The organism is Enterococcus sp. AZ109, assembly GCF_051714625.1.
GTDB lineage: Bacteria > Bacillota > Bacilli > Lactobacillales > Enterococcaceae > Enterococcus_A.
The window spans coordinates 3,008,415-3,344,708 of sequence record NZ_JBIOSF010000001.1 but is presented as its reverse complement, the minus strand read 5'-3'; the positions used below and the strand labels follow the sequence as shown (position 1 = coordinate 3,344,708).

The following is a 336,294-nucleotide window of genomic DNA, read 5'->3' as shown; positions in this document are numbered from 1 at the left end:
TCAATTCCTAGTAATTTTTTATCCATCATTATTCACCTTCCCGACTTTCTTCAATGTGATGCTCTCTTTTTAAGATGCGCCAGCCATTTAGATAAGTATCTCGATCTATTAAGCGACCTTCATATAAATTTTTCAATTCAATTTGCATCAATTCAATGTCATAAATTCGCTTTCCTACATATACATAGATACCAAATTGCTTAAGCAACTGCTGCACATCATATAGGCTTTCCACTCAAACCACATCCTCAAACATTATACAGGTAATTGTACTATTTTTACAGAGTAAATTGGCACGTTTTCAAAAAGCTGATACTTTGACTAACTAAAAGAAAAAATTAGGACTTCCAGTTCGCTAGCTCTTATGTACTTTTCCTTTTACAAGCACTAACAAAAAATCGGGAAGAATCCCCGATTTTTTGTTAGGTTTCATGTTTTATACAGCCGATAGCACACTTTGCAATTCTTTACTTTTAGACGATTGGCATGCCAACTTTTCGAAAAGCAATCAATACCGCTACTACGACGAAGAAAACAAAGAACAGACCACTAGTCACTCGACCTCGAACGGAAAAGCGATCTTGTCCACGAGGCACACCTAAGAGCATTCCGGATAACGCACCACCTAAAAGCCCCCCTAAATGCCCCCAAAGGTCGATAGACGAATCGAATAGGCCAAAAACTAAATTCATCAAAATAAACAAGCCAAATTGTCTAGTCAACCCTTGTATAGCTGGATTATCTTTGTAATGATGGCCCACAACTAAAAAGGCGCCAAACAAACCAAATATCGCTGTACTAGCACCACCAGATAGCACACCTGAACCATTAAACGCAAAGCTGCCCATGTTTCCCATGAGACCACTCAATAAATATACGAGAGCAAAGCGCCAATGACCAAATATCGCTTCGCATTGCTGTCCCATATAATATAAAACAACTGAATTCAGGACAAAATGCATCAAGCCAAAATGAATAATCATAGGGGTTAAAAAACGCCAGTATTCGTGTCCCAAAATTACAGAAGGAATAAACATACCAAGCCTTTCATTAATTCGTAAACTAGGCAATAAATATTCCAACAAGAAAAACACGGTATTAATTCCTAAAAAAGTATAGGTTACATAAGGTTGATTTCTTTTCATTCTTCCTCCGTTTCTCCGATAAACAACTGCTGCACAGGTAAATCAAATGGCTCGGGTTGCCACGTCTCTAATACTTGTTCACTAAACACAAAACTTGCAGTTTTTCCGGAATAGCTACTTAAAAAGCGATCATAGAAGCCACCACCAAAACCAATACGATAGCCATCTCTTCTAAAAATTAATCCTGGAACAATTAATAAATCTAACTCCGAAGACTCAGCTACTGCTTCACTAATAGGTTCTTCTACTCCGAATTTTGATGGAACAAATGAGGTATGCTCATCAATCCAATAAAACACTAATTGTCTCTTTGGTAAGGATTTAGGAACAGCTACTTTTTTCCCTTCAGCTAACGCTCGCTGAATCAACAGCGCAGTCGGAAACTCAAAATTCGTGGCTATTGTTACCCCGACAGTTGTTGCTTCTTGCCAAAGGATACTTTTAAAAAATTTGTCGTAAATTGAGGCAACTTGCTCTAAGCGACTTTCATCGACAGCGATTTTCTCTAACTTCTGAATCATCAGTTGGCGCATTTTTTGTTTATCCATCTATCCGCCTCCTATTCAACGATACTACCAAAAAAAGGCATAAATAAAAAGGGGGTTCGTCCCCCTTTAACAATTCTAAACCAATATTTTCAACAATTGAGTGTTTTGCTGCTCTCTACTTTAGAAGGATCACAAATTCTTATTGTTTGTTTTTAAGTAGTTGGAATATGAAATAAGGGGCACCAATGACTGATACAATGATCCCAGCAGCTATTTCACCACTATCCAATATCAATCTTCCAACGATATCACTGTAGAGTAACAATAGACTACCAATTACAGCTGTCATTAATATACTGTAATTATTTCTTTTTCCGACTAAATTACTAGCAATGTGAGGAGCAATTAAACCGATAAAGCTAATACTACCCGCAACAGAAACGCTCACCGCAGCTAAGCACAGAGCAATAATTAAAAACATGAGCTGAGAAGCTTTCAAACGTACACCTAATCCAATAGCAATCTCATCACCTAATCCCAACACTTTTAACGTTCTTCCCTGTAGTAAAATTAACGGAAATAAAATGATGATCCAAGGCACTAATATGAATACGTGATGCCATGTTGTTCCCCAAATGGTACCTGCCAACCAGCTAGTGACAAACGTATAGCTTTCTTCAGATGCTCGAATCGTTCCTACTAATGTCAAAGCAGATATGCCTGCATTTACAGCAACACCTGAAAGCAACAGTCGATTAGGTACAATCTTCTCTGCTTGTCGTCCGCAAAAATAAACCAAGAATGCAGCCATAAAACTACCCAGACAAGCAACTAATGGCAGCATCCAGCTGGCACGATTATTGGCAAAAAAACCAAGATAGACCAAAACAGTTAGGCCCGCGCCAGCATTAATTCCTAAAATCCCCGGATCAGCAAGATCATTATGGGTTATTGTCTGAAAAAGATAGCCAGATAAAGCTAGCCCCGTTCCAGCAAGAATCGAAACCAATAAGCGTGGCAAACGAAAATCGACTACAATCAATTGCTGTACAGAAGTAGCGTTTCCACTGAAAACATCAAATAAATCCCTTAAGGTTAATGGCAAAGTTCCCAATGTCATGCTTAATAAACAACCCATAATAAATAAACCAGCTAAAATGATCCAACTAAGCTTTTTTCTCATGATACGCTCCCCCTCCGTATTTGCAGAAGCAGCATAGGCACACCGATAATAGTAACTAATACCCCTACTGGAGTTTCTAGAGGAGGTGCGATTAATCGGGAAGCAATATCAGCAACTACAAAAAATAAGGAACCTACCAAAGCCGAAGCCGGCAAAACCATACGATAATCTTGACCAACGAAATAGCGAACCACGTGCGGGACAATTAAACCAATAAAACTAACCGCTCCAACTAAAGAGACCGATGTCCCAGCCAGTAACAATACAAAAGCCATGCTCCACTTTCTGATTGTACTTGGACTTTTTCCCAATGTAATAGCTGTTTCGTCTCCCATGCTAATCAACGTAATTTGCGGTGCCAAAAAGAATGCACCAATCAAGCCTAAAAGAATCAGTGGAAAGCCTAATTGAAGCTGTTGCCACGAGATGTTCGCAGTGCCTCCTACATACCAAAAGGTCATGTCTTGATTCAATTGAAACACTAAACTAATACTCTGACTGATAGCAGCAAAAAAAGCACTTAAAGCTGAACCTAATAAAACAATTCGAATAGGATTTAATCCCAATGAAATTTTTGATGATGCTAAGTAAATAATTGCTAATGCAACAAACGCGCCTAAAAATGAAGCGGCTATTGCTAAAATCGGCGATGGACTAGCAGTTATGGCAAAAACTAAGGCTAATCCGAGACCTGCTCCGGCATTGATTCCCAGTAAGCCCGAATCGGCAATTGGATTATTCGTTATACCTTGCATTAGTCCACCGGCTGTAGCTAGTCCCGCTCCTACCGCTACAGATCCTAGCATACGCGGTAATCGCAAAGTCCTAACAAGCTGCTGACCTTGTTCGGTGGGGTTAAAATTCGTTAATGTCTCTATGATATTCTGCCAAGTAATTGCTACTGCCCCATATTTCAGCGAAGCAATCATAGCTAATACAAGTAAGATCGTCACAATGACGAAAAAAAATTTACGTCTCATCACTTGCCCTCCGCTTTAATAGCTCATAGGACATGATCATCGGTTTTTGCTGATGAACCGAAGAATAAAAAACTGCTTGGATCTCAAACAACTCCGCCATATTTTCAATAGTAAAGACTTCTTGAGGGGCTCCCTGAAAAATCAGCTGCCCTGACTTCATCCCTAAAATATTATCGGAAAAACGGGAAGCATGATTTAAATCATGGATGGTCATTAAGATCGTTTTTCCCTGCTGATTGATATCCTGTAACAGCTCCAAAATTTCCAACTGATGGGCTGGGTCCAAAAAGGTTATTGGCTCATCTAAGATAAGAATATCCGTATTTTGAGCCAAAGCCATAGCAATCCAAACTCTTTGCTGTTGTCCACCGGAAAGGGTCGTTAACGGACGTTCCTTCAAGGAAATTAAATCAGTGACCTCTAGCGCCCATTGAATCCACTCATGGTCGCTTTTCTTCAACCCAGAAAAACCACTTTGGTAAGGAAAACGCCCATAAGTGACAATTTCTTCCACACTTAACCCACTAATTTGATCGCTGGTTTGAGATAGTGAAGCTATTTTTTTAGCTACTTCTTTCGTATCAAGCTGATGAATGTTCTTCCCATCGATTAGCACTTCGCCTTTTTTGGGTAAAAGAATGCGTGCCATTGCTTTTAGTAAAGTCGATTTCCCACTACCATTTGGTCCGATCAAGCTAGTAATTTGTCCGTCTGGTATATCGATGGTTACATCGTTTAAAATTATTTTTTTATCATAGCCAACAGAAAGCTCTGCCGTAGTTAATCTGGTCATAACTTTTCTCCATTCCTTTGATAACCGTTCTCAATTATCTCTTTAATTTCCCTGTACGTCAACTATTCCTATAATAAATTCGTTATTGACAGCGGTTTGAATTTCAGTGATAATGGCTATTGAGAAAGATTCTCAATTAAAATTAAAGGAGCTTATCATGTTTAAACATAAAAAAAGGATTTTAGCTGCAACAGCTTTGGTGGCTTTATTAGGATTGACCGCCTGTAACCAATCTAGTAATACCACTGATTCGAGTTCTGCAACTGAAACACGACAGCTTACTGATGCTCAAGACCATACCGTGGAGATTCCAAATAAGCCAACTCGAGTCATCGCTTCTTATCTAGAAGACTACTTAGTTGCATTAGATGAAAAACCGGTCGCTCAGTGGACTGTGGGTAAAGGTAGTATTCAGGATTACTTGCAAGATGAGTTAAAAGATGTTCCCACAATTAATTATGATTTGCCTTATGAAGAAGTTTTGCAACACGAACCTGATCTTTTATTGATTGGTTCTAGTGCAACTGTTGAAGGTGGAAAATACGAAGAATATGCTAAGATTGCCCCAACCTACGTGGTCAAAAACGGCGATGGCGTAACTTGGGAAGACCAACTTAGCGAAATTGGTAAGGTATTTAACAAAGAAGAGCAAGCAAAGCAAGTCGAAGAAGATTATAAAACCTTAATCACTCAAACGAAAGAAGAATTAAGTGATAAAATCGAGGGAAAATCCGCTGCTGTTCTTTGGGTGACTAATAATTCTGCCTTTATGGTAGCTGAAGATCGTTCAAGCGGAAGATTGCTTTATGGCGACCTTGGATTTGAAGTTCCAGAATTAACCAAAGAAGTCAGTGAACAAGCTACTTCAGACTGGTCTGCAGTTTCATTAGAAAGCTTGTCACAATTAGATGCTGATTACCTTTTCTTAGTGAATAGTGATCAAGGTGCCGCTATGTTTGAAGATCCATTGTGGCAAAATATTCCCGCTGTGAAAAATAATCAGTTGCATGAATTCGGTCCTGAGACAAGCTGGTTGTATAACGGCCCGATTGCTTACACTAAAATGGTAGAAAATATTAAGGATGTCTTGAACTAAGCAGCAACTCTTTAATGCCGAGCTTACTTTCTAAAAAATCCGAACTATAACTGGTAAATACTCGTGTAATGGTGAATCCGCATTGGTTTACACAAGTAATACCATTATAGTTCGTTTTTTTATTTATATTTTTTTCGTCGGCTTCGACTTCTTGTTTCTGTATTTATCGCAGCTTCTGGTCGAGCCAATAATTTTAACCGATAAGGCTCATGGTAACGAATACCACTTTTTACAAAATCACCACCTACAATAAATAGCCCCAAAGGATGCAATTCCTCTGTCTGGTTAATTTTACCAATTTGTTCAAGATTATGATAGCTTGTACCAATTTGCAGTGAATAAGTTCCTGCATTTTCTTGTTTCAAGTAATAATAAGGATATAAAGTGTTTTCACTAATAAGGAAGCCTTCCTCTTTCTCCATATCTCTTACAGATAATTCCTTGCTATTAATCATTGCTTGAATATTTTCAGCTAACTTTAATTGATAGTCTTCCATGAAATCAACTTTAATCTCTTTAGCATCAGTAGTCTGAATTGATTTGGCTTGTTTCATATCCCCTTGAATATTGAATGCATCATCTGGAAGGTATTTAACAAATAGTTGCGTGACATCTAGCTTCGTATTTTTATCTAGAAAATAGTAGAAAACATTCAACACTAAAAAATAGACTAAAATGATAAATACTACGCTGTATAAGAAAAGCTGAACATAATTGTGGTTTAACCACAAACCGTAAACAATCCGTAAAATATAGACCGTCGGAAAAATACTCAAGATTGTATACCCGCGATTTAGGTATTTAGGACTAATATCTAAATAGCCCAAAAATTTATTTAATCCATTGATAATATCTAATAAAAAGGTCATGGTACTTCCCTCGTTTCTGGTGCATTTGCTGGTTGCTGAGCAGGAGCGTTTTGTTGTTGCGAAGTCTCAGTTTCCGCAGACTCACTAGAGGATGGCACTGTCTGATTCTCAAGAGAACTATCGGCCACTGAACTTTCAGGTGACATTTGCTGCTCATTGTCTTCGATCGACTGAGGCTCACTTGCTGGTGGAACCGTTTCAGACGAACTGGTATCTGGTACTGCCATACTTTCACTAGATGTTGTAGAGGTCATTGGTGTTTCACTGACAGTAGGTTCAGTAGTACTTGAAGTATCTGTACTCGGTTGACGATAACTCGCACCGTTAGCCACTCCTGTAGCTGTAGCTACTAAGATCGATATCGTCATTAGAGCGATTGGTTTTAAAATGGGTGGTACTTTCCGCAAAAAAATCACTCCTCCTTATATTTAGGTCCTTTTAGCTGTTCTTGGCCATACTGCCAAATCGCTACTTGGGCTCTCTCTTGTTTTAACACTTGAAGTTTAGATTTTCCTTATGAAACTATGAATATTTTTCAATTATTTCTTTCGTTTGTAAAGAAAAATGTTTGGAATACGTTTTCAACAAGGACCTAATCCATCAAATGAGCGCATCGTGAGAATTATTAGAAAAAAATTATTTTTCATTGCTGGATTTAAGCCGTATTTTATATAGTTTGAAAAAAACTCAGAATATAAATGAAAAAGCTTTAACCTTTTCTTCGAAGTAATAGAAAACGTTTTATACTTATCTTATTGAAAGCGTTACTTTTGTTCGACCGAAGTACAGTTTTCAAATAAAATGATTGGAGAGAAATGATGGACGAGAAAAAGATACGTTGGTTCACAGTATCAATGATAGCCTTTAGTATGGTTTGGGGCTTTGGGAATGTTGTCAACAACTACGCACAACAAGGAATATCGGTTGTTACCTCATGGATTCTTATTATGGCTTTATATTTTATTCCTTATGCACTCATTGTTGGACAGTTGGGGTCTACTTTTAAAAGTAATTCTGGTGGTGTCAGTTCGTGGATTCAAGAAACAACTAATAATCGCCGCCTAGCTTATTACGCTGCTTGGACTTATTGGGTCGTTCATATCACTTATTTAGCACAAAAACCACAATCAGTCTTGATTGCTTTAGGTTGGGTTTTTAAGCGCAATGGGGATGTCGCAACCAGTATGAGTGTGCAAACTGTAGCAATTATTTCACTGCTCATCTTTCTATTGTTCCTGTTTTTATCAACAAAAGGGTTAACTACCTTAAAAGTAATTGGAAGTGTTGCCGGATCAGGTATGCTAGTGATGTCGATTCTATTTATTATTTTGGCAGTAGCGATTCCTTTCATGGATTCTTCCTTCACAGCAGCTACACCGCAAATGAATCAGCTTAGCACTTATGTTCCAGATTTTAATTTAGGCTACTTTGCGACAATTTCGATGTTAGTTTTTGCAGTTGGGGGAGCAGAAAAGATCTCTCCTTATGTAAATTCAATTGATCGTCCGACTAAAAACTTTCCAAAAGCGATGATTTTCATGGCTGTGATGGTTGGCTTGAGTGCTGTTTTAGGCTCTGTAGCGATGGGGTTGTTGTTTAACAGTAACCGCATTCCAGAGGATTTGATGGCCAATGGTGCCTATAGCGCTTTTCAAATTTTAGGCAATCATTTTGGTGTAGGTAACTTTTTCATGATCGTCTACGGCTTTGCTCAAGCGGCAGTTCAAGCCTCAGCCTTGGCTTTTTCAATTGATGCGCCATTGAAAATTTTACTTTCAGAAGCGGATCCAGAGTTTGTTCCTAGCTGGTTACGAAAACGTACTGCCAAAGGAACCTTAATCAACGGGTATTTATTAACTGGTGTTTTAGTTAGTGTTATCATTATTCTACCAATTTTTGGAATTAAGAATATGAGTGAATTAGTTAAGTGGTTGACCAATTTAAACTCGGTAGTTATGCCAATGAGATACGTCTGGGTATTTTTTGCTTATATGATGCTAAATCGTCAATATAAGAAGTTCCATTCTGAATACAAATTTGTTAAGAATCCGAAGTTAGGATTTATTATCGGTTTATGGTGTTTTGCCTTTACAGCTTTTGCTTGTATCCTAGGAATGATTCCAAAAGCAGACTATGCAGACGATCCTTCTTCTTGGATTTTCCAGCTAGTTTCTAATATTTTGACCCCGTTTGTGTTGATTTTGTTAGGAATGATTTTGCCAATGTGGGCGAAAAGAGAACGAAAAAAAGCTATTTAACGAAATACAATCCTAGAATCTCAAACAGAGTGATTCTAGGATTTTTTTAATAAAAAACCGAAGCCCTTCATAATGGTGCGCACCCCGTCAATAGGACAGTGAAATATTTTAAGATTTTTGTGGACTACTCATCTTAAATAGATGGGTAGTTTTTTATGTGATTCGATAATTTAAGCAGCTTTGTAGTAATGTTCGTGAAATTCCATCGGTGTCATGACCTTTAGTTTTCGTTGGTAACGCCCAGTGTTGTAATACTCCATATAGCTAGTGATCATAGTGACGAGTTCCTCACGACTGTTGAATTTTCGCCCATAATAGTTCTCTCGTTTAAGCATACCCCAGAACCCTTCCATTGACCCATTGTCGGTACATTTACCCACGCGAGACATACTCATTATCATATCTGCTTTTACGACTCGGTTGAAAAAGCCAACGTGTGTGTACTGAAATCCTTGGTCACTATGAAATAGCGGATGAGCCTTTGGCTCCAATTCAACCGCTTGATCAAATGTATCAAAAACCAAGTTTAAATCATTGGTATCGCTCAGTACATACGTGACGATACGACGATCGTAGAGATCGAGGATCGCACTCAAATAGAGTTTATGCACAATGGGACCCACAAAATATTTGAATTCAGAAACATCCGTCACCCATTTCTGATTGGGTGCTTCTGCGTTAAACTTGTTATTCAACACATTCTTCGCTTTATAGTAAGGCGCAGAGGCACGCCGTGTGATACAATTCGCTGGATGCTTGATCGTGGATTGAATTTGTTCATGACGACAAAGACGCAAGACTCGTTTGTCATTGACATTCATGTGATAGGTACGCTTCAATTCGTCTTTTATGCGACGGTAGCCCATGTCTGGATGCTTTTCGTGAATGGTACGAATCGTTTTGGTGACTTGACGATTCGCTTGTTCCCGAATGCTTTCAGGTTGTTTTAGCCAGCGATAATAGGCGGAGCGTGTCACGTTTAAGAACGTGCACATGGGCTGAATAGGATAACTTTTTTCTTCATGTAAGAATTTAATCGTTTGATAGGCAACCACTTTTCTGAATTGCCCTAACGATTCCTCCTTTCTAATTCCTTCAATTTTTTTAAGATAGCGTTCTCCATTTTCAGCTGTTCATTTTCGCTTCGTAGTCTGGCCATTTCAATTGCCATTTCTTCTTCAGGTGTTCGACTGACTTGTTTCGCTTTCCGTCGCCCACGGCGATCTTCAAGGCCTTCGAAGCCTAACTCTTCATACTTTTTCACCCAATTGTAAACATTTTGATAAGAGACCTGGTACTTAATTGCCATAGCGCCATAGTCTTTATCATGAGCTAGACAGTCCAGCACAATCTTTTGGCGTTCTTCCTGGCTGGTTTCACGGGATTGACTCATTCTACTTCCACCACTTTCTGATTTGAAGTCCTTGTGAGTATTATATACCTTGATCCAATCTCGTAGTTGTTTCTCATCCCTTAATCCATACTTTTTAGCGATATCCATTAGACACCCCAAACCGGCAAGATAGTCGTGAACAGCTGCCAGCTTCAATTCCTTGGGATAGTTTGTATTCTTCCTTGTAGCTAGCAAACCAGAAGGTCCCTCGTTTTCATATAAGGTACACCACCGTTTAATCGTGTTCCATGAGACCTGTGCTTCCTTCGCAGCACCCTTTATACTTATTTCATGACTGAGACAACTCTCGACAATCTTTATACGTTCTTCTGGACTGAGCTTCATGCTTCTTTTTCCCATGACAAATACCCCTATCTAGGATTTATTTATTTCTTTGTCCTAGATAGGGGTAGCATAGCATAAGAAGAACTTCGGCCATTTTACTATTATTTTACTTCACGGTGCAAAGTAACTTTGCGTTCGCGTGGGCAGTATTTTTTCTTTTCCAAACGATCAGGGTTGTTACGTTTGTTTTTATTCGTTAGGTAATTACGTTCTTTACAAGAAGTACACTGTAGAGTAATGTTTACGCGCATGTCTTTCCCTCCCATACATAGCAATCTTCTAAGATGACTCTCAGACTTGAATATCATACCATGTTTCAATGGGTTTGACTAGTATTTTTACCAATTTTGTTAAGTAGTTCTACTTGACGTTAAATTAATAGCGCTTCGATATCTTCAGCAATTTCTTCTGGCTTCGTCTGCGGTGCGTAGCGCTTTACAACTTCGCCTTGACGATTAATTAAAAATTTAGTGAAATTCCATTTGATGTCTTTGTTAAGTAAACCACCTTGCGCAGTTTTTAAGTACGTATATAAAGGCGCTTCATTTTCACCATTCACATCAATTTTACCAAATGTTTTAAAAGTGGTTTGATAATTCAATTGACAGAAAGTCGCTACTTCTTCGTTACTACCAGGTGCTTGATTGCCAAATTGGTTGCAAGGAAAATCCAGTATTTCAAACCCCTTTTCTTGATACGCATCGTATAATTTTTGTAATCCTTCATACTGTGGCGTGAACCCACAGCCAGTAGCAGTGTTCACGATTAATAAAACCTTATTTTTGTAATCAGCCATCAATTTGCTTGTACCATCTGTCTCATTAATTGTAAAATCATAAATCCCCATATTTATTCCTCCCTATCTTATTGAATCTTCTTAGAGTATACCTGTTGCTCTTCACTATTACCTACTATTTTGTTTTAATACCAAGTATAATTTTTAATATTTTTGCCTAAATTAACTAGGGAATTTTACGAAATCCGGTACCCGAATTGTGCTTCTAATGAGTACCCTTGTTACAGATATCTTGTGTTTCTATACATATAAAAATAAGCTGTGACATAAAACGTCACAGCTACTGAAAACCGTATAATCGGTGTAATAAAGCAGCTTTTTCTCGGAGCTGAACACTTCTTATACGAAAATAAAACCTGCAAAAAAGCAAAAAAAGGCTCTCCTTCTCTGTTTGAGGCGAACGCTCACTTTGGTTTAGACCACTTGTAACTCGTACACTGTCTTCTTATTCAAATAGTTTTCTCCAAGTTCACGATAATGACACTTCTCTTTAATGACTTTATAAATCAGCCGAATCATTAGGTGCACCACGGCAATAATGGCTTTCTTCTTTCCGCTATTTTTCTGTATCCTCAGGAAAAAGGATTTCATTCGATTTCGTTTTCCTTTCGATATTCCCAGTGCCCCCTGGGATAGTACTCTTTTCAAATAGCGGTTTCCTTTCGGAACTTTTCCACCCTTATTTTTTCCTGCACTTTCATGATTTCCTGGACAGACACCCGCCCAAGAAGCAAGATTCTTGGAAGAAGGAAAAGTCTCCATATCGATGCCACATTCTGCAATGATGACTGCAGCCGTTGTCTGATCAATGCCTGGAATCTCATCTAATCGATCTGCGATCTCCTGAAAAGGGATCATATACGTATGAATGGTCTCTTCGACACGAGCAATTTGTGCTTCGATATGCTCAATTTGGGTTAGATGCAGGTCCAGCATAAATCGAGAATGAGGCGACATAAATCCATCCATTGCTTCTTTCAACTCGGGTACTTTTCCACGTAAGGTCGTCTTTACAACAGCTAAAATATTCTCTGTCGTTAAGGCGGTCTGGTTAATCAGTAAGCGGAGTAGACCTCGTCCAGATTCTCCATAGATATCTTTCATTACACTCGCTAGTTTAATTCCCGATTTTTGTAGAACCATGTGGCCTCGATTTTTTTCTCGATTCAAGTCCGAAATCAATCGTTTCCGATAACGGGTGACATCTCGCAGTTCTTGAATCGCATCGGGTGGAACGAAACTATGGGGTACAACCCCCAACCGAGTAAGACGGGCAAGCCATTCGGCATCCTTCATATCCGTCTTTTTCCCAGGAATTGTTTTAACACGTTGTGGATTTGCCAAGCGCAACTCAAAATTGTTTTGGAGAATCCGCCACACACAGTGCCAATAAACGCCAGTACTTTCCATACTGACAAGAGTGACACCGAAAGAATCTAACCAGTCGGAAAGGATCAGCAGTTCTTTGGTCGTCGTTCCAAACGCTTTTAGATGTTTTTTTGGGCGTTTTTTTCCATCAACGGTTTGGAGAACACAAGCAACGATTTCTTTTGAATGAATATCTAAACCAGCACAACAATCTAAAACAACATCATTCATTCCAGTGAACCTCCTTGAAAATAATCACAAAAGAGGGTACTCTATTCATAGAAACGTTCTATTTTTATACACGGGTTGAATGCCAATGATTTGTGCAAACATGAATAGAATGGGTTCAGTTTGTCACACAAGGTCTTGGAGAAAAACCTCAGAGAAGTGGCGACCTCTTTCCTCTCTTGTCATTTTTATTATGACAGGAAGTAGGAATGAGGTCGACAATTTTTTTCATTTAGTTTTGTGGCGCTTGCGCCATGGAGGTATGTCACAACTTCCTAATTTGCCCCATACATTTCCGCATAAGCATCGATAATATCTTTGGCAATTGCTTTATTTGTATCATCATGGTCTACAGATAGGTTCGGCAAAACAATACTGATTGCAATTTCAGGAGCATCTGATGGTGCATAAGCAACTAAATTACTGTTAATTGTTTGAACCACCTGGCCATTTACGGTCACGGATGTTTCTGCCGTCCCGGTCTTAGCGGAAGTATCCAACGCTGCACTTTGCAAATCACGGGCTGTAGTGTAGCCATCATTCCCATGAACAGCTTGATAAAAACCTTGCTTGATAATCGACATCTGCTCAGGAGTAATATTGACCTTTCCTAATTCTTCCCCGCTGATTTCTTTTTGTAAGTCTCCTAAACCGCCACTTTCATCATTACCATATATTCCTTTAACAACATGAGGAGCAATCCTTGTACCGCCATTAGCTACTGTAGCAGCATATTGTGCTAATTGCATGGCAGTATACGTATCATACTGACCAAATGATAAGTCTAGTAGACTACCCCCAGCGGGACCATTAGGTTCACCAAATTGGGTATTAACTAACCCCGCCGACTCACCCGGCAAGTCGATTCCAGTCCGTACGCCCATTCCATATTCTGCTAGTGCAGTACGAAGTTTATTGTACATTTCTTCGGAACTAGCGTTTTCTGGCAAAGTCATATTGTAGCTGTAATCCACACCCAGCATTCTCAATACAATTTTCATCATATAAGCATTGGAAGATATTTCTAATGCTTTTACCGTGTTCATTGGAATTTGATTGCCAATTACTTTATTATAAATGGACCCTTTGAGAGCTGTCCCTGCAAGCTTGATTGGCTCATCTATTAGGACATCGTTACCAGTGATGGCACCAGTCTCATATCCGGCAGTGATGGTTCCAGCTTTGACCACCGAACCAGGTTCAAAGTTATTCAAAATCGTACCTAACGCAAATTCTTGAATTTGACGGCTGCCAACTTCGTGAGTAAATCCAGACATTGCCATCACTTGACCATTGTTAGGATCTAGTGCAACAGCATAAACCCCAGGTGAATATTGAGCCTGACCATTGTCCACCAATGTTTGATAATGTCGGGCAACAATTTCTTCCACACGTTTTTGAAAATTAGTATCAATTGTTAACATCAGGTTCGAACCTTTTTCGCCTTTGCTGATTTCCTTTTGACCAGTGACATTACCTTCTTGGCTAAGAGAAACTTCATATTCACTCTTTTTCCCTTGCAGCACATCTTCGTACTGCTTCTCTAAATAACTTGTACCTACACGGTCATTGCGGGCATACCCTTTTTTCAAGTATTCCTTTAATTCTTCTGCGGGTACAGATGAGACAGTTCCCAAAATACTACGCAAAGAATCATCTAAATCATCGTTATAGCTACGTTGCCAATCCATGCCAGTCGATACCCCTGGAAGTTCGGCAGCACGTTCAGCAACAACCGCCAGTTCTTGATTTGTGACTCCTTCATTCTTAATGAATACGGTACTTAATGCAGAAGCACTGTTCATCCGTTTGAAGATAGTCGCAGCCTTTAATTGGTTTTCATCAAATTGGATTTCTTCCTCCGTTACTTTATCCACTAATTTCTGGTATTCATCAGAAGTATCAAGATTTTTTTCCTTGAAAGAAAGTCGATCTTCAGCTGCTTGTAAGTGGTCCGGATCAGCCAACCAATAATCTTTCTTATCACGCTCAGTCAAGCTATCATCTGCAGGCACATCAATTAATGTATTTAGTGTATTAGCCAGCTCGAGAATATCTTTGCCTTCCATCGTATTGCCTCGCGTAAAAGTTATCGCCTGATTGGCTTGATTATTAACGAGGACAACACCATTTGAATCATAAATCAATCCACGTGGTGTACTTCCGGTAACTTTGATTGTTGTTGAGGCTTTTAGCTGCTCTTTCATCTGATCCCCATTAACAATCTGTAAGTATCCAAGCCGTCCGACTAATAAAACGAATAAGAAAAAAATAACAAAGAATAGAAAATTCAGACGAAACGGTACATGGCTTTTATTATGATTTCGACTTGCTTCATCAGCGGCCTTCAGCTTTTCGAATCCTCTTTTAAATGGATTTTTTTGTTTCATGATAAATTCCTTTCGTTTATCTGCCTTTCTATTGTAGCTGAAATAGTTTTTTTAAAAAAGAAGAAATCATTAAATTATTCTTAGTTTAAGCTTTTTTTAGGAGTCACTTGTTCTGTTTCACAGCAAGATTGGGCTTCGAAAAACAAATGGGCAAAACGGCTTAGCATAAGCCAAAAACAATAAATCTAATCTTCGTATCTGTGAAACATATTTCTTTTTCGTAAATTGTGGAAAACTTCTTATTGATCTATTCTACGTACAAAGAGGTTCACAACAGGGATACTGAACCTAAAAGTTATCCACAACTAGCTATCTAATTATTTTAGCAAATCAAAAATTCTCTTAAGCAAAACGAGGACCCGTTCAGCTTAAGAGAATCTATCCTGTTAGTAATAATTAGCGATTGCGACTAAAGTTTTTAATTTCATCTTTGATTGCATCAACAAAGATATTTAATTCTTGTACTTCTTGTTCTTCACTACCGTAGCGGCGAACATTGACACTAGCACTTTCTGTTTCTTTGTCTCCGACAACTAAGATGTAAGGGATTTTTTGTGTTTGTGCTTGACGAATCTTGTATCCCATTTTTTCATTTCGTTCGTCAACTTCAACACGTACACCTTCAACTTTCAGGCGGTTCTTCACTTCGTAAGCATAATCACCATGGTGTTCCACAGAAACTGGAATAATGACTACTTGCTCTGGTGCCAACCAAGTTGGGAATGCCCCTTTATATTGCTCGATTAAGTAAGCAGTAAAGCGTTCCATAGTTGATACCACGCTACGGTGAACGACCACTGGACGATGCTCTTTACCATCTTCACCAATGTAAGTTAAATCGAAACGTTCAGGTAATAAGAAGTCAAATTGAATAGTTGAAAGTGTTTCTTCAGTTCCTAAAGCAGTTTGTACTTGGACATCTAATTTGGGACCATAGAAGGCTGCTTCTCCATCAGCTTCAAAATAGTCAAAGCCCGATTCATCCATTACTTCTTTTAACAAGCCTTGAGAAGTTTCCCACATTTGGTCATCGTCAAAATATTTTTCTGTATTGTTCGGATCACGATAGCTTAAACGGAAACGATAGTCTTCAAAGCCAAAGTCCTTATACACTTCTAAAATTAAATCAAGGGTACGACGGAATTCTTCTTTGATTTGGTCAGGACGAACAAAGATATGCGCGTCATTCATTGTCATTTCACGAACACGTTGTAAACCGGATAAAGCACCTGATTTTTCATAACGGTGATCCATTCCAAGTTCAGCAAGGCGGATTGGCAATTCGCGATAAGAATGAATACGGTCTTTGTAAACCATCATATGATGCGGGCAGTTCATTGGACGGAGAACTAAATCATCGCCATCGCCCATATCCATAATTGGGAACATGTCTTCTTGGTAGTGATCCCAGTGACCAGAAGTTTTGTAAAGACCAGTATTCGCTAACACTGGTGTATATACGTGTTCATAGCCCATTGATAATTCCTTATCAACAATATAGCGTTCAATTTCGCGACGAATTGTTGCCCCTTTTGGTAACCAGAATGGCAAGCCTGAACCAACCTCTGGCGAAATCATGAATAGATCTAATTCTCGACCTAACTTACGATGATCACGCTCTTTAGCTTCTTCACGAATACGTAAGAACTCATCTAAATCAGCTTGATTAAAGAAAGCTGTCCCATACACACGTTGCATCATTTTGTTATCAGAATTTCCGCGCCAGTATGCACCAGCTACTGACAACAATTTGAATACTTTGATTTTACCAGTTGACGGTACATGAGGTCCCCGACATAAATCTGTAAATTCACCTTGAGTGTAGGCAGTAATTACTTCATCTTCTGGTAAATCTTGAATCAATTCCACCTTATATGGATCATAGCTAAAGAAATCCAGCGCTTCTTGTCGGCTCATCACTTTACGTACAATTGGCAAGTTTTCCTTCACGATTTTTTTCATTTCTTTTTCGATTTTTGGAAAATCTTCTTCTGATACTTGACCTTCATCATTGTCAGTATCATAGTAAAAGCCTGAATCAATTGCTGGACCTACACCAAAATGAATATTCGGAAACAAACGACGCATTGCTTGCGCCATTAAATGAGCGGTTGAGTGACGCATTAATTGCAACGCTTCTTCATCTTTATCGGTAACAATCTTTAGCTCAGCATCTTGTTCAATTGGACGGGTCAAATCTTCAAGCGCCCCGTTAACAACCACTGCCAATGCTTTTTTTGCTAATGATTTTGAAATACTTTCTGCAATCTCTAATCCAGTTACGCCATCGTGAAATTCCTTCACAGAGCCATCTGGAAATGAAATATTTACTGCCATGTATAGTTCCTCCTCATAATTTAGAAAATAAAAAAATCCTAGTACCGTAATTGGTACTAGGACGAATAAACGTGGTTCCACCTAATCTTTGAGCAACTAGTTGCTCCTTACATGCGATAACGGCGCTTTAGACCGCCCCTGCATTTAACAGAGGTCTTCTTGAAAGTGGTCATCCCTTGTGCTTGCTTGGAAAAGTCGCAGCCTAGCTTTCCCTCTCTGGTAAACAGCTCTCAAGTTCAGGTGTCTTTCATCATCAATCAATTTATACTCACATTAAAACACTTCGATTCTAAAAAAGCAACCCATAAACAAAATATTTTATTTCCACTTACCGTTCACAGCATAAGTTCCTTTTTTTAATTCATTTAAAATAACATGAATATTTTCCTTAGGAGCTCCTGTATTTTTTGAAATAACCTCAGTTACCTCTTCCATCATTTTGGTCAGCTGCTCCTGACTTCTTCCTTCAACTAATTCAATATGAACAAATGGCATGTTTTTTCCTCCTTTTGTAAAATTAACTCTTTATTATTATACTACGACTTCTATCAATTGTCGCAACACTTTTTAGTTGATCGGATTTCCCTTTAGTTCTGCTAACATCCCACCTACCCATAAAGATTACTTTTGTCAGTTTTTGTGCTATACTTGTATGCTGTTATCAGCAAGGAGGAACCACCCATGAACACACGACAAGAAGAACAAACACACCTGCAGCAAACTGTTGCACTAATCGATCGAGAAAAACAATTACTAGAAAAACAAAAACAAAAAAATCAAACTCAATTTCATGAAAACCTACAAGAAAATGCCGGTCAACGAATCCAATCCGGCTCTTTTGAAGCGCTGGCTGATACAATGGCTGAAACGCGACAGCATGAACATGACTTAATGGTTCGCTACCAAACTTTAGCGGCACAAGAGAAAAGACAAAAAGTTTTACTATTAATGAAGGGAAACCCTTATTTTGCCCGGATTGATTTTGAAGAAGACCAAGGTGTTGAAACGTTATATCTAGGCATCGCCTCATTACGAGATTCATCAGAAGAAACCGTCATTATCGACTGGCGAGCTCCCATTGCTAATCTTTACTATGAAGGAGAGCTAGGTGCTACTTCATATGAAGCTTATGACACGACCGTTGCTATCAATCTGTTGCTGAAACGGCAATTTAAGATTCGTGACGGACAGATTCTTTCAATGGTGGATACATCTGAAGCGATTAACGATGATTTTCTTTTAGAAATTCTAGATGAAGCTTCATCTAATCACATGAAAAACATTGTTGCGACGATTCAAAAGGCTCAAAACCAAATTATTCGCGACACCCATAGCAAATTACTAGTAGTAGAAGGGATTGCCGGAAGTGGTAAGACTTCTGCTCTATTGCAACGTGTTGCTTATATTTTGTATCGAAACCGGAACTGGTTAGATAATGAACAGGTCCTTCTGTTCTCGCCAAATCATATTTTCTCAGACTATATTTCAACGGTCTTACCTTCTTTAGGAGAAAGTGGTATACCTACAGAAACATTCAAAAGCTTCTTGACTAAGCTATTGCCGCTTTATCAAATCCACACGGAAGATAGTCATGAAGAAGTCTTTTTATCTGGACAAGATGATCGCGTTTTACGAGCAAAAAGCAGCTGGTTAATTGTAGAAGCCCTGAATCGTTATTGCGAAAAAATAACACCATTTGGACCTTTATTCCGTGATTTAATCTTGGAAGGAAAACCTTTAATCAAGAAAGAACAAATTCGTGCCTGGTATCAAGAAGCCAATCCTGGTTTACCGATGTATCAACGGATGCAGCTTTTACAGACCAAGTTGTTCAAGAAACTTGCCGGCTTAGAAAAAGATGAAATGAAAAAAGAGTGGGTAAAAAATGCTGCCGAGGAGTTGCTACAGCAAGCCTATACAGATAATCCTGACCTAGAAGATTCTGAACAAATTGAACGAAGAATGCGTCGGCAATTCCGGCAAAAGGTCGTTCGTAAAAAAATGCGACCAATCAAACGGAAGATTACCCGTTTTACTTTTATCAACTATAGCAAACAGTACATGCATTTTTTGCAAACCATTTCTACCGATTTGCTGGAACGCTATCATTTAACTAGCTCTGATTGGCAAGAGATGCTGGTGAGTTTACGAAAAGATTTCCAACAAAGAGATTTAAGTTTAGAAGACGGAACTTTAATGTTCTTACTGATGAAGTCGATGTATCCTTTGCATGTTCAGCAAAAAGCTCGTTTTATCTTTATTGATGAGATGCAGGATTTCTCACCTGCACAGGTTGCCCTGTTAAAACAGCTATATCCCAATGCAACTTACACTTTTTCAGGGGATTTGAATCAGAAAGTTTTTGGAAATGAAAGTATGGTAGAGTCATTGGAAGCAATCTTCCCAGAACAGTTAATTACGCATCATCAGTTAACTACTAGTTACCGTTCAACTGAAGAGATTACTCACTTTGCGAATCAATTCTTAACTCAAGAAAATAGGGTTCAGCTAACTGCACGTGTCGGTGATCGTCCAACCATTTCCTATGCATTAGACAAAGAAACTATGATGACACACCTCATGAACGAGCTGGCAGAAACGGCAGAAAAAGCCAAATACTGGCGGACAGCAATTATCGGTAAAACCGTTGAAGACTGTGAAGCGTTATATCAACAGCTTTCAACAGAACAACAAGAACAGATTCAACTATTGACTGATGAAGAAGATTTCATGCGCAAATCGCTAATCATTATTCCAACTTATTTAGCTAAAGGATTAGAATTTGACCGCGTTTACGGTTGGAACATATCGCCGGTTAATTATCACACAGAGCAAGATAAATTAATTTTGTATACACTGTGTACCCGTGCAATGCATGAATTGAACTTACTAACAATCGGACAAAAAAGCCCGTTATTGGAACAAATTCCTGAAGAACTTTACCAAGTAAAACACATTTAGTTTGTTAAACGAGGTTGTGACAGAAGTGTTCAGCTTCGAGAAATAAGCCGAATAATCCGAAAATAGCTGCTCATATTTTTGCGATTAGTTGGCTTATTGCCGAAAGGGCTGCTTCAGTTACACCGATTATACAATTTCCAGTGGCTGTGACATTCTTTTGCCACAGCCGCATTTATGTACCTTTTTTGCATTAGATAAAAAATAGGACTTTAGTCTATATAAAATCTTAAGAAAAACCTATATAATATCTTTTAAAGGGGGATTTTATATGGACGGTTGGATACTTGCGGCCCTTATACTAGTCGGGATTATTGTCATTTTATTTGTATGTGGTGCGTATACCGTTTATTATCGCGAATTGGAGATTAAAAACCGCTTTTGGCGGGCGCTTGTCTCTGGCGTTTTAGTCGTGATGGAAGTCTTTCTCAGCCTGATTCAACAATAAATCCAAAAACGCGCTGTGCTAGGCACAACGCGTTTTTTTAATCTTCAAATTCTACGTTATGATAAACTTGTTGAACATCTTCTAAATCTTCCAACACATCAATCATTTTTTCAAATTTCTCTAAATCATCGCCACTTAAGGTTACTTCATTTTGTGCAATCATTTGCATTTCAGCTACAGAGAAATCGGTGATTCCTTTGGCTTTTAATGCTTCTTGAATGCTGTTGAAGTCTTCCGGTTCGCCATAAACAATGACTTGGCCTTCTTCATCCACTACATCTCGTACATCGATATCTTGCTCCATCAAGTATTCCAAGATTTCGTCGGCATCCTCACCAGCAAATCCAAACAAAGCAGTATTATCAAACATGTAAGATACAGCACCGGAGACACCCATGTTGCCACCATTTTTTCCAAAGGCAGCTCGTACATCAGCAGCTGTACGATTTACATTATTAGTCAAAGCATCTACGATAACCATTGAGCCATTTGGTCCAAAACCTTCGTAACGCAGCTCTTGGTAATTTTCGTCTCCTGAGCCTTTTGCTTTTTCAATCGCACGATCAATAATATGTTTTGGCACATTGTAAGTTTTTGCCCGTTCAATGACAAAACGCAGCTTTTGGTTCGCGTGTGGATCTGGATCTCCTGATTTTGCAGCAGCATAAATCTCAATCCCAAATTTTGCATAAACTCGGCTGTTGTTTGCATCTTTTGCAGTTTTCTTCGCAACGATGTTTGCCCATTTACGACCCATAATTTCACTTCACTTTCGTTATTTTCATACTTTCCCATTATACCCACAAGTCTCAGGTTTTGAAAGTCTTTTTTTACACACGAATCGGTGTACGTCCTATATTTTGTTCGATTGGATGAATCAGCTGATAAAGCTGATCTGCTCGATAGGTTAAGAAATGCTGCTCTTTTTCTGTTTGACCCATTTTAGCTGCGATAGGCAAGGTGAATTCTTTCTTGTTTTGTCTCAGATACGCTTGTCCTTGCTGGGTAAAACCTAAAACATGCAGCATACTGTATTTTTGCTCTTTTTGAATTTCTTCAGGTTGGACCTGCAATAATAAGTAGGTAAGTAAACGTTGTATTCGAGTCCCTGTATAACGCTTCGTTTTTACTTTCAACAAATAGTCAACAAATGTTTCTGCTTGAGTATTTTTCAAACGATGCTCAATACCTTCCCTCATTTGATAGATAGTTTTCATTTGTTCTGGTGTGCTGATGGTCAATTGATAATTTAAGTATACCCAAAAATCCTCCCACGAGATAGCTTGCTTCATTTGCTTGCTTGTTTCCTCAGGAACAAAAGCAGTAATGTCCTGTCCGTCCAAAAAAGCTTGACGAATACCTGTTGCACTCGCAAATTTTTCTTCCACTATTTCAGTGTCATGATAGCCTTGATCTTTTCTTACTAGCGGATAAATCTCCATCGGTTTTTCGTATTTTGCATTTTCTTTTGCATAACTCAAACCTAAAATATGGTTGGGCGGAAATTCTTGAATCGATGGGAATATCTGACGAACTGCTTCGGCCATTTTTTCCGGATAGCTCATACCAATTGGCAACGTTTGAAATAAGCAATCGATCTCAACCTCTTTTTGTACAAACATTTCACCATACTTTTGGTAGTCAACGGTTTCTTGGGTGTCAGTACCAAAACAAAAAGCATCACAATTTAGTGCCTGCAATAGCTTGATACCACCCTTGGCAAAATAATCCGCTGATTGTACAGCCCATGAAAAAGGCAGCTCAATGACCAAATCAACGCCATTGCTTAACGCAGCCTCAGTCCGCATCCATTTATCCATAATAGCCGGTTCGCCTCGTTGTAAAAAATTTCCGCTCATAACAGCAATCACTACATCTGCATTACTTAATTCCCGAGCCATTTCTGCATGATATCGGTGCCCGTTGTGAAATGGATTGTACTCTACGATTATGCCACAACTGCGCATATAGTTTCCTCCTTCCAAAAAAGTGGCTGTGACATAAAACGTCACAGCCACTGAAAAACGCATAATCGGTGTAACTGAAGCAGCACTTTCGGAAATTAGCCGAATAATCGCCTTATTTCTCGGAGCTGATCGCTTCTGTCACAACCTCACTTATGACAAACAAAAAACCAACGCTTGCTTGTTTCATTTGGTGTTTTATCTTCAAAATCGGCATAAGCTTCACATTGAAAGCCAACTTTTTTCAACATACGAACATAGGTTTCCAGAGGATACGTTCTTTCTTGATGCAATTCATCAATTCGTTCAAAGCATTCGCCCTCTTTAACAAAAAATGTTAAAAAGTGCTCAATACTATGAGGAACTTCACCCGTATAGCTGTCCCAAAGAAAAGCAAAATCTTCTGTTTGGTCATGGAAACTGTAGTCCGGAAACAGCTTGTCCATTTGGTATAGTGAATGAACATCAAAGATAAAGATGCCCTCTTCTTCTAATAGATTGTACACTCCTTGAAAAACTTGTTGGACTTGTTCTTCATTTTTCATATAGCATAGGGAATCTGAAAAACAGGTCACTGCTTGGTAGGAGCCGATATCTGTTAAATCCAACATATCACCTACAACAAACTGAATATCAGCCTCTTCACGAATTGCACGATTTTGTGCCAGCATCAGCATTTCTTCAGATAAATCCAATCCAGTAACCGAAAAACCAGCTTTAGCAAACTCTACCGCCAAAGCCCCTGTTCCACAGGCGAGTTCCAGTATATTAAGATTATTCGCAGGAAGATGACGCAGGGAAAAATTCAACCATTTTTGATAAAGGCTATCATCCATCACTTCATCGTAAACCAGCGCAAAAGTTTCGTAAGCCATTAGTCTAACCAAGCCTCGATATTCACTAGTGGTGCATCTGACCAAAGTTTTTCTAAATTATAAAATTCACGTTCAGAATGGCTGAAGACATGAACAATTACATCGCCTAAATCAATCAGCACCCATTTACCGCCATCTTTTCCTTCAACACGTTTAACCGTTACTTGGTTCTTTGATTCTTCTTCCATAATCGCTTCAACAACTGCATTAATTTGACGGTCAGAATTAGCTGAACAGATCAAAAAGTAATCTGCCAATAACGAAACTTCTGAAACATTCAATGCGACGATGTCTACTGCACGTTTTGAATCCGCTGCTTTTACAGCAATTTCTAACATTTGTTTACTATCTATGATAATTCTCCTCCTTAACGTATACCAGCTACCCAGCGATTATACGTCTCAATCGTTTTTGGGTAAACTAATTGTTCCTCTTCAATTAAATGACTTAATGTATGCTTCGTTTCAAATGCCACTGCTTCATCTAAATCACGTAGAGCAAGAGTCCGAGCGTCGTTCACACCTGGAAAATTACGTCCGGGTTCGATATAGTCAGCAACATAGATAATTTTATCTAGTAAGGTCATATCTGATGCGCCAGTTGTATGTAAACGAATTGCATTCAGAATTTCTTCATCTTGAATACCCAATTCACGCTTAACAAAGTCTGCACCAACTAATCCGTGCCAAATTGCATTACCGTATTTCAACAATTCTTTTTTATCTGGATAGTCTCCTTGCTCAATGGCTAATTCAAACTCTTCATCAGAGCGCTCTTTAGCGTAATCATGGGCTAAGGCCGCAATACTAGCTTTTTCTGTTAAAGCCCCATAGCGATCCGCCAAAGCAATCGCCGTTTCTTCAACACCTAGCACATGCTTAAATCTACGTTCACTCATCCGCATTTGAACAGCCTGCATCAAAGCTTCCCGATCCAATTGTGAATAATGTCTGCTATAATTCATCTAAATACAGCCCCTCTTCTTCGATATATTCACGAACTTTCTCCGGTACTAAATAGCGAATCGAGCAGCCTTGTCTTACTTGCTGGCGAATGTAGCTAGAAGACAATTGAATTTGAGGTACATCCACCCAAATGATCGGATACGGACTGTCTATCTCATAACCTGGTCGCTTCACACCAACAAAGTGAACCATATGCACTAACTCATCAATTTTATGCCAAGTGTTTAGATATTCTACCTGATCACCGCCAATAATGAAATAATATTCAGTATCAGGATGCTCAGCAGTTAGCTGCTTAATTGTATCATACGTATAACTTTTTCCTTTTCGCGCTAATTCCACCATGTTAACAGTCAAATGAGGATTGTCTTCAACGGCTAGTTCCACCATTTTTAGCCGATGCTGACTATCAATCGTCTTTTTTTCGTCGATATGGGGAGGTAAATAAGAAGGCAAAAGCTCTACTCGATCAAATCCCAACTTTTGTCCGATTTGTTCTCCAATCATCAAATGTGCTAAATGGATGGGGTTAAAGTTCCCACCTAATAAACCAACTTGCTTTAGCGGTTCTTTTAAATCCATTACTGCAACGACTTCCGGAATCGTTCCTACACTTTGCTGATACAACGTTTGCGCCTCCAATCAGATTGCTTTTACTTCTCGAGATATTTTTTGAAATTTTTCTTTTGTTGATGGTTTGTACAAAACCAATACGCGTCCGATAATTTGGACGATCTCACAATGAATTTCTTTTTCCAACAGATGCGCCACTTCGTCAGCGACTTCATCAGTATTTTGTAATAAGCTTACCTTAATAAGCTCACGTTTTTCTAGTGCTTCACTAATTTGGGTAATCATCGCAGGATTCACACCGTTCTTGCCGATTTGAAAAATTGGTTGTAAATGATGTGCCTCACTTCGTAAATAACGTTTTTGTTTTCCTCTTAATGTCATACTTTTCTCCTTTATACTAACGCTTTGCGTATCAAAACATCTACGCCTTTAGGTGCCCAGCCCGCAATTACTGCTGGCTTAGAAACAGTTACCCAGCCTAATCCAGCAAAGACAATGTCGGTTTTTTCTTTGATTGAAAATTCGAAACGGACTAAGTTCGGAAATTCTGCGACTTCATCCGGCCGAGGTGGTTGCAACAAACCGCCTACATGTTTCTGATAGAATTCATCCGCTTTCTCTAGCTTCGTACGATGAATCATTAAATCATTTGCAACATAGGCAATAAATGAGCTGCGATCTCCTTGAATAAAATCAAAACGAGCCAATCCACCTAAGAACAATGTCTGACCAGCATTTAACTGATAGGCTTTAGGTTTGATTTCTTTGTGAGGAGCAATAATTTTCAAATCTTTTTTCCCTAAATAATGAGCCATTTGATGACGATGAATAATCCCAGGGGTATCAATCAAATAGTGACCATCTTCCAATGGAATTTCAATTTTATCTAAGGTTGTTCCTGGAAATTGCGAAGTAGTAATTAAGTCCTGAACCCCAGCTGTTTGTTTAATAATTTGATTGATCAACGTTGATTTTCCGACATTCGTTACCCCAACTACATAAACATCGCGACCTTCACGATATTCTTCGATTTTTGCTAACAATTCTTGCATTTGAGCTGACTTGCGAGCACTGGTTAATAGTACATCGACTGGTCTTAACCCTTCTTCATGAGCACGTTCTCTCATCCATTGAGTCAATCGATTTTTTTTCAATGATTTTGGTAAAATATCTACTTTATTGCCTACCATTAAAACAGGATTATCACCAATGAAGCGATGTAATCCAGGAATGATTGAGCCATTGAAATCAAAAATATCCACTACATTAACAATTAGCGCATCTTTTTTGCCTAATTCGTTTAATAGACGTAAAAAATCGTCATCAGTTAATGCGACATCTTGTATTTCATTATAGTGACGTAATCGGAAGCAGCGCTGACAGTAGACTTCACCACTTTCCAGCCCTTTTTCTAGCGCTGATTGCGGAGTATAGCCTAGTTCTTTAGGATTTTCCGTTTGAATTTTTGCGCCACAACCAATACAATAAATTTCTTCTTCCATTATAGTCCACTCTTCCATTTCATCTCAGGATGTTTTGCTAGTAAATAACGCATAATCTTTCGTTCAAAGAAGCGATTAATTTGGGTGCTTTTTCCGTCAGTATTGACAATGGGCCGCACTAAAACACTGCGAATACCTGCTGCATTTGCACCACGAATATCAGTCATAATTTGATCACCGATCATAATAACCTCATTGCTTGAGACACCTAATTTTTGCTGGGCACTCTTAATTCCGGCAGAAAAAGGCTTCATTGCTCTAGACACAAAGTCCAGCCGGAACTGCTGCACGGCACGAGCCACACGACTTGCTTTGTTGTTGGAGACAACAACCACTGGAATATTGGCTTCATCCATTACTTTCAGCCAATCCAACAATTCTTTTGTACCATCTGGGTTATCCCAAGCGATCAGGGTATTATCCAAATCTGTCAGCACTGCTTTCACTCCCTGCTTCTGTAATTGTTCAGGGGTAATTTGATAGATGGCATCTACCATCCAGGTCGGTTTATATTTATCTAACATGGCCACTCCTATGTTTTCCATTTTCTACATCTACAAAAGTTGATTATACCGCAAAAACCTTGAAAACTCCACTTTTGACGCCAAAAGAAAACGATTGGGTGAATTCACCCAACCGTTTATAATACTTTTGATAAGAAATCGATCGTTCGTGGATTTTTCGTTTGCTCAAATACGTCTATTGGTGAACCCTCTTCAACAATTACGCCACCATCCATGAAAAGAATTCGATCACCAACTTCTTTGGCAAAACCCATTTCGTGGGTTACAATTGCCATCGTCATTCCTTCTTTAGCCAACTGCTGCATAACCTCCAGCACATCGCCAACCATTTCAGGGTCTAAAGCCGAAGTTGGTTCATCAAACAACATTACATCTGGCTGCATTGCTAAAGCTCTAGCAATCGCGATCCGCTGTTGTTGACCACCAGATAATGATTGTGGGTACGCATCGGCTTTCTCAGAAAGTCCAACTTTTTTCAGCAATTCGTGAGCTACATCTTCAGCTTCTGCTTTGCTCATTTTCTTAACTTTTATTGGTGAAAGAGTAATATTGTCAATGACTGTCATATTGGGAAACAAATTAAATTGTTGAAATACCATTCCCATTTTTTCGCGAGTTTTGAAAATATCGTTTTTCTTGTCCGTGATGTCCGTACCTTCAAACTTAATCATTCCTGAAGTCGGCACCTCTAATAAGTTAATGCAACGTAGCAGTGTACTTTTCCCAGAACCTGAAGGTCCAATAATTACGACGACTTCACCAGGGTTAATTTCAGCTGAGATGTCTTTTAAAACTTCGTTGTCGCCAAATTTTTTATTTAAGTGTTTAATTTGAATTAATGCTTCCTTCATTGCCTTCTCCTCCTATCGTTGATAACCTTTGCCAAGTTTTTTCTCCCATAAGTTTAACAAACGGGAAGTGGTAAATGTCATCACAAGGTATAGAGCTCCAGCAACAAAATATGGTTCTAAAGGAATGAACGAGTTGGAGATGACAATTTGTGATGAACCCATCAACTCATTAATTCCGATAGCTGTTAACAAAGATGAATCTTTGATTAATGTAACAAATTCATTTCCTAAAGGTGGTAAAATATTTCTTAACGCTTGGGGCAATACAACATAACGCATTGTCTGTGCTGGGCGTAACCCTAATGAAAAGGATGCCTCTCTTTGTCCATAGTCAATTGCATTAATTCCCCCACGGATAATTTCCGCAACATACGCACCAGAGTTTAGTGACAAAACGACCATACCAGGAATTAATCGACCAAGGTCAATCGTCAATACCCCTACAGGCAAATCGACTGAAGGAAAGATTCTTTGTAAAAGGATGAAACCAATCGTGATTTGCAGCAACATAGGTGTTCCTCGGAAAACCTCAATATAAATGTTAGCTAACCAAGTCAGCGGCTTGTTCTTAGATAATTTCATTAAGGCCATAATTAGACCGATGATCGTTCCGAACAAGACCGTTACAAATGAAATAATGATTGTAACGCCTGTACCGGAAACAAAATATGGATAATATTGATCTAAAAACGAAAAGTTCACTTTAATGCCCTCTATTCTTCAGTTGCTGATGAACCGGCAAGTTCGTTGTTCGTTTTAACGAATTCTTCAATCTTGCCTTCATCATTCAATTTTTTAATAACTTTGTTGATTTCTTCTTTTAGCTCACTACTACCCTCTTTTTGCAGTGCAATAGCATACGCTTCATCTTCATTTGATTTTAATTCAACATTAGCAATCATCAAATCAGGATTTTGTTGTACATAAGATTCAGCTGTGGTTTCTTCAAGTACTACACCATCTAGTGAACCTTGATTTACTTCGACAATCATGCTTGGCACTTTGTCAATTGAAACTAAGCGAGCAGCAGACAGTTGTTCCTTAATCACATCTTCTTGAATAGAACCTCTTTGTCCTCCTACTTTTTTCCCATCGAAAGCATCAAGGCTGTTAAGTGTACTTTCGTTTGCTTTATTAATAACAATTACTTGTGGTGGATTATAGTAATCATCGGAAAAGTCAAACTGTTCTCTACGTTCTTCAGTTGCAGATAATCCAGCAACAGCGATATCCGTACTACCATCTTTTAGTGTAGCAAGAACGGTGTTATAACTCATGTCAGAAACTTCAAGCTCTACGCCAAGTTCCTTTGCAATTTCATTAACTAAATCAATATCTGCTCCCACAATTTGGTCCTTGCCGTCAACCATTGTGTGAAATTCAAATGGTGCAAAGTCAGCAGAAGTAGCGACTTTTAAAACGCCTGCTTCCTTGATCTTTGCCAGTTGATTTTCTGCTGGTGCATTATTGTCACTTGAGCTGCTGGTATTGTTATCTCCGCCACCACAAGCTGCTAATGTTACTAACGCAAAAAGTGCTACTGCTAAGCCGGTAATTTTTTTCATCCTAGTTCCCCCTAAATTTTCTATTTGACGAATGACATCATTATAGCATGAAATTTCAAAAAATCCAGAATCTTTATGCATATTTATAAAATCGAAGTCTCTTTTTATTCATATACCGCATTTTAAATCATTCTGCTGTATAAAGATTTATTCACTAGCTGAGTTCATTAACTCATTGTTTTTAACAACCATTTCCTCAATCTCGCCGTTTTCTTTCATTTCATTAATCAATTTATCCAATTCTTCTACTAATTTAGGATTACCCTTAGGAACTGCAATAGAGAAAGAATCTTCCTTCATACTTTCTAATTGAATATCAGCAATCATCAAGTCTGGGTTTTGTTCTACGTAAGAATTTGCAACCATCTGTTCAACGACCAGAGCATCTAATGAACCGCTGCTAACTTCGATAAAGATATTTGGCAGTTTTTCAATTGAAACTAATTGAGCACCTGCAAGTTGATTCTTGACAATATTTTCTTGAATCGTTCCTTTTTGCGCCCCAACATTTTTATCAGCTAAACTTTCAATCGAATTAAGTGTTTCTGCATTATTTTTGTTAATTACGATTACTTGCGGTGATGTATAATAATCTGTGGTAAAGTCAAAGCTTTCTTCACGCTCATCGGTCACAGAAATTGCGGACACTGCGATATCAGCTTGGCCTTCTTTAGTTGTTGCCAAAACATTATTAAAGCTCATATCCATTAATTCTACTTCTACACCCATCTCTTCAGCGATTGCATTAACTAAATCAATATCTGCGCCGACAATTTTATCCTTGCCGTCGATTGTTGTATGAAATCCGAATGGTGCATAATCTGGAGAAGTTGCTACTTTGATGACACCTGCCTCCTTGATAGCATCGTATTTATCTTCTTCACTTGCGTTTCCACAACCTGCTATTGTTAATACTGCAATTCCTAATACACCCAATAATAATCTCTTTTTCATTTTTGTTTCCTCCTAATTTCAATTCTTAATTGAAATTAGTATAGCATATTTTTACACAAAGTCGAGCTTTTTATGTATATTTATTTAGATAAAAAGTATATTTAGGCATAAAAAAACAGCAGATACTCTGCTGTTAAAATTTACGGAAGCGTTGATAGCGTTTTTCTATCAAGGCTTCGGTTGAATATTCACTTAATTTTTCTAATGTTTCAATCAATGATTTTTTCATCATTCTCAGGATCTTTTCTTGCGATAATTTCTCACCCCTGAAGGTTTCAGGAATTATTTTATCAATCACTGCCAACTCCATTAGATCTGCTGCAGTAATTTTCATCAACTCAGCTGCTTCTTCTGAACGTTTGCCATCTTTCCATAAAATAGATGCAAAGCCTTCTGGAGATAGAATTGCATAAATACTATGTTCCATCATCCATACTTCATCCGCGACAGCTAATGCTAGCGCCCCACCACTTCCACCTTCACCAGTAATAATCGAAATAATCGGAACCTTTAAATCAGACATTTCTAACAAGTTACGGGCAATCGCTTCACCTTCGCCTCTTTCCTCGGCTTCAACGCCGCAAAAAGCACCCGGTGTATTTACAAAGCAAAGAACCGGACGACCAAATTTTTCCGCTTGCTTCATTAGGCGTAATGCCTTACGATAGCCTTCAGGATTTGGTTGTCCAAAGTTTCGTTCCATATTTTCTTTCAGATTCGCACCTTTTTGAACACCGATAACTGTTACTGGTTTTCCTTGCAGATATGCAATACCACCAACAATGGCTGGATCATCCCCGTACAAACGATCGCCATGGAATTCTTGAAACCCTTCAAACAATTGGTCAAAAAAGTCTAAACTAGTTAACCGTTCAGTTGATCGGGCCAATTTAACGACCTCTCCAGCTGTCAGACTCATTTTTGACACCATCCTTTAACTTGATGAAGATCCAACAATTCAGCCAATCGCTTCTTCAATGCAGTACGCGGAACAATCTGATCGATAAAACCGTGACTCAGTAAAAATTCTGCTTTTTGAAAATCATCTGGAAGCTTTTGATGAATCGTCTGCTCAATAACTCGGCGACCAGCAAAGCCTACTAACGTTTGTGGTTCAGCCAAAATCAAGTCACCTTCCATTGCAAAGCTAGCAGTAACACCGCCTGTGGTTGGATCAGTTAAGACGGTAATATACAAAAGGCCCGCATTACTATGACGTTTGACAGCAGCGGACACTTTAGCCATCTGCATTAATGAAAAAATACCTTCTTGCATTCGAGCACCACCAGAAGCTGTAAACAAAACAACTGGCAATTTTTCTTTTGTTGCTCGCTCAAATAAACGGGTAATTTTTTCACCGACAATTGTTCCCATACTACCCATAATAAAATTGGTATCCATGACACCAATTGCGGTTGGGCGTCCTTCAATTAGAGCTTTACCAGTTAGGACTGCTTCATCTAACCCAGTCTTTTCTTTCGTTTTGGCTAGTTTCTCTTCGTAATCAGGAAAATTGATGGGATTCTTAGCAGGAAGTTGATTGTCCCATTCTTCTAAGCTCTTTTCATCAATTGTGATCGCGAGTCTTTCCCACGCACTTATGCGGAAGCTATATCCGCAATGAGGACATACTTTCTCATCACCCATTTCCTTCTTATATAAGGTTCGCTTACAATTAGGACACTTGGCCCATGTATTGTCTGGAACAGAAGGTTTACTTGCGGGAGTTAGATCACGATTGGGATTGATACGAATATAATTTTTCTTTTTATTGAAAAGTCCCATCTATTTTCCTCCTACTCACTTTCCTGCCATTCAGGTAAGAAAGTCGTCTGTAAAAAGCTGGTATCATAATCACCAAACAATACATTTGGATGGCTGATTAAATCCATTTGAAATTCTACATTGGTCGTTACACCTTCGGAAACAAATTCTCCTAGTGCACGCTGCATTTTCATTAAGGCATCTAGACGGTCCTCACCATGAACAATAATTTTAGCAATCATCGAGTCGTAATAAGGAGGAATAGTTACGCCACTATACATAGCGCTATCTACTCTTAGACCTAATCCACCGCTAGGTAACAATAAGGTATGAATTTTACCAGGAGAAGGGGCAAAGTTAAATGCAGGATTTTCAGCATTGATTCGGCATTCAATCGAATGACCATTAAATGTTACATCCTTTTGTTCTAAGCCAATTGGTTCTCCTGATGCAATTTTAATCTGTTTTTTGACAATGTCAATACCAGTAATCATTTCAGTGATCGGATGTTCCACCTGGATACGTGTATTCATTTCCATAAAGTAGAAGTTTCCCGTTTCGTCTCTTAAAAATTCAATGGTTCCAGCACTCTCATAATTGACAGCTTTACCGGCTTTAACAGCAATTGAGCCTAGCATATCTCGTTGCTCTTGATCAATCACAATCGAGGGCGCTTCTTCCAAAACTTTTTGGTTATTACGCTGCAAAGAACAATCACGCTCACCTAAGTGAATAACATTGCCCGCTTGATCTCCTAAAATTTGTACTTCAATATGGCGTGCAGGATAAATGATTTTTTCCAAATACATGGAATCATCGCCAAAGGCTGCTTTTGCTTCTGATTTAGCAGAAGTAAAATTCTTTTCTAATTCTGATTTTTTCAGAACTTTTCGAATTCCTTTGCCGCCACCGCCAGCTGCAGCTTTAAGCATAACCGGATAACCCACTGCATCAGCAATCTTTTCGGCTTCTTCCAATGTATAGATAGCTCCATCGCTTCCTGGGATAACCGGAACTCCTGCATCCTTCATTAATTGACGTGCGTGGATTTTATTGCCCATCGCATCGATAGTTGTTTCACTTGGACCAATAAATTTAATACTGCATTCGCGGCACATCGTAGCAAATAAACTGTTTTCAGATAAAAATCCAAAACCAGGATGAATCGCTTCTGAATTGGTGACAATAGCTGCACTTAAAATCGCCTGCATATTTAAATAAGAGTCGGCAGACCGTGCTGGACCGATGCATATTGCTTCATCAGCCATTTCAGTATGCAGTGCTTCCTTGTCTGCTTCGGAATAAACTGCGACAGTTTGAATTCCCAATTCGCGGCAAGCGCGGATGATTCGCACCGCAATCTCGCCCCGATTGGCAATCAATATTTTTGAAAACATAGACATCTATCCAATCATAAAGGTCAATTCTGCTTCGGCTACCTTTTTGCCGTCAACCCGTGCGATTCCTTTGCCGCAGCCAGCAGAAGAACGAACTTTGGTTAGTTCAATTTCAATTTCTAATGTATCACCAGGCACAACTTTTTTACGGAATTTTGCTTTATCAATTCCGCCAAAATAAGCCGTTTTCCCTTTAAATTCATCCATTGATAATAGTGCGACTGCGCCGGCTTGAGCCATTGCTTCTACAATTAATACCCCTGGCATTACTGGTTCATGAGGGAAATGTCCTTGGAAAAATGGTTCATTAATTGAAACATTCTTTTTAGCTACAATCGATTTTCCTGGTTCTACGCTCTCTACACGGTCAATTAACAGCATAGGGTAACGGTGAGGAATGATCTCTTTAATCTCTTCAATAGTCATCATATGTTTTCACTCCTAGTTCATTTTGGTAAATAATTTAACTGATGCGGAATAATGGTTGTCCAAATTCCACAACATCTTCATTTTCAACGAGTATTTCAGCAATCGTACCATCAAAGTCACTAACTACTTCGTTTAACAGTTTCATCGCTTCAATAATACAAACGGTATCTCCTTTTTTCACCGAATCACCAGTTTGTTTAAAAGCTGGTTGTTCTGGAGATGGTTGCAGGTAAACAACGCCAACAATTGGTGATACAATTATTTTACCAGATTCTTGTTGTGTTGCGTTGGTTGTGTCAATAGTTTGTTCAACTGGAGCAGCATCTTGTGGCTGCTTTGCGGAAACCTTTTCTATTTCAACAGTCGGCGTAGTCTGCCGACTTGTTTGATTCTTATTCATGTATAACGCAAAACTGCCTTCATGAAGGTCAAATTCAGTTAAAGTAGAGCGATCAAACTGCTCCATCAATTCTTTGACTTCTTTGATATCCATCTTGACTAAGCCTCCCAGCGCTTCAGACAAATCACTGCATTGTGTCCGCCAAAGCCTAATGAATTGCTTACCGCATAATTCACAGGTGTTTCTTTCGCTTCATTCACAACAATGTTGGCTTCGATTTCAGGGTCAACTTCCTGAATATTAGCAGTTGGTGGAATAAACTGCTCTTGCAATGCTAATAGAGTCGCAACTGCCTCAACACCACCAGCTCCACCTAATAGATGTCCTGTTAATGATTTTGTGCTGCTTACGTATGCATTCTCAGTCAACGCTTGAGCAATTGCTTTGCTTTCAGCTTTGTCATTTGCTTGGGTGCTTGTTCCGTGAGCATTTACATAGTTTACTTCAGATGGCTCAATTTGCGCCTCTTGCACAGCTAAAGTGATTGCTCTTGCTGCACCGTCGCCTTCAGGATCTGGGGCAGTCATGTGGTAGGCATCACATGTTGCACCGTAACCTACAACTTCGCCTAAAATAGTTGCACCACGCTGTTGGGCATGCTCAAGCGATTCTAAAATCAATACTCCTGCTCCTTCACCCATAACAAATCCGTTACGCTCTTTATCAAAAGGAATAGAAGCACGAGAAGCATCTGTTGAATTGCTTAAAGCGGTTAATGCAGCAAATCCAGAAATACCAATCTTATTAATACATGATTCAGCACCGCCTGCGACCATTACATCGGCATAGCCATGTTTAATATTACGGAAAGCTTCTCCAATTGAATGAGTTCCGCTGGCGCAAGCTGTAACAGTACAAGTACAAATACCTTTAGCACCAATTCTTAGAGCAACATTTCCAGCTGCCATATTTACAATAGCTAATGGAACAAACATTGGTGATACGCGACCCGGACCTTTAGCATCCATACGTAATACTTGGTCTTGGATAGTCCCAAGTCCGCCAATTCCAGAGCCGATCATTACACCCATACGCTCCATATCTTCGTCTTCAGTATTAATACCACTCATTTTCAAAGCTTCCAAAGCTGCATAAATAGCATATAGAGAGTACTGCTCCATACGTTTAGTGTCTTTTTTTACAAAGTATCTATCTAAAAGAAAATCTTTTACTTCTGCCGCCATAGTAATTCCTGTTTCAGAAGCATCAAACTGCTGAATAGGACCAATGCCGTGATTTCCTTGCTTCAAATTTGTTAAAAATGTTTCTTTGTCATTGCCAATCGGTGATACAACACCATATCCGGTAATTACAACGCGATTCATTTTCATCATCCTTTCTTTACATGACCATGCCGCCATCGACATTGATCACTTGACCTGTGAGATACGGACTTTGGGCTAAGAACACTGCGGCTTTAGCTACATCTTCAACACTTCCATAGCGTTTTAATGGGATTTGTCCTTCGATTTGCTCTTTGATTTTGTCGCTTAACTGATCTGTCATTTCCGTAGAAATAAAGCCAGGAGCTAATGCGTTACACGTAATTCCTCTAGGGGCTGCTTCACGAGCAACTGCCTTGGTAAAGCCAATTACACCAGCCTTGCTGGCTGCGTAATTACTCTGTCCAACATTGCCAATTTGCCCGATAACACTGGCCATGTTTATAATGGCCCCGCTGCGTTGTTTCATCATCTGTTTCAATACTTGTTGTGTCATATTAAAAGTCCCTTTAAGGTTAATATCTATACAAGCATCAAATTCTTCTGGCTTCATCCGCAACAGTAATTTGTCTTGAGTAATTCCAGCATTATTGATCAAAATATCGATTGAACCAAGTACATCGTTAGCTTCAGCGATCATTCTGCCAGCATCTTCAAAAGAGCTGATATCTCCGCTAACACAGATGCATTTCACACCGTTTGACTCAATTTCAGATACTTTTTCAGCGGCGATTTCTTTTCGACCATTTAATACAATATTGGCCCCTTGCTTAGCAAAAGCTTGAGCAATTCCCCAGCCAATTCCACGGCTGCTGCCGGTAACAAAGACATTCTTATTCGTTAATTCCATTAGTTCCTCCCATTAATTGGATTGTTTCTTGCAATGTTTGTCCATCTTCTACACGGCTGGTTTGAATCGAACGATCGATTTTTTTGATAAAGCCTGACAATGTTTTGCCTGGACCTATTTCAATCATTCGTTCAATGCCCATCTCTTTTAATCGAATAATACTATCACTAAAACGTACCGGAGACATGACTTGTTTGGTTAATAAAGATACAATATCTGATTCGGACATCTCTTTAGCCGTTGTATTCGAAATGACTGGACACTGCATAGAATGGAATGTAACTTCCTGCAATTCCTTATTTAGTTTACGACTAGCTGGCTCAAGTAATGCAGTATGGAAAGGTCCACTAACATTCAGTGGAATCATTCGCTTAACGCCAGCTGCTTTGAGTAGTTCTTCAGCTTTTTCGACTGCAGCTACTTCACCACCGATTACAATTTGCTGCGGTGTGTTGTAATTTGCAGGAGAGACTATCCCAACTGCAGATGCTTGTTGGCAGCAGTCTTCAATTACTTCAGCAGAAGCATTTAAGACAGCTACCATTTTGCCACTTCCACTTGGTGCTGCTGCACTCATATACCGTCCACGTTTCTGGACTAACTGAACAGCATCGCCAAATTCTAAAGCACCTGCTGCAACCAAAGCTGTATATTCACCTAAGCTTAATCCAGCAACCGCATCTTTAGTTAGTCCCATTTTTTCTAGTACTCGTAAAAAGGCTGTACTAACTGTTAGAATAGCTGGCTGCGTATACTCAGTTTCATTAATATTTTGATTTTCTTCAAAACATAATTGACTCATGGAATAGCCTAATAAGTCACTTGCTTCTTCAAAGGTTTGACGAACAATCTCTTCTTGTTGATAAAGTTCTTTGCCCATACCTACATATTGAGCTCCTTGGCCACTAAATAAGAATGCTGTTTTCATATATATTTTCTCCTAATATAAGGAAAGGCCAGGCTCTCGCCTAGCCCTTAGTCCTTTATGCGTTTTGTTGTTTTTCTACGTAGTCAACTAAATCTTTAACAGTAGTAATGCCATCTTCTGTTTCAATCTTCACATCAAATTCGTCTTCGATTTCATTGATAATTTGGAATAGATCTAAGCTGTCTGCTTCCAAATCTTCTTGAATATTGGTTGTTAATTCAACCTTTTCTTTTTCTACACCTAGTTCTTCTACGATAATTTCTTGGATTTTTTCAAAAGTCATGAGTTGTTTCCTCCATTTATTTTTCTTTAAATTATTTGTAAACAGTTATAGCTCCAGCAACAAATTGCCCCAGGCGAGTCCGCCACCATAACCTGTTAATACCACTTTTTGTGTACCGTCAAACTGAATCTTGCCCTCTTCAACTAATTCATCCAACAAAATCGGAATGCTAGCTGCAGATGTGTTGCCATAATTGGCTAGGTTCATTGGGAATTTTTCAATTGGTTCTTTTAATTTCTTAGCCATCTTCTCAATAATTCGTCGATTGGCCTGATGAAACAAATACAGATCAATTGGTTCTTCTTCAGTGAATGCTTGCAAATCCTTAACAACATCATTTAACGCAAAATTCCAAATTCCTCGTCCATCCATTGTTAAGCCAGCCGGACTTTCTTCTTGGTAATAATGTGTTTGTGTTGGACGAAAGCCAGCAACCAGAGAATCGGACCTCTCACCATCTGCGCGTAGTACTTGACGAATAATTGATGGTTTATCATCAGCCTCTAGCAAAACGCCTGCTGCACCATCTCCAAAAAGAACTGCTGTTGAACGATCTTCCCAGTCAAGTAGCTTAGAAGTCTTTTCACCGCCAATGACGATGCCACACTTTAACCCAGTACGAATGAAATTTTCAGCAGTTGCTAAGGCATAAACAAAACCAGCACAGGCTGCAGCAAGATCAAACGCCATGGCTCCATGTGCTCCAATTCTTCCTTGCACCTGGCAAGCGACAGAAGGAGAAGAATAATCTGGAGACATTGTTGCAACTATAATAAAATCCAACGAAGCAGGATCTATTTGTTTTTTTGCCAGTAGCTTGCGTGCCACCTCTGTACATAAATCGGAAGTATTTTCTTCTTTAGCAATATGTCGCTGCTTTATACCAGTACGTGATTGAATCCACTCATCAGATGTATCCATCCATTGAGCTAAATCATCATTTGTTACGATGTTATCGGGAAGGTAGCGAGCAGTCGCTGAAATTTTTCCATATTGGTTGATACTCATTTGATTTCCTCTAAATATTCATTAAGATTTTTCAATGCACGTAAGAAAACTTCTTGTTCCTCTGTGTTCAAGCCTTCTGTTGCATGGCGAACCATTTCAAGGTGAAAATGCTGATGAACTCGGAAAACAAGTTTTCCCTTTTTAGTCAAAGACAGCTTCACTACTCTACGATCATCCTCGCTACGAATACGTTCAACGTATCCTTTTTTAACTAAGCGGTTAATCGAAGTTGTCAGTGTCCCCACGGTAACTAAAAGTTCTCTAGCAACTTCAGTCGTCGTTTTCTTTTTGTACATGCCGATCGCATCAATCGTATGCATTTCAGTAATTGTTAGATCACTAAATCTTGATTTTTTTAATTCGTTTTCTTCAATTGACAGAACGTCATTGAAGATTGTTACTAAGTAAGTATTCATTTCTTCCCAATTGTGTTCCATTTTACCTCACCCAATTAGTTTGACATTCAAATCATTTGATGATCAAACTATATCCTATTTTTATTTTCAATGCAAGTCGATTTTTGGATTTTACAGAAAATTGATTTTGTAAATCCTAAGGTCTATTATGTAATAGCTTTTAAAAAGCTTTGATAATCAAAGCTTTTTGCTTGAATTAAGTCACCACAAAGCGTATCGCTTCTATCTAAAATATCCGCTTTTTATTTTATAAGATTTTCTAAACAAGAACTGGCAACTAGCTCATTATACAGGGAGCTTTTTTTCAACACAACAAAATATCAGTTTTATTCTCATACACACACCATCCTACCAAACCTTATGAATCATGATCAGTTGAAACATGATCTAGTTTTCACATTATGTAAACTGCAAAAAGTAGGACTGGCAACTACTTCATTTTTAGGTATTAATTTTTCCAAGGAAAAATTAGTCTGATTTTCACCTCGAGTACCATCCTACCAGACCTTATGAATCATGATCAGTTGAAACATGATCTAGTTTTCACATTATGTAAACTGCAAAAAGTAGGACTGGCAAAAAAAGCGACCAACTTTAGCTGGTCACTTCTGCTTTATTTTCGATGCATTGGAATTTCATTATTATTAGGATGAACCAATAAGTATTGAATAACGTCAATATTACTTGCTTGGAATGATGCAGCACACGCTTGCAGATATAGATCCCACATTCGGTAAAATGTTTCATCTTTCTGTGCTAAAACCTGATCTTTTACACCTTGGAAGTTCTTCGTCCAATGTTCTAATGTCAACTGATAATCTCGACGTAAACTTTCTAAATCTAGCAATTGCAAATGGTTTTCTGTCATATGGCTTACAAGTTCTGTCACACCAGGAACATAGCCACCTGGGAAGATATACTTATTAATCCAAGCGTTTTTAGCACCACCTTGTTGACGACTGATTCCATGAATAAGTGCAGTGCCCTTTGCGGTTAGATTTTTTTCTATTACATTAAAGTACTCTTGTAAGTTTTCAGAGCCCACATGTTCAAACATTCCTACACTTGTGATATGATCGTAAGCTTCGCCTTTTAAATCGCGGTAATCCATTAAACGAACTGATACTTGATCCTCAAGGTGTTCTTTTTCAATAATTGCTTGGATGTGATGGTATTGCTCTTCGCTCAAAGTAATACCAGAAGCCTTCACACCATATTCTTTGGCAGCAATCAAGATTAATGTGCCCCAGCCACAACCGATATCCAGCAGTGTTTCACCGGGCTGAATAAATAGTTTATCCAAAATATGATGAACTTTGTTAATTTGCGCTTGCTCCAGTGTATCTTCAGGTGTAGCAAAATAGGCACAAGAATAAGTTAATGTTGGGTCAAGCCATAGTTCGTAGAAATCATTTCCTAAATCATAGTGACTATGGATATCTGATTGCGATTGTTTCTTTGTATGCTTTTCTTTTGGCAACCATTTTTTAAAATTTTTATTATGGAAAAATCCCTCTGCTTGATTATATACATCGTAAATAAGCTCTTGTAAATCTCCTTCAATTTCCAAACGTTTTTCCATATAAGCTTCACCTAAAGCCAATGAAGCATTGTTCATTAACTCCTTAACAGGAATTTTTTCATGAAATATAATTTTAAAAGCTGGGTCTCCCGAAGTTTCCCCGTATTCTTTTACACTGCCATCCCAAAATGTAACTTGCGTTTTCTTAGAAAAAGATGGTTTAAATAACTGATTGTAAACTTCTTTGTCTAACATTCTAATTCCTCCACTTCTAATTACATACTCTATAATTATCCAAATCGGAAATAACTTCAAATAATATGCAACTTAGAGAAATCAAAAAAACTCACCGATAATTTTTGCCGCAGTTCAGCAGAAACCATTGGTGAGAATATTTATCTGGTTAAGGCAGTAAACAATACTTTTAACCCATACTCATTTTTATAAAATAAAAAACGGGTTTCCCCGTTTTATTATTGAATCAAATCATAAATTTCCATTGCTACGATGTCAATGTTATCAAACTGATATGTTTGCTTGCTATCGCTTTCGGTTAATTCGAATGTTTCAGTCGTGCTATCGTAAGTTACCGTGCATTTTTCGACTCCATCTTTTTCAAAACGGCGAACTTGAACTTCGTTATCGGTTGATTCTGTCATAGCTTCCAAGCGTTTAATAATGGCAACTAATTGCGAGTGTTTCATCTAGGTGCCTCCCTTCCAATCATTCTGTATTATTGTATCAAATCAGACTCTATCTTGCATTGTTTTTACCAAATTAATTATTAATTTTTGTCAAAGCTCACTTTGCCTTCTGGCCACCACAGCTTAATCAACGCTTGGGTACCGTCATTCTGATACCCCTCTTTAGCGAGTTGATCATAAAGCTGCTCTGCTAGCTTGGTTGCAGGAAGTTCTAAATTCATCTGCTTTGCTTCGTCTAAAGCTATTCTCAAGTCCTTAACAAAATGTTTAACGAAGAAACCTGGAGTGTAATCTTCATTTAAAATACGTGGTCCATAATTTACCATTGACCAGTTCTCAGCAGCCCCTCCACCAAGTGTTTGTAAAACTTGAGGTAGATTTAGTCCGGCCTCTTGTGCGTATACGAGCATCTCACTCATTCCAATCATCGTTCCGGCAACCATTATTTGATTCGCCATTTTTGTATGTTGTCCACTTCCAGCTTTACCATGCAATGAAACAGATTTCCCCATAATCTCAAACAAAGGGACTACTTTAGCATAGGTTTGTTGATTACCACCTACCATAATAGTCAAGGTTGCATTTTTAGCGCCGAGATCCCCTCCAGAAACTGGTGCATCCAATGCATCTGCGCCTTTTTCTACGGCTGTTTTCTGAATTTTTTTTGCTAAAGTCGGTGTTGAAGTAGTTAAGTCTACGAAAATTTTATTTTGAACACTGACAGTGAAAATCCCATTCTCCTTGTAGTAAATTTCTTCTACATCATTGGGGTAGCCTACCATAGTAAAAGTGACTTCAGCATTTTCAGCTACTTTTGCAGGAGTATCTTGCCATACAGCACCTTTCTCAATTAACTCGTCCGCTTTACTTTTCGTACGATTATACACATGAACTGCGTGCCCAGAACTTAACAGATGTTCAACAATTGCTTTTCCCATAACACCTGTACCGATGAATCCTACCATAACTTTAATCCCTCCTAAAATGACTAAATCCATCTCTAGTATACCTTAAGAGATGGATTTAAACCTTATTTATCGACTGAATTTTTAAATGAAGCAATCTTTACACGGACTTTTTCTACCGGTCGTTTTTGACTTAGTAACGATTTTTGATGGTTTTTTTGATAATACTCGATCATTTCCTGATAAAAATCATATATTTCATCGCCAAATTTTTGAGCTGAGATTTCGATCAATTTTCTTTCTTTCAGCTTATCATCTAGAACTAATCCTTTACGAACATAGTCGATCAAAGTATCAGAAAAGTCTTCATCTTTCGAAAATGTAACTCCCAAACGTTCATCATCTAATAGTGCTTCCAAATAGTCGTTTCCTTCTACTATACATTGAGTACCTGATGCTAGAGCTTCAGCATAGGTTAATCCTTGAGTTTCTGTTGTTGAAGCACTAACAAAATAGTCTGCTGCCCTATAATAGACAGCTACTTGATCGTGAGGAATTTCCCCTGTGAATTGAACAAAGTCATGTAAATCAAGTTCTGCTACTAGCTCTTCCAACGCTTCTCTATGCGGTCCTTTTCCGACAATTACCAGTCGGGCATTTGGCAGACTTTCTAGTATCTTAGGGAACTGTTGCACAATCACCTGAATATTCTTCTCATAAGCAACCCGACTTAATGATAAAATCATCAGTTGATCATTTGTAATACCTAATTGCATCCGTAAATCGGCCAACATCTGATCGGTAATATCTTGACGAACAAACCCTTCTATTTTAATCCCCGTCGGAATAATACGCATGGGGATATCAACTTCATAGCGTTTCATTGTATTAACAACGCGTTGGCTGGGACAAACCACCCCCGTCGAACGATTGACAAACATTCGAATAAAGTGCTTAACATGGGTTGGTCGCACAACCTTCCCATTTGCAATATAATGTAAATAATCTTCATACATCGTGTGGTACGTGTGAATCACCGGAATTTTCAAACGACTGCCTACCATTTTACCTAGCAATCCTGCACCAAATTCGGTGTGTGTGTGGATTAACTCTAGCTCTAATTCTTTAGCAATTTGATAGGCAAACCACATTCCGCGGACAACGATCCTACGGTCTGTAAATGAGATAAATGGAACACTAGGCATCCTTACGATATCTTTTTCAAGGGATTCCGCATCTGGATCGGTTGTAGTAAATATATAAACTTCGTGGCCCTTATTCTCCAACTCATCCTTTAATGTTTTGATTGATGTCGCCACTCCGCTGACTTGCGGAAAATAGGTATCTGTAAAAAAACCAATACGCACAGTTACTCCTCCAAACTATTTGACAATCCGTTGAAACCTTGACTGATTATAAGGCTCATCAAGCACAGCCTGGTATACTACTTTCAACTCTCGTCCGATCTCCGTAATGCTTTTCTCTTGTGCAGTTTTAAAACCAGCTGCGGTTACATTGGGCAACTGCTTATTAGTAATTTGTTCAATTAAAGAAATAAATTCTTGATTCGAGTTTCCCATGTAACAGTTGTAATGATCAAACATCCACCCACGATAAACCGGTATTTCTCTTAGCAATACGTTTTGTCGACTAGCCAAGGCTTCCAACACTACTATTCCCTCGGTTTCTTCGTAAGACGGAAAGAAAAACAAATGAGCAGCAGAATAAGCACCTTCTATTACTTCGCCTTTGATATATCCAGGAAATATAACGTTCGCTGGATGATCCTCCTTCACAATATTCCTTATTTTTCGTGGAATTGAATACAATGGAACATTCCCAAACCATATAAATTTGTAGTCCGGCATTTTTTTCGCTATTTCTACAAAATCAATCAATCCTTTACGTTCGAAAAAAAGACCGACACTAATAATCACCTTCTGGTCTGGCGATAAGGAAAAATACTTTCGAAAAGCAACTTCTTTTTCCTGATTAGGATAATAGCGTTGCAGATCTATTCCGTTTGAAATAGCAGCAATCGGCTGAGTTAATCCATACCCTTTTAGAAGGTCTCTTGAGTAGGGAGTAGGTGTAATCAAAAAATCGGCTTGACTATACAAATGAACGAGCCATTTTTTTACTAAAGGAGCCAGCTTATTTGAGCCAATAAAAGAATTCCTAAAATCTTCTTCTGTAGAATGCGCATGATAAATTACCTTTTTCCCTAGGCTTTTTGCTTTAGCTACCATTCTAGCACTATTTGGTCCATATGTATTTACATGTAAAATATCATAATCATTGCTTGTCGCATCCAACGTGTATTGAACACCTATTGACGACAAAGCACGTTTTTGATGGGCCAGCGCGCGACCAATTCCCGATTTGCCGATAATTGATTGTCCTTCAAAATATAATAAGACGTTCAATTACTTCACTCCTCTCCAACAGCAAATTCATTATACCATAGGGGTGTTCTTTTTCTATCAATCGAAAGTCTTAATTTAGTAAAATAAAAAAGCCACTACTCAACGAAAAGTAGTGGCTTCAAACACATTATTTTACGTAAGATTCTACTAATTCTACAACTTCTTCCATTGTGTCGCAATCCTTCAATGCTTTGCCAGCTAATTCAGCCATTTCTGAAGTAGTTAGACGTTTCATCAAACTGCGAGTTTTAAGAATAGATGTAGCGCTCATAGAAAATTCATCTAGACCCATACCCATTAATAACGGTACAGCCGTTTGGTCTCCAGCCATTTCTCCACACATACCAGCCCATTTACCTTCAGCGTGTGCTGCATCAATTACGTTTTTGATCAAGCGTAGGATTGATGGGTTATATGGTTGATATAAGTAAGAAACACGTTCGTTCATACGGTCAGCCGCCATTGTATATTGGATTAAGTCATTTGTTCCAACACTAAAGAAGTCAACTTCTTTTGCAAATTTATCAGCTAATACTGCAGCTGCAGGAATTTCGATCATGATACCTACTTGAATCGTATCTGATACTTTAACGCCTTCATTTACAAGTTTCTCGCGCTCTTCTTCATACATTTTCTTAGCCGCACGGAACTCTTTCAGCGTAGCTACCATTGGGAACATAATGCGTAAGTTACCATAGGCAGATGCACGTAGTAAAGCACGTAGCTGTGTACGGAACATTCCTTCACCTAGTTCAGACAAGCTGATACGTAGAGCACGATACCCTAAGAATGGATTCATTTCATGTGGTAATTTCAAGTATGGTAGTTCTTTATCTCCGCCGATGTCCATTGTACGAACAACAACAGGCTTTTCACCCATACCTTCTAGCACTGCTTTGTATGCTTCAAACTGAGCTTCTTCGGTTGGGAAATCAGCAGAATCCATGTACAAGAATTCTGTACGGTATAAGCCAATTGCTTCAGCACCATTGTTATGAACACCAGTTAAATCCTTTGGTGTACCAATGTTAGCAGCTAATTCAAAATGTTTGCCATCAGCCGTTACTGTTTCAGCATCTTTCAGTTTTTCCCACTCAGCTTTTTGAGCTGCGAAGTCTTCACCCGCTTTAACAAATTCAGCAGCTTGTTCATCAGTAGGGTTGATGATTGTTTCACCAGCGATACCATTGACTGCTAGAATGTCGCCTTCTTTAACTTTTGCAGTAATTTCCATTGTTCCAACAATTGCCGGAATCTCTAATGAACGTGCCATGATCGCTGAATGCGAAGTACGTCCACCAATGTCAGTTACGAAAGCTTTAACGAAGTTCTTATCTAATTGAGCCGTATCACTTGGAGTCAAGTCATGGGCAACTACGACAACTTCTTCATCGATCATAGAAGGATTTGGTAATTTCACACCTAAAAGATGAGCCATTACACGTTTTGTAACATCACGAATATCAGCTGCACGTTCTTGCATGTATGCATTATCATCCATTGCTTCAAACATACCGATATACATATCAGTTACTTCTTTTAATGCTGATTCAGCATTTACTTTATTATCATTAATATGTGTTTTGATTTGACCGATCATTTCTGGATCTGAAAGAACCATTAAATGGGCATCAAACACTTGAGCTTCTTCTTCACCTAAGCTTGTTGCAGCTTTATCCCGAATTTTTTGAAGTTCTGAAGAAGAAGCTGCTAAAGCGTCATCTAGACGTTTTTCTTCAGCAGCTGCATCTTCAATACTTTTCTTTTGGAAAGACAAATCCGGTTGAACTAGCAAGTAAGCTTTCGCAACGGCTACTCCGTCACTAGCGGCAATACCTTTTAGCATTTCAACCATTATTCAGATAGTCCTTCTTTCTTCATAGTTTCTACGATTGCTTCCATTGCATCTTTTTCGTCTGCACCTTCAGCAGAAATCGTAACGTCAGAACCTTGGCCAACACCTAGAGACATAACGCCCATGATTGATTTAAGGTTAACTGATTTTCCTTTATACTCTAAATTAATATCAGAGTTAAATTTGCTTGCAGTTTGCACTAATAATGTTGCTGGGCGTGCGTGAATCCCTGTTTCTGCTACTACGTGAAAATCTTTTTTTTCCATATTGACCGTTCTCCTTTATACAAGAAAATATTATTTTATGTTAGGGCTTTCTCAACATACGTTGGGAGATTACGCCCTTCATTCCTAAAGATTACCATTTTTTGGTTATCGATACAACAATTTTAGTCGATTTATTTCATTAAAATGTATACCCTTTCTTAAAATACCGATTTTACATGGAACAATCATTGTATTTTTCAGTTTTCACCATTTTTTTCATAACGCTATTTCCGATAGGAGAATTTTTTCATGAGAAATCCATATGGTTAGCACTCGTGTTTGTCGAGTGCTAATTTTTTCGAGCCTAACTCTTGATTTTCTTAAAAATGTTTGTATAATATTAATTAAGGTCAAAGAAAGTCAAAGTTTTGACCAGCGTATCTTTTTACGAGAATCCCCTCCTAGATGTACAATAGAGAAAAGGTGAAAGGGTGAATAAAATGCTTTGCCAAAATTGCCACAAAAATGAAGCAACAATTCATTTGTATGCGAATGTTAACGGACAACGAAAACAGTTAGATTATTGTCAAAGTTGTTATCAAAAACTAAAAAATCAAGCAACTGGAGGTGCTCCTCAAATGGCAGCAAACGATCCATTTGGATTTGGAAGCCTAGATGACTTATTTAGATCCATGTCCCAACAAATGCAGCAACAAGGTGCGATGGACCAAACTCCTCCTACACAATTTGGTGGTGGAAATGGTTTTAACGGCCAACAACCCCCTCGTGGAAACGGTGGCGGTGGACTCCTTGATGAGTTCGGAATTAATGTTACAAAATTAGCACGTGATGGAAATATTGATCCTGTTGTAGGTCGTGATGAAGAAATCCAGCGTGTCATTGAAATTTTAAATCGTCGGACAAAAAATAATCCTGTGCTTATCGGCGAACCTGGTGTAGGTAAAACTGCAGTAGTTGAGGGATTGGCACAAAAAATCGTCAACGGCGATGTTCCGCAAAAACTAATGGACAAAGAAGTTATCCGTTTAGATGTAGCTTCCCTTGTTCAAGGCACAGGTATTCGTGGTCAATTTGAGGAACGGATGCAAAAACTAATCGAAGAAATTCGCCAAGCAGAAAACATCATCTTATTCATTGATGAAGTACATGAGATTGTTGGTGCGGGTTCTGCTGGAGACGGCAATATGGATGCTGGAAATATTTTAAAACCTGCACTAGCTCGTGGCGAAATGCAGATGGTAGGCGCAACTACTTTAAACGAGTACCGCATCATTGAAAAAGATGCTGCGTTGGAACGACGTATGCAGCCTGTACGTGTCGATGAACCTAGTGTTGAGGAAACAATTGAGATCTTGAAAGGGTTACAACCACGTTACGAGGACTATCATCATGTAAAATATACTGATGAAGCGATTAAAGCGGCAGCTGAGCTTTCAAATCGTTATGTTCAAGATCGTTTCTTGCCAGATAAAGCGATCGATTTGCTGGATGAATCTGGCTCTAAAAAGAATTTAACGATTCAAATTGTTGATCCAAAGGTTATTGATAAAAAATTAGCGGAAGCAGAAGAACAGAAGAAAATAGCTTCTCAAGAAGAAGATTTCGAAAAAGCTGCCTATTATCGTGATCAAATCAATAAACTGCAACGAATGAAGGAACGTCAGATCACCGATGAAGAGACTCCTGTCATTACTGAAAAAGATATGGAAGTCATCGTTGAAAACAGTACGGGTATTCCAGTTGGTGAGTTGAAAGAAAAAGAACAAACGCAACTGAAAAATCTAGCTGACGACTTGAAAAAACATGTTATCGGTCAAGATGAAGCGGTAGATAAGGTTTCTAAAGCCATTCGTCGTAATCGTGTTGGTTTGAATAAGAAAAATCGGCCAATCGGTTCCTTCTTATTCGTTGGACCAACCGGTGTCGGTAAAACAGAATTAGCAAAACAACTAGCTTTTGAAATGTTTGGTTCCGAAGATTCGATGATCCGTTTTGACATGTCTGAGTATATGGAAAAACACAGTGTCTCTAAATTAATTGGTTCTCCTCCAGGCTACGTTGGCTATGAAGAAGCCGGTCAATTAACTGAGCGTGTTCGCCGTAATCCATATAGCTTAATTCTATTGGATGAAATTGAAAAAGCTCATCCAGATGTATTGCATATGTTCTTACAGATTCTTGACGATGGTCGCTTGACTGATGCGCAAGGACGTACAGTCAGCTTTAAAGATACTTTGATTATTATGACAAGCAATGCCGGGACTGGTAAAATCGAGGCCAATGTAGGTTTTGGTGCCGCTCGCGAAGGAACTACTCGCTCAGTATTGGGTCAATTGAAGGATTTCTTTGCACCAGAATTCTTGAATCGTTTTGATGGGATTATCGAGTTTAGTCCATTAACTAAAGAAGGTTTGATGGAAATCGTGTCCTTAATGATCGATGATGTTAACAACATGCTAGCTGACCAAAAACTTCACATTGATGTTCCAGTAAATGTAAAAGAAAAATTAGTTGATCTTGGCTACGACCCATCGATGGGGGCTCGCCCACTCCGCCGTACAATACAAGAAACTATTGAAGACGGCATTGCTGAATTTTATTTGGATCATCCAACCATCCATGATTTAAAAGCAAAACTGGATAAGGACGATACAATTGTCATCACTTCTAAACCTGAGCGTTTAGTGAAAGAAGACAGCAAAGAGTAAGCAAAAAAGCTGAGATAGAAATCTATCTCAGCTTTTTTGAGCTTTACCCTTCATTTTTTGGGAATTTTTTTATATAATTATCATAGAAATGTAATCTTAAGGGAAGGAGCATGACCATGAAACTAGTAAACGTTACTAACAGTCATTCGCGTCTGGTTTTCAGTCAACTTGAAAATACGGATGCAAATATGATAAAAGTTTACACGATCGGCAATACGACAGTAATCTTTACCGATGCTTACAAACATGCTGAAATCGTCATTAAAAATGATAAACGAAACATACAACAAAAAGAGATTGACTTTATACATAAATACTTTAGACGAAAATTAAGTGATGATAGCTATGATTTTGAGAACGTGACTACAATTGAATCACCAGGACTTATTGAAATTTCTATTGCAAAAAAAGAAGCCGAACTAACGAAATAGTGAAGACTACTCACTATTTCGCTGGTTCGTTTTTTCTATTTTAGTGTATTTCTTTTTTCCTAAACTTTTTAAAAATGGATAGCTTTGTTATACAAATCAAGCCGAATACGACAATAAACTGACTTACTGGTACACCAGCTCCAGTATAAATTGTCATAAATGTTTCCTTTCTGTCTGGAGACCACGAACAAAACCAAAACCATAATGCACCTACATTAAACTCTTCAATTCTACATCTGGATATTTATCTGAAAACCATCGCATAGCAAACTGATTCTCAAATAAAAACAAGGGTTGATCGAAACGATCCTTTGCTAGAATATTTCGACTTGAGCTCATCCGTTCGTCCAAATCTTCTGGTTTGATCCAACGAGCAATCTTATTCCCCATTGGCGTCATAACTACTTCTGCATTGTATTCATTTTGCATACGGTATTGGAAGACTTCAAACTGAAGCTGCCCTACAGCACCGATAATATAATCTTCAGTGAGGTAGGTTTTATACAATTGAATCGCACCTTCTTGAACCAGTTGGTTAATCCCTTTATGGAAAGACTTTTGCTTCATAACATTTTTAGCAGTTACTTTCATGAATAATTCTGGTGTAAATGAGGGAAGCTCTTCATAGGAAACTTTCATTTTCCCTTCGTATAACGTATCACCGATTTGGTAATTTCCCGTATCATAAACCCCAATAATGTCTCCTGCTACCGCTTCTTCGATGTTCTCACGTGCATCAGCCATGAACTGAGTGACGTTGCTTAGCTTCATCTTTTTATCGGTACGATTTAACGTAACGTCCATTCCCCGTTCAAAGGTTCCTGAACAAACTCTGACAAAAGCAATTCTGTCTCGATGATTAGGATTCATATTGGCTTGAATTTTAAAGACAAAACCTGAGAATTCTTCTTCATAAGGCGAGACTTCTTGGCCCTCTTCTGTTTTATGCGCATACGGCTTAGGTGCCAAATGAACAAAAGTTTCTAAAAAGGTTTTCACTCCAAAATTTGTTAACGCTGATCCGAAGAACACAGGTGTTTGTTCACCTTTTGAAATTTTTTCTAAGTCAAAAGCATCCCCAGCTTCTTGTACCAATTCAACTTCACCTAAAACATCTTCATAAATCGATTGTTCTTTCAAGGGATGATCGCCAGCAATCTCTCCATCTGTCAATGGAATATAACGTTCTCCATCATATTGTTCGGGACGGTAAAGTTCAATCCGTTTATTGTGAATATCATAAAGCCCTTCTAGACCTTTCCCCATACCTATTGGCCAATTCATTGGATAGGATTCAATATTTAGTAATTCTTCCAATTCTTCTAATAAATCCAGTGGTTCGCGACCATCACGATCCAGTTTGTTTATGAAAGTAAAAATTGGAATTCCTCGTCGTTTTACAACTTGGAACAATTTCTTTGTCTGAGCTTCAATCCCTTTAGCGCTGTCTATCACCATTACCGCACTATCTACAGCCATCAACGTTCGATAAGTATCTTCAGAGAAATCTTCATGCCCAGGTGTATCTAAAATATTTACCCGTTTTCCTTCATAATCAAACTGCATAACGGAGCTTGTAACCGAAATCCCCCGTTGCTTTTCTATATCCATCCAGTCAGATTTTGCAAAGTTTCCGGTCTTTTTCCCTTTTACTGTTCCGGCTTGACGTATAGCTCCGCCGAACAATAAAAGCTGTTCAGTAATTGTTGTTTTCCCAGCATCCGGATGGGAAATAATAGCAAAAGTTCGACGACTGTCGACTTGTTCTTTTAATTTTGGATTGTTCATTAGTTTGCTCCCTTTAACAAATTTCAACCCAATTAGTATAGCATGGATGGTCTAAAATAGGGAAGTTCTAAACGAATTTTACAGATAAACTTCATACCTATTAAGCAGATGGAAGCATCCACAGAAAACTTTCTTATACTCTTTTTCAAAAGTGCTATTTACAAAAATGATTCTAATGTTACAATGAGATTACTAATATTTCTTTTTTGTATCTTTTTTTGAATTATATCAGTTAGGAGAAGTTTATGCGTCTATCTAGAAAAATTGTTACGACCGTTTTTATACTAGTGTTGGTTAGTACCCTCTCGCTTGTTCTTTATTTTAAAAGTCATTTTCTACCTTGGGCAAAGGTGAATGATTTTTCAGTTGGCGGTATGATGATTTCACAAGCTCAAAAAGAATTGTCCAACAAATATGATACCCTTACAACACAACTGGTACGAGAGGACACTTCTGTTACATTAACATTTGAGGATCCGTACCTATTGTCTGAAAATATTCTTAAGACGAACTTGCATCGCTCATCTTTTCAGCTTCCTTTAACCGACACTATCAAAGCACAAGTGCAAGCAAAAATAGACGCTAGCGATTTTGGGACCGAAACAGCTAGTCAAAATGCTGTTGTTACCCACAGCAAACAAAAATTTATTCTTGAACCTGAAAAAAAGGGCACAGCGATAAACCGAGAGCAGCTCGCTAAAAAGTTGTGTGATGATTTAGCAGAAGGTCAGCTAAAAGAAACCTATCAATTAAGTGACTTTTATCTTCTACCAGAAGTTACCTCCAACGATCTTGATAAAACAATTAAGGAGTTGAATCAGCTGGTAAAGACGGATAAAACTTTATTGATTTCAAAACGAAAGGTTCATTTTTCAAAAGAGATGTTTTTTGCTTCTGTGAATGAAGTTGGCAAGTTCGATTCTGGAATGATTGCTTCTGTGGTTCAAAATCTGAATCGAGAATATTCGACAATTGATCGTCCAGTTGATTTTACAAACGTTCATGGCTCACATTTACGTTTTAAAAACGTGGGTAATTACGGCTGGTATATTAATACAGAGAAGGCTACCAATTTACTGGCTAAACAGCTTCCTAATAATAAAGACGAAACTATCAAGCTCCCTCTTGAAGGAGATCCTGTTAAGCAGCCGTTGCATGTGAAGCAGAATTATATTGAAGTAGATTTGGATAACCAGAAAATGTACTGTTTTCAAAAAGGTAAAAAAGTCGTTGCTACCGATATCATTACTGGTCAATTTACTAAGGGAACAGCAACTGTACCAGGATTTCATACGATTATGGATAAACAAAAGGATACTTTTTTGAGCGGTGAGATAGTTAATGGAGATGGAACTTACCGTGTGCCTGTTAATTACTGGATGCCTTTTTTAAGCTATGGTCAAACGATTACTGAGATTGGCATTCACGATACTGAGCATAAAAGAGAGTCTTTCGGGAATGATCAAGCCTTTAAAACGAGTTTAGGAAGTTACGGTTGCATTAATACGCCCCTAGATAAAGTCGCAGAAATCTACGACTACAGCTATATTGGTATGCCGGTCTTTGTGTACGGACATGTTTATGATGACGCTCCTGGAGAATATGATAAACCAGTTGATTATGGTGAAGAAATTAAAAAGAACTAGTCTACTCAAGCTCGAGTAAACTAGTCCTTTTTTTACCTTCGTGGTTCGTCATCGTCGAAATCTTTCGTGAATAAGCGACGCTCTTCTTCAGGCTCCACATTTTCATCTTCTTCTGGATGGAAAATGGCTCGAACGGTTAATACCCGTGAACCTTCCATTTCCTCAGAAATTAAAGTTACGTTATCTACATCAAAGGAAAGCTTCTCACCTGCATCTGGAATTGTACCCAATGCTGTAATTAGATAGCCTGCCATGGTATCAACGTCACTCATATGAAGACTGGTATCAAATTCTTCATTGAATTCATCGATCAACATTTTTCCATTGATCAGAAACTCTGTGTCTGAAACTTTTTCGTAAAGCTTCTCAATTTCATCCGATTCATCGTCGATTTCGCCGACAATTTCTTCTAACAGATCTTCTAAGGTTACTAAACCAACCATTCCACCATATTCATCCAATAGAATAGACATTTGGTTCTGCGTTTTTTTCAATTCATACAATAAATCATCGATAAAGATCGTTTCAGGAACAAAAAGAGGTTCTTGGATAATTTGATGCAGATCAATATTTTCAAAGCCACATTCTCTTGCTGCCTTTAACAAGTTTTTCGTATGAACAATCCCTATAATCTTGTCCTTGTCTTCATCGTACACAGGAATTCGTGAATAGCTTTCGCTTAAGATTTCGTCGACGATTTCCGTTACAGGATCATTTATATCGATCATAAATGAGTCCGTCCGCGGAACCATTACTTCACGAGCGACCTTCGTGTCTAAAGAAAAAACACCTTGCAGCATTTCAATTTCTTCAGTATCCAGTACTCCTTCTGTTTCCAGCATATAACGCATTTCATCACGAGTCATTTTTGTATCTTCATCGTCAAACTTCATTGGTGTTAATTTTGCCAGCAAGTTGGTTGAAGCTGTCAACAACCAAACAAAGGGCTTAGCAATGATTCCTAATTTTCGGACGACACTTGAAGTAACCTGCGCAACCTTTTCAGTGTGGGTCATTGCGATTCGCTTAGGATATAATTCACCAAATACAATTGAAACATAAGTCAATAAAAGCATGATCAATACATTTGCGATTGTCCTAGCTGCTGCAGTCCCACCTAAAACGGGCGCTAAGCGAGCAGCGAGACTATCCGCCAAGGAAGCCCCTGACAAGATATTTACTAAAGTAATCCCAACTTGTATTGTGGATAAAAAGTTGTTCGGCTCTCTAATAATCTCCAGTAGTTTTTGGGATTTAAGATTTCCCTCTTCAGCTTTTTGTTCTACACGATTTTTATTAACTGATACAACCGCAATTTCTGCCGCAGCAAGAAATCCGTTGATCAAAGTCAACACAACTAACAATAATAGTTGGAAGACTAACGACTGACTATCGGGGTCAGCATTCATAATTGCATTCGCTCCTTATCATTTTCATAAACTGTAAAAAAAGTGGCTCTTAGCCACATTAAAATCGTATCATAACCGATGTTTTTATGCAATATTTGTTCTCACTTAACTGAGAAACTCCTGTTCCCGTTCTTCTTTTTTGCTTTCTTGGACAATTTTTACAATAAAAACTACCAAAGTCCGAACGATCGCATAAACTGGTACCCCTAAGAAAACACCTAAAACACCCGCTAAATTTCCAGCAACTAACAAAATCAGGATAATCGTAAGTGGATGAATGTTTAAAGACTTACCAATAACATTTGGATAAATGACATTACCATCGATCTGCTGCACAATTACTACAATCACAATACAAAGTAGTGCCTTCACTGGGCTGTCAAAGAAGCTGTAAATTAAAGCCGGAGCTAATCCAAGATAGGGTCCTAAATAAGGAATCAAGTTAGTTAAGCCAGCAATCACTCCAAATAAGAAGGCATAGTCAACGCCGATCAACAAATAACCTAGAAAAGTGAAAGTTCCAACGAAAAGACATTCGATTGCTTGTCCACTAATGTAATCAGACAGCGTTTTATTCATCTGTCCCAACAAATCTTTGATGTTGGCTTGCTGTTTCACCGGAAAAACCCGTTCGATGTTAGGAACTAATTTATCTCCGTCTTTTAACATATAAAACAAAATGAAAGGAACTGTCACTAACAAGATTGCTGTGGTAGCCAACGTACCAATTAGCGAACTTAAGCTAGTCGTAACACCGCTTAAAAACTGCTGTAAAATCGTCCCAGCAGAAACATCCAGATTGTTGATGTATTGATCCACATCCAACTGTTGAAATAATGGAAAATGACTGGCTTGGCCGCTAATTTCAGTCAACCAATCTTGAATCTCGACAATAAAGGTAGGAACATTTGCCGCCAACGAAGCAATTTGCTGAACTAAATTGGGTATTATACTCATGACCATTAACACAATCATTATAATGAGTAACAGGAAAATAAGGGCTATCGCCACAATGCGTTTCATCCCTAAGCGCGTCAGCAAGCGTACTAACGGGTTGAGTAAATAATAAAGAAAACCGGCAATCAAAACTGGGGCAAACAATGTCGTAAAGAATGTGCCAATCGGTTGAAAGACAAAGTCAATTCTTGACGAAACCCAGATCAAGGTTGCCAAAATCAATAGCTCTAAAGACCAGAACATCAATTTTGAATTCTTGAGTTTTTCAAACATTTCAATACCTCTTTTATCTAATTTGTTATATAGTATACAACAGTAAGTCAAATGAGACTGTTTTTTTGAACTAGGAAGGTGAAAAAAATGAAAATCTTAATTACTAAGGACACGATGAGCGACATTTATCTGGATGCCGTTAAAATTCGTAACCAAGTGTTCATTAAAGAACAAGGCGTTCCTTTAGCCAGGGAAATTGATAAAAATGAAGCCTATTCTGTTCACTTTGTCTTATACCTAGACGAGCACAAAGCTGCTGCAACCGTTCGTTTGTTACCACTAAATTCACAGGAATTAAAATTGCAACGAATGGCCGTGCTAGAAGAGTATCGAGGCCAACATCTCGGTGAAGCTGTGATTAAAGAAGCTGAACGATTCGCTAAGCAGCAAGGATTTCAAGAGGTTCGGCTGGATGCGCAATTAACCGCTCAACCATTTTATGAAAATCAGGGCTATACAGCTTATGGCGAAGTCTTCGAAGACGCACAGATCGAGCACATTCATATGAAAAAAGAGCTATAAAAAACTGCTGACCTTTCAATCAGCAGTTTTTTCTTATTTCCGCGACAATTGCTTGTAGCGATCATACCAAATATCAATATAGCCTTGAGAAAAAGGACCTTTGCCATTGTTAATCCAATCAACGAGAATCTTGACATTTTCTTTCAAAATAAAATCAATTTCCTTGGAGTAATGCATTTGTTTGCTGTGGGCTTCGTATTCGTCAACATCTAAAAGACGCTTCTCTCCATCAGGAAAGACTTTTACATCTAAATCGTAGTCAATATACTTCAAAGCTTCATCATCCAAAACATAAGGTGATGCTAGATTACAATAGTAGGAAACTCCTTTCTCTCTAATCATTGCTATTACATTGAACCAGTACTTCGTGTGAAAATAAACGATTGCTGGTTCACGAGTAACCCATCTGCGCCCATCTGATTCAGTAACCAACGTGTGGTCGTTTAGGCCGATAATTGAACACTCGCTTGTTTTTAATACCATGGTATCTCGCCACGTTCGATGCAAGCTGCCGTCGTGTTTATAACTTTTGATCGTTATAAACTCTCCTTCTTTAGGAACTCCCATTGCTACCCTTCCCTCAGCGAAAATTTTTTCGCATTTGTTTGGGTGTTATCACACCGACATCAGAATTATTATAGCAATAAAACAGGCGCTTGCCTACCAATGATTGTCAGACGTTTGATTATTTTCCCATACCGCTAACATTTTCTGTTGTGGTTTTGGGAAAACAAAGTTAGAGAAATCCTCTTTTTTCACCCATGAACCGCTACTTTTCAAGGTTTCGTTCGTCCGACCGTAAAACACTAAAATATGCCACTTCAGGTGACTAAATACATGCGTCACTTCACCAATAATTTTTTTCTGCCACACAATCGGATATTCTTGAAAGATCAAAGGGCTATCTTCCGCCACTAGCTCATTAGAAAATAGATTTAAATCCTCTGTATAGGAGCTTTTCAGTTCTTCAAAGCGTGCTTGTGAAACCTCTTCTAAGGGAAACAACCACATGCTTGCTAGCAAACCAGAATCTGGACGCTGCTGCAAGAAAAATTCCTGCTGCTGATTTTCAATTATTCCAGCAACATAATAAATATCCTTTGGTTTCATTTTTTTGCTTTTTATTGGAAAGTCGGTTTGGCGTTGCTGCTTGTAAGCAAGGCAAAATGACTGAATCGGACATTCTGCACAATTTGGAGAAGTAGGCGTACAAATTGAAGAGCCTAAATCCATCATAGCCTGGTTAAAATCACCTGGTTCTTCGTGACTGATGATTGTGCGCATCGCTTCATCAAAGACTTTTCGACTGCTAGCTTTGGCAATATCAGCTTCGATACAAAACAGGCGGCTGACTACTCGCATCACATTGCCATCGATTGCTGGTTCAGGCAACTTGAAAGAAATGCTGCCAATCGCTCCGGCAGTATAGGGACCAATCCCCTTGAGAGAGCGGATCTTTTCGATAGTAGCAGGCATTCGACCATTAAATTCCGCTAAAATTTGTTGGGCTGCCGTCTGCAGATTTCTTGCACGAGAGTAATAACCTAAGCCTTCCCAGATTTTTAGCAATTTTTCCTCTGGTGAAGCGGCCAAATCAGCAATTGTCGGAAAAGCGTCCATAAATCGATAGTAATAATCGATGACTGTGTCTACTCGGGTTTGCTGCAGCATGATTTCTGAAATCCATACTCGATAAGGATCTTGGTTATAACGCCAAGGTAAGTTTCGTTTTTCTTTTTGGTACCATGTTAAAAATTCTTCTTGGAATTGTTGAACCTCAGCTGATGACCAGGCTTCCCAAGGTTTATTATTCATCGTCTTCTTCCTCTTTTTTAGCAATAAAAGCATCGATTGCATCCAGGCTAAAGCCTTTTTGATACAAGCTCTGCTTCACTTTTTGTTTACGCTTTGCTTTGGCGAAACGCTGATTTGAACGCCATAAACGATCCCCTTGTATTTCTAAGGCGTCATCTTCTTGTTCTTGAATTTCATCGAAATCTATTTCTGCAATAACACGTTTAATGATGTCAGTGGAGAACCCTTTGCTCATCATGGTTTGATTCAATTTCTGCTGAATTTCCCGCACACTCTTGTCATGATATTTTCGCATTGCTTTTTCCGCTGTTTGCAGGGCAACATTGTATTGATCATCTTCTTCATACAGGGCCAGACTTGCTTCGATATCCTGATCGCTTAAGCCCTTTTCCTTCAGTTTCTGTTTGATGACACGCGGTCCCTTGTCACTTAGCCGCATCTGCGTACGTACGAAACTTTCTCCATAGGCAACATCATCTAATAAGTCTAACTCTTTCAGCCGCTCTATGATCTTGTAACGATCCTTCGAGCCGATTTCTTTTTCCTTTAAATAGCTGTGAATCTCTTTTTCAGTTCGCAACTGGTAATTTAAATAGTTCAAAGCCAATTGAAACCCCATGTCTTCATTACTGGCATTTTTGATTTCATCAATTTCTTTTTCAGTAATTTCCCGATCTTTTAATAATCGGTAACTAATTAATGTATCTTCAGAAACACGCAGTACTTCTCCGTTAGACAATTCCACATTATAAAAAGCATTGCGGCCTTTGTTTACTTTACTAATGGTAATCATTGATAGACCTCCTTTGCGAACATTAATTCTATCATAGAAAACAGCACCTTTGGTAAATATATGCTAAAATGTAGCCAGAAAGGAGCAGATTATGCCTGTTCAATTAAAACTTAACCAATCTCTAACTTTAAAGATCAAACGGCTTGGGATTAATGGTGAAGGAATTGCTTATTACAAACGTTTAATTGTCTTTGTCAAAGGTGCCCTGCCCAAAGAAACGGTTGTTGTAAAGATCACTAAATCTACGCCACGTTATGCGGAAGCTCAACTAATTCAAATCAAAGAAGCGAGTCCTGATCGGGTAATTCCACCTTGTCCGGTTTATGATGTGTGTGGGGGCTGTCAATTGCAACACCTGGCTTATGAGCAACAGCTCGTCTTCAAAAAAGACCTACTAAAACAAGCACTGGAAAAATATCGTCCCGAAGGCTATCAACAGTATCAATTACGCAAAACGCTAGGTATGGCCGAACCTTGGCATTATCGAAACAAAGCTCAATTTCAATTACGAGAAAATCACAAAAGTAAAAAGGTAGAAGCTGGACTTTATCAAATCGACTCTCATCAGCTAGTACCGATTACTGATTGTCTTGTCCAAGAACCCGCTACCCAGAAAGTGATGAATACCGCCACCCAGTTATTGACGAAATATTCAATACCTATTTATGATGAACGGAAAAATTCAGGCATCTTGCGTACACTTATGGTTCGTGTAGGAATTGAAACGGGCGAAGTGCAACTCGTTCTTATTTCTAGAACGAAAAAAATCCCTCAAGTAAATGCTTTTATTCGAGAAATGAACCAACGTTGCCCTGAAGTGGTTTCTATCATGCAAAATATTCAAGACAAAAAGACATCGGTAATTATGGGAGATGAAACCATCCATTTATGGGGGAAAGAAACCATTGATGAAAAAATCAATGAAGTTTCCTTTGAACTCTCGGCACGTGCCTTTTTTCAGCTGAATCCAAAACAAACGAAAGTTTTATACCACGAAGCGTTGAAGGCATTGGCTTTAAAAAAAGACAAAACCGTCGTAGATGCTTACTGTGGAGTAGGAACAATCGGTTTATCTTTAGCTAAACAAGCAAAGGAAGTTCGAGGGATGGATATTATTCCCCAAGCGATTGATGATGCGAAGAAAAATGCGGCGAAGATGGGCTTGACTAATACCCATTATGAGGTAGGTTCGGCAGAAGAATTGCTGCCAAAATGGCTAGCGGAAGGCTTTAAACCAGATGCTATTGTTGTTGACCCACCGAGAACAGGCTTGGACGAGAAACTACTAACAGCTATCGTCAAGCAGCCAAGTGAGCAGCTTATCTATATATCTTGTAATGTTTCAACTTTGGCACGGGATCTTAAGCCGTTGTCAAAAATATATAACGTGGAATATTTACAATCAGTCGATATGTTTCCCCAGACCGCTCGTTGTGAAGTGGTTGTAAAGATGACGAAAAAATAGCGGCTCTATAATACCTAGTGTTGGTGACAGAAATTGTCGCTAACACTTTTTTTGTGAAAAGATAAAAAGGACACCTTGAAATCCTTTAGGAAAAGTCGACGTAAACCAATCAAAAGGAGGGCTTCAAGATGTCCAATTCAAAATCTACCAAAGAAATAATTTTTATTCCAGACGTGAGTCTTATTTTTTCTGATGTACCTCTTAATGATAATTCATTAAAACTATGTAATCGAACTTTTTTAGTTGAAGATACGATCGATGATCGCTATTATTTTGCTGCTCCACTAGTCTAATAAACAATTCTCAAACCCAATATCGATGCCTTTTATCCCTTTATCACCCATTTAGAACGTGTATTGCCTATCACATTTATACGTACATTACGGAACTTTGAGATAAACAAGGCACTACCATAGCGGATACTCACATTTTGAAGTATGGTGTTTTGACAAATTAAAGTCACTCTAAGACAAGTAGCAGGAGTTATTAGTTTTGTCATGATGTATGGCAAAATTCATCAATTGTTAAATATTGTAGGCAATCGATAATTAACAAATTTACGAAATTATTTTAACCAATCTCCAAATAAAACATGAGAAGCGATTCGTTTAGTCGCAACGGCTCTTTCGATCCTTAGTTTAAGAGTTTCACAAATTGTCATCGATCGTTTTCACGTTAGCCAACATATCATCGGTCCTACTTTTCTACAACAAAGAATCCAAGTGATAAAAACTTCAAAATGAGTATTATCAATACAAATATTTAAAGATTTATGGGAATTTACTTCAAAAGAATGCTTGGAAATCAATTTATGAAAAGCAATACTGGCGACCTTTATTTAAAACTCCTTGTTCTAAAGCGAGTCGCCTATGTTTTAGAAATTTCTATAACTCTATGGAACAAATTTCTTATACAGAAGAAAGTATTTGAAAAGGATAAAACCAAAAAAGAAGACAAACGAGCGGTACGCAGAAAAGCTGCTTAACCGCTCGTATTATTCTACTCTGCCAGCACTAATTGACAAAGAGCTAGGTTTTTATTACAAAAAGCAATAAATAAATTATTGATACATTCGGATACCATTGAATGCTGTACCTTCACTTCTCCAACCTATACTCACCAAATGATCTCTTTCAGAAGGATTCATAGTGAAGATATGAGAGGTTCCTTTTTGTCCTCCCTGAACATTCGGATTAAACAGTCTGTATACAGGTTTAGAGCCTCCGGCATAAAACGCTACACCTTCTCTACGCCATCCATTATTGACTAGAAATTGAATTTCAGACTCGTGAGGTGTATACAAATGCCGTTTATCTCCTTCATTATACATTCGAATAACTGGAGTTCCGCTTGTTGGTGCTACCCAGCAAACCCCTTCATATGTCCATCCATTATTTATCATATGATTAGCTTCACCTATATCAGTCGTATAGAAGTGTCTTCCCAGTCCATCATTTCGTAACCGCCAGACATACTGCTCACCTTGTTGCATGCCTATAGTGTTAGGATAAGATGATGGATCATTCTCTCCCGATAATAGTCTTCTAGCAAAATTGGGTCTATATGAGGCTACGTTAAACACTCTCACTACATCTCCTGGTTGCGGAGCATGGATAGCCTGTCCATTCCCGATATAGATAGCAACATGAGTAGTGTTTCCTCTTGCACCATAAAACATTAAATCAGATGGTTGCATAGCGTTTACACTAACCTCTGTACCATATCTTTCCTGATTAAACGTTCCCATTGGAAGATCCATATTTACTGCTTGTTTATAAACATATTTGACCAATCCTCCACAGTCAAATGAATTTGGTCCTTGAGCTCCCCACACATAAGGCTTACCCAGCTGTTCACGTGCTTTTCGGACAACTGCTTGTTGTTGACTTGCAGAAAATGGAACAATCCCATCTATCTCAGGTTCCTCAATAAGTTCGGTGTCTTCAAGTTTCGGTATTTCCATTATATATTTGAATTGCTCTTCCGTGTATCCTGCGTCCAGCGCTTTTTCGAGTTCTTGATTATAGTATTCCTCTGTTATTGAAGAATCTATTGTTTGTGAAACTTCATTATTATTAATGGTTTCATTAGATTCTTCGGCAAAAGTTACTAGAGGTAGTAAAGGTAGCATAGCAATTGAAACGAGACAAAGAACTATCTTTTTTATTCTCATTTTAAATGTCCCCTTTTACTAATTTATTGGTTAAGTACTTAACAATTAAACCTTAACATATCTAAAGGTAAATAATTTGAAATTATCACAAAATACCTGATTAAGATCATAATCAACCGTTTTAAGATCATTTATTTTACTTACGATAAATAAAATGAAATAATTATTAAGGTTATGTGTGTAAGTAAATTAGAACTAAAAAGGTTATTACTGATTTTTGTGTCTATTTCCCTTCTTTAGCAATTTTCTTGATATACTCGATTTGAGTCAAGCTAGTATGAATATGTGTATCGTAGCCTGCTTTTTCCATCATTACTTTGATCTCATCCAAATGATCTTGGTTTTTGACATGAGTATATTGATTCCCTACTAAGAAATACACCTTTGGATCGTTCGCCGCTCTAAATAATAACATTACATTTCCTCTTTTCTTTTTAGGTTTGGTTTCTATTTTAGTAGTGGTGTTATTGCTACTTGAATTGGTTGTTGTTACACCATTCAATCTATACCAATGACATGGATAATAGGTTGTGTTGTTACTGATTCCTGTTGTATTAATTCCATTTCCAGCGTAATTACAGTGGATAATCATATTATTGCTCAACGCTACACCTGTATGTCCATCAGCTCCTAAGGAACCACCCTTGATACCTGCAACAAAGATATCTCCGGCTTGTACTTGGCTTCGATTAATTGGGGTTAACAAATTCCCTTCTAAAGCGTATAGGCTTTCAGTATTCCCAGGCCATGTACCGGCTGGTAAAAAGCCTGCTTCAATCAGTGCATAAAATACAGCAGAACTACAGTCGTAGCTATTTGGTCCCAATCTATTGGCCATTGAATAGGTGACCTTACCTTCTCGGGTTTTAAACCAGTTAATAAATTTGTTAATATCACCCACGATTCATCCCTCCTTTCGCGGTTGTTCGTAAGTTAAAGCTTGGATGTTATCTGCGGTTATACATACCATCACTGATTAGACCATTCATTAATCCGACAATGATAAAAACAGCAAATAAATTCATGTCCATTAATAGCTTTTTCTTCATATAAAGTTGCTCCTGATGTTTGATAATTCGGTTCTGTTGTGCTATTTCAATAATAGATTCTTCTTTAAATTTTCACCTTCTATCCACCGACTTTCTCCAATCGTTCAATTAACATATCTATTTTATTTACGATTTCATTGCAATTTTTTAATATAACTATTTCAATTCTTGCAATTTATTCAAGTTACACAATAGTTCCTCCGCTTTGTGTAATCGACTTCCTTTTCCAAATTTGTGTAATTCCCCTGATCTAACATGGATAAAATAGTGTTTGCACTGAGAATAGCATGGATTCCTGTGACTACTTGAAATGCTCAGCTTTGCTAACGCTAATGTGAATAGTAATAGTTTGATAATAAATCCCTATTTTTTCTTTAATTCTAAAATCTCCTTTCTCAGTTCCATTGTTTCCAGTATTTTTACACTTTTTTTCGTCAAATTCGCAAATTAAAACCACTGGTAATCTATATAAATCTGTTGACTTTCATTAAAGATATTTATAGAATATAGACATAGCAAAAAAGCGCTACAAAGCCTATATTATCGTTGGGTAACGGAATTAGGTCTCTTTAATTTTGCCTATTTGCTAACGAATTAGCTTACGAACATAGTATATTAAAGATATTTATACAAGTCAATAAATATCTTTAACTTTTTTCGTGAGCAATCTGGGAGGTCTCATATAATGATTGCTTTTGATCGAGTCAAAACGCTAGCGGACAAGCAAAAAATATCAATCGTTGAGCTGGAAGAAAAACTTGGTTTTAGTCGCAACTCTCTGTATTCTTGGAAAAAAAACAAGCCTTCTGCAGAAAAGTTAGAAGCAGTTGCAGATTTCTTTAATACCTCAACTGATTATTTACTTGGAAGAACTGATAACCCTTCTATAGAAATACTGTCATCCAATGACGATAACTTGACTCAGTTTTTTAAAGCTGAAACTCATGGAATGCCACAAGAAGAAATAGCTACTCTTGAAAAAGAGTGGAAGGATTATTTAAAAATTAGAAAACGTATGATGCGAGGCGAGTAGCTTATGGAAATTGATCGATACTTGGAAATTCAACGACTGTGTAATAAGGATACTTATGCTTTTATCCGGGAGACAAAAATATCTCCCGAAAACTACAAATTGAACGAGTTCTTTGAATATATAATAGCTAAAAGAAATATCACGTATATTGACTTTAAGTTTTCTTCCAAAATAATTGTTGGTCATTATATGCGCGATGAAGCTGGTAAAAGCATTATGCTAAATAGTTCCCACAGTAGGATAACTCAAAAATTAGGAAAAGTTCATGAAATCGGGCACGATACATTGCATGTCAACTCGGATGTAACACAGGATTTTCAGGATGGATTAAGTAATTTGTACTCGAAAACAGAAGATATCGAAATAGAAGCTAATACAGCTGCCATGATGTATTACATTCCTGATATTAGTTTATACTCAGCAATTTCTGATCCATACATGAATTATGAAAAAATGATGTTTCATTTTAATGTACCAGATTGGTTGCTTGAACGACGTATAATAAGATTTCTTCAAATTAATTGTATGATGACATTTAACGAAGCGGATGATGTCGTAAGAAATTATCAAGGAAAAGGATATTACAAAACTAATAGTATATTGCAGGAAATGGTCAAAATAGAAATGTTTGAAAACAAGCTGATTACTGAATTTACTGATCCGCTATATTTCGATGATAGAGAAAAATCAAAGGGCTTTCATTTTGAAACACGTAGTCTTTTTCGATTTTAAAAAGCCCCAGCCCTTCATTTTAGGCTGGGGGAAGAAAAAACATATCACGATCCGAAGATATTAAAACCTCTTCCGATGTTCATTGGTGATATTGATAAAGTACCGAAACTTGCTGTTACTATCTTTATTAATACCCATAACCTGTAGCCGGCTGCAAATAATCATCAGCTGGGACTTGTTGGTCATAAGTGCCGTCGTATTGTTGTTGGTTCGGATCAACATATTGCTCTTGTCCCGTTGTACCAGTTCCATAATCGTAAACAGTTCCTTGGTCATACGTGCCTGTCTCATCGTAACCGGTAGAAGATTGACTACTGTCAACGATACTACCGTCAGTATCATTGTAAAATAGATTATAAGAATCAGGATCTGCCAAGTTTGGTAGTGTATCAGCTGTCGGTAACCCTAGTTGTTCTTTCAACGCATTTTGAACCGTAAGTAGCTCGTTCATACCTAAAAGCTGATAATAAACTTCGTCAATAAGCTGACTTTGACCATCTAATTGCTTTTGATCAATATTTTTAAAAGCCGATAAGTAATTTGTTCCTATATCAAGCATATCATCCCATGACAGGTCAGTTTTCATATTTTTCTCTACTGCCTTTAGAATTTTCCGATAATTGCTAACGCCATTTATGGACATTGCTTTATTTAGAATCTTGGTTACTACTTCACGTTGACGCTTTTGACGACCGACATCGCCTTCTGGGTCTTGGTAACGCATGCGTGCGTAAGCCAAACCTGTTTCGCCGTTCAATGTTTGTTTACCTTTAGAAAGCTCGATGCCATCAAGTTCAAAATCAAATTGATTATCAACTTCGATACCACCTACAGCATCAATTAAATCCTTCAGACCACGCATGTTAATTGTCACATAATGATCAATAGGAATATCCAACAGATTCTCAATCGTATCCATCGACATCCCTTCGCCACCAAAAGCATAGGCATGGTTTAATTTATCATTAGTATCATAACCCACAATCTTTGTTAGCGTATCTCTACCTAAACTAACAATCGTGGACTTTCCTTGCTGAGGATTCACGGTTACTACCATCATACTATCTGAGCGTCCTTGTTCATCCCGCCCTAAGTCTCCCGTGTCCACTCCTAACAAAAGGATAGAAAACGGCTCAGCGTTATCAATATTTGGTGAAGTTGTATTTTCTCTAATACTATTACGTTTAACAGTTTGACGGATGTTACTTACCATTTGACTGGCATCTTTCGTTACTTGTACTGCATAAATTGTTGCGCCCCCTACAAGGCAATTTAGCAGGATTATTATTCCAACAACGATCTTCTTCCAACGACTCATGGCACACCTCTATTTACGATTTTTACAGTTCATTTTCTCACATAGAGGAGCAGTTTTCAATCTTTTTCAAAAAAAGAGCAACATTCTCTCTATATTTTTTAAAGATTTTTATAAGTAAGTATGCCTTAAATACAAAAAAAGACACCCAATAAATGAGTGTCTGTTAAATTCAGCTTATTTTGCTGCTTCAAAATTTTTGTTTACTTCATCCCAGTTTACAACATTCCAGAAAGCGGCAATGTAATCAGGACGAACATTTCTATAGTTCAAATAGTAAGCATGTTCCCAAACATCTAAACCTAAGATAGGTGTTTTACCTTCAGAAAGTGGATTATCTTGGTTCGCAGTAGACATAATTTCTAGTTTGCCATCATTAACAACTAGCCAAGCCCAACCAGAACCGAAACGTCCAGTTGCTGCAGTTTTGAACTCTTCTTTCATTTTTTCAAAATCACCGAATGCTTCGTCGATGGCATCTTTGATAGCGCCAGTTGGATTGCCACCAGCATTTGGTGCCATGATTTTCCAGAAAAAGCTGTGGTTCGCATGGCCGCCGCCATTATTGCGAACAGCTGTTTTAATATCGTCAGGTACTTCATTTAAGTTAATCATCAATTCTTCAATTGATTGTTCACCAAGTTCAGGGTATTTTTCAATCGCTGCATTCAAATTAGTCACATACGTGTTGTGATGTTTTTCGTGGTGCAAATGCATCGTTTCTTCGTCAATGTAAGGTGCCAGTGCATCGTATCCGTAAGGTAATTCAGGTAAAGTATAAGCCATTTTTTATTTCCTCCTTAGAAAATAGGTACATTAGAATCATACCAAATTATCTAAGCCTTTACAAAGTATATGCTTACTTTTCTTTAGTATTTGAGGAATTTTCTTCAATAATTTCGACTTTTTTGAAAATAAACACCTTGCTGAATACATAATTGGCTACTACGACGACAATTTGGGTAATGATTTTTGCTACTAAGTTTCCTGAGCTCAATACATCTATAAGAATGTACATTAAAGCCATGTCCATGCCAAATGAGATAATTCTTGCAAATAAAAACTTGCTGAACTCCCAAGCTAACGCTCCCAAGGTTTCGGTTTTAGATTGAAATACCCATAACTTATTCGTGACAAATGCAAATAAAACAGAACAAATCCAAGAAATAGTGTTTGATATAGGCCAGCTTAAGCCAAACAACTGATAGGAAACAGCGAAGCTTACAATATTAACAACTGTCGCAAGTCCTCCAAAAAATAGATAAATAAAAATTTCCCACAGCTTTTTTTCCTTTAGGTAGCTCTCAAATTTACGATAATAGTTCATCTACTTTTCACCCTTCTAATAATTCCACTATGTACCTTACAGTAGTCCTCACTTATAGTCAATTCACACCATAAATTCTTTTATCTTTTTTACCCATTGACTTGTTATTGCCAGATTACTTCGCTACAATGATTGATAGATTGGAGCGATCATATGACATTTAGTCAACTAATTAAAGGAGCGGTCTTTCGCTTTTCTACCTTAAAAGATGCAAAATCTATTCCTTTCTGGAAAGCAGTTGTTTATCTGATTCTTTTAAGCGTATTTTTATCCCTTCCGATAGTCTACGAAGGCATGCAAGTTCTGCAGGAAATAAAATCAGACAGTTTACAAATTGCCCAGAAAGTCCCCGATTTTCAAATTGCGGATGGCGAGATACAGACAGAGGAATCAGCGACAGGATTTATCTATCAAACTAATTCCATTATTTTAACATTTGACCCAGAAGGCAAACGGACTGAAAAAGATGTAGCCAATGATTTAGTCGGCAACTATTTCAGTGTGGGACTATTAAAAAATGAGGCTGTTTTAGCATTGCCAGATATGGGTGGCGTTAGTACTTCACTTTTTGGAGACAATGTTCTACGTTTTCCTTACACCGGCGCACCTTTCAATGACCTAACAGGTGCAGAATTGCGTACCGAACTAGAAAATTTAGAATTACCATTATGGGCACCCATTGTTATGTTGCTAGCAGCACTATATCCAACAATCATTAGTTTGATTGTTACCCTGCTATTCACGTCAATCGCTGGAAATCTTTTCGCAAAAATGCGTTTACGTCAAATAACCTTTTTCGAAACCTTTAAGACCCTGATCTTTTGCGCAACGATTCCTACTATTCTGTCAATGATCATCATGTTCTTTGATGCCACGTTTGACTCTAGTTTACTGATTACGTGTATCAGTATATTTATCTTTTTCCAAGTCAGCAATCACTTACCTAAAATGAAGCTGCCAAATACTTAACTGCTTGTGACGCTGCAAGCAGTTTTTTTATCGTAAATTTGGTAAAATAGGAGTTGAGGTGAATAGTATGCAAAAACCAATCATTTATTTACAACGATCATTCCGTGAAGAATTCATAGCCAAAATTAAAGAAATTGCCCCTGATTATCAAATAAGCACCGAATTGTCCGAAGAAGAACTATCAAATGTCGAAATTTCGGTTGGCTGGAAACGCGAAAAGGAACTGGCTCTGCTCAATAGCCCACGTTTGAAATGGGTACAAGCTATTTCAGCAGGAGTGGATTATCTTCCATTATCCGAGCTTGAAAAGAATGACATTCTGCTATCAAACGGCAGTGGCATTCATGCTATATCAATTAGCGAACATGTTATTGGCACTCTATTGGCTTATTATCGAGGAATCAGTCAGTCAGTTAAAAATCAAATGAGGAAAAAATGGGATCAATCAGGTATCCACTATGATCAGCTTTCCGGCAAGAACTTGTTAGTAGTTGGAACTGGTCATATTGGAAAGCAATTATCGGCTTCCTTACAAAGTCTTGGCGTTAATGTCTATGGAATTAACACAACCGGACGACCAGTAGAGGGGTTTAGTGAAACCTATTCAATTAAAAACCTGCCAAAAATAGTAGAAGATATGGATATCGTAGTCGGCATTTTACCTGGCACTGAGGCAACTTACCATATTTTCAACAGCGACATTTTCCAGCGTATGAAAACTGCTGCGATGTTTGTTAACGTGGGACGCGGCGACACCGTCCACACCAAAGAATTAGCTACAGCCTTAAAAGAAAAACACTTAGCATTTGCCGCACTAGATGTCTTTGAAGATGAACCTTTGCCTGCTGATAGTGATCTGTGGGAGTTAGAAAATCTACTGATTACTCCTCATATTTCAGGAATGACAGTCGATTTCCAGAGAAAATTCATGAACATCTTTTTGAAGAATTTGAAGGGATATGTAGAAAATGGAGAGCTTGTTGAGAATCAGGTAGGGTTGAAGAGAGGGTATTAAATAAGCGACTTAAAAGCTATTTGGATGTCTAGCTTTTAAGTCTTTTGTCGTAATTATCTTCAGTTTCCTTCACTATATAAATCGGTCTTTTCTTCGTCTCTAAAAAAATCTTTCCAATATATTTCCCTATAATTCCCAAAGACAAAAGTTGTAATCCACCGATAAACAGTAAAATAGACACAATAGATGGCCAACCAGATGTCGGATCCCCAAATAATAATGCTCGAAAAACAATAAAAATCAAAGCAATTCCAGAGCCAACACAAGATAGTGCTCCGACAAAAGAAGCAATATTCAAAGGTGCATCTGAAAAATTGATAATTCCATCAATCGAGTAATTGAATAATTTCCAAAAAGACCATGATGTTTCTCCTGCAGAGCGCTCTCTATTGTCAAAAGAAATGTATTCAGTTTTGTATCCAACCCAGCTAAAAATACCTTTAGAAAAACGATTATATTCTGTGACTTCTAACACTGAATCAACCATTTGTCTAGTCATTAGTCGAAAATCTCTAGCTCCATCCACCATGTGTGTGTCACTAATCTTATTGATTAAATGATAAAAGGTTTTCGCAAAAAAACTACGAATCGGTGGTTCCCCTTTTCGATCTGCACGCCTAGTTCCAACACAATCAATATCCGTGGTCTCAATCTTTTGAATCATTTGTGGTAACAACTCTGGAGGATCTTGTAAATCTACGTCCATTACAGTCACTAAATTACCAGTTGATGCTTGGAGACCCGCATACAATGCCGCCTCTTTGCCGAAATTTCGAGAAAAAGAAATATAGCGTACATTCGAGCCTATACTTGATGGTAGACGTTTGATTGCCTGCAACGTGCCATCTTTTGAACCATCATCTACAAATATATACTCAAATTTCTTTCCAGTAAGCGGTTGGATTTTTTCCATCTCCGTAAAAAAAAGAGGAATCGCTTCCTCTTCATTAAAGCAAGGAACAATAATTGATAACATCCTATTCACCTCTAAGCTTCGTTAAACTCATATTTAGGTTCGTCTAATTTCTCGTCGTAATCCACGACTAAATTATACCTTTTAAAGAACCATTCATCTGCTTCTTCCACAAAGAATAGCATACCATCAACCTTTTCAGTAATCAATGGTTTTTCTGGTGTGTCTACTGACATACCTACAGAAAATCCGTCGTGAACCTGGGTTTTTCCATAAACTTTACCATAGAACTTTATTCCTTGACCTTCGTTAACAATGATTTCTTCTTTAAACCATTTTTTTGCAGCAGGCGTGACTGTTAATTTCATTTTGTAAGACTCCTATCCATTCATTTTCTCGTCAAGATAATCTACGTCTTCATTGAGGCCTATTACTACCAAATGATCATTTTGCTGAACAATTTCTTCAGCAGGCGGCGAGACAATTGGTTCGTCATTATTACGGCGGATTGCTACAACGTTTAAACCAAATTTCTGGCGAAAATCCAATTCCTGCAAGGTTTTTCCATAGAATTTCCTATTTGTTACCACAACTTCAGCTAATGAGTATTCAGCCGAAAGTTCCAAATAGTCCAAAATGTTCTTGGAGACCAAATTGTGAGCGATTCGATAGCCCATGTCTCGTTCAGGATGAACAACACGGTCTGCTCCGATTTTTTCTAACACTCTTGCGTGGTACTCATTTTGAGCCTTTGCTAGAATATTAGGTACCCCCATCTCTTTGCACATAAGGGTTACTAAAATACTAGCTTGGATGTCTTCGCCAATTGCCACGATCACATGATCGAAATTACGGATGCCTAACGAGCGTAGAGTCATCTCATCTTGGGCGTTAGCAACAACTGCATGAGTCGCAATGTTCATGTATTCATTTACACGATCTTCGTTGCTATCGATTGCTAATACCTCTTGCCCTGATTCTACTAAAGTTCGACAAATACTACCACCAAAACGACCAAGACCGACAATTACAAAACTTTGTTTCATGCGCTATCTCCTTAAATTTAAAATTTCTGCTTTTTATTTGTATCAAAAAATTTGATGTTTTTTCTGTAATCTTACTTTTTCCAGTATAACAAAGAGCGGATTAATAAAATAGAGGAATTCCTCTATTTTATTAATCCGTGTTTAAAAGCATAAATAGCAGCTTGGGTTCGATCTTCTACTTCCAATTTTGCTAAGATATTCGATACGTGTGTTTTTACTGTTTTCAATGTGATAAACAGTTCATCGGCAATTTCTTGATTGCTCATACCTTGGGCTATTAACAATAAGATTTCTTGTTCACGATTTGTTAACTCTTCATGAAGTACATGACGATTGCGGTTTGATAGCTGTTCCATCATTTTAGTCGTTACTTCTGGTTCTAAAACCCGCTCACCTTTGTAAGTAGCTCTAATTGCATCGGCAATCTCATGAGCAGTAGATGTCTTCAGTAAATATCCCGAAGCACCTGCTTCAATTGCAGGGTATACTTTCTCGTCATCAATAAAACTTGTTACAATTAAAATTTTAGCTTCCGGCCACTCGCTCAAAATTTTCTTCGTTGAATCAATTCCGTCCATCACTTCCATGACTAAATCCATCAAAATGACATCCGGTCTTAATTCCAGTGCTTTGTCATAGCCCTCTTCACCGTTTTCTGCTTCACCAACTACTTCAATATCACTTTGAATCGATAAATAGGAAGATACTCCTAATCGAACCATTTCATGATCATCCACCAATAACACTCGTATCATGTTTTGCCTCCTTCACTACAGGAACTTTGATTTCTACACTGGTCCCTTGTCCTTTGAAACTAATTATTTTTGTGGTCCCACCTACACCAGCAATTCTTTCACGAATATTTCTTAATCCGTAACTACCCGCATGTTCATCATTTGCTTCGAATCCTACGCCATCATCAATCACACGCAAGCTAATATTTTGACCAATGATTTTCAAATATACTTCTAGTTCACTGGCTTTTGCATGTCGCAAGGTGTTTGACAGCAATTCCTGAACTACACGAAACAGTTGATCTTCGATTGAAGAAGACACTTGAATGTCTTGTACATCCCACTTTAAGCGAATTTGGATCTTCGTTTGCAATTCCTTTAGTAACTGCTCAATACCCTGTCGCAAACTCTTCCCTTCAAGACTAACTGGTCTTAAATGGAGCAACAGCGCACGCATTTCAGATTGAGCAGCATTAATAATATCTGCAACCATCGCTAGTTGCTTCTTATAGGGCTCTAGCTCTTCTGAATGCTGAGACTGTTCATTTAGTGCAGACATCATCATCATCGCTGCAAAGAGTTGCTGCGAGACTGAATCATGCAATTCTCTAGCTAGGCGATGCCGTTCTTCTTCTAAGATCTTTTCTTTAGTTGTCCCATCGACAAGTTGAGGTTGACTGCTTAACTGTTGAAGCTCACGAGACATGCTTACCAGCTTCTGCTGAATTTTTTTGATGTCATCGTTAATCAATAGCAGATTTTTGGTCTGAGACATTCCTGCATCTAAACTAGGGTGATCATAATCGCCAGAAGAAAGACGCTGTAATTTTTCTTCAATTTTATCAAATTGTTGCTTCTGAAGAAAGGCAATCAATAAATAAACGACAATTCCGACAGTTAATGCAATCATTAACAAATGAATAATTAAAGGGATATAAAAAATTTTAGCCGCAATCAATTGCCCAATCAAATTTTTCTTGCCGATCGCATACATATACATATAAATAGTCGAAATCAGCAATAAAAAAGTAGTTAGCCCTGAATATAAAGCCAAGTGCAAGCGAGAAAATTTTCCGATCATACGCGAATCACCTCAACATCACCTAGTAGTGAATTCGTAATCAGTTTTAAGCGCCTCGGACTATCATCATAGTCCACGCTGTACATTTTCAATGATTCATTTTTAAGAATAAGTTCTTCTTCTTCAAAGCGCACTTTTCCGTAAAATGTCGCATGTTCAAAAAGTATTCCCACACCATAAGGAACCAGCACGCGTGTTCGACCAAAAACTTTTCGAATAATGACTACACTATCTTCTTTAGGCAAAAGCGTATTTCCCAAATCAATAATAGTATCACCTGCAATAAGATCAACATTAATATCGTCCCACTCAAAAACCTGATTACCAATTCGCTCATTGCCAAACCAAGGTTGTTTCTTTTTTTCGCCTTGGTGTTCAGTTGGATTTTCTGCTTCAACAATGATCATTTGCTTTTTATTCTTAAACGAATAGCTTGGAAAGGATACCCCCGCTATTTCTACTCCTTTTAAACCAATGAATAAAACCGCAAAAATAAGCATTAACCAAGTAGCCGGACTATTAACTAAACAAATAATTAGTATCAATGATCCTAAAATCAGCTGAAATTTCCGTCGGTGATTTTTTCTTAACCCCCAATAAATATTTAAAATTCCAAATACCACCATAATCAATACAGGTGGATTGGATGAAACTTGCCACAGTAGAAAAACTGCGAGCAATAGTTCAATTATGATAAAAAAACGCCAAGGACTTCTCACAACATTCTCCCCCTGATTTATTTATACCTTATTCTACTTGTTTTTTAGTTTGAATACTATCGGACTTTAGTAGGACATAAAGAAAAGCTTCACGAAGGTTAGTTCGTGAAGCTCAATGTCAATAACCACAACTATAAGCTAAAGTTAGTTAACCTTAGTAATTTTAACTTGCATATCGCCACCTGGTGTAGCAATTGCGACAACATCTCCAACTTTCTTACCAATCACTGCTTGGGCAATCGGTGAATCGTTAGAAATCTTGCCAGAAAATGGATCAGCTTCTGCTTTACCAACGATGGTATACTCTTCTTCATCACCATTTGGCTGTTCAACAAAAGTAAATGTTTTACCAATTGAAATTTCATCAGAGTTGACATTATCATTGTCAATGATTTCTGCAAAACGGATCATATTTTCAAGCGTATTAATTCGCCCCTCGACGAAGGCTTGTTCGTCTTTTGCTGATTCATACTCGGAGTTTTCCGACAGGTCCCCAAAACTACGAGCAATTTTAATGCGCTCTATAATTTCCCCCCGTTTTACCGTTTTCAATTCTTCTAGCTCTTGTTCTAATTTTTCTTTTCCTTCATGTGTCATTGGATATACTTGTTCTACCATAATTCTATTTGCTCCTTCATTCTAATAAATTACGAAAGGTAATCTTCTGTAGAGTTGATCCACAAAAGATTACCACGTAATTAATGATTTGTAAATTAGTAAAACTAATTTTGGTTCACATATTTTTCAACTAATTCCATATGTTCGTCATATGTCTTCGCATAATAGACTTTTCCTGTGGAAACATCTGCCACAAAGTAATAATAATCATTAGCTGTTGGTTCTAATACCGCTAAAATAGCATCCTGACTTGGACTATCAAATGGTCCCGGGCCGTAGCCTGTATTAATATACAGATTGTACGGAGAATCAATTTCAGTGTCTTTATAAGTAACCATTTCTTTGTGCTCGCCTAACGCATATAAGATCGAAATATCCGACTGCAGTGGCATATCCGCTTCGATTCGATTGAAGAATACTTGTGCAATTTGCTTACGGTCATCAGTAGTTACACCTTCTTTTTCAACCAATGAAGCTAAGGTCAATACTTCCTGAACACTCATTCCTTTTTCTTTGATTGTACTATAGTAAGGTGCCATCACTTGGTTTGTTGCATCAACCATCTGGGTAATCAATTCTTCCAAGCTATTGCTCTTCAGTACGTTATATGTCGCAGGGAATAAGTAACCCTCTAAACGATACCTAACATCTTCAGCATTTCCTGCATCAGTTAACAGATCAGGATACTGTTCTTCCAATTGTTTGAAGAATGTGTCATCATTTATTAGGTTAAGGAAATCCTCTTTACTAAAGTCGGTCTTCTTAGCCACTAGAGTTCCAATTTGATCCGCATCATATCCTTCTGGTATTGTTAGTTTAGATGCATCATCTAATGGTACAGCACTTCCTCCTTGCTGCAATTCTTTGCCAATTTCATCTAACGTCATATTAGGCGAAAATTGATAATAACCAGCTTGGAAATTCGTTAAGTTTTTAAACTTTGTATAGTAATTGAATACTAATCCATCGCGGATAATATCATCGTTTTCCAAAATTTCGCCAATTTGTCGATTAGATGATCCACTAGGTATCTCAACTTGGACTAGATTTTCATCATTTGTATCTAATGGTTTTAGACCTGCACTAACATAATTATATCCTGAAATAGCTAAAATTCCAGCAATAATCAATATCGCAACAGTCAAAACATAGACGATCTTTCGAACGACTCGATCCTCTTTTCTACGTTCTGCTCGCTTCAAATTGCTCTCCTCGCTTAACTTTTCTTCAAATTCATCATAATCAATCTGACGAATCTCTTCTATTTTGCCACTGAGTTTTTCTAAAATAGTTGGTTCTTCTATCTTTGTTTCCTCAGTCAATGCAATAGCCGAACTCTCTGGCGACTCCACCTTTGTTTTCACAGGCGTGACACTCGCTTTTTTGACAGTTGGCTTTATTTTTTCATTAACGATCGGGTCTTGCTTTGGAGCATAAGGACGTTGTGTCTTTTGAATCGATCCATCACCTTGCTCAGTCTCACGTTTTTGCCGATTTTCTTCTAATGCACGGATAATCTGCTCTTTAAAAGAACCGTCTTCTGAGTGTGTGTCTTTCACGTCAGACAAAACAACTCCCCCTTACTTCATGTCATAACTTGATATATTATACATGAAAGTAAGGGAGAGTGAAATGGTATTCGATGTTTCGTAATAATTTTTACACTTTTGTAGTATCCTGCTTGCTATAGAATTCTCCTAAAAAATCTGGTTATGGCTGAATACTGTTTTTCAAAATTGGACGATGTACTACCAATAATTGTAAATGGTAGAACAATCTTTATCCCCAGCTCAAATATCTATATTTTACATTAACTTCTCAGATTTTAAATAGTTTTCCAAACCAGATTGAATTGTATAATTACTCTTAAACCCAATTGAGAGTAGCCTCGAAATATCTGCTACTGAATCCTTGATATCACCCGATCGTTCCTTTTCATACTGAACTGGCAATTTTACATTGAGCGCTTTATCAATGACTTCGATTAATTTGTTCAAAGTTATTGATTCACCTGTTCCCACATTGAACTGTTTCCCTAGTGTTTCATCATCATTTGCGATCAACAGTAGCGCTTGAATTACATCATCGACATAAATGAAGTCCCTAGATTGAGAACCATCGCCGAAAAGAGAAAAAAGTGCTGGTTCGCCATTAATCAGCTTTTTATAGCGATCAACTAGAATAGATATCACACCACTATAAGGTGATTCTGGATTTTGATTGGGTCCATAAACATTGAAAAAGCGAACAGCACTTGTTGGAATCCTATATAAATGGTTATAATTCAGGACATACTGTTCAGCAGCGAACTTATCAATAGCATAAGGGGTTAAGGGCCGAATAACCGATTCTTCTTTCTTGGGTAACGTAGATTCATCTCCATAGACAGCTGCAGAAGAACTAAAAACTAGTCTTTTAAGGTTTATTTGATATTTTCGAACCAATTCTAAAAGCATTAAGACACTCTCAAAATTCACTCGATGAGATTCAACTGGGCGTTCAACAGAATCAGCTACACTGGCAATTGCAGCAAGATGGAAAATATAGTCGAAATTTCTTTCAGATAAGATTTTTTCCATCAATGCTTCATTCGTAACACTCCCATGAATAAATTCTATATTGTCATTGAATTGAATATTTTCTTTTTTTCCCATTGATAGGTCATCTACTACTACAACTTTGTTACAGGTAGAAATTTCTTTTACTAACGTTGAACCAATGAAACCTGCACCACCTGTAACTAAGAATTTTAGATTAGTCAATGTTTTCTCCTCCTCCCATTAAACGCCCTAAAAATAGCCAAAAAACTAGACTACCAACTGTATGTTCCAATACAAATTCACTGTTAAAAAGTCCAAAAACACTATAAGACAATACAACTAAAAAATAAAAAAATCTAAAATTATTTTTGTTCAAGTTGAACCATTCTATTTTTTTTATAACTTGAATAAAGTCCTTAATGCAAAAACTAAAGAATGACATTGCTCCTAAAACACCTGTAGAAGTCAACACATTAATGTATGAGTTATGGGCTATAAAACCATGCTGAGCTATAAAGCCATTCGGAAGATGTTCTTTAGCATAAGGCAGTAAATTTTTGGGGGACACTCCAATTAACCAGCTTGTACTGAAAATCTCTAATGCACTTTTCCAAATAGAAAATCTCATGTTTGAAACATCACTACTTTCAACAACATCTCTTCTGACTAAACTAGTATTAGCTTGAGATTTAAGTCCAGCATTAATGTTACTTGACCAAGACTTTATTGTCTCTAAAATTTGTGAAAAGAAAAGTTTAGTTCCATCAATTAAAGTATATAATATTAAGATTGATAAGAAAATAGACGCTACAGATAATGTAACTTTAAGCGTTTTTGATTTGCTTCTGAAATAATCTAAATTGAATATCAACACACTTATGGTAATTGCTATAGAAACATAAGCAACAACTTCAGCAGTCCTTGATCCACTTAATACAATATACAAGTACTGGAAAAAAATGTTGCTAGCTAAAAATATTTTAAATAGCTTATTATTACTTTTAACAAGATAACATACGCACAAGATAATAACTACAACTGATGTAGTAGCTCCGTAATTAGGATCTCCAAACACCCCGAAAAGCCTTGATTCTAAAAATCCAATTCTAATACGATCCCTAGGCGAGTAGAACTTCTCATAACCAAAATTAAAAAAAAACATGGCTAGGGAAACAAAAGAGAGTAAGAACCAAGTATAGATTAGGGTCAAATTAAATTTATTAAAAAAAGCAGAATTCCCATAACATTCTTTTCCAAATTGATAAGCTAAAAAATAGTAAATTGAACTCCAAATTATAAGCTTAAGATTAGGTACTATCCCATATTGCCTATTGATACTAGATGTTATAAGCAAGATTATAACAAACAAAACTAAGAATATATCGTAAGGAAATCTTCTTTTCAGTACATTGTCTACGAAATCATAAAATAACAACAATCCTCCGAATACTGCTAAAAAAGTAAAAACTACCCCATCATATTTTGAAGGTAACAAACTCATAAAATTAATTGCTCTTACAACCAACCCTATAAGAAGCAGTAATAAATAGGTCTCTTTTATTTTAATTATTTTTCCATTTTTTAACAATTACTACACTTCTTTCCGTCTAAAACTTCTTTCCATTCGGATACTATCCCATCTAATTTAAATAATTTTGCACGCTTTAATACCTTTTTTTGAAATTCAATTCTTAGATCTTCATTCTTAATTAATTTGTCTAACTGTTGAGTCATCTTTACGGTATCAAAATTAGGAATTAGCATTCCAGATGAGTCATCCTTTAGTAGCTCTTGAGCCCCACTATGATCAAAACTTACTATTGGCAGACCAAATGTCATAGCTTCAATCATAACTAATGGTAAAGCTTCCGTCCTAGAAGTTGAAATAAATATAGAACTTTCTTGATAATGTTTAGCCAATGATCGCCCTTTTAGTGGACCTACATATTCTATTTTGTTACTAGCACCTTTACTTTCAACCAATTCAAAAAAAGCCTTCTCCTCACTTTCGGTACCCTGGCCAGCTATCCTTATTTTCCATTCATCTGGCAAGGTATTCGCAACATCTAAAAGATAATCTATTCCTTTTACATAAATATCTAATCTTGCTGTAAATGAAATAACTTTTCGCGATAAATCAGCAATCCCAGACTCTTTCAAAATCATTGGGTTATGTATAATTAAAGTATTTTCATTTATATCAGAATAAACATTTAGTGCCTTTTTTGATAAACAAACGATTAAGTCAGTCGCTTTCAAACTACAAAGGAAAGCCTTTTTGTAATTCTTAGTTATTTCATTAAAGCTATAATCTGTATCTTCATGCATCCATGATATAATCCTCAGGTTTGGGAAATCTTTTTTTATTTCTTCACAAAAAAAGACAGTTGTAATAGCAGAATTTAAGATTAAAACATCCAGTTTTTTTTCTATTATAGTCTTTTTTAAAGAGGTAATCTCCTCCTTCATATACTTTTTAGGGGTAAACCCACCTTTTTTTGCTACTAACTCAACTCCTTTCCTTAATTTTATTATATTTTTAGTCATAATGCTCCTTGACTTAAAAATTGGTACCAACTTTTCATTATCTATATTCATGTAATTTTTATCATCCTGATAGGGAATAAAAAAAACATTATAAAATTTATCTAGTTCCTTACCAATTATGGTGGCTACCATATTGGCCCCACCATAATTAAACGACGGACCTACTATCCCAATATTCAAAAGATCACATCCTTTTTTTTATCCTATAATAAATTGAAGTTACAAATTGGAACTCAGATTTTTTTCTATATAACAAATAATATAATAAACCAGAAATCAATACAGAGCTACCTCCTGCAAAAATTATGCTTAATATTCCCGAAAAACTTCCTAGAAGCAAAACTTTGAACAACGTGGTAGCTACTACTGCTAGCAATAAATCAAAAAAATATTTAGTAAAGAGAATTACAAAATCTGAAAAAGATCTTTTGAAAACATACTTATAGACAACTGAAGCTTCATACCATAGGACAAAACCCAAGGACGAAATTATAGTCCCAATTAAAACACCATTTATTCCCATCTTAAAGACGATTAGTAATACAAGTGAGATAACTAGATTCAATCCAGCCTCGAGTATTGGCTTTTTACGCTGAAACCAGTAAAGACCGAAAGATTCTATGAATACAAATCCAGTATTTCTATAGACTTGTACAGCGTAATTCAAGCAAATAAATCCAGTAGTCAAATTACTGAGTACGTATTCATCACCAACCCATAAATTTATAAAAGGATTGATAATAGCTACTAATATGGTGGTAGTAAAATAAGCTAGGGAATGATTAATGAAAAAATGTTTTTTAAAGAGTTCATAGGCACTGCTTTCGCTTGCAGTTGCCGCAAAGTTCCCGATACTAGCGGTAACTGAATTTGTCACTTGCTTGCAGAGATTCTGTACACTTACTGTTATTAGAGAATAGTTTGAATAGGTACCCACAGCTGTTAAGCTTATAAATGACGAAATTAGTATATTGTCTGTTCCCATAACTATTACTCCACCAATTTTAGAGGACACATTTCCGATTATATTTTTTTTAATTTCCTTCTTAGTACCAGCTTCAAGCTCCGTGATTCTAGGACTCTTCAAATATGGATATTTTTTATCCACTATATGGGAGATACTAAGATTTGAAATAAACGTCGCTACTATCTGAATAATCAAAAACAAAGAAAAGCTAGAGTAGATATATAAAGAGACAATTTGTACTACATTCATTATAATTAGAAACAGCAAGTCGTTCATAGAATTTATATAGTTTTTCTGATCTGCAATTATCAACGATCGTTTATAAGTAAAAAAATAGCTTAAGGATGAATTCGCCAAAAAAAGAACATAATATATATATATACTATTCATTCCGATATCATCGTTAATCAAATAATGTAGAAATGGTATTAATAATAAACCAAGCACCCCTACAAATATTCCGATTACTTCGTATGATTTCTTGTAAAGATTCATTAATGCTATTATTTGAAGCTGATCATCTTTTGCTAACGGCTTATATAGAGAGTATACTATTGAGGTTCCTATCCCCAATTCCGCCAGAGATAAGAAACTTAATATGTTAGTGAAAAGACCATTTAATCCAAGATATTTCGCTCCTAAAAAATAGATAAAGAAGCTTCTGCTTGCAAATTGAATTACTAATCTAATAATGTATACAATCATAGAAATTGAAGAATTTATTATTGAATATTCTAATCGACTTTTTTTCATAAAATAGGAACTCTCCGTTTTCATTATTGCTCTAACTTGTTAGCTACGAGCTAATATTAAAATAATTATACGATCGAAGTAAACAGTAACACAGTTTTCACTAACGAAATTGAATTATTTAATCAAATTTTCTATCTATTTTACTATTTTTTATAACGGATAGGAATTTGTACAATCTTAGATTAATCATTAGCAGAATCAAAGCAACTTTCCTGGATTTAGTAAATATTCTATTTTTCATAATAAAAAAGAAGTTTTTCTTCAAATACATTACAATTTCTTCTGTCTCGTTAATCTCTTTTTCAACGTTGCTGTTTAGAATTTTATCTAAAACTAAAAAATAAGCAAAACAAACTCTTTGGTGTGCAGCTTCATCTATTTCTTTAGATCTTCCAGTAACCCTTTTTTCATTTTCTTCCCAAGCCTCTATATACTCTAAATGTTTTTTTGAAAATTTTTGACTTGTAATGCTTCCCGTTCTGTGATAATAATAATATTCTTGACTTGTATCAACAACTACTTTTTTACATTTATCCAAAATACTAACAATAGTAAAAGAATCTTCATGGTATTTGCCTACAGGATATCTTGTTTCATTAAAAATTTTTTTAGTATAAAGCTTATTCCATGCATGATCTGATATCAAATTCCCGTGAAAAATCAATACCATGGTTTCGTCACGATCTAATACCATATATTGTTTTTTATTTTCTATAATTTCTTTGTTGTCATATACATGATATACGCCACAGATAGACAAATCGGCATTTTCATTGATTATATTATTGTATAATAATTCGTACATATCTTTTTCTATATAGTCATCACTGTCAATAAAACCTAAATACTTGCCTTGTGCTATATCAATTCCAGCATTTCTCGCATCACTAAGTCCTCCGTTTTCTTTATGAATTACTTTAACACGAGCATCTTTTTTAGCGTATTCATCACATATAGCCCCTGAACCATCGGGTGACCCATCATCTACTAAAATTAATTCAAAATCAGTAAACGTTTGTTCTAAAATCGAATCTACACATTTGTGTAAATATTTTTCAACATTGTATACTGGAACAATTATACTTATCTCACACATTACACAACTTCATCCTTAATAATTTCTATTGTATGATTCAAAGCTTTTTCTAACTCAAATAAGTGTTTCCAGCCTAACTGGTTCAACTTATGGGAATCCAGTATAGCTTTATTAGCTTTAGAATACCCTTTTTCTTCTTCAGCATCAGGAAGATCAAATATCACCTGAACATTACTTTGTGCAGCAAGGTATTTTGCCAAGTCCTTCAAACGAAAATCAAACTCTTCTATAGCTATATTATATGCTTCACCGGATTTTCCCTGACTTAAAATAAAGAGTAGTGCATAAACTACATCGCCAACGTAAGCATATGAGAAATACTGCTCACCTTGGCTTTTCAATACAATATCTTCATTGCGAACACTATTTAAAATAAATTGAGAAGAGGCCTTTGAATCATCTAACAACATTGTTGGTCCAAAAGTGCGACACACTCTAGGGATAACAATATCAATTCCAAATTTTTCAATGTATGCCTGACAAAGGCTTTCACTTGCCCTTTTACCTTCGGGATAACCAGCTCTTAACGTATTACAGTCAATATACCCACAGTAAGATTCGTCAAACTTTTCAACGTCACCTCGATTCTCACCATATATCTCAACTGTAGATAAAAAAATAACTCTTGCGCCGATATTTTTTACAGCAAATTCCAGTACGTTTTCAGTACCTTTTATACTAGTGAGAATGGTACCAATCGGATCAGTAGAATACGCTCTAGGATGTGTGTTGCTAGCACCATGTAATACATAATCTATACTTTCATCCAATCTTATCGATTCTTGAATATCACCGATAACTAAATGGAAACAAGGTGAAGATAAATATTCTGAAAACCTGGACTCTAATTTTTCTTTACTTCTGCTCATAGCATAAATTTTGATATTGCTCTTTTTAGAAATATTTCTTTGCATTAAGGCATCAATCATATAAGAACCAATCATTCCAGTAGCTCCAATGATAAGAAATGAATGATTATCTATTTTAGCCCAATCATTTTTAGCATCATTAATCTTTTCAAGTTCTGAGAGATATAAACTATTTTGTATTAGCAAAAAATGCACCTCTAGTTTTTCATTTTTAAATAAGCTTTGAATAGCTCCAAATCATCTGTTGTTGTCAATTTAATATTCTTATCCGATCCGGCTGCAAAATAAAGTGTTTCACCCAACTCAACCATCATAGTATTAGTATACGATGAATCTGTCATACCGATGTTCTCACTAACAGCCTTGTCATACGCCCATGCTAATTTCCCGAATTGATAAGCCTGTGGTGTAGAAACACGTCTCAATGTGTTCCTGTCGATGTACTGTTTAGTTGTATTTTCAGTCTCTTTCACAAAAATTTGTTCATTATACGGCAGGGAAGTTACTGCGTTACCAAATTCTTTACTCTTTACAATCACATCGGATAGTACAATTTCATCTACTAAAGGTCTGATACCATCATGGATAATGATGGTATCATCATCATTTGAATGTTGTTTTAAAAATTGTACACCATTGTTGATTGATTCTTGACCTTTAGAACCGCCTTCTATTATCCATCGTACTTTTCTCAAATTGAACTCTCTGATATAGCCCCATAAAGTATCTTCCCAGCCTGATTTACAAACCACTAATACTTGATCAACTAGTGGGTGATGCTCAAAAGATTCTAACGTATAAATAATGATCGGCTTTCCTTCAACTGTAATAAATTGTTTAGGAATATCTTGCCCCATTCTTTTCCCAACTCCGCCAGCGATAATCAAACCAGTAATCATTCTTTTCCCTCCTCTTCTTTCAAATAATATATACCTTTATAATTGACGTACGGTCTGTAAGGATTTATAAAAACGGCATCGTGATTTGAACATCTTTTAGACATCGGTGGGCGCTGCATATAATCGCCAAAGGTTTTTCTTAGATATCTATCGTACCCAATTGGGATAGGCATCTGAATGTCTTCGAAATCGACATAAATAGATTTTTCAAAATCTTCAGCCCGGTAAATACTGCCCATATATCTAGGTCCTACGCATAGTTCTGTAACAAATTCAGAATCACAATTATTGTATTTAGTCATTTTTTTTTCTGCGTATTTCCAAATAGAATATCGCATTCTTTTACTAGGAACAACGCCCAATAAAACTGTACTGCCAAAGGATATTAGTTTACCATGATTTTTAGGAACGATTTGATTACAGTATAACGAATATATCATAGCCCATGACTTTTGAATCTTCTGCTTAACTTTAGACTTCGGTGCCTTATCCAAAGGAAATATATCAATTGCTATACCATGAGGAATGTCTAAATCCTTCTGATAAGTCTTTATAAAAGTAGTATTAGAATCTCTGATTGTAGTAAATAGATTATGATCAATATAATTTACATCTGCTTTAAGAATAGGGTATCTTTCATTAATGGAACTTTTTTTCCATAAATCGAAAAAAAGTTCATAGTCTTTCCTAGGCATAAAAAAATCCAAATCATCATCCCATGGTATAAATCCTTTTTCTCGTACAGAACCTATAACACCACCACCACAAAAATAACAAAGCAAATCATTATCCTCACAAAAATCCACAACTTTTACTGCCATATCTAATACGTTCTCTTGAATTTTTCTTAGTTGTAAATCGTCACTATACATCTCGTTTATCCCCTAAGTTTTCTCTCATATATTTTACCACGAAGTTTATTCGGTAAAAGACTAACTACCATATGCGCAATACTAGACAGAGAAAAATCCCATATTGATCCCAGTCCAGCTTTATAGATAGCATATCGACCCTTAATACCACTTATAAAGTATTTTTTTCCGCCACGCCTTGTATACATATCTTTACCCGCTCTTGCCAACACTAAAGACTCTTGTATATTTTTACCAATATAGCCTGCTCTAAGTAGTCTTGCCCACAGATAATAATCTTCAAAACCGTTCATAGGCTGATAATTACCTACACTTAAAATATCATCTTTTTTGAACATTACTGTCATATGATTAAAAGGATTCCTTTTTTTTGAAAATTCACATATCTCAACATTATTCTCTGGAACTATTCTTCGGCTAATAATATTCTGTACAGAATCAGTAAATTCATCAATATTAGAGCCTACAATAGATAGCTCTGGATGATTAATGAATTCTTCATACTGTTTTTCAATACGAGAAACCTTCATAATATCATCGCTATCCATTCTAGCAATTAAGCTGTATTTGCAACGCTTAACACCTTCAGCAAGAGCGGTACCCAGTCCTTGATTTGTCTCAAGAGGAATGACCCGAAAAATATTTTGATACGTAGATATAAAGTGATCAACCACTTCTTCCAATTCTTTAGTTATCGGCCCGTCCAAAACTAAAACAATTTCTTTTACTTTTACTGTCTGATTAAAAACACTGTCTAGACACTGCTTCAGATATTCAGCTTTTTCTTTCATATATATTGAAATTAGTAGACTCACATCCACAGTTTCCACTCGTCATACTCCTCTATTTATAAATAAATTTTTTCTTTTGGAAATTTTACATCTTCTAGTTTTTTTGTTTCTTGTTCTTCCTCTAATCCCTGGGAAGACACCTTATCAAACAATATCTTAATTGTTTGAAGTAAAATCTTCATATCTAACATCAGCGAGTATTTCTTAATATATAGTAAATCAAATTTCAATTTACTATTGTAATCTGAAACGTATTTACCATAAACCTGAGCATATCCTGTGATACCTGCACGAACATTGTGCCTTAAATAATAATAAGGATTTTCTTCATTAAATTGATTCACAAAATAAGGTCGTTCAGGACGTGGCCCAATAATCGACATATCACCTTTTAAGACATTCACTAACTGTGGCAACTCATCAAAACGAACAGCACGAATAAATTTCCCAACAGGAGTTACACGAGCGTCGTTACTTTTAGCTAAGACTGGTCCAGATTTGGCTTCTGCTGCTGCTGACATTGATCGAAACTTATAAATAGGAAACTCTTTTTGATCTTTAGTAATTCGAATCTGCTTATAGATAATTGGTCCAGGCGAAGTAGCCCTTACTAAGATCGCCGTTAGCAACATAAATGGCGAAGCAATCACTAATAAAATCAAAGAGATTACAATATCAAAGATTCTTTTGAATAGCGCATCCTCTGGCGGAATATTGAACCCCGTAGACTCGATGATGCTCTCATCCTCAAAATTCATGATATTCGCATTGATCGTAATTAAATTCTCAAAGGTTGTATTCAGAAAGATTTTTTTCTCCTTTTGGGTCACAAGCTGATAGATATTAATTTTTTCTTTTTCTTCCAATTTTGATGCCAAGTAAACAATGTCGATTTCATCAATCAAATCAGAAAGGTTTTTAAAATAGTTCCCGATTATTACTGACGTAACTTTATGCTTATTATTCTTGTGAGTACTAAAGTTTTGTACCGCTGGAGCTACATCCTTTTCATGCCCAATAATAACGACTTTTTTATCTGAACCAAATTTTAGATATAGCTTATAGACCAAAATACGATAAATGCCTAATAACAATACACCCAACAAAAAAGAAAGGAGTATTACCGATCTAGGAAAAGCAAACCATCTGCCGGCAAACGTAATGATCATTATTCCCAGGGACATTAAAATTTGTCCGATTACCGTTACAAAAATGATGTCGCTACTAATACGATTGTAAAATATATACGTCCCTAGTAGTACATTCAGAATGATAAAAAAGATTGAGATAAAAATTGCCGAATTCTCAAACGTTTGAAAGTTCCGTAATGGGATTTCTCCACTAAATTTTACCCAGAAACTCAAGTATATGGAAAAGTTGTATACGAGTACATCCAACAAAATAATAAATACTCGTTTGGTAGAGCTCCATTCCCCATTTGTATTCATAAATACACTCCTAATCACGAAAATAATCCATTTACCATATTACCACAGTGACGAGTAAAAAAAAATAAAACATAAAAAAAGTAAAGAAAATTCAAGGAAAGTCTAAAAATTGAAATGCCCCCAAAATTAGACCGAAAGTCTAACTTCGGAGTTTTTTTATGGCTAAATACGACTATGCGCTTGAACGATCGGTAGTTGAAACATATCAGAAAAGTGAAGGTGGTATATATTTGTAGCTCGTCGATACGGGATACCGACTTTTTCAAGACAATAAAAATGGGTAGAGACTGTTAATAAGTTGCTACGAACAGATGACAGCACAAAACCCGGCCAAACTTCTTCGGTCGGGTTTTAGTCTAACTATCGGGACTTACACTTCAATACACTCAATTGTTAAAACAATGTCTCATCGAAACATGATTTAGTCCTGAGGAAACAGATAAACTTTTGAATACCTGGTGCCAGAATATATATGAGATATTTGATTCCCTGCTAATACCTGATGCCAGATTTTATTTTCCGAAGATGAGTTCCCCCAAAAAAAGCCAATGTGACTATCATAAAAAGGGTCTGTCCATACAGGATCAAAATATATAAGATCGCCTTTTCTTGCTTTGCCAGCTCTAAGTAATTCGTCAACTGTATTATAAACAAAGTAATCTGAGTTTCTAATTAACGCATCTCTCCAATTATATGCGTTCGCATAACTTCCCCATCCTTGAGTGATTCCAGAAATGCGATTCAAGTCCCCGCCACTTCTACGTGTTACACACGCAACAAACCCTGTACAATTCATCCCTGCACCATAACTGTTTGGAGCGCCAGCTGGGCTTAAGAACGGTTCTGGGTTGCTGGATGAGAGTCCTCTGAAAGGTGTTCCAAGATAAAAGCGATCATGTTCGTGTGCACTCAACTCGTTTATCACCCTTTGTCTGGATGTACCGAGATAAGCTGCCACTCCTTTTCTCTCTCTAACAGCATCACTATTTACATACCCTAACCATTTCCCATTTTTCTCATATAATGAATAATAAGTTGAACCATTCATGTGCTTATAGTACCATTTAACTTCATATACATTATTAATGAGACTATTCGTTGTTATTTTTTGATTCCAATTAAAATCAGACCATATTGAATACCCACTTCGTATTACTAAAACGGACTTATTTGCTGAAAATCCAGTACCTTGTTTACCACTTGCTTTTTTCACTCCACCTTCGTTAATATAACCTTGCCAATTGCCCTTACTGTCATATAATGAGTAATATTTGTTCCCGTTATAGTGATTATAGTATCCAGTAGCCTTGTATGTTTTACTAAATAAACTGCTAGTGGATTGGCCGTTTTTAAAATCGAAATCTTTCCAAATTGTCCAGTCGTTTTTCGCAACTGTTACATATTGGTCTGCACTTTGCCATTTTCCGCCTGGTGTGGGGGCTGAGGTCACTCCACCTTCGTTAATATAACCTTGCCAATTGCCTTGACTGTCATACAATGAATAATATTTGTTTCCGTTATAGTGATTATAGTATCCAGTAGCTCTATATGTTTTATTAAAGAAAGGTTTAGTTGATTGTCCATTTTTAAATGCAAAATCTTTCCAAATTGTCCAGTCATTTTTAGTGACTGTTACATATTGGTCTGTACTTTGCCATTTTCCGCCTGGTGTGGGGGCTGAGGTCACTCCACCTTCGTTAATATAACCTTGCCAATTGCCTTGACTGTCATACAATGAATAATATTTGTTTCCGTTATAGTGATTATAGTATCCAGTAGCTCTATATGTTTTATTAAAGAAAGGTTTAGTTGATTGTCCATTTTTAAATGCAAAATCTTTCCAAATTGTCCAGTCATTTTTAGTGACTGTTACATATTGGTCTGTACTTTGCCATTTTCCGCCTGGTGTGGGGGCTGAGGTCACTCCACCTTCGTTAATATAACCTTGCCAATTGCCTTGACTGTCATACAATGAATAATATTTGTTTCCGTTATAGTGATTATAGTATCCAGTAGCTCTATATGTTTTATTAAAGAAAGGTTTAGTTGATTGTCCATTTTTAAATGCAAAATCTTTCCAAATTGTCCAGTCATTTTTAGTGACTGTTACATATTGGTCTGTACTTTGCCATTTCCCACCTGCAGTAGGAGCTATGCTTAGACTAGATTCCGCTAGATAACCTAAAAACACTCCTTTATTGTCATATATAGAGAAATATCTGATACCCTTTACATGATAGTAATTTTCTTTAGTTTGCAATGTCTTATTCTTAAGAGTTTCAGTTGTAAGACCTGTTTCAAATTCAAAGTCTTTCCATATCTGATCATTACTATTGGTTACTGTGATGTAATTAAGCATTTCATGTTTTTTACCCCAAGCGCTGTCAGTCAGTTCAATACTTTTCTCATTGACTATTCCCACAAAGCTTTCACTATAATCGTAAATTTTATAAAACCTCTCGCCGTAAAAGTCGTTATAAAAACCCCTTACATAAAATGTTTTGTTTTTCAAGGTTTCAGAAGAAGCAATTACAGTTAACAAATCTTCAGCTAATAAGTCAGTGGAAGTTTCGGTAATTGATCCATAAGTTTTTTCTTCATAAAAAACTCCAAATGAATTTGGTGCTTCGGTTACTTCGTCTTCTGCGATATATCCCACTAAACCATCTTTGTTATTAATAGCGTAGTATTTAGTATCAGCATAATCAACAGAACTATTAACGAGGAAAGTCTTTTGTTGGTTTTCCCCCTGATCTATCAGCTTTTCTAAACCTGGCTGCTTCCAAATCACGTAATTTTCATTAGTTATAGAAACATATTTCAACTGTTCTTGGTTTGATTCGCTAACATTCGAGTCATGGTTAACTTCATCATTTGATTCCATCATTTCTTCTTCACGATCATTTGACTCTATGACTTGACTGGTACTAGTGTCATTGTCATTTATACCCAAACTTTCAGTAGTAGTAGTAGTAGATTCTGAAGAAATTTCAGTACTTGTAACAGCAGTAGTTGAAATCTCATTCCCTATAGAGTCTAACGTTGTTGCTCCACCCAAAACTAGTGAAAACAAACTTAAAAAAAACATATACTTTTTCATCTTTTTCGCTGTTCAAAAGACAGCTACCCCCTTTAAATGTTATTCTAACAAATTTTATTATACACTAATTTGCATGATATAACTCTATTTTTACTACTATCACTACAATATTTCCCATACATACAACTCTCGATTAACAAGATCTAAAAAATATAATAGATAGTTATACACCTCATAATCCGTGCCTCTGCCATTCTAAATTTATTATTTAGCTAGAAGTATACCTTTTCAAATCATCCAACAATTTATTTAGTTAATTCATAATTTCAACTTATTTAATTGGAGTGTTTCTTGATCGTTTTTTCCAAATGTAGAAAGGTTTGGCCGCTTCAACTTACTTCCATTGAATCACCTATTTCTTTTTGACATAATAAAAGCTCTACCTAGAACTGATTATTTCTTCTTCACAGATAGAATTTATAGTATTGCTATATAAAATTTTATTTTAATATTTATTTCATTGGATAGGCTACACTAGACTAGACAGAAAAGATGTGGTGTGTAAACTAGAAGTAAACACATTGGAGGAAACATCTTATGTCAAACAGACAGCGACGAACATTTACCAAAGAGTTTAAGCAACAAATGATTGACCTGTACAACTCAGGAAAGCCAAGAGTAGACATCATCCGAGAATACGATTTGACGCCCTCGTCATTTGATAAATGGCTACGCCAAGCGAAACAAAGCGGCTCATTTAAAGAAGCTGATAGCTTAACACCTGCCGAAAAGGAACTCATTGCTCTTCGCAAACGAAACCAGCAGTTGGAAATGGAAAATGATATTTTAAAGCAAGCAGCGCTGATATTCGGACGAAAAGACAAGTAATTGATGCCAACAAGCACAAATACTCTCTATCAGCGATGTGCAAAGTCTTTCATATCTCTCGACAAACATACTACTACCAACCAAAAGATCCACCTTGCGAGGCTAAGCTGGAAGAAGCCATCGCAGAAGAATTTGAGCATAGTCGGAAAAACTATGGCACGCGCAAAATAAAAGTTGCTTTGGCTCGTCGGGGGATGACTGTCAGTCGACGTAAAATCGGACGCATCATGGCTTCCCGTGGCTTGAAATCCAATTATTCGAAAGCTAAATTTCGTCATCACAACCCTTCCGTGAATCTTTCGCCGGTTGAGAACCAGCTCAATCGTGAGCCCTTAGAAGCGATTATTACGGATTTAACTTACGTGCGTGTGGGTGCGAAGTGGCACTATGTCTGTTTTATTATTGACTTATTTAACCGTGAGATTATTGGTCATTCATGTGGACCAAATAAGGACGCACAGCTAGTGAAGCAGGCGTTTCAACGCATCGGCTACCCTCTGACAAAAGTCCGATTATTCCACACAGACCGTGGTAAAGAATTTGATAACCAAACGATTGAAGAGATTCTGACCGCCTTCGAGATTGAACGATCCTTAAGCAAAAAAGGATGTCCCTACGATAATGCAGTAGCCGAATCCACCTACAAATCATTTAAGGTAGAGTTTGTTTATCCAAATAAGTTCGAGACATCGGCTGAGCTGCAACTGAAAGTTTTTGACTACGTGAACTGGTGGAATCATTTACGGATCCATGGCTCACTTGGTTATGAAACACCAGTTGGCTACCGAAATCTGAGATTGGCGCAGCCTCCCCTTGAGAATGAGCCTGGATGTGTTAGCACTGGGTAGGGGCAAGATTCTTGAATAGTGTCCACGCACCGAGGCAACCACATCCAGGAAGGCTCGTTGTCAAGGGCAATCGGGCGAGGCGTCAAGCACTTAAAAATACACTACATAATTTTTGTCAAAAAAGGGGGTGCCATTCCACATTGATACTGATACAAGGGATTATCTTTATCTAAGTTTTTTTCAAAATATAATTTCAAGTTGGGAAATAGCTAGAAACTTTTTTCTGAATTAACCAATACTGATAAAGTTCCCACTTTAAATCTATCTAGATTCTTCACACGCTCGTTACTTATTAATTGACAGGTCAACATTTTGTTCTTCTATATACCCTAACCATTTTCCTTGCCCATCATAAATTGATAAGTAGGTTGTTCCGTTTGCATGATAATATTTTCCTGTAGATTTGAACGTTTTATTTAGATTGTCTGAGGTATTTCCCCGCTTACTCCAACCAAAATCGCCATACAACATTTGATTTGCTTTTGCAAAGGTTACATAGCGGTTATCTGAAATCCAAGGACCTTGCGCATTATTCGCTATCGCTATGTTTTGTTCTTCTATATACCCTAACCATTTTCCTTGCCCATCATAAATTGACAAGTAGGTTGTTCCGTTTGCATGATAATATTTTCCTGTAGATTTGAACGTTTTATTTAGATTGTCTGAGGTATTTCCCCGCTTACTCCAACCAAAATCGCCATACAACGTTTGATTTGCTTTTGCAAAGGTTACATAGCGGTTATCTGAAATCCAAGGACCTTGCGCATTATTCGCTATCGCTATGTTTTGTTCTTCTATATACCCTAACCATTTTCCTTGCCCATCATAAATTGACAAGTAGGTTGTTCCGTTTGCATGATAATATTTTCCTGTAGATTTGAACGTTTTATTTAGATTGTCTGAGGTATTTCCCCGCTTACTCCAACCAAAATCGCCATACAACATTTGATTTGCTTTTGTAAAGGTTACATAGCGGTTATCTGAAATCCAAGGACCTTGCGCATTATTCGCTATCGCTATGTTTTGTTCTTCTATATACCCTAACCATTTTCCTTGCCCATCATAAATTGACAAGTAGGTTGTTCCGTTTGCATGATAATATTTTCCTGTAGATTTGAACGTTTTATTTAGATTGTCTGAGGTATTTCCCCGCTTACTCCAACCAAAATCGCCATACAACGTTTGATTTGCTTTTGTAAAGGTTACATAGCGGTTATCTGAAATCCAAGGACCTTGCGCATTATTCGCTATCGCTATGTTTTGTTCTTCTATATACCCCAACCATTTTCCTTGTCCATCATAAATTGACAAGTAGGTTGTTCCGTTTGCATGATAATATTTTCCCGTAGACTTGAACGTTTTATTTAGATTGTCTGAGGTATTTCCTCGCTTACTCCAGCCAAAATCGCCATACAATGTTTGATTTGCTTTTGTAAAGGTCGCATAACGATTGTCTGAAATCCAAGGACCTTGCGCATTATTCGCTATCGCTATGTTTTGTTCTTCTATATACCCTAACCATTTTCCTTGCCCATCATAAATTGACAAATAGGTTGTTCCGTTTGCATGATAATATTTTCCCGTAGACTTGAACGTTTTATTTAGATTGTCTGAGGTATTTCCTCGCTTACTCCAGCCAAAATCGCCATACAATGTTTGATTTGCTTTTGTAAAGGTTACATAGCGGTTATCTGAAATCCAAGGACCTTGCGGCGGACCAGCGTTAGGCTTTGTAGAAATATCCGATGCATAATCAACAGATATATCAAAATATCCCGGCACTCCTGGAAAAGTCATTTGCGAACTATACTGCCAAGCACCGTATTGTGTAAGTTTTTTTTCACTAGTTACAGAATAATAGTAAGAAGCTACCCAAATTTTCTTATACCCCAATCTATTTGGATCGATAATTCCGCTTGTTAACCACGAATTTCCCATGTAGTGATTAACTCTTGAAAAACCTAAGTCATTTAATCTTTTTTCAAAAGCTAAAGAGGTATCCGTGTGATTCGCAGTTCCGATGATTGTTGATTGCTCAATATCATTGATCATCATAGTATCTTTTGCCAAACCTAACTCATTAGCATAATTAGCATAATAATCAGCTTCTGCTCTAGCTACAGCTTCAGATGTAAACCAACTATAATGATAAGTGGAGACCACTAGACCAGCCGCTTTGGCATTATTGATTTGACTAGCTGCTAAAGGATTTCTATAGCTCGTTCCTTCTGTAAGCTTAACAGAAACGCCTTTAACACCGTAACTTTTCATAATTTGGTAATTGGAGACACTTATTGCACCATTATGAGAAGAAACATCGATAAAGTCTCTACCGGGATTTTCGGAATTAACAGTCAGCGTCGGTAAGGAGAGACTTGCTCTTGCTCGAACTTGTTCTAAGTCTGAGCGATTTGAAGGATCCACTCCTTCATCTTCCATGGTTGTAGTCTCTTCACTTTGAGTTGTCGCTTCCTCCCGTGCTCCACTACTTATTTCTGTTGACGAGCTAGTCATTGTTTCCTCAGTTTCTACACTTTCTTCAGTTCTTTGATCCTCACTCGTACTAGACACTTCTGTACTTTCACTATGAACTTCACTTTCTTTCGTTACAATTTCTTCTGAGTATTTGGAATAGGTCGAGCTCGATTCTTGACCAGACCGATTTTCTATTCCTATAGCTACAGAGGGTAGTGCTACTGAACTGAAAAGTAAGAAAGATACCAGTAATAAAGAACACTTTTTCAAATAAATTCCTCCTTAGATTATTTTTACCTAAAATTAATTCTAACACATCCTTATCAATTTTTTACCAAAAAATAAACGCAATTCCGCATCAAGAGCCCCTTCACACGGACTGACTAAGCAAGACAAGACCTGCAACAAGTCTCCTATACCCATCGTACCTATTTCTAATAGTTACAGTAAATGAAAAATATCGGAGAAGGGAATTATCCCATCTCCGATATTTTTTAACGAGACCTATCAAAGGTTTGAAGCATTAATTCTTATTACTCAATTACAACATAGAATGCTTTTTAGCTCTAAACACATTCCACATCATTAGTGTAAGAAAACTAACAAGAATACTCACACTAAGTAAATAAATTACTGTTGCACCCATCATATGATACGCAGAAACAATTCTGTTACTAATTAATGTTACTAGTGCAGAAACCACAAAATAAATATAAAGCAAGTACTTTTGTCTCCCCGCAACAGTTAATAAATAAATACATACGTTTGCTAAACTATTTAGCCCTCCCGCAAGCAACAGGCATACAAATTCTTTTTTATATGGAGACAAATCAATCGAATAAACTAATGACAAAAGAGGAATTCCTACGACATATCCTCCTACAATGGCTAATACTGTTAAAACAAATATTATTCCTATAATTTTTTTAATGATCGCAAGATACTCATCTATTCTATTTTCATTCCAAGATCGCGAGATATTCGTGTATAAAGGCACCAAAACAAAAGACATAAACAAAGTAATTATAGACGAGGGCATAAACAATACATTGTAGACTGACTGAAATTGATCAGATAAAAGTAATTCTATCGAGTTTTTGGGTATATTAATAATATAGTTGGTTAAAAACGCACTCAAGAAAATAGGTGAACATTCAATGAACAGAGCAACGAATTTTCTTGATCGCAGCTTTTCAGTATCTTTTTTAGAACGTTTGATTAGCTGATAGTCAATCAAAAACAACCATAAAAAAGAAAATACCGCTGCGCAAATTATGGAAATAACTAGACTGTCGAGTAAAAACAGACTAAGAACAAATAAGAAATCATAGCCTATAATTCGAAAAAAATACGACTTTCCAGAAATTTCTAATCGTTCATTTTGCTGAAAAAAACCAGAGAAAACATCAGCAAAAGCTTCCCCACTCATTAATAGAGTTAATGAAAAAGCTACCATCGTTTTTTGTTGATCCAACTGGATAATTTTGGCATAGATAATACTTCCAAAAAGCATCAGTATTACAGTAAAAAACTTAGAAGAAAAATAGTAATGAAAATTGTAGCGCTTATTTATATCGGCAACTTGAAAATTTCTAGTACCAAATTGCCCTACTGTCAGCATCTGCTGGCATACAGCCCAACCAATAGAAAAAATTCCAGCCTCAACAGTTCCTAAAACTCGAGTAACAATCAATAAAAGAAAAACAGATGAAAATGAGAAGGTGAACATTCCTATGCTATACCATATCCCATTCGCTTTTACATCCGGTTCTTTTTTTAGGATTTTCTCGTATACATTATTCATTTACACAGTCCCCATCTTTGTTCTTCGTATAAAACATTCTTGCTTATCTTGACCTAGAACAAACTAATGATATTCCCAATTAGAGCGGATATTGCTTCTATTCGTTTGTCATTTGACTCTTTTTATAAAACCTCATAAGTAAATGAGCAATAGGCTTTGGCCAAAATTTTTGATACATCAATAAGTCTTCATTAGTTCTTGTATTATCTGAAATAGTATTAGAAGTTTCAGACTCTTCATGAATCCGATGAAACATCAACTGTTCATCCACAAAATGAAAGGATCCGTCATACTGATTAATTTGATACCATGCCAGCCAATCTAAAGAAACTCGCATGGATTCATTAAACTTGAAATCTTTTAATATTTCTAGATTGTAGCTGACTGCTGGACAGCTAATAGGATTACCAAAAGCTAGTATACACTTCCTCCAGAATTTAGATCTTGGAAAAATATTCATCGTGGCTAACATTGCATGTTTGATTTTCAGATTTACATTTTTGGGAATAATTTCACCGTTTTTCCATTCTGAATAATCAGGATATGCAATTAGACAGCCCGAATCTTTTTTAAATTCATTTATCACTTTTTCAACATAGGTATCATCATAAACATCATCTTGGTGCGCAATTGTTGCATATTTAGTTTTTACGAAGGATAAAGCATTATTCCAATCTTTACCAATTGATCCACCTGTTTGAGTATAAATAGGTATATTATACTTTCTCCCTATTGTGTCTAAAAAGCTCGAAGGTGTTGATGTATATAGGATGATATTAGTGCTTACTGTTTGTGCTTCCAAAGACAAAATACAATCCTCCAAATAAAGGCTTTTTTTATATGCACAAATTACAAAAGTATGTTCTTGACAGTAATTATTCATTCTCTTTTTCAACCTTTTTAGTATTTTTTTCTACCTTAGCAATAGATAACTCTTGGATAATTATATGTAACTGATTTTCTAATTTTGACAGCTGCAATGACTGCATGAAAGTTATAACCAATAAAAAAATAACTGCTAAAAAAAGTAAGAAATTAGAGGTCAGTTGAAATCCCAGAATTTCGCTAAGCCAAGCTGGAATATTTCCAAATAAAGAAAAGATAACTAGGACAATTCCGATAGCAATCCAAACTATCGCATTTCCAAACAAGAAAATATTTTTGTTAATGCTACGAAAAATGAAATACAAAAAAGATACGGCAGTTATTAGCATAAAAATCGAAAAAATATTCATTAGTCTTTCTCCTTCATCAATGCAGCTACTAAAATAGAAGAACATACCTCAATCATATAACGAACAGACTTAATCGGTGTAATAGAGGATGTCCCTCCTTGACGATCAAACATATTTACCGAGCATTCTTCCACTTTCAAATTTCTTTTTAATACATGAACAATAGATTCTGGTTCTGGATATTTCGTCGGGTATCGCTGTGAAAATTGAGAAACAACCTTCTTATTTGCCGCTCTATATCCTGATGTAGTATCTAGTATTTTTTTCCCAGTTACTAATTTAATAAAAAAAGAAATAATGTTAATACCCATTCGACGCATGGCTGTGGTTTGAAACACCGATTTGTTATTATCGACGAATCGAGATCCAATCACTAAATCAGCTTCATTTCTAAAGATTGGATAGACAACTTGATCTAATGAGTGAATATCATGCTGCCCGTCTCCATCAAATTGCACTGCCACGTCGTAACCATTAAGCAGCGCATATTTATAACCAGTCTGGACAGCACCTCCGATACCTAAATTTATAATCAGGTCAATGTGATTAATTTGAGAGTCATCTAATATTTTAGAAGTTAAGTCGGTCGAACCATCATTGATAACAATATAGTCTAACGAATAATTAGCAATTTGTTTATACTCTTCTATATTTTGTATAGTATCTAAAATGCTTTCTTCTTCGTTGTAAGCCGGTATGATTAGTAAAACTTTCATTAAATTCTCCTATTGGGTATTTTTTTTTACTCATTTTAACTTAAATTCTTTCGAAAACAAACCGCTTTAACAAAATCGTTACTTCAGTTAATAAGTGCTAGTACCCGACTAAATTCCCGTGGTACATATTTCCTCAAACTCAAAATATATTCATTTTACTGTTTCTTACACTTTGTTGTGTTGTTTTTATATCATTTCATAAAAATATAGAGAGATTTATCTTTCGAATAGATATCGTAGTAGATATTAGATAGCACTAGTTCCGCGCTTGCTTGATCGAACTCTTCGGGTATAGGGGTAATTGATACACCTACACCCGTATACGTATTAAGAATTATTTGGTTAATAAAATAGAGGTCGCTATTTCTCGGTATCAGTGCTCTCAGAATAGGATAGTTGATTTCACTATTTAATAATATTGGAGTTTCGTTAAAAAAACGATTCATATAGATATTTTTGTTTTCATCTGAAAGGACCGTTTTTAAATCCGTTGCTAGTATAACACTTTGTTTCTCCAAAGATTCTTTCTGGTATTCCAGGGTCACAGCATAAGTAAAAACAAAGCTTATTAAATAGTACGTAAATAATAATGAGATACCTTTACTTACCCAATTGATCGACTTAAACTCATTTTTTGAAGTCAAACGAATCATTATAATTGCTACAAAAACACCAAACCCGTAGGCATACCTAGGATTCCAAGTAGCTAAACTTTCAGAAAAAACCAATAAGACACCATAGCTAAAAACAGCTGCTAACACTAAATATAAGCAAGTTATAATAATAGTTAATATACTAGTTTTTTGCGAGGCGAACAAAGTCTTGATTAAAAATAATATAAATATCAAAGCAGTTAAAACAATCCAAATTTTAGCGCTCTGAGTTAAAATTGTACCAAAATAATTATAGATATTCTTGACAATTGTTTGAGGCATTTCAAAAATTCCAGCTATCTGAGTAGTGCCCCCACGAGAAGATAGCTCTGGATTAAACCTCATCTCGAATAAAAAGAGGAACATACCTAGAAAGTATGATACTGCTGCAATTAAGACATTACGCATCAATTCTTTAATGTTAGTATCGCTTAGCAGATCTCTCAAGCCAAGAGTAAGTACCATTACAATATAGATGCCAGAAGAAGATTGGTATGTATTGCACATAGCAAAGACACTAAAAAAAGAAAGACAGAAAAAGATAGTTTTATTGCACCACCATAAGAAAGGGAAAATAGAAAAGAAAAGACTTAAAGCCAGATAAGGGCTGTCAAATCGAAAACTGACACACTGTAAGAACCAAGGATTTAGTCCAATAATCGTTGAGCAAGCCAAAGGTACCCATTCTAATTTCTTATTATTTAAAATGTAGACTGCCAGAATACTTGTAATTGCTAGTATGCAGCCTGTCAAAATTGGCGTAGTCAAGCCCAGATCTGTTAAGTGACGACTTCCTTGGACAAACCAAGAAGCAATTTCGCTTCCCCAGCGAGAATAGCTGAAAGCAAAATCAGTTCTACCGTTCAATTGCCTAGCAGCATCATCCAAGTACGGAAAGTTTACTAGGCCTATAGCAATTAACGTCGATTGATAAATAAGAACGACCATACCTAACCTATACCTATTATCGTATAACAATTTCTTGACCTTTTTAGTTTCTTCTTTCAATATATACCACCCTACCTAAACAAACATATTATGAGTTTGATATCTGTTATCATGCGATTGTGATGCTAACTATCATTTAGAAGAGCCTAGTCTTAATTTTACTCACTATTCTTCTAATTTTTGTTTCTGTTCTATTTAACAATGTTTTTTGTTCATTCGTGCTCAGAATACTTGCCAGATGTCGAACTGCTTTTGGTTCTACTATTGTATTTTTTCTCAAATCATCTACGATATTCTTGTAGGCTATCGAAGCCTGATATTTTTTCTGAACTGTTGCAACCTGTTTCATAGCCAAATATTTTTCTTCAGAAAAGTTGTCAATCAGTTGCTTCATTTTTTTTGTAAGCTCCTCAATATCCCCCAAAGAGTACATCGTTCCAAATTCAAAAATTTCGTATGCAGATTGATGACCTGGATTGTCTGATAAAATTACAGGTATTCCATTTAATAATGCCTCAACATATACTAATCCAAAAGTTTCCATAGCTGAAGAATACACACAAATATCTTGATCGGTTAACTCTTCCCATGGATTTTTTTTGTTGCCGATGAATGTGACATTCAATAGATTATTATCATGAATATATTGACTACAAATATTTTTGTAATCTTTGTCCCAAGCACCAATGAAGACTAACTCAATTTCTGGTCGATCTAAATTTTTATAAGCTTTTATGAGTTCAAGCTGATTCTTTCGTTTAGTGATTCGACCAATCGATACAATTCTATTTTTTTGACCTATTTTCAATTTTACTGGCTTTAATTCAGTAAAAGAAATAAATTTTTTCACCTGACGCTTTGGAAACAGTTCCTGCAATGCTAGATGTAAATTACCGGTTACACAATATATTTCATCGCTATATTCAGCTATAAAATCGATTTTTTTTCGATAATAAGCAAACTCATCTGAAGGAAACTCGTGAATTAACCAATAGTGAGGCACAGATTCACACGCTGCAGCTACTGCTCCTTGAAAGACATTAACTGTATTACTAATAACATAAGAAACTTCTTCTTCTTGAATTAATTGACGAATTCGGGAAATATTTTCTCGGTAAAATACCCCTCGATCCTCAATAGATCCAGGAAGGCCACCAGGTGCATCTTCCCACCACCACTTTAAAACAGGTATAAAATGAACATGGATTCCTAACTTCTCATATTTATCATAATACTCAGTTTGAATAGCAGCATGAGTCTGTGGAGCAACATTATGCACTTCATACCCTTGCTCAACTAACAGTTTCATTAAATAAAAAATAGAAATCTCTGCACCGTTATCAAAAGTACCTGTTGGTGAGATGAATAAAACCTTTTTTGTCATTTTGACACCTCTAACATTTATGTTTACCAGTAAAAAGGGATAACCAGTAGCAGCATTATCAAGAAATTGAGCACACACATTCCAATTGTTAATCCCTCAATAAAGGTTTTTTTATAGCTTAGATTTAGTTTATCACTAAAACTAACAAACAAAGGAACAAAGAAAATAAGGAAAGGTGTGAAATATCTTCCCTGTGCACCTACAGAAATATTGGCGTTTTCTCCGAGGACTAATGGCGTCCATGCAATATACATACCTGCAATTATAGCACTGATCTGTAAAGGAACCATCAAACCTGATAAAAGACCGAAATACTTATTCAACTCAACATCAACTTTTAAAGAAAATAGCAATGCTAACAAAGCTACATCTAAGAAAATTAACCAGAGTGGCATCTGTATAGCAAAATTACCAAAGTAGCCAAACATACCAATTGTCAATATAGTATTTAAGTGACTATTTAAATTGTTAAAAAATATAGTATTGATCATTACCCTTGTAAAATGAACAATATCAAAAAATTGACCAACAACAACAAGTATAATTATAACCCCTACAATACCAGCGCCTATTAATTGAAACTTACGCTTTACAAACCAGGATGTTAAATCATCCAAGAACGTGTTGAGTCTTTTATGTGTTTCATCTAAGCGAAGGTTTAGCAATAATGGAAGCATGAGTAACATCAAATTATTTACTTTAGTTGCATATAAAGCGATAGCCCAAAGCAAAAGCTGAATCAGTTTCGTTTTTGTAAGCACTCTGTTCATAGACAGTTGAGTTAAAAAAGCAAAAAAGCCTGTAATTGCCAGATAGTTCGCAACATCATAAGATAGAGAGGCAGCTTGCTGTATCATAATAGGCAATAAGGAGATGCCAAATAAAGGCAGACGGCCATAACGCATCTTTTTTAGAATAAAATACATTCCTATGACATAAAATAGCGCATTAAACATACGACCTAAAGTTACCATAACCCCAATTGAGGGATAGATGATTCTCCCTAACAACATTCCAAAAAGCTGAGGCAAATGCATAATGTTTTTTAACCCAAATTGTAACTTGAAGTTTTCATGTTGGAAATCCTCTTTCTTGGTAAATAATTCCTTATATTCTTTTTTGTCAATCAGAGAATCACTACTGACACTATCCATCCATTTAAAGCTATCGGCAGTTTCTTCATATACAATTCCCCATGCCATTCGTGCATGGTTCATTTCATCAGGCACACGGTTAATAGGCATCACAATTATAGCTATTCCAATAAATAAAGTTGCCATTAAAGCAAAAATATTTTCAATTTTATTTATTCTCATTAACATAACCTACCAAATCATCTAGTTTATTTGATGTGACACAATGCTTCATTACGTAAAGATAGGCTGACTCTGCAATTTCTTGGCGCTTGGTATCAGATATCACTAATGCTTCTAATCTGTCAAACCAATCACCATCATTAATAACTAAGCCAGTTTGTCCATCTTGAATCATTTCTTTGAATGCGCCAATATTACTAGCTGCAGTAGGAACTTTAACTAATGCAGCTTCCAGCCATTTAATTTCTGATTTTGCTTCGTTGAAGACAGTGTTTGTTAACGGTGCTAGATTAATATCTACCTCACTAATCAATTTAGGTAATTCATGCCACTCAACATAATCATGCGTAATAATTTGGCTTTTAAAATTTTTAAGATCGTCAGGCAGAGTCAGATGACCCACCAAATGAAGTTCAACTTGTGGATATTTATTAAGTAACTTAATAAGTGCACCCTTTACCAATTCAAAATTTTCATTGTGTGTAATTGAACCTGAAAAATAGCCAATCTTTATCTTATTAGATGACAAAGTGTAATCTTTTGCGGACTTTCTACTTATCTCAATTAATTCTCGACTTGCTAAGTTACGATTTAAAAGTACAGTTTTTTGATAGTCATACAACTCTTCTTGAAGTTTTGTCGTGGATGTGACCGCTCCATCGCACAACTTCAACATGCGTCCATAGCCGTCAACATTTGCATCATAATTCCCTTTTTCAACTTTGGATAAGTTTTTAGTATAATCCAACAAATCAGTGTATTTAGTATCAATCACTAGATCATCAATATCATATAAGACAGTTTTATCGAACTGTTTTGCTAATCTGCATAGTTCTGCTAATATATCGCTATAACCACAGCGATATATTATAATTAGACTAGCAAATTCAGCATCAAGGAGTTGAAATCTCGAAATTCCTACAACTTTTACATTAAATCCAAACGAGCGAAGTTGTTCGGCTTTATTTAAAACTCGATACCTTGTACACTGTGGAATCTTATTTTCTACGCCATCAATAATCAAGATATATTTTTCCTTTTCTTTTGACTTAATGTCTTGAAGAATTTCATGCACAATACGAATGGGATACGTAGTGTTGTTCTCAATATATTGAATCAAACTAGGAATTTCGGTTTTTCGATCTAATCCTTGCCATAAGAACTTATCATTGTTGTAATTTTTAAACGCAGAGTACTTAACTAAGGGAACTCCCTCTTTTAACATGCGTAATGGATGAATATATATCCCACTATCTTCGTTATTACTCACTAATGCATCATGTTTAAATCCCAAATCCGAAAAATGTTTAGTAAAAACTGTCTCATGGAGTCCTACAGCTTTATTACGAGAATCTGTATCTTGCAATTCATCCCAATATTTATAAAAGCTTTGGTGGTCAAACATACTCTTCTCAATAACTAAGAAATAAGACTGCAAATGAACGGGTATGAATTTATATGGATTGTATCCTGTAATGTCAGGCTGTTCTTCACCATAAGAAATTCCCCAAAAATCCAATTTTCGTTTAGCCATTTCTTTAAAACTATTTGCTAGATCAAACATTGGTCCTACATTGGTATCATTTACCAAGAGTATCTCATCAAACTGTCTGAGCTTATCTGCTCCTGTGAAACGAATTCCATAACGAAAAGCCGCTGCGTCGTATCCTTGGTTTTCACGGCAAATAACTTGTCCACAATTCTTGAGCTTTCCGATATCTTCAGAAGGTAGTTCTCCATTAACCACAATTAACACCTCTGTAGAAAGTTCTTTCAAAGCATTTAAAAAAAGCAGCTTGTACTCTTGCAAATGTTTTTGCTCTTCGTAAATGACATAAATTAAATAACGTTTTGGATTATTATATTCGTTTTGATTACGTCTAACTGCCCGTAACTGTTTCAATACAAGCTTTTGCGGTTTTGGTATTTTCTTTAAACACTTCAAAAGAAAGGACGTGCCTTTTTTTATCACCTTTTTCATCAATCGAGGTTCTCTAGCAACCACTACAGCATACTTAATAGGTTTAATAATCATATTTCCTACACGATAAGAAGCAGTATTTAGAATCAACTGTTTATCTTGAATTACTAGCTGATTCATTTGATACATCTGTTCATTTTGTTCTTTGAGTTTTTTATTCTCATCTTCTAATTCTTTAACATAATCTGTTATGTCTGAAAGATGGTTAATCAGCTCTGCTATTCTAGTTTCTAAGATTAAATCATTGTTTTTGATTGCTTGAAATACTTCATCCGAGTAAGTCAGTATATGTTTTTTTAAAATATATAAATAGATACGGTAAAAGTATTCACGAGATAAATGGTCATCTTTTCTAGAAATTGAACTGTCCAAAACACGATAATTCAATTTGTTTTGTTTAGCGTAAAAAGGAAGAGCACCGTTTTCAAATATTAATTGCATTATAAAATCATAATCTTCTAAAAACTCACGATTTAACTGCAAATCATATCGTGTCTCTCCAATAATAGATCGACGTATTAATGACGTATTACTAATGTAGTTCCCTTGAAGAAAAGTGATTTTATCGAATGGTTTAGCTTTCATATGAATCATTTGTGTATCTATATCTGCTAAATCGCAATAAACAATATCTGCGGATTTGGTCTTTGCTACTTCGACCAAGTTAGCTACAAAATCTGAGTCAATATAATCATCACTATCAATAAACAACAGGTATTCACCCGTTGCCCATTCTAGTCCTCGATTTCTAGTAACACATACGCCTGAATTATTTTGCGTCAGATATTCTGTTACTTCGAAAGGAGAATCATGTAAGGTATGTTTGATTATCAGATCAGAAGCATCAGAGGATCCATCATCGATCACCAGCAACTCAATTTTTTTGTAAGTCTGAGAAAAAATGCTTCTTAAGCATTCTTCTATGTATTGTCCATGATTGTAACTGGTTACGATGATCGAAACAATATTGTTCATCTAATGTTGCTCCCTTTCACTTCAATTTATTTTTCAAATTCCCATTTTCCATTTCGTGTCAATATACCTGTACTTGAATCACGGGCGCTCTCACTCAATCCTACTTTCGGTGTCAAGACTATGATTGGGGAGTTTGTCGCATCACTAAACACCAACGGTTCAGACTTTTCGTTTCGAACAGATACTGTCAACTGCAATTTACATTGATTTATTTTATCTAGTTCACATTTATATCGCATACGTTTTATTCCAGAACCTTTTGTCATGCGCTCCATTGAATTGTCATTGTACATCCAAACATTTCTATCGATATCAGTTAAAGAAAAGGCAATATAAGTATCTATAGCTTTGTCAACCTCATAGGTGACTTCAAACTCAACATAACGATCTTCAGAATCTAATAAGTCTTTACTCAACAGTTTTACCTGCAGATTTTTAACATTACTTACCTCTTGATTACTCTTACCTTCACCCTCTATTACTGTAGATGATCCGGATTCAAAAACGTTGTCTAGTGAATATTGGTTTGCAACTTCGTCAGGTGTTCCTAACACTTTAACTTCACCTTTATCAATCATTAATGCGCGGTTGCAATATTTCCTAACAGCTTCCATCGAATGAGTAACTAAAATGATCGTCTTTTTCTCTTTTCGAGCTTGCATAAAATAATCATTGCATTTTCTTTGAAAAGCTTCATCACCTACGGCTAGAACTTCATCTAAGACTAAAATGTCACTTTTGGCTTGGATAGCTACCGAAAAAGCTAACCGCACCTGCATACCACTAGAATAATTTTTCAATTTCTGACTCATAAATTCTGATAGTTCAGCAAAGTCAACAATATCATTATACATTTCATCAATCTCTTTTTCTGAGAATCCTAGCATTGCGCCATTTAAGTAAACATTCTCACGTCCAGTTAATTCTGGGTTAAAGCCTACACCTAATTCAATAAACGAAACCAGCTTTCCATCTATCTCAACAGCTCCCTTTTCAGGAACATAAATCTGAGATATGATTTTTAGTAAGGTTGACTTTCCACTACCGTTTCTTCCTACAACTCCGAAAAAATCTCCTTTGTTCACTTCAAAAGAGATATCTCTTAAAACATTTTGTTCACGATAGCCTTTCACACCTTTAAAATAATTTACTAGTGTTCGTTTCAAACTCGTGGTACTCTCCGTTGGCAAACGAAAAGACTTACTCACATGCTCTACCTTTACTGCTACTTCATTATTCATCATTAAATAATCTCCGCAAACTTTTTAGAATTTTTATTAAAAATAGCAATTCCTATAATCAATACTAAAAATGGTATTATATATGGAATGACAACAATAGCTTTATGATCAATCAATTGCCAAGTAGTAATATTCACTGTACTAGTAAGTAAATACCGCATATCTTGAATAATCTGTGCCATAGGATTTAGCATTAACAATTTTGCGATCGTTTCACTTTTATCTAAGACTAATGTAACTGGGTAAATCATAGGTGTCATATACATTCCAATTTGTAAGAAAACCTCCCAAATTGGCCCGATATCACGAAAACGAACATATATTGTTGCTAAAATAAAAGCTACACCTAAAGAGAACGCATAAAGTTCTATTAATAATAACGGCACTACAACAGCATAACTTGAAATATCAACACCATTAATTAATCCAAAGATCGAAACTATTATAAAGCTGATCATTAAGTTAATAAATGCATTAATCGATACGGATAAAACGATAATTTGAGTAGGAAAGCTCAGTTTCCGCAACAAGTCACCACGTCCAACAATGGACATCATTCCAAGATTAGTTGTTTCCGTAAAGAAATTCCATAAAACCATTCCAAGTAACAACGCCACTGCAAAATGTGGCACATCTTGACCAAATCTTAAAAAATAAATAAATACTACATACATCACAGCAAAAAGCATTAATGGCTTTAAAACAGACCAGATATATCCAATTACACTTCCCTGGTATCTTAATTTAAAGTCAGTTTTAACCAACTCTTTTAGAAGTATCCTATTTTTTCTTTCAAACATAAATCATGGGCTCCTTATCATTTGCAACTTAAACGCTTCTTTAAATAAATTACTAGCAAAAGCAATGTTTTAATCTTTAGAATTATACTTGAAAAAGTATAGCTTCACAACTGTACAATGGTTTTCTTTCCCAATCCTTCATAATTGAATTCTACGTACTTTTCACAAATCTTGGATAGTTTAAAATTTTATAGAGGTGTTTCCCATACTATTTAAGATACGTTAAATGTTTTATTACAAAGTATCCTATTTTTTTACTAAACTTTTTTGTCTTAGCAATTAAAAAAGACTTAAGACAAAATTTAATTTTACTTTGTCGAAAGCCCTCTGTTGTGATCACACAGTTCTCGTAGAGACTTAAACCTTTGACTGTAGGTTTTAGTCTTGATATTTGTTTGAATTAAGTCTCCGCTGGTTCAAAATCACTAAAAGCTAATCCTAGAAAAGCAAAAATAACAGGTATCCACGGAGCGATAACTAAGCTATCCTCCATCATTGAATAGACTAAAATCGCAAAGAAAGCAAACAAGCTACTAACTTGTAATTTAGTCAAATAGTACTCAGTTCGAACAAGCTGAGAAATCCCGTAAGAAATAGTACCAAAAAGTAGTAGATACCCTGTTATCCCAAATGTTGATAGCGCATAGAGAAATGAATTATGTGTCCCTAAATGCTTTTCGGAGAAAGTAAAAGGTCCCATACCGATTTTTACTTGGGAAGAATCACCTAACCATTGAGCGAAGAAATTTTTCCAAATATTCTCTCGCCCAGTGAAAATGTCCACTGAGCTACTTTCAGCTAAAAAGTAGACGATAAAAGGTATGACGATAAAAAAGAGCGGGTAGAAAGCCACCCAGAGCCTATTCTCTTGAAAAAAAGCTTTGGACAAACAGTTATCAAGTACCAAAAACACCAGCAATACAATTGATGACGTCCTAGATTGACAAGCCCAAGTTCCAATGAATCCAAGAATATATATTATGATGATTAAAACATTTAAATATCTTTTTTCAAACGACTTAAGTAAGATAGCTGATAGCATAGTACTAAAAAGAATACTTGCTCCAATTGTATTCACATTAATCCAAATTTTGGCTAGCTTATTACTATTTTCGATAAACTCTTCAAAAGTTAAAACTTTAGGTAATTCCACCGATAATTTATACAACGTTAGAAATAAAATAATCATAATAGCTCCACAAAAAATCAAACGATCCACTTTATCCAGTGGACGAACTTTATAGGAAATCAGTAGAAAAAGGATAACAGAAATCACAATATTGATTTCAAAAGAATCTACATTTCTAGTACTACCTGTGAACACAAAAAAACAACTAGAGAAGATAGCTATAATCACCATAATCCAGTCAGACACCATTAATTTCTTTACGTTCAATAATATAATTATCGAAAAAATAACGTATTGGTATACAGCCATGTGATTAAATATGTTTAGAGTTTTGTCGTTATCAATACCCAGATACCAAAACGAAAAAGATACAATTGTTGGTAATATCAGCAAAATATGTTGTAGCCGATTTGACAATTTTTCCATTCTCATTCCATCCTTTTTTCACGAATTTGCTGCCAAGTAATTTTAGAAAAATTAAATTTAAACGTTGCTAGTTGCTTAAAACAGCGAAACCATAACTGCCTTCTATACATTCGAAAAAGGTTATTTTGATATTTACTGTAAAAAAACATCTCAGCTTCTATAATTTTCTTATAACGCTTTTTTGTCAAAGTTTTATAGTCTAAGACAGATAGTTGATGCTGTATTTCCGTATGCAAAATATTTATTTTATAATTTTCCTGATACACCCTCCAGCAAAGCCAATGATCTAAATAGTCTAATGAAAATAGCTCGTTATACCCACCGATTTTTTCTAAAAAATCAAGTGAAATCGCTGCAGCTGAATTAATAACCATTATTCGTTCACTGTATGTTTCTCCTCCTTTTGGCAAAGAGGTATGTAAAGGACGTAAAGTATCACTTCTTACTGGTGAGACTTGCTGATCATTGTCTTGGATAACCGGTGCAATGATTGCCATTGTTTCATCAGCATCCATTATTGACGCTATCATTTCTTTGAAATAATCAACCGTCAAATTAGTATCTTGATCCAAAGTAACTAACCACTTGCACCCCGCTGTGAGGCTTTGCGGCCAGACAAAATTATATGCCTTTGCTAACCCTTGATTTCCATGAGCGTAGTGGTAAGTAAAACGCTCGTCTGTAAATACGGGTGTATCTTCTACCGAGCTGTTATCAACTATCGTTACTTTTCGCAATTCGGGAAAAGGATTGGAAGCAAGGATTTGCTGCAGGCTTTGTACTGTTAGGGAATCAGTAACTGTTACCTGATATAACACAACAACCATATCGAACAAATCTCTTACCTCCTTCTACTTTATTTTTCTAGCTTAAGAAATTGTTCTAAAGCCTCTTGCCAAGTTGGAATTTCAAAGCCTAACTCTTTAGCTTTACTCAAATCCATAACCGAATATTGTGGTCGTTTTGCTTTTTGTGGATATTCCTCAGAAGTAACTGGTGAAATTTCTACATCTGTATCCTTCAAAATTTCTTTGGCAAACTCATACCACGAGCAGCTATTTTCGTTTGATAGATGATATACTCCGAAAGGTGCCTCTTTTTCAATGACAAAGGCCATGAACTCAGCTAATGTTCTCGTCCAAGTTGGTCGACCGAATTGATCATTCACAACTGTTAGTTGTTTATGCGTTTGAGCTAAACGTTGCATGGTATAAACAAAATTATGCCCATAAATACCAAACACCCAAGAAGTACGAATAATATAATAGTCTTCCATTATTTCTTGAACTGCTTTTTCGCCTAACCATTTGGTACGGCCATATTCACTTTGAGGGTTGGTGGTGTCATCCACTTGGTACATTCCGTCTTTTCGAGTACCGTCAAAAACGTAATCTGTGCTAATATAGACTAATTTTGAACCTGCTGCTTTTGCTGCATTTGCAACATTGCGGGTACCATCAACGTTAATTTTTTCGTCTAATTCTTTGCCTTCATCTTCTGCTTTGTCAACTGCTGTATAGGCCGCACAGTGATAAACTAATTCTGGCTTCAACTCCGTAATATAAGCCATTGTTTTATCAGCGTCAGTAATATCTAAAACATCTGCGTCTGTTGAAATATATTCCCAGCCTTTTTCATCTAACAGTTTTCTTAGTTCCGTTCCTAATTGTCCATTACCGCCTGTTAATAAGATCATTGAGTTTCTCTCCTTTTCTCAAAAAAAGGCAGGTCTCCCTGCCAGCTGAATCATTGACCGTTTTTCGCATAATTGGCTTCTACAGCTTGTTTTTCTGCTTCCCACCACTCACGGTTTTCTTTGTACCAACGAATAGTATCAGCTAAACCATCTCGGAAGTTGGTGAATTCTGGAGTCCAGCCTAATTCTTCCCGAAGTTTCGTTGAATCAATCGCATAGCGTAAATCGTGACCAGGACGATCATTGACGTGATCATACGCATCTTTAGGCTGATCCATCAATTCTAAAATTAGTTCCATAACAGATTTATTGTCTTCTTCTCCATCAGCACCAATTAAATATGTCTCACCAATTCTTCCTTTAGTAAGAATCGTCCATACTGCTGAAGAATGGTCATTGGTATGAATCCAGTCACGCACATTTTTGCCATCGCCATAAAGCTTAGGACGAATACCACTTAACACATTAGTGATTTGTCGAGGAATAAATTTTTCAATATGTTGATAGGGACCATAATTATTTGAGCAGTTAGAAATTGTCGCCTGCAAGTTAAATGAGCGAACCCATGCTTTTACTAATAAATCAGATCCTGCTTTGGTTGAAGAGTAAGGACTTGAAGGATTGTATGGTGTTTGGTCAGTAAACTTCTCACCTTCACCTTCTCCATGTCCAGGAAGATCTTCACGTAAGGGTAAATCTCCATAAACTTCATCTGTTGAAACGTGATGGTAACGTACATTATGTTTACGACACGCTTCAATTAATGTGTAAGTTCCAATAATATTCGTTTGGACAAACGGAAATGGATCTTTTAGTGAATTATCATTGTGAGACTCAGCCGCGTAATGAACAACCGCATCCGTTTCTTTCACTAGCTGCTCAACTAATTCAGCGTCCGCAATATCACCTACGACTAATTTTACTTGATCTTCTGGTAAGCCCGCTAAATTTGCTTCGTTCCCAGCATATGTCAATTTATCTAAAACGGTAACGTGAACCTCTGGATGGTGCTTTACTACATAATGAACAAAATTTGAACCGATAAACCCGGCTCCGCCAGTAACAATTATCTTTTTCATGCTTTTGTCTCCTTAGATTTCACCGTATACAAACGGATTTTCTGCTTCAAATTCTTTCAATGTTGGATGCTGCTGATCTTTTTCTGAAGTAATTGCTTTATCCATCGCCATTGGCCATTGAATATTCAAATATGGATCATTGAAGGCAATTCCACCATCCGCTTGTGCATCATAATAATTATCACATTTGTATAAGAAATTGACATTCGGTGTCAAAGTCATGAAGCCGTGAGCATATCCCTTTGGAACCAATAGTTGTCGATGGTTGTATTCAGATAAAATGTAACCTTCCCATTCACCGTAAGTTGGACTGCCTTTACGGATATCTACAATAACATCTAATACAGCACCCGTTACAACTCGAATAAGTTTTGTCTGTGCTGATTTTCCTTTTTGAAAGTGCAATCCTCTCAAAACCCCAGCCTGAGCTGATAACGAATGATTGTCTTGAATAAAGTCAAAATCGATTCCTGCTTCTTTAAAATCTTTTTCAGAATAGCTTTCAGTAAAAAAACCGCGATGGTCGCCAAATACCGCTGGCTCCACAATTTTCACATCGGTTAGTTTAGTTTCAGTTATAACTATTTTTCCCATTAGATTTCCTCTTTTGCTAAGCGTAATAAGTATTGACCGTATTGATTTTTCTTTAGTGGTTGCGCTAATTCAATAAGTTGTTCTTTTGTAATATAGCCCATACGGAAAGCAATTTCTTCTAAACAAGCTACTTTTAAATTTTGTCGTTTCTCAATTGTTGATATAAACGTAGAAGCCTCCAATAAAGATTCATGGGTACCAGTATCTAGCCATGCAAAGCCACGACTCATCACTTCAACAGATAATTTGTTACGCTCTAAGTATTCTTTGTTCACATCAGTTATTTCTAGCTCACCACGGTCTGACGGCTGAATATTTTTTGCGATTTCAACAACATCATTATCGTAGAAATACAATCCCGTGACCGCATAGTTAGATTTTGGCTGTTCCGGTTTTTCTTCTATGGAAACAGCCTGCATATTCTCGTCAAATTCAACAACACCGAATCGTTCTGGATCGGTTACATGATAACCAAATACAGTAGCGCCCTCTTTTTTAGCCGCAGTCCGTTGCAACATACGTGATAGTCCGTCACCATAATAAATATTATCTCCTAAGACTAAGCAAACACTATCATCACCGATGAATTCTTCTCCAATAATAAAGGCTTGCGCCAAGCCATCAGGACTTTCCTGAACAGCATATTCAATATGGATGCCTAGCTCATTTCCATCACCGAACAAACTTTCAAATCGTGGCGTATCCTCTGGTGTTGAAATGATTAAGATTTCTTTAATACCAGCTAACATTAATGTAGACATTGGATAATAAATCATTGGTTTGTCGTAGACAGGCATCAATTGCTTCGAAGTTGCTTTGGTTAATGGGTACAAGCGCGTACCGCTACCGCCTGCTAAAATAATTCCTTTCATGCTTACGCTCCTAACTTTTTCTATACATACGTGTCTCATTATACATGATGTCAGACTAATGGAGAAAGTACTTTAAGTATTTTTTTTGTTTTCAGTGATTCTTTTCTTAACTAAGCGCCACGCCACCCAACGCCATTTAAACTGTTGCCACTTAGATGCTGTCGTTTGGATCTCAGTTGTATTAAGTCCGTGACGGCGATAAAAGACTAGTTTTTCTGGGATAAAGGCCACGCCCTTTTGGTGATCTGCAATTAGTCCAATCCACATATCATGCATGGGGACATTTGTTGGAATTGGTAAAATTACTGCTTTAAGCTCTTTACGAAAAGCCATACCTGCACCGATATAACTGCTGCGCAGCAAATTATGCCAAAAACCTGGTTTGGTATGCCGCAACGCTTGATACGAGGGAATTAATGTCTGAAAATCATTATCCACGATAATCAAGTCGGAAACCACTACAGTTATTTGCGGATGTGATTGGAAATAGTTTTTCATTACACTGATTTTGTTTGGCTGCCAGACGTCATCTTGGTCGCAAAGAAAAATAAGCTCCTTTTGACTTTCGGCAATAGCGTTCTCGAAATTTCCGATTACGCCTGGATGATCATTTTTAAACAAGCGAATTCGATTGTCTTTCCTCTGATACTTTTGCAATATTTCCCAAGTGCCATCAGTTGAAGAATTGTCAGAAATGACTAGTTCATCATGTTTATTTAATTGTGGCAGGATGCTATTTATTTGTGCTTCAATAAACGCTTGTCCATTAAAACTAGCCATACAGACAGAAACAGATAACTCTTGTTTTTTGTGCATGTGATCCTCCTTAGAAGAATTTCCAACCCCATTTATTAAAATATTTCCTCATTGATTGTAGGAAAACGAAAAATAGTTTTCGACTCTTTACTGCTCCCCGTTCATATAAATGGATAACTTGGAATCGCGGTGTATACAATACTTTATAACCAGCAGCTTCCATTTTCCGACAAAGATCATTATCTTCAAAGTACATAAAATAGCGTTCATCAAATCCCTCTACTTCAGCGAATTTGGCCACATCCACTACCATGAAACTCCCAGAAATCATGCGGACATAACTATCTTGGTCATCAGGAAGATTACGGCACTCAAATTTTGCAAGACGCTGATCAAAGATTTTTTTCACAAAACGAAATGGAATAAATCGTAACATATAATCAAAAACATCTAATTTTTGCCGGATTAAGTATTGGGTAGAGCCGTCTTCGTTTAATATCTTCGGCGCTAACAAAGCTGCTTCTGGATGTTGATCTAGCAATGAAACCAGTTCTGTTAGAACATCTTGCTCCAAAATAATATCTGGATTAAAAATTACCGCATATTTTGAGGGCTTGGATAATAAATTATAGTTATGTCCGTAACCAAAACCACGATTGTCTTCATGAAGTGTAACCTGGATAAAGGGAAATTGCTGATACGCCATCAATTTTTCTTGATAGCTACTTTCAGAATGATTATCAAAAATCATAATGTTCACAGCAGGATATTCTCCTAGTTTATCAAGCAATGTATCTAAACTTAAAAAAATTTTGTCACTATTATGAGTAACAATGCTAATAGTGACAATTTCGATATGTGTTTTCATTAATGGCTGGCTCATTTCTTGAAGTATTTCTTGATGACTTGTGAACGATATTCTTTATTCCCGAAAAGTCGGAAGGTTTTTGTTATGAAGCTGTACTTCTCACTAATTAACCCGATAAGCTCCAGTAAAAAGGTTAAAGCAAATCCCATAGCCATGATCAACACGATGGTACCAATTTTACTAGTATAATTGATTAACAACGCAGTAAATGAAAAAAGTACAGCAATCGCATAAATAGTTAATACCGCACCGCGATGACCAAAGCCTAAATCCATTAACCGATGGTGTAAATGCTGCTTATCTGCCACCGATATCGGCATTTTTTTAGCACGCCGACGTATCATGGCAAAAAAAGTATCCGTAACAGGTACTCCAAGGATAATCAAAGGCGTAACAAGAGTAATAAACGTTACATTTTTTAATCCTTCTAAAGATAATACAGCTATCATAAAACCAAGGAACAGTGCACCGGTATCACCTAAATATATCTTGGCAGGGTTGAAATTGTAGGGAAAAAAACCCATGATGCTGGCAACCAAACAGAAGATAGTCAATGAAATATAGGTTGTTGATGCGTGCAAGAAGAAATAACCAATGACACCAATCGTAGTCAAGCCAATGATTGAGACTCCTGCCGCTAACCCATCCAACCCGTCAATCAAATTAACCGCATTGGTAATTCCAAAAATCCAAAAAATTGTTGCTGGCAAACTTAACCAGCCAAGATCTACATGTCCGAAAAACGGAATAGTTAAAAAGTTAAATTGGATATCTGATCTAAAATAAATAATTAAGGCAGCTATCAAGATACCTAAACTTTTTTGCCTAGGATTCAATTCAAATTTATCATCTAACACACCAGTAATTACAATCACAGTTCCACCTAATAATATTGGCACTAAATAAGTATGCGGAATCACATGGCGGAAGAAAAAGAGTGTAGAGACCGCAAAAGTAATGAAAATCGGCAATCCACCAGCACTAGGCATTGGTACCCGATTGATTCGTCTTGCATTTGGGTTATCAACCATTCCTGTTTGTACAGAAATAATTTTAAATATTGGCGTTAAGATCAACGCCATTAAAAATGTTAGAAAATATTTGATAATTAGTCCAAACGAGACTATCATTCTGCCACCTACCTTTTCTCAAAAATATTATAGCGAATTTCCCCTGCTTTACAACCTTCTTAAATAAGCTTAACCAAGTCATTGGTCTGAATCATCAAATTTTGATGACTTTTTTTTAAAGAATTTTAAAAGCTTGTTCACGCGGCTATTGCCTTGCCTTACTTCACGACCAGTCCGAATTTCTTCTAAAGTGACATTAATAATACCGCCAAAAATGACAATAGTCGCAGCAAAATTCAGCCACAGCATCAAAACAATAAAACTTCCAATAATTTGATAACCTGAAATACTACGAGCAAATGTTCGGGCATATAATCCAAAGCCTTGTGCAAGAATCATCCATCCAAGAGTGGCAAAAATAGTACCTGGAAACGTATACCTTAAGCGAACTCTTGCATTAGGAATTACTATATAAATAGCGCTTAAGATAATAATTAATCCGATCAAAGTGATTGGCCAGCGTAGACGGGTAAAATAATCAATGTAAGTTGATGAAAATCCTAATAAAGGCTGTAAGCTTCCCATTATTACCTGACCAACACTAAAAAATAAAGCAATTGCAATAACAGCCATTAACAAAATACCCACCATTCCCACTGAAACAATGCGACTAATCACAAAATTCCCCCGATCTTCTACTCCGTAGGCGCGGTTTAAAGCCGTTTGCAATGCATTTACTCCTTTGCTGGAAGACCAAATCGCTGCTAAAACCGAAATTGACAACAAACCGCCCGAATTGTTAGAAAGCAGTCCTTCAATCGCAGGTTTAAGAAATTCATAAATTTCTGCCGGTATGATTTGACGAACATATGGAAGAACTGTTTCAGGAGTAATACTTAAATAAGGAAGTAAATTCCCGATAACAATTAATAATGGGAAAAATGATAACAATAAATAATAGGCGACTACAACGGATCGGTCGCCTATTTCAGTTTCTTGCACGTGGGTCTGAACAGTTTCAATTAAACGCATTAGTTTTTCATTGCTCTTAAATTTCTCTAGCATAGCGTTTCCTTTTCTAGTATGTGCCTTCTTCCCCTTGAGAGGTTAGTAACTTAGGACCTTCCTTAGTGATTGCTAAGGTGTGTTCATATTGACAACTTATCCCACCATCACGGGTATAGGCGGTCCAGCCATTAGGGTCCATTTTCATTTGCCAGTCTCCAGTATTAATCATCGGTTCAATTGTAATAACCATACCTTCTCTTAAACGCAATCCTTTGCCCGCTTCACCATAATGTGGAATAGCTGGTTCTTCATGAATAGTTGGTCCAATACCGTGTCCGACAAAATCACGCACAACTGAGAATCCTTCCCCTTCAGCATATGTTTGAATCGCATGACCGATATCCCCGATGCGGTTACCTACTTGAGCTTGTTCAATACCTATATATAAAGCTTTTTTAGTTACATCCATTAATCGTTGAACTTCAGGTGAGGCTTCTCCTACGACATACGCCCAGCAAGAGTCAGACATCGCACCTTTGTACTCCACACACATGTCAACTTTGATTAAATCGCCATTTTTTAACGGTTTCTTTCGAGGAAAACCATGACAGATTTCATCATTAATACTAATGCAGGTGGCGTATTTGTAACCTTCAAATCCAATTTGAGCAGCTTTTCCGCCGTGGCTTTCAATAAATTTCCGTGCAAAAACTTCAATATCCCAGCTAGTAATACCTGGTTTAATAAATGTACGTAAATGACGATGGACGTCGGCTAATAATTCGCCTGATTCGTTCATCATTTCAATTTCTCTTGGTGATTTTAATGTGATCATGTTCTCGTCTCCTTTTCATCCTTCCTATTTTAACATATCCCTATTAAGCGAACAAATGCTTAAGGATGCATTTAAAGAAACATTCCATTTTGCTTAGACTTTTGGTATAATCTGCCTAAACATAGTTCCAAGGAGGAAATTTTTTTGACATTAGCAAAAATTGTATACGCAAGTATGACTGGAAATACGGAAGAAATCGCCGACATCGTATCGGAGGCTTTAGAAAATTTAAATATTGAAGTAGAGGTAGATGAATGTACTCAAGTAGATGCTGAAGATTTTCAAGATGCTGACATTTGTGTTGTAGCAACCTACACTTATGGTGAAGGTGATCTGCCTGATGAGATTGTTGATCTTTATGAAGAATTGCAGGAACTGGATTTATCCGGAAAAGTATATGGTGTTTGCGGTTCTGGCGATAGCTTTTACGAAATGTATTGTAAATCTGTAGACGATTTTGACGCCGCATTTGCTAAAACTGGTGCAACTAAGGGTGCTGAAAATGTAAAAGTTGAAATGGCGGCTGAAGAAGACGACATCGAAAACTTAGAAATATTTGCTAAAAAATTAGCTGATGCAGTATTATAATAAGCAAAGGGATCTTTCGTTGAGGAAGATTCCTTTTTTGTATGAAAAAGAAATGCTATGATAAATACACTACAGAAATGGAGGAATAGACATGGTTCTACCAAATTTTTTAGATAATTTAGAAAAATATGCTCGCTTAATTACCAAGGTTGGCATCAATACGCAAAAAGGTGATACAGTTGTTGTTTACGCTAGTGTCGACCAAGCCCCGTTGGCTCGCTTAGTTACTACCAATGCTTACAAACTGGGGGCTGCTCAAGTAATTGTTCAATGGAATGACGATTTGGTACAACGAGAATTTTTAATGCACGCAGACGATAAATTCATCACAACTGTTCCTGAATACAAAAAAGCTGAAGCCGATGATTTTGCTGAAAAACGCGTAAGTCGAATCAGCATTGTTTCATCTAATCCAGATGCTCTATTAGGTGTGGATACAAGTCGAGTTGCTTCTTATCAACAAGCCCGTGGGAAAGCATTAAAGGCCGTTATGCAAGCAACTCAATCGAATAAATTACGATGGACAGTCGTAGCCGCTGCAAGTCCTGCTTGGGCAGAAAAAGTCTTCCCTGAACTGGATACAACTGAAAAACAAACCGATGCACTTTGGGACGAAATCTTTAAGACAACTCGGATTTACAATGATGATCCAGTAAAGGCATGGCAGGAACACGACCAAGCAATGCGAACTCAAGCAGACAAATTAAATAAAGAGCAGTTCTCAGCGCTACATTACACCGCCCCTGGAACCGATTTGATCATTGGCCTACCAAAAAATCATATCTGGGAAGGTGCTGGAAGCTTCGCTGCTGATGGAAATGAATTCATGGCTAATATGCCGACAGAGGAAGTCTTTACCGCCCCCGATCGCAATCGAGTAGACGGTTATATTACTAGTACGAAACCTTTAAGCTACGCTGGTACAACCTTACTGGATATGAAATTTACTTTTAAAGATGGAAAAGTCGTTGATTTTTCAGCAAAAGAAGGTCAAGATGTTTTAGCCTCATTGTTGGATATCGATGAAGGTGCCAAACATCTTGGGGAAGTGGCCCTTGTTCCAGATCCTTCGCCTATTTCGCAATCAGGGATTACTTTTTTCAATACCCTGTTTGACGAAAATGCTTCGAATCATTTAGCTTTAGGAGCGGCTTATCCATTTAGCGTGGAGGGTGGAACTGAAATGACCGAAGAAGAATTGGAACAAGCTGGTTTGAATAGTAGTCAGACCCACGTTGATTTTATGGTTGGATCGAATAAAATGTCTATTGATGGTATCCGTGAAGACGGCAGCCGTGTTCCCGTCTTTAGAGATGGGGACTGGGCACAATAAAAAAACCCTTTTAGATAAGTTTCTAAAAGGGAGAAGTTACACATCTTTGACCGTTTTCGATAAGAAACAAAGAAATAGACAAGATTTGGCACAAAACAATTAAAACCCTTTTAGAATAAGCACTAAAAGGGTTTTTAAACGTCCTTGACTGGAATCGAACCAGCGACCTATCGCTTAGGAGGCGATTGCTCTATCCTACTGAGCTACAAGGACATACTTCTCTATTCTAGCGATTCTGTGTTACTTTCGCAAGGAAAAAAGGCACTATTTGCGCCTTTTTCCTTTGCTTTTTTTCTTTTTACCTTTTGGTTCATTGTTTTCAGGCTTTTCAGTAGTTAGAGCACCGCCATAAATATATACGGGTTCTAATGTAATCCCTAGTTTTTTGGCCGTTCTTTTAGCTTCAGCCAGTTCGGGCGGAGTAACAAAAGAAATAACAATTCCCTCGCTGCCCATCCGACCTACTCGTCCCGCACGATGAAGATAACTTTCTTCGCTTTTGGGAAAATCAACATTCACTACAAACGGCATCGCTTCAATATCCAATCCTCGGCTAGCAATATCTGTGGTCAACAAACCAACTAATTGATGTTTTTTCAGCTTTTCGATTGCTTGTTTTCGCAGCTGCTTGTTTTGATCGGATGCTAAACTGGCTACCGGTAATTTATGAAAGAGTAGCTTTTCTTCCGCAGCACCTAAATCGCTCAATTGATTAAAGAATAACAACCCCCAAAAAGCTGGAATATTCAATAAACGTCGCAAATTGTCGACTTTTTTACGTTCACTGGTTTCTAAATAAAAATGAGCTACATCACCTTGACTAGTGTCCGCTTCACTTACATCTACCACCACTAAGTCGTTATCAATTTGTTGAATTTCGGCTAAAACTTTATCAGCTGTCGCAGAAAAATACAATCGTTGAATCGTTTGCGGCAAGCTTTTCAAAATCCGCTGAATCAGCTGCATATTTTGTCCTTGAATCAACTGATCCACTTCATCGAAAACAACCGTCTTAAACTGATGACTTTTCAACTTTTTGCTAGTCATCAACTCCATGACACGACCAGGAGTTCCAACGATAATCTCTGGTTTTTTCTTTAAAGCATCTTGTTGTCGCTTGATATTAGCCCCGCCGATTAGCGAAAGCACCTTCATTTCTGAACCTTTCAGCCAGTTTCGTGCGACTTCTACCACTTGTATTGCTAACTCCTGTGAAGAAGTTAGAATCAATAGCTGATTCGCTTCTTTAGTCTGTAGTTGATTAAGTAATGGCAAAAGATAAGCTAACGTTTTTCCGCTGCCTGTTGGTGCCACACCCACGACATTTTTTCCTGATGAGATTGGTTCAAATACTTCTGTTTGAATCAATGAAGGGGTTGTAAAACCGGCAGCTTGCCAGTTCTGTTGTAAAAAAGATGCTAATTGTTGATTATCCATATTTTCCTCTATTTCTCATCGGCATCAAAAATGATGCCTGCGCTTTTTCTCATATCATATAAAACTTGGTTCACATTACGAGCTAATTCTACCCATTCCTCATAAAGCAAGCCCAAATCGCGATCCTCAGGATTTAACATAACGGATGCAAAGGCTTCAGCTTCTTCGATCATAGGATTTTTCAATTGATGAACCGGCAATTTTTTCCGACGTTTGTGATTGCGATCATGGAAAATGGCTTCATCAATTGAGTTAATGGCATTCATTTCTAACGTACCGTTGTCTAAATAAATTTCTGCTTTCTGATAGCTGTCATTGATTTTCCCAGTACGAATAGACACATCAAAGTCATCGTAACGTAAAATTCCGTACCCCAGACCATCTACACCTGTAGAAATCAATTTACTAAAATAGTGACTTTCCTTTGGCATGCCAAACCATGCCAGCGCAGCGTAAATAGGATACACACCTAAATCAACTAACGCTCCTCCAGAAAAATGAGGTGAAAAGATATTTGGCTCTTCCCCATCTAACACCAAATCATAGCGGGAAGAATATTTTGAGAAACTAAAATCTGCACCTAAAATACGATCTTTCAACGGCAAGAAATCAGCCACTGTCTTGAAGGCTTTTTCATGAATGTTTCGCGCTGCTTCAAAGAAAAAGACCCGCATTTCATTGGCTAATGTGATAATTTCATCCATCTCCTTTGGTGTGGAGAAGGCTGGTTTTTCGACAATTACATTTTTTCCAGCTAATATCGCCGCTTTAGCCTGCTCAAAATGTAAACTATTGGGAGAAGCAATGTAGATCGTGTCTAGATGAGCGATACTAAAAAAAGTTGACAGATCAACTGCATATTCAACCTCACCATAGCGTTCACCAAACTCTTGCGCTGTTTCTAAACGTCTAGAATAAACTGCTGTTAACTGATACTTCCCAGTAGCCAGCGCTGCTTCGACAAATTGGTGAGTTATCCAATTGGTTCCGATAATTCCTAAATTGATCATTCGTATTCCGCCTTTCAAAGATTAGGATCGATAAACGCTTGAGCCAAATCAAAGGAAACTTCTCCTTTTAACTCAATCATTGATTCATCTACTTCACAATTATACGCTAAAATAGTCACGCCGTCTTGCTTGGCTTGCATAACTGCTTGAAAAAAATCTGGCTGCATTGCTTTATGGATCGTTGCTGCTTTGATTTTAGAAAACTGGACGATGAATAACAAATAACTATGATAACCTGCTGCTACTGCTTCAGTCAATTCAAGTACGTGTTTTTTTCCTCGTAGTGTAGGAGCATCTGGAAATGCACCAATCCCATTGTTTTCTAAGGTCATACCTTTCACTTCGACAAATCCTTTTTCGCCAAAATCTGTTTCAAAATAAATGTCGAATTTTGAATTTCCATAACGGTATTCCCGCTTCATAAAAATAATTTCACCAATCAGATTAGGAAGAACAATCTTTTTTTGTAACAATCCTTCTGCCGCTAAGGAATTAGGGATTTGCGAATCAATGTTGATCCACATTTCTCCCTTTTTTACAGCAATAAGATCATAATCTGTTTTTCTTTTAGGAGAAGGCTGATAATTTAAAGCTACCAAAACTTCTGGCACTAGCAGCTCCTTACTTCTTCCCGTGTTTTTCACATGTACAATCACTTGTTCACCCGTCGCCTCTAAACAGCAGTGAGCGATAAAACGGTTAGGCCGCTCAATAAAATGAGCTAGTTGAATATTGGAGTACTTCATCTTTATCAAAATCCTTTAAAATTATTAAATACTGCTTAAGCCCGATAGTCACTGGACATTCTTTATTATATAGTAAAATGAAAGATTATAGGGAAGGAGCTTTTTCATGAAAAGAAAATGGCATGTTTTTCTTGGTGCTTCTTTAGCTGCTGGTGCACTAAGTTTGTTTTTACGCAAAGAAGAGGCTGCGCTTGAAGATCCTAGCTCGCTTTATGTTGGCTCGTGGTCATTTTTCCATCCCAAAGAGGTCAAAGATCATGTACTTACCATTTATCCAGACTTATCCATGACCATCGACGGTAAAGCGATTGCTTATCAATTGATTGAGCTAACAAAAAACAAACTAACTATTCAGGATCAATTTGGCTATCATTTAATTATTCATACGGAAAACGGAGTGCCCTCGATACTCTATGACGAAGCAGATGATGTTTCATTTCCAATATCTTCCACGACATAAAAAGTCTGCTGCACGGAAAATGTGCAACAGACTTTTTTGTTTATTGATAAACTAATGCTCTTAGTGTCTGATCGACTGTTTCAGCAGCTTTGCGACCTTCCCGAATCGCCCAAATAACTAAGCTTGGTCCACGTTTCGCATCACCGGCTACATAAACACGTTCGTTGTCAGTGGTGTAATTATCATAGATTTCATGAACATCAAATCCATCTAACAACCGTTGTTCAGCTCCGGTAAAGCCCATTGCTAACAAGACTAAATCAGCTTTTAAAACTTTTTCGGTTCCAGATACTGGTTGAAAACGTTCATCGACTTGCGTTGTTTCAATCGCAATTACTTGCCCACGTTCTGCCCCAATAAATGACGTTGTCGAAGTACTATAGTAAGTTAATTGATCTTCATTGTTAGCTAACCCTTCTTCTTGTCCATATCCCGTTCGGTTGATCATGGGATATTCCGGCCAAGGATTGGTAGCTGTACGATCTGCTGGTAATTGTGGCGTTATCTCCAGTTGTTTAACCGAAGTAGCCCCTTGGCGAATCGCTGATCCGATACAGTCATTCCCTGTATCACCACCACCGATAACGACAACATGTTTACCAGCTAACTTCTTACTTGTAGCTTCTTTGCCATGTTTCAAGACATCTTTTGTACATTCAGTCAAATAATCTACTGCGAATTGTACACCGTGTAATTCACGGCCTGGAACTTTCAAGTCCCGTGGCACACTGGCACCACTCGTGATAATTACTCGGTCATACTGACTTTGTAATTCTTCACCTGTGATATCCACTCCAATTTCGGTGCTTAAGACAAACTGAATGCCAACTTCTTCCATCACTTTGATGCGACGTTCCACCACATCTTTGTCCAATTTCATGTTCGGAATACCATACATCAGCAATCCCCCTGCACGATCACTGCGTTCATAAACAGTTACGTTATGCCCAAGTTGATTTAATCGCCAAGCGGCGGATAAACCAGCTGGTCCTGAACCAACTACTGCTACTTTAAAGTCTGTTCTTTCCACAGGTATTCCTGTTTCTTTGACCCAGCCATTTTCAAATGCATGATCGATAATAAATCGCTCATTGTCGTGAATGGTCACGCCTGAGCCATTTAAGCCTTCAGTACAAGCTTTTTCACAAGGCGCAGGACATACCCGACCCGTCATTTCTGGTAACGGGTTGGTTTTTACTAAACGATCAAATGCCTTTTTGAATTCTCCACGATAAACTAGATCATTCCATTCAGGAATTAAGTTATCATTAGGACAACCTGAAACCGCACGTTTTCCACCATAAAAAATGCCAGTATGACAGAAAGGAATGCCGCAGCTCATACAACGAGCTGCTTGCTCTTGGCGCTCCTCAGCGGTTAATGGTATTTGCAATTCATTCCAGTCTTGAACACGTTCTTCAACTGGACGATAAGGATTATCCTTGCGGGCATATTTTAAGAAACCAAATGGATCTGCCATGTTTAGCCACGCCCCTTTCCAACAGGTACGGTTTGGACGCCGACTACTTTGTTGAAGGCTTCTTCAACGAGAGCATCCCCAGCTAGTCCTGTTTTCGCTAATTCTTCTGTTACACGAATCATTTCGTGGTATTCGCTCGGATATACCTTAACAAAATGTTGTTTTTCTTCTTCCCAATTTTCCAGCAACTTCTCAGCCTTTTTCGAGTCTGTAAAGACTAAGTGTTTTTCAAGCAGCTCTTTCAAAGCAGAATCGTCACCCGTTTCATCTAGTTTGAAAAGTTCGACCATTTCCATATTACAATTTCCTGCTAGTTTGTCTTCCGGATCATAGACGTAAGCTACCCCACCAGACATACCTGCAGCGAAGTTACGACCGGTTGAACCAAGAATAACGGCAATACCACCAGTCATATACTCACAGCCGTGATCGCCAACACCTTCAACAACTACTTGTGCGCCGCTGTTACGAACACAGAAGCGTTCTCCAGCACGACCACGGAAGAAGGCTTCGCCTCGATTGGCACCAAAGCATGCCACATTCCCCACGATTGGCGAGTGTTCGACATCATAAGCGGCGTCTTCAGGTGGAACAATGATCAATCGTCCGCCACTCAAACCTTTAGCCACATAGTCATTGGCTTCACCAATCAGTTTTAATTCCATACCTTGTGTGGTAAAAGCACCGAAGCTTTGACCGGCGATTCCGCGATACGTATATTTCAACTGACCTGGAGTTAATTCGTAATTACCGAAACGTTCAGCGATCCAACCACCCATTCGTGCACCGACAGAGCGGTTTACGTTGTTAATCGGTTGTTCGATGCGAACAATTTCGCCATTTTCAATGGCATTTTCAGCAAAGTGATCTAGTTCTTTCCATTGACGCTTGTCTGTGAAAGGATCTTCGACTTTACGTTCGATACCCACGCTAGTTGATAGAATCCGGCTAAAATCAAGCGATTTTGCCTTGCCTTTTGCCACAAAGCGCGGTTGAAGAACTTCCGTATGACCAACCATTTCATCAATACTTCTAAAACCTAATTCCGCCATAATTTCTCGTAAGTCTTCCGCAATAAACATCATTGTGTTGATAATATGTTCAGGCTTACCGACAAAGAATTTACGCAGTGCCGGATTTTGAGTCGCTACACCTACCGGACAAGTGTTCAAGCTGCAAACCCGCATCATAACACAGCCAATTGCTACCAATGCTAAAGAAGCAAAGCTGTATTCTTCTGCACCTAGCAATGTCGCCATAGCAACATCGCGACCGGTCATTAGTTTCCCATCAGTTTCTAGAATCATTCGCTGACGTAGGTTATTCATTGCTAATGTTTGATGAGCTTCTGCTAAGCCCATTTCCCATGGCAAACCAGCATCTCGGACAGAGTTCCGTGGAGAAGCTCCTGTACCGCCATCGTAACCAGAGATAACGACAACATCCGCTCCGGCCTTTACTACCCCGGTTGCAATTGTACCTACGCCTGTACTAGAAACCAATTTTACATTGATTTTAGCGTATGGGTTGATCGTTTTTAAATCATAAATTAATTGAGCTAAATCCTCAATTGAGTATATGTCATGGTGAGGTGGTGGCGAGATTAATCGCACACCAGGTGTAGATCCACGAATTTCGGCAACCCAAGGGAATACCTTGTTTCCTGGAAGTTGTCCACCTTCACCAGGTTTTGCTCCTTGTGCCATCTTGATTTGCAGCTCTTCAGCGCTCATCAAGTATTCAGCATTCACACCGAAACGGCCGGAAGCTACCTGTTTGATTTTACTATTGTAGTTTTTACCATCCGCTTGCGGCTTGAATCGTTTACGGTTTTCGCCGCCTTCACCACTGTTGGATTTTGCACCAATGGCATTCATTGCTTCAGCAATACATTGATGGGCTTCTTCACTTAATGAACCATAAGACATAGCGCCCACTTTGAATCGTTTCACAATGCTGGAAGCTGGTTCAACTTCAGACAGCTTCACTGGATGTCGTTTGCTGGCAAATTCCCACATAGAACGCAAAGTAGTTGGTGCTTTATCAGCTTCTTCATTCATTTCAGTCGCATAACGTTTGTACAACTCGTAGTCGCCGGCACGTACAGCTTGCTGGAAGTTATAAATTGTTTTCGGATTGTATAAGTGATGCTCGCCTTCTGCTTTAAACTGGAAGCTTCCGCCTGACCCTAAGAAATCATTACTTTTAGAGCCATAGGCTAATGTATGGCGATGCAAGTATTCTTCTTCAATTTGAGCAAGTGACAATCCGCCAATTCGGCTGACTGTGCCTGTAAAGTATTGGTCGGTAACTTTCTGACTAATCCCAACAACTTCAAATAGTTGTGCACCGTGATAGCCAGCAATTGTTGAAATCCCCATACGAGACATTACTTTTACGATACCTTTTTCAGCGGCTTTCCGATATTTTTCAAAGCCATTTTCAACTGAGAAATCTTGCAGCGTCGCATAAGCTCCGTATGGATGAATTCCACTAGCACCATAACCAATCAACGTAGCAAAATGATGAACTTCGCATACTTCGGCAGAATCAACAACAATACTAGCTAGTGAAGCCTTTCCTTTACGAACTAAATAATTATGCAGGCCAGAAACCGCCAAAAGAATCGGCATCGCCATTTTTGATTGCTCTGGATTGCGGTCACTTAGCACGATAATCGTTGCACCTTTATCAACTGCAGCTTCTGCATGTTTAAACATTTGTTCTAACGCATCTTCTAAACGGTTCGTTGTTTCACATACATTGTAAAGAGTAGAAACAATGACTGTTTTTTGGCCTTTCGCATTCAGTGAAACAATTTTCTGAAAGTCTTCTGTATTCAAAACGGGACTTTCAATTTTTAACTTCTGACAATTGACAGCAACATCTTTACTAATGTCCCCATCGCGACCTAAGAACATTTCTGTTCCGATAACTAACTGCTCGCGGATTGCATCAATCGGCGGGTTAGTAACTTGTGCAAATTGTTGTTTGAAATACGTGAACAATGATTGCGGTTTTTCGCTTAAAACAGCTAAAGGTGCATCAAAGCCCATTGAAATAACTGGTTCTTCACCGTTTTCAGCCATTGGTAGGATCGCTCCACGGATAATTTCATCCGTATAGCCGTTCAAACGCCACATTTGTTTCAATTCAGCTTCAGTCATTTTTGTTTCAATTGGCGCATCGGTTGTTAATTGATCAATTTCCAAACGGTTTTTTTCCAACCATTTTTGGTATGGATGACTTTTGGCGTATTTTCCTTTGATTTCTTCATTGCGATAAAAACGCCCTTTAGTTGTATCTACTAAGATCATGTTAGCAGGCCCTAAGACCCCTTTTTCAATGATGTTTGATGATTCGAAGTCAACGACACCTGATTCAGACGCAACTTGTACTAGTCCATCTTTAGTAATTGAATAACGTGATGGACGTAATCCATTTCGGTCAAGAGCAGCGCCCACTGTATCACCATCAGTGAAACATAATGCAGCTGGTCCATCCCATGGTGCCATAAAGCTAGCATTGTATTCGCTAAAGGCAGTCATTTCTTCACCTAAGCCGGCTTCTTCAGACCAAGCTTCAGGAACCATCATCATTAAGGCTTGCGGAATATCGCGACCATTGCGATATAAATACTCCATACAATTTTCTAATTTGGCAGAGTCAGAATCTTCCTCATTGTAAACTTCGACGCCATGACTCTTCATCCAGTTTTCGGCACCACGCAAGGTGTTAATTTCACCATTGTGAGCTAAAAAGCGGAAAGGCTGTGCTCGATCCCAGCTAGGAAATGTATTAGTGGAAAAGCGTGAATGGACAACTGCGATACTTGCCTCAAATTCAGGATCTTGCAAATCCTCATAAAAGACTCCTACTTGATAAGCATGTAGCATCCCTTTGTAAACAATTGTTTTAGCTGACAAGCTACATAGCGACATTTCATCAGAATGATAAGTCTTTTCTAGTCTTCTGCGCAACCGATACAAATGATCTTCAAACATCCGACCTGCTTTAACATCCATTGGTTTTTTAACAAATAATTGGACAAAACTTGGCATGACTCTTTGAGCACCTGGCCCACAATTTTCAAATTGGAATGGAACATCACGATGCCAGATTACAGGATAACCTGCAGTTTCCATGTCATGTATGATTGCTTGCATGAGTCCTAGCTTTTGCTTCTCTTCTGCAGGCAAAAAGAACATCCCCACTGCATAGTCACCTTTAGCAGGCAACGTAATCGCTTCTTTCTCCGCTTCACGACGGAAAAAACGATCCGGTACAGTGATTAAGATTCCGGCACCATCCCCAGTATCCGGTTCTGCTCCAGTTCCACCTCGATGATTCATTCTTTCTAGCATTGTTAATGCATGTACAACTAATTCCCTTGATGCATTTCCATGCATTTGAGCAATAAAGCCCATACCACATGCGTCCTTCTCGAAAGAAGGGTTGTACATGGTTGGGACTCCAGATAGCGTCTTATTCGACATATTGGCACCAATCCTTTAAATAATTTGACAATTCTCATTTATTTTTAATATATTACCTTGTTTACTCGAGTTAAGCAATACTTCTTAGAAATTTTTTTTCTTTCTGCCAGTCAACCTTAATAATCCCTAAACATAGCAGTTAAATCAAATGGTAAAAAAAGAGATTATTTGATAAACTTATCCTGATATGTGCAAGTCTTGAAAGGATGACCCATTATGACACCGAATCGCGAAGATTATTTGAAATTGATATTAGAACTAGGCGGCGACAAACAAAAGGTCAGCAACAAGCAAATTGTTTCTGGACTATCAATCTCCGGCGCCTCTGTTAGCGAGATGATATCGAAATTAGTAAAAGAGGGTTTAGTTAGCCATTCTCCCTACCAAGGAGTACAATTAACTTCATCAGGTTTAGAAAAGGCAAGTACTCTTGTTAGGAAACATCGACTATGGGAAGTATTTCTAGTCAACCACCTGGGCTATTCTTGGAATGAAGTACATGATGACGCTGAAGTGTTAGAACACGTTACGTCTTCTCAGCTGGAAAAAAGACTTGATATGTATCTGGAGCACCCAAGATATTGTCCACATGGCGGAATGATTCCTCAAGATGGACAAGTTATTCATGAGAAAGAACGTCAGACCTTAGCTGATTATGCAACAGGTGCTAAAATTAGAATTGCACGCGTTCTAGACGAAAAAGATTTACTTGATTACCTTGTGAATCTTAATGTAAACATCCATGAAGAATTTACTATCTCAGATGTTGCAGCTTATGAAGGGCCGGTTACTTTAACCAACGATCAAAAACAAGTCAGTATCAGCTACAAAGCTGCCAGCACTATTTTTGTTGATCAACTATAAGGAGAGTGGAAATACATGAATCAATCAGCATTATTTACGATTTTTGGCGGAACAGGAGATTTAGCTAAAAGAAAGCTTTATCCTTCCCTATTTCGCTTATATAGAAAAGGTAATTTGAAGGATCATTTTGCCGTTATCGGTACTGCTCGCAGACCTTGGAGCGATGAGCATTACCGGGAAATTGTGCAAGAAACAATTAAAGACTTGCACCCCTCCCCTGCAGAAGCAGAGGAATTTTCGAGTCACTTCTATTATCTATCACATAACGTAAATGATACTAATCATTATGATGAGCTTCGGGAACTAACTGAAAGACTAGACGAACAATATCAATTAGCCAATAATCGCGTTTATTACTTAGCGATGGCACCACAATTTTTTGGTACTATTGTACAACATTTACAATCTCAAGGAATTTTGACTGAAGAAGGTTTCAACCGATTAGTCATTGAAAAACCATTCGGCTTCGATTATGATTCAGCCAACGAATTAAATCGTCAAATTCGTGCTGTATTTCCTGAAAAAGACATCTTTCGAATCGACCACTACTTAGGAAAAGAAATGATCCAAAACATTGCGGTGGTACGTTTTGCAAACAACATTTTTGAATCTATGTGGAATAATCGCTACATTGATAACATTCAAATTACTTTTTCTGAAAGTTTAGGTGTAGAAGATCGTGGCGGCTATTATGAAAATAGCGGGGCTTTAAAAGACATGGTGCAAAATCATATCTTGCAAGTTGTTTCTTTATTAGCAATGGAAGTCCCTGTATCATTTTCAGATGAATCCATTCGCCTAGAAAAAGTTAAAGCATTAAAAGCGATTCGTCGCTATACGACTGAGGAAGTTACAGAGAATTTTGTGCGAGGACAATATGACGCCGGCAAGTTAGATACCACCGAATTTATTCCTTATCGAAAGGAACCAAATGTGGCTGAAGACTCAGCAACTGAAACCTTCGTTGCTGGAAAGTTTTTAATTGATAACTTCCGTTGGTCTGGCGTTCCCTTTTATATTCGAACCGGAAAACGAATGACTGAAAAAGGAACACGGATTAATATTGTTTTCAAGCAAGTGCCGGTCAATGTTTTTCACTTTGATAATGAAGATGTTTCACCTGAGCTATCACATAATGTACTAACTATTTACATTCAACCAACTGAAGGCTTCTCGTTAACCTTAAACGGTAAACAAATTGGTCAAGGCTTTAACCCCGAGCCAGTAAAATTGGATTTCCGTCAATCAGCTGAAGTGACGGAAAACAGCCCTGAAGCGTATGAAAAATTATTGTTGGATGCCTTACGTGGTGATGGTACAAACTTCTCGCACTGGGATGAGGTTGCCAACTCTTGGGAGATCGTTGATTGCATCAAAAAAACTTGGGATCAAATCACACCCGACTTTCCCAATTACGCCGCTGGAACAATGGGGCCAAAAGCATCCTTTGATTTGCTTAATAAAAATGGTCATGACTGGATTTGGACACCCGACAATTGGTACCGTGAGCGAGGAAAATTAGACTAAAATAAAAAGACAAGAGGACCGAATAATCGATCTTCTTGTCTTTTTTCTAGTTTTCGAAGCCTTCAGCTACTGCTTCTGGATAGTTTTCTTCAACAATCTCCGCACAAGAAGCACAAAGCGTTGGAAGTTTTTCATCGTGTCCGACTGTTGTCCGAACTTGACGACAACGATCACATACTTCACCTTCCGCTTTTTCCACTAACAAAGCTACATCGTCGAATTTCATGGCATTGTCAGGTGCTTGTTCATTAGAAATACTAAAGGAATCAGGTGAAACAATTAATAACTGTGGCAAGTTAGCATCCACCGCTGTCAATAAAGTTTTCACTTGCTCATTTGGATAAACTGTCAATTTAGCTTCCAAAGAACGTCCGATGATCTTTTCATTCCGAGCAGCCTCTAAAGCTTTTAATACTTTATCGCGGAAATCTAAGAAAGCTTTCCAAGTATCTAGTAATTCTGCTTGATTCGAGAATTCTTGATAGCTTGGTAAATCAGCTAACTGAACATACTCCTCTTCTTCTTTCAAGAATGACCAGATTTCTTCAGCAGTATGCGGCAAGATCGGTGTTAATAATTTTGTCAGCGCAACCGCTGCTTGATAAAAAACAGTCTGCATACAACGACGTTCATACGCATCTTCTGCTTGAATATATACAACATCTTTGGCAAAATCCAAATAAAATGCTGACAAGTCAGTTGTTAAGAAGTTAACGATTGTTTTATGGATGTGAACGAAATTATATTTATCGTAACCTTCCTCTCTAACACTTTGAATGACTTGATTCAAACGAATCAGCATATATTTATCCACAGAACGTAAATTACCATAGCTAACAGTGTCTGATTCAGGATTAAAATCAGTCGTATTTGCCAACAAGAAACGCATAGTATTACGAATTTTACGATAAACCTCAGAAATCTGGTTTAGAATATCCATTGATACACGTACATCTGATTCATAATCGACACTACTTACCCAGAGTCTTAAGATGTCAGCACCCATTTGCTTGATTACTTTATCCGGTACAATCGTATTGCCTAATGATTTAGACATTTTACGTCCATCACCATCCAAAGCAAAGCCTTGTGATAACACTGATTTGTAAGGAGCAACACCATTAATCGCCACACTAGTTGTAATACTTGAGTTAAACCAGCCACGATATTGGTCAGAACCTTCCAAGTACATGTCAGCTGGGAAAGTCAATTCTGGCCGTTGACGTAATACCGCCTCGTGAGAAGAACCCGAGTCAAACCACACATCCATGATATCATTTTCTTTGGTAAATTCACCATTTGGAGAACCTGGATGAGTAAATCCTTCTGGCAACAAATTCTTAGCTTCTCTTTCAAACCAGACATTTGATCCATGTTCAGCGAATAAATTCGCTACATGTTCAATTGTTTCTGGTGTAATAATTGATTCACCATTTTCAGCATAAAAAATCGGCAATGGAACTCCCCAAGCACGTTGACGAGAAATTACCCAATCTCCACGGTCACGAATCATATTGTATAAACGTGTTTTACCCCAAGGAATGATCCAGTCTACCTTCTCAATTTCGTCTAAGATATTTTGACGGAACTTATCAATAGAAGCAAACCATTGTGGAGTTGCACGATAAATAACTGGTTTTTTCGAACGCCAGTCATGAGGATAGCTGTGAGTAAAGAAATCTAATTTTAATAGTTTCCCATTTTCCTTCAACATATCAGTAATCATTGGGTTCGCTTTATCATAAAAGATACCTTCAAATCCAGGTGCTTCATCTGTAAATACACCACGATCGTCAACAGGAGATAATACTTCTAAGCCATATTTTTTACCCGCAAAGTAGTCATCTTCCCCGTGTCCTGGAGCAGTATGAACCAAGCCAGTACCTGCGTCCAACGTAACATGGTCACCTAAAATCACTAATGACTCACGATCATAGAATGGATGTGTTGCAGTCATGTATTCTAACTCAGTACCCTTAAGCTCTTTTAATACCTTGACTTCTATCCAGCCGATCTCTTTTTGAACGGTCTCAATCAAGTCTTTAGCAACCACATATTTTTTCCCGTCTGCTTCTAATAAAGCATAGACATAACTTGGATTAGCAGCAATGCCTTGGTTAGCAGGTAATGTCCAAGGCGTAGTAGTCCAAATAATGAATGATGTATCTGTATCAAGTAATCCCTTGCCATCCTTTACTGTGAATGCGACATAAATTGAAGCAGATTTTACATCTTTATATTCAATTTCAGCTTCAGCTAAAGAAGATTCACTTGATGGTGACCAGTAGATTGGTTTCAATCCTTTATAGATATATCCCTTTTCAGCCATTTTTCCGAATACCCGAATCTCTGCAGCTTCATAATCCGGTGTTAAAGTGATATAAGGATGTTCCCAATCACCCGCTACACCTAAGCGTTTGAAATCTTCACGTTGAGTATCAACTTGGGTTAATGCATATTCATAACATTTTTGGCGGTATTCCGCCATTGTCATTTCTTTGCGTTTGATTCCTTTATTAGTTAAAACTTGTTCTATTGGTAAACCATGCGTATCCCAGCCTGGGACATAAGGTGAACGAAACCCTGACATTGATTTTGAACGAATAATAATGTCTTTACTGATTTTATTTAGCGCATGACCAATATGAATGTTTCCATTGGCGTATGGAGGACCATCATGTAAAACAAAGGTTGGTTTCCCTTCATTTAATTGTTGGCGCTTCTCATAAACTTTATCTTCTTCCCAATCTTTCTCCCATTGACCTTCACGATTTGGTAAATTACCGCGCATGGGGAAAGCCGTTTTTCCTAATAGCAGCGTTTCTTTCATCTTCAATATACTTCGACTTCCTTTCCTAAATAAAAAAAACGACAAGTGCATCCCGCAAAGGGACGAACTTGTCGTGGTACCACCCAGATTTGAAATCATCTTGATTTCCTCTTCATCGGTAACGAGATGAGTCGTCGCAAGCTACTTTTAGCATTCGCTTGCAAAAGAACTAGAGGATCTGTCTCATTAGAGGGTCTGTCACACTTCCACCGTCAGTGACTCGCTATAAGAATCTAATCAGCTTTTCTGTTCTAGTTTTTGTCTGTTTGATCTGTTTTGATTAGCTCAGGTATATCAATTGTTAGTCCCATGTCATCGTGGGTTTTACTGCCTACAGGTTCAACTGAGTTTACTGCAAAATCCGAATCTTTGTCAAGCTCTTCAGCCATGACTTCTTTGATAATATCATTACTTTCACTCACATAAGCAGTCATTGGTTTTAAAATTTCTTCCCAATTACCGCTTTTAGCTTGATCTAATTGTGTTTCTAACAACAGTAATAACTGCTGATGGAAGGTCCGTGTTTTCTTCTTCAAATCATTTGTTTCAGCCGCTAATTCACGTGCTTGACTTGTCGCATCACTCAAAATTTCTCTTGCTCTTTCTTCAGCAGTCGATGTTAGTAAGTGTGCTTTCTTTTCAGCATTTGTAATTAGTTCGTCTGCTCTGTTTTGAGCCGAAGTCACAATCACTTCAGATTCTTTGCTTGCAGATGATTTCACTTTGTCTGCTGTATCTTGAGCTACAACGATTGATTGGTTCAAAGCTTCTTTCAATTCGTTAAAATACTCTAATTTTTCTTCAGCATGTTTTAAAGCCTTATCAAGTTCACGATTTTTTGCGATACTATCCTCATAATCACGGACGATCATATCTAAAAAGTCATCAACCTCATCTTGATTATAACCACGCATCTTCGTCGAGAAACTTTTATTTTGAATATCTAGTGGAGTTAAAGCCATTCATGTCACCTCATCAGTTTATTTTCGTAAAACACCTAAGCGCAAACGAATTTTTTCTTTTTTTGTTTTCCCTTCAATTGCTCGAATCTGGATTCGCCCAAAACCACGAATAGATACAACATCTAGTAAATCTAATAAGTAATCAGAGCGTTCATTTACACTCCAATTTACTTTGGCTTTTCCAGTTTCTACTAATTGCTTTGATCGCTGTCTGGAAATATTATATACGGTAGAGATTATCACATCAAGTCTTAATGAAGAAACTGTTGTACTTTCTTCAGCCCAACTGTCTTTTGGTACGATGATCTCAGTATATGACTTCTCCTCTAAATGAACAGTGACACGACCAACTTTTGTGATTTGCGATTCAATATAATTTGATGTTTCCCGAGCTAAGAAAACTTGCCATCGCTCGCCATCAGAGATTATATCCCCAAAGTAATCACGCTTCATGCCTGCACTCATCAATGTACCTAAAACTTTTCCATGAGAAAGTTCAGTAAATTTTTGCGGATACTTTATTTCAATCATAATGATTTCAAAATCATCTTTAGTTGGTTCATAGTACTCCGGATAAATCATACAACGGCAACGCTCAGCTTGTTCATAACCGCCAAAAAACATAAATTTTAAATCACTGTTTTCACGGGTCAATACCTCGAGAATATACGCTTGTCTCGGATCTAAAAAGTTCGTTAAGTACGGCGCATATTGGCTTTCAACTTGCTCCAGCCAATCACTTACTGCGTCTATAAACGGGCGTTCTTCAGGTCGAAAATGCTGATAGACATTCTCATTCATCCCCTCACCCCCTCTAATAAATCATGCTTAAAATTAATTGATTAAGAATGCGCATAATAAAATTTAATGCAATGATTGCAGCCATTACTGAGAAATCAATACCACCAAATTGTAATGGTAAACGGCGAAATAGATCTAAAAATGGTTCACATATCCTTCCTAGAAACTTTCCTAAAGCTGATTGATACGCACCAGGAAACCATGATAATAGAGCGTACACAACCAGTAATACTGAATAAAGCTCTGCCAACCGATTAACTAGGGTTAATAATCTTAGTAATACTATCAATTAGTTGTCTCCTTTATAATTCCAAGCCGAAAATATCCTGATCTCCTATTGATTCTAAAGCAGAATTATCTACTTCCATATTCGTAGGAGTACACAGAAACATTTCATTTCCGACACGTTTAATATCTCCATCGATCATGTACACTGTACCAGTTAAAAAATCGACTATTCTTCTAGCACGGCCTTCATCTATAGAGTGAAAGTTAATAAATACCGCTTCCCCTTGCGCAATACGTTTGGCGATAACCATTGCCTCATTATAAGCTTTAGGCTCCACGACTGAAATGCGACTACGTGTCTTAGTAGCCGTTGTTGTCTGTGAGGCGGTTCGCTTTTTCATTGCTTCGTTCTTCGGCATACTCACTACGTTGTCAGTCTTTATGATAGACGGGGCAACCGCAGATTTTTTTATTGTTACTTTTTCAGGTTGTCGTGCTTGCATGGTTTGACTGACCGGAGCAGGTTCACTTTTTACAATTCGTTTGACTGGTTCTTTTCTTATTTGCTGTTTCGTGCTATTCACCATCGGTTGTTTTTTCGCCCGTTTCTCTCTTTTTGGTTGTTTAGCGATCGGCTGCCGCTGAATTATTGGTTCTTCATATATTTCTTCTTCATCAGCTAAACCGAAAAAATCGCTGATTCTTGCAAGATTAATAGCCATTGATTCTGTCCTATCCTTTCTTAAATAATGCAGTTCCCACTCGAATATAGGTTGCACCTTCTATAATTGCCAGTGGAAAATCCTGGCTCATCCCCATACTTAGTTCTGTGCAAGGAGCATATTTCAGTTTTAAGGAACAAATCTTTTCCTGTAATTTCTTCAATGTGGCGAAAATACTTCGAATGCTTTCATCATCTGCATCATATGGTGCCATCGTCATTAATCCAACTACATGCACATTGGATAAATCTGCTAATTCATGAACAAATGATAGTAATTCATCAGGGGTTATGCCATGCTTTGATTCTTCACCTGAGATGTTGATTTCAATGAAACAATTAACCTTATGTGATGCTCGTTTTTGTATTTCTTGCGCTAGACGCAGACTATCTAACGCATGGAAATAATCAATATGATTAATAATAGATTTTACCTTGCGCCGCTGCAAATTACCAATCAAATGCCAAGAAATATTGGAATATTGACTCAAACTTTCTTTTTTCTCAAGAAGTTTATCCACTCGATTTTCTGCCAAATTGGTAATTCCGAGTTTTACAAGTTCTTCAGCAGTTAATGAGTCGACACTCTTTGTTACCGCAATCAATGTAACATCCTTTGGATTACGTGAAACAAGAGCACACGACTCCTGAATCTCTTGCTTAACAGTATGCAAGTTATCAGCGATCATGTGCTCTCCCCCTTTTATTTTCTACGGCGAAAGAATGGTGGTGTATCAAGTTCTTCGTCTTTTTCTGGTTTTACTTCTTCGCGAGTGAAAGTGTCGAATTCTTTCTTTTCAATATTTTCAAATTGAGTTTCGTCTACTTTTGGTCGAACATTGTCTTCTTTACGAATGTCCCATTCACCAAACGCTGATTGTGTTTCATTATTTCTTGCAGGTTCAATATCTAAATTTGGTTTTTGTGGTACTGATTGAACTTGACTAGGTCGTTGTTGAGAACTTCGGCTAGTCTTACGTTCCTTTTTTGTTGGATCAATCCCTGTAGCGATTACCGTTACTCGAATTTCATCGCCCATTTCTTCATTAATTGAAGTACCTAGAATGATATTCACATCGCCTGTAGCAGCATTAGCGACAATATCTGATGCATCTTGTGCTTCAAATAAGGTCATATCCAAACCACCAGTAATGTTTAACAACACTTGTTCAGCACCATCAATAGATGTTTCTAACAATGGAGAAGAGATAGCTTTCTTAGTAGCTTCAACCACACGTTCTTCACCACTAGCAACACCGATGCCCATCAAAGCAGTACCTTGATCCGCCATTACGGTTTTTACATCAGCGAAATCTAAGTTAACGTAACCTGGAGCAGTTATCAAATCAGAAATACCTTGAACTCCTTGGCGAAGAACATTGTCAGCTTCACGGAATGCTTCAAGCATTGGTGTCTTTTTATCGACAACTTCCAGTAAGCGGTTGTTAGAAATAATTAGTAGTGTATCTACGTTCTCTTTTAATAACGCAATGCCCTCTGCAGCAAAGCGGCCGCGTTTCGGTCCTTCAAAGCTAAACGGCCGCGTCACAACTCCAACGGTTAATGCTCCTAAATCTTTTGCGATTTTAGCAACGATAGGAGCGGCTCCTGTTCCAGTTCCGCCACCCATTCCAGCGGTAATAAATACCATGTCAGCTCCTTGCAATGCTTCTTGGATTGCTTGCTCACTTTCTTCAGCAGATTTCTGCCCCACTTCTGGTTGTGATCCAGCACCTAGCCCCCGTGTATATTTTGGACCTAATTGAATAACAGTTTCAGCTTTTGAATTTCTTAACGCCTGTACATCAGTATTTGCGGTAATGAACTCAACGCCTTTAACGTTTTCTTCGATCATTCGGTTAATTGCGTTGCCGCCACCGCCACCGACACCGATAACTTTTATAACTGCTCCTTCATTAATATTGTTATCTATTGAGAATTCCATGTTGTATTCCTCCTGTGTGAATTAGTCAAAAATATTAGAGAAGAAGTCTTTGATCTTCCCAGTTACTTTTTCATCATTTTTTGGTTTTGTTTCTTCTTCGTACTCTTCTACTGCATTGTAGTCATCATAAACTGGCGTAGTGGATACAGCTGAGACCTGCGGTGAAAGCGAAACTTTCTCACCCGTCACTGCTGATTTAGCTAAATGATAAACATCATTCAGTTCAGCTGAATAATTAACTATACTTATCACGTTAGTAAATACAGGATTTCGCAGACCCATTTGATTTGGCACGTGTAGTTTCACGTTTGTGCCAAAAATATCCTCAGCTAGTTCTACTACACCAGGGATACTAGCAGCTCCACCGGATAGAACAATACCTCCTGGTAAGTCTAACGCTTCAATTTCATCCAAAGCACTTTTAGCTTTGCGGAAAATCTGTTCTAAACGAGCTTCAATAATCTCAGCTAGATAACGTTCATCAATCTTTACTGGCTCAGTCTTTCCAATGACATCCACTGGAAATTCTTCTTCAGCGGACGTTCTTGCTGGATATGCATCTCCATAATTGATTTTTAACGCTTCAGCATTATTAAATGAAGTGTTTAATACGATTGAAATATCTTTAGTGACATACTCGCCACCCTCTTGATCAACATGTGTAAATTTCAACTGTTTATCATGCATTACTGCTGTGGTTGTTTGTCCACCACCCATATCAATAACGATTGTACCAAAATCTTTTTCTCCATCAGAGAGAATTGATTCTGTTAATGCTAAAGGTGTGATAACTGTCTCAGCAACTGTTAAACCTGCTGTTTCCACACACTTTTTAATATTATGAATGATTGTTTTAGGACCAGTGAAGACAAGACCAAACATTTCTAATCGTACGCCAATCATACCTCGAGGATCTTTGATTCCATCAAATCCATCTACAGTAAATTCTTGAGGTAGTAAAGCAACGATTTGTCTTTCAGGAGGAATTGAACGAACCATTGCGGCAGAAGCAACATTGCGGACGTCATCATCAGTGATCTCTTTTGAATCACTGTTAACAGCAATCATACCTTGACACGGCTCAGCTTCCAGAAGGTTGGCTGGCAATCCTACACTCACGCTTTTAATTTGAATACCTGCTTTTTCCTCGGCCTGTTTTACTGCTCGTTGAATTGCGTGAACTGTTTTGTCAATGTCTACAATAATCCCACGATTGATTCCTTCTGATTTTGCATTTCCAACACCAATTATATTCATTTGGCTATCGATATACTCGGCAACTACAACTTTTACAGATGTTGTTCCAATATCAAGACCTACATACATTCCTGCTTTTGCCATGAAAGGGATTCCCTCCTACTTTAAAATTTCATTATCTAGATTAAACTATCTGCTTTCAGTAAGCACGTCATATATTTCTTTCAAATATACTCACTGCCACCAATTTTAACACATTTTACATGGAATTAAAAAGGCGAATACGTATTTTCTTCGTATATTTTTAATCAATTTCCAAAGATGAACTTGTTTCTTCGGTCGTATTTTCCGTTATGCTTTGTTCAGTGTTATCTGAAGAGGTCTCTTCGGGATAAGAGTAGCTGTAAATCCCAGCCTCCATATCGACTATACCTTTCATTTCTTGAGCATTCATTTCCTCAACAACTTGTGGATAGTAATTCATTTTTTGTGCCATCTCTGGAATAGGCACAAGTACTTGATTACCGTCATTCATAAAAATCTGTAATAGACTTTTATTTTCTTCGGTCGGTGCATATTTTATTTGCGAAACACCCTGACGAACTTCTTCAGATAATTTATTGTATTGCTTTAATACGGCTAAAATTCGTTTTGGTCCAGTAAACCCTTCTAAAATCGGTAATGATCCTTGTGCCTTTTCAATATTAGTCGGAATAACTCTTCCGTTTGCTAATATGGGTGAATACTGATTATCATGCTCCAGATAAGCTACTTCTTCATACTCTTTCACGTTAACTACAAATCGATTAATGCCATCAAAGTGCACACTAGCATCCTCAATCCGTAGTTCTTGTTTTTTCAAACGAGCCACATATTCCTCACGGTGAATATACTGAGACCACAAGTTATAACCAATAGAGAAGTCTAGTTTCTCAATAATCTCTTCAGAAGGGATCTCTTCGTTTCCATCAATCGTAACCTCAGATAAGCGGCTAAGTGGAGAAACATAATATAATAAAATTAAAGCAGGAATGATAAAAATGGTAATCAATATAGTGGAACGTCGATATAACCGTTTGTTTCTTTCCTGACGTATATTAGGAAGTCTTTCCAAAAAAGATCCATTCACTGGACCTTTGATTTTTCTTTCAGGAATTTCTTCTTTGATTTCTTCTTTGTCTTGTAACTTCTCAGACTGATTTTCAGTGTTCTCAGGGATCTCTTCGTCACTGATCAAGTCTTCATCTGGTTTTGACTCAGGAGGTATTTCCGTTTCCCTTGGGTGTTGCTTCAAATATTCCTGATTTGCTAGCTGCCAAGGTGTTAATTTTTTAGTTTCTTCACTACGTTTAGGTTTATCTTGATCGCTCAAGTTTATTCACCTCCTGCTTCACTTATTTCACGATACTAATTACTAAACGCCATAAGCGTTCTGCTGCGTCAGGAATGCCTTCTTTTTTCGAAGCCTCTGCCATTTTTGTTCTTAATTGATAATCGTTCATGACTGTATCGATTGCTTTTATAAGACTTTCACCTGTTAATTCATCGTCCTTAATCATACTCACAGCCCCAGCATCTACTAAGCTCTTTGCATTCTTAGTTTGATGATCATTTGTAACATATGGACTAGGAATTAAAATCGCTGGAAGTCCCAAAGCCGTAAACTCTGCAATAGATGTCGCACCTGCTCGACCAATTAACAAATCAACATTAGCCATCACATCAGTCATATTTTTAATGTATGGTTGTAAAGAAATGTTTTTCCATATTTTACCTGCTTCAAATTTGTGATTCAACTCTTGGAAATAACGTTCACCTGAAGCATAAAGTACTTGATAGTCCTTCTTAGCTAACTGTGGTAATGCTTGAATGACTGCTTGATTAATTTTAAGCGCTCCTTGACTGCCTCCAAAAATTAGAACAGTTGATCTTTCAGGGGTCAATCCGTAATCAGAAAGAACCTCTGACTTGCCATTAGCAATCACCTCTTGCGCTCGAGGATTCCCAACCAACACAGTTTTCTTTTCTGGAAAGTATTGTGCCGCATCTGGAAAACAAATGCCAACCTTATCAACAAAACGACTTAGAAATTTATTCGTAATCCCCGGCACACTATTTTGCTCATGCACAATTGTGGGAATCTTTAGTCGCGCTGCTGCAAATACAACAGATCCAGAGACATACCCACCTGTACCAATTACTACATCTGGTCGAAATTCTTTTATTATCTCTTTTGATCGTTTCAAGCTTTCCATGAACATTTGCAAGGTCTTAATGTTATCCATTGAAACCTTACGTTTAAAGCCTTGAATTTTAATCGTTTTAAAAGGAGTTCCAGTTTCTGGGACAATCTTGTTTTCCAGTCCACGATGAGTTCCAACATATAGAAACTCAGCATCAGGTTGTATTTTTTTTACATAGCGGATAAAAGCAAGTGCTGGATAGATATGCCCTCCTGTTCCGCCGCCTGTTACGAGTATTTTCATTTTGTCTCCTATTTCTCCTCAAGTTTGTTCACAGCTTGTATGAATTTTTCTCCACGAATTTCAAAGCTAGAATATTGATCCCAGCTAGCATTTGCCGGAGAAAGTAAAATACTATCTCCTACTGAGCTACAATCGTAAGCTAAAGGCACCGCTGTTTCCACATTTTCAGTCAATAAAATAGTTTTTATTCCTGCTTTCTCAGCAGTTTCTGATAGCTTACTTTTTGTTTCACCAAATAAAACAATCGCTTTCAGCCCCTTAAAAGCAGGAATCAATTCATCAAAACCATTTCCGCGATCTAATCCGCCAGCTAGAAGAATAACTTTTTCATTGTCAAATCCACTTAGTGCCATCTCTGTTGCTAAACTATTTGTAGCTTTCGAATCATTGTAGAAACTACGTCCATTGATCGCTGTTACATATTGTGTACGGTGAGGGACACCATGAAAATTAGCTAATGCGACCTGAATCGCTTCATTTGATACTTTCATTAATTTTGCAGTAGCAATTGCGGCTAATGCATTTTCAATATTATGCTTTCCAGGAACCCCAAGATCATTCACACACATAATTTTTTCTGTTTTATAATATAAGAATTCGTCTTTTAAATACGCTCCATTTTCCACGATGCTTTCAGTGGAGAACGGAACAACAGTTGCTGCAGTTTGTTTACTTAGCTCCTGCAATTCTTTAGAATCCCAATTGATAACTAAATAATCAGAGATCTCCATATTCTTCTGGATAGCCCATTTCGCAGAAACGTAATTATCACGAGTACCGTGGTAATCCAGATGTGCTTCGTAAATATTAGTAACAACCGCAATATGAGGACGGAATTCCTCAATTCCCATTAATTGAAAGCTAGACATTTCCATCACTATATCGTCATCAACAGTAGTTTTTTGGGCGACTTCACTAGCAGGAAATCCAATATTGCCAGCTAAGTAAGCCTTTCCCTTTTCCCTATTTTGATTCAACAACAGGCCAATCATCGTGGTTGTTGTAGTTTTACCATTCGTTCCAGTAATACTAACGATTGGACAATCAGCAACCTGGTAAGCTAACTCCACTTCCGTCAAAATAGGTATATGTAACGACTCGGCCTTTGCTACTAAGGGATTATTATAAGGAATACCAGGATTCTTAACCATTAAAGCAAAGTCTTCATCTAACAATTCAATCGGATGGCTTCCCGTAATAACTCGGATACCATCTTCCAATAAATCTTGGGCAGCAGGATTCTCCTCGAATGGTTTTCCATCGTTTACAGTAACAAGCGCGCCCAAGCGATGAAGCAACTTGGCCGCACTAAACCCACTCTTAGCTAATCCTAAGACTAGAACTTTTTCATTTTCATATCGTTTTATTTGTTTCATTCTTTTCATCTCCTACAATACAATCACTAAAACAAGTAGCGAAACAATTAGACCAATTAACCAGAAAACCGTATCTATTTTCCATTCTGACCATCCAGTCATTTCAAAATGGTGATGCAATGGAGACATCTTAAAAACACGTTTGCCAGTTAGTTTAAATGAAGTAACTTGAATCATCACACTAGCTGTTTCGCAGACATAAACAAGTCCAATCAAAAGTAGTGTCCATTCTTGATGTAATAAGATGGATATTGCTGCCAATAATCCCCCTAAAGCCAAAGACCCCACATCACCCATAAATATTTTAGCAGGTTTCTTATTATATGGGAAGAAACCGACTAAACCTCCAATAACACTTAGGCAGACGATTAATACCTCATATTGCTGTTGATACCCAGCGATAATGGCATACGCTGCAAAAGAAATTGTACATAGTCCAGAAACTAGACCGTCAATCCCATCAGTTAGATTTACTGCATTAGAAAATCCCACCAACCATATAATAACAAAAAATCCGTACAAAATACCTAGCGGCAGATCAATTCCGAAAAAGTTCAGCGTGTTACTGAAGCCTTCTATGTGGTAAATAAAATAAAATAAAACGGCCACAACTACTTGTCCAACAAATTTTTGTCTAGAGGTTAACCCTTCATTTTGTTTTCTAGCTAACTTTAGAAAATCATCTAAGAACCCGATGATTCCATAAAGCACCAAAACAGATAGCAACAACAATAAAGAGGTGGTCACTTGACCTTGCCAAACACTAAACCATACAATAGTAATCGCAGCGGCTGTTAAAAAGCCTGCTCCCCCCATCGTAGGTGTTCCTGCTTTTACGTTGTGCCATTCAGGTCCTTCATCACGAATAGCTTGACCTTGCTTTTTCATTCTAAAATAGCCAATCAAAAAGGGCATCCATGCGACAGTAATTGCAAAACTACTGACAAAGGCAATAAATAGTTGTGCCGGTTCCATTTTTTTCTCTCCAGTCCTAACTTAAAGTGATTTTTAATTTTTGATTGGAGATTTCTGTATAAGGTTCAATACTTTGCTTCGTACAGTACCCCTCACCAGTAAACTCCACTTCTATATCAAGTAAATTTGATAGTTTTAATATATCTGCTTTTGACCAGCCACGGACATCTGGTAATTCTTTAGTACCATCTGTCAATAAGATCAAACGTTCGTTAGTCATCACTTTTTCACCTGGTGTGGATGATTGTTTTACAACTTCACTTCCGGTTCCAACGACTACTGCATTTACACCACGTTTATTTGCATCACTAACAGCTGTTTCAGTATCAAGATTACGATAGTCTTCCACTGTTACTTGCTGATCTTCTGAATCCTCTGTATCTGTTTCTTGTGCTTGAAATTCCATTGCACGGTTCAATAATGGGTTGGCAATTTTACCAAGCACACCTTCAGGATAGCTTTCAGGTTGTTTCAAGGTCAGATACAAAATAAACTCTGGATCTTCAGATGGTAACATCAACGCTATTGAGTAAATATAGTTAGTAGCCCCAGATAAATAGGCCCCATCTTCAAAAATTTGTGCTGTTCCGGTTTTAGCTGAAATGTTGTAACCTGGTACACTATATTGGTCATATGCTGATCCATAGTTTTGACTTTCCACGACGTCTCGCATATATTCACGAACTTTTTCAGCCGTTTCTGCAGTAACGGGCTCACCCACTACTTCCGGTTTAGTGACAATTTCTTTATCTGTATTGGGATTAACCATTTTTTTAATATAATGAGGCTGTAACATTTTGCCGTCATTGGCAATTGCCGTGTAGCCTCTCATCATTTGAAAATTGGTTACACCGATCGACTGTCCATAAGCACTCATTGCTTGGTCAACTATGTTACTTGTTGGCAAAGTTCCGCTACTTTCACCCGGCAGACCTGAATAAGTACTTTGACCAAAACCAAATTGTTTTAAGTATTCCGGCCACTTATCACCTAAACGCTCCTCAAGCATGACCATTCCAACATTACTTGACCACGACAAAGCTTGTCTCATAGTCAATACACCTTTAGCTCCCAAATCATGATCATTAATTGTAGCATCGGCAACATTGATTTTTCCAGATGTAAAGCTTTCATTTTCATTGAAAATACCTTCATTTACTGCCGCAGCGGTTGTGAATATTTTCATAGTTGAACCTGGCTCATAAGTATCTTCAACTAAGATATTTCGCCAAACAGAGTCATCATTTAACCCTTCCTTAGTCTCAGGATTATAAGTCGGTCTTTGAGACATTGCTAAAAATTCACCTGTTTTCGCCTGCATCAACGTAGCAGTCATTTCAGTCGGTTTCGTTTCTTCGGCTACCTGATCCAACAAAGTTTCTAAATAACTTTGTAAACCAGCATCAAGAGTAGTATAAATATCTTCGCCATCTTCAGACGCCACTTGCTCAGCAACTGTCCCCGGCAAAGGATTTTGATTGTTGTCTTTTTGATAAACAATTTTCCCATCTTTACCTTTTAGTACATCATCATAGGCTGCTTCTAATCCAGTTACACCACTAAGCTTTTCATTCTTGTCAGGAGAAGCATAACCAATAAAGTGAGACGCAAAGGCCCCATTAGGATACATCCGTTTAGTGTGATCTTCGAAATAAAGACCTTTTACCCCTGCCTCTTCCATCGCTTTTTCAATTTTTTGCTTAGTTTCTTCAGAAATATTTTTACCCCAAGGATTAAATTCTACTTGATATAAATTATCTTCTTTACCATCTTTTAATTTTTTTAAAGCACTACTTTTTTTAGCACCTAGTTGCTCATGCATAATTTCTGCAAGTTTTTCAAAATCTTTCTCCTGAGCAAATAGTTTCTCGTCACCCGAAGTATATCTCTCCGACAAAACAGCATAAATAGAATAAGAGGTTGCATCTTCAGCAATAGCCACCCCATTTCTATCATAAATCGTTCCGCGTTTAGCTGGTATGACTTGTTCTCCTTGATAAAGCTCTTTTGTCTTCTCCTCAAGAGAGGTCCCAGCTACGTGCCCGCCAGCGACAACAAAGATCATTCGCCCAGCAAACAAAAAGAACAATCCAATACTCGTAGCAAATAAAATAATACCTACTTTTTTGCGATTGTTCATCGGAGTTAAATTTTTTTTTCGGATTTTACGCTTAATCCTTTTAAAGCTCATTTACTTCACTTTCCTTAAGTTCTCGTCGTTAATTGAAAGTCCATCTTTCTCAGCGATCTCTTTCAACCGATCTGAACGTGATAATTCGTTCTTTTCTTGCTGTAATTGGGTCGCTGTTCTTTCTTTTTGATTTATTTCAGTTTGTATGTTAGTTACTTCATTCTGTGTTTTACTAATTTCGTTGCGTGTATTTACCATAATAATTGCCATGCCAATAAGCATAACTAAGAGACCACCTGCAACAATTTTTTCAATACGAGAGATTTTCTTTAAGCGATCTGCTGGGGAAACAAAGACTTCAAAAGAATCAGGCGTTTGAATTGGTTGCTCAGGTGATGCATAATCAAACTGATTGTGTTGATTATTTTTTAATTCAGCCATAATTCTTATCCTTCCCTTGTTTTTTCTGCGATCCTTAATTTTGCGCTCCGCGCACGATTATTCTCGTCTAACTCTATTTTTGACGGAACAATCGGTTTTCTATTCACCAAAGTCAACACCGGCTGAAAATCTTCAGGAATTACAGGAAGTCCTGGTGGCGTGTCCTTGGGCGAGCTGTATTCTTTAAAAATCGTTTTTACAATTCGATCTTCCAATGAGTGAAACGTGATTACGCTAATTCTACCCTTAGGCGCTAATAGATGAATCGCTTGTTCCAATGATGCTTCAATTGCACCCAACTCATCATTTACAGCAATCCGGATAGCTTGAAAAACTCGCTTAGCTGGATGGCCACCCTTTCTTCTAGCTGGGGCTGGGATTGCTTCCTTAATCAATTCCACAAGTTCACTCGTTGTTTCAATCGGTGCATCTTGTCTTTTTCGCTCTATTAGACGAGCAATCTGTTTAGAAAATTTTTCTTCTCCGTAACGGAAAAAGATCTTCACTAATTGCTGATAGGAATAGTCATTTACGACATGGTACGCACTAAAGGGCGCTGTCTGATCCATCCGCATATCAAGTGGTGCATCTTGATGGTAACTGAATCCACGCTCAGCTTCGTCTAATTGAGGGGAAGAAACACCTAAATCATACAAAATGCCATCTACAGCTCTCACATTAAAAAAAGCAAGTTGTTCGGCTAACTTTCTAAAATTAGCTTTGATAAAGGTAACTTGACCTTTTTTAACATACTTTTCTAAACGGATTGCTGCGTTGTCAATTGCTTTTTGATCCTGATCAAATGCATAAAGATGCCCCTGATCATTTAATTGCTGTAATAAATACTCACTATGTCCCGCTCCACCAAGTGTACAGTCAACATAAATACCGTTAGGCTTAACAGCTAGTCCATCTACTGTTTCATGTAATAAAACAGTTATATGTTGAAAGTCTTCCGTCATCAAAAATCCTCTTCCCTAAAAGCCAAAATCTACCATTGTCTCCGCAATGTCGTCAAAACTAGCTTCTGTTTCTATAGTAAATTCACGCCAACGTGTTTCGTTCCATATTTCAATTCGATTAGCTACACCAATAATTACACACTCTTTTTCCAAACCTGCGTGTTTTCTTAAAGTAGCCGGAATATTAATTCGACCTTGTTTATCAATTTCACATTCAGTCGCAGCAGAATAAAAAAAACGGACAAATGCCCTAGCGTCCTTTTTAGATAACGGCATTTCATTCAACTTTTCTTCTAGTTCATTCCACTGAGTCATAGGATAACCAAACAAACAGCCATCCATGCCCCGTGTGACTACAAAGTTTTCCCCAAGTTGCTCACGTAATTTCGAAGGCACAATTAATCGGCCTTTGGCATCAATATTGTGCTGAAATTCTCCCATGAACATCAAGTTTCGCCCCTATCTCCCACTGCATGAGTTTAGTCTACCACAATCCCCCACAATCTACCACAATTTCTAGGAAACTAAAACTAGAGTTGTTTGACCTTCACTAACCATATTGAATTTTCAATGATACCAAGCATTTTAGCCAGTTTTTTTAAAGTTTTTTAACTAAAAATCAAACGGATAAAACTGGCAATAATTAAGACAAAATACATTACTACAGACAATAAAAATGTCAGGCGCCAAAACATTTTGAAAAAGCGCCCATATATGATTTCACGATACCGGTAAGCTTGAAAGACAACCACAGCAATGCCTAATAACAAAATCGTCAGCAAAAAATATGGTAAAATTGAGAACGCACTCATATGCTTCGATATCTCGTGCATCCCTACAAACAAAAATGGCACAGATATATCTGGAACTTTAATATTAAAACGCTGTTTCAATTTTAGTACACTGACAATATAATCTGAACCTAACAGTATGATTATCGGAAATACATACCACAATAATAAAATTGGTGAAAATGAACCCAACATACCCATTCCTTCCTACTTATAACTACTAACGTCACTATACTTCATTTTCATTACATTTTTGTTTCAGTTTATTTAAAATCTAGTAGATTTAGCAACTCTTAACAAAGAACACATTTTGGACATACTTCTCAAGAATTGCTTATAATTTTTATAATTTCAGGAGTAAATTTGCAGCAGAGATAAATTTGGAGTATTATAACCGTGAATATGTACAAGGATGGTGACAAATTTGAAGGAGAAAAATTCAACCAGCACGTTTTCTAAAATCACAAAAATCATTATCTGGGCGATGCTGATTTTGATTATTGGATCGCTTGTAATTAGCAGTATCATCAGTATCATGTGAGAATATTTCACTAAATTCTATAGCTTTGCCCAATTTTTTAGAGTCTATCACCAACAATGTCCTCACGTCGAACATATACTCGTTATGCCAAAAAAATCGCTGTTCCTAATCTTGTGGAACAGCGTTTTTTTATTGCTTGGCCATTGCCAATAATTCTTTTGCATGCTGGATTGTCAGATCGGTTATTTCTGCCCCAGCTAGCATCCTAGCAATTTCATTTGTTCTTTCAGCTTCTGGCAATTCCTCTACTTTTGTAATCGTCCGACCCTTTACAATTTCTTTTTGGATAAATAGTTGGTGATCTGCTTTAGCAGCAACCTGCGGTAAGTGAGTGATACATAACACTTGTGAATTTTCACCAATCTGATAAATCTTATCTGCAATCGCTTGAGCTACTCTACCGCTAACACCAGTATCAACCTCATCAAATACAATGCTTGTCAATTCCTGCGTTTTGGAAAAAATCGTTTTTAGGGCAAGCATAATTCGAGAAATTTCACCACCTGAAGCAACTTTTACTAACGGTTTTAACGGCTCACCAGGATTTGTAGTAATGTAGAATTCAACCTGATCCAGCCCATCTTCTTGAAGAGTTGTAGTCTTAAACATCACTTGGAAACGAGCATTCCCCATGTAAAGCTGTTTTAGCTCTTGCCGAATAGCTACTTCTAATTTTTCAGCTATCTTTTCCCGTTGAACATGTATTGCTTGCGCTTGCTCAGTCAATACACTTTCTTTTTCCAAAAGCTCTTTTTCTAGCTGCTCTAATTTCCCTTCTGAAAAGTCCGACTCCAATAACTCTAGGCTAATTTTTTTGTAATAATCCAAGATAGCTTCGATTGAGTCACCATACTTACGCTTTAATTGATGAATAAGATCTAAACGTTCATTAACTATATCTAATCTTTGTTCATCCAGTTCCAAAGCATCCAGTTGGCGGCTTATTTCGCTTGCAGCATCTTGCAATAAATAATAAGCACTGCTTACATTCTCTGAAATAGTTTGATATTCACTGTCTAAAGAAGCAATCGATTGCAATTCCTGACTTACAGAGCCAACTGCGTCTAAAGCACCTGCAGTATCATCCGTCAGCCCCTGATACCCATACGAAAGTGTGTCAACGATTCTCTGGAAATTCGTCAGTTTCTCTCTTTCTTCTATCAACTGTTCTTCCTCATCTTTTTCCAGTTGAGCATTTTCAATTTCTTCTTGTTGGAAAGTTAGCATATCAATGCGCTGAGCGAAGGACTGTTCATTTTTTTTATACTTATTCACTCGTCTTGTTAAATCAACATATTCTTTATGTTCTAGTTGATAACTCCGTTTATTCTTTTGAAACATTTTGGAACCAAAGCTATCTAATAAACGCAAATGAGATTCTGGGTTCATTAATTCTTGATGGTCATTTTGTCCTTGTATATCAACAAGGTATTGACCGATTTTACGTAGACTTGCTAACGTAACTGTCCGACCATTAATTCGAGAAATATTTTTGCCTGATAAGTTCATATCTCGTTGAACAATTAGTATATTTTCTTCTATATCAATTCCCAATTCTTCAGCTAATTCATGGAATTCTAGTTGCTGAGGCAAGTCAAAAATCCCTTCCAACAAGCAGTGTTCACTACCTTGTCTGATATACTCAATTGAAGACCTCGCACCAGCTAATAAGCTAACTGCATCAATAATGATCGATTTTCCAGCACCCGTTTCACCAGTTAATGCCGTCATTCCGTTGGCGAAAGTTAGATGCAAAGAAGAAATAATTGCAAAATTTTTAATTGTTAATTCCTGCAACATACTATATCACCTACTCTTTTTGGCTTCTACTATTAATTTCTTGGTACAGTTCCATTGCATTTTGCTCTGAACGTGCAATCATTAGTACACTATCATCATCGTTTAAAACAGCAAATAGCTTTTTACTATAAAATTTTTCAATCAGATTTGCTGCCGCTGAAGCATTCCCTGGAAGAGTTTTCAATACAACCATTTTTTCCATTTGATCTGCTGTTAAAAAAGCCTCTTGTAACAAATCAGATAAACGTTCGGATAGGTTCTCTTCATTTTTGTGAGGTACGCTATAACGATAGCCACCATTAGATGATGGAACTTTGATTAATTTCATCTCTTTAATATCTCGAGAGATGGTCGCTTGAGTAACATTTACCCCTTTTTCGGCCAAAACTGTTACAAAGTCTTCTTGTCTTTTAATATCGTTTTCGCTGAGTAAACGAGTAATTAACCGATGCCGTTCTTGCTTTCGCATATAGAACCTCCTATCTTAATTGCTGATGAGCCTGGGCAACGACTTCCTTTAAATCAATTTTAGGATCCATTTGACCTAACACATCTCCTGATTTTAAATGAACTAAAAATTCAATGTTTCCTTCACCACCAGTAATTGGCGAATAAGTTATAGCTTTTACGTCAAAACCAGCCTGTAAAGAAAATTGTGTAATATTCTCTAAAACATTCAGGTGAGTTGAAGCATCTTTTATAATTCCTTTTTTTCCAACGAGTGACTTGCCTGCTTCGAATTGTGGTTTAATTAAAGCTACTACGTCTCCATTTGAAGAAAGTATCTTTTTTAGAGGTGGTAAAATTAACTTCAATGAGATGAAAGACACATCAATTGTCGCAAAATCAGGCTGTCCATTTAAAAAATCTTCTGGTTTTGAATAGCGAAAGTTAGTTCGCTCCATAACGACAACCCGCTCATCCTGACGAATTTTCCAAGCTAGCTGATTGTATCCTACATCCAAAGCGTAGCTCATTTTAGCGCCGTTTTGCAAAGCGACATCAGTAAAACCACCCGTGGATGAACCAATATCTAAAACGTATTTGTCAGCTATTGAGAGATCAAATACTTGCAAAGCTTTTTCTAGCTTCAGTCCTCCTCGAGAAACATACGCTAAACCTTGTCCTTTTATTTGTAACTTTGTATTTTCTGCTATTTTCTCACCTGGTTTATCTAGGCGTTCATTATTTTGATCATATACTTGACCTGCCATGATCGCTCGCTTTGCCTTTTCTCTTGTTTCAAATAACCCTTGGTTAAAGGCTAAAATATCAACACGTTCTTTTTTCATGCTGTTCTCCTCTATAATTCGAACAATGTAATCAGTTCTTGGAAAAGACCCGAATCAAAAACTTCGACTTCTTTTAGTTCATCAACTACTGCTAATGCCTGATTCAATTCACTCTGTAAAGCCTCTTTTGCTCCTGAAAGCCCTAAAAGTGATGGATATGTGCTCTTTTCCAGTTTAGCATCTTGACCAACGTTCTTTCCTAATTCTTCAGCGTTTCCGACTATATCCAATAAATCATCTCGAATTTGAAAAGCTAATCCGACATGCTGCCCTAGTTTTTGCAATTGCTCCATCACATAATCAGTTTGATTAGCTAAAATTCCTCCTGCAACAAATCCATAGGTCAATAATGCACCGGTTTTCCCACGATGAATAGCCACTAATTCTTCTAAAGACACTTGCTTTTTCTCAGCAGTGATATCACCAGCTTGTCCCGCGACCATACCTTCTGATCCTGCAGACTTAGCTAATAACTGCAACAACGACACCTGTTTTTTTGCTTCCAAAGAGGTCTCGCTCAATAGTTGAAAAGCACCTGTTAATAGGCCATCTCCAGCCAAGATTGCCAGTGCCTCACCATACACTATGTGATTAGTTGGTTTCCCCCTACGTAGATCATCATCATCCATTGCTGGCAAATCATCATGTATTAATGAATAAGTATGGATCATTTCTAGTGCGGCAGCAACATGATAAGTATTGACATCAATCTGCTCATTAAAAGAAGCTGTTGTAGCTAATACAATAAGCGGACGAATTCTTTTCCCTCCGGCTTTTACCGAATAAGCCATACTCTCAGCCAACTGCTGATTACTTGTATGGTCTTGAATAAATGTCAGCATGACTTCTTCTATTTTAGGCAATTCTTTGGTTCTTAAAGCTTGCAACATGCTAGGCTTCCTCCTCGCCTGAAAACGGAACCTCTTTATTGTCTTCTGTCATCATCTTAGTCAATGTCTTTTCCGCTTTACTCAATGTATCTTGACATTGCTTACTTAATAGCATACCTTTTTGGAAAACTTCTAATGCCTCTTCTAATGGAACATCGCCTCGTTCCAACTGAGTAACGATATCCTCAAGTTCTGCTAAGGATTCTTCAAATGTTGCATTCTCCATTATACTTCTCCTTTTTTAACAATTTTATTAACTGTCGCTTGAACAGTTCCATCAACAAAATGAACCATCACTTCATTTTCTTTTAATTCATTAACTGATCGAACTACTTGATCATTTTGTGTAGTATAGGTGTAGCCGCGTCCCATTATTTTAAGAGGACTCAGCAAATCTAAAGATGCAATGGCATGCCTCATTTTTTGTTCTTTTTGCTCCATAAATGCGCTCATTTGCTGTCGCAGACGATTTGTTAAGTAATCAAGTTGTTGTTGGCTAGTGCGTACGCGATTTAAAGGAGTAGCTTGCTTAAGCTTTCCAATTGTTTGTAGCAGTAACTTTTCTTGCTGATTAACTAAAAGAGACGTTTCTTGCTGCAGCTGTTGAGTCAACCGGTCAAGCTGAATACTTTGTGCTTCATATAATCGCATCGGCTGTCTAAAAATATAAGATTGCATTATTCGCTGATAATGTTCTTTTTTTCGTTCTAACTGATTTAAATACGCTTGTTCTAAACGACTTTGTCTTTCCTTAAGCCGCAATAGCTCCTCATTTAGTACAGGAACTGCCAATTCAGCTGCAGCTGTTGGCGTAGCCGCTCTCACGTCAGCTACTAAGTCAGCAATAGTTGTATCTGTTTCGTGTCCCACCGATGAAATAATTGGTGTGGATGAAGCAGCAATTGCTCTGGCCACTACTTCTTCATTAAACGGCCATAAGTCTTCAATTGAGCCACCACCACGACCAATGATCATCGTATCAAACTCACCAGTGTCAGCTCGCTTAATGTTCTTGATAATATTTTCTGCAGCCTTGTCGCCTTGAACAACAGTTGGAAATAATACCAATTGCACAATTGGATACCGTCGTTTGACTGTTGTAATGATATCGCGAATAACAGCCCCACTAGGACTTGTTAGTACTGCGATCCGTTTAGGAAATCTTGGAAGAATTTTTTTAGGAAGTGAAAACAGACCTTCTTTATCCAGTTTTTCTCGTAGCTCTGCCAAAGCTTGGTACAAAGCACCCACACCATCAGGTTCCATGTGCTCAATGTAAATTTGATACATCCCGCTAGCTTCATAAAGAGCAACTCTTCCAACAATTAAAACTTTCATCCCTTCCTTGGGAGTAAATTTCAATTGCTGAAAAGGTCCTTTGAACATGATTGCGTTAATTTTTGATCGTTCATCTTTTAAACTGAAATATTGGTGGTTGTTAGGTCTCAAACGGAAATTTGATATTTCACCAGTCAGGTACACTTGCTCCAAATAAGGATCTACGTCAAATTTACGTTTAATATATTTATTTAAGGCACTAACCGTTAAATATTCCTGTCTCAAATTACTCACCTAGTTTCTGTCGTCGACATGCCTCAACTGTTTGCTGCATTAACATTGTAATCGTCATCGGACCAACTCCACGTGGTACAGGTGTGATAAATCCAGCTAAAGGTTCAACTTCATCAAATCTAACATCGCCTATTAATTTACCTTCTAAACTACGGTTCATGCCCACATCGATCACTACAGCACCAGGCTTGATAAACTCTTTAGTCACAAAATGACCTTGTCCAATCGCAACCACTAAAATATCGGCTTTTTTAGCCAACTCTGGTAGATTTGCCGTTTTAGAATGTGCAATTGTTACTGTTGCATTCGCCGCCAATAATAAATGGGCCATTGGTTTACCTACAATATTGCTGCGTCCGATTATTAACGCCTGTTTACCAGCTAAAGAAATGTCATAAGCTTCAAACATTTTCATAATGCCATACGGAGTACACGGAATCATATGAGGAGCACCTGCAAACAATCTACCTAAGTTCATTGGATGAAAGCCATCAACATCTTTGACTGGATTTATTGCCAACAACACTTTTTCTTCATCGATGTGCTTTGGTAACGGTAACTGAACTAAGATACCGTGAAACTCATCTGCCTGATTAAACTGCTCAATTTCTTCTAATAATTCTGCTTCTGAAATTGTTGCTGGATATCGCATCACTTTTGAATGAATTCCGATGCGCTGAGCAGCCAGTTGTTTGTTCTTTACATAGGTCTGACTAGCCGAGTTATCGCCAATTAATAAGACCACCAGTCCTGGTCGTAACCCAGCTTTTTCTAATTCTTTTACTTCTATTGCGGTAGCATCTTGAAGCTTCTCCGCTAATTCTTTTCCATTAATAATCGTTCCCATGCTTTCACTCCCGTATATCATTATGATTTGAAATGAAGCTGGAAAAAATAGCTCGTTTAGCTATTTTTTCCAGCTTCATTGATCTCTTTCATTACATTCGATAAAATGCCATTTACGAATTTTCTTGATTGATCATCGCTAAAAGTTTTAGCTAATTCAATCGCTTCATTTAGTACAACCCGATTAGGCACTTGTTCATTATGAAGCATTTCATAAATGCCCATTCGCAAAATAACTAAATCCATTTTAGCAATCCGCTGAATGGACCAATTAGACCGCAAATGTTTTTGGATAACTTGATCCAACTCAGACTTACTGTCTAAGACACCTCCGACTAGTTCATCCAAATAAGCGGGTACAAATGAATCTTCTTCTTCGCTAATCCATTCAGCTTGATCCAAACTCAAAGCATGATTAATTGCATCTTTTTTTGTTAATTCCTGATTAAAATCCAGTGGAAAAAGTGCCTGTAGGGCCTTTTCACGGATTTCGTGACGTGATAACTCTTTACTCATCGTTTTCCTCTTCATCATTGAATAATTCTTCAAGTGTTGGCTGTTCCAATTTCTCCGCTACTACGCCAACTACGTGGACATTTACCTCACTCAACGCAACATCAGTCATAAATAGAACTTGTTGCTTCACGCGTTCTTGCATGTCCATAGCAACTTTAGGGACTGAAATACCATATTCAAGATAGGTATAAATGTCTACTTTTAATCCTTGTTCGTCATTGGTCAAGTAAACGCCTTTTCCGTGAGCAGCTTTTCCCAAAAGCTCAGTGACATTATTGGCAAATGATCCCCGCATGCCGTAGACACCCGCTACTTTCGATGCAGCAATCCCGATGATGACCTCGATAACTTCTGGAGCAATAATAATTTCGCCAAGATCCTGATTTTCGCGTAAAACTAAATTTTTTTCATCTGCCATATTAACTCTCTCCTTTATGCCCGTGAGACATAACTTCCGTCTTGAGTATTAACGATAAGTTTATCTCCTTGATTCACGAAAAATGGAACATTGACTGTTAATCCAGTTTCCATTATCGCTGGTTTTGAACCACCTGAAGACGTATCTCCCTTAATGTTTGGTTCAGTTTCAGCTACTTCCAAAATAACTGTATTTGGTAAATCTACACCTAAGATTTCGCTGCCGTACATAATTACATTTAATTCCGTATTTTCTAATACATAGCGCATCTCGTCTGCTATTTGAGTTTGCGGAATCTCTATTTGTTCATAATTATCCATATCCATGAAGACATAGTTCCCACCATCATCGTACAAATATTGCATTTTCCGATTATCAATCTGGGCTTTAGCTACTTTTTCACCCGCACGAAAAGTTTTTTCTTGTACGCCACCAGTGCGCAAGTTTTTTAGTTTTGAACGAACAAAAGCAGCACCTTTACCGGGTTTTACATGTTGAAAATCTACTACACGCCAAATGCTGCCATCTACTTCAATCGTTAACCCAGTTTTAAAATCATTTACTGAGATCATTACTATTCCCCCTTGATTCTTATCAACTAGAGATTTGTTTCTAGTTTATCATTTCTTTGACGCTTTCGCTACCACTACTAGAGAATGATTAGTTCCTTTGGTGAATGGGTTAATGTACGATTTCCTTCTTTTAGAATAACTAGGTCATCTTCAATTCGAACGCCACCTAATCCATTGATATAAATTCCGGGCTCATTCGTAACAACATTGCCGACTTTTAGAGGTTCTTCATTGGTCCAGCTCAAGTTTGGCCCCTCGTGAATATTTAAACCAATCCCGTGACCGGTTGAATGTCCAAAGGCATCTCCATATCCAGCATCCGTAATGATTGAGCGCGCAACATCATCTAAATACTTCCCAGTAACGCCTGCTTTTGCTTCCTCAATAACTCTCTGCTGAGCCTCAAGAATAATCCCATAAATTTCTGTTAGTTGTTCTCCAGGATCACCGATTGTAATAGTTCTGGTAATGTCTGAAACGTATCCTTTATAGATACAGCCAAAATCTAAAGTAATCAGTTCACCTCGTTCGATGACTTTTTCACTTGCTACACCGTGAGGAAGTGCTGAGCGGACACCTGAAGCTACAATAGTATCAAAGGAAGTGCCAGTTGCTCCCAAAGAACGCATAAAGAAGTCTAATTGATTGGCCACTTCAATTTCTGTCATGCCAGGACGAATCATTTTCAATACATGATCAAAACCTGCATCAGCAATACTACAAGCTTTTTCAATAATTGACAATTCAGATTCATCTTTTTGTTCACGCAATTGTTCAATTAAGCCACTAGCTGGTGCAAATTCAGTTTCCAGAATTTCCGCATAGCTAGCGTACTCTGCAAAGGTAAGATGATTGTCTTCAAATCCTAGAGCTGATAATTGGTGCTTCTCAACTAAATCAATTATCACTTCACCAATTGCACCTTGATGCTGCAAGATAGACATTTCCTGAATTTGGTCAGCTGCTTGTTCAACATAACGAAAATCCGTGACAAAGTATGCCTCTTCCAGAGTGATAATAGCTAGTCCTGCCGTACCTGTAAAGTTTGTTAAATACCTTAAATTAGCCGGACTTGTAACCAAATATCCGTCCAATATTTCTTTCCTCATCAAATCTCGTAATTTATTGATTCTTTCTAACATCACTTACCGCCTCATTTCCATCTTCTATTATAACAAAACCTGAACAAATACAAAAAGAAACCGGAGCAAAAACTCCCGTTTCATTAACGATTTATAAAAATAAATAGGATCAAAGTCAAGCCTTCAAGATATTTGTAGGTTAGCAATTGCTAAAAATCAGCTAGTACCTTTTTATCAATTTTTGAACAAATATAAAACTCGATTAAGAATAGTTGATTATTGATATACTACACCGAGATCAGTTCCTTGAATGATATTATTTTCATAATACTTAGATCTTTTTGAAAGCTCAGTATACAACTCATCGTAACCCAATTCTTCTATTATTGTCTTACTATTTGAGAATAAGTTAGTTCCCAGCCCCAAGCGATCATTTGGAATCTCAGCTCCTAAAGCTGCTAATGTAGTAGGATACATATCAACTGCACTAAATAATCGATTTTTATTATTGAAATCATTTTTTCCGCTATTCAGAATTAAGTTGAACACAGAACGTTCATAATCTTCTGAAACATCTACAAAAAAATCACTGTCCATTGTCAAATGATCCCCACAAACGATTATAGTAGTATTTTCAAAAAAAGGTTGAATTTTAATCCACTCAATGAACTCTCTAACCATGCCGTCAGCATAATGAATGACATTACTGTATTGATCATCGAAAATTTGTGGTGTATTCTCAGTCATAAGACCATCTTCAAAATGGGTATCAGCTGTTAACATGGTAAAATTAAAGGGTGCATCGTGCTGAGACATTTCGCTAACTATATTTCTTGCATATTCGTAAAGTTTTTCATCTTCATATCCCCACCAAACACGATAATCCTCCGGAATCCACCCATTCTCTTTTGCGGAATTATAATCGATGATGTTATAGTTTCCGTGTTGAGTGAAGTAATTATCTCGCCCAGAAAAAGCAGCATCCGATCCTAATAATAATGTTTGTTGGTACCCTTCCTTTTCTAGAACTTCGCCTATAGAAAACGCGCCTGGAAGATACGGTGCCCCGTTTTGCCCATAGTCATTTGCATCCAGCCCAGTAGGAATCCTGAGTGGAATTCCCGAAGTTTGCGCAACCATGGCACTAACTGTTTGAGAAGCAGAAGGAATAGTCAACATTCCACCTAGCTCCCCTCTATTAGAAAAATTAATTCCTTCATTTAACGACAATTCACCTAAATTGGGCAATAAATTATGCGCTTGAATCCCCCCCAACTCTTCTGAAAAATAACTGCTCTCTAGAGATTCCATAAAGATATAGATTAAATTACGCTTTTCTTCAGGAAATGCTATATCCTCCATGCTAGGATCAACATAATGACTCTCGTATATTGTAGTCGTTTCAAAGAAATAAGATCTAATATCAGCATAACCAATTTCTCTCACGCCTAAAATCGTTCCTAAAAACAGCATAAGAAAACTAATTCCCACAACCAAAGCTGAAAATACTCTTTTATTTTGAAGAATCTTGGATTTTTCGATTTTTACAATAGAAAATGTACTTAAAAAGTAAAAAAGAGACATAATACTAAATACACTTATACCTGCTGCTAATAGAGGCGATGTAATAAACTCCTTAATTTGACCAGGATCTGTCCCAGTTAACGGTTGACTCAATGTATAAATAATTTGATCAATTTTAAGATCACCAAAATAATTCATCGCCCACTTGCTGCTGAAAAACAACAAACTGCCTAAAAATACCAGTAAACCTGAAAAAATAAAAATAACTCTTTGTTTCCATTCAAAATAAGAGGAATACCGAATCTTCTTTGCCTTATTTAACCAATTGAAAAACAGTAATACGTCTGCCACTATCAGAGCAACAAACAGAGCTAATATAGAATTTAATAGAAATTGAATAGACGGGTAGATTAGCACCCTCCAATTCAGTAAAGGTAGTCCAAAGTATTGCCAAAGATAAATTATAACCATCGAATAAAATAAAGATAAATATAGACACACGAAGACTTTCGTATTCCTAGAGAGATTTAGGCGTCTATAAATAAACAAAATTAATAATAATAGAATCGTAAGCATGTTTCCTCCTAGGGTGCAAATAATTTTACTTTAAGAATTATAGCATATTTGATAGCGCTTTGACGATTAAACATCAATTTATTTTTCATAATCAATCCCATCTATATCCCATAGCATATTCTTCTACAGTGACTAATAATTTGAACTACTAATTCTGTCTAAAGCTAAACGAATTTCAAATAATAATTGCACAGATTTATGAATAGGAATAAATGATTTCTTCCTCTCTAAATTGCAGGGAACTTCTCCGAATCGAAACACCTCTTTTTGCAGATAAAGAATTTTTCAGCGAATCTATTCCATATAGAATAGATTGAATCAGCACTACTTGCGCTCGCTTTCGCAAATGTGTTTACTATGTCCTCTTCAAAAAGATCGATTCAACTAAAAATCAGGCAAAGCTTTTAAAAAAATAAAAACCCGCCTGATCTATTCATTGATCATTTACTAATTCAAAACGACATATCTAAAGAGTTTCCAACAGCTATTTCTAGCGCAACCGTCGCTGTAGCTCATTCAGATTTTCAGTCATGTTCACTTTATTTATACGATAAGGAAATTCACCATCTAGATTATAAGTTCCATCTACCGGAATCGTCACCTTATCCATATGAGCGCTCCCTTTAGCTAAATAACCGGTTCCCATTTTCAACATATCTTTTAAACTTAAGTTATTGCCAGAAAACCCTTTGATGGTGCCATAGTTTTTAGTAATCGAGGATAGTTTAGGCCGGACCGTTTTTTGCTTCATTAAACGAATAACATCTTCTTGGCGTTCAAACACATCCAACCGGCCATCATCATCTATTTGATATGAAATATATGCATCTAATTCTGCCAAAGACAAACGTTGCGTGCCAGTCCTAAACTGTTGATTATTTTTTACAGCGGTAAATTCTTTATAAACAGTAACAGAAATCTTCCCATCGGATTCTATTCCCGCTTCTGCTACAGCCCGCAGACTATCTGCCTTTTTCAAAATCAGGTATTTCGAGACATCTAGTGAAAAGACCTTGGAGAACATTTGAAGAAATTGTTCGATTGGCACACTCATGTATAAATTCCCCAGTACTGATTTTCCTACAGGCGCTTCCGGTGAAAAACGCGCCAAACGGTTATTGCCTTTTTTCAAATTATAGAGAAAAAAAGTGGATTTTTCGTTGTCGTCAAATATAAACAAAACATTCATGTTTACACTTCCTTTCGAAGATGTTCTTAGTATAAAGAAAGGTTACAAAAAAAGCTATCCGGCATAAGACCGAAAAAGAGACCCTGATCCAGTTGATCAGAGTCTAATTTTCTTACATAATTGTTCCCATAGCAACATTATCGTCTTGGGTATTGCTTACAGCAGCTTTAATCGCAGCAGCTAGCGCTTGGCTGATCAGCTCAGCAGACATGCATGGTGTTCCTTCAGTAAGTTCAGTCACTTGCTCAGGCAAATATGGTACGTGAATAAATCCGCCTCTCATCATTGGATATTCTTTTTCAGCTAAGTATAACAAGCGATACATTATATCATTGCAGACAAATGTGCCCGCTGTATATGAAACACTTGATGGGATTTTTTGCGCTTTAATGTTATTTACCATCGCCTTAACAGGAATAGTTGCGAAATAGGCATTTTTCCCATCTTCATGAATTGGTTGATTCAATGGTTGTTGTCCATCATTGTCAGGAATGCGCGCCTCCATTAAATTGATCGCTACTTTTTCAATCGTAATGCCTGAACGCCCCCCAGCTTGTCCGACACATAAGACTATATCTGGTTGGTGTTCCTTGATTGCTGCGGACAATACTGCTCCATCTTTTTTAAAGACCGTTGGAATTTCAATTTTGATAATCTTTGCATTTTGAATCGTATCTGGTAATAACTTTACTGCTTCAAACGCAGGATTGATAGTTGCTCCGCCAAAGGGATCAAAACCAGTGATTAATACTTTCATTTGTTGTGTTCCTCCTTATTTGAATAAAATCATGTAGCCAATTTGGAAAATTAAGAAAACAACTGCTAGCAACGCTTGATTTTTAATTACACCAAACCGGTCTTTCATTTCTAACATTGCCACAGGAACAATATTAAAGTTGGCAGCCATTGGTGTACATAGTGTACCGCAATAGCCGCAAGTTAAAGCAACCATACCAATCAGTACAGGATCAGCGCCATAAGCAAGCACGAACGGTCCACCAATACCAACTGTCATTACGGTAATAGCGGCAAAGGCATTCCCCATAATCATAGTAAACAGCATCATACCGATAGCAAAAACAATTATTCCTACGTTCACATTGCCTTTAGGAATAACAGTTGCTACCATATTCGAGATAACCTCACCGACACCAGCCGCTGTAAAGATCGCACCTAAACTAGCTAATAACATAGGCAGCATACTTAATGGACCTACAGTTGAAAGCATCCGTTCTGCATCATCTAAGAAGACATGCGGCTTATTCTCTCTAGCAAGCACCATTAGAATAATAATTGAAACGCCAACACCTACACCTACACCTACTAAAGCACCCAGTGTCGTAAACAAGGCAAATAGGATTGCACAAATCCCCATGGATAGTGCGGGGATAAAAATCTTCATTCCTACTTTATCGGCCATTTTTCGGGTAACCTCAGCACTAGGTGCGGAATCTTTGCCTTTGCTGACTTTTTTGAAGATTGCTGGCAAGGTCATGATTATAACAAGTACGCCATTAATCATTGGCGGAATCCAACGGCCAAATGTAAGTACCAAACCTAATGAACACCAAAAAACAGCCGTTCCAATTGGGGTTGGATTTTCTTTGTCCCTAGCATTTTTTATGCCAGTATAGATAGAAATCAGTCCCATGATCATATAGATGATTTCTAATAGTTTTTCGCCTAACAGTACTTCTGGATTAGTAAAAAATGACATTCTGCTTCCTCCCTATTTCCCGTTACCATAATATTTTTTGAATAAACGTTTGTCTTTTAAGAAGTAGTAAACAATGGCTACTACAATAGCAAAGACTGCCACGGGAATTTCAACTTTGGCTAAATCAACTAGGCTTGTTTTGTAACCTAAATCTTCCAAAGTAGCCTGAACTAGCAGCGCTCCCGCACCTCCGATGAATAAAACTTGGCAGAAGAACCATGCAATATTTTCCATACCTGAAGACATGCCTTTTAACTCTTCAACATACTCCTCATTTAGCTCTTTGCCTTTAGATTCTACCGTACCTAAAGCCATTGGCATGATAATAGGACGAACAAAACCGGCAACGCCGCCGAAACTAATGTTGAAGGCTGCAAAAATTCCCCGCATAATTCCATACGCTCCGATTACAGCTCCAGCAGAGGCATTTTTAAATTTGCCGATTAATGCCGCTGCAGATTCTTTCAATCCGTTACGTTCAAGCGTTCCAGTAATTAGCATAATGATGATAAAGATGGCCATTGCTCGGTTAGCAACAAAGCTTGTACCTAGGGTAGTAAGTAAGCCTTCAATTCCCAATCCGCCTACTACAGCTGTCACAATTGAAGCTAATAAAATTATCAAGATCGAATCCTTTTTCAGTGCAAAACCGATGATTACGATCAGTATTCCTAAAAGTTTTAAATATTCCATGTTTCTCCTCCATGATCTTCGATTGTAAATAGTATTTATACGACTGTTTTAAACAATTATTGGCCTTAACCGTGTATGGTAAAGTTTAAACGAATTTGGTGTTACCTCGGTTTGATGTTGATATACCTTTTTGGCAGCCAGCAACATATCTATTGTTGCCAAATCATGTACTAGGTGAGTTTTGGCACAGAGTCGTAAATACTCACCTTGAGCCGTTTCGTCTGCTACTTCGCTGGTATAAGCGACTGATGTAATCCACGGGAAGCGAATTGACGAATATCGGTGAGTGGCATCTGCAGCAAATTCAATCCAGTAGTTAATCATCTCTTTGTAATACTCTGCTGGAAAAAGTTTTGGTAGCCATCGATGAGCATAAGTTTCAAACTGCTGTGCCCATTCTAAATTCCAATCACGCATTTCCGATTGTTGAGCAATCGCATTGGCAATGACTTCTTCTAATTTTTTATTTACAGGAAGGTTCCAACGATATTCATCATTGGTAACTACCCAAAAATAACCATACAGCAAGGATCTTGGCAACCAAAATCCTTTATAAGAAGGGGATGTATATCCTGAAAATGGTTGTTCCCATTCATGGGTTGGCACCCCGTGGTTATCAATCATTACATCTGGAAGAAATCTTTCATATAATCTAGTCATGCCTAACGCTTCCGGATGTTTGGTGTTCGAATCAAAATAGTCATAGTAAAATTCTTTGCCTACTGCATTAAACCGAGCAACATGCAGCTTCCAATGAGGATTGTCTTGTTGCAGTTCATAGTGAATAGCAGATCCGTCTACATTTTCCATCGGAACAACAACAAGATTTAATTGCTCAGCTACATCTCGATAGCTTTCGTTAGTCAGCAGTTCTTTAATTAACAAGAAAGCCCCATTTGTCCCTGACACTTCGTTTGCATGATGTCGAGCATTGATAATCACCGATGGATAGTTAGTTAATCGTTTCGTTCGTGAATAATAGCCTTTTGTTTTTTGAGCTAGTTCAATCGCGTAAATCTCTCGACCTAAATATGAAGTTGCAATAGGATAAACTGTTACTTCTGGAACCTCTCTCAACTGTTGAATTATAGCTAAATATTGGTCATAGCCGATAACTTGATCTTCATAAAAATCGATTGTTTCAATCTTTCTTTTTTCCTCAATCTTTTTTTTGCAAGGTACTTCGGCTTTGAAAATGTTCTGATTACTTACAAAGGTAATTTCCTTAAACTTCGAAAAATCAACTGTTTGGGCCACTAGTCTTTGTTCTAATAATTTTAAGTAAGCTTGCAACACCTTATTGTCAACGCCTTCAACCGAGATCTTCGCCGTAAGTTGTTGATTTTTATAGCCAATTTCCTGCAGAAAGACAATTATCTCTTCTCGATTTTTTGGATGACTGACTACAGAACCTTGACTGATAATCATTGGTTCAGTTGTCAGTTGGTCAAACAATGTTACTTTTAAAACAGGCTTGCCAGATCCTTGTTTAATCACTGGTAAGATAAGGCCCGGTTCTTCAAAAAGTTCTCCACAAACCTCATATCCGAAGTTCTTAAAATAGTCACTGCCTGCAAAATATAGATCTTCATGTAAAGCATTCAAACTAGAGATCATATCGTTACGACTTGACAATAAATGATTGGGTTCACTGGCTGTCACTTCGATTTTTAAACGAGCAAAGAAAGGCTGGCTGCCTTTATCTAAATTACCTCCCACACTTTCTAAAACAAATGCTCTGCAATCAGGAAGAACATCTTTTTGATAGCACTCCCATATTTTTTCAACATCGGTAGCTAGCCGTTTTTCAACCACACATTTGCCGTTTATTTTCACTTGAAGTTTTCCTGTAGGAGGATGGACTTTTCCTAAACCTGGATAAGCATCTAGGTATGGACGTTCTGAATAACTAGCAGAATAATTATCAGTAAAAACAACTGCTCCACGTTTGTCTTCTGCAGAAACTTTATAAGTAATGGCTTCATCTCCAGCATAGGTCGTGAAAACTATTTGATCTTTGCTGATCCCTAATTTGCGAATTAAGGTGTCTTGAATCGGATACAGTTCTTGCAAATAACGAATGGGCAAATCGTTCCATTTTTCTGGATCTTGACTGTCCAAATTATTATAGCTAGGGACTGCGCCAGATTCTGTCGTCCACTCCGTGAATCCTTCAGGCATAAACGGCTTAAAAGCAATCGTTAATTTTTCAATTGAGCGATCCTTCAATGCTGGAATTACATATTCATCCATCCAAGAGTAACCCTGCTTATGAGCACAAACCAGTTGAATACCGGTAAGCAGAGCCTCCATTTGGATTATTTCTGCTTCAATTTTCTTCTTCAGAGATTCACGTACCTTTTTGTCTTCACTTAATACGCCAACTATTTCTACTTTATCACCTGGCTTCAAAACTGAAAAAACTTTTTCTGACAACTCCTTGCGAAAATCGTCAACTTCCCAAGAAAGATCATAGCTTTTTTCATATACTTGCTGCATTGCCTTATAATTTTTAAAAGTTGTTTCCGGAAATTTTTCTTGAACAGAGGCTAAGCATGAATCTATCTCAGGAGAGACATATGCTATTGCTTTTTGACCATCCAATGACTGTAGATAGCTAAGCTGCCCGTCAAGATTCTTTAACAGAAAACTGTCGGTAACCTGTTGCAGATAACTGGTCCACGTTTCAAAGGATGAAAGTTCTGGAAAACTTTCACAAACCAACGCTGAAAATTGTTCCAAATCTTCCCCACTCCCTTGAAGAACTAACAGCTGTCCATCCTTACCTGGTTCTTCCGTTAATCGACAATCGGTTGATTCACGGATAATCAGAGCATTTCCACTTATATATTCTTTGTCCAGCAACCAGTCGTTAATCTGAGTTGTTTCCATGCCAAAGCGAAATGCAAAATTACAAGCAGCAATTAAAATAGACGGCGTGGTGTTTGTTGGCAAGATAAGTTTAAAATCCAGCTTATCTGGTAGCTGATCCAAATTTTCATCTTTTAAATATTTACCTGTTTGAAAGATTGTTTCTAGACCTTTTTCACTACGCCAATCAAAATCGGGGATCGGCTGTGCAAATTCTGAAGCAGCTTGATAATCGTCCGGAAGTACTTGCGAATACTCTGAAAACTGAGCAAACAAGACCTTTTCATCGTTTGGAACTTCTTCGTCACCTGTTAATGAAGCAATTGGAAATTCAGCTGCTTCACTTAAAAAGCCTTTGACTAGTGCTGTTTGAATTAACATTTTTTTCTCTTCCCAAGTAGCACTTGTGGGAACCTTTAACATGGTATTCCTCCGTTCGAATGATCGATCATTATTTTTGAAACAAGGTTCCGACTTCTTCACCCTTCAGAATATTGAAGATAACTGAAGGCTTTTTGCCATTAGCCAAAACCATCGACAATCCAGCTGACAGAGCAACTTCGGCTGTTTTTAACTTACTGAGAATACCTCCACGGCTATAAGGACTGCTGTGAGTACTAGATGAAGTAAGCAAATAGTTATCTACTTCTCTGAGATGTTGGAGTAATTCCGCATCTTCATTATGTAAAGGATTATCCGAATAAAGCCCTTCGACGTCAGAAAGCATGATGAACAAATCGGCTTGTAATAATAAAGAAACATGTAAGGCAACTTCATCATTATCTTCAAACTGGCGTTGTTGATGAACTTCATCGATTGAAACAGCATCATTTTCGTTGATGATTGGGACAATTCCTAAAGCCAACAGTTGATTGACTGTTTCAGCAAACGCTTGGCGACTTTCAGAAAAATCTAAAATGTCGCGAGTTAACAGCAATTGACCCACCTGCTTCCCGTATTCATTAAATGCCTCTTGATACGCACTTATTAACAGAGATTGACCGACAGCTGCGCTTGCTTTTTGTTGATAGCAATTAAGGGTAGTTTCAAAAAATCTAAGTTCTGTTCTGCCCAGAGCTACAGCACCAGATGAAACCAAAACTACTTGTTTCTTTTGCGTTATCAGTTCCGTGATAACAAAAACTAATTGATCTAATACAGAATAGTTGATTGTTCCTTCATTCGAGATAAGAGCACTTGTTCCAATTTTTATCACAATCACGTTGGCTTTCCCGATATCTTTTCTCATATACACACCTTATTTTTAAAAGGAAATTTTCCTTTTTCTATTTACCACAACCACTGCTCTTGGAAAAACAGAGCGATACTCAATCAAAAACTCCCAAATATTGAATTTTCTGAAACTTTAGAACAGCGTTTCAACATTTTACTAGAAATGTCACTTCAAATCAATACCTTATTTCGTCAACATGTTAATATGAATTCTATACAGGAGGGATTTCATGGAGAATCAAGTAGAAATTATTAATAAGATCCTTTATTTCATCACAGAAAGCGAAAAATTAAAAGAGACCAAACGCTTTGCCTTTAAATCGGACGGAGAACCCGAGTCAACTGCTGAGCACACTTGGCGCTTAACTTTATTTGTCGCTTTATTTAGCACGTTTTATCCCGAAGTTAATAAGAAAGAAGCCCTGGAGATTGCACTGATCCATGATTTAGCAGAATTAAAAACTGGTGATATTCCTGCCATTGACAATGTGAATCCAGAAGAAAAAGCTGAACAGGAAGTCTTAGCTTTCAAAAGTCTAACTGCTTTATTGCCCACAGAAATGGCTGACCACTACAATCGTCTTTTTATAGACTATCAACTAGGAAGAACAAAAGAAGCCCGCTTAGTGAAAGCTCTAGATAAAGCCGAAACTATTTTACAGCATGTCCAAGGGGAAAATCCCATAGATTTTAATTACCAATTTAATTTAGATTATGGAAAAGAGTATTTTTCCGATGCTTTCTTAAATGAACTCCGTAGAAAGCTAGATCAATCAACTCTAGACAAAATTTGAAACAAGGGACGTAAAAACGAATTTTTACGTCCCTCGTCCTTTATATTGTAGTAACCTTCATAACTTCTACACCAGAAGATACTTCCCCGCTTTTCTCCAAAGTATGTGAAGAAACTTGATCCATATTCGTAACCATTACCATCATGGAGGTTCCTTTGCCCGCTTGCTTAATAGCTACTAAGTCTACGTCTGCAAGTAATGTATCATTTTGCAACGCCTGACCTTCTTGAACGTGAATTTCAAAAGGCTTCCCTTCTAATTCAACGGTGTTGATCCCCATATGCAAGAGTACTTCTAAACCACTTTCTGTGGTAATACCAATCGCATGTTTTGTAGGGAAAATAGTCGAAACCGTTCCTTTTACTGGCGAATAAATTTTTCCATTCTTCGGCTCAATAAAGTATCCATCGCCCATCATTTTACCTGCAAAAACTGGATCACTTGATTCTTCCAACGGATGAATTGATCCTTTGGCAACAGAGCTGAAAACTTCTGTTGTTGCAGATAGAACTGCTGTAGTTGCTTCAGCTGATTTTTCTTCGACCAATTTTTCTTTAGGAATACCAAAGAAAAAAGTCGCCACAAAACCGCCAGCATAGGCTGCAAGCAATCCCAAAATATAGCCCCATTTATGGCCGCTAGTAATTAAAGGAATTAATGCTGCTCCAGATGGACCAATCGCAATCGCTCCTACACCACCCAAAGCGCCGATCACTGCTCCTCCAATACCGCCACCAATACAGGCAGTAATAAACGGACGCCCTAACGGCAAGGTAATTCCGTAGATTAATGGTTCACCAATTCCTAAAACACCTACGGGCAAGGCTCCTTTAATCATTTCTGTAAGCTCTTTGTCTTTTCTTAATCGAATCCACAAAGCAAGTGCCGCTCCGACTTGGCCTGCTCCTGCCATTGCTAAGATTGGTAGTAGTAAGGTACTACCAGTCTCATCAATCATTTGAATGTGAATCGGTGTTAAGATTTGGTGCAAGCCAAACATGACCATCGGCAAAAATAGTACTCCTAGAACAAAACCAGCGAAGGCGCCGCCAATATTTAATACCCAATTGATTCCGCTAACCATATTGTTAGATATAAAGCCTGCTAATGGCATGATCAGAAATATTTCCGCCAATCCAACCACTATTAACGAGACTGTGGGCGTAATAATGATATCAATTGCATCTGGAACTATCTGGTGCAATTTCTTTTCCACGACTGATAACAGCCAAACAGCAAAAATAACACCTAAAATCCCTCCCTGACCAGCAGTTAAAGGCTCACCAGTGAATAAATTTGTTAAAGGTGCTTCCGGGTTCATACCCGTTAAAGTTACTACAGCACCGATAACTCCACCCAGTGTTGGATTTGCACCAAAAACACGCGCAGCGTTCACACCAGTATAAATGACTAAATAGCTAAACAGTCCATTTCTAAGAATGTTCATCACATCAATATACTGTTGCCAAACAGTAACATCCAAAGTACCCGCTGTAACCATATTACCTAATACAGAGGCAACTCCGGCTACAATACCCGAGCCGACAAATGCAGGAATCATTGGTACAAAAATATTAGAAATATCCTTTAAGATTCGCTTCATACGAGAAGACTTTTGCTTAGACTTTTGGGTGGCTTTCATTTCTTCCGCTCTTGCCTGAACCTTCTTTTTACCATCAATTAATGGATCTGGAAGATCTTCTCCTAATTCGACTCCGGCTAAATCAGCCATCTTTTGAGCGACTTTATTTACTTTCCCTGGGCCAATAATAACTTGTAGCTGTTCATCATCCACAACTCCTAGAACTGCTGGGATTTTTTGCAGCTTAGCCTTATCCACCTTGCTGTCATCTCGTATAGTCATACGTACTCTCGTCATGCAGTGAGCAACATTTTGAACATTGTCCATTCCGCCTGCTCCAGAAAATATTTCTTTTGCTAACTCGCTTAAAGATAAATCGGCCATTTTTTTACTCCTTATACTGTTTTTCGGACAAAACCGTCTGCGTTGTCTAGCTTTTGCTGTGCTTCTTTTTTGTCGCTTTGCGTCAAAATCATAACAATTGCCAACTTCACATTTTGATCAGCTTCAGTGAAATAAGCAGTAGCTGTTTCATAGTCCACTTCGGTTGCTTCCATGATAATTCGTTTAGAACGTTCAACTAATTTTTCATTGGTTGGTTTCACGTCAATCATCAAATTGTTATACACTTTTCCAATCCCAATCATACTTACTGTTGAGATCATGTTTAGTATTAATTTTTGAGCTGTTCCTGATTTTAAGCGTGTTGATCCTGTTAAAAATTCCGGTCCGCAATCCACTTCAATTGGGTATTGGGCGTGGCGGCTAATTTCTGCTTGTTTGTTACAGGAAACAGATGCTGTTGAAGCACCCACAGAACGTGCATACTCTAAGCCACCAATTACATAAGGTGTGCGTCCACTAGCAGCTATCCCTATTACCATGTCTTTTTCATTCAACTGAAGCTGTTCCAAATCTTTTTTTCCTAAAATTAGAGAGTCTTCTGCACCTTCAACAGCTACAGTCATCGCTTCTTCTCCACCAGCGATTAACCCTACCACCATTTCAGATTCAACACCAAAAGTAGGTACACATTCGGCAGCATCTAACACTCCTAATCTACCGCTAGTTCCCGCCCCCATATAAATCAAGCGTCCTCCTCTTTTGAAAGACTGAATAGTTTGCGTGATTACTCGCTCAATCTCAGGTAAAGACTCGGATACAGCCTCCGGTACTTTACGATCTTCTTGGTTCATCAAATCTAAGGCTTCAGCGATCGACATTTCATCTAAGCCAAATGTTTTTTCATTTCTGCGCTCTGTAGTTAATTCATTCAGATTCAAACTATTCATGTTTCTATACACTCTCCAAAATAAATTTCGTTCCTGCTTGTATCGCTGATAAAAGCGAACGATCCTTCTCTATAATGCGTCCGACTACATTTACTTTTTCATTTCCAGGTAAAGGGCATTTAACTACCTGAATTTCCCCCATATATCTAAGGTAGTTTACATTATCAATTGTCACTGTGCCAACCTCACGTTTCATTGCGGGCAAAGGTAAAACAGATGATGGTTTATTAAATCTTGCATCTGCACTTCTAATTACATCTCTCGCTTCGTCCATTCGATTTTGATGTTGCCCCAAGACCAACTGAATCTGTTCATCGTAAGGTTCAACATGTAATAAAATCGTTTGCTCGGTATTGTACAATTTGAATTGCCTCTGTGTTTCTTTTGCTAAATCGCCATCACCAATACAAACTAAATCAACTTCTAAATCTAGCGCAGCACTTAATGGATGTTGCCTACGATGCTTTTCTAAGGTCGGTAGTCCTTCATAGAGCGGGCCTCTTCTTACACCATCCCCTGGAACAAAAGCTTGGATAGCGAATCCTGATTGCTTTAGCCACTGATTTTTTTGTCGAAACCACTTAAAATCTAAGCCAGTCTCAGGTCGCGGGTAATAATTATGCCAAGCTTCGAGATTTGAAAAATCTGCTTGGAGCTCTTGTAACTCATTTACATCCTTTACTGATAAGGTTGAAGCATTTAATGCCACCGTTATCTGATGAGATGCTTCAGCGATCTGCATTGTTGTAATCCGATCGTCCATCCGCAACCCAGTTACACCAATTGCTTTTAGTTCACTTACTCTTTCCAGTGAGAAACCAGCATCCTCTAGAGCAGTGCCAGATATATCAACCATTAACCTTAATTGAAGACTTTGAGCAAGCAGCCCCAGCTGTTTCAGTCTTTTTTTGTATGTTTCTGGATTCTCTTCAGGAATATGTAATGAAGTAAATATTCCCGAAAAACCAATGGTTGCCATTTTTTGAATATACTCTTTTTTTTGATCTGTCATCTCTTCATTAAGAAATATCGAAAAGCCAAACATATCATTCCTCCAATCCTGCTGAAAGCGTTTCATGTAAGTAGTATATCTTTATTCCGATATTTTTGCAACATAATTTCAATAAAATTTAACATTAAAGGTATTTTCGTTTCTTTTAGCAAATAAAAAAGAACCTCTTTGATAGAGATTCTTATTCCTCAATTATTTGGTTTTGATCGTACATATCTACCAGTTCTTCATAAACTTCTAAATCAGTTGCACTTTCCACTTCCGACTCAATTACTTCTTGGTACTCCTGTGATAGTTCCGTATCTATCTCTTGGGGAGCTCCCCGATTGGGATCTAAAGGATCTTCTATTGGAACCCACTCTGTACTTGGTTCACTATGATCGTATTCCATTTTCACGTTTGCTTGATACTCTTCCTCTGTAATATCACCATTTTCATAACTCTCTTGAAATGCTAAAGTACGTTTCTCTACTTCTGCTTCTTTTGCTTTACGTCGTTCAAAATCTTCTGTCCAATTTTCATTCACCATTGTTGTTCCTCCTTTATTAAAGCTACTTTTGTAAAGTAGACTAAACACTATTAATCAATCAGATGAATCTTTATAAAAAGCCGACACGTCTGATGAAGGCATGCCGGCTGATTTGCTATTTCGATTTAATTGGCACTTTTTTGTTTATGCGTTATTTCTGCCAACAAAAAAGGAAACAACTGCTACAACGATGACTGCTCCAATGATCGATGGGACAAGAGCCATTCCAGCAAGTGAAGGTCCCCAAGAACCAAATAATCCTTGACCGATAGCAGAACCTACTAAACCAGCTAAGATGTTGGCAATCCAGCCCATTGAGCCGCCGCGATTTGTGATAGCACCTGCAATAACACCAATAATAGCACCTACAATTAAAGTCCAAATCCAACCCATAGTTCTTCAACCTCCTTCTATTTAATATTTATTACAATGTACATGTTACTCTCTCCGACAAAATTACGCTAAGAATATGCTCAAAACCTAAAAAAAAAATTGAAAAATGACAATAAACAAGATGAATTGTCCCGCCATTATAGGCGAATAGATGTTAGATAATAACGAAACTTTTTTATATCTTGAGTAAATGGTTCTATATTAAAAAACGCGTGAAAATTTACTAAAAATAAGTTCATACAACTGGATTATTTTATGTAATTTGATATTATTGATGAAACTTTCAGAATATTTTAAATCTATCGAATATTCAACGAAAAGAGGACGTAGTATGAAAAATAATTTACAAAAACAAATGACCTCTCGTCATATTACAATGTTAGCATTAGGCGGAGCAATTGGAGCGGGTTTATTTAAAGGTAGCGGTGAAGCAATCGGTATTGCTGGACCATCCGTCTTACTGGCTTTCCTTTTAGGCGGACTAGTTTTATTTATCGTTATGAGCGGATTAGGTCGATTAGTTATTGCAAATGACAATGTTCATGGTCTTTCCGGGATTATCCAACCATTTTTAGGGGAACGATCAGCTGATTTCATTGATTGGTTGTATTGGTCTTTGTGGATGATTAATATCATTGCTGAAGCAGTAGCTGCTGCTAGCTTCTTACAGCTATGGTTTCCGCACGTTCCCGCATGGTTATTTGTCTTTTTCCTAGCTATACTAACAACTTTGATCAATTTGTATTCAGTGAAGCTTTTTGCAGAAACAGAGTACTGGCTAGCATTTGCTAAAATAACCGTTATTGTATTGTTAATAATTTTTGGTCTTTTTCTGATTGGAAAAGAAATGCACACGCTCGGTTTTCTATCTACCTTCCAGCGTATGAATGCTCATGGTGGTTTTACTCCAAATGGCTTAAAAGGCCTGATGAGTTCCTTACTTGTCGTTATCTATTCCTACGGTGGTTCGGAGCTGATTGCAATTACAGTTAGTGAAACAGAAGATCCAAAAACGGCAATTCCAAAAGCAATTAAAGGTGTTATGGGAAGAATTATTTCATTTTACATTATCCCAATGCTGTTACTTTTAATTATTTATCCTTGGAATATGTTAGCGCATAGTAATGTAAGTCCCTTCGTTTTAGTCTTTGAAAAAATGCATATCCCTTTTGCCAGTGATATCGTGAACTTCGTTATTGTTTTAGCATTGTTCTCTTCTATCAATTCTGGTGTATATGCGTCTTCACGAACTTTGTATTTCCGATTGAAAGATGCCAAGGGTATTTCAAAAGGGCTCTCTGTGTTAAACAAACATCAAGTTCCACAGCGAGCAGTGCTGTTTTGTACTGGGACACTATATGTTGGTGTTGTCTTATCTTACTTTTTAGGGGACAAGCTTTTTAATTATTTAGTTGGTTCATTGTCTTACTCTGTATTACTCACTTGGTTGATGATTACTTTTGCCGCTTTGGTATTAGCTTGGAAAAGTGGAACAAAAGCAGAAATATTTTTTAGCGGACTGGCTATACTTGTTTTATTACTGATTCTCATAGGTATTTTATTGAGTAATCCCCTTAGTGTAACAATCATGACCGCCGTAATTTACTTAATAATACTTTTGAGCTACCAGAAAAAACATTATCATGCTTTAACAGATCACACATAAGAACAAAAAAGCCTGATAAGCTGTGCTGTACCAGCTTATCAGGCTTCTTGTTTAATTGATTGTGATACGTTTACGATTAGAATCCGTTGCTTCAACTTTTGGCAGTTCTAAATGAAGAACACCATTTTTGAATTCAGCCTTAATTCGGTCTTCGTTAATATCTTTTAACATAAATTGCCGACAATAAGAACGACTACTGCGTTCGCGGCGGATAAAGTTACCGCCTTCATCTTTGTCTTCAATAATATTGTTCCGATTTGCCTGAATTGTAAGCAACCCTTCTTGATAATCCACGGTCAAGTCTTCTTTTTCAAATCCTGGCAAATCAGCTTTCACATCATATGCTTCAGATGTCTCCTTGATATCCACATTGAACTCGTTGCTTCCCATAAATCCAGAAAGGAATTGGTCAAAGAAATCACTGCCCATTGACATCAAATCGTTGCTTCTTGGAATCAAATTAGCCATTATAATCTCTCCCTTTCTCACTGATTTTAAAAAAAGCAATGCTTTTTTTGAGCCACGAATAGTTGTGTAAGAACCATTCTTACACTTTTGTTTATTAAACTAATTCTACTGCTACATCAATGTTTCCACGCGTTGCTTTTGAGTATGGACAAAAATCATGTGCTTCTTCTACTATCGTTTCTGCCTGTTTTTCTTCAATTCCTGGAAGTGAAACTTCTAAAATTACTCCGATTTGAAATCCTCCGTCGTCGGTTTGATATAAAGAAACACGTGCTTTCACTTCAGAATCAGATTCTAACTGGTGTTCCTCCAACATATGCTGTACTGCTCCGTTAAAACATGAAGCATACCCCGCAGCAAATAGTTGTTCAGGATTAGTTCCTTCAGCATGAATAGAAGGCGGCTCAATTTTCATTTGCATTTTTCCGCCGGGAGCTTCAACTTCACCAGTTCTTCCACCATGGTTTATCATGGCTGTTTCGTACAATTTTTTCACTTATCATCACCCTCTCTACTATCAGTCTATAGCTAATTACTAGAGAATACAATGAACTTGCCTCTGAAAATTTCAGCAATTTCAATTTTTGGGGCTGATTGTTGCTTCTTACGCCTGTCTATAAAAAAACTTACAAAAGAAAGCGTTTCATACTTGATTAATTATTTGTTATACTAAAAGTGAAAGGTGGTGGACTTGATGAAAAAATTAGCAGTTTTGATCCTATTTTTCTCTATTTTACTGGCAGGATGTCGTAACAATGGCCGTACTTCAACTAATAGCAGCGAAACAGCAGAATCCAAAACAACAGAAACCAGCAGTTCAACTAGTAACTCTTCATCGAAAGCTTCAAGTTCTGAAAGTGCCCAAACAGCCGAAAGCCATCGGACTGAACCCTCTGAGATACTAAACAATACGGTACCCAGCTCTGAGAAGCCAGTAAATGTTCCTGTGTACCCTTATCAAACGGATTTACCTGGCGTTACAGTATTCCATTATAGAGGTATGAATGTTCCCGATTCAGTCACAATTGATCCTGGTCAAAGCAGGATTAGCATTACTCATGGAGATATATCCTCAACCTACAGTATGAATATACAAAATGTTCCAACTAAAGAAATACGTGTATTTTCTGCAGCAAACAACCAAATTAGAACTGTCAATGTAAATACCCTGGTACAAGCCGGTCAGCTCATCTCCGGAGATGGGTCACGAGCTTATGACAACGACACCTTTTACCTGTTCCATAATAGCAACGGTGGTTTTTCTTTAGCCTCACCTAATTACGCTGGAAATGTGTTGCCAGAAGACGCTGATGTTATGCTGGAGGTTTTGCAATAACGATTTCTAATTTTACAAAAAAAGAGCTAGTGCCTTTATCAGGGACTAGCTCTTTTTGACTATCAAAATGATTATTTAACTGTTACTGAAGCGCCAACTTCTTCTAAAGCAGCTTTTAATTCTTCAGCTTCTTCTTTAGAAATGCCTTCTTTAACTGGTGCAGGAGCGCCGTCAACTACAGCCTTAGCTTCTTTCAAGCCTAAGCCAGTTGCTTCACGAACTGCTTTGATAACTTTAACTTTTTGATCGCCAACAGCTGATAATTCAACAGTAAATTCTGTTTGTTCTTCAGCAGCAGGACCAGCAGCAGCTACAGCAGCTACAGGAGCAGCAGCAGATACGCCAAATTCGTCTTCGATAGCTTTAACTAAGTCGTTTAATTCTAGGATTGTCGCGCCTTTAAGCTCTTCGACAATGTTTTCAATGTTCAATGCCATTTTAAATTTCCTCCATAGTGTATGTTTTTTTAGTTGGTATTCTTATACAGCGATTAAGCTACTTCTTCTTCTTTTTCTGCTACTGCCTTGACAGCGTAAGCCACGTTGCGGACTGGCGCTTGTAGGACAGATAACAACATAGATAGAAGTCCTTCGCGGTTTGGAAGTTTTGCAAGAGCAGTAATTTCTTCAAGAGAGGCTACCTTGCCTTCGATAATCCCGCCTTTGATTTCTAATGCATCAGCTTCTTTAGCGAACTCGTCGATAATTTTAGCTGGAGCAACTACATCTTCGTTACTGAATGCTACAGCTGTAGGTCCAGTAAAGACTTCTCCTAAACCTTCAAGACCTGCTTTTTCAGCGGCACGAGATAGGATAGAGTTTTTGATGACTTTCATTTCAACGTTAGCGTCGCGTAGTTGTTTACGTAGACGAGTTACTTGATCTACTGTTAAACCACGGTAATCAACGATAACGACTGAAGCTGCTGCGCTGAATTTTTCTGTGACTTCATCAACGATAGCGGCTTTTTTAGCGATTGCTACTTCACTCATTTATATTTCACCTCCTGATTTTGATGGAAGGGAATTTTTTATAAAATTACAAAAAAATACCCTATGCCACCGTAGACATAGAGGGACTATTGAATGTTCTCCAATAAATGTCCTCGGTAGGAAATTAAGACATACGTCACCTACTGTCTTCGGTACAGTTAATTATTAACCTCGACTACCTTACCATAGGTTTGGCAGTCGAGTCAATCATTAATTTTAAAATTTTAGATAGATGCTTGATCAACATGGATCCCAGGACCAAATGTAGTAGTCACTGTAATGTTTTTGATATATTGACCTTTAGCTGTTGAAGGTTTAGCTTTTAATAAGGTATCGTTGATTGTTTTGAAGTTTTCGATTAACTTCGCATCATCAAATGAAACTTTACCAATAGGTGCATGGATATTTCCAGCTTTGTCTACACGGTAAGTTACTTTACCAGCTTTTACTTCTTCAATCGCTTTTGTAACATCCATAGTAACAGTACCTGTTTTAGGGTTTGGCATTAAGCCTTTAGGTCCTAATACACGTCCTAGTCTACCAACAGTTGCCATCATATCAGGTGTTGCAACAACAACGTCAAAGCCAAACCATCCGCCTTGGATTTTTTGTACCAAGTCATCGTCTCCAACAAAATCAGCACCCGCTGCTTCTGCTTCTTTAGCTTTTTCGCCTTTTGCAAATACTAATACAGATTGTGTTTTACCAGTTCCGTTTGGCAGTACAACTGCACCACGAATTTGTTGGTCTGCTTTTTTAGGATCAACGCTCAATTTGTATGCTACTTCAACAGTTGCATCAAATTTTGCGATGTTTGTTTCTTTAGCCAAAGCTACTGCTTCTTCTACAGAATATGCTTTTGAACTGTCAACTTTTTTTAATGCTTCTTGCATTTTTTTGCTTTTTTTAGCCATTTTGTTTCCTCCTTATGTGGTTATAACGGTAGAACCTCCCACGTGTTTTGATTTTTCAATCAAGAGACGACTGAGAAGCTTTAGGTTCAGGAATTATTCAACTGTAATTCCCATGCTTCTTGCAGTTCCTTCAACCATGCGCATTGCTGCTTCAACATCAGCTGCGTTTAGGTCTTCCATCTTCAACTCAGCGATTTCTTTTACTTGGTCGCGAGTAACTTTTGCAACTTTAGTTTTGTTTGGTTCACCTGAACCTTTTTCAACGTTTGCAGCTTTTTTTAATAATACTGCAGCTGGTGGTGTTTTTGTAACGAAGGTGAATGAACGATCTTCGTATACAGAAATCACTACAGGAATGATTAGACCTGCTTGATCAGCGGTACGAGCGTTAAATTCTTTTGTAAAGCCCATAATGTTAATGCCGGCTTGACCTAGTGCAGGACCTACTGGGGGAGCTGGTGTTGCTTTCCCTGCAGGAATTTGCAATTTAACTAGTTTTTCTACTTTTTTTGCCACGAGACATACCTCCTTGAGTCCGTGATGTGGTTAATTGGAGATAAAGATTTCTCCTCCCACTTGTTACAGCATGCAAAACGCATACTTGATTATGATAGCAAACTTCTTATGTTTTTTCAAGAACTTTTCAATTTTCTGATAATAAATAATTTATTCACAAACACTTCGTATATGATTAGAATAACAGAATAAAATGCTAATTTAGCTATATGACACCTCTCTTTATGTTAAACTATGGTCGAATTGGTAACGAATTTATAGAAGATATTCAAGGAGGTTTAAAATAATGGAAAATTTAAAGTACCGTAGTGTTTTTGACATCATTGGACCAGTTATGGTTGGACCTAGTAGTTCGCATACCGCTGGCGCAGCACGAATCGGCAAAGTCTGTCGCATGATTTTTGGCGAGAAGCCTGAATCTGTTGAAATCGACTTGTATGAATCATTTGCAAAAACCTATCGTGGGCATGGGACAGATATTGCTTTAGTAGGTGGGCTTTTAGGAATGAATCCAGATGATCCTCGCTTGTCTGAGTCTTTAAAGCTAGCCCATGAGGAGGGCATAGAAGTATTATTCGTTCCTAAAAAAGAAAAAGCCAAGCACCCCAATTTGGTTACCATGCATCTGAAAAAAGGGAAATACAAAATGTCAGTTACTGGAATATCAATTGGTGGTGGAAATATACAAATATCCGAACTAGATGGTTTTAGTATCTCCTTATCAATGGGAACACCTACGTTCATTGTTGTTCACGAAGATGTGCGAGGGTTGTTAGCCAAAGTATCTGCTGTGATTTCAGATGCCGGAATTAACATTGGAACAGTTACAATGACTCGCCAGAAAAAAGGCGATAATGGCATTTTAGTTTTAGAGATTGACGACAAACCAACCGATAGCACGACGAAAGAGAAACTCCGTTCATTAGACCATGTATTTAGTGTTACCTATTTTGATTAATTTGAAACAGATTTAAACCAATAGAATGACTAAAGAAACTTAATTTATAAGGAGGCTAAAGTATGTTTCTTTCGATTAAAGAATTAGTAGCGCAAGCGCAAAACTACCCCACAATCGGCGAATTGATGATAGCAACAGAGAAAGAGCTAACAGATCGAAGCCGTGAAGAAATTATTGAACTAATGGAACGCAACTTAGAAGTAATGGCTGTTTCTATTGATGAAGGCATAGCTGGTGTGCAGTCGGTAACAGGAATCACTGGTGGTGATGCACAGCGCTTAAACGACTATATTGATTCTGGCAGTTTTTTAAGTGGCGATACCATTTTGCGTGCCGTTCGCAACGCAGTAGCAGTAAACGAAGTCAACGCAAAAATGGGCTTAATTTGCGCGACTCCTACTGCTGGAAGTGCTGGAGTAGTGGCTGGCGTACTAATGGCTGCGCGTGAAAAATTAAACTTAACTCACGAAGAACAATTGGATTTCCTTTTCACTGCAGGTGCCTTTGGTCTCGTTATTGCCAACAATGCATCAATCTCTGGTGCTGAGGGCGGCTGTCAAGCAGAAGTAGGTTCAGCCAGTGCGATGGCTGCTGCAGCATTGGTGACTGCTAACGGTGGTACTCCACAAATGGCTGCAGAAGCTGTTGCGATTACGCTAAAAAATGTAATGGGCTTAATCTGCGATCCAGTTGCTGGATTAGTAGAGGTACCCTGTGTTAAGCGTAATGCTATGGGCTCATCACAAGCCTTCATATCAGCCGATATGGCTTTAGCGGGTATCCGTAGTGTCATTCCACCCGACGAAGTCATTGAAGCGATGTATAAAGTCGGCCGTGCCATGCCTTCCATTTTTAAGGAAACCGCTGAAGGCGGCGTAGCAACCACACCTACTGGATTGCGTTTAAGCAAGGAAATTTATGGTGAGATCCCAGCTGAAGAGCAACCTGTTTAAGTTGAATGTTTTCCATTAAAAAACGAACTATTGAAGAGGTCTAAAGGCCCCAACCAATAGTTCGTTTATTTTTACATCAATTTAGTATTTTTTACTTCTTCAATTGTTCTTGTACCAGCCAATTGCATCGTAATAGCTAATTCTTTATTTAAATGATCAAATACAGAAGTAACACCTTCGGCTCCACCAAGATTTAATCCATAAATCACTGGACGTCCAATTGCTACCAAATCTGCCCCGCTAGCTAAAGCTTTAAATACATGCTCGCCACGACGTACACCACTATCGAAAACGATTGGTACACGTTTGTTAACTACTCCAGCAATTAGTGGTAGGACATCAAAAGATGCAGGTCCCCCATCCAATTGACGACCACCATGGTTAGAGATCCAAATCCCATCTGCTCCAGCACTGATAGCTACTTCAGCATCTTCTGGAGATTGAATTCCCTTTACAAAAACTGGCAAATTGGTCAGGTCTTTGATTTTCTTAATATCTTCTGGAACCAGACCTTGTTTTGCAGCAGCATAAATTTCGGCAATCCCCTTGCCTTCCCCATCTCCTGCAGCATCTTTTTCACTGTAAGCTGCTAAATTAGGCATCGGTAGTGGAAATTCGAAGTGATTAATAATATCTTCTTCACGATATCCGCCCAAGGTAGAATCAGCAGTTAAGATGATTGCTTTAGCACCAGACTTAACGGCTTTTTCTAAAATGAATTCATTAAAACCATCATCTTTACTCATATATAGTTGGAAAAATTGCGGTGCATCTGGTGCTGCAACTGCAGCATCTTCAATCGTTGTATTCGCATAAGTACTAATAGAGAAAATTGAACCTGCGGCTGCAACACCCTTAGCCGTATCAGCTTCCCCTTTTTCATGAGCCAATCCTTGCGCTGCTGAAGGAGCCTGAATGATAGGTGTTTTCAAGTCAATATCCCATAATTTTGTACTCAAATCAGCATGGTCAATCCCACGTAATACTCTAGGCATAATTGATTTCTTATTGAATGAAGCAGTATTTTCTTTCATCGTCCATTCATCTTCTGATCCACCGCGAATATAGCCAAACGCACCTTTTTCCATACGTTCTTTCACGCGAGCCTCTAGTGAAGCGATATTAACAATCTCAATTGAATGTTCTTCGTTACTTGCTTGATAAGTCATCGTAAAACCTTCTTTCTTTTTACTACGACAACATACTACTACTCTTACAAAATGTAAGCAAATATTTACACTCGGAACGATAATAAACTGGCTAAATCAAAAAAAAGAAGAAGCTGCTTTTTCTAACATTTTTTAGGTCCAGACTTTCCTTTGTCAGTTATGTCCAACATTCTGACAAACAGACTCATTCATTCGCTCTCCCACAAATAGTCAGCTACTTCTTGATCAACTGCTGGATTTTCATGAAGCTGGCTGTGTTGAGCAATTGGCCCAATAAATACTTGCTGTTCTATTGGGTTTCCGTGCACTTTTAATAATGAGTAAATAGACAGCGCACTTGTTACTGGAACAGTACCATCGTTCATGGTAGCATTCTCTAGCTTACCGGCCATCAAAAGAATCGGTAAATTTTTGGGAACGTTAACGAGCCCCTTCTCATAATCCACATAGCGACTAGATTTCTGAATCGGACCCTCTTCTGATAGTTCTTCTAGACTTTGTTCATTTGACGTGTCGACAAAATCATTAAAAGGCGAACCTATAGCGATTAATTTAGCTACTTTCGTTGCGTCACTAGCTTCCCCATAGGTGGTCAGATAGCGCAAAGAACTAACCCCTCCCATCGAATGACTAACAATATTTACTTGATTAACACCTTGCTCTTTCAAATATCTCAGCACCTGATAAATCCATTCTGTCTGATTCCATTCATTATTTTTATTATCAGCAAATAGCACCTGAACGATCGGGTTATTTTCTGAATGACTGATTTCTCCGGCAACCTGCAGTATGCCATCTGGTTGGACCGTAACGACTAACTCTTTTTTTGCCACATGCTGATTTTCAAACCGTTTAATCATTCCACCGAACGAATTAACTGTGCCACTATAACCATGAATAAATAAAGTCGGCGTGGACGTCTTTTTTACTGTAGCGTTCGAATCAGTTATTTCTTTACTTTCACTTGATACTATTGCTTGCCTATCATCATGTTGACAGGCACTAAAAAAAAACAAGCTCATTACCAATATAACTGCTAACATAAATTTCTTCATAAATTCCCCCTAGCAAAAAAGCTGAGACAAAATGCCTCAGCTTTTTTTAAATCTTGTCAATTTGATCGAAATCTAATTCTGTACTTGTTTCTCGACCAAACATATCAATATTGGCTTTAATCTTTTCACGCTCTTCATCCACTTCAGTTACAACACCTTCGAGACCGGCAAAAGCCCCCTCGATAATTTTCACTGTTTCACCAAGCTCTACTTCTAGCTCATGCTGACGCGTACTCATGCCAATTGAACGTAAAATGTGATTAATTTCTTCCGGCATTAATGGTGCTGGTTTGCTCCCGGCTCCGTGAGAACCTACAAATCCTGTTACACCTGGTGTATTACGAACGACATACCAAGAATCATCTGTCATTACCATTTCTACTAGTACATAACCTGGAAAAGTTTTGTGTACAATTTCTTTTTCTTTGCCGTTCTTGATTTCTTTTTCTTTTTCTTCAGGAACAACTACACGGAAAATATAATCTTCCATCCCCATGCTCTGTGCTCTAGACTCAATGTTCGCTTTTACCTTGTTTTCATAGCCGGAATACGTATGTAATACATACCACTGTTTCTCAAAAGATTCCATTTTTGTTCATCGGCTCCCTGTCCTAAAATAAAAAAACCTCAGATAACTAAGGTTTTTTCTCAAAGACAGTATAGCATGCTTTTTTAAACTTGGCTACTAGCGAATAATCAAATTAATTAACGCTTGAATCGCTGTATCCATAATGAAAAACATTGCAGCGAATAAAATTGCGGTCTCAATGACTACTAATGAGTCATGTCGCAATTGTTTTTTTGAAGGCCAAGTAACTAATTTCATCTCTTCTCTGACACCACGTAAAAACTTCACCAAATTTCCTCCTACTTTGTTTCTTTGTGTAATGTGTATCTATTACAATGCTTACAAAATTTATTAATTTCTAAACGCTCTCCGCGTTTGCCTTCACTGACAGATTTACTGTAGTTTCTAGAACCACATACTGTACAGGCTAGAGCCGCTTTTTTCGTAGCCATAGCGAACCTCCTCACAAAAACTCACATGGTAACATTATCATCTAATGTTCTTTATGTCAATTGACCAAAAATTAAATACCTTTATGAGAAAGAATATGATAGTATAATGAAAGAATGAATCAATTATTGGAGGGCGCTTTAATGTTATTAGAAAGTCTAGTTTATCCTAAGAAGGATTTGACTACGATTACGGAATCTGCGACATTGCAAGAAGCTTTGGACATCTTAGAAGATACCGGTTATCGTTGTGTCCCAGTTTTAGATGAGAGCAAACAAATCTTTCGAGGAAATATTTATAAAATGCACATTTATCGCCACAAAGCGAACGGCGGAGATTTGCAATTACCAGTTACTCATCTACTTAAGAACGCAACAAAGTTTATTTCTATTAATACTTCTTTTTTCAAAATTTTCTTTACAATCAAAGAACTACCGTATATTACGGTATTAGATGAGAACAATCATTTTTATGGTATTTTAACTCACAGCACTTTGCTAAACATGTTGTCTCAATCTTGGAGTGTTAAAGCTGGGAGTTACGTTTTAACCATTGTATCTTCTGGCAAGAAGGGCGAACTTGCTCTAATGACTAAAATTATTTCAAAATTTTCTAGTATAGCAAGTTGCATTACTTTAGATGTCGGCAAAGATCTAAAAGGAAGAAGAACACTCATTACCTTACCAAATGGTGTAGACGAACAAAAATTAGCGGCAATTGTTGAACATCTAGAACGAAAAAACTTCGAGGTCAAAGAAGTCGAAACCTTAAGCTTACACTAATTTCGAAAGGCACTGAGTAGATTTCATATTCAGTGCCTTTTTATTTAAAGAAAGGTGATTAACCATTATGGGATGTTTCTTACGGGAGTGGAAATTAGAAGATGCGGGAGAACTAGCTACTCTGCTTGACAACCAAAAGATCCAAGTAAACTTGCGGGATGGACTACCCTATCCTTATCGAAAGAAAGATGCGGAAGAATTTATTTTACATTCTTTGTTGACTAACAGAAAGTTTTCTTTAGCAATTGTTTCCGAACATATGGTCATCGGAAGTATTGGAGTCTTTCGTCAGGAAAATATACACTTTCGAACGGCAGAAATTGGTTACTACATCGGAGAGGCCTACTGGGGGAAAGGGTTAGGTACAGAAGCACTAAAACAAATGTGTCAACTTGTATTTGAAACAACCGATATCGTTCGTATTTTTGCTGAACCATTTTCCGACAATATTGCCTCCTGTCGGATTTTAGAAAAAGCAGGCTTTCAGTTAGAGGGTACTCTAAGAAAGAGCGCTTATAAAAAAGGTCTATTTAAAGATCAGCAAATGTACTCTTTCATTAAGGAATAGCTATTAGAAAGTCTTCGAAAAACCCTTCATCTTTGAAGAATTAAAACTAGTGTGTAAAGCTAGTTACCAGTAAAATGGATATGAATAATAAAAATGTCCCGACCAGTTTTTGGTCGGGACATTGTTTAAATTGTTTTACTGAAATTCAATCTTTGATCTAAATAATACATCAGTGGTGCCGAAATGATCATAATGATTGCTTCACTTACTGCTAACCAGCCATAGGTTACCCAAAACGGCAAAGCTGCGGTAAAATATAGCATCGCTGCAATAAGAGCCATACTAACACTAAAAAATAAAGTATTTAAGGCTAAGCGAACTTTCACGTTTTTTACTTTATTTTGTAAAAGTGCTGTTAGACTCAGAGCAATTAATGTTTGAGCTCCACCAAAAACTACATCTAAAATACCCATACCGAATAATGCGTTATAAATAACTACACCTCCGAATACGCCCCATAAATATTTCCGATTAAATACAACTAAATGGTTCAGGCTCTCTGAAATACGAAACTGAATAGGTCCCGAGGCTACCGGTGAAACCAAAATGGTTAGAGCTAAGTATAGCGCCATCAAAATTCCATTTGTAATCACGATACTCATTCGTTTCTTTTCTACTATATGCAATGTATCCCCTTCTTTCTCCAAGTTTTGTTAATGCGGGATGGTTGATGAACCGCAGGTAAATCCTGAACAATCATACTTTTTTTCTCAAAGTAAGTCAACTCATCTTCATAAAAAAAGAAATTTCACGCATAATGATGTTTCAATGGCAGAACGTCTGTTATAATTAGCACCTGAAAGGAACGAACAACCTATGAATTTTCATTATCACTTACTAATTAATCCGGCCGCCGGTAGCGGAAATGCCAGTAAAAAAGCCAACCAATTAATTGATTTGTTTGATCAACATAATTATACATATACACCTTACTACACAACATACGCTGGCGAAGAAAAAGAAATTGTAGCGCGTTTAGTAAACTTGCTGACTCCTTGGGATGAAGAGATGCTGCAACGCTCTGGCGATGAACCTTATCACTTGCTAATTGTGATTGGTGGTGATGGGACCTTACACCAAGTAGTGAATCAATTTTACTTAACTGGTATAGAGCTTCCTGTCAGCTACCTTCCAGCCGGTTCTGGAAATGACTTTGCTCGTGGTATCGGATTGTCACGTCAAGTTGAAGAAGCCTTCAAACAAATTACTGCAGCCAGTCGCCCACAAAAAATTAATGTGTTGCTTTACGAAGAAAAAATTAAGGAAGAGTATGGATTAGTGTTAAATAATGTCGGTATTGGACTAGATGCGCTGATTGTTGCCACAACGAATGCTTCGTCCTCAAAAAAGTGGTTAAATAAATATAAATTAGGCTCAGCTTCTTATGCTCTATATTTGATCAAGGCTTTGTTAACACAAAAGACATTCCCAATTATGATCGAAGTAAATGGACACCAACAGGAATTTAACCGTACTTTTTTGTGTACTACTACAAATATTCCTTATTTCGGCGGCGGAGTACCTATTGCACCAATGGCGGATCCCAAAAAAGAAGTAATTGACTTGGTAATTATTGAGAAGCCTAACATTTTTGCAATTGTTCGCTTGCTATTGCAACTTTTACGAAAAAAACATACAACAAATAAACACTATTGTCATTTTTCCAGCTCCCGGATTCGAATTGTTTCGGTAGTCCCGCAGCACGGACAGGCTGATGGTGAAACACTGGGGCAGCGCTCGTATGACCTTTATTTTTCAACTGGTTCACAATATATATGGTATGCAGATATTTAAAATAAAAAGTGGCTGTAACGACATAAAACGTCACAGCCACTTTTTATTTTAAAAACATTTGCGGTGCAATTCCCTCCATACCAATCATCGGATCAATAATCTGTTGACGAATCAGCTCCGCCGTTAAAACTTTTGGTTCCTTATCTTCAACGAGTGCAGGCTCTGATTTTTCTTCATTCAAAGCACTTACAAAAGGATCATTTTTCTCTTTAGGAATTGGTCTATCTAATTCTGCTGCTGAACAAATCCGTTCAATCAATGTGGTTTTTCGTACAGCTGATTCTTTGCGAACACACTCGGCAAAAGCTTCTTGTTCCCCCAGTAGAATTAGTAAATCCTTACTGCGAGTGACAGCAGTATACAGTAAATTACGCTGCAACATCCGATTGTATTGTTTGACCATGGGCAATAAAACCATTTTAAACTCACTACCCTGCGCTTTATGGATCGAACAACAATAGGATAATTTAATGTTGTTCCACTCTGATCGTTTATACTGAACTTCGATACCGTCAAATTGAATAACTAGTTCATCTACTTTGTCCTCTGATTCTTTAGCTGGAATGATTCCTACAATAATTCCCATATCACCATTAAAAACATTTGATTCTGGGTTGTTAACTAATTGAAGAACTTTGTCTCCAATCCGATAAACAGCCTCATTCCACTGTACTTCTTTTTTTGTACCATCATTCGGGTTAAATATTTCTTGCATCATTTTATTGATTGCATCAATTCCAGCAGGTCCTCGATACATTGGAGCCAGTACTTGAACATCCTGTGCTGAATACCCTTTACTTTTAGCTCGCTCCACAATCTGTTTAATAACTGTTTCCATTTGAAAAGCATGGCAAGCAATAAAAGAGCGATCTTTTTGATTCACATTGAAGTCAGCAGGTAGTTTCCCCTCTTTAATCTCGTGAGCCAAAGGTATGATGGAAGAATTATCACCCTGACGATAGATCTCTGTCAATTCAATTTTCGGAATAGCCTCTACCTGAAGTAAATCGTGAAAAACTTGGCCTGGACCAACTGAAGGCAGCTGATCCTTATCACCTACTAGAATAATTTGCATATTAGTAGGAATTGCTTTTAGTAGTGTATTCGCTAACCAAGTGTCTACCATTGACATCTCGTCTACAATCAATAGCCCACCTTCTAATTCGCGCGCCTCTGTGTCTGGTGTGCTCTCACGTCCGTTTAAACCTAACAGACGATGAATGGTGCTCGCAGGCAGTCCAGTCGTCTCGTTCATGCGCTTAGCTGCTCTACCAGTCGGTGCTGCCAGAACGATCGGGAAAACTTCTTCTTTATAGTCGCCCGGATCTAATGACAGACCATTTAATTCTGCGAATAGCTGAACAATACCATTAATTACTGTTGTCTTTCCCGTGCCCGGTCCACCAGTTAAGATAAACATCGGTGAACGAATAGCATCCTTGATTGCTTGATCCTGCGAAGTTCCATATAAAATGTTGGAGCGCTTTTCAATCATTCTCAGCTTTTCTTGTACTTTCTTCTTAGGGTATTTTATTTCTTTTTTCCGAGCCAGTAAACGAGCGACCGCACTTCCAATTCCCCACTCACTATAATAGAGAGAATTCTCGTATAGTTTTGTTTCTTCTTGTTGAATTTTTTCTTCTTCAACCAGTTGGATAATCAGCGAAGCTACTCGATCAGGGGCAATTTCAACTGCTCGTGCGTTTTCCAACAGCGATAATACTTGCTCTAACAATCGTTGGGCTTCTACATAAGTATCACCGCTTTGATTGGCATCTTCATCGATTTGATGCAAGATAGCCGCTCTTATTCGTTGATCACTATCAGCTGCGATACCCATTTGTTCAGCTAGATTATCAGCTTTTTTAAAACCGATTCCTTCAATATCCTCTACTAACTGATAAGGGTTTTCTTGAATAATTTCTAACGCCTGATTTCGATATGTCTGAAAAATCGCAAACGACAGTTGACTACCAAAACCGTAAGAACTTAAGCCGACAATAATTTTCTCCATACCATAATTTAGCCGCAATGTTTCCACTAACTGAGCTTTTTTCTTCTTGTTTAAATTTGGTATACGATTCAAGTTATCCGGCTGATCAATAATCTGATCAATCGCATCATCACCCAATACCTCAACAATTTTTTCAGCAGTTTTTTTTCCTATACCGGGAAATTTATCGCTGGAAAGATAGCTAATGATACCATTTGCAGAGGTTGGTTGGGCTTGCTCGTAACGTTCAACTAAAAATTGTTTACCGTAACGGGGATGTTCGACAAAATGTCCAAATAGTCGATATTCTTCATCTTCCTGCACATCGCCGAAGCTACCTGTAGCTACAATTTCTGCTTCTAAAAAGTCAGTATTTGTTTCACGAATGCCAAATAGCAGCACCTTATAAAAGTTACTTGGATTTTGAAAAAAAACCGCTTTTAAAGTTCCCACAATGTACAACGCTTCTTCCGACATTTCGTCACACCTCTTTTACAAAATTGCATCAGGATTCTGATTTAATTTATCTAAAAAATTAACGTCATTCCATTTTATCAACTTATAAGGCTGACTATGTTCCGAAGTTTCCAATATGGTTAAACTATTATTGTAAAGTCCTCCCATTGCTCGAAGTTCAGCGGTAGGTTTGCCCGTCAAAGCTTGAATCGCTGCCGTCAACGAAGCACCATGCCCCACAAATAGTAATGGTCCTTCTTTTGCTTCAGCAACTGCCTTGTGAACCACACCGGTCGTACGTTTTAGCATCTGTTCTATCGTTTCACCGTCAAAAGGAGCAGGATCATAAAGATCCAATCGACTACGTAAATTGTCCATATTTACACCGTACTTCTCATGCATTACATCAACTAGCTGTCCCTCAAGTGATCCCAATCCCAATTCGCGCAAATCATCTGTACGAACAATCTCTACTGGATGATTTAGACGACTTTTAATTCCCTCAGCTGTAAGGTATGCTCTTCTAGCACTGCTAGTATAAATTTTTTCAAAAGGTACCTCTTTCAAAGTTTCTCCTAACGTTTCGATTGCTCGAAAACTCTCTGCTAGTAAAGGAGAATCCCCCATCATTCCCTGAAAACGTTTCTCTTGATTCCATTGGGTTTTTCCATGACGTGTAAAATAGAGTTTCATACTTCTCCTCCTTTAATCTAATTTATCATTTTCATAATGGTGACTGAGTTCTAAGTTTGGAAAATTCTGTTGACGCAATGCTTCATAAACAACAATAGCTACAGTATTAGATAGATTCAGCGAACGAACATGAGTATCGTTCATCGGCAATCGTAAACATTTATCCTCATTATCACGCATAAATTCTTCAGGTAATCCAGTCGTTTCTTTTCCAAACATGAAGAAACGATCTGTTACTGGTGCATAATCCACCTCGGAATAGGTACGGTTGGCAAACTTGGTAATTAAGTAAAGCGGCTGATCTGATAGATAGTTCATAAAGGCCGAGAGATTTTTATGATAAGTGATATCCACATCATTCCAGTAATCTAGTCCAGCCCGTTTTAAATGCTTATCATCAGTTGAAAAGCCAAGAGGTTCAATCAGATGCAGCGGCGAATTCGTTGCTGCGCAAGTACGAGCAATATTTCCAGTATTTGCTGGAATTTGAGGTTCAAATAAAACAATATGATTAGTCATTTTGCTGCTCCTTAAGGGTTGTTTTTGAAAATTGCATGTTATGAAAAATTCATTGGTCAGCTACATCTATCATTTTACAATAATTAAGTTCTGTACGCTGCCATTTTAACTAAGCACTTAGAATTGTTATGCACCAAAGTAAGCTTGGCACAAAAAAAAACGTACCAACTCGGTGTCTAGCACGGCGAGTCGCTACGTTAGTGAAGCACTTTTCACTAACTTTTATCAGAACAGGAACCTGATAAAAACCAATGAAAAACAACTTGTTGATACTATATCACCATGAGGTTAGAAATGCAATGGTTAATTCACATTTTATTCAATGAAATCGTTTTCTCTAATACCCTTTTAATATTTCGACATCAATCGTGATTTTTTTCAGCGGTTTCGCCTTTAATCGCTGTTTTATCACGGGATTTACGTGCCACTCTAACGGAGACATCTCTAGTAGATCTAGTTGATTTTCTTCAGGAATTTTAAATTCGTAGGTTAAACGCATCTGCTCTTCAACTAACATTTCCATGTTAAATCGTTCAATGACTGCTTCATTGGAATAAGGCTTCCCCTCCGGGTAATATGCTTCACGCAATTCTCTCAGGTAGTTTTCCTGTGGGACTACTTTTAATACCCTTCCACCTTCTCGCAAAGTTCGATGAAATTCTTTGTAATGAGATGGAGAAAAAATATTTAAAATAGTATCGAAAGTTTGATCAGCAAATGGAAGATTTGTTAAATCTGCTACACACCAAAAACTATCTAGCTTTTGATCCGTTGCTAAATAAATTCCTTCTTTTGCTAAGTCAAATCCAATTGTAACTTCACTAGCTTTTACTCGATTTAACTCTGATAAAAAACTACCTTCTCCACAACCAACATCCAGTACCTTTCTTGGACTTAGCCATTCAGCTAATTGTTCAATTACTGGTTGATACATTCCTGAGCGAATCATACGACCTCTGGGCATAAACATATTTTTATCGTAGCCTGTTTTTACTTGGTGTTCCAAAAAATAGAGGGTACCTTTTTTTGAAAGATCATACTGGTGGTTATTGTTACACGTCAATTGATAATTATTTTTCAAAAAGCTTTCGTGACACTTAGGACAGCGAAACACTTCATGATTTTTCTCTAAAAACAACGCGCCACGATCGATTTTTTTAAGCATTGTGTCACTTCCTTCAGCATATATGATAGCATAGTTATCCCATTCCTTCTACGACTTATGCTACACTATGTATATGGATATTCTCCCAAACTTTGATGGTTTAACAAAGTCTAGAAACCACCACTAATTGACTAACTAAAGAGGTTAACTGGATAGTATTCATGACATAAAAAATGTTAATAATTATATTAAAAGTCTATACCTTAACTTGAAATAGGAGGAATTACCTTTGATTAAAGAATTTTGTGCTGAAAACTATACCTTAGTTCCCGCTGCGATTAAAGCCGGTGCTGGACGAATCGAATTGTGCGATAATCTAGCAGTAGGAGGAACAACTCCCAGCCTAGGTGTTATTGAAGAAACCCTAGCTTACACAAGCGAAAAACGTATTCCCGTAATGACGATGATTCGTCCACGAGGCGGAAATTTTTGTTACAACGATATGGAATTAAAAATTATGGAAACAGACTTGATTCATGCCAAAAATGCTGGGACCGACGGCGTAGTATTCGGCTGTTTAACTGAGGATAATGAAGTCGATGAAGAAGCTTTAGAAATTTTATTGGGCAATAGCATTGGATTGCAAACAACTTTTCATATGGCATTTGATCGTATTCCAAAGGAAGAACAATTTGATACCATCGATTGGTTTGTGAAATTAGGGATCGATCGTATCCTTACTCACGGTGGACCGCTGTCACAACCAATTGAGGAAAATTTGGGACATCTGAAGGAACTGATTGCTTATGCAGATAACAGGATTACTATCTTCCCAGGAGGAGGAATAACCCATAAAAATCTCGATAAAATTGTAAAAAGTTTAGGCGTCAAAGAAGCACATGGTACAAAAATTGTGGCACTAGACTAGATAATAGCAAAACGAAAAGAAGCAGTTTAGTGCTCGCTGCTTCTTTTTGTTTGAATAAAGTTTTTTAAACGAAACATCCACTTACAAGTTTTTAAACGTGTTCGCATTGGATAGTTTCCCGATAAATAATCCACGATCTGCTGTTTTTGATCAGGATGGATGTTTAAAGGCAAGTTATGGATATCAAAAAAATTTATAGCCGAATAAGTTGGCGAATTGATTATTTTTTGTGTTTCAACTTCTTTTGCTTTATAAACGTACGTGATATCTTCAACGTATTCTTTAGTATATATTCCAATTAATTCTTGAACTTCACTTACTAATCCCAATTCCTCCGAGATTATACGCTGCATACCTGTACGCTCATTTTCACCTGGATGAAGCACTCCTCCGGCAAGTTCCCAAATTGGTATTCCAGGTCGCCTGACAAGTAAAATTAACCCATTACGGATAATAATAGCATAAGCTTTTTTCATCTTCCCCACTACTTTCAGCTTAATTCGCTTGTTTTCTTAAAATTAACACGTCGTTAACTTCCAATAAAATGCTCCATAAACAGACTCGCAATATTAAAATAGATCAATACACTAGTCAAATCACTTAAGGTAGTAATAAACGGCCCACTGGCTACAGCTGGATCAAATCCTAGTTTTTCCATTACCATTGGTATTAAGCTACCTGCCAAATTGGCCACTGTTATCGCAGCCAACATAGCCGTGCCTATTACAAACCCCAACACAAAATTATGCTTCCAAATACCAACGATTGCAAAGATAGCCACACCAGTTACTAGTCCTGTGACTAACCCAGTTAAAATTTCACCAATTATTAATTTCCCAAAGCCGCTCTCTTTATCATCTGACATGGCAATCCGACGAACTGCCACGGCTAATGATTGAGTCCCAGCATTCCCAGCAGTGCCTGTGATTAATGAAATAAAAACTGCTAAGATGCTTGCTTCACTGACTAACGCTTCGTAATGATTAATTAGGCTTGCAGTCGTCATCCCTAGAAATAACAACGTGATTAACCATGGCAGTCGTCTTGAAGCAGATTTTATTGGATTTTCATCCACTTCCTCTACGTTAACCCCCGCCAAACCGGAATAGTCACTGGCAGCTTCATCATCAATAACATCAATAATATCATCAACTGTTACAATACCAAGCAGATGATCTTCGTAATCAGTGACTGGCAGTGCTAGGAAGTCATAATCTCTGAACATTTGAGCTACGTCTTCTTGATCATCACCGACATTAACAGAGATTATACGCTCGCTCATGGCATCTGAAACCATTGTGTCATCATCATTAATAATTAAATCACGCAAGGAGATAACTCCTACCAATTGATTATCTGTATTAACAACATACGTGTAATAGATAGTTTCTGCTATTTGCGCCTCTTTTTTTAAGACGTACATAGCTGATCGGACGGTTTGATTCGCAACGATCGACACGAATTCCGTAGTCATGATAGACCCAGCTGTGTCATCCTCATAATGTAGCAGCTCGCGGATTTCATTAGCGTGATCAGATTCCATCAAACTTAAATATTTAGCAACTTGTTTTTTATCTAGCTCATTTAAAATGTCCACAGCATTATCTGTGTACATTTCAGAAAGCATATCTGCAGCATAATGCGGGCGCATCTCAGAAAGATACTCTTCTACATGCTCATCGTCTTCTTCAATCACGTCAAACATGTCAGCCAGTTCTTTTGGTGATAAATACGAATAAACTAATTGACGTTCTTCGCTATCGAGAGATTGATAGAATTGACCTTGATCATAAATATGCATTTCCAAAAAATGTTCACGAAAATCTTGAAGATCATTCTGATGCAATTCTTCCTTCAGTTGCAAAAAATGTGTTTCTAATTCTTCTTGGTTTTCATCCATCTCTCTCACCTCACAGCTCTTTTACAATGGTCTCCATGTCTTTAGCAAGTGGCAAGGAAAACGCCAACAGCTCCGTGCTAAAGGGATGTTTAAACGTCAGGGCACAGCAGTGCAGGGCCTGCCGAGTAATCCCTAGGTCCATTCTTCCACCATATAAGTCATCACCTAGCAGCGGACAGCCTATTGCGCTAAAGTGTACGCGAATTTGGTGTGTTCTTCCAGTATGTAATTGAATATCGACTAAGGCAGTTTGATGATTTTTTACATTGAGCCAATACTCTGTTAACGCAGTCTGACCGGATTGATCAATCTTTCTTTTTATTAAGGAAGTTAAGTCTCTGGCAATCGGCAAATTAATCTCTCCATGTTTTTGCAGTTGCAGAAGATCACCAGAAACTAATGCTTGATACTTTTTAATTAATGTTTTATTACGCAACTCTTGATCTAGCTTTGCATGAGCAAACCCATGTTTTGCAAACAGCATTAATCCAGAAGTATCTTTATCAAGACGCGTAACAACATGTACAACCTGATTATTGTAACCTTGTCTGACGTAATAAGCTTTTACTCTATTCGCCATAGTTCCTCTAGGATGGTATTGAGCTGGAATCGATGCAATTCCGGATGGCTTATCAACCACTAATAAATGTTCATCTTCGTACACAATACAGATGGGAATATCATCCGCCAACAATGTTTCATGTGCCTCTTCATCAGGAATCACAACAGTTACCTTATCATGGGCATTCAAAGAAAACAAGACGTTTTGTTCATGATCATTCACATAAATTTTTCCACCCTGAAATTTTATTTTTGCTAGAAGCTTTTTAGAAATTCCCTGATTTTTCAAAAAAGTTCGCAATAAAAGTGTTTCTGCTTGATTGTAGATCCATTCAAATTTCACGAATAATTAATCCTCTCGAATAAAGGCATCTTTGACTCGATGCCAGAAATGCATGTGCTTATAAGAAGCAAAGTGAATTCGTTCTTTAGCAATTTTGTATTGAATCGATTGAATTCCGCCACCGCTAACATCTAATTGATCAATCGTTACCATATGTTTTCCCTCGGTATTTAAGAAAATCTCGATCCACTCACGTGGTCCAATAATACTAGGAGAGCCTAAAGTTCTAAAGACCCGATTGTTCAACGAAGCGATCTCTGCCAATTGCAACGCATTGATACTGGGATGAACGACCGCTCCTCCCACACTTTTATTGTAAGCAGTTGAACCTGTTGGCGTAGAAATAGACAATCCATCTCCTCGAAAGCGTTCAAAGAGTTCATCTTTAATATATACATCGGCTACCATGGTACTGCTTCCTTTGCGCACACTTGATTCGTTCATGGCTAGAAAGTGCTTTTGACGACCGTCCTCAAATTTGATAACCACATCCAGTAAAGGATAGCTCACACTTTTGTCACGGTCGCTACATAAGCTATTGACCATCTCTTCTAATTCGTAATCGCGCCAGTCAGTATAAAATCCTAAATGACCTGTATGAACCCCTAAAAAACGAACCTCGTCTAATTTATGATTGTAACGGTGAAAAGCTGATAAAAGAGTACCGTCACCACCAATAGTGATTACCAATTCTGGATTTTGCTCAACGACGACTAAATCCTTATTCTCTTCCAGTAATGAAAGCAAATGACTATAGACTGTTAACGACTTTTCTTCATTGTTATGGATGATCGCTATTCTTAAGGTCACCTTCGTTCACTTCCTTTTTCTTTTTGCGATATGAAAACAGATGCTGTGCTTCTTGTATCTCATCACGAATACTGGACATTTCTTCATCCAACTGATAAGCGGCTTCGGCCGCACGAAAAAGACGTTTGCTGATATCACTAGGAATCTGCCCTTCATATTTATAGTTCATTGAGTGTTCTATTGTTGCCCAGAAATTCATAGCCAATGTTCGTATTTGAATTTCTGCTAAAATCATTTTTTCACCATCTAGCATTTGTACAGGATATTCAATAACTAGATGATAAGAGCGATAGCCGCTAGCTTTTCGATTCGTGATATAATCTCGTTCTTGCACAACTTTCATATCCTTCCGATTACGAATCACCTGAACGATCTGATGAATATCTTCAACGAACTGACACATAATACGCATACCTGCGATGTCGGACATGTCATCTTCCAGACGATCCAATGCTATTGCTCGCAATTTTGCTTTATTTAGAATACTGTCGATAGGCTTTACCCTGCCTGTAACAAATTCGATTGGTACGTGCTCACCTTGTTCACGGTATTGTGTTCTTAATCCTCTGAGCTTGATTTTTAGTTCAGCCACAGCTAATTCATAAGGTGCAAGAAAAATTTCCCAGTTTCTTTCCATAAGAAGGTCCTCGCTTTTCTTTCCATTCTTTCCTATCTTATCACAAACCCCTCGTTAGCAAAAATAGCGGGGTTGCTAATAGATTTGCTAAATCTATAATTTATCTTATTTAATACAAAAAAAACTCGCAATTATTTGACGATAACATGTAATATATGTAAATATACCTTTGTATTAGTCAAATTTTAGAATAGGGTGTACAATGACAATGAATGAATCAATCGAAATAGAGTACAAAACTATGCTTACACAACAAGAATATCATCAGCTAATTAATTACTATCAGCTGAACTCCTCACAGTTTGTTACTCAAACCAATCTTTATTTTGACACATTAGATTATCAATTGAAAGAGAAAAATATGGGGTTACGTATCCGATTTTTGGACTCACGAGCTGAAGTTACTTTGAAAATCCCACAAAAAGTTGGATTATTGGAAGTTACAGACAAAATTACACAATCAGATGTAGACAAGGCAATCAAAACTGAGCAATTTCCCAAAGACACCCAGCGAGTCTCACATGTTTTGCTCAGTGAAGCTATAAAACCAGACGACTTGCGATTGATAGGAAGTTTAGTTACAAAGCGTGCGGAACTGGATATTTCTGAAGGAAAGCTCGCTATAGATGAAAATTGGTACCAAAATCAACATGATTATGAACTAGAATTAGAAGTACAAGATAGTGGAAGACAAAAATCAGATTTTTTTGCATTATTGAACTACTTTAGCATCCCTTATCGTCCGGCTATGAACAAAATTGTTCGAGCGGTGACTCTAAGGAAATAAATGTGAGGAGGAAATCCCTTGATTGAGATCTATTTATTTGTCAATCCTATCGGTGGTCGTTGTTTGACTATAGAAAGACAGATAACTGAATTGATGAAAAAGAATGATCTAAAAATCCAATTACGACTTATCCCATTATTGAGCTTACATACTGTTTCGGACCTCCTAACTCGTGAAGGTCTCTCAAAAAAGGATATAAACAAACGTAACAGGCTCTCAAATATTATTTATTCTGCATCTTTAGATGTTAAAGCTGCTCAATTACAAGGAAAAAAGCGTGGTCGCTGCTTTCTGATGAAACTCCAAGAAGAACTAACTGAGAAACACACACCATATTCAAAAAGTTTGGTTTATCGACTATTTTCAGAAGTTGGTGGAGATATGGAAACATTCATTGAAGATCGAGCTTCAGATCTAGTCAAAGAACTTTTTGTAGCTGATCAACAAATTGCTAGGGACATGCAAATCACCCAACATCCTGCGGCAGTTATTTACAATTGTGTGAATGACGAAGGAACAGGAGTCCGAATTGAGGGGGGCAATACGATACAACATGTAATAAATGCTTGCAGATCTCGCGAGTCCATGCTGCGTTTTTTCGAGAATCAAGAAAAGCATGATAACTTAAACCAAGAATTCCCCGCAGACCACTTATCCCTAATATGAAAACAGATGCTTGAAGATCTAAAGAATCTTCAAACATCTGTTTTTTGGTGTTTTATCTTACCTTCTGTCAGATATATTTGTATTTTTTCTTATTAATAGACTCTATCCAAGATTACATATACTTTCTAATTTCTGTTTATCGAATTTGCTAAACAATCTTATTTTTCCCATAAGACTTGGACTATCTTGAACTTGGTTTGTTGCGACTATGACTGCTTAATCTTTTTAAGTATACCAAATACCCCTATCGAGAAATTATTTTCGTCCTTGAAAGAGGTATTTGATGTTTCACTATGGTTTCTCTGCTTTTTAGATTGCTTAGCTCGAAACTTATTCAATAATCCAACTATATTTAAGTGTTTTTCAGTTGTCTTACTAACTCCTCTAGTTCATCTAAACGCAAAGCAAAAACACCCATTGCATCTTCAATATAAGCAGCTTTAGTCATGTCTACGCCAGCTTTTTTCATCACTTCGATCGGATAATCACTACTACCAGATTTTAAGTAAGCTAGATAGTTATCTAAGGCTCCTGGCTCTTGATTTACAATTTTTGCTGCCAAAGCGTTCGCTGCTGAAAAACCAGTAGCATATTGGTAAACATAGTAGTTGTAATAAAAATGAGGAATTCGTGACCATTCATATTGAATCTCTTCATCACTAGCCACCATTGGACCATAATACTTCTCATTTAATTCACGATAGAAGTTACTTAAATGCTCACTAGTTAAAGGAATTCCTTTAGCATCTTCTGTATGAATAAAATGTTCAAATTCAGCAAATTGTGTTTGTCTGAAAATTGTTCCTTTGAATCCATCTAAGTAGTGATTAATAATATACGCTCGGATTTTCGGATCTTTTTCGGTCTCTAATAAATGACTAGTTAAGATGTTTTCATTCGTCGTTGAAGCAATCTCTGCTAAGAAAATCGAGTAGTCTCCATACACATAGGGTTGATTACTCCGAGTAAAATGACTGTGAACACTATGCCCCATTTCGTGAACCAAGGTATAAAGTTCATCTAAACGATCATGCCAGTTCAACAAGATATATGGTTGAGTATCATAAGCGCCTGAAGAATAAGCACCACTACGTTTCCCTTGGTTTTCGACGACATCGATCCAGCGATCATCAAAAGCCTTTTCCACTACACTTAAATACTCTTCTCCTAATAACCCTAAAGCTTGTAAGGCTTTCTCTTTCGCTTCTTCGTAAGTAAATTTGATCGGCGCATCAGCTAATAATGGAGTGTACATGTCATACATATGAAGTTCGTCTAAATTTAACAGCTCTTTACGTACTTCAACATAACGATGAAGCAGTGGCAAATACTGATTAACAACTAAAACTAAAGTGTCGTAAACATCTTCAGGGATATGATTATTTGCTAACGAAGCTGCTCGTGCTGATGAATATCCCCTTACCTTTGCCTTATAGTTGTGACTTTTCACATGGGTACTCAAAGTAGTCGCTAACGTATTCTTAAACTGTTGATAGACAGAATACAGAGCATTAAAAGCTTCTTGTCTTACACTTCGGTCAGTACTTTCCATTAGTTGACCATAGACACCATGAGTAAGCTGTACCTTTTTCCCCTCTTCATTTCGAACGACTGGAAATTTTAGATCAGCGTTGTTCATGACTGAAAAAATATCAGCTGAACTGCCGAATATTTCACTTGCACCTGCTAGTAATGCTTCTTGTTCTGCTGGTAAAATATGTGCTCTTTGAGATAAAATCTGCTCGATAAAATGGCGGTAAATTTTTAAAGAAGGTTCTGCAATAAAGAAACCTTGGATTTTCTCATCCGCTAAGGATAATACTTCAGGCTCAAACCAGCTGACCGCTTCACTTGTTTGGGCAATCAGACTAGACGCACGAGCGTACAAACCTTGGTACTTCGTATTAGCAGTATCTTGATCGTTTTTCAAGTGTGCATATACGTAAATCACTTCTGCCTTTCGATAAATACCTAGTACATACTCGATTCCTTTTAAAAAAGCTTGTGGATTTTCTTTCAGTGTTCCCTTAACTTTTTCAGCTTCTTGCAGCTCAACAGATAAAGCTTGGAAGTTTTCTTCAAATTCGGCTTCATCTACAAATATTTTTGTTAAATCCCAAGTTAACTCTACTGGGACCTCTTCACGTTTTGGTAATTGCTTTGTCTCTGACATACCATCACTCCCATCTTTTTGACTTATCTTAACATATTTTACTTAAAAAAATAACTGGTTGCATTTCAAGAATTCTGCGAATACTGCAAAAAAAGACGACGCGTTTCAACTAAAAGTCCTTGTAATATTTCCTCCTTTTTTATCCTAGGGAAATACCAACCTATATTATTTGATAAACAAAATTGATCGAAGTATTGGAATACAGATGTTGGTCTGTCAGGGTTCTGAGAATAGAGATAGCGGAAAATTATACAGGCATCATTGTAGATCAATGAATACTGACTAGGGCAATACATCCAATCAGGAAGCTGTAATATGTGTTGTCTCTGCATATACAAAAATTGCTGTAACGGTTTGATTGTAGCGTCTAACGAAACCAAACGCATTGCTAAAAACTGCTTCTTAGATTGAATATGCTGGTAGTTAGCATTTAATGATGGCTTATTTTTACCTGCACTTTCATAAACCTTGAGCAAAGGTAGCGAATGAAATGGAATCATCCTATCGACAGAACAATACTGTTGATTGACTCTGTGAATGTGACTCCGTAAATATATCCCTTTTGAATCAATCAGCCAAATATGAACACCATTGTTTACATTGTAAGAACAAAAATGTTTATGCAACGTACTCCAGTTTTTCTTCGGCCATAGGTTAGGACCTAACAGCCACCAATCTTTGTATCCACCAGTTTGATATCCTTGAAACCGTTGAATCAGCCGAGAAATTTTCAGAGTTGAGCACTGGATTTCTACTGCAGTCCCTTTAAACAACAAATCCGGTCGCTGATTCAATTCAGGTAACGGTTTTTCCAACTGCCAATTCTCTCCGAAGGATCTTCCGCTTAACCAAAAAAGCTGTTTTAATTGTAAATGCTCTTGTGTTTCCCCCTCACTAAGTCCTTCGCAATCCGTTTTTTTACGATGGGCAAAATGAGGGGTTTTTATCACTCCTTGCTTAAAAATTAATTGATCCCCACAATCTGGACAATAATAGTTTTCATTTGGTGAATAATATTTTGCAGATATCAATTCTTTGTTACGGTTATATGCAAATAGCATTCTTCCCACCCCGTAATTAATATACGCAAAAAAAAGAAGCCCGTTTAGGCTTCTTAAACAAAATAACTTCGCGTAATTTCAATTGCATCTTTTTGCATCAATAGATTACCATATTCTTCTAAAAATTCTGGAGTAACCTGTGTATCCTCAGCATACTCTAATACTTCAGCTACAACATCTGATATGGATGTTTCACCATAAATTTCTGGGTCAAAATAGATTTGGAGATAGTACTCTTTATCGTATTGATAGAGATCACTCCAAGCTTCATTTAAAAAAGAATAACTAGCAAGTTCAATCATATCTTCAAAATCTTTGAGTTTGAATACACGTAGACGACCAGTGTCTGCACTTTCAACAGTTCCTTGAGACGCAAGAATCTGTTGCCGAATCAATTGATCCAGATCATTCGTTTCGAAATCATTTGAATCAGAAAATCTATTCAAGTCTTCTTGCGTAAGGTTTTTACTAATAAACAATTCTAACCCATCATTTTTCGGCAAAACTTGAAAAGTAACTGCTTCGCTACTCTTAAATTCATCTTCTATATCCACTTCCTCTAAAATACTGTAAAAGAAAGATTCAATTTCACGATGATTTCCAAGAAGATCCAAAAATGTGATTCCTCGTTCTGCTAAATCATCGCTGCCAATCATCACTCGAATGGTGTTTTCATTGATGTGTTCCATTTCCATCTAAGCACACCTCATTTCAATAGGTAAGTTATATGTTCATTGTAACCGATTAGCGGCAAAAGTAAAGAAAGCAAGCAGAATTTATCGAGTCTTTAAAAGAAATTTTCATCCAACTCTTCACATCTAGATAATAAGCACGATTACCTCAAGCGATTCATCCAACATTTCATGCTATTTCCTTTCTCTAGCTCTTAGCTCGCTCTGTTTATACCAATTTTTATAACTATTTATGGGTAAATAAAAAAACCTCGCAAAGTTTGCGAGGTAGTTTTTATAGTCCGGCCATAAGTTGTGCTTGTCGCAATTCGTATTGACGAACATCACGTGGTAAAAAGCGGCGAATTTCATCTTCGTTAAATCCTACTTGTAGTCTCTTATCATCGATCATGATCGGTCTACGCAATAATCCAGGATTTTCTTTTACTAAGCTTAATAAATCTTTTAAAGATAGTTCGTCTAAGTCCATGTTCAACTTTTGAAAAACTTTCGAACGAGTCGAGATGATCTCTTCAGTCCCATCTTCAGTCATTTGCAAAATATCCTTCAATTCTTCAATGGTTAAAGGTTCAGAGAAAATGTTTCTTTCCACAAATGGAATCTCATGTTCCTGCAGCCAAGCACGTGCTTTCCGACATGATGTGCAACTAGGGGAAGTATATAGTGTCAACATGCATGTATCACTCCTTTTCTTGACTAAAATGATTTTGTAACAGAAGGTTTTATCTTTCTTCTATCTGTCCTCTATTATACAGAAAAAACGTAACAAAAAAAAGTGGATCAAACAACAATATTTATAAATAATATTGTTATTTAATTTCCCGAAAAACCGAGCACTTGCTTGAGGTATTTAGTCCACTAACCATTTCATGTAATGAAAATTGGTCTGACTAAGTAGAACTGTAATACAAAACCTAAAACTGTACTATTCTTCTAAAAGCAATATCCATAATCAAGTTAAAAAATAAAAAATAAAAAAAATATGTTTCACATATTATACTCATTCTCAAAAGCAAAGAATAGGTTAAAAACCTATCAAAACGCTGATATTTGTCGAATTTCAGAATATCTGAATACTTAAAAAATGCTATAAAAAACACTTTTATTAAAGAAATGCTGATTTTTTTCCAAATTCAAAATGCAAGTCTGTATCAAATTATTCTATTCTTTACTCGGCAAAAAATAGATACAGTTTTACAAAAAAAGACTATTTTTTTACCTATTTGGACAAACTATTGTTCTTCATAAAGAATCATTCTTACCTAGTGGATCCTGCTCAATCATTATTTTTTTCTTGTCGATTTTTTTTGATTGACAAATCTCTTTGTTTTTTTTGTCAAATTCTAAAAAAATATAAGATAACAACGGTTCTTGAGAGCCCTTTTATTGCTTGTATAACTGGATTTCGAAAGACTACGATTAGAAAAACAATTGCATAATAATAAATCCATGGCAAAGAAATGAGGTATTTCAGCATAATATTTTTTGTATTTTAAACTAAGTTATTTTCTTAGCTAGTAACAAGACTTTGTCCTTACGATTGAATTATGGATGCCTTTCTATTGATCCACTTAAAAAATTTAAGGGCAGAAATTTTATATCTCTATAGCCTGCAATCTTCATTATGTATACTGTCAATTTAAACTCTCTGAAAAACGAGGCTAGTTCAGATCGGGATATAAAATTTTCAATCTAAAAAGATACTATATAAAAAGACGAACCATAATAGTCAATAACACATTTACTAACTACAGTTCGTCTTTTTTACCATTGTGTGACTATTTCCCAAAAAATTATTCGCCAATGCTTAGAATCATTCGAATATCTTCTTCTGTAAGTTTGTTTACCTGTTCTTCGTTTCCTTGAATTACTTTTTGGAATAACTCCCGTTTTTCCTGCTGCAATTCATTCATCCGCTCTTCAATCGTTCCTTCGGCGATCATTCGCCATACTTCTACAACTTTTTTCTGACCAATACGGTGGGCACGGCCTGCCGCCTGTTCTTCAACAGCCGGATTCCACCATAGATCATAAAGGATGACGGTATCCGCACCAGTAAGATTTAGACCAGTGCCTCCAGCTTTCAATGAGATTAAGAAAATATCTTTTTCACCTTCATTAAAAGCATCTACCATGGTTAATCGATCCTTAACTTTTGTACTTCCTCTTAAGTAGAAACTAGAAATTCCAATCTCCCCTAGCTCTTTTTCCAAAATAGACAGCATGCCAGTAAATTGTGAGAAGAGGAGGACACGACGACCATTTTCTTTCGCTGCTTGAATCAAATCTTTGACTTGCTCTAGTTTTCCAGATCCGCCTTGATAGTCTTCCATGAATAAACGTGGATCATCACATATTTGTCTTAAGCGGGTCAATCCCGCTAAAATACTGACCCGTTGTTTTCTAAAGGTTGCTGAATCCATTTGATCAACTTCTTGACGCATTCGTTTCAAATAGGCTAAGTATACAGTTTTTTGTTCATCCAACAGACTACTTAAAATATTCGACTCAATACGTTCAGGCAAATCCTGGAGCACTGTATTCTTGTCACGTCGTAAAACAAATGGTTGAATCATTCTTGCGATTTCTGATACTTCCATCTGACGAAAACGTCCGATAGTTGGGAAAAATCCCGGCATGACCGTTTGGAATAAGGCCCACAATTCTTCCAAATTATTTTCAATAGGTGTGCCGCTTAAGGCAAAACGATTAGGTATATCCAACTGTCTTAACGCATGTGACGTTTTAGTAGCAGAATTTTTAACCATTTGTGCTTCATCTAAGATCATGTATTGATAGTTTTGCTTGCCATGCAGATCCACGTCTTGGCGCAAGCTAGCATAAGAAGTTATAACAATTTCTAAATCGTCACTCAGCTGGGCCTCACGCTCAATTCGATTGCCTGAAACTACTACAGTATTTAAGTCAGGAGCAAATTTCTTCATTTCCGCTTGCCAATTGTAAACAAGACTTGCAGGTGTAACAATGACCACTTTAATTGGCTTTTGCTGTTTTTCAGCTAAAAGGAAAGTGATTACCTGCAACGTTTTTCCTAACCCCATTTCATCAGCTAAAATCCCACCAAACCCATAGTCACTTAACATTTTCAACCAGCGGTAGCCAACTTCTTGGTATGGACGTAAAGTTGCCTGCAAACTATTAGGCAGTTCAGCCGGATAATCTTCTGGATGAGTCAAATCTTGCACCATCTTTTGAAATCCTTCACTGAATTGTGTTTGTGGGTTGTTTTTTAAACGTTCCTCCAATAAAATCCCTTGGCTTTTAGGTAAACGGATCACACCATTTTCTGAACCTAAACGATCTCGTAGCTGACCAATAATCTCACTGGTCTCTCTAAATGCATCAGAATCAAAGGAAAGAATTTCACCGTTATCCAAAGTATAAAATTTGTCCTTGCGTAATAGACTGGATAATACATTGTCAATTTCAGAATCATTTATTCCTGTAACATCGAAGTGAATATCTAGCCAAGACCCTCTTTGATCCACTTCTAATGTAGGCTGGAACTCTTGTCCATCTAAATATAATTGACGTAGTTTTTTACCCATTTTAACTTCAGCCAACTGGCGAAAAGCATTCACTTCCACGCGGAAAAATTGATAAAGCCCCTCTTGACTAGGAATAGGTTTTTCAAACCCTGTTTCGACTACTTGATAGTTAAACTTTTCAAATAAATTTATCAATTGAAGTTCCTTCTTACGATCCCGCAAAATTTCCACATTTTCTGGTAAAACCGGCTGATGCGCTTCGTTTGTTGTAAAGTGAACATTTCCATAGTGGAATTCGACTTCGACACGTATATTCCCTTTAATCTTACGGAAAATAACCACCGATTTTAAAGGAACGCTCTTTATAATGTCAGATACTTCATCGGCTACAATAACCCGTCCTATTTTTCTGAGAAAAGGGAACACTTCACTAAATAAAGTAGAAAGTTGATTTTGCTGGAATACAATTACCGGTTCCTTTAAGCGTTTTAGTAGCTGCTTTAAAGTTACATAGATTTCCTGCTGTTCATGTGTAAGAATATAATAAGCATTATTAACAAATCCTAAAAAATAATTACTGAAGTAGGTAGTAAAATCATCTTCAATCGTAAAACTAAAAGCATCTTTCTGTTTTATCAATCGGAACGTTAAGGGTAACTCTATACCTTCTGTAAGCTTATGATAGCTTCTATCGTTTAAATTAACAGTAAGATTTCCAGTCTGCTCCATATTTATCAAAAGTTCTTGAATACGATGAACAGGTAAAAGCAAATAACGTTTGTCTAATTTCCCCTTTACCTGTAGACCAGCTTTACCTAACAACTGGTACGTTTCGCTGACACCAACTAAATCCTCAATAATATCTCGACACTTTGCATCAAAGGCACCGGCTTCGATTTGGAACCTATACTGTTTGTTGATTGTGTAGACGGAGTCTGTTTGATACGCATGAAGAAAATCGTATAAATTCTTAACAATATAACTGCGTTTGCTAGCACGATTCCCTAAACGCAAAGAAACTGCAAGTACATCCAACTCTGGATGATACGGGTTGGTAGGTATAGGCTCTACAATAAATTCAACAAATAGAGGCTGAATAGGTAACGCATCTTTTTCTAAACGTGCGAATCCCTGGTTTAATAAGTCTGCAAATGAAATTGCACTTTCTTTAGGTTTAGGCAAAACAGTTTCTGGTTTTATAACTCTAGACAATCCCTGTTCACGTAGATATAGTTCAACTGCTACCGTATGTTTGCAATAGCCGTGTTCTTCCCAGTAAGGGCATTCACATAAATCATTTTCTTTTCCACTACCATCTAAGTCGACTAAATACAGCTCACTACCTAAAACTTCACCGTGCCACACGCGTCGAGCTGGATCCGCAGAGACCGAAAGCACACGGCCTTCTTTTAAATACGTTCTTCCACGTTCAATAACCTTTTCTGGAATACTCCATCTCATTAGTGTCTCTCCTATCCTTCTATTTGATAACAAATCGTACTTTGGCCAGTCCCACTTGTCTGGACAATTACTTGTAGGGGAATTCGTTCTTTCAATTCCCTGACGTGACTTATAATGCCTATCATACGACCTTGACTTTCTATTCCTTCTAAAGCACTCACAGCCATCTCCAATGCTTCTTCGTCCAATGATCCAAACCCCTCATCAATAAACAAAGTTTCCATTGCAATCCCCCCAGATTTATTTTGGATAACTTCAGCTAACCCTAATGCTAGCGCCAAGGCAGCAATAAAACTTTCACCACCTGATAAAGTATGCGCACTTCGACTAGCTCCAGTATTGTCATCATAAATGTTGATTTCCAATCCAGTGTTCCCTTTAGAACGACCTATTTGCTGATTTAATTCAAATTGGTATCGGCTATTAGTCAACAAGGCTAATTGTTGATTAGCTGCTTGCAGTACTTCATTCAAGTACCACTGTAGAACAAATCGCTCTAAGCTAATTTTAGATTGGTTGTCCCCATTCATTACCTGGAAAAGTTCCGTTAATTCAGTTAGTTCATCCAGCTGATGACTCCCCCTAAAATGCAATTCTTCAATTTGCTGAAGTAGTTTTTCAAATTGTTTTAGTTCTAGATCTTTTTGGTAAAATCTTTCCTGTGCTTCACGAACAGATGCTTCCAATTGATCGGTCTGCTTTCTTATTGGTTCTAGATCAGGGAAAGCTTTATCAGCTAGTTGATTTTCTAATTGTTTCAGACGATCTAAAGTTAGTAGCTGCTTTTCATCAAAAGTCTTAATTGCTCGTTCTAGCTCTTCGAGGTCTTTGGATGTATTTTCTTTCTTTGTAATGTCTTTTATTGTGAGCTTCATTTCTAAAAGCATCTCAGAAAAATCAGCAGATTTTTGTTCTTGTTCTATTGTCAGTGAGTTTTCTTGATTCGTCAACTGCTTCAAGCTCTCTGCTAACCGAACCTTTTCTGAATGAATGAGCTGTTGTTCTTTTTGATGTACTTCTAATTGAGTTTGTCTTTCACTGATAGCAAATTCTAAATCATCGATATTTTTTTTTAGTGAATCGGCTTCTAAACTTTTTGCTTGTTCAGACACAGTTTGAAGCCGCCCGCAAAGCAATTGAAACAGCGCATGACTTTCACGTATCTGTGCTGCTATTTTCTCATAATTTCCTCCTAACTTGCTTTTTTTAGTTTCTAAACGTATAAGTTCTTGCTTAGCAGCAATAATCGTTGCAAGTTCTTGAGTAGTCTGTTCTTCTTTCATCGTCAAATAAGCTTTCAGTTCTTCTAACGGCATGTCGACTTGTTCATTATAATAGTCTTCCACTCGTCTAATAAGTACTTCTATTTTCTTTTGAAACTCGACTACTTGCTGATCATATTCTTTTCGGGCTGTTTCGTATTTGTTTGAATTTATCCGCAACTCATTCTCGGCAGTTGCTTTTTGAACTTGCAGCCGTTTTACCAAATTCTCAGTCTCTTCCATTTTAATTTGTAGTCGCATAAGCTCTTCGCTTGAAACACCTTCTCCACTAGCAGGATTCGGGTGATCCAGTGAGCCACAAACTGGGCACGGTTCACCGGGAAGCAATTCTTGACTCAACCGGGCAATTTCAAGTCTTGTCCATTGACTTTTTCGTTTTTTGAATGCTGCATTTTGTTCCGTTAGTTTATTACTGATTTGACTGATTTGATCAGTAAGTACTGCTAATTGAATCTGTTGCTCCTCGACTCGCTCCTCTTGCTGATCTAGTTGCCTTAATTCTTGTAACAGTTGTTCAATTTGTTGATTGAACTGAATTTCCTGATAACGGCGATCTTGCCAAAAATTTTCAACATCTTGGTGTTTTTTCAGCTTAGCCATTTGCATTTCAATATTTTTTACCGCCACAGTGATCCGGTCAGCTTCCTGCTGGACTATCTTTTGCTCGTGTAATTGTTGCTGTCTTTGAGCTTCCAATTCTTCTTTTTGAGTTACAAAAGGTAAGGCAGTTTTCCACTCTTGAAGCTGCTGTTCTTTTGTCTCCCATAAAGCTTCTTCAGATTTAAAAATTTCTTCATGCTGATGAAATTTTTTTTGCTTTTCTTCGAGTATTTTCAAAGCCTCTTCTGTATCTGCAATTTGTTGTCTTAACTCCTGAACTCTTTTACCTAGTTCCTGCAAATTTGTGTATATTGGCAGAACTTGTTGGACTTTCTTTTTCATATTTACAACTGTACGCTTTTTCTGTATATCAGGTTCTTGCTGTTGGAACAATTGAACTTCTTTTTGCACTTCGTCAAATTGCTGAAATTTAATAAGTATTTGTTCAGCTTCAGCTAATTTCCCCTGTTGCTTTTTATAGTTTATCGTTTTAGTAGATAGTTCTTTTTGCATTTCTTGCACTAGTTTTTTTTCGGTAGTTAGATAGTCTTTCGCTGTATTAAGTGATTCCTGATAAGTATCCCCTTTTTCTGTTGTTACTTGCTGAAATAGTTGATCAATTCTCACCATAATTTCACTAACATCTTTTTCTAGCGTTTGTTTTTTAGCTTTTAGTTCTTCGGTAAATGTTCGATATACAGCAGTAGCAAATAAGCTGCGTAAAACAATTTCCTTTTCTGAGCTATTGGCAACGAGAAAAGTACGAAACTCACCTTGAGGCAACATTGCAATTTGTCTAAACTGATCTTTGTTTAAATGAAGCATGCTATAAATCATGTCATTTACAGGTTCAATTTTTTGATAAGCTTCCAGTTCTTTCCCTTCATCATTCAAAACAATTAATTGAACTTTTTGATTTTTAGTTGTATTACCTTTCCCATTCTTCTTTTCGATTATCTGCTTGGGCGACCGCTCAATAATAAACTGGCGGCCTTGATGCTCAAAGTAAAATGTAACTTTAGTTTCTTCAGTAGGATTGGCAAAAGTTGAGCGAATTTCACTAGCATTTCGTACTCCGCCTGAAGCATCACCAAATAAAGCAAATGTAATTGCATCAAAAATAGTTGTTTTACCTGCACCTGTTTTTCCACTGATTAAAAAAAGAGGCGTATCAAAAAAGTAGGAAAAATCTACTTCTTCATGAACAAATGGTCCAAAATTTTCCATGATTATTTTTTTAGGAAGCATCTTCTGTGCCTCCTTTTTTTATTAACTGGTAAAAAGTCTGCTCAATCCATTTATGCTGCCTTGTAGTAGGCGTTTTTTGGACAATTGTAGTAAAAAAATCTTCCGTCAGCTCAATTGGCGTTTGTTCTTTCAGCTTTTTAACAGATAACTGCTGATAATTTTCCCGTCCATACAGCCGCTCCACTTGAAGCACATAGGGATATACTTTTCGAAGTTGATTCATCATGTTTGGAATGATCGTACGGTCCTCTAACTTTATTGAATAGTAATTATCCCGATTAAGCTTCTGATAGAAAGATGGATCCAAAAAATGTGAAAATTCACCCTGCAACTCTTTCAGTTCCCTTAGAGGAGTCAATTCTTTAAATTGCAGGATCAATTGGTCATTGGTTTCTACAATCCATACTCCTTTTTTCTGGTCCTTTTCCGAAAGAGAATATTTTAAAGGAGAACCGCTATAGCGAGCATTGGACAGATTTAATGCATTTTTATTGTGTAGATGTCCTAGTGCAACATAGTCAAATACTTCCAACAAAGAGCCATTTATCCCATCCAATCCGCCGACTTCTACTTTTGTCTCAGAATCTGTTCGACTGCTGCCAGAAACAAAAAAATGACTCACAAGTACCTGTTTGTACTGATCCTCGAATTGTTCTTTCATCTTTTCAACAACCAATGGCATTGCCTCGTGAATCGTTCGAATTGTAGGGTCCTCAAAGTAAATCCTTGCATCAACTGGTTCAAAATAAGGTAATAAAAAAAATGCTGTATCTTGTATAATCACGGGCTCGAACGCCTGATCTAATCGAGTATGAAGATAAAAGTTAGACTGCGCAAACCACTGAGCGCCTGTAGAAAGACGGGTTGGACTATCGTGATTGCCAGAAATTGCTAATAAGGGAATTTTCTCTGTTAGATTCATCGCTGCAATCGTCTGATTCAGTAAGCGAACGCCATCTTCAGAAGGAACTGACCGATCATAAAGATCTCCAGCAATCACAATTGCATCAACCTTCTCAGCTCTAGCGATTGTTAGAATCTGTTCGAGTATAAATGCTTGATCTTCTAGTAAATCATAGCCATGTAATTTTTTACCAATATGCCAGTCAGCTGTATGTAAAAATTTCAAAAAATCACCTTTTTCTAAAGAAGTCCTTCCTATAAGTATAACATGAGTCTTTATTTTTTTCTGCTGTTGAAGAGAAAGTACTTAGCTACACTTTTTTTAATTTCTATGGTTCCCAAAAAAATTAAGTTGATACTACCAATTTCTTTTTAAATAAGATAGGATAAATTTAATCATAATTTTATAGAAAGAAGGTCAGTTATGCCCATCGGAATAATTATTAATTCAGCATCGATTATAATAGGAGGGTTAGCAGGAGGATTTTTAGGTCATTTGTTATCTGAGCGATTTAAAGAAGAAATTCAATCAATCTTTGGTCTGTGTGCCTTGGCTATGGGAATTCCTGCTATTACGCAAACCGCAAACCTACCAGCAGTTATTTTGTCAGTCATTTTAGGCACTTCATTAGGAATTTTTTTGCGTTTAGAGAAAAAAATTGAACATGCTGCAGATTTGATGCAGCGGCCAGTCAATAAATTCTTTCCACAAGAGCATTTGTCCATCCCACATGATGAATTTGTCAGAGGATTAGTGACAATTATTGTTCTATTCTGCGCTAGCGGTACAGGAATTTATGGCAGTTTAGACGCAGGTATGACCGGTGAACACACTATCTTAATTGCAAAATCCATTCTCGATTTTTTTACTGCAGCGATTTTTGCTTGCAATTTAGGCTATGTTGTTTCACTAGTTGCCTTACCACAGTTTGTCATTTTTTTGTCTTTGTTTTTATTTGCTGGTGTCATTTTACCCTTGACTACGCCAGAAATGATTTTGGACTTCCGTTCTTGCGGCGGATTATTGATTGTAGCGACCTCTTTTCGTATGATACGAGTCAAAATGTTTCCAACTGCTGATATGATTCCTTCAATGATCTTGGTCATGCCTTTGAGCTGGATATGGAGTAATATCTTTTTACCTTTGCTATGACAAAATAAGCATGCCACAGAATAATTTCCTAGGCATGCTTATTTCACGTTATCTTTTTTCTTTTGGTACGTACTTATAATTTGGGTTAATTTCATTATCCAAGGTATTGAATGCCTCTTGCACTCGAACTTCAATTGCAGCTAGACCATCCTTGTCTAACTTTTTAATGTCACTGATATCAATTGCTTCACCAAATCGAACGTAGACTGGTTTGCGCTTGAATAGGTCTGAAAATTTTAAAGGTCCTTGATATACACAAGGAACAATTTTTACTTTGGCCAAGCGTGAAATCAAAGCCATACCGCCTTTTAGTTCGGTAGAATGACGAGTGCCACTTGGAAACATGATCAAGCTTTTATCAGAATTCTTTAACAATTTTACTGGTTTTTTTACTACACTTGGTCCTGGTTTATCACGATTTACCGGAAAAGCGTTCATATGAACTAAAATGAATCGCAAAATAGGATTTTTGAACAGCTCCTCTTTAGCCATAAAGCAGAACTGCTTTGGTGATGCGCCCAAAGCCATATAAACGGGATCCAACCAAGTTCGGTGTGGTGCCACTAAAATATAATTTTCATCTTTAGGCAATGCTTCTTGATTTTGATAATGCGCATTTCCGTTAATGATTGCTAGTAATATGCGTACAATGCCGCGAACAAATTTAAAGAACATTTTTTCTTCCTTTCAGTTTTCTAACCTAACTAAACGTAGTATAATACATGCGCACAACTTTTTTAAGGGGGCATAAGTAAATGTTAAACAATGGGGAGCGGATTGATCAATTATATGCTGAGGATATTCGAATTATTCAAAGCTCCGAAGTCTTCTCTTTTTCTTTGGACGCTGTTTTATTAGCAAATTTCCCAAGAGTACCAAAACATGGAAGAATTATTGATCTCTGTGCTGGAAATGGTGCGGTAGGGCTTTTTCTCAGTAGAAAAACTTCGGCTTCAATTGATCAGATAGAACTACAGCCTCGTTTAGCAGATATGGGGCAGCGTAGTATTCAGCTAAATAATTTAGAGCAACAAATGACTATGTATACAATGGATTTGAAAGATACCTTCACACAATTTACTCCAGATTCAATTGATTTAGTTGTTTGCAATCCCCCTTATTTTAAGGAGCTTCCTACTAGTAAAAAGAATCCTAATCCCTATCTAGCTGCGGCCCGTCACGAAATCCACACTACTTTGGAGGACGTTATTGCAGTTTCATCTCGTTTACTGAAAATGAACGGTCATTTTGCAATGGTCCATCGTCCAGATCGCTTTCTAGATATAATTGATTGCTTAAGGGCTCATAAAATTGCCCCTAAGCGGATTCAATTTGTTTATCCTAAAGAAGGCAAGGATGCGAATATTTTGTTAGTTGAAGGTATTAAGCACGGTAAAAATGAAGGCCTTCGTTTTTTGCCACCACTATTTACGTATGATGAGCAAGGAAACTATACAAAACTAGTTAAGGAGATGCTTTATGGCAATGAGTAATCATTATTTTTATGTCCTTTCCTGTCGTGACAATTCCTATTACGGAGGATATACAGTGGATTTAACACGACGTTTATCTGAACATAATTCGGGAAAAGGTGCAAAATATACTCATCCTGCTAAACGGCGTCCTGTTGCTATGATTCATGCTGAAATGTTCAATACACGAAGTGACGCTATGAAAGCTGAAGCTGCTTTCAAACGTCTTCCTCGATTTCAAAAGGATAAGTACTTAAAAGAACACCATAAAAAAAGCGTTTTGTGAGGACTCACAAAACGCTTTTTATTGACCTTTTAGCAATTCTTTTGCAATTAGTGAACAATAAGGGATGATTCCTTCAGGATTAGGATGCACCTGATCATCATAAAACCAACTTGATTGAGAACTACTATTGCCATACCAGTCAATCAAAGTTATATTGTCATACTTTTCAGCCATTGCATTAAGCTTAGTGTTTACTTCATTTTGCCAGCGTTGCGTTGGCACATGCACATTTAATACGAAAACACGTCGCTTAGTGCCGATAACTTTCATCATCTGGTCGAATTCGTCATCAGTAAAAGGACCATTTGTCCCTAGACTCAGTAAGACGGTATCTTCTAATTTCTTTTCGTCCTTCAGTTCTTGTAATAATGGAGGACTGTCTCCAACTTGACGACCTACTTCCCCATCGATTACCATTTTAGGAAAAATTTCTTGCAAGCCGCTAGCTCCAGCTAACAACACAGAGTCGCCAAATGCCGTTACCTGCATATTTTTTGCCTTAGTGACTTGTCGATTAGTTAAGTCATACTTCTCAGCTACATTTAACTCTACCTCACTAGTCTCCGTTGTTTGTGTCTGGGTAGAAGTTTGCGTTTTTTGCGCTTCTTTTTGATTTGCTTCAATTTGTTTTTGCAATTCTTTTTGATTAGCATCTACTTGGTTAGTAGGTGCTATTACCAAACCTACTAATGCAATCACTGTTATTAAAGAAACAGATAAAAAAGAAATTTTTTGTTTACTCTTTAAAGGCGCCTGCAACCAAGATCGAATGTTTGAAAAAAGTTCACGATAATTGAAAAAGCGCATCGGTTTTTCTATATATCGATAAGAAAGCTCCGTGATTAGTAAAATCAATACAATCTCAATAATCGTATGCAGGATCAAATGATCTGCTACATTGAATTTTGCTTCATAAAAAATCATAACCGGAAACTGATACAGATAGATTCCGTAGCTCCGTTTTCCTATCCATGTAAATAAGGGATTTGTCAGCCATTTGTTTAAGCTTGCACCTGGATGAGCCGTGATAGCCACTAGTATGACGCAAAGCAAACTGATCAAGAACATTCCGCCATAATAAAGGAATGTCGTGCCGTCATTCAAAAAGAGAAAAGCAGCTATCAACAACACAAGCGAAACCAGTCCAATAGTGTTCAGCACCTTTTTAGCCTGCTTCGGTATTTTTGCCTTCAATCGAGTGCTTGGCCAGATAAACGCTAGACCAGAACCCATCAAAATTGAAAACAAGCGAGTATCTGTTCCGTAATACACTCTAGTAGGATCTTGTCCTGGAGTAAATAAAATAGCCATCCAAATAGCGGAAATCAAAACCACCACTGATATCGTAATAAATATTTTTCCACGATTTTTAACAAATCGCATTAGCAAAATAAAGACAATTGGCCAAATCAAGTAATTTTGCGTTTCTACCGCCAACGACCAGATATGTGTAAATGGCGATTCGCCTGCAAATCGATCAAAATAGGAAAGCCCGTGATTAATTTGCCACCAGTTGTTCACATATAATAAGCTACTGATTACATTTCCTCGTAAGTTATTCAATAAATTACGCTGAAATAGTGTGATATAGGCTGAGGACGCAATCAGCATTGTAACTAATGCAGGATATAAGCGTTTCATTCTTCGTATATAAAATTGACCCAATTTAATTCTACCGTTTTGCTTCCATTCTTGAACCAACAAATCGGTAATCAGATATCCCGAAACAACGAAAAACACCGGAACCCCTAAAAATCCCCCTCGCATTTGGGAAGGTAGCAAGTGATACAAAATGACCCCGATCACTGCTAAAGCTCGAAGTCCATCAAACCCCGTTATATATCGACTATTCTTAAGTCTTTTCTCCATTTTTTCTTTCCAACTTTACTATAGAATCAATTTAAACTATACGTTCTATTCAATTAAAGTGCAAGTGCTATCTTAGAAAATAATCATTTCCTAAATTTTATTTTTTCACTGCTTCTTTATAATCGTCATTCGCCTTCTCTTGAATAAATATTGATGAAATAATTCTACTATTGGCCTTTAATCTATTCCACGTGGGTAAATGAAACATAGAAGGTCTATAGCCATGAATAAAATGATCACTAACAATAGAAAAAAAGCGAGGCCTCCGCTTCGCTTAGTCTAAAGATTCTTCATAAAACCGGCCCATAATGCGGACATTTTCAGAGATACTAACAAACGCACCCGGATCAGTTTCTTTCATAATAGTTTCTAATTGTGGCAATTCGAACCGTGTAACAACTGTAAAAAGAACGGTTTGTTTATCATGCTTATAAGCCCCTTCAGCCTCATTAATGATCGTAATTCCTCTTCGCATGCTATCTTGAATACCATTAATCACCTTATCAGGGCATTTGGTAACAATCATTACCTGCATTTTACGCTGCTTCGTATACAATGCATCAGTTAATTTCCCACTCATAAAGATTGATAATGCAGAGTAAAACATATATTGCCAGCCAAACAAAATACCAGCGACTAGCATAATCACTACATTAAAAATAATTGAGATAGACCCAACTGAACGTCCGGTCTTTTTACGAATCGTTATACTCAGTATATCCAGCCCACCCGAAGACAATCCGTTTTTTAACGCAAAACCAATCCCGACACCCATTATAGCTCCACCAAAAATGGCGCAAATGATCGGATCATCTGTTAGTTGTGTCTCCGGTATGATATGCATGAAAAAGGACGTTAAAAATACAGTCACGAAAGTAAAGATTGTAAACTTATGCCCGATTTTAAACCAAGCTAGAACAAACAATGGCATATTCAGGACAAATAACGTAATCGACACTGGTACCGTACGACCAATCAACTGATGAGATAATGTTGTCAGTATTTGTGCAAATCCTGTTAGTCCACTGGAATAAATATTTCCAGGTTGGTAAAAGAAATTCACGGCTATAGAAGCTAAAAACGCATAGACAACAGCAACAGACAAGCGGGTGGCAAAATCATGGTATGGCCAACCCTCTATCTTTTTTTTCATTATAATTAAAGGCCTCTTTTCTGAAAATTCATTCATATTATACGAGGTTTCATAACAAAAAGAAAGCACCCTCAAAAAGAGCGTGCTTATCTTAGAATTTTCTTAGTCTTCCACGTTTGTGGTATTAATGCTCAACTCATAAAGCTGCAATGGTGAAACAGTACTTGGCGCATCTGACATCGGATCAGCTGCTTTCCCATTCTTCGGAAAGGCAATGACTTCACGAATATTGTCTTCACCAGCCAGTAACATAGCAAAGCGATCTAGTCCTAAAGCAATTCCTCCAATTGGCGGGAAGCCATAGTCTAATGATTCTAGTAAGAAACCAAATTGTTCATTGGCAGATTCCCGAGTAAATCCTAGTGTTTCAAAGACTTGTTCCTGTAACTCACGCGTATGAATACGCAGTGATCCTCCGCCTAGCTCATAACCGTTCAACACAATATCATAGGCCTGCGCATAAACTTTTTCCGGGTGATCCTTCAAGTTAATGATATCTTCATCATTTGGCATTGTAAATGGATGATGTGCCGAAACATAGCGTCCTAATTCTTGGTCGTATTCAAACTGTGGCCAATTCACTACCCATAGATAATTAAACTTGCTTTCATCAATCAAGCCTAACTCTTTACCCACTTTAGAGCGCACGGCTCCTAAAGCTGTTACTGCTGTTAAGAATTGGTCAGCGGCAAACATTAACACGTCGCCTGCTTCGGCTTTCATAGCTGCTTTTAGTTCATCAGCAACCTCGCCCATAAATTTAGCGATTGGTCCAGTTAGGTCACCATTTTCGTCAACTTTAATCCAAGCTAAGCCTTTTGCTCCAAATTGACCGACAAACTGTCCTAAACGATCCAATTCTTTACGTGAATACTTATCAGCTGCGCCTTTAGCATTTAACGCCTTCACTACTCCGCCATTGTCAGTTGCCATACGGAATACTTTGAAATCTGTGGCTGCAGCAATTTCAGTTACATCAATTAATTCCATGTCAAAGCGAGTATCGGGTTTATCAGAACCGTAACGTTCCATCGCATCATCCCAAGAAATACGAGGAAATGGTAATGTTACTTCAACCTTCAAAACATCTTTCATAACTTGGGCAATCATCTGTTCTGTATAATCTTGAATCTCTTCAGCAGTCAAGAAACTCGTTTCAATATCAATTTGTGTAAATTCTGGTTGACGATCCCCACGTAAGTCTTCGTCACGGAAACAGCGAACAATTTGATAGTAACGATCAAAACCAGCAGTCATTAACAATTGTTTTAAAATCTGTGGTGACTGCGGTAATGCATAAAAATGTCCCGGATGCACCCGAGATGGCACTAAATAATCCCGTGCGCCTTCTGGTGTTGATTTAGCCAAGTACGGTGTTTCGATATCTAGGAAATCGTTATTATCCAAGAAATTACGCACTGATTGTGTCAAACGATGACGCAACAAAATATTTTGAGTCATTTTAGGACGACGTAAATCCATGTAACGATATTTCAGGCGAACTTCATCACTGATATTTTGATCATCTTCAATAGAAAATGGAGGTGTTTTGGCTTCGTTTAAGATGATGATTTCTTCACCTTTGACTTCGAAGTCACCGGTTGTCATTTTTGGGTTAACAGAATTTTCATCTCGACGAATAACTGTACCTGTAATTTCTACTACATATTCACTACGGCACTGATCGGCCACTTCCCAAGCTGTTTTAGATTCTTCAGGGTTAAAGACAACTTGAACGACACCTTCACGATCGCGTAAATCGATAAAGATCAATCCACCTAAGTCGCGGCGCTTTTGTACCCAACCTTTTAATGTTACTTTTTTATCCAACCACTGGTCAGAAATTAAACCACAATATACTGATCTTTTAGCCATTATTCTACTCCTCATTCATATTAATGTATTAATTTCCCTTTCGGAAAAATTAGTCCGTTTTTCATTCCGTATACCATCCAACTAGCCTTTCACTTTCGTGTTGTCATCACAATTAATTACTTTTGTGCAGCTTTGGTTAACTGTGAAGAGTTGGACTGGCATCCTCATTCATATTAATGTATTAATTTCCCTTTCGGAAAAATTAGTCCGTTTTTCATTCCGTATACCATCCAACTAGCCTTTCACTTTCGTGTTGTCATCACAATTAATTACTTTTGTGCAGCTTTGGTTAACTGTGAAGAGTTGGACTGGCATCCTCATTCATATTAATGTATTAATTTCCCTTTCGGAAAAATTAGTCCGTTTTTCATTCCGTATACCATCCAACTAGCCTTTCACTTTCGTGTTGTTATCACAATTAATTACTTTTGTGCAGCTTTGGTTAACTGTGAAGAGTTGGACTGGCATCTTACACTATATTTTTGTTTACTCGATAATGAAAGCCATCATTTCATCATAGACTTCATTAAATTGTTGGTAAACTTCTTCTAGTGAGAAAGTTTTTTCTCTGTGAGAAGCCAATGCTTTTACATTGATTTGACCTTTTTCTAATTCGTCCTCGCCTAAAGTCAGAACTAGTTTAGCGCCTTGCTTGTCGGCAGATTTGAATTGAGCTTTTGCTTTACGGTGCATGAAGTCTCGATCGGCTGAGTAACCAAAACCACGAATAGCTTGCACGATTTTTAGAACTTCCATATTCGTACCTTCGCCAATTCCTACAACATAAGCATCTAAATTATTAATAGCAGGCACCAACACATCTTCTTGTTCAAGGGTTAATAGGATGCGTTCAATCCCCATCGCAAAGCCGAAGCCTGGTGTAGCTGGTCCACCTAACTCTTCCACTAAACCGTCATAACGACCGCCACCGCAAATCGTAGACTGAGCGCCCATTCCGGGTGCGTCACTGATGATTTCAAAAATGGTGTGGGTGTAATAATCTAACCCCCGGACCATGCGATGGTCAATTTCGTAATCAATGCCTAGATGCTTCAAGGTGGCAGTTACTGCATCGAAATGCTTTTTAGCTGGTTCGCTTAGGTAATCTAAAATGCTTGGTGCGTCGACAACAATCGGCTTGTCTTTCTTGTCTTTACTATCCAAGACGCGTAACGGATTTTCGTGCAAACGACGTCTTGAGTCTTCACTTAATTGTTCTTCAAAAGGTTCTAAATAGTCTATCAAGGCTTGGCGATACGCCGCTCGAGTTTCTTTATCCCCAATTGAATTAATCACTAAACGGATTTGGCGAATCCCTAATTGGTTGAAGTAGTCCATCGCCATCGCCATAATTTCGACATCTAGGCTAGGATTTTCACTACCGAAAGCCTCAATACCAATTTGATGGAATTGACGCAGCCGTCCTTTTTGCGGCCGTTCATAGCGAAACATCGGTCCAGTGTAGTAAACCTTGTAGGGCTTTTTGTGTTCCGGTCCGAAAAGCTTGTTTTCTACATATGCTCGAACAATTGGGGCGGTTCCTTCAGGGCGCAAAGTAACATGACGATTTCCTTTATCCTTAAAGTCGTACATTTCCTTTGATACAATATCCGTCGTGTCCCCTACACTGCGAGAAATGACTTCGTAGTGCTCGAACATAGGCGTACGGATTTCTTGATACTGATAATCACCAAATAATAGCCGCGCAGTTTCTTCTATAAACTGCCATTTTTCACTTTCACCAGGTAAAATATCATTGGTGCCTTTTGGTCGCTGATAACTCATCTTTTTGCCTCTTTTCTTGATTGACGTAAAAAAGCCCTTGCTCAGCTTGAACAAGGGCGAAATAATCGCGGTACCACCTATCTTTGAAAAAGTTGCCTTTTTCCTCTAGCAATTAACGCTTGCGAAACGGAGCGGCTTTGCACGCGCTCATCTCCAGAATGTCTTTCAGAAACTCGATTTGGAATTGCTCTCAGCCTAGGCAATTCTCTCTGCACCCTCTTCGTTGCTTACTCTTTCTTTCATTGATGTTAATTATCATCTTTAAACCTACTAAAAATGAGTGGGAAAGTCAAGATGTAGTGAAGAGAAAAAGCAAGATATTTCACTTTTTTTACTTTCCACTTTACACTGAGGACATAAGATAAGGAGTGAGAAATTAATGACAGATGTAAGAATTGGTAAATCACGCGTTTATGCAACAGATTTGGGTTTAGGAACCAATGCCGTTGGCGGACACAATTTATTCCCAAATCTAGATGAAGAGCAAGGAAAAGCAGTTGTTCGAGCAGGTTTAGATAACGGTATTACTTTGCTGGATACTGCCTTTGCTTACGGGATGGGTCGCTCGGAAGAATTGATTGGTGAAGTTCTGCAAGAACCTGCTTACGATCGTTCACGAGTAATTATCGCTACGAAGGCCGCTCAAGATATTTCTAAAGATGGTGCCCTTAATAATTCACCTGCCTTTTTAAAACAAGCAGTGGAAGATGCTTTACACCGTCTGCAAACAAATTATATTGATATCTTCTACATTCATTTTCCAGATGAAGATACCCCTAAAAATGAAGCAGTGGCTGCTCTACATGAAATGAAGGAAGCGGGTAAAATCCGTGCAATCGGGATTTCGAATTTTTCACTGGAACAACTGAAGGAAGCCAATCAAGATGGCTATGTGGATGTTGTGGAAGATGAATACAGTTTACTGCATCGCGAAGCAGAAAATGAGCTATTTCCATATTTGAAGGAAAATCGAATCAGCTTCGTACCTTTCTTCCCACTTGCTTCTGGATTACTTACCGGTAAATACAGCAAAGAAAACAGCTTTGATAGCTCTGATATTCGTAATGACAATCCAGACTTTAAAGGTGAACGTTTCGAACAGATTATAGAAAAAGTTGATTCACTGCATCCTATTGCAAAAAAATATGATGCCACGATTGCACAACTAGTTTTGGCTTGGTACATGAAAAATCCAGCTGTCAGTGTCGTTATTCCAGGAGCTAAACGTCCTGAACAAGTCGAAGCAAATGCACAGGCAGTAGATATTCGATTATCTGAAGAAGACTATAAAACAATAGATCAAATTTTCCAATAAAACTGAGGTTTTCATCTCAGTTTTTTCTTTTGTCTAAATGTAAGAGACTCTCGCTTTTTTCTCGATTTTAATTTACACTAATATCAATTATAACTTATCAAAAAGTAGTTTATTGAGTAGTACAATTCAGTTAATTCAAATGACAAAGGAGACTTGCATAATGACAGAAGTGCAAATTGGAAAATCAGAAGTGTATGCTAGCAAATTGGGGCTGGGAACAAACGCGGTGGGAGGCCACAATTTATATCCTGGCTTGGATGAAGAAGTCGGTAAAGAAGTGGTGCGAACTGCTTTAAGAAATGGCGTTACTTTGCTGGACACCGCCTTTTCTTATGGTCGCGGTCGGTCTGAGGAATTAATCGGTGAGGTACTTCAAGAAGAAGAGTTTGATCGTTCAAAGGTGGTCATTGCTTCTAAAGCGGCTCATGATATGTCTAAGGGCGGTGCCTTCAACAATTCTCCAGAATTTTTGAAAAATGCCGTGGAGGAATCATTGAAACGCCTGCAAACAACCTATTTAGATATTTTCTATATCCATTTTCCTGATGAAGAAACGTCTAAAAACGAAGCAGTAGCTGCTTTACATGAATTGAAACAAGCAGGCAAAATCAAAGCGATTGGTGTCTCTAACTTTTCTTTGGAGCAATTAAAAGAAGCCAATCAAGATGGCTATGTGGATGTAATTGAAGAGCGTTATAGCTTAATTCATCGCGAGCATGAAGATACCCTGTTCCCTTATTTGAAAGAACAAAAAATTAGTTTCGTTCCTTACTATCCATTGGATTCTGGTTTATTAACGGGTAAATACGAAAAAGAAGCGACTTTTGACGACAGCGATTTGCGCAGTAAAAATCCTGATTTTAAAGGTGAACGCTTTAAAGAGATTATCAGCAAGGTAGATTCGTTAAAACCGATTGCTGCACAGTACGAAGTGACCGTCACTCAATTAGTCCTAGCTTGGTATATGAAGCACCCTGTAATGGGCGTGGTCATCCCTGGAGCTAAGCGCCCCGAACAAGTAGAGGCTAATGTGAAGGCTTGTGACTTGCAGCTTTCACAAGAAGATTTCGACAAGATCGATCAATTATTCCGTTAAACGATTAAAGGCAGCTGGACATTTATTAGTCCGGCTGCCTTTATTAATAGTTAGGAACGAATTAATTTACTGTATTTTTGGGCTCACCATTTAAAAAGCTGGTAAGATTGTCCACCGCAATTCCCATTAAACGCTGGCGCGTTTCCACTGGTGCCCAAGCGATATGAGGCGTGATATAGCAATTCTTGGCCTGCAGCAAGGGATTCTCTGATTCAATCGGTTCCGTTGAAACGACATCCACACCGGCAGCGGCGATTTTTCCACTGTTTAATGCGTCAGCAACCGCTTGCTCATCTAACAAACCACCTCTAGCAGTATTGATCAGAATTACGCCGTCCTTCATTTGCGAAATGGCTTCTTGATTAATCATGCCAGTTGTTTCAGCTGTTTGCGGAATGTGCAGGCTGATGATATCTGCTTGCTGATAGAGCACTTCTAAAGGAACTTGCTTTATCCATTCTTCTTCAGCAGACTTCGGACGGTGATTGGCATATATTACTTCCATGTTCATGGCATGAGCGATCTTCGCCGTCGCATAAGCAATTGCGCCATAACCAATCAATCCTAAGGTTTTTCCTCTCAGCTCCATCAAAGGAACTTTGGTATACATGAAATCAACACTGTTCTCCCACTCACCTGCATGGACTGATTGATTATGCGTCCCAACCTGACTAGTAATTTCCAACAATAAAGCAAAGGTAAACTGAGCAACAGCATCTGTTCCATACGATGGAATATTGGTAACTACTACATTATGTTTCGCAGCAGCTTCAATGTCGACTACGTTGTATCCAGTAGCGATAACTCCAACATAGCGTAAGTTGGGCACCTGAGCCAAGATCGCTTCGTTAATCGGCGTCTTGTTGGTAAGGACCACTTCGGCATCACCGATTCGCTGGATAATTTCATCTGTGTCCGTATAAGAAGTCCGATCATACACTGTTACTTCCCCTAATTTTTCAAAATTCATCCAAGACAAATCTCCTGGATTTAGCGCATAGCCATCTAATACAACAATCTCCATAAAAATTCCTCCTCAAAAAAAGAGCTCAAGATAATAATCTTGTACGATCATTATCTCAAACTCTCAATTAAAAGTCTGGTTAGAAACTTGCTCTTTGCGGGAGTAAAAAAGCATCTCACTGTCTACTTAGTTGTTTGCGGCTGATTTTTCGAACAGATATTGAAGGATTTTTTATATTTAAAGCAGCTTCTTCCCAGAATCTTTCCTAATAAGCGCGTGCGATCCACACTGTGTGCTTCGCAGGTTTTCCACTAACGATATCCACTGTTTTTTCGACTGGTGGGTTAAATGGAATGTTACGAGTTGTAAAGCCAGTTTCTTCTTTGATTTTTGCTTCAGTTTCTTCTGTTCCGTCCCAACCAATTAATACAAAGCCTGGGACTTCACCAGCTTCTTTTGATTTGGCAATATGTTCTTTCAACTCATCTAGCGTATCAATGTCATAATGTTCATTTTCTTTGTAGCGAGCTGCTGCACTTTCGTATAACCGTTTTTGCATAACATCCATCGCTTCTGTAATGTACGCTTCAATATCATCTAGTGAAACTGTTTCTTTGCCCTCTAGATCGCGCATTTTTACTACTACTTGATTATTTTCAAGATCACGTGGACCAAATTCGATACGTAATGGCGCACCTTTTAGTTCCCATTCATTAAATTTGTAACCTGGTGTGTTCTCAGTTTCGTCGATCCGAACTCGTAAACCTTTTGCTTTCAAGGTTTTTTGCAATTCTTTCAGCTTATCAAGGATAGCTGGGTTCTTTTGCCAAGGACCAACTGGAATTAAAATTATTTGTGTAGGTGCAACTTTTGGCGGCATTACTAAGCCTTTTTCGTCTCCATGAACCATGATTAATGATCCGATTAAACGAGTCGAAATTCCCCAAGAAGTAGTATACACGTGTTCATGTTCATTGTTGCGGTTCAAGAATTTAATATCAAAAGCTTGTGCGAAATTGTTGCCAAGGTAATGAGACGTTCCTGCTTGGACGGCTTTACCGTCACGCATCATTGCTTCGACTGAATAAGTATCAACTGCTCCGGCAAAACGTTCTGAAGGAGTTTTTTGCCCCCGGTAAACTGGAATAGCTAAGGTATTTTCAATCAAATCCGCATAAGCTTCCAAGGCACTCATTGTCCGTTCACGAGCATTTTCTTCTGTTTCGTGAGCAGTATGTCCTTCTTGCCATAGGAATTCTGAAGTACGCAAGAATGGCATAGTTTTCTTTTCCCAACGGAAGACGTTGGCCCATTGGTTAATTTCTAACGGAAGATCACGATAAGAATTAATCCAGTTAGAGAAAGCATCTCCGATTAATGTCTCAGAGGTTGGACGTAATGCGTATGGTTCTTCTAATTCTTCGTCACCAACTCTAGTTAACCAAGGTAATTCTGGTGCGAATCCTTCTACATGTTCTTCTTCTTTTTCCAAGAAATGTTTAGGAATTAACATAGGGAAGTACACGTTACGGATATCTTCAGATCGCAAGAATTTGTTGAAATCTTCTTGGATATGCTCCCATAATTCGTAGCCATCTGGTTTGAAAATAATACACCCACGAACGGGAGAATAATCCATTAAATCAGCTTTTTGAATTGTCTGTAAATACCACTTTGAAAAATCTTCTTTTTGTAAATTTGACATCTATGCATCCTCCTAAAATGTAATAAAAAAACCGCTCCATCCCTACAAATGTAAGGACGAAACGGATAATTTCGCGGTACCACCTTGCTTGGTCAAACTTTGTTGACCCAACTTTCAGCTCTATTAACGCTAGAGATACGTGCCGCTTATCACGGCAATCTTCTTCGATAGGTTCATAAACTTCAGGGGACGTGTTGATCTTTCAGCCGGTGAATCAACTCTCTGCTGTCATGAAAATTTATTACTAGTTCGAATGCTTACTAACATGTTAAAGGGTTATTTAAAAAATTGCAAGAACAATTTTCCTTTTTTCTAAATTTCTTCTTCGGGTTTGTAACGTTCTTCAAGCCGGCTCATCCACCAACCAAGCGCTGCACCCAAGAAACATAACACGATACATCCAAGATAACCTAAAAAACCAATGCCGCTGTAGTCAGTGGGAATGATCATAATTGTTGAAGCAAAAACAATGCCCAAAATAAAGTGGAACATTGGAGCAAAATAACGACTGAAAATCCAATCCATTACTTTTGATAAACTCAATACGGTGACTAAGCCACCAATACCGATCGGGAAAATCACGCTCATATCTAGACTTTTAAACCCATCAGCCATGGCCTTGTACATCCCCATATAAACCAAAAAGTTAGAAGGACTTAAACCGGGAACAATCAAGCCTAATCCAATCAGACCGCCGGCGATCATCCAAGTAAAGAAGTTTTGATCCACTTCACTAAACAAACCTGATCCTTGCCATAAAAATAGAAATCCAACAATAAAGCTGATGACTAAAATGACCATGTCTTTCGTTGAACGTCCGTGCTTACCGGCTTCATTCCATAACGCAGGAACAGTTCCAATAATACAGCCGACAAAGAACCACAGGATAATCGTTTCAAATTCTCCCAGCAAAAAGCTTACCGCAAAGGATAATAGAAATACCCCGGTTACTCCACCTAATCCAACTGGAATAAAGAACAAAACATTCTCTTTGAAATTTCTGGTAATGTGGGCTAAAAATGAAATAATTTGTTCGTAAATACCAAAAACAGCCGCTAACGCTCCCCCGCTGACTCCGGGTAAAATAAAGCCTGAACCAATAAACATCCCTTTGACAAAACGTAAAATCCAGTCACTTTTCGACTGTTTCGTTATTTTTTTGTTTTCCATCATCTTTTTCTCCTCAACTTTCGCAATTCTACCTCAACTAGTGTACCGATAAAGAAATGCCGTGGCAAGAAGATTAACCAGTTTTATAGGATTTTTTGTATTTGATCTGCTAAGAAAGGGCTTACTCACTTATTTCATAGGCTTTTTTTGTCTACGTTTTCCTAAAATCATTTGTTTTTGAGATTTCCCAAAATTATTTGATCAAAGGACTTGCTTTGAAACTCGTTTCATACATTACACTTGAGGTAGGTAGAAAAGCAATTCAATCAATTGAGACCAAACCAAGGAGGAATTACCATGCGAACTTATGTTAAAATTCAAAAAGACGGACAAGAAACATTGTATTATGCATTTCTCCAAGTCAAAAATAATTGCTTAATCATTACTTGCTCTCTTGGCTTATGGAAGTCCTTTAAACGCGTGATTGATTTGTCGCAGGTTTCCTACTTAGGTGAAGATCAATACTACGGGGGCAAACGAATTATCTTTTCTTATGGAGATGAGCAATTCGCTATTTTTGAAAATGGACCGGCAATTATTGTTGACTTGCATAAGCAATTATCCTTAACAAATGAGGTAATCAATTATGGCAAATATCCGCGATATAGCTAAAAAAACCGGCTATTCTGTTTCTACTATATCAAGAGTGATCAACGACTATCCTTATATTAAGGAAGAAAAGCGTCAGAGAGTATTAACGGTTATGAAAGAACTAAACTACGTTCCCAATAAAACAGCTCAAAACTTAAGTCATGGAAAAACGAAAAATGTTGGCGTGATCCTGCCTTTTACTAACCACGCTTATTACGACCAACTGTTAAGCGGTCTCATCAAAGAAGCCTTTCTTTACTCTTATAAGATCACTTTACTACCAACGAACTATGATCCGATGTTGGAGCGTCAGTACCTGGATCAATTCGCTGCCAAAGAATTTGATGGACTAATTATTACTACCATGGCTAATAAGCCCCAATTTTATGAGAAGTACTTAGCCTATGGTCCAATTGTCTTTTGCCAAGATATTTACCTAGAAAATGCCAGTTGCGTCTTTATCGATTTGGAATCATCTCTTTACGAAGCACTCCTTTATTTGAAAAAACAAGGAGTAAAAAAATTAGGCGTTACTTTAGGACGCAGTAAAAAAATCAGTCAGGATTCGGTCTTGATTGAAGGACTCAGTCGTAAAGTATTCCCTGATTTTGACTCAGCTAATATTTTTTGGGATTGTTTTTCAGCTGAGGATGGCCTGCAGGCAGCTGACTTTTTTGCCGAAAGAGCAGTTGATGGCATTCTCGCTAATGGTGATGAGGTGGCTGCCGTCATTTTAAGAAATTATCCAACACCCAAGGTAGTGGGCCGAGAAAATCTCTTAATCAGTGAAGTAATGAATTTTTCTTCAATTGACCATCAGCTGGAGGATTGCGGCCGAAAAGCCTTTCAGCTATTTTATCAAGGAATACCTGAAAAAATTTGTTTACCCTATAAGCTAATCAGACGCTAAACAGGTCCGCTATTTTCTATTGGAAAATGGCGGGCTTTTCTTTATACTGAAATAAAGGAGCTGGCTATGAGTAAGATTCCTAACATCCTAACAGTTTGTCGCATCATCCTCTCACTAGTGTTGTTGATGATCAAACCACTCAGCCTTCCCTTTTTAATTATTTACAGTCTATGTGGAATTAGTGATATGGTGGATGGTCTGATTGCGCGAAAAATGAATTGGCCCCGTTCATTGGGAACGAAGTTAGATACCATCGCCGATGCTGTCTTTTTTGCTGCGGCTGGCGGCGTGCTGCTTTGGACCCTTTGGTTTCCCAACTGGCTGCTCTATTCAGCAGGTATTGCTCTGTTGATACGGTTAGTTACCTACAGCATTGGTTTTGTGCGCTACCGTCAATGGACCAATTTTCACACTAAGTTAAACAAACTGACTGGTCTTCTATTATTTTTAGTGCCGCTGCTTTATGTCATTAGTCCTTTAAGTATTTGGGGACCATTGATCATAGTAATTGCTGTGCTTTCTGCTTTAGAGGAACTAATCATTCTGCTGCTTTCAAAAGACTTGGATCTAAATTGCCCCTCGCTTTTTTCAGTGAATAGGAGGTCTATCAATGGCAAATGAAGCGAAAAAGGATTTTAATGCTATGCTGCTGGACAATAAGGATATGCCAAAAACACAACGAGTAACTGACCCGAAAACAATTGCACGTTACGGCGGAGATAAAATGTTTTTCGCTCCCCCGCTGGCTTACGATGAGATCATGAAGAGAGTTCCTGAAGGAAAAGTTTTGACGGTCAATGAAATCAGAAATTATCTTGCTATGAAAAATGGCGCTGATTTTACTGAGCCAATGACTGCTGGTATCTTTATTTCCATCGTTGCTTGGGCCGCTGAACAGCGATCAACCAATCCTACTCCTTATTGGCGGACCCTTAAAACTAATGGCGAGCTGAACCCGAAATACCCTGGTGGAATCGAAGCTCAAAAAGCTAAGCTGGAAAAAGAAGGCCATACCATTGTCCAGCGGGGAAGAAAAAATTTGCGTTATTATGTTGAAGATGTTCAAAAAGTATTATATGCCCTAGATAAAAATTAGTCTTTAAGGACTGCTGACTTTAGCAGTCCTTAAAGACTTTTTTAGCGTGTTTCAATCTCTTCAAAAATAGTAATCGGCGGAACAGTCATACATTTAGCCAGAATTTCTGCAATCTCTTCAGGCGTTTGTTTTGCTCCTGTTCGCAACCAGCGCTTAACCACAGCTATCACCCCATAATAAATGAATTCCTGCTGGATCTTTTCACTTTCGGTAATTTCGTGGGGTGTCACTTCCAATTTCGCTTGAACAGTTTCAATGTATAGCTGTTCTAAGCCTTCAATAAAATGAGGGCGACCATTTTTGCCCATTAAAATTTGGGCCAGTTCCTTGCGTTGGTATAAAAACAACATAAGTTTCTCCGAGGCTTCCTTGAAAAACAATGCGACATTCTTTCGACCATATTGATCAATTTTACTTGTCACAGCTACACCAACATGCTCTTTCATCACCTTTTCGAAGTTGGTGAACATCTCCTCTTCTACTTCTTCAATGACCGCATACTTGTCTGGATAGTAATGGTAAAATGTACCTCGGTTGATTTTAGCCCGCTTGGATAAGCTGGCAACTGTAATCTTTTCAAATCCAATTTCATCCATCATTTCAAAAAAAGTGGTTACAATGTGGCTTTTCGTTCGATCGGCTTTGTTAGACATGTCATTTTCCTTCCACAATTTCCAACTATCTGTTCGTTTATTCAACAGCTGGTCAGCATTTGTTTGATTTTTAAACACTCTGTTTAATTTTGTTGATTGTTAGTTTACTGATTTCATCCTAAACTAAGGCACAGCATAAAACAACACAGTGTTCAAAAAAAGGAGGATTTTATGCATTATATTCAAGCAAAAAACTTACAGAAGAACTACGTCACTGCTACCACTGAAATTCCCGCTTTAAAAAAGGTTTCTTTTACCATTGAAAAAGGGGAACTGACGGTTATTTTAGGCCCCAGCGGATCTGGCAAAACTACCTTGCTAAATTTATTAGGCGGGATGGATCAGGCTACTAGCGGTGAGTTGCTGGTGGATCAACTAGCAATTCATCAGCTTAAAAGCCGTGAGCTGACCACTTATCGTCGTCACAATGTTGGCTTTATTTTCCAGTTTTATAACCTGATCCCTACGTTAACTGCCTTAGAAAATGTTGCAATTGCTCAAAAAATTGCCCAACATCCCTTTGAAGCGGCTGATATTTTAGAGCGAGTGCAGCTTTCCCACCGCCTCGGGAACTTTCCCCAAGAACTATCTGGCGGCGAACAGCAGCGGGTCTCCATCGCCCGCGCTGTCTGCAAAAATCCTCAATTGATTTTGTGTGATGAACCTACCGGTGCCTTAGACAGCAGCACTGGGCAGCAGGTATTATATTTGCTGAAAGAAATGGCTGAAATTCATGGCCATACTATTATCATTGTTACCCATAATGGGGCTATTGCTCAGATTGCTGATCGGGTGATCCATTTGAAAGACGGTGAAATTATCAAAAATGACTACCAACCTCAGCCGTTACAGATTGATGAGGTGAACTGGTGATGCTGCTACGTAAAACGCTACGAGACTTCAAACAAAACGGACTGAGCTTCTTTGCCGTTTTTCTAATGAGTTTTATCTGCTTATTTGTTTTTACCGGTATTTATTCTCTTAGCCAGCAAATGGAGCAGTCGGGAGAAAGCTTCATTGAAGAAAGCAACTTAGCAGACGACTTATTAACTCTTCAACAATATGACGAAACCAAAGAGAAAGAAACAGCACAGCTATCAGCTGTAAACGAAACGGCTCACCGCAGACTTGGACGGATTAAAACTGAGGACTTCTCCCTCACCCTGCTTTCGTTTGATCAATCCAAGATCAGTCAGCCGTTAGTTGTTCGCGGCGAATCATTGAACCAGCAGGAGGGGATCTGGTTAGATGAGGATTTCTTCCAGGCAAATAACTATCAGCTGGGCGACCTGATAACAATCAATCAAGTTGCTTGTAAAATCCTAGGAACGGTTCGACAGCCAGAATTTATCTATTTCACCGAAAACAGCGATCAGCCTATGCCAAATCACGAAGCGATTGGTTATGGCTACGTTTCAGAGGAAACTTTTCACTCACTGTCGCTGTTTACTACTCATCAGCTGCTGCTGGATACAAAAGCAGCAACAAATCAAGCTTGGCTGGAAAATCAATTAACAACAATCTGGGGTGCTGACTTTCAAAGGGTAACACCTCAAGACGACAATGGGGGTATTTCCATCTTCACGGATCGTACGCTTCAGATTCGGCGTTTAGCACTTCTATTTTCTGCTCTGTTTTTGATTTTAACTTTGATTACGATGGAAGCCACCATGCGTCGATTTGTTAAACAGCAGCAGCTGCAGATTGGTTCATTGCTGGCTCAAGGGTTAAGCAAGCCTGCTTTGCTGCTTCATTATTCGCTGTTTGGCCTGCTGGTTTCCTTTGTTGGCTCAGTGTCCGGTTGTTTGTTAGGTCCAACGGTGTTGTCACCAATTTTGTTGTCCGTTATTGGTAAGCAATTTTCAGTTCCTGCTTGGGAGAGCACAACGAATTCACTAGGATTCTTCATGGCCGCCTTAGTTACACTTGCCAGTGTACTTGTCACCTTGATTCCAGTGGTTCCCTTAATTAATCAACTGCCAGCCATTGTGCTACAAAAACAAGGTAACAAACGCTTTCGGCGGGTTTGGTTAGAGCATTCCTTTATTTGGAAATTACTGCCCTTTTCATTGCAATGGACACTGCGAGATATTCAGCGAAACTTACGGAGGGGAATTCTAGGCATCTTCGGGGCAATGGGTTGCATGATTCTGCTGATCGCTGCTTTTGGTATTAACGACTCCATTGATTATTCCTTGAATCACGTTTTTCACCAAACGTACCATTACCAGGAAAAGGCGACCTTTACACAACCGCTATCTAAAGAAATGCAGCAGGATGCAGAAGATTTGCTAACCCAGGATAATCAGTGGCTGGAGCAAACAATCGTGACTTTATTAAACGGTACCCAAGAACAACGGATAACTGCTTCAATTCTTTCTGCTGGCGAACTGTTGCATTTAGAACACGAAAAAGAAATCCTTGAGCTTGCTGAGCTAAGGGAAAATGAAGTAATTGTCGCCACCGCATTTGCTGACAACTATCAGATTGAAGCAGATGACACGATTTATGTGCGAATTGGCCAAACTATTCGGCCCCTGTATGTGAAAGCGTTGGCTGATTTGTCGGCACCGCAAGGCCTCTTTATTTCCCGACAGGTCTGGCAAAACCTTGACCAACCCTTTTTACCCCAATCTGTATTGCTGGAAACAGCTGGTGAGCTAAAGGACCTACCTGCTTTTTCCAGCTCAACTTCTAAGACGCAGCAACATGACGATTCTCAGCAGCTGATTGAAGGGATTCGGTTCATCGTCTTTTTACTGATTGCGGCGGCTTTAGCCTTAGGGATCACAATTATGATGAACTGCCACCTGTTAATTTTCTCAGAGCGGTTTATCGAATTTGCTACCTTGAAGGTTTTAGGCTTCACCCAGTCTGAGGTGCTTCGTTTATCGTTGTTGGAAACGATCTTACTCACCAGTATCGGTTGGCTCTTTAGTTTGCCGCTGGGTTTTATGTTTCTTAAAGCCTATGTATCAATGGTTTCCACTGAGAACCAACAGTACTTGCCAAATCTCACCTGGCAAAGCCTGCTGATTGCCAGCAGTATTCTCTTTGGCTGTATGCTGCTGGTGCAAGCTTTTCTAAACCGTAAAATTAAGCAGATTGATTTTGCAACTGCCTTGAAACCTGCCGAATAAGTGAAAAAAGCCCGCCTTGCAATTACCTCTGCAAGGCGGGCACTTTTTACTATTTGCTTAAACGTTCTACGTCACGAGCAATCATTAATTCTTCGTCAGTTGGAATAACATAAACCTTAACTTTTGAATCTGGAGTTGATATTTCTGCTTGTTTGCCGTGAATCTTCTCGTTTACAGCAGCATCTAAATCAATACCAAACCAAGTCATTGGTTCCAGAACCATTTTTCTGATCATGTCGCCATTTTCACCAACACCAGCAGTAAAGACAATTGCATCTACGCCGTTCATAACAGCGATGTATTGTGCAATGTATTTACGGATACGGTCAGCGTAAATTTCTAAAGCTAAAATTGCATCCTCGTTGCCATCCGCAGCGCCGTTTTCAATATCCCGCATATCGCTGGAAATACCAGTCAGACCTAGAACACCCGATTGTTTGTTCAGAATATCAATCATATCATTAATAGAAGAAATACCTTCTTTTTCCATTAAATATGCTAACAATGAAGGATCAATATCTCCAGAACGAGTCCCCATAGTAACACCAGCCAATGGCGTGAAGCCCATAGATGTATCCACTGATTTTCCACCTTCAACAGCTGTTACTGATCCGCCGTTTCCGATATGGGCAGTGATGATTTTTGTTTCTTCGATTGGTTTACCTAATAATTCAGCCGCAAGTTCTGAAACATAACGGTGGCTTGTTCCGTGGAAACCATATTTACGAGCACCATGTTTTTCATAGTATTCTTTTGGAATACTATATAGGTAATTAACTTTTGGCATAGTTGCATGGAAAGAAGTATCAAAAACAGCAACACTCAACACGTTAGGCAAGATACGACGAAATGCCTTGATTCCCATAGCATTAGCTGGGTTGTGTAATGGTGCAAATTCGCTTAGTTCTTCAATTTTTGCCAATACATCGTCAGTAATGATCGTTGAATCGCTGAAGTATTCGCCACCAGCAACAACACGGTGTCCAACACCTGTTAGCTCATCAAATGAGGCAATGATGTCTAATTCAATCAATTGATCTAAAAGCATTTGAACAGCCACTTCATGATCTTTGATGTCTAATACTTTTTCAAACTTTTCTCCGTCACCATATTTAATTGTGAAGATAGAATCTTTTATCCCAATACGTTCTACGATTCCTTTAGCCACTACTGTTTCATCAGGCATTTGGTATAATTGCCATTTCAGACTTGAGCTACCAGCGTTGATTGCGATTGTTTTTGACATTTTTATTCTCCTTTAGTTTTAACTTATAAATTAGAAGACTTCCAGTCTTCGAATTTTTTGAAAAAATCTTTTACTTTGCTTGGATCTTTTAAAGTTGGCAGTTTAACTAATAACACTTTTTCTGCTTGCTGCGCAACATCTCCATTTTTTTGTACGATTAAAATACTTTTACGGGAATGTTCCGATTTAAATAATTCATCGGGCAGTTGAATAATTCCTTGTAAAAAGACTTCTTTTCCTAGCCATTGCTGTAATAAGGGTGCTTGTTCAGTTTCCAAAAAGTTGCTTGGCAGCAAGAACAGTCCAAATCCATCGTTCTTAACATAAGTCATTGCTTGTTCCATTAATAAATGATGGGCATAAGTATGTTCTTTTTCTGAACTGGTTAAGAATTGGCGTGCCTTTTCATCATTAGGATAAAAACCGACAGGCAAATCACCGATAGCGAAATCTACTGGATCAACTAACAAATCTTGTAAGCTATCTTGATGAAACAGTTGAATAGTTTCTTCCATTAACGCACTATCTGAAGCTGCTATTGCAAGCAATGTGTCATCAACGTCAACACCAGAAGCATCAATCGTGTAACCTGCCAGCTGCAGATTATTGACGATCGTTAGCAATAAATTACCCATACCAGCTGCAATATCTAATATACGAACAGGAGCCTTTTTATCCAATATTAATTGCTCTATCAGAAAAACAAATAAAAAGCCCAAGCTGTCTGGAGTTAGCTGATGATTAGGTTGTAAAGTTTCTTGCTTAGAGCCTTTCAACAGCAACAACTGGGTTACTTTACGCCACTCTTCCTTTTCTAACCCTAAAGTGAGAAGTTCTTGGTAGCTCTGTTCAATCTTTGCTACTGTTTCTTGATCAGGCGTTTGGTCAATCACACGTACTTTTGCACCATCCACTAAATTCTCCGCATTTTCAATATAGGCGTCAAAAAAGGAAGTGTCTAGTTTCTGCTGCAACAATTCAATGGTTTGATTCATCAAAGAAAAAGCTGTTTCAATTTTTTCTGGATTCATCTTATACCTCCTACTATAACACCTATGATACCTGTTCTATTTTAGCGGACAAATTAGAAATAATCAATCGCTTTCTTTTCATTATTGTGGATTTTTAGTGTTTTCTGTAGAATATACCTGTTAAACTATTCACAATCATGTGTATTACTTTGGATATAATGGCCTAAAAAAGGAGTTCGTAAAGAATACCTCACTTTACTAACCCCTTTGCGCATTTATAGTCCTTGCTTTGTAATAACTATTTTCTTTGCTTTTGCTGAACAAACTAAGCTGTAGTTATGGGACTGAAGCCTTAATTGTTTCAGTAAAATGGTATTTTTTCCCCTCCATTATTATCAGTATCTTTATTGACTTACCATCCTTCTCAAATTGGAGTTCTCCTTGATCAAAGTACCAGATCCCTTGAGTCGCTTCTGTTGGCGAGTAATCGAGCAAAAACTCTTCCTTGGCAATTTTGGCTTGATATAGTTGAATCGTTCGTTTCGAAAAATCTGCTGTTTGGTGATAAGTAAACAGCAACTGTAAAATAAGCGAACTAAATAGAAAAATAATCAATAAGACCGACAGTAAAATACCTCCCCGTTTATTCAATTACCCATATCCCCTTCTTCTTAGTCCCATCATTAAATTTCAAGTTAAGCTCTACCGTATGACCAACTTTACGGCAGGTGAAACTGTAGACTTGCGTAAATAAAGGTTGATGTCCTCCTTTGTAGCTTTTTCGGACTGTAGAGTTAACTTTTTCAATCTTGACATCTTCACCTGAACTAGTTTGCAAATTAATTCGAAGAACTTCAGTACTGATATAGTTCAACCCTTTTAACTCATTTTCCAATTGGAGCATGCCAACTTCCCATTCACGACTATGGTAGGCACTCAATTGCTGTTCTGTTTTAGCAACGTGTTTAATTAGTCCTTGCAGCAAAAGAATGCTACCGCTTAAGATGAGCAATGCGACTAAACATTCCAATAATGTGAAACCTTGATTCTCTCGCTTCATTTTTCCATTCATTAGCGTTCTCCTTTTGCAATTAATTCTCATCAGGATACAAGCGCTGATGGTGAATGATGATATAATGATCTCGATACGCTTCAATTTTTTCCAACTGGTGCTTTGTCTGCTTTTGCAGTTGGATACTAGTCATTAAATATCCATAAGTCATTCCAACTAGTAACGACAAACTAACTAAGCTTTCGAAAAAAATATAGCCTTTACCTTTTCTCAAAACGACCACTCCCTAACTGAAATTGATAAATAATCTCACCCGATGTATCAGTAAATCTGATTGCCGGAATTCCTGTCCCAGGCTGATCTGTCGCTATGTTCCCTGTGTTTCCTTTAAATATTATGGAGTTACCACTATATAGAGTTACTGATTCTGGCACTTCGAGTGTTTGCCAAGGCAATTTCTCATGAACAGTCGTGAAGAGAATAATTTGTTTATCCGGATGTAAATCAATACGTGTGGTTGTCTGATCACAGATGGCTACTTGTTGAAGATGAATAATTGATTTATCTAATTGATAATAAAAAAATTCCCTTTCCAGCTTTTGCTGCCAACTAGAAAACATAACAGTTGGCAGCAGGATAAAGCTACAGACAACGGCAAGAACAATTAAGGATTCGATCAATGTATAGCCTAAATGATCATTTTGACGCATTTTCATAAGTTACTTTTTGCTTTTCGGTAATGTAGCCCTTTTCAACTAATTGTTCCAAAGATGGACGTTGCCCCTCATCCAACTCATACACCTCCATCTGGGTCTCAACAACCTTTACAACAGATTCATCACTTTTTTTGGTAGCAGAGTCTTTTTGTTGCATAATATTGGGCACAAATAGTAACAATAAAACACTGATGACAAACAAAACGACCATCATTTCAATTGGGGATAGTAAATATCTTTGACTATAAAAAAAGAAAAGACCACCACAAATGGTCTTTTCTTAATATCAAATCACTGTTTTATTTTTATGTACTAATGATACAATATAGAAAAGAAAAGGAGTGATTTAAGTGAAGGGAGAAACTATTTGTTGGTACTGCGAAACCCCGCTAAAAATGATCAATACTATAAAGCTTGTAGATGGAAAAAAAGTATGTGCTGATTGCCACTCAATCATCAAAAATGATTTAGGATTAAATATACTCAACTCAAAGAAAATTACTATCGAAGAAATTAATAGCAGATATGCTGAATTAGGGAGAGACTTTGAATCAGAATTCGAAGATTTTCGTGCGAAAAAAGCCGACATTAAAAGCGCTGGTATTTATATGAAAGCAAATATAGATATCGTTTCTGGTGGAGGACCTGCTCAGGTGTCTGGAAGAACTACCATCATGCAGTTAAATGATAATCGGATAGCACTTAATCCAAAAAATCCTGAATTTTACTATCTATTGTCCACGGAATTTAACGGGCCTACGTATAAAACTGTGTTTGATAGTCATACGTCTGGTGATTCCAATACTGATACAGAAATGGATACCGTAAAAAAAGGTAAAACGGGACGGGTTGCTGCTGGTGCTGTAATAGGAACTGCTCTTTTTCCAGGAGTTGGAACGCTTGTAGGAGCTTATGCAGGTTCAAAAGGTAAAGACAAAAAGAAAAAGAAGGGATCACAGAAAACTCAACACGATAGTAGAACAAACGAGACTACACAAGAAGTAGAAGTTAAGTCTTTAGCGAAGTTGAATCTACTGAGAATTTCTGACAATCGCAAAATTACACTAACGATAAATGCAGATACGAAAGACTACAATAATTTGCTATCGTTGCAAACTCATGCTCCTGAAGCAGCTCCACCGGTGCCAGTAGTAGCTGAGCCGGAGGAAATAACTGAGCTAACCAAGCCTATCCAAAGTGCCGTTGCCGAGTTGAAAGAATTAAAAGAATTAGTTGATATGGGGATTTTGACTCAAGAGGAATTTGATAAGAAGAAAAAGGAATTACTTAATTTATAGAATGAAGCCCCCACAGTTGTGAGGGCTATTTTTATATTTAAATCTTGTTCTCGTTCAAGCGGCGTTGCATTTCTTTGACACAATCAGAAACCGGACTGATTTCTCCATCTTGGATCGTGCCCATCCGCTGCTGAAGCGCTCTGCAAGTAGTGGGTCCGAAGTTGCCATCAGCTGCAACACCCAGTTTGTTTTGTAATGCTCGGATCACGTTAGAACCACCTGTGCCGAATTGGACGCTTGGAATATTGCGATTAGCTCGATTTCTGATCTGACCACTAATGATTCCATCTTTACCAGCAGTATCCAACACTTCTTGAAGGCGTCTAGTTGTCGCTGGCCCCCAGCTTCCATCGATCGCTAACAATAGTTGTTGTGGCTGAGAAATACCCCCGGACGGCTGACTACCAGATGCTACAATTCTATAAAAGTGATGCTGCAATCTAGTTCCCATATAAGCATCGTTAGAATTTACAGAAATCCCGTTTGCGGTGTAATTGCAGTGAATAAAACGTTTATTGTCTAAAAAGATTCCCGTGTGGCCGCCACTACCCAGCGAGTAGCCTGGTGTTCCTGCAATAAATATGTCGCCACGCCGACATTCGGAACGACTGATTTTTTTCAAAATAGTACCGTTCAGTCCGAAAAGTGTTTCGGTTGAACCTGGATAACTAAAACTGTAAAAACCTCCAGCTGCCATTGCATAAGAAACTGCACTAGAACAGTCATAGGAATTAGGTCCAGTTCGCCTTGCCATGCTGTAAGTGACTTTTCCCTGCCTGTCAGTCATCCACTTAATCATATTTTCAATACTAGCCATTACAATTCCTCCTTAGTCGCTTCCTTAGCTGCTTCCTTCATCGTTTTGACTGCTGCTTCAATCAACATTTCCAATTCTGCTTCAGTGTATTTAATGTTTTTCTTGTTCAGATAATCAATTAGCTGAGTTTTAGCTTTTTGAAACTTTACAGGTCCACCTGCCAATTGGTACATTTGTTGAGCAGCTTTAACTACAACGTCTGCGTATTGTTGCTTATTTCGTAAATCCGTCCAGATTAGTTCTTTATTTACGAATCTAATCCCGTTGACTACTAACCAAAAAACACCAGCTAAAAAGCCAGCAGTTAGGTATTGCACAATAATATCTTGCATAAGAATTACTCCTTTCTTATCTCACGTTGTTTTCTTGGTCATCTGCATCCACTACGGGTGTTGGGAAATATTTATCTTTCTTAGCCTCAATTTCATCCTGCAACCAGTTTAGTAGCCACATCGGAAATTTATCACCCCAACCTAGTACAACCACATTGGCCAACAAGCTATAGAAATTGTGATAAATGAATGCAAAAGTGAACAGACAAAATATCACGGATCCCGACCCAAATAAATAATCAAATCCATAGGCAATCATACAAATCATCACGATTACAAAATCACGAATTGCTGAATCAATCATTATCCCGCTTTCTTTGCGTTTTGCTGTTGATGCCCTCGCCAATCGGTGACCGACTATCCACTCTAAAACAAAAATAGCGAGTAAGATTGCCATCAATACACCATGTTGAATTCCTAGTTCTTTAGCAGTCACCCATTGCGGTATAGCTAATGACAAGCCTCCTCCTGCTGCACCCATAATCCAACTTCCATCTGAACACATCTTTGACAATTGACTTTTTAACAACTCTAAAATATCTAACATATATGCACCCTCTTCTACATAAAATAAAAGACCACTCAATTATGAGTGATCTTCGGCTGCCGCTTTTTCATCTTGTAATTTGTTCCATTCTTGTTGCACTTTCTTTCGCCAGATAATCGAGACTTTCGTTTTGATGTACTTCTCAGCTTCAGCGGCGGTCATGTTTTCTCGTGTCATGATTGTTAAGTAATAATTGACCATACTATTTCACCTCAATTGGATCACTTGGTATTTCAGGATCGACCGGATCAGCATCAACGGGTTCCCCTGGTGTTTCAGGATCGACTACTTCAGGGTCGGTCACTTCAGGATCGGCAGGGATTGGTTCTTCAGGAATAGGTTCTTCAGGACCCCCTTCTTCTGGCGGCATATCCTCGCTGTAGACCTTCTCAGCCAATTGACCAACGAACATAGCAAGTTCTTCAAAGCCAGCTTGTTGTGCTTCATACAGCTCCACTGGGACAACTTGCTCGGTAATGTATTCATCTTTATTCCAGTCAAAACCTTTGATAATAATGTTATCCGCTAACGGTGGTTCCTTCTCAGTGAATGGGCGGACTACAATTTTTTCTTTGGGGAATAAAATAGGAACCCTATAATGAGACGAATCGGGTTCCCAAGCTTTTTTATATTCTTCTAGGTTTATAGTTTCCATCTATTTTCCTCCTTCAATGATATTTACTCTGTCGATTGTTTCATTCAGCAATGTGTTAATACTTGCCAGTCGGGTTTCGATAATGTCTGAAAGCTTTAAATTGATTGTATATTCTAAACTAACATAGTCAATATACATTTTAGAAACCGTAATCCCATCCGCACCATCGGTATAGGTAGCAATATATATACACCCATCTTTTGATATAGCTCGCTCTACGTCAATATTTTGGGAGATTTCTTGGTTAACATCTGATTCGTGATACGGTCGCTCTTCTGAGTAATCACTATCATCAATTTGGTAAGCGATGTTTAGTTTACTTCCTAAATAGGAATTACCACGACCAAGTACAGTATGATTACAATTGGAAATTATTTTTCTTGCAACATCAATTTGTTTTTCGAGAGTATCTGCGCCTGATGCAGTGAACAATCCTTCGTAGCGTCGTTTAATATCTTCAACGATATTCCATTTCACAAAAAGCATAGGAAAATAATTCGCACGCCCTGAAACAGAACTTGTCGTTCGTTCTTTACCATCAACTGACATGAGTGAGTCATAGTCGTCTTGAAAATTATCGTGAACGGGGAATTGAGGCAATATTAGCCTACTACCATGTTCAATGAGCATCACATTAGGATTTTCTACTATGCTGCCCCTTACTTTTCCTATAAAGTCCATTTTCGCATTCTGAGTAATGCCACTTCCAACAAAATCAGAAATAGGAGTTTTAGCTGCTTCCGCTGCAATTTCTTCGACCACTATTCTCCCATCAATTTCCAATTCAATTTTCAGTGATATATCTCTAACTTCCACCCATGCGGGGGTTATACCATCAGATGCTGCACCATCATGCGCTGTAACACTAGATTCATTGGATACACACTTAAGTTTAACAATCCCATTATCTCTAATTAGCTGAGTTCTATTAGCACTATCATTTCTATCATAACTAACTTGTACTGTTGTAATGTCAGCAGAAGATTGAGAAGGAGCAAAACCGATTGCTCTATCACTTACATTATAAATATAATATAACGCAATATTTTGCAATTCTTTGCTTGCTATTCCAATACCTTGACCTCTAAATGCTGATTTAATAGAGATTTTTTGAACAATATCTTTATATTTCTGAACTTTTTCAACTAGTGTCATGCCCACAAACAAGTATGGATACCGCTTTTCTAACTCAGATATCACATTGAAATCAAATTGAATCTCAGCACCACGACCGACAATGGTAGTTTCCGCTCGGACAACACCTAGCGGATCAGCAAGCGCTGCGTATTGGTCAGTATTGCAAGGAATCATGCCCTTGTTGATTACTGTTAGACCAGAGTCGACTTGTGAGGGTGTCCAGTCGTCCATTACTGCTACCGAACCTTTAATTAATTTAACCTTATGGACAATATACTCAACGTCTTGTGTATAAAAAATTAAACTAGGCGTATTCACAGAATTACCGGTGTACTCAAATATTGCAGTGTATTTCCCGTCCGCTGGTGCGGTAAATGCTTTATCCATACTAGCACTGAAATAGTCCCCAAAATATATTTTACTTCCTGCTTTCATTGTCACTGTAACTAATGAACCGTACTTTTGACCTACCTCATGTATCGTTTGTCTAGAGTACAATCTTGAATTGACCGGATTACTCGTGTCTGTACTACTAACTTTTATTCCGTCTGAAATTGAAGAGTCTATATTCAGATTTGACTCACTTTGAATAACCCAACGAGTCTTCAAAGTGACTAAATTGTTGAACAGTGAAAAGTCGGAACCATCTAGTAAATTAGGCTGACCGTGAACAACGCCGTAATCTTCTGTAGCGTTAATATGCTTCTCCGTTGGTGTACTCCCTTTTACAAGCGTAGCCCATTCAAATCGACATCCTCCAACTCGATCCATATCGTAAGCACCGAATATAAATCCCTGACCCTGATCCACATCAGATGGAATACTGAAAGTGATACTGAGTGTTTGTAGTTCACTTCCCCTAAAATCTAAAGACTGTGTATACGTATAAATGGTTGGGTTCTGAATGTATACTCTCATTCTCGAAGTGCTTGTACCAGATCCACGAACGGTCAAAGTGTACTCAGTGTCTCTTTCCAAACTATTAAAATTAGTTTTTAAATCAACAACTGATCTAAAATTACAAAAACCATATTGACCCTCCGATGATGTGACTGCTACATTTGATTGATACAAAAGATTGACATCAGAAAAAAGCGGTGAGTCTTTAACATAAATACTGCCCATCCCTTGCTCACCATCAACATTCATTTGCTCACTATAAAGAACCGGTCTAGTACCTGATACAGTATCTAACACGTTGACACTAGTTTCCTGCTTAGTGAAAACTTCCGACTTGTTGTAAACATTGCTCTCTTCAAATACTTTAGTGACTCCAGCTACATCTATTGCTAATTTTATTTGAGTTTGCTGAATAGCTTTTGCTTTCTGATCTAATGAATCTGTACCGACCTCAAGCTTGGAGACACGTTTTTCCAAGTCAGTTGCAGTATTTTTTAAATCGGTAGATTGCTTATTCAAGTTAGTAACAGTTGTATCAAGTGACGTTACATTTTTCTTTGTCTCGTCAAAAGCCGTACTAACATCCTTGCTCTTAGTATCCAATGCAGATAGGTCTGTGCTCAACTTAGTTGTTTTTGTTTCCAACAAAGGAACATCTATCTTTAGTTGAGTAACTGACGTTTGAAGAATATCGAGATCCTCAGCTAATTGAGTTGCTGTATCTGTCAACTGCTTATATTGAGTTTCTTTAGATTTAACAAATTCGTCAAAGGACTTTGTCTTAACTGATTTGAATTCTTCCCATTCCGTATTGAATTTTTTAATCAGCGCATTTAAGTCGGAAATACGTTTGTCAATTGTATCTGTTAGAGTTTTGAATTGAACGCCTTTTTCTTCAACAAATTTATCAAAAGAACCTGTCTTTTCCTTTTTAAATGCCACCCATTCCGTATTAAACAGTACAATAAGTTCTTTTAGGCTTGAAATCTGTTGATTTATAGCATCCGTTAAAACCTTATACTGTGACTCTTTTTTTACAACGAACTCATCAAAGGATTGTGTCTTTTCTTTACGAAACTCTTCCCAAATAGCAGAGAATTTTCTGAGAAGAGCGTTGAGGTCAGAAATATATGTTTCTCCTCCCCACGTAATATCAACGTTGTCTACAACTTTCAACGTGAAGTTCTCTGTTGTAGCACGATACCCATCTTTTTCGAAAGAAAAATAAGCTTGTGCATACCTACCAACTTCAGATAGAACTTTATTTGAAAAAGTGTATTTAAACTTACCTGTTTCAGAGTGAATTACCTCAACATTTTCAGGCTCAACAATGATTAACCCATCACTTGTAGTTCCCTCGAATCTTATCGTATAGTCGGTGATATCAAAATCCTTACCGTTTTCTTTTGCATTCACGATAACGCCAGTCATAAGATGATCGCCTAAACGACCAGTTACAGATTGGTTTAAATTTTTTTTAGAAGCTGCTTTATCAATATCAAGCGTGAAATTTTGATAATTTACCTCAACCATTAAAGCACCTCCTATATGGTGTCCTCGATTTCCCGAACTTTTTTAGTGAATTCATCAATATCCTTACGACATTCTTCTTTGTTCGCTTTGTAAAGTTCTTGATTTTGAACACTCAGATTGATGGTGGTGTTTCCTGCATTTTCTGTTGTTACGTTAGCGCTAAGATATATTACTTGTTGACCATCAATTTCTGAACTGCCTGATAGCATTACTGATTTTGTTGATTTTAACGTCATGATTTATTCCTCCCTATATTGGTCAATCAAAAAAGGACACTGATTACTCAGCATCCTTCTTAACTTCTTTAATTTCTGTCTGTTCCGATTCCTTAGATTCAAGTTCTTGAATTTGAACAACTAAGTGTGCTTTCTCGATTTCTAAATTTGCTATTTTGATAGCCAATTGTTCAACAATTTTATTTGGTTCCATTAATATCAGTCTCCTCTGTTTGATTTAATTCTTTCACTAATTTGCTATAAGCAAACCACAAAAGATCATATTCGTCTTTAATAGAAGAATCAGCATGATGTTCTTCTGCTTCTACGAATTCACCTTCTTGCACTTCCGGTATTTCGCCTGCAACTGGTTCAATTTCGCCTTCTTCTAAAATCTCTATTCTTTCCGTCATATATAATCTCCTTCTAAAAGGTTATTGTTACCCACTCATCGACTACACCATTAGTAAGGATCTTTGTCGGAATACTTACTGTCTGACCTCTGAACCATTGTAATCTTCTATAAGAATCCCAGTTATAGAAATACCCGGCATGATTTAAGTACAAATAACTACTTCCGAAAAATATTCCTGCTTGACCTCCACCATGACTTAAATATGCATACTGATAACCATTTGCTGAAATTGTCCCAAGTTTGAGCGACCCCCCAAGTCCTGTTATGCTGATACCATTTGCAGATAAATTTAAAGTATTTCTTAATTCAAGAGTATTTACTCGCTGGATACTGTAATTAGACATATATAGATTTGTTCCAGCGACAATTCCTGAATTGCCAGTGAAAGAACCGCGAGGGTCAAGAGTTAGCAATGTTGTATAGTAGGTATCAGTTGTATTCTGCCTATAAGCCCAAGAAATGTAATCACCAGTTCGCTCTAAATCTACTGTGATTCCCCGGATATTTGGATAATTACTTTTTTGATTCTCACCCATCTGACCAATTTTTCTTGATCCGTACCAAAACTCCATTCCCGACTCAGTCAGCCTCGCTTGAAGATTAGAACCTGAGTAGAAGGACAAGCTAGTTGAATTGATTCTCATTGTATTACCCATTGCGTTAAAACCAACTTGAACAGCGTCAATTGTAAGATGATCCCCAGTAATCGATCTTGCAGCAATACGATTTGCGCTTATATAACCACCAGACAGATTAGCTGCATTCACGTTTATTACATTGACAAGCGCTGCATTCAAAGTACCCGTTGTAATCTTGTCAGCAGAAACTGTTCCTATTTTTGCATTAGTAATTGCAGCATCTTTTATCTGCGCAGTACCTACTGCCAAATCAGCAATTTTTGCACTAGTGATTGCAGCATTAGCAATAGACGCCTCTTTAATTACCCCATTTTCGATAAAAGTATCGCCCGTAATTTGAACTTTCTTGCCAGAAATAAGAATTGTTTCAGGACTGATATTAATCTGGCTAATTACTTTTCCAGATTGGACACGTAAGTTAATTGCATTTTGTAGTTGTGTAATCTGTGTTTTATTGATCATAGTGATTTTTATAGGCTGAGTCCCGGCTATGACATTCCGTTGAATCGTTTCTGGATCAGTCTGATCGTTGAAACAAACTCTTAGAAAACTAGCTGTTGCAGGCGCTTGAGCAGTATTAGGATTAGAAGATATGGTACGACTGATAAACTTGTAATCCTTATCATACCAGTACCAGTAACAAGTGTTCGTTACTGTCGTACCCGCAGTTCCGTTGAAAAACAGATAAGTAGTTCCAGGTTTAATCCGCACAAATGGTGATCGTACCCATAAACTATTTACTTCAACACCCGTAGCTCCATCAATTGCGCCACGTTCAAAATAAGGAATAATGTCTTGCGCATTATTTAGAATAGAATCAATATCTCCAACAACACTAGTTATCTGCCCAGCCAACTGGGTTACTTGAGATTGCTCCGCTTTGTTGGCAACAGTCGATTGAATAGTCGTAACTGTTTGGGTCAAATTAGAAATACTATTCGTTGTGTCAACTTCTAAATTGTTAGCTTTTCTTATTGCTTCATTAGCTTGTTCTACAGCAGCATTCGCATCTGTTTGTGCTTTATCCGCCTTGCTGGAAGCTGTTTGACCAACTTTTATTGCATCTTCCCCAGCTTTTTTTGCAGCTGCGATAGCTTCCAACAACTCAACGTCTGTCGCAGTAGTGGTTTTTACTAACCAATCTAATTCGCCACTCTCGTTTCTACCATAAATACAAAGTTCAGTGTCTGGACCGTTCGGTCTAAACCAGATATCTCCCTCTTTTGGATTTTGTGGTTCTTCTACACTGTCGTACACATTGTTCTTACCAGCAGCATCTAACCTGTAATCAATTTCATCAAGTTTTTGTTGAAGTGGTCCTTTGAAAACAGCAACATTAGGAGATTGAGCTTTTGTACTTGCGCTTATTGTTGAAACAATACCTCCATCATAAGTTATCGAATAATTCAAGATGGGAGATTTGAATTGTTTTCCTAAGCGATCTGTCATGGTTACCCAATCCCCAATCTCTAGCGCAGGATTTCCTCGCCATTTTAAACTGATTGGATAGAAATTGACGTTCTTGATTTTTTCCCAAATTTGTTCTAAGAGATACTGATTCATGGAATTATTATCAACTTCAACTTGAGCACCATTAGCGGAACCTGCAGTAAGCACAGTTGTTTCGGAACTATTACCTACCCTTTTTGTGACTTTACAAATGATCCCTTTTGGTTGATAAAGCAATTCGCTTTTAGTCAGTCCTTTTAAATAATACTCGTTGGGGTCTATCCGATATGCGGGATCAAAAAGTGTTCGAATAGCTAATCTCCCATCTCGATCAAAACAGGCGAATCCAGCTTCATATTGAGCAATTAGCCCAATAGCCTGACGATATGAGTACCCTTCAGGCTTATTGATCGTGTAGTTGCTCAAATGGTTAAAAGAAACTTGATCAATAACCGTACCACTCATATTAGCAATCTCTAACGCAACTGCCGATAATTTTGCAGGGTAATTCAGCTTAGACTCATAGGAACCTTCCATAAACACAAAGCCATCCGTAGCTTCAACAACCGTTTTGTTCTCGTTGCGGTCTGGATCAACTCGACCATTGATGTAAAATTTTCCTAACGATACATATTCGATTTGCTTACCTGGAATAGATATACCAACAGAAACAGTCAATTCATCTAACTCTTTTAAGTTCTCGATAACCTCAGTAAAAGTAATCTTAACCACTGCAGATTCAACAGAACCGATTTGGAACTTATCTCCTCCAAACGCTCCTGTTGAATATTTGAAATCCTTAATCTTATTTGGAAGGTATTCTGTATTTTTAATTTTCACTTTTGCGACAACCTCACGTTTTGAGTTTTTAAACGCACTGTTGAAGTCGCTTGAAACGTTTAGCAAATATTTACACCCCCTTGTGCTATTGCTGAATTAGAGATACTGAAGCACTTCTGTAATAAGTGATGCCATCACTTAGTTCCCCTAAAAAATCGCTTTGAATATTCCCACGATAAACAGTTAAGGTTTCTCCTAATATTTGAGCTGTAAAAAAGCCACTGGGTAATCGGTTTTTAATGATGTTCAATTCAGATTGTGTTAGCAATCCCCATTTAATAGAAACAGTTTTTTTTTCAGTAATCAGGTCACCTACCATTAGTCCGCTTGCATTACGTCCCGTGTTAGATGACCAAATTACCTCATCAGAAGTACCAATTTCTGTAGGAGATGGCAGCACAACTCCTGACACAACTATTTCACTCATTAGCTTTCATCTCCTTAAATTAAAATTTGAGATTCCCCAGTTCGTATAGTTCTTTTGTTAATTCTATCAACAATAATTTGAGTGATCTCTTCGCCATCAATGGTAAGGTTCAACGAAAGTATTGCATCAAGCAACGCACGTAACAACGCTACTGTTTCAGCATTACTACCGCCATTATTGGCTAATTCGGCGGCTTCTCTAGCCATAGCCAGCATCTTGTTCTCAGGAGCTACAATTTCACCGTAGTGTTTGTTATCACCGATCATAGCCAGCTGCGGTGTATTTGCTTTAACATATCCACCCTGTGCTAAACGAGGAAGATTCACGTAATTCATATACCCCATCGAAATTCCCGGCAAAGAATTCACGAAACTTACTGCACTGTTAATCATCTCAATACCATTATTTAAAGTGTTCTCAACAAAGCTCAATACACTGTTGACGATATTTTTAAATGCTCCGCCTACAGCCTCACCGACCATCGTTCCTATTTCTGAAAATGTGCTCTTTATTTGATCCCAAATTCCACTGAAAAAACTAGGTATATTGCTGAACGCAGACTCGATAGCCTCATACGCTTCTTGGAATCTGTCTCCAAACCAATCCCCTACTGAAGAAAACACATCGCAAATCTCTTCCCAAATGTTCCTAAACCATTCGACAACACCTGACCAAACGATTTGGATTCCTTCCCAAGCTACACGGAATAACTCAGTAAAGAAGTCTGATACTCCTGACCATATTGCTTTTATCTGATCAAGAATAAATTGTGCGTAATCAGAAATCATAGTCCAAATTGTTATAAAAACGTCTTTAATACCTTGCCAAGCAAGTTCCCAATCTCCCGTGAATACTCCAACAATAAAATCAATGATTCCAGATAAAATATCTAATAAACCTTTGAGCAAATCTATAATTATACCGATTGCTTCAATCAGAACAGTTCCCAATAATTCAATAATCGGTGCTAAAATTGGCGCTATGTTTTCAGCCATCCACTCAAAGACTGGCGTCATGGCTTCCAGCCACAGTTTGAATGCATCAGCGAGCTTTCCTATGAAGTTGCCTAGACTTTCAATCATCGGTCTAGCGTGCTCTTCATAAAGAGTTGTGAACTTTTCACCCAACGTTTCCAGAACGGGTAATATATGTTCGTTATAGCCTTTAAAGAAGGCGTTAGCTACTCGAGACCACGCTTCAAACAAGGCTTCAATGACAGGTCGAATGTGATTGTCATATACTTCATTCAACGTATCCGAAAGTTTGTTTATAGTCTTTTCAATAGTCTCAAATACAGGTGCAATTGCGTCTAATGTACCTGTAACAGCAATTGTGTAATTTAACTTTACTTTTTCAACGTACTTTTCGTAGCCTTTCGCTACGTCACGCGCGAGCTTGAAGCCAAGTTCTAAAGCTCCACCGCCAGCACTTAATACAGATGAAACAATAGAACTACCGATTCGTATTGCTCCTTCAGAAGTCATAACATCGTAAAATACATCCGCAATGTTTTGCGCAATATTGCCACCAGATTCTGCAATATCTCCAACACTATCAAAAATAGTTACTAACGCTCGTTTAATTCGCCCTTTTTGGCGTTCTAAACCGTTAGCAATGCTTTCCGTTAGAAAGACACCCAGTCCGAGCCCGATCGTTCCTATAGACCCCGCAAATTGACCGAGAGCATAAGCTATTTTGTCTAACATCCGATTGAACGAACTTACTACATCTTCATCGGTGAAAATTTCTCGCAACGTCTTACCAATTCTGTCCAAGGCATTCTTAATACGTTCGAGACCTTCCTCTCTAAAAGAAGCTTTGAAACCTTTAGAAAAGAGGTCTGCCAATTCTTTAAATCGATCGAGAATGTCTTTAGCCATTTTGCTTAGTAAGCTTTCACCGTCAGCAAGTTCCCCCATATCAACAGCAGCGCCTTGAATTGCATCACCGATACCGGAGCCTGAATCCTTAGATGAGTCATCGTCTGAGTCTTCACTTGATGGATCAGACAGTTTATTAATTTGGTCAAAGCCAAAGACTGCTTGCATATCCTTTGCAGCTTTTTTCGCTTTTTTACCAGCGTCTTCTGTAGCGTCTCCAAGATCCCCAGCGTTACCTGCTGCATCTTCGAAACCGTTTGACACATCAGCAATACCTGCCGCTTCAGACGCTATACCAGATCCAGAGCTTGATTTTTTGCCTGTGATCAGCTCTGTAAAAGATTTAAAAGCATTTCCAAGTGTCAACAGTCGTTCCATAAGCCTATTGATGATCTTTAGTACAGGATTAAATAAGTTAATCAACCCTTGTCCTACTGTGGCCATAAAAGACTGGAATTGGAGCTTCAATAACCGAACCTGATTGGCCCAATTATCGGAGGTCCTGGCAAAGTCACCTTGAGCCAAAGAAAGTTTTTCAGAAACGAATTGGAATCGTAAAGCTACTTTCTCTGCCTCACTCATTTCATTCGTTGTTTTACTAATCCCGTTGGCCATAGCGTAAGCATCCAGTGCGTTCTGAGTCATCACGATACCTAAATCTTTCAATGTCTCAGTCTCGCCAGTAAAAACGGATTTCAACTTGGTATAAGCTTCGTCTTGACTGATATTGTAAAATGATGCGACATCCCCGGCTAATCCTGTCAAAGCACTAGACATTTCATAAGCTGATTGTTCACCAAAACCAAAAGCTTTAGCCATCGCTCCGAACGTACCTGTGTACTTTTTTGCCATCGTTTCAGAGAGACCGAATGAAGCAGCAGCACTTTTTGCAAAATCATCTACCTGTTTAGTCATTGTAGGGAACGTTACATCCACTACGTTCTGTACTTCAGTTAAATCAGATCCTAAATCGAGTGCTTGTTTTCCAAAATCAGCAAGTTTCTTCACAGCGAACGCTGCCGCTAAAGCTTTTCCTGCTTTTGCCGCAAATGATTGAATACCAGACATTTCCCGTTGAAAACCATTTTTGTTTACAACGAGATCAAGCCCAATCTGTCCAACTGATTCTGCTGCCATATACTTCACCTACTTTCATTCAGCCATCTCTATGAACGCCTGTTTCATTTGTTCTAATACTTGATTAAGTTCGTCTTGATTCTTTTCTTTTGAAAGACGCAAACGCCACTCATTCCTTATTCTGTGTTGACCGCTAGAAAAATGTTCCAGCATTTGGGGATCGTCTTCACTGCGTATTTGAACTATGCGGCCCAGTGGAGTTTCGCTGTCTAACCCTGATATCAACGCCTTAAACTCTTTCCACTTCATGTTCTTAAACTCAGCGCTATACAAAGAAAGACCGTACTGTGTCCTCATAGACGATACGATTAAATCGAAATCATCAAACAAGTCATAGTACGGTTCATCACTCTCCCGAGCTTTCTTCTCCTATAATTAACGTCATTGCGGATCTTACTAAAATGGTAAAATCTTTAAATTGAAGGTTCATATTTTCAATTTTCTTGAAGTTCTCTTCAGAGAATAGTAATTGACAAATTTCTGCAATACTCTCCATGCTCATACTCGTTCCATCGCCAACAATCCCCATTAATTTCAATGCGGTAGCTGCGTCTGTGTGTACTTCCAGCTCTTCGTCTTTGATTTTGATTTTCGGGTTATCCTCAAAATTCAATTGTTCTGTGATATCGACAATTTTAGCCATTCTTTTTTTCTCCTTTTTCTCCTTTTTCAACAACTTTTCGAATCAATGGTACTTTCGCAAGATTTTCACGTGTGCTTAATTCCTTAATTCGATTTTCGTCTTTACTTTCATAGAAATCTTTTTCGGTGTATTCACGCCCTGTTTCTTTATCAACAAAAGCTTGCAAAACACGATATTTCATTACTCGACCTCCGATCTACAAAAAAGAGGAGCTAATGCCCCTCTATACTGCTGGTGTCACAGTTGGTTTGCCATTACTCATCACTTCGAAAGCCAATGGACCAACTACTGTACTATCACCTGATCCTAATTCGGTAATATTTATCACTGCATCCGTAAACATCACTTTAGTACCATCAGGAAACGTCCATTGAAAATCAGATTCGCTATCACGCCCATTTTTAAAAGCTAATGCTGCGATATAGTCATTCCCAGCATCACTGACATTTCTTTTTCCAGAAACAGAAATCGTAACAGACTTTGCAGTCATTAATCGGCGCGTCCATCCTTGTTGATCAAATGGTTTCCATTCTTCTACTCCGTTGTCAAACGCAACAGAAAAGCTTTCCATATCAGCAATGTTTTTCAGGGTTGCTGCACCTGTAGTAGACGTATCCACTTGAAATTGGTTCTCATAAACGGGATAAACTCCTGTTTTTGCCGCCATATTTATTTCACTCACTTTCTTTTAATGTATAGAACAAATCAAATTGAATGACCCATTCATAAACGCCTGTATCATCTGTTCCAACGTCAATAGGCTCGTTGGATAATAATTGAATATATTGAATAGATTTCTTGTTGATCACAACAGACTTACTATTTAGTATTGCTGAATACAGTTGTTGCGCTATATCTTCAGTGTCTCTAGCGTTCTTATTCCAATGGATTAAGACACTCACTGACTTTTTATCGTAACTAGCAAGCTCTCGTCCACCAATAGCAAAGCGAGGTTGCTGTTCGGTTTTCCGTTGATATACTCCGATTGACTCATCCTGTTTGTTATCTAGCTTTCCAATGTAAAAGTTCTTTCCAATATTGAATGTTTTAAGCCAATCTCTTACCTCTGCTAAACCAAGCATGTTCACACCCCCGTGATCCTCTTGTAGAATTTTTTAAAAGCATCCGGCGCAAAATCGGCGTGCTTTCCATCCGGCATCCAGTCTTCAAACCATTCACCTTTGGCATTCGGATTTGTACTCGTCTGAAATTTGTACTCTGGATGGAAATAGACTCTTCTTGCGTAAGGTGTGCTGTGAACTAAACTAGTCCTTCCTCTTGAAGCATCAGCGTAATCAGCTGCAAAGGCTTCGCCTTGAAGTGTACCTTGGTCAAACGGGACTACTTGAGCTTGTACGACCTCTGTATGCACCGCTTCAGTAGTCATCTCGAGCGCCTGTACTTGTGCTTTAGTCAATCGATTGATTGCAGCCATATTCAATTTTACAGTTGAGTTTACTCTCACTAGTCATCACTCCAAATCTAATCGAGTGTAGTTGACGGTACCATCAGGATTGCGAGCTTTCATTCCTTGTACAATAGAACGCTTAACCCCGAATACTGTCGCTTCTCCGCTACTAATAACAGGAATATCTGGCGCAATATCTCCAACAAAAAAAGCCCGTCCAATAAGCTGTACGAGCTTTTTCTCATCCGTTAGTATAGTTTTTGCTGTGTCCTGATAGTTGCAGGTCAGCTCCTCTTCATAAGCTACCAAAGGTTCTCCATCTTCCGAGATACCTTCTTGAGCAATCGACAAAAAGATTGGAGTAGTGCACAACTTTTTTGGTACTAAACATGGATATTTCATCGAATCACCCGATTCGTTAGACCAGTTTGTTTCAAGATTTCATACGTGGATCGCTGCATGGCTATCCCATTTTGGATAACCACGTTCCAGTTGCTGCCAAAGTTCACCGACACTCCGTTGATAGAATACGAGGTCATAATCGAATCAAGCATTTCCTGATTCTCATCCTCAAAATCTACCTGCAGGCACACAACTTCTTTAATGACTGTTTGCTGGAAAGTTGTAAGCTTAGCGAACCCGAGACCGACAATTCGATTGAATGTTAACGAATCAATGTGCTGCTGTGCCCGTTTTAATTTATTGCCAATGTTCACTGTAACTTTGCCTTGGTATACACTTTTGTAATAAGACTTGTCAGCATATAGGTCAGTCATACCTACTCACCTTCTTTAGACTCTTCATCCTTTGTGGTTGCGGTTTTCTTCTTTGTGCTTGGGGTTTTTAATAGAGCAAGTTCTTTTTCCAACGTTTCCTTTTCTTTCAACAACTTGTCGTATTCAGAATACTTGATCAATTTTAAAGGGGAATGCTCAAGAAGCACCCCTTTGTCGTCAAAAATGTCATACCCACTATCAAGATATCGCTGTTTCTGCGTTTCATCAATCGTATAGACTTTGTTTTCCTTTTTCGCTTTCATTTGCTACGCCTCCACATTAATAATACAAGCTTTTTTCAATTCTTGATCTAACGCAAACGTACCGTTGAAGCGGCGGTTTTGGTACAAGTATTTGTCAGCCGTTCTTGAGTCATGGCCTGGTGTGTAAGTATTGATATATGAATACTTAACCCGAGATACTTGCGCTTCAGGATCAACCAAAATGTAATTGATTTGTTTACCTGACGCATCCGCTTTATAACCTTCAGTAAAATCATAAGCAGTCTTGAATCGTTCGATAGGAACAACTTTGATTTCGCCTAAATCATCCATAGAATGGACACGGCGATCAATACCGTTGGTGCCGCCATCTACTGACAATGTGCGTTGAATACCTTCAGCATTTTTCAATTCTTTCTTATAAGCAGCGGTACAATACAAAATACAGCGTGACAATGGAACACCTGCATCTTCGAACTTTTCACAGTTATCGTCAAAGTCCGCTAAAATATTAGCACGTGTGACTGCTGCCGTTTTAATTTGAGCACCCACTCGCTGCGCCTCAGTATAAAGTTTTGAATATGTGTAGCAATCCAGCTCTGGAATTGCCTGGCGTTTCTCAAAACGTGCTTGAATGTTCGCAATTGATAAGATTTGATTTGTTTCATCAACATCCATAGGATCAATAAAGAATTCAATGTCACGGTCATGGTCTAATTCTTTTGTTTCAAAGCTATTGGAATAGTTCCCACCATTGAAACCAAGCATATTACGATCGTGATCTTTATACCCTGATACAGAAATACGAGGAAGTTTAATATTCTTCGCACCAATAATGTTAATATCTGGATTTGAATGGAAAAGTGCATCGGACGTTAATTCATGTCCATACATATCCAAAATTCTACTGTGAAACTGTGTTACATACTCTAATACTGCCATAAGTCATTCTCCTTATTTTTTATTCACGCCGAAAATTCGGTCGAGTTGATCTTCTGCTGCTGTTTGGCCTTGTGATTGACCGGACGAACCTACAGCTTGAAAACCAGTTGAAGCGGTTTGTTCCTTTTTTAGCGCTGGAACATCTTCTAATACTTTATTCAATGCATTAGTAAAATCTTCATCTTTTGATTCAAGTGTTAAACTAGATAGGTCTGCCAATTTCAATACATAAGGTAATACTTTAGGATCTACACCTAATTGAATTGCAGCCATTTGAGCTTTTGCGTCCAATTGTGCTTTAGTAGCTAATTCCTGCGCTTGTTGTGCTTGCGTTTGCAAAGCATTGACGTCTGGTGTGTTAGCTGCTTTCTGTTCCTTAAACGTGCTGATAGCTTGCTCCATTTCTTCCCTGCTTAATCCTTGCTGCTTGAAATAGCTTTTTAAGATAGTATCTTCTGTCACGTTTTGCTTTCCGGAAATGATACCAGCAAGTTTGTCATAATCGAAAGTAATAGGGTTTGCTTGCTGAGGATTTGCTGGCGGCTCTCCTGCTCCCGGGTTAGGCTCCCCCGCTGGCGGCTCAGCAAACATTTGAAGATTCATTGGTAATACGTGTTTCATATCTTTGTCTCCTTTCAGTTTTAAGGGTGTCTCCCTATTCAGTTTTTCCGTGGTGTCTCCACGTAGTTTTACGTCTTCGGACAAAAGAAAAAAGCCATGATTTCTCATGACTTTTAACACATAAAAATAGCACCCAACCATCCGCAAATAGTTAAGTGCTATTAAATACTGCGTTTTACCATTTCTTTGTATACTTTGTCTTCATCTTCTTCAGACATATCGACAAATCGCATCATTCGGAGCTCTTCATCGGTCATTTTCTTTACTTCAAGGGATGGATCTTTAAGACCTAATTTGTCCATGTCTTCAAATAACTTTTCCGTATTTGTCTTAGACATTGTTACCCCTCCTTTGTTTTACTTTCGCTTGTATTATTAGCTTTTGGTCCGTTAATTCGGCTGACTGAAACTCCATAATCGTATTTCTAGGTAAAATCATTTCACTCTCTTCAAAGTTTTCGGTAACAAAAACAGGTGAATCCTTAGGAATATCAATTTCGAGTTTAATCGGACTGAACTTAAAGAAATTTTGTTTTGGCAGGAGACTGACCGAGGTATACCCCTGATTCTCAAACAGGACAGGATGCTGATTAATGCGCTCTACTATCTCCTTAACAGATACCACACCTGCAAGGATCTCATTTTGATCAATGACGGATTGTAAAATTTGCTGGTTTGAATATCGTACAGCTTTCAAATTTCTATCAATTTTATTTTTTGTAAACAATGCATCCAATTTTTCAATAGTTACTTTGTCGATCGAATCTAATTTGTCAGCAATGTTCTTCCGTAAGGCCTTGTTTATTCTAAAGCTGTTTGGCGTGCCAATATATCCGGTTGTTCGTGATTCATTGGCATAAACAAATTTAGTTTCGTTCTCAGTAATTTTTCCAGCTGCTTCTACAAGCTCATCGAGCTCATTGGGCTTAATATAATTATACGGCATTTCTGGCGTAATATCTATGTCTACCCCTTCTAAAAACCTATTATATTCACTTTCATGTAGGTTCAGGTTAGCTTTTTCCTCGAATTGTTCAAGACGTTTGCTGTTCTTCTCGCTGATCTGTTCCCAAGCTTGTTTTTTCTGTCGGGCTATTTCTTTATTTTCTGCATCCAGACTATGATCACTAAGCCGTTCAAAACGGCGTTTCTGGATATCTGCATGGTTCAGCTGATTTTCAATTCGTTGCCGCTGCTGGATCTTTTTCAGCGCTTTTTTATTCCTTCGATCGTTCGGCGGTGTGCTAACGCCAGGAAAGTACGTTGTATGGATGTCCTTACAATTCGGATGGTACAAACCCGCACTGATAGCCGTAGACATCAACGGATAGGGTCCATCTTTTGCGCTACCTCCGCTCCAAACGTCATCGATTAAGACTTTACCCTCAAATGGCAAACACAATGGACATGCGTTGAATCGCTTGTTCATAATAACTGTGTGAACGCCCCATTCCTGACGCTTGATGCCTTCGCCTTGCAAGTAGGCACGCTTCGCTGCAGTCCGTATTGCCATGTCAGCATAAGCCGCAATATTTACACGAGCGCCGTTTTTATACTCAATACAGTTGATACCACGATTCATGAAGTCTTTAGTTGCCATATCAACAGCTTTTTCATAAGTAGCTGCTCCACTGTTCGCATAAACTTGAGCATCGAAAATAATCTTCCGATATTGATCATTAGCAAATCGTAAAACAGCATGTTCTGCTTTTTTCATGTCCCGTTCAACAGAATTTAGTAGTGTGTTCATCTTTCGTTCATTAATTCTAAAGAACGAGCCAGACATTCCGTTTGGGCGTTTAGGTGTAACAAATCCTTTTTGTAAAGCTTCGAGGATTGCTAACTCTTCAGTCATTTCGCCAGTTGCTCTTGCCTTTATAATGGCGTTCCGAATATTCCGATTGATTTCCTTAAATTGCTTGTTATACTTCCTAGAATTAAGTTGCTTGAACTTTTGCAGTTCCTGTAATTGGGCAACCTGCCACTGTGCCCATTCTTGATCGGAATCAATCTCCTCAAGTCGGTGCCGCTTCATGTTCCGCATCATCGAATCAATAAGTTCTTGCTCAATTCTTGAAAAAGCACGGCCAACGTCATAATCCATTAGCGTATACCTTGAAGCCGGCTTTCCTGAATTCACGCTTTTTCTGCTTCAGCTGAGTAAGGCTTTTACAATGAATATTCTCTAACGAAAGCTTACCAACTTGTTCAACCGCATAAACGCCAAAGGGCACTTGCTCGGAGGCGATCTTAAGTAGCTGGTTCGCTTCCTTGCGGCTCATTTGGTACGCTTTGTTGCCGATTGTTACGATCATCGCTATTCGCCCCCTCTGCTGCCGGAATGGTGAACCCGCCCAACTCAGTGTTCAGGGTTGGCTCTTCAAAATCAGCAATTCCTTGTTCATTCTTAAGCCGGGCAATTTCTTCCTGCTTCCACTCATCCTCTTTAGAATCGCCATACAATTCCTCAACAACAGCCTCGATACTCATGATTCCTTGAATCTTACCTTTTCCGACCGTTTCTACCTGAGACTCAAACGATGGATTCGCATACTCACCAAACGGAATACTCACGTCCACATCTTCGATCGGTTTCTTTTGCATGACTAGATAAGAATTGATCGTCATATAAATAAGGTGTGGGATAAAGTTCTCCATTGCGGTAATGATTGCTGCACGCGTATAGAGAGTCGCTTTCTCTTTTTCTCGCTGAGCTTCTGCGTTGTCTAGTTTTTTCACATCGATCCCTAGAGTTGAAGGAGAGATCACGCCTTGTAGCGCCAGATCCAGCGCAGTCACATAGGTTGCAGCATAACTGTCGTGTGGAATAGCCGCTTGCTGGATATCAATCTGGTTGGTAGCTGTTTCCCTTGTATCGGTGTCAGTTTTGATAAAGCGGTTATCAAAAGAATTAGGCGTCATAGCCATGCCCGTATTAGGGTCACGCGGTAAAAAGCATTCCGGAATGTATTGCTTGGTCCGGCCGGCTCTCAACGCATCCATCCACTGACTCCAAGCTTCGTCCAGTGCATCAAACGAATCAATTTTTCGATCAAAGATGGATTGACCTCGACCTTCCCATTTGGCACTCTCGTAAATGGTTAGCGGAACCCCTAAAATAAGTTCTTTTTCAAAAGTGAAATTCTGTAGGCTTTCGGTGAATTGTGTAGCTTTAATATCTTTCGGTGTTTCGTCATGATAGAGTTCATTGGTGATATATCCATATCCATAGTGTTCCAACAACGTATAGTTTTTGTTTTTCTCTGAGAAGAATGTCTTAAATACGATCTCTCGGACTTTTCCTCGCTGATAAACAAACTCGACTCGATCGCCTGGGACCCATTCAACGATCGGATAATCGCTAACAATCGGGTCAAAACAAATCTTAAACGCACCATCACCTACATATAAAACTTCCTTCAGCGCTCGTTCCAGTTGGTTCTCAAAGTTCGTTTCCTTCACGATGTTCTCCCAAAGGTCCTTATGCTGTTTGTTCTCGTTAAAATCAGGATCATTGTAATCAGCTAGTGTAATCTCAACTAACCGATCTATAATAAGTCCAGGGATACCGGTATGAATCTTTCGGATCTCCATGCCAGGTGTGGATCTAGCGCCCCAGAAGGTTAACCCAACTGAACTGTTGCCGATCTGTTTGTAAAGCTGCGCAAGCTCATAAGAATCGCCACGGTACCAAATCCGATTCTTTGCGATATTTTGTTCTCGATTCAATAATTCAGTGATTTCGATTAGATTTGGTTGACCTTCACGGATATTCAACCACTTTCGAATGCTGTATTTTACTTTGTCCATTAATCCCATCAGCTACTCCTTTCGGCCAATTAAATGTTTATACGGTAGCCAAGCGTACTGGTTAGCGTTGATTGTGTGATCGTTGCCATCTTCTGGCTCGTCTTTATCTTCCTGCCAACTGTAGGTGTCTAACTCAAGCAGATGGTGTTTGCAGTGGTCACACACGTAGTAGCAACCCTCAGCAATCCATCCGATCTGCAGGTTCAGTCGATCGATGATCGTTGTCTTTTTATATGCGTTGATGAAGTTATAAATCGAACCGTGCTGCCGCTTGTGCTTGTTCAGCTCAGTCATTGTTGCTTGATCGGCGCTATCCACAAACACATCTTTAGCAAATCCCCAAGTAGCTCGATTCTTTTCTAGAAAATCGATGAAACGGTGAACCGTATCCGATGGTGCAATGGGAACCTGCAATTCTGCATTGTTGTAAACTTGCTCGTCCAGTGTATAAAGCACGCCTTTATCCGTGATCCCTTGAAAAATCATTGCGATCGTGTCCGGGCTGTTTGCTGAGTAAGCTGTATCCAAGCCCCCAGTGAATTTCACGAAACTCAGGTGCCGATCCATAACCTGCTGCTTGACATATCCGCTTTTCACAGCATGTTTGCTGGCTTCGAAGTTAACAAAAATAAGACCGGTCGCTTTACCACGTAGGCCTTGAATCTTATTCTTATGCAATTTGGTTCCTGGTGGTGCGGATCGTTTTTTCTTCTCAATGTCTTCCGGAGTCAAGCTTGCATTGTCTGTAAAGCGAAAAAACCAGTAGCGCCACTTAGGCACTGCTGGTTCAACTAAATCTTTCATTATTTCAACTGGGACATCCTCGGCGTATTTCTTATACGGTCGTGATCGATTTATAAACTCTTTATAAACAGGAAGCGCAGGATTATCCGGATTCAAAGTTGCCATCAAATAATCGTTCCGAGTTGACATCTCTCGGACAAACTCAATGTCTGCGGTATTGATCTCATCAATGTACACACAGCCGTATTGGCCACCTAACACCAGCAGCCACTTTGATTTGTTGTCATAACCTAGCACATAGATGATCTTACCTTCAAATTTGATATGCGGGATTTTATTGTCCCGATCACCATTGCCGTAATATTTTGCTTTGGGATGTATGTCCAAAATCCCGTTATCCGGCTGGATGATATTTTTCTCAGCAACCCCTGTCGTCTTCGCTGCGATAACGTGGAAGCTTTTCTTGCTTCGGCTAACCATACGCATAAACTTCACGCCGACTCCAACAGTCGTTTTACCAGCTGCTGTGGTTCCTTCTAAGAAATCAGCGTCTACATTATCGACAGTATTGACAAAATCAACGTACTTAGGCGATAGTGGGAAACTATTCGTCAAGGCCCTCACCACCTAACTGCCTAACGATATCATCAAACTTTTCAGTTGATACATTTGCATTAACATCTATTTTATCAATGAACAATGCATGGCGTTTGCCGAGTAATTCTGCAGCTTTAAGTCGATCCTTAGCACCTACATCAACATCGAGATAGACTCCTCTAGCAGTTGCGATTGTCTCAGTCTCTTCGCCACGCATGACTGCAGTCAAGTATTGCAATATTTCAGTACCGCTAGCAATTGAAAGCTCTGCAGTTCGTTCATCAAAAGCTTTTTTCAATTCTTCTATGATCGGAGGAATATGTTCATACTTCTTCATTCCCGTCATCATGTTTGAAGCAACCGTATTAGCTGTCTTTTCGCTATATCCAGCTTTTTTTGCAGCTTCACTCGCATTCACAAATCCATTAGCAACATAAGCTAGGATAAATTTTTTCTGTTTATTTCTTGCCAATGGCCATTGCCCCATTAAGTCATTAGCTATAGAAGTTAGTTCAGCAATTAATCTCTCTTGATGTGCAGTCATACCTGTTCACCTCTCTTTCTGGACAAAACAAAAAGACCGCATAAGCGATCTTGATTCTTATATGTAACAGCAACCTACACCGACTGACACCAGCATTGGCCAGCAGTCGCCTCGCTCGTGTACTTTGAGCACCACACCCTACACCTCGGTTGCTAATGGACCTTGCAGGAATCGAACCTGCGACCTTGCTGTCATAGCCCATTGAGCTAAAGGTCCACGACAAGGCAGCATGTCGAAATTAACAGGAAGGAGTGTTTCATCTCCTTAAATGTATTATGTGCTACCTAATAGCTTTCCACCTCTTACTAAATCGCTATATGTTAAAGGAGTAGTCATGCCAGACAGTTTTTAGTTGGTGTTCAATTCGTTTGAGGTGGTCGGCTAAATTTCTACGCTATCATATTAACATTTCAATTGTTGCATTGTGGTGCACGAAACGTGCATTACATCCAGTCAACAACTACATCAATGCCAAAAAGAATCACAGCAAGTTCTTTTGACGCTCTTTTAATTCTTCTTCCTACAGTAGTACGGTCAACATCTATATGACTCGCAATGAATTCATCAGAAAAACACCTTGGGAGAAGATACTTCATTTGAATAATTTCATAGTCTTCGAAATTTTCTTTTTTGAATTCTTCTAACGCATGATCAACGTGTTTCATTAGTTTTGCTGTTTTAGCTTTGTGTTCTAAAAGACTATCAATATCAAACCGCCAGTCATTCCACATAGTGGTGAATTCTTCTTCGACTTGATTCTCTACAATTTCACAATGCTTCTTTAATTTCTTATAGTTTTTCAGCAGCAGTATAGTATTGTGATAAGCGTTACTTCGAATAGCTTTTCTTTTTTTATCCTGTGCGTTCATAATCTTAGAAACTATTTTATCGGATAACTCCTCTAATTGAGGTTCTGATAATTCATGTATTTGGATTTCCAAACTTACTTCCTCCCTGCTGCTAATTTATAATTTTCTTCTTGAAACTCCATCAACGCACACAATATTTTAATCACTAACGGATGATTGTTGTAACGATTTCCGATCAATCCGATTGTGCCGACTAGCCAGTGCCAATACTCATCTGTGGTAATAGGATGTTTCTTGCTGATTTCATTTGAAGCCTGCATCCACTTGTGAATATCTTGAAAAAATATTTCCCAATTCATTCGACTTCCTCGATTCGTATGTAGATTCCCGGAGTGTCTGCCCAAAACTTCTCAGTGATTAAGCTAACCACATATGAATCATCTTTCCAAAATCCTAGCTTAGTCATACAGTCTTGAAGAAGTTTATTGCTATTATCCAAGTCTGGTTTAGTCCATTTATATTCACCGTTCTTATGCCCTGCTGTTGTTGGAAAACACCACTTCACTATTAAGCGGACACCACCGACAAATCTTTCATCCGGAGTATGCTTACCTAGATGAGCCATTAGTTTCGATCGAGCTTTTTTTAAATCTGATGGTTCATAGAAATTAGGCTTACCATTTACGACAGAAACTTTCTTTTGTTGTTGGGTGGTTTCTGGCGGGATCATGTGCATAAAAAACTCTATCATCAAAACACCTCATTTACCGTTATTTTATAATTGGTATACACCATTCTTTTTCTTGATTCCTAGCTCCCCATTTGTCTCGCTGTATTCTTTTGTCTACTCTATCCCTTGTAAAGGGAGAGTAGACAAGAATAGCGGACAGCGGTACGACAACAATTAAAACATTGTCGAAGCCAGTCGAAGCTATTTAGACCATTACCGGATACTATTGTTTGTCGGCTCTTGTCTGACCTAAATAGATTCGACAACTGTTTCTTTTTTTACTTTACTTAGGTAACCACCCTCAACTGAGAATAGTTCATGTTTTTTTACCCGAGAGTAAACCGTGTTCCGTGCTACCTCTAAATAATCTGCTATCTGATTGACCTCTACTGGGCTACCATCTTCACTAAGCATATTGAATGCTTCCTCCAACTCCTTTTTGGCCTTGTCGCTGCGGCTTTCGTTTGCCTTTTGCGTTCCCTTCTTCCACTTCTCTTTCGAATCTTCTTCCAGTTTGATGTCTTGAAGCGAACCATCCAACACGTGGAGTGGATACTTGAACCAGGCATTGACCGTTTTAAATCGTGGGAATTCTCGTAATGTTCCTTCAATTCGCCAAGCAGTAGCCTGTTTCGCAGCTTCCACAGCCTTAACACGCTCTGATTCAATATGTTTCAGAATATCTTGTGACTTAATAGCCGTCATCAAGTGGTGGCTCATCTGCTTTTTACTGAAAGTGTCATCCAAACTGATATCATCATAAGTCGGTGCATAAGCCTTGATTGCCTTCAAGTAAGTTTGACAGATAGCTTCATTTTCAAGTTGCATGTACCGATCTTCGGTAACAGATAACTCAATCAGATCAAGAATGGCATCTGGATCTCGTGCGAAAACTCCTGAACCACTTGATCGGTCAATTGAATTCTTGCCATTTTGCGATCCTTTACTGTGATGGTGACAGTAGATCACAGCACAATTCAGTTCAGTTGCGATCTTATCAAATTGGTTGGTGAAGTTTGCCATTTCATGTGCGCTATTTTCATCGCCAGTAAGCACCTTATAAATCGGATCAATGATTACTGCGATATAATTTTCCTTCTGAGCACGGCGAATCAGTTTGGGCGCTAGCTTATCCATTGGACTCGTTTTTCCCCGTAGGTTCCAGATATCAATGTTCCCAACGTTATCATGTCCTTGGTTCACTTTTTTGTAGATGTCCACAAACCGCATTTTTGCCGAATCCTTATCCAGTTCCAGATTGACGTACAACACTTTACCTTGGGCACAATTGAACCCAAACCACTTTCTTCCTTCAGCAATCGCAATCGCCAGCTGTATAAGTGAAAAAGACTTACCGGCCTTACTAGGACCAGCAATCAGCATCTTATGACCTTGCCGCAGCACCCCTTTGATCAGTTCTGGCGCTAGTTGAATGTCTTGTTCGAACAAATCGGCTAGGCTTTCTGGATCAGGCAAATTATCATTCATGTCCTCAATGTATTCTTGCCATTCTTCCCAGGATCCTTTACCAATATTTGTAGCGACTAAGAATTGCTTCTTATCGCCGCGGATAAAACCAGGTAATCTAGTTAAGCGTGACGGGTTCTTATTTTGCTTATCCACTTTCAAACCATTTTTTTCTACTATCTTATATAAGTAGTCAACTCGTTCTTGATATTGTGGGTAATTGATCGCATCAATTTTGACGATCGCATGAAGGCTCTTGCTACCACTATGAGTCAGTGCAACGACTGGGAGCTCTAACTCCCGAATGATTTCGTGCTGTTGCTCAATGCTCATGCTGTCAGATTCTACTAAAGCATAACGAAAATCGACCACATTCGTATTTTTTACACCTTGGCCATCCAATGGGTTGAATCGAATCCATGCACCGCAAGCAGGGTTAGGATCGCCCATGACGGCACCAATATCATCTTTATACTGTCTAAGACCTTCAATAAGATCACCAGCCGTTCTGGTATAAACGCCAGCTTTAGGTAGCCACTTCTCAATCTCGCCATTCTTTTTCAAGTAACCATCATTCACATAGCCGATCGTTTCCCCCGGACTGAAAAGCGCTTCAAGATACTTGATAAGTTCCTGCGATGGACTCCAGTTGGTCGGCTCCTTGATTTCTTTTCCCATAACCCAATCAGTTTTAACAAATTGATAGCCTTTGTCTACGTCTACCGGAACAAAGCTGTCGTTCCACCCAATAACGCTGTCGCCGTCTTCTCCATCATAGTAGTGACTTTGGCTTTGCCAACCATTGTCTTTTGCTAGTTGTGTAATTGTTGCACCAGTGACAGGAGAATTTGTTCCTAGAAAGGACTCCCACTTTTTGTAACATTCTCCTTCATGGTAACGGGCACTATCACGAAGGCTCCATTGGTCCCAATCGTATGCCGTATATCCTTCATGTTTCAGAGCCATACCGACGTTGACCCACTCTTGATAGTCAAGCATTGCTGGGTCAACGTATTCTAATAGCTCTGATAAGTTCAATTTACTTTCCACATGCTCTTTCCTTCCTTATTACTAGATATCTCATTCCCTATTATTTATTCGATCATCGATCTTGCCACTTGAAAGCAATGCAAGGACAATTAACCCGATTATGCCGATTACGGCACCTAGTAGCACAAGTAATATCTCTTTCATTCACTCACTCCGTTCTTCTCGTGGTTAATGGAATCACTCCCAATAATCATCTTGGGCCATTATCCACTGGTCATACTCTTCTTGTTCTCGGCGCTCTCGTTCCAATTGGAGGTCAGAAACTTCAATCACACACTTAGCGGCTGCCCATTCAGCACCGCAATTGCTGCATACTAAATCTCCATCGCAATTTCTTGGTGACATCGGGTTATCGCAATATCTGCATTCTATTCTTAGTTCCGGCATAAATGCTCCTCCTCGTATTGATTAATGGATTTTCATTTCCTTCGAAGAATCATCGATCTCCTGATCACTCCATAAAAATTCAATCGTGCTGGTTAGCCATTTACGTCCTAATTGCTGGTTTTTTTCTGTATTTCATTTCTTAACCTCCCAAGTTCCGCAAACTGGACAACACCAAACTTCACAATTAGTATCTGATTCAACTTCATCCGGTTCAGGATCTTGAAACTGCATAGTGTATAAATCGCATCGTTCACAATATTCCTTTTCGTTCACTTAGCATTCCTCACTTTCTTTGGTTAATGTAGTGAAACTTTTTTCCAGTAAGCTTTCTTTTCAGCGTCGCTTACAGCACTAATAGTTAATTTACTTTTTCATTGACAAGCTCTTTCCGCATATCCTTCATCATTCAAAACCCAATACTGATTTTTTATCACTTCTGCACTGTCATCAATCAAATCGTCAATATCTATGTCAGAATCTTTTTTGTAAGATTCTCCAAAATCATATAAATCAATCTCAAGCAGATTTACAAAGCGATCATCTATATCAATCTCGTCAGATTCTATATAATCAACTTCTCTGTCAAAATCTTTTAAGGCTTGCTTTTTGTTCTCTGTCATTAAAGTTCTATCCCTATCAGTTTTAACCATATATAGTTTCATTTTCTTCTCCTCGACTCCTTACTTTCCGTCGATCATGGAGCAATCCCTGCATCCCACTCGTATTCTTTTTCGCCATTATCGCCGCTTTCGTAGGTAGAAACCCATTCTTCGTAATTTTCCCCAGTTAACTCTCGAACCATCTGGTCAATTGCCCACATTTTGTGATGATCGCCATCAATTCGCGACCACTCGAAGGCTATATCTAAGGCTTTATCAATCCTTTTTTCTGATTTATTAGTTGAATCCAGTAATGAGTTAAGCCGCACAATATCTTTTGGTGTGTGTCCGTCCCATGGATGACCTTTTTCTAACTCTGTAACATGGAACATATCCCAGCAGTTTAATTCATAATGATAAGTGAACATCCCCAAAGGAGTCTCGACACCTACAATAAACATGCCATCAAACATTGTTCCATCATCATGAAGCTTTGATTTCCATGCTTTATCTGGGAACAAATTGCATATTACTGAAAACAATAAACATCTGTGCTCATACAATTCATCAAAGGTGTGGTGAGTATCAGAGATATCTCCTGTTGCAATCAGATCCGTATCCCTATAAGCTTTGATTATTTCATTCATTTCTGGAGCCAAATTTACTTCATTCATTTAAAATTCCTCTTTTCTTTTTTCCATACTTTGTTTCGTTAATCCACTTCCTCGCAAACGCAAGTAGATTTCTCGTTTACCTTTTTTATTGATTCAGAAGTGTCGTAAAGTGGGCTGTATATAGCTGATTTAATTGCTTCGTCCCTTGATGCGGCTTCTACTTCATATTCAACAACGTCTGTGAGAACCACTTTGAATTTCATTTATACACACCTTTCGTTAACCGACTATTCAACAATATAGTCATGTCTGTCTAAATCCTTTTCAAGGCTATCTGTAAATCCAATTTCTTTGGCTTTCTTTTGAATTTTAGACATCGCTTCGGCTGGATACCCCCAGTGGTCGCAATAAATACCGCCATAACCATTCTTTGCATTTGTTGCCTCACCAGTTCTAATAAATTCAGCAATATCTAAAATCAAGGCTTGCATAGTACCGCCCTGTGTAAATTTGTAGTGAAAAAATTTATTTGTGTATGCGTATATTGCTTTCTTCGTATAGCCATCAATGAAATACGTTCTTCCTTTTTTTATCTCAAAATACCCGATAAAGCCGCCATTTCCCTCGTAATTAAAGAATTTCCAACCTGTAGACGCAATTAGCTGGATCAATTCATTTGCTTGTTTGCATCGCTGTTCTCGATCATTATCCATCGTTTTCGTCCTTTCTGAGTCCGTACTATCTTCCGTTAACCGATTAAATCCATAAAGTATTCAAGACAATCCAGCCAACCTTGATTGTAGCTACCTGCTTCGTTCAATTTGCTTTCGTTTAGCGCTGACTTATAGGTCTGGCAGAATTTACGATGACACCTTGTCCACCCGACCCAGTAGAAAAGTACAGCGATGAGAATTTGAGTAATTACTTCCAAAACTCCACTCATTATTCAGTTCCCTCCTTATACTCACCTGGGATAACACCTGAAGGTAACCGCCATCCATTTGCAGCAATACGGTTAATCATCTTGCTGGCGCTGTCGAACTTCCACATACCGACATTCTTGAATCCGCGTTGCTCTAATAAGCGAATCTGCTTAGGAGTTGCTAATCCTTCATCACGGCGCTTAGCTAATCGATCAAGCATCATAGCAGCTTTACCGGCGTTATCGATTGCATCAGGTAAAATACCTAGCTTTTCAAGTGACTTAACTTGTTTATCAGACGGCGGTGCCATTTCCCAACCAAATGACGGAACATAGCTGGATAGGTCCTCGGCTTGAATAGACATCTCGAATTGCAGCGGATCAACCAACTTGCGTTTACGTTTGCGCATTTCTGCCAGTTGCTTAGCTAAAGCCTCCTCACGTTGAGCAACAACATCCGCTTCGGCAGTTACCTCAGCCTCCTCGATATCGATTGGACAACCAGCTTCTTCGATGTTCTCGGTCATCTTCTTAGCCACTTCTTCATTCTCGGCAATCAAGTGTGCTGGATGGCAAAGCTCATGCCGTTCCGTGTGCCATAAGAAGTCTAATAAAAGCAATTCTTCTTTTCCTTCATATAAACGGGTCCCACGACCGACCATTTGGGAATATAGGGAGCGGACCTTTGTTGGCCGCAGAACTACAATACAATCAACGCTTGGACAATCCCAGCCCTCAGTTAATAGCATTGAATTGCATAAGACGTTGTATTTCCCTTTGTCAAAGTCTTCGAGCACTTCGGCGCGATCTTTGGACTCTCCATTTACTTCTGCTGCAGCAAATCCACGTTCGTTTAGAATGTCACGAAACTTTTTACTGGTTTTGACTAAGGGAAGGAAAACAACTGTCTTTCGATTCATACAATGCTTAACCATTTCGTCAGCTATTTGGTATAAATAAGGATCCAGCGCCGTTCCCAAGTCTCGTGTGGAGAAGTCCCCAGCTTGTTGTTTTACGGCTGTCAGGTCTAGTTTTAGTGGAATAGTTAATGCTTTAATTGGTGATAAGAATCCTTCACGGATTGCTTGCGGCAACGTGTATTCATAGGCTAATGATTCAAAATAGCTACCTAGATTTCTCATATCGCCACGATCAGGTGTAGCGGTGACGCCTAATACATTTGATTCTTCAAAATGTTTCAATACTCGTTGATAGCCATCGCTTATACAGTGATGTGCCTCATCAACGACAATAGTGTCAAAAAAATCAGGAGGAAACTTTTTAAGTCGCTTCTCCCGCATCATTGTTTGAACAGAGCCAACAACGACTCGGAAAAAACTTCCAAGACTTGTTTCTTCTGCCTTCTCTGTTGCTGTTTTTAGTCCAGTAGACTTTTCTAATTTATCGGAAGCTTGGTCTAGCAGTTCACCTCGGTGGGCTAGGACGAGCACACGCTCGCCCAACTTCACCCGATCCTCGATGACCTTACTGAATACGATTGTCTTACCGCAGCCGGTAGGAAGAACTAGCAGCGTTCGCCGCTTACCGCCTTCCCACTCTTGCTGGATAGCTTCTCGTGCTTCCTGTTGATAAGGTCTAAGTTTCATTTGTAAAACACTTCCAATCGTGTAGAATAAAAGAAAAACGTTTAGGAGCTATTATGAGTAGAGTTAATGACAGAAAAAACGGTTTATCACAAATACAGAAAATTGATGGCAATAAAAAAGATTATTTGATAATTCATTATTCGAGTGAAAGTTTTTTCGATCTTCGAGGAAAAAGTCCACGTATAACGTCCATTGCGGTCGAAAATCTTGAGTATGGTCAATCTGAGCTATTTGCTATTTATAAATCGGCAGAAGCAATGAAAATAGACTTTGAATCAATTCCAGAAAGATATCCTGAAATCGAAAAATCCATGCTAGCTGATTTCTTTGATTATGCTAAACTGAATCAGCACAAAAAATGGTTACATTGGAATATGCGAGATTCTTTATTTGGTTTTAAAGCCCTGGAACATAGGTTTCAAGTATTGGGCGGAGAGCCTTATAAAATTATTGATTCTAACCAAATCAATATTGCTTCCCTATTTAAATCACTATATGGTTCTGAATATGTTGAAGATCCCAAAATGGTATCACTCATGAAAAAAAATAACCTTGAGCCAAAAAATTATTTAAGTGGAGCTGATGAAGCTAAAGCCTTTAATGAAGGAAAATACTTTGAATTGAGTATGTCTTCAGCAGGCAAAGTAAGAATGTTCAGCCAAATGGTAAACCTAGCCATTGACGATACTTTAGTCACTGATATTAAAAAAAGAGATATTTACGGTCTAGGTGTAAAAGCAAAATGGTACTGGTTAAAGGACAGTTTGTTTTTTGGGCCAATAATGTTCATTTTGGGTGCTGTTATGTCCGCAGTCATTGGATATTTAGTTGAAAAGGGGCTCGGTATGTGAGCCCTTTTCATTTAGGCTAAAATAGTGATTCGATTTTTTGATACTTCTTCTCTCAAATTATCTGCTAGGTATTCGCGGATATTTACGATTGCTTGATTTCTCCAAGCCCCCCCATCTGCTTCAAAAATCGCACCACGAGGGCCGTCCTTCATTCTATAAATGAACTGTGACACTGGTTGATCAACTTCTAGGAAAGTACGGTATGGAGCTAACGAAACAGGATTGGGTACCTTCACATCAGCTTTAGAAGAAAGTCCCGAGTTAATTGTCACGGCTTGGCTGACACCGTCATCACCAGTCTGCATTACTTTTTCTTCAGCCACATTGCCAACAACCTGCAATAATAGTTTTCGATCCTCAGTAGAAACAAATTTCGCTTGAAGGGCAATATTGAACTCCTCCATATTCATGAAATAATCGAAACGGAATTCTGGTACGATCGCTTGAGCGACAGCGATAGTTTCACGGCTGCCATCAACTTCTAACAATCCTTTTAAATGCACGTGGCATTCGTCTTTTACATGTACGATCAACGCGTAATCCTTCCGATCTAAATTCGCTTTGACATATTTCACGAATCCTGATAGTGTGTTGATCTTTAATGGCTCTTTAGCAGTGAAGACACGTGGCATAATTTCAGTTGGTTGACCGTTATTGTCAATTACCACCCACCGTTCTTCTCCATCAATATCAATCACGCGATCTTCCGGTTTAATTCCCTGTTCCATTAAATATTGAATTGCATTTTTTTCTAAGCTCATTTATTTATCCTCTTTTCTTTTGTAAGTCAATAATATGCTGACGTTTGGCTTCTTCTTTTTCCACGACATCAATAGGTTGGCCAACATCTGTTTTAGCTTTTCCATCATCAGGATCAATATAAGTTTGCCCAGGAGCTACAGATTTCAGTTCTCGCGCTTCTACTTTGCCCGTCACGACATCTCGGCCGGTTAAAACTGTGGTAGATACCCCTTCTACTGGCGCTAACTTAGTTGTAAAGTCACTAGCCAAAGAAATGACTTTTCGCGTATCATCTGGCTTAAATTCCAATTTAATAGTCACCGTACGTTTAGCCGTAGCGGCAGTGTTTGGATCATGGATATTGGAGAAGACTTTTTCAAGCTCTCCATCCAGTTTTTCTTGAATAGCTCCATTGGCTAGTTCTGATAAATTTAGTTCGATTTCCGTATTCATTTAGCTGTCCTCCTAGAATGCGCCTGGTTGAAATCCACCGGCGGTATTAGTCTGTTGGTTATTTTGGGGTTGCGGTTGTCCTTGGTTTAACTGACTATTAGCAGCTGGTTTCAAGAATTCAGTGACACGATTGTTTTGACGCTGTTGTCCATCTTTCGTGTAGCTGTTTACTTCTACTTTTGCACGTCCTTTACTACCAATTACAACATTCCAGTTTGGCGAAAAAGGTTGACCCACAACTGGTGCTTGCCCAATTGAAGTGAAGAATTGCGTCAGCTTCCATGAGAATTTTTTGACCATGTAAAGTCGCTCTTTGACAGTCGTTTCCCCTTCGGTACCACTAAGTTTTACTTCTAATTCAACAAATGGTGTTCCATTTTGAATTTTCGTACTATTTCCGTCATAGATTTTTCGTTCTGACCCTACAATAGTGAATGGGTATTCTCCTGCAGGTAATAAAGTAAATTGACTTTCTTCGGCAACAAAACTGTCGCCCCATCCTATAAATTCGTTCTCGTTGTTCATGTAGCATCCTCCTAAAATTGTCTAATTTTCGTTGTTAATAAATTCATCGCCGCAACCCAGTTAGTCACCAGGTAATTCCACAAGTCTTGGGGAATGTTTTCCAATGGTGTATCTACTGGCATGAAGCCGCCTTGATAAATGATTTGCATGATTTCATCAACCGTTACCTTATCCGTTGTCATTAGATCCGCCATTGCTCGTGGAACAACTGCCGGGATGGGTTCCATTGTTGGTTCTGGTCCAAAGTTTTCGTTTGTTTCTGGCATACTTACTGAATCTGAATCAACTACAGTAGTCTTTCCAGGTTCTGTTGCAACTGTAGGTTGCGCAGCAGGAGTAACCTCCATTAGAGATTGTGCAATTTGGGCATACTCAAATGGCAATTCATCAGCCAATCCGATACGGTTTTTGGCATCCCAGGCAGGTCGATGCGTAGTGTACATCATTCGTTGACCACCTGTAGCTTTTTTGCTATTGGTTTTGCTATCAGTGATAACCGTAGTTTTATAATTGGCAAACAGAACCATGTCTGCCCACTCTTTTACGATCCCCGCCGCTTTCTTTTCTAATTTCAATTCATAGCGGTCAAAAGCCCCCATTTCATCGGGTTCTTCCTTCTTGCGAAGCATCGCATGAGCTGTAATAACAATATTTATTCCAGCGTCCACCACGTCACTAAGTGTGTTCAATAGATTTCCCATTTCATTTTCAAGCGCCAGGTATTTATTGCCATAGTCATTGCCTGTATCAGCCCACTTACCTAAACCTCTCAAATGCTCTTTACACAAGCCTTCTGCCCAGTCAATCGTATCGATCACCAAGGTTTGACACGGCTTGTTTTGTTTCACGTATTGGACTTGTTGCATAAGCATTGTCCAACTTGTTGGCTTATCGAACCGCCGTACGTCCATATGATTTGTCGAATCCTCTGTGTCGATAAATAAAGGATCCGGAAACTGACTAGCGAAAGTTGATTTTCCAATCCCTTCCACTCCATACAGCACAACCTTTTGCGCTTTAGGGATTTTTCCCGAAGTAATATTCATTAAAATGCCGCTCCTTTCCATGTTGGTTCAAATTTAGTAGCGGGCTGCAAGGTATCAGCTGCCGCTGTCGTGTTGCCTAGTTGATCTCCAGGAGGCAATGTATTGTTTTTAACCGCATAGCCATCCTCGATGATGATGCTACATTCATCCCCGGTACTCACACGAGTAGCAATAGCTTGTAGGCCTTCCTGTTCTAGCCATTGTCCAAATTGCTCCAAAGTCTGCATATCCATTTGTTCCAACTTGTCCAGCAGAATGAAGCCACAATCTGGTTTCAGTTTTCGAACGATCGCGGTAGATACCTTCAATTGATCAGAACCGGACATGTTATCCCACTTCATGCCGTTGTAAGTTAATTCTCCATCGGTAACAGATAAGCCCGGCAATGGTAAAGCAGCGTTCACTAATAAGTCCGTCTTTTGCTTTCTGATATCCTCAATTTGATTAGTCAAGGCATCATACTGATTGCGGTACTCTGCTGCATCTTGTTCTGCCTTGTCTTTATCAAGATTGACACGTACCTTACGGTTGATTTCGTCGATCTCAGCTAAATTCTTTTCAAGCTCCGCTGTAGATTCATCCTGCAGATCCTTTGTGGATTTTTGGGCAGTCTCTAAGTCCTTAGAGGTCTGAGCGTGCTTAGTTTCCAATTCCAAGAGCTGCTGGCGCATATTTTCAATTTGCTGACGCTCCAGTTCGAAACGTGCACTAATTTCGGTTACTTGCTGACGTTTACGTTGATTCTCGCCGTTACGAGCTAAGATTTCTTGCTGTTGTGTTACCAACTCAGAAATGGAGACTAACTCTTTTGGAGCATCTGTGAAGTAGTCCATTTCCTTAGCGAACTTCTCTTTTTGATCCTTGATCTGACCGATCGCATGACGTCTGTTGTAAACTTCTGTTTCTGACCGTTCTAGTTCAAACAACTGATCACCGACACCAATAATTTGCAGGAGAATCTCTGCCTTTTCTTTCGAACTTGATTCAATGAACTTAGGTAGATCGATCGCCAATTCTTCGACAAAACTATTTAAAAGTAGCTGTCCACCTTTTTGTCCGTTTGGATCAATGACTTTTAAATCAGAATTCTTGCCCCTCCGTTCTACGATTAGACCGTTGCTCATAACAATTGACAGGTGCGGCGGTGTCACAGAACCCTCTCTCGTTGCTTGAGACGGCTTGTATTTGTTTCCGCCTAATGTCCAAGCAATCGCATCTAAGACGCTAGTCTTGCCTTGATTATTGTTTCCACCAACAATAGTGAGGCCGGTTGGTGACGGTTCAATTTTTACCGCTTTTACTCGCTTGACGTTCTCGATCTCAAGCTTATTGATTTTCATTGCCATATGATTTACACTCTCCTTAGATAGTAGTTTTTATTTGCTTATCTCGGTTGCCCCCGAGGTAGGCTCTTTTTTTGTAGCAATTAGCTGGCCATCTTGTGTAAAATACTGGTTAGTACACTTTCCATTGATTGTTACTGTGGTTAAAATGAGCATGACCTGCTTAGATTCAACAGAAATTGGAGACGTGTTATCGATGTTTTTATCCATGCTTCTATCCTCCTTGCTATACGAAGCAAAACGAGCATCGTTAAACCTTTGCATTGCTTGTTTAGCATTGACGCTAGCGGTGCCTTTTTTTGGTAAAACAGTTAAGAGCTTGTCTTTTCTCAATCTAGCTACTTTCGCTTGAACTTGTTCATATCTTTTATTCACCAACCGAGCTAGTTCAGCATAGTTTGAAACAAATCCATTACCATCGAACTCGATATTCTCTATTAGGAGATTGACCTCTTGTTTGGACCATTTGACACACGAAGAAGTTGTTTTCCCATCCTTTACAAGACGGTTTGCTCTATTGCTGACGGACGAGGGTGATCGTTCCAAGACCTGAGCGATTTCTGCATGGCTCACTCCTCTTTTTTTCATAGCCACAAGTTTTTTGTCCTCCTCTACAGACCAAGGACGACCTCTACTATCGAATGAATTAACACGGTTAATCGCTGGTAACTCGCCATTTTTTCGAAGATCACATACCTTCTTATTTACTGCACTTGTTGACCTTCCAATCTTCTTGGCCATCTCTTTCATGTTTAGAACCTCATTCGTTTCGGCCAACAAAGCGTTATCCTTTAAATACTGCAGTTCTTTAGTTGTCCACATCTTCACAAAACCATCACCTCCCAAAAATCATCATGGCCAGCATCGAAAAAATAAGGACGCCGTTTAGCAGTAGGCTCATGTAACATACAGCTTGGACTCGCCTGATACGGTTTGTCCCATTCACAGCTAAAGCGGCAAGCCATTTCTTGTTCGTCATTTGATCACTCCTTTTATCACTAAAAAGACACCTATCGAAGTAATAACCGCTAGGAAAAAAGCAATTAGAGCTAGTATTCTCCCCAATTGATCTTTGCACGCCACGTTGATGCCAATACCTACTAAGACGACAATCCATAGAACAAAAGCGAAAACCATCTCAGGCATCAGGGCTTCACCGTGATTTGCTTGGCACCTTGCTTCTTACAGCGCTCAAGCGTTCTCTTGTGAGTTTCAGTTTCATTTGTTGTGTAAGTCACTGTGCCTCCGGTTGTTAATTTGACGGTTATTTCCATTAGGTGATCACTCCTTTTTTGAAGACTCCAGATACAGTTGATAAATAAAAGCACTATCTTCTAGTGATAAAGTAACTTTAGAAAGGTCATCAATCGGATTACCATTAGCATCAAAATTAAAAACCTTCATTATTGCGCCTCCTCTAATTCGTTATTTTTCAACTTATCGCTAAAAGCGATAGTATCGCCAAAAAAAATTCCATCCATCGGATATTTGTAGATTTCTGCAAACTTAAACATATACTTTACAGGCATTTGCGAAGAGTTTTTTTCCCATCGCATTATAGTTTCCCGCGTTACTCCTACCAAAATTGCCGCCTCCACTTGGGTCATTCTCATGCGTTGTCGCAATGCAGCTAGCGTCATTAATTGTCGTTCAGGCATCTTGCCGCCCCCCTTTCGATACATTAATAATATATCGCTTTTAGCGGTAAGTCAACACTTAAAGCGATAAAGAACACTCGTAGTGATGTTTTTTTATCGCTAAAAGCTATACAAAATAGCTATCTAATGCTATAATTTTTTTAATATATTAAGTAGAAGGAGAAAAAGCTGATGGGTGATGATTTGAAGGAGATTTTTGGGGCTAACTTAAGAAGATTGCGAACATTAAAAAACATTAGCACAACAGAATTATCTGAAGCGATAGGAGTATCTCAATCTACAGTTTCTGATTGGGAGAACGCAAAGAAAATGCCGCGAAGCGGATCTATTCAAAAAATATCTGAATACTTTGGTGTGCAAAAGACTGAACTGTTAACTGAGAAAAATAGTCAACCAGCAGGCGTCAATGAGGATCTTGGAATTTATAACTACAATCCTGTATCTCACTTGGTGAAAATCCCGATTCTTGGTTCAATCACGTGTGGAGAGCCTATCTTAGCTGTACAAAACTATGATGGATATAGAGAAGAGGTTGAGGATACACTTCCCGATGGAAATCTATTTTACTTGAAAACTCGTGGTGATTCCATGTCGCCCACTATACCTGAAGGTAGTTATGTCTTGATCAAGGAGCAGGCAGACATCGAAGACGGGGAAATTGCGGCTATAATTGTTAATGGTGATGAAGAAGCAACATTAAAACGAGTCAAACGACAAAATGGTATTGTTATGTTGATTGCAGACAATCCGAGATTTTCACCTATCCTAATTACACCTGATACACCTGCACGTATCATTGGGAAAGCAGTGAAAGTCAGTTTTGATTTATAGTAGTGCTGATTATCTAGAAACGGGTCCAAGGACTCTTCTAAGACGTGATTTTTGTTTATAAATAAAAAAACCACATCCCCCGGTCGCCAAACTAGATGGATGTGATATGAAAAAAACAAACCTAGGGTATAGGCTTCTTTTCTGTACCCTATTTTAGCAAAAAGTAGGAGGAATTACTATGAAAACAGCAATATATGTTAGGGTATCAACTCTAGAGCAAGCAGAAGAAGGATATTCAATTGAAGAACAGATCGACAAATTATCTAAATACTGCGAAATTAAGAACTGGAGTATCTCTAACATTTACAGAGATGGTGGTTACAGTGGTTCGAATATTGAACGACCAGCCATGAAACGATTAATATCTGATGCAAAAAAAGAGAAATTTGAGTGTGTTTTAGTATACAAACTCGACCGACTATCAAGATCCCAAAAAGATACATTGTATTTAATTGAAGATGTATTCGCCAATAAAGGGATCTCGTTTGTAAGCTTAAATGAAAATTTCGATACATCCACTGCATTTGGTAAAGCAATGATTGGAATACTTGCTGTATTTGCCCAGCTGGAACGAGAGCAAATTAAAGAACGTATGAATATGGGTAAGTTGGGGCGCGCTAAATCCGGCAAAGCTATGGGATGGTCAAGAGTCCCATTTGGTTATTTTTATGAAGATGATATCTACAAGATAGACCCTCTGCAAGCTCCCATTGTTCAGCAAATTTTCAAGGAATATTTAGCAGGTAGTTCCATTACTAAATTGATAGACAAGCTGAATCAAGAAGGTCATATTGGTAAAGATGTCAAATGGAGTTACCGAGCACTTAGGATGATTTTAGGAAACCCTATCTATGCAGGTTACGTTAGTTATCAAAACCAACTTTTCGAAGGACAGCACGAGCCTCTGATTTCTAAAGCTGATTTTGAAACTACCAAAAGAGAATTAGAAGTACGGCAAAAAGCCGCATACGAAAAGAATAATAACCCTCGCCCATTCCAAACAAAATACATGCTTTCAGGATTATTGAAGTGTGGTCTTTGCGGAGCAGCTTTCGAAGTTGTTCTTGGAAATATACGTAAAGATGGAACTCGACTAAAAACTTATTCATGCCTGTCCCGTAAATCCAAAAACCATAACCGTCTAAGACAAGGTAATCCAAACGGATGCACCTCAAGCAGATACCGTATGGAAATGCTAGAAAACTTAGTTTTGGTGGAACTTGAAAAGCTTAGACAAAATCCTAAAGCTATTGTTAGTTTTTCTACTGAGCGCTCTATTTCAGAAGAACCGGGGTTGATAACAAGGTTAAAAGAAATCGATATTGCTCTAGAAAAAATTGTAGATTTATACTTGGAAAATACAATATCAAAAGACGTTCTGGATCAACGTCAAAAGAAACTACTTGATGAAAAGAACGTCATTACTAATAAATTAGAAAGGATTAAATCGAACCAGCCAGATTTAGACCCACGTTCGGCTATAGAGACATTATCAAGAATCGATATAGGCATCTCAAATTTAGACTACGAGAAACAGAAAAGATTATGTAAAAAGTTAATTGATCAAGTAACAGTATATCCGGAAAAGATTGAAATCAAGTGGAAGTTCAAAGTGTAAAGAAGATATTTACTATTCATCATTTCCAACAAAGTAAAACCTTTTAACTGCCTTTTCTTCACCAAATTCCCTCCAATCCGCTAGATAATGGCAACAGCATTGCAACATAAATACTGACTATTAACAAAGCAACGAACAAAAATACTAGGGGTTGCAACCATGAACACAAAAATTCTAAACGCGTAAAAAAGCGATGCCAAACTAACTGACTATACGTCAGTAATTCTTTTCCAAGATTCCCTCGGACTTCACCTTGTTGAACGATTTGACCAAACTCGCTCGTCAGAAATGGATACTCTTTTAATAGCTGAGCTAATGATTGTCCTTGAACTAGATTCTGCTGAAGTGATAGTGCTAACTCTTTCATTAAGGAATCTTTTTCAGTAGCAAGTAAGCAGGCAATAATTTGCTGCAGTTCTAATCCTTGATCAAATAATTTTCCCCATTCTAAAGCAAAATAAGCCGAATAATAATCTCGATACAGTCGACCCATCAAAGGCAATTTAGCTAAAAATGTATACTTAATTAAATAGCTCTGCTTTTGCCCCCATACATTCCATAAAAACAGCCATAATAAGCCAACAAATAACACAGTTAAAATGAGCCATGGAGTCACTTGAATAAATAGAATAGACGGGTTGTCAGCCGAAAGCATCCCACTATCTAATAATTGAGGTAAAAGAAAGGTGCGCATACCTAACAAAATAAGTATTAAAAACAACATTAACATTCCTGGATAGGAGACAGCTTTAAGAAAGTTTTGTCGTTGTTTTTGAACCAACACCATTTGCTTGGCAATACCTTGCAATGTAAGAGCAATTCCGCCGTGCATTTCCCCTAAAGATATTTGAAGCACTTGATCTGCTGAAAAATTCAACTGATCAAAACTCTTTGACAACAGCAAACCACTATGAAGATTTTGCTGCACCATAGCTAATATTTCTGATGGTAAGCTGTGAGCTGTCTGCAAAAAGTTTAAGGCTTGCTGCAAACTAAATCCATTATTTAACAAGTCGCCCAGCAATTGGCAGAACAGCAATTTTTGTTGAATAGTTAATTTCTTCATTGTTCTTTTTCTTCGATACATTTTAACCCCTCTTGCCATGTAAAACGTTGTGGCTGTTCATTGTAAAAACTATAGCTCATCAGTAAACCGACTTCTTCCTCTTGAAAAGGGAGTAGCTCTTGATAAATGACTCCACGCAAGCAGTCCTGCAACAGCTTCTTATCACCTCCTAGCTCGATGGCTCGATTTTCTGCAGCCTCTAAACTAGAAGCATGTAACGTAGCAAAAACACAGTGACCTGTCAGTGCTGCCCGAATTGCTCCAAGAATCGTTTTTTGATCACGAATTTCACCTATAATTAGTACATCCGGGTGATGACGCAAAGATAGCTTAATCAATTCTTCATATGTCTGATGGATTTTCTCATTCACTTGCAGCTGCAAAAAATCAGTCTCCTCAATTTCAACTGGGTCTTCAATCGTTAGAACCTGGCCTGGACTTTCTTTGGCCAGCTTGTACATTAGTGTTGTTTTTCCCGAGCCGACTGGACCGCAGAACAGATATAAACCTTTTGAACGGCACGCATTTCTCAATGTAGTTAGCTGATTAGGTAATAAAAAATGTTCTTTGCTTATTCCAAAAGAATGAAGAAATCGAATAACTAAGCTTTCCCGTTGCAGGTAATCTCCTACTGTGGACAAACGTAAGCGCTGCTGAATTTGAGGCAACGAATAAGTTATTGCACCTAATTGTGCTTTGCGGCGTTCACTTACATCCATTTGACCTAGATATTTAAAGCGACTAATTAGTTGTACCCCAACTTCATCAGACATACATCCTTGCCTATGATAGAACGGTCCTTTGCGAAAATAGTATTCATAGTGATTCGATCTAGGCATCAAATAAAAATCTTGCATGTGATACAATGCACCATAATGAATGAGCTCGGTTGAAAATTCTTCTATCGTCATCTTCTTCACCTCACTATTAAATACGCAAAAAAAGCGAGTCTATTTTAGACTCGCTAAACTTTTTTCTATTTTTTTGTCTTGTCTGGAAAACGGGCTTCCACTCGATAAATTGGTTGCCCTTTTTGTGAAAATTTTTCTTCATACTCAGTCATGATATTACCTTCATAGCTACTATGGTGCAAATCTAACCAAACCTGTTCTAAGACCATTCCATATTTTGAAAAACTGCTTAATGAATATTCAAACAGTCCCTGATTATCGGTTTTAAAATGAATTTCTCCTTTAGGACGTAAAATTGCTTCATCGACTGCTAAGAAGCTTCGGTAGGTTAAACGGCGTTTTTCATGACGTTTTTTTGGCCAAGGATCAGAAAAATTAAGATAGATTTGATCAATTTCATTTTCAGCAAAATAGTTGGTTAACTCTGATCCATCCACATGTAAAAGTTGTAAATTTGCTACAGGTTCTGCAATTAGTTTATCCAAAGCAAATGAAACGACACTAATCTGCATATCTATCCCGATATAATTAATATCTGGATGGGCTTTTGCCATATTGTTAATGAATTGTCCTTTGCCCATCCCAATTTCTATATGGATTGGTTGCTCATTTTTAAACCGCTCATGCCAGCGACCTTTCCATGCTTGAGGCTCTTCTACCACAAACTCTGGATGAGAAGCTAGTAGTTCTTCAGCTCCTGATCGTTTTCTTACACGCATTCCTGTTTTCCTCCTTAATGTTGAACTGGAACAATAGCTGAAACTTCATAGCAAAAAATCCGAATTACATTAGTTTCACTCCCATGGTCCAGTCGGTCCTTATCGCAAATTTGCGATTGACAGGAGTTACTGCTAAGTATAATTCGGATTTGTATAAAGCTGTTACCTATGTCACAGTCCTCCAGCAAAAATTCTTTTCAATTGTAATATTGCTTGATTCATATGACGAAATTCCTGACGACGATACAAGCGTGAAATTTCTAATAGTAAACTCATTAGTGCATACCAATATATTCGCTCCATATTAGCATCTGTTGGTTGAATACCATAGCGTACCAGCCATTTGCTCCAACTTGAAAGTGGTACATAACTGCCTAAAATTGTTCCAATATCTAAAGCAGGATCAGCAAACATTACTGAATCCCAGTCAACTAAATACAAATAGTTTCGACATACTAACCAGTTCCGATGATTCACATCACCATGAACAACGGTATATTTTTTTTTCGGATAGTAAGGGATGTTTTTTTTCAAATAGTTATGAACCAATTCAATGAAACTATTTTGCTGCAGCTCTGGAGGTAACTTTTCTTCAAAATCCGTCAACAGCTGCTGTGGCGAAACTTGACGGCCTCCGATTTTTTTGAGCATAGTCATTAAAGAATCAGAATGATGCAGATGATAAAGTACGTCAATCACATCATTGCGTTGTTTGATTTCATCTGGACGTAGCACTTGCCCATCTAACCATTCTTGAGCTGTTAGAGTATCGCCGTTACCAGTCCGTTTAATCCACACCAGTTTAGGCGCGATTCCTTCTCTAGATAAAGCAGCCAGCATCGGAGTTGTATTTCTTTTAATAAAGACACGGTCTTCATCACGGTACCCAATATAAGTTTTACCCGTGTCACCCTTGATTGGACGTACACGCCATTCACTATCTAACTGAAAATCCATCTCATGGGCCCTCCTCACGCTTTTTCCGCAGTACCCCTTATTCTAGCTACAGAAATAGGCTGCGTCAAGAGCATGTATGTTCTTCTTTAGGCTTTTTGGATTACATTTTCTTTACAGATTTTTCTATTGCCTCAATGTAAGCCGCTTGCAATTGCTTGGTTATTGTTCCAGGTGTTCCATCACCAATATTTTTACCATCAATGCTAATAATCGGCATTACTTCTGCCACAGAGCTTGTTTTAAAACATTCATCAGCATCCGCCAAACGTTCTTTAGTGAATGGTTCCTCCACTAACTCGATGCCTAGATCTTTTGCTAATTCCCGGACTTTGATTTTAGTGATACCTGGTAAAATTAATTCACCATCTGGATGTGTATAGATAACACCATCCTTGACCATCCACAGATTAGAAGAAGATGCCTCAGTAACAAATCCGTCTCTAACCAATATCGCATCATCGTACCCATTTTCTTGTGCTTCATTTAAAGCCAAAATATTTCCTAACAGGCTGATCGATTTGATATCACAATGTAGCCAGCGCTTGTCAGGAACAAATCCACCTTTTATACCTTTGGACAATTTTTCCAGTGGACGACTTGTTTCTTGGATGTCTGCTGTCAACACAGGCATTACCTTCTGTGGCTCAGGAAACGCATGGAATCGAGGCTTGGAAGTCCCATGGGTCACTTGAAAATATAAGCGTCCATTTTTGATCCCTACTTCTTCAGCAAACTGATGCAAACGTTGACTAAACTCTTCCTTAGTAAATGGTAAGGTTAAACGAATTTTTTCTGCACATCGCCAAAATCGCTCTAAATGTTCTTCTTCCATGTATAATAAACCATCATAGATACGAATTACTTCGTAGATACCATCGCCAAATTGATAGCCACGATCTTCCGTGTCAATTTTTACTTCTGACTCATCAACAATTTTATTATTCCACAAGATTTTCATTGCTATTCCTCCATCCTTTTGATACGTATTGGTATATAAAGCGATACAAACAAAACAGTTTCTACTATTAAAATAGCCAGCATAACAAAACATTCAAAAATAGTTAATTGGCTTAAAGCAATTAAAGCAAATACAAGAGCTGCTATGACCAATAGACACACAATCATTTTCTGCAACGAGACTACTTTTGTTTTTGGGCTGACAGGATACAATTGAATAAAGCTAATGTAATCGAATTGATTGTATAAAGGAATCAACTGAAATCCAATTAAGTAAATCAACAAAGCTGCTACTCCTGTTGCAAAGAGAAAATCTTGCAGAGTAAATATCATAATTCCACCGATCGCTACCAGTCGCAAATATAACCCACTATACTCAGAACCTCTCAAAGCACGCCGCATGAACAGATAAAGATAGGTATTGGATTGTTTGAAGGTAATTCTGTTCAGCAGACCATCCAGATACTTGCGCCGCTTTACCTTCGCTTCAATTTCTGGCACATCTGTAAACAAATTAATGAATTGGTAAATGCGATACAGACGGTTTCGTTCCTTGTCGGCCATTTTTTCCCAATCCAATAAACGAGTCCCCGTCCTGGTAGCCTGATGAAAGAACAGTGTAACCAATATAGCTGCTGTCATTCCTACTATTGGTGTGGCATACAAGCAAATAACAATTGCTGCAATACTGGCTATATACCAGAACAACGTAAGTTGCTGAACTTTCTGCTTAGTTTCTTGATAACAAGCTAAACGTGCGATGGCTAAATGACTGTACTTTAATAGTCCCAACATGATGACAATCCAAATCATATTGTTGAAACCATATCCTGTACTAACAACATACAATGGCATGGATATCCCACTGATTAAGCCAATCAAAACAAAAGGAAAGATTAGCGAATAATTTAAGGACTTTTGTAGATAACCGCCCATTTGTCGTTCCTTAGGTAAAATAAAGGTAGTATCAGCAGGCTCAATTAAGGTTGCTAAGCTTCCAGCGGGCAAAATCATCAGCCACAGCATGCCCACAATCGGCAGCCCCAAAACAAAATCAGCGGGCAATGTTTTTAACAGGTTCGAATAATAAAAGCCTAAGCCGCCCACTAAAAATAAACAGACTAAGACGAAGTGATCATTTAACACATAACGCATGTACTTCGTCATCTTCTTCTGGTGGAGTCTTAGCCGTTGACTAAAAAAATTAGACATTCGCCTCAGACTCCTTTGTCAATGCAACATAAATTTCATCTAGAGAAGAACCTGGCAAATTAAATTCTTGTTGCAGCTCATTTAAGGTTCCCTGCGCCCGAACTTCACCATTGTGCAACACAACAAAGCGGTCACAATACTTTTCAGCAGTTGCTAAAATATGGGTGGACATTAAAATAGCCGCTCCCTGTTTTTTCATCGCCATCATTAGCTCCAACAAAGCGTTAATTGCCAGCGGATCTAAACCTAAAAACGGCTCATCAATAATATAAAGACTTGGTTGAATCAAGAAAGCACAAAGGACCATTACCTTTTGTTTCATTCCTTTTGAAAAATTAACTGGAAACCAATCTAAGCGATTTTCTAAACGGAAGGTTTTCAGTAGTTGGGTTGCTCGTTCCATAGCCACTTCTTTAGGAATATCGTAAGCCATCGCAGTGACTTCAATATGCTCTCTTAAAGTCAATTCTTCATACAATGAAGGTGTCTCTGGAATAAAACCGATTTTCTTGCGGTATTCTTCAGGTGCTTCAGCCAATGTTAACTGGTCAATCGTAATTTTCCCCTTTTGAGGAGTCAATAGACCTATAACATTTTTTATTGTTGTTGATTTACCGGCACCGTTAAGGCCAATCAATCCAACCATTTCACCATTTTTCACATCAAAACTAATATCTTTTAAGACAGGCAGATGTCCATAGCCGCCTGTTACTTGCTGAATGGATAAACTCATTTCATTCCCTCCAATACTTGTCCTATATTATAGCAGATGTTTAGCAAAGATTTTCGACAAAGTGTTTTCATTTTTACACGCTGCTTAAGAACAGATTAAAAAACCACTCAGCTTAGTATCAATAAAGCTAGTTCAGGAAGATGAACACCTCTAACTTTGCGGTAATAAGGTTGCCAAGTGTGGAAATTTTTACTTTCTTTATGTTCAAGAAAACTTATGGTAAAGTGAATATAAGTAAAAAACGAAAGGGTGTCTTTTATGGAAAACTGTATTTTTTGTAAAATTATTAATCAGGAAATCCCCAGCTATAAAGTGTATGAAGATGACAAAGTTTATGCCTTCTTAGATTTATCACAAGTAACAAAAGGTCATACGCTGGTTGTCCCCAAAAAACACGCTGCCGATATTTTTGAATATGATGAGGAACTGGCAGCAGATGTTTTCGCCAGAATACCAAAAATCGCTAAAGCACTAGAAAAAGCTTTTCCAGAAATGGATGGGTTAAACATCTTAAATAATAATAAAGAATTGGCTTATCAGTCTGTCTTCCATTCTCACGTTCATTTGATCCCCCGCTATGGAAAAGACGATGATTTCTCGATTCACTTTGGCGATCATTCTGAAAACTTCACAAAAGACGAAATGCAATCTATTGCTGATGCAATTAAAGAGCAGGTGAGCTAACCATGGGCTTTTTCAAAGGAATCTTAGTTGGTGCAGGACTTGGAACGGTTGGCGGACTACTCTTTGCTCCGAGAAAAGGCGAAGAAACTAGAGAAAAGCTAGTGAATGATGTCCGGGATATTGTCCAATTAACCGACGAATTGAATGATAGCCTAACTGAATTTCGCGAGTCATTAGTAGAATTAAAAGAAAACGTCAACACAATAGTTCCAGAGTTCAAGGCAGGTTTGGAAAGTGATATTGAAGATTTCAAGTTCCAAGCCGAACCACGAATTCAGCAAATCCAAGAACAAGTTGAGCTCATTCAAAGCCATTTACCTGAGGATTTTCAAACAGCCAGCGAGCAGACAGGCCGCTTCATCTTAAAGCGACCTGCAACTTTCAAATAACCAATCGGCCGTGAATTTAATATGTCGCGGCCTTTATTTTATGCCTTTATTGTGAATTTTTAGAGAAACTATCTTTAAAAGCCTTTATTTTACAATTTTAAGTGTGGTATAGTGTTTGAGGAGCAATAATACGCAAATAACTTAATACAGGAGTGTAACTTAGCATGAAGAAAAAAATCGTTTTAGCTACTGCTGGACTATTAAGCGTCCTAGTCTTAGGAGCATGTTCAGGTGGTAACAGTCAAGAAATCGCAACAATGAAAGGCGGTAAATTGACGGTTGAAGATTTTTACGAAGAAGCGAAGAAAGAACAAACTAACCAGCAACTGGTACGTAATTTAATTATCTACGATGTCTTTGAAAATGCCTATGGAGACAAAGTTACAGATAAACAAATTGATGCTGAATATAACAAACAAGCGAAGCAACTAGGTGACAGCTTCGAAAGTCAATTACAAGCAGCAGGCTATACTAAGTCTTCTTACAAAGAATATTTAAAGACTTCATTAGCTTTCCAAGAAGGAATCAAAAGCCACGTCAAGTTAACAGATGCTGATAAAAAAGCAGCTTGGGATTCTTTCCATCCTGAAGTTGAAGCCCGAATTATCTTAGCAAGCAGCGAAGATGAAGCAAATGAAATCAAAAAACAACTAGATGACGGTGGAGACTTTGCCGAAATCGCAAAAGAAAAATCACAAGATGCAACAACTAAAGAAGACGGTGGAGAAATCAAGTTCGATTCTCAATCTGACAGTGTACCAACAGAAGTGAAAGAAGCAGCTTTTGCATTGAAGGACGGCGAAGTTTCTGATGTTGTTTCAGCAATGGATGCTTCTACTTATCAAACAACCTACTACATTGTTCAAATGGAAAAAAATACACCTAAAGGCAATGACATGAGCAAATACGAAAAAGAGATCAACCAAATTGCTGAAGATAACCAAATTGCTGATCAAGCATTCACTTCAAAAGTAATTGGTGAAGAATTGAAAAAAGCTAATGTGAAAATCAAAGATGAAGCTTTTGACAATATTTTGTCTGACTTCTTAGCTACAACTGATTCTACTGGAACTTCTGCTACAGATGAATCTGAAAGTGATTCAGAAACGGCAACTGAAGAATCTAGCCAAGCTTCCAGTCAATCTTCAACTGAAGAATCTCAAAGCAGTACAGATGCATCTAACTAAATAGCTTTCTTTAGGGAATTCCAATTGGAGTTCCCTTTTTTTCGTTATTCATGCTACAATAAAGTATCAATTACTTTTAACAGATAGGTGGATAGTCATGAAAGAATTTCCTTCTAAAGAAGCAGAAAAAGATTACTATGAACACGAAGCTTCTGAAGCCGAGTTTTTAGCCTGGTATAAAGAACAAGATCATCCCCAGTATGAAAAGCCTTCAGTAACAGTGGACATTGTTGTCATGGGATACAACAAGGAAGAAGACCAGCTGAAAATCCTTTTGATTCAACGTCGCGGCAATCCCTATCGTAATTCCTGGGCTTTGCCTGGTGGTTTTGTTCAAAGCAACGAATCGACTAATGATAGTGTTCGCCGGGAGACGATGGAAGAAACAGGCTTAACAATTGGACGAAAAAATGTTGAACAACTACATACCTTCAGCACACCAAATCGGGATCCCCGGGGATGGGTTATTACCGTAAGCTATATTGCTTTTATTGGTCAAATTCCGCCAAGAGCTGGTGATGATACCCAAGATGCTCGCTGGTTCAATATGGAACGTCATGAAGATACTATTTTATTAACTAGTGATGATATTTCAATTGAAATTGATTTGGAAACAGGTAAATCAATTGGTAAAGATACCTTAGCCTTTGACCACAATGAAATTATTCGCAAAGCATTTAACCGAGTAGTAAATAAGATGGACCATGAGCCATTGATTCTTCAAGTATTAGGTGATGAATTTACCATTACTGAAGCCCGAAAAGTCTTTGCTAAATTCCTAGGAATTGACTTTAAAACAGTCGATCATTCGAATTTTAAGAAAGCAATGCTGCAATATTTTGATGAAATCGGCGAACGTCCGGTTGGTATTGGACGACCTTCGAAGATTTATCGCTTGAAAGATGAATTAGGCGAAAAAAAATAGAGCATACATTTTTAACGTGTGCTCCTAAGGTTGTGACAGAAGTGTTCAGCTCCGAGAAATGAGCCAAAAGAGCTGCTTCAGTTACACCGATTATACGGTTTTCAATGGCTGTGACAGAAAACGTCACAGCCGCTTTTTTTATTTGATTAAAAGGATCAATTGATGTAATGCACGGGTACAACAAGTATAAAGCAGATTACTTTTTTGTTGGAGTTGATTGGCATCTATATCTGGTAGAATAACTGTGTCAAACTCTAATCCTTTAGCGTATTGAATGGTTGTTAAAACGATATCGTTCTGAATTATTTTCGTGTCCTTCCTTATGATAGATACTGGAATCTGAAGTTCAGTTTTAATTCGTTCCACCTCCTGACGATTCTGACAAATAATTCCACAGGTTTTATACGGACCTTCCTTAAAATTTTCTAGCTGCTTGCTCAATTGTGTGATTTGATCTAGTTCATCTTTAAATGGTTGAATTAGAACTGGCTCTCCATGGCGTTTGACTGCAGTAAGGGCTTGATTGTGGGAAAATTGCTTGGCAAATGCCACTATTTCATAGCTAGAGCGGTAGCTTTGATTAAATTCCACTAATCGATTGTTAGGCAAAATATTTTGGAGTCCTTCTAAAAAGTCAGGTTGATTGTCAATAATGGCTTGTTGGATATCCCCGCAAATGGTTTTTTCTCTAGGAAATAATTCTTGCAAAACAAAAAAGTGTAACAAGGAATAATCCTGCATTTCATCGATCACTAAGTGCTGAATGTTTCGATTTGGCTTGATTCCTTCAAGTTTCAATTTGAAGTACAGATAAGGAAACAGATCGCTATTTTCTAGAAAGTTCCGCCGATTTTCTCCGTGGTAAATTTCAGGTAAGATTTTTAAAAAAGTTAGATAAGCCCCAAAACTGTCTTTTTCTCCTACTCGCAATTTCAGTTTTTCCACAATCGTTTTTTTATGGACCAACTTCAGTTCGGCAGCTAGTTCACCGCTCACACGAGTGATCAGCTGGAACAGTGGCAATTGAACGTTAGAAAAGTGTTTCTTCAGCTTAACTTTCGAAATAACAATTTCTTGGGATATTTTTAAGTCTTCAGCGAATAGTTGTTGTCGCAGTTTTTCTACATAAGCCTCCAGATTTTCCAGAAATTTTGATGATCGTTTGTACAAAAAGCGTTGGCTGATAGTTGACTGAGGATTTTCCAGCAGTTCAGCGAGCTCATCTTGGCGATCATTCACTGCTATTGTTTCTTCAATAAAGCTTCGTCCCACCGTAGTGATGTCTCTTTGCTGTAATTCGTTCTCCCCTAATTCTGGCAAAACGGTAGCGATATAGCTGGAAAACAAGTGATTGGGAGAAATAATTAAAATATTCTCAGCAGCTAAACTTTCTCTTCTTTGGTAGAGCAGGTAAGCCATGCGGTGTAGTGCAATAGATGTTTTACCAGAACCGGCCACCCCTTGGATAATTAAATTCTTTGTTTTATTATCTCTTATTACCTCGTTTTGCTCTTTTTGAATGGTTTGAATGATGGTCTTCATTTCGTAGGAAGAAGTACTTTTTCCTAGCTCTTGCAGAAGAAAGTCATCATTTACCGTATCTTCGGTATCCACCATCAGTTTTATTTGCCCTTTTTCAATATCAAATTGACGTTTTTCCAATAGTTCACCATGATATTTTCGACCAAAAGATTCATAGTAGGCTTTGCCTAGATGGAAATCATAATACAAAGAAGAAATTGGTGCTCGCCAATCGTAAATCAGTTGCTCCCCAAATTCATCTGCCAGACCATAACGACCGATGTAAAATGGCTCCTGCTCTTTTTCACCTTCGTAGCAAAAACCTACTTTCGCAAAATAAGGAACTTCTCGTTGATAGTTTAGTTTCCCGACAATCCCTGATTCTAGAACATTCCGTCGGTCGATGTAATTCATGGTCTGCTGAAAATTGTAGACTTCATATTTATCTAGCTCTGCCTTGTAGTCCACCGTATACTTTTTTAGTTCCTTATAATCAACTTCACTGGAATCAATCGTTTCCTCGAGTTTATCGATTTTTCCCACAATTTTTTCGATGACCCTGTTTAGATAAGCTATTTCATCCATATGATCGTCCTCCATACATAATTAGACAATTAGTATAACGGACAGTGAAACCTTGGTGGTTAAGTGGAGGGTTGGAGCAATGTAAAAAAGGCGGAGAAATTTTCTCCAGCCTTCATCATTTCATTATTAGTTGAAACTGTTTAGTTAAGATTAGAACTTGGTTTTCTAAAACCTCGATGCGCTGTTTCAACGCATCTAGTTGGGGGGTATCCTCAAGAATAGTTGATTGCTTGGAAGGTGAATAGAGTTTTGGCAGTCCCGTTTTTTTGTATTGCTCGATCAAAAAAGGAATCTTTTGATTGTCGATTTTTACTTGGGTCAGCTCCGAGAATTCGCCATCTTCATTCACCCGTCGAGTTACCAAAGTCTCCATCCCTTCGAAACAATTTTCAGCGGTGACATAGCCTCTATCAGTTTTCTTAATAGCACCAATTTCTCGCAGCCAACCATAGAAAGTATTTTGGTTTAGGCCATATTCTTTTCTTACTTCATGCAACTTCATGTTAATCACGCTCCTTTTCTATTTAAAGATACGCAATTAGCCCTTTATATTTTTCAGTATTTCCTGATATTTTTTGGTGGCTAATTCACTAGGCTGTCCTTTTTTGCAAAATTCTAGTTTAGCAAGCTTTCGGTTCACTCGTTCTACTACGATCTGATCATTAATGGTTCGGCCTTTTAACGCTTGAAATGCCTCTAAAAAGCGCACATCTTTTCGTGCATAGTCATAAAAGGATAAAACATAGACATAATGGAACAAATTATAATCCATCAGCGGATATTCTAGCTGCATAAACAACGTCCCTATTCCATAATGGCAAGGGCCAATTGGTGCTTTAGTTTCCCAGTGATGCAATAAAAAATCAATCGCTTGATTTAAGCTTGGATCACCAAAATATTTAGTAAATCGAAATAAGTTCAACCCATTTAAAGTTGGCAGTGGATTGGCGTGCTCCGTCTCTGGACCTTTGCCAAAATAGAATTTTTTGCACCACCAACCGCCGTCTGAATAACGTGAGTCTAAAAGATGCCGCAAAGTTATTTGCAGCCGTTCATCCTCCAAGTAACCTAAACGGATCAGCAAGGTTGCCGCCGGAATCGTTTGACAAGGAAATGACGGACCTTTCGGATAAAGCTTGAACTCCCCCGTTTCTTTCCAAGAATCCCACAAAAGTTCGGCAACCTTTTGCAAAATTGGATCTTGTGGTGAAACACCTAGCTCCAGCAAATAATTCGCTGAAGCAATACATGAAAAGGCTCCGCCGTTTGTTAGTCTGCGATCTTCTGTTGTCCAGTAATCCCATTTTTGATCATATCGATGGCTCATGATTGTCTCAATGTCCTTTTGGTAATTCATCATTTTCCTCCGATCCTTTCTTTTTATTGTATCAATTTTTTTGATCTGAATCATTGAAATTTAGGCGAAGTAGTAGTCTATAAAAAATACCCCTCCGCTTAATTACGAAGAGGTATTACGTTTAACTAATTTCAGTTTTTTTCATTTGTTTGCTGCGCAGCTGTCCGCACGCCGCATCGATATCGGTGCCGTGTTCTCTACGGATCACACAGTTCACGCCGTTTTTCTTTAATACATCATAAAAACGTAGAACGGCTGCTTTAGAGCTGCGGGAATATTGGTCATGCTCGCTGACTGGATTATACGGAATCAGGTTCACGTAAGTTAGTTTCTTTTTATCTTTCAATAAAGTCGCTAACTCTTTGGCATGCTCAGGCTGGTCGTTGACGCCGGCAAGCATAATGTATTCAAAGGTAATCCGACGATTTGTAGTTTCTAAGTAATAGTCCACGGCTTCCATTAATTTTTCAATCGGGAAGCTGCGGTTAATACGCATAATGGATGAACGAACGTCATTATTTGACGCATGCAAGGAAATCGCTAAATTCACCTGCAAGCCATTTTCGGCATATTTCTTGATCTTAGGTACTAAACCACTAGTGGAAACAGTGATGTGGCGGGCGCCGATTGCTAATCCCTTTGCGTCGTTGATCACATGGATGAAGTCCATCACATTGTCATAATTGTCAAAAGGTTCGCCAATTCCCATTACCACTACGTGAGACACTCGTTCGTCTTCGCCACGTTCGTCAAAATAGTGCTGAACCAACATGATTTGAGCAACGATTTCGCCAGCAGTTAGATCCCGCTGCTTCTTCAACAGGCCTGAGGCACAGAAAGTACAGCCGATATTACAACCAACTTGAGTAGTAACACATACAGATAAGCCATATTCCTGACGCATTAATACCGTTTCGATCATGTTTTTATCTGGCAGTTCGAACAAGTATTTAACCGTGCCGTCACTTGATTCTTGAACGACTTTTTGTTCCAGTGGGTTGATGCAGAAGTTTTCTTCCAATAGTTCTAGGGTCTTTTTAGAAAGATTGCTCATTTGTTCAAATTCGCTAACTCGTTTTTGATACAGCCATTCCCAAATTTGAGTCGCCCGGAATTTCTTTTCACCATGCTCTACTAGCCATTGTGTTAAATTATCTTTGGTTAAGTCATAAATCGATGGTTTCAATTGATTATCTCCTATTTTAAACGTATTCATTTAAGGTTAGTGCCTTAAATGCTCGCTTCATACTATAACTGATTCAAAAAATGAAAGCAATCGACTTTGTAAAAAATCAACAAAAAGACTATCAAAGATAGCTTGTTTACAAGTGTATGGGAGATTTTTGTTTGTTGGCTAAAGCATGTACCAAAGCAAGTAGACTATTTTGTTAATCTTTTAAATCATCTGGCATTAGCAATAAAGCCGCTGCAGCCGCTCCCTCATCATCGTCTCCTTCATAAGAGCCAATCACATCTTTACCAAACAGTCCAGTTCCTTTGTAGATTTTACCATCTTTACAGGTGCCCACGGCCTCTTTACCGAATAGCCCAGTTCCCTTGTAAATCTTTTGATCTTTAAATTGACCGATATGATCCTTGCCGATTAATCCACTGCCAGTATAAATTTTGCCATCCTTATAAGAACCTACCAAATTTTTCCCGAGAATTCCTGTACCCTCATATACTTTTCCATCATCAAATACGCCAATTGCATCTTTACCGAATAGTCCCGTTCCTTGATAAATTTTTGCCATCTATCTTTCCTCCCAAGTAGTTCTTTAAAGCTAGTATAGCATTCTTCATTATTTAAAAAAAAGAAGACCCTCTGTGCTCGACTCCAAAAAAACGAGAAGTCATACAAACCTCTCGTTCAAGTGATTTCGATTCAATTATTTGGTAATTCCCAAGACAACCGGCGTGGAACGATAGCCGATGCCCATCCGATCAATTCCCATATCAATCAATTGAAGAAAATGTTCCCGGGTTCGAATGCAGCCACTGCCTTTGATTTTCACTAGACCATCCGCAACCTCTAACATGATTTTGATAATTTCTGGTGTCGCACCATGAGCTTCATGCCCCGTTAAAAATCCAGTGCTGGTTTTCAAGAAATCGGCACCTGCTTCAATTGCACATTCACTAGCTTTTTTCACTTGTTCTATCGTTAAAGCATCAGTTTCGAAAATTACTTTTACAAGTACATCATACTTGTGACAAATGTCGACGACGGCTTTGATATCTTTAGTTACATCCTCCCATTTTCCACTGCAGATCCAACCGAAGTTAGCTACGATATCCAGTTCAGCTACATCCCCACGTTTGCAATAGAGTTCCGCTTGCGCAACTTTGGATTCGGTAGTGCTGGCTCCAAAAGGAAAATCACAAACAACACAAATGTCTGTTTCAGTGCCGTTGGTTAATTCTGCTGCAATATCCAAAGAAGACGGGTTGATACATACGGTTTTGCAATGATACTCAATACCTTCTTGGATGTACTGACGAATTTCTGCTTCAGTAAATTCTGGCTTTAAAACGGACTGATCGATGTAGCTGCCTAATTCCTCAACACTCATTTCACTAGCTTTTTTTAAAGATTTCATCAGGTACAACTCCTCTCAACGTTAACGCTTTCAATATCAATTATAAAGAATAACTTTCTAAAACGCAAAAAAGCATAAGTCATAATCTCATGCTTTTCTACGTATTATACGTTGTCCATTGGATTTTCAATCTCTTCGTTGTCTTTTTCCATATAAACCTCACGGGGCTTACTACCGACAGACGGACCAATAACGCCTTTTTCTTCCAACTCATCGACAATTCTAGCCGCTCGATTATAGCCAATACGGAAACGACGCTGCAGCAAGGAGATGCTGGCGGTTTGCATTTCGACTACTAAAGCTTTTGCCTCTTCGTACAATTCGTCTTGTGGAACATCTGATGGGGAAGAAGTGGTATCTTCCTCCGTTGGCATCATTTTTTCTTCATAATGGGCTTCTTGCTGATCAGAAACATATTTCACAATTTCTTCCACCTCGTGGTCAGATATAAACGCCCCTTGAACCCGAATAGGCTTGTTTTCACCCATCGGCAGAAACAGCATATCCCCACGGCCTAATAATTTTTCAGCTCCATTGCTGTCAATAATTGTTCGAGAATCGGTCCCACTAGAAACAGCAAAAGCGATACGTGAAGGTACATTAGCCTTGATAATTCCAGTAATAACATCAACACTTGGACGTTGCGTCGCTAAAATCATATGAATCCCAGCTGCCCGTGCCATTTGCGCTAAGCGAGTGATTGCATCTTCCACTTCGTTACTAGCAACCATCATCAAGTCAGCTAATTCATCCACGATTACAACAATGAATGGTAAAATCGGGCGGTTTTGTCCATCTTCCAAATTTTTCTGAATCACTAATTCGTTAAATCCAGTAATGTTGCGAACACCGGTAGCTGCGAATTTTTCATAGCGTTCTTCCATTTCCTGCACTACTTTATGTAATGCTTGTGAAGCTTTACGTGGATTCGTCACAACTGGTGTTAGTAAGTGAGGAATACCATTGTAAACATTCAATTCTACCATCTTCGGGTCAATCATCATTAGTTTTACTTCATTAGGTTTCGCCCGCATGAGAATACTAGTGATGATCCCATTAATTGCGACTGATTTCCCACTACCTGTTGATCCAGCAATCAGTAAATGCGGCATCTTTGATAAATCAGCCGTTCGTACCAAACCAGAGATATCGCGACCTAAAGGTACTTCCAGCAGTTTTTCAGGGTGATGAGGCTGTGATTCAATAATATCTCGGAAAGAAACGGTGCTGATTGTACTGTTAGGTACTTCAATTCCTATCAAGGATTTCCCAGGAATCGGTGCTTCCATCCGCACATCTTTCGCAGCTAATGCTAAGGCAATATCATCGGTCAAATTAACAATTTTGCTGACTTTAACACCCACTGCTGGCTGGATTTCGAACTTCGTTACTGATGGCCCCAAACTAGCTTTCACTACTTTAGCCTCTACCCCAAAGCTATCAAACGTTTTTTCTAATATTTTAATGTTGTTTTCGATCTTTTTGTACTCATCGCTTTGGTCTGTAGCTGGAATGGAGTCCAACAAGGTCGACGGCGGCAATTGATAATCATGGTCTTCTGGCTCTGCGCTGATTTCAAATTCGAGATCACCAGTATCAGACTCTTCGTCTTCAACAGGTGGCTGTTGTTTAGCCACGGTCTTTGGTTCAGCGTTAGCTTGATAGGCTTCGATAGGAACCAGAGTCATTTGCTCGGGTTCTTGGTCAAGGTCTTCTTGATTCTCCTTAGCTAATTTTTCGCCAGGCGTTAGTGGACGAACTTGATTTCTTTCTCTCTCCGCCTGTCTCTCTTTGGCTGCCGCTGCTTTTTCAGCTTTCTGCTGAGCTTTAGCTTCTTGACGTTCTTTGCGCTTGGCGTCTCGTTCCGCTTTTTTTTCATCTGATTCCGTAAAGCGTTGCTGAAGATTATCTAATGATTGGTTTAGAAAATCAGAAACTTGCGCAAATTCCATCATGCTAAACAAGTAAATACCAAAAACTAGCAATAATGCCGCAATAATATAGCTGCCCACTTGTGAAACAAGAAAATGGGTTAAGCTATAGATGACACCCCCTAGCATGCCTCCAGCGACATTTTGAGAAATCTGATTTCCTAAAAAATCTGTCATTAGTAATTCCCAAGTGATTTTCAATACATTTGGGTTCTGGCTTTGAACATTGGCAAACAATCGTGCATGTAAAATGACTAGACACCCAATATAAAAAACACCAATACCAGCCCAACGTCTGCCTTTAGTAATTTTTAGTTTCGTATTTTTAATGACCAAAAGCAGTCCGTAAATTCCTAACAATAAAGCTAAAAATGGATAAGTGTTCCCGCCAACCATACGAAGGACATTGGCGATCAAATTACCCAAAAACCCTAGGCCGAACAAAGCAAAAACGGCAAACAGGATAAAAATAAGGCCAATAATAATGACTAATCGTTGTTCCTGTAGTTGTTTTTGTTTTTTTGTCGTCTTCTTCTTTTTCTTTGTACGCTTTTTCTGCGCCATTTTATCCCTCTTTTCACTTGTTCCATTATACAAAAAAAAAGAGGCGAACAAAAGTTTTGTTTGCCTCTTTTTGCTACTTCTTCAACTTTTCACTTCAAACGGACAAAATGAGTCCCCTTACTTTAAAAAGTGATTAGAAAAACTGTGAACTATTCTTCAGGAATCTCCCAGGCTGTACCAAACCATTTTTCAGAGATTTCAGCGTAACGACCATCTTCTTCTAGTTTTTCAAAGCCCTGATTTAGTTTTTCTACCAATGCTTCATCACCCTTGCGCGCACCTACAGCAAAACTGTCACCTTGGAAGCCAGGATTAAACAGGTTAAACTCATCCAGCTTGTCATTTTGTTTTAAATAATACTCTGCGTAAATAACGGAAACTAAAATACCATCTAATCGACCATTTTCAAGATCCATAAAAGCCTCATTAAAACTAGCGTACTGCACAGCATCCTCATCTTGAACTAAGTCCTTCAGATACTCAGGATTCTTCAGGAAAGATTCATAACTAGAAGAGCTTTCTTGTGTACCCAAAATTTTATCTTTCATTTGTTCCCGCTCCGTAATACCACTGTCCTTACGAGTCAAAACGATATGTTCATTTTTAGCATAAGGTTTAGTGAACAACACTTTTTCCTCCCGGGCTTTTGTCACAGAGTAGCCGTTCCAAATTAGATCGATTGTTCCATTGTCCAGCTCATTTTCCTTCATGGACCAATCAATGGCTTGAAAAGTCGGCTCAATACCATAATCATCACAAATCGCCTTGGCTAAATCAATGTCAAAGCCCACCGTTTCACCATCATCGTCTTTAAAACCCAATGGTACAAAGGTATCATCCAAACCAATTGTAATTTTTTTTGATTCTTCAATTTTCTGCCAGCTGTCGTCACCGCTTGCTTCCTTTTCACCACATGCTGATAGTCCAAATAACATAACCATACCAACTAATCCCACTATCCATCTTTTCATCTGATATTTCCCCCATTTTTGTTTTATTGTATAAAAAATAGGCGAACACCATCTGCTCGCCTATATTCTACTATTCTTCAGGAATACTCCATTCTTCACCAAACCATTTTTGTGAAATTTCTCCGTACTTCCCATTTTCTTGCAAAGTATCGAAGGCTTCATTGATTTTGTTAACCAATTCAGTGTCGTCTTTGCGTGCGCCGACTGCGAAGTTTTCATTGTTGAAACCAGCATTGAAGACTGTAAAATCATCGGTTTTACCAGCTTGCTTCAAGTAATATTCCGCATAAACCTTATCGATTAACAGGCCATCAATCCGACCGCTTTCCAAGTCGATGAAGGCTTCATTGAAACTAGCATATAAGGTGGCATCTTGGTCGGTTACTAAGTCTTTCATTTTTTCAGGCTCGTTATTGAAGGCTTCGTAACCAGAAGATCCTTCTTGCGCACCTAAAATTTTGTCTTTCAAATCTTCATTTTTAGTAATCCCACTATCGTTTTTAGCTACAATCATTTGCTCGTTTTGTGCGTAAGGTTTTGTGAAGGCGACCTTTTCTTCCCGAGCTTTTGTCATTGTGTAACCGTTCCAGATTAGGTCGATCGTGCCGTTATCTAATTCATTTTCCTTCATAGACCAATCAATTGGTTGGAATGTGGGTTCAACATCATATTGCTCAAAGACTGCTTTTGCAAGGTCAATATCAAAGCCAACGATTTCGCCGTCTTCGTCTTTGAAGCCCATCGGTACAAAGGTATCATCCAAGCCGATAGTGATTTTCTTTGATTCTTCTACTTTTTGCCATGTGTTTTCATCTGAGGTTGCATCGTCATTATTGCCGCCGCAAGCACCCAAGGCTGCTACACTTACTAACGCAACTGCTCCTAATACAAACTTCTTCAATTTCATGTTTTTTCCCCCTACAATAAGTAAATTTATATTATGGTATTTCTTATTAACTAATTGGTTCGACTTTCAATAGTTTGTCTGCGATATTTTCAGCGAAAACTAAATCGTGGGTAACGACGATTTGAGTAACGCCATCTTCTTTTAACTCTAAGATCAAACTTTCTACTTGCTGACGTAGTGCAGGATCTAATGCACTAGTTGGTTCATCGTAAGCCAAGACTTTTGGTCCCATTGCCATTGCCCGAGCAATAGCTAAACGTTGTTTTTGTCCCCCAGACAATTGGAAAGGATAACTGTTTAACAACTCTTCAATTCCTAACAAACTAGCTAAGTTTTGCGCTTTTTTCGTGTATATGTCCTTTTCTTCTTTTAAGACAAGTCTGGGACCAATGGTGATATTGTCCATCACATTTAAGTGAGGAAATAGCTGGAAGTCTTGAAATACTACACCAACAACTTGCTCTTGGTGTTTATCCGCAGCGGGATCAAACGGTTCACCATCTAGTAAAAATGTGCCGCTATCCGCCTTTTCTAATCCGGCTAGCGTTCGCAGCAAAGTGGTTTTCCCTCCACCAGAAGGTCCAACAATTGCTAGTATTTGACCATCGGGGATTATTAAATCGAGATTATTGATAACTTTTTTAGTGCCAAAAGATTTATTGACATTTTTTAATTCAATCATGAGGCTGCTCCTTCTTTACGAAAATTTCTAACGATAGTAGTTCAGACGATTTTCCAAGTATTTCATAAGTACTGTGGCAATACCGGTCATCACAAGATAGATCAGGGCTACTCCTAGTAGTGGCAGCAAGGTTGTATCCCGCTCCATTGCGATCTTCCCTACTCGCATAACATCTGATAGACCTAAGATGTATACTAAAGATGTGTCTTTAATAAGATTAATAACTTCGTTTCCGACAGAAGGTAACACAATTTTGACTACCTGCGGAATGATAATTCGTGTAATTGTTTGAAAAGGTGTTAGACCTAACACGCGAGACGCTTCATATTGTCCTAGTGGAATTGATTGAATCCCACCGCGGAAGATTTCTGCGTAGTAAGCGGCATAGTTTAAAACAAAAGCAAAAAGTGCTGCTTCAAAACGATCAAATACAATCCCAGCTAAAGGTAAGCCGTAAAAAACAAAAATCAATTGCAGCAGCAGAGGAGTTCCCCGCATGATCCAAACATAAAGCTGTAAAACCCATTGGATCGGTTTAAAACGACTGGATAAACCAAAGGAAAGTAAAATTCCCAAAGGTAGTGAGCCAATAATCGTATATAAAAATAATTTCACCGTAGTACTGGCACCAGTTAATAATTGCGGCATAACATCAACTAAATAATTCATTCTTTCTGTTCCTCCCTAAATTAAGAAAGGCTTCGCAAACTCGCTCAGCTTTGGAGCATTAAGACTAAAATTGAGATAAACTGCTCCTCAAGTTTCTCTCAATTTTCGCTTAATACCGACAAAGCTAGTTTGTGAAGCCGGACACCACTAGAAATGGTTTCATCAGCTTTCTAATTGTGAATATCCTATACTTTCTTTAAAAATTAAAAAAGGTCCCCTGGCTGCTTGGCCAGAGGACGTCATTGGACGTGGTTCCACCTCTTATTTGCCTTTTCTTTGCAGAAAAAGCCTCAATGGGTCATTGTCCAGTGTTGATGAAAATAAAAAAAATCCTTTAGTCATATTGACTAAAGGACGTAAATTACGCGGTTCCACCTTTTTTCATTGCTGTTTCACAACAAGCAATCTCCACTGGTCTATCTGACCACAGCTGTAACGGGCCTGCCCGGACTAACCTACTCTTTTCAGTTAGTCGACTCAAAGATGTGTTTCACAACTAATCACTGTCTCTTTCCACCTGCCAGAGACTCTCTAAAAGTAATTTACCTGCTACTCTTCTTTTCATTGTCGATTGATTAAGTTGTTATTACTTTACACCGCGTCAAAGGGTTTGTCAACCAGAAAATTTCATCGTTTTCTAATTTTCAGTTAGAAGCCTGGGTAACAAATTGAAACTTCGACCAAGGGCGTAAAAACTCCAACAAAATCAGTTCTTCTTTAGGGATTTTACCTACTAAATTTTTCCGCTCATCCGCATGAGGCTCCAAGATAATCTGCAGCTCGTTTTTGTACTTGCCAAATTTGTCATTGCCAATAACAACATCGCCTATTTGGAACTCTTGCTCATTATCATGGGGTGGATTTTCTACATTGCTATAATTGACACGTACTTGAGTTGACCGTACCATCGATGCAGTGATATCCCCACGACGGAAGTGCTTATCATAAGCTAAAATTTGGCTTTCGACTTCAGTAATTTCTGAAACTAGATCAACACTCAAGCTTAGCTTGTAACGATCAACAGCGGCAACTTTTTCCAGCTCTTCATCCGAAGCATAAGCATTCCCGATAATGACAGTATCAATTAAGCCAGTTGCAAACATATGGCGAGCTTGCAAGTCAATTGGCAGATGGCGATGCATTTCTAAAGTTGGTAAGCCATCGTTCACATTCCATGGACCATATTGGGCAGAATGACTCGTCACAAAGGCAGCTGTTTTGATCCCCTGACGTTTAAACCGTTCACTGCAGGATATGAAAAAATCGTAGGGCAAAGCCGAGCCGCTTTGTGGGTAAAAATTATGACAACCATACAAGAATGGTGTGTTGGCTTCATAGGATAAAATGTTTTCTAAGTAAGCCACATTATTGCTCATATTCAATTCAATCGCCAAACCTTGGGGGTTAAACGTTAACATCGCCTCTTTATTGCCATCGAAACCTTCATCTAAACGTATGCCGTCCGCTCCCAACTCGGCAAAAAACCTCAAATCATCATAGGAAATTTCTAGCTCATCGAAAATCGATGGTGCGATATCTAAAATGGTCTCAAAGCCTAATTCCTTGGCATAGCCAATAATGCCTTGGAACTTTTCCCGAACTTTGTCTTTGCCGTCGGTTACCTCTAGCATACTCATGAAAATCCGAGTATATCCTAAATCAGCAGCTTTCTTCAAATAGCGTCGATCCTCGTGAGGATCACTATGGTCAGGATAAATCGATACTCCTAGTTCTCGTTTCATGTTTGCCTCCCTGTAATTTACCTTAATCCGTTTTGTTCGGCCACTTCTTTGAACCAGTGACCGGATTTTTTGACAGTTTTAACTTGGGTATGGATATTGTTGGAAATGAACCCGTAGCGATTTTTGTACGCATTTAACCATGACCAGCAATCAATTGGCGTCCACATGTGGTAGCCAAAGCAGTTTGAGCCTTCTTCGATCCCTTGATGCAGCCATTCTAAATGCTCCTGTACAAAATCGATCCGGTAATCATCCTCAATCATGCCGTCACCGTTTTTAAAACGGTCTTCGTTAGAAACACCCATACCGTTTTCAGATACATACCACGGAATATTTTTGTAATTCTCTTTAATATTGATAGCAATGTCATACAGTGCTTTAGGATAAATTTCCCAGCCACGGTCTAAATTCACACGACGTCCGGGCATGTCATAGGCATCATAGTAACGATCTGGCATCCATGAGCCTACCGAATTTGGCGCCACATCTGGAGCCTTCACTCGATTTGGATGGTAGAAATTCACGCCGAGGAAATCAATTGTGTTTTCCTTCAGGATGGCTTTTTCTTCATCATTCGTTTCCCAAAGCACTTTATCACGAGCCAACAGCTCTTCCAATTCTGCTGGAAAATGACCATAAATCGCTGGTTCTAGGAACATTTTATTGTTCCATAATTCGGCAATGCGAGCAGCTTCTTGGTCTTCTTCATTATCAGAAGCGGCATAAGTAGGAGTTAGATTAAGAATTGTACCGATTTGGGCACCTTCGATTTTCAGTTCACGAAAGGCTTTGATTGCTTTAGCAGAAGCTAAGTTCAAATTATAAGCTACTTGAACCGCTTTTTTCCCATCGACAATATTGGGATAATGAAATTGGAATAGATACTCGCCTTCTACTACTACCATTGGTTCGTTGTGAGTCGTCCAATACTTCACCCGGTCTCCAAACAATTCAAAGCAACGCTTAGCAAAGCCGACAAATAGATCGACAACTTTTTTCGACTCCCAACCACCATAGTTATCAAACAGTTCAACTGGTAAATCGAAATGATGCAAATTCATTACCGGGGTCATGCCCTCAGCTAGCATCGTATCGATCACATCATTGTAAAATCGCACAGCATCTTCATTGACAGTATTTGTTTCCAGATCGTTAATAAGACGGCTCCATTGAATACTAGTACGCATGCTATTCATGCCAATCGAACGCATCATTTGAATATCTTCTTTGTAGCTGTTGTAGAAATTAGAGGCCGTATCAGGTCCTACTTGGTTGTAAAATACTTCAGGCTCGATTTCATAATGGTAATCAAATACATTAGCATGTTTTTTATTAAAGCGTCCTTCACTTTGAGGACCTGATGTGGCAGCGCCCCACCAAAAATTTGCTGGAAATTGTTTCATAGGTAAATGTCTCCTGACTTGTTTGAAAGATTTGTTGTTCGACTTGTATTATACTTTTTTACTTGCTAGTGTAGAATTGCTTTACACAAAGTAAGGACTCAAGAATCCATTGATCCTTGAATCCTTGCTTGATCTTATTTTGCTGCTGCTTCGCGTTTTAGTTCTTGTTTTGTAGAAAGCATTACGAAAGGTACGTACATCGCAATGGAAATAACTAAGTTCACTGCTGATAATACGGCACCAGAGATACTTTGTGTTGCTAAGAACCCACCTAAAATTGGCGGTGTTACCCAAGGTGGCATAAATGTTGCTGGCGGTACTAACCCCCATTTAGTAGCAAAGTAGGCAGTAGTCACACAGACCATTGGTGCCAAAATAAATGGAAAGAACATGATTGGGTTCAATACCAAAGGCAGACCGAACATCAACGGTTCGTTGATGTTGAATACACCTGGAGCTGCTGCCAAGTTGTTCACTACCATGAAGGCTTTATGTTTGCGACCAACTAGATAAATTGCGATGATTAGACCAAGTGTTACCCCAGTACCACCCATGTTAACAAATGAATCGATAAATGGTTTGTTTACAATATAAGGAGCTGCTTTACCTGCATTAATTGCAGCCATATTTGCTTCAATTGCTGGTGCATTAATTGCTTGCATGAATGGATCGATCATGTTGGCTCCGTGTAACCCGAAGAACCACAAGAATGGTGTAATGAAAGCAATTAATAGTGCTGAACCGTAAGAATTCGCTAATCCCATGAATGGTTCTTGAACCATTTCGTAGAATGCCGCAAACATATCTTCAACTCCGAAAGCACCGATAACTGCTGCAACTAAACCAAATAGACAAATAGTAATCATTGCTGGGAATAACGCCGCAAATGATTTAGCAACTGCTGGCGGCACACCGTCAGGCATTTTAATAACTAATTTTGGGTTACCGATCAGACGACGGAATAATTCAGTAACAACGATGGCAACGATTAAGGCTACGAATAAACCAGTTGAGTTCATTCCGCTGGTAGCTGCACCTAATGTGAAGAAGCAGGCTACAGAAACGACACCCGTTGATACGCCATCTTTACCATAACTGTTAGCTAAGTTGTAAGCCACTAAGAAAGCGACAAACACTGATAGAATACCGAAAGTACCGTTCCAAATACCCCCACCAAAGCCTTTCCAAGATTCGCCACCGAAAATGCCGTTCATGAAATCGCCAAAGGCTGGAATCGTTAATGACAAGTTGTTGATCATTACTGCTAAAGCCCCTAAAATCATTAAAGGCATCGTAACCATAAATGAATCACGGATTGCAACTAAGTGTCGCTGTGCCCCAATTTTAGACGCAATCGGGATAAAACGCCGTTCCATAAAATTAATAAATCCATCCATTTTAAAATTTCCTCCTAGTTCGATAATAAAATACTCATTTGTCTTAGAAAAAATGATTCTGATCTTCACCACGGGTACCATCCAACTAAACTTCTCGGTTCCCTAATGGCGCATGATTTGAGTTTTGGTTGCTTTTTTATTCAACGGTCAAAAGTTGGACTGGAAGCCTAGTTTTAAAAATAATCGTAAAATGATTGCTTGCCTTTTGGAAAGGAAGCCATGATTTTTTGATTGTTTACTTCAAATTTGTCTAACAAGCATCCTTCCTCTAAGGATAAGTTGCCTAAAATTAATTCCGTCCAAGCGTGGATGTTGCCGCGAATGTCGGGTTCTAACCCTTCCACCCACTGGCACTCACCAGTTTTCAACCGCCAGATTCCCTGATTCCAAGGACATTGCTGATCCTCAGTAACCTCCACGATTAATTCGTCAGCATCAATTGGTAATTGACTAAATAATTGCGGTAAATTGATGATTCGACTCATCATGTAAGGCGTCAATTTAATTTCCAGTGAATCTTGCTCAGCAAAACATACTTCCATGCATTCATGCATTGGTGCTGCATATTCAAACCAGCTAAAAGACGAAACGTGCGCCTTCATGTAGGTCACTAATTTTCGTAAAGCAAAGCCATTAAGATAAACCAGTTCATCCACTAGGAAAGTGTCTCCCTGCAGACGATAGATCATATAGCCTTGAGCCTGCTGATTTTGGTCATAGCATATTGCGTAAAAACGGTGAGTATAATACTCCTGCAGGCGTTCCCACCACCAGTCCTCTCTTGCCATTGTCCCAACTTGATTGCTGGTTAAAGCCTCTTGATAAAGAGTTTTAATTATTTGCTGTGTTTCATCCCAGGTACCTCGGTTGATTTCGCCTTTTTTTTCACTAATCACGTGAGCAAAAGCCGCGGCAGGTATGCGGTACTTTTTTTGCTGGCTGGTATTTTCGTAGCCAAACTGCCGATAAAAGCGTTGAGAAAAAGGTGCTAACTGGGAAATTACGACGCCACTATCGTATAAGTCCGTCAAAATTTCCTGCATGATTTCTGAAACACCACCGCTTCCGCGAAACTCAGGATAACTGGCTACATAGCCAATTCCTGCCATCGGCACTATTGCCTCGTAGACCTTCGCTTGGAAATGATTGACCATCACTAAACTGCTCAGTTGTTCGTGATGGAAAGTGCCGAAGCAATCGGCATGCTGATAACGCGACAAAAACAACGAATCGTCAATAATTGGCTGCTGCTTGTTAAAAGCATATTCAATTAAACTCGTTACCGCTTGCAAAGTTGCCTGATTTTTCGGCAGCTTCATGAGACCATCTCCTACTCGTCAGCCAAGCGTTGGTAAATATCAACGACTTCTTTTGCTAAATCATTGAAGGTAATGCTGGTCATCAAATGGTCTTGGCTGTGAACTGCTAATAAAGTAACCGTCATTTGATCCCCTTGCGCTTCTTTAGTTAACAACCCGGTTTGGGCATGGTGTGCTTCTACCAATGCTTCATCTGCTTCAGTCAGTTTGGTTCTAGCCAGCTCAAAGTCATTTTTCTTTGCAGCTTGAATCGCTTCCATTGCATTGCTTTTGGCGTTTCCGGAATTCATAATTAAACCCATGATTGCTTCCAATTGTTCTTGTGTCATTTGATCGCTCATCTTGCTAACTCCTTATTGATCCATCAAAGTAATCGCTGTATCTAAGACACTTTCGCCATTCATCATGCCGTAGTCTTTCATGTCGATAACTTCTAATGGAATATTTTTTCCTGCTAATTTTTCATCGAATTGAGCTTTCATAAAACGAACTTGTGGGCCTAACAATAAAACATCCACAGGATTTTCTGGATCATTTAATTTTGCATCTGCTTCTGAGGCAGACACGGCAAAAATATCCGCTTCCATTCCTCTTGCTTCAGCTGCTTTTTCCATTTTAGTAACTAATAGGCTTGTGCTCATTCCAGCGGAACAAACTAACATAATTCTTTTCATAGTGATACACTCCTTAAAGTTTTTTATTTTCACTTTTATATAAAGCAATTACTGTGCCAACTTTTCATGTGCACGGTAGTTGATATGATAAGGTTTTCAATTTACACACAAAAAAACTAGAATTACACACTGTGCAATTCTAGTTCAATACTATTGTCCAATAAAGTTTTTACGATATACGCTTTGTCGTCTTCTGTCAATTGTACACCAAATTGGTCTTCAATCGGTTTTAGCTGCAACGTCACTTCAGCAAACATCGAAATATTGGCTTGACGATAGCTGTTCACATCTTTAAAGATTGGGCGTGGCAGATCTTTTTTGATCTTGTCTACCAAGAAAGCAATGTGAATCATCAGCCCTTGTAATACATTCGTATCAATAATCATCCCACGACTTTTCCGAATTCGCTGAATGGCTTCTTCCGTTGCGAAAAACAATTCGTTGACTGCGATTTCCGGTGAGAAATCTTGCGTTAAAGAATCCACCATCTCCGGCAGAGAAATCTTAGTGCCTAGAATATCTTGAAATTCTAAGATTTTTTGCCGATTAAATAGATTCAAGGCTGGAATAAATGGAATCTGCTGGTAATGGATTTCCATCGTCCCAATAATCGCCGCAATTTCTTTTTGGGTGATCAATTGATCAATACGATGCTTGAAACTTTCTCGTTCCAGCGATTGCATCTGGACTACTTCAAACTCGTTGGCATCTACTAGCTGTGAAACCACCTGATTCAGTCGTTTAGACACCCCCTCACCGGTAAAACAGGCCACGATAATCACTCGTTTGCCCTCTTTAGGTGAAGGTTCTTCTATTTGAATCACATTCGTAAACATCGTCATAACACTGTGGTAAATATCCTCTAGTGAACGGCCTAGCGTAGCTAAACGCAAACTTTCCAATACAAGCATCGTGCTAGCCATGGAAATCACTTTAGTTCGTATACCCATTTCATGATAAATTAAATTGCCAAAGTTGTTTGGTGAACCCATATCTGTTAACAAGATAATTCCTTCTGAGAACTTCTCTTTCTCAGCTGCAATGTAATTGCGCATCGTCCCATACATTTCCTCGGTCTTGACCGTCAGCGGCATGTTAAATGCAATGCCGTCTTTAGTGCCCAGCAAATCCTGAGCTGTTTCCAACATGCTAGAAGCTGTGGATTTTCCGTGCATGACAACAATCACCGCTACTTGCCGTTCATCTGGATGCTTGTCTTCACTGATTTCCATCGTTAGGAACATCGTAATAAAGCCAATTTCATCCAACGGAATCATAATATTGTACGCTTCTTCAATATGCCCTGACAATTCAATCGCCAATTGAAATTCTTTGGAATATTTTTTGCGGATTTCATTTAAGTTAGGATGAGGAATGATTTGATCTGCCTTGATTCTTTCAATAGTAGAATTCAGGTGCAAGGCAAAAGCAAAACGAACCTTTTCATCGTATTCCCGCTGCAGTTTTTCACCAGCAATTTCGTATAATTCATTGGTTAAATGCCACAAATCATCGGGGATAATCTCGCGATAGGCATTTGTATGGGAAAGTTCTTCAACATAGGTCTCAAAATATTGATCTACGTCGTTAGAGATTAATTCTTCTAGGTCAATCTCCGTCAGGTTTTCTTGATTCAAAGTATCCAATTTATAAGTAATGGAATGATAGACTTCCATACTTTTTGCTGGATCTTGTCCCCAGACTACTTCTTCAGTTCCCGGCTTGAAGCTCATATAAAGATTTTTTTTGTCTAAAAAAGGCCCCAAATCTGGCTGCTCTTTCATTCGTAGGAGCCCTTTTTGTACATTGAGTGGCAGGTCATCTTCGGTAATCATCAATTTATCCAGATCACGGTTCGTTTGGTAATGTAGGAATGCCTTGGCACAGACTAATTTTAGATCTCGTTTTAGCTGTCCGATATTGCCTTCAGCAGTATAGAGTAAGAAACCCAACAAGCTGCGTTTATCTATTGTAATATCTTCCATTAATCGGTTGGCTTCCTGCTGCAAAAATTCTTTAATAATTGCCAAACGTTCATCTAAGGAACGCTCAGCCAAGGAGGGTAATTCAATTTGCATCGGAATCCGTCGGTTAAAGGTGGATAAGAATGTTGAGCTAGTTTCCGTTGTAGCTCCAAGAATTTGAACAGATGCCGTTTTTTCTTGGCTGTCGCCTAACGGTCGAAAAATACCCTTATCAATAAAAGTAAAAAGCATCTCTTGGCCTTCTGGTGGTAAACGATGAATTTCATCTAAAAATAAAATGCCGCCATCCGCTTGAGCCATTAACCCCTCACGGCTTTCTTCTGCACCAGTAAACGCTCCTCGCTTTACCCCAAATATATGTCCGTATAACAATTGGGGATTTTGGGCATAATCGGCACAGTTAAAGGTTATAAAAGGTGCACTCGCATCTAAAACCCCGGCTGAAACGGCAAATCGATACATACATTCCGCAAACATTGTCTTCCCGGTCCCAGTCTCACCGAAAATAATAGTGTGCAACCCTCGTGGGGGATATAATATTGCAGCTTTCGATTTTTGAATCTGACTTTTCAAGGACTCTTCGCGACCGATTAGGTTATCAAAGTTAATGTGGTTCTCGCTTGATTGAACCACCATTTGAAATTTCACAGGTCGTCCATCAATTTTCTTCACTAATCCGTCTTTGGTTAGTTCGTTTAAATAGCGACTGATGTTGGTACGATCCATGGACATTTTATCGGCTAATTCCTGTGCGGTCATTTCCTGTTTGTGTTCCTTCAAAAGGTCTAACACTTCGTCTTTTCTTGCTTTCATTTTCAGCACCTCCTGACATGAAGTGGTATACACCGGTTCCTATTATACAGCTTTTTCTATTCAATAACTAGAGTATTTGCGAATAAAAGAAATCGATTACAGGATTATTTTTTGTAGAAAAAAGAACAGACACAATGGCCTGTTCTTCGGTCTACTATTTTTGTTCCATAGCCGCTTTTAACGCTTGAGCTAACGCGCTTTCCTGTGGCTCTGCTTCTTTGTTAACCTTCTGCAACAGGCGACGTTCTTCATGCTTGGTCATTTTTTTACTGCGTTCTTTTTTGTCCAACATTTTCTCAGTCGTGCCATCATACTTGCAACGGAAGTACGATCCCTTTTTACCATCAATGATCTCCATTTTACGGTGACATTGTGGACAGCGATGGTTGGAGACTTTTGGTTCTTTACGACGACGGTAATTACATTCTGTATTGGTACAAATATAAATCTTCCCGTCGCGAGTATTCTTTTCTCTTAATAAAGAGCCGCATTCGGGACATTTCTTTTGGGTGATCGAGAAATCTTGGTATTTTTGTTCGCTTTGTTTGACTTCTTGCACCAATTTTTTCGTATCTTCTTCGATTTCCTTCAAGAACTGTTTGCTGGAATAACTGCCTTGAGCAATAGCTTCCAGCTGCTTTTCCCATTTTTCGGTTAGTTCTGGTGTCACTAATGAAGGATTAACCAATTCCAACAGCTGCTTGCCTTTTGGCGAGACTTGCAGACCGCTGTTGGTACGTTCCATCAGTTCAGATTTGATCAGCTTTTCGATAATTTCTGCACGTGTTGCCGGTGTACCTAAGCTGTGTTTTTCCATTAAGCCTAAAAGCGATCCTTCATTTAGTGGCTTGGGCGGTGAGGTTAAGGCCTTCTCAATAGTAAAGTCAGGGACAACACGCATATCCTTCTTCCATTGAATTGCAGGCTTTTCATCTTCTGATTTCTTCCAACCAGCCACTAACACCTTGCTTTGACGAAAAGTAAAGGTTTCTTTGCCAAATGCGACTGTCACCTTTTGTTGGCTTTCTTTATGGGCATCGGCGAATAAACCTAAAAAGCGGGTAACAATCATGCTGTAGATCCGTTGTTCATCGTTGGATAACTTTTCGTATCGCGGACGTTGTTCAGTTGGGATCAGCGCATGGTGATCGGTTACTTTGCTGTCTTGGAATACTCGTTGCTGCTTGACTTGGGCACCATTTTTCAAGTACAGCTTCACTTCTGGAGCGAAATCACTGATAGCTTGCAGGCGTTCTTTCATCGTAGCTTTCATATCACTGGTTAAGTACTTGCTGTCTGTTCGCGGGTAGGTCACAATTTTGTGGATTTCATACAGACTTTGAACGATCGATAAGGTTTTCTTAGCCGAGAATTGATAGCGGGCATTGGCTTCTCGCTGAATTTCGGTTAAATCGTAAGGTAGTGGTGCTGGCTCTACTTTTTCTTTCTCACTAATTTCTGTCACTGTGCCTTTTTGTTGACTCAGTTCTTTGACTAAGCTTTCAGCATTTTCCCTCTCAGTGATGCCGTAAGGATTTTTCTGGTTCAGTTTGGCCTTTTGTCCTTCTACTTGTAAAGAGAGGACAAAATAGTTTTGCGGTCGAAATTTTTCAATTTTTCGTTCTTGCTGGCGAACCAATGACAAGGTTGGTGTCTGAACACGACCGGCTGAAAGACTGTCTTCGTATTTTACTGTTAGTGCCCGTGTTACGTTTAGGCCGACTAACCAATCGGCTTTAGCACGAGCCAAAGCAGAATAGTAAAGATTGTCGTATTCCTTAGCGGGTTTCACCTTTTTAAAGCCGTCGTTGATCGCTTTTGGTGTCTGGGAAGAAATCCACAGACGTTTCACTGGTTTATTAAATTTAACATACTCTAAAATCCAGCGAGCTACTAGCTCTCCTTCACGTCCGGCATCAGTAGCGATGACAGCTTCAGAGATGTCGCTGCGTTTAGCCAGTTGTTGGATCGTTTTTAGTTGCCCTCGTGTTTTGGGTAATGGCTTGATACCGATATGTTTTGGAATCATCGGCAAAGTTTCCATCTGCCAGCTTTGCCATTCTTGGTTTAAGTCTTCGGGCATTTTTAAGCTCAATAAATGACCAAGGGCCCAAGTTACAATCACATTGGGTCCTTCAAAGTAATTTTTATGTTTTTGGTTCGCGTTAAGCACCTTGCTTAAATCTTTTGCAACACTTGGCTTTTCCGCTAGTATTAGTTGTTTCATAAAATTCCTTTCTGCTTTCAACAGTTATTGCTTGATTGTCCATTAATAAGGCCAAACCCCAATACTGTTGAAGATAATCGTCGCATTCTTCACACCAACGTTCATCCTCTTCATTCCAGAACGCACTTAAATAATTTTTCTTGGTATTATGATATGTATAATCTTGAGAGAGAGCCTCCCAGCGCTCGTCAAAATATTTCTCAGCTTCGTCAAAGTTGTCGAATTGCTTTTCCTCGGTGATGTCTTCTTTCCAATCTTCAAAAAACCACCATGGTTCATTGTCGCCATACATGGTAATAACCTGATACATTTACACCCCTTCTTTCCATTGACATCATAAGCATCCATTTCAATTTTTTCAAGTGTTCTGTTTCAAGTGCTCGCTTCAGTGGAAGTGATTCTCTTTAGTTTAACACAATATTTTTGCGTTTTTCTTAATTCTACTTTATCACAGTCATTTGGGATTTGATATTCTATTTTTTAGGTTTATAATGAAAATGTTTTGAAAACAAATGAAAGAAGGCAGAGCAATTGTGTCTGAACGAATCAAACAACGACTCTTTTCGCCGAAACCAACTTGGCAGAAGAACTTAATTGTGCTTTGGTTTGGTACCTTCATGGCAGGGATCGGATTTAGCTTGGTGATGCCTTTTATGTCCTTTTACATTGATACTTTGGGCCATTACACTAGTCAAGAATTGAATTTGTGGAGCGGGGTAACCTTCTCTTCCACTTTTTTAATCACCGCCATTGTCTCACCTTTATGGGGGCGCTTGGCTGACCAAAAAGGTCGAAAGTTGATGTTGCTGCGTGCATCGTTAGGGATGGCAGTTGTGATCGGCCTGATGGGTCTAGTGACTAATGTTTACCAATTAATTGGCTTGCGGCTTTTACAGGGAGTTTTTTCTGGATACATAAGTAACGCCACCGCCTTAGTCGCCACCGGAACCCCAAAGGAAAAAAGCGGCCAAGTTTTAGGAACTTTATCCACTGGATCAGTGACTGGAAGCTTACTAGGGCCTTTAGTCGGCGGAGCAACCGCTTCAATCTTTGGGTATCGTTACACTTTTTTTATCACCAGCAGTATCCTTTTTCTAGTCTTTCTGCTAAGTGTCTTCTTCGTTCATGAGGAATTTACACCGATTGAGAAAAAAGACATGGTACCAGCCAAGCAAATCTTCCAAGAGCTAAAATATCCACATTTAATTTTAGGGATGTTTCTAACCACGATGATTATTCAAGCCTCTAATAATTCCATTAGCCCGATTATTAGCTTGTATATTCGTCAATTGATGCATAATCACGGAAACATAACCTTTGTTAGCGGTATAATTGCTTCGATTCCCGGTATTGCTACTTTGATCGCCGCTCCACGGCTAGGGCGTTTAGGGGATCGAATTGGCAGTGAGAAGATTTTGGGGATTGGGTTACTCTTTGCGATTGTGGTTTATCTGCCGATGGCGATCGTGCAAAATGTCTGGCAGCTGGCCTTCCTGCGCTTTTTAGTCGGCATTTCCGATGCTTGTCTGTTGCCAGCGGTGCAAACCTTGATTACCAAGTATTCCCCTCATCAAGCAGCGGGTCGGATTTTCAGCTACAATCAATCCTTCCAAGCAGCCGGTAATGTCGTGGGACCGATGATTGGCTCTAGTGTGTCATCTATTTTTGGATACCGAGGCGTTTTCTTATCTACTTCGTTACTAGTACTAGTTAATTATTTTTCGGTTCATCGCAATACCAAGGGAATTGCCAAATCTGAAGCTTTTCATCAGAAAAAAGAAGAAAGCATTGTCCACAAATAGGACAATGCTTTCTTTTGTTATAGAAGTATAAGTAGTTCGTGTTTGACAAGCTTGTTTATGCTTTTATTTTCTTAGCAAAGAAGATGGCACTGAACAGCCAGCAGCCATAATACAGGCACATCATCAAGAAGGGTTCACGTGCATCGAAGCGATACGTGTACATCACCATAGAAAGCATGCCGCTGATACAGGCAATACCTACATACAAAAGCTTGAAGTCACGTTTCATCATTAAAATACTATAGCCGGTAATAATTGCACAAATGCCGCACGTGGCGACAACGTATAAATCTGCACTATTCATTTGCACAACTCCTTTTTGAACAGTTTATCACAAAAATTCTCAAGATATAAGCCAACGTCAGAAGACTATGTGTTCAATCAAGAGTTAACTAAGTTCTTTTATCTTAGAAATTCGTGCTTTGACTAGAAAGAACACGCCACTCACTACCCAAAAGGCTAAAAATAGCCCTTTGCAAACAACGATCTCGTTTTCCGCAAAGTGATCGATGTAACAAACGAAAGAAACTAACCCAGTAAACATCCCTATTAATATGTACGAAAATTCCCGTTCGCGATAAAACAACCATCCGCTATAAGTTGTAATCACCCCAAATAACCCACACATTACAACGACAAACAAATTGAATACTGACAAGATTATCGTCCCCTTTTAATGATTATTATATCATATTCTAACCTTTCTCTCATCTCATTCATACAAAAAAACCTTGAATAAACTACCCGCTGAAAGGCAGTCATTCAAGGTGATTATTTTCGAAAAGGCATGTCCTGTTTTTATGCCTTATTTAAGTCAGAGTTACGCACTTCTATTAAACGTATTGTAATACTTTTGCTTCTTGATAAGCGTGATCGATTAGACCGCCGCCTAGGCATTCCATGCCATCGTAGAAAACGACAGCTTGACCTGGAGTGATTGCTCGTACTGGTTCGTCGAATACGACTTTCGCACGATTACCGTCTTCTAAGTACACAGTTACTGGTACGTCTTGCTGACGGTAGCGGAATTTCGCTGTTGCCCGGAATTCTTTTGGCTTGTCTTCATTTGTAGTAAAGTGAATTTCGCTAGCATCTAAGCTAGTTGCATACAATGCTTCGTGATGGAAGCCTTGTCCAACGTAAAGCGTATTAGTGCTTAGGTCTTTACCCACCACAAACCATGGTTCTTGTGTTTTCCCGCCGCCGCCAATGCCTAGACCTTGACGTTGACCTATGGTGTAATACATCAAACCATCGTGTTGTCCTTTAATTTCGCCATCTAATGTTACCATGTTGCCTTTTTTAGCAGGCAGATAGTTGCTCAAGAATTGTTTGAAGTTCTTTTCACCGATGAAGCAAACGCCGGTTGAATCCTTCTTGTTGGCAGTAGCTAAGCCAGCACGTTCTGCAATGGCACGTACTTCAGACTTTTCCATACCGCCTAGAGGGAACATTGTTTTTGATAGTTGTTCTTGAGACAATTGGCTCAAAAAGTAAGTTTGATCTTTGTTGTTGTCGACGCCGCGAAGCATGTGAACAACGCCGTTTTCATCCTTAGTAACTTGGGCATAGTGTCCAGTTGCCACATAATCGGCACCTAGATCCATTGCATAGTCTAAAAAGGCTTTGAATTTAATTTCTTTGTTGCACATTACGTCGGGATTTGGGGTCCGTCCAGCCCGGTATTCTGCTAAGAAATATTCGAAAACACGGTCCCAATATTCCTTTTCAAAATTGACCGAATAATAAGGAATACCGATATGGGCAGCGACTTTTGCTACGTCCTTATAATCCTCGGTTGCGGTACACACACCGTTCTCGTCGGTGTCATCCCAATTCTTCATAAAAATCCCAACAATGTCATAGCCCTGCTCTTTTAGTAAAAGAGCTGTGACTGACGAATCCACGCCGCCGCTCATTCCCACGACAACTCTTGTGTTGCTGTTCGACACATGTATCACCATCATTTCAATCTAGATTCCGAAAACTCTACGATTTGAAGGTCGCAACTTTTCAGTAACACGTATTATACGATAAATTATTCGATTTAGGGTGCAAAAACATCGAAACTTTAAATTTTCGTTAAACTCTCTGATTATCAAAGGATTTTTGAGCATTTGCTTTTTTGTATTAGTTGTATTAATATATATAATACAAAGGAGGCGTTGAACATGATCTTAGAAATTGATTCTCGTTCAGATGAGCCGATTTACCTGCAACTGCGCAAACAAATCATTATTGGCATCGCTAAAGGGGAACTGCAGCCCAATGAACAGCTGCCCACCGTTCGGCAAATCGCCGACGAGCTGGGGGTTAACGCCATGACCATCTCCAAGGGTTATCAGCTATTGAAGGAAGAAGGCTACTTGCTGACCGACCGCCGCAAAGGAACCTTGGTGGCTCCCCTGCCGGTAGAAAAAAAGACCGAGAAGGAAGTAGCCCTTACCTTGCTTTTAGCGGAGCTGTACCTGGCGGGCACCGATGAAAAAGAAATTGAAGGAAAAATTACCGATATTTTAACCAGCTTTGGGAAAGGAAGAGACAAATGAATTTAATCATGTGGATCATTTTAGTGTCCTGCAATTTGCTGATGGCTTTTATCTTGTCATTGGCCGCTAAGCCTCATAATCATGTCATTATTGAAAACACCCTTCCCCCTGCTAAACTGGATGATCCTCAGGTGACCAGCTTAGCCAAGGAGTACCGTCGCCGACAATTTCAATTTGCGGTGCTGATAAGTGCAGTTGAAGCGGTGATTTTACTGTCGATGCGGGATTTCTGGTTTATGCTGCTGTTTTTCGTAATGCTGTTTGTGTCGATGGGCACCGCCTATTTCCTGCAAATTCGCTACATTCGCAAAATGCGGCAGTTGATTGAGGACAACAACTGGCAGTTGGAGGAAGCGCCGGTGCAAATCAATACCCAGCTGGTGTTGAAGAAAAACGATAAGTTAGTTTCTGGGAAATGGTTTATTTTGGCGATTGGGTTATGCGGTGGCTTATTCTTCTTAGCCCATTCTGTGCCGGGGAGCTTGCTTATTTTTTTGACATTGCTTTTGGTTGAAGCACTGATGGTAGGCGGCTGGTATATGGTGGGGCGCTTACCGGTACGGGCCTTAACCAGCGATCAGGAAATCAATCGCCAGTATAATGATCTGACGAAATATTATTGGTCGGTGTTAATGATTGCCGCAGGAATTCTAATGCCCTTCATGGTTTACCTGCCGCTGCTTTCAATGGATATTTGGCAAGAACAGTTTGCTTTATTGACGACTTTGGAGGTGGTTTTGCTGCTGTTAATCATTGTCTTTTCTTTCGGTTGGCTGATCGCTTTGCGAAACAAACAGGATCAGCTGTTGGCACAGTCGGAGGATTTTCGTTACCAAGGAGACGATTATTATTGGCGCTATGGTATTTATTATAATCCCAATGATACCCGCTTCATGGTGCCGGATCGCATCGGCTTGAATCTGACAGTCAACATGGCGACGACTTCTGGGAAAGTTATGATGGGAATCAGTGGAGTGATTTTGGTGGTTGCCATGATTACTACCACCGTGCCGCTGTATATTTTGGACTATCATCCTAACCCTTTTGTGTATCACGTGGATAATCAGGAAATCACGCTGGATGGTCCCTTTTTGCGGGAACGGCAAATTGCTTTGGCTAATATTCAGCAGGTTTCATTGGTAGAAAAGCTTGGTCGCGGGGTGAAAACTAATGGCTTTGCGACGGATTATTATGCCATGGGAAATTTCCGCCTAAGCGGCAGGCCCTCTGATTTATTAGTGATCCATGCTTCTCACCCAATCTTGAAGATCGAAACTTCTGACCGGGATTATTATTTTACAAGTAAGAAGCCACAAGAAACCGAAGAAGCCTATCGGGAGATTCAGGAAGTTCTAAAATAAGTACAAAAAGAGCCGTTCATCCTTCATTTGGATAAACGACTCTTTTGTTTCTATTTCAATTTCGCAACTTCTTTGGCCTTCGCTTCGGCGATGATGTCAATCATGTTTTCGGAAAGTGGTGTACCAAATGGCAGCTTATCCGGCAGAAAATCACGCTCGGGAGCGTCCACACCGACATTTATATCCTCAGCAATCGGGACGCTGTAGTGGTGAATGTGTCCATGAAGATTGCGGATATTCAAGGTAGTGCCTAAAAGCATTGGATAGTGGGTCATATAATACTGGTGATGATTAAACTTTACGATCGCTCCTACGTCATGAAATTCAAACTTTGGTGTCCCATCAGGCATCATGGGATCGTTAGCAGCTAAGAAATTAAGGAATGCTCGGGAATCATGATTGCCTTTAATAAAGACAATTTTTCCGTTTAGCTGAAGAATTTGTTCCAATATTTCTTGGTTGCCCTTTTCGTATTTAGGATGCATGGCTACATCACCTACATGATAGACCGTATCTTTTTCTTTAACGACGGCATTCCAGCTAGTGATAATCTGCTGATTCATTTCTTCCACTGTATCAAATAAGCGAGGCGCAAAATCATTGTCTCCTAACAGGTTTTCATGAAAAAAATGGGTATCTCCAATAAAAAATTTCATTTTTTCTTCACCTACAATATGTCTAATGGTTGTTTACTGGTTGGTTCGGGAAAGACTTGGTTTAACTGCTCGTATTCTGAAGGTGTCAATTGAATCTCCCAGGCTTGGAGATTATCCAATACATGCTGAGCATTACCTGATTGTGGAATAGCGATGGTTTTTCCGTCGCGAATCACCCAAGCTAGTAAAATTTGGAAAATCGTTGCTTGATGAGTCGCTGCAATTTCTTTCAGCAGGGGATTGTCTAGTAACTTTCCGCCTAAAGTATCCCCTTGAGCAATTGGCGAATAAGCAATCAATGGTAATTTTTCTTCTCTCATCCACGGTAACAACTCATATTCTATTCCTCGACTGGCTAAATTGTAAAGCACTTGATTCGTTATGCAGTTTTTTCCTTCAGGAACACTAAATAAATGCTGCATCTCATTAGTATCGAAATTGGATACGCCCCATTGACGAATTAAACCCGCTTTTTTCATACGTTCTAGCTCAGCTATGGTCTCTTCCAGAGGTATACTGCCTGGCCAATGAAGCAAATACAAATCCAAATAATCTGTCTGTAAACGGGCTAAGCTTTGCGCCAACGAACGTTGCAGATTTTCTTTATCAGCATGCCAAGGATAAAATTTAGAAATCAAGTATAACTTGCTTCGATCATAAGGAGCGATCGCTTCACCTACTAACTGTTCTGAACGACCTTCTCCGTACATTTCAGCGGTATCAATCACTTGTGCGCCTGCATCGATCCCTGCCTGCAGTGCCGCAATTTCCTGTTGACGTTTGGCTATTTTTTCACCCATGTGCCAAGTCCCCAGACCAATAGCTGCTACTTTTTTATCACCTAGATCTATTGTCATTTTCCTCACCTCCTACTAAGTGTACCAAATTCTCCACGTATTCTCCTCAAGTTTTACTTCAATTAGGCTTTCTTAGTACTACCTAATTAATTATAACAAGTCATTTCTGCAAAAAAATAGTGGCTGCGACATAAAGCGTCACAGCCACTGAAAACCACATAATCGGTGTAACTGAAGCCGCTCTTTCGAAAAATAAGCCGAATAATCACAACCATATGAAAAGCTATTTTCGAATTATTTCTCAGAGCTGAACACTTCTGTCACAATCTCATTTTTTACATCGCTTGGTAGCGCATTTTTATAATGGCAAGAATCACTTCAAGCTGAGTCAAATCTTCGATACGTGCTGGATCAAAATCTTTTGTTCGCCGAAAAGATTTACCGGTGTCAATTAAATGAAAAATATGATCCCAATGCTGAAATTCAGCTAAATTATTCAAATTACCAATTGGAAATGCTGCACCGTCGCAAATCTCCCAAAGGCGAAAAATTAGAAAGGCAGTATCAACTACACGTTTTTTTCCTGGTCGTTTTTGACAATCAATTAACACCTTGTCCGGCTGATAAGTCAAATACCAATCCAGAAGCTTGAAAAAAGCCGCCCAGCGGTAAGATTCTTTAAACATTTTTTGCGTGTCAGGCATCTCGCGGAAAATCAATGGAATTAAATACTCTTTCTTATATTCCCAGCAAGGAAGTAAATCAACATAATACGGAATATATCTAGTAAAATAGCTGCTTCCTTCATAATAGGCTATGATGTAATCATCGACACCATAGTCACGAAAGCTTCTTGCCAAGTAAGCACAATCGTCAACCGCAATAGTTAGCCCCGATAGATGACGAAATTCAGAAATAATTTTATGATGCCCGACTGTTTGGATTTTACGCCCCAAAATTTCACCTTCTTTTTCAATTAAAGATAACTGTCTCTAGTGTACCATATTCTCTTTCAATTGAAGCTTCAGAAGAAAAATAAAAAATAATTTCTGCCAAAAATAGCAATCAAAGTTTTTTTTACATATTAGTTGGCAACTTACTAGTCACTTTCAGTTACCTTTACTTGAAACACTCTTTTAAATGATGGCAATTGACTATCTAGCGATTCAAGTTCTTACTATGTTGGTCTACTTTAAAATAAAGTAAGAACCAAATTATGCAGTGAAAAAGCAATACAAAAATATATTTATTAACCTGCATTTGCCCGTTTATTAAGTCCATCAGCCCATAGAAGGTTGCACTAGAGGGTAAGAAGTAAGATATCGTTTTAAAAATGCTATCTGCTGGTAATACCAAGTAAAAAAGTATCGGTGGCGCAATAAATAAAATCATAAATATTTTGATGTAAACAATCCCTACCATCATACCTTGAGAAAACCGACCGATAAAAAGACCGAGCAATGCTGCGATAAAAGTAGAAAGTAAAATTAGTATCAGTAATGAGGTCATTTGACTACCGCCAACCCTCATACAGATTAGTGCCGTAACAATGGTTGAAATGCCCCCGCCAATAAAGCCAAGAATAATTTTTTGACCAATATATCCCTGTTGACTCATTGGCAAAATTTCGTTGATAAAAGAAATCCCGTCCTCTTTCTCACCAATGATGTTCATAGCATTAAAGGTACATCCCATAAACATAGCCGTAACCATTGTAATCACAATCAATAAGGACTTTAAACCTTTGTTATTACTTGTCGCCGGACGAATATCAATGCTGGAGGTATTCATTGATTCTCGTTGGGTGTACAGTGTCGGTAATACAGCACCTGTCGTTTTATAAAGCTGGAACTCATCTCCTGATAAAATTGTACTAATCCCCTCCCCATGTCTAGTTACACCGATCATTTGTGTTGCTGGATCGTTAACTGCCTCGTACAGCTCTTCCACTTTACTATATCTCGTTACACGACCGTTCTCTTTTAACCATTCTGACATCTCAGTCGTAGTATCCTGCTCCACAATACCAAAGGACGTTTCGCTAATGCTCGAAAAACTCGGATCAGACAGAAGATTTATCCCAAGTCCGACAATAATTGGGAGTAAAAAGGTCAGCAGGCAGAGTTTATCTCGGCGAATATTTTTTAACTGATAAATAATTCCTTTCATACTATCCCTCCTTTGTCATTTCTCGTGATAATGCTTGGTATGCCAGCAGAAAAAGCCCAACTATTGTGACTGCACAGACCACATAATAAACTACTCCGGCAGCCGGCACATGGAAGTAGGCATTTTTTACTGCCATAAAAAGATGGTACATCGGATGAAAGTCTATCCAGTCCCAAGTAACACTTGTCTGCCCTACAAGAAAAACGGGTGTTGTAATAAAGATGGCAAGAACTAGATAAAATAAGGAAAATTGCTTAAAATCTGGTAGCCAGATCGCACAAAAGAATCCCACCAAAGCCATTATTAAGGACAAGATACACGTCTGCAGTAAAATTGCCGGTAAGACAGCTATCCCTGCTTTCAATCCAAGATTAATCAATGTTAGTAAACTGGCAAACAAAAGATCTGCTATTAGAAAGAGAGTCAGCTTCGACAAAATAAAGAAACATTTGCTGGTAGGCATGATCCCATGCACCCGAATCACTCCCATATGCTTCTCTTTAAATAAGATAGAGGCTAAGCCTAAAAATCCCACTGCTGCTAACTCAAAAAATAAAAATTCACTAGTAATCTCCCGCCTATTTTTCATTTCTTTGTTGTTTGGTCCAACCGTTTTCACAGCAGCGTTTTTTGTCGGCGACAACAGCGAACGAGCATAATTGGCACGAAGGTGGTCCGTACTCTCTTGACCAGAGGTGGTCATGATTATTTTAGGCTCTGAACTGCTTCCATCAATGCCTACTGCATATCCATCAGATGCAGCGGTCTCTAATTCCTCCAGAGTATCTACGCGGATGATATCTTCAGAGGCGTTTGTCAAAAAAAGTTCTGGGTCATATAAATAAACGGGGTAAATATCTTGATCAATCTTGGCGTAAACAAAATGGATATAGCAAGAATACAATACCAAAGAACCAAAAATCAGCAGTAGAAATCTGCTAGATAACATCAGTTGGATATCTTTCTTCAGTAAAGAAAAGAAACCGAGTCTCATTAGGACAGCCCCCTTCCTGTGTATTGAATAAATACGTCTTCCAAGGTTGGTTCCTGTGAATGAAGACTGACAATTTCATCGTGAGGAAAATCAAACTGTTGCTGCATTTCAGCTAAATTAAACTGTTTTGTTTTCAGTACATTTTTTACCAAATACTCGATGGTAATGAACTGATCGTCATTCCGCTCTTTTAATTTTTTAGGGGTATCCATTGCGACAATTTCTCCGTTAACAATCAGTGCGATTCTATCACAAAGGAGATCGGCATCCATCATATTATGCGTGGTGAGAAACACTGTGGTTCCTTTTTTACGTTCATCTTCAATAATACTGCGAAATAATCTTGCTCCTGAGGGATCCAATCCACTAGTGGGTTCATCTAAAAAGAGCACCTTAGGACTGGTCATCAATGCACGAGCCATGCTAACTCGTTGGCGCATCCCTTTAGAATAGGACGATACCGGCTTTTTGAGGTACGCTGGATTAAACTCCAGTCGTGCCAACAATTCATTGATATCTTGTCTTTGCTCCTTTGGATAGAAGGAAGCAAAATAATTCAGGTTGTCTAAGGCACTTAAGTTGGCATACAGATAAGGAAACTCAAAAAGAACGCCGATATTCTGAAAAAAGCTACGCTCATGACGAGAGCTGATACCTTCACCAAATAAAGATACCTGTCCACCATATCCTTTTAAAACACCGGTTAGAATTTTCTGCGTTGTTGATTTGCCGGACCCATTTGGCCCTAAAAAGCCAAAAATTTCGCCTGCATTCACTTTAAAATCAATTCCCTGCAATATTTGCTTGTTCTTTCCGTAAGAAAAGGTCAGATCTTTCACCTCAATCACTGGTCATCCCCCCATTTGTTGTGCTGTTCATTTTTCTTTTCTTTTTGCCGCTCTGCCCAAGCGTTCATAAATTTTATTTTAAAGGGCAAAGAAATGGCTAAAACGATTGCGAAAATTACCCACCAATACCATGCAAGTCCTAAAAACATAAAAAGTCCTCCAATCTAATTATTTAAGCTATCTATGTTTTAAAACTACAATTCTTCTGTAAAGATGAAGTAAAGTTGGCATAAAGCTGACGTAAAAAAACCATGCCCCAAAGCATGGTTTGTAGTCAGTGTATTTATGAGATAGCAGAAAACGAACAGTAAAATTCCACACCCTCTTTATGATTAATGAATCCATAGTCGGCTTGATGCATCGTTAGTATTTGGGCTGCGATGGAAAGACCCAAGCCTGAACCTACTCGATTGATTTCCTGCTTATCTCGCTGGAATTTTTCCCAAACATCTTCTGACAGGTTAGGACCATCATTGTAAATAGAAAAACGCACTTTCCCAGTTAGAGCTTCCACTTTTAAGTGAATTTTTCCGTCTGAAGGAACAAATTTCTTAGCATTGTTCATAAAATTATGCAATACCTGCCGCAAACGATTTTGATCGCCAGCGATATATATTGGCTCATCAGGGAGCAAATAAGTAAACTTGAAAGGTTTTACTGGAATATCCACAAATTCTCGACCGGCTACCGTCTCCACTAACTCTACTAAATCAAACCGTTCAACTTGCAGTGTGCCAGCTCCTGCTTCCAATGACGATAAATCCAATAACGCATTGATCAAGTCAGTCATTTTTTCGGTTTCTTCTATGATAATCTGGCGGTACGCCTCCTGCTGATCCTTTTGTACATGTTCCAATCCTTCAACGTAAGCCCGAATAACTCCCAGCGGCGTCTTAAGTTCATGGGACAAGGAGTCCGAAAGTTCTTTTCGCTGTGCCAGAGCTTGCTCCAAATTTTCCGCAGTTGTATTTAAGTTCTCTGCTAGTGTCTGCAATTCATCCTTTGTTTCTACCACGCAAGGCTGGGAAAAATCAAGCTCTGCCATCCGTTGGGCTGTTTCGCTGATTTCCTGCATCGGCTGTGAGAGGATTTTAACTAAAACCGCATCCCAGCCTAAAATCAACACAAGTAGGCTACCAATAAAAAAAAGATCCCCACCCCAATCAATAAACTTAGAAGAAATCAGATAGGATACCAAGCAGATACCCATCAAAATTTTGGATAACAAAAAGATCTTTTTATTCAGCGGATAAATGGAATACCAACTGGTGCCGTCTGCTTTCTTATGCATCCTCCATCACCTCAAACTTGTAACCAGAGCGTATTAATGTCACGATGTGTCGACCTTCGTTCCCTAATTTTTGACGTAGATTTTTTACATGAACATCTACCGTGCGGCTAGTCCCCTCAAAGTCATAGCCCCAAATAAGATTTAACAGTTGTTCTCTTGAAAATACCTGATGAGGATTCTTCATAAATAGGTGCAGCAGTTCAAACTCTGTATAAGTTAAGTCAAGCTGGTTTTCCAGTATCGTTACTTCTCTTGAAGTCGGACTAAGAATAATTTTTCCAGCATTTAACGTTGGCTTATGATCGCTTTTGTGTCCTGTTCTTCTGAGCAGCACTTTTACTTTAGCCATTAGTAGATTGGGACTAAATGGTTTAGTAACATAATCATCGGTCCCCAAGCCATATCCTTTTAACTTGTCGGTTTCTTCTTGCTTTGCTGTCAGCATAATAATTGGCAGATCACTGATTTCCCGTACCTGCTTACAAACAGAAAAGCCGTCCATATTAGGCATCATAATGTCCAAGATCAGCAAATCCACCATACCTTTTTTTACTATCGCCAACGCGTCGATCCCGTCATCTGCCAAAAGCACTTCATGACCGTCTCGCTCAGCATAATCAGCAATAATCTGTTGGATTCGTTTTTCATCTTCTGCAATTAAAATAAGTGCCATAATACAGCTAACCTCCATCAATAAATCCAGCATTTAGTTTATTCTATCATGCGCAGTACAGTAGCAGAACGAAAGAATCAATTTTGCTTACAAAAAAACATGGCTGTGACATAAAACGCCACAGCCATGAGTAAAGGTTATATTTTGGTGCTACACTTTGACAAACAATCCGCGATCAATCATACCATCCATTAGGAAGTAAAATTTTTCCTGCAGTAATTCATGCTTGGCATCTTTAAAAATATTTACTGCTTTTAGACCATTAGCGGTTGTGATAGACATTTTTAATTGCTGTAAATCTTTGGCCACTGTGATTTTTAATTTGAAGCCTTCTTTGCTCTGGGGTGTTGCATTTAAGGGGCGAATGAATTGAAAATTCCCCGAACTTGTTTCTGTAAACCCGTTATCTCTTAATGTGTATTTTTTTGCAGTTGGTGCTAAAGCGTAAGTGACGCTGGCACCTTCTACCGTGGCTGTTTTTCCAAAAGCCATACCCTCACCTCTTCTTTAATTGTTATCTATCATTATAGAGGGAACGAACGGGTATTTCAATCTACTTTCGTAGTTGTTTCACTGCCGAAACCAGCTCGTCGGTGAAACGTTGCACTTCATCAGCTGTATTGCCATAGCCAAAGCTGACCCGGATCGACTGCTTCACTTCAGGTGCATTTTTGCCATACATGGCTTCTAGGACATGGGAAGGATCGATGTTGCCAGCAGTACAAGCAGACCCAGTAGAAATGGCTATTCCTTTTAGGTCCAGCTTCATCAAAAGCAAATCATTCATGATACCATCTAAACGTAAATTCAACACATGGGGCAGCTTATTTTCCAGATCACCATTGATTTGATAAGCTATGCCAGCTTCATCTAAACCATTTAATACAATATCACTAAAAGCTTGATAGGCTAGTGCACGCTTCTGGCGTTCTTCTGGCGTCAATAGCGCAGCGGCTTTGGCAAAACCGCAAATGCCCGCTAAGTTTTCAGTTCCTGCTCGGCGTTTTTCTTCTTGTTCGCCGCCGTGAAGCAAGGATGGCAGACGGATATCATCGCTTTTGTATAAGAAGCCGACGCCTCGCGGTCCATTGATTTTGTGGGCTGAGGTGCTTAAAAGATCAATGCCCATTTCATGAGGTTGAATGGTTTGATTGCCATAAGCTTGAACTGCATCCGTATGGAAATAAGCGGGATACTCTTTTAGCATTTTGCCGATTTCTTTGATGGGCATCAGGTTGCCGATTTCGTTGTTGCCATACATGATGGAAACTAAAATCGTGTCCTCACGTAAAGCCGCCTGCAATTCATCAAGGGAAATGTGTCCTTGTTCGTTCACCGCTAAATAGGTCACTTCAAAGCCCTTGTCCTCCAAATAAGCCATGGTATTCATAACAGCCGGATGCTCAATAGCGGTAGTGATCAAGTGCTTGCCTTGTTTTTGACGCGAGAAGGCTGTGGCTAAAATCGCCGTGTTATCCCCTTCCGTTCCACCGCTGTTGAAGATGATCTCATGAGGCTTCACGTCTAGGCTTTTGGCGATGATTTCCCGAGCTTCTTCCAGCTTTTGAGAAGCAGAGCGGCCCAAGTGGTGAATACTCGATGGGTTGCCGTAATAATTTTGCATAATGTCAGCCATGGTCGCAATCACATCAGGATGCATCGGGCTGGTGGCTGCATGATCTAAATAAATGGATTCCACAAGTCTACGAACCTTTCTATAGTTAAAGTAGGGTTATTCTAGCACAGGCAAGCGGCTTTAGACAAGGAAAGGCTTCATAAACTCTTTCGTCTTTAGCGTACTAAGACTAAATTTATCTTTACCTGCTTTCTAATACTTAAAACAATTAAGACAAATCAATAAATCGGCGCGCCTGCCAGTTTGTTGATTTGCCTAAAAATTTTATAAATCGACTACTTGTCCGATATTGTTTTTCGCCGCAGCATCCAGTACTTGCTTAGTCACGGCTAAATCCTGTAAAGCAATTCCCGTGGTATCGTAAATGGTGATGTCAGTTTCTGATAAGCGACCCGCTACACGCTTTAATAAAACTTCACCAATTTCTCCTTGAATAGCACTTTCGTCAATCAAGCCTTGTTTGATTGGCAGTTCTGTCTCACCAACAGCTATTGCTTGTTTGCGATCATCCACAAACAGACGAGCTTTTTGGAAAATTTTACCATCGATTTCCTGTTTGCCACTCATGTCGGCACCCACACAACTAAAATGCGTTCCTGGTTGTACCCATTCTGCTTGGATCAGTGGTTGTTTTGACGGAGTTGCGGTAACGATAATATCCGCCTTTCCGACTACCGCCGGTAATTCCTCTACAGGTTGAATGGTTAACTGATCAATCTTAGCTCGTAATTGGGAGTGATCTTCTTGTATTTTTGGCTGATCTAGTAACTGAATTAGTCTTTCCTTGCAGGCAGCCGCAAAATCTTGCGCATTGGCTGTTTTTAACGGATCATAAATGAATAGCTGCTTCAAATGAGGAATCGCAATTAAATGACTAAGGATTTGGAATAATGCTTGGTGTCCAGTTCCTACCATTAAAAGTGTTTCAGAATCTGGGCGGGCGAGGTATTTGCTGCCGATTGCTGCGGCAGCTCCAGTACGCATTCCGGTAATATACTCAGCATCAACAATTCCTAGCGGTGCACCCGTTTGATCATCAAACAGCATGGTTGTTCCAAATAGTGCAGGTAATTGCTGCTGCGGATTGTTGCCATACCAAGAAACCAGTTTTAAGCCATAAATCCCTAGCCCCTTCATCCAACCCGATTTAATATCCATGTCAGCAAGTCCTGGTTCAAACTCGTAGAAAATCATTGGCCAGAGCGTACTTGTTTCCCGAGCCTTTCCACGATAAACTTCTTCGACTGTAGCAATGGTGTCCTTTAATGATAAGACCTCTTTAACCATTGCTTGATTCAACACACGTATTTTCGTCATCTTGCTCTCCTTTGTTAATCGATCTTTTTCAAAAAGCTGGACACTCGTTCCAAGCCCGCCAAGAATTTATCTTCCGGCTCACGGGCACAGCCCATGCGGAAACAATTTTCCAATTCAAAAACAGAGCCCGGCATCAGCAGGACACTTTCAGTTTCAATGGCCTTGCGGCAAAAGTCTTCTGAAGACAGGTTGCTTTGGTAGTAAGGTAGGCACACTGTTCCCCCTTGTGGCAGGACACAATCGAGTTTGGGTTCGCTTTGAACCCAGTCACTGAAGACTTCGACCCGATGGCGGACGATTTCTAAATTTCTTTGACATACAACCTCTTTATTTTTTAGTGCTAAGCCGGCAATGTATTCGTCAATGCCGCCACAGCTAATCATCGTGTAATCTCGCTGAATTTCAACGGCTTTTATTAGCCATTCATCTTGTGTCGCGATCCAACCTAAACGTAGACCGGCCATCGCAAAGGCTTTTGACATACTGCCTAGACTAACCCCTTTTTCATAGCTGTCTGCTACTGACAGGGCGAAGCCTTTTTCATGAGCCAATCCGCGATAGGCTTCATCACAAATCAAATAGGCATCATTTTTACGAGCAATCTCCGTCATCGCTCTTACAATGTCATCACTGACCACTTGGCCGGTGGGATTATTGGGATTATTGAAGCAGATAGCTTTGGTTTGCGGCGTAACCAACGCTGCCAGCTTATCCAGATCAATTACAAAATCATCCGCTTTTTCCATAAACAGGTAATCGACCTTAGCCCCGATGGATTCGGGGACCGAATAGATTTGCTGATAGGCTGGCAGGATCGCAACCACATGATCACCAGGTTCAATTAAGGTCATCATGGTTAAGTGAGACGCCCCCACTCCGCCATGAGTAGAGATTACTTGGTTGGGAGAAAGCGAATCATACAAGCTGGCTACCCCGGCTAAATAGGCCGGATCACCTTCAATTGCACCATAGCTTAAGCGCAAAGAGAAAATCGCTTCCTTGACTTCTTCGGGGTTTTCACCAGTTACTTCTAATAACTCATCCAGTGAAAAAGGAATAATTGACGTGCTGGTCAGATTATAGTCTACATTGAATTCATAGTTTGAAAGCCATCGTTCAACACCGAAAGGCTTAATATACATAGTTGTTCCTCCTAGTTCTTTTTAAAGTAAATAAGTTTAATGCAGTACCTTGCTTAAAAAATCGATGGTTCGGGCATTTTTAGGATGATCGAATAATTCAACTGGCGATGCTTCTTCGACAATTTTCCCTTCGTCCATGAACAACACGCGGTCGCCCACTTCTTTGGCAAAGCCCATCTCATGGGTAACGATAATCATCGTCATACCAGCTTCTGCCAAATCCTTCATTACCATCAGTACTTCTCCCACCATCTCGGGATCAAGAGCGGAAGTCGGCTCATCAAACAACATCACATCCGGTTCCATTGCTAAGGCACGGGCAATCGCAATCCGTTGCTGCTGACCGCCAGATAATGAACTAGGATAAGCATCAGCTTTATCCGAAAGGCCCACCTGCTTTAGTAAGGCCTCTGCTTTTTCTTTCGCTTCTTTCGCATCTTTGCGGCTCAATTTCACAGGAGCTAGGCATAAATTTTCCATTACTGTTTTATGAGGAAACAGATTAAAGGATTGAAATACCATCCCCATCTTCTCACGGACTTGGAAGATTTGTGTTTTAGGATCGGTTAAATCGGTCCCTTCAAAAATGATTTGTCCGCTAGTTGGTTCCTCCAGCAGATTCAAGCAGCGCAAGAACGTACTTTTTCCAGAACCGGAAGGACCGATCACTACGACAACTTCCCCTTTTTTTATAGTGGTAGTAATGCCGTTTAGCACTTGATTGTCGCCAAAGGCTTTGCATAGCTTATTCACTTGGATTAATTCAGACATTCTTTTTCCCCCTAGCCTTTTGTTGAACGAGCCAATTTCTTCTCGAAACGAGCCACTAACAGTGAAACAACACAAGTCATGCAGAAGTAGATAATCGCCGCAATAAACAGGGATTCCATCGTTCGATAAGTCGCTGCTTTCACCGTGTCAGCCACAAACATTAATTCAGAAACCGCAATAACCGAAAGCAAGGATGTTTCTTTAATCATCGAGATAAACTCATTACCTAAAGCAGGCAAAATATTACGAATCGCTTGCGGTAAAATGATTTCCTGCATCGTCATTTGTTTATTCAAGCCTAACGAATAGCCAGCTTCCATTTGACCTTTGTCCACAGCGTTGATCCCAGAACGAATAATTTCCGCCACGTAGGCACTGGAATTAATCGACAAAGCGATACAACCCGGAATCAGGCGCGCTAGGTTCACACCCCAGATATGAATAGACGGGATGTTGATGATCATCGAAAGACCAAAGTAGAAGATAAATACTTGAAGTAACGCCGGCGTTCCTCGTAAAACTTGAATATAAAAAGTTGCCAAAGCTTTCAACAGCTTATTAGAAGAAATACGCAATAAAGCAACTAGAATTCCCAGCAAGGTACCAAACAGTACACATACCAATGCTACGCCAATGGTTGTCACAGCACCTTTAAGGAACAATGGGCCGTAAGTTTTCAGCATACTGCGACTGTCTTGACTGTCTCCGGCTTTAGCTAACTCAATATTTTTGTCTAAGAGCTCTTCCATCAACCCTTCTTCTTCCATATCGGCAATGATTTCATTGACCCGTTCGATTAAGGCATTGCTTTCTTTGGGAAAGGCAATAACTTGGGCCGTTTTTTCTTCAGGAACCTCGATTTCAATATCGGCAATGGCTAAATTAGGATACACATCTAAATAGTTTCTAGCAGTCAACCAACCGACAACCCCTGCATCCACCGTGCCCGCATTAATTTCAGCGATAACTTCTGGCAATTTTCCTAAAGCAACGGGTTGGGCATTTCCCAGATAATCGTTTAGGATGGTTTCTTGGGTCGAACCTTTTTGTGCGGCTACTTCCTTACCCGTTAAGGATTCAACAGAAGTCAGTACCTCGGCTTTGTCCTTAGTCGTTAGAATGACAAAAGGCAGTGTGTGATAAGGATCAGAAAAACCAACGATTTCTCTTCGCTCCGGTGTCGGGTTAAAGCCCGCTAATGCCATGTCAAACTCGTTGTTTTGAATACTAGGAATCAAGCCATCAAATTTCATGTTGGTTACTTCTAATTCAACCCCTAATTCCTTGGCAATTTCTTTGGCTACATCAATATCAAAACCGACAATTTCTTCTTTACCGTTATTCATACGAATAAATTCCTTCGGCGGATTATCTGCCGATGTCCCGACAATTAACGTGCCGCGGTCCAAGACCTTTTGCAGCGAATCATCCTCCGCCGCATACCCGCTAGCAGTGCCCCCAAACAGTACCAGTAATCCCAGCAACAAAATGGCGGTTCTTTTCAACCAGTTCTTTTCCATTCTTTCCCCTCCAAGTAGTGAATATTCATTCACCTTTATTCCCACATTTTTTTGTTATCTCTATTATACCTGCTAATCTGTACGATTTTTTTGAAAATATTACCAATCAACTTTAGGATTTTTGTGTATTTTTCAAAAACAGAAATTTAAGTGTATAATTGTGAGGAGCGAAATGTATAATTATGAGATTACAGGAGGGAGATAGAGATGAGCATTGCCATTCGTGAAGTTTTGTCATTTGATTACTTTAATTTTTTAACCTTAGCCGCTGGTAAAAATGGGATAGAAAATGAGATAAATACTGTAGGAATACTGGAATATGAGTACGATGAGGGGCTGCACCCTAGAAGAAAATTCGAAGTAAATACCTTTGTGATCACCAGTCTGTACTTTGCTAGAAACAATCCAGCACTTTTAGTGGATACCATCCGCTTGTTGTATCGTGACGGTGTTAGTGGATTGATTGTGAAAAAGATTTTCTTTCAGGAATTGCCGCCTGAAGTATTGGCTTACGCCGATGAGATTAATTTTCCGATCTTCACCTATGATCAGACAGCTACACCCCATTTTGAAGATATCCTGTTCCAGCTAAAGCAGGTGATCTCTTTTGATGGTAAGCAAAAAATCTTGGAGGTGCTGGTGGAAGATCTATTAACAGGCAAACCTGTTCCCGAATCCCGTATCCAATCGTTGCTTTATCGTCAGGAACAACTTAAGCGCTACAGCTTGTTTTACCTGCAGCCGGATCGCTTGAATCAGCCGATTGTTCACTGGCTCTCTTTAATCAACAACTACCAGCATCCTTCGCTGTTTACAAGCGGAATCAGTTATCGGCAAGGATTTTTTGTATTACTAGGCCTCAAAAAACATACATTGAAAGAGGAAGGAGTTCCATCGATTACTTTTGTTTTCCAACAAATTGGGTTGCCTTCCGATGGATTTACCATCGGTCAGAGTTTGGATTATCATCAGCCAGCAGAATTAAAAAATGCTTTCTCGGAAGCCTTGATTAGTGCTCAATTTGGACAAAAAGCGCAAAAAAGAGTGAGTAAGTATGGAGATCTTGGCATCTATCAGTTGCTTATTCCTTTTTATCAGGATGAGTCGTTTCAGCATTACAGTCAACAGCTATTAGATAAAATTCGGCAAAACGATCCCTCAAAAAAACAAAAGCTTTGGGAGACAGCTAGGTCTTTTGTGCATTTCGAAGGCAACCTTTCCTTGATGGCAGATGACTTAGATATTCACGAAAACTCCGTTCGTTATCGACTGCATAAATTAAAAGACCTATTAAGCAATGAAGAACAAGCATTATCGGATTTCGCCTTATACGAACAGCTTTCTTTAGCAGTTAA

At 38.3% G+C, this 336,294-nt stretch carries 337 protein-coding genes, 2 tRNA genes and 3 other annotated features (1 of these 342 cut by a window edge); of the genes, 56 read left to right on the top strand and 283 right to left on the bottom strand.

Annotated elements, in window-relative coordinates:
* Nucleotides 1-28 precede the first annotated feature (28 nt).
* The 6 genes from IGI42_RS16520 to IGI42_RS16495 all read right to left on the bottom strand — a co-directional run bounded on the left by IGI42_RS16520 (nucleotide 29) and on the right by IGI42_RS16495 (nucleotide 4,589).
* On the bottom strand, nucleotides 29-235 hold the full coding sequence (locus IGI42_RS16520) for a YqgQ family protein (protein WP_438716977.1): 207 nt from the start codon (nucleotides 233-235) through the stop codon (nucleotides 29-31).
* Nucleotides 236-473: 238 nt separating this feature from the next.
* The gene (locus tag IGI42_RS16515) at nucleotides 474-1,145 is read right to left on the bottom strand and encodes a rhomboid family intramembrane serine protease (RefSeq protein WP_438716975.1); all 672 of its coding nucleotides are present in this window, start codon (nucleotides 1,143-1,145) and stop codon (nucleotides 474-476) included.
* The gene (locus tag IGI42_RS16510; RefSeq protein WP_438716974.1) at nucleotides 1,142-1,693 is read right to left on the bottom strand and encodes a 5-formyltetrahydrofolate cyclo-ligase; all 552 of its coding nucleotides are present in this window, start codon (nucleotides 1,691-1,693) and stop codon (nucleotides 1,142-1,144) included. The genes IGI42_RS16515 and IGI42_RS16510 overlap by 4 nt, the downstream gene beginning before the upstream one ends.
* A gap of 139 nt (nucleotides 1,694-1,832) precedes the next feature.
* A complete protein-coding gene (locus IGI42_RS16505; RefSeq protein ID WP_438716973.1) occupies nucleotides 1,833-2,816 on the bottom strand; it encodes a FecCD family ABC transporter permease in 984 nt (327 codons plus the stop codon).
* Nucleotides 2,813-3,796 (bottom strand): FecCD family ABC transporter permease, encoded by a 984-nt coding sequence (locus tag IGI42_RS16500; RefSeq protein ID WP_438716971.1) that lies wholly within the window; start codon nucleotides 3,794-3,796, stop codon nucleotides 2,813-2,815. The genes IGI42_RS16505 and IGI42_RS16500 overlap by 4 nt, the downstream gene beginning before the upstream one ends.
* Nucleotides 3,786-4,589 carry an ABC transporter ATP-binding protein gene (locus tag IGI42_RS16495; protein ID WP_438716970.1) on the bottom strand — a complete coding sequence of 268 codons (804 nt, stop codon included), beginning with the start codon at nucleotides 4,587-4,589 and terminating at the stop codon, nucleotides 3,786-3,788. Before IGI42_RS16495 ends, IGI42_RS16500 begins: the two co-directional genes overlap by 11 nt.
* Nucleotides 4,590-4,746: 157 nt before the next feature.
* Between IGI42_RS16495 and IGI42_RS16490 the strand changes: the two genes are divergently transcribed.
* Nucleotides 4,747-5,685 carry an ABC transporter substrate-binding protein gene (locus IGI42_RS16490; RefSeq protein ID WP_438716968.1) on the top strand — a complete coding sequence of 313 codons (939 nt, stop codon included), beginning with the start codon at nucleotides 4,747-4,749 and terminating at the stop codon, nucleotides 5,683-5,685.
* Between the two features lie 119 nt (nucleotides 5,686-5,804).
* Here the strand turns inward: IGI42_RS16490 and IGI42_RS16485 are convergent, their stop codons facing one another.
* Both IGI42_RS16485 and IGI42_RS16480 read right to left on the bottom strand, forming a co-directional pair.
* Entirely contained in the window at nucleotides 5,805-6,554 is a 750-nt protein-coding gene (locus IGI42_RS16485) for a DUF6681 family protein (protein WP_438716967.1), read from the bottom strand.
* A complete protein-coding gene (locus IGI42_RS16480; RefSeq protein WP_438716966.1) occupies nucleotides 6,551-6,961 on the bottom strand; it encodes a hypothetical protein in 411 nt (136 codons plus the stop codon). The genes IGI42_RS16485 and IGI42_RS16480 overlap by 4 nt, the downstream gene beginning before the upstream one ends.
* Nucleotides 6,962-7,372: 411 nt before the next feature.
* Between IGI42_RS16480 and IGI42_RS16475 the strand changes: the two genes are divergently transcribed.
* Nucleotides 7,373-8,812, top strand: coding sequence for an APC family permease (locus IGI42_RS16475; protein ID WP_438716965.1), 1,440 nt, complete (start codon nucleotides 7,373-7,375; stop codon nucleotides 8,810-8,812).
* A 170-nt stretch (nucleotides 8,813-8,982) separates the two neighbouring features.
* On the opposite strand, the gene IGI42_RS16470 is transcribed toward IGI42_RS16475, so the two are convergent.
* The 8 genes from IGI42_RS16470 to IGI42_RS16435 all read right to left on the bottom strand — a co-directional run bounded on the left by IGI42_RS16470 (nucleotide 8,983) and on the right by IGI42_RS16435 (nucleotide 18,164).
* The gene (locus IGI42_RS16470) at nucleotides 8,983-9,867 is read right to left on the bottom strand and encodes an IS3 family transposase (RefSeq protein ID WP_438716963.1); all 885 of its coding nucleotides are present in this window, start codon (nucleotides 9,865-9,867) and stop codon (nucleotides 8,983-8,985) included.
* Nucleotides 9,868-9,881: 14 nt separating this feature from the next.
* The gene (locus tag IGI42_RS16465; protein ID WP_438716961.1) at nucleotides 9,882-10,565 is read right to left on the bottom strand and encodes a transposase; all 684 of its coding nucleotides are present in this window, start codon (nucleotides 10,563-10,565) and stop codon (nucleotides 9,882-9,884) included.
* A gap of 86 nt (nucleotides 10,566-10,651) precedes the next feature.
* Nucleotides 10,652-10,816 (bottom strand): 50S ribosomal protein L33, encoded by a 165-nt coding sequence (gene rpmG / locus IGI42_RS16460; RefSeq protein WP_438716959.1) that lies wholly within the window; start codon nucleotides 10,814-10,816, stop codon nucleotides 10,652-10,654.
* Nucleotides 10,817-10,920: 104 nt separating this feature from the next.
* Nucleotides 10,921-11,397: a glutathione peroxidase gene (locus IGI42_RS16455; RefSeq protein WP_438716958.1), complete on the bottom strand. Its 477-nt coding sequence runs from the start codon at nucleotides 11,395-11,397 to the stop codon at nucleotides 10,921-10,923.
* Between the two features lie 363 nt (nucleotides 11,398-11,760).
* Nucleotides 11,761-12,945, bottom strand: coding sequence for an IS110 family transposase (locus IGI42_RS16450; RefSeq protein WP_438716956.1), 1,185 nt, complete (start codon nucleotides 12,943-12,945; stop codon nucleotides 11,761-11,763).
* A gap of 272 nt (nucleotides 12,946-13,217) precedes the next feature.
* Nucleotides 13,218-15,332: a penicillin-binding transpeptidase domain-containing protein gene (locus IGI42_RS16445; protein WP_438716954.1), complete on the bottom strand. Its 2,115-nt coding sequence runs from the start codon at nucleotides 15,330-15,332 to the stop codon at nucleotides 13,218-13,220.
* 396 nt (nucleotides 15,333-15,728) lie between these two features.
* Nucleotides 15,729-17,669, bottom strand: coding sequence for a threonine--tRNA ligase (gene thrS, locus IGI42_RS16440; RefSeq protein ID WP_438716953.1), 1,941 nt, complete (start codon nucleotides 17,667-17,669; stop codon nucleotides 15,729-15,731).
* Between the two features lie 318 nt (nucleotides 17,670-17,987).
* The gene (locus IGI42_RS16435; protein WP_438716952.1) at nucleotides 17,988-18,164 is read right to left on the bottom strand and encodes a 2-hydroxymuconate tautomerase; all 177 of its coding nucleotides are present in this window, start codon (nucleotides 18,162-18,164) and stop codon (nucleotides 17,988-17,990) included.
* 186 nt (nucleotides 18,165-18,350) lie between these two features.
* Between IGI42_RS16435 and helD the strand changes: the two genes are divergently transcribed.
* Entirely contained in the window at nucleotides 18,351-20,630 is a 2,280-nt protein-coding gene (helD, locus tag IGI42_RS16430; RefSeq protein WP_438716951.1) for an RNA polymerase recycling motor HelD, read from the top strand.
* Nucleotides 20,631-20,898: 268 nt separating this feature from the next.
* Nucleotides 20,899-21,075 (top strand): hypothetical protein, encoded by a 177-nt coding sequence (locus IGI42_RS16425; protein WP_438716950.1) that lies wholly within the window; start codon nucleotides 20,899-20,901, stop codon nucleotides 21,073-21,075.
* Nucleotides 21,076-21,112: 37 nt separating this feature from the next.
* Here IGI42_RS16425 and IGI42_RS16420 read toward each other — a convergent pair whose 3' ends face one another.
* The 31 genes from IGI42_RS16420 to IGI42_RS16270 form a co-directional block, all read right to left on the bottom strand.
* Complete coding sequence (locus tag IGI42_RS16420) at nucleotides 21,113-21,832, bottom strand: YebC/PmpR family DNA-binding transcriptional regulator (protein WP_438716948.1); 720 nt, start codon at nucleotides 21,830-21,832, stop codon at nucleotides 21,113-21,115.
* 73 nt (nucleotides 21,833-21,905) lie between these two features.
* On the bottom strand, nucleotides 21,906-23,042 hold the full coding sequence (locus IGI42_RS16415) for a nucleotidyltransferase (RefSeq protein ID WP_438716947.1): 1,137 nt from the start codon (nucleotides 23,040-23,042) through the stop codon (nucleotides 21,906-21,908).
* Nucleotides 23,043-23,188: 146 nt separating this feature from the next.
* Nucleotides 23,189-23,914, bottom strand: coding sequence for a class I SAM-dependent DNA methyltransferase (locus tag IGI42_RS16410; RefSeq protein ID WP_438716946.1), 726 nt, complete (start codon nucleotides 23,912-23,914; stop codon nucleotides 23,189-23,191).
* Entirely contained in the window at nucleotides 23,914-24,252 is a 339-nt protein-coding gene (rsfS, locus tag IGI42_RS16405) for a ribosome silencing factor (protein WP_438716945.1), read from the bottom strand. Before rsfS ends, IGI42_RS16410 begins: the two co-directional genes overlap by 1 nt.
* A gap of 29 nt (nucleotides 24,253-24,281) precedes the next feature.
* Nucleotides 24,282-24,878 carry a bis(5'-nucleosyl)-tetraphosphatase (symmetrical) YqeK gene (yqeK, locus tag IGI42_RS16400; protein ID WP_438716944.1) on the bottom strand — a complete coding sequence of 199 codons (597 nt, stop codon included), beginning with the start codon at nucleotides 24,876-24,878 and terminating at the stop codon, nucleotides 24,282-24,284.
* Nucleotides 24,868-25,461, bottom strand: a complete 594-nt coding sequence (locus IGI42_RS16395; RefSeq protein WP_438717066.1) for a nicotinate-nucleotide adenylyltransferase — start codon at nucleotides 25,459-25,461, stop codon at nucleotides 24,868-24,870. Before IGI42_RS16395 ends, yqeK begins: the two co-directional genes overlap by 11 nt.
* A 60-nt stretch (nucleotides 25,462-25,521) precedes the next feature.
* Nucleotides 25,522-25,833, bottom strand: coding sequence for a ribosome assembly RNA-binding protein YhbY (yhbY, locus tag IGI42_RS16390; RefSeq protein WP_438716942.1), 312 nt, complete (start codon nucleotides 25,831-25,833; stop codon nucleotides 25,522-25,524).
* A gap of 11 nt (nucleotides 25,834-25,844) precedes the next feature.
* Nucleotides 25,845-26,954: a ribosome biogenesis GTPase YqeH gene (gene yqeH, locus IGI42_RS16385; RefSeq protein ID WP_438716941.1), complete on the bottom strand. Its 1,110-nt coding sequence runs from the start codon at nucleotides 26,952-26,954 to the stop codon at nucleotides 25,845-25,847.
* Nucleotides 26,954-27,478 carry a YqeG family HAD IIIA-type phosphatase gene (locus tag IGI42_RS16380; RefSeq protein WP_438716940.1) on the bottom strand — a complete coding sequence of 175 codons (525 nt, stop codon included), beginning with the start codon at nucleotides 27,476-27,478 and terminating at the stop codon, nucleotides 26,954-26,956. The genes yqeH and IGI42_RS16380 overlap by 1 nt, the downstream gene beginning before the upstream one ends.
* 116 nt (nucleotides 27,479-27,594) lie before the next feature.
* Nucleotides 27,595-28,329, bottom strand: coding sequence for an amino acid ABC transporter ATP-binding protein (locus IGI42_RS16375; protein ID WP_438716938.1), 735 nt, complete (start codon nucleotides 28,327-28,329; stop codon nucleotides 27,595-27,597).
* 12 nt (nucleotides 28,330-28,341) lie between these two features.
* Entirely contained in the window at nucleotides 28,342-29,031 is a 690-nt protein-coding gene (locus tag IGI42_RS16370; protein ID WP_438716937.1) for an amino acid ABC transporter permease, read from the bottom strand.
* A gap of 11 nt (nucleotides 29,032-29,042) precedes the next feature.
* Nucleotides 29,043-29,894, bottom strand: coding sequence for a transporter substrate-binding domain-containing protein (locus IGI42_RS16365; protein WP_438716936.1), 852 nt, complete (start codon nucleotides 29,892-29,894; stop codon nucleotides 29,043-29,045).
* A 147-nt stretch (nucleotides 29,895-30,041) separates the two neighbouring features.
* On the bottom strand, nucleotides 30,042-30,848 hold the full coding sequence (locus tag IGI42_RS16360) for a transporter substrate-binding domain-containing protein (protein WP_438716935.1): 807 nt from the start codon (nucleotides 30,846-30,848) through the stop codon (nucleotides 30,042-30,044).
* Between the two features lie 133 nt (nucleotides 30,849-30,981).
* The gene (locus IGI42_RS16355) at nucleotides 30,982-31,767 is read right to left on the bottom strand and encodes an acetyl-CoA carboxylase carboxyl transferase subunit alpha (RefSeq protein WP_438716933.1); all 786 of its coding nucleotides are present in this window, start codon (nucleotides 31,765-31,767) and stop codon (nucleotides 30,982-30,984) included.
* Entirely contained in the window at nucleotides 31,764-32,633 is an 870-nt protein-coding gene (gene accD / locus IGI42_RS16350; RefSeq protein WP_438716932.1) for an acetyl-CoA carboxylase, carboxyltransferase subunit beta, read from the bottom strand. The genes IGI42_RS16355 and accD overlap by 4 nt, the downstream gene beginning before the upstream one ends.
* A gap of 11 nt (nucleotides 32,634-32,644) precedes the next feature.
* A complete protein-coding gene (locus tag IGI42_RS16345; protein ID WP_438716931.1) occupies nucleotides 32,645-34,009 on the bottom strand; it encodes an acetyl-CoA carboxylase biotin carboxylase subunit in 1,365 nt (454 codons plus the stop codon).
* 6 nt (nucleotides 34,010-34,015) lie between these two features.
* Nucleotides 34,016-34,435 carry a 3-hydroxyacyl-ACP dehydratase FabZ gene (gene fabZ, locus IGI42_RS16340; RefSeq protein WP_034694593.1) on the bottom strand — a complete coding sequence of 140 codons (420 nt, stop codon included), beginning with the start codon at nucleotides 34,433-34,435 and terminating at the stop codon, nucleotides 34,016-34,018.
* Between the two features lie 37 nt (nucleotides 34,436-34,472).
* Complete coding sequence (gene accB, locus IGI42_RS16335; RefSeq protein WP_438716930.1) at nucleotides 34,473-34,931, bottom strand: acetyl-CoA carboxylase biotin carboxyl carrier protein; 459 nt, start codon at nucleotides 34,929-34,931, stop codon at nucleotides 34,473-34,475.
* Between the two features lie 5 nt (nucleotides 34,932-34,936).
* Nucleotides 34,937-36,163: a beta-ketoacyl-ACP synthase II gene (fabF, locus tag IGI42_RS16330; RefSeq protein ID WP_438716929.1), complete on the bottom strand. Its 1,227-nt coding sequence runs from the start codon at nucleotides 36,161-36,163 to the stop codon at nucleotides 34,937-34,939.
* Nucleotides 36,164-36,179: 16 nt separating this feature from the next.
* On the bottom strand, nucleotides 36,180-36,911 hold the full coding sequence (gene fabG, locus IGI42_RS16325) for a 3-oxoacyl-[acyl-carrier-protein] reductase (RefSeq protein WP_438716928.1): 732 nt from the start codon (nucleotides 36,909-36,911) through the stop codon (nucleotides 36,180-36,182).
* The gene (fabD, locus tag IGI42_RS16320) at nucleotides 36,895-37,839 is read right to left on the bottom strand and encodes an ACP S-malonyltransferase (protein WP_438716927.1); all 945 of its coding nucleotides are present in this window, start codon (nucleotides 37,837-37,839) and stop codon (nucleotides 36,895-36,897) included. Before fabD ends, fabG begins: the two co-directional genes overlap by 17 nt.
* Before the next feature lie 55 nt (nucleotides 37,840-37,894).
* Complete coding sequence (locus IGI42_RS16315) at nucleotides 37,895-38,122, bottom strand: acyl carrier protein (RefSeq protein WP_438716926.1); 228 nt, start codon at nucleotides 38,120-38,122, stop codon at nucleotides 37,895-37,897.
* Between the two features lie 45 nt (nucleotides 38,123-38,167).
* Nucleotides 38,168-39,124 carry a beta-ketoacyl-ACP synthase III gene (locus IGI42_RS16310; protein ID WP_438717065.1) on the bottom strand — a complete coding sequence of 319 codons (957 nt, stop codon included), beginning with the start codon at nucleotides 39,122-39,124 and terminating at the stop codon, nucleotides 38,168-38,170.
* Nucleotides 39,125-39,126: 2 nt separating this feature from the next.
* Complete coding sequence (gene fabT / locus IGI42_RS16305) at nucleotides 39,127-39,567, bottom strand: fatty acid biosynthesis transcriptional regulator FabT (protein ID WP_438716925.1); 441 nt, start codon at nucleotides 39,565-39,567, stop codon at nucleotides 39,127-39,129.
* A 592-nt stretch (nucleotides 39,568-40,159) separates the two neighbouring features.
* The gene (locus IGI42_RS16300) at nucleotides 40,160-41,323 is read right to left on the bottom strand and encodes a class I SAM-dependent methyltransferase (RefSeq protein WP_438716924.1); all 1,164 of its coding nucleotides are present in this window, start codon (nucleotides 41,321-41,323) and stop codon (nucleotides 40,160-40,162) included.
* A 218-nt stretch (nucleotides 41,324-41,541) separates the two neighbouring features.
* Nucleotides 41,542-41,772, bottom strand: a complete 231-nt coding sequence (locus tag IGI42_RS16295) for a YkuJ family protein (protein ID WP_010759540.1) — start codon at nucleotides 41,770-41,772, stop codon at nucleotides 41,542-41,544.
* Between the two features lie 80 nt (nucleotides 41,773-41,852).
* Entirely contained in the window at nucleotides 41,853-42,737 is an 885-nt protein-coding gene (locus tag IGI42_RS16290; RefSeq protein ID WP_438716923.1) for an NAD(P)-dependent oxidoreductase, read from the bottom strand.
* A 65-nt stretch (nucleotides 42,738-42,802) separates the two neighbouring features.
* Entirely contained in the window at nucleotides 42,803-44,044 is a 1,242-nt protein-coding gene (locus IGI42_RS16285; RefSeq protein WP_438716922.1) for a glycosyltransferase family 4 protein, read from the bottom strand.
* A 15-nt stretch (nucleotides 44,045-44,059) separates the two neighbouring features.
* The gene (locus tag IGI42_RS16280) at nucleotides 44,060-45,103 is read right to left on the bottom strand and encodes a glycosyltransferase (RefSeq protein ID WP_438716921.1); all 1,044 of its coding nucleotides are present in this window, start codon (nucleotides 45,101-45,103) and stop codon (nucleotides 44,060-44,062) included.
* 127 nt (nucleotides 45,104-45,230) lie between these two features.
* The gene (gene ptsP, locus IGI42_RS16275) at nucleotides 45,231-46,958 is read right to left on the bottom strand and encodes a phosphoenolpyruvate--protein phosphotransferase (protein ID WP_438716920.1); all 1,728 of its coding nucleotides are present in this window, start codon (nucleotides 46,956-46,958) and stop codon (nucleotides 45,231-45,233) included.
* The gene (locus tag IGI42_RS16270; protein WP_438716919.1) at nucleotides 46,958-47,224 is read right to left on the bottom strand and encodes a phosphocarrier protein HPr; all 267 of its coding nucleotides are present in this window, start codon (nucleotides 47,222-47,224) and stop codon (nucleotides 46,958-46,960) included. The genes ptsP and IGI42_RS16270 overlap by 1 nt, the downstream gene beginning before the upstream one ends.
* 440 nt (nucleotides 47,225-47,664) lie before the next feature.
* Between IGI42_RS16270 and IGI42_RS16265 the strand changes: the two genes are divergently transcribed.
* Both IGI42_RS16265 and IGI42_RS16260 read left to right on the top strand, forming a co-directional pair.
* Complete coding sequence (locus IGI42_RS16265) at nucleotides 47,665-49,893, top strand: AAA family ATPase (protein WP_438716918.1); 2,229 nt, start codon at nucleotides 47,665-47,667, stop codon at nucleotides 49,891-49,893.
* A gap of 116 nt (nucleotides 49,894-50,009) precedes the next feature.
* Complete coding sequence (locus tag IGI42_RS16260; RefSeq protein WP_438716917.1) at nucleotides 50,010-50,324, top strand: DUF1827 family protein; 315 nt, start codon at nucleotides 50,010-50,012, stop codon at nucleotides 50,322-50,324.
* 210 nt (nucleotides 50,325-50,534) lie between these two features.
* On the opposite strand, the gene IGI42_RS16255 is transcribed toward IGI42_RS16260, so the two are convergent.
* Entirely contained in the window at nucleotides 50,535-52,112 is a 1,578-nt protein-coding gene (locus IGI42_RS16255; RefSeq protein ID WP_438716916.1) for a peptide chain release factor 3, read from the bottom strand.
* A 245-nt stretch (nucleotides 52,113-52,357) separates the two neighbouring features.
* Here IGI42_RS16255 and IGI42_RS16250 point away from each other — a divergent pair, with 245 nt between their 5' ends.
* Nucleotides 52,358-53,758, top strand: coding sequence for a L,D-transpeptidase (locus tag IGI42_RS16250; protein ID WP_438716915.1), 1,401 nt, complete (start codon nucleotides 52,358-52,360; stop codon nucleotides 53,756-53,758).
* Between the two features lie 32 nt (nucleotides 53,759-53,790).
* Here the strand turns inward: IGI42_RS16250 and IGI42_RS16245 are convergent, their stop codons facing one another.
* Nucleotides 53,791-55,167, bottom strand: a complete 1,377-nt coding sequence (locus tag IGI42_RS16245; protein ID WP_438716914.1) for a hemolysin family protein — start codon at nucleotides 55,165-55,167, stop codon at nucleotides 53,791-53,793.
* A 105-nt stretch (nucleotides 55,168-55,272) separates the two neighbouring features.
* A complete protein-coding gene (locus IGI42_RS16240) occupies nucleotides 55,273-56,397 on the bottom strand; it encodes an AI-2E family transporter (RefSeq protein ID WP_438716913.1) in 1,125 nt (374 codons plus the stop codon).
* A gap of 87 nt (nucleotides 56,398-56,484) precedes the next feature.
* On the opposite strand from IGI42_RS16240, the gene IGI42_RS16235 reads away from it, so the two are divergent.
* On the top strand, nucleotides 56,485-56,919 hold the full coding sequence (locus tag IGI42_RS16235; RefSeq protein WP_438716912.1) for a GNAT family N-acetyltransferase: 435 nt from the start codon (nucleotides 56,485-56,487) through the stop codon (nucleotides 56,917-56,919).
* Nucleotides 56,920-56,952: 33 nt separating this feature from the next.
* On the opposite strand, the gene ntdP is transcribed toward IGI42_RS16235, so the two are convergent.
* From ntdP to recX, 3 genes are all read right to left on the bottom strand, one after another.
* Complete coding sequence (ntdP, locus tag IGI42_RS16230) at nucleotides 56,953-57,486, bottom strand: nucleoside tri-diphosphate phosphatase (protein ID WP_438716911.1); 534 nt, start codon at nucleotides 57,484-57,486, stop codon at nucleotides 56,953-56,955.
* A 93-nt stretch (nucleotides 57,487-57,579) separates the two neighbouring features.
* The gene (mutY, locus tag IGI42_RS16225; RefSeq protein ID WP_438716910.1) at nucleotides 57,580-58,734 is read right to left on the bottom strand and encodes an A/G-specific adenine glycosylase; all 1,155 of its coding nucleotides are present in this window, start codon (nucleotides 58,732-58,734) and stop codon (nucleotides 57,580-57,582) included.
* Nucleotides 58,727-59,527 (bottom strand): recombination regulator RecX, encoded by an 801-nt coding sequence (gene recX / locus IGI42_RS16220; protein ID WP_438716909.1) that lies wholly within the window; start codon nucleotides 59,525-59,527, stop codon nucleotides 58,727-58,729. Before recX ends, mutY begins: the two co-directional genes overlap by 8 nt.
* A 91-nt stretch (nucleotides 59,528-59,618) precedes the next feature.
* Between recX and rlmD the strand changes: the two genes are divergently transcribed.
* From rlmD to IGI42_RS16205, 3 genes are all read left to right on the top strand, one after another.
* Nucleotides 59,619-60,992 carry a 23S rRNA (uracil(1939)-C(5))-methyltransferase RlmD gene (gene rlmD / locus IGI42_RS16215; RefSeq protein WP_438716908.1) on the top strand — a complete coding sequence of 458 codons (1,374 nt, stop codon included), beginning with the start codon at nucleotides 59,619-59,621 and terminating at the stop codon, nucleotides 60,990-60,992.
* 128 nt (nucleotides 60,993-61,120) lie between these two features.
* Entirely contained in the window at nucleotides 61,121-61,285 is a 165-nt protein-coding gene (locus IGI42_RS16210) for a hypothetical protein (protein ID WP_438716907.1), read from the top strand.
* Nucleotides 61,286-61,803: 518 nt separating this feature from the next.
* On the top strand, nucleotides 61,804-61,977 hold the full coding sequence (locus tag IGI42_RS16205) for a hypothetical protein (protein WP_438716906.1): 174 nt from the start codon (nucleotides 61,804-61,806) through the stop codon (nucleotides 61,975-61,977).
* Between the two features lie 75 nt (nucleotides 61,978-62,052).
* On the opposite strand, the gene IGI42_RS16200 is transcribed toward IGI42_RS16205, so the two are convergent.
* Together IGI42_RS16200 and IGI42_RS16195 are read right to left on the bottom strand one after the other, a co-directional pair.
* Nucleotides 62,053-63,165, bottom strand: coding sequence for an NlpC/P60 family protein (locus IGI42_RS16200; RefSeq protein ID WP_438716905.1), 1,113 nt, complete (start codon nucleotides 63,163-63,165; stop codon nucleotides 62,053-62,055).
* 223 nt (nucleotides 63,166-63,388) lie between these two features.
* Entirely contained in the window at nucleotides 63,389-64,066 is a 678-nt protein-coding gene (locus tag IGI42_RS16195) for a peptidoglycan amidohydrolase family protein (protein ID WP_438716904.1), read from the bottom strand.
* 833 nt (nucleotides 64,067-64,899) lie between these two features.
* Between IGI42_RS16195 and IGI42_RS16190 the strand changes: the two genes are divergently transcribed.
* On the top strand, nucleotides 64,900-65,247 hold the full coding sequence (locus IGI42_RS16190; protein WP_438716903.1) for a helix-turn-helix domain-containing protein: 348 nt from the start codon (nucleotides 64,900-64,902) through the stop codon (nucleotides 65,245-65,247).
* A gap of 3 nt (nucleotides 65,248-65,250) precedes the next feature.
* Entirely contained in the window at nucleotides 65,251-65,979 is a 729-nt protein-coding gene (locus IGI42_RS16185) for an ImmA/IrrE family metallo-endopeptidase (protein ID WP_438716902.1), read from the top strand.
* A 127-nt stretch (nucleotides 65,980-66,106) separates the two neighbouring features.
* Here the strand turns inward: IGI42_RS16185 and IGI42_RS16180 are convergent, their stop codons facing one another.
* From IGI42_RS16180 to IGI42_RS16170, 3 genes are all read right to left on the bottom strand, one after another.
* Nucleotides 66,107-67,297: an LCP family glycopolymer transferase gene (locus tag IGI42_RS16180; RefSeq protein WP_438716901.1), complete on the bottom strand. Its 1,191-nt coding sequence runs from the start codon at nucleotides 67,295-67,297 to the stop codon at nucleotides 66,107-66,109.
* Between the two features lie 174 nt (nucleotides 67,298-67,471).
* Nucleotides 67,472-68,080, bottom strand: coding sequence for a superoxide dismutase (locus tag IGI42_RS16175; RefSeq protein WP_438716900.1), 609 nt, complete (start codon nucleotides 68,078-68,080; stop codon nucleotides 67,472-67,474).
* A gap of 73 nt (nucleotides 68,081-68,153) precedes the next feature.
* A complete protein-coding gene (locus IGI42_RS16170; protein ID WP_438716899.1) occupies nucleotides 68,154-68,621 on the bottom strand; it encodes a GtrA family protein in 468 nt (155 codons plus the stop codon).
* Nucleotides 68,622-68,774: 153 nt separating this feature from the next.
* Between IGI42_RS16170 and IGI42_RS16165 the strand changes: the two genes are divergently transcribed.
* On the top strand, nucleotides 68,775-69,590 hold the full coding sequence (locus tag IGI42_RS16165; protein ID WP_438716898.1) for a DUF1189 domain-containing protein: 816 nt from the start codon (nucleotides 68,775-68,777) through the stop codon (nucleotides 69,588-69,590).
* Nucleotides 69,591-69,657: 67 nt separating this feature from the next.
* Nucleotides 69,658-70,605, top strand: a complete 948-nt coding sequence (locus tag IGI42_RS16160) for a phosphoglycerate dehydrogenase (protein WP_438716897.1) — start codon at nucleotides 69,658-69,660, stop codon at nucleotides 70,603-70,605.
* A gap of 28 nt (nucleotides 70,606-70,633) precedes the next feature.
* Here the strand turns inward: IGI42_RS16160 and IGI42_RS16155 are convergent, their stop codons facing one another.
* The 19 genes from IGI42_RS16155 to IGI42_RS16065 all read right to left on the bottom strand — a co-directional run bounded on the left by IGI42_RS16155 (nucleotide 70,634) and on the right by IGI42_RS16065 (nucleotide 91,598).
* Nucleotides 70,634-71,581 carry a glycosyltransferase family 2 protein gene (locus IGI42_RS16155; protein ID WP_438716896.1) on the bottom strand — a complete coding sequence of 316 codons (948 nt, stop codon included), beginning with the start codon at nucleotides 71,579-71,581 and terminating at the stop codon, nucleotides 70,634-70,636.
* A gap of 11 nt (nucleotides 71,582-71,592) precedes the next feature.
* On the bottom strand, nucleotides 71,593-71,886 hold the full coding sequence (locus IGI42_RS16150) for a HesB/YadR/YfhF family protein (RefSeq protein ID WP_438716895.1): 294 nt from the start codon (nucleotides 71,884-71,886) through the stop codon (nucleotides 71,593-71,595).
* Nucleotides 71,887-71,898: 12 nt separating this feature from the next.
* On the bottom strand, nucleotides 71,899-72,564 hold the full coding sequence (locus IGI42_RS16145; protein ID WP_010759567.1) for a potassium channel family protein: 666 nt from the start codon (nucleotides 72,562-72,564) through the stop codon (nucleotides 71,899-71,901).
* Nucleotides 72,565-72,686: 122 nt separating this feature from the next.
* A complete protein-coding gene (locus tag IGI42_RS16140; protein ID WP_438716894.1) occupies nucleotides 72,687-73,319 on the bottom strand; it encodes a response regulator in 633 nt (210 codons plus the stop codon).
* The gene (locus IGI42_RS16135; RefSeq protein ID WP_438716893.1) at nucleotides 73,294-74,379 is read right to left on the bottom strand and encodes a sensor histidine kinase; all 1,086 of its coding nucleotides are present in this window, start codon (nucleotides 74,377-74,379) and stop codon (nucleotides 73,294-73,296) included. The genes IGI42_RS16140 and IGI42_RS16135 overlap by 26 nt, the downstream gene beginning before the upstream one ends.
* Nucleotides 74,376-75,098, bottom strand: a complete 723-nt coding sequence (gene liaF / locus IGI42_RS16130; RefSeq protein WP_438716892.1) for a cell wall-active antibiotics response protein LiaF — start codon at nucleotides 75,096-75,098, stop codon at nucleotides 74,376-74,378. Before liaF ends, IGI42_RS16135 begins: the two co-directional genes overlap by 4 nt.
* Before the next feature lie 144 nt (nucleotides 75,099-75,242).
* A complete protein-coding gene (greA, locus tag IGI42_RS16125) occupies nucleotides 75,243-75,716 on the bottom strand; it encodes a transcription elongation factor GreA (RefSeq protein WP_438716891.1) in 474 nt (157 codons plus the stop codon).
* 104 nt (nucleotides 75,717-75,820) lie between these two features.
* Nucleotides 75,821-76,963, bottom strand: a complete 1,143-nt coding sequence (mltG, locus tag IGI42_RS16120) for an endolytic transglycosylase MltG (protein WP_438717064.1) — start codon at nucleotides 76,961-76,963, stop codon at nucleotides 75,821-75,823.
* 558 nt (nucleotides 76,964-77,521) lie between these two features.
* Entirely contained in the window at nucleotides 77,522-78,478 is a 957-nt protein-coding gene (locus IGI42_RS16115; protein ID WP_438716890.1) for an NAD-dependent epimerase/dehydratase family protein, read from the bottom strand.
* Nucleotides 78,471-79,844 (bottom strand): O-antigen ligase family protein, encoded by a 1,374-nt coding sequence (locus tag IGI42_RS16110; RefSeq protein WP_438716888.1) that lies wholly within the window; start codon nucleotides 79,842-79,844, stop codon nucleotides 78,471-78,473. Before IGI42_RS16110 ends, IGI42_RS16115 begins: the two co-directional genes overlap by 8 nt.
* A complete protein-coding gene (locus IGI42_RS16105) occupies nucleotides 79,838-80,935 on the bottom strand; it encodes a glycosyltransferase (RefSeq protein WP_438716887.1) in 1,098 nt (365 codons plus the stop codon). The genes IGI42_RS16110 and IGI42_RS16105 overlap by 7 nt, the downstream gene beginning before the upstream one ends.
* A 52-nt stretch (nucleotides 80,936-80,987) precedes the next feature.
* Nucleotides 80,988-82,523 (bottom strand): lipopolysaccharide biosynthesis protein, encoded by a 1,536-nt coding sequence (locus IGI42_RS16100; RefSeq protein ID WP_438716886.1) that lies wholly within the window; start codon nucleotides 82,521-82,523, stop codon nucleotides 80,988-80,990.
* A gap of 118 nt (nucleotides 82,524-82,641) precedes the next feature.
* Nucleotides 82,642-83,619: a glycosyltransferase family 2 protein gene (locus tag IGI42_RS16095; protein WP_438716885.1), complete on the bottom strand. Its 978-nt coding sequence runs from the start codon at nucleotides 83,617-83,619 to the stop codon at nucleotides 82,642-82,644.
* Nucleotides 83,619-84,674 carry an NAD-dependent epimerase/dehydratase family protein gene (locus tag IGI42_RS16090; RefSeq protein ID WP_438716884.1) on the bottom strand — a complete coding sequence of 352 codons (1,056 nt, stop codon included), beginning with the start codon at nucleotides 84,672-84,674 and terminating at the stop codon, nucleotides 83,619-83,621. Before IGI42_RS16090 ends, IGI42_RS16095 begins: the two co-directional genes overlap by 1 nt.
* A gap of 11 nt (nucleotides 84,675-84,685) precedes the next feature.
* The gene (locus tag IGI42_RS16085; protein WP_438716883.1) at nucleotides 84,686-85,387 is read right to left on the bottom strand and encodes an IspD/TarI family cytidylyltransferase; all 702 of its coding nucleotides are present in this window, start codon (nucleotides 85,385-85,387) and stop codon (nucleotides 84,686-84,688) included.
* Complete coding sequence (locus IGI42_RS16080; RefSeq protein ID WP_438716882.1) at nucleotides 85,384-86,259, bottom strand: LicD family protein; 876 nt, start codon at nucleotides 86,257-86,259, stop codon at nucleotides 85,384-85,386. The genes IGI42_RS16085 and IGI42_RS16080 overlap by 4 nt, the downstream gene beginning before the upstream one ends.
* Before the next feature lie 5 nt (nucleotides 86,260-86,264).
* Nucleotides 86,265-87,089, bottom strand: coding sequence for a glycosyltransferase (locus IGI42_RS16075; RefSeq protein ID WP_438716881.1), 825 nt, complete (start codon nucleotides 87,087-87,089; stop codon nucleotides 86,265-86,267).
* Between the two features lie 17 nt (nucleotides 87,090-87,106).
* Nucleotides 87,107-88,498: a sugar transferase gene (locus IGI42_RS16070; protein WP_438716880.1), complete on the bottom strand. Its 1,392-nt coding sequence runs from the start codon at nucleotides 88,496-88,498 to the stop codon at nucleotides 87,107-87,109.
* 421 nt (nucleotides 88,499-88,919) lie between these two features.
* Complete coding sequence (locus IGI42_RS16065) at nucleotides 88,920-91,598, bottom strand: hypothetical protein (RefSeq protein ID WP_438716879.1); 2,679 nt, start codon at nucleotides 91,596-91,598, stop codon at nucleotides 88,920-88,922.
* Nucleotides 91,599-92,135: 537 nt separating this feature from the next.
* On the opposite strand from IGI42_RS16065, the gene IGI42_RS16060 reads away from it, so the two are divergent.
* Nucleotides 92,136-93,274 (top strand): IS3 family transposase gene (locus IGI42_RS16060; RefSeq protein ID WP_438716878.1). Its coding sequence is split into 2 segments (ribosomal slippage): nucleotides 92,136-92,412 and nucleotides 92,412-93,274, totalling 1,140 coding nucleotides; the frame shifts between segments, so codons are not numbered across the junction.
* A gap of 285 nt (nucleotides 93,275-93,559) precedes the next feature.
* On the opposite strand, the gene IGI42_RS16055 is transcribed toward IGI42_RS16060, so the two are convergent.
* From IGI42_RS16055 to map, 22 genes are all read right to left on the bottom strand, one after another.
* Nucleotides 93,560-96,019 carry a GH25 family lysozyme gene (locus IGI42_RS16055; protein ID WP_438716877.1) on the bottom strand — a complete coding sequence of 820 codons (2,460 nt, stop codon included), beginning with the start codon at nucleotides 96,017-96,019 and terminating at the stop codon, nucleotides 93,560-93,562.
* Between the two features lie 271 nt (nucleotides 96,020-96,290).
* Nucleotides 96,291-97,553: a lipopolysaccharide biosynthesis protein gene (locus tag IGI42_RS16050; protein ID WP_438716876.1), complete on the bottom strand. Its 1,263-nt coding sequence runs from the start codon at nucleotides 97,551-97,553 to the stop codon at nucleotides 96,291-96,293.
* A gap of 97 nt (nucleotides 97,554-97,650) precedes the next feature.
* A complete protein-coding gene (locus tag IGI42_RS16045) occupies nucleotides 97,651-98,436 on the bottom strand; it encodes a glycosyltransferase family A protein (protein WP_438716875.1) in 786 nt (261 codons plus the stop codon).
* The gene (locus IGI42_RS16040) at nucleotides 98,429-98,788 is read right to left on the bottom strand and encodes a DUF2304 domain-containing protein (protein WP_438716874.1); all 360 of its coding nucleotides are present in this window, start codon (nucleotides 98,786-98,788) and stop codon (nucleotides 98,429-98,431) included. Before IGI42_RS16040 ends, IGI42_RS16045 begins: the two co-directional genes overlap by 8 nt.
* Nucleotides 98,788-99,504 carry a glycosyltransferase family 2 protein gene (locus tag IGI42_RS16035; RefSeq protein ID WP_438716873.1) on the bottom strand — a complete coding sequence of 239 codons (717 nt, stop codon included), beginning with the start codon at nucleotides 99,502-99,504 and terminating at the stop codon, nucleotides 98,788-98,790. The genes IGI42_RS16040 and IGI42_RS16035 overlap by 1 nt, the downstream gene beginning before the upstream one ends.
* A gap of 191 nt (nucleotides 99,505-99,695) precedes the next feature.
* Complete coding sequence (locus IGI42_RS16030) at nucleotides 99,696-101,165, bottom strand: glucosyltransferase domain-containing protein (protein ID WP_438716871.1); 1,470 nt, start codon at nucleotides 101,163-101,165, stop codon at nucleotides 99,696-99,698.
* A 76-nt stretch (nucleotides 101,166-101,241) separates the two neighbouring features.
* On the bottom strand, nucleotides 101,242-102,489 hold the full coding sequence (locus IGI42_RS16025) for a glycosyltransferase family 4 protein (protein WP_438716870.1): 1,248 nt from the start codon (nucleotides 102,487-102,489) through the stop codon (nucleotides 101,242-101,244).
* Nucleotides 102,490-102,512: 23 nt separating this feature from the next.
* Nucleotides 102,513-103,805, bottom strand: a complete 1,293-nt coding sequence (locus IGI42_RS16020; RefSeq protein ID WP_438716869.1) for a DUF2142 domain-containing protein — start codon at nucleotides 103,803-103,805, stop codon at nucleotides 102,513-102,515.
* Nucleotides 103,792-106,761: a rhamnan synthesis F family protein gene (locus IGI42_RS16015; RefSeq protein WP_438716868.1), complete on the bottom strand. Its 2,970-nt coding sequence runs from the start codon at nucleotides 106,759-106,761 to the stop codon at nucleotides 103,792-103,794. The genes IGI42_RS16020 and IGI42_RS16015 overlap by 14 nt, the downstream gene beginning before the upstream one ends.
* 26 nt (nucleotides 106,762-106,787) lie before the next feature.
* Nucleotides 106,788-108,002 (bottom strand): ABC transporter ATP-binding protein, encoded by a 1,215-nt coding sequence (locus IGI42_RS16010; RefSeq protein WP_438717063.1) that lies wholly within the window; start codon nucleotides 108,000-108,002, stop codon nucleotides 106,788-106,790.
* A gap of 2 nt (nucleotides 108,003-108,004) precedes the next feature.
* Nucleotides 108,005-108,802 carry an ABC transporter permease gene (locus IGI42_RS16005; protein ID WP_438716867.1) on the bottom strand — a complete coding sequence of 266 codons (798 nt, stop codon included), beginning with the start codon at nucleotides 108,800-108,802 and terminating at the stop codon, nucleotides 108,005-108,007.
* Between the two features lie 400 nt (nucleotides 108,803-109,202).
* Complete coding sequence (locus tag IGI42_RS16000; protein WP_438716866.1) at nucleotides 109,203-110,357, bottom strand: EpaQ family protein; 1,155 nt, start codon at nucleotides 110,355-110,357, stop codon at nucleotides 109,203-109,205.
* Between the two features lie 2 nt (nucleotides 110,358-110,359).
* Nucleotides 110,360-111,184: a glycosyltransferase family 2 protein gene (locus IGI42_RS15995; protein WP_438717062.1), complete on the bottom strand. Its 825-nt coding sequence runs from the start codon at nucleotides 111,182-111,184 to the stop codon at nucleotides 110,360-110,362.
* A gap of 29 nt (nucleotides 111,185-111,213) precedes the next feature.
* Nucleotides 111,214-112,053, bottom strand: coding sequence for a dTDP-4-dehydrorhamnose reductase (gene rfbD / locus IGI42_RS15990; RefSeq protein ID WP_438716865.1), 840 nt, complete (start codon nucleotides 112,051-112,053; stop codon nucleotides 111,214-111,216).
* Nucleotides 112,054-112,103: 50 nt separating this feature from the next.
* On the bottom strand, nucleotides 112,104-113,132 hold the full coding sequence (gene rfbB, locus IGI42_RS15985; RefSeq protein ID WP_438716864.1) for a dTDP-glucose 4,6-dehydratase: 1,029 nt from the start codon (nucleotides 113,130-113,132) through the stop codon (nucleotides 112,104-112,106).
* A gap of 12 nt (nucleotides 113,133-113,144) precedes the next feature.
* Entirely contained in the window at nucleotides 113,145-113,726 is a 582-nt protein-coding gene (rfbC, locus tag IGI42_RS15980; RefSeq protein WP_438716863.1) for a dTDP-4-dehydrorhamnose 3,5-epimerase, read from the bottom strand.
* Nucleotides 113,726-114,598: a glucose-1-phosphate thymidylyltransferase RfbA gene (gene rfbA / locus IGI42_RS15975; RefSeq protein WP_438716862.1), complete on the bottom strand. Its 873-nt coding sequence runs from the start codon at nucleotides 114,596-114,598 to the stop codon at nucleotides 113,726-113,728. The genes rfbC and rfbA overlap by 1 nt, the downstream gene beginning before the upstream one ends.
* 72 nt (nucleotides 114,599-114,670) lie before the next feature.
* Nucleotides 114,671-115,414, bottom strand: a complete 744-nt coding sequence (locus tag IGI42_RS15970; RefSeq protein WP_438716861.1) for a glycosyltransferase family 2 protein — start codon at nucleotides 115,412-115,414, stop codon at nucleotides 114,671-114,673.
* A 10-nt stretch (nucleotides 115,415-115,424) separates the two neighbouring features.
* Entirely contained in the window at nucleotides 115,425-116,222 is a 798-nt protein-coding gene (locus tag IGI42_RS15965; protein WP_438716860.1) for a glycosyltransferase family 2 protein, read from the bottom strand.
* Nucleotides 116,223-116,233: 11 nt separating this feature from the next.
* Nucleotides 116,234-117,352 (bottom strand): MraY family glycosyltransferase, encoded by a 1,119-nt coding sequence (locus IGI42_RS15960; RefSeq protein WP_438716859.1) that lies wholly within the window; start codon nucleotides 117,350-117,352, stop codon nucleotides 116,234-116,236.
* Nucleotides 117,353-117,430: 78 nt separating this feature from the next.
* Complete coding sequence (locus IGI42_RS15955) at nucleotides 117,431-118,357, bottom strand: YihY/virulence factor BrkB family protein (RefSeq protein WP_438716858.1); 927 nt, start codon at nucleotides 118,355-118,357, stop codon at nucleotides 117,431-117,433.
* A 13-nt stretch (nucleotides 118,358-118,370) separates the two neighbouring features.
* Nucleotides 118,371-119,135: a type I methionyl aminopeptidase gene (gene map / locus IGI42_RS15950; protein ID WP_438716857.1), complete on the bottom strand. Its 765-nt coding sequence runs from the start codon at nucleotides 119,133-119,135 to the stop codon at nucleotides 118,371-118,373.
* A 144-nt stretch (nucleotides 119,136-119,279) separates the two neighbouring features.
* Here map and IGI42_RS15945 point away from each other — a divergent pair, with 144 nt between their 5' ends.
* Nucleotides 119,280-119,723, top strand: a complete 444-nt coding sequence (locus IGI42_RS15945) for a flavodoxin (RefSeq protein ID WP_438716856.1) — start codon at nucleotides 119,280-119,282, stop codon at nucleotides 119,721-119,723.
* 91 nt (nucleotides 119,724-119,814) lie between these two features.
* Entirely contained in the window at nucleotides 119,815-121,056 is a 1,242-nt protein-coding gene (locus IGI42_RS15940; protein WP_438716855.1) for an aminopeptidase, read from the top strand.
* A gap of 139 nt (nucleotides 121,057-121,195) precedes the next feature.
* Here IGI42_RS15940 and IGI42_RS15935 read toward each other — a convergent pair.
* The 4 genes from IGI42_RS15935 to sfsA all read right to left on the bottom strand — a co-directional run bounded on the left by IGI42_RS15935 (nucleotide 121,196) and on the right by sfsA (nucleotide 124,249).
* Nucleotides 121,196-121,269, bottom strand: a tRNA-Arg gene (locus IGI42_RS15935).
* A gap of 51 nt (nucleotides 121,270-121,320) precedes the next feature.
* A complete protein-coding gene (locus IGI42_RS15930; RefSeq protein WP_438716854.1) occupies nucleotides 121,321-122,493 on the bottom strand; it encodes a DEAD/DEAH box helicase in 1,173 nt (390 codons plus the stop codon).
* An 8-nt stretch (nucleotides 122,494-122,501) separates the two neighbouring features.
* Complete coding sequence (locus IGI42_RS15925; RefSeq protein WP_438716853.1) at nucleotides 122,502-123,503, bottom strand: Gfo/Idh/MocA family protein; 1,002 nt, start codon at nucleotides 123,501-123,503, stop codon at nucleotides 122,502-122,504.
* Between the two features lie 14 nt (nucleotides 123,504-123,517).
* Nucleotides 123,518-124,249 carry a DNA/RNA nuclease SfsA gene (gene sfsA / locus IGI42_RS15920; RefSeq protein ID WP_438716852.1) on the bottom strand — a complete coding sequence of 244 codons (732 nt, stop codon included), beginning with the start codon at nucleotides 124,247-124,249 and terminating at the stop codon, nucleotides 123,518-123,520.
* A 106-nt stretch (nucleotides 124,250-124,355) separates the two neighbouring features.
* Between sfsA and IGI42_RS15915 the strand changes: the two genes are divergently transcribed.
* On the top strand, nucleotides 124,356-124,709 hold the full coding sequence (locus tag IGI42_RS15915; protein WP_438716851.1) for a DUF4828 domain-containing protein: 354 nt from the start codon (nucleotides 124,356-124,358) through the stop codon (nucleotides 124,707-124,709).
* 40 nt (nucleotides 124,710-124,749) lie between these two features.
* Here IGI42_RS15915 and IGI42_RS15910 read toward each other — a convergent pair whose 3' ends face one another.
* Both IGI42_RS15910 and gltB read right to left on the bottom strand, forming a co-directional pair.
* Nucleotides 124,750-126,189 carry a glutamate synthase subunit beta gene (locus tag IGI42_RS15910; protein ID WP_438716850.1) on the bottom strand — a complete coding sequence of 480 codons (1,440 nt, stop codon included), beginning with the start codon at nucleotides 126,187-126,189 and terminating at the stop codon, nucleotides 124,750-124,752.
* Between the two features lie 2 nt (nucleotides 126,190-126,191).
* Nucleotides 126,192-130,685, bottom strand: coding sequence for a glutamate synthase large subunit (gltB, locus tag IGI42_RS15905; RefSeq protein ID WP_438716849.1), 4,494 nt, complete (start codon nucleotides 130,683-130,685; stop codon nucleotides 126,192-126,194).
* 216 nt (nucleotides 130,686-130,901) lie between these two features.
* Between gltB and IGI42_RS15900 the strand changes: the two genes are divergently transcribed.
* Nucleotides 130,902-131,549 (top strand): metal-dependent transcriptional regulator, encoded by a 648-nt coding sequence (locus tag IGI42_RS15900; RefSeq protein ID WP_438716848.1) that lies wholly within the window; start codon nucleotides 130,902-130,904, stop codon nucleotides 131,547-131,549.
* Between the two features lie 15 nt (nucleotides 131,550-131,564).
* A complete protein-coding gene (gene zwf, locus IGI42_RS15895; RefSeq protein ID WP_438716847.1) occupies nucleotides 131,565-133,076 on the top strand; it encodes a glucose-6-phosphate dehydrogenase in 1,512 nt (503 codons plus the stop codon).
* A 46-nt stretch (nucleotides 133,077-133,122) separates the two neighbouring features.
* Here zwf and ileS read toward each other — a convergent pair whose 3' ends face one another.
* The 17 genes from ileS to IGI42_RS15810 all read right to left on the bottom strand — a co-directional run bounded on the left by ileS (nucleotide 133,123) and on the right by IGI42_RS15810 (nucleotide 151,117).
* The gene (ileS, locus tag IGI42_RS15890; RefSeq protein ID WP_438716846.1) at nucleotides 133,123-135,912 is read right to left on the bottom strand and encodes an isoleucine--tRNA ligase; all 2,790 of its coding nucleotides are present in this window, start codon (nucleotides 135,910-135,912) and stop codon (nucleotides 133,123-133,125) included.
* 245 nt (nucleotides 135,913-136,157) lie between these two features.
* Nucleotides 136,158-136,868: a DivIVA domain-containing protein gene (locus IGI42_RS15885; RefSeq protein WP_438716845.1), complete on the bottom strand. Its 711-nt coding sequence runs from the start codon at nucleotides 136,866-136,868 to the stop codon at nucleotides 136,158-136,160.
* Nucleotides 136,869-136,886: 18 nt separating this feature from the next.
* Entirely contained in the window at nucleotides 136,887-137,669 is a 783-nt protein-coding gene (locus tag IGI42_RS15880) for an RNA-binding protein (RefSeq protein ID WP_438716844.1), read from the bottom strand.
* 13 nt (nucleotides 137,670-137,682) lie between these two features.
* On the bottom strand, nucleotides 137,683-137,958 hold the full coding sequence (locus IGI42_RS15875) for a YggT family protein (RefSeq protein WP_438716843.1): 276 nt from the start codon (nucleotides 137,956-137,958) through the stop codon (nucleotides 137,683-137,685).
* 13 nt (nucleotides 137,959-137,971) lie between these two features.
* On the bottom strand, nucleotides 137,972-138,619 hold the full coding sequence (locus IGI42_RS15870; RefSeq protein ID WP_438716842.1) for a cell division protein SepF: 648 nt from the start codon (nucleotides 138,617-138,619) through the stop codon (nucleotides 137,972-137,974).
* A gap of 10 nt (nucleotides 138,620-138,629) precedes the next feature.
* The gene (locus tag IGI42_RS15865) at nucleotides 138,630-139,307 is read right to left on the bottom strand and encodes a YggS family pyridoxal phosphate-dependent enzyme (protein ID WP_438716841.1); all 678 of its coding nucleotides are present in this window, start codon (nucleotides 139,305-139,307) and stop codon (nucleotides 138,630-138,632) included.
* 14 nt (nucleotides 139,308-139,321) lie between these two features.
* Nucleotides 139,322-140,563: a cell division protein FtsZ gene (gene ftsZ, locus IGI42_RS15860; protein ID WP_438716840.1), complete on the bottom strand. Its 1,242-nt coding sequence runs from the start codon at nucleotides 140,561-140,563 to the stop codon at nucleotides 139,322-139,324.
* Nucleotides 140,564-140,584: 21 nt separating this feature from the next.
* On the bottom strand, nucleotides 140,585-141,904 hold the full coding sequence (gene ftsA, locus IGI42_RS15855) for a cell division protein FtsA (protein ID WP_438716839.1): 1,320 nt from the start codon (nucleotides 141,902-141,904) through the stop codon (nucleotides 140,585-140,587).
* Between the two features lie 160 nt (nucleotides 141,905-142,064).
* On the bottom strand, nucleotides 142,065-143,132 hold the full coding sequence (locus tag IGI42_RS15850; RefSeq protein WP_438716838.1) for a cell division protein FtsQ/DivIB: 1,068 nt from the start codon (nucleotides 143,130-143,132) through the stop codon (nucleotides 142,065-142,067).
* A 22-nt stretch (nucleotides 143,133-143,154) separates the two neighbouring features.
* The gene (gene murG, locus IGI42_RS15845) at nucleotides 143,155-144,246 is read right to left on the bottom strand and encodes an undecaprenyldiphospho-muramoylpentapeptide beta-N-acetylglucosaminyltransferase (protein WP_438716837.1); all 1,092 of its coding nucleotides are present in this window, start codon (nucleotides 144,244-144,246) and stop codon (nucleotides 143,155-143,157) included.
* An 8-nt stretch (nucleotides 144,247-144,254) separates the two neighbouring features.
* Entirely contained in the window at nucleotides 144,255-145,622 is a 1,368-nt protein-coding gene (gene murD / locus IGI42_RS15840; protein WP_438716836.1) for a UDP-N-acetylmuramoyl-L-alanine--D-glutamate ligase, read from the bottom strand.
* A 12-nt stretch (nucleotides 145,623-145,634) separates the two neighbouring features.
* On the bottom strand, nucleotides 145,635-146,597 hold the full coding sequence (gene mraY, locus IGI42_RS15835; protein WP_438716835.1) for a phospho-N-acetylmuramoyl-pentapeptide-transferase: 963 nt from the start codon (nucleotides 146,595-146,597) through the stop codon (nucleotides 145,635-145,637).
* A 16-nt stretch (nucleotides 146,598-146,613) separates the two neighbouring features.
* Nucleotides 146,614-148,788 (bottom strand): penicillin-binding transpeptidase domain-containing protein, encoded by a 2,175-nt coding sequence (locus IGI42_RS15830; RefSeq protein WP_438716834.1) that lies wholly within the window; start codon nucleotides 148,786-148,788, stop codon nucleotides 146,614-146,616.
* On the bottom strand, nucleotides 148,789-149,169 hold the full coding sequence (ftsL, locus tag IGI42_RS15825; RefSeq protein ID WP_438716833.1) for a cell division protein FtsL: 381 nt from the start codon (nucleotides 149,167-149,169) through the stop codon (nucleotides 148,789-148,791).
* A 5-nt stretch (nucleotides 149,170-149,174) separates the two neighbouring features.
* Nucleotides 149,175-150,131 (bottom strand): 16S rRNA (cytosine(1402)-N(4))-methyltransferase RsmH, encoded by a 957-nt coding sequence (rsmH, locus tag IGI42_RS15820; protein WP_438716832.1) that lies wholly within the window; start codon nucleotides 150,129-150,131, stop codon nucleotides 149,175-149,177.
* A gap of 15 nt (nucleotides 150,132-150,146) precedes the next feature.
* Complete coding sequence (gene mraZ, locus IGI42_RS15815) at nucleotides 150,147-150,578, bottom strand: division/cell wall cluster transcriptional repressor MraZ (protein ID WP_438716831.1); 432 nt, start codon at nucleotides 150,576-150,578, stop codon at nucleotides 150,147-150,149.
* A gap of 161 nt (nucleotides 150,579-150,739) precedes the next feature.
* Entirely contained in the window at nucleotides 150,740-151,117 is a 378-nt protein-coding gene (locus IGI42_RS15810; RefSeq protein ID WP_438716830.1) for a DUF3397 domain-containing protein, read from the bottom strand.
* 229 nt (nucleotides 151,118-151,346) lie between these two features.
* Here IGI42_RS15810 and IGI42_RS15805 point away from each other — a divergent pair, with 229 nt between their 5' ends.
* Nucleotides 151,347-151,463 carry a DUF4044 domain-containing protein gene (locus tag IGI42_RS15805; RefSeq protein WP_438716829.1) on the top strand — a complete coding sequence of 39 codons (117 nt, stop codon included), beginning with the start codon at nucleotides 151,347-151,349 and terminating at the stop codon, nucleotides 151,461-151,463.
* Between the two features lie 129 nt (nucleotides 151,464-151,592).
* Here IGI42_RS15805 and recN read toward each other — a convergent pair whose 3' ends face one another.
* The 18 genes from recN to proB form a co-directional block, all read right to left on the bottom strand.
* Entirely contained in the window at nucleotides 151,593-153,263 is a 1,671-nt protein-coding gene (gene recN, locus IGI42_RS15800; protein ID WP_438716828.1) for a DNA repair protein RecN, read from the bottom strand.
* A gap of 10 nt (nucleotides 153,264-153,273) precedes the next feature.
* Nucleotides 153,274-153,732 (bottom strand): arginine repressor, encoded by a 459-nt coding sequence (locus tag IGI42_RS15795; protein ID WP_438716827.1) that lies wholly within the window; start codon nucleotides 153,730-153,732, stop codon nucleotides 153,274-153,276.
* A 10-nt stretch (nucleotides 153,733-153,742) separates the two neighbouring features.
* The gene (locus tag IGI42_RS15790; protein WP_438716826.1) at nucleotides 153,743-154,555 is read right to left on the bottom strand and encodes a TlyA family RNA methyltransferase; all 813 of its coding nucleotides are present in this window, start codon (nucleotides 154,553-154,555) and stop codon (nucleotides 153,743-153,745) included.
* Between the two features lie 11 nt (nucleotides 154,556-154,566).
* A complete protein-coding gene (locus tag IGI42_RS15785) occupies nucleotides 154,567-155,445 on the bottom strand; it encodes a polyprenyl synthetase family protein (RefSeq protein WP_438716825.1) in 879 nt (292 codons plus the stop codon).
* 1 nt (nucleotide 155,446) lies between these two features.
* Nucleotides 155,447-155,671: an exodeoxyribonuclease VII small subunit gene (locus IGI42_RS15780; RefSeq protein WP_438716824.1), complete on the bottom strand. Its 225-nt coding sequence runs from the start codon at nucleotides 155,669-155,671 to the stop codon at nucleotides 155,447-155,449.
* Nucleotides 155,671-157,008, bottom strand: a complete 1,338-nt coding sequence (gene xseA, locus IGI42_RS15775; RefSeq protein ID WP_438716823.1) for an exodeoxyribonuclease VII large subunit — start codon at nucleotides 157,006-157,008, stop codon at nucleotides 155,671-155,673. Before xseA ends, IGI42_RS15780 begins: the two co-directional genes overlap by 1 nt.
* 1 nt (nucleotide 157,009) lies before the next feature.
* Entirely contained in the window at nucleotides 157,010-157,864 is an 855-nt protein-coding gene (locus tag IGI42_RS15770) for a bifunctional methylenetetrahydrofolate dehydrogenase/methenyltetrahydrofolate cyclohydrolase (protein ID WP_438716822.1), read from the bottom strand.
* Between the two features lie 56 nt (nucleotides 157,865-157,920).
* The gene (gene nusB / locus IGI42_RS15765) at nucleotides 157,921-158,379 is read right to left on the bottom strand and encodes a transcription antitermination factor NusB (protein WP_438716821.1); all 459 of its coding nucleotides are present in this window, start codon (nucleotides 158,377-158,379) and stop codon (nucleotides 157,921-157,923) included.
* Nucleotides 158,372-158,797 carry an Asp23/Gls24 family envelope stress response protein gene (locus tag IGI42_RS15760; protein WP_207675281.1) on the bottom strand — a complete coding sequence of 142 codons (426 nt, stop codon included), beginning with the start codon at nucleotides 158,795-158,797 and terminating at the stop codon, nucleotides 158,372-158,374. Before IGI42_RS15760 ends, nusB begins: the two co-directional genes overlap by 8 nt.
* Before the next feature lie 14 nt (nucleotides 158,798-158,811).
* Nucleotides 158,812-159,369: an elongation factor P gene (gene efp, locus IGI42_RS15755; RefSeq protein ID WP_438716820.1), complete on the bottom strand. Its 558-nt coding sequence runs from the start codon at nucleotides 159,367-159,369 to the stop codon at nucleotides 158,812-158,814.
* Nucleotides 159,370-159,446: 77 nt separating this feature from the next.
* A complete protein-coding gene (locus IGI42_RS15750; protein ID WP_438716819.1) occupies nucleotides 159,447-160,511 on the bottom strand; it encodes a M24 family metallopeptidase in 1,065 nt (354 codons plus the stop codon).
* 216 nt (nucleotides 160,512-160,727) lie between these two features.
* Nucleotides 160,728-162,326, bottom strand: coding sequence for an LTA synthase family protein (locus IGI42_RS15745; protein ID WP_438716818.1), 1,599 nt, complete (start codon nucleotides 162,324-162,326; stop codon nucleotides 160,728-160,730).
* A 715-nt stretch (nucleotides 162,327-163,041) separates the two neighbouring features.
* A complete protein-coding gene (locus IGI42_RS15740; RefSeq protein ID WP_438716817.1) occupies nucleotides 163,042-163,740 on the bottom strand; it encodes a hypothetical protein in 699 nt (232 codons plus the stop codon).
* A 112-nt stretch (nucleotides 163,741-163,852) separates the two neighbouring features.
* A complete protein-coding gene (pcp, locus tag IGI42_RS15735; RefSeq protein ID WP_438716816.1) occupies nucleotides 163,853-164,497 on the bottom strand; it encodes a pyroglutamyl-peptidase I in 645 nt (214 codons plus the stop codon).
* A gap of 15 nt (nucleotides 164,498-164,512) precedes the next feature.
* Complete coding sequence (locus IGI42_RS15730; protein WP_438716815.1) at nucleotides 164,513-165,457, bottom strand: DUF979 domain-containing protein; 945 nt, start codon at nucleotides 165,455-165,457, stop codon at nucleotides 164,513-164,515.
* A 12-nt stretch (nucleotides 165,458-165,469) separates the two neighbouring features.
* A complete protein-coding gene (locus IGI42_RS15725) occupies nucleotides 165,470-166,150 on the bottom strand; it encodes a DUF969 domain-containing protein (protein ID WP_438716814.1) in 681 nt (226 codons plus the stop codon).
* 48 nt (nucleotides 166,151-166,198) lie between these two features.
* Complete coding sequence (locus IGI42_RS15720) at nucleotides 166,199-169,444, bottom strand: M14 family metallopeptidase (RefSeq protein WP_438716813.1); 3,246 nt, start codon at nucleotides 169,442-169,444, stop codon at nucleotides 166,199-166,201.
* Nucleotides 169,445-169,472: 28 nt separating this feature from the next.
* On the bottom strand, nucleotides 169,473-170,270 hold the full coding sequence (gene proB / locus IGI42_RS15715; protein WP_438716812.1) for a glutamate 5-kinase: 798 nt from the start codon (nucleotides 170,268-170,270) through the stop codon (nucleotides 169,473-169,475).
* A gap of 214 nt (nucleotides 170,271-170,484) precedes the next feature.
* Between proB and IGI42_RS15710 the strand changes: the two genes are divergently transcribed.
* Nucleotides 170,485-171,048, top strand: coding sequence for an HD domain-containing protein (locus IGI42_RS15710; protein ID WP_438716811.1), 564 nt, complete (start codon nucleotides 170,485-170,487; stop codon nucleotides 171,046-171,048).
* A gap of 40 nt (nucleotides 171,049-171,088) precedes the next feature.
* On the opposite strand, the gene IGI42_RS15705 is transcribed toward IGI42_RS15710, so the two are convergent.
* The 5 genes from IGI42_RS15705 to IGI42_RS15685 form a co-directional block, all read right to left on the bottom strand.
* The gene (locus tag IGI42_RS15705; RefSeq protein WP_438716810.1) at nucleotides 171,089-173,014 is read right to left on the bottom strand and encodes a glucose PTS transporter subunit IIA; all 1,926 of its coding nucleotides are present in this window, start codon (nucleotides 173,012-173,014) and stop codon (nucleotides 171,089-171,091) included.
* A gap of 11 nt (nucleotides 173,015-173,025) precedes the next feature.
* Nucleotides 173,026-173,922, bottom strand: coding sequence for an N-acetylmuramic acid 6-phosphate etherase (gene murQ / locus IGI42_RS15700; RefSeq protein ID WP_438716809.1), 897 nt, complete (start codon nucleotides 173,920-173,922; stop codon nucleotides 173,026-173,028).
* A gap of 4 nt (nucleotides 173,923-173,926) precedes the next feature.
* Entirely contained in the window at nucleotides 173,927-174,967 is a 1,041-nt protein-coding gene (locus tag IGI42_RS15695) for a DUF871 domain-containing protein (protein ID WP_438716808.1), read from the bottom strand.
* 148 nt (nucleotides 174,968-175,115) lie between these two features.
* Entirely contained in the window at nucleotides 175,116-175,463 is a 348-nt protein-coding gene (locus IGI42_RS15690) for a hypothetical protein (RefSeq protein ID WP_438716807.1), read from the bottom strand.
* A gap of 144 nt (nucleotides 175,464-175,607) precedes the next feature.
* Nucleotides 175,608-175,856, bottom strand: a complete 249-nt coding sequence (locus tag IGI42_RS15685) for a GlsB/YeaQ/YmgE family stress response membrane protein (RefSeq protein ID WP_438716805.1) — start codon at nucleotides 175,854-175,856, stop codon at nucleotides 175,608-175,610.
* A gap of 331 nt (nucleotides 175,857-176,187) precedes the next feature.
* On the opposite strand from IGI42_RS15685, the gene IGI42_RS15680 reads away from it, so the two are divergent.
* Nucleotides 176,188-177,522: an amino acid permease gene (locus IGI42_RS15680; RefSeq protein WP_438716804.1), complete on the top strand. Its 1,335-nt coding sequence runs from the start codon at nucleotides 176,188-176,190 to the stop codon at nucleotides 177,520-177,522.
* 51 nt (nucleotides 177,523-177,573) lie between these two features.
* On the opposite strand, the gene IGI42_RS15675 is transcribed toward IGI42_RS15680, so the two are convergent.
* A complete protein-coding gene (locus IGI42_RS15675; RefSeq protein WP_438716803.1) occupies nucleotides 177,574-177,990 on the bottom strand; it encodes an Hsp20/alpha crystallin family protein in 417 nt (138 codons plus the stop codon).
* 94 nt (nucleotides 177,991-178,084) lie between these two features.
* A complete protein-coding gene (locus tag IGI42_RS15670; RefSeq protein WP_438716802.1) occupies nucleotides 178,085-178,486 on the bottom strand; it encodes an organic hydroperoxide resistance protein in 402 nt (133 codons plus the stop codon).
* A 198-nt stretch (nucleotides 178,487-178,684) separates the two neighbouring features.
* On the opposite strand from IGI42_RS15670, the gene IGI42_RS15665 reads away from it, so the two are divergent.
* Complete coding sequence (locus IGI42_RS15665) at nucleotides 178,685-179,326, top strand: hypothetical protein (RefSeq protein ID WP_438716801.1); 642 nt, start codon at nucleotides 178,685-178,687, stop codon at nucleotides 179,324-179,326.
* A gap of 71 nt (nucleotides 179,327-179,397) precedes the next feature.
* Here IGI42_RS15665 and rplL read toward each other — a convergent pair whose 3' ends face one another.
* From rplL to rplK, 4 genes are all read right to left on the bottom strand, one after another.
* Nucleotides 179,398-179,763, bottom strand: coding sequence for a 50S ribosomal protein L7/L12 (gene rplL, locus IGI42_RS15660; RefSeq protein WP_438716800.1), 366 nt, complete (start codon nucleotides 179,761-179,763; stop codon nucleotides 179,398-179,400).
* A gap of 53 nt (nucleotides 179,764-179,816) precedes the next feature.
* Nucleotides 179,817-180,317, bottom strand: a complete 501-nt coding sequence (gene rplJ / locus IGI42_RS15655) for a 50S ribosomal protein L10 (RefSeq protein ID WP_438716799.1) — start codon at nucleotides 180,315-180,317, stop codon at nucleotides 179,817-179,819.
* Between the two features lie 43 nt (nucleotides 180,318-180,360).
* Nucleotides 180,361-180,488, bottom strand: a sequence feature (ribosomal protein L10 leader region).
* A 53-nt stretch (nucleotides 180,489-180,541) separates the two neighbouring features.
* Nucleotides 180,542-181,231: a 50S ribosomal protein L1 gene (gene rplA / locus IGI42_RS15650; protein ID WP_438716798.1), complete on the bottom strand. Its 690-nt coding sequence runs from the start codon at nucleotides 181,229-181,231 to the stop codon at nucleotides 180,542-180,544.
* Nucleotides 181,232-181,324: 93 nt separating this feature from the next.
* Nucleotides 181,325-181,747: a 50S ribosomal protein L11 gene (rplK, locus tag IGI42_RS15645; protein ID WP_438716797.1), complete on the bottom strand. Its 423-nt coding sequence runs from the start codon at nucleotides 181,745-181,747 to the stop codon at nucleotides 181,325-181,327.
* A 286-nt stretch (nucleotides 181,748-182,033) separates the two neighbouring features.
* On the opposite strand from rplK, the gene sdaAB reads away from it, so the two are divergent.
* Both sdaAB and sdaAA read left to right on the top strand, forming a co-directional pair.
* On the top strand, nucleotides 182,034-182,705 hold the full coding sequence (sdaAB, locus tag IGI42_RS15640; RefSeq protein ID WP_438716796.1) for an L-serine ammonia-lyase, iron-sulfur-dependent subunit beta: 672 nt from the start codon (nucleotides 182,034-182,036) through the stop codon (nucleotides 182,703-182,705).
* A gap of 62 nt (nucleotides 182,706-182,767) precedes the next feature.
* Nucleotides 182,768-183,658 carry an L-serine ammonia-lyase, iron-sulfur-dependent, subunit alpha gene (gene sdaAA, locus IGI42_RS15635; protein ID WP_438716795.1) on the top strand — a complete coding sequence of 297 codons (891 nt, stop codon included), beginning with the start codon at nucleotides 182,768-182,770 and terminating at the stop codon, nucleotides 183,656-183,658.
* 71 nt (nucleotides 183,659-183,729) lie between these two features.
* Here the strand turns inward: sdaAA and IGI42_RS15630 are convergent, their stop codons facing one another.
* From IGI42_RS15630 to rpmG (IGI42_RS15610), 5 genes are all read right to left on the bottom strand, one after another.
* On the bottom strand, nucleotides 183,730-184,827 hold the full coding sequence (locus IGI42_RS15630; protein WP_438716794.1) for a lactate oxidase: 1,098 nt from the start codon (nucleotides 184,825-184,827) through the stop codon (nucleotides 183,730-183,732).
* Nucleotides 184,828-185,015: 188 nt separating this feature from the next.
* Entirely contained in the window at nucleotides 185,016-185,882 is an 867-nt protein-coding gene (locus IGI42_RS15625; protein WP_438716793.1) for an alpha/beta hydrolase, read from the bottom strand.
* Nucleotides 185,883-185,928: 46 nt separating this feature from the next.
* Nucleotides 185,929-186,471 (bottom strand): transcription termination/antitermination protein NusG, encoded by a 543-nt coding sequence (gene nusG / locus IGI42_RS15620; protein WP_438716792.1) that lies wholly within the window; start codon nucleotides 186,469-186,471, stop codon nucleotides 185,929-185,931.
* 96 nt (nucleotides 186,472-186,567) lie between these two features.
* A complete protein-coding gene (gene secE / locus IGI42_RS15615; RefSeq protein WP_438716791.1) occupies nucleotides 186,568-186,738 on the bottom strand; it encodes a preprotein translocase subunit SecE in 171 nt (56 codons plus the stop codon).
* 11 nt (nucleotides 186,739-186,749) lie between these two features.
* Nucleotides 186,750-186,902, bottom strand: a complete 153-nt coding sequence (gene rpmG, locus IGI42_RS15610; RefSeq protein ID WP_438716790.1) for a 50S ribosomal protein L33 — start codon at nucleotides 186,900-186,902, stop codon at nucleotides 186,750-186,752.
* A 141-nt stretch (nucleotides 186,903-187,043) separates the two neighbouring features.
* Here rpmG (IGI42_RS15610) and cbpA point away from each other — a divergent pair, with 141 nt between their 5' ends.
* Nucleotides 187,044-187,682: a cyclic di-AMP binding protein CbpA gene (cbpA, locus tag IGI42_RS15605; RefSeq protein WP_438716789.1), complete on the top strand. Its 639-nt coding sequence runs from the start codon at nucleotides 187,044-187,046 to the stop codon at nucleotides 187,680-187,682.
* Between the two features lie 67 nt (nucleotides 187,683-187,749).
* Entirely contained in the window at nucleotides 187,750-188,250 is a 501-nt protein-coding gene (locus IGI42_RS15600) for a GNAT family N-acetyltransferase (protein WP_438716788.1), read from the top strand.
* 125 nt (nucleotides 188,251-188,375) lie between these two features.
* Here IGI42_RS15600 and IGI42_RS15595 read toward each other — a convergent pair whose 3' ends face one another.
* Nucleotides 188,376-188,852: a QueT transporter family protein gene (locus IGI42_RS15595; protein WP_438717061.1), complete on the bottom strand. Its 477-nt coding sequence runs from the start codon at nucleotides 188,850-188,852 to the stop codon at nucleotides 188,376-188,378.
* 214 nt (nucleotides 188,853-189,066) lie between these two features.
* Between IGI42_RS15595 and IGI42_RS15590 the strand changes: the two genes are divergently transcribed.
* Nucleotides 189,067-190,044, top strand: a complete 978-nt coding sequence (locus IGI42_RS15590) for a diacylglycerol/lipid kinase family protein (protein WP_438716787.1) — start codon at nucleotides 189,067-189,069, stop codon at nucleotides 190,042-190,044.
* A 43-nt stretch (nucleotides 190,045-190,087) separates the two neighbouring features.
* On the opposite strand, the gene recD2 is transcribed toward IGI42_RS15590, so the two are convergent.
* The 4 genes from recD2 to IGI42_RS15570 form a co-directional block, all read right to left on the bottom strand.
* On the bottom strand, nucleotides 190,088-192,514 hold the full coding sequence (recD2, locus tag IGI42_RS15585) for an SF1B family DNA helicase RecD2 (protein WP_438716786.1): 2,427 nt from the start codon (nucleotides 192,512-192,514) through the stop codon (nucleotides 190,088-190,090).
* A gap of 15 nt (nucleotides 192,515-192,529) precedes the next feature.
* The gene (locus tag IGI42_RS15580) at nucleotides 192,530-193,186 is read right to left on the bottom strand and encodes a histidine phosphatase family protein (protein ID WP_438716785.1); all 657 of its coding nucleotides are present in this window, start codon (nucleotides 193,184-193,186) and stop codon (nucleotides 192,530-192,532) included.
* Nucleotides 193,187-193,198: 12 nt separating this feature from the next.
* Entirely contained in the window at nucleotides 193,199-193,705 is a 507-nt protein-coding gene (gene trmL, locus IGI42_RS15575; protein ID WP_438716784.1) for a tRNA (uridine(34)/cytosine(34)/5-carboxymethylaminomethyluridine(34)-2'-O)-methyltransferase TrmL, read from the bottom strand.
* 337 nt (nucleotides 193,706-194,042) lie between these two features.
* A complete protein-coding gene (locus IGI42_RS15570; protein ID WP_438716783.1) occupies nucleotides 194,043-194,870 on the bottom strand; it encodes a methyltransferase domain-containing protein in 828 nt (275 codons plus the stop codon).
* A gap of 229 nt (nucleotides 194,871-195,099) precedes the next feature.
* Here IGI42_RS15570 and IGI42_RS15565 point away from each other — a divergent pair, with 229 nt between their 5' ends.
* Entirely contained in the window at nucleotides 195,100-195,738 is a 639-nt protein-coding gene (locus IGI42_RS15565; RefSeq protein ID WP_438716782.1) for a copper homeostasis protein CutC, read from the top strand.
* 26 nt (nucleotides 195,739-195,764) lie between these two features.
* On the opposite strand, the gene IGI42_RS15560 is transcribed toward IGI42_RS15565, so the two are convergent.
* From IGI42_RS15560 to IGI42_RS15540, 5 genes are read right to left on the bottom strand one after another with little or no spacing between them, the layout of a single operon-like run.
* On the bottom strand, nucleotides 195,765-196,214 hold the full coding sequence (locus IGI42_RS15560; protein ID WP_438716781.1) for an NUDIX hydrolase: 450 nt from the start codon (nucleotides 196,212-196,214) through the stop codon (nucleotides 195,765-195,767).
* A 53-nt stretch (nucleotides 196,215-196,267) separates the two neighbouring features.
* Nucleotides 196,268-197,638 (bottom strand): magnesium transporter, encoded by a 1,371-nt coding sequence (gene mgtE / locus IGI42_RS15555; protein ID WP_438716780.1) that lies wholly within the window; start codon nucleotides 197,636-197,638, stop codon nucleotides 196,268-196,270.
* A 10-nt stretch (nucleotides 197,639-197,648) separates the two neighbouring features.
* A complete protein-coding gene (locus IGI42_RS15550; RefSeq protein ID WP_438716779.1) occupies nucleotides 197,649-198,542 on the bottom strand; it encodes an RluA family pseudouridine synthase in 894 nt (297 codons plus the stop codon).
* A gap of 6 nt (nucleotides 198,543-198,548) precedes the next feature.
* A complete protein-coding gene (locus IGI42_RS15545) occupies nucleotides 198,549-199,352 on the bottom strand; it encodes an NAD kinase (RefSeq protein ID WP_438716778.1) in 804 nt (267 codons plus the stop codon).
* On the bottom strand, nucleotides 199,324-199,989 hold the full coding sequence (locus IGI42_RS15540; protein WP_438716777.1) for a GTP pyrophosphokinase: 666 nt from the start codon (nucleotides 199,987-199,989) through the stop codon (nucleotides 199,324-199,326). The genes IGI42_RS15545 and IGI42_RS15540 overlap by 29 nt, the downstream gene beginning before the upstream one ends.
* Before the next feature lie 208 nt (nucleotides 199,990-200,197).
* Here IGI42_RS15540 and IGI42_RS15535 point away from each other — a divergent pair, with 208 nt between their 5' ends.
* Both IGI42_RS15535 and IGI42_RS15530 read left to right on the top strand, forming a co-directional pair.
* Nucleotides 200,198-200,776: a CYTH domain-containing protein gene (locus IGI42_RS15535; protein ID WP_438716776.1), complete on the top strand. Its 579-nt coding sequence runs from the start codon at nucleotides 200,198-200,200 to the stop codon at nucleotides 200,774-200,776.
* Between the two features lie 18 nt (nucleotides 200,777-200,794).
* Entirely contained in the window at nucleotides 200,795-201,442 is a 648-nt protein-coding gene (locus IGI42_RS15530) for a DsbA family protein (RefSeq protein WP_438716775.1), read from the top strand.
* Between the two features lie 352 nt (nucleotides 201,443-201,794).
* On the opposite strand, the gene pepF is transcribed toward IGI42_RS15530, so the two are convergent.
* The 7 genes from pepF to IGI42_RS15495 form a co-directional block, all read right to left on the bottom strand.
* A complete protein-coding gene (gene pepF / locus IGI42_RS15525) occupies nucleotides 201,795-203,615 on the bottom strand; it encodes an oligoendopeptidase F (RefSeq protein ID WP_438716774.1) in 1,821 nt (606 codons plus the stop codon).
* Between the two features lie 65 nt (nucleotides 203,616-203,680).
* The gene (locus tag IGI42_RS15520) at nucleotides 203,681-204,676 is read right to left on the bottom strand and encodes a competence protein CoiA (RefSeq protein ID WP_438716773.1); all 996 of its coding nucleotides are present in this window, start codon (nucleotides 204,674-204,676) and stop codon (nucleotides 203,681-203,683) included.
* 53 nt (nucleotides 204,677-204,729) lie between these two features.
* Nucleotides 204,730-205,371, bottom strand: coding sequence for an adaptor protein MecA (locus IGI42_RS15515; RefSeq protein WP_438716772.1), 642 nt, complete (start codon nucleotides 205,369-205,371; stop codon nucleotides 204,730-204,732).
* A 271-nt stretch (nucleotides 205,372-205,642) separates the two neighbouring features.
* Nucleotides 205,643-206,041 (bottom strand): transcriptional regulator SpxA, encoded by a 399-nt coding sequence (spxA, locus tag IGI42_RS15510; protein ID WP_010759673.1) that lies wholly within the window; start codon nucleotides 206,039-206,041, stop codon nucleotides 205,643-205,645.
* A gap of 1,120 nt (nucleotides 206,042-207,161) precedes the next feature.
* Complete coding sequence (locus IGI42_RS15505; RefSeq protein ID WP_438716771.1) at nucleotides 207,162-210,338, bottom strand: DEAD/DEAH box helicase; 3,177 nt, start codon at nucleotides 210,336-210,338, stop codon at nucleotides 207,162-207,164.
* 11 nt (nucleotides 210,339-210,349) lie between these two features.
* Nucleotides 210,350-213,469 carry an AAA family ATPase gene (locus IGI42_RS15500; RefSeq protein ID WP_438716770.1) on the bottom strand — a complete coding sequence of 1,040 codons (3,120 nt, stop codon included), beginning with the start codon at nucleotides 213,467-213,469 and terminating at the stop codon, nucleotides 210,350-210,352.
* Complete coding sequence (locus tag IGI42_RS15495; protein ID WP_438716769.1) at nucleotides 213,459-214,598, bottom strand: exonuclease SbcCD subunit D; 1,140 nt, start codon at nucleotides 214,596-214,598, stop codon at nucleotides 213,459-213,461. Before IGI42_RS15495 ends, IGI42_RS15500 begins: the two co-directional genes overlap by 11 nt.
* Before the next feature lie 198 nt (nucleotides 214,599-214,796).
* Here IGI42_RS15495 and IGI42_RS15490 point away from each other — a divergent pair, with 198 nt between their 5' ends.
* Entirely contained in the window at nucleotides 214,797-215,525 is a 729-nt protein-coding gene (locus tag IGI42_RS15490; protein ID WP_438716768.1) for a DUF554 domain-containing protein, read from the top strand.
* Nucleotides 215,526-215,573: 48 nt separating this feature from the next.
* On the opposite strand, the gene IGI42_RS15485 is transcribed toward IGI42_RS15490, so the two are convergent.
* Nucleotides 215,574-216,200 carry a lysophospholipid acyltransferase family protein gene (locus tag IGI42_RS15485; protein WP_438716767.1) on the bottom strand — a complete coding sequence of 209 codons (627 nt, stop codon included), beginning with the start codon at nucleotides 216,198-216,200 and terminating at the stop codon, nucleotides 215,574-215,576.
* Between the two features lie 80 nt (nucleotides 216,201-216,280).
* Here IGI42_RS15485 and IGI42_RS15480 point away from each other — a divergent pair, with 80 nt between their 5' ends.
* Together IGI42_RS15480 and IGI42_RS15475 are read left to right on the top strand one after the other, a co-directional pair.
* Entirely contained in the window at nucleotides 216,281-217,018 is a 738-nt protein-coding gene (locus IGI42_RS15480) for a tRNA1(Val) (adenine(37)-N6)-methyltransferase (RefSeq protein ID WP_438716766.1), read from the top strand.
* Nucleotides 217,005-217,283: a GIY-YIG nuclease family protein gene (locus IGI42_RS15475; protein WP_438716765.1), complete on the top strand. Its 279-nt coding sequence runs from the start codon at nucleotides 217,005-217,007 to the stop codon at nucleotides 217,281-217,283. The genes IGI42_RS15480 and IGI42_RS15475 overlap by 14 nt, the downstream gene beginning before the upstream one ends.
* Before the next feature lie 18 nt (nucleotides 217,284-217,301).
* On the opposite strand, the gene IGI42_RS15470 is transcribed toward IGI42_RS15475, so the two are convergent.
* The 4 genes from IGI42_RS15470 to hisS all read right to left on the bottom strand — a co-directional run bounded on the left by IGI42_RS15470 (nucleotide 217,302) and on the right by hisS (nucleotide 223,965).
* Nucleotides 217,302-219,152, bottom strand: coding sequence for an acyltransferase family protein (locus IGI42_RS15470; protein WP_438716764.1), 1,851 nt, complete (start codon nucleotides 219,150-219,152; stop codon nucleotides 217,302-217,304).
* Between the two features lie 274 nt (nucleotides 219,153-219,426).
* Nucleotides 219,427-220,305, bottom strand: coding sequence for a YitT family protein (locus IGI42_RS15465; protein ID WP_438716763.1), 879 nt, complete (start codon nucleotides 220,303-220,305; stop codon nucleotides 219,427-219,429).
* Between the two features lie 102 nt (nucleotides 220,306-220,407).
* Complete coding sequence (gene aspS / locus IGI42_RS15460) at nucleotides 220,408-222,180, bottom strand: aspartate--tRNA ligase (protein WP_438716762.1); 1,773 nt, start codon at nucleotides 222,178-222,180, stop codon at nucleotides 220,408-220,410.
* A 486-nt stretch (nucleotides 222,181-222,666) separates the two neighbouring features.
* The gene (gene hisS, locus IGI42_RS15455; RefSeq protein WP_438716761.1) at nucleotides 222,667-223,965 is read right to left on the bottom strand and encodes a histidine--tRNA ligase; all 1,299 of its coding nucleotides are present in this window, start codon (nucleotides 223,963-223,965) and stop codon (nucleotides 222,667-222,669) included.
* 49 nt (nucleotides 223,966-224,014) lie between these two features.
* Nucleotides 224,015-224,217: a binding site (T-box leader), on the bottom strand.
* 127 nt (nucleotides 224,218-224,344) lie between these two features.
* Between hisS and IGI42_RS15450 the strand changes: the two genes are divergently transcribed.
* Entirely contained in the window at nucleotides 224,345-225,280 is a 936-nt protein-coding gene (locus IGI42_RS15450; RefSeq protein WP_438716760.1) for an aldo/keto reductase, read from the top strand.
* A gap of 160 nt (nucleotides 225,281-225,440) precedes the next feature.
* Nucleotides 225,441-226,376: an aldo/keto reductase gene (locus IGI42_RS15445; protein WP_438716759.1), complete on the top strand. Its 936-nt coding sequence runs from the start codon at nucleotides 225,441-225,443 to the stop codon at nucleotides 226,374-226,376.
* Between the two features lie 61 nt (nucleotides 226,377-226,437).
* On the opposite strand, the gene IGI42_RS15440 is transcribed toward IGI42_RS15445, so the two are convergent.
* The 3 genes from IGI42_RS15440 to IGI42_RS15430 form a co-directional block, all read right to left on the bottom strand.
* Nucleotides 226,438-227,400 carry a D-2-hydroxyacid dehydrogenase gene (locus IGI42_RS15440; protein ID WP_438716758.1) on the bottom strand — a complete coding sequence of 321 codons (963 nt, stop codon included), beginning with the start codon at nucleotides 227,398-227,400 and terminating at the stop codon, nucleotides 226,438-226,440.
* Between the two features lie 205 nt (nucleotides 227,401-227,605).
* Complete coding sequence (gene proS / locus IGI42_RS15435; protein ID WP_438716756.1) at nucleotides 227,606-229,045, bottom strand: proline--tRNA ligase; 1,440 nt, start codon at nucleotides 229,043-229,045, stop codon at nucleotides 227,606-227,608.
* 312 nt (nucleotides 229,046-229,357) lie between these two features.
* A complete protein-coding gene (locus IGI42_RS15430) occupies nucleotides 229,358-230,215 on the bottom strand; it encodes a DUF368 domain-containing protein (RefSeq protein ID WP_438716755.1) in 858 nt (285 codons plus the stop codon).
* A gap of 297 nt (nucleotides 230,216-230,512) precedes the next feature.
* Between IGI42_RS15430 and IGI42_RS15425 the strand changes: the two genes are divergently transcribed.
* The 4 genes from IGI42_RS15425 to IGI42_RS15410 all read left to right on the top strand — a co-directional run bounded on the left by IGI42_RS15425 (nucleotide 230,513) and on the right by IGI42_RS15410 (nucleotide 232,812).
* The gene (locus IGI42_RS15425; RefSeq protein ID WP_438716753.1) at nucleotides 230,513-230,827 is read left to right on the top strand and encodes a hypothetical protein; all 315 of its coding nucleotides are present in this window, start codon (nucleotides 230,513-230,515) and stop codon (nucleotides 230,825-230,827) included.
* Nucleotides 230,802-231,716, top strand: coding sequence for a LacI family DNA-binding transcriptional regulator (locus tag IGI42_RS15420; RefSeq protein ID WP_438716752.1), 915 nt, complete (start codon nucleotides 230,802-230,804; stop codon nucleotides 231,714-231,716). The genes IGI42_RS15425 and IGI42_RS15420 overlap by 26 nt, the downstream gene beginning before the upstream one ends.
* Before the next feature lie 66 nt (nucleotides 231,717-231,782).
* Complete coding sequence (locus tag IGI42_RS15415) at nucleotides 231,783-232,337, top strand: CDP-alcohol phosphatidyltransferase family protein (RefSeq protein ID WP_438716751.1); 555 nt, start codon at nucleotides 231,783-231,785, stop codon at nucleotides 232,335-232,337.
* Nucleotides 232,327-232,812: an MGMT family protein gene (locus IGI42_RS15410; protein ID WP_438716750.1), complete on the top strand. Its 486-nt coding sequence runs from the start codon at nucleotides 232,327-232,329 to the stop codon at nucleotides 232,810-232,812. Before IGI42_RS15415 ends, IGI42_RS15410 begins: the two co-directional genes overlap by 11 nt.
* Nucleotides 232,813-232,853: 41 nt before the next feature.
* Here IGI42_RS15410 and IGI42_RS15405 read toward each other — a convergent pair whose 3' ends face one another.
* Nucleotides 232,854-233,465, bottom strand: coding sequence for a TetR/AcrR family transcriptional regulator (locus IGI42_RS15405; RefSeq protein ID WP_438716749.1), 612 nt, complete (start codon nucleotides 233,463-233,465; stop codon nucleotides 232,854-232,856).
* Nucleotides 233,466-233,636: 171 nt separating this feature from the next.
* Between IGI42_RS15405 and IGI42_RS15400 the strand changes: the two genes are divergently transcribed.
* Together IGI42_RS15400 and IGI42_RS15395 are read left to right on the top strand one after the other, a co-directional pair.
* Nucleotides 233,637-234,338, top strand: a complete 702-nt coding sequence (locus IGI42_RS15400; RefSeq protein ID WP_438716748.1) for an ABC transporter ATP-binding protein — start codon at nucleotides 233,637-233,639, stop codon at nucleotides 234,336-234,338.
* Entirely contained in the window at nucleotides 234,338-236,605 is a 2,268-nt protein-coding gene (locus IGI42_RS15395; protein WP_438716747.1) for an FtsX-like permease family protein, read from the top strand. The genes IGI42_RS15400 and IGI42_RS15395 overlap by 1 nt, the downstream gene beginning before the upstream one ends.
* Before the next feature lie 49 nt (nucleotides 236,606-236,654).
* On the opposite strand, the gene IGI42_RS15390 is transcribed toward IGI42_RS15395, so the two are convergent.
* The 7 genes from IGI42_RS15390 to comGC all read right to left on the bottom strand — a co-directional run bounded on the left by IGI42_RS15390 (nucleotide 236,655) and on the right by comGC (nucleotide 240,764).
* On the bottom strand, nucleotides 236,655-237,851 hold the full coding sequence (locus IGI42_RS15390; protein ID WP_438716746.1) for an acetate/propionate family kinase: 1,197 nt from the start codon (nucleotides 237,849-237,851) through the stop codon (nucleotides 236,655-236,657).
* A 23-nt stretch (nucleotides 237,852-237,874) separates the two neighbouring features.
* Entirely contained in the window at nucleotides 237,875-238,882 is a 1,008-nt protein-coding gene (locus IGI42_RS15385) for a class I SAM-dependent methyltransferase (protein WP_438716745.1), read from the bottom strand.
* Nucleotides 238,883-239,158: 276 nt separating this feature from the next.
* Nucleotides 239,159-239,473 (bottom strand): competence type IV pilus minor pilin ComGG, encoded by a 315-nt coding sequence (gene comGG / locus IGI42_RS15380; protein ID WP_438716744.1) that lies wholly within the window; start codon nucleotides 239,471-239,473, stop codon nucleotides 239,159-239,161.
* Complete coding sequence (gene comGF, locus IGI42_RS15375; protein ID WP_438716743.1) at nucleotides 239,466-239,894, bottom strand: competence type IV pilus minor pilin ComGF; 429 nt, start codon at nucleotides 239,892-239,894, stop codon at nucleotides 239,466-239,468. The genes comGG and comGF overlap by 8 nt, the downstream gene beginning before the upstream one ends.
* Before the next feature lie 19 nt (nucleotides 239,895-239,913).
* The gene (locus IGI42_RS15370) at nucleotides 239,914-240,108 is read right to left on the bottom strand and encodes a hypothetical protein (protein ID WP_438716742.1); all 195 of its coding nucleotides are present in this window, start codon (nucleotides 240,106-240,108) and stop codon (nucleotides 239,914-239,916) included.
* The gene (comGD, locus tag IGI42_RS15365; RefSeq protein ID WP_438716741.1) at nucleotides 240,095-240,550 is read right to left on the bottom strand and encodes a competence type IV pilus minor pilin ComGD; all 456 of its coding nucleotides are present in this window, start codon (nucleotides 240,548-240,550) and stop codon (nucleotides 240,095-240,097) included. The genes IGI42_RS15370 and comGD overlap by 14 nt, the downstream gene beginning before the upstream one ends.
* Nucleotides 240,531-240,764, bottom strand: a complete 234-nt coding sequence (gene comGC / locus IGI42_RS15360; protein ID WP_438716740.1) for a competence type IV pilus major pilin ComGC — start codon at nucleotides 240,762-240,764, stop codon at nucleotides 240,531-240,533. The genes comGD and comGC overlap by 20 nt, the downstream gene beginning before the upstream one ends.
* A 136-nt stretch (nucleotides 240,765-240,900) precedes the next feature.
* On the opposite strand from comGC, the gene IGI42_RS15355 reads away from it, so the two are divergent.
* Nucleotides 240,901-241,848, top strand: coding sequence for an SHOCT domain-containing protein (locus IGI42_RS15355; protein ID WP_438716739.1), 948 nt, complete (start codon nucleotides 240,901-240,903; stop codon nucleotides 241,846-241,848).
* Nucleotides 241,849-241,885: 37 nt separating this feature from the next.
* Here the strand turns inward: IGI42_RS15355 and IGI42_RS15350 are convergent, their stop codons facing one another.
* The 40 genes from IGI42_RS15350 to IGI42_RS15155 form a co-directional block, all read right to left on the bottom strand.
* Entirely contained in the window at nucleotides 241,886-242,665 is a 780-nt protein-coding gene (locus IGI42_RS15350) for a peptidoglycan amidohydrolase family protein (protein WP_438716738.1), read from the bottom strand.
* On the bottom strand, nucleotides 242,665-242,997 hold the full coding sequence (locus IGI42_RS15345) for a phage holin, LLH family (protein ID WP_438716264.1): 333 nt from the start codon (nucleotides 242,995-242,997) through the stop codon (nucleotides 242,665-242,667). Before IGI42_RS15345 ends, IGI42_RS15350 begins: the two co-directional genes overlap by 1 nt.
* Nucleotides 242,998-243,013: 16 nt before the next feature.
* The gene (locus tag IGI42_RS15340) at nucleotides 243,014-243,544 is read right to left on the bottom strand and encodes a phage holin family protein (RefSeq protein WP_438716737.1); all 531 of its coding nucleotides are present in this window, start codon (nucleotides 243,542-243,544) and stop codon (nucleotides 243,014-243,016) included.
* Between the two features lie 39 nt (nucleotides 243,545-243,583).
* Complete coding sequence (locus IGI42_RS15335; protein ID WP_438716262.1) at nucleotides 243,584-243,745, bottom strand: hypothetical protein; 162 nt, start codon at nucleotides 243,743-243,745, stop codon at nucleotides 243,584-243,586.
* 1 nt (nucleotide 243,746) lies between these two features.
* Nucleotides 243,747-244,199 (bottom strand): hypothetical protein, encoded by a 453-nt coding sequence (locus IGI42_RS15330; RefSeq protein ID WP_438716261.1) that lies wholly within the window; start codon nucleotides 244,197-244,199, stop codon nucleotides 243,747-243,749.
* The gene (locus IGI42_RS15325; protein ID WP_438716736.1) at nucleotides 244,200-247,769 is read right to left on the bottom strand and encodes a BppU family phage baseplate upper protein; all 3,570 of its coding nucleotides are present in this window, start codon (nucleotides 247,767-247,769) and stop codon (nucleotides 244,200-244,202) included.
* Between the two features lie 11 nt (nucleotides 247,770-247,780).
* Nucleotides 247,781-248,005 carry a hypothetical protein gene (locus tag IGI42_RS15320; RefSeq protein WP_438716735.1) on the bottom strand — a complete coding sequence of 75 codons (225 nt, stop codon included), beginning with the start codon at nucleotides 248,003-248,005 and terminating at the stop codon, nucleotides 247,781-247,783.
* Nucleotides 248,006-248,048: 43 nt separating this feature from the next.
* Nucleotides 248,049-248,198, bottom strand: a complete 150-nt coding sequence (locus IGI42_RS15315; RefSeq protein WP_438716734.1) for a hypothetical protein — start codon at nucleotides 248,196-248,198, stop codon at nucleotides 248,049-248,051.
* On the bottom strand, nucleotides 248,185-248,397 hold the full coding sequence (locus tag IGI42_RS15310; protein ID WP_438716733.1) for a hypothetical protein: 213 nt from the start codon (nucleotides 248,395-248,397) through the stop codon (nucleotides 248,185-248,187). The genes IGI42_RS15315 and IGI42_RS15310 overlap by 14 nt, the downstream gene beginning before the upstream one ends.
* Nucleotides 248,398-248,410: 13 nt before the next feature.
* A complete protein-coding gene (locus IGI42_RS15305; RefSeq protein WP_438716732.1) occupies nucleotides 248,411-251,392 on the bottom strand; it encodes a hypothetical protein in 2,982 nt (993 codons plus the stop codon).
* Between the two features lie 19 nt (nucleotides 251,393-251,411).
* On the bottom strand, nucleotides 251,412-251,753 hold the full coding sequence (locus IGI42_RS15300; protein WP_438716731.1) for a hypothetical protein: 342 nt from the start codon (nucleotides 251,751-251,753) through the stop codon (nucleotides 251,412-251,414).
* Between the two features lie 14 nt (nucleotides 251,754-251,767).
* Complete coding sequence (locus IGI42_RS15295) at nucleotides 251,768-254,770, bottom strand: phage tail protein (RefSeq protein ID WP_438716730.1); 3,003 nt, start codon at nucleotides 254,768-254,770, stop codon at nucleotides 251,768-251,770.
* Nucleotides 254,771-254,785: 15 nt separating this feature from the next.
* Nucleotides 254,786-255,067: a Gp15 family bacteriophage protein gene (locus IGI42_RS15290; RefSeq protein ID WP_438717060.1), complete on the bottom strand. Its 282-nt coding sequence runs from the start codon at nucleotides 255,065-255,067 to the stop codon at nucleotides 254,786-254,788.
* Between the two features lie 49 nt (nucleotides 255,068-255,116).
* Complete coding sequence (locus tag IGI42_RS15285) at nucleotides 255,117-255,413, bottom strand: hypothetical protein (RefSeq protein ID WP_438716729.1); 297 nt, start codon at nucleotides 255,411-255,413, stop codon at nucleotides 255,117-255,119.
* Entirely contained in the window at nucleotides 255,406-255,594 is a 189-nt protein-coding gene (locus tag IGI42_RS15280) for a hypothetical protein (protein WP_438716728.1), read from the bottom strand. Before IGI42_RS15280 ends, IGI42_RS15285 begins: the two co-directional genes overlap by 8 nt.
* Before the next feature lie 42 nt (nucleotides 255,595-255,636).
* Complete coding sequence (locus tag IGI42_RS15275) at nucleotides 255,637-256,080, bottom strand: phage tail tube protein (RefSeq protein ID WP_438716727.1); 444 nt, start codon at nucleotides 256,078-256,080, stop codon at nucleotides 255,637-255,639.
* 7 nt (nucleotides 256,081-256,087) lie between these two features.
* A complete protein-coding gene (locus IGI42_RS15270; protein ID WP_438716726.1) occupies nucleotides 256,088-256,495 on the bottom strand; it encodes a minor capsid protein in 408 nt (135 codons plus the stop codon).
* Between the two features lie 2 nt (nucleotides 256,496-256,497).
* On the bottom strand, nucleotides 256,498-256,878 hold the full coding sequence (locus IGI42_RS15265; protein WP_438716725.1) for a hypothetical protein: 381 nt from the start codon (nucleotides 256,876-256,878) through the stop codon (nucleotides 256,498-256,500).
* Between the two features lie 6 nt (nucleotides 256,879-256,884).
* On the bottom strand, nucleotides 256,885-257,223 hold the full coding sequence (locus tag IGI42_RS15260) for a hypothetical protein (RefSeq protein ID WP_438716724.1): 339 nt from the start codon (nucleotides 257,221-257,223) through the stop codon (nucleotides 256,885-256,887).
* Nucleotides 257,220-257,597, bottom strand: coding sequence for a hypothetical protein (locus IGI42_RS15255; protein WP_438716723.1), 378 nt, complete (start codon nucleotides 257,595-257,597; stop codon nucleotides 257,220-257,222). The genes IGI42_RS15260 and IGI42_RS15255 overlap by 4 nt, the downstream gene beginning before the upstream one ends.
* 2 nt (nucleotides 257,598-257,599) lie before the next feature.
* Entirely contained in the window at nucleotides 257,600-257,860 is a 261-nt protein-coding gene (locus IGI42_RS15250; RefSeq protein WP_438716722.1) for a hypothetical protein, read from the bottom strand.
* A 3-nt stretch (nucleotides 257,861-257,863) separates the two neighbouring features.
* A complete protein-coding gene (locus IGI42_RS15245; RefSeq protein WP_438716721.1) occupies nucleotides 257,864-258,760 on the bottom strand; it encodes a capsid protein in 897 nt (298 codons plus the stop codon).
* Nucleotides 258,761-258,772: 12 nt separating this feature from the next.
* The gene (locus IGI42_RS15240) at nucleotides 258,773-259,381 is read right to left on the bottom strand and encodes a hypothetical protein (protein ID WP_438716720.1); all 609 of its coding nucleotides are present in this window, start codon (nucleotides 259,379-259,381) and stop codon (nucleotides 258,773-258,775) included.
* Nucleotides 259,382-259,542: 161 nt separating this feature from the next.
* A complete protein-coding gene (locus IGI42_RS15235; RefSeq protein WP_438716719.1) occupies nucleotides 259,543-259,719 on the bottom strand; it encodes a hypothetical protein in 177 nt (58 codons plus the stop codon).
* Complete coding sequence (locus IGI42_RS15230) at nucleotides 259,712-261,520, bottom strand: phage minor capsid protein (RefSeq protein WP_438716718.1); 1,809 nt, start codon at nucleotides 261,518-261,520, stop codon at nucleotides 259,712-259,714. The genes IGI42_RS15235 and IGI42_RS15230 overlap by 8 nt, the downstream gene beginning before the upstream one ends.
* Nucleotides 261,521-261,630: 110 nt before the next feature.
* Complete coding sequence (locus IGI42_RS15225) at nucleotides 261,631-263,199, bottom strand: capsid protein (protein WP_438716717.1); 1,569 nt, start codon at nucleotides 263,197-263,199, stop codon at nucleotides 261,631-261,633.
* Nucleotides 263,200-263,202: 3 nt separating this feature from the next.
* Nucleotides 263,203-264,558 (bottom strand): terminase, encoded by a 1,356-nt coding sequence (locus IGI42_RS15220; protein WP_438716716.1) that lies wholly within the window; start codon nucleotides 264,556-264,558, stop codon nucleotides 263,203-263,205.
* Nucleotides 264,539-265,075: a terminase small subunit gene (locus IGI42_RS15215; protein ID WP_438716715.1), complete on the bottom strand. Its 537-nt coding sequence runs from the start codon at nucleotides 265,073-265,075 to the stop codon at nucleotides 264,539-264,541. Before IGI42_RS15215 ends, IGI42_RS15220 begins: the two co-directional genes overlap by 20 nt.
* Nucleotides 265,076-265,231: 156 nt before the next feature.
* Nucleotides 265,232-265,291, bottom strand: a tRNA-OTHER gene (locus tag IGI42_RS15210).
* A 227-nt stretch (nucleotides 265,292-265,518) separates the two neighbouring features.
* On the bottom strand, nucleotides 265,519-266,016 hold the full coding sequence (locus IGI42_RS15205; protein ID WP_438716714.1) for a hypothetical protein: 498 nt from the start codon (nucleotides 266,014-266,016) through the stop codon (nucleotides 265,519-265,521).
* A gap of 2 nt (nucleotides 266,017-266,018) precedes the next feature.
* Nucleotides 266,019-266,243 (bottom strand): hypothetical protein, encoded by a 225-nt coding sequence (locus tag IGI42_RS15200; RefSeq protein WP_438716713.1) that lies wholly within the window; start codon nucleotides 266,241-266,243, stop codon nucleotides 266,019-266,021.
* Entirely contained in the window at nucleotides 266,240-266,635 is a 396-nt protein-coding gene (locus tag IGI42_RS15195; protein ID WP_438716712.1) for a RusA family crossover junction endodeoxyribonuclease, read from the bottom strand. Before IGI42_RS15195 ends, IGI42_RS15200 begins: the two co-directional genes overlap by 4 nt.
* A gap of 228 nt (nucleotides 266,636-266,863) precedes the next feature.
* The gene (locus tag IGI42_RS15190; RefSeq protein WP_438716711.1) at nucleotides 266,864-269,131 is read right to left on the bottom strand and encodes an AAA family ATPase; all 2,268 of its coding nucleotides are present in this window, start codon (nucleotides 269,129-269,131) and stop codon (nucleotides 266,864-266,866) included.
* 177 nt (nucleotides 269,132-269,308) lie between these two features.
* Nucleotides 269,309-269,518, bottom strand: coding sequence for a hypothetical protein (locus IGI42_RS15185; protein WP_438716326.1), 210 nt, complete (start codon nucleotides 269,516-269,518; stop codon nucleotides 269,309-269,311).
* Between the two features lie 371 nt (nucleotides 269,519-269,889).
* Entirely contained in the window at nucleotides 269,890-270,180 is a 291-nt protein-coding gene (locus tag IGI42_RS15180; protein WP_438716325.1) for a hypothetical protein, read from the bottom strand.
* 32 nt (nucleotides 270,181-270,212) lie between these two features.
* Nucleotides 270,213-270,791, bottom strand: coding sequence for a WDGH domain-containing protein (locus IGI42_RS15175; protein ID WP_438716710.1), 579 nt, complete (start codon nucleotides 270,789-270,791; stop codon nucleotides 270,213-270,215).
* Between the two features lie 38 nt (nucleotides 270,792-270,829).
* Entirely contained in the window at nucleotides 270,830-270,994 is a 165-nt protein-coding gene (locus IGI42_RS15170; protein ID WP_438716708.1) for a hypothetical protein, read from the bottom strand.
* 24 nt (nucleotides 270,995-271,018) lie between these two features.
* Nucleotides 271,019-271,444, bottom strand: a complete 426-nt coding sequence (locus tag IGI42_RS15165) for a hypothetical protein (RefSeq protein WP_438716707.1) — start codon at nucleotides 271,442-271,444, stop codon at nucleotides 271,019-271,021.
* A 35-nt stretch (nucleotides 271,445-271,479) separates the two neighbouring features.
* The gene (locus IGI42_RS15160; protein WP_438716706.1) at nucleotides 271,480-271,674 is read right to left on the bottom strand and encodes a hypothetical protein; all 195 of its coding nucleotides are present in this window, start codon (nucleotides 271,672-271,674) and stop codon (nucleotides 271,480-271,482) included.
* Nucleotides 271,674-273,260, bottom strand: a complete 1,587-nt coding sequence (locus tag IGI42_RS15155) for a DEAD/DEAH box helicase (RefSeq protein WP_438716705.1) — start codon at nucleotides 273,258-273,260, stop codon at nucleotides 271,674-271,676. Before IGI42_RS15155 ends, IGI42_RS15160 begins: the two co-directional genes overlap by 1 nt.
* Before the next feature lie 53 nt (nucleotides 273,261-273,313).
* On the opposite strand from IGI42_RS15155, the gene IGI42_RS15150 reads away from it, so the two are divergent.
* Entirely contained in the window at nucleotides 273,314-274,111 is a 798-nt protein-coding gene (locus tag IGI42_RS15150) for a hypothetical protein (protein ID WP_438716704.1), read from the top strand.
* Nucleotides 274,112-274,122: 11 nt separating this feature from the next.
* Here the strand turns inward: IGI42_RS15150 and IGI42_RS15145 are convergent, their stop codons facing one another.
* The 9 genes from IGI42_RS15145 to IGI42_RS15105 all read right to left on the bottom strand — a co-directional run bounded on the left by IGI42_RS15145 (nucleotide 274,123) and on the right by IGI42_RS15105 (nucleotide 279,877).
* Nucleotides 274,123-274,872: a hypothetical protein gene (locus IGI42_RS15145; RefSeq protein ID WP_438716703.1), complete on the bottom strand. Its 750-nt coding sequence runs from the start codon at nucleotides 274,870-274,872 to the stop codon at nucleotides 274,123-274,125.
* A 4-nt stretch (nucleotides 274,873-274,876) separates the two neighbouring features.
* Nucleotides 274,877-275,305: a replication terminator protein gene (locus IGI42_RS15140; protein ID WP_438716702.1), complete on the bottom strand. Its 429-nt coding sequence runs from the start codon at nucleotides 275,303-275,305 to the stop codon at nucleotides 274,877-274,879.
* 12 nt (nucleotides 275,306-275,317) lie between these two features.
* Nucleotides 275,318-275,830 (bottom strand): hypothetical protein, encoded by a 513-nt coding sequence (locus IGI42_RS15135; protein ID WP_438716701.1) that lies wholly within the window; start codon nucleotides 275,828-275,830, stop codon nucleotides 275,318-275,320.
* 11 nt (nucleotides 275,831-275,841) lie between these two features.
* Nucleotides 275,842-276,876: an ATP-binding protein gene (locus IGI42_RS15130; RefSeq protein WP_438716700.1), complete on the bottom strand. Its 1,035-nt coding sequence runs from the start codon at nucleotides 276,874-276,876 to the stop codon at nucleotides 275,842-275,844.
* Nucleotides 276,876-278,222 (bottom strand): AAA family ATPase, encoded by a 1,347-nt coding sequence (locus IGI42_RS15125; protein WP_438716699.1) that lies wholly within the window; start codon nucleotides 278,220-278,222, stop codon nucleotides 276,876-276,878. Before IGI42_RS15125 ends, IGI42_RS15130 begins: the two co-directional genes overlap by 1 nt.
* Before the next feature lie 30 nt (nucleotides 278,223-278,252).
* Entirely contained in the window at nucleotides 278,253-279,041 is a 789-nt protein-coding gene (locus IGI42_RS15120) for a helix-turn-helix domain containing protein (RefSeq protein ID WP_438717059.1), read from the bottom strand.
* Nucleotides 279,042-279,194: 153 nt separating this feature from the next.
* Nucleotides 279,195-279,365 (bottom strand): hypothetical protein, encoded by a 171-nt coding sequence (locus IGI42_RS15115; protein WP_438716698.1) that lies wholly within the window; start codon nucleotides 279,363-279,365, stop codon nucleotides 279,195-279,197.
* Between the two features lie 135 nt (nucleotides 279,366-279,500).
* Nucleotides 279,501-279,623 carry a hypothetical protein gene (locus IGI42_RS15110; RefSeq protein WP_438716697.1) on the bottom strand — a complete coding sequence of 41 codons (123 nt, stop codon included), beginning with the start codon at nucleotides 279,621-279,623 and terminating at the stop codon, nucleotides 279,501-279,503.
* Nucleotides 279,623-279,877, bottom strand: coding sequence for a helix-turn-helix transcriptional regulator (locus IGI42_RS15105; protein ID WP_438716696.1), 255 nt, complete (start codon nucleotides 279,875-279,877; stop codon nucleotides 279,623-279,625). The genes IGI42_RS15110 and IGI42_RS15105 overlap by 1 nt, the downstream gene beginning before the upstream one ends.
* A 171-nt stretch (nucleotides 279,878-280,048) precedes the next feature.
* Between IGI42_RS15105 and IGI42_RS15100 the strand changes: the two genes are divergently transcribed.
* Nucleotides 280,049-280,708: a LexA family protein gene (locus IGI42_RS15100; protein WP_438716695.1), complete on the top strand. Its 660-nt coding sequence runs from the start codon at nucleotides 280,049-280,051 to the stop codon at nucleotides 280,706-280,708.
* Between the two features lie 178 nt (nucleotides 280,709-280,886).
* Complete coding sequence (locus IGI42_RS15095) at nucleotides 280,887-282,326, top strand: recombinase family protein (protein WP_438716694.1); 1,440 nt, start codon at nucleotides 280,887-280,889, stop codon at nucleotides 282,324-282,326.
* 58 nt (nucleotides 282,327-282,384) lie between these two features.
* Here the strand turns inward: IGI42_RS15095 and comGB are convergent, their stop codons facing one another.
* The 7 genes from comGB to IGI42_RS15060 form a co-directional block, all read right to left on the bottom strand.
* Nucleotides 282,385-283,413: a competence type IV pilus assembly protein ComGB gene (gene comGB, locus IGI42_RS15090; RefSeq protein WP_438716693.1), complete on the bottom strand. Its 1,029-nt coding sequence runs from the start codon at nucleotides 283,411-283,413 to the stop codon at nucleotides 282,385-282,387.
* A complete protein-coding gene (gene comGA / locus IGI42_RS15085; RefSeq protein WP_438716692.1) occupies nucleotides 283,389-284,303 on the bottom strand; it encodes a competence type IV pilus ATPase ComGA in 915 nt (304 codons plus the stop codon). Before comGA ends, comGB begins: the two co-directional genes overlap by 25 nt.
* Nucleotides 284,304-284,368: 65 nt before the next feature.
* Complete coding sequence (gene trmB, locus IGI42_RS15080; protein ID WP_438716691.1) at nucleotides 284,369-285,022, bottom strand: tRNA (guanosine(46)-N7)-methyltransferase TrmB; 654 nt, start codon at nucleotides 285,020-285,022, stop codon at nucleotides 284,369-284,371.
* 171 nt (nucleotides 285,023-285,193) lie between these two features.
* Nucleotides 285,194-285,979, bottom strand: a complete 786-nt coding sequence (locus IGI42_RS15075; RefSeq protein WP_438716690.1) for a phosphotransferase family protein — start codon at nucleotides 285,977-285,979, stop codon at nucleotides 285,194-285,196.
* A 100-nt stretch (nucleotides 285,980-286,079) separates the two neighbouring features.
* On the bottom strand, nucleotides 286,080-286,937 hold the full coding sequence (gene dat / locus IGI42_RS15070; RefSeq protein ID WP_438716689.1) for a D-amino-acid transaminase: 858 nt from the start codon (nucleotides 286,935-286,937) through the stop codon (nucleotides 286,080-286,082).
* Between the two features lie 2 nt (nucleotides 286,938-286,939).
* A complete protein-coding gene (locus IGI42_RS15065) occupies nucleotides 286,940-288,148 on the bottom strand; it encodes an ABC transporter permease (RefSeq protein ID WP_438716688.1) in 1,209 nt (402 codons plus the stop codon).
* Nucleotides 288,141-288,881: an ABC transporter ATP-binding protein gene (locus tag IGI42_RS15060; protein ID WP_438716687.1), complete on the bottom strand. Its 741-nt coding sequence runs from the start codon at nucleotides 288,879-288,881 to the stop codon at nucleotides 288,141-288,143. The genes IGI42_RS15065 and IGI42_RS15060 overlap by 8 nt, the downstream gene beginning before the upstream one ends.
* Before the next feature lie 258 nt (nucleotides 288,882-289,139).
* On the opposite strand from IGI42_RS15060, the gene IGI42_RS15055 reads away from it, so the two are divergent.
* The 4 genes from IGI42_RS15055 (at nucleotide 289,140) to IGI42_RS15040 (ending at nucleotide 292,066) form a co-directional block, all read left to right on the top strand.
* Complete coding sequence (locus tag IGI42_RS15055; protein ID WP_438716685.1) at nucleotides 289,140-289,565, top strand: HIT family protein; 426 nt, start codon at nucleotides 289,140-289,142, stop codon at nucleotides 289,563-289,565.
* A gap of 2 nt (nucleotides 289,566-289,567) precedes the next feature.
* The gene (locus tag IGI42_RS15050; RefSeq protein WP_438716684.1) at nucleotides 289,568-289,954 is read left to right on the top strand and encodes a YtxH domain-containing protein; all 387 of its coding nucleotides are present in this window, start codon (nucleotides 289,568-289,570) and stop codon (nucleotides 289,952-289,954) included.
* Between the two features lie 164 nt (nucleotides 289,955-290,118).
* The gene (locus tag IGI42_RS15045) at nucleotides 290,119-291,141 is read left to right on the top strand and encodes a peptidylprolyl isomerase (protein WP_438716683.1); all 1,023 of its coding nucleotides are present in this window, start codon (nucleotides 290,119-290,121) and stop codon (nucleotides 291,139-291,141) included.
* 97 nt (nucleotides 291,142-291,238) lie between these two features.
* Nucleotides 291,239-292,066: an NUDIX hydrolase gene (locus IGI42_RS15040; protein WP_438716682.1), complete on the top strand. Its 828-nt coding sequence runs from the start codon at nucleotides 291,239-291,241 to the stop codon at nucleotides 292,064-292,066.
* A 138-nt stretch (nucleotides 292,067-292,204) separates the two neighbouring features.
* On the opposite strand, the gene IGI42_RS15035 is transcribed toward IGI42_RS15040, so the two are convergent.
* The 20 genes from IGI42_RS15035 to IGI42_RS14940 all read right to left on the bottom strand — a co-directional run bounded on the left by IGI42_RS15035 (nucleotide 292,205) and on the right by IGI42_RS14940 (nucleotide 315,723).
* Complete coding sequence (locus IGI42_RS15035) at nucleotides 292,205-294,172, bottom strand: HelD family protein (RefSeq protein WP_438716681.1); 1,968 nt, start codon at nucleotides 294,170-294,172, stop codon at nucleotides 292,205-292,207.
* 115 nt (nucleotides 294,173-294,287) lie between these two features.
* A complete protein-coding gene (locus tag IGI42_RS15030; protein ID WP_438716680.1) occupies nucleotides 294,288-294,674 on the bottom strand; it encodes a hypothetical protein in 387 nt (128 codons plus the stop codon).
* A gap of 36 nt (nucleotides 294,675-294,710) precedes the next feature.
* Nucleotides 294,711-295,529 carry a prenyltransferase gene (locus IGI42_RS15025; protein WP_438716678.1) on the bottom strand — a complete coding sequence of 273 codons (819 nt, stop codon included), beginning with the start codon at nucleotides 295,527-295,529 and terminating at the stop codon, nucleotides 294,711-294,713.
* Nucleotides 295,530-295,650: 121 nt separating this feature from the next.
* Entirely contained in the window at nucleotides 295,651-296,715 is a 1,065-nt protein-coding gene (rlmN, locus tag IGI42_RS15020; RefSeq protein WP_438716676.1) for a 23S rRNA (adenine(2503)-C(2))-methyltransferase RlmN, read from the bottom strand.
* Between the two features lie 202 nt (nucleotides 296,716-296,917).
* Complete coding sequence (locus IGI42_RS15015; RefSeq protein ID WP_438716675.1) at nucleotides 296,918-297,283, bottom strand: hypothetical protein; 366 nt, start codon at nucleotides 297,281-297,283, stop codon at nucleotides 296,918-296,920.
* A gap of 135 nt (nucleotides 297,284-297,418) precedes the next feature.
* The gene (deoC, locus tag IGI42_RS15010; protein ID WP_438716674.1) at nucleotides 297,419-298,129 is read right to left on the bottom strand and encodes a deoxyribose-phosphate aldolase; all 711 of its coding nucleotides are present in this window, start codon (nucleotides 298,127-298,129) and stop codon (nucleotides 297,419-297,421) included.
* A gap of 104 nt (nucleotides 298,130-298,233) precedes the next feature.
* Nucleotides 298,234-300,624 carry a DNA translocase FtsK gene (locus tag IGI42_RS15005; RefSeq protein WP_438716673.1) on the bottom strand — a complete coding sequence of 797 codons (2,391 nt, stop codon included), beginning with the start codon at nucleotides 300,622-300,624 and terminating at the stop codon, nucleotides 298,234-298,236.
* 149 nt (nucleotides 300,625-300,773) lie between these two features.
* A complete protein-coding gene (locus IGI42_RS15000) occupies nucleotides 300,774-301,595 on the bottom strand; it encodes a transporter substrate-binding domain-containing protein (protein ID WP_438716672.1) in 822 nt (273 codons plus the stop codon).
* A 70-nt stretch (nucleotides 301,596-301,665) separates the two neighbouring features.
* Nucleotides 301,666-302,502 carry an amino acid ABC transporter substrate-binding protein gene (locus tag IGI42_RS14995; protein WP_438716671.1) on the bottom strand — a complete coding sequence of 279 codons (837 nt, stop codon included), beginning with the start codon at nucleotides 302,500-302,502 and terminating at the stop codon, nucleotides 301,666-301,668.
* A 46-nt stretch (nucleotides 302,503-302,548) separates the two neighbouring features.
* Nucleotides 302,549-303,184 (bottom strand): amino acid ABC transporter ATP-binding protein, encoded by a 636-nt coding sequence (locus tag IGI42_RS14990; protein ID WP_438716670.1) that lies wholly within the window; start codon nucleotides 303,182-303,184, stop codon nucleotides 302,549-302,551.
* A 27-nt stretch (nucleotides 303,185-303,211) separates the two neighbouring features.
* Complete coding sequence (locus IGI42_RS14985) at nucleotides 303,212-303,853, bottom strand: amino acid ABC transporter permease (RefSeq protein WP_438716669.1); 642 nt, start codon at nucleotides 303,851-303,853, stop codon at nucleotides 303,212-303,214.
* A 347-nt stretch (nucleotides 303,854-304,200) separates the two neighbouring features.
* Nucleotides 304,201-304,427: a binding site (T-box leader), on the bottom strand.
* A gap of 70 nt (nucleotides 304,428-304,497) precedes the next feature.
* The gene (locus IGI42_RS14980; RefSeq protein ID WP_438716668.1) at nucleotides 304,498-305,595 is read right to left on the bottom strand and encodes a DUF871 domain-containing protein; all 1,098 of its coding nucleotides are present in this window, start codon (nucleotides 305,593-305,595) and stop codon (nucleotides 304,498-304,500) included.
* A gap of 17 nt (nucleotides 305,596-305,612) precedes the next feature.
* Nucleotides 305,613-306,998, bottom strand: coding sequence for a glycoside hydrolase family 1 protein (locus IGI42_RS14975; RefSeq protein ID WP_438716667.1), 1,386 nt, complete (start codon nucleotides 306,996-306,998; stop codon nucleotides 305,613-305,615).
* Nucleotides 306,999-307,132: 134 nt separating this feature from the next.
* Nucleotides 307,133-308,395, bottom strand: coding sequence for a PTS sugar transporter subunit IIC (locus IGI42_RS14970; protein WP_438716666.1), 1,263 nt, complete (start codon nucleotides 308,393-308,395; stop codon nucleotides 307,133-307,135).
* A 173-nt stretch (nucleotides 308,396-308,568) separates the two neighbouring features.
* Complete coding sequence (locus tag IGI42_RS14965; RefSeq protein WP_438716665.1) at nucleotides 308,569-309,714, bottom strand: GNAT family N-acetyltransferase; 1,146 nt, start codon at nucleotides 309,712-309,714, stop codon at nucleotides 308,569-308,571.
* A gap of 11 nt (nucleotides 309,715-309,725) precedes the next feature.
* A complete protein-coding gene (locus IGI42_RS14960; RefSeq protein ID WP_438717058.1) occupies nucleotides 309,726-310,043 on the bottom strand; it encodes a PTS lactose/cellobiose transporter subunit IIA in 318 nt (105 codons plus the stop codon).
* 24 nt (nucleotides 310,044-310,067) lie between these two features.
* A complete protein-coding gene (locus tag IGI42_RS14955) occupies nucleotides 310,068-310,394 on the bottom strand; it encodes a PTS sugar transporter subunit IIB (protein ID WP_438717057.1) in 327 nt (108 codons plus the stop codon).
* Between the two features lie 116 nt (nucleotides 310,395-310,510).
* Nucleotides 310,511-313,186: a sigma 54-interacting transcriptional regulator gene (locus IGI42_RS14950; protein ID WP_438716664.1), complete on the bottom strand. Its 2,676-nt coding sequence runs from the start codon at nucleotides 313,184-313,186 to the stop codon at nucleotides 310,511-310,513.
* Nucleotides 313,187-313,340: 154 nt separating this feature from the next.
* The gene (locus IGI42_RS14945; protein WP_438716663.1) at nucleotides 313,341-315,413 is read right to left on the bottom strand and encodes a DNA topoisomerase III; all 2,073 of its coding nucleotides are present in this window, start codon (nucleotides 315,411-315,413) and stop codon (nucleotides 313,341-313,343) included.
* Nucleotides 315,352-315,723 carry a DUF1033 family protein gene (locus IGI42_RS14940; RefSeq protein WP_438716662.1) on the bottom strand — a complete coding sequence of 124 codons (372 nt, stop codon included), beginning with the start codon at nucleotides 315,721-315,723 and terminating at the stop codon, nucleotides 315,352-315,354. Before IGI42_RS14940 ends, IGI42_RS14945 begins: the two co-directional genes overlap by 62 nt.
* Nucleotides 315,724-315,946: 223 nt before the next feature.
* Between IGI42_RS14940 and IGI42_RS14935 the strand changes: the two genes are divergently transcribed.
* Entirely contained in the window at nucleotides 315,947-317,215 is a 1,269-nt protein-coding gene (locus tag IGI42_RS14935; RefSeq protein WP_438716661.1) for a multidrug efflux MFS transporter, read from the top strand.
* Between the two features lie 55 nt (nucleotides 317,216-317,270).
* Here IGI42_RS14935 and IGI42_RS14930 read toward each other — a convergent pair whose 3' ends face one another.
* From IGI42_RS14930 to mnmA, 3 genes are all read right to left on the bottom strand, one after another.
* Entirely contained in the window at nucleotides 317,271-317,519 is a 249-nt protein-coding gene (locus tag IGI42_RS14930; protein ID WP_438716660.1) for a hypothetical protein, read from the bottom strand.
* 84 nt (nucleotides 317,520-317,603) lie between these two features.
* On the bottom strand, nucleotides 317,604-317,873 hold the full coding sequence (locus tag IGI42_RS14925) for a hypothetical protein (RefSeq protein WP_438716659.1): 270 nt from the start codon (nucleotides 317,871-317,873) through the stop codon (nucleotides 317,604-317,606).
* A 175-nt stretch (nucleotides 317,874-318,048) separates the two neighbouring features.
* The gene (gene mnmA / locus IGI42_RS14920; RefSeq protein ID WP_438717056.1) at nucleotides 318,049-319,179 is read right to left on the bottom strand and encodes a tRNA 2-thiouridine(34) synthase MnmA; all 1,131 of its coding nucleotides are present in this window, start codon (nucleotides 319,177-319,179) and stop codon (nucleotides 318,049-318,051) included.
* Nucleotides 319,180-319,386: 207 nt separating this feature from the next.
* Here mnmA and IGI42_RS14915 point away from each other — a divergent pair, with 207 nt between their 5' ends.
* Together IGI42_RS14915 and IGI42_RS14910 are read left to right on the top strand one after the other, a co-directional pair.
* A complete protein-coding gene (locus IGI42_RS14915; protein ID WP_438716658.1) occupies nucleotides 319,387-319,764 on the top strand; it encodes a GntR family transcriptional regulator in 378 nt (125 codons plus the stop codon).
* Entirely contained in the window at nucleotides 319,761-321,125 is a 1,365-nt protein-coding gene (locus tag IGI42_RS14910; protein WP_438716657.1) for a PH domain-containing protein, read from the top strand. The genes IGI42_RS14915 and IGI42_RS14910 overlap by 4 nt, the downstream gene beginning before the upstream one ends.
* Before the next feature lie 50 nt (nucleotides 321,126-321,175).
* Here the strand turns inward: IGI42_RS14910 and IGI42_RS14905 are convergent, their stop codons facing one another.
* From IGI42_RS14905 to IGI42_RS14835, 15 genes are all read right to left on the bottom strand, one after another.
* The gene (locus tag IGI42_RS14905) at nucleotides 321,176-321,781 is read right to left on the bottom strand and encodes a metallophosphoesterase (RefSeq protein WP_438716656.1); all 606 of its coding nucleotides are present in this window, start codon (nucleotides 321,779-321,781) and stop codon (nucleotides 321,176-321,178) included.
* An 11-nt stretch (nucleotides 321,782-321,792) separates the two neighbouring features.
* Complete coding sequence (locus IGI42_RS14900; protein ID WP_438716655.1) at nucleotides 321,793-322,638, bottom strand: aldo/keto reductase; 846 nt, start codon at nucleotides 322,636-322,638, stop codon at nucleotides 321,793-321,795.
* Nucleotides 322,639-322,913: 275 nt separating this feature from the next.
* Nucleotides 322,914-323,534, bottom strand: coding sequence for a hypothetical protein (locus tag IGI42_RS14895; protein ID WP_438716654.1), 621 nt, complete (start codon nucleotides 323,532-323,534; stop codon nucleotides 322,914-322,916).
* A gap of 202 nt (nucleotides 323,535-323,736) precedes the next feature.
* Nucleotides 323,737-324,747, bottom strand: a complete 1,011-nt coding sequence (locus tag IGI42_RS14890) for an ABC transporter permease (protein ID WP_438716653.1) — start codon at nucleotides 324,745-324,747, stop codon at nucleotides 323,737-323,739.
* 1 nt (nucleotide 324,748) lies between these two features.
* Complete coding sequence (locus tag IGI42_RS14885) at nucleotides 324,749-325,741, bottom strand: ABC transporter permease (protein WP_438716652.1); 993 nt, start codon at nucleotides 325,739-325,741, stop codon at nucleotides 324,749-324,751.
* Entirely contained in the window at nucleotides 325,741-326,589 is an 849-nt protein-coding gene (locus IGI42_RS14880; RefSeq protein ID WP_438716651.1) for an ABC transporter ATP-binding protein, read from the bottom strand. The genes IGI42_RS14885 and IGI42_RS14880 overlap by 1 nt, the downstream gene beginning before the upstream one ends.
* Nucleotides 326,586-326,738 carry a hypothetical protein gene (locus tag IGI42_RS14875; protein ID WP_438716650.1) on the bottom strand — a complete coding sequence of 51 codons (153 nt, stop codon included), beginning with the start codon at nucleotides 326,736-326,738 and terminating at the stop codon, nucleotides 326,586-326,588. Before IGI42_RS14875 ends, IGI42_RS14880 begins: the two co-directional genes overlap by 4 nt.
* Before the next feature lie 134 nt (nucleotides 326,739-326,872).
* Entirely contained in the window at nucleotides 326,873-327,880 is a 1,008-nt protein-coding gene (locus IGI42_RS14870) for a HAMP domain-containing sensor histidine kinase (RefSeq protein WP_438716649.1), read from the bottom strand.
* The gene (locus tag IGI42_RS14865) at nucleotides 327,873-328,553 is read right to left on the bottom strand and encodes a response regulator transcription factor (RefSeq protein ID WP_438716648.1); all 681 of its coding nucleotides are present in this window, start codon (nucleotides 328,551-328,553) and stop codon (nucleotides 327,873-327,875) included. The genes IGI42_RS14870 and IGI42_RS14865 overlap by 8 nt, the downstream gene beginning before the upstream one ends.
* A gap of 150 nt (nucleotides 328,554-328,703) precedes the next feature.
* Nucleotides 328,704-329,045 (bottom strand): DUF1831 domain-containing protein, encoded by a 342-nt coding sequence (locus IGI42_RS14860; protein ID WP_438716647.1) that lies wholly within the window; start codon nucleotides 329,043-329,045, stop codon nucleotides 328,704-328,706.
* Between the two features lie 61 nt (nucleotides 329,046-329,106).
* Nucleotides 329,107-330,252 carry a cysteine desulfurase family protein gene (locus IGI42_RS14855; RefSeq protein WP_438716646.1) on the bottom strand — a complete coding sequence of 382 codons (1,146 nt, stop codon included), beginning with the start codon at nucleotides 330,250-330,252 and terminating at the stop codon, nucleotides 329,107-329,109.
* 201 nt (nucleotides 330,253-330,453) lie between these two features.
* Nucleotides 330,454-331,506, bottom strand: a complete 1,053-nt coding sequence (locus IGI42_RS14850) for an ornithine cyclodeaminase family protein (protein WP_438716645.1) — start codon at nucleotides 331,504-331,506, stop codon at nucleotides 330,454-330,456.
* A 14-nt stretch (nucleotides 331,507-331,520) separates the two neighbouring features.
* Nucleotides 331,521-332,648, bottom strand: a complete 1,128-nt coding sequence (locus IGI42_RS14845; RefSeq protein ID WP_438716644.1) for an aminotransferase class I/II-fold pyridoxal phosphate-dependent enzyme — start codon at nucleotides 332,646-332,648, stop codon at nucleotides 331,521-331,523.
* A gap of 36 nt (nucleotides 332,649-332,684) precedes the next feature.
* Entirely contained in the window at nucleotides 332,685-333,419 is a 735-nt protein-coding gene (locus IGI42_RS14840; RefSeq protein ID WP_438716643.1) for an amino acid ABC transporter ATP-binding protein, read from the bottom strand.
* 11 nt (nucleotides 333,420-333,430) lie between these two features.
* Nucleotides 333,431-334,939, bottom strand: coding sequence for an ABC transporter substrate-binding protein/permease (locus IGI42_RS14835; protein WP_438716642.1), 1,509 nt, complete (start codon nucleotides 334,937-334,939; stop codon nucleotides 333,431-333,433).
* 207 nt (nucleotides 334,940-335,146) lie between these two features.
* Between IGI42_RS14835 and IGI42_RS14830 the strand changes: the two genes are divergently transcribed.
* Nucleotides 335,147-336,294, top strand: partial view of a PucR family transcriptional regulator gene (locus tag IGI42_RS14830; RefSeq protein ID WP_438716641.1) — the 5' portion only. Its footprint extends 25 nt past the window's final position; 1,148 of the gene's 1,173 nt are visible here — the first part of the coding sequence; its start codon is at nucleotides 335,147-335,149; its stop codon lies beyond the right edge, outside the window.

Bases quoted from the DNA above. Each gene is read 5' to 3' on its own strand.
- IGI42_RS16515 (WP_438716975.1), bottom strand. From the start codon at position 1,145: ATGAAAAGAAATCAACCTTATGTAACCTATACTTTTTTAGGAATTAAT.
- IGI42_RS16510 (WP_438716974.1), bottom strand. From the start codon at position 1,693: ATGGATAAACAAAAAATGCGCCAACTGATGATTCAGAAGTTAGAGAAA.
- IGI42_RS16505 (WP_438716973.1), bottom strand. From the start codon at position 2,816: ATGAGAAAAAAGCTTAGTTGGATCATTTTAGCTGGTTTATTTATTATG.
- IGI42_RS16500 (WP_438716971.1), bottom strand. From the start codon at position 3,796: ATGAGACGTAAATTTTTTTTCGTCATTGTGACGATCTTACTTGTATTA.
- IGI42_RS16495 (WP_438716970.1), bottom strand. From the start codon at position 4,589: ATGACCAGATTAACTACGGCAGAGCTTTCTGTTGGCTATGATAAAAAA.
- IGI42_RS16490 (WP_438716968.1), top strand. From the start codon at position 4,747: ATGTTTAAACATAAAAAAAGGATTTTAGCTGCAACAGCTTTGGTGGCT.
- IGI42_RS16485 (WP_438716967.1), bottom strand. From the start codon at position 6,554: ATGACCTTTTTATTAGATATTATCAATGGATTAAATAAATTTTTGGGC.
- IGI42_RS16475 (WP_438716965.1), top strand. From the start codon at position 7,373: ATGGACGAGAAAAAGATACGTTGGTTCACAGTATCAATGATAGCCTTT.
- IGI42_RS16465 (WP_438716961.1), bottom strand. From the start codon at position 10,565: ATGGGAAAAAGAAGCATGAAGCTCAGTCCAGAAGAACGTATAAAGATT.
- rpmG (WP_438716959.1), bottom strand. From the start codon at position 10,816: ATGGGAGGGAAAGACATGCGCGTAAACATTACTCTACAGTGTACTTCT.
- IGI42_RS16455 (WP_438716958.1), bottom strand. From the start codon at position 11,397: ATGGGGATTTATGATTTTACAATTAATGAGACAGATGGTACAAGCAAA.
- IGI42_RS16450 (WP_438716956.1), bottom strand. From the start codon at position 12,945: ATGAATGATGTTGTTTTAGATTGTTGTGCTGGTTTAGATATTCATTCA.
- IGI42_RS16445 (WP_438716954.1), bottom strand. From the start codon at position 15,332: ATGAAACAAAAAAATCCATTTAAAAGAGGATTCGAAAAGCTGAAGGCC.
- thrS (WP_438716953.1), bottom strand. From the start codon at position 17,669: ATGGCAGTAAATATTTCATTTCCAGATGGCTCTGTGAAGGAATTTCAC.
- IGI42_RS16435 (WP_438716952.1), bottom strand. From the start codon at position 18,164: ATGCCATTTGTTCATATTGAATTAGTTGAAGGAAGAAGTCAGGAGCAG.
- helD (WP_438716951.1), top strand. From the start codon at position 18,351: ATGAACACACGACAAGAAGAACAAACACACCTGCAGCAAACTGTTGCA.
- IGI42_RS16425 (WP_438716950.1), top strand. From the start codon at position 20,899: ATGGACGGTTGGATACTTGCGGCCCTTATACTAGTCGGGATTATTGTC.
- IGI42_RS16420 (WP_438716948.1), bottom strand. From the start codon at position 21,832: ATGGGTCGTAAATGGGCAAACATCGTTGCGAAGAAAACTGCAAAAGAT.
- IGI42_RS16415 (WP_438716947.1), bottom strand. From the start codon at position 23,042: ATGCGCAGTTGTGGCATAATCGTAGAGTACAATCCATTTCACAACGGG.
- IGI42_RS16410 (WP_438716946.1), bottom strand. From the start codon at position 23,914: ATGGCTTACGAAACTTTTGCGCTGGTTTACGATGAAGTGATGGATGAT.
- rsfS (WP_438716945.1), bottom strand. From the start codon at position 24,252: ATGTTAGAAATTGCTGTAAAAGCAGCGGATTCAAAACGTGCAGTAGAC.
- yqeK (WP_438716944.1), bottom strand. From the start codon at position 24,878: ATGAATTATAGCAGACATTATTCACAATTGGATCGGGAAGCTTTGATG.
- IGI42_RS16395 (WP_438717066.1), bottom strand. From the start codon at position 25,461: ATGGATTTAAAAGAACCGCTAAAGCAAGTTGGTTTATTAGGTGGGAAC.
- yhbY (WP_438716942.1), bottom strand. From the start codon at position 25,833: ATGACATTAAGAGGAAAACAAAAACGTTATTTACGAAGTGAGGCACAT.
- yqeH (WP_438716941.1), bottom strand. From the start codon at position 26,954: ATGGAAGAAGAAATTTATTGTATTGGTTGTGGCGCAAAAATTCAAACG.
- IGI42_RS16380 (WP_438716940.1), bottom strand. From the start codon at position 27,478: ATGTTAGATAAATATAAACCGACCTGGATGGTAGATGCCATCTATCAA.
- IGI42_RS16375 (WP_438716938.1), bottom strand. From the start codon at position 28,329: ATGAAGGAAGCATTAATTCAAATTAAACACTTAAATAAAAAATTTGGC.
- IGI42_RS16365 (WP_438716936.1), bottom strand. From the start codon at position 29,894: ATGAAAAAAATTACCGGCTTAGCAGTAGCACTTTTTGCGTTAGTAACA.
- IGI42_RS16360 (WP_438716935.1), bottom strand. From the start codon at position 30,848: ATGAAAAAGAGATTATTATTGGGTGTATTAGGAATTGCAGTATTAACA.
- IGI42_RS16355 (WP_438716933.1), bottom strand. From the start codon at position 31,767: ATGAGTCTGACAGCTGGAGAGGTCGTTAAATTGGCCCGATCAACTGAA.
- accD (WP_438716932.1), bottom strand. From the start codon at position 32,633: ATGGGACTTTTCAATAAAAAGAAAAATTATATTCGTATCAATCCCAAT.
- IGI42_RS16345 (WP_438716931.1), bottom strand. From the start codon at position 34,009: ATGTTTTCAAAAATATTGATTGCCAATCGGGGCGAGATTGCGGTGCGA.
- fabZ (WP_034694593.1), bottom strand. From the start codon at position 34,435: ATGACTATTGAAGAGATTAAAGAGATCATTCCTCACCGTTACCCTATG.
- accB (WP_438716930.1), bottom strand. From the start codon at position 34,931: ATGGATATCAAAGAAGTCAAAGAATTGATGGAGCAGTTTGATCGCTCT.
- fabF (WP_438716929.1), bottom strand. From the start codon at position 36,163: ATGAATCGCGTTGTAATTACCGGATATGGTGTTGTATCACCGATTGGC.
- fabG (WP_438716928.1), bottom strand. From the start codon at position 36,911: ATGGAATTAACGAATAAGAATGTCTTTGTTACCGGCAGCAGCCGTGGA.
- fabD (WP_438716927.1), bottom strand. From the start codon at position 37,839: ATGAAAACAGCATTCTTATTTAGTGGCCAAGGAGCTCAATATGTAGGT.
- IGI42_RS16315 (WP_438716926.1), bottom strand. From the start codon at position 38,122: ATGACTTTTGAAAAAATCCAAGAAATTATCGTAGAAGAACTAGGTGTA.
- fabT (WP_438716925.1), bottom strand. From the start codon at position 39,567: ATGGAACACAATTGGGAAGAAATGAATACTTACTTAGTAACAATCTTC.
- IGI42_RS16300 (WP_438716924.1), bottom strand. From the start codon at position 41,323: ATGTTAGACAAAGAAGTTTACAATCAGTTATTTAAACCATCTTTTTCT.
- IGI42_RS16295 (WP_010759540.1), bottom strand. From the start codon at position 41,772: ATGAAACACTCGCAATTAGTTGCCATTATTAAACGCTTGGAAGCTATG.
- IGI42_RS16290 (WP_438716923.1), bottom strand. From the start codon at position 42,737: ATGGTAGGATTCATCGGTACAGGTGTTATGGGAAAAGCAATTGTTGAA.
- ptsP (WP_438716920.1), bottom strand. From the start codon at position 46,958: ATGGTTGAAATGCTAAAAGGTATTGCCGCTAGTGACGGAGTAGCCGTT.
- IGI42_RS16270 (WP_438716919.1), bottom strand. From the start codon at position 47,224: ATGGAAAAAAAAGATTTTCACGTAGTAGCAGAAACAGGGATTCACGCA.
- IGI42_RS16265 (WP_438716918.1), top strand. From the start codon at position 47,665: ATGCTTTGCCAAAATTGCCACAAAAATGAAGCAACAATTCATTTGTAT.
- IGI42_RS16260 (WP_438716917.1), top strand. From the start codon at position 50,010: ATGAAACTAGTAAACGTTACTAACAGTCATTCGCGTCTGGTTTTCAGT.
- IGI42_RS16255 (WP_438716916.1), bottom strand. From the start codon at position 52,112: ATGAACAATCCAAAATTAAAAGAACAAGTCGACAGTCGTCGAACTTTT.
- IGI42_RS16250 (WP_438716915.1), top strand. From the start codon at position 52,358: ATGCGTCTATCTAGAAAAATTGTTACGACCGTTTTTATACTAGTGTTG.
- IGI42_RS16245 (WP_438716914.1), bottom strand. From the start codon at position 55,167: ATGAATGCTGACCCCGATAGTCAGTCGTTAGTCTTCCAACTATTATTG.
- IGI42_RS16240 (WP_438716913.1), bottom strand. From the start codon at position 56,397: ATGTTTGAAAAACTCAAGAATTCAAAATTGATGTTCTGGTCTTTAGAG.
- IGI42_RS16235 (WP_438716912.1), top strand. From the start codon at position 56,485: ATGAAAATCTTAATTACTAAGGACACGATGAGCGACATTTATCTGGAT.
- ntdP (WP_438716911.1), bottom strand. From the start codon at position 57,486: ATGGGAGTTCCTAAAGAAGGAGAGTTTATAACGATCAAAAGTTATAAA.
- mutY (WP_438716910.1), bottom strand. From the start codon at position 58,734: ATGAATAATAAACCTTGGGAAGCCTGGTCATCAGCTGAGGTTCAACAA.
- recX (WP_438716909.1), bottom strand. From the start codon at position 59,527: ATGATTACCATTAGTAAAGTAAACAAAGGCCGCAATGCTTTTTATAAT.
- rlmD (WP_438716908.1), top strand. From the start codon at position 59,619: ATGCCTGTTCAATTAAAACTTAACCAATCTCTAACTTTAAAGATCAAA.
- IGI42_RS16210 (WP_438716907.1), top strand. From the start codon at position 61,121: ATGTCCAATTCAAAATCTACCAAAGAAATAATTTTTATTCCAGACGTG.
- IGI42_RS16205 (WP_438716906.1), top strand. From the start codon at position 61,804: ATGAAAAGCAATACTGGCGACCTTTATTTAAAACTCCTTGTTCTAAAG.
- IGI42_RS16200 (WP_438716905.1), bottom strand. From the start codon at position 63,165: ATGAGAATAAAAAAGATAGTTCTTTGTCTCGTTTCAATTGCTATGCTA.
- IGI42_RS16190 (WP_438716903.1), top strand. From the start codon at position 64,900: ATGATTGCTTTTGATCGAGTCAAAACGCTAGCGGACAAGCAAAAAATA.
- IGI42_RS16185 (WP_438716902.1), top strand. From the start codon at position 65,251: ATGGAAATTGATCGATACTTGGAAATTCAACGACTGTGTAATAAGGAT.
- IGI42_RS16180 (WP_438716901.1), bottom strand. From the start codon at position 67,297: ATGAGTCGTTGGAAGAAGATCGTTGTTGGAATAATAATCCTGCTAAAT.
- IGI42_RS16175 (WP_438716900.1), bottom strand. From the start codon at position 68,080: ATGGCTTATACTTTACCTGAATTACCTTACGGATACGATGCACTGGCA.
- IGI42_RS16170 (WP_438716899.1), bottom strand. From the start codon at position 68,621: ATGAACTATTATCGTAAATTTGAGAGCTACCTAAAGGAAAAAAAGCTG.
- IGI42_RS16165 (WP_438716898.1), top strand. From the start codon at position 68,775: ATGACATTTAGTCAACTAATTAAAGGAGCGGTCTTTCGCTTTTCTACC.
- IGI42_RS16160 (WP_438716897.1), top strand. From the start codon at position 69,658: ATGCAAAAACCAATCATTTATTTACAACGATCATTCCGTGAAGAATTC.
- IGI42_RS16155 (WP_438716896.1), bottom strand. From the start codon at position 71,581: ATGTTATCAATTATTGTTCCTTGCTTTAATGAAGAGGAAGCGATTCCT.
- IGI42_RS16150 (WP_438716895.1), bottom strand. From the start codon at position 71,886: ATGAAATTAACAGTCACGCCTGCTGCAAAAAAATGGTTTAAAGAAGAA.
- IGI42_RS16145 (WP_010759567.1), bottom strand. From the start codon at position 72,564: ATGAAACAAAGTTTTGTAATTGTCGGTCTTGGTCGTTTTGGTGGTAGT.
- IGI42_RS16140 (WP_438716894.1), bottom strand. From the start codon at position 73,319: ATGATACGAGTGTTATTGGTGGATGATCATGAAATGGTTCGATTAGGA.
- IGI42_RS16135 (WP_438716893.1), bottom strand. From the start codon at position 74,379: ATGATCGGAAAATTTTCTCGCTTGCACTTGGCTTTATATTCAGGGCTA.
- greA (WP_438716891.1), bottom strand. From the start codon at position 75,716: ATGGTAGAACAAGTATATCCAATGACACATGAAGGAAAAGAAAAATTA.
- IGI42_RS16105 (WP_438716887.1), bottom strand. From the start codon at position 80,935: ATGGTAGCCACCATAATTGGTAAGGAACTAGATAAATTTTATAATGTT.
- IGI42_RS16100 (WP_438716886.1), bottom strand. From the start codon at position 82,523: ATGAAAAAAAGTCGATTAGAATATTCAATAATAAATTCTTCAATTTCT.
- IGI42_RS16095 (WP_438716885.1), bottom strand. From the start codon at position 83,619: ATGTGTGAGATAAGTATAATTGTTCCAGTATACAATGTTGAAAAATAT.
- IGI42_RS16085 (WP_438716883.1), bottom strand. From the start codon at position 85,387: ATGATTACTGGTTTGATTATCGCTGGCGGAGTTGGGAAAAGAATGGGG.
- IGI42_RS16080 (WP_438716882.1), bottom strand. From the start codon at position 86,259: ATGTATAGTGACGATTTACAACTAAGAAAAATTCAAGAGAACGTATTA.
- IGI42_RS16070 (WP_438716880.1), bottom strand. From the start codon at position 88,498: ATGAATACAAATGGGGAATGGAGCTCTACCAAACGAGTATTTATTATT.
- IGI42_RS16065 (WP_438716879.1), bottom strand. From the start codon at position 91,598: ATGAAAAAGTATATGTTTTTTTTAAGTTTGTTTTCACTAGTTTTGGGT.
- IGI42_RS16050 (WP_438716876.1), bottom strand. From the start codon at position 97,553: ATGAATAATGTATACGAGAAAATCCTAAAAAAAGAACCGGATGTAAAA.
- IGI42_RS16045 (WP_438716875.1), bottom strand. From the start codon at position 98,436: ATGAATAATTACTGTCAAGAACATACTTTTGTAATTTGTGCATATAAA.
- IGI42_RS16040 (WP_438716874.1), bottom strand. From the start codon at position 98,788: ATGAATATTTTTTCGATTTTTATGCTAATAACTGCCGTATCTTTTTTG.
- IGI42_RS16035 (WP_438716873.1), bottom strand. From the start codon at position 99,504: ATGAAAGTTTTACTAATCATACCGGCTTACAACGAAGAAGAAAGCATT.
- IGI42_RS16025 (WP_438716870.1), bottom strand. From the start codon at position 102,489: ATGACAAAAAAGGTTTTATTCATCTCACCAACAGGTACTTTTGATAAC.
- IGI42_RS16020 (WP_438716869.1), bottom strand. From the start codon at position 103,805: ATGAGAATAAATAAAATTGAAAATATTTTTGCTTTAATGGCAACTTTA.
- IGI42_RS16015 (WP_438716868.1), bottom strand. From the start codon at position 106,761: ATGAACAATATTGTTTCGATCATCGTAACCAGTTACAATCATGGACAA.
- IGI42_RS16010 (WP_438717063.1), bottom strand. From the start codon at position 108,002: ATGAATAATGAAGTAGCAGTAAAGGTAGAGCATGTGAGTAAGTCTTTT.
- IGI42_RS16005 (WP_438716867.1), bottom strand. From the start codon at position 108,802: ATGTTTGAAAGAAAAAATAGGATACTTCTAAAAGAGTTGGTTAAAACT.
- IGI42_RS16000 (WP_438716866.1), bottom strand. From the start codon at position 110,357: ATGGAAAAATTGTCAAATCGGCTACAACATATTTTGCTGATATTACCA.
- IGI42_RS15995 (WP_438717062.1), bottom strand. From the start codon at position 111,184: ATGGTTGTTGTGTTATATCAGGTAACAGTTACTGATTCCCTAACAGTA.
- rfbD (WP_438716865.1), bottom strand. From the start codon at position 112,053: ATGATCTTATTAACAGGCGGTAATGGACAATTAGGAACGGAACTAAGA.
- rfbB (WP_438716864.1), bottom strand. From the start codon at position 113,132: ATGAAAAAGATAATTGTTACTGGCGGAGCCGGGTTTATCGGTTCAAAT.
- rfbC (WP_438716863.1), bottom strand. From the start codon at position 113,726: ATGGGAAAAATAGTTATAACTGAAACTAAACTAACCGATGTGAAAATT.
- rfbA (WP_438716862.1), bottom strand. From the start codon at position 114,598: ATGAAAGGAATTATTTTAGCAGGCGGTAGCGGTACGCGCTTGTACCCA.
- IGI42_RS15970 (WP_438716861.1), bottom strand. From the start codon at position 115,414: ATGCACAAAAAACAAGAGTTATCTGTTTCTGTCTGTATGGCTAGTTTT.
- IGI42_RS15965 (WP_438716860.1), bottom strand. From the start codon at position 116,222: ATGAAAACACATATCGAAATTGTCACTATTAGCATTGTTACTCATAAT.
- IGI42_RS15960 (WP_438716859.1), bottom strand. From the start codon at position 117,352: ATGATAGTCTCGTTTGGACTAATTATCAAATATTTTCTAACATTTTTA.
- IGI42_RS15955 (WP_438716858.1), bottom strand. From the start codon at position 118,357: ATGCTAGAGAAATTTAAGAGCAATGAAAAACTAATGCGTTTAATTGAA.
- map (WP_438716857.1), bottom strand. From the start codon at position 119,135: ATGATCACATTAAAATCACCAAGAGAAATTGAAATGATGAACGAATCA.
- IGI42_RS15940 (WP_438716855.1), top strand. From the start codon at position 119,815: ATGGTTCTACCAAATTTTTTAGATAATTTAGAAAAATATGCTCGCTTA.
- IGI42_RS15930 (WP_438716854.1), bottom strand. From the start codon at position 122,493: ATGGATAATCAACAATTAGCATCTTTTTTACAACAGAACTGGCAAGCT.
- IGI42_RS15925 (WP_438716853.1), bottom strand. From the start codon at position 123,503: ATGATCAATTTAGGAATTATCGGAACCAATTGGATAACTCACCAATTT.
- sfsA (WP_438716852.1), bottom strand. From the start codon at position 124,249: ATGAAGTACTCCAATATTCAACTAGCTCATTTTATTGAGCGGCCTAAC.
- IGI42_RS15915 (WP_438716851.1), top strand. From the start codon at position 124,356: ATGAAAAGAAAATGGCATGTTTTTCTTGGTGCTTCTTTAGCTGCTGGT.
- IGI42_RS15910 (WP_438716850.1), bottom strand. From the start codon at position 126,189: ATGGCAGATCCATTTGGTTTCTTAAAATATGCCCGCAAGGATAATCCT.
- gltB (WP_438716849.1), bottom strand. From the start codon at position 130,685: ATGTCGAATAAGACGCTATCTGGAGTCCCAACCATGTACAACCCTTCT.
- IGI42_RS15900 (WP_438716848.1), top strand. From the start codon at position 130,902: ATGACACCGAATCGCGAAGATTATTTGAAATTGATATTAGAACTAGGC.
- zwf (WP_438716847.1), top strand. From the start codon at position 131,565: ATGAATCAATCAGCATTATTTACGATTTTTGGCGGAACAGGAGATTTA.
- IGI42_RS15885 (WP_438716845.1), bottom strand. From the start codon at position 136,868: ATGGCTTTAACTCCACTAGATATTCAAAATAAAAGTTTCTCGACGAAG.
- IGI42_RS15880 (WP_438716844.1), bottom strand. From the start codon at position 137,669: ATGAATGAGAATGTCTATCAGCATTTTCGACCTGAAGAACGCCCGTTT.
- IGI42_RS15870 (WP_438716842.1), bottom strand. From the start codon at position 138,619: ATGGCTATTAATCTTGCAAGAATCAGCGATTTTTTCGGTTTAGCTGAT.
- IGI42_RS15865 (WP_438716841.1), bottom strand. From the start codon at position 139,307: ATGATCGCTGATAACTTGCATACTGTTAAGCAAGAGATTCAGGAGTCG.
- ftsZ (WP_438716840.1), bottom strand. From the start codon at position 140,563: ATGGAATTCTCAATAGATAACAATATTAATGAAGGAGCAGTTATAAAA.
- ftsA (WP_438716839.1), bottom strand. From the start codon at position 141,904: ATGGCAAAAGCAGGAATGTATGTAGGTCTTGATATTGGAACAACATCT.
- murG (WP_438716837.1), bottom strand. From the start codon at position 144,246: ATGAAAATACTCGTAACAGGCGGCGGAACAGGAGGGCATATCTATCCA.
- murD (WP_438716836.1), bottom strand. From the start codon at position 145,622: ATGAAACAAATAAAACGATATGAAAATGAAAAAGTTCTAGTCTTAGGA.
- mraY (WP_438716835.1), bottom strand. From the start codon at position 146,597: ATGGAACCGGCACAACTATTTATTGCCTTTGTCAGTAGTTTTGCAATT.
- IGI42_RS15830 (WP_438716834.1), bottom strand. From the start codon at position 148,788: ATGAGCTTTAAAAGGATTAAGCGTAAAATCCGAAAAAAAAATTTAACT.
- ftsL (WP_438716833.1), bottom strand. From the start codon at position 149,169: ATGGCTGAATTAAAAAATAATCAACACAATCAGTTTGATTATGCATCA.
- rsmH (WP_438716832.1), bottom strand. From the start codon at position 150,131: ATGACGGAAGACTTTCAACATATAACTGTTTTATTACATGAAACAGTA.
- mraZ (WP_438716831.1), bottom strand. From the start codon at position 150,578: ATGTTCATGGGAGAATTTCAGCACAATATTGATGCCAAAGGCCGATTA.
- IGI42_RS15810 (WP_438716830.1), bottom strand. From the start codon at position 151,117: ATGTTGGGTTCATTTTCACCAATTTTATTATTGTGGTATGTATTTCCG.
- recN (WP_438716828.1), bottom strand. From the start codon at position 153,263: ATGTTGCAGGAATTAACAATTAAAAATTTTGCAATTATTTCTTCTTTG.
- IGI42_RS15795 (WP_438716827.1), bottom strand. From the start codon at position 153,732: ATGCGAAAGCAAGAACGGCATCGGTTAATTACTCGTTTACTCAGCGAA.
- IGI42_RS15790 (WP_438716826.1), bottom strand. From the start codon at position 154,555: ATGAAAAAAGAACGTGTTGATATTTTAGCCTTTAACCAAGGGTTATTT.
- IGI42_RS15785 (WP_438716825.1), bottom strand. From the start codon at position 155,445: ATGTTGCAAGCTTTAAGAACCAAAGAATTGCCTAAAATAGAAGAAGTC.
- IGI42_RS15780 (WP_438716824.1), bottom strand. From the start codon at position 155,671: ATGGAGAATGCAACATTTGAAGAATCCTTAGCAGAACTTGAGGATATC.
- IGI42_RS15770 (WP_438716822.1), bottom strand. From the start codon at position 157,864: ATGGGAACGATTATTAATGGAAAAGAATTAGCGGAGAAGCTTCAAGAT.
- nusB (WP_438716821.1), bottom strand. From the start codon at position 158,379: ATGAGTAAAGAGTTATCACGTCACGAAATCCGTGAAAAGGCCCTACAG.
- IGI42_RS15760 (WP_207675281.1), bottom strand. From the start codon at position 158,797: ATGGCAGATGAAAAAAATTTAGTTTTACGCGAAAATCAGGATCTTGGC.
- efp (WP_438716820.1), bottom strand. From the start codon at position 159,369: ATGATCTCAGTAAATGATTTTAAAACTGGGTTAACGATTGAAGTAGAT.
- IGI42_RS15750 (WP_438716819.1), bottom strand. From the start codon at position 160,511: ATGTTAGAAAGAATCAATAAATTACGAGATTTGATGAGGAAAGAAATA.
- IGI42_RS15740 (WP_438716817.1), bottom strand. From the start codon at position 163,740: ATGAATGTTTTGTTTATATTTGACGACAACGAAAAATCCACTTTTTTT.
- pcp (WP_438716816.1), bottom strand. From the start codon at position 164,497: ATGAAAGTATTAATCACTGGTTTTGATCCCTTTGGCGGAGCAACTATC.
- IGI42_RS15730 (WP_438716815.1), bottom strand. From the start codon at position 165,457: ATGTCATTTTTTACTAATCCAGAAGTACTGTTAGGCGAAAAACTATTA.
- IGI42_RS15725 (WP_438716814.1), bottom strand. From the start codon at position 166,150: ATGGAATATTTAAAACTTTTAGGAATACTGATCGTAATCATCGGTTTT.
- IGI42_RS15720 (WP_438716813.1), bottom strand. From the start codon at position 169,444: ATGTTAAAGGTTCCCACAAGTGCTACTTGGGAAGAGAAAAAAATGTTA.
- proB (WP_438716812.1), bottom strand. From the start codon at position 170,270: ATGAGAAAAGATATCGGGAAAGCCAACGTGATTGTGATAAAAATTGGA.
- IGI42_RS15710 (WP_438716811.1), top strand. From the start codon at position 170,485: ATGGAGAATCAAGTAGAAATTATTAATAAGATCCTTTATTTCATCACA.
- IGI42_RS15705 (WP_438716810.1), bottom strand. From the start codon at position 173,014: ATGGCCGATTTATCTTTAAGCGAGTTAGCAAAAGAAATATTTTCTGGA.
- murQ (WP_438716809.1), bottom strand. From the start codon at position 173,922: ATGAATAGTTTGAATCTGAATGAATTAACTACAGAGCGCAGAAATGAA.
- IGI42_RS15695 (WP_438716808.1), bottom strand. From the start codon at position 174,967: ATGTTTGGCTTTTCGATATTTCTTAATGAAGAGATGACAGATCAAAAA.
- IGI42_RS15690 (WP_438716807.1), bottom strand. From the start codon at position 175,463: ATGGTGAATGAAAATTGGACAGAAGATTTTGAACGACGTAAAGCAAAA.
- IGI42_RS15685 (WP_438716805.1), bottom strand. From the start codon at position 175,856: ATGGGTTGGATTTGGACTTTAATTGTAGGTGCTATTATTGGTGTTATT.
- IGI42_RS15680 (WP_438716804.1), top strand. From the start codon at position 176,188: ATGAAAAATAATTTACAAAAACAAATGACCTCTCGTCATATTACAATG.
- IGI42_RS15675 (WP_438716803.1), bottom strand. From the start codon at position 177,990: ATGGCTAATTTGATTCCAAGAAGCAACGATTTGATGTCAATGGGCAGT.
- IGI42_RS15665 (WP_438716801.1), top strand. From the start codon at position 178,685: ATGAAAAAATTAGCAGTTTTGATCCTATTTTTCTCTATTTTACTGGCA.
- rplL (WP_438716800.1), bottom strand. From the start codon at position 179,763: ATGGCATTGAACATTGAAAACATTGTCGAAGAGCTTAAAGGCGCGACA.
- rplJ (WP_438716799.1), bottom strand. From the start codon at position 180,317: ATGAGTGAAGTAGCAATCGCTAAAAAAGCCGCTATCGTTGATGAAGTC.
- rplA (WP_438716798.1), bottom strand. From the start codon at position 181,231: ATGGCTAAAAAAAGCAAAAAAATGCAAGAAGCATTAAAAAAAGTTGAC.
- sdaAB (WP_438716796.1), top strand. From the start codon at position 182,034: ATGGAAAATTTAAAGTACCGTAGTGTTTTTGACATCATTGGACCAGTT.
- sdaAA (WP_438716795.1), top strand. From the start codon at position 182,768: ATGTTTCTTTCGATTAAAGAATTAGTAGCGCAAGCGCAAAACTACCCC.
- IGI42_RS15630 (WP_438716794.1), bottom strand. From the start codon at position 184,827: ATGACTTATCAAGCAAGTAACGAAGAACATTCAATTGAGATTGTTAAT.
- IGI42_RS15625 (WP_438716793.1), bottom strand. From the start codon at position 185,882: ATGAAGAAATTTATGTTAGCAGTTATATTGGTAATGAGCTTGTTTTTT.
- nusG (WP_438716792.1), bottom strand. From the start codon at position 186,471: ATGGAATCTTTTGAGAAACAGTGGTATGTATTACATACGTATTCCGGC.
- rpmG (WP_438716790.1), bottom strand. From the start codon at position 186,902: ATGGCTACGAAAAAAGCGGCTCTAGCCTGTACAGTATGTGGTTCTAGA.
- cbpA (WP_438716789.1), top strand. From the start codon at position 187,044: ATGTTATTAGAAAGTCTAGTTTATCCTAAGAAGGATTTGACTACGATT.
- IGI42_RS15600 (WP_438716788.1), top strand. From the start codon at position 187,750: ATGGGATGTTTCTTACGGGAGTGGAAATTAGAAGATGCGGGAGAACTA.
- IGI42_RS15595 (WP_438717061.1), bottom strand. From the start codon at position 188,852: ATGAGTATCGTGATTACAAATGGAATTTTGATGGCGCTATACTTAGCT.
- IGI42_RS15590 (WP_438716787.1), top strand. From the start codon at position 189,067: ATGAATTTTCATTATCACTTACTAATTAATCCGGCCGCCGGTAGCGGA.
- recD2 (WP_438716786.1), bottom strand. From the start codon at position 192,514: ATGTCGGAAGAAGCGTTGTACATTGTGGGAACTTTAAAAGCGGTTTTT.
- IGI42_RS15580 (WP_438716785.1), bottom strand. From the start codon at position 193,186: ATGAAACTCTATTTTACACGTCATGGAAAAACCCAATGGAATCAAGAG.
- trmL (WP_438716784.1), bottom strand. From the start codon at position 193,705: ATGACTAATCATATTGTTTTATTTGAACCTCAAATTCCAGCAAATACT.
- IGI42_RS15570 (WP_438716783.1), bottom strand. From the start codon at position 194,870: ATGCTTAAAAAAATCGATCGTGGCGCGTTGTTTTTAGAGAAAAATCAT.
- IGI42_RS15560 (WP_438716781.1), bottom strand. From the start codon at position 196,214: ATGAAAAAAGCTTATGCTATTATTATCCGTAATGGGTTAATTTTACTT.
- mgtE (WP_438716780.1), bottom strand. From the start codon at position 197,638: ATGGATGAAAACCAAGAAGAATTAGAAACACATTTTTTGCAACTGAAG.
- IGI42_RS15540 (WP_438716777.1), bottom strand. From the start codon at position 199,989: ATGGAAAGAAACTGGGAAATTTTTCTTGCACCTTATGAATTAGCTGTG.
- IGI42_RS15535 (WP_438716776.1), top strand. From the start codon at position 200,198: ATGAATGAATCAATCGAAATAGAGTACAAAACTATGCTTACACAACAA.
- pepF (WP_438716774.1), bottom strand. From the start codon at position 203,615: ATGTCAGAGACAAAGCAATTACCAAAACGTGAAGAGGTCCCAGTAGAG.
- IGI42_RS15520 (WP_438716773.1), bottom strand. From the start codon at position 204,676: ATGCTATTTGCATATAACCGTAACAAAGAATTGATATCTGCAAAATAT.
- IGI42_RS15515 (WP_438716772.1), bottom strand. From the start codon at position 205,371: ATGGAAATGGAACACATCAATGAAAACACCATTCGAGTGATGATTGGC.
- spxA (WP_010759673.1), bottom strand. From the start codon at position 206,041: ATGTTGACACTATATACTTCCCCTAGTTGCACATCATGTCGGAAAGCA.
- IGI42_RS15505 (WP_438716771.1), bottom strand. From the start codon at position 210,338: ATGAGATGGAGTATTCCAGAAAAGGTTATTGAACGTGGAAGAACGTAT.
- IGI42_RS15500 (WP_438716770.1), bottom strand. From the start codon at position 213,469: ATGCTTCCTAAAAAAATAATCATGGAAAATTTTGGACCATTTGTTCAT.
- IGI42_RS15490 (WP_438716768.1), top strand. From the start codon at position 214,797: ATGCCCATCGGAATAATTATTAATTCAGCATCGATTATAATAGGAGGG.
- IGI42_RS15485 (WP_438716767.1), bottom strand. From the start codon at position 216,200: ATGTTCTTTAAATTTGTTCGCGGCATTGTACGCATATTACTAGCAATC.
- IGI42_RS15480 (WP_438716766.1), top strand. From the start codon at position 216,281: ATGTTAAACAATGGGGAGCGGATTGATCAATTATATGCTGAGGATATT.
- IGI42_RS15475 (WP_438716765.1), top strand. From the start codon at position 217,005: ATGGCAATGAGTAATCATTATTTTTATGTCCTTTCCTGTCGTGACAAT.
- IGI42_RS15470 (WP_438716764.1), bottom strand. From the start codon at position 219,152: ATGGAGAAAAGACTTAAGAATAGTCGATATATAACGGGGTTTGATGGA.
- IGI42_RS15465 (WP_438716763.1), bottom strand. From the start codon at position 220,305: ATGAAAAAAAAGATAGAGGGTTGGCCATACCATGATTTTGCCACCCGC.
- aspS (WP_438716762.1), bottom strand. From the start codon at position 222,180: ATGGCTAAAAGATCAGTATATTGTGGTTTAATTTCTGACCAGTGGTTG.
- hisS (WP_438716761.1), bottom strand. From the start codon at position 223,965: ATGAGTTATCAGCGACCAAAAGGCACCAATGATATTTTACCTGGTGAA.
- IGI42_RS15450 (WP_438716760.1), top strand. From the start codon at position 224,345: ATGACAGATGTAAGAATTGGTAAATCACGCGTTTATGCAACAGATTTG.
- IGI42_RS15445 (WP_438716759.1), top strand. From the start codon at position 225,441: ATGACAGAAGTGCAAATTGGAAAATCAGAAGTGTATGCTAGCAAATTG.
- IGI42_RS15440 (WP_438716758.1), bottom strand. From the start codon at position 227,400: ATGGAGATTGTTGTATTAGATGGCTATGCGCTAAATCCAGGAGATTTG.
- proS (WP_438716756.1), bottom strand. From the start codon at position 229,045: ATGTCAAATTTACAAAAAGAAGATTTTTCAAAGTGGTATTTACAGACA.
- IGI42_RS15430 (WP_438716755.1), bottom strand. From the start codon at position 230,215: ATGGAAAACAAAAAAATAACGAAACAGTCGAAAAGTGACTGGATTTTA.
- IGI42_RS15425 (WP_438716753.1), top strand. From the start codon at position 230,513: ATGCGAACTTATGTTAAAATTCAAAAAGACGGACAAGAAACATTGTAT.
- IGI42_RS15420 (WP_438716752.1), top strand. From the start codon at position 230,802: ATGGCAAATATCCGCGATATAGCTAAAAAAACCGGCTATTCTGTTTCT.
- IGI42_RS15415 (WP_438716751.1), top strand. From the start codon at position 231,783: ATGAGTAAGATTCCTAACATCCTAACAGTTTGTCGCATCATCCTCTCA.
- IGI42_RS15410 (WP_438716750.1), top strand. From the start codon at position 232,327: ATGGCAAATGAAGCGAAAAAGGATTTTAATGCTATGCTGCTGGACAAT.
- IGI42_RS15405 (WP_438716749.1), bottom strand. From the start codon at position 233,465: ATGTCTAACAAAGCCGATCGAACGAAAAGCCACATTGTAACCACTTTT.
- IGI42_RS15400 (WP_438716748.1), top strand. From the start codon at position 233,637: ATGCATTATATTCAAGCAAAAAACTTACAGAAGAACTACGTCACTGCT.
- IGI42_RS15395 (WP_438716747.1), top strand. From the start codon at position 234,338: ATGCTGCTACGTAAAACGCTACGAGACTTCAAACAAAACGGACTGAGC.
- IGI42_RS15390 (WP_438716746.1), bottom strand. From the start codon at position 237,851: ATGTCAAAAACAATCGCAATCAACGCTGGTAGCTCAAGTCTGAAATGG.
- IGI42_RS15385 (WP_438716745.1), bottom strand. From the start codon at position 238,882: ATGAATCCAGAAAAAATTGAAACAGCTTTTTCTTTGATGAATCAAACC.
- comGF (WP_438716743.1), bottom strand. From the start codon at position 239,894: ATGAATGGAAAAATGAAGCGAGAGAATCAAGGTTTCACATTATTGGAA.
- comGD (WP_438716741.1), bottom strand. From the start codon at position 240,550: ATGAAAATGCGTCAAAATGATCATTTAGGCTATACATTGATCGAATCC.
- comGC (WP_438716740.1), bottom strand. From the start codon at position 240,764: ATGATGGTCGTTTTGTTTGTCATCAGTGTTTTATTGTTACTATTTGTG.
- IGI42_RS15350 (WP_438716738.1), bottom strand. From the start codon at position 242,665: ATGGCTAGTATTGAAAATATGATTAAGTGGATGACTGACAGGCAGGGA.
- IGI42_RS15345 (WP_438716264.1), bottom strand. From the start codon at position 242,997: ATGCAAGATATTATTGTGCAATACCTAACTGCTGGCTTTTTAGCTGGT.
- IGI42_RS15340 (WP_438716737.1), bottom strand. From the start codon at position 243,544: ATGTTAGATATTTTAGAGTTGTTAAAAAGTCAATTGTCAAAGATGTGT.
- IGI42_RS15335 (WP_438716262.1), bottom strand. From the start codon at position 243,745: ATGGTCAATTATTACTTAACAATCATGACACGAGAAAACATGACCGCC.
- IGI42_RS15330 (WP_438716261.1), bottom strand. From the start codon at position 244,199: ATGGAAACTATAAACCTAGAAGAATATAAAAAAGCTTGGGAACCCGAT.
- IGI42_RS15325 (WP_438716736.1), bottom strand. From the start codon at position 247,769: ATGGTTGAGGTAAATTATCAAAATTTCACGCTTGATATTGATAAAGCA.
- IGI42_RS15320 (WP_438716735.1), bottom strand. From the start codon at position 248,005: ATGACGTTAAAATCAACAAAATCAGTAATGCTATCAGGCAGTTCAGAA.
- IGI42_RS15315 (WP_438716734.1), bottom strand. From the start codon at position 248,198: ATGGAACCAAATAAAATTGTTGAACAATTGGCTATCAAAATAGCAAAT.
- IGI42_RS15310 (WP_438716733.1), bottom strand. From the start codon at position 248,397: ATGACGGAAAGAATAGAGATTTTAGAAGAAGGCGAAATTGAACCAGTT.
- IGI42_RS15300 (WP_438716731.1), bottom strand. From the start codon at position 251,753: ATGAGTGAAATAGTTGTGTCAGGAGTTGTGCTGCCATCTCCTACAGAA.
- IGI42_RS15295 (WP_438716730.1), bottom strand. From the start codon at position 254,770: ATGGCAGCAGAATCAGTTGGACAGATTGGGCTTGATCTCGTTGTAAAC.
- IGI42_RS15290 (WP_438717060.1), bottom strand. From the start codon at position 255,067: ATGAGGACACAGTACGGTCTTTCTTTGTATAGCGCTGAGTTTAAGAAC.
- IGI42_RS15285 (WP_438716729.1), bottom strand. From the start codon at position 255,413: ATGGCTAAAATTGTCGATATCACAGAACAATTGAATTTTGAGGATAAC.
- IGI42_RS15280 (WP_438716728.1), bottom strand. From the start codon at position 255,594: ATGAAATATCGTGTTTTGCAAGCTTTTGTTGATAAAGAAACAGGGCGT.
- IGI42_RS15275 (WP_438716727.1), bottom strand. From the start codon at position 256,080: ATGGCGGCAAAAACAGGAGTTTATCCCGTTTATGAGAACCAATTTCAA.
- IGI42_RS15270 (WP_438716726.1), bottom strand. From the start codon at position 256,495: ATGCTTGGTTTAGCAGAGGTAAGAGATTGGCTTAAAACATTCAATATT.
- IGI42_RS15260 (WP_438716724.1), bottom strand. From the start codon at position 257,223: ATGAAATATCCATGTTTAGTACCAAAAAAGTTGTGCACTACTCCAATC.
- IGI42_RS15255 (WP_438716723.1), bottom strand. From the start codon at position 257,597: ATGACTGACCTATATGCTGACAAGTCTTATTACAAAAGTGTATACCAA.
- IGI42_RS15250 (WP_438716722.1), bottom strand. From the start codon at position 257,860: ATGAAAGCGAAAAAGGAAAACAAAGTCTATACGATTGATGAAACGCAG.
- IGI42_RS15245 (WP_438716721.1), bottom strand. From the start codon at position 258,760: ATGGCAGTATTAGAGTATGTAACACAGTTTCACAGTAGAATTTTGGAT.
- IGI42_RS15240 (WP_438716720.1), bottom strand. From the start codon at position 259,381: ATGAAACACGTATTACCAATGAATCTTCAAATGTTTGCTGAGCCGCCA.
- IGI42_RS15235 (WP_438716719.1), bottom strand. From the start codon at position 259,719: ATGTCTAAGACAAATACGGAAAAGTTATTTGAAGACATGGACAAATTA.
- IGI42_RS15225 (WP_438716717.1), bottom strand. From the start codon at position 263,199: ATGGGATTAATGGACAAAGTAAAATACAGCATTCGAAAGTGGTTGAAT.
- IGI42_RS15215 (WP_438716715.1), bottom strand. From the start codon at position 265,075: ATGACTGCACATCAAGAGAGATTAATTGCTGAACTAACTTCTATAGCT.
- IGI42_RS15200 (WP_438716713.1), bottom strand. From the start codon at position 266,243: ATGAATTGGGAAATATTTTTTCAAGATATTCACAAGTGGATGCAGGCT.
- IGI42_RS15195 (WP_438716712.1), bottom strand. From the start codon at position 266,635: ATGATAGAGTTTTTTATGCACATGATCCCGCCAGAAACCACCCAACAA.
- IGI42_RS15185 (WP_438716326.1), bottom strand. From the start codon at position 269,518: ATGCCGGAACTAAGAATAGAATGCAGATATTGCGATAACCCGATGTCA.
- IGI42_RS15180 (WP_438716325.1), bottom strand. From the start codon at position 270,180: ATGAAACTATATATGGTTAAAACTGATAGGGATAGAACTTTAATGACA.
- IGI42_RS15175 (WP_438716710.1), bottom strand. From the start codon at position 270,791: ATGAATGAAGTAAATTTGGCTCCAGAAATGAATGAAATAATCAAAGCT.
- IGI42_RS15170 (WP_438716708.1), bottom strand. From the start codon at position 270,994: ATGAAATTCAAAGTGGTTCTCACAGACGTTGTTGAATATGAAGTAGAA.
- IGI42_RS15165 (WP_438716707.1), bottom strand. From the start codon at position 271,444: ATGGATAATGATCGAGAACAGCGATGCAAACAAGCAAATGAATTGATC.
- IGI42_RS15160 (WP_438716706.1), bottom strand. From the start codon at position 271,674: ATGAGTGGAGTTTTGGAAGTAATTACTCAAATTCTCATCGCTGTACTT.
- IGI42_RS15155 (WP_438716705.1), bottom strand. From the start codon at position 273,260: ATGAAACTTAGACCTTATCAACAGGAAGCACGAGAAGCTATCCAGCAA.
- IGI42_RS15150 (WP_438716704.1), top strand. From the start codon at position 273,314: ATGAGTAGAGTTAATGACAGAAAAAACGGTTTATCACAAATACAGAAA.
- IGI42_RS15145 (WP_438716703.1), bottom strand. From the start codon at position 274,872: ATGAGCTTAGAAAAAAATGCAATTCAATATTTAATGGAACAGGGAATT.
- IGI42_RS15140 (WP_438716702.1), bottom strand. From the start codon at position 275,305: ATGAATACGGAAATCGAACTAAATTTATCAGAACTAGCCAATGGAGCT.
- IGI42_RS15135 (WP_438716701.1), bottom strand. From the start codon at position 275,830: ATGAACAACGAGAACGAATTTATAGGATGGGGCGACAGTTTTGTTGCC.
- IGI42_RS15130 (WP_438716700.1), bottom strand. From the start codon at position 276,876: ATGAATATTACTTCGGGAAAAATCCCTAAAGCGCAAAAGGTTGTGCTG.
- IGI42_RS15125 (WP_438716699.1), bottom strand. From the start codon at position 278,222: ATGGCAATGAAAATCAATAAGCTTGAGATCGAGAACGTCAAGCGAGTA.
- IGI42_RS15120 (WP_438717059.1), bottom strand. From the start codon at position 279,041: ATGTGGACAACTAAAGAACTGCAGTATTTAAAGGATAACGCTTTGTTG.
- IGI42_RS15115 (WP_438716698.1), bottom strand. From the start codon at position 279,365: ATGCCTGAGATGGTTTTCGCTTTTGTTCTATGGATTGTCGTCTTAGTA.
- IGI42_RS15110 (WP_438716697.1), bottom strand. From the start codon at position 279,623: ATGAAGGTTTTTAATTTTGATGCTAATGGTAATCCGATTGATGACCTT.
- IGI42_RS15105 (WP_438716696.1), bottom strand. From the start codon at position 279,877: ATGCCTGAACGACAATTAATGACGCTAGCTGCATTGCGACAACGCATG.
- IGI42_RS15100 (WP_438716695.1), top strand. From the start codon at position 280,049: ATGGGTGATGATTTGAAGGAGATTTTTGGGGCTAACTTAAGAAGATTG.
- IGI42_RS15095 (WP_438716694.1), top strand. From the start codon at position 280,887: ATGAAAACAGCAATATATGTTAGGGTATCAACTCTAGAGCAAGCAGAA.
- comGB (WP_438716693.1), bottom strand. From the start codon at position 283,413: ATGTATCGAAGAAAAAGAACAATGAAGAAATTAACTATTCAACAAAAA.
- comGA (WP_438716692.1), bottom strand. From the start codon at position 284,303: ATGACGATAGAAGAATTTTCAACCGAGCTCATTCATTATGGTGCATTG.
- trmB (WP_438716691.1), bottom strand. From the start codon at position 285,022: ATGCGTGTAAGAAAACGATCAGGAGCTGAAGAACTACTAGCTTCTCAT.
- IGI42_RS15075 (WP_438716690.1), bottom strand. From the start codon at position 285,979: ATGGATTTTCAGTTAGATAGTGAATGGCGTGTACGTCCAATCAAGGGT.
- dat (WP_438716689.1), bottom strand. From the start codon at position 286,937: ATGAAAATCTTGTGGAATAATAAAATTGTTGATGAGTCAGAAGTAAAA.
- IGI42_RS15065 (WP_438716688.1), bottom strand. From the start codon at position 288,148: ATGTCTAATTTTTTTAGTCAACGGCTAAGACTCCACCAGAAGAAGATG.
- IGI42_RS15060 (WP_438716687.1), bottom strand. From the start codon at position 288,881: ATGAGTTTATCCATTCAGCAAGTAACAGGCGGCTATGGACATCTGCCT.
- IGI42_RS15055 (WP_438716685.1), top strand. From the start codon at position 289,140: ATGGAAAACTGTATTTTTTGTAAAATTATTAATCAGGAAATCCCCAGC.
- IGI42_RS15050 (WP_438716684.1), top strand. From the start codon at position 289,568: ATGGGCTTTTTCAAAGGAATCTTAGTTGGTGCAGGACTTGGAACGGTT.
- IGI42_RS15045 (WP_438716683.1), top strand. From the start codon at position 290,119: ATGAAGAAAAAAATCGTTTTAGCTACTGCTGGACTATTAAGCGTCCTA.
- IGI42_RS15040 (WP_438716682.1), top strand. From the start codon at position 291,239: ATGAAAGAATTTCCTTCTAAAGAAGCAGAAAAAGATTACTATGAACAC.
- IGI42_RS15035 (WP_438716681.1), bottom strand. From the start codon at position 294,172: ATGGATGAAATAGCTTATCTAAACAGGGTCATCGAAAAAATTGTGGGA.
- IGI42_RS15030 (WP_438716680.1), bottom strand. From the start codon at position 294,674: ATGAAGTTGCATGAAGTAAGAAAAGAATATGGCCTAAACCAAAATACT.
- IGI42_RS15025 (WP_438716678.1), bottom strand. From the start codon at position 295,529: ATGAATTACCAAAAGGACATTGAGACAATCATGAGCCATCGATATGAT.
- IGI42_RS15015 (WP_438716675.1), bottom strand. From the start codon at position 297,283: ATGGCAAAAATTTATCAAGGAACGGGACTATTCGGTAAAGATGCAATT.
- deoC (WP_438716674.1), bottom strand. From the start codon at position 298,129: ATGAAATCTTTAAAAAAAGCTAGTGAAATGAGTGTTGAGGAATTAGGC.
- IGI42_RS15005 (WP_438716673.1), bottom strand. From the start codon at position 300,624: ATGGCGCAGAAAAAGCGTACAAAGAAAAAGAAGAAGACGACAAAAAAA.
- IGI42_RS15000 (WP_438716672.1), bottom strand. From the start codon at position 301,595: ATGAAAAGATGGATAGTGGGATTAGTTGGTATGGTTATGTTATTTGGA.
- IGI42_RS14995 (WP_438716671.1), bottom strand. From the start codon at position 302,502: ATGAAATTGAAGAAGTTTGTATTAGGAGCAGTTGCGTTAGTAAGTGTA.
- IGI42_RS14990 (WP_438716670.1), bottom strand. From the start codon at position 303,184: ATGATTGAATTAAAAAATGTCAATAAATCTTTTGGCACTAAAAAAGTT.
- IGI42_RS14985 (WP_438716669.1), bottom strand. From the start codon at position 303,853: ATGAATTATTTAGTTGATGTTATGCCGCAATTATTAACTGGTGCCAGT.
- IGI42_RS14980 (WP_438716668.1), bottom strand. From the start codon at position 305,595: ATGAAACGAGAACTAGGAGTATCGATTTATCCTGACCATAGTGATCCT.
- IGI42_RS14975 (WP_438716667.1), bottom strand. From the start codon at position 306,998: ATGAAACAATTTCCAGCAAATTTTTGGTGGGGCGCTGCCACATCAGGT.
- IGI42_RS14970 (WP_438716666.1), bottom strand. From the start codon at position 308,395: ATGGATGGATTTATTAATTTTATGGAACGGCGTTTTATCCCGATTGCG.
- IGI42_RS14965 (WP_438716665.1), bottom strand. From the start codon at position 309,714: ATGAAGCTGCCGAAAAATCAGGCAACTTTGCAAGCGGTAACGAGTTTA.
- IGI42_RS14960 (WP_438717058.1), bottom strand. From the start codon at position 310,043: ATGACACAAGAACAATTGGAAGCAATCATGGGTTTAATTATGAATTCC.
- IGI42_RS14950 (WP_438716664.1), bottom strand. From the start codon at position 313,186: ATGAAAGCAAGAAAAGACGAAGTGTTAGACCTTTTGAAGGAACACAAA.
- IGI42_RS14945 (WP_438716663.1), bottom strand. From the start codon at position 315,413: ATGAAACAACTAATACTAGCGGAAAAGCCAAGTGTTGCAAAAGATTTA.
- IGI42_RS14940 (WP_438716662.1), bottom strand. From the start codon at position 315,723: ATGTATCAGGTTATTACCATGTATGGCGACAATGAACCATGGTGGTTT.
- IGI42_RS14930 (WP_438716660.1), bottom strand. From the start codon at position 317,519: ATGAATAGTGCAGATTTATACGTTGTCGCCACGTGCGGCATTTGTGCA.
- mnmA (WP_438717056.1), bottom strand. From the start codon at position 319,179: ATGGTGATACATGTGTCGAACAGCAACACAAGAGTTGTCGTGGGAATG.
- IGI42_RS14915 (WP_438716658.1), top strand. From the start codon at position 319,387: ATGATCTTAGAAATTGATTCTCGTTCAGATGAGCCGATTTACCTGCAA.
- IGI42_RS14910 (WP_438716657.1), top strand. From the start codon at position 319,761: ATGAATTTAATCATGTGGATCATTTTAGTGTCCTGCAATTTGCTGATG.
- IGI42_RS14905 (WP_438716656.1), bottom strand. From the start codon at position 321,781: ATGAAATTTTTTATTGGAGATACCCATTTTTTTCATGAAAACCTGTTA.
- IGI42_RS14900 (WP_438716655.1), bottom strand. From the start codon at position 322,638: ATGACAATAGATCTAGGTGATAAAAAAGTAGCAGCTATTGGTCTGGGG.
- IGI42_RS14890 (WP_438716653.1), bottom strand. From the start codon at position 324,747: ATGAAAGGAATTATTTATCAGTTAAAAAATATTCGCCGAGATAAACTC.
- IGI42_RS14885 (WP_438716652.1), bottom strand. From the start codon at position 325,741: ATGAGACTCGGTTTCTTTTCTTTACTGAAGAAAGATATCCAACTGATG.
- IGI42_RS14875 (WP_438716650.1), bottom strand. From the start codon at position 326,738: ATGTTTTTAGGACTTGCATGGTATTGGTGGGTAATTTTCGCAATCGTT.
- IGI42_RS14870 (WP_438716649.1), bottom strand. From the start codon at position 327,880: ATGCATAAGAAAGCAGACGGCACCAGTTGGTATTCCATTTATCCGCTG.
- IGI42_RS14865 (WP_438716648.1), bottom strand. From the start codon at position 328,553: ATGGCACTTATTTTAATTGCAGAAGATGAAAAACGAATCCAACAGATT.
- IGI42_RS14860 (WP_438716647.1), bottom strand. From the start codon at position 329,045: ATGGCTTTTGGAAAAACAGCCACGGTAGAAGGTGCCAGCGTCACTTAC.
- IGI42_RS14850 (WP_438716645.1), bottom strand. From the start codon at position 331,506: ATGACGAAAATACGTGTGTTGAATCAAGCAATGGTTAAAGAGGTCTTA.
- IGI42_RS14845 (WP_438716644.1), bottom strand. From the start codon at position 332,648: ATGTATATTAAGCCTTTCGGTGTTGAACGATGGCTTTCAAACTATGAA.
- IGI42_RS14840 (WP_438716643.1), bottom strand. From the start codon at position 333,419: ATGTCTGAATTAATCCAAGTGAATAAGCTATGCAAAGCCTTTGGCGAC.
- IGI42_RS14835 (WP_438716642.1), bottom strand. From the start codon at position 334,939: ATGGAAAAGAACTGGTTGAAAAGAACCGCCATTTTGTTGCTGGGATTA.